The organism is Streptomyces sp. V4I2 (genome assembly GCF_030817655.1).
In the GTDB taxonomy this organism is placed as follows: Bacteria; Actinomycetota; Actinomycetes; order Streptomycetales; family Streptomycetaceae; genus Streptomyces; species Streptomyces plumbiresistens.
In genome coordinates this window covers 8,327,384-8,788,756 of the sequence record NZ_JAUSZM010000003.1, presented here as the reverse complement: position 1 = coordinate 8,788,756, position 461,373 = coordinate 8,327,384, and the positions used below count along the sequence as shown (strand labels likewise).

Sequence of the window (461,373 nt, the reverse complement as noted above, 5' to 3'; positions counted from 1 at the left end):
GTGGACTCCGGCAAGCTGCCCAGCCAGCTCGGCGCCTCCTGGGCGACGTACGACATCAAGAACGGCAACCCGAAGACCAAAGGCAAGTGGCGGATCGCGGACATGCCGGTGCGGCCCTCCAACAACGGCGGCTCGTTCCTGTCGATCACCAAGGCGTGCCGGGAGCCCGAGCATGCCTTCGAGATCATCGCGTGGATGCTCAACGCGGCCAACCAGGCCTCGGGGTACGTCGACGCGGGTCTCTTCCCCTCCACCCCGGCCTCGTACGGCCTCAAGCAACTGCGCGAACCCGACCCGTTCTTCGGCGGCCAGGTGACGACGGACGTCTTCGGGCCCGCCGCGCAGAAGATCGTGGTCGCCTACAACAGCCCCTTCGACGTGGCGCTCGGGCAGCCCATCAAGGACGAGATCAAGAACGTCGGCGTCCTCGGCAAGGACCCGGAGAAGGCCTGGAGTGACGCCATGAGCAAGTGCCGGCGGATCGCGAAGCACCTGGGGGTGAGCTACTGATGGCCACCGTCCCCGCCCTGGAGAAGCCCCCAGTGGTCCTGGCGGACCCGCCCGCCGTGCGGCCGAGGAACGGGTGGCGCAAGTACTGGCACCTGTATGCCGCGATCTCCCCGTTCTATCTGCTGTTCATCGCCTTCGGTCTGATCCCCGTCGGCTTCTCGCTCTACCTGTCCTTCCACCGCTGGGACGGCCTCGGCTCGATGGAGTGGGCGGGTCTGTCGCAGTACCAGTACCTGGTGAGCGACAGCGACTTCTGGAGCTCGATCGGCAACACGATCATCATCTGGGCGCTGGCCACCTTCCCCATGATCTTCCTGGCGATGGTCACGGCCGTGATGCTCAACGCGGCGGTCCGCTTCAAGAACGTCTACCGGTTCGCCTACTTCCTGCCGAACGTCACCTCGGTGGTGGCGATCGCGATCGTCTTCGGCTCGGTGTTCTCCACCAACTTCGGCCTGGTGAACGCTCTGTTGCAGGCCGTGGGCCTGGACCAGGTGGCCTGGCTGAACACGCCGTGGGGCATCAAGGTCGCCATCGCGACGCTGATGACCTGGCAGTGGGTCGGCTACAACGCGATCATCTTCCTCGCGGGTCTGCAGACCATCCCGGGCGAGCTGTACGAGGCGGCGCGCATGGACGGCGCCGGGCCCCTGCAGACGTTCTTCCGGATCACGCTGCCCCTGCTGCGGCCGACCCTGCTGTTCGTGCTCGTGGTCTCCACGGTCACCGGACTGCAGAGCTTCACCGAGGCGCAGGTCCTGCTGCAGAACACCTCGAACGACTCGACGTTCTCCGGCGGTCCGGACCACGCGGGCCGGACGATGGTCCTCTACTTCTTCCAGCAGACCTTCGACAACAACGACTTCGGCTACGGCGCCGCCGTGGCGTGGGGCATCTTCCTCGTCGTCGTCATCTTCTCGATCATCAACTGGCGGCTGGTGCAGCGCCGCGACGAAGACTAGGGAGGCCCGAACACCATGGCATCCATCCAAGGCACCAGGCGCCCCAAGGGCATACAGGGCGTCCGGCGCCGGGGCATCGCACTGCACGCGGTCCTCGTCATCGGGCTGCTGCTGTCGGCCTTCCCGTTCTACTGGGCCATCATCATGTCGACGCACACGTCGACCGAGATCTTCTCCTACCCGCCGAAGCTGCTGCCCGGCTCGCACTTCCTGCAGAACGCGCGCAGTCTCTTCGACAACATCGACTTCTTCGGCTCGATGTTCAACTCGCTGCTCGTGGCGTGTGCGGTGACCTTCCTCGTCCTGTTCTTCGACTCGCTGGCCGCGTTCGTCTTCGCCAAGTTCGACTTCCCGGGCCGCAGGCTGCTGTTCGTCGTGCTGATGGCGATCTTCATGGTGCCGACGCAGATGGCGATCATCCCGCAGTTCGTGATCATGGCGAAGATCGGCTGGATCGGGTCGATGACAGCACTGATCGTGCCGGCCGCGGCCAACGCGTTCGGCATCTTCTGGATGCGCCAGTACATGCAGAGCGCGATCCACGACGAACTGCTGGACGCCTCGAAGATCGACGGGGCGAACTTCCTGCGCCAGTACTGGCACGTCGCCCTCCCGGTCGTCCGCCCGGGCCTCGCCTTCCTCGGCATCTTCACCTTCATGGCCCAGTGGAACGACTACGCCTGGCCCCTGATCGCCCTGACGAATCCGGACAACGTCACCCTCCAGGTCGCGCTGTCCCAGCTCAACGGCGTCCATGGCACCACCGACTACGGCATGGTGATGACCGGCGCGCTGCTCGCCCTTGTTCCGCTGCTGATCGTCTTCGCGATCGGCGCCAAGCAGATCATCGGCGACCTCGGCAAGGGGGCCATCCGCTGATGGACCCCTTGCTGGCGCTGCGCCCCTGGGAGACACCCGAGGTGACGTCCTGGGGGCGGCTGCCGATGAACGCCGTCGACCGCCGCCCCGGGGCACTGAAGCTGGACGGCGACTGGCGCTTCCAGCTGCTGCCGGCACCGGACGCGCCGCTGACGGGCGCGTGGTCGTCGGCGTACGTTCCCGGTGTCTGGACCATGCAGGACACCGACGACCTTCCGCAGTACACGAACGTCCGTATGCCGTATGCAGAATTCCCTCCACTGTCGCCCGCCGACAATCCGACGGGTGTGTACGAGCGCACGGTGGACGTGCCCGCCGAGTGGGCGGGGCGGCGGATCGTGCTCCAGGTCGGGGCCGCCGAGAGCGTCCTTCTCGTGCACGTGGACGGGCGGCCGGCCGGCATCTCCAAGGACTCCCATCTGGCCGCCGACTTCGACCTGACGGGGCTGGTGCGGGCCGGCGAGCGGGCCGTCGTACGGCTGACGGTCGTGAAGTGGTCGGACGCCTCGCACATCGAGGACCAGGACCAGTGGTGGCACGGGGGCGTCACCCGGTCGGTGCTGCTGTACGCGACGGATCCGCTGCACCTCGCCGACGTGAGCGTACGGGCGGGCCGGTACGGGGAGCTGCGGGTCGACTGCCGGGTGCGGTCGGCGGGCGGCGACGGTGCGCTGCCCGAGGGCTGGTACGTCAGCGGCGAGCTCGACGGTCACCTGCTCACGCAGGACACCGAGTTCGACCGGGCCAACACCGACGACGACCGCGTCTCCGACTTCCTCGGCGAGGCCCGGCTGCAGACCACGGTCGCCGACGTGCGTACCTGGAACGCCGAGACGCCCGAGCTGTACGACCTGACCGTGCGGCTGCACCGCGCCGACGGCACGGTCGCCGACGCCTCGCAGCACCGCGTCGGCTTCCGGGACGTCGAGATCGTCGGGCGGGACCTGCTGGTCAACGGCGAGCGGGTGTTCGTCCGGGGCGTCAACCGGCACGACTTCCATCCGCTGACCGGGCGGACGGTGTCGTACGACGACATGCGCGCCGACCTGGTCGTGCTGAAGCGTTTCGGCTTCAACGCGATCCGCACCTCCCACTACCCGGGCGACCCGGCGCTGTACGACCTCGCCGACGAGCTCGGTTTCTATGTCGTCGACGAGGCGGACCTCGAGTCCCACGACCACGCCCACGAGATCGCCGACGACCCGCGCTATCTGAACGCCTTCGTGGACCGGGTGTCCCGGATGGTGCTGCGGGACAAGAACCATCCCTCGGTGATCATCTGGTCGCTGGGCAACGAGTCCGACTACGGCGCCAATCACGACGCGGCGGCGGGCTGGGTGCGCCGGCACGATCCGACCCGGCCGATCCAGTACGAGGGCGCCGCCAAGCTCGGCTGGGCGGACCCGGAGCTCGCCTCGGACATCGCCTGTCCGATGTACGCGTCGCTGGAGGACTGTGTCGCGCACGCGCTGTCCGGCGAGCAGACCAAGCCGCTCATCCAGTGCGAGTACTCCCACGCGATGGGCAACAGCAACGGCACGCTGGCGGACCACTGGGCGGCCATCGAGTCCACCCCGGGTCTTCAGGGCGGCTTCATCTGGGAGTTCTGGGACCACGGCATCCTTCAGCGTGTGAACGACGGAAGGCCGGTGGGCCGCGGGGGCGCCGGACTCTATGACAACGGTGTCGCCGCGCCCGGCCACCGCTGGGCGTACGGCGGCGACTTCGGGGAGCGGATCCACGACGGCGCGTTCATCGCCGACGGCGTGGTCTTCCCGGACCGCACCCCCAAGCCCGTGATGTACGAGCACCGGGAGATCGCGGCGCCGGTGCGGCTGGAGTGCTTCCGGCACGAGGGCGTCGTCGTCGGCAACCACCAGCACTTCCGCGCCACGGACTGGCTGTCCGCCCGGTGGGAGCTGGCCCTGGCCGACGGCGGCACCCTGACCGCGCCCGCCGAGCTGCCCGATCTGCGCCCCGGTGAGACGGCGGCGGTGCCGCTGCCGTTCGAGCTGCCGGAGGACGGCGGCGAGGCGTGGCTGACGCTGCGGGTGACGACCGCCGACGACGAGCCGTGGGCCCCGCGCGGGACGGTGGTGTGTCTGCCGCAGGTGCGGCTGCGCGCGGCGGCGCCCTTCGAGAGCCTCGCCCCGGTGGTGCAGAACCGTTCCGTCGAGGTCGACGGGGAGGGGCTGCTGGTACATCCCCTGCTCGCCTCCGCCCCCGTTCTCTCGCTGTGGCGGGCGCCCACCGACAACGACGAGCTGGGCGGGATGGCGCTGCGCTGGCGGACCTGGGGGCTGGACACGCCGGTGCGCAAGGTCGTCGACGTACGCCGGGTGGCGGGGCAGGTCACCGTGCACGCCGAGTACGCGACGGAGCCGGGTGTCGTCCGTCATGTGCAGGTGATCACGCCGGTCGAGGGCGGCATCCGTGTCGAGGAGCGGGCCGAACTGCCGGACGGGCTCGCCGATGTGGCGCGGGTGGGGTCCGTGTTCGAGACGGTGGCGGGCCTCGACCTGATGGAGTGGTACGGACAGGGCCCCTGGGAGTCGTATCCGGACCGCGGTTTCGGCGCGCCCGTCGGCCATCACCGCGTACCGGTGGACGAGTTGTTCACCCCTTATCTGCGTCCGCAGGAGAGCGGCGGGCGGCACGGCGTACGGCGGTTCACACTGTCGGCGCCGGACGCCACCGGTCTCACCGTCACGCTGGACGAGCCCCGGCAGGTGTCCGTGACCCGTTACCGCGCCGAGGACCTGACCGCCGTAACCCATCATGACGAACTCGTCCCGCGGGCGGGCTGCGTGGTCCATCTCGACGCGGCCCACCGCGGACTGGGCACCGCCTCGTGCGGGCCCGACACCTCACCGTCGTACCTCATCGCACCGGGTGTCCACCGCTGGAGCTGGACCCTGCGCGCCCTCTGATCTCCCCCCACGCCTTCTCTGTCACCTTTTACGCAGTGTTACGGAGCACACGTGTGCGTTTCGCATGAGCACGACCAGGGCGAGGCCGCGCAGGCCGGTGCCGGAAGACGCGGTTTCCTGCGGGCGACGGCGCTGCTGGGCGCCGCCGCGACGGCCGGTCTCGCGCTGCCGGCCGCCGCCGAGGCGGCCCCGGCCTCCGCGGCGAGTTGGCGGCCGGACCCGGACAGCCGTCGCTTCACACTCGCCGTCATGCCCGACACGCAGTACCTCTTCGACGGGCCGAGCATCGACAAGGCACCGTTCGAGGCGTCCCTGCGCTATCTGCTGGAGCACGGCAAAGAAGAGAACATCGTCTTCCTGTCCCACCTCGGCGACCTCACGGAGAACGGCGCCCAGTCCGAAGTCACCGCGATCAGCGAGGCGTTCCGGCTCCTCGACCGGCGTGGCGTCGGCTACAGCGTCCTGGCCGGCAACCACGATGTGCGGTCGTCGACCGACGACCAGCGGGGCCCGACGCCGTACCTGAACGCCTTCGGGCCGCAGCGGTTCCAGGGCAGTCCGACCTTCGGCGGCGCCTCCCCCGACGGCTACAACACCTTCCACCTCTTCAAGGCGGCCGGCCGGGAGTGGCTGGTGCTCGCGCTGGACTGGCGGCTGTCGGCGAAGGGGTACGCCTGGGCCAAGCAGGTCATGGCCCAGCACCCGAAGACTCCGGTGATCCTCACCACGCACGAGCTGGTCGTCGAGGACGACAGCCTGTCGGCGTACGGGCAGCAGCTGTGGGACAAGCTGATCGCGGAGCACGACCAGATCTTCCTCACCCTCAACGGGCACTACTGGCCCGCCGGTCGCGCGACCCGCAAGAACGCGGCGGGGAATGACGTCCACCTGCACCTGACGAACTACCAGAACCGCTACTTCGGCGGCGCGGCGATGATCCGCCTCTACCACTTCGACCTGGACCGGGACGTCATCGACGTGGAGACGGTCTCCCCGTGGATCCTGGGCCGGGCGGCGAAGGGGCTCAACGAGCTGGAGCGGCAGGAGATCGAACTCAGCGGCGACGCCGACCGGTTCTCCGTCGACATCGACTTCGCGGACCGGTTCTCCGGCTTCGCCCCGGTGCCCGCGCGCCCGGCACGTCCCGCGTCGGGGATCCTGGTCCCCGGCACGGTGGCCTACTGGCGCTTCGACGGACACGACGACGGAACGGACGCCACCGGCACCGTCCGTGACCTGTCCGGGCGCGGCAACGACCTCACCCCGGTGTCGGTGGGCGGCGCCACACTGACCTGGTCCTCGGACCACCACCCGGACCAACCCGGCCACGGCAGCCTGGAGTTCCACGGCTTCAAGTCCCCGCTGAAGGGCGCCTACCTGCGCACGGTCGACGGCGCGCCCCTCAACTCGGCGACCTTCAAGGCCGGTTACACCATCGAGGCCTTCTACCGCGTCCCCGCCGACTGGGACCCCTCGCACAACGCCTGGGGAGGGCTGGTCAGCCGCACCGGCACGGGCGGCGCCGCGGGCAAGACCGAGGACGACCCGGACGAGCCGCTGGCCACGCTCTCCCTGTCCGACGGCCCAGGCCCGCAGTGGGCGGTGCGGCCGCTCAACCAGGAGGGCATCGCCACGAACTGGGGCGACGAGACGGCCCGTGAGGTGTGGTGGCACGTCGCCGTCGTCAACGACGGCTCCCACACCACGATGTACGTCCAGGGCTGCCCCGTCGCCCGCAACCCCACCGCGCGCTCCGTGGGGCTCACCTCGGTCGGACTGCCGTGGCTCCTTGGCGGCTACGAGTACGGCGGCCGGATCGACCAGATCCTCTACGGCCGTCTCGGCGACGTCCGGATCGTCGAACGGGCACTGCCCGTCACGTCGTTCATGAACCACTAACCCCCTGTTCAGAGGACAGACACGATGAACGAGCAGCAGCTGCCCGTCTGGGCCGACCCGTCCGTATCCCCCGCAGAACTCGATCCGCAGGGCGGTTCCCGACGCCAACTCCTCCGCCGTGCGGGCCTGTTCGGCGCCGCGTTCGCCCTCGGCTCGACGGCCGTTCCCGCGGCGGCCTCCGAGCAGCGTTACGGCGGCGACGATCCGCATCTCGCCTACCTGGTCGGCGACCACCACGTCCACTCCGTCTACAGCCACGACGCGAAGTACACGTTCGACCAACTCGCCCAGGGAGCCGCCACGTACGGCCTCGACTGGATGGTGTTCAACGAGCACTCCAACTTCGGGCACGCCCAGTACGGGGCGAAGCTGGAACACGAGGAGATCCTCAAGGCCCGCGCCCGGAACCCGCGCCAGCTGATCTTCCAGGGCCTGGAGTGGTACATCCCGGGCGCCGAGCACTGCACGATCTTCGCCGCGCCGGGTCCTCATGAAGTCGACCTGCTCACCCGGTTCGAGCTCGCCTACGACGGCAAACTGCTCGGCTACACGGCGGGCGGTCCCACGGATCCCGACACCCCCCGCAACGAGGCGCACGCCGTCAAGGCCATCCAGTGGCTCGCCGAACAGCGCCGCACCGGATACGTCGACGACGTCCTGGTCCTCGCCAACCACCCGATGCGCCTGGGCATCGACTCACCGCATGAGATGCGCAACTGGCGGGACGCGGCCCCCGAGATCATGATCGGCATGGAGGGCGCGCCCGGTGCGCAGGGCGGCGGCATTCCGGGCTGGGTCGGATCGGGCCAGCAGCGCGGCGAGTACACCAACAAGCCGTCCGCGAACTCCTGGCCCGGCTATCCGGAGAACGCCTACGTCCTGTACGGCGGCTTCGACTGGATGACGGCGACGGTCGGCGGCATGTGGGACGCGATGCTCGCCGAGGGCAAGCTCTTCACGATCACCACCAACTCCGATGTGCACCGGGTGGTCTTCGACACCTGGAAGAACGGCGACTGGGCGCCGGGACAGAACTTCGACAACACCGGGCACATCCCCGACCCGGTGAACACCGACACCGAGCAGCCGGGCGGCGACTTCTGGCCCGGCCAGTTCAGCCGCACCCACGTGGGCGTGACCCGCTACGGCTACCGCGCGGTGATGTCCGGCCTGCGCGCGGGCCGAGTCTGGCTGGACCACGGGCATCTGCTGGACGGGCTGGAGGTGCGGCTGAAGCGTGAGCGTGACTTCGGCCAAGGCGTCACGCTCGGCGGCCGGCTGCGCGTCCGCAAGGGCGACAGGCTCAGCCTCGAGGTCACCGTGACGACGGCCTCGCGGCCCAACGCCCAGGGAATCCTGCCCGAGTTGGCGCACGTGGACGTGATCCGGGGCGCGGTGCGCGGCCCGGCGACCGACCGGGACACCTGGCAGGCGCCCGACACCAAGGTCGTCCGGACGACGGACGTCCTGGGCCGCAAGGGGACGTACACCCTGCGTATCCCGGTCACCGCGGGCGACGAGTCCTTCTACGTCCGGCTGCGCGGCAGCGACGGCAACCGCAACGGCACGGGCTATCTGGGCGCCTCCGTGGACCCGCACGGTCCGATTCCCCACGTGCCCGGTGACGGTGACCCGTGGGCCGATACGTGGTTCTATTCCAACCCCATCTTCGTCGACGTGGCTGGTGCCTGACGAAGCGTCAACTGTTCGCCCTCTTCCCCTCATCAGGTGCCCTCACGCTCGGTGCGGGCACGGCGTCGGCCGCCGGCGACCCGCACTGGGCGCAGACCGGCACGGCGTACACCGACACGCCCAGGTGGCGGGCAGGGGCTCGCCACCCGGGCGAACGGCTCGCTGCTGTACCGGGGACTGGTCTCCATCCCCCTGGATCTGCGGATCAAGGGCTGGAACCACGTCGGCGACCCGGACATCGCGCGCGGGTATGTCTTCGACGCCTACCAGGGGCCCGACACGGCCACGTCCAAGATGTTCGCGGTGACCACCCCGGCCGGGGAGCGCTACGAGTACGTCCACCGGCTCAACCCAACCCGGGCGAGAAGCTGAACAACTCCTTCGCCACCGTCTCGCCCGACGGGCAGTGGCTGGTGTCGGGCGAGTGGGGCGAGCAGACCAGACTCCAGGTCTTCCCCGCCCCGCTGCTCAACCCGGCCACTCCTCCGACGGGCGGCGGCCTGAAGGAGGCCTGGCAGATCACGCTCGACAAGCCGGTGCGCGACATCCAGGGCTGCGACTTCCTGACGGACACCCGTCTGCTGTGTGCCTCGAACGACGCCACCGGCACGCTGTTCCCCGAGATCCGGCCGCTCCTCCAGGTCGACCTGCCGCGGAAGCCGGACGGGCAGCCGGTCACCGGCTCGGTGACGAGCCTGTTCGCACTGCCGCAGCGCAGCGTGTGCACGGGCCCGTTCGAGACGGAGGGCGTGGACTACGACGCCGGCCGCGGCACCCTGCGGGTGGAGATGATCCCGCCGGGTGCGTGCGCGGTGACGACCGCCGTCCACTCGTACCAGCAGGTCACGGACTGATCATCGGAGGTACGGCGAACTCAGGCGTAGAACCGCGACAGGCTCTGCAGCACCGCCGCCGGCTTCGTCCCGCCCTCGATCTCGATAGCCCCGTCGACGGCGACCTGCACACCGCCCGGCACGTCCTCGACCTCCACCAGCTTCGCCACCAGCCGGATGCGCGAGCCGACCTTCACCGGGGAGGGGAAACGCACCTTGTTCAGGCCGTAGTTGACCTTCGTGGTGACGCCCTGGACGTCCAGCAGCTCGGTGAACAGCGGGATGAAGAGGGAAAGGGTGAGATAGCCGTGCGCGATGGGGGCGCCGAAGGGGCCCGCCGCGGCCTTCTCCGGGTCCACGTGGATCCACTGGTGGTCGCCGGTCGCGTCGGCGAAGGTGTTGATGCGCTCCTGCGTGACCTCGATCCACTCGCTGGTGCCGAGGTCGCTGCCGGCGAGCTTCTTCAGTTCGTCGAGGCCGTTGACGGTGATGCCCATGTGGCTTTCCTTAGCTGGGAGTCGAAAGCTGAGAGGTAAAGGTCAGGAGTGGGTGCCGAAGCGCTTGCGCACCCGGGACTTGAGGAGCTTCCCGGAGGCGGTACGCGGGAGTTCGTCCGCGACGACGACCGACTTCGGGATCTTGTACTTGGCGAGCCGGCCGGCGAGCGAGGCCAGTACCTCGTCGGGGTCCGGCGAGGCGCCCTCGCGGGGGACGACGACCGCGCGCGGCACCTCGCCCCACTTGTCGTCGGGCACGCCGATGACCGCGCACTCGACGATGTCCGGGTGGGCGAGGAGCAGGTCCTCGATCTCGGCGGGGTAGATGTTCTCCCCACCGGAGATGATCATGTCCTTTATACGGTCGACGATGTACACGTAACCGTCCTCGTCGACCCGCGCCGCGTCCCCGCTGCGGAACCAGCCGTCCGCGAAGGAGGCGGCCGTCTCCTCGGGCAGCCCCCAGTAGCCGGGCATGACGTGCGGCCCGCGGACCACGACCTCACCGGTCTCGTCGATGTCGACGGGAGCCAGGTCCGGCCGTACCACCCGTACGTCGCTGAAGAAGTGCGACACCCCGGCCGAACCCGCCTTGCTCACCGCGTGTTCGGCGTCCAGGAACAGCGTCCCGGGAGACGCCTCCGTCATGCCGTAGCCCTGGAGGAAGGTCAGGCCCCGCTCCTGGTAGGCGGCGATCAGCGGCGACGGCACCGGGGAGCCGCCGCAGGTGAGGATCCGCAGGGAGGACAGGTCGGCGTCCTTCCAGCGGGGGTGCCGGGCGATCTGGTCGAACATCGTCGGCACGCCGAACATGAAGGTGATCCGGTGCCGTTCGACCAGGTCGAAGGTGGCGTCCGGGTCGAAGGCCTCGACCAGGACGCAGGTGCCGCCCTTGAGGAGGACCGGCAGGGTGAGCATGTTCAGGCCCGCCGTGTGGAACAACGGGGCGGAGACCAGGGCGCGTTCGTCGGCGAGCAGATCGTGGTCGATGAGGACGTTGATCGCGTTCCAGGTGAGGTTGCCGTGGGTGAGCATCGCGCCCTTGGGGCGGCCGGTGGTGCCCGAGGTGTACATGATGATGCAGGTGTCGTCGGCTCCGACCGGCTCGTCGATGGGCTCGTCCTTGGCCGAGCTCAGCGCCTCCTCGTATTCGGCGCCGACCTCGACGTACGTCCGCACGTCGGTGCTGCCCGGCAGTCCGGCGACCAGCCCCTGGAACGACGGGCCGTAGACGAGCGCCTTGGCACCGGAGTCGGCCAGCTGGTAGGCGATCTCCGGGCCGGCGAGGCGGGTGTTCAGCGGCACGAACACCGCGCCGAGGACGCCCGCCGCGAACAGCGTCTCCAGATAGGAGGGGTGGTTGGTGCCGAGGTAGGCGATGCGGTCGCCGCGGCGGATGCCTCGGGTGCGCAGGGCGTGGGCCAGGCGCGTGGTGCGTGTATGCAATGTGCGGTAGTCCGTCGACTGCTCACCGTGGACCAGGGCCGTGCGGTGGGGGGTCTTGCGGGCCCGGCGTGCGGGCCACGACCCCAGTCCCTCGTTGCGCATGGTGACGCCCCTTATGGTTTCGTCAGCCCGAGCAGGCGGGCGGCGTTCTCCTTGAGGATCTTCGGCCTGACCTCGTCCTTGATCGACAGCTTCGCGAAGTCCGCCATCCAGCGGTCGGGGGTGAGGACGGGGAAGTCGGAGCCGAAGAGCACCTTGTCCTTGAGCAGGGTGTTGGCGTACTGCACCAGCTGCGGCGGGAAGTACTTCGGCGACCAGCCGGACAGGTCGATGTGCACGCCCGGCTTGTGGGTGGCGACCGCCAGGGCCTCGTCCTGCCAGGGGAAGGACGGGTGCGCCAGGATGATCTTCAGATGCGGGAAGTCGGCGGCCACGTCGTCCACGTGCAGCGGGTTCGAGTACTTGAGCCGGATCCCGCCCCCGCCGGGCACGCCGGCACCGATGCCGGTCTGGCCGGTGTGGAAGAGGGCGATGGTGCCGGTCTCCTCGATCACCTCGTAGAGGTCGTACGCCACCGAGCGGTCGTTGGGGAAGAAGCCCTGGATGCTCGGGTGGAACTTGAAGCCCTTCACCCCGTACTCCTCGACCAGGCGCCGGGCCTGCTTCACGCCCGCCTTACCCCGGAACGGGTCGATGGACGCGAAGGGGATGAGGACGTCCGCGTTGGCCGCGGCGGCCTCGGCGACCTCCTCGTTGGGGACGGGGGCCGTGCCGGTCGCGGACTCGGCGTCCACCGTGAAGATCACGGCGGCCATCTTCCGCTCCCGGTAGTAGGCGGCGGTCTCCTCCAGGGTCGGCTTCCGCTTGCCCTCGACCTTGAAGTAGGCGGAGGAGGCGTCGTGCAGGTCGTCGTCCAGGGAGGAGTGGCCCTTGGAGGACACCTCCGCGTGGGTGTGGACGTCGATCGCGACGAGATCCTCGACATTGAGGGTCGTCATGGTCAGGCCTCCGGGAACTTGGGGGCCGGGATGCCGACCGTCTGGAGTTCGGCGCCGACCGACGTGGGGAAGGCGTCGGCCAGGGTCTCGGGGGTCCAGCCGCCGTCGGCGTAGGCCGCGCTGATCTCCTGCGGATGCGACCAGAGTGCCACCTTGTCGCCGCCGATGCCGATGGCCTGGCCGGTGATCGAGCGGGCGGCCTCGGAGGCGAGGAAGGGGACGAGGGCCGCACAGTCCTCGGGGGTGCCGAAGCCCTCGCCCTTGCGGAGGAAGGCCGGCAGCGGCTCGCCGTTCTTCATCGCCTCGATGTAGGGCGCGAAGGCGGGGATGGTCTCGGTCATCGCGGTGGCGGCGACCGGCACGATCGCGTTGACGGTGATGCCGGCGCGGCCGAGCTCCATGGACCAGGTGCGGGCCATCGCGGCGATGCCGGCCTTCGCGGCGGCGTAGTTCGTCTGCCCGAAGTTGCCGCGCTGTCCGGCCGGGGAGCCGACCAGGATCAGGGTGCCGCCCTCGCCCTGCTCGCGCATGCGCACGGCGGCGGCCCGGGCGCAGGTGAAGGTGCCCTTGAGGTGGGTGGTGACGACCGCGTCGAAGTCCTCGTCGGTCATCTTCCACAGGACCTTGTCGCGCAGGATGCCCGCGTTGGTGACCAGGATGTCGAGGCGCCCGAACTCCTCGACGGCACGGCCGACGAGCCGGTCGGCGGCCTCGGTCGTGCCGACCGGGACGACCTCGGCGACGGCGGTGCCGCCCGCCGCGGTGATGGACTTCACGGCCTGCTCGGCCACGGCCTCGTCGACGTCGTTGATCACCACGGACGCGCCATGGGCGGCCAGGGCGTGGGCGTAGGCGAGGCCGAGGCCCCGGCCGCTGCCGGTGACGACGGCGGCCTTGCCGGTGAGATCGATGCTGGGCACGGGCGGGTCCCTTCACAACATGACACGGGTGATGCGGCCGCGGCTGTGCGGCGTCGAGATCGAAGCTAAGAGCAATAATTGGCGACGTCAATAGTTGTTGCCGCCCGTCCGGTGCGTCAGACTGGCCCCAGCACCGATCCGGACACCACGCATCCACCGCTCAGCACGTCGAACCGCCCCGCCCGGGGCCTCTCCCAGGGAGCCCGCCATCGCCCGCCAGCCACACGCCCCCGACCACGCCGCAGGCCCCGCCCCGATCGACGCCGACGAGCCGTGGATGCGCGGGCTGCACGCGGACACCGGCTATCTGCTGTACCGGCTGGGCCTGCGCTCCGGGCAACTGTTCAACGGCTTCCTCCAGGAGTCCGGCCTGCGCCTGCGCCACTACGCGCTGCTCCGCTTCCTCGCCACATCCGGGGGTGCGCTCCAGCGCGAGCTGAGCACGACCCTCGGCTACGACCCGAGCGCGATCGTCGGCCTGGTCGACGACCTGGAGAAGCTTGGCTTCGCCGAGCGGCGCCCCTCCCCGGACGACCGCCGCAGCCGCATCGTCGTGCTCACCGAGGGGGGCCGCGGCTTCCTGCGCGACACCGACGAGGCCGGCCTGCGCGTGACCAACGAACTCCTCGGCCCGCTAAACCCGGCCGAACGGGACGCGCTGCACACGCTGCTGCTGCGGATCGCGGAGGACGGACTCAGCTGAATGTTGTGCAACTGATTGACGGCCGCACGATTGATGCCTAACTTCACCGGGGTCGCACCGGTGAAGTCCCCCACCGGTGACACCCCCACGGCATCGGCACCAGGGAGCTCATCGTGCAGCCACCCCGCACGTCCGCCCGTCAACCATCCCCGGATCAGCGGCAGTTGCGCCGCGTCGCCCTGTCCGGCCTGCTCGGCACGGCAGTGGAGTTCTACGACTTCCTCGTCTACGGCACGGTCGCCGCACTGGTCTTCGGCGACCTGTTCTTCCCCGGCGCCGACCCCGCGGTCGGCACCATCGCGGCCTTCGGCACCTTCGCCGCGGGCTATGTGGCCCGCCCGCTCGGCGGCATCATTTTCGGCCACTTCGGCGACCGCCTCGGCCGCAAGTCGATGATGCTGCTGACCATGGCCCTGATGGGCTGCGGCAGTTTCCTGATCGGCGTGCTGCCGACCTACGACATGATCGGCGTCTGGGCCCCCGTCCTCCTCGTCACCCTGCGCGTCGTGCAGGGTCTCGCGATCGGCGGCGAGTGGGGCGGCGCGACCCTGATGGTCGTCGAGCACGCCGAGCGCGTGCAGGGCTCCCGGCGCGGCCTGTGGTCCAGCTTCACTCAGCTCGGCGCCCCGCTCGGCTCCGTGCTCTCGGCCGGCGTGGTCACGCTGGTCTCCGCCCTCCCCGACGACGACTTCCGCTCCTGGGGCTGGCGGGTGCCGTTCCTGCTGAGCATCCTGCTGCTGGCCGTCGGCATGTTCGTCCGCCTCAAGGTCGCCGAGAGCCCGCTGTTCGCCGAGGTGAAGCGCGAGCCGTCGGCGAAACCCCCGGTCGTGGAGGTGCTGCGGCGACCGAAGCCGGTCCTGCTGGCCGCCTGTGTCGGCATCGGCGCGTTCACCGCCCAGTCGCTGCTGACGGGATTCATGATTTCGTATGCGGTCGACCACGGGTACAGCCGCCCGCAGGTGCTCACCGCCGTGACCGTCGCCTCCTGTGTCGCCCTGCTGGGGCTGCCCGCCGCGTCCGCGCTGTCCGACCGGGTCGGCCGCCGCCCGGTGGTCCTGGCCGGCGCCGTCACCTCGGCCGCCCTCGCCTTCCCGGTACTGGCGCTGGTCGACTCCGGCTCCCCCGGGCTGCTGATCCTCGCCCTCGTCCTCGGCCACGGCATCGCCCAGTCCACGATGTACGGCCCGCTCGGCGCCCTGCTCACCGAGATGTTCGGCACCCGCGTCCGCTACACCGGCGCCTCCCTCGGCTACCAGGCGGCCACCCTGGTCGGCGCCGGGTTCTCGCCGCTGATCGCGAGCAGCCTGCTGGCCTCGAACGGCGGCGGCAGCACGCCCGTCTCGCTGCTGCTGTGCGGCGGCGCGGCGATCACCGCGCTCACCGTCTGGCGGATGCGCGAGACCCACACCGACACCCTCGACCCGTCCCCGTCCCGCACCACCACCCCCACACCGGAAGGTGCCCCCCGATGAGAACCCGCACCCCCATCGCCTTACTGACCCTCGCCCTGTGCGCGACGACCGCCCTGCCCGCGCAGGCGCAGACCCCGACGGACACCCACATCGAAGGCCGACTCCCTTCGGGCGCGGCCTACTTGATGGACGTACCCGCCGACTGGAACGGCACGGTCCTCCTCTTCAGCCACGGCTACCGCCCCGCCGGCTCGCCCAACCCCGGCCAGAACTCGCCCGATTCGGACTCCGGCGGGCCCACGACCGCCCACCTCCTGGCCGAGGGCTACGCCCTCATCGGCTCCTCGTACGCGACGAACGGCTGGGCCGTCACCGACGCGGTGCCCGACCAGCTCGCCACGCTGGACCTGTTCACGCAGAAGTTCGGACCGGCCCGGCGGACAATCGCCTGGGGCAGGTCCTACGGCGGCCTCGTGACGACGGCCCTGGCCGAGCGGCACGCCGACCGCTTCGACGGATCGCTGTCGATGTGCGGGCTCGTGCAGGGCGGCGTCGCCAACTGGAACAGCACCCTGGATCCGGTGTTCGCGCTGAAGACCCTGCTCGCGCCGGACGCCGACATCCCGCTCGCCGGGTTCGCCGACCAGGCGTCCGCGGTCGAGGCGTCGAAGGCCCTCACCGCGAAGGTGGCCTCGGCCCAGCAGACGCCGGCGGGCCGCGCCCGGATCGCCCTGGCCGCCGCCCTGCACAACATCCCCGGCCACAACGACCCCGCACAGACCAAGCCCGGCCCGGCCGACTGGGACGGGCAGCAGGCCAACCAGTACGCGGCCGTCACCGGTCTCCTGACCAGGCCCGCCTTCGCCTGGCGGCAGGAGGCGGAGAGTCGCGCCGGCGGCAACCCGTCCTGGAACACCGGCGTCGACTACACCGCCATGCTCGGGCGCTCCCCGCTGTACAAGGAGGTGACGGAACTCTACAAGGAGGCGGGCGTGTCGCTGCGGAACGACCTCACGGCCCTCGCCCGCTCGCCGCGCGTCTCCGCCGACCCCGCCGCCGTACGCTGGATGCGACAGACCAGCAGCTTCACGGGCCGGCTCACCGATCCCCAGCTGAACATCCACACCACCGGCGACGCGCTGATCCCCGTACAGTCCGAGAGCGCCTACCGGCGGGCCGCCACCGCCGCCGGCGCGGGCCCGCTGCTCAGCCAGGCCTACGTCGACGGCCCCGGCCACTGCACCTTCACCACCGGCGAGATGGTCGGCGCCCTGCACACCCTGGAGCACCGACTGGACACCGGCCGCTGGGACACCTCGCCCGCCACCCTCAACTCCCGCGCCCAGCAGGAGGATCCGACCACCCCGGGCCGTTACCTCGCGTACCGGCCGACCGCCTACCCCCGCCCCTACGACCTCGCCCATCCCGGAGACGCCCGGCCATGACCACCCGCTCCGCGCCCGACCGGCTGCTGTCCGTCCTCGCCGCGTTCGACCACGAACACCCGGCGCTGAGCCTGACGGACATCAGCCGGCGGGCCGGGCTGACCCTGACCACCGCGCACCGGCTCGTCGGCGCGCTGACCGCGTGGGGCGCCCTGGAGCGCGACGAGTCCGGCACGTACCACGTCGGCCTGCGCCTGTGGGAGGTCGCGGCGCTCGCACCCCGCGCCCTCGCACTGCGGCAGGTCGCGCTGCCGTACCTGGAGGACCTGTACGAAGCCACGCACGAGAACGTGCAGTTGGCGGTGCGCGACGGGTCCGAGGTCGTCTACATCGAGTGGATCTCGGGGCGCTCCGCGGTCGGCGTCCACATCCGCGTCGGAGCCCGCTGGCCCCTGCACGTCACCGGCGTCGGCCTCGCCCTGCTGGCGTACGGCGATCCGGACCTCCAGGAGGAGTACTGCGCCCGCCCGCTCGCCGCCTACACCCCGTACACGATCACCGACCCGAACCGGCTGCGCCGCGTCCTGGCCGAAGTACGCCGCTCGGGCGTCGCGGTGAGCGACCGCCAGGTCACCGAGGACGCCCTCTCGGTGGCCGCGCCGGTACGCGGGCCGGACGGGACACTGGTCGCGGCCGTGTCGGTCGTCGTCCCCCAGGAGGGTGCTCAGGTACCGGCCCTGATCCCGGCGGTGCGGCTGGCGGCGCGGGGGATATCGCGGGCGCTGGGGTGGCAGCCGGAGGGGAGCCGGCCGTAGGCGGTGTCACCGGTCCCGAGGCCCGCCCGGGACTGGTCGGCTGGTCGGCTGGTCGGCAACTGCTCTCCGAGGTGACGACGCACACCTGACGCGCTCCGACGCCCGTATGCGATCTTCAGCGGAATCTCAGACAGCCGTCCGCCCTTTCACAGGGTCGTCCAAGGTACGAGGCGCACGATGCACCCGCAAAGGTGGATATCTCAGGAAGGTGTGCCGTGGGCGTCCCGCACATGTCGAACCGGTCCGAGCGGCAGTCGCGGGGGTGGTCCCGGCGCGGGCTGCTCGGCGTGCTCGGAGCGGTGCCCGCCGCGGCCGTCCTGACCGGGTGCGGTGGCGGCTCGGCAGACGCCTCGGAGGCAGCGACGGCGACGGCCTCCGCGCAAGCCGCCACGAAGAGGGCGGTCATCGCCGTCACCCCCGCCGTCGGCACCAAGAAGGCCGACTTCACCAGCCCCGTCGAGGTGACCGTGACCGACGGCGCGCTCTCCGCCGTGCGGGTCACCGGCAACTACGGCGCCGCGCTGACCGGCGCCTTCGACGAATCCCGGACGAGAAGGCCGGCCGCGCGCTTTAGCACATTCATGTCTTCATCGGGTTAACTCACCTGGGGCAGAAGGACTTTCACTGTTACACCTCTTGACGGCCGGAGTGGCCGGGAGCACATTGGGCGCACTTTGAGAGCGCTCTCAGAGCAGTCTCAGGGCGGTCTCCAAGTGTCTTCACGGCACCCGCGCACTCCCTTCCGTACCCGAGAGGCACCCCCATGAGTGATTCCTCCGGCATACCCCGCAGACGGCGCCCGTTCCGGCGGGCGGTCGTCGCCGTCGTCAGCACGCTGGGCCTCGCGGCGGCCGCGGCCACGGTCGCCTCCCCGTCCGCGAACGCCGACGCGCCCACGCCCCCCTCAGGCTGGTCGCAGGTCTTCCTCGACGACTTCACCGGTGCCGCGGGCACCGGCGTCAACACCTCCAACTGGCAGTACGCGACCGGCACTTCGTATCCGGGCGGCCCCGCCAACTGGGGCACCGGCGAGGTCGAGACGATGACGAACAGCACCAGCAACGTCTCGCTCGACGGCAACGGCAACCTGCGCATCACCCCGCTGCGCAACGCGGCCGGCAACTGGACCTCGGGCCGCATCGAGACCAACCGCACCGACTTCCAGCCCCCGTCGGGCGGCAAGCTGCGCGTCGAGGCCCGCATCCAGATGCCGAACGTCACCGGCACCGCCGCGGAGGGCTACTGGCCCGCGTTCTGGATGCTGGGCGCGCCCTACCGGGGCAACTACCAGAACTGGCCGAGCGTCGGCGAGCTGGACATCATGGAGAACGTCCAGGGCCGCAACACCGTGTGGGCGACGATGCACTGCGGCACCAACCCGGGCGGCCCGTGCAACGAGACCACTGGCCTCGGCGGCTCGACCGCGTGTCCGGGCACCACCTGCCAGTCCGGCTTCCACACCTACACCATGGAGTGGGACCGCTCGGCGAGCCCGGAAGCCATCCGCTTCTCCGTCGACGGCGTCAACTTCCATACGGTCAACGCCAACCAGGTCGACGCGACGACCTGGTCCAACGCCACCAACCACGGCTTCTTCATCATCCTGAACGTGGCGATGGGCGGGGCCTTCCCCGACGCGTTCGGCGGCGGCCTGGACGGCGACACCCGCTCCGGCGTCCCCATGGTCGTGGACTACGTCCAGGTGCTGTCGGCCGCCGACGGCGGTTCCACCACTCCCCCGCCGGCCGGCAACCGTGACGCCTACGGCACCATCCAGGCCGAGTCCTTCGACAGCCAGTCCGGCGCCGGCACCGAGACCACCTCCGACACCGGCGGCGGTCAGAACCTCGCCTCCCTCGCCAACGGCGACTGGGCGCTCTACCGGGGCGTCACCTTCGGCTCCGCGGCGGCCACCCAGTTCGTCGCCCGGGTGGCCGGCGGCGCGGGGAGCGGCGTCAGCGGTCTGGTCGAGGTCCGCCTGGACAGCCGTACCAGCGCACCCGTCGGCAGCTTCTCGCTGGCCAACACGGGTGGTTGGCAGTCCTGGCGGACGGTCCCGGCCAACATGAGTTCGGTCACCGGCACCCACGACGTCTACCTCACCTTCACGAGCGGCCAGCCGGCGGACTTCGTGAACGTGAACTGGTTCACCTTCGGCCGCTGACCCGCGGCCCGCTTCCCCCAACGGGGCTCCACGCGCGCGTGGAGCCCCGTTGTCGTGCCGGAAGTGCCGGAAGTGCGGATGTGCCGCACGCGCGCCCGACGGGTCAGCGCAACTCCGCCCGGAACGCCGCCGGTGTCATCTCCGTGTGCTGGTGGAAGAACTTGGAGAAGTTCGCCGCGTCCGGAAAACCGACCGCCGCCCCGACCCGGCCGATCGGCAGGTCCGTGTGGGCCAGCAGCCGCTTGGCCTCCAGGATCACGCGCTTGTCGATGAAGCCCTTGGGGGTCTGGCCGGTGGCGGCGCGGACCGCGCGGACCAGGGTGCGGCGGGAGTAGCCGAGGGTGTCGGCGTAGGCGCTGACGCTGTGGTTGGTGGCGAAGCCCTTCTCGACGGCGTCCCGGAAGAGGGTGAAGGTGGTGTCCGACTGGTGTCTGGCCGCCTCCGCCGAGCTCGCCGCCAGGTGGGCGAGGCGGAGCAGGAACGCCGTGAGCGAGTGGCGCAGCACCGAGGTGTGCAGGCTCAGCGGGAGGGTGCCGGAGTCCTCGTACTCGCGCTGGAGCTGGGCGAGGGCGGCCCGGAGCGCGGCGAGCTGGAGCTCGTCGGGGTGCAGCAGGGGCGGCAGGTCGTAGCGGTACAGCCCGGTGGCCTCGACGACCGCGCGGGGCAGGAAGCCGGGCTGCATGGTCAGGACGGTTCCGCGGTACTCGCAGGTCGACGAGAAGCGGTGGACCTGCCCGGGGCGGATCCACAGCAGGTCGCCGGCCGTCGCCTCGTACTCGGCGAAGTCGATCATGTGGCGTACGGGACCGCCGCCGAAGAGCATCACCACGTGGAAGTCGATGCGGTGCACGCGTTCCAGCGGCGCGTCCGCGTGCCAGGTGCGGCCGGTGCCCATCGGGCCGACCTGCATGCCGACACCGCCGACGCTCAGTTCGACCGGGAAGGGGAACGTTCTGATCCCGTCCATTCCGCCGTCGCTGTCTCCGCCTTGGATGTCTCCGCCTTGCATGGTTCTGTCCGCCATGTCCTTCTCGCGCCGCCTCGGTCGCAGACTCTGCCGCCCTGTGCCGCCTGGGGGCGTGTCCCACTTTCACCACAGGCTGACACACCGCGACCTTCCCCCGTAAAAGTCAGACTTTTAAGTTTGAACGCGTCAGACCAGCTACTTCGCTCCGATCGAGGACTTCTTGAAGATGAGCACGCAGACACCGGACAGCTTGGAATGGACCGAACTCGACCGGCGTGCCGTCGACACCGCCCGTGTTCTTGCGGCCGATGCCGTGCAGCGGGTCGGGAACGGGCACCCGGGCACCGCGATGAGCCTGGCCCCGGCGGCGTACACGATCTTTCAGAAGGTGATGCGTCACGATCCGGCCGACCCGGAGTGGACGGGCCGTGACCGCTTCGTTCTGTCCCCCGGGCACACCTCGCTCACCCTCTACACGCAGCTCTTCCTCTCCGGGTACGAGCTGGAGCTGGACGACCTGAAGGCGTTCAGGACCCACGGTTCGAAGACGCCCGGCCACCCCGAGTACGGTCACACGGCCGGCGTCGAGACCACCACCGGTCCGCTCGGGCAGGGTGTCGCCAACGCGGTGGGCATGGCGATGGCCGCCCGCTACGAGCGCGGCCTGTTCGACCCGGAGGCGCCGGAGGGCGAGTCGCCCTTCGACCACACCATCTGGGCGATCGTCTCCGACGGCGACCTGGAGGAGGGCATCTCCGCCGAGGCCTCCTCCCTGGCCGGCCACCAGAAGCTCGGCAACCTGGTCTTCGTCTACGACGACAACCACATCTCCATCGAGGGCGACACGGCGACCGCGTTCTCCGAGGACGTGCTGAAGCGGTACGAGGCGTACGGCTGGCACGTGCAGCGGATCGAGCCCGGCACCGACGGCGACATCGACGTGCACGCCCTGTACGCGGCCCTCACGTCCGCCAAGGCCGAGACCGGGCGGCCCTCGATCATCGCGATGCGCACGATCATCGCCTGGCCCGCGCCGAACGCGCGGAACACCGAGGCCGCGCACGGCTCCGCGCTCGGCGAGGACGAGGTCGCCGCCACCAAGCGGGTCCTGGGCTTCGACGCGTCGCGCTCCTTCGAGGTGGCGGACGAGGTGCTCGCCCACGCCCGCCGGGCCCTGGACCGGGGCGCCGAGGCGCACGCGGCCTGGGACAAGCGGATCGGCAAGTGGCGCGGCGCCAACCCCGAGCGCGCCAGGCTCTTCGACCGGGTCGTGGCGGGTCAGCTGCCCGAGGGCTGGGAGGACGCCCTGCCGGTCTTCGAGGAGGGCAGGTCCGTCGCGACCCGCGCCGCCTCCGGCAAGGTGCTGCAGTCGCTCGGCGCGGTGCTCCCCGAGCTGTGGGGCGGCTCCGCCGACCTGGCCGGCTCGAACAACACCACCATCGACAAGACGAGCTCCTTCCTGCCGAAGGGCAATCCGCTGCCGGAGGCCGACCCGTACGGCCGCACGATCCACTTCGGCATCCGCGAGCACTCCATGGCCGCGGAGATGAACGGCATCGCCCTGCACGGCAACACCCGTGTCTACGGCGGCACCTTCCTGGTGTTCTCCGACTACATGCGCAACGCCGTCCGCCTCTCCGCGCTGATGCAGCTGCCCGTGACGTACGTCTGGACGCACGACTCCATCGGCCTCGGCGAGGACGGCCCCACCCACCAGCCGGTGGAGCACCTCGCGTCCCTGCGCGCCATCCCGGGCCTGAACATCGTCCGGCCCGCCGACGCCAACGAGACCGCGATCGCCTGGGCCGAGATCCTCAAGCGGCACGCCGTCAACCCGGCCCCGCACGGCCTCGCCCTCACCCGCCAGGGCGTGCCGACGTACGCGCCGAACCCGGATGCGGCTCGTGGCGGTTACGTACTGAAGGAATCCTCCACCGGGACCCCGGACGTCGTCCTGATCGCCACCGGCTCCGAGGTGCAGCTCGCCGTCGCCGCGCGGGAGCAGCTGGAGGCCGAGGGGGTCGGCACCCGGGTGGTGTCGATGCCGTCCGTGGAGTGGTTCGAGGAGCAGCCGCGGGAGTACCGCGAGAGCGTGCTTCCGCCGTCGGTGAAGGCCCGCGTTGCGGTCGAGGCCGGGATCGGTCTGACGTGGTACCGGTTCGTGGGTGACGCAGGACGCATCGTCTCCCTCGAGCACTTCGGCGCTTCCGCCGACGCCAAGATCCTGTTCGCCGAGTACGGCTTCACCGCCGAGAACGTCGCCGCCGCCGCCAGGGCTGTACTTAATTCAACGACGGGCCTCGCTGCCGCCCGCGGTTGATCCGATCGCCAGAAAGAAGATGATCAAAGTGACCGAAGGAACCGCGCCCGCGGGAGCACTCAAGCGCCTGTCCGACGAGGGCGTCTCCATCTGGCTGGACGACTTGTCGCGCAGGCGGATCGAATCCGGCAACCTCGCCGAACTCGTCGAGACGAAGCACGTGGTGGGCGTCACCACGAATCCGTCCATCTTCCAGGCCGCCATCGGCTCGGGAGAGGGCTACGAGGAGCAGCTGGGCGACCTCGCCGTGCGGGGCGTCACGGTGGACGAGGCCGTCCGCATGATGACGACCGCCGACGTGCGTGCAGCCGCCGATATCCTGCATTCTGTATACACATCTAGCGGCGGTCGTGACGGCCGGGTCTCCATCGAGGTCGACCCGCGGCTCGCCCACGACACGACGGCGACCATCGCCGAGGCCAGGCAGCTCTCCTGGCTGGTGGACCGCCCGAACGTCATGATCAAGATCCCGGCGACCAAGGCGGGCCTGCCGGCCATCACCGAGGTCATCGGCGCCGGCATCAGCGTCAACGTCACGCTGATCTTCTCCCTGGAGCGCTACCGCGAGGTCATGGACGCCTACCTCGCGGGCTTGGAGAAGGCCCAGGCGAAGGGCCTGGACCTCTCCCGGATCCACTCCGTCGCCTCCTTCTTCGTCTCCCGGGTCGACTCCGAGATCGACAAGCGGCTGACGGTCCTCGGCACGGACGAGGCCCTCGCCCTGAAGGGGAAGGCGGCGCTGGCGAACGCCCGGCTCGCCTACGAGGCGTACGAGAGCGCCTTCGCCGGTGAGCGCTGGACGGCTCTGGCCGGCGCCAAGGCCAACAAGCAGCGCCCGCTGTGGGCGTCGACCGGTGTGAAGGATCCTGCATACAAGGACACGCTGTACGTCGACGATCTGGTCGCGCCGGGCACGGTCAACACGATGCCCGAGGCCACGCTGAACGCCACCGCCGACCGCGGCCGGATCACCGGCGACACCGTCACCGGCGGCTACGCGCAGGCCCGCGCCGACCTGGCCGCGGTGGAGAAGCTCGGGATCTCCTACGACGAGGTCGTGCAGCAGCTGGAGGACGAGGGCGTCGCCAAGTTCGCGGTGGCCTGGCAGGACCTGCTGGACGCCGTGACGAAGTCTCTGAACAGCAAGGGAGTTGACGGGGAATGAGCGAGGAGCTTCCCGAAACGACGGCTCCGGAAACAGCGGAGACCGAGGAGACCGGGCCGGAGGCGACCAAGCCGGAGGCGACCCTCCCGGTCGTCCCGGTCCTCCCCGCGGCCGACTGGTCCAACCCGCTGCGCCATCCGCAGGACCGGCGCCTGCCCCGGATCGCGGGCCCGTCCGGTCTCGTCATCTTCGGTGTCACCGGCGACCTGTCCCGCAAGAAGCTGATGCCGGCCGTCTACGACCTGGCCAACCGCGGCATGCTCCCGCCGGGCTTCTCGCTGGTCGGCTTCGCCCGGCGCGACTGGGAGGACCAGGACTTCGCGCAGGTCGTGCACGACTCGGTGCGCGAGCACGCCCGGACCCCGTTCCGCGAGGAGGTCTGGCAGCAGCTCGCCGAGGGCATGCGGTTCATTCCGGGCGACTTCGACGACGACACGGCGTTCAAGCAACTACGCTCCGCCGTCGACGAGTTGGACGCCTCGCGCGGGACCGGCGGCAACTACGCCTTCTATCTCTCCGTACCGCCGAAGTTCTTCCCGAAGGTCGTGCGGCAGCTGAAGAAGCACGGTCTGGCGAACGCCCCCGAGGGCTCCTGGCGGCGCGCGGTCATCGAGAAGCCGTTCGGGCGGGACCTGAAGAGCGCGCGGGAGCTGAACGCGCTCGTGCACGACGTGTTCGAGCCGGACCAGGTCTTCCGCATCGACCACTACCTCGGCAAGGAGACCGTCCAGAACATCCTGGCGCTCCGCTTCGCCAACCAGATGTACGAGCCGATCTGGAACCGGTCGTACGTCGACCACGTACAGATCACGATGGCCGAGGACATCGGCATCGGCGGCCGGGCCGGCTACTACGACGGCATCGGCGCCGCCCGTGACGTCATCCAGAACCACCTCCTGCAGCTGATGGCGCTGACCGCCATGGAGGAGCCGGCGGCCTTCGACGCCGAGTCGCTGCTCATGGAGAAGCTGAAGGTGCTCAAGGCCGTGAAGCTGCCGGAGGACATCGGCGCCCACACGGTGCGCGGGCAGTACGCGCAGGCCTGGCAGGGCGGCGAGCGGGTGCGCGGCTACCTGGACGAGGACGGCACCGACCCGTCCTCCACGACGGACACCTACGCCGCGATCAAGCTGAACGTCGACAACCGCAGGTGGGCGGGCGTCCCCTTCTACCTGCGCACCGGCAAGCGCCTCGGCCGCCGCGTCACCGAGATCGCGGTGGTCTTCCAGCGGGCCCCGCACTCGCCCTTCGACTCCACTGCCACCGAGGAGCTGGGCCAGAACGCGATCGTCATCCGCGTCCAGCCCGACGAGGGCATGACGGTCCGGTTCGGGTCGAAGGTGCCCGGCACCTCGATGGAGATCCGGGACGTCACGATGGACTTCGCGTACGGCGAGTCGTTCACGGAGTCCAGCCCGGAGGCGTACGAGCGGCTCATCCTGGATGTCCTCCTGGGAGACGCCAACCTGTTCCCCCGTCACCAGGAAGTGGAAGAGTCCTGGAAGATCCTCGACCCGATCGAGGAGCACTGGGCGAACCACGGCAGGCCGGCGCAGTACGCGTCGGGCAGCTGGGGACCCGAGGAAGCCGACGAGATGCTCGCACGAGACGGACGGAGCTGGCGCAGGCCATGAAGATCGACCTGACCGACACCACGGCAAGCAAGATCAACAAGGCGTTGGTGCAGGGTCGCCGCGCCATCGGCACCCCTGCCGTGGGCATGGTCCTGACGATGGTGATCGTCACGGACGAGGAGAACGCCTACGACGCGATCAAGGCGGCCGAGGAGGCCTCGCACGAGCACCCCTCGCGCACCCTGGTCGTCATCAAGCGGCACGCCCGCACCCCGCGCGACCGCACCAACTCCCACCTCGACGCCGAGGTGCGGGTGGGCGCCGACGCGGGCACCGGCGAGACGGTCATCCTCAGGACGTACGGCGAGGTGTCCGACCACGCCGACTCCGTCGTGCTGCCGCTGCTGCTGCCGGACGCGCCGGTCGTGGTGTGGTGGCCGGTGGACGCGCCGGAGAACCCGGCGAAGGACCCGCTGGGCGCGCTCGCCCAGCGCCGGATCACCGACCTGTACGCGGTGGAGAACCCGCTCCAGGTGCTGGACTCCCGGATCCGCACCTACGCGCCCGGCGACACCGACCTCGCCTGGACCCGGCTCACCCCGTGGCGTTCGATGCTGGCCGCGGCCCTGGACCAGGCCCGCGTGAAGGTGATCTCGGCGGCCGTGGAGGCCGAGGAGGAGAACCCCGCGGCCGAGCTGCTGGCCCGCTGGCTGGAGGCCCGCCTCGGCGTCACGGTCGACCGGGTCGTCACCGCCGGACCGGTGGTCACGGCCGTGCGCCTGGGCACCGAGAACGGCGAGATCGTCATCGACCGCCCCGAGGGCCCGCTGGCCACGCTGTCCCTGCCGGGGCAGCCCTCGCGCACCCTCGCGCTGAAGGTCCGCACCACCTCCGAACTCATCGCCGAGGAGCTCAGGCGCCTCGACGCGGACGAGATGTACGCCGTCGCCCTGCGGGGCGAGGCCACCGAGGAGATCCCCGCACATGTCTGACTCCCCCGCCGGCTCCCCTGCCGGCTCCCCCAGCCTCACCCGGCGACCCCAGTGGGCGGCCCTGGAGGACCACCGCGCCCAGTGGCACCCGCAGCTGCGTGAGCTGTTCGCGACGGACCCCGGGCGCGCGGAACGGTACGTCGTGCGCGTCGGCGACCTGCGCATCGACTACTCCAAGCACCTGATCACCGACGAGACCCTCGCCCTGCTCCAGGAACTCGCCGCCGCCACCGACGTGTTCGGGCTGCGCGACGCCATGGTCGACGGTGAGCGGATCAACATCACCGAGGACCGCGCCGTCATGCACACCGCGCTGCGGGCGCCCGCGAACGCGGTGATCGAGGTCGACGGCGAGAACGTCGTCCCCAAGGTCCACGCGGTCCTCGACCAGATGACCTCCTTCGCCAACCGGGTGCGCTCCGGCGAGTGGACCGGCCACACCGGCAGGCGGATCAGGAACGTCGTCAACATCGGCATCGGCGGCTCGGACCTGGGCCCGGCGATGGCGTACGAGGCCCTGCGGGCGTACACCGCACGGGACCTGACCTTCCGCTTCGTGTCGAACGTGGACGGTGCCGACCTCCACGAGGCCGTCCGCGACCTGGATCCGGCCGAGACCCTGTTCATCGTCGCGTCCAAGACGTTCACCACCATCGAGACCATCACCAACGCCACTTCGGCCCGCTCCTGGCTGCTGCACGGCCCCGGCGGCCTCGGCGAGGACAAGGCCGTCGCGAAGCACTTCGTCGCCCTGTCGACGAACGCGGAGAAGGTCACCGAGTTCGGCATCGACCCGGACAACATGTTCCAGTTCTGGGACTGGGTCGGCGGCCGCTACTCGTTCGACTCGGCGATCGGCCTGTCGCTGATGATCGCCATCGGCCCGGACCACTTCCTGGAGATGCTCGACGGTTTCCGGATCGTCGACGAGCACTTCCGCAACGAGCCCGCCGAGGACAACGCCCCGCTGATCCTGGGCCTGTTGGGCGTCTGGTACGGCAACTTCTTCGACGCCCAGTCGCACGCGGTCCTGCCGTACAGCCACTATCTGTCGAAGTTCACCGCGTACCTGCAGCAGCTCGACATGGAGTCCAACGGCAAGTCGGTGGACCGTGACGGCAACCCGGTGGAGTGGCAGACCGGCCCCGTGGTGTGGGGCACGCCCGGCACCAACGGGCAGCACGCCTACTACCAGTTGATCCACCAGGGCACCAAGCTCATCCCGGCCGACCTGATCGGCTTCGCCCGCCCGGTGGGCGAGCTGAGCGACGAACTCAGGGCGCAGCACGACCTGTTGATGGCCAACCTGTTCGCGCAGGGCCAGGCGCTCGCCTTCGGCAAGACCGCGGACGAGGTCCGCGCGGAGGGCGTGGCCGAACACCAGGTCGCGCACCGCACGTTCAAGGGCAACCACCCCACGACGACGATCCTGGCGAAGGAACTCACGCCGTCCGTCCTCGGCCAGCTGATCGCCCTCTACGAGCACAAGGTGTTCGTCCAGGGCGCGATCTGGAACATCGACTCCTTCGACCAGTGGGGCGTCGAGCTCGGCAAGGTCCTCGCCAAGCGCGTCGAGCCCGCCCTCACCGAAGGCGCCGACGTGCCCGGTCTCGACCCCTCCACCGCCGCCCTCGTGGCCACCTACCGTGAACTGAAGGAAGTGCACTGACATGGCAACGATGCAGTTGGGCCTCATCGGCCTCGGCAAGATGGGCGGCAACATGCGCGAGCGGATCCGCCGCGCCGGCCACACCGTCATCGGCTACGACCGCAACCCCGAACTCTCCGACGTGAGCGGCCTGGCCGAACTGGTCGACAAGCTCGAAGCCCCGCGCACGGTGTGGGTGATGGTCCCGGCCGGCGCCCCCACCCAGTCCGTCGTCGACGAGCTCGGCGACCTCCTCTCCCCCGGCGACACCGTCGTGGACGGCGGCAACTCCCGCTGGACCGACGACGAGCAGCACGCCGCCGAACTCGGCGCCAAGGGCATCGGCTTCGTCGACGCGGGCGTCTCCGGCGGGGTGTGGGGCCTGAAGAACGGCTACGCCCTGATGGTCGGCGGCGACAAGGAGCACGTCGACCGGCTGCGGCCGATCTTCGACGCCCTCAAGCCGGAAGGGCCGTCCGGATTCGTCCACGCGGGCAAGGTCGGCGCCGGGCACTTCTCCAAGATGGTCCACAACGGTATCGAGTACGCCATGATGCAGGCGTACGCCGAGGGCTGGGAGCTCCTGGAGGCGGTGGACTCGGTCACCGACGTGCGCGAGGTCTTCCGCTCCTGGCAGGAGGGCACCGTCATCCGCTCCTGGCTGCTCGATCTGGCCGTCAACGCCCTCGACGAGGACGAGCACCTGCACAAGCTGCGCGGGTACGCGGAGGACTCCGGCGAGGGCCGCTGGACCGTCGAGGCCGCCATCGACAACGCGGTGCCGCTGCCGGCGATCACGGCGTCGTTGTTCGCCCGGTTCGCGTCCCGCCAGGACGACTCCCCGCAGATGAAGATGGTCGCGGCACTGCGCAACCAGTTCGGCGGCCACGCCGTCGAGTCGGCGAAGGAGTAGTCCGGCCGTGGGGGATCTTCTTCTGGTCCGCCACGGTGAGACGGAGTGGAGCGTGTCGGGCCAGCACACCAGCTGGACCGACCTGCCCCTCACCCAGCACGGTGAGGAACAGGCCAAGTTGCTCGCTCCGCTCCTCTCGTCGCGGACCTTCGCTCTCACCCTGGCCAGCCCGTTCGGCCGCGCGATACGCACCGCCGAACTGGCGGGCCTCACCCGGGTCGTGTCCGACCCCGACCTGCACGAGTGGGACTACGGCGGCTACGAGGGCGTCACCACCGTGGACATCCACCGCACCCGGCCCGACTGGTATCTGTGGACCGACGGCGTGCCGCCCGGCCCGGACGGGCATCCCGGCGAGTCGCCCGCCGAGGTGGGACTGCGTGCCGACCGGGTGCTCGCCCGCGTGGACACCGCCCTGCCCGACGGCGACGTCATCCTCGTGGCGCACGCCCACTTCCTGCGGGTGCTGACGGCACGCCGGCTGGGACTGGATCCCGCGGACGGTCGACTGTTCCAACTGGCGACGGCGACATTCAGTCGACTGTCCACAGAACACGGTCGACCGGTGATCGCGGAGTGGAACACCAGGCCGTAGGCACGCCTACGCATCCGTACTCGCGTTCGCAGGACCGCGCCTGTCGACCGGCCAGGGCCGGTTGACAGGTCAGGGGGAGCCCGTCAGAGTCGCGGCTGATGGAGATCGACAACTTGACGCCGGCCGAACTGCGGCTGTGGCGGGCCTTCCCCCGGGGCGAGGCCGTGGACTTCCGCACCGCGGAGGACGAGGACACCGGGCAGGGTGCCGACTGGGGGCCCGAACGGACCGTCCGGGCGGCCGTGTTGCGGGCACTGCTGCTCAACGGACCGCAGGAGGACGGGGAGATACCCGCACTCAAACTGGCGGGCGCGCGCATCACCGGCCTGCTCAACCTGCAGTACGGCACGATCGACCAAGCCGTACGGCTGAGCCACTGCTCTTTCCAGGACGCCCCCGTCCTGTACGGGGCCCGGCTCCGCCAGCTGAACCTGAGCGGGTCCGTGCTGCCGGGGCTGACCGCCGCCACCCTGCACGTGGAGGGCGTCCTGCGGTTGACCGACTGCCGTCTGCGCGGGCCGGTGCGGCTCGGCGGAGCACAGATCTCCGGAGCGCTGTTCATGGACCGGGCGCAGATCACCGCGCCGGACAGCGCGGAACCGGCGCTCCAGCTCAACCACGTGACCATCGGCGACGACCTGTGGGCACCCGGCCTTCAAGTGGAGGGGGAATTCCGCCTCAACGGTGGCTCGGTCGCCGGCTCGGTCAACCTCACCGACGCACGGCTCAGCCGACCCGGGGAGGTCGCCCTGGACGCGCAGATCCTCGGTGTGGAGGGCGACTTGCACCTGCGGCGCGTGCACACGGCCGGCTGGATCGGCCTGCGCGGCGCCCGGGTCGGGGGCCGACTCGACCTGTCGTACGCCCGTCTGTCGAACCCGGGCGATGCCGCGCTGCGGGCCGGCAGCTGCACCATCGGGGAGCTCTGGCTGCGCAGGAGCCCGCCCATGGAGGGCTTTCTCAATCTCCGCCGCGCCCAGATCGACGTCCTGTTTCTGGAGCCGGAGGCGGTGCCGGACAGGGTGCTCCTCAACGGCCTCGTCTACACCACCCTCACCCCGCACGAGAGCGCAGAACGCCGCCTGCCCATGCTGAGCCGGGAGGGCGAGGGCTATCTGCCCCACACCTACGAGCAGTTGACGGCCGCCTACCTCCGCGTCGGCGACGACCACGCGGCTCGCGTCGTCCAGCTCGCCAAACTTCGCAGACACCGCCGTACCCTTCCCTGGTACGGCCGAGTCTGGGGCCATCTCCAGGAAGCGACCGTCGGCTACGGTTTCCGCCCCCTGCTCGCCGGCGTGTGGCTCCTCTCGCTCCTCGCGATCGGCTCGGTCGCGTACGCGCTGCACCACCCGCGCCCGCTGAAGCCGTCCGAGGCCCCCGACTTCAACCCGCTGTTCTACACGCTCGACCTGCTGCTGCCGGTGATCTCCTTCGGTCAGGAAGGCGCCTTCGCGCCGGAGGGCGGATACCAGACGCTGTCGTACGCCCTGGTGATCGCCGGCTGGATCCTGGCCACGACGGTCTTCGCCGGCGTGACCCGGACCGTCAGCCGCCAGTGAGCCGCCGCGCCGCGTGCTGGGCGGCCAGGCGGACGGGGGCGTTCTGGGCGCCGTAGCCGCGGTAGCCGCCGTCGCGCTGGACCAGTTCGAAGAAGACGCGGCCGATGGTGGGCGTGTAGCAGTGGCGGAACTCGCCGTGCGCGTCCCGGTCGTAGAGGATGCCGAGTTCGCGGTAGGTCTCCAGCTCGCCGTCGGCGAACTCGTACCGGGCCGCCAGGTCGTCGTAGTAGTTGGCGGGGATCGGCAGCAGCCGGCCGCCGGCCTCGGCGAAGCGGCGGGCCGCGGCGACGACGTCGTCGGTGGCCAGCGCGATGTGCTGGGCGTGGACGGTGTCGTCGGTGGGGGCCGCGCCGACGGTCAGGGCGATCCGGACGCTGCCGTCGTCGGTGGTGACGGCGCGGCTGCGCAGCAGCCCGTAGGGGTCGGCGACGTCGACGCTCTCCTGCGCGTGCAGGCCGAGCACGCTGCGGTGGAAGAGGGCCGCCTCGTCGAAGTGGTGCCAGGGCTGGGTGAGCGCGAGGTGGTCGATGCGGGCCGCGTGTCCGGGTGCCGGCGCCTGAGCGAGGTTCTCGAAGTCGGCCCGCCAGTTGGGGAGTTCGGGGCGGTCCGTCGCGCAGAAGAACAGCTCCGTGCCGTCGGGGGCGAGCACCGCGTCCAGTTGCGCGTCCTCCGGGGCGCGGCGGCGGGGCAGCACGGGGGCCAGCAGGGCCTCGGCGCGGCGGGCGGCGGCCCCCGGATCCGGTGACTCCAGCCCGATCGCGGCGAGCCCGGTGCCGTCACGGCGTACGGCGGTCCCGGTGTTGACCAGGAGTCGGGCCTCGCCCTGCTGCCACAGGTCGACGGGCTTGCTGCGGTGCCGTGCGGTGCGGGCGAAACCCAGCGCGCCGAGCACCGCCGAGAGCGGTTCGGCGTCGGGTGTCACCAGTTCGGCGAAGGCGATGCCCGTCGGGGCGACCGAGGCTGGCGGTGCGGCGATACCGACCGTCTCCTGGAGGACGAGGAGGGAACGCCGGGCGTCCACGGCGGTGGGACCGGCCTCGGCCTGGCGGAAGACGTCGTTGAAGATCTCCAGGGAGAGCGGACCGTCGTATCCCGTATGCAGAACACTGCGGACGAGCCCGGCGACGTCGAAGCCGCCCTGTCCCGGGAAGCAGCGGTAGTGGCGGCTCCACTGCAGGACGTCCATCGCGAGCAGCGGGGCGTCGGCCAGCTGGAGGAAGAAGATCTTCTCGCCGGGGATGTCCTCGATGGCCTTGGGGTCCGAACCCCGGGAGAGGATGTGGAAGCTGTCCAGGCAGGTGCCGAGCGCCGGGTGGCCGGCGGTCTCGACGATGTGCCAGGCGTGGTCGTAGGTGCTGACGTGCCGTCCCCAGGCGAGCGCCTCGTAGGCGACCCGGATGCCGAAGTCCTGCGCCAGGTCGGCCAGTCGGCCCAGCTGTTCGGCGGCGAGGGCGTCGTCGTCCACGGCGAGCGGGGAGACGCTGGAGCAGACGAGGACCGTGTCGGCGCCGAGCCTGTCCATCAGCTCGAACTTGTGCCGGGCGCGGCGCAGGTTGCGGGCGAACTCGTCCTCGGGCACGGCCTCGATGTCCCGCATCGGCTGGTAGAGGTCGATGGTGAGGCCGAGGTCGGCGCAGCGGGCGCGGATCTCCTCGGGGGTGAGAGGGCTGGCGAGCAGGTCGTTCTCGAAGATCTCCACGCCGTCGAAGCCGGCCCGGGAGGCGGCCGTGAGCTTCTCGGTGAGGGATCCGCTGAGGGAGACGGTGGCGATGGACGTACGCATGTCGGTACCTCTGCCTTTCGAGTCGCCCGGTACTACTTCGGTGCCGGTACGGCGCCGGCCAGCTCCGCGATGTCCGCGAGCATCCGCGCGCTGTCGGGTTCCCGGCCGGTGAACAGGCGGAACGCGTCCGCGGCCTGGAAAACGGCCATGCCGCCGCCGTCGAGCGTGGCGCAGCCGAGCGCGCGGGCGGTGCCCAGCAGCTCGGTCTCCAGGGGGCGGTAGACCACCTCGGCCACCCACAGGCCGGGGTGCAGGAGTGCGGCGGGGAAGGGCAGGCCGGGGTGGGCGGCCATGCCGGTGGGGGTGGCGTGGACCAGGCCGTCGGCCCGGGCGAGCAGCTCCGCCAGCCGGCCGGGAGTGGCGGCGAGCGCCCGCCCCTCGCCGAAGTGGCGGTTCAGGGAGTCGGCGAGGGCCGCCGCCCGCTCGGGCATCGCGTCCACGACCGTGACCCGCTCGGCGCCGAGGGTGAGCATGGCGTGCGCGACGGCCGCGCCCGCACCGCCCGCGCCCAGCTGCACGACCCGCTCCAGCGGTGCGTCGGGCAGACCGCGCGCGAAGGAGGCGGCGAAGCCGGTGACGTCGGTGTTGTGGCCGACGGCCCGGCCGTCCTCCTCGAAGACGACGGTGTTGACCGCGCCCAGCGCCTCGGCCTGCGGGGCGAGGGCGTCCAGGTGCCGGATGACCTGCTGCTTGCAGGGGTGCGTGATGTTGAGCCCGTCGAAGCCCAGCTCCCGGGCCGCCCGGACCAGGTCGCCCACCGCCTCGGGCGGGACCCCGAGGGTGTCGATGTCGATGAGCCGGTACACATAGCGCAGACCCTGACGGTCGGCCTCCCGCTCGTGCAGCGCGGGACTGAGCGAGGGCCCGATACCGGAACCGATCAGACCGACGAGATACGAGTCCTTGGGCACCACGCGGGACCTCCTGAGCGGCTCACTCGAACACTAATGTACGAACTAGTACGTTAGCTATATCAGCATCCCTGGTCCACGGGAAGCCCTCGGGCGAGGCCCGGGATCCTGCGCGGCGCCCCTCCTTCTACAATCTGCGGCACTGACCCGTAAGCCCGAAGGAAGTCGATGACCAGCGTCGAAGAACCGGCACGACCAGGCGGGCGCATCCGTGACGCCGTCCGCACCCAGGCCGAGATTCTCGACGTGGCGACCCAGGAGTTCGCCCGGGCAGGCTTCGCCGGGGCCCGCGTGGACGAGATCGCGGCCCGCACCCGCACCACCAAGCGGATGATCTACTACTACTTCGGCGGCAAGGAACAGCTGTTCACGGCCGTGCTCGAGCGGGCGTACGCCGTGATCCGCGAGGCCGAGCAGGGGCTCGACGTCGAACACCTGGACCCGGTCGCCGCCATCCGGCGCCTGGCGGAGGTCACCTTCGACCACCACGAGCAGCACCCCGACTTCATCCGCCTGGTGAGCATCGAGAACATCCACGAGGCCGTGCACATCGCCGCCTCCGAGAAGCTCGGCAAGATCAGCTCGCCGGCGCTCGACGTGATCCGCCGGATCCTGGAACAGGGGCAGAAGTCGGGGCTGTTCACGGCCGACGTGGACGCCGTCGACCTGCACGCGATGATCAGCGCGTTCTGCTTCTTCCGGGTCGCCAACCGGCACACCTTCGGCGCCCTGTTCGGCCGCGACCTGATCGATCCCGCCCAGCGCGAGCACTACCGCGCGATGCTCGGCGACATGGTGATCGCCTACCTGACGGCGGAGCGCGCCGCGGACTGAGGGCGGAGGGGAAGCGCCTGAACAGGAAGGTCCTTCCGTAGATCCTTCCGTACGGCCTCTTGACACGCGGGAAACGTCGGCGCAACATCCCACCCACCGCCACTAACTATCCAGTGGGTTAATTAGCCGAAGATCCGGCCCCTCTCCCCTCCGCTCACTCCGCCTATGGTGGGGTTCCCCCGAAGGAGCACGCCGTGTCCGTCCCCGTCGCCGCGCCCCCAGGCCAGCCGAAGAAAGCCGCCACTGCGGCCTGGATCGGCAGCGCCTTGGAGTACTACGACTTCTTCATCTACGGCAGCGCGGCCGCGCTGATCTTCCCCGAGGTCTTCTTCGACGAGTCCGACCCGGCCACCGCGACCCTGCTGTCGCTGGCCACGTTCGGCGTCGCGTACGCGGCCCGCCCGGTCGGCGCGCTCTTCCTCGGGCACTTCGGCGACAAGCTCGGCCGCAAGAAGATCATGGTCTTCACGCTGATCCTGATGGGCCTGTCGACGTTCCTCATCGGCTGTCTGCCCACCCGCGACCAGGTCGGCACCCTCGCCCCCGTCCTGCTCGTGCTGTGCCGTGTCCTGCAGGGCATCTCGGCGGCCGGTGAGCAGGCCAGCGCCAACTCCATGTCACTGGAGCACGCCCCGCCCGAGCGGCGCGGCTTCTTCACCAGCTTCACCCTCAGCGGCACCCAGGGCGGCCAGCTGCTCGCCACCCTGGTCTTCATCCCCGTCGCCGCGCTGCCCGACGACCAGCTGCTGTCCTGGGGCTGGCGGGTGCCGTTCTGGATGAGCGTCGCGGTCGCCGTCGTCGGCTTCGTCATCCGCCGCAAGCTGGACGAGACCCCGGCCTTCGCCCAGCAGACCGCCCAGGAGGGCGTCGTCAGGATGCCGCTGGCGATCCTGTTCCGCGAGCACTGGGCGGACGTCCTGCGGGTCGTCGCGGGCGCCCTCATCGCCTCGGTCAGCACGATCTTCACGGTGTGGGCGCTGTCGTACGCGACCAGCGACTCGGTCGGTATGAGCCGCTCCTCCATGCTGTGGGTGGGCGCGCTCGCCAACCTGGTGGCGCTCGCCGCGATCCCGCTGTGGGCCACCCTGTCGGACCGCATCGGCCGCCGCCCGGTCTTCCTGGTGGGAGCGGTCGGCAGCGCGGTGATGATGTTCCTGTACCTGTGGGCGATCTCCACGGGCTCCTACGCCCTGACCCTGATCCTCGGCATCGTCACCTTCGGCGTCGTCTACAGCGCCGCGAACGGGGTCTGGCCCTCCTTCTACGGCGAGATGTTCTCCACCCGCGTCCGGCTGTCCGGCATGGCCATCGGCACCCAGATCGGCTTCGCCGTGGCCGGTTTCGCGGTCACCTTCGCCGCGCAGATCGCGGGCCCGGACGGCGACGACTGGTCGGCGGTGGCCCTGTTCACCGCCGCCCTGTGCGTCCCGCCGGTCGTCGCCGCCCTCACGGCCCGCGAGACCCACAAGGTCCCGACCGAACAGCTCGGCGAGCGGTCGCCCCAGGGGGCGCGGCAGCCGGAGAAGGTGACCGCCTGATCCCGCCGTTTCCCCTGTGCCCCCGGAGCCTCGACGGGTTCCGGGGGCATGTCGTGTGCCGGGCGTGCTCCCATGCGCCCCGTTGACAGATGACGTCCTGGGCAAGAACATCGGCCGAACCAAGCAGAAAAGGACACCTCTGCGCGCGCTGCGACATCCCTGACCCCGAGGGGGAGAACCTCCGCGCGCACCGGCCGGTTTCAGGGGCGGCCGGTGCGCGCGGAGTAAGGCCGGATCACCCCTGAGAACTCCTCTTGGGAACCCCGTACGCCCGCTCCACCTTCAGCCGCAGCACCAGCCGGCGGTCGCGGACCATCGCGGCCCGGTAGTCCTCCCAGTCGGGGTGCTCGCCCAGGACGTCACGGTAGAGGCGGATGAGCTCCTCCACCGTCTCGTCGTACGGGTCCTTCGCCACGGGCGTGAGGTCGGCCGTGCCCTCGGCGACCGTGTACGCCCACCGGTCGGCGCTGGTCACGTGGTACGACGCCCTCGGATCGCGGCGCAGATTACGGGTCTTGGCGCGGTCGTCGGTGATCGAGACCCGGATGATCCGCTCGTCGGGGTAGTAGGCGTGGCTGACGTTCGACAGCTGGGGCCGCCCGTCGCGCTTGAGGGTCACCAGGACCCCGCCGTGGCTTTCGGAGAGCAGGTGCAGCAGCGCGTCCTGAGTCATGCCCGGATCAACCCGGCGGACCGCGCCGTGTATTCCGTCGTGGCCGTGGCGGCTGCGGCGGCCTGCGGGGCGCCGTTCGGTGCGTTCCCTCACAGCGATCGACGATCATGCTGATGCGGGGGACCGTTGAGCCGTTCCTGCGCGACGATGATGTCTGAGGTCGTCACGGCGGGGTATTTGCCGGACCACCTCGACGAACGCGACGGAGGAGAACGATGGCACTGCTGCGACAAGAGGTGGACCCGGGTGAGGTCGGGCTGGACGCCAAGGCGCTGGACCGCCTCGACCAGCACTTCGCCCACTACGTCGACGAGGGCCGCATGCCCGGCTACCTCGTGGCCGTCTCCCGCGGCGGACGCGTCGCCCACCTCACGACGCACGGCCGCCGCGACCTCGCGGCCGGGCTGCCCGTCGAGGCCGACACCCTGTGGCGGATCTACTCCATGACCAAACCGGTCACCGCGGTCGCCGCGCTGATCCTGGTGGAGGAGGGTCGCCTGTCGCTGGACGACCCGGTCGAACGGTTCGTCCCGGCCTTCGCGGAGCCGCGGGTGTACGTCAGCGGTTCCGGCGCCGACACCGTGACCCGCCCGGCGGACGGTCCGATACGAGTGCGGCATCTGATGACCCACACCTCGGGCCTGACCTTCGCCTTCTACCACGCGCACCCCGTCGACGCCCTCTACCGCGAGGCCGGTCTGGAGTCGTCGGTGATCCCGGGCTCGGACCTGGCCCGAACGACCGAGGTGTACGCGAGCCTGCCGCTGCAGTTCGAGCCGGGCACGCAGTGGAACTACTCGGTCGCCTCCAACGTGCTGGGCCGGATCATCGAGGTGGCGTCGGGGCAGCCGCTGGACACGTTCTTCGCCGAGCGGATCTTCGGCCCGCTCGGGATGACCGACGCCGGTTTCCGCGTCACCGAGGACCAGGCGCTCAGACTCTCCGAGTTGTACGGCGAAGCCGACGGCGGCATCGAGCCGATCCCCGGCCTCCCGCTGCACGGCCGCCCGCGCTTCCTGTCGGGCAGCGGCGGCATGGTGGCCTCCGCCCACGACGTCCACCGCTTCATGGAACTGCTGCGCCGCCGCGGCGAACTCGACGGCACCCGTCTCCTCGCTCCCGGGACGGTGGACCTGATGACGTCGAACCACCTCCCGGGCGGCGCCGACCTGCGCTCCTTCGGCAGCCGCCCCGCCCACGACGAACCCGGCAACGACGGCGTCGGCTTCGGCCTCGGCGTCTCCGTCGTCATCGACCCGGCCCGCACGCAGGCACCCTCGGGGCTCGGGACGTACGGCTGGAGCGGCGTCGCGACCACGACGTTCTGGGTGGACCCGAGCCGGGACCTGACGGTGCAGTTCATGACGCAGGTGCGGCCGAAGAGCTCGCACACGATCTTCCCGGATCTGAAGCGGCTGGTGCACGAGGCGGTCGCCGAGTAGGAACCGGGCCCGGATCGGTCGCGCACGTGCCGCACCCGCCTACTGATCGACCCGGAGGGTGAAGTGCACGCCCTCCCGGGCGAGTTCGGCCAGCCACTCCTGGGAGCGGGCCCCGGTCTCGGCGGCGCGGCCGAGGCCCGGCGGCAGGGAGCCGTCCAGGATGTGCCGGACGCCGAGGGCGAGGGGGCGGGAGACACAGCGGGCCATCGCGCTCTCCCGCTCGTCACCCACCAGGTCCAGGAGGTAGCCGCCCGACCAGTCCCCGCCGGCCCCGCCGCGCACGTCCAGCGAGACGGCGAGGACGACGCGGTCGCGGTCGGCGTCCGTGGTCGGGTACGTCGCGGCCAGCTCCTGGGCCAGGGCGGCGATCCGGGCGTCGTCGCCGGTCCGCAGCTCCGCGAAGACGCCGTCCCAGGCACGCAGCCAGCCGTCCAGACGCAGGGTGCCGCGGACGAAGGTGCGCGGCTTCCAGGCCGTCGGCAGTCCGTACTGCTCGACGAAGGGGAGGCTGTCCCGGTTGGGGTAGACCTCGAAGGTCTCGCCGTCGACGACGTGCCGCCGGGTCGCTTCCCAGGGCCGGTCGGCGGTGGTCTCGGCGCCGTCCTCGAGGTAACGGGCGGGCGAGCGCAGGGCGTTCAGGACTCCTGCGGGGGCCCAGCTGAAGCGGTACCGGAAGTCGTTCGGGACGGCGGGGACGCCGCCGCAGTAGGAGGTGAGGCTGTAGGAGGCCGGCGTGCCGTCGCCGACGGCCTCCCGGGCGCGGGCGACGAGGCTGTGCGCGAAGAGGTGGTCGATGCCCGGGTCGAGGCCGGCCTCGGTGAGGACGACGACCCCGGCTCGCTCGGCCGCGGGCACCTGCTCCAGCACCGCGTCGGACACATAGCTGGAGCAGGCGAAGTGCGCCCGCTCGCGGACGCACAGGGCCAGCAGCGCGGCGTGTTCGGGAGCCGGCAGCATCGACACCACCACGTCCCCGGGCTCAAGGTCGGCCGCGAGCGCGTCCGGCGCGTACGCGCGGGGCTCGGCACGGGAGGCGAGGCCGAGCCCGTCGAGGGCCTCGGCGGCACGTTCCGCGGTGCGGTGCCACAGCCGTACCCGCTCGGCCGTCTCGCACAGCACGGCCAAGCCGCTGCCGGTGGACAGTCCGGCGCCGATCCAGTGGACGGTGCCGCTCGCGGGAACCACCTCAGACATCACGCGACTGCCCTTCTACGATGCCGAGTTCACGGCAGGCCTGATGGAACCGGTCCAGACAGCGCCCCCACGGCCCGCCGACGCCGAGGTCGAGGAGCTGGGGCAGCAGGGCGGCCGAGAAGTCGGTGCTGGACTCCTTCGGCAGCAGGGACGGCAGGTTGTCGATGGCGATCAGGTCCAGCGGCGGTTCCTTGCGCAGCCGGCGGGCCGGGTCCGTCCAGTCGGTGGTGCGGTCGTAGACCGGCAGGACGTTCAGGGGCGAGCCCACGTCGCAGGTGACGTCGCACAGGGTGCGCAGGCGGCGGTCCGGAGCGTCGAGGTCCTCCTCGCGGAGGAAGGGCGGGACGGGGGTGGTGGCGAGGACGGCGTTCACCATGACGTCGTGGGCCAGCAGGGCTCCCCGGTCCAGGTCGCGGGTCTCCTCGAGGTCCCAGCAGGTGGGATCGACGCCGGCCTCGCGGAGGGCGACGCGTGCGCCCCGCCCGCTGCGGCCGAGCGCCCCGACGACCAGGGCGGTGAACTCCTCGTCCCCGGCCGCCGGGCGCAGCGTCTCGTCCAGCGCGTCCTTGCCGGTGGGTGTCAACGGCGCGCGGAGCCTGCCCCGGTGCTGGAGGACGGCCAGGGCGGCGCCCAGGTAGCCCGCCCAGAAGCCGAAGGCGGCGAGGCGGCGACCGTGGTCGTCCACGAGGTATTCGAGGTCGAGCAGTGCCCCTTGCCCGCGCACGAACCGCCGGAGCAGGTCGGCCGCTCCGGGCTGCCGCTTGTAGGCGTGCCCGAAGAAGATGTGCCGGTGGGTCAGGTCAGGGGGTCCGTCCGGGAGTTCCTTCAGGCCGAGGACGACGGCGTCGGCGGGCGCCGAGACCCACGAGCCCGCGGGCGCGATCCGGCAGCCGGCCGTCTCGTACTCCTCGACGGGGAAGACCCGCTGCGGGGACTCCTCGACGGTCAGCGTCACGCCGCTGTCGACGAGCCGGCGCGCGTCGGACGGCACGATCGGGGTGCGCCGCTCGGTGGTGCGGACCTCGTGGCGCAGCCACAGGTGGAGCTCGGTCATACGCGGTTGGCCTCCGGGCGAAGGGCGTCGGCCGCGAACCGGCCGACGCTCAGCGGGCTGACGTCCACGAAGGGTACGCGGCCCAGATACAGGTCTCGGACGACCTCGCCGACGGCCGGCCCCTGGAGGAAGCCGTGACCGGAGAAGCCGGTTGCATACAGAAAACGGGATACTGAAGTCGCCTCGCCGATCAGGGCGTTGTGGTCCGGGGTGAGCTCGTACAGGCCCGCCCAGCCGCCGGTGCGGCGCAGGTCGAGGAGGGCGGGGGCGCGCTGCTCCATGGCCGCGCCCAGGCGGGGGATCCAGCGGTCGTGGGTGTCGGTGGCGAAGCCGGGCCGCTCCTCGGGGTCGGACATGCCGACGAGGAGGCCGGGGCCCTCGGTGTGGAAGTAGAGGCTGGTGGTGAAGTCGATGGTCATGGGGAGGTCGGGCGGCAGTCCGTCGACCGGTTCGGTGACCGCGATCTGGCGGCGCAGCGGCTCGACCGGCAGGTCCACGCCGGCCATCGCGCCGACCGCCCGCGACCAGGCGCCGGCCGCGCAGATCACCGTGTCGGTGGCGATCCGGCCCCGGCTCGTCATGACGGCCGTGATGTCGTCGCCGTGCAGTTCGATGCCGGTGAGTTCGCAGTGCCGCCAGATCGTCGCGCCGTGGCGGCGGGCGGCGGCCGCGTAGCCGTGGACGACCGCCTCGGGCGTGCAGTGGCCGTCGTCGGGCGAGAAGGCCGCCGCGAGCAGGCCGTCGGTGCTGATCAGCGGGGAGAGCCGCCGGGCCGCGGCCGGGTCGATCAGGCGGCTGGGCACGCCGAGGGAGTTCTGCAGTCGTACGCCCGCCTCGAAGGAGGCCACGTCCTCGGGCGTCGACAGCAGGAACAGATAGCCGACCCGGTGCAGCCCGATGTCGTACCCGGTGTCCTCCTCGTAGCGGGCGAACGCCTCCAGGCTGCGCGCGCCGAGCTGGATGTTGAGCTCGTCGGAGAACTGCGCCCGCACCCCGCCCGCCGCCTTCGAGGTGGACCCGGAGGCGAGTTCGTCCCGCTCGACGAGCACGACGTCCCGCACGCCCGCCCGGGCCAGGTGGCAGGCGATGCTGGTGCCCATCACCCCGCCGCCGATCACCACGACACCCGCGCGCATGGTCACCCGTGTTCCCCCTTCGCCGCCTCGGCCTTCGCCGCCTCGACGACGGCCCAGGCGGCCGCCGCGTCCTGCACACCGAGGCCGACGCTGTTGTAGTACACGACGTCCTCGGGCGAGGTCCGTGCCGCGCGGCGCCCGGTGAGCACCTCGCCCAGCGGGACGAGGTCCTCAGGGGTCAGCAGCCCCTCCCGCACAGCGTCCACGACCGGCCCGGCGTGCTCGGCCGCGGTCGTCGGGTCATCGACGACGACGGCCGCGGATCGTCGTACGACCTCCCTGTCCACCTCACGGCGGGTGGGCTCGAACGACCCCACGCTGACGACCGTGCACCCGGCATCCAGCCACGGGCCGTACACCACGGGCGTGGTGCTGAGCGTGCAGGCCGCGACCAGCGACGCCCCGCGCACGGCCGCCTCGGCGCTGTCGGCCGGCTCGACGGGCAGGCCCAGTTCGGCGGCGAGGGTCTCGGCGGCGCGGGCGCGGTGCCGCGGGGTCGGGCTCCACAGCCGTACCGACTTCAGGTCCCGCACCCGGGCGATCGCCCGAGCATGGGCGAGGGCCTGGGTGCCCGAGCCGAGGATCGTCAGGTCGGCGGCGTCGGGGCCGGCCAGGGCGTCGACGGCGACGGCGCTCGCCGCGGCCGTGCGCAGGGTCGTCACCGCCGTGCCGTCCATGACGGCGGCGAGGCGGCCCGTCACCGGGTCGAGCACGGTGACGACGGCGTGCACGGTCGGCAGCCCGGCCGCCGCGTTGCCCGGGTTGACGCTGCCGACCTTCGCGACCGCCCCGGTGTCCGCCGACAGCCGGGAGACGTACGCGAAGACGACACTGTCGTCGAAGCGGCTGGGATGCATGATCTTCCCGGGGAGGTCGACACCGCCCGTGCCGAGCGCGGTGAAGGCCGCGCGCTGCGAGGCGATCGCCGTGTCGGCGTCGAGGAGGCGTGCCACCTGCCGCCCGGAGAGGAAGAGGACGTCGTCGGTCATTCCCTCTTCCTGTCCCCGCGCGCCGCCCGGGAATCAGGACAGGTGCGCCACCGCGTCCAGATGGGGCAGATGGTGGTCCAGCCGCTCCCGCTTCGTCCGCAGATAGGTGATGTTGTTCTCGCACGGCGGTATCAGCAGCGGCACCGTCTCGGCGACCTCGATGCCGTGCCGCACCAACGCCTCGCGCTTGCGCGGGTTGTTCGACATCAGGCGGACCGACTTCACGTCCAGGTCGTGCAGGATCCCGGCGGCGACCCCGTAGTCGCGGGCGTCCACCGGCAGGCCGAGCGCCAGGTTCGCCTCGACGGTGTCCAGGCCCTCCGCCTGCAGCGCCATCGCCCGCAGCTTGGCGAGCAGGCCGATGCCCCGGCCCTCATGCCCTCTGAGGTAGACGACGATGCCGCTGCCCTCGGCGACGACTGCGCGCAGTGCGGAGGCGAGCTGGTCGCCGCACTCGCAGTGCTGGGAACCGAAGGCGTCACCGGTCAGGCACTCGGAATGCAGCCGGGTCAGCACGTCGTCCGTGCCGATCTCACCGTAGACCAGGGCCACTTGTTCGTCACCGCGGTCGTGATCGAGGTAGCCGACCGCCTGGAATTTCCCGTACACGGTGGGCAGCGGGGCATTCACCACGCGTTCCACACCGGTGCGCTGTGGCGACTTCTTGCCGAGCACGCCAATTTTTTCTGTCATGATCTGGTTCCTAAGCAGAGACGAAAGGCCGTGAAAAGATGAGTGGTTCGCGAATACGGTCGGCTGCGTACGGTCTGGTGCCGGCGGACACTACGGAAGACGTACGGACGCGGGGGGCGGACGTCTCAACGCAGGTCGCCGTCCTTCCGGTCGGGAGCTTCGAGCAGCACGGCGCGTACCTGCCGCTGGCGACCGACACGCTGGTCGCCTGCGCCGTCGCCCGGGAGATCGCCGCGGCGTACCCGGTGCACCTGCTCCCACCGGTGACGATCTCCTGCTCGCACGAGCACGCGGCCTGGCCGGGAACCGTCAGCATCTCCTCCGTCACCCTTCACGCGGTGGTACGGGACATAGCGGCTTCGTTGCGCCGGTCCGGCGTCGACACCCTGGTGGTGGTCAACGGGCACGGCGGGAACTACGTACTGGGCAACGTCGTTCAGGAATCCTCCGCCCGCGGTGAGCGGATGGCGCTCTTCCCGGCCGCGGAGGACTGGGAGACGGCGCGGGAGCGGGCGGGGGTGGCCACCTCGCTGCTCACCGACATGCATGCGGGGGAAATAGAGACCTCCATTCTTCTGCACGCTCATCCCGAATGTGTGCGGCCCGGCTATGAGACCTCCGATTTCGTCGCGGACGACCGTCGTCATCTCCTGACCCTCGGTATGTCCGGCTATACCGATTCGGGTGTCATCGGCCGCCCCTCGCTGGGCTCAGCGGAAAAGGGGAAGGCGCTCCTGGCGAGTCTGGCGGAATCCTTCGGCCCGTATTTCTCGATGCTGACCGGCAGCGGGCCCACGGAGTAACACGGGGGCATACGGCGGGTTTCCGGGTCCGTCACGACGGTCCCGGCGCCGGTCTCGCCGGTCTCCTCCCCCGCCCCGGCGCGCAGGCCGGCGTACCAGCGGACGACGAGGACGATGACGCCCGGCAGGCTCGCCACGAAGCTCAGCACCCCGTACACCACCGCGACCGCCAGGCCGCTGCTCGCGCCCAGTCCCGCGGCGCCGAACGCCCAGGCGGTGACGCCCTCGCGGGGGCCCCAGCCGCCGACGTTCAGCGGGAGGCTCATGGCGAGCAGGGCGAGGACCGCGAGGGGCAGCAGCACGGCGGCGGAGGCGGCGGAGCCGGCGACACGGGCGGCGACGACGAACATCCCGAGGTGGCCCGCGAGGACGACGGCGGAGGAGAGGGCGACGCCGGGCAGGTTACGGCGCGACAGCAGTCCCTCGCGCGCCTCGCCGAGGCTTGCCCGCAGGGCCCGTCCGCGGCGGGAGGGGGCCCGGTTCATGCGGAGGGCGACGACGACGGCGAGCGCGCCGAGTGCGGCGAACGCGACCAGGGGCGCGAAGTGCCGGGCGTCGGCCAGCACCGGCGACGGCATGGTCAGCAGTACGGTGACGCCGACGAGTGCCAGGACGATCTGCCCCGCGGCCCGTTCGATGACGACCGAGCGGACGCCGCGGCCGAGGTCACCGGCGCTCTGCCCGTGCCGTACCGCCCGGTGCACATCACCGAGGACGCCGCCGGGCAGGGCCGCGTTCAGGAACAGCGCACGGTAGTAGTCGGCGACGGCCGGGCCGAGCGGGAGCCGGATGCGCAGGCCCCGGGCCACCAACTGCCAGCGCCAGGCGCTGAAGACGGTGGTGACGAGGCCGATGCCGAGCGCCACGAGCAGCGTCGGACCGTCGATGCGGCGCAGGCCGTCCAGGAAGACGCCGGTGCCCAGGCGCCAGAGGAGGACGGCGAGGATGGCCACGCCCGCGACGGTCCCGAAGTGGGTGCGGACGGCACGGGAGTTGAAGCGGGCGAAGAAGGAGCGGAAGAAGGAGCGGGAGAAGGAGGAGCGGGCGGCACCGGGCCGGGGTGCCGGCACGATCACGCCGATACGGTCCTCGGAGACGGCCGCACCGGCGGGGGCCACCGTCCTGCCGCCGGGCCGGGCGGGCGCCACGGCCAGATCCGTGTGCCGCTCGCGCGGCTCCACGCCAGGCAGGCCGCCCCAGGTCCGTACCGTTTCCACGCTCATGACGCCCCGCCCGTCGGCCGGGACAGCGCCAGCAGGTCGGTGTGGTGGACCACGACCCGCAACTCGCCCGCCGCGCAGGCCGCGAGGCGCTCGCTGAGATACCGGTCGGCGCGTTCCCGCAGTTCCGGGCGCTGTTCGACGGCCGCGCCGACCCAGCCGCGCAGCCACTGGGCGGTCAGCGCGGACTCGGTGGGGCCAAGGCGCCAGGGGCTCGGGTGCAGCCGTACCGTCGCGCCGCGTTCGGAGAACGCCTCGCACGCCGCGGTGACCGCGTCCGGGCCGAGCAGGCCGCCCAGGCGCTGATGGGCGTTGAACGCCTCGGCGATCTCCGCGTCGAGCCGGTGGGACGGGGTGAGGTCGACGCGGCCGGCCACGGAGAGCGTCAGCAGGGCCGGACAGCCGGCTCCGGTGCAGGCGGCGGCCAGGGTGTCGATCTCCTCGCGGGTCAGCACGTCGAGCAGCGCGGAGGCCGTCACCAGGGACGCGCCGGCCAGGGCGTCCGGGGTGAGCCGGCCGACGTCACCGCGGCGGGTCTCGGTCGAGACACGGCTGCCGTCGGCGCCGGAGCGCGGGGCGGCCACGGCGGCGAAGTGCAGGAGGTAGGGGTCGCGGTCGTGCAGGATCCAGTGCTGGGCGCCGTCCAGGCGGGGGGCCAGCCAGCGGCCCATCGAGCCGGTGCCGCAGCCCAGGTCGTGGACGACGATGCCGGCCTTCCCCGGCAGGTTCGCGAGCCGGATCCGCAGCGGATCGAGCAACTCGACCGCCCGCCCGGCGGCGTCGGCGCCCTCCCGCAGCTCCAGCCACTCGGGGGCGTAGCGCGGCGGATCGTCGGGCCCGGCGTCCCGCAGCCGCACCGTGGGCCGCTCGCCGGGGCGCAGCGTGGGGCCGGCGCCGGGGATGACGTGTTCGGCCTCGCCGGGGACTTCCCCGGGTCCGGCCACAGCAGCTTGCACGGACGCTCCTCCAGGACCGGCGACCACGGAACTCCTCGACTCGAGAGCCTCGTCGGGGCCGAGCTGCGTCGGGATCTTCCCCGCCTGTTGTGTCATTGCCGTCTTCCTCATGCCGCCCTCCTGGGTTCGCTCGACAACCGGCCCAGTACTCCGGCCAGGCTGCGGGCCGTTGCCGCCCAGCCGCCCAGGGCGGACCGCCGGCCCCTGGCGGCGGACTTCAGCCGGCGTCGTACGTCCGCCTCGCCGAACCAGCCCCGCAGTTCCGCGGCGAGGGCGGCGGGGTCCTCCGGCGGGACGAGGATGCCGGGCACCCCGCCGTCGGGGGCGCGGCCGACCGCCTCGGGGAGGCCGCCGACGTCCGTGGCCAGCACGGGGATACCGCGCGCCAGGGCCTCGGTGACCGCCATGCCGTACGTCTCGGCGTACGAGGTGAGGACCATCAGGTCGGCGGCGTTGTAGCTGGCGTCGAGTGCGGCGCCGGACTGCGGGCCCGCGAGGTGCAGGCGGTCCTGGAGGCCGTACTTGCGGATCAGCACCCTGAGTCCGGCGACGTACTGCGGATCCTGGGTGAGTCCGCCGACGCAGACGCAGCTCCACGGCAGATCGGTCACCCCGGCCAGCGCCTCCACCAGCCGGTGCTGGCCCTTGCGCGGGGTCACCGCGGCGACACACAGCAGCCGGGACACACCGTCGGTGCCGGAGGCGAGCGGCGCGATGTCGGCGCCGGGGGCGGCGACATGGACCCGGTCGGGGGCCAGACCGTGATGGGAGACGAGGCGGCGCACGGCCCAGTCGCTGGTCGCGATGACGGCGGGGACGGCCCGCAGCACGGCGCGTTCCCTGGCGTCCAGCTCCGCCGCCACCGCCGGGTCCAGCCCCGTCTCGTCGCCGAGCGGGAGGTGGACGAGGACGGCCAGGCGCAGCCGTTCCGCCTCGGGGACGACGACCTCCGGGACACCGCAGGCGACCAGCCCGTCCAGCAGGACGACCGCGCCGTCCGGCAGGTCCCGCAGCGTCTGCGCGAGTTGCGCACGGGCCGCGGCTCCCGGACGCGGCCACTCACCGGGCACGGCGTGCTGGTGCACCTGCCAGCCGAAGCCGGCCAGGTCCAGACTCACCCGCCGGTCGTAGGCGTTTCCGCCGCTGGGGGCGGTCGGGTCGTCCACGCCGCCCGGCAGGACGAAGTGCACGGAGCGCAGGGACATCGGGATGATCTCCGCGTTCTTCAGGGCGGAGTGCTGCACGGGCACATAGCCGAGCGGCGCGGTGGTCCGCTCCATCGTCGTGTCGGTCACAGCGCACGCTCGTAACTCGCCCAGGCGACGTGCGACTCGTGCAGCGAGACGGTGAGCCCCGCCAGACCCTTGGCTCCCTCGCCGAGCGCACCCTTGTGGATCCGCTCGGCGAGCCGGTCCGCAATGACCTTGGCCAGGAACTCCGTGGAGGTGTTGACCCCGGCGAAGTCGGGCTCGTTGTCGAGGTTCCGGTAGTTCAGCTCGCTGACTACCGCGCCGAGTTCCTGTGTGGCGAGTCCGATGTCGACGACGATGTTGTCGTCGTCCAGCTGCTCGCGCCGGAACGTGGCGTCCACCAGGAACGTCGCTCCGTGCAGGCGCTGCGCGGGGCCGAAGACCTCGCCGCGGAAGCTGTGGGCGATCATGATGTGATCGCGGACGGTGATGCTGAACAACGGACGACCCTCCAGGTGCGGCGCGTCTTGTCCCCCGCTGATCCCTGCCGGGGGATGCCGTGTAGTACGGCTCCTCGCCCCCCGTTGTTCAGCCTCCTCTCACTCTTTTCTCAGGTCAGGCGCTCTTGCGCGCCTGGGGTAGGTCATACGGGATTGAACCTGTGTGTCGCCCGTTCACTCGTCCGCGTCGTAGCGGACCCGGTGGCACAGGGCGGGAATCTCGCCGGAGGCGAGCCGCGGCAGCACGTCGGGCAGTTCGCCGAAGGCGCTCTCCCCGGTGACGAGGGCGTCGAGCGCCGGGTCCGCGAGCAACTCCAGGGCGAGGGCCAGCCGGTCGGCGTAGGTACGGCTGGAGCGGCGGGCGGGCGACACGGAACCGACCTGGCTGCTGCGGACGACCAGCCGCCGGGAATGGAAGGCTTCGCCGAGCGGGAGGCTCACCTGCCGGTCGCCGTACCAGCTCAGTTCGAGGACGGTGCCCTCGGCCCTCAGCAGTTCCAGCGCGCGGGCGAGGCCCTGTTCGGTGGCGCTGGCGTGGACCACGAGGTCGCAGTCGCCGAGGGCGTCCTGGGGCAGGGCGAAGTCGACGCCGAGGGCCTCGGCGGTCTTGGCTCGGGCCGGGTCGGCGTCCACCAACTGGACGCGCACGCCGGGGAAGCGGGCCAGCAGCGCGGCCACCGAACTGCCGACCATGCCGCCGCCGACCACCGCGATCCGGTCGCCGACCAGAGGCGCCGCGTCCCAGAGGGCGTTCACGGCGGTCTCGACGGTGCCCGCGAGAATGGCCCGTTCGGCGGGTACGGAGGGGGGTACGGGGGTCACGGCGGTCACGGGGACGACGTACCGCGTCTGATGCGGATACAGGCAGAACACGGTCCGCCCGAGGAGGTCGTCCGGCCCCTCCTCCACCACACCCACGTTGAGGTAGCCGTACTTCACCGGCCCGGGGAAGTCGCCCTCCTGGAACGGCGCCCGCATGGCCGCGTACTGACTTTCCGGTACTCCGCCACGGAACACGAGGGTCTCCGTGCCCCGGCTGACCCCGGAGTACAGCGAGCGGACGAGGACCTCGCCCTCGGCGGGATCCGGCAGGGCCATCTCGCGTATGGCGCCATGCCCCGGAGAGCTGAGCCAGAACGCACGTGCGGCGCGCTTCATCGGCATCCTCCTGAACGATCGGGAAGCTGTTCACGTACCGAGGTGTGCACAGGTCGCGCACAGTACGCGGCCTTGATCCACTCTGTCACCTGGCCGGAGGAATGTGCGGTGGCCCTGAACAACACTTACGACGCGAGGCTGGTCCAGCAGGAGACCGCGGTGGGAGCGGGCCTGCAGATCCTGCTGCTGGCCCTGCTCGGCACGGCGATCGGCATGGGGCCGGCGGGCTGGCTCACCGGCCTCGCCTTCGCCATCGCCACCTGGGCAGTGCTCTCCCGAGCCCTGCACCGGTCCCGGCTGCGCTCCTTCGGCCCGGCCAACCGGGTCACCCTCGGCCGGGCGACCCTGGTCGGCGCGGTGACCGCCCTGGTCGCCGACTCCTTCGAGAGCTCACCACCGGTGACGCTGTTCGTCGGCCTGACGGCGGTGGCGCTGATCCTCGACGGCGTGGACGGCAAGGTCGCCCGCCGCACCGGCACCTCGACACCGCTGGGCGCACGCTTCGACATGGAGGTCGACGCGTTCCTCATCCTGGTGCTCAGCGTGTACGTCTCCATGGCCCTCGGCCCCTGGGTCCTGCTGATCGGCGCCATGCGCTACGCCTTCGTCGCCGCGGCCCGCGCCCTGCCCTGGCTCAACGCCCCGCTCCCTGCGAGCACGGCCCGCAAGACGGTCGCCGCACTCCAGGGCATCCTGCTCCTCGTGGCCGCCTCGGCCCTCCTTCCGTACACGGCGACGTTCGCGGTCGCCGCGACCGCACTGGCGCTGCTGGTGTGGTCGTTCGGCCGGGACATCCTGTGGCTGTGGCGGACGTCGCGGACCGAGGAGGCTTCCGTGGCGGAGGTGCTGGAGCTGATGCCGGAGCCGGAGCCGGTGGCGTCCTGAGCGTGCGGTGTGCCCGGTCCGGGCGCGAGGAGAGGTCGACGGTCCGCGGATCCGCCTCCCGGGAGATCTCCACCCGGACATCCTGGGTCTGTACGGCGTGGACGCTATCTCCGCGGCAACAGCCCGACCGCCGCAGCCGGTAGCGCCGCCAGCACCAGCCACGGCACCGCGGCCGGCAGTCCGCTGTCCAGCAGCATCCCCGTCACCGCGCTGCCGACGAGGACGATCAGGCCCGAGACCGAGGACAACGCTCCCGTGTACAGACCGAGTCGGCCTTCTTCGGCGAGGTCGGGGACCCAGGCCCGGGCGACGGGGGCGACGAGCATCTGGCCGAAGGTGAGCAGGACGACGAAGCCCGCGGCGGGGAGCAGGCCCGCGGTGTCCGTCCAGTTCGCGGGGCGGGCGAGGGCCACCACCGCGAAGCCGGCCGCGATCAGCAACAGGCCGGTCGCCATGGAGCGGCGCAGGGTGAGGCGGTCTCCCACCCAGCGGGTGACGGGGAGTTGGGCGGTCACGACCAGCAGCGACGACAGGGCGAACAGCCAGGCGAGCGGGGCCTGGGAGCCGGCCGCGCGCTGCACCTCGTCGGGGAGGGCGAGGTAGAGCTGGTTGTAGGCGAGCAGGTAGGCGCCGTACGCGCAGCACAACGCGAGGAAGCGGCGATTGCGGAGCAACGGCCCCACGCCGCCCCGGACTTGGACGCGTTCCCGGCCCGGGATGCGCTGCGGCAGCAGCCACGCGTGTCCGGCGAGGACCAGGACGAAGATCCCCGCTCCGGCCAGGCACACCGTGCGGAAGTCGAGCGTCAGGAGCAGTGCACCGAGGAGCGGGCCGACGAACGCCCCCGCCTGTCCGGCCACGGTGAACAGGGCCAGGACACGGGTACGGGAGCCGCCGCCCGTCGACTCCCAGGCCACCGCCTGCCGGGCGACCTCGGACTCCACGGCCGGTGAGAACAGCGCGGCGGCGAACCCGATCAGCAGGACGGCGCCGATGACGGACCAGGTCTTTTCCGCGTAGCCGAGCCAGGCGAATCCCGCGATCCGCAGGACGCAGCCCGCGAGCACCACCGGCCGGATGCCGTACCGGTCGGCCAGCGCCCCGCCCACCACGAACAGTCCCTGCTGGCTGAAGGTCCGCAGGCCCAGCACCAGGCCGACGAGCCAGCCGGCCATGCCCATGGCCTGTCCGAGGTGTTCGGAGAGGAAGGGCAGCACGGCGAAGAAGCCGATGTTGAAGGCGAGTTGGGTGAGGATCAGCAGCCGTAGCAGGGGCGAGAGCCGGGTGCGCCCGGATGCCCCGGGTAGCGCCTTGCGGCGCAGGCCGATCGACGGTGAGGTCATCGGATTCCCACCAACTCCTTTGTAGGTGACGGTTCTTCGGCCGACGGCGGCTCGGGGGTACGCGCCGGCCAGGACCGCCTCGGCAGCCGCACTCCGCCCGCCGCACTCACCGCGAGCGCCCCGAGCAGGGCGAGTACGGCGGCGGGGGCGAGGACCGCCCAGGGGGCGCGCTCGGCGTAGGGCTGGTTCTCGGCGAGGAGCAGGCCCCACTCCGGGGAGGGCGGCTGGGCGCCGAGGCCGAGGAAGGCGAGGGAGGCGAGCGCGAGGGCGATGCCGGGCAGGCGGAGCAGGGCGTGGCGGGTGACGGACGGCAGGGCGGCGGGCAGGAGTTCGTGGCGCAGCAGGTACCAGCGGCCTGCGCCGAAAGCCCGGGTGGCGGCCACGTGAAGGGCGGCGCGTTCCTGGCGCAGCAGCGCGGAGGTGTGCGCGGCCAGGGGCGCCCAGGCGACGGCGCCCACGGCGAGCGCGGGGGTGGCGGGCCCACTGCCGGCGACCGCGGTGACAAGGAGCGCGAGCAGGACGGGCGGGACGGCGTTGACGGTGTCGACGAGTGGGCCCGAGAGCCGGGGCACCAGTCCGAGCAGCACACCGGTGAACAGCGCGGCGGCGCCGATCGCGAGGGCGAGCACGAGGGTGTCGACGGCGCCGTGGGCGACCCGGGCGAGGACGTCCCGGCCGAGGGCGTCGGTGCCGAACGGGTGGCTCACGGAGGGGGATCGCAGGCGTTCGCCGGTGTCGAGGGCGAGCGGGTCGCGGGGCAGGCCGAGCGCGACGACGACCGTCAGCAGGAGACCGTATGCAATAGGCAGGATCCTGCGGACAGGCGGCGGTCGACGGTGGAGTGAGGACAACGCGCCGTCGCGCAGGGCCGGGCCGACGAGGAGCCGCGTCGTGAGGGCGGCGAGTCCCGCCGCGATCGCCGCCAGCAGGACCAGGGCCAGCGTGCCGGCCTGGAGGACGGGCAGGTCCTGGGCGAGGGCGGCCTGGAGGGTGGTGCGGCCGAGGCCGGGGATGTCGAAGATCTGCTCCACGGCGACGGCGCCGCCGGTCAGGCCGACCACGAACAGGCCGAGGTTGGGGAGCAGTCCGGGCAGGCAGCGGCGTACCGCCTGGCGGGCGATGCTGCGGCCCGGCAGGCCGCGCGCGGCGGCGGCCAGTGCCCAGGGCTCGGCGAAGGCGCCGGGCAGCAGGTCGTCGAGGAGCCGCCCGATGACCGCGCCGGCGGGCAGGCCGAGGGCGAGGGCGGGCAACACCGTCCACCGCGGCCCGTACCAGCCGAGGGCGGGCAGCCAGCCCAGCTGTACGCCGACGACGGTGGCCAGGACGGACGCGGTGAGGAACTCGGGCAGCGCGGCGAGCACCGCCGAGCCGCTGCCTCCCGCGCGGCGGCCGTCGAGGCGTCGGTGCGCGCCGAGCCACAGCGTGCGGGCGCAGATCAGGGCGGCGGTGAGAGCGGCGACCGCCAGGGCCACCGCCATGAGCAGCAGGGATGCGCCGAGGGCCTGGAGCACGGCGGGGGTGACCGCCTCTCCGGAGAGCCACGACCGTCCGGCGTCCCCGCGCCACAGCCCGCCGAGCCACTGTCCGAGCACTCGCAACGGGCCCTGCTCCAGGCCGAGTTGGGCCCTGATGTCCGCGAGCACCTGGGGGGTGGGGTCGCGGTCGGCCGAGCGGGCCTTGAGGACGGTGAGCGCCGGGTCGGTCCGTGTCAGCCAGGGCAGCAGGCCGATGCCGCAGACGAGGGCGGCCGCGAGGGCGGCACGCCACACGAGGGCGGCCACGTGTCGTCGCACGGTTCAGCGCCGGGTTCCGGTACCGACGAGGGTGCGCTCGTACGGGTCGAGGAGCACGCCGCTGACCGAGTCGGCGACGCCGGTGATGAGGCGCTGGTGGACCAGCGGGACGACGGCGTCGGTACCGAGGACGGCGGCTTCGGCGGCCATGGCGGCGTCCTGGCGTCGGCCGGCGTCGGCCGGACGCTCGGCCTCGGCGACGGCCCGGTCGACGTTCCGGTCGCAGAGCTGGGCGATGTTGTAGCCACCGTCGCAGGTGTAGTCACCGGCGAGCACGGCGACGGGGTCACCGGTGTCGACCAGGGTGTTGCGGGCGAGGACGAAGGCGTCGAACTTCCCCTCCAGCGCGTCGCTCTCGAGCCGCGAGTACTCACGCACCTCCAGCGCGACCTTGAACCCGGCCTTCTCCAGCTGCTGCTTCAACACCTGGGCGGCTTCGGGGAGTTCGGGCCGGTTGTCGTAGGTGGCGAGGGTGATGTCCATGCCGTCGGGGTCGCCGGCCCTCGCGCGCCCGGCCGGCTGTTGCCGCTTGCCCTCGGCCCAGGTCACGGCGGGTCCGTAGATACCGGCGCCGGGGTCGGCGTACCCCTCGTAGACCCCCTCGGCGAGAGCCGAGGTGTCCACTGCCTCGCGGGCGGCGGCGCGCAGTGCCGCGTCCTTGAAGGGGCCCGACGCGGAGTTGAGGAGCAGGCTCGTGGTGCGGGTGGTGGCCGTCTCCTTGCGGGTGGCCCCGTCCAGGGTGGCGGCCTGGGCGACGGGTACGGCTTCGGCGATGTCGATCTCGCCGGTGCGCAGGGCGCTCGCGCGGGCCGTGCCGTCGGCGATGAAGCGGACGTCGAGGCCAAAGGCCTGGGCGCGGCCGGCCCAGTAGTCGTCGTAGCGGTCGAGGGCGGCGGAGGTGGATCCGGTGACCTTCGTCAGCGCGAAGGGGCCGGTGGCGGTGCCGACGGGGTCGACGCGGTCCTTGTCGTCGTAGGCCTTCGCGGAGAGGACGGCGAGGCTGGGGCCGGCCAGGCGCAGGGGCAGTACGGGGTCGGGGGCGGTCGTGGTGATCCGTACGGCGGTATCGCCCGCGGCCTGGGCGGTGAGCGTGACGCCCGAGAGGGCGGCGGGGGCGGGCTTGGCCTCGGTGGCGTGGGTGAGGGCGGCGGCGACCGCGCTCGGGGTGACGTCCGAGCCGTCCTGGAAGGTGGCCTCGCGCAGGGTGAACAGCCAGCTGCGGGCGTTCTCGCGGCGCCAGGACGCGGCGAGCGCGGGGGCGGCGGCGCCGTTGGCGTCGAGGGCGGTCAGGCCCTCGGTGACGCCGAGGCGGCTGAGGATGGTGGCGTCGGCACCGTACGGCGAGAGGTTCTCGGCGGGCGGGAAGGCGAGGGCGACCCGCAGCCGGGAGCCTTCCTTCGCGTCGCCCGACGAGTCGCTGCCGCCGCCGGAGGCGAAGCAGGCGGTCAGGAGCGGGGCGAGCAGCAGGGAGCCGAGGATGTGGCGGCGTCGCATGCCGTCACCGCCCCATCGGGATCTCGAAGTGGAGGACCCCGTTGCCGCCGTCGGGGTCCTCGCGCTCGTCGTGCACGATCTTGCCGAGCGACCGCCAGAAGGGCTCGGCGCCCGGTACCGCCGGGTCGGTGTGCAGGTAGACGCTGCGGTAGCCGCCGTCGGCGGCGGCGAAGGCGAGCAGTTCGTCGACCAGGCGCCGGGCGAGGCCACGCCTGCGGTGCTCGGGGCGGACGTAGACCCGGCGCAGTTGTGTGGTCTCGCCGGAGGGGTAGCGGTCGGCGAGGTGGCGCGGGTTCGGCGGGTGCGCCGGGCCGCGGGAGTCGAGCGCGGCGGTGGCCACGACGGTTTTGTCGCCCGCCTCGACGGCGACGAGGAGGGTGTGGCGGGCTGGGGCGAGATAGGCGGCGGCCGGGTCGACGATGTCGGCGTGCCAGTGGGGCACATAGCCGGTACCGAAGTCGCGGTAGACGGTGTCGAGCATCACGGCTCGCGCACCATCGAGGTCGTCGGGGCTCGCCGCCCTGATGCAGTAGTTACGCACTTGCACATCATATGCATTAAGGCGGAGTGGTGATCAACGGGCCCGCGTCTGCTGTGGGGACGGCCGCAGCTGCCGCATCGGTCGCATCGGTCGCCGGAGTTCCGGGACTACTGCCCCCACTCCAGGAACGCCGTCACGAACCGCCCCGCATCGTCCAGCCACGGAAAGTGCGCTGCGCCGGGCTGGACGACCAGCTCGCCGTCAGGGAACAGCCCCGCGTACTCAGCCACCGCGCGCGTCGGCGCCGCCACGTCCACCTCACCGGCCAGCACGAGCACCGGTGCGGCGAACCCGGCGAGGGCCGCGCGGGTGGCGGCCGGTTCGAACGCGCCCGCCGACCCGTACCCGGCGGCCGCCTCGTCGTTGCGCTGCTCCTCCTCCGCCTCCCGTACGGCCTTGGCCTCGTGGTCCCAGCGGGCGAACCAGAAGGGGGCGACGGCCTGCCAGTCGTCGGGGCCCGCCCGGCCGGCGGTGATCGCTTCCAGGGCCGCGTACGCCGGCGTGAACCACGGTTCGTCCCGGCGCAGGCGTGCGGTGCTCAGGCGGTCCTCGGCGGTGATCTCGATGCCGACCGCGTAGACACTCGGCGTGATCAGGGCGAGGCGCGCGACGCGGTCGGGGTGCCGGGCCGCGTACAGGACGGCCAGATTCGCGCCGGCGGAGTGTGCGAGGAAGTCCGCCCGGTCCAGGCCCAGTTCCTCGCGGAGCGCCTCGACGTCGCCGACCAGGCGGTCGCAGCGGTACGACGCCGGGTCCTCCGGCGTCGCCGAGCCGCCCGTACCCCTGAGATCCAGGCGGATCAGGGTGCGGTGGTCGGTCAGACCGCCCAGGTCGCCGAGATAGAGCGAGTCCTGCATCGGGCCGCCGGGCAGACAGACCAGGGGCGGGCCGTCGCCGGACACGTGGTAGGCGAGGCGGGTGCCGTCTGGTGCGGAGAAGGTGGGCATGCGGGCGAGCCTTTCAACGGGTTCTCTTCCCGGCAACCGGATTGCGCCGGGGGCGCGGGGGCGTTAGCTGTCGCGTCCTGCCTGTGAGTCCGGCGCGGCCCCACCCGCGGGTGTGGGTGGGGCCGCCTTGTCGGCATCGCGTCACCGCGTCACCGCGTCACCGGGTCTCGCGTCACCGCGTCGGCGTGGCGACCGGTGCCGGGGCGTAGCCGGTGGGCCGGGTGGTGAAGGTGCCGCGGCCCTGGGTCCGGCTGCGCAACCGGGTGGCGTAGCCGAACAGTTCGGCGAGCGGCACGGTCGCGGTCACGACCGCCGACCCCGCGCGCGTGGCCGAGCCGGAGACCCGCCCGCGCCGTGCGGCGAGATCGCCGAGGACGGTACCGACGGCGTCCTCGGGCACGGTGACCGTGACCTCGACGACCGGTTCCAGCAGAGTCATCGCCGAGGCGCGCAGGGCTTGCCGGAGCGCGAACCGGGCGGCCGCGCGGAAGGCCGTGTCCGAGGAGTCCTTCACATGCGTGGCCCCGTCGGTGAGGGTGACACGCAGCCCGGTCACCGGGTGCCCGCCGATCGGCCCCTCCGTGAGGGCGTCCCGGCAGCCGGCCTCGACCGCCCGGACGTACTCCTGCGGCACGCGCCCGCCCACGACAGCGGACCGGAACTCGAAGCCGGTACCAGTACCAGTACCGGTGCCGGTACCGGCCTCCGGATCCAGTGGCTCCACGTCGAGGACGACATGCGCGAACTGCCCTGCTCCGCCGTCCTGTTTGACGTGCCGGTACACCAGCCCGGACACCCCGCGGACGACCGTCTCCCGGTAGGCCACCCTCGGCCGTCCGACGGCGACCTCCAGCCCGTGCTCGCGCCGGACCTTCTCCACCGCGACCTCCAAGTGCAGCTCGCCCATGCCGGACAGCAGCGTCTGGCCGGTCTCGGAGTCGGTCCGGGCCACCAGCGACGGGTCCTCCTCGACCAGCCGGGCGAGCGCCGTGGCCAGCCGGTCGGTGTCGGTGGACCTGCGCGCCTCGACCGCCACCGAGACCACCGGGTCGGCCACGCTCGGCGGTTCGAGAACGAGCGGGGCGTCCGGCGCGCACAGGGTCGAACCGGCCCGGGCCGACCTCAGCCCGACCACGGCGACGATGTCCCCGGCCACCGCCCGCTCCAACTGGGCGTGCCGGTCGGCCTGCACCCGCAGGATCCGCCCGATCCGCTCGGTGCGCCGCGTACCCGCGTCCATCACCGTGGCCCCTTTCTCGATCGTTCCCGAATACACCCGCAGATACGTCAGCCGTCCCGTCGGGGTGGCGCTCACCTTGAACGCCAGCGCCGCGAAGGGCGCCTGCGGATCGGCGGCCCGCTCCTGCTCCGTTCCGTCGTCGCGCGTGCCGCGTACGGCGGGCACGTCGAGCGGCGACGGCAGGTACGCCACGACGGCGTCCAGCAGCGGCTCGATCCCGCGGTTGCGGTAGGCGGAGCCGCAGAGCACGACCACGCCCTCGCCGGTGCGGGTGAGGTCGCGCAGGGCGTCGACGAGCGTGCGGGTGTCGAGCGCCGACTGGATACCGTCGACCGGCGATCGCATGTCGTCCGTTGACCGGATGTCGTCGACCGCGGACTGGATGCCCCCGACCGTCGTCTGTATACCGTCGCCCGCAGACCGGGCGACACCGGTCGACTGCATACAGAATTCCTCCAGCGCGCCCGGATGCAGTTCGGCGACCGCCTCCTCCAGCAGCCGACGCCGCCTGAGCGCCTCCTCCCGCAGCTCCTCCGGCACCGGTCCCTCCTCGACCGTCTCACTGCCGTCGACCCAGGTCAGTGCCCGCATCCGCAGGAGATCGACGACTCCGACGAACCCGTCCTCGCTCCCGATGGGCAACTGCACGACCAGCGGAGCCGGGTGCAGCCGCTCCCGGATCGACTCGACGGCCGTGTCGAGATCGGCTCCGGCCCGGTCCAGCTTGTTGATGAACGCGATCCTCGGCACGCCGTGCCGGTCCGCCTGCCGCCACACCGACTCGCTCTGCGGCTCGACGCCCGCGACGGCGTCGAAGACCGCGACCGCGCCGTCGAGCACGCGCAGCGAGCGCTCGACCTCGTCGGCGAAGTCGACATGGCCCGGGGTGTCGATCAGGTTGATCCGGTGACCGTCCCAGGCGCAGCTCACCGCCGCGGCGAAGATGGTGATCCCGCGGTCGCGCTCCTGGGAGTCGAAGTCGGTGACGGTGGTGCCGTCGTGGACCTCGCCACGCTTGTGCGTGGTCCCGGTGGCGTACAGGATCCGCTCGGTGACGGTGGTCTTGCCGGCGTCGACGTGGGCGAGGATGCCGAGGTTGCGGACGGCGGTGAGGGTGTTGAGGTTGGTGCGCACGGCCCGTGGCCTTTCGAAAGGGTCGGTGACAGGGCAGCGCGATTCCCGGACGGGGCTGTTCTCCGACATCTCTGACGGAACGTCAGTACACGGACACACGCGCCCGGGGTTCGGGTCTGGCGTCGTGTTCAGGCGTCGTGGTGTTCAGGCGTCGTGGTGGTCAGGCGTTCGTCCGGGTCATCCGGTACCGGCCGCGCAGCGGGCACCGGACGGACGAGGACACGAGGATCACGTCGTACTGCGACCGGGGGACGACGACAGCGGTGCACTCACGCATGACCGTCTCCCCTCACTCGTCGTTCCACGTCATGGCACCCGCCGCGAACTGGTGGGCGGCGCCTGGTCCTTGGTGAGTGTAGGGAACCGGCGAGGATCGGGGCACGTGATTTTCCCCGCCCGAGCCTGAGCCTGACGACCGACGACCGACGACCGTCGACCGTCGACCGACGACCACCGGCGTCCCCCGCGCTCAGACCGGCCCCGGCCCCGCCCCACCCTTGAGGCGCTCCAGATCGGACGGCCGGACCTGGATGACCAGGACGGCGATCAACGCGGCGACCGCGGTGAAGATGGCCGCCATGACGAACGCGGCCGACACTCCGGCGGTGAGGATCTCGTCGGAGAAGGGCCGCGGGAGCTCCCCGGTGCGCTGGAAGCGCAGGCGTTCGGCCGGGGTGGCCTGCTCGAGGAAGAGCGGGATCTGCTTCTCCGCCTCGTTGGTGTTGGCCGTACCGAACACCGTGACCAGGATGGACAGGCCGAGCGAACCGCCCACCTGCTGCGTGGCGTTGAGGAGTCCGGAGGCCGCGCCGGTCTCGCGGACGGAGACGTTGGAGAGCGCCATCAGGGTGAGCGAGACGAACTCCATGCCCATGCCGAGGCTGAAGACGAGGATCGGGCCGAGGACACTGCCCGCGTAGGTGGAGTGGACGTCGGTCAGGGTCAGCCAGGCCAGGCCCACGGCGGCGAGGATCGCGCCCACCACCATGAACGGTTTGGGTCCGTAGGTGGGCAGGAACTTCGAGGCCAGTCCGGCGCCGACCGCGATGACCGCGCTGACCGGCAGGAAGGCGAATCCGGTGGCCAGCGGGCTGAATTCCAGCACGTTCTGCACGAAAAGCGTGAGGAAGAAGAACATGCCGAAGATCGCGGCGGCGAGGCACAGCATGATGCCGTACGTGCCCGCCCGGTTGCGGTCGGCGAACATGTGGAGCGGGGTGATCGGCTGCCGGGAACGCTTCTCGATCAGGATGAATCCCGCCAGGATGACAACGGCCGCGGCGAACGAGGCCAGCGTGAGCGCGTCCCGCCAGCCTTCCTGCGCGGCCCTGATGAACCCGTACACCAGCAGGACCATGCCCACGGTGGAGGTCAGCGCGCCGGCGATGTCGAAGTGGCCCGGGTGGCGTTCGGACTCTCTGATCCAACGGGGTGTGGCGACGGCGATGAGCAGCCCGATCGGCACGTTGACGAAGAGCACCCACCGCCAGTTCAGCCACTCCACGAGGATCCCGCCCGCGAGCAGCCCGATCGCGCCGCCGCCCGCCGAGACCGCGGCGAAGACCCCGAAGGCCCGGTTGCGTTCGGGGCCTTCGCGGAAGGTCGTACTGACCAGGGAGAGGGCGGTTGGGGAGGCGATGGCGCCGCCGACGCCCTGGAGGGCTCGTGCGGCGAGGAGTTGGGCCTCGTTCTGGGCGAGGCCGCCGAGCAGGGAGGCGAGCACGAAGAGCAGCACGCCGAAGATGAACACGCGCCGTCTGCCGAGGATGTCGCCGGTCCGGCCGCCGAGCAGCAGCAGACCGCCGAAGGTGAGGGTGTAGGCGTTGACCACCCAGGCCAGGCTGGTGGTGGAGAAGTCCAGGGAGCGCTGGATGTCCGGCAGCGCGATGTTCACGATGGTGATGTCCAGGACCACCATGAGCTGACAGGACGCGATGACCAGCAACGCCATCGCGTTTCCGCCACCGCCGGATTCCCCGGTGGTGGTCTGCGCTGAGGGGCTTGGCTGGGGGCTCGTCATGGCATGTCGCACTCTCGGGGTGAACCTTCGCGTGGGGGTGGACCCTCGCGAGGGGGCAGTGAACGCCTGCGTCCACCGCTGTTCACCGTTCGACGGTACGCCCGTCTCCGGGGCCCTACCACTCGAATCCGTACATGACCTTCAGGCTCCCGTACATGACCTTCAGGCCGCCGCCACGGCACTCCCCTCTCCCCCGCCACGGTGGATCGGCGTCCCCGATCCGGTGAGCGGAACGCCCGTTCCGCCCCGCCGGTGCGCGACGATCTCCGCCGCGATGGACAGGGCGGTCTCCTCGGGGGTACGGGCGCCGAGGTCGAGCCCGATCGGCGACCGCAGCCGCGCCAACTCCCGTGGTGTCACGCCTACTTCCCGCAGCCGGCGCTCCCGGTCCGCGTGCGTGCGACGTGAGCCCATCGCCCCGACGAACGCGACCGGCATCCGCAGGGCTTCCTTGAGCAGGGGTACGTCGAACTTGGCGTCGTGGGTGAGGACGCACAGCACCGTGCGCGCGTCGGTCGCGGTGCCCCGCAGATAGCGGTGCGGCCAGTCGACGACGAGGTCGTCGGCCTCGGGAAAGCGGGCCCGGGTGGCGAAGACGGGGCGGGCGTCGCACACGGTCACGTGGTAGCCGAGGAACTTGCCGGCGCGTACCAGCGCCGCGGCGAAGTCGATCGCTCCGAAGACGATCATGCGGGGTGGCGGCACGCTCGACTCGACGAGCAGGGTCAGGCCGCCGGGGCAGTGCGAGCCGTCCGCGGACAGTTCGACGGTGCCGGTACGGCCGGCGTCCAGCAGGGCCCGGGCCTCGGCCGCCGCGGTGCGGTCGAGTTCGCCGAGGCCGCCTTCGCAGGACCCGTCGGGGCGCACGAACAGTGTCCTGCCCAGGAGCTCGGCCGGTCCTCGGACCACCCGGGCGAGCGCGGCCGGCTCTCCCCGGACGACTGCGGACAGCGCCGACCGGACGACGGTGCGTGCCGGTCCGTCCGTGCGGACCGGCGTGACCATGACGTCGATGACCCCGCCGCAGGTCAGGCCGACCGCGAAGGCGTCCTCGTCGCTGTACCCGAAGCGTTCGACGACCGTCTCGCCGTCCTGGAGCGCCGTGACGCACAGGTCGTACACCGCTCCCTCCACGCAGCCTCCGGAGACCGAGCCGATCACCGTGCCGGCGCTGTCGACCGCCAGGGCGGCCCCGGGGCCGCGCGGGGCGCTGCCGCCGACGGCCACGACCGTGGCGACGGCGAACGCGCGGCCCTCCTCGGCCCAGCGGTGCAGCTCGGCGGCGATGTCAAGCATGCCGGCCTGCCATCAGGACGCGGTCGGGCCGGATGGGCAGGTGGCGGTGGCGTACGCCGGTCGCGTGCCGGACCGCGTTGGCGATGGCCGCCGCCGCGCCCACGATGCCGATCTCGCCGATGCCCTTGATGCCGACCGGGTCGTCCGGATCCGGGTCGTCGATCCAGTCCGCCTCGACGAGCGGGACGTCGGCGTGCGCGGCCACGTGGTAGCCGGCGAGGTCGGCGCCGTAGTGGCCGCCCGTGCCGGCGTCCCGTACCGCCTCCTCGTGCAGGGCCATCGAGATGCCCCATGTCATTCCGCCGACGAACTGGCCCCGTGCGGTGAGCGGGTTGACGATCCGGCCTGCCGCGAAGATGCCGAGCATGCGGCGCACCCGGACCTCGCCGGTGTCGACGTCGACGGCGACCTCGGCGAACTGTGCGCCGAAGGAGTGCCGTTCCTTCCGGGCGAGGGCGCCGACGGCCTCGGTGGTGTCGGACCGTACGGTGATCCCCTCGGGCGGGACGGCGGCGCCGAGGGCGAGCCGCTCCCGCAGTTCCTCGGCCGCGACCGTGACCGCCCACGACCAGGAGCGGGTGCCCATCGATCCGCCGGCGATGAACGCGGGCCCGAAGTCGCTGTCGCCGATGCGTACCCGGACCCGCTCCGGCGCCGCCTCCAGCGCGTCGGCGGCGACCAATGTGAGCGCGGTGCGGGCGCCGGTTCCGATGTCGGCCGCGTTGATCCGCACGGTGAAGGTGCCGTCCGCCTCGGCCGTCACGGCCGCCGTGGAGGGTGCGGCGCCGGCGGGGAAGGAGGCCGCCGCGGTGCCGGTGCCGAGCAGCCACCTCCCGTCGCGGCGCAGCCCGGGACGGGGGTCCCGATCGGCCCAGCCGAACCTGCGGGCGCCTTCCCGGAAGCAGGCGAGCAGGTTGCGGCCGCTGAACGGCAGCCCGGACACGGGACCCAGCGCGGGCTCGTTGCGGACGCGCAGCTCGATCGGGTCGATCCCCAGCTTCTCGGCGAGTTCGTCGAGCGCCGACTCCAGCGCGAACGATCCCGGTGCCTCGCCCGGCGCGCGCATCCAGGTCGGCGTCGGCACGTCGAGTCGTACCACGTGGTTGGCGGTGTGGTGGGCGTCGGCGTCGTACATCGTCCGGGCCGGGTCCGCGCCCGGTTCGACGAACTCGTGGACGGTCGAGGTGAGGCTCAGGCAGCGGTGCTCCAGCGCGCGCAGCCGGCCGTCGGCGTCGGCGCCGAGCCTGAGGTGCTGCCGGGTGGGGCTGCGGTAGCCGGCCAGGGAGAACATCTGACGGCGTGTCATGACGACCCGGACCGGGCGCTGCAGGACGGTCGCGGCCATCACCGCGGCCACCTGGTGGGCGCGCAGGCCCTTGCTGCCGAAGCCGCCGCCGACGTGTTCGGACCGTACCCGCACCGAGGCCGGGTCGAGCGAGAAGAGGTTCGCGAGTTCGCTCGCGACCCACAGGGTGCCCTGGTTGGAGTCGACGACGTCGAGCCGTCCGCCGTCCCAGCGGGCGGCCGCCGCGTGCGGCTCCATCGGGTTGTGGTGCTCCTCCGGGGTGGTGTACTCGGCGTCCACGACGGCGGCGGACGCGGCGAGTTCGGCCTCCAGGTCGCCCTTCTCGGCCACCGCCGGCAGGTGGCTGTCGAGCGGGTAGGCGTCGGGGTGCTCGGCGGTGAAGTCGACGTCGTGCGGCTCCTGTTCGTAGTGCACGACCAGCGCTTCGGCGGCTTCCCGGGCCTGTTCGGAGGTGTCGGCGACGACCAGGGCGACCGGCCAGCCCGCGTGCGGTACCCGGTCGTGCTGGAAGAGGGCCGCGGTCGGGTCCGGCGCGGTGCCGAGCAGGCCGGTGTAGTCGGTGTCGACGCGCGGGGCGTTGCCATGGTGCAGGACGGCGACCACGCCGGGCATGGCCAGGACGGGGGTGTCCTCCACCGAGGTGATGCGGCCGCGGGCGATGGTGGACAACACCAGCCAGCCGTGGGCGAGTCGGTCGAAGGGGATCTCGCTCGCGTAGCGGGCCGCCCCGGTGACCTTGTCGCGGCCCTCGACGCGGGTGTGCGCGGTGCCGACGAAGTGCTTGCGCGTGGGGGCGGTGGTCATCGGGCGGCCTCCTCGGCGAGTTCGGTCAGCACGGCCACGACGAGGTTGCGCATGAGGGTCACCTTGTATCCGTTGTGCGGCAGCGGCTTCGCGGCGGCCAGTTCGGCGTCCGCGGCGGCCGCGAAGGTCTCGGCGTTCGCCGGTGCGCCGGTCAGCGCGCGTTCGGCCGTCCGGGCCCGCCACGGCCGGGACGCGACCGCCCCGAACGCCAGGCGCACCTCGCGTACGACACCGTCCTCGATGCCGAGCGCGGCGGCGATCGAGCCGATCGCGAAGGCATACGAGGCACGCTCGCGCACCTTGCGGTAGCGGGAGTCGGCGGCGACGGGGGCGGGTGGCAGGGTGACGCCGGTGATCAGCGCTCCCGGCGGCAGCGCGGTCTCCAGGTGCGGGGTGTCGCCCACCGGCCGGTAGAACTCGGCAAGGGGCAACTCGCCCGGTCCGTGGGCCGTTTCGTACGAGACGACCGCGTCGAAGGCCGTCAGCGCGACGCCCATGTCGGAGGGGTGGACGGCCACGCAGTGCTCGGAGGCGCCCAGGATGGCGTGGTTGTGGTGCTCGCCCTCGACGGCGGGGCAACCGCTGCCGGGGACGCGTTTGTTGCACGGTTTGGTCACGTCGGCGAAGTAGCCGCAGCGGGTGCGCTGGAGCAGGTTACCGCCGACCGTGGCCATGTTGCGCAGCTGCCCGGAGGCGCCGGCCAGGACGGCCTGGGTCAACGCCGGGTAGCGGCGCCGGACTTCGGGGTGGGCGGCGAGGTCGCTGTTGGTGACGGTCGCACCGATGCGCAGCCCACCGTTGTCCGTCGACTCGATCCCGTTCAACGGGAGTTCGCGGACGTCGACGAGCCGGGCAGGCCGCTCGACGCCGGTCTTCATCAGGTCGACGAGGTTGGTGCCGCCGCCGAGGAAGCGTGCCTCGGGATCGGCGTCGAGCAGCGCGAGGGCGCCGGAGACGTCGACGGCGCGCCGGTAGTCGAACTCCCTCATACGGCCGCCTCCTGGGACATCCGCGCCTCGGCCGCCCGGGCGACCGCCTGGACGATCGACACGTAGGCGCCGCAGCGGCACAGGTTGCCGCTCATCCGCTCGCGGATCTCGTCGGCGGTCAACGGCGGCGCTCCCACCTCGGGCCGGACGTCGTCGGTGACGGCGCTCGGCCAGCCCGCCGCGTGTTCCTCGATCACCGCGACGGCGGAACAGATCTGCCCCGGTGTGCAGTAGCCGCACTGGTAGCCGTCGAGGTCGAGGAACGCCTGCTGCACCGGGTGGAGTTGCCCGGCCTCGGCCAGCCCTTCGACGGTGGTGATCTCGCGGTCCTCGGCCGCCACCGCCAGTTGCAGACAGGCCACGGCACGGCGTCCGTCGAGCAGGACCGTGCAGGCACCGCACTGCCCCTGGTCGCAGCCCTTCTTCGTGCCGGTCAGGTCCAGGCGCTCGCGCAGGGCGTCGAGGAGCGTGGTGCGGTGGTCGACGGACAGCGTGTGCTTGTCGCCGTTGATCTTCAAGGTGACGGCGCTGGACGTGGACGAGGGGGGTGGGGCCATGATCAGCCTTCTTTCGCGTATCCGGAGCAGGTGGCGGGCACGCTCCGGCAGTCAGCCGAGTCAGGAGACGTTTCGGGTGGACGCGGGGGAGCAACGCCGTCGCAACGGCGCTAGAGTGGACTCAAATGGACAGCTGTCCGCTTACCTCGAACGTAGTGGACAGCTGTCCGGTTAGCAAGGACGGCTTTCGGCCGCGCGTCCACCAGGAGGACGAGTGCAGCAGAAGAAGGACACGCCTCTGCGCTCGGACGCGCAACGCAACCGCGAGCGCATCCTGAAAGTGGCGCTGGCCGAGCTGACGCACTCCGCGGACGCCCCGCTCAGTGCGATCGCGAAGAAGGCGGGCGTCGGACAGGGCACGTTCTACCGGAACTTCCCCAACCGCGAGGCGCTCGTCCTGGAGGTCTACCGCTACGAGATGCAGCAGGTCGCCGACGCCGCGTCCCAGCTGCTCGAAACGCACGCACCCGCCCGGGCGCTGCGCGAGTGGATGGACCGGCTGGCGCAGTTCGCGATGGCCAAGGTCGGCATGGCGGAGGCGATCCGCCACGCCATGAGCACAGCGGACGGCCCGGCGAAACCGGGCCACACCCCCGTGACGGCCGCGGCCGAGGTCCTGCTCCGCGCGAGCGAGGAGGCCGGCACCATCCGCCCGGGAGTCACCGCGGACGACTTCTTCCTCGCCATAGCCGGCCTCTGGCAGATCGATCCCCGCGGAGACTGGCGGACGCGCACCGCCCGGCTGCTGGACCTCGTCATGGACGGACTGCGCGCGGGAGCACCCGGAAAAGCAGAAGACCCCTGATGAACAGGGGTCTCATGTCATGTGGTGTCCGAGGGGGGACTTGAACCCCCACGCCCGATAAAGGGCACTAGCACCTCAAGCTAGCGCGTCTGCCATTCCGCCACCCGGACCAGGTGTCTGCCGCCTGGCCGGGGGTGTACCCGGCGGCGACACGGACAACAATACCAAGGTTTCGCAGTGGCTTTCACCTGCATATCCGTCGCCCGAGCGGCGCTCCCGGGGTGACCGGGCCGGTGAAACTAAGGTCTCACCATGAGCGACTGGAAGGTTACGCACAGCCCGTCCGCCGGGCGCAGACCGCGGGCGCTGTCGCCCCTCAGGGAGCATCTGCGGGACACGTTCTGGTTCGCGCCCGCCACGGCCATGGTGGGCGTGTTCCTCGTGTGGGCGGTGGCGTCGGAGATCGACACCAGGATCGTCGAGGCGCTTCAGGACCGGGGCGAGTACGACGCGGTCGAGGAACTGCTGAAGGTCGCGGACGACGCGCGGACCGTGGTGACCACGGTGAGCTCGGCGATGATGACCTTCATCGGCGTGGTCTTCAGCATCTCGTTGGTCGCGGTGCAGATGGCGAGCGGTCAGTTCAGCCCGCGGGTGGTGCGGATCTTCGTACGGTCCCGGATCACCAAGGCGACCTTCGCCGTCTTCCTCGCGACCTTCCTGCTGACCCTGCTCGTCCTGACCGCGTACGACAGCGACCCCGACCCCCGGCTGGTCACCTCGGTCCCCCTTGTCCAGTCGCTCGTCACGCTCGTCATGGTCGCACTGAGCCTGCTGCTGTTCGTGATGTACGTGAACACGACGCTGCGGCTGATGCGGGTCGGGCACGTGATCGACCGGATCGTCGGGGAGGCGTTCGGGGTGGTCGCCCTGCTGCCGGTCGGGGCATCCGCCGAAGGGCACGCGCTCGGGCCCGAGACGGCGTGGATCGCCCACGAGGGGCGGGCCGGCGTCCTGCGGGACGTGAACATCGCCCGGCTGGTGCGGGTGGCGCGGCAGCACGACGTCGTCCTGCGGCTGATTCCGCGGACCGGGGACTTCGTCGTGCCCGGCACGCCCGTCCTGGCCGTGCACGGTGGCCGGATGCCGCCGTACCGCGCGCTGCGCTACTCCGTCTCCGTCGGTGTCGAGCGCACCTTCCACCAGGATCTCGGCTTCGGGCTGCGCCAGCTGTCCGACATCGCGCTCAGGGCGCTGTCCCCGGCGGTCAACGATCCGACGACGGCCGTACAGGCCCTGGACCGGATCGTGCAGTTCCTGGCCGCCCTGGCCCCGCGGCCACTGGACGCCTCGCTGCACCGGGACCGACGGGGCGCCGTCCGGCTCGTGCAGCCCGTGCCGGGCTGGGCCGCGCTGGTGGATCTGGGATTCGCCGAGATCCGTGGCTGTGCCGTAGACCATCCGCAGGTCACGCGCCGTCTGCTGGCCGGACTCGACGACTTGGCCCTCCTGGTCCCCGAGGAGCGGCGGGAGCCGCTGCTGCGCCATCGGGCGCTGCTCGCGCAGGCCGTGGAGCGTGGTGTGCCGGAGGCTTCGGACCGGACCTTCGCCCTGCAACCGGACCGTCAGGGCATCGGCTGACGCGCCGGAGGGGCTGGGCATGGTGCCGGTGTGCGCCCTACGGGCCCTGCTGCTCCACTCCTCGTCGGCCTGCGTCGGTTCGACGCATGAACCACCTCGTGCCGAGCCTTCCGCGCCCCCGTCCGCAGATCGCGGCACGGTGGCCGGCCGGCGAGGTGACCACCGGGTGGTGCCCGCGGGATGCGGACACCACCCGGCCGTCGGCCGTCACCTGAGCCGGTCGCCGGCGGGGTGCTGCGGGCGCGCCCCGTCGTACCGGCCTCGCACGGTCGGTCTCACGGCATGAGCTGGTACTCCGGGAAGTTGCCGGGCAGCCGCTCCCCCGCCGGGCCGTGGGTCACGGCCCGCACCAGGAGTTCGCCGCCGACGAACGCGCCCCGCCAGGACGCGCCGAACCCGCCGAACAACTCGTCACGGTCACCGCGGGAGCGAGGTGTGCCGTGCCCGACCTTGAACGCCCGGATCTGCGGGGCGAGTCGGTCGAAGGTCGCCCGGTCGTCCGTGGACAGCGTGGCCACCAGCGCGCCGTTGGACGCGTTCATCGCGGCCAGCAGCTCCGCCTCCGTGTCGACCAGGACGATGGTGTCGACCGGGCCGAACGGTTCCGCGTGGTGCAGCGGGGAGGACGGCGGCGGATTCAGCAGCGTGACCGGTTGGACGTACGCCGACGTGTCCTGGCCGGGCAGGAAGCGCGCGTCGGCCGGCCGGCCGCGGTGCAGCGGGACGGCGCCGCGGTCGACGGCCTCGGCGACCTGGTCGTGCAGTTCCTTGGCCTTGGCCGCGTTGATGACGGGCCCGAAGTCCAGCCGGGGGTAGGGGTCGTCGGGGTGCTCGACCGCGAGCGGGTGGCCGACCCTCAGCGTGCGGACCGCCGGGAGGTACGCCGCGAGGAACTCGTCGAACAGCTGCCGCTGGACGACGAAGCGCGGGTACGCCGTGCAGCGCTGCTTGCCGTAGTCGAAGAGCTTGGGCACGACCGCCGTGAGCGCGTCCCAGTCCGTGTAGTTCCAGATGCCCCAGGTGTTGAGTCCCTCCTGTTCGAGTACGTGTCGTTTGCCGAGGTCGGCGACGGCCGTGGCCACCGCGGCGCCGGTGTCGCGGCCGCCGACGAAGGAGACGCAGCCGATCTCCGGCGCCCGCACCAGCGCCTCGGACAGCTCGCCTCCGCTGCCGCTGACGAGGGTGACGGGAATCCCCTCGCGGGCGGCGAGCGCACACGCCAGCGTCAGACAGGCCACACCGCCGTCGGTCGGGGCCTTGGCGATGACCGCGTTGCCTGCCAGTGCCTGGACCAGCACTGCGTGAACGAGCACGCTCATCGGGTAGTTCCAGCTCGCGACGTTCGACACCGGGCCGTCCAGCGGGGCCCGGCCGGCGAGCATCGGCTCGATGCCGTCGACGTACCAGCGCACGCCGTCGATGGCCCGGTCGACGTCCGCCTGGGCGAGCCGCCAGGGTTTGCCGATCTCCCAGACGAGCAGCAGGGCGAGCAGTTCGCGGTGCTCGGTCAGGGCGTCGAGGGTGGCCGCGACGCGGGCCCGGCGCTCGTCGAGGGGGATGTGCCGCCAGGCGCGGTGCTGGTCGAGCGAGGCGTGTACGGCCTGGTGGGCGGTGGTCCGGTCCAGGCGGGGCGGGCCCGCGATCGGGCTGCCGTCGACGGGGCTGGTGGCGGGCAGGGCCCGGCCGTCCGCCCGCCAGGCGCAGTCCCAGAGGTTGAGGACGCGGTCGTCGTGGAACGCCTCGGGGGCGACGGCGAGGCAGCGCTGCCAGGCGTCGGTCCAGGACGTGCCTGATTTGAGGGTGAGGGTGGTTGCCATCGGGGTTCTCCGCTCTCGGTGCACAGTCGGGGGCGGGTTGGTGCATGGCTGCGAAGGACGATAGCGAGGCGCCGCGACTGCGGTAAGTGACCTCGCGTCACCTATGAGTGAGGTCACGCCTCCAGTTGGGCCAGCACGAGGCGGGCCGTCTCGGTGGGGGTGCTGCCGACCTTGACGCCGACCGCCTCCAGTGCCGCCTTCTTGGCCTGCGCGGTGCCGGTGGAACCGGACACGATCGCGCCCGCGTGCCCCATGGTCTTGCCCTCGGGCGCGGTGAAGCCGGCGATGTAGCCGACGACGGGCTTGGTGACGTGTTCGCGGATGTAGGCGGCCGCGCGTTCCTCCGCGTCGCCGCCGATCTCCCCGATGAGGACGATGGTCTCGGTGTCGGGGTCGTCCTGGAAGGCGGCGAGACAGTCGATGTGGGTGGTGCCGACGACGGGGTCGCCGCCGATGCCGACGCAGGTCGAGAAGCCGATGTCGCGGAGTTCGTACATGAGTTGGTAGGTGAGCGTGCCCGACTTGGACACCAGGCCGATCCGGCCCGGCTTGGTGATGTCGGCCGGGATGATGCCGGCGTTGGACTGGCCGGGGGTGATCAGGCCGGGGCAGTTCGGACCGATGACGCGGGTGCCCTTCTCCTTCGCGTACGTGGTGAAGGCGACGGAGTCGTGGACGGGGATGCCCTCGGTGATGACGACGGCGAGGCCGATGCCGGCGTCGGCGGCCTCGACGACGGCCGCCCTGGCGAAGGCCGGGGGCACGAACACGACGGTGACATCGGCTCCGGTCGACTGCATACCGTCGGCAACCGACCCGAAGACGGGCACGGCACGGTCGTCGAAGTCGACGGTGCGGCCCGCCTTGCGCGGGTTGACGCCGCCGACGATGTTCGTGCCGGCCGCGAGCATGCGGCGGGTGTGCTTCATGCCCTCGCCGCCGGTCATGCCCTGGACGAGGACCTTGCTTTCCTTGGTGAGGTAGATCGCCATGTCCCGTCTCCTCAGGCTGTGGTGGCGAGTTGGGCGGCGCGGCGCGCGGCGCCGTCCATGGTGGTGGCCTGCTGGACCAGCGGGTGGGCACGCCCGTCGAGGATGCTGCGGCCGCGCGCCGCGTTGTTGCCGTCGAGGCGCACGACCAGCGGTTTGGTCAACTGGACGGTGTCCAGGGCCTGCACGATGCCGTCGGCGACCGCGTCGCAGGCGGTGATGCCGCCGAAGACGTTGACGAAGACGGACTTCACGGCCGGGTCGGAGAGGATGACCGAGAGGCCGTCGGCCATGATCTGCGCCGACGCGCCGCCGCCGATGTCGAGGAAGTTGGCGGGGCGGGCCCCGCAGCCGGCGACCACGTCGAGGGTCGACATGACGAGGCCGGCGCCGTTGCCGATGATGCCGACCTCGCCGTCGAGCTTGACGTAGTTGAGGCCCTTGGCGGCCGCCGCCGCCTCCAGCGGGTCGTCGTGCGCCGCGCCTTCCGCCCCCCAACGTGCCTGTCGGAAGCGGGCGTTGTCGTCGAGGGTGACCTTGCCGTCGAGGGCGAGGATCTGCCCCTGCCGGGTCCGGACGAGCGGGTTGACCTCGACGAGGACCGCGTCCTCCCGGACCAGCACCTCCCACAGCCGGACGAGGACGTCGACGGTCTGCGGCGGCAGTCCGGCGGCCTCCGCGATCCCGGCCGCCTTCGCCGAGGTGACACCCTCCGCCGGGTCGATGTGTATACGGGCTACGGCCTCCGGTCGACTGGCGGCGATCTCCTCGATCTCCATCCCACCCTCCGCGGAGGCGATCGCGAGGAAGCGGCCGGCCGCGCGGTCCAGGACGTAGGAGACGTAGAACTCGGCCTCGATGTCCACGGGTTGGGCCAGCATCACCTTGCCGACCGTGTGGCCCTTGATGTCCATGCCCAGAATCTGACGGGCCGTCAGTTCTGCTGCGGCCGGATCGGAGGCGAGTTTGACCCCGCCCGCCTTGCCCCGGCCACCAGTCTTCACCTGGGCTTTCACCACGACACGACCACCCAGTCCGCGGGCGATCTCGCGTGCCTCCTTGGGCGAGTCGGTGACCCCCGCCCTCGGCACCAAGATGCCGTGTTCCTCGAAGAGTTCCCTTGCCTGGTGCTCGTACAGGTCCATCTCGGCTCCTGCCTTAAAAGTGCCGCACGCCCCCTGGACACCACCCACCGGATGCGGGATAACAAGCTTCATACAGTATTCGTCGACTGTATGCAATGTACCGCGAGAGCGTTCCAACCCCCTACGAAGGGACAGGACTTCGCCATGCCCGACGACACCCAGGACGTCATTTCCGGTGGTCATCTCGTTGCAAAGGCGCTGAAGGCCGAGGGGGTCGACCGCATCTACACCCTGTGCGGCGGCCACATCATCGACATCTACGACGGCTGCGTCGACGAGGGCATAGAAGTCGTCGACGTCCGGCACGAACAAGTCGCCGCACACGCCGCGGACGGCTACGCCCGCATCACCGGCAAGCCCGGCTGCGCGGTCGTCACCGCGGGCCCCGGTACGACCGACGCCGTCACCGGTGTCGCCAACGCCTTCCGCGCGGAGTCCCCGATGCTGCTGATCGGCGGCCAAGGGGCGCTGACCCAGCACAAGATGGGGTCGCTGCAGGACCTGCCGCACGTCGACATGATGACGCCGATCACCAAGTTCGCGGCGGCCGTGCCGGACACGGCGCGCGCGGCGGACATGGTGTCGATGGCGTTCCGCGAGTGCTATCACGGCGCGCCCGGCCCCTCCTTCCTGGAGATCCCGCGCGACGTCCTCGACGCCAAGGTGCCGGTGGCCAAGGCGCGCGTACCGAAGCCGGGCGCCTACCGCGCCTCGACCCGCTCGGCCGGTGATCCCGAGGCGATCGAGAAGCTCGCCGACCTGCTCGTGCACGCCGAGAAACCGGCCATCCTGCTGGGCAGCCAGGTGTGGACGACACGCGGGACCGAGGCGGCCATCGACCTCGTACGGACGCTGAACATTCCGGCGTACATGAACGGAGCCGGTCGCGGCACCCTCCCGCCGGGCGACCCGCACCACTTCCAGCTGTCGCGCCGGTACGCCTTCTCCAACGCCGACGTCATCGTCATCGTCGGTACGCCCTTCGACTTCCGCATGGGCTACGGCAAGCGGCTGTCGCCGGACGCGACCGTCGTGCAGATCGACCTCGACTACCGGACCGTCGGCAAGAACCGCGACATCGACCTCGGGATCGTCGGCGATGCCGGGCTGGTGCTGAAGTCGGTGACCGAGGCGGCCTCCGGGCGCGTCAACGGGGGCGCGTCGAAGCGCAAGGAGTGGCTCGACGAGCTGCGGGCCGCCGAGCAGACCGCGATCGAGAAGCGGCTGCCGAGCCTGAAGTCGGACGCCTCGCCGATCCACCCGTACCGGCTGGTCAGCGAGATCAACGACTTCCTCACCGAGGACTCCATCTACATCGGCGACGGCGGCGACATCGTCACCTTCTCCGGGCAGGTCGTGCAGCCCAAGTCACCGGGCCACTGGATGGACCCGGGGCCGCTCGGCACCCTCGGCGTCGGCGTCCCCTTCGTGCTCGCCGCCAAGCAGGCGCGGCCCGACAAGGAGGTCGTCGCCCTGTTCGGGGACGGCGCCTTCTCCCTCACCGGCTGGGACTTCGAGACCCTGGTCCGCTACGACCTGCCCTTCGTCGGCATCGTCGGCAACAACTCCTCCATGAACCAGATCCGTTACGGCCAGGCCGCCAAGTACGGCCCGGAGCGCGAGCGGGTCGGCAACACCCTCGGCGACGTCCACTACGACAAGTTCGCCCAGATGCTGGGCGGTTACGGCGAGGAGGTCCGCGACCCCGCCGACATCGGCCCCGCGCTCCGGCGCGCCCGCGAGTCCGGCAAGCCCTCGCTGATCAACGTCTGGGTCGACCCGGACGCGTACGCCCCCGGAACCATGAACCAGACGATGTACAAGTGAGGTGCCCCCGATGACTGGTACGTCCACCAAGGCACTTGAAGGCATCCGCGTCCTGGACATGACGCACGTCCAGTCCGGACCCTCCGCGACCCAACTCCTCGCCTGGCTCGGCGCGGACGTCGTCAAGCTGGAGGCGCCGACCGGTGACATCACGCGCAAGCAGTTGCGCGACCTGCCGGACGTCGACTCCCTCTACTTCACGATGCTCAACTGCAACAAGCGCAGCATCACCCTCAACACCAAGACCGAGCGCGGCAAGGAGATCCTCACCGAGCTGATCCGGCGCTCCGACGTCATGGTCGAGAACTTCGGACCGGGCGCGGTCGACCGCATGGGCTTCACCTGGGACCGCATCCAGGAGATCAATCCGCGGATCGTCTATGCCTCCATCAAGGGGTTCGGGGACGGCCCGTACACCAACTTCAAGGCGTACGAGGTCGTCGCTCAGGCCATGGGCGGGTCGATGTCGACCACCGGTTTCGAGGACGGGCCGCCGCTGGCGACGGGGGCCCAGATCGGGGACTCGGGCACGGGCGTCCACGCCGTGGCGGGGATTCTCGCGGCGCTGTACCAGCGGGAGAACACCGGGCGCGGTCAGCGGGTCAATGTGGCCATGCAGCACGCTGTGCTCAACCTCTGCCGGGTGAAGCTGCGCGACCAGCAGCGCCTGGCACACGGCCCGCTCGCTGAATATCCCAACGACGACTTCGGCGACGAGGTTCCCCGGTCCGGGAACGCCTCCGGCGGCGGCCAGCCCGGCTGGGCGGTCAAGTGCGCGCCGGGCGGGCCGAACGACTACGTGTACGTCATCGTGCAGCCCGTCGGCTGGCGGCCGCTCAGCGAGCTCATCGGCCGGCCCGAGCTGGCCGACGACCCCGAGTGGGCGTCGCCGGAGGCCCGGCTGCCCAAGCTGGGCAAGATGTTCCAGCTGATCGAGGAGTGGTCCGCCACGCTCCCGAAGTGGGAGGTGCTGGAGAAGCTCAACGCCCACAACATCCCGTGCGGGCCGATCCTGTCCACCAAGGAGATCATCGAGGACCGGTCGCTGGTCGCCAACGAGATGGTCGTCACCGTGCCGCACCCCGAGCGGGGCGAGTTCGTGACCGTGGGCAGCCCGCTGAAGCTCTCCGACTCCCCCGTCGAGGTGAGCAGTTCACCGCTGCTGGGCGAGCACAACGAACAGGTCTACGTCGGCGAGCTCGGTCTCGGCGACGAGGAGCTGCGCCTGCTCAAGTCGAACGGAGTGATCTGACGTGATGGCCGAAGACCGCCATGTGAGGGTGCGCACGCTCCTCGACACCGTGCGCGCCGAGGGCCGGACGGCGCTGACCGCGCCCGAGGGCAAGGTGATCGCCGACGCGTACGGGATCGCCGTACCGGGTGAGGAGCTGGCGACCGACGTCGACGAGGCGGTGGCGTACGCGGCGCGCTTCGGCGGGCCCGTGGTGATGAAGATCGTCTCGCCGGACATCCTGCACAAGACCGACGCCGGCGGTGTGATCGTGGGCGTCGAGGGCTCGGCCGACGTACGGGCCGCGTTCCACGAGATCATCGGCAACGCGCGTGCGTACAGCGCCGAAGCCCGTATCGAGGGCGTACAGATCCAGGAACTGCTGCCCAAGGGGCAGGAGGTCATCGTCGGCGCGGTGACCGATCCGACCTTCGGGAAGGTGGTGGCCTTCGGGCTCGGCGGGGTGCTGGTCGAGGTCCTCAAGGACGTCACGTTCCGGCTCGCGCCATTGGAGGCCGACGAGGCGCTGTCCATGCTGGACTCCATCCGTGCGGCGGAGATCCTGCGCGGGGTGCGCGGGGCGCCCGCCGTGGACCGGTGGGCGATCGCCGAGCAGATCCGCAGGGTGTCCCAACTGGTCGCGGACTTCCCGGAGATCGCGGAGGTTGACCTCAACCCGGTGATCGCCACGCCGCAGAGCGCGGTCGCGGCCGACATCAGGGTCATCCTCGCCGAGTCCCTGCCGAAGCCCCGGCCGACGTACACGCGCGAGGAGATCCTCACCTCCATGCGCCGACTGATGGAGCCCCGTTCGGTCGCCGTGATCGGTGCCTCCAACGAACAGGGCAAGATCGGCAACTCCGTGATGCGCAACCTCATCGACGGCGGCTTCGCCGGGGAGATCCATCCGGTGAACCCCAAGGCCGATGACATTCTCGGCCGCAAGGCGTACAAGAGTGTCACCGACGTTCCCGGTGAGGTGGATGTGGCGGTCTTCGCGATCCCCGCCAAGTTCGTGGCCTCGGCCCTGGAGGAGGTGGGACGCAAGAAGATCCCGAACGCCGTGCTGATCCCCTCCGGGTTCGCGGAGACCGGCGAGCACGAACTCCAGGACGAGATCGTGGCGATCGGCGAACGGCACGGGGTCCGGCTGCTCGGGCCGAACATCTACGGCTACTACTCGACGTGGCAGGACCTGTGCGCCACGTTCTGCACACCGTACGACGTGAAGGGCGGGGTGGCGCTGACCTCTCAGTCCGGTGGCATCGGGATGGCCATCCTGGGCTTCGCCCGGACCACCAAGACGGGCGTGTCGGCGATCGTCGGCCTCGGCAACAAGTCGGACCTGGACGAGGACGACCTGCTGACCTGGTTCGGCGAGGACCCGAACACCGAGTGCATCGCGATGCACCTGGAGGACCTCAAGGACGGGCGCGCCTTCGTCGAGGCCGCGCGGGCGACCGTACCGAAGAAGCCGGTCGTCGTCCTGAAGGCGGGACGTACCGCGGCCGGCGCGAAGGCCGCCGGATCGCACACCGGAGCCCTGGCGGGCGACGACGCCGTGTACGACGACATCCTGCGGCAGGCCGGGGTCATCCGGGCGCCCGGGCTGAACGAGATGCTGGAGTACGCGCGCGCGTTGCCGGTGCTTCCCACCCCTCAGGGGGACAACGTCGTGATCATCACCGGGGCGGGCGGCAGCGGGGTGCTGCTGTCCGACGCGGTGACCGACAACGGCCTCACCCTGATGGAGATCCCGCCGGACCTGGACGCGTCCTTCCGGACCTTCATCCCGCCCTTCGGGGCCGCGGGCAACCCGGTGGACATCACCGGGGGCGAGCCGCCGTCGACGTACGAGGCGACGATCCGGCTGGGTCTGGAGGACCCGCGCATCCACGCGCTGGTCCTCGGCTACTGGCACACCATCGTCACTCCCCCGATGGTCTTCGCGGAGCTCACCGCGCGCGTGGTGGCCGAGTTCCGGGAGCGCGGCATCGAGAAGCCGGTGGTGGCGTCGCTGGCGGGCGACGTCGAGGTCGAGGAGGCCTGCCAGTACCTGTACGAGCGCGGGGTCGTGGCGTACCCGTACACGACCGAGAAGCCGGTGGCCGTACTCGGCGCCAAGTACCGCTGGGCGCGCGCGGCTGGACTGTTGGGGGGCCGTTCATGAGGTGAACCGGTGCGGGGCCGGCCGACGGTGCGCGTCGGCCGGCCCGGGACCCGTGCGCACACGAAAGGCATTGGACAGGGGGCGCTGGCCAGAGCTTTCGACGCAAGGGGTGCGAGACACATGACAACCACCGACTTCTCCACACCCGTCCCCTACAGGGAGGTGACGGACCGCAACGGCCGCCTGTACCGGATCGGCGAGACCGACCGGGACATCATGGGCCGGCCACGATGGACCATGGTGCTCTTCCCGTGGATCGGCATGATGGGGATCAGCTCCTCGGAGTACGCGTTCACCTCCGCCGAGGACACCCTGCACGAGGCCCACCTGTGGAACAGCGGGCACATCTTCTGGCTGATGGGCGTCTGGGTGTTCTTCCAGGCCGCCGTCGCCTTCCCCGCCGGGCAGCTGCGCGAGAGCGGCAGGCTCCCCGCGCGGTACGCGATGATGCTCGGCGCGTTCGGCACGATCTGCGGCTACATCTCGTTGGCTTTCGCGCCGCACGTGATCGTCGCCTACATCGGTTTCGGCATGTTCAGCGGCATCGGCGCCGGCCTCGTCTACGCGACCTGCGTGAACATGGTCGGCAAGTGGTATCCGGAGCGCAAGGGCGGCAAGACCGGCATGGTCAACGGCGGCTTCGCCTACGGATCGGTGCCCTTCGTCTTCCTGTTCACCTCGTACATGGACCTGAGCAACTACGAGGTCGTCCTGGTGATGGTGGGTGTCATCTGCTGCGCGGTCGTCGCGTTCGCCGGGTGGTTCTTCAAGGACCCGCCGAAGAACTGGTGGCCCGCGAACGTCGACCCGCTGCGGCAGACCGACGACCCGAAGATCCGCCGGGCACTGGAGAAGAACCCGCCGGCGGTCAAGCAGTACACACCGAAGGAGGCCGCCCGCACGCCCGTGCTGTGGATGATGTGGTTCTGTCTGCTGTGCACGGCCGGCATCAACATCTTCGGCATCGCCTTCCAGGTGCCGTTCGGCAAGGACATGGGCTTCGCGGGCGGGATCGTGGCCACGGCGATGTCCCTGAAGGCCATCGTCAACGGCACCGGGCGCGGGGTCATCGGCTGGATCTCCGACAAGTTCGGGCGCCGCAACACACTGATCATCGTGTGTCTGGTGCTGGGGACCGCGCAGTTCGGGGTGCTGATCTCCGGCCAGATGGGCAGCATGCCGTTCTTCCTGTTCTGCTCCATGGTCTCCGGGTTCGGCGGCGGCGCGATCTTCCCGCTGTTCGCGGCCATGACCGCGGACTACTTCGGTGAGAACAACAACGCCTCCAACTACGGCATCGTCTACAGCTCGAAGCTGATCTCCGGGCTCGTGGGGGCCGGGATGGGCGCGGTCGTGGTCCACGCGTGGGACTACGAGGGCGCGTTCGTCATCGCGGGCTCCATCGGTCTGGCCTCCGCGGTCCTGGCGCTCTTCCTCAAGGCACCGGACAGGCCGCAGGCCCGGCGCATCGCTCCCAACCCGCACCCGCTCGGCGAGGAGATGGCGTGACGTGCCGGCGGACGCCGGAACGGCGTTCACGAGGCCGTGTGGCGGTATGAGCCGGCACGCATGAGGCGGCCCTCCCCGATCCGGGGAGGGCCGCCTCATGCGGGTGGAGCCGTCAGCACTTCTCGCGCAGTGAGTGCAGATGCGCGCTCGAACGCCGCGCGAAGGTGAAGGACTCGGTCGGGTTGTCGTGCTCGGCCTGCCAGTGGTGGGCGAGTCGTTCGCCGCGCAGCCGGGTCACGGCGGAGATGAACCGCTGGTAGTCGATGTCGCCGTCACCGACGTCGGTCATGCGGTAGCCGTACTGGTTCGACGGGTCGCTCTCCCCGTCCTTGACGTGGAAGAGCGGGTAGCGGTGGGGCTGCTTGAGCACGTAGTCGAGGGGTTCGAAGGGCGCGGGCGTGCCGTCGGGCCGCTTGGAGAAGCGGAACTGGCCCGAGTACGCCCAGAAGATGTCCATCTCCAGGAACACGAGGTCGGGGTCGGTCTCGGCGAGCAGCACGTCGTAGAGGCGGACCTTGGGGTTGTCGGTGGCGAAGGAGAACTCCTCGGAGTGGTTGTGCTGGTAGAACTTCATGCCGCGCGCCCTGGCCGCCGCACCGTAGGTGTTGAAGTCCTCGGCCGCGCGCTTCCACGCGTCGACGGTCGAGCCGTAGCGGAACGGTCCCGCGGCGGTGCCGATGTGCTTGAGGCCGAGGGCCTGGGCGTCGTCGAGGACCTTGGTGAGGTTCTGGGCGAAGGTGTAGGCGTTCGGGTCGCTGGAGTAGTAGCCGACGTGGCTGCCGATCGGGTTCAGGCCGTGGTTCCGGGCCAGCCGCTTGAGCTGCGCGAGCGTGATCGGACCGGCCGAGCCCTGGGTGTATCCGGCGAACTCGACCTCGTCGTAGCCGTACTTCTCCAGTTCGGCGAAGACGGGGGCGAAGCCCAGCGTGGAGACCTTGTCCCGCAGGCTGTACAGCTGGATGCCGAGCCGGCCGGGCGGCAGAACGGGACGGCCTCGGCCGCCGGCGGCGGTCTCGGCGGCGGTCGTGGTCTCGGTGGCGGCGGTGGCGGGGGCCGCGGCGGCGCCGAGCAGCGCGGCGACGGTGCTTCCGGCGGCGACGCCGAGCATGCCTCGTCTGGTGAGGCGGTGGGTGAGTTCGGGGTCGGTCTGGGACATGCGGCTCATGCCTGGAACTCCTCAAGATCGCAGGGTGTTGTCAGTGGTGAGTGCTTCACTGGTGACCAGTCGCAAGAGACAGGTCGGACGGGGCCGGTCAGCCGAGACCGGCCAGTTGGAGCAGCAGTGCTTTCACATCGGTGGCCGCTACGCGGTCGCCGACAGCGCGGGGGGTGGAGCAGATGAGGAGCGGACCGTCGTCGTCGCTCTCGGGGAGGCGGCCGTGGCTGCCGCGAATAGGTGAGGGGTCCAGGGGCACGACTGCCATGCGGTAGCGCATGCCGAGCTTCTTGCGGGCCAGTGCCGTGGCCGCCTTCACCTTCACGTAGGGGTCGAGCGGGTCCATGAAGAGTTCGACCGGGTCGTAGCCGGGTTTGCGGTGGATCTCGACCAGTCGCGCGAAGTCGGGCGCGCGGGCGTCGTCGAGCCAGTAGTAGTACGTGAACCAGGCGTCCGGCTCCGCCACGGCGACGAGTTCGCCGGAGCGCGGATGGTCGAGGTGATGGGCCTTCTTGCCCTCGTCGTCCAGGAGTTGCTCGATGCCGGGCAGGCCGTCGAGGGCGGCCCGGGTCGCGTCGAGGTCTTCCGGCCGGCGGACGTAGACGTGCGCGATCTGGTGGTCGGCGACCGCGAAGGCGCGGGAGGCCATCGGGTCGAGGTACTCCATGCCGTCCTGCGTGTGCACCTCCAGCAGACCGGCGCGGCGCAGGGCGCGGTTGATGTCGACGGGCCGGTCCACGCGGGTGATGCCGTACTCGGACAGGGCGACGACGGTACGGCCCTCGGCGCGGGCGTCGTCCAGGAGCGGAGCCAGCGCCGCGTCGAGGTCGGCGGCCGCCTTGAGGGAGCGCGGGTCGTCGGGACCGTACCGCTGCAGGTCGTAGTCGAGATGGGGGAGGTAGCAGAGCGTCAGGTCGGGTCGGCGGGTGCGGATGACATGCCGGGTCGCGTCGATGATCCAGCGGCTGGAGACCAGGTCCGCGCCGGGTCCCCAGAAGTGGAAGAGGGGGAAGGTGCCGAGTTTCTCGGTGAGTTCGTCGTGGAGGTCGGCGGGCCGGGTGTAGCAGTCGGGTTCCTTGCGGCCGTCGGCGTAGTAGATGGGACGGGGGGTGAGGGTGATGTCGGTGTCGGCGCCCATGGCGTACCACCAGCAGATGTTGGCGACGGTGTAGCCGGGGTGCGCGCGGCGGGCGGCGTCCCAGAGTTTGTCTCCGGCGACGAGACCGTTGTGCTGACGCCACAGGAGTACGTCGCCGAGTTCGCGGAAGTACCAGCCGTTGCCGACGATGCCGTGCTCGCAGGGGTGGGTGCCGGTCAGGAACGTGGACTGGGCGGCGCAGGTGACGGCGGGCAGGACGGTCCCGAGCGGCGCGCGGGAGCCGGACCGGGCGAGTGCCTTGAGGTGGGGCATGTGGTCGAGGAGGCGGGGGGTGAGACCGACGACGTCGAGGACGAGGAGGGGGGTCGGGCCCGGAGTGGTCCGGTGGGTGCTCATGGGAGCTCCTTCAGGCCGAGGTCCGTCAACAGGTCGCGGGCGAGGGTGAGTTCGGCGGCGATGCCGTCGGCGAGCTGGGCACGGGCGCGGGGCCGCAGCTCGGGCGGGAGCGCCTGCCAGGTGTAGGTCTCGACCTCGAGGTGGTGGGTGAGCGGGCGCGGGCCGCCGACGAGCCGGGTCAGGGCGGCCTTCAGGACGGGGAGCGTGGAGGTGAGGGGCGCGGTGGGTGCCGCGTGCAGCGGGACATGGAAGTGGGCGCGCCAGGGGGCCCCGTCGGGAAGCGTGTCGCCCTTGAGGGCCTCGCCGAGGTCGTCGGTGCCGCGGAGGCCTGCGGCGGTGGGGGTGCGGGTCTGGTGCAGGAAGCGGGGTTCGTCGAAGGCTGCCAGGGCCTCGCGGACCTCGGGGAGATGGGGGTGTTCGGCGTGCAGGGCGGCCGAGAGCTGGGATTTGACGACGGGGATACCGGCGTGGGTGAGCGCCTCCAGGGCGGTGTGCGGGTCTTCGAAGGAGGTGGCGAGGTGGCAGGTGTCGACGCAGATGCCGATGCGGTCGTGGCCGATCGCGGTGAGCGGGGCGATGGCGTCGGCGGTGGTCTCGACGACGCAGCCGGGCTCGGGTTCGAGACCGACGCGGATGGAGCGTCCGGTCAACTCCGCCAGGGCGTCCAGTCGTTGGGCGAGGGCGATCAGAGCGGTGCGGCCCGTCTCGGCGCGCGCTGCCGTGGCCGTACCGTCCGCTCTCGCGGTGCCGGAGGTGCGCGGCAGAGCGGTGCGCCAGGCCAGGGGCAGGGTGGAGATGCTGCCCTCGGTGACGTCGTCGGGGAGGAGGCCGGCCAGGACTCGGGCCAGGGCGGTGGTGTGGTCGAGGCGTTCGGGGTCGGCCCAGTCCGGCCGGTACACGCGGTACTTGACCTCCTCGGCGCCGAAGCCCTCGTAGGGGAAGCCGTTGAGGGTGACGACCTCGAGGCCGCGCCGGTCGAGTTCGGTGCGCAGCGCGCGCAGGGCGGACGGGTCGGTGACGAGGGCGTGGGCGGCGTCCCTGGCGAGCCACAGGCCGATACCGAGGCGGTCGCGGCCGAGGCGCCGTCGGACGGGCTCGCAGTGGTCGCGGAGCTGGGCCAGGACGCCGTCGAGAGTTTCGGCGGGATGCACATTGGTGCAGTAGGCGAGGTGGACGGTGGAGCCGTCGGGATGGCGGAAGCGCATCGCTCACTCCCCGCCGCGCAGCACGGAGTTGCCCTCGTGCGTGACATCGGGCGGGGCGACGTCCAGGTTCAGCCGGCCGCTGAGGCCGTAGAACGCGACGGGGTTGCGCCACAGCACCCGGTCGACGTCGTCCTCGGTGAAGCCCTCGGCCAGCATCAGGTCGCCGACCCTGCGGGTCTTGAGGGGGTCGCTGCGGCCCCAGTCGGCGGCAGAGTTCACCAGCACCCGGTCGGGACCGTACGCGCGAAGGATCGCGACCATCCGCTCCTCGTCCATCTTGGTGTCCGGATAGACGGAGAAGCCCAGCCAACAGCCGCTGTCCTTGGCCTCTTTGACGGTGGTCTCGTTGAGGTGGTCGACCAGGACCCGCTCCGGGGACAGCGCCGACTCCCCGATGACGTCGAGGGTGCGGCGCAGGCCGGCGAGTTTGTCGCGGTGCGGGGTGTGGACGAGCGCGGGCAGCTCGTGGTCGGCGGCGAGCTGGAGCTGGGCGGCGAGAGCGGTGTCCTCGGCGGGGGTCATCGAGTCGTAGCCGATCTCTCCGACGGCCACCACCTGGTCCTTGACGAGATACCGGGGCAGTTCGTCGAGGACGGGGACGCAGCGCGGGTCGTTCGCCTCCTTGGGGTTGAGGGCGAGCGTGCAGTGGTGGGCGATGCCGTACTGGGCGGCGCGGAAGGACTCCCAGCCCAGCAGCGAGTCGAAGTAGTCGAGGAAGGAGGCGGGAGAGGTGCGGGGCTGCCCGAGCCAGAAGGACGGCTCGACGACGGCCCGGACGCCGACGGCGCGCATGGCCTCGTAGTCGTCGGTGGTGCGGGAGGTCATGTGGATGTGGGGGTCGAAGATGCGCATCAGAGTTCCTCGCCGTCGTGGTTGCCCTGCGTGGCCGGTGGGGTGGCCGTGGGGTCGGTCAGGGTCAGGACGCGGTACAGGTCTGCGGGGACCGGGCGGTCCGCTGCGGTGCGTTCGGCGGCGTAGTCGCCGAGCATGCGGGCGAGTTCCGCGTCGCCGTGGGCACGGCGGTCCAGGTCGGCCACGACGTCGACGGGCACACCGGTGAAGAGGCACTTCAGGACGGCATGACGCCACTGGTGGACGGGCAGGTGCCGGGCGGCATACGGGCCGACCGCGGCGGCGAGGAGGCTGGTGTCGTTGGTGCGCAGGGCGTCCTCGACGAGTGGGAGGGCGTCCGGGCCGGGTACCAGGTGGGGCAGGGCGTGCAGGACGGCCCGGCGTTCGGCGGCGGTGCCTTGGAGGTAGACCCGGGTGAGGGCGCCGGTGTCGGCGTGGGCCGCGTGCAGGATGAGGACGCGTACGGCGTCGGCGTGCGCGGCGCCGCAGCGGCGTCCGGCCTCGGCGAGCCGCAGCTCCCATACGGAGATGGGCCCGTGCGTGCCGGGATGTGCGGCGGCCTCCTCGAGGGCCTGGTCGAGCCAGGCACGGGCGGCTCCGCCGAGGTGGGCGGCGATACGGCTGTGCAGGTCGGCCGGCGGGGTGTGGGCGAGGGTGGTGCCCGTGATGCCTGCCGCCGGGGTCGCCGGGTCGGCGTGGGTGTGGGTCATGAGGTGCTCCCTTGTGAGGGCGCCGCCGCGTGACGGAGGAACGGAAGGGACAGTTCGGCGAAGTGGGGGCCGGCGTGGGAGTGGCGGGGCAGTTCGACGACGGTCAGGCCCTGGTAGCCGACGGCCGACAGAGCGGCGAGCACGGGCGGGAAGTCGATCTCCCCGGCGCCGAGAGGGAGGTGTTCATGGACGCCGCGGCGCATGTCCTCGATCTGGACGTGGCGCAACCAGGGGCCGGCGGCGCGTACGCACTCGGCGGGCGGCAGGGGCTCAAGGCACTGGCAGTGGCCGATGTCCAGGGTCAGGCCCAGGTTCTCCGGGTCGCCGAGGGAACGGCGGAGTCGGTGGAAGTCCGCGAGGGTGGCGAGGAGGTGGCCGGGCTCGGGTTCGACGGCCAGCGGAATGCCGGCACGGGTGGCGGCGTCCAGGACGGGAGCGAGCGTCTCGGCCAGACGCTTCCATGCCGTGTCCGGGTCCGTCCCCGCCGGCGTGATCCCGCTGAAGCAGTGGACGGCGTGCGCACCGAGGTCGGAGGCCACCCGGACCGCGCGGATCAGCAGGTCGACTCGGCGGGCACGGTCGTCCGGGTCGGGGTCCAGCAAGGAGGGACCGTGCTTGCGCCGGGGGTCGAGCACATAGCGGGCGCCCGTCTCCACCGTGACCGACAGCCCGAGCTCGTCCAGCCGGTGCGCGAGGCGGCGGGTGCGGGTGGACAGGTCCGGCGCGAGCGGGTCCAGGTGCATGTGGTCGAGGGTCAGCCCGACGCCGTCGTAGCCGAGGTCGGCAAGGAGGGTGAGGGCGTCGTCGAGACGGAGGTCGGCGAGGCCGTTGGTGCCGTAGCCGAAGCGGAGGGGGTGGGCTTCGGAGAAGCGCGGGGTCGTCGCGGGACCGGGCGACGGGATGTCCGCCGCGGCGTGCGGTCCGGTCTCGCGGTAGAGGGCCTCGGGGTTCATGTGACGCTCACCTTCCTCGCGAACCTCCCGGCGAGCGGGGCCAGGGCCGCCGTGAGCAGCGCGGAGACCGGGGCGCCGGAGCGGGCGGAGAGTGCGGCCTGGAGGGGGATGGTGGCCCGGATGCCACCGCCGACGGCTCGTTGGGTGAGCGGGGGTGACGGGTTGAGGGCGGCGTGGAAGTAGGGGCGGACTGCGGTCGTGGCATAGGCGGCGGCGAGGGCGGTGCACAGGGCGAGGTCGGACGGGGATGCGGAAGCGCCTGGTCCCCGCCTCATGGAGGGACGTGTCAGGAGCCGGGCCAGTGCGGTGGTCGTGGCCAGGGCCGTCAGGAGGGCCAGGGGTGCGCCGCCCTGGGTCTCCCGCCGTGAGACGGTCGTGACCGTGAGGGTGTGCGCGCCCAGGAGGGCGGCGGACGGAAGGGCTCGGCGCAGGCCGCTCGCGGTGCGGGTGGCCGGGATCGTCCCCGCATTCCTGAACGTCCGCGAGCTCGTCGAGGCGGTGGCACCGAGCAGCAGGTCCAGGCCGCGGGCCGCCGCCATGGCGACGGGGCCTGCCGGGGTGCGCTTGAGGCCGAGGTCGTACGCCCAGACGGTGGCCGCCAAACTCGTCGCGACGGCGAGGGTGGGGCGGCCGGCACAGGCGGCCAGGGAGAGGCCGGCTCCGGTGAAGGCGCCGGCCGCCGCGAGGGCCGCAGCGGGGCGGATGCGGCCGGAAGGAAGGGGACGGTGCGGGCGTTCCGCGGCGTCCTCGTGCCGGTCGGCCCAGTCGTTGAGGGCCATGCCGGCCTCGTACAGACAGAGGGAGGAGCAGATGGCGAGCAAGGTGCGGGAGTTCGGGCGCGCGGCGGCCGCGGCCGCCCCGGCGAGGGCGTCGCCCGGGACGGTGAACAGGGCGGGCAGGCGCAGCAGTTCGGCCCAGGCCGCTCTTGTGGACGGGGCTCCGGCCGCGTTGCCGGCGCCACCGCTCGGGCCGCTCATCGCACGTCACCCCGCAACCGCTCCCCGAACCCCACCAGGGCCGCGTACTGCTCCCCCAGCGCCGACGGCCCCTCCCCCACCGGGTCCTTGAAGTAGAAGCCCAGTTCGGTCAGCGGGCCGGTCAGACCCCGCTCGTGGGCGCGGGCGACCAGGCGGGCCAGGTCGAGGACCAGAGGGGCGGCCAGGGCGGAGTCGCAGCCCTGCCAGGTGGCCTGGAGGATCATCCGGGCGCCGAGGAAGCCGTCGAAGGCGATGTGGTCCCAGGCGGTCTTCCAGTCACCGAGGACGGGGACGTCGTCGATGTGGACCTCGCCCTCGGGGACCGAGCCGAGGGTGTCGGCGAGGACCCGCTCCTTGCCCGCGTTCTTCGCCGCCGCGGCCGCCGGGTCGGCGAGGGCGGCTCCGTCACCCCCGCCCAGCAGATTGGTGCCGGACCAGGCCCGCACGGCGAGCGCCCGCTGCCTGAACATCGGGCCCAGCACCGAGCGGAGCAAGGTCTGGCCGGTCTTGCCGTCCCGGCCGGCGTACGGCAGCCCCGAGGACGCGGCGAGCGGCGCTAGCGCCGGGTGGTGCAGGCCGGTCGACGGGGTGAAGTTCACGTACGGGCAGCCCGCGCGCAGGGCCGCCGCCGCGTAGAGGGAGCTGGCGGGCAGGTCGGTGCCGGTTGCCGCCGACTCCGTGGAGGCGACGTTCACCACGACCGCCCGGTCCAGGTCCCGCCGTCGTACGAAGTCCCGTATGTCCGCGGCGAAGGCGGCGATCAGCTCGTCCTCGCTCCGGGTGTCCCCCGGGGCCGGGCCGCCGGGTCGGATCTCCCGGTCGGCGGCGGTCAGTTCGGCGCCGATCGCCGCGGGCAGGCCGTACGGCAGGACACCGCCGGCGGCCAGCGCTTCCGCCCGTTTGGGCAGCGGGCAGTCCAGGGTGTCGTGGCCGCCGAAGACGAGGTTCACCAGGGCAGGCAGGCCGCTGTCGGCGAACTCGGGCGTCTCGGTGACCAAACCGGTCGGTGGGTGCAGGCCGGCGCTCACGGCGGCGCAGCCCGCCACAACGGTGGTGGCGACGGAGCCACGCGCCCCGATCAGCCACACACCGACGCGCGATGCGGAAACGGACGCGGACATGGGCGGCCTCCTTGTCGAACACGTCGTAAGAACACGGGGCATACGACCGCTGGGTCCCTACGACCGCTGGGGCAGTCGCGGCCGCCTGAGCCGTACGAACACCCGGCGGTCGTACACACTCCGAGGTGGGAAAAGGCGGCGGGCGGGAGTCCGGCGTCCCCCGCCCGCCGCCGCTCAGTCGCCCTGCGACGCCGTTCGCGCCGAGGACTTCGCGGGCAGTTCCTTGATCCGGATGTCACGGAAGGACACCCGGTCGTCGGCTCCGTGGTTCTGGATGCCGACATGGCCGTCCCTGAGACTCCGGGCCGGATCGGTGTTGGTGAAATCGTTGATCTTCACGCCGTTGAGCCAGACGCGAAGGCGTTCGCCCTCCACGCGGATCTCGTACGTGTTCCACTCCCCCGGCGGGTTCAGCGCGCGGTCACGCTTGGCCAGGTCGGCGGACCGGAAGCCGTAGACGGAACCGGTGGTCTTCTCCGGCACGTCGGTGGCGTCGATCTGGATCTCGTACCCGTTGTTCACCGCCGACCACGGGTCGGCCGAGGGCGGGAAACCCACGAACACACCGGAGTTGTCGTCGCCGGACTCGCTCGCCATCTTCCAGTCGAGCTTCAGCGAGTACGACCCGAAGGCCTGGTCGGCGTACCAGAGCATGCCCATGCCGCCCGACGAGGTGATCGTGCCGTCGTCGTCCAGGGGGAAGGAGCCCGGCCCGGCCTGCTGCCAGCCATCCAGCGAGCTGCCGTCGAAGAGCGGACGGTATCCGGTCTCCGGTCGACAGTCCGCCTGGACATCGCCTATTGCATACAGGATTCCGCCGGCCAGGTGTCTGCGGAATGCAGGATCCGCGTAGGACTCCTTCGTGTGACCGCCGCCCGTGTAGAAGGCGCGGCCGCCCTGGTAGGTCTGGCACCAGGCGATCGGGTGGTCGCCGTGCATGGTGCCGCCGGTGTACGACGACTCGTCGAGCGAGGCGAGGACATGGGCCCGTTCCCGGGGATTCGAGCGGTAGTTGTACCACTCGTCGGTGCGTTCCCAGGTCTTCGGCAGGTCCGAGGTCGCCGGGTGGGCGCGGTCCTCCACGTTGACGGTCGCGGGCTGGATCGCCGGGTGCGACTCGAAGTAGGCGCCGGCGAGGCCGCCGTAGAACTCCCAGTCGTACTCGGTGTCGGCGGCCGCGTGGACGCCGACGTAGCCGCCGCCGTGCCGGATGTAGCCCTCGAAGGCCGCCTGTTGGGTGGGTCCGAGGACGTCTCCGGTCGTCGACAGGAACACGACCGCGTCGTACCGCCGCAGGTTGCGTCCGGTGAACGCGCCCGCGTCCTCCGTGGCGTCGACCTTGAACCCGGCACTCTCGCCGAGCTGCTGGACGGCAGCGACACCGTCGGGGATCGAGTCGTGGCGGAAGCCGGCCGTCTTGGAGAAGACGAGGACCCGTCTGTCGTCGGCCGGCTGCGAGGCGGCCGGTTCCGAGACGCAGCCCAGGAGCAGCGCCGTGCCCACAACTGCCGTGGCCAGACGTCTGGTTGAATGCATCGTGGTCACCTCCTGTCAGCCGGTCGTGAAGGTGAAGTCGTCCACGTCGTACAGGGCTCCGGAGCCACTGCCCTTGAAGACCAGGTACAGCGTGGTCGTACCGCGCGGGGCGCGGGCCAGGTCTGCGGCGACGTCCTGGAAGGTGTCCCAGCCGCCGGTCACCGGCACGGTCGCCTTCCCGAGCAGCGTGCCCTTCGCGGACCCGGCGCGGATCTCGAGCGTGCCGCCCGTGCCGGCCGAGGAGACCCGTGCGGTGATCTTCTTGGCGTTGCCGAGGGCGTACGGCGTGAAGGCGATCCAGTCGCCGTTGTGCACGTCCCCGACCGTCTTCCCGCCGTGCGCGGTGTCCTTGTCGATGACCGCGACGCCGGAGGATGTGCCGAAGTGCTCGGCCTGGCGGTGCTCGGGCTGGACGACGTTCTGGTCGTGGGTGGTGAGCGGGGCTTGGCCGCCGCCTCCGCCGTCGGTGTACTCGGCGTCGAACACGCCGAAGATGTTGGCGTCGTCGTCGTGGCCGCCGTCGGCGCTGGTCTGGATGGTGCCGGTGCAGCCGTTGGCGGAGGTCAGCGGGTGGCCGTGGGTGTCGTGGCCGAGGATGAAGGTGACCTTGACCTTCGAGCAGTCGATGTTCCTGCCGTCCTCGGGGTCGGTGACCCGGACCTTGAACGGGATCGCGTCCCCGAAGCTGAACAGCTGGCCGTCGCGCGGGAGTTCGAGCGTCACCTTGGGCGCGGTGTTGCCCACGACGATCTGCGCGCTCGCGCTGCCGGTGCGTCCGCTCAGGTCCTTGGCGGTCAGGGTCGCGGTGTAGGTGCCGTTCTTGCGGTACGTGTGGGTCGGGTTCGCCGCGGTCGACGTGCTGCCGTCGCCGAAGTCCCAGCTGTAGGTGAGGGCGTCGCCGTCCTGGTCGGTGGTGCCCGCGGAGGAGAAGCCCACCTTCAGCGGGGCCTGTCCCGAGGTCCGGCTCGCCGCGGCCTGCGCGACCGGGGAGTGACCGTCGGTGGCGTTCTCGATGCGGTACAGGGCCGAGTTCTCGTCGCCGCCGAACCAGGACAGGCCGTAGTCGAGGACGTACAGCGCGCCGTCGGGGCCGAAGGCCATGTCCATGATCTGGGTGCCGGTCCACGGCACGTCGTTGATGGACTGCACGGTGCCGCTGTCGTCGCTGACGATCCGCTTGATCCAGCGCCGTCCGAACTCCCCGGCGAAGAAGTCGCCGTCGTAGGCCTCGGGGAACTTCACCGGCGAGTCGAGGGAGGCGTCGTAGTGGTAGACCGGGCCGCCCATCGGGGACTCGGAGCCGGTGCCGAACTCGGGCACGGACCCGCCGTCGTAGGGGATCCAGGCCGGCTGGGCGGGCGGCAGATCGGTGAGGCCGGTGTTGTGCGGCGAGGTGTTCTTCGGTGCGCTGCAGTCGAACGGTGCACCGGATACACCGGTCGCGAAATCGTATGCGATATACGGGTCATTGTCGCCCGTGCAGAACGGCCATCCGAAGTTCCCTGGACCGGTGACCCGCGCGAACTCCACCTGGCCGGCCGGTCCGCGAGCCGGGTCGGCGGCGCCGGCGTCGGGGCCGTAGTCGCCGACGTAGAGGATGCCGGTCTCCTTGTCGACACTGAAGCGGAACGGGTTGCGGAAGCCCATCGCGTAGATCTCGGGCCGGGTCTTGTCCGTGCCGGGTGCGAAGAGGTTGCCGTCGGGGACCGTGTACGAGCCGTCGGCGTTCACCTTGATGCGCAGGATCTTGCCGCGCAGGTCGTTGGTGTTGCCGGACGAGCGCCGGGCGTCGAAGGCGGGGTTGCGGCCGTCCCGGTCGTCGATGGGGGTGAAGCCGTCCGACTGGAACGGGTTGGTGTCGTCGCCCGTCGACAGGTACAGGTTGCCCGCCGCGTCGAAGTCGATGTCGCCGCCGACGTGGCAGCACAGGCCGCGCGAGGCCGGGACGTCGAGGATCTTCTTCTCGCTGGCGGCGTCGAGGGTGCCGTCCGTTTTCAGGACGAACCGGGAGAGGCGGTTGACGCCGTCGAAGGGTGCGAAGTCGGCCGCGGTGCCCGTCTCGGGGGCGTCGCCCGCCGGGGTGTTCAACGGGGGTGCGTAATAGAGGTAGATGAAGCGGTTGGTCGTGAAGTCCGGGTCCACGCCGATGCCTTGGAGGCCCTCTTCGTCGTGGGAGTAGACGTCGAGCTTGCCGGCGAGTTTGGTGTTGCCGGCCGCGTCGGTCAGGCGCAGTTCGCCGTCGCGCGAGGTGTGCAGGACCGAACGGTCGGGGAGGACGGCGAGCGACATGGGCTCACCGACCTCCGGCTCGCCCTTGGCGAGGGTGACCTGCTGGAAGTCCTCGGCGGCGGAGGCGGCCGGGGCGGCGGGTGCGGCTCCCGGGTCGGCGACGGCTGCGCCGGCCTGTGGTGTGGTGAGGGTGAGGGACGCGCCCGCGAGCAGTGCCCCGGTGAAGAGGGCGGCTGCCTTGCGGAAGGGCAGGCGTCGTCTGTGGGTCTCGATTCTGTCGGTGCTGGTGGTGCGGTCGTTCCCGTGCACGGATGCCTCCAGAATGGGGCTGGTTGTACATGCGGGTGCGGTTCGCCGGGATGCGCCGTCATCCCGGAACTCACTGAAGAGGCAACGAGCTTGCTCTATTCGTTGCCGCCGAACGCCGCGTCGAAGGAAGCCGACGGCGGCTCGAAGTCGTACGCCTTGAGGCGGGCCAGGGCCTCCGGGGCGCCCTGCAGCCGGTCCATGCCGGCGTCCTCCCACTCCACGGAGATGGGCCCCCGGTAGTCGATGGAACGAAGCATCCGGAAGACGTCCTCCCAGGGGACGTCGCCGTGGCCCGCGGAGACGAAGTCCCAGCCGCGCCGCGGGTCGCCCCAGGGCAGGTGGGAGCCGAGGCGGCCGTTCCGTCCGTCGAGACGCTTGCGGGCCTCTTTGCAGTCGACGTGGTAGATGCGGTCGCGGAAGTCCCACAGGAAGCCGACCGGGTCGAGGTCCTGCCACACGAAGTGGCTCGGGTCGAAGTTGAGGCCGAAAGCCGGTCGACGGTCGACTGCATCCAGCGCGCATACAGTCGTCCAGTAATCGTATGCAATCTCGCTGGGGTGGACCTCGTGCGCGAACCGCACGCCCTCCGCGTCGAAGACGTCGAGGATCGGATTCCACCGTTCGGCGAAGTCCTCGTAGCCACGCTTGATCATCGACTCCGGCGCGGGCGGGAACATGGCGACCAGATGCCAGATCGAGGAGCCGGTGAAGCCGATGACGGTGTCGACGCCGAAGGCGGCCGCGGCGCGGGCGGTGTCGGCGATCTCGGCCGCCGCCCGCCGCCGCACGCCCTCCGCGTCTCCGTCGCCCCAGATGCGGGCCGGCAGGATCGCCCGGTGCCGTTCGTCGATGATGGCGTCGCAGACGGCCTGGCCCACCAGGTGGTTGGAGATGGCCCAGCACTTGAGGCCGTACTTGTCGAGGAGTTGGTGGCGCGAGTCGAGGTACGACGGGTCGGCGAGTGCCTTGTCGACCTCGAAGTGGTCCCCCCAGCAAGCGAGTTCGAGGCCGTCGTAGCCGAAGTCGCGGGCGAGGCGGCAGACCTCTTCGAGCGGCAGGTCGGCCCACTGGCCGGTGAAGAGCGTGAAGGTGCGCGGCATGTCGCGGGGCCTCCTCAGGCCGCTATGGGCGTGTAGACGGAGTTCTTCTCGGCGCTCTCCTCCACCGCGGCCAGGACGCGCTGCACCTGGAGCCCGTCGGCGAAGGAGGGCTCGGGCCGGCGGCCCTCGGCGATCGCGTGGACCAGGTCACGGGCTTGGTGGACGAAGGTGTGCTCGTAGCCGAGGCCGTGGCCCGGCGGCCACCAGGCGTCCAGGTAGGGGTGGTCGGGTTCGGTGACGAGGATGCGGCGGAAGCCGGCGTGCGCTCCGGGCTCCGTACCGTCGTGGTACGCGAGCTCGTTGAGGCGCTCCAGGTCGAAGGCGAGCGAGCCGAGTTCGCCGTTGAGTTCGATGCGCAGGGCGTTCTTGCGGCCGGTGGCGTACCGGGTGGCCTCGAAGGAGGCGAGGGCGCCGGAGGTGAAGCGGCCGGTGAACAGGGCGGCGTCGTCCACGGTGACCTGACCGGTGCCGTGGGCGGCGACCGCGGTCAGGCCGCTGCTGGGGCCGCCGGGCAGCGGGCGCTCCCGTACGAACGTCTCGGTGAGCGCGGAGACCCCGGCCAGGAGCTCCCCCGCCAGGTACTGGGCGAGGTCGACGATGTGCGCCCCCAGGTCGCCGAGCGAGCCCGAGCCCGCCACCTCCCTGCGCAGCCGCCAGGTGAGCGGGAACTCCCGGTCCACCAGCCAGTCCTGAAGGTACGTCACCCGCACGTGGCGCAGGCTGCCGAGGCGGCCCTCGGCGACCATCGAACGAGCCAGGGCGGTGGCGGGCACCCGGCGGTAGTTGAAGCCGACCATCGCCACCCTGCCCTGCTCGTACGCCGTTTCGGCCGCCCGCGTCATCGCCTCGGCCTCCTCGACGGTGTTCGCGAGGGGCTTCTCGCACAGCACGTGCTTGCCCGCGGCCAGCGCGGCGAGGGCGATCTCGGCGTGGCTGTCGCCGGGGGTGCAGATGTCGACGAGGTCGATGTCGTCCCGCGCGATCAGGGCACGCCAGTCGGTCTCGGCGGACGCCCAGCCGTGCCGGTCGGCCGCCGCGCGGACGGCCACCGCGTCCCGCCCGCAGAGCGCGGCCAGGACCGGGGTGCGGGGCAGGTCGAAGACGCGGCCCGCGGTCCGCCAGCCCTGCGAGTGGGCGGCGCCCATGAAGGCGTAACCGATCATGCCGACGCGCAGCGGCGGCTTCTCGGCGGCGGCCGGCTGCGGGCTGCCCGCCTCGGCCCGCTCCGGACTGTCGGCCCCGGCCATGTCCGGCCCCTTCGCCTCCGCTCCTGCTGACTGCTGCGGCTGTGCCATGGGCGATGTCCTCCTCGTCGTGGTGGCGCGGTGGGGGGTGCAGCCCGGACCGTCGAGGAACCGGGCGCCTTCGGCAAAACGCCTCACTTGAAGCCGGTGGACATGTACTGGTCGACGTTGTCCTTGTCCACGACGGCGGAGTAGAGCGTGATCGACGCCGGGATCTCGTACTCGGCGAGACCGCTCACGCCCTTGGCCTGGCCGAGGGCGCGGGCGAGGTCGATCGCGGACGCGGCCATGGTCGGCGGGTAGAGGACGGTCGCCTTCAGGACGCCGTTGTCCTGCTTGATGGCCTGGAAGGCGGACAGGGCGCCCGCACCGCCGACCATCAGGAAGTCGTCGCGCCCGGCCTGCTCGATGGCGCGCAGCGCGCCCACGCCCTGGTCGTCGTCGTGGTTCCACAGGGCGTCGAACTTCGACTGGGCCTGCAGGAGTTGGGCCATCTTGGCCTGCCCCGACTCGACCGTGAAGTCGGCCGCCTGGCGGGCCACCTTGCGGATGTTGGGGTAGTTCTTCAGCGCGTCGTCGAAACCCTGGGTGCGCTGCTTGGTCAGCTCCAGGTTGTCGAGGCCGGCCAGTTCGATGACCCGCGCACCGGACTTCCCCTTGAGCTTCTCACCGATGTAGTGGCCGGCGCTGAGGCCCATGCCGTAGTTGTCGCCGCCGATCCAACAGCGGTACGCCTGCGGGGTGTTGAAGATCCGGTCGAGATTGACGACCGGGATGCCCGCGCGCATCGCCTTGAGGCCGACCTGGGTCAGGGCCTTGCCGTCGGCGGGCAGGACGACCAGGACGTCGACCTTCTTGTTGATGAGGGTCTCGATCTGCCCGATCTGCTGGGCGGTGTCGTTCGAGCCCTCGGTGATCTCCAGGGTGACGTCGGAGTACTTCTCGGCCCGCTTCTTGGCGTTGTCGTTGATGGCGTTGAGCCAGCCGTGGTCGGCCTGCGGGCCGGCGAAGCCGATGGTGACCTCCTTGCCGGGCTTGTCCTCGGCGGCCGGCTGGTCGTTCGCCGCCGGCTCGTCGTCACTGGAGTCGTTGCTGGTGCAACCCGCGAGGAGGGCACCGGCCGAGACGGCGGCGGTCCCGAAGAGCAGTCCTCTGCGACTGGTGAAGCGGCTCGGATAAGTCGGCTCTGGCATGGCGGTGAACCCTTTCCTCAGTTCGTGCTCGCGGTACGGCGCTGGACCAGCACGGCGGCGACGATGATCGCGCCCTTGGCGATCTGCTGGACGTCGCTCTGCAGGTTGTTCAGGGCGAAGATGTTGGTGATCGTGGTGAAGATCAGGACGCCGAGCACGGAGCCGGTGATGGTGCCGCGACCCCCGCTGAGCAGGGTGCCGCCGATGATGGCGGCCGCGATGGCGTCGAGTTCGTAGAGGTTGCCGTTGGTGTTCTGGCCGGAGCCGGACAGGATGATGAGCAGGAAGGCGGCGATGCCGCAGCACAGTCCGGACAGCAGGTAGAGGTACAGCCGCTGGCGGCGTACGTCGATGCCGGCGAGCCGGGCGGCCTCCGCGTTGCCGCCGACGGCGACCGTGCGGCGTCCGAAGGTGGTCCGGTTCAGCACCAGCCAGCCGATGATCGTCACGACCGCGAACACCATCACCAGGGGTGGGACGCCGAGCACGTAGGAGTCGCGTTCGCCGAGGTCGAGGATGCCGTCGACGGTGACGATCTGCGTACGGCCGTCGGTGATCTGCAGGGCGAGCCCGCGCGCGGAGGCCAGCATGGCGAGGGTGGCGATGAACGGGACCATCCCGCCGTACGCGATGAGCAACCCGTTGACCAGGCCGCACCCGACGCCGACGATCACCGCGGTGAAGAGGATGCCCGCGAAGCCGTACTCCTGCGTGGCGACCGTGGTCGCCCACACCGAGGCGAGCGCGACGATGGCGCCGACGGACAGGTCGATGCCGCCCGAGGTGATGACGAAGGTCATCCCGACGGTGACGACACCGATCACCGAGGCCTGGGTGAGGACGAGTTGGAGGTTGCGGGTGTCGAGGAACTCGTCCGGCTTGGTGATGCCTCCGATGAGGATCAGCGCGGCGAGCACTCCGAGGAGGGAGAGGGTGCGCACGTCGGCGCGGAACATCAGGGACCGCCAGGCCGGGGCTTCGTTCACCGACGGCACCTTGTCGGCGCTGTCCCGGGGCGGGGAGACGGGCTGCGTCATGACGCGGGGCTTCCTTCCATGACGAGGTCGAGTACGCGGTGTTCGTCGAGGTCGCGGGCGGGTGCCGTGTGGACGACGCGGCCCTCGCGCAGCACCAGGACACGATCGGCGAGGCCGAGGACCTCGGGGACCTCGCTGGAGACCAGCAGCACGCCGAGGCCTTCGTCAGCCAGTCGACGGACGACTGCATACAGTTCGGCGCGGGCGCCGACGTCGACCCCGCGGGTCGGTTCGTCGAGCAGCAGCACCCGGCAGCCGCGCAGCAGCCAGCGGGCCAGGACGGCCTTTTGCTGGTTGCCGCCGGACAGGGTGCGGATCGGAACGTTCGGGTTGTCGGGACGCAGCGACAGCTCGCGGGTCGCGGCCCGCGCGGCCCCCAGTTCGGCGCCCCGGTCGATCCAACCGGCCCGCGCGAAGCGGGACATGGAGGAGACGGAGACATTGCGGGTGACCGATTCCAGCATCAGCAGGGCCTGCGCCTTGCGTTCCTCGGGGGCGAGTCCGAGGCCGGCGCGGACGGCGGCGCGGACGCTGCCGGGCCGCAGCGGGCGTCCGTCGACGCTGACCCGGCCGGCGGTGGGCTTGCGGGCGCCGTAGATCGTCTCCAGGATCTCGGAGCGGCCCGAGCCGACGAGTCCGGCGAGGCCGACGATCTCGCCGGGACGGATGCTCAGGTCGAGGGGTTCGAACTCGCCCTCGCGGGCCAGCCCGCGCACCTCCAGGACCGGAGTGCCGCCGGGGGCCGACGCCGGCCGCTCGGGAAACACGTACTCCACGTTGCGTCCCGTCATCAGCGCGACGACCTCGCGGGTCGGCGTCGACTTCGCGGGCAGTCCGACCGCGACCGCCCGCCCGTCCTTCAGGACGGTCACCCGGTCGCCGATGCGGCGGATCTCCTCCAGCCGGTGGGAGATGTAGACGACCGCGACGCCGTCGGCGGTGAGGTCGCCGACGATCCGGAAGAGGTTGTCGACCTCGTCCGGGTCGAGGGCGGCGGACGGCTCGTCCATCACGATCAGCCGTACGTCGTGCGAGAGCGCCCGCGCCATGGACACGATCTGCTGCTGGGCGGCCGACAACTCCCCCACCAGGCGGGCCGGATCGATCTCCGGATGCCCGAGCCGCTTGAGCAGAGCGGCCGTTGATGCTCGTGCCGCCTTGCCCCGTACGACGAAACCGGCCGCCGTGGGTTCATGGCCGAGGTGGACGTTCTCCGCCACCGACAGGTGCTCCACCAGGTCGAGTTCCTGGTAGATGGTGGCGATGCCGAGGCGCATCGCGGCGATCGGCGAACGGAGGGTGACGTCCTCGCCGCGCCAGCGGATGGTGCCGGTGTCGGGCTGGTGGGCGCCGGCCAGGACCTTGATGAGGGTGGACTTGCCGGCGCCGTTCTGGCCGAGCAGGCAGTGCACCTCTCCGGCCTGGACGTCGAGGTCGACGCCGTCGAGGGCCCGGACTCCGGGGAACGACTTGGTGATGCCGGACATGCTGAGCAGCGTTGGTTCGGGTGCCATGTGCGGGTCCCCCTGGCAGGCGTGCGGGCCGGAATCAGGGCAGGGCGGGGTAGGGCGAGGTGCCCATGAGCTGTATCCAGTCGGCGATATGCCGTATGAAGTCGGTTGGCTGATGTAGGAAGTCGGCTGGTGAGGGTATGCAGTCGGCTGTGGAGCGTATGGGCGTGGAACGTATGAAGTCGGTGCTTACGCGGGTGAGAACAGGTGGTCGCTGATGAGGCGGGCCGCGCCGATGACTCCGGCGGTGGGACCCAACTCCCCCAGGACGATGGGCAGGTTGCCGGTGGCCAGCGGCAGTGACTGGCGGTAGACCTGGGTGCGGATGGCGGCGAGCAGGGTGTGGCCGAGGCCGGTCACCCCGCCGCCGATCACCACCAGGCCGGGGTTGAAGAAGCTGACCAGGCCGGCGATGACCTGGCCGACGCGGTCGCCGCCCTCACGGATCAGGTCGAGGGCGGTGGCGTCGCCCGCGGCGGCCGCGGCGGCGACGTCGACGGCGGTGAGCCCGCCGTTCGTCTCCAGGCGGGTCGCGAGTTCCACCGACAGACCCTGCTGGGCCGCGTCCGTGGCGTCCCGGGCGAGGGCCGCCCCGCTGAAGTGGGCTTCCAGGCAGCCCCGGTTGCCGCAGGCGCACGGTCGTCCGTCGGGCACGGCCTGGATGTGCCCGATGTCGCCCGCGCTGCCCGTCACCCCGCGGTGGACGTCACCGCCGGCGACGATGCCGCAGCCGATGCCGGTACCGATCTTGACGCAGAGGAAGTCGCGCACGGAGCGTGCGACGCCCGCGTGCATCTCCCCCAGCGCCATCAGGTTCACGTCGTTGTCGACCATGACCGGGCAGCCGAGTTCCTGGCTGAGCGCCTCCCGCACGGGGAAGCCGTCCCAGCCCGGCATGATCGGCGGAGCCACCGGCACGCCCTCGGGGAAGCGGACCGGGCCCGGGACGCCGAAGCCGGCGCCGTCGTAGCCCTCCGCGAGTCCCGAGGCCCTCAACTTGGCGGCCATGGACAGGACTTGCTCGAAGACCGCGACCGGGCCCTCGCGTACGTCCATGGGCTGGTTGAGATGGCCGAGGATCTCCAGTTCGGCGTTGGTGACGGCGACGTCGACCGAGGTCGCGCCGATGTCGACGCCGAGGAACCGCAGGCTGGGGGCGAGCCTGATGTTGTGGGAGCGGCGGCCGCCGCGCGAGGCGGCGAGTCCGTCGGCCACGACCAGGCCGGTCTCCAGCAGCCGGTCGACCTCCACGGCCAGCTTGGACCGCGACAGGTCGACCTGGTCTCCCAGTTGGGCACGGGAGTTGGGGCCGCCGTCCCGCAGCAGCTTCAGCAGGCGGGCCTGATGCGCGTTCGCGGGTCGAGCCGTCATGCGTCTCACGAGCCCCTCCCCGCCTCAATCGGCCACCGGTCGGCTGGCTTTCGAGGGGAACGTAGCAGCGGCTGCCGAAGGTGGGAAGAAGTCGTGCACGGATTGCCGCAGACTTTTCCTCCTCACAGGACAAAGACGGTCCGCACCCTGGTGTCCCCCGCCCCGGCACCGCAGGATGGGCGCGACACCCGGGCCGGGCACGGCCCGGGCGAGAGGGGGACCGTGTGATTCTGGTGACGGGTGCCACGGGGAATGTGGGCGCCGAACTCGTCGGCGCCCTGGCCGAGGCCGGTCGGCCGGTGCGGGCGCTGAGCCGGACCGGCCGGAGGGACGGGTTGCCGTCGGCGGCGTCGGGGGTGGAGGCCGTGGCCGGCGACCTGAACCGGCCAAAGACCGTGCGGGACGCGCTGGACGGCGTAACCGCCCTGTTCCTGATGCCTGGTTACGGCGGTCAGCGCCAGGTCCTGGCGAATGCGCGGGACGCGGGAGTGGAGCGGGTCGTCCTGCTGTCGGGGAAGTCGGCGGGCACCGGCGACACGGCCAACGCGGTCGCCGGCTATCTGATCGACGCGGAGACGGCGGTGCGGGAGTCGGGGCTCGCGTGGACCTGCCTGCGGCCGACCAGCTTCATGTCGAACGCGCTGCAACTGGCCGACCAGATCCGCAAGGGCGACACGGTGCGGGTGCCCTTCCCGGACGTGTACACCACCGACATCGATCCGTACGACATCGCGCAGGCCGCCCTGAGCGCCCTGCTGTCCGACGAGTTCGCGGGCCGGGTCCTCGAACTGACCGGCCCCGAGGCGCTGTTGCCCGCCGACCGTGTCCGCGTCCTCGGCGAGGTGCTGGGGCGGGACCTGCGCGCCGTAGGACTGACGCACGAGGAGACGCGCGCCGAGCTGGAGGCGCGCATGCCGACGCCGTACGTCGACGCGTTCTTCGCCTTCTTCGTCGACGGCACCCTGGACGAGTCGGTGGTCCTGCCGACGGTCCGGGAGGTCACCGGCCGGGCGCCGCGCGCCTTCGCCGACTGGGCGAGGGCGCACGCGGACGCGTTCTGAGCGGCGGGCGCCGTGAGGTCAGCAGCACGGGAGACCGGCAGTTGATGTCGGCAGGACCCGGCGCGCACGGTAAGTACCGCGAGAGCTAAGGCTGTTGGCGGGCGTGGTACGAGCGGCGTGTGTGCTCGGTGTGTTCCCGCATGAGCTCGGTGGCGCGCTGCTCGTCGCGGTCGGCGATCGCGGCGATCAGGTCCCGGTGTTCGATCCAGGACTGGTTGCCGCGCTGCCGGGCGACCGGCGTGTAGTACCAGCGCACCCGCCGGTCGACCTGTGCCGCGAGTTCGGCGAGGACCGCGTTGCCCGCGAGCTCCATGACCTTCCCGTGGAAGCGGGCGTTCAGGGCGACGGCGGCGTCCACGTCGTCCGAGGCGACCGCCAGCCTGCCCTGCTTCAGGATCTCTTCCAGTACCTGGATGCCCGCCTTGTCCGCGTTCGCGGCGGCCAGCCGGGCGGCCTCGGCCTCCAACAGGGTGCGCACGGTGAGGAGTTGGTCGGCCTCCTCCTCGGTCGGCTCGTGCACGAACGCGCCCTGGGCGGGGCGCAGATCGACCCAGCCCTCGGTGTTCAGCCGCTGCAGGGCCTCGCGCACCGGCTGCCGGGAGACTCCGAGATGCCCGGCCAGTTCGCTCTCCACGAGATGCTGGCCGGGCTGCAGGGCGCGGGTGGTGATGAGTTCGAGCAGCGCCTCGTAGACGCGGTCCCGCAGTGGGCCCGGCCGTTCGAGCTTGGGCACTGCTCCCTGCGGCAGTCCTGTCGACAACATCGCGGTCCCCCTCCTCTGCGGGCTGTGCACAGCAGCCGTGAAAGGCCGGTGCAACCCGTAGACCCAGTATCGATTGTCTTTCGTCTACAGTCTACAGTCTACGGTGCACAGGTGCCAGAGGATTGGCGAGTTGGCCTCGTCACATCCCGTTGTAAGGGCACGTCAGGGACAGCGGACCACCTGTCCGGCGTACGACAGGTTCCCGCCGAAGCCGAAGAGCAGCACCGGATCCCCCGTGGAGATGGCGCCCTGCTCCACCAGCTTGGAGAACGCGAGCGGAATGCTCGCGGCGGAGGTGTTACCCGATTCGGTGACATCGCGCGCGATCACGGCGTTGACGGCACCCAGCTTCTGGGCGAGGGGGTCGATGATGCGCAGGTTGGCCTGGTGCAGCACGACCGCGGCGAGGTCCGCGGGGGTGAGGCCGGCGCGTTCGCAGGCCCGGCGGGCGAGGGGCGGCAACTGCGTGGTCGCCCAGCGGTAGACGCTCTGCCCCTCCTGCGCGAACCGCGCGGGCTGACCCTCGATCCGTACCGCGTGCCCCATCTCGGGCACCGACCCCCACAGGACCGGCCCGATGCCGGGTTCCGTCTGAGCAGCCTCGACCACCGCGGCGCCCGCGCCGTCGCCGACGAGCACGCAGGTCGTACGGTCGGTCCAGTCCGCGACCTCGGACATCTTGTCGGCGCCGATGACCAGGGCGCGGGTCGCCGCGCCCGCCCGCACGGTGTGGTCGGCGGTGGCCAGGGCGTGGGTGAAGCCGGCGCACACGACGTTGATGTCCATCGCGGCGGGTGAGGGGATGCCGAGCCGGGCGGCGACCCGGGCGGCCATGTTCGGCGAACGGTCGACCGCGGTCGACGTGGCCACCAGCACCAGGTCGATGTCGGCGGGGGTGAGGCCGGCCGCCGCGAGCGCCTTGGCGGCGGCGTGCGCGGCCAGCTCGTCGACCGGCTCGTCGGGACCGGCGATACGGCGGGTGCGGATGCCCACCCGGGACCTGATCCACTCGTCGCTGGTGTCGACCATGCCCGCCAGGTCCTCGTTGGTGAGTACCCTGGCGGGCTGGTAATGGCCGACAGCGGCGATGCGCGAGCCGTTCATGGGCGAATCCCCCTCGTTGCTCAGGTAGCGGGATTCACCAGTCTGATCAATGACTCGCGGGTACGACGGCAGGTGAAGCCACAGGAAACCGGCTCCGGCCTTGTCGGCTTCCATCAGGACCTCGGACGCCCGAACACTGTCCGAACGGTCACCCGGTGAACAGCTGGGTCGCCTTCTGTACCAGTTCGTACAGCCCGTAGGCGAGCGGTGCCCCGACCCACACCCAGGCGAAGGCGATCAGCCCCCGCCGGCTAGGCGGACTCTGACTGCTGTCGCTGGACATCGACGGCCTCCTTGCTCGGGGCGGGAATGTGGTGACGGACGTGGACGGGCCGGACGAGTTCGTTGGCGACGAAGCCGACCACGAGCAGCCCGATCATGATGACGAACGACAGACCGTACAGTGACGCCCCGTGCTTGCCCGCCTCCTCCTGCCGGTCGGCGATCCAGTTCACGATCAGCGGCCCGAGGACGCCCGCCGTGGACCAGGCGGTGAGCAGCCGCCCGTGGATCGCGCCGACCTGGTAGGTGCCGAAGAGGTCCTTGAGGTAGGCGGGGATGGTCGCGAACCCGCCGCCGTAGAAGGACAGGATCACCAGCGCGCTCAGGATGAACACCGGCTTCGACGAGTCGCCGAACAGGGCGATCAGCGCGTACATCATGGCTCCCACGCCGAGGTAGACGCGGTAGATGTTCTTGCGGCCGATCAGGTCGGAGGTCGACGACCAGCCGATCCGGCCCGCCATGTTGGCCGCGGACAGCAGGGCTACGAAGCCGGCGGCGGCCGAGACCGACACCGGGGTCGAGGTGTCCGCGAAGAAGTCCGTGATCATCGGGGCGGCCTTCTCCAGGATGCCGATGCCGGCGGTCACGTTCATGCAGAGCACGACCCACAGACACCAGAACTGGGGTGTGCGCACCGCACTGCGGGCGGAGACCTGCGGGCCCGCGAGGACACTCGGTGCGCCTTCGACCGGCTTCGGGCTGCGCGGTACCCGTACGAGCAGCACGCCCAGGGTCATGAAGACTGCATACGAAAGCCCGTGTACGAGAAACGCGAGCGCGATCCCGGAGCTGTCGCTGCCGAACGACTCCAGCATCTGCGCCGACCAGGGCGAGGCGATCAGGGCGCCGCCGCCGAAGCCCATGATGGCGATGCCGGTGGCCATGCCCGGCCTGTCCGGGAACCATTTGATCAGGGTCGAGACGGGCGAGATGTAGCCGATGCCGAGGCCGATACCGCCGACGAAGCCGTAGCCGAAGACGATCAGCCAGTACTGCTCGGTGGCCGCGCCGAGCGCGGAGAGCAGGAAGCCGGACGAGAAGCAGATCAGGGCGACGGTCATCGCCCAGCGCGGCCCGTTGCGCTCCACGAGCGTGCCGCCGAACGCGGCCGACAGACCGAGCATGACGATGCCGAGTTGGAAGGGCAGCGCGCTCTGTGTGCCGCTGAGGCCGAGGGCTGATTCCAGGGGCGGCTTGAACACGCTCCAGGCGTAGGCCTGGCCGATGGAGAGGTGGACCGAGAGGGCGGCGGGCGGAACCAGCCAGCGGCTCCAGCCCGCGGGTGCGACTGGGGGACTCATGATCCCGAACGGTAGGAAGAATCCGGGAAGTTGAGAAGGCGGCGCGTCGACCGTATGCGATGAACGGTATCCCGGGCGCGCCGAACGGTCCCACCGGCCGGTTTCTCCGGCCGCTCCCCATCCTGCGCGAACCCTTGCTGGCACAACTTCCATACTGTAGACAATATTTCGTCGACAGAGTTCGGCAGTGCGCCATCTCCGCGGTATCCCTCGACCGAACGGAGCTCCCTCGTATGAAAGTCGCAGTACTCGGCGCCGGAGCGATCGGCGCCTACGTCGGCGCCGCGCTCCACCGCGCCGGCGCCGACGTGCACCTCGTCGCCCGTGGACCGCATCTCGCGGCCATGAGGCGGCACGGTGTGCGGGTCCTCAGCCCGCGCGGTGACTTCACCGCGCACGCACACGCCACCGACGACCCGGCCGAGGTCGGCCCGGTCGACTTCGTCTTCCTGGGCCTGAAGGCCAACTCGTACGCGGCGTGCGGGCCGCTGATCGAGCCTCTCCTGCACGACTCCACGGCGGTCGTGGCCGCCCAGAACGGCATCCCCTGGTGGTACTTCCACCGGCACGGCGGCCCCTACGACGGCCATCGCGTCGAGAGCGTGGACCCGGGCGGCGCGGTCAGTGCGGTGCTCGCGCCCGAACGGGCCGTCGGCTGCGTGGTCTACGCAGCCACCGAGCTCGAAGGGCCGGGCGTGGTACGGCACTTGGAAGGAACCCGGTTCTCCGTCGGCGAGCCCGACCGCAGCGTCTCGGCGCGCTGTACGGCGTTCAGCGAGGCGATGCAGGCCGGCGGGCTGAAGTGCCCGGTCGAGCCCGACCTGCGCAACGACATCTGGCTCAAGCTGCTCGGCAACATCTCCTTCAACCCGATCAGCGCGCTGGCCCGCGCCACCATGCGGCAGATGTGCCTGCACGGCGGCACCCGCAAGGTCATCGAGATCATGATGACCGAGACGCTCAGCGTCGCCGAGGCCCTCGGCTGCGAGGTCGGCGTCTCCATCGAGCGCCGGCTCGCGGGCGCCGAACGGGTCGGCGACCACCGCACCTCCACGCTCCAGGACCTGGAGCGCGGCAAGCCGCTCGAACTCGACGTACTGCTCGCGGCCGTCGTGGAGCTGGCGGAGATCACCGGCGTCGAGGTGCCCACCCTGCGCACCGTGCACGCCATCTCGGACCTGCTCGCCCTGAGGAGCGCCGCATGAGGAAACGCGATCGAACCCCGAAGACCTACACCCGGCTCACCCATCCCCTGGTCCGGGACTCCCGCGACGAACCGTTCCGTCAGGCCACCTGGGAGGAGGCGCTGGACCGCGCCGCCCGGGGCCTGACGGCGGCCCGCGGCGCGTTCGGCATGTTCTCCTGCGCCCGGGCGACGAACGAGATGAACTTCGTGGCGCAGAAGTTCGCCCGGGTCGTCATGGGCACCAACAACGTCGACTCCTGCAACCGGACGTGTCACGCCCCGAGCGTGGCCGGTCTGTCGGCCGCGTTCGGCTCGGGCGGCGGGACGTCGTCGTACGAGGAGATCGAGCACACCGACGTCATCGTCATGTGGGGCTCCAACGCCCGTTTCGCGCATCCGATCTTCTTCCAGCACGCGCTCAAGGGCATACACAACGGCGGTCGACTGTATGCGGTCGACCCGCGACGGACGTCGACCGCCGAGTGGGCGGAGAGCTGGCTCGGTCTCAACGTCGGCACGGACATCCCGATGGCGCACGCGATCGGCCGCGAGATCATCCACGCCGGCCTCGCCAACGAGGCGTTCATCGCGCGCGCCACCAGCGGCTACGAGGAGTACCAGCAGCTCGTCGAACCGTGGACGCTGTCCCTCGCGCAGAAGGTGACGGGCGTACCGGCCGCCGCCATACGGGAGTTGGCGCACGCCTACGCCCGCGCCGAACGCGCCCAGCTGTGCTGGACCCTCGGCATCACCGAGCACCACAACGGCACCGACAACGTGCGCGCATTGATCAACCTCTCGCTGCTCACCGGCCACGTCGGGCGCTACGGCTCCGGTCTGCAGCCCCTGCGCGGCCAGAACAACGTGCAGGGCGGCGGCGACATGGGCGCCATCCCCAACCGGCTGCCCGGGTTCCAGGACATCCTCGACCCCGTGGCGCGGCTGAAGTTCGAGTCGGCCTGGGACACCGTCATCCAGCCGCACTACGGGATGAACCTGACGGAGATGTTCGAGGCCATGGAGGAGGGCACGCTCAAGGCGGTCTACTGCATCGGCGAGAACCCGGCGCAGTCGGAGGCGGACAGCGAGCAGGCCGTACGGCGGATGCGGCAGCTGGACTTCCTCGTGGTGCAGGACATCTTCCTCACGAAGACGGCCGAACTCGCGGACGTCGTCCTGCCCGCCACGGCCGGCTGGGCGGAGACCGAGGGCACAACCACCAACAGCGAGCGGCGGGTTCAGCGGGTGCGCCGGGCGGTGACCCCGCCCGGTGAGGCCCGCGAGGACATCGACATCATCTGCGACCTGGCCGCACGGCTCGGCCACGACTGGAAGTACGCCGACTCCGAGTCCGTCTGGAACGAGCTCCGCTCGGTCTCGCCGGACCACTACGGGATGACGTACGACCGCCTGGAGGAACACCAGGGCATCCAGTGGCCCTGCCCGGACCCCGACCGGCTCGAACCGACGTACCTGCACGGCCGGTTGTGGGAGAAGGACCCCGCACGGCGCGGCAGGCCGGCCCCCTTCGGACTCGTCCAGCACGATCCGCCGGTCGATCTCACCGACGAGCAGTACCCGGTCCGGCTGACCACCGGCCGACGGCTCGACTCGTACAACACCGGTGTGCAGAGCGGGAGTTTCGCGTCCCCGCTGCGGCGCGGCGAGTTCATCGAGCTGTGCCCGGAGGACGCCGAGCGGTACGGGGTCGTGGTCGGCGAGGAGGTGCAGGTCGCCTCGCGGCGCGGGTCGGTCGTCGCGCCCGTGTGGATCGACCCCGCCCTCAGGCCCGGGCTGGCCTTCATGACCATGCACTTTCCCGACGAGGTGGACACCAACCAGCTGACGATCGAGGCGAATTGCCCGATCGCGGGGACGGCGGAGTTCAAGGCGTCGGCGATCCGCATCGAGAAGCTGCCGATCACGACGACCGTCGGCTGACCCAAGCTGCTCAGTTGGCTCAAGAGTGAGGTGACCTGGTGGATCTGCACTTCGGTGACAGCAAGCCGACGGACGACGAGCGGGCGGCGGTCGACGCGCTGCTCGGTCCTCCGGAGTCCTCGTGGGAGGGGGCCGACCGCGATGAGATGAGGGCCGCCGACCTCAGGTGGGCCCGTGGCGGGCGCGCGGCCCGGGACCGCCGCGACCTGCTGCTGCCGGGGCTGCACGCGATCAACGACCGGGTCGGCTGGATCAGCGAGGGCGCCCTGGACTACCTGTGCCGCCGGCTGACCGTGCCGCCGGCGGAGGCGTACGGGGTCGCCACCTTCTACGCGATGTTCTCGGTCGAGCCGCGCCCCGCGACCGTGCTGCACGTGTGCACGGACCTGGCGTGCGCGGCCGCCGGGGCGTCCGAGCTGTGTGCCGGGATCGAGGCCCGGCTCGGCCTCGCCGGCGGGGTCTCGGTCGAACGCAGCCCGTGCCTCGGCCTGTGCGAACGGGCTCCGGCCGCGCTCGCGATCAAGGCCGGGGATCCGGTGCGTACGGCGGTCTCGGCGCCGGCGACGGTCGAGGCGGCCGTACTCGCGGCGAGTGCACCGGACTCGGCGCCGGGCGAGCCGCCGGCGGCGATGGCGGTGCCCCAGGCGGGAGACCCGTCGCTGACCCTGCTGCGCCGCGTCGGCGCCGTGGACCCGACGAGCCTGGACGACTACCGGGCCCACGGCGGCTACACCGCGCTGCGCCGGGCCTTCGACCTCGGTCCCGCCGGAGTCATCCGTGAGGTCACCGACTCGGGCCTGGTCGGGCGCGGTGGCGCCGCCTTCCCCACCGGCCGCAAGTGGCAGGCCACGGCGTCCCAGCCCGACCATCCGCACTACCTGGTGTGCAACGCGGACGAGTCCGAGCCGGGCACCTTCAAGGACCGCGTGATCATGGAGGGCGACCCGTACGCGCTGGTGGAGGCGATGACGATCGCGGCGTACGCGACCGGAACGCACCGGGGCTTTCTGTATCTGCGCGGCGAATATCCGCGTGCAGTACATCGTATGCAATATGCCGTCGACCAGGCGCGCGCCCGTGGACTGCTCGGCGACGACGTCCTCGGCCAGGGCTACGCCTTCGACATCGAGATCCGGCGGGGCGCGGGCGCGTACATCTGCGGCGAGGAGACGGCCCTGTTCAACTCCATCGAGGGCTACCGGGGCGAGCCGCGCTCGAAGCCGCCGTTCCCCGTGGAGAAGGGCCTGTTCGGCAAACCCACGGTCGAGAACAACGTCGAGACGCTGGTCAACGTGCTGCCGATCCTGACCATGGGCGCCCCGGCGTACGCGGCGATCGGGACCCAGCGGTCCACCGGGCCCAAACTGTTCTGCGTGTCGGGCAGCGTGGACCGGCCCGGGATCTACGAGCTGCCGTTCGGCGCCACGCTGGGCGAACTGCTGGACCTGGCCGGCGTGCGCGAGGGGCTGCGGGCGGTGCTGCTCGGCGGGGCGGCCGGCGGCTTCGTACGGCCGGACGAACGGGACATCCCGCTCACCTTCGAAGGCACCCGGGAGGCGGGCACCACGCTCGGGTCGGGGGTCGTGATGGCCTTCGACGACACGGTGCCGCTGCCCCGGCTGCTCCTGCGGATCGCCGAGTTCTTCCGTGACGAGTCGTGCGGGCAGTGCGTGCCGTGCCGGGTCGGGACCGTCCGCCAGGAGGAGGCGCTGCACCGGATCGCGGAGCGCACGGGTGCGGCGGCGGCCGACGACATCGCCCTGCTCAGGGAGGTCGGCCGCGCCATGCGGGACGCCTCCATCTGCGGTCTGGGACAGACCGCGTGGAACGCCGTGGAATCCGCCATCGACCGCCTGGGGGCGTACGAATGACCGTGACACCGCTGGGGATCCCCCGCCGCCTGCTGGAGTTCACCATCGACGGGGAGGAGGCCAGGGTCCCCGAGGGCTCGACCGTCCTCGATGCCTGCCGGGCAGCCGGGAAGGACATCCCGACGCTCTGTGAGGGCGACACCCTCACCCCCAAGAACGCCTGCCGGGTCTGTGTCGTCGAGGTCGAGGGCTCCCGCACCCTGGTCCCGGCCTGCTCCCGCAAGGCCGAGCCCGGCATGCAGGTGAGGACCGACACCGAGCGGGCCCGCCACAGCCGCAAGATCGTCCTGGAGCTGCTCGCCTCCTCGGTCGACATGTCGACGACCCCGAGGGTGGCAGAGTGGATCAAGGAGTACGAGGCGAAGCCGGACCGTTTCGGCCCGGACGCGGCCCGGCTGAACGAGGAGCCGAGGGTCGACAACGACCTGTACGTCCGCGACTACGACAAGTGCATCCTCTGCTACAAGTGCGTGGACGCCTGCGGCGACCAGTGGCAGAACACCTTCGCGATCTCGGTCGTGGGGCGCGGCTTCGACGCCCGGATCGCCGTGGAGCACGACGGGCCGCTCACGGACTCGGCGTGCGTGTACTGCGGCAACTGCATCGAGGTGTGTCCCACGGGGGCCCTGTCCTTCAAGTCGGAGTTCGACATGCGGGCGGCGGGTACCTGGGACGAGTCGGCGCAGACGGAGACGACCACGGTGTGCGCGTACTGCGGAGTGGGCTGCAACCTCACTCTGCACGTGCAGGACAATGAGATCGTGAAGGTCACCTCGCCGCACGACAACCCGGTGACCCACGGCAACCTCTGCATCAAGGGCCGTTTCGGCTACCAGCACGTACAGAACCGGGGCTGATCAGGACATGGGACGAGTCACGGAACGACGCAAGGTGATCCGCATCCGGGACGGGGTGGTCTCCAGCCGCCCGGACACGCTCGTCGCCGAGGAACCACTCGAGATCCGGCTGAACGGCAAACCGCTCGCCATCACCATGCGCACACCGGGCGACGACTTCGCGCTCGCCGCCGGTTTCCTGGTGAGCGAGGGTGTACTGGCCGCGGCATCCGATCTGCTGAATATTGTCTACTGTGCGGGGGCGACCGTAGACGGCTCGAACTCCTACAACGTGGTGGACGTGCGGACCGCGCCGGGCGTGATCATGCCCGACATCACGCTCGAGCGGAACGTCTACACGACCTCGTCCTGCGGCCTGTGCGGCAAGGCGAGCCTCGACGCCGTCCGTACGACCGCCCGCTGGCCCATCTCCGACACTCCCCCGGTCCGCGTCGAACCCGAGTTGCTCGCGAGCCTCCCCGACCGGCTGCGCGCGGCCCAGCGGGTCTTCGACCGGACCGGGGGCCTGCACGCGGCGGCCCTGTTCTCCGAGGACGGCGAACTGCTCGACATCCGGGAGGACGTGGGCCGGCACAACGCTGTCGACAAGCTGGTCGGCCGCGCCCTGCAGAACGGGGACCTGCCGCTGTCCCGCACGATCCTGCTCGTGTCGGGCCGGGCCTCCTTCGAGCTGGCGCAGAAGGCCGTGATGGCGGGCATCCCGGTCCTCGCGGCGGTCTCGGCGCCCTCGTCACTGGCCGTGGACCTGGCGGCGGAGGCGGGGCTGACGCTGGTGGGCTTCCTGCGGGGCAGCTCCATGAACGTGTACGCGGGCGAGGGCCGCATCGCCCTGCGGGCCGCGGCCGCCCAGGGCTGACCGGCTCCCCGCGACACGGCGGCGGGGCCCCGACCGGCGGGGAGCGCCCCCTGCGCCGCAGGGGCCCCGTCTCAACCAGCCGTCACAGCCTGCCGTCTCAGCCCGCCGTCTCAGCCCGCCGTCTCGAGCTGCCGCCTGTGCGGAAACTCGGCGAAGGCGGTGATCAGGGGGAGCGGCGGCTCGCCGGCTGCCGACCGCGGTACGCAGGTGAGGCCGAGCCCGCCCGCCACACGCTCCGAGGACTCACTCCGCCCCGAGGCGCACCTGCGCCGCGGTCACCACGGTGCCCAGCCGGGGGAAGTCCAGCCGTACGGACGCCTCGTGCTCGGCCGCCGTGAACGCGGCCATGGCGTCCTCGACGAAGACGAGGTCGTAGCCGAGGTCGCCTGCAGCGCGTGCGGTGGACTCCACGCCGAGGTTGGTGGCGATCCCGCCGAACACGAGCGTGGTGACACCGTGTTCGCGCAGGCGCTCGTCCAGGCCGGTGCCGTGGAACGCGCCGATCGTCCGCTTCACGATCTCGACGTCACCGTCCCGGAGCAGGCCGGCCACCAGCCCGCTGCCGGGCGGCTGCTCGGCGACGCCGGTGCGCTCGACGCGGACGAGCACGACGAGTGCACCGGCCGCGCGGAACCGGGACGCCAACTCCTCGGCGACAGCGAGGACTTCGACGCCCTTCCGGGGTTCCAGGGGCAGCGCGACGATGCGGTCCATCAGGTCGACGAGCACGAGGGCGGTGCGGGCGGCGTCGAGCGCGGGCCCGGATTCGACGGTGCGTGGTGGGTTCATGACGGAACGTTATCCGCCGTCGGCCGTCCGTACCGGAAATCCGGATCAACAGGCCCATGAACTCGTCGCGTTCGGCCCGCGGGGAGCCGGCATGGTGCCGCAGGTTCTGGCGTTCGTGACACCCATCCGGAGCAGCGAGGCGCCCCGCCTGACATATCTGACAAACCGTCAGATCTAGCATGATCGGATGTTCAGACAGGAAAGGGAAGCCCGTCCCCTGCCGGCATGGTTTCGCGCCCGTCCGGGATCCATCACTCTCACAGCTGTCGTCGTGACGGCGGCGCTGACCGTGTCGCCCACTCCCGTCCACGCCCAAGCATCGAGTTCCGCACCGGAGTTCGAGCAACAGGTCCTCTTCAAGGCGTCCCAGCACCCCGGCTACGCCTGCTTCCGCATTCCGGCAATTGTGCATACAGTCGACGGCACACTGCTGGCCTTCGCCGAGGGCCGGGTCCTGAACTGCGGTGACGCCGCCGACATCGGCATCGTCCTGAAGCGCTCCACGGACGGCGGCCGCACCTGGGGCCCGCTCCAGGTCATCAACAAGGGCCACGGCGACACGCACGGCAACCCGGCCCCGATCGTGGACCGCGACACCGGCCGCGTGCTGCTCGCCGAGACCTACAACACGGGTCGCACGGACAGCGCCGGCTGCTCCGCGCCCTGCGACCGGACCCCCCATCTGCAGTACAGCGACGACGACGGCCTGACCTGGTCGGCGCCGCGCGACCTGAGCGCCGAGATCCGGCCCGCGCACTGGAACTCCTGGTACGCCACCGGTCCCGTGCACGGCGTCCAGCTCACCCGTGGCGCGCACGCCGGCCGACTGGTCTTCGGCGTCAACGCCGAGACGTGGAACGGCAGTCGGGTCACCGCCAACCACGCCGCCCTCATCGTCAGCGACGACGGCGGCGACCACTGGAAGGCCGGCGCCACCGACTCCTGGTCCGTCGCCGAGGACCGCGTCTTCCGGCAGAAACCGTCCGAGCTGACGCTCACCGAGCGCACCGACGGCGCGGTCCTGGTCAGCGGCCGCGAACAGCACGGCACCGACATCGGCCACCGTACCCAGGCCGTCAGTCTCGACGGCGGCACCAGCTTCACCGCCCCCTTCCGCGAGCTCCCGGACCTCTACACGCCCCAGGTCCAGTGCGCGACGCTCCCCTTCGGCGACCGCATCCTGCTGTCCTGTCCCGCCGATCCCGACCGCCGCCGGACCATGATGATCCGCTCCTCCTACGACGGCGGCGCCACCTGGGACAGTGTCGACCGGGGCACGGTCGTCACCACGGACTGGTCCGGCTACTCCGACCTGGCGCCGGTCGACGACGCCACGGTGGGCCTGCTGTACGAGGCCGGCGCCGTCGACGCCCGCGACGAGATCCGCTTCGCCCGCTTCACCGAGGACTGGCTGCAGGCACGCCGCGGCCTGGATCCGACCACCCTCGGTCTCGCCCCGGGCGCCGCGAGCGCGGCCGTGCTGGGCGGCGCCGGGGCGACGGTCGGCGCCTTGGGCGGGGCGCTGGAGTTCGACGGCGCCGACGGCGCCGTACGCCTGCCGTACCGCGAGCAACTCGCCCTGGGCACAAAAGAGTTCACGGCATCCCTCCGGTTCCGCTACACCGCCACGACCGGGGAACAGCCGCTGCTGTGGATGGGCGGGGTCGGCAACACCCAGCCGCAGGTGTGGCTGCGCGGCGAGCCCGCGGGCAACCGGCTGCGCGGCCTGATCACCGCGCGGGACGGCGCGACGACCGTGCGCACGGCGACCGTCACCACCACCGGCGCCCACAACGACGGCCGGTGGCACCATCTGGCGCTGCGCCGCGGCGGCGGCCGGCTGACCCTGTTCATCGACGGTACTGCGACCGGCGCAGCGGACGTGCCGGGCTCGGTCAGCCGCAACGCGCCGTTCGGCGTGCACATCGGGCAGCGCATGGACAGCCGGGCCTTCTTCACCGGCGCGATCGACGACGTCCGCGTCTGGGACCGGGCCCTCACCGACGAGGAGATCAAGGCCGGGAGCGGCCCGGTGGGGAACGCCGTCCTGTGGCTGCCCATGGACCACGTGAGCAACAGCCGCTAACGTCCGGGAGCGTGCCCGAGGAGATACGAGCACGACAACGGACGGGAGTCGGGGTCGGCCTGCTGATGACCCTGGTTCTCGCGGCGGTGCTGCTCAGCGCCCTGCCGGACGACGACAATCAACAGAATTCGGGAGACTGTATACCGCATACCGTCGGCTCGTGGTCGACGGATGACCGCATCACCGCCGAGTTCGCCCGCTACGGTGACGACGCGACCCGTGCCGACGACTGGACCGGCGGCGACGGCACGCACTCGGTGCGGCTGCCGGACGGCCGGCTGCTGTGGCTGTTCTCGGACACCTACCTCGGCCAGGTGCACCGCCCGCCCAACCCGGTCGGCGAGTCGTACGCCTGGCGGGACGGGACGGCGCCGCTCGTGCGCAATTCGGCCGTGCTGATGGACGAGGGGCGGCTGCAGGCGACGCTGCCCGCGCCGCTGTTCCCCGACCCGGGCCCGAACCAGTGGCGCTGGCCGGTCGCGGCCCGTGTCGAGCCCCGCTCCCCCGGCTCCTCCGAGCAGGTGCTGCGGGTGCTGCTGTGGGTGCGCACGGCCGGACCGGCGCCGTGGATCTACGGGGTGCCCACCGCCACCGAGGTGGCCACACTGTCCCTGCCCGACCTGCGGGTCGAGTCGGTCGTCGAGGTGCTCGACCAGCGGCTCGTCCAGGATCCGTCCCGGCGGGTGCTGTTCGGGACGACGCTGGTCGAGAAGGGCGGCTGGACCTACGTGTTCGGCGGCGACGACGGTCAGGCGGCGTCCCGGCCCGCCTCGCAGGCGTACGTGGCGCGGGTGCCCGAGGGCGGGCTCGGGGATCCGGCCGCCTGGGAGTACTGGGACAGTTCCGGCTGGGCGGCGCGCGCCCGCCCGGGTGCCGTGCTCGGGGACGGGCGGCGCACCGGGGTGGGCAGCGCGTTCTCGGTGGTGCGCGAGGGCGGGACGTACGTGCTGTTCACGATGGCGGCGGGGGCGCGGGGGCTGACCACGGTGACCTCGTACTGGGCGTGCTCCCCCACCGGGCCCTGGCACGGCCCGGCGAAGGACTTCACCCCGTCCCTGCCGCCGGGACAGGTCGCCGCCTACAACCCCCAGGTGCACCCCGAACTCGGCGGTGACGGAAGGCTGGTGCTGAGCTACGACGTCAACTGGCTGGAGCCGACGGGGGCGGCGGCGCAGCTCAACCGGAACGTGTCCCTGTACCGACCGCGGTTCGTGACCCTGCGGCTGACGCCGGCGCGGTGACCTCCTCGCGGGCCACGCCGGAGTCGTCGGGGTCGTGCGAGCGGCGTTTGGCGATCACCGCGCACACCATCAGCTGCATCTGGTGGAAGAGCATCAGCGGCAGCACGGCCAGCGCGGCATGTGCGCCGAACAGGACACTCGCCATGGGCAGTCCGGAGGCCAGGGACTTCTTCGAGCCGGCGAACTGGATCGCGATCCGGTCCGCCCGGCCGAAGCGGAGCGCCTTGCTGCCGTACCAGGTAAGGGCCAGCATCACGGCGAGGAGCACGGCCTCGACGCCGAGCAGGCCGGCCAGCCTGACGGGGCTCACCTGGTGCCAGATGCCCTGGACCATGCCCTCGCTGAACGCCGTGTAGACGACGAGGAGGATCGAGCCGCGGTCGACCAGGCCGAGGACCTTCTTGTGCCGGGCGACGAAGCCGCCGATCCAGCGGCGCAGCAGTTGCCCGGCGAGGAACGGCACCAGCAGCTGGAGCACGATCTCCAGGACCGAGTCGGCGGAGAACCCGCCGCCGCTGTTGCCGAGCAGGGCGGCCGCCAGCAGCGGGGTGACGACGATGCCCACCAGGGAGGAGAAGGAGCCGGCGCAGATCGCGGCCGGAACGTTTCCGCGGGCCATCGAGGTGAAGGCGATCGACGACTGGATGGTCGAGGGCACCAGGGTGAGGAAGAGCAGGCCCTGGTAGAGCGGGTGGGTCAGGAAGACGGGGACGAGCCCGCGGGCGGCCAGTCCCAGCAGCGGGAACACGAGGAACGTGCAGGCCAGGACGGTGACGTGGAGCCGCCAGTGCTTGAGCCCGTCCAGCGCCTCACGGGTGGACAGGCGGGCGCCGTAGAGGAAGAAGAGGAAGGCGATGGCGCCCGTGGAGGCGCCGGAGGCCACGTCGGCCGACGTCCCGCGCGCCGGGAGGAGAGCCGCGAGGCCCACCGTCCCGAGCAGCAGCAGGATGTACGGGTCGATCGGCATCCAACTCGGCCAACGCAGGCGTTTCACGGTGCTCCACTTGCTCGGTGCTGTCGGTGGTACGGCGGGGAACGGGCCTTCGGCCGCCGGGTCACGGGTCCCCTCTCCATCCTGCTCTCTCACCCGGCGATCGGGAATCCGGTATACCGCACTCACTGTCATCACGTTCCGCGATATCCTGGGCCTCGTGTACGACCCCTCCCAGCTGCGTACGTTCCTCGCGGTGGCGCAGACGCTGAGCTTCACGCAGGCCGCCCGGCGGCTGGGGCTGCGCCAGTCCACGGTCAGCCAGCACGTGCGGCGGCTGGAGGACGCCGCCGGGCGGCAGTTGTTCACCCGGGACACCCACTCCGTGGAACTGACGGAGGACGGCGAGGCGATGCTGGGCTTCGCGCGCCGGATCCTGGAGGTGCACGAGCAGGCGGCGGCGTTCTTCACGGGAACGCGGGTGCGCGGCCGGCTGCGGTTCGGCGCGTCGGAGGACTTCGTGCTGACCCGGCTGCCCGAAATCCTGGAGGGCTTCAGGCACGACCATCCGGAGGTCGACCTGGAGCTGACGGTCGAGCTGTCGGGCACGCTGCACGAGCAGTTGGCGGCCGGGAAGCTGGACCTGATGCTCGCCAAGCGGCGCCCCGAGGACCCGCGCGGCCGGCTGGTCTGGCACGACGAACTGGTCTGGATCGGCGCCGAGCGACTGCGCCTGGACGCGGACCGGCCGGTGCCGTTGATCGTGTACCCGCCGCCCGGCATCACCCGGGCGCTCGCCCTGGAGGCGCTGGAGCGCCAGGGCCGGGCCTGGCGCGTCGCGTGCACCAGCGCCAGCCTCAACGGGCTGGTCGCGGCGGCCCGGGCGGGCCTCGGCGTGATGGCCCACTCCCGGGGCCTGATCCCGCCCGGACTGGTCCGCATCCCTGACCGGTCGGGCCTGCCGGAACTCGGCCGCGTCGACTTCGTCCTGGTCCACGGCGGCCGCCGTACGGCCGCCCGGGGCGCCGCCGACGCGCTGGCGGCGGCGATCCTGGCGGGCGGGGACCGGCTGCACCGGCATTGACGCGGCAGCGGCGGCACGGGCGTCAGCGCGACGGCCGCTGGTAGGTGAGCTGCTTCACCCGCCGCAGGAACGGCGAGGCCTCCACGTGCTGGACCCCGTCCAGCCGTGTCGGCCCGGTTCACCGTCGGGGGCGGGCTGCTGCTGATCGGCGCCGGCCAGTTCTGCACGGCCGGCCTGGACGCCGACTCGGGCGCGAACACGCTGATTCCGGGGCTGGTGCTGGTGGGTGCCGGTACGGGGCTGGTGTCGCCCGGCATCGCGGGCGCCGCGCCGGCCGCGGTGCCGCCGGAGCGGGCGGGCATGGCGGGCGGCGCGGTCAACACGTTCCGGCAGCTCGGTTACGCGATCGGCATCGCCCTGTGCGGCACGGTCCTGACCTCCCGGATGCAGGACACGCTGCCGCAGGACGCGGCCCACGCCCTGGCGGGCGGCGGCGCCGAGGCGCTCGGGGGCACGTTCTCCGGGCAGACCCTGCGGGCGGCCTTCACCGCGGGGCTCGACCGGGCGGCGCTCGTCGCCGCAACGGTGGCCGTGGTCGCCGGCGTGCTGGTGCTCGCGCTGGTCAGGACTCCGCGGCCGGCGCGGGCCCCTGTGACGGATCCGGCCGCCGCGACGCTGACACAGGAGAGGGCCGCACAGCACGGCTGAGGCCGACCGGCCCCTCGTCTCGACCGGGTGGTCATGATCGGGTCGTCGCGAGGGGCGTAATCAGGCCAGCGCGACGGCCGTCATCAGGTCGTACAGATTCGGTGGAGATTACGGCACCGAAACTTACTCAACCGTCAGGTTTCTGTCCGACCCTTCCCCATGTGGGCGCATTTTCCGCCACTGACCAGTGCATACGTGAGCACTGCTCGATTTCCGCGCCCCTCCCGCCCGCTCCCCGGGTGGGGTAGCTTTCACGGCGCTGTGCGGAGCGTCACCAGAGGCGGGGAGCGGGGATTGCGCGAGTTCACCAACCCTCCGTTGGCGTTGGCACCGCCGGTGGGCGGTCTGGCCGACGTCGTCTTCCGGCATGCGCAGGAGGACCCGCTGTACATCGCGCTCGGCCGCAAGGACGACACCGGGCAGTGGCGGGACGTGACCGCCGCCGAGTTCCGCGACGAGGTCCTCGCCCTCGCCAAGGGCCTGCTCGCCCAGGGCGTCCGCTTCGGCGACCGCGTCGCGATCATGTCCCCCACCCGCTACGAGTGGACCCTGTTCGACTTCGCGCTGTGGACGATCGGCGCCCAGGTGGTGCCCGTCTATCCCACGTCCTCGGCCGAACAGTGCTTCTGGATGCTGTACGACGCCGAGTGCACGGCGGCCGTCGTGGAGCACGAGGACCACGCCATGACGATCGCCACCGTCATCGACCGGCTGCCGCACCTGCGCCAGTTGTGGCAGCTGGACGCGGGCGCCGTACAGGAGTTGTACGACGCCGGCGCCCACCTCGACGACGAGGTGGTGCACCGGCACCGGCAGGCCGTCACCCCCGACTCGACCGCGACGATCATCTACACCTCGGGCACCACCGGCCGCCCCAAGGGCTGTGTCATCTCGCACGGCAACTTCATGTACGAGGCGGACACGGTCATCGAGCGCTGGGAGTCGGTGTTCCACTCCAAGAAGGGTGACGAGGCGGCGACCCTGCTGTTCCTGCCGCTCGCGCACGTCTTCGGACGGATGGTGCAGGTCGCCGCGATCCGCGGGAAGGTCAAGTTCGGCCACCAGCCGCAGCTCAACGCGGCCGCCCTGCTGCCCGACCTGGCCGCCTTCAAGCCGACCTTCTTCCTCGCGGTGCCGTACATCTTCGAGAAGGTGTTCAACGCGTCCCGCCGCAAGGCGGAGAAGGAGGGCAAGGCCGGGGCCTTCGAGAAGGCCGTCGACGTCGCCGTGAAGTACGCGGACGCCATGGAGGCGAAAGCCTGGGGCATCGGGCCCGGCCCCTCGGCGGGGCTGCGCATGCAGCACCAGCTCTTCGACAAGCTCGTCTACTCCAAGGTACGGGCCGCGATGGGCGGCCGGATCCGGCAGGCGATGTCGGGCGGATCGGCGATGGACCGCAGGCTCGGACTGTTCTGGGCGGGCGCGGGCGTGCACATCTACGAGGGCTACGGCCTCACCGAGACCACCGCCGCCGCCACCGCCAACCCGCCCGAGCGCACCCGCTACGGCACCGTCGGCCGGCCCATCCCCGGCATGACCGTGCACATCGCGGACGACGGCGAGATCTGGCTGCGCGGCGACAACGTCTTCCAGGGCTACCTCAACAACCCCAAGGCCACCGACGAGACCCTGCACGAGGGCTGGCTCGCCACCGGCGACCTCGGCTCCCTCGACGAGGACGGCTACCTCACCATCACCGGCCGCAAGAAGGAGATCCTGGTCACCTCCGGCGGCAAGAGCGTCTCCCCCGGCCAGCTGGAGGAACGGGTGCGCGACCATCCGCTGGTCGCCCAGTGCATCGTCGTCGGCAACGACCGCCCGTACATCGCCGCCCTGGTCACCCTCGACCAGGAGGCCGTCGAGCACTGGCTGACGATGCGCGGCAAACCGCGGATGTCGCCCGCCGAGCTGGTGCGGGACGCGGACCTGGAGACGGAGGTGCGGCGGGCCGTGGTCGCCGCCAACACACAGGTCTCGCAGGCCGAGTCGATCCGCACGTTCCGCATCCTCGCCCAGCCCTTCACCGAGGAACACGGCCTGCTGACCCCGTCGCTGAAGCTGAAGCGCAAGGCGATCGAGAACGCGTACGCGAGCGAGGTCGAGGCGCTGTACCGAGCATGAGGCTCGATACCGGCACACTCCGGCCGTTTCCGCCCGATTCCGCCGATTCCTACTGATTCTCCGGTCAGGAATGCATAACGGCTTGTGATCGTTGACGATGGTGGTACCACCTGACGACAACCGTAAGGATCACGAGCTCGTGAGCAGCAAGGTCCCCCCGATCATCCTCAACAACGGCGTCGAGATGCCCCAGCTGGGCTTCGGAGTCTGGCAGGTGCCGGACGACGAGGCGGAGCAGACGGTCACCACCGCGCTGGAGGCCGGGTACCGCAGCATCGACACAGCGGCGATCTACGGCAACGAGGAGGGCACCGGCAAGGCGATCGCGGCCTCCGGAGTCCCCCGCGAGGACGTCTTCGTCACCACCAAGCTCTGGAACAGCGACCAGGGATACGACTCCACGCTGCGCGCCTTCGACACGTCGCTGGCCACGCTCGGCCTGGACTACCTCGACCTGTACCTGATGCACTGGCCGCTGCCGTCCGCGGACAAGTACGTCGACACCTACCGGGCGTTCGAGAAGCTCCTCGCCGACGGCCGTGTCCGCGCCATCGGTGTGTCCAACTTCCTTCCGGAGCACCTCGAGCGTCTGATCGCCGAGACGTCCGTCATCCCGGCGGTCAACCAGATCGAGCTGCACCCGCACCTGCAGCAGCACGCCTCCCGCGAGTACCACGCCGAGCAGGGCATCGCCACCGAGGCCTGGTCGCCGCTCGGCCAGGGCAAGGGTCTCCTGGAGGTTCCGGCGATCGTCGCCATCGCCCAGAAGCACGGCCGTACCCCGGCCCAGGTCGTGCTGCGCTGGCACCTCCAGCTCGGCAACGTCGTGATCCCGAAGTCCGTCACGCCGTCCCGGATCAAGGAGAACCTCGAGGTCTTCGACTTCAGCCTGGACGCCGAGGACCTGGCGGCGATCAGCGCATTGAACGAGGACCGCCGTCTGGGCCCGGACCCGGCGACGTTCGACGTCGGCTGACCTTTCCCGGCCTCGCGCCCCGGGACCGATACCACCTCGGTGGTGCCGGTGCCGGGGCGCGGCCATGTACGCCACCCGGGCGGGGGAGGCCGCGGCCGCGTCGGCGGGCGTCCGCGGACCCCCATGGTAGGGACACGTTATTACACGTTATTAACGGACTTCCTACCTTCCCTGCAGAAGGGTCCCTCTCAGTGCATCTCCGGACGCTGACCCTCACCACGCTCTTTGCCGCCGCTCTGCTGGCCGCCGGGCAGCCCCCGCTCCCCGCGAGGGCCCACGGCACCTCGCACCCGGCGTCGGCCCAGGAGGGCTCGGTCGGCGCGGCCGACCTGCTCGCGAAGGTGAAGTCCTGCACGCAGATCTCCCACGGCAGGTACCGCACCGACACGGGCAGCCGGGCCACGGTCCCGGTGTGCGGCAAGAAGGGAGCGGTGTTCTGGAAGGCCGACATGGACATCGACTGCGACGGCCGGCGCACCGCGAAGTGCAACGAGCGGACCGACCCGTGGTTCCACCCCGACACCGCCTTCCACCAGTCCGACGGCAGGCCCCTGCGCTCCGACACCCTGCCGTACGTCGTCGTCCCCGGGGCGAGCGGCATCTGGAACCATGCCCGCGCGGGCATCAGGGGCGGCGGCGTGGTCGCGGTGATCCACGGCAGGCAGGTGCAGTACGCCGTCGTCGGCGACACCGGCCCCACGAAGATCATCGGCGAGGCGTCGTACGCCACCGCACGCGCCCTCCACATCGACCCGGACCCGGCGACGGGCGGCGCGGCCTCCGGGGTGACCTACATCCTGTTCAGGAACTCCCAGGTGTCCCCCATCGAGAGCCACACAGCGGCGGTGACCGAGGGCGAGCGGCTGGCGAAGCGGTTCCTCCGCGACAACTGACGGACGGCTCCTGTCAGTTGGGCTGCCCGATCGGCCGCACGACGACGGTGTTGATGTCGACACCGGCGGGCTGCCCCATGGCCCACACGATGGAGTCGGCGATCTGGTCGGCGGTGAGCAGCTGCCCGGGAGGCAGGCTTCCGTAGCCGTCCCAGAACGGGGTCTCCACCCGGCCGGGCGCGATCAGGGTCACGCCGACCCCGAACTCCGTCACCTGCCGACGGGTGTTCTCGGCAAGCCCGGTCACCGCCCACTTCGTCGCCCCGTAGATGTTGCCGGGCGTCGGCACGAACCCGGCGACACTGCCGACCAGCACGATCCGGCCGCGGGTCTCCTTGAGGGCGTCGATCGACGCGCGGATGAGCAGCGCGGGGCCGAGGACGTTGGTCAGCACCATCTCGGTCCATCCGGCGGGGTCGCCGTCCGCGACGGAGTCGTGGGTGGCGACCCCGGCGTTTGCGACGACTGTATCCAGTCGACCGTATTCCTTGAGTGTACGGTCGACAGCCGACTGGATACTGTCGTACTCGGCCGCGTTGCCGACGAGCGTCAACAGACCGTCGGGACGGCCGAGTTCCTCGGCGAAGCCGCGCAGCCGTTCCTCGCCGCGGCCGGTGACGGCCACGCGGTGGCCGGCGTCGAGCAGCCGCCGGGCGGCCGCGGCGCCGATGCCGCTGCCGCCGCCGGTGATGAGCGTGACCGGAGAGTCGGTCATGGTTCCCCCTGGAACTTCGATGGAGCCTGCGTTGGTGTCGATGCCGGGGAGTCCATCACTTGGAGCACTCTCGAAGTCAAGGGGCGCCGGGCGGGGTTGGGGTGCGGCACGGTCGGGGTCGGGGTGGGTCAGGGTCCGCAGGTGTCGCGGTACTCGGCCGAGGGGAAGTAGCGGTGCCACTCGGCCTCGGTCAGACCGCGGTGCGCCCGTGCGCACGCCTCGTCCGCCGCCCGGTTCGCCGCCAACGGGTGCACACGCTCGGCGAGATGAGGGGTGGCGATGTGCAACTGGTCGCCGTCCTCGGTGAATCGAAGCGCGCGGACCGGCCCGTCCCCGGCCCGCAGTGTGGCCGGTGACAGGGCGGGCGAGGCCGTCTCCCACACCTGCACGGAACCGTCCGGCGCGCTGCCCGCCAGGAGCGAACCGTCGGCGGAGAACGCCAGAGCCACCCGGTGCAGGGTGGAGCCGACGGCCCTCAGGACGGCGACCCTGCGCCAGCCGCGCGCGTCCCACAGGGTGAGGCGGCCCTGGTAGTCGGACGCGGCGAGGTATCTGCCGTCGGGGCTGAAGACCGCGGTGGTGAGGTAGTCCTCGCCGTCGACTCCTTCGGCTCCCTTGCGGCGCTTGCCCGTTGACGCGTCGACGAGCGTTCCCTCCGGGGTCAGTGCGGTGCGGCCGGTGGTGTCGACCGCCACGATCTCCGCACCGGCGACGGTGACCGGCGGTGTCGCGTCGGATGCGGGCTCGTCCCGCCAGGCCCTGTCCATCAGCCCGTGCAGCGAGAGGGTGCTCACGGCGTTGGTCCGTCCGCCCTCGCGGTAGCGCAGCACGCCCTTGCCGGGGTCCAGCCGGATGTCGCCGATGCCGGAGGCGGCCACCGGATAGATGAGGAGCGGCTCACGTGGGCTGTCGTCCCCGGGGTCGGGAAGGTCCGTACGCCACAGGGTGAGGGAGCCCTTGCCCCAGGCCAGGGCGTAGGCGCCGGCGAACTCCACGGCGTGCGCGCCGCCCGCGAGCGGCAGCCGTGGGCGTTCACGGCCGACGTGGAAGTCCCAGGTCACGATGGACTCGGGGGTGCCGGCGGCCAGAGCCCGCTGGTCGGCGGTGAACGTGAGGTCTCCCTGGCACAGCGTCCGCTCGGTCGCCCGGGGCACCGGTGTGGTGACGAGGCGCCCCTCGACGGCGTCCAGGATCCTCAACCGGTCGCCGTCGTGCGCACACCAGGCGACATGGCGGTCGTCGCGGCTCAGCACCGGCAGCGCGCCGTCGTCGCTGCCCCGCTCGTACCGGAACAGCAGTTTCTGTCGTCGGATGTCCCACACGTCGAGCGTCGCCCGGCCGCTGTCCGAGCCGCGGACCGGACGCCGCAGGAGGAAGGTGCGCCCGCTCGGGCCGAAGGCGACGTCGGTGTTGCTCCACGAGCCGGTCGACAGACGACGCGTGCTGCCGTCCGCCAGCCCGCCGATCACCGTGTCCTCGCCGCCGGGGGGACGGTACGCGACCATCCGGCCGTCCTCGCTGACATCGAGCACGCCCTCGGACAGGCCCTCGCGCTCCACCGAACGGATGCGCCGACGCTCCACCACGTCCCACTGCACGGCCTTGTCATGGACGACAGTCGTCAGGATCCTGCCGTCCTGGCTCAGCCAGGCGGGCGCGTCGAGCGCGCGTGGCCCCACCTCGGGCTGGACGAACACGTCCTGTTCGCTCTGCGCCGCGGCCGTCCGCAGGGACTCCCGCGTCTCGGGCAGGTCGGCGGTGCGCCAGGCGGCGAGGGCCAGGCGCATCGCGGTGCGCGGCTCGGTGGAACGCAGCGTGCCGGCCAGCGCGGCAACACTGCGGGCCTCGGCCTCGTCGCGCTGCCGCGCGCTGACCTCGCCCTGCCGCCAGGCGACCAGGCCCGCGACCACCGCCAGGCACAGCAGCACGGCGAGCCCGCCCGACAGCGCACGCAGTCGGCGAGCGGTCCGGGCCGCGACCCGCCGGCCGTGTTCGTACGCCGCCACGCTCGCGGCCAGGAAACCGCGCTCGAGCCGGTTCAACTGGCCCTGTGCCGCACCCTGTTCGCCTCCGTCGCCGAAGGTCTCGCGCGCCTCGGTGAGCCGGGTGCCGCGGTAGAGCGCGCCCGCGTCCCGGTCCAACTCGGCCCAGCCCCGGGCCGCTTCGGTGAGCCGACGGTGCATCCGCAGCCGTTCGCGGTCCTCGTCCAGCCAACCGCGCAGCCGAGGCCAGGCGCCGAGGAGTGCCTCGTGGGCGAGGTCGACCGTGTCACCGTCGACGGTCAACAGCCGACTGTCTACAAGACGTTCCAGGACGCGTGCAGTCGTCTCGTCGGCGTCGAGCTCCTCGCGGTCGGCGGGGCGCCGGGTGTCTTCGGTACCGTCGCCGGGGTTCACCAGGCGCAGCAGCAGCGCCCGCAGGGCGGCGGCTTCGGCGGGCGTGCATCTGATGTGTACGGCTTCCGCGGTGTGCGCGACGGCTCCCTGGACGCCGCCGACGGCGTCGTAGGCCGCGAGCGTCAGCGTCTTGCCGGAACGGCGGCGCCAGACCTCGCGCAGCGCGTGGGCCATCAGCGGCAGACCGCCCGGTTCGCCGGCCACGTCCGCCACGATCCGTGCGGTCAGGGCACGTTCGACGACGAGCCGACGCGCCGCGGCCGGCCGCACCACTGCCTCCCGCAACGCCCGCGGCGACATCGGCCCGACGAGCAGCGCTGAGTCCCGCAGTGCCTCGGCGAGCGGACCGTGATCCGCGCAGCGACCGTAGAAATCGGCACGTACGGCGACCACGACGCGCAGCCGGTTCGCCGGGTCCACCGCCGCGAGCAACCGGGAGAGGAAACGGGCGCGTTCGTCGGCGTCGGTGCAGAGGGTGAAGACCTCTTCGAACTGGTCGACGACGAGGAGGGTGTCGCCCGGTGCGTCGTGCGGAGTGAACAGCGGATCGCGGGTGCGGGTGGGGTGAGGGCCCGGGGTGAACAGGCGGATGGCGGCGATACGGGGGACGGGGTCGACTGTATGCGGTCGACTGACATCTGTTGGCGGACATGACGCCGGGACACCGTCGGCTGCATACCGTCGACTGTCGCCGGTTGTCGGTCGCGGCGAGCGGAAACGGTCGGCTGCATACCCTCGACCGCCATCCGCCGTCGGTCGCAACGCCGGCACCAACCCCGCCCGCAGCAGCGACGACTTGCCGCTCCCGGACGCGCCGACGATCGCCGCGAACCTCGTGCGGGAGGAGAGCCGGAGCAGTTCGGTGATCAGGTCGTCCCGGCCGTGGAAGTACTCCCCGTCGCCGGTCTCGAAGCGGGCGAGTCCCGGATAGGGGCTGTCGTCGCCGTCGGTGTCGTCGGACGCGCGGGCGTCGGCCGAGTCGGCGACGGCCTCCCGCCAGCGGGCCTCCCACTCACGCGGATCGCCGCCGCACGCGGTGACGTAGGCCAGGAGGACCGGCAGGGTGGGCAGCCGTTCGCCGGACGCGGCGGCGGACAGTGTGGGCGGCGAGTAGCCGGCGCCCTGCGCCATCGCCCGGTAGGTCGGGGTGCCCGCCTCGTCGCGCAGTTTGCGCAGTTCGTAGGCGAAGCGCTGTACCGCTCCGGCCCCCGGATCCAGCGGTTTTTCCCGGCGCCCCATGCGTGTCTCCCCCTCGCTCACGGCCGTCCCACACGCTAACAACCGGCTCTCGCACATTGATTGGCGCTCCGAACCGGGGCTGCCCAACAATCCGCGGTCGCCTGGACTCGTCGGTGCACGTCTTCGCACGGCCCGCTCGCACGGCCCGCTCGTAGGGCTCGCGCTTTCCCGCCTCGCACCGGAGTCAGCCATCGCCACCACACACACTCCAGGACCTCTTCTACGGCCCGCCCGGTTGCCGTCCTCGCCCGACGCCGTCCCTCGTGCACGCGCTCGGTGGCACGCGCTGTTCCCGGTCGTGCTCTCCCTCGTCCTCGGCCTGTGGGGTGTCCGGCGGGAGGGGAGCATGTGGCGGGACGAGGTGGTGACGTACGACATGGCCCGCCGTTCGCTGCCCGACCTGTGGGCGACGCTGGCCGGCGTCGACGCCGTGCACGGCCTGTACTACCTGTTCCTGCACGGCCTCTTCCGGGTGTTCGACGGGGTGGATCCGCTGCTGGTGCTGCGTCTGCCGTCGGTCCTGGCGACCGCCGCGGCAGCCGGGACGCTGGCCCTGCTGGGGCGCTGTCTCGCGGGGCCGCGTGCGGGGCTGCTCGCCGGCGTCGTCTTCGCGTGGCTGCCGCCGGTCCAGCGCTATGCACAAGAAGGTCGATCGTATGCACTCGTCTGCGCCCTGGTCGTCTGGGCTTCGTACCTGCTGGTGCGGGCCGTTCGGCGGCGCACTGGCCGGGCCTGGGCCGCTTATGGCTCGGTCGTGCTGGCCGCGTGTCTGCTGCACGAGTTCGCGGTGCTCGCCCTCGCCGCACATCTGGTGGCGCTGCCGCGTGCGGATCGCCGCGCGGGGGCCCTGGTGGCGCTCGCGGTCTGTGCGGGCCTCGCCCCGCTGGTCGTGCTGAGTACGCGTCAGTCGGACCAGGTGGCGTGGATAGGCGGGATCGGCGCCGGCGCTCTGGCGGGCTTCGTCGGGGTGAGCGTGCTCGGGCTGGCCTGTGCGGCACTGCTCCGGGGCGGCGGGCGAAGCCGGGAGGGGATGGGAATCACCACGCTGGCGCTGCCGCTCCTCGTCCTGCCCGCGCTGCTGCTTCTGCTGGTCTCGCTGGTCAAGCCGCTGTACGTCGACCGCTATGTCCTCTACGGCCAGGCGGGCACCGCCCTGCTGGTCGGCGCCGCCCTCGACCGGCTCGTCCGCGCTGCGGGCCGGATCCGGACCGTCGCCGTGCTGGCCGCCGGGACGGCCGTGCTGGCGCTGCTGCCGATCACGCTTCAGCTACGCGTACCGCAGAGCCGTACCGACAACGTCGTCGCCATCGCCGAGGCCGTCCGCGCGGTGGGCGCGGACGCCGACGGTGTCGTCTTCATGCCCTCCCGGCGTCGTGTGTGGTCGCTGCCCGACCCGGACTCCGTGCGCGGTCTGCGTGACCTCGCCCTCGACGGCGGTCCGGTGGCCTCGCACACGCTGTACGGCACGGAGGCGCCCGCCGCCGTCATCCGCGCCCGGATGCTGGCGACGGCGCGGGTTCTCGCGGTGGGCGACCCTGCCGGGGAGCCGCTGGACCGCGTGCCGCAGGAGGCGGTCAAACGGCGGGTGCTCGCCACGTACTTCGTGGCCTGTCGCAGTCGGCATGTCCAGGGAGCACGGATCACGGTCTACGCCCGGCCGGGCCACTGTTGATTGCATACGGTCGACGTCACTCGGTACGCACAGCTGTGTATACCGTATGCGCCGCGAGCAGGAACACATCCGGCCGTCGGTGGACACTCGCCCGGTCCTCGGGGTCGAGAAGCCGGTCGAGCGCGGCTCGGTCGGTGGCGTCGAGGTGGTCGCCGATGACGTCACGGCGACGGGTCAGCAACGCGGCGACATAGGCGCGGGCCCGGTCCGTGGTCGGTGCGGGCAGATCGAGCAGGAAGCTGCGCGTGCCGGTCGGCCTGAGGCCCGCGGCGGTCATCAGCGCCGGCCAGTCCTCGGTCTCGGCGACCGCGCCGGACAGGTCCGCGCGCATCTGCGCGAACCACTCCTCCTCCACCGCGTCCAGGCGCGCCTGCAGCCCGGGCCGCCCGATGCCGATGTCGCGGGGCAGGAACCGGGTGGGCAGGCCGCCTTCCAGGAGTGCGAGCGTGCCGCCGGGCGCGAGCCGGCCGGCGAAGGCGGCGAGGGCGGCGCGCTGATCGCCCAGATGGTGCAGGCTCCGACTGGCCCACAGAAGGTCTGCGGGATAGTCCAAGTCGTCGAGGACGCCAGGGAGTTCACCACCGAGGGTGTCGAAACGATCGGCCACGCCGAGCCGGACGGCCCGGGCGCGGGCCCGTTCCAGCAGCGGTTCGGTGCCGTCGACGGCGACAACACGGGCGCCGGGGAAGGCATCGGCGAGCAGACAGGAGACGACGCCGGGTCCGCTGCCCGCGTCGACGATCAGCCCGGGCTCGGTCTGTTTGTGGCCGAGCCACGCCAGGGCCCGCTCGTACAGGGGCGTGAACAGCTCCGCCTGGTTCTCCAGCAGCGGTGCCATCTCGCGCCAGTCGATGTCGCTGTGGCCGTGAGCGTGGTCCGGACCGTGGTGGTGCGGGACCGGATGGTCCGGGCCGTGGTCGTCCGGGCCGTGGTCCTGCGGATCGTGGTCATGCGGATCGGGGTCATGCGGATCGGGGTCATGCTGATCGGGGTCATGCGGATCGGGGTGCGCCATGGACGTCAGCCTCTCGTCAGGATGCGGCCAGCGTGCGCCGACGCACCGCGCAAGGGCCACCACTGTTGCCGCCACAGCAAAAACGTCGCCGGAATCAGCATCGAAAAAATGGGGTGCGCCCTGCGCGGCGAATCACTCACGATGACCGTATGGACGACGAGCTGGTGGAGCGTTTCCTCGAGGACGGGTTCGTGAGGATCGAGGGCGCCTTTCCGCCGCGCGTCGCCGAGGACTGCGCCCGGCTGCTGTGGCGGGAGACGGGATACGACGCCGAGGACCCGGCCACCTGGAAGGACCCGGTGCGCTGGGTGGCGGGCATGGCGCAGGGGCCGTTCGCGGCGGCCGCCAACTCCCCCGTATTGCATGAGGCGTTCGATCTGCTGGTCGGCGAGGGCCGTTGGCAGCCCCGCTATTCACTGGGCAGCTTCCCGCTGAGGTTCCCGCACGCGGAGGAACCCGACGACGCGGGCTGGCACATCGAGGGAAGCTACCTCCCCGAGGGCGCCGCGAACTACCACACGAACCTGCGCTCGAGGGACCGCGCGCTGCTGATGCTGTTCCTGTTCAGCGAGGTCACCGAGGCCGACGCCCCGACCCGCATCAGGATCGGCTCGCATCTCGACGTACCGCCGGTGCTGGAGCCGTACGGCGAAGAGGGCGCCTCCTTCATGGAGCTGGGCCCGAAGGTGGCGGCGGCCTCCGCGCACCGCCCGCTCGCGTACGCCACCGGCCGCCCCGGCGACGTCTTCCTGTGCCATCCCTTCGTGGTGCACGCAGCCCAGCCGCACCACGGCACCCGCCCTCGCTTCCTGGCGCAGCCGCCGCTGTGTCCGGCGGTGCCCTACGAGCTGGAGCGGGCGGACGGGGACTACTCGGCGGTGGAGTTCGCGATCCGCCGGGGTCTGGCCCGCGAAGGCTGACCCCGGCGGATCACTTCAGGGTGCTACAGCGCCGAGGGCTACAGCGCCGGGTAGGCGTTCTTCATGAGCTCCTGGAACTGTGCCGAGAACCAGTGCCCCGCCAGCGGGGAGTTCGGCAGCGCGCCCGACATGTTGAAGCCGTTGCGGGCGTTGCCCTCGTAGGTGGGATCGCACATCCGGTCGAAGCCCTTGCCCTCCGGGTTCTCGATGAACTGGCTCGAACCGTCGGACTCGCCCGGGGGCTTCATCCACACGTACGCGTCGATCCCGGTGGCCGGGTTGGCCTGCGGACGCTCGCCGAGGCCGGCACCGGACTGGTTGCACCAGTTGCCGATGTGGATGCGACGGTCGTAGCGGCCGCCGTCGATGTAGGTGTCCACGGTGGTCGTGGCGCCCGGTCCGGTGGGCCTCGCCGTGCCGCCCCAGCCGTTGCGGGAGGTGTCGATCAGCATGCCGATGCCCGAGTTGAAGCCGGTCGTGACCAGCTGGTTGCGGAAGCCCTGGGCGAAGGACAGCTCGTCGACGTAGCGGTTCCAGTCGACCCACTTCGACTCGCGGACCGATTTGCCGGCCACGTTGTCGTTGATGGTGAAGTTGTTCTCCTTCAGGGCGCTGTAGTTGGCCGTGTTAGTGATGAAGCCGTGGACGTCGTTCACGGTGGCGCCTTCGGAGGTCGCCGCCTCCTTCATCACGGTCGCGCTGGCGGCGAAGTTGTCGTCCCAGCCGATCCAGCCGTGGTGTCCGGCGTCGATGTAGTTGTAGACGTTGGGCGCGTCGCCGAGCTTGTTCAGGGCGTAGCCGACGCCCTTCTGGTAGTTGCCGTTGGCCTTCATCACGTCGCACTGCGGGGTGGCCGTGGGCCGGCTGCCGGTGTTGGTGACGAGGTTGGGCAGCGAGTCGATCTCGATGGTCGTGACGATCCGCAGCGCGGCGTACTTGGGGTCGGCGAGGATCGCGGCGATCGGGTCGATGTACTGCGTCTTGTACCGGTCGATCTCCGTCGGGCCCAGTTCGCCGTTGGAGGCGAGGGCTGCGCAGTCACGTCCGGGCAGGTTGTAGATGACCAGCTGGACGACGAGTTCGCCGGAGCCCTTCTGTGTAAGCGCCGTGTCAAGGTGGTCACGCAGACCCATGCCGCCGTTGACGCCGTTGATCGCGGCGATGCGATCGAGCCAGACGCCGGTCGGCTGGTTGGAGATGCGGCTGCCGCCCGGTTCGGCGGCGGCCTTCGCGGACCACTCCGGGTTCACGTACACCTTGGCGCCGGAGTACGGGTTGTCGACCTTCGGGCCGGTCGGGTCCGGCGGATCGGTGGGGCCGCCGCTGCCGTCGTCGACGTTGCAGGTCACGCCGTCGAGGGTGAAGGTGGCCGGGATCGCGTTGGTGCCGCTGTAGGTGCCCTGGAAGCCGAAGCCGGCCGAACCGCCGGTGGCGAGCGTGCCGTTGTAGGACTCGTTGGCGGCGGTGACGGCGGTGCCGCTCTGGCTGAGTTTGGCGTTCCAGCCGCTGGTGACCTTCTGGTTTCCGGCGTACGACCACTTCAGCGCCCAACTCGACTTGGCGGCGCCGTTGTTGGTGACGGTGACGGCGGCGGTGAAGCCGGTGTCCCACTGGTTCTGCACCTGGTAGTCGACGGTGCACGGGACGGCGGCGGCGCCGACGTCCCCCGGTACGACGGCGAACGCCGTCCCTGAGGCCCCGGCGACCAGCGCCAGGGCAGCGAGTATCGCGGTTCTGGTACGACTCATGAGTGCGGGTTCCTTCTCGGTTGCGGGTGACTCGGTTGCGGGTGACTCGGTTGCGGGAGTTGTCAGCCGTTCAGGGCGCGCAGATGGTCGCGCAGCCCGATGCCGTACGCCGTGGGCGTACCGTCGTAACTGGTGATCAGGGCGGGACCCGTGGAGCAGTTCCATGTGTTCCAGGTCCAGCCCAGGTACGACTGGCCGCGGTCGTCGAACCACTTCATGACCCGGTCGACGAAGCCGTGTGAGCAGGTGTTCTCGCCGATCTCTCCGGCCACGAGCGGTACTTGGGCGGCGACCGGGGCGAGCGTGGCGTCGAAGCAGCTCTCGTTGGAGCAGGTGTTGAAGTTGTACACATGCCAGGCGGCGGCGAGATTGCCCGCCGGGTCGGTGGGTTTGTGGTTGAGCCACTGGCTCAGGTCGTTCGCGTACGCGAGCCCGCCGGCCAGGATCAGGTTCTTGGCGCCGGTATTGCGGACACTGTCTACGAGATCCTGCATACCGGCGACCTCATAACCGATACCCGGGCAGGTGCCGCCGTCCCGCCAGCACTGCCACGCCTGGGTGGTCGTGGGGGTGGCGCGGTCCGGGTAGGGCTCGTTGAACAGGTCGAAGACGACGGTCGGGTCGTCCTTGAAGGTGTTGGCCACCGAGGTCCAGAAGGACGGGGTGTACTGCATGTCGGGCATCGGCTTCTGGCAGCTGGCGTGCACGTCGGCGCAGCCGGCGGAGTTGCCGGTGTACTGGCCGTAGGTCCAGTGCAGTTCGAGCATCGGCGTCATGCCGTTGGCTTTCACCTTCGCCACCAGGTCCTTGACGGCGTTGATGTAGTGGGCGCCGGCGTACTCCGGGTTGATGTTGGACAGGCCCAGCCAGCACTCCTCGTTGAGGGGGATACGGACGGTGTTGGCGTTCCAGTCGGCGATCGCCTTGACGGAGGCGTCGTCGACCGGCCCGTCGAAGATGCCGCGGCCCTGCACGCACATGAACTCGCCGCCGGACCGGTTCACGCCGAGCATGCGGCGGGTGTCGCCCTCGGCGTCCACGAGCTTGTTGCCCACGGCGCGTAAGACAGGTGCCGTGCCGTCACCGGGATCCGGCGGATCGGTCGGGTCGGTCGGACCGGTCGGATCCGGGGTGGGCGACGGTTCGGCGTCGACGTTGCAGATGGCGCCGTTCAACTGGAACGACGTCGGTACGGCGTTGCTCCCCGACGAGGTGGCGAGGAACCCGGCGCTGATGCTCGTGCCGGTGCCGAGCGAGCCGTTGTAGCTCTCGTTGGCGGCGGTGACGGTCGTACCGGACTGGGACCATTTGGCGTTCCAGCCCTGGTCGACCTTCTGGCCGTTCGCAAGGTTGAAGGTCAGCTTCCAACTGCTCACAGCGGCCGTGTTGTTGGTCATGTTCACAGCGCCCTGGAAGCCGGTGTCCCACTGGCTGGTGACGGAGTACTCCACCGTGCAGGCGGGTGCGGCTCCGGAGGCCGTGACCACCGGCACCGTCACGGACGCGACTAGGGCGACCGCGCCGGCGACGGCTAAAAGTACTGAACGCGGGGGGTGTCGCATGAGCGAGTCCTTGCAGTTCGGGCGCGTCGTGACGGACGCGTCGACTGATGGAATCGCTCCCACTGGTGTCAACGAAGCTAGCGCCAAGTGACGGTAAAGAACAGAGGAGTCACTGACTTTCCCTCAACACCTCTTGTCGAATCTTTTCGACTCTTCAAGCACCTTGACCCCTCCCACCCCCGTCCCCACTATGGGAGCGCTCCCACTGGTTCAAGCCTTGACATCTCCGAGCCGCAAGGAGGAACCAGCACATGCCCCCCAGAGCAGGACGCCGGACCGCTCGGCGGTTGTGGACCGCCGCCGTGGCGGCACTCGCACTTCCTTTCACGATGTTGGGTACGGGTTCAACTCCCGCACAGGCGGCGCCACTTCAGTGCAGCGTCGACTACAGGACGAACGACTGGGGCTCCGGTTTCACCGCGGACCTGACGATCACCAACCGCGGCACGGACCCCATCGCCGGCTGGACCATGACGTACAGCTACGCGGGCAACCAGAAGCTCAGCGGCAGCGGCTGGAACGGCACCTGGTCCCAGTCCGGCCAGGCGATCACGGTGAAGAACGCGTCGCACAACGGCACGATCGCCGTCGGTGCCGCTGTCTCCACCGGCGCGCAGTTCACGTACAGCGGCACCAACACGGCGCCGACCGGCTTCGCCGTGAACGGGACCAGCTGCGCCGGCGCGCATCAGCCCCCGATCACGGTACTGACCAGCCCGGCCGCGGGCGCGGTCTACACGCAGGGTGACCCGGTTCCGCTCGCGGCGACCGCCGCGGCGGCGGACGGCGCGACGATCAGCAAGGTGGAGTTCTACGACGACACCACACTGCTGGGCACGGACACGACGGCGCCGTACTCTCTTTCGGCCTCAAGTTTGACCGTGGGCAGTCATTCGCTCCTCGCGAAGGGGTACGACAGTCTGGGCGCGTCCGCGGAGTCCACACCGGTCGGCATCACGGTCGCCGCGGGTCCCACGGTCGTGGCCTCGACCAACCAACTGGCCGTCCAGCAGGGCAAGACGGGCACGTTCGACGTGAAGCTGTCGACCCAGCCGTCCGCCAACGTGACCGTCACGACCGCCCGCAGTGGCGGTAATCCGGGGCTGTCGGTGACCGGCGGGGCGTCGCTCACCTTCACCCCGTCGAACTGGAACGCCGCGCAGAAGGTGACCATCACGGCCGACGCCTCCGGCACCGGCGCGGCGACCTTCGAGTCGACAGCCACCGGTCATGCGAAGTCCACGGTGACGGTCACCCAGATCGCGGCGTCGAAGGCGTACGACGCCCGGTTCCTGGAGCTGTACGGCAAGATCACCAACCCGGCCAGCGGCTACTTCTCCCCCGAGGGCATCCCCTACCACTCGGTCGAGACGCTGATCGTCGAGGCTCCGGACCACGGGCACGAGACCACGTCGGAGGCGTACAGCTATCTTCTCTGGCTGCAGGCCATGTACGGCAAGGTCACCGGCGACTGGACCAAGTTCAACGGCGCCTGGGACATCATGGAGAAGTTCATGATCCCGACCCACGCCGACCAGCCGACGAACTCCTTCTACAACGCCTCGAAGCCGGCGACGTACGCGCCCGAGCTGGACACGCCGGGCGAGTACCCGGCGAAGCTCGACCCGTCGGTCTCGGTCGGATCGGATCCGATCGCCGGTGAACTGAAGACTGCATACGGTACGGACGATGTCTACGGTATGCACTGGCTGCAGGACGTCGACAACGTCTACGGCTACGGCAACTCGCCGGGCAAGTGCGAGGCGGGTCCGACCGACACCGGACCGTCGTACATCAACACCTTCCAGCGCGGCGCGCAGGAGTCGGTGTGGGAGACGGTGCCGCAGCCGACCTGCGACGCCTTCAAGTACGGCGGCACCAACGGCTACCTGGACCTGTTCACGGGTGACGCCTCGTACGCCAAGCAGTGGAAGTTCACCAACGCCCCGGACGCCGACGCGCGGGCTGTGCAGGCCGCGTACTGGGCGGACATCTGGGCGAAGGAGCAGGGCAAGGGCAGTGACGTTTCCGCGACCGTCGGCAAGGCCGCGAAGATGGGCGACTACCTGCGCTACTCGATGTACGACAAGTACTTCAAGAAGGTCGGCAACTGTGTCGGGCCGTCGACCTGCGCGGCCGGCACCGGCAAGGACGCCTCGATGTACCTGATGTCCTGGTACTACGCCTGGGGCGGCGCCACCGACACCTCGGCGGGCTGGGCCTGGCGCATCGGTTCCAGCCACGCGCACGGCGGCTACCAGAACCCGCTCGCCGCGTACGCGCTGAGCAGTTACGCCGACCTGAAGCCCAAGTCGGCGACGGGGCAGGCGGACTGGGCCAAGTCGCTCGACCGGCAGCTGGAGTTCTACCGCTGGCTGCAGTCGGACGAGGGTGCCATCGCGGGCGGTGCGACCAACAGTTGGGCGGGCCGGTACGCGCCGCCGCCGGCCGGGAAGTCGACGTTCTACGGCATGTACTACGACCAGCAGCCCGTCTACCACGACCCGCCGTCCAACCAGTGGTTCGGCTTCCAGGCGTGGTCGATGGAGCGGGTGGCCGAGTACTACCGGCAGACGGGGGACGCGGACGCCAAGGTGGTCCTCGACAAGTGGGTCGACTGGGCACTGTCCAAGACCACGGTCAACCCGGACGGCACCTACCTGATCCCCTCGACGCTCCAGTGGTCGGGCCAGCCCGACACCTGGAACGCCACCAACCCCGGTGCCAACACCGGCCTGCACGTCACCGTCGCCGACTACACCAACGACGTCGGTGTGGCCGCCGCGTACGCCAAGACCCTGACGTACTACGCGGACCGCTCCGGTGACACCCAGGCCGCGACCACGGCCAAGGCCCTCCTCGACGGCATGTGGGACAACTACCAGGACGACCTCGGCATCGCCGTCCCGGAGACCCGCGCCGACTACAACCGCTTCGACGACGCCGTGACCGTCCCGAGCGGCTGGACCGGCACCATGCCGAACGGCGACGCCATCAACGCGTCCTCGACCTTCGACTCCATCCGCTCGTTCTACGAGGACGACCCGGCCTGGTCGAAGATCGAGGCCTACCTGGCGGGCGGTGCCGCGCCCTCCTTCACGTACCACCGGTTCTGGGCCCAGGCGGACATCGCCCTGGCCATGGCCTCGTACGCGGAGCTCCTCGAATAGTCCCCGCCGGGCGCTTCGCGGGTCGGGCGGTACGAAGGCTGCGGGCCGTGTGTGGCTGGTCGCGCAGTTCCCCGGGCCCCCCTACAGGGCGCGGGGTGGCACCGCGCCGCTCCGGGGCGCCTGAAGCTCCGCGTACGCGGTCTCGTCACCTGACGACGAGGCCATCCGGCCGGGCGGCCCCCACCCGCACTGGGGGCCGCCCGGTTCTCGCACGCTCCCCTCCTGAAAGGAAGGTCCCCCACCGTGCGAAGAACCCGCATCCTCACGACCGTGCTGGCACTGGCGGCCGGCCTGCTCGCGGGCACCCCGCCCGCACTCGCCGCCGACCCCACGCAGCCGGCGATCGCCGCCGACACCTACACCTGGAAGAACGCGCGCATCGACGGCGGCGGCTTCGTCCCCGGCATCGTCTTCAACCGGACCGAGAAGGACCTCGCCTACGCCCGCACCGACATCGGTGGTGCCTACCGCTGGCAGGAGTCGACGAAGACCTGGACGCCCCTGCTGGACTCGGTCGGCTGGGAGGACTGGGGGCACACGGGCGTGGCCAGTCTGGCCTCGGACTCCGTGGACCCCGACAAGGTGTACGCGGCCGTCGGCACGTACACGAACAGCTGGGATCCGGGAAACGGGGCCGTGCTCCGGTCCTCCGACCGGGGTGCCAGCTGGCAGAGGACCGATCTGCCCTTCAAGCTGGGCGGCAACATGCCCGGCCGGGGCATGGGTGAGCGGCTGGCCGTCGACCCGAACAGGAACAGCGTGCTGTATCTGGGCGCGCCGAGCGGCAAGGGCCTGTGGCGGTCGGCGGACTCCGGTGTCACCTGGTCGCAGGTGGCGGACTTCCCCAACGTCGGCAACTACGCGCAGGATCCGACCGACACCAGCGGCTACGCCAGCGACAACCAGGGCGTCACCTGGGTCACGTTCGACGAGTCGACGGGTACGTCGGGGAGCGCGACGAAGACGATCTACGTCGGGGTCGCCGACAAGGACAACGCGGTGTACCGCTCGACGGACGCGGGCGTGACCTGGTCGCGGCTGGCCGAACAGCCGACGGGATACCTCGCGCACAAGGGTGTACTGGATACCGAAAACGGCCATCTGTACATCGCATACAGCGACAAGGGCGGTCCCTACGACGGTGGCAAGGGCCGGCTGTGGCGGTACGCGACCGCGACCGGCACCTGGACGGACATCAGCCCGGTCGCCGAGGCGGACACCTACTACGGCTTCAGCGGGCTGACGGTGGACCGGCAGAAGCCCGGCACCGTCATGGCCACCGCATACAGTTCCTGGTGGCCGGACACCCAGATCTTCCGTTCCACGGACAGCGGCGGGACCTGGACGAAGGCGTGGGACTACACGTCGTATCCCACCCGTTCGAACCGCTACACGATGGACGTGTCGTCCTCCCCGTGGCTGACCTGGGGCGCGAACCCCTCGCCGCCCGAGCAGGCCCCGAAGCTCGGCTGGATGACCGAGTCGCTGGAGATCGACCCGTTCGACTCCGACCGGATGATGTACGGGACGGGGGCGACGGTCTACGGCACGGAGAACCTGACCGACTGGGACAGCGGAAGCCAGTTCACCATCAGGCCGATGGTGCAGGGTCTGGAGGAGACGGCGGTCCTCGACCTCGCGTCGCCGCCCTCGGGGGCCCCGCTGCTGAGCGCCCTCGGTGACGTCGGCGGGTTCCGGCACACGGACCTGACCAAGGTCCCGTCGATGATGTTCACCTCGCCCAACTTCACCTCCACGACGAGTCTGGACTTCGCCGAGAGCAACCCGAACACGGTGGTCCGGGTCGGCAACCTCGACTCCGGTCCGCACGTCGCGTTCTCGACGGACAACGGCGCCAACTGGTTCGCGGGGAGCGATCCTTCGGGTGTGAGCGGCGGCGGGACGGTCGCGGCGGCGGCCGACGGCAGCGGCTTCGTGTGGAGCCCGGCGGGCGCAGGGGTGCATTACGCGACGGGCTTCGGTACGTCCTGGGCCGCGTCCAGCGGTATCCCGGCGGGCGCGATCGTCGAGTCGGACCGGGTCGACCCGAAGACCTTCTACGGCTTCAAGTCCGGGAAGTTCTACGTCAGTTCGGATGGCGGCGCGACCTTCACCGCGTCCTCGGCCACCGGTCTGCCCGCCGGGGGCAGCGTGCGTTTCAAGGCGCTGCCCGGCACGAAGGGCGACGTGTGGCTGGCGGGCGGTGCGAGTGACGGCGCGTACGGGCTGTGGCACTCCACGGACGGCGGCGCGACCTTCGCCAAGCTCTCGGGCGTCGAGCAGGCCGACACGATCGGCTTCGGCAAGGCGGCGACGGGGGCGTCGTACCAGACGCTCTTCACCAGCGCGAAGATCGGCGGCGTACGCGGCATCTTCCGTTCCACCGACAAGGGCGAGACCTGGACCCGTGTCAACGACGATGCCCACCAGTGGGGTTGGACGGGGGAGACGATCACCGGTGACCCGCGGGTGTACGGCCGCGTGTACGTGGCCACGAACGGTCGCGGCGTCATCTACGGCGACAGTTCCGACACCGGTGGCGGAACGGATCCGGGACCGGGTCCCGACCCGAGTCCGACCAGCGCCTGCACGGTGACGTACAAGGTCACCAACCAGTGGTCGGACGGCTTCCAGGCCGACGTCCAGCTGACCAACACCGGATCGACCGCCTGGAACGGCTGGTCACTCGGCTGGACGTTCCCGGACGGGCAGAAGGTCACACAGGCGTGGAACGCCGAGTACGCGCAGTCGGGTTCGGCGGTGACGGCGAAGAACGTGGGCTGGAACGGCACCGTGGCGGCGGGCTCGTCGGTGGGCTTCGGCTTCACCGGGAGCTGGTCGGGCACGAACACGAAACCGGCGGCCTTCAAGCTGGGTGACCGGATCTGCACGGTGAGCTGACGGGCGGGAGGACCGAGGGGCGGTGGGTGCGTGTTCCCGAGGGGGCACGCACCCACCGTCGTTCACGGGGTGTAGACCGTCGGCCTCGGTGCCGTCGCCATACCGTTGCCGATGAAGAAGCTCGGATGCGGCGGCTGATTGTATGCAGTATTCTGCCAGGCCAGTGCCGTGCGGTACACCGTGTCGTGCAGCAAGGTCGTGATCTTGGTGCTGGTCTCGATCGGGGTCGAGTAGACGCGCAGGGCCGTGTTGTCCGACGTCGGCCAGACGACCTCCTCGCGCCAGTCGCCGAGGATGTCACCGGACAGGGACGGCGTGGACTTGGTGCCGTTGTTGGAGTGGACGCCGGATCCGGTCAGCAGGCGGGTGTCGCCGGCGGTGCCGTACTTGTCGATGCGGGTGCCGTCGAGGAGTTCGCGGACCGGGTCGCCGTCCCACCAGCTCAGGAAGTTGATGCTGGAGGGCTCGCGGCCGAGCGAGGCGCCGGTCGCCGAGCGCAGCGTGGTGTCGGAGGCGGACCAGGCCTCCGCGCCCGCGCTGCCGGCGTAGACGTCGGCGGCGACTCCGCGGCCGTTGTCGGCGCCGGAGGCCGTCTGCCAGAGGAGGGAGCCGGTGCGTGCGTCGGCCATCCAGGAGCCGGGCTGGCTGGTGCTCTCGGAGACCTTGAAGTACTCCAGGCCCGCCCGGGAGGGGTTGAGGTCGCCGACGTGGCCGGCGTCGCCATGGCCGAGTTTGGTCGTCCACAGCCCGCCGCCGTTGTCGTCCACCGTCATCGCGCCGTACACGATCTCGTCCTTGCCGTCGGCGTCGACGTCCGCGATCGACAGGCTGTGGTTGCCCTGGCCGTCGTAGCCCTTGCCGCTGTTGGTGGAGGAGTTCGTGTCGAAGGTCCAACGGCGGGTGAAGGCGCCGCCTCGCCAGTCCCAGGCGGCGATGACCGTGCGCGTGTAGTAGCCGCGCGCCATGATCAGGGACGGGCGCGAGCCGTCCAGGTACGCCGTGCCGGCGAGGAAGCGGTCGACGCGGTTACCGTACGAGTCGCCCCAGGAGGAGACCGTGCCGCGGGCCGGCACGTAGTCGACGGTCTGCATCGCCTTGCCGGTCTGGCCGTTGAACATGGTCAGGTACTCGGGGCCGGACAGCACGTAGCCGCTGGAGTTGCGGTGGTCGGCCGAGGAGCTGCCGATGACCGCGCCGGTGCCGTCCTTCGTGCCGTCGGCGGTCTTCATGGCGAGCTCGGCCTTGCCGTCGCCGTCGTAGTCGTACGCCTGGAACTGCGTGTAGTGGGCGCCGGAACGGATGTTGCGGCCCAGGTCGATGCGCCACAGGCGGGTGCCGTCGAGCTTGACGCCGTCGATGAACGTGTTGCCGGTGTAGCCGGACTGGGAGTTGTCCTTGGCGTTGGTCGGGTTCCACTTGAGGACGAAGTCGAGGGCGCCGTCGCCGTCGAGGTCGGCGGTGGAGGCGTCGTTGGCCTCGTAGGTGTAGGCGACGCCGTCGGGGGTGGTGCCGCCGGCGGGCGGGGTGATGGGCACGTCCTTGTAGCCGGTGCGGAGTTGGACGGCATGGACGGAGTCGGCCTGCTCCACACCGCCGACGATCGCCCGGACCGTGTAGTCGGCCTGGGCGGGCGCGCCGGAGTGGAAGTAGTTCGTGGAGCCGGTGACCGGGGCGGAGTTGACCTTGGTGCCGGCCCGGTAGACGTTGAAGGACACGTCGCTCGGGTCGGTGCCGAGCCAGCGCCAGCTGACCAGGTTGCCGCTGTCGGTGTGCACGCTGACGACACCGCGGTCGAGCTTCTCGACCTGGCGGGCGGTGGCGGCCTCGGCGGTGTCGGTGCCGAGTGCCGTGGTGAGGCCGGCGCCGACGAGGGCCGCGACGGCGGTGGCCGCCGAGAGGAGCGCTCGACGTCTGCGGTGCCTGCGCGGGGACGGCTGCGGGTGCGGGTGCGGGTTCTGCACGGTGCGAACCTCCTGGGAGGACGGGCGGGTTCCGTTCCTCCTCAGTCGCCGCCGCGCGCACCGGCGTTGCCGTATCTTTCGGCCAATTCGGCGACCGTCCGGGCCAGCTTCGCGCGCAGCTCGGGCGGTTCGAGCACCTCGATGCCGGTGCCCAGGCGCAGGAACTCGGCGTGGGCGTGGTCGAGGGACTCGATGGGGACCGTGGCCACGGTCCAGCCGTCGTCGTCCGTACACCCACCGGTCTCCGGCTGCCCGGCGAGCCGTACGCCCGGCGCCAGACGCACCACCGCCTCGCCCTGCCGGAGCCGGGCATGGAAGTCGCGCTGGTACGTCGTCCAGTACGCGGTCAGGTCGAAGTCGTCGGGGCGGACGAACTCCTGGTCGGTGGTGGTGAGCCGGAGGATCTGGTCGACGCGGAAGGTGCGGGGGCCGGGGCCGGCGACGACGTACCAGCGGCCTGCTTTGAGGACCAGGCCGTACGGTTCGAGGCGGCGCTCCACGTCGGTGGGTGTACGCCAACGATGGTATGCAATATGCAGGATACGGTTGTTCCAGACCGCGTCGGCGACTGCGGACAGGTACGGCGTCTCGTCCTCGTCCGCGTACCAGCCGGGCGCGTCGAGGTGGAAGCGGCCGCTGATCCGGTCGGCGTGGGCGCGCAGTTCCGGCGGCAGGGCCGCGCGGACCTTGAGCTGGGCGGCGGCCAGGACGGAACCGAGCCCGAGGTCGGCGGCGGGACCGGGGGCTCCGGAGAGGAACAGGGCCTGCGCCTCCCCCGTCGTGAGGCCGGTGAGGCGGGTGCGGAAGCCGTCGAGGAGGCCGTAGCCGCCGGCGTGGCCCGCGTCGCCGTACAGCGGGATGCCGGCCGCACTGAGGGCTTCGACGTCCCGGTAGACGGTGCGGACGGAGACCTCCAGTTCCCCGGCGAGCTGGGCGGCGGTCATCCGCCCGCGGGTCTGGAGCAACAGGAGGATGGACACCAGTCGGCTCGACTTCACTGACAGAGGATGTCAGTGAAGTCGGCCTAGCGTCGCGGCATGGCTTTCACGGAGAAACTGCTGACCGTGCCACCGCCGATCGAGGTGGCGGGGCGGCACATCAAGCGCTACCACGTCACCGCGGACCCGGCGGGCATCGCACCCGACGTGGCGAAGGCGGCGTACGAGATCCTGCCGGAACTGCTGCCGAAGCCGGACGGGACGCCGCCGGCGACCTTCGTCGTCCTGCACCGGGGCGGTGACGACGGTGCCTATCTGAACGCGTACAGCTGGGCGTGGGACAACGTCCTGCACTTCCGGGGCGCCGCGGCGGGTCAGCCCGTCCTCGGCTGCCCGGACAGCGACCCCACGCACTTCGTCACGCCGGACCTGCCGTGGATCGGCTGTGTCTGGGAGCTGCCGCCGATCCTGCACGAACGGGACGCCTGGGTACGGCACCTGCTGACCCCCGAAGTCCCGGATCTGGGCGCCTACTTGACCGATTCCCTGCCCGCCGGAACCACTGGAGACCGCTGATGAGCAGCCCGCACGACTTCGACTTCCTCCACGGCGAGTGGGAGGTCCACCACCGCCGCCGCACCGACTTCCTCGACCCGGACAGCAGTTGGGAGGAGTTCGGGGCGACGAGCCGCTGCTGGAGCCTGTTCGACGGGGCCGCGAACATCGACGAGATCGACATGCCGCACCTGGGGTCGAAGGGGCTGACGCTGCGGCTCTTCGACCGGGCGAGCGAACACTGGTCGCTGAACTGGTCCTCCAGCCGCAGCGGAAAGCTGTTCCCGCCGGTGACCGGCCGCTTCGAGGGCGGCCGTGGCGAGTTCCACGGCGACGACACGCACGAGGGGAAGGACGTGCGGGTGCGGTTCGTGTGGTCCGGGATCTCCGCCACCACGGCCCGCTGGGAGCAGGCCTTCTCGCTGGACGGCGGGGCCATCTGGGTGACCAACTGGTCCATGGACTTCAGTCGGCCTTCCGGAACGCCAGCACCGTGAACACGGGGTCCGGGCGCCGCCGGTCCTGGTCGGGCAGCGCCTGAAGCCGCGCGGCGAACCGTTCGGCGAGCGGATCGCCCGGGGGCACGCGCGTGAACCAGCCGCGCCGCAGGTCCGCGACTGTACTGCGCGGGCTGCGGCCCTGACCGACACCGGGGAAGCGGGCCCGGCCGACCGAATCCAGTCCGCAGTCGACTGCATACGATGTGACGGTCGCGGTGGCGTCCTGGGCCGGCCGGCGCGGGCGCGGCGCGAGGACCGCGTCGATGTCGCTGCCCACGTCGTGTGCGGCGGCCTTGTCGACGGTGGTGACGTACACGCCGCCGGGCCGCAGTACGCGGGCGCACTCGGCGACGACCGCCCGGACATCGCCGGGGCCGTCGAGGAGATGCAGCAGCCACACACTGGTGACGGCGTCGAACGTCCCGTCGGGAAACGGCAGCCGACGGCTGTCCGCGAGGACGATCGCCCCGGGCAGCCGTCCCGCCGCCATCCGGGCCATCCCGTACGTCAGGTCCGCGCCCGTCACCCGCAGAGCGGGCCGGGCCGCCGCCAGGCGCCGGGTCACGATCCCCGTGCCGCAGGCGACGTCCAGGAGGCGGCGGGCGGCGGCGGGGACCAGGCCGAGGACGGCGTCGGCGGCCGCGGCGGCTCTGGGCTCGCCGCCGCGGGTGGCGTCGTAGGCGTCGGCCTCCTTGTCGTAGTCCAGCACCTGCGTCACTGGGCTCCGTGGCCGGGGGCGAGCGCCTCCACTTTCCTCGCGAGCTCGAAGTCCAGCTCTGTCACGGCCCCGCCCGCACTGTGGGTGTTCACGGTGAGGGAGACGGTGTTGTAGCCGAGGGTGAGATCCGAGTGGTGGTCGAGCTCCTCCTGGACCTGGGCGATGTGGACGACCATCGCCGTGGCGGCGAAGTGCGTGCCGAGCCGGTAGGAACGGGCGAGCCGGTCCCCGTCGAGCGACCAGCCCGGCAGCTCCGCGAGCCGTTCCTCGATCTCCTTCTGCGACAGCGGTTCCACGGGCATGGCCGCGCTCCTTCCTGGATGCCGGGGTACTTCTTCAGCCTGCCACAGCCGGGCTGCTTCGGCCCTGGTCAAGGCCTGGTCACGGCCCAGGCCCGGCCCTGATGAGGAGGGTTCCCGATGGTCAGCTGGGGACACTCCCCCAGAGGGGGGACCCCCAGGCCGCGAGGTCGTCGGCCAGCGCGGCGATCCGGGTGCGGCCCTCGACCCGCTCCACCCAGACGTGCGGCAGTCCGACGTCGCCGTGCCGGGCACCGAGGAGGTTGCCGCAGATGGAGCCGGTGGAGTCGCTGTCGCCCGAGTGGTTGACGGAAAGCAGCAGGGCGTCCTCCACGCCGGTCGCGGCGAGCGCGCAGTAGACGCCGATGGCGAGGGCCTCCTCGGCGACCCAGCCCGCACCGAGGGACTCGACCTTCTCCGCGGTCGGCGCCCCCTCCTCGGCCAGGTCGACGGCCCGGCGCAGCGCGGCCGAGGTCTCCTCGTGACCCGGGTGGCGCTCCAGCTCGCGCAGGGCGCGCAGTACCGAGCCCTCCAGGGAGTCCCCGGCGACCAGGTGCGCCACGATCGCGGCGAACACGCCCGCCGCGTAGTAGCCGGTGGGGTGGCCGTGGGTGATCTGGGCACCGCGGGCCGCCATGGCGAAGGCCGCGTCGGCCGGGGCTGCGAGACCGAAGGGGGCCGAGCGCATCACCGCGCCGCAGCCCTTGGAGTCGGGGTTGACCTGACCCTGCTTGCCGTCGAGTTCGAGCCACGGGTCGGGGGCGTACATCTGGGCGACTCCGGACAGGCAGGCGTTGCCGGGGGCGCGGCGGGAGTACAGCCAGGCCTCGCTGATCAGACCGCCGGCGGGAGCGCCGCTCTGTGCCGGTGCGGCCTGCTCCGGGCCCGGCTTCGTCTGGGTCTCCAGCCAGCGTTCGTACGCCTGGCGCAGCAGCAGGGCCCAGCCGCCGCCGATGCCCTTCTCCCGTTCCCGTGCGCGGGCCTGGATGATGGCCTCGACGGTGAACAGGGTCATCTGCGTGTCGTCGCTGATCCGGCCCAGCACGCCGTGCGCGCCGGGCACGAACCCCGTCACCCCGCGCTCGCCGTGGGAGACGCGGATGCGGTCCAGGGAGGAGAACTCGATCGGATAGCCGAGGGCGTCGCCGACCGCCCCGCCCAGAAGGCACCCTCGCACCCTGGCGCGGTACACCGCGGCGGTCTCCAAGGTCGGCTTCGGCGGCCAGCTCATGCACCCACTCCTCAACTGAACACGGGCGACTGTCGATTGCTGATCGTTGATCGTTGATCGTTGATCGTCTACAGTCGCCGGTATCTTGACTACGGTCGTTCGCCTTCTTCACGGTTGTCCGCCGACTGTCGTCGGTCTGCCGCTGCGACTACTCGTCGACTGCGGCCGTTCCTCGACTACGGTCGTCCGTATGACCATTCTCGCGTCCGGTTCCGCCGCGTCCTCCGGCACCCCCGCCGACAGGGGTGTGGGCCCGCTGTTGCGGGCCTGGCGGGAGCAGCGGCGGGTCAGTCAGCTGGAGCTGGCGTTGCGTGCCGACTCCTCGGCCCGGCACATCAGCTTCATCGAGACGGGCCGTTCCCGGCCGAGCGAGGAGATGGTGCTGCGGCTGGCGGAACACCTCGATGTCCCCGTCCGCGAGCGCAACGCCCTGCTGCTGGCGGCCGGTTACGCCCCGCACTACCCGGAAACCCCGCTGGACGACCCGGCGTTGGACGCCCTGCGCGAGGGCATGGAGCGGCTGATCCAGGGCTATGAGCCGTATCCGGCGCTCGTGCTCGACGCGATGTACAACGTGCTCGCGGCCAACCGGGGCATCCTGATGCTGCTCGACGGCGTCCCGGAGTTCCTGCTCGCGCCGCCGCTGAACGCGATGCGGCTGACCCTGCACCCGCAGGGTCTGGCCCCGCGCATCCGCAACCTCCGTGAGTGGCGCGGGCATCTGCTGGCGCAGATGGAACGGCACATCGCCCTGTACCGCTCGGATCCGCTGCGGGAGCTGTACGAGGAGGTCGCCGCGTACCCGGTGCCGGAGGCTGCCGGCGACGGGCGGGACGGACAACCGGCCGAGCCTGTCCCCTACTTCGCGCTGCCGATGAAGATCGAGCACGAGGGCCGGACGCTGTCGTTCATCTCGTCCATCTCCACCTTCAACACGCCCATGGACGTGACGGTCGCCGAGCTGGCCATCGAGACACTGCTCCCGGCCGACCCGGCGACGGTCAAGTACCTTCACTCACTGATGCCCTGACGCGCTTTCAGGGCCGCGTGCTGCACCAGGGCGAACCCGGCGACGGTGAGTGCCTGCAGCACGGTCCACACGGCGCCGACCGTGGTCGGCGACAGCCACAGGCCAAGGGCGACGAAACTCAGCGCCGCCCAGGCCAGATTGGCCTCGATCACGGCCCGGACCGGCAGCGCGGCCGGGCGGGCACGGGCGGCGAGAAGGCCGACGGCGACCGCGTACACCGTGAGGAAGACACCGAGTCCGAGCAGCAGCCCGGAGCCGGACCCGAGGAAGCGCCCCAGCGGGCCGGACGCGGCGAGGTAGGCGAGGCCGTTTGCCCCGGTCACCGCCGCGTCCAGGGCGAGGAAGCGACGCAGCATGGTGTGCGGGTCCGAGGTCCGGGCGAGCGCGGCGATCTGGGTCGCGGACATGACGAATCACCCTCCGTCGAGGTCGGGTTGGGGCAGTGGGATGGGTGGGATGCCGGGTCCCGGACCGGAGTGCGCCGGCCCGGAACCCGTTGCCCTCACGATCCCGTCCGCCGACGCCACTGTCGATTACCCCGGAGGTAATCCCACGGCGGTGAAGCGCCTTGTCCCCGCCCGCTGGGACTGGTGTGACGGACAGCGGAACGTGGCACACTGCACGCAAGCTTCGACGCGTAGGGGAGGCGTGGCGTGAGTGAGCGGCGTCCTGCGCCCACCGTGGGTCAGGTGGTGCTCGGCAGACGCCTGCAGGAACTGCGGGAGGCGGCCGGCCTCAAGCGCGAGGAGGCCGCGCAGGTGCTGCGGGTGGCCCCGGCGACCGTACGGCGGATGGAAATGGCCGAGGTCGCACTGAAGATACCGTATGTCCAGGTGTTGTTGGAGACGTACGGCGTCGGCGGCGACGAGACGGCCGCCTTCATAGACCTGGCCGAGGAGGCCAACCAGCCGGGCTGGTGGCAGCGGTTCCACGACGTGCTGCCGGACTGGTTCAGCCTGTACGTGAGTCTGGAGGGCGCCGCCCGGATCATCCGTTCCTACGAACCGCACTTCGTGCCGGGCCTGTTGCAGACCGAGGCATACGCCCGGGCCGTGATGGAGGCGGGGACGATCGGGCAGGCGGAGCCGGAGACGATCGAGCGGCATGTGTCCCTGCGCATGGAGCGGCAGCGGCTGCTGGAGCGCCCGGACCCGCCCCACCTGTGGGTGATCATGGACGAGACGGTGCTGCGGCGGCCGGTGAGCATCCACGGCGAGGTCATGCGCGACCAGTTGGACAGGCTCCTGGAGTTCGCCGAGCGCGACCGGGTGACGCTGCAGGTCGCGGAGTTCTCGCAGGGCCCGCATCCGGGGACGTACGCGCCGTTCTCGTTGTTCCGCTTCGGCGAGCAGGAGCTGCCCGACATGGTCTTCACCGAGTACCTCACAGGAGCGCTGTATCTCGACTCCCGCAAGGAGGTCGCGACGCACCTCGAGGTGCTGGATCACATGTCGGCGCGTGCCGCGTCGGCCGAGCGCACCAAGAAGCTGCTCCGGGAGCGCCGCGAGGACTTCTGAACCCTCTCGCCTGCCCCCGCTCCCCTGCCCTTCCCCCTGCACGTTTCCGCACCGCCCCGCCTTGATCCCGAGGAGACGACGCCGTATGACCGGATCCGATGCCGCGTCCGCCCGTATCGACACCAGCCGGCCGCATCCGGCCCGGGTGTACGACTGGTGGCTGGGCGGCAAGGACAACTACCCGGTGGACGAGGAGCTGGCCCGCAAGATCCTCGCCGTGGACGACACGGTGCTGCGCGGGGCGCGGGCCAACCGCCGGTTCATGCAGCGGGCGACCAGGGTGGTCGCCGAGGCGGGGATCCGTCAGTTCCTGGACATCGGCACCGGCATTCCCACCGAGCCGAACCTGCACCAGGTGGCGCAGGGTGTGGCGCCGGAGTCGAGGGTCGTGTACGCGGACAACGACCCGATCGTGCTGCGGCACGCGGAGGCCCTGCTGCACGGTTCGGCCAAGGGGTCGACCGACTACATCCACGCGGACGTGCGCGACCCCGACACGATCCTGCGCCTCGCGGCTCGGTCGCTGGACTTCGGGCAGCCCGTCGCCCTGTCGCTGGTGGCCCTGACGCACTACCTCGGTGACGCGGCCGACGGCGACGACGTGCACGGTCTGCTGAAGCGGTACGTCGAGCTCCTCGCCCCCGGCAGCTGTCTGGTCCTGTCGCAGGTCACCCCCGATCTGAACCCGGGGTCGATCCAGAAGGCCGCCGAGCACTTCCGCCGTAGCGGCACCCCCTTCTTCCCCCGCTCGCTCGCCGAGTTCTCGCGCTTCTTCGACGGCCTGGAACTCCTCGGTCCCGGGGTGATCCCGGTCTCCGGGTGGCGGCCCGAGCCGGAGGACGTGGCGGTGCAGGCCGAGGGCATCGTGCCGGTGTACGCCGGGGTCGCCCGCAAGCCCTGACCCGGACGGGGGCCGCCGGCGGGTGCGGGACCCGTACGGGTGCCGTCAGCGGGTGCGTTCCCGTGTCCCGCCCTAGGTTCGAATGAGCCGCCGGCAAGCACGGGAGCAAGGGAGCGCAGGTGACCGACACCCGGAACGTCCACGGCCTGCGCCACCGGCGGACCGCCGGCGGGGCGGGGGATGGCTGATGCCCTCGGACGCGGTGCTGTACCAGGCGGCGGCGCTCTGCCTGACCTACCCGGACGACGCTTTCCGCGCCCGGCTGCCGCTGCTGCGCGAAGCCGCCCCGCAGCTGCGGGCGTTCGCGGACCACGCGGCCGTCACACCCGCGCGGGAACTGGCGGCCCACTACGTCCAGGTCTTCGACGGCGGGAGCCGGCACAGCCTGTACCTGAGTTCCTGGCGGGACGGCGACGTGCGGCGGCGGGGCAGGTCGCCGGCCGGCTTCAAGGACGCGTACCGGGCGCACGGCCTGGAGTTCACCGGCGAGGAGGTGCCCGACTACCTGCCCGCCGTGCTGGAGTTCGCTGCCCGCACCGGCGACACCTGCCTGCTCACCGAAGACCGCGACGGCCTGGAGCAACTCCGCGCCCGGCTCACCGACTTCGGTACACCGTATGCATCCGTCCTGGATGCCGTATGCGCGACACTGTCGACTGCATACACCTGAGCGCGTCGGCGACGACACACTGCCGACTGCATACACGGGAGCGCGCCGCCGACCGCCCTGCTCTGGCGGGGAACTAGGCCGCCCCGCCCTTCTCGTCCTTCCCGTCCTGCCGACCGCCCTGGTCCCTGTCGTCGTCGACGATCTCCGCGTCGACCACTCCCTCCTCGTCCTGCGGCGAGGTGTCCCGGCCGCCGGTGCCCGTGTCCTCTGTGGTGGTCTGGCCGCCGGCGGCCTGGGCGTACATGGCCTGGCCCATCTTCTGGCTGACGGAGGCGAGTTTCTCGACGCCGGTGCGCAGGGCGTTCGTCTCGGCGTTCTGTTCCAGGAGCTGTTTCAGCTCGGCGACGGCGGACTCGACCTCGGTCTTGGTGTCCGCGGGGACCTTGTCGCCGTTCTCGCGGACGAACTTCTCGGTCTGGTAGACGAGTTGTTCGGCCTGGTTGCGGGTCTCGGCGGCCTCGCGGCGTTTGCGGTCCTCCTCGGCGTACTGCTCGGCGTCCCGCATCATGCGGTCGATGTCGTCCTTGGGGAGGGCCGAGCCGCCGGTCACGGTCATCTTCTGTTCGCGGCCGGTGGCGAGGTCCTTCGCAAAGACGTGCATGATGCCGTTGGCGTCGATGTCGAAGGCGACCTCGATCTGCGGGACGCCCCGCGGGGCGGGCGGCAGGCCGGTGAGGTCGAAGACGCCGAGCTTCTTGTTGTAGGCGGCGATCTCGCGTTCGCCCTGGTAGACCTGGATGCCGACCGAGGGCTGGTTGTCGGTGGCGGTGGTGAAGATCTCCGAACGGCGCGTCGGGATCGTCGTGTTGCGTTCGATGAGCTTGGTCATGATGCCGCCCTTGGTCTCGATGCCCAGGGACAGCGGGGTGACGTCGAGCAGGAGGACGTCCTTGACGTCGCCGCGGATGACGCCCGCCTGGAGGGCCGCGCCGACGGCCACGACCTCGTCGGGGTTGACGCCCTTGTGCGGGTCCTTGCCGGTGAGTTCCTTGACCAGGTCGGTGACGGCGGGCATGCGGGTGGAGCCGCCGACGAGGATGACGTGGTCGATCGCGGCGAGCTTGATGCCGGCGTCCTTGACCGCCTGGTGGAAGGGGGTCTTGCAGCGGTCGAGGAGGTCGGCGGTCAGCTCCTGGAACTGGGCGCGGGTCAGTTTCTCGTCGAGGTGCAGGGGGCCTTCGGCGGAGGCGGTGACGTAGGGGAGGTTGATCGTGGTCTCGGAGGACGAGGACAGCTCGATCTTGGCTTTCTCGGCGCCCTCGCGCAGCCGCTGCAGGGCCATCTTGTCGTTGCCGAGGTCGATGCCGTACTGGCCCTTGAACTTCTTCACCAGGTACTCGACGACCCGCTGGTCCCAGTCGTCGCCGCCGAGGTGGGTGTCGCCGTTGGTCGCCTTGACCTCGATGACGCCGTCGCCGATCTCCAGCAGCGACACGTCGAAGGTGCCGCCGCCGAGGTCGAAGACGAGGACGGTCTGTTCCTCGCCCCGGTCGAGGCCGTAGGCGAGGGCGGCGGCCGTGGGCTCGTTGATGATCCTGAGCACCTTCAGGCCCGCGATCTCCCCGGCCTCCTTGGTGGCCTGGCGCTGGGTGTCGTCGAAGTAGGCGGGGACGGTGATCACCGCGTCGGTGACGTCCTCCCCCAGGTAGGACTCCGCGTCCCGCTTCAGCTTCTGCAGCACCCGCGCGGACAGCTCCTGTGCCCGGTAGCGGTTGCCGTCGATGGCACCTTGTTCGGGAAAGCGCCAGTTCGCGTCGCCCATGTGGCGCTTCATGGAGCGCGCGGTGCGCTCGACGTTCGTGACGGCCTGCCGTTTGGCGACCTCGCCGACGAGCACCTCGCCGTTCTTGGCGAAGGCCACGACCGATGGTGTGGTCCTGGCCCCCTCCGCATTCGCGACGACCGTGGGTTCGCCGCCCTCCAGGACGGCCACCACCGAGTTCGTGGTGCCCAGATCGATTCCGACCGCACGTCCCATCGCTGTCCCCTTCCGCCAGGGCCTTCCGCCAGGGAGCCTTCCCGCACTCCAGCACAAAACTTGAGTGCGTCCTTGTCAATGGGTGGGGCTTGTCAGCTCGTCATCGGAGGGCTCCTGTCAAACGGACGGGTACCCCAGGGCGCGCTCGTCCTGCCTCCCGCCCCGGAGGGCGACCGCCCGCCGGGGCCGGTCGGTGATCAGGACGTCCACGCGCGGGTCGGCGAGAAAGGCGCGCATCGGGGCGTCCTCGTTGACCGTCCAGACCATGGTGTGCAGGCCGTGCCGGGCCGCCTCGCGCAGGACGTTGGCGCGCGCCAGCGCCTGGTGCACGGCGACCCCGGTCGCGCCGCAGGCGCGGACCCGCCGCATGGGCAGCAGCTCGCTCAGCCGGGTCCGTGCCAGCCGGGCCGGGGCGATCTGTGTGCGGTCGCGGCCCAGGGACAGGGCCGTGCGCACGGCGGGGAACGCGCGCCTGATGGCGGCGACGGAGGCGTCCTCCAGGGTCGTGGCGACGAAGCCGTCCGTGCCGAGCAGGGCGATCGCCCGGTCGATCAGTTCGCGCTCGTGGCCGGTTTCCTTCAGGTCCAGGTGCCCGACGAGGTTCCCGGCGATCAGGGCCATGACCTCGTCGACGACCGGTACGGCGTATCCGGCGCGGTCGCTCAGCTCGGCGTGCGTGATCCGCGACAGGAGCGGTCCGGAGTGCGCGACCCGGGGGTCGTGGTAGACGACGAAGACGCCGTCGGCCGTACGCCGGATGTCGAACTCGGCGTACTCGGCGCCACAGGCGAGCGCGTCCTCGTACGCCGCCCAGGTGGCGGCGGCGGCGCGTTCGGATCCTCCCCGGTGGGCCGACACGGCGGGTCGTCGCGGCATGGTCAGGTCACCTCCCGAAGGGACACGGTCGGGTCGCACCCGCACATGGTGGCGTCAGCTTCCGGCCGCGGACCGGGGCGGCGGCACCGGCGCGGGCGGGCGGCCGTCGGGCGGTGACAGGAGCCGGCCGGAGCGTCGGCTGACCCGCCTGAGCAGGACGTATCCGATCACGACGAGGACCACGAAGGGCAGCCAGGCCAGCGCGTACGCCGTGCCGTACTCGCCGAGGTCGAGGATGGAGCGGTCGGCGCGGACGTCGGTGCCGTTGATGCCGAAGAACGTCAGCAGCAGGGTCGGCGGCAGTGCGATGAGGGTGGCCGCGGCGACGAGGGCGGAGACGGTGCGGTCGCGGCGGTCGTCGCGTTCGGCGAGTTCGGCGTCCAGGGCGGCGGAGCGGGCGCTGATGACGGAGGTGAGGCGCTCGACCATGCGGGCCGAGTTGTCGAGGCTGTCGCGGATGCCGAGGGCGTCGCGCAGCGAGGACTGGAAGCTCTCCATGAGCATTTCGGGGATCAGCAGGCTGTCGACGTAGGCCTCGACGCCGAAGGCCAGGTCCAGTTGGAGTTCGTTGACGCCCGCGGAGAGGCGGGAGATGAGGGAGCGGATCTCGTACGGCGAGTCGGTCAGGGCCTGTTCGTTGGCGCGCATCGTCTCGAACGCGGCGAGGCGGGTGCGCTGGAGGGTGGCGAGCGCGGAGATCATGCCGAGTGCGACCAGGGTCAGGCCGTTCTCCACGTGCGGGGCCCAGCCGGCCTGGACGCAGACGCCGCGGCCGTGGGCGGAGAGGGTGACGCCGTGGTTGCGCAGGTTGGGAGGGGTGGTGGCGTTGACGTCGGGGGTGTGGGTGGCCGGCATCCTGCCGCGGTAGACGATCTTGTTGAGCAGGCCGGGCCGGCGGGACGCGTCGGCGGCGCCGTCGGCGAGCAGGTCGTGCAGCAACCGTCCGCCAGGGAAGACGAGTTGGTGCACGTTCTGGCCGTAGGCGAGCGGGGTGGGCAGGGTGAGCCGCTCGTTCAGGACGTCGAGGAGCGGTCTGCCGGCGAGGCGGATGCGTGCGCGCTCGAAGCAGGTGTCCGCGAGCCAGGCGGCGAGGGCGGCGGGCTCGGTGTCGGCCGCGAACTGGCAGTCGAGGACCTGGGTCACGTCGCCGCGGGGGGTGGCGACGACGGTGATGTCGACGGATGCGAGGTCCAGGCCGTGGCTGCCGTGCGGCAGGTGGAGGTCGTCCGGGGTGGCGCGGTGGGCCAGGACCGGTACGGGGAGCACCTTCTCGCTGGTTCTCAGGTGCGGTTCGAAGCGGCCGAAGTCGTAGCGGTCGACGAGGGCGCCCAGCCGGGAGCCGTCCGGGCTCATTCGGCCGGCCAGGCTGAACAGCAGTACCGCGCGGGTGAGTTCACGCGTGGCGGAGTCGAGTACCGCCGATCCGCTGGATGTTCCCGGCCCCATCACGTTCCCTTCGACACCGTCGTCCTGATACCCGTCCGCCCGGTCATGAACCGACCGTCGCTCGGGCTGCCCCGGGTGGGGCCGCCCGCGCGACGGTCGTGGTGTGCCGGTCCGGTCAGGCGAGCTTCGCGGACAGGGTGATCGGTACGGCCTTCAGGGCCTGGCTGACGGGGCAGTTCACCTTGGCGTCCTCCGCCGCGGCGACGAAGCCGTCCTCGTCCAGGCCCGGCACGGTGCCCTCGACGGTGAGGTGGATGCCGGTGATGCCCTCTCCCGGCTGGAAGGTGACGTCGGCGGAGGTGACGAGCTTGGTGGGCGGGGTGCCGGCTCCGGCGAGGGCGTGCGAGAACGCCATGGAGAAGCAGCTGGAGTGGGCGGCGGCGATCAGCTCCTCGGGGCTGGTCTTGCCGTTGGCCTCCTGCGTGCGGGCAGCCCACGTCACCGGCTGCTCGGCGATGGCGCCGGAGGAGTCGAAGGTGACGACTCCGTTGCCCTCCAGCAGGTTGCCTTCCCAGACGGTGTGTGCGGAGCGCGTGGTAGCCACGGTCATTCCTTTCCTATGGTCCCGGATCCGGGTTTCGGACTCCATACGATCACACTCCGGCTCAGCTCACCCGGAAGACCGGTCCACGGGCGCTGAACGGCAGTCGTGCCCCTTGCGGGATCAGGTAGGCGTGCTCGCGCCGCACCCGCAGGACGTCGCACCAGCCGTCGGTGATCACGAGGACCGGCGCGCCGGGCGGGAAGTCGTCGGCGCGGTGCAGCAGGTCGATGCCGGGCTGCAGGACGGTGCCGCCCCGGCCGCGGACCCGCACCCGGCCCGCGATGTCGGTGACCGGTAGATAGCCGGCGTCGTGCGGGGCCGCGTCGCAGAACACGACCCGCGCGGCCGGTACGTCCCGGGCCTCGGCGTACGAGGCGATCGCGCCCAGCGCCTTGCCGAGCAGCACCCGGTCCATGGAGCCGGAGGTGTCGAGGACGACGCCGAAGGTGCAGCGGGCGATCTCCTCGGGCGGGAAGTACCGTCCCGCGCGCGGGATGCCGGGCGTGGCCGCCTGGCGGCGGGAGGGGCGCGCGTACGTCCGTACGGGCTGTGGGCTCGGTACGAACTCGTCGAACCAGCGGGCCAGTCGGGCGTCCCAGGGCAGCGGGGGGTGGCTGAGCGCGCGGATCTCCTCGACCAGGCCGCCCGGCAGGTGGCCGCGGTCCTGTTGCTCGTGCAGGTCGAGGCCGCGGGCCAGGCCCCGGCGGTAGAGCTCGTCGAGGTCGACGTAGTCGCGGGGCGTGCCGAGCGGGCCGCCGAGGATGTCGCCGGTGCCCTTGCCGCGCAGGGTGGCCAGGCGGCGGGTGCGGCGCAGGTCGCTGGCGATGCGGTCGTGGACCTCCTCCGCGGACAGGCCGGTCAGCTCCGGGTCGTGCAGGAGGCCCTCGGGCATGGTGCCGACCTGCATCTCGCTCAGCCAGCCGTTGATGACGTAGTCGCAGGCGATGTTGAAGAGGAACGGGTCGCGGGTGCCGCAGCGGTCGCCGTGGCGCAGGGCGGCGTGCAGCATCTCGTGGGCGAGGACGAAGCGCCATTCCTCGTCGTCGAACCGGCGCAGGGGGTTGATGTAGATCTCGCCGGCCTCCGGGTTCACCGCGGCGACGGAAATGCCGTGGGCGCGGGCGAGTTCGGCGTCGGCGACGAGGGTGATGCCGGCGGCGATGCCGCCGAGCAGCGGGTAGGAGGAGACGAACCAGCTCAGGGCCCGTTCCCAGGGGTGCAGTCGGGTGGGGCCGCCGGTCATGGAGTCGCGGCGGCCGCCGGCCAGGTCCAGGGCGGTGGACATGGTGCGGGTCAGGGCGTGCGCGAACGCGACCTGCCAGTCGGGTACTTGGCCGCCCCACCTGCTCCACGGGAGGAGCAGCTGGTCCGCTTCTTTGGCGGCCGTGCCGCAGTGCTCGTACGCGCCGGGGATCCCGGTCCGCCGCCAGCTCGCGGCGAGTTGCTCCTCGTCGCCGCCGGGGTAGGACAGCGGGAGGTCGTCGGGGGGCCGGCCCACGGGGACGGTCAGCAGGAAGCGGTTGACGACCGTGCAGCGGGCGGCGAGGTCGTGGCGGTCGGGCTGGACGCGTTCGCCGGTGGCGGCGGGGACGTGTCCGAAGCCGAGGTGGATGAGGGCGTGGGCGAGGGCCCAGGCCCATTCCTCGGGTTCGGCGAGGCGGGTGGGGTGCAGGTGCACGGTGCCGTTGGAGGTGACGCGGGCGAGGCCGTGCCGGGGAGCGAGGGCGCACTCCTTCTCGCGGCACAGCTTGGCCTCGATGGCGGCCAGCGCGGGGTTCGCCATCGCCAGCCGCACGCCGTCGGCGCACGCCTCGGCGGCCGGGTCCTTCTTGGGCTCGCCCTGCTTGCGTCCGCGGCTCATCCGCGGGCCTGCGCGTTCTCGCGCGTACGGGTCACCGGCAGGCCCCGGTCCGCGTGGCGGGCCGGCTCATCGTCGTGCCTCCACCAGCCGGGGCATGTCCCGGGCGGCCTCGATGAGGAACCAGGCGGGCAGGACGGGGTTGCCGTCGGCGTCGGAGGCGATGACGCTCTGGGCGACCTCGACGGAGATCTCGGCGAGCTGCACGAGCAGCGACTTGGCGCGGTACGCGGTCTGGCGGCCGTTCGCCGACATGTGGTCCTTGCTCGCGGGCAGTTCCTTGACGAGGCGGCCGCGGAAGGACTCGGCGAGGTAGTAGAGCAGGTCGCGGTCCTCGAGGCGGTTCGGCCAGCGGGCGTCGCCCTTGAGGATCGCCTCGATGCCGAACCGGCTGCGGACGATCTTGGCGTAGCCGCAGAACGCGGTGGCGTGCGCGGGTGTCAGCGTGCCGTGCGCGAGGACCTTCAGGGTCTGCTCGTCGAGGCCCGGCCCGAAGGAGTGCAGGGCGTCGGAGAGCATGTGCCAGGAGCGGGGTGTGGAGAACGGCTCCTCGGTTTTCGGGGGCTTGGACCACAGGTGGTCGGGCCGGTCGGTGAGGTGGTCCAGGATCCACGGGTGGATGCCGTTGCCCGCGGCCCAGACGAGCCAGTCCTTGGCGGAGGCCTCCAGGTGCACATGGGTGAGGCGGTTGACGAGCGCGGAGGCGATCGGGCGGGCGAGGGCGTTGTCGGTGGCGCGGTTGCCGGCGCCGATGACGATGGAGCCCTTCGGCAGTTCGTAGGTGCCGATACGGCGGTCGAGGATCAGCGAGTAGAACGCCTTCTGGACGTCCGGTGTGGCCGCGTTCAGCTCGTCCAGGAACAGGCAGTACGGCTCGTCGCGGGCGATCGCCTCGGGCGGGCAGAACACCGAGCGGCCGTCGCGGATCTGCGGGACGCCGATGAGGTCCTCGGGGGCGAGCTGGGTGCCGAGCAGGCTCACGCACTCCAGGCCCAGCGACTCGGCGAACTCCCTCACCAGGGAGGACTTTCCGATGCCGGGGGCGCCCCAGACGAAGACCGGCCGCACCGTGGCGAGACCGAGCAGCAGCTCGGGGATGCGGGAGGGCGTGACGGTGACGGCTGCCTGCAAGTAGTGACTCCTGGGAATGTTCGAGGGGGCCGGGGCGTACTGGTGCGCGACGCCCGGTACGGACAGTGTGGGCGCGGCGATCGGCGGGCGCAGCCCATTTATTTCGCCCCGGGTTATTGCGCCCCGGGTTTCAGGCGGCACGTCGGTCCTCGCGCGCCGCCAGCGGAACCTGGGGGCCGTCCGTCTCGCGCAGCCAGCGGCGCAGCACGCGGTGGATGTGCTCGGCCCCGGCGAGCGGGGTGCCGTCCTCGTCGGGTGCGGACAGGGCGAGCGGCGACAGCAGGAAGGCCTTGGCCTGGGCGCCGCCGAGGCCGCCGTGCGAGCCGATCTGCTCCTCGAAGGCGAGGACTTCGCCGTCGGCGGGGTCGTACCAGGAGTTGACCATGATGTCGGCGGTGTGCGGGAAGGAGTGGGTGCGGCGGACGGCGTCGGCGGCGCCGGGCCCGAAGTCGGCGAGCGGGCCGGGGTTGTCGTCGAGTTGGTCCAGGGGGATCTCCGCGCCGAACGGGCCGAGGACGACCCCGCCGTGCTCCTCGCTGCGCACCAGCAGGAAGCCGATGCCGGGATGGTTGGCGAGGGTGGTCAGCAGGGCGGGGTGGCGGGCGTCGATCTCCTCCTTGCTCATCCGGTGCGGTACGTCCGGGAAGGACACCAGGCCGAGGTTGCCGGAGGCCAGCACGATCGGCTCGGAGCGGCGGCTGGAGGGGCGGTGCTGTTCGCCGCCCTCCTCGACGGGCCGGTGCAGTGCGGCGCGTACGGCGGCGCGGGCCTCGGCGCCGCTGTGGGTGCGTCGTGCCCGGCGCGGCACGGGCAGCCCGCAGCCGGCCCGGACCAGGTCGCCGAGGGTGAGGCCGTAGCGGGTGCGGAAGGTCTCGCCGGGGCTCTGGCCGTGGTCGGACAGGACGACGATGCGGTAGGGGCGCGGGGCGTGCTCGGCGACGTTCTCGATCAGGGCGAGGGAGCGGTCGAGGCGTTCGAGGACCTTTTCGGCGTCGCGGCTGAACGGCCCGGAATGGTGCGCCACTTCGTCGTACGCCACGAGGTCGGCGTAGACGGCGGTGCGTCCGGCGAGCATGTCGCCCATGACCGCGGCGACCACGACGTCGCGTTCGACGACGGTGGCGAAGGCCCGGATGAAGGGGTAGAGGCCGCCGCGGGAGACCCGGGGGCGGACCTTGCGTACCCGGGACCGGGTGGACTGGCCGATCTCGCGGGCGGCTTCGGCGACGAAGGACATGGCGGTGCGCACGGCGTTGGCCGGGTCGGAGAAGTAGGCGAAGTAGCCCGACCTGGAGCGGTTCTCGCGGCTGCGGCGGCGGGTGGCGATGGACAGCACGAGGGCTTGTTCGTCGGCGCCGCCGGAGAAGAGGTTGCCGCGGCTGGCGCCGTCGACGGTGAGCAGTCCGCCGTCGCCGGTGGCCTCGACGGCGCGGCGCTGGAGTTCGGCGGCGCTGGTCGGGCGGTTGCAGACCATGACCTCGCGGCGGTCCTTCTCGTACCAGCGGAAGGCGGGGATGTCGTGGTTGCTGCCGTGCAGGATGCCGAGCTGGCTGGCGCCGGTCTGGCTGGACCAGTCGGTGCGCCACGGGGTGAGCCGGTGGGTGGGCCGGCGACGGCCGCCGGCGACGGCGGGGGCGTCGCCGAGCCAGCGGGCGGCGGTGGGCATCAGACCGCGGCCGACGGCGTCGAGCAGGAGGTCGTGACCGACGCCGTCGAGCTGTATGAAGACGGTGCCGGGGCTGGCCGGGCAGGCCGCGCCGCCGCCCCTGCGGCGGCGGTCGGCGAGACGGTACAGGCGGCGCCGGTAGGCGTCGTCGTCGCGCACGGCCAGGGCGGCGCCGGTGGCGGAGGCCACGGCCGACATCACGGCGGCGACCACGACCGCGGTTTCCGGGGCGGCGTCGCCCCGCTCGGCCGGGTTGAGGCGCAGTGCGATCAGCAGCAGCCCGCCGTTGAGGAAGAAGACCAGCAGCCCGAGCACGAGCGCGGGCACGAGCAGCAGCAGCCGTACGAGAAGGGGCCACACCAGTGCCGACAGCAGACCGAAGGCGCCCGCCCCGATCGCGGCGGTGACGGCGATCCGGGTGGCGCTGTCGCCGTCGACGGACTGGATCCGGAAGTCGGGCAGGATGCCTGCCAGTACGAGCATCGTGAGGGTGGACACGGCCCACACCGTGACGCTCCGCCCGACCTGACTGGCGACCCGCCGCCACCGCCCTGCACGCACGCCCAGCACACCTCACGTCCCGGCCCGGCCCGTCATCGGTGCGGGCCCGGGGCAAGCCTGTCATACGGGCCCGGCCGGACAGGTTCCTCGTGGTGCCGCTAGCGCCCGTCGTAGCCGGCCGTCGGCATCGACAGCCTGCGGTGCACCCGGGCCTTCATCTGGGCGTCGTACGCGGGCTCCGCGCGCCCCACGGTCTCGACCCGCACCCCGCGTCGCGCGCACTCGGCGGTGAACTCGTCGACCGACGACAGGGCGCTCTGCAGGACGCGCAGGCTCGGTGCGACGAACACGTCGCGGCCGGGGCGCACGCCCTCCCACAGGACACCGTGGTCGGGACGGAGCCGGTGCACGAGCAGTTCCCGGGTGACGACGTAGCCCCGCTCGGCGGCCCAGCGGGCGCACATCGCGTGCTGGCTGCGGGAGTCCACCAGGAAGGGGTCGTCGTCGAGCTCCTCCAGGGGCGTCAGACTGGCGATCGCCGTGACCCGCAACGGCGGGCGGCCGACCGGTGCACCGCGAACCTCTCCCATGGAGTCCCCCCTCACTCACCTCCGGGTTTCGCCGCCGACCCTACTCCTGCCCGTAGGCTTCGGGGAGTCGCGCGAAGGAGGCAAAGAGGTGCCGGTGGAGATCACTTGGTGGGGTCACGCCACCTGCACGGTCACGGATTCGGACGTACGTGTGCTCACCGACCCTCTGTTCGCCCGCCGTCTGGCTCATCTGCGGCGCCGTCGCGGGGAGTTGCCGCCGCCCGGTGCCTGGCGCGCGGACGTGGCGCTGGTGTCGCATCTGCACGCCGACCATCTGCACGTTCCCTCGCTGGCGCGGCTCGCCCCGGGCACGCGCCTGCTCGTGCCCCGGGGCGCACCACGGGCGGTACCGGGGCTGCGCCGGCTCGCGCATCTGAGGGTGAGCGAGGTGGCTCCCGGTGACGAGATCAGGGTCGGTGACCTGCTGGTACGGGTCGTGCCGGCCCGGCACGACGGCCGGCGGCTGCCGCTCGGACCGCACCACGCCCCCGCGCTCGGCTATGTCGTGGAGGGCGAGGGCCGCACCTACTTCGCCGGGGACACCGGCCTGTTCGACGAGATGGCCAAGGAGGTCGGACCGGTCGACGTGGCGCTGCTGCCGGTGGGCGGCTGGGGACCGTACCTCGGCGAGGGGCATCTGGACGCGGGGCGGGCCGCGGAGGCGCTGGTCCGGCTGGCGCCGCGCAGTGCGGTGCCCGTGCACTACGGCACGTACTGGCCGATCGGGATGGACGCGGTGCGCCCGCACGAGTTCCACGCGCCGGGCCACGAGTTCGTGCGCCTCGCGGCCGAGCGGGCACCGCAGGTGGCGGTGCACCGGCTCGGGCACGGGGAGAGCGTGCGGCTGGAGGCCGCCCGGTGAACTGGCTGGCCGCCGCCTCGACGGGCGTGACGCCGGAGTCCACCCAGCAGGCGATCGGGTATCCGACGCTGTTCGTGCTGGTGCTGCTCGGGGCGCTGGTACCGGTGGTGCCGACGGGGGCGCTGGTGAGTTCGGCGGCCGTGGTGGCCTTTCACCAGACGGCGCCGTTCGCGCTGGCGCTGGTGTTCGTGACGGCTTCGGCGGCCGCGTTCCTCGGTGACATCGCCCTGTACTGGCTGGGGCGGCGCGGCATGCGGTCGAAGAACGGCTCGCGCTGGCTGGAGGCGATCCGCTCGCGCGCCCCCGAGGACCGGCTCACGCGGGCGCAGGAGAAACTCGCCGGCCACGGTGTGGCGGTCCTGGTGCTGTCCCGGCTGGTGCCGGCCGGGCGGATCCCGGTCATGTTGGCCTGTCTGATGGCGAAGTGGCCGTTGCGCAGGTTCGCCCGCGGGAACTTTCCGGCGTGCCTTGCCTGGGCGGTGACGTACCAGCTGATCGGGATCCTCGGCGGGTCGCTGTTCAGGGAGCCCTGGGAGGGCGTGGTCGCGGCGGTCGCGCTGACCGTGGTGATCAGCGCGGCGCCGAGTGCGTGGCGCAGGGTGCGCCGGACCGCGAAGGCCTAGTCGAGGATCCGGGAGCCCCCCACGGGCAGGTCCCACAGGTCTTCTCTGGCGCGCCCCGCCTTCTCCCAGGCCGCCCGCACCCGCGTGAGCGGCTCGAGCACCGGCTCCGCCGACAGGACGAACGTCGCCCAGTGCATGGGCGCCATGCGCCGCGCCCCGAGGTCCTGCGCCGCGCGCACCGCCTCCTCCGGGTCGCAGTGGACGTCGCTGAGCCACCAGCGGGGGTCGTAGGCGCCGATGGGGAGCAGGGCGAGGTCGATACCGGGGTAGCGGCGGCCGATGGCGGCGAACCAGTGGCCGTAACCCGTGTCGCCGGCGAAGTAGAGGCGCTGTCCGTCGGGGGCGGTGAGCACCCAGCCGCCCCACAGGGTGCGGCAGGTGTCGGTGAGGGAGCGCTTGGACCAGTGGTGGGCGGGCACGAAGTCGAAGCGGACACCGTCCAGTTCGGCCGCCTCCCACCAGTCCAGCTCCGTGACGTTCGTGAACCGGCGGCGGTGGAACCAGCGGGCGAGCCCGGCCGGCGCGAACACCGGGGTGTCGCGCGGGAGTCGGCGCAGGGTGGGGGCGTCCAGGTGGTCGTAGTGGTTGTGGCTGATGACGACGGCGTCGACGCGTGGCAGCTCGCTCCAGGCGATGCCGACGGGGGTGATGCGGGCCGGGGTGCCGAGGATGCGGCGGGACCAGACCGGGTCGGTGAGGACGGTCAGCCCGCCGATCCGCACGACCCAACTGGCGTGTCCCGCCCAGGAGACGGCGATCGTGCGCGCGTCCACGCGGGGCAGCGGGGCCGGTTCGAAGGGCAGTCGGGGGATGTCGGCGAGGCCCTCCCGGTCGGGGCGGATGGCGCCCTCGCGGGCGAAGCGGGCCATGGACTTCAGGTCGGGCAGCGGGGCGGTCAGCCGGTCGTGGAAGGAGCGCGGCCACACCCGGTGCTCGCCGGGCGGTCTGGGGGCCACGGGGGGTGTGGGGGCGGAGGGGGCCGTCGGAGCGTCGGTGTCGTGGTCGGGTGTGCTCGTGGTCGACTCGGACTGCTGCGTCATCGAGGAGGCTCCCATCGCTGAGCGTCGTCGCGGAGATCGTCGAAGACCGATTCCATATGGATCAACGCGCGTCGCACGTGTGGCAGTTCCAACGGTGAGGGTGAACCGAGGCATTCCGCGCGTTCCTCGTCCGTAGCGCCCAGCAGCGGGCCCGTGGACAGCCGTACCCGCAGCGCCCCGAGGTCGTCGCCGAAGCGGTGGCCGCCCGGTGCGGGCATGCCGAGCCGGGCGGTGAGGAAGTCCTCCAGTTCCTGCGCGTCGCCGACCCCGTGCGCGGTGAGCGCGGTCTTCAAAGGTCCCAGGTCGACGTAGAGATGGCGGCCGGACTGCGGGGGCCGGGCCAGCGCGCCCGCCGTGACGACGGCCGTGTGCGCGGCGGCGGCCACGCGCGCGTGCAGGCGTACGGCGGCCTTGACGCGGGCGGTGAGCGGCTCGGGCTCGGTCAGGGCGTACGCGGCCGCGACGGCGACCGGGGCGGCGACGCGGGCGCCGAGCGCGGTGAGCACGTCGAGCACGCGCGCGCGTAGGGCGTCGCCGGTCCCGCCCGCGGGGAAGCGGGCGACGGCGGCCGGCCAGCCGGTCGGCAGCAGGGCGCCGGCCAGGTCGGTGACGACGGTGGCCTTCCCCGGCAGCATCTCGGCCGGGCTGAGCAGGACGGTGCCGTGCGGGTCGTGCAGGGTGTCGCGCCAGGTCTCGTCGCTGACCAGGTGCAGACCCTCGCCGACGGCGGCCTCCAGGGTCTCGTGCAGCAGCTCGGGCGGGGCCACGGTGGCGGTCGGGTCGTCGGCGAGGGACAGCACGAGGAGGCGCGGATTTCCACCCTCCCCACGGACCCGGCGGACGGTCTCCAGCAGGGCGTACGGATCGGGAACGCCGCCGGACTCCGCCGGTGTCGCCACATGGAAGGCGGGTCTCCCCAACAGGCGTGCGTACGGTGCCCACCAGGCGGCACACGGCCGCGGCACCAGGACGTCGCCGCCGAGGGCGGCGGTCAGGGCGAGCAGCAGGGAGGGTGAGCCGGGGGCGGCGACCACATGGCCGGGGGCGGTGGGCAGGCCACGCCGGTCCCAGTAGCCGCACGCGGCCTGAAGGAGGTCGTCTGAGCCGCCGACCGGTTCGCTGCGGGCGCGGCCGGCCGCGGCGGCGAGTACGGCGGACAGCTCGGGCAGCACCGGCAGACCGTCCTCGGGAAGCGGCGGCCCGAAACGGACGGGGCCGTGGCCTTCCGGGTCCGTCCGCGGCATACGTACCTCCGGGGTGGGGGGCTTGCCTTCTGTGCCGTTGCCTTCTCTGCCTTGTCGTCTCTGCCCTTGTCGCCGCCCCGGCATGCCCGGTGGCTCGTGTGGTGCGGATCGTGCCCTCGGGCTCTGAGTACCCGGACAGCCGTCCCGGCATGGGCGCCGATGCGGGTTGTGCCGGTCACACGACGGCGACGAAGGCCGTGTCGGCTCTACGCGGTGTCGTCAGCTCTCGCCGGCGGTCCCCTTGCGGCGCAGCCGGTACACCGCGGCGCCGAGCGCGCCCGTGATCAGCAGGCCGCCGCCGACCAGGGCGGGCACCGAGTCGGTGAAGGCGCCGCCCTCGCCGGCCCGCACGCCGCGCGGGACGGCCGCCGCGTGGCAGGAGTCGGTGGGTGACTCGGTGGGTGACTCGGTGCAGGGGCGGGTGGTGGCCCGGGTGGTGGCGCAGGAGTCGCCGTACGAGCCGGTCCCGGTGGCGCACGGCTCGCCGCTCGCGCGGGTCACCGTGAACGTGGCGCTCCACTGCTTGCCCTGCCCGCCGGGCGCCGCCGGGCAGGTGCCGTCGACGGTCCACGCGGTGTCCTTGCCGACCCCCTCCACCTCGCCTTCGAGGTCCTCGGCCGGGGCGATCCGGGCGGTGCCGCTGTAGGCCGGGCCGGTGACCTTGTCGTCGTTGCCGGAGACCAGCCGCAGGGCGACGGTGCCCTCCTCGAAGGCCTGCGAGGTGGCCTCGATGGTGTCGGGCGGGGAGCCGCCGGTCGGGTCGCAGGTGACCGAGACGGTGACGCTGCCGCCCGGGGAGGCGCTGCTCGGACTGACCTCGGCGGCCGGCTCCGCGAGGGCGGCCGGTACGGCGATGCCCAGGGCGGCAGCCGCCAGGGCGGCGACGGACAGGGCACGGGCGCTCGGGCGCATGGGGAGGGCTCCTTCGGCCGACGGCTGCGGGGGCACGACCGCCGTGTCCCCGCACCCATCACAGCCCGCCCACCGCCGGGGCGCGCGCGGCCGGACACCATTCGCGGGACGGGAACCGCCGAGCGGGTGACACCGCACCGGCCCCCGCCGCGGCGTCAGGCGGCGGCGTCCCGCATGACCTGCTCCCGCACCCGCCCGCAGCACCGGCTGATCAGCCGGGACACGTGCATCTGCGAGATGCCCAGCTGCTCGGCGATCCGGCTCTGCGTCATGTCCCCGAAGAACCGCATGTACAGGATCGCCCGCTCGCGTTCGGGCAGGGCGGCGAGCCGGGGCTTGACCGCCTCGCGGTCCACGACCGTGTCCAGCGCGGGGTCGGCCGAGCCCAGCGCGTCGCTGAGCGAGTACCCGTCCTCGCTGCCGGGCAACTCCGCGTCCAGGGACAGCGCGGTGAAGCTCTCCAGGGCCTCCAGGCCCACCAGGACGTCTTCCTCGCTGAGGTTCGCGTGCGCGGCGATCTCCGCGACGGTGGGCCGGCGGCCCGGGGTGGTCTGGGACAGGTCCTGGCTCGCGAAGCGGACGCGGTTGCGCAGGTCCTGGACGCGGCGCGGCACGTGCAGGGTCCACATGTGGTCGCGGAAGTGCCGCTTGATCTCGCCGGTGATGGTGGGCACGGCGTAGCTCTCGAAGGCGTTGCCGCGTGCGGGGTCGTAGCGGTCGACGGCCTTGACCAGGCCGAGGGCCGCGACCTGGCGCAGGTCGTCGAAGCTCTCGCCGCGGCTGCGGAAGCGGCCCGCGAGGCGGTCGGCCATGGGCAGCCAGGCCTCGACGATCCGTCCGCGGAGGGTCTCGCGCTGTGGGCCGGGGGGAAGCTCGGCGAGCTCGCGGAACGCCTCTGCCGTGTCGGGTGCGTCGTCGTGCGGGTGGTGCTTCGCGCTCACTTTGGTCGCCATGGTGCGTCGCAACTCCCTAGGAGGTGCTCTGGGATGGACGGTCACCGTGGGGAGGGGGCGTCTGCGGTTCGGACAGACGCGGCCGTGGCGGCCTGGGCCGCTCCCACGGACGTGCCTCCGGTCCGAAGCACTGGAAATGCGCCTGCCCCCGGGCCCCGGCCGCAAACACCAGGCAGGTTTTCCGGGGACGCGCAGGGTGACTCGTAGAGCTGCTGCCCGTGTCACCCGTGTCTCACCTATGTCCGGGAGGTCCGTACATGAGCACCAAGGTCTCCGACCACGTCCTGGAGCGACTGCGCGAGTGGGGTGTGGACCACGTCTTCGGCTATCCCGGCGACGGCATCAACGGCCTCCTCGCCGCCTGGGGGCGGGCCGACAACCAGCCGCGTTTCGTCCAGTCCCGGCACGAGGAGATGTCCGCGTTCCAGGCGGTCGGCTATGCCAAGTTCAGCGGCCGTCTCGGCGTGTGCACGGCCACGTCCGGGCCCGGCGCGATCCATCTGCTGAACGGGCTGTACGACGCGAAACTCGACCATGTGCCGGTGCTGGCGATCGTCGGTCAGACGCACCGCACCGCGATGGGCGGCTCCTACCAGCAGGAGGTGGACCTGCACAGCCTCTACAAGGACGTCGCCTCCGAGTTCGTGGAGACGGTGACGGTGCCCGAGCAGCTGCCCAACGTGCTGGACCGGGCGATCCGCACCGCGTACGCGCGCCGCTGTCCGACGGCGATCATCATCCCCGGTGATGTGCAGGAGCTCGACTACTCGCCGCCCACGCACGAGTTCAAGATGGTGCCCTCCAGCCTGGACCGCAGTTCCTGGACGGCGACACCGTCCGAGGAGTCCCTGCGGCGGGCCGCGGAGATCCTCGACGCCGGTGACAAGGTGGCGGTCCTTGTCGGCCAGGGCGCCTCCGGCGCACGCGCCGAGGTGGAGCGGATCGCCGAACTGCTCGGCGCCGGTGTGGCCAAGGCACTGCTCGGCAAGGACGTCCTGAGCGACGAACTCCCCTACGTCACCGGCTCGATCGGCCTGCTCGGCACGCGTCCGTCGTACGAGCTGATGCGGGACTGCGACACCCTGCTGACCATCGGGTCGTCCTTCCCCTACACGCAGTTCATGCCGGAGTTCGGCAAGGCGCGGGGGGTGCAGATCGACATCGACCCGCACATGGTCGGAATGCGTTATCCGTACGAGGTGAATCTCGTCGGCGACGCGAAGGCCACGCTTCAGCGGCTGATCCCGATGCTGGACACGGAGCGGGGCGGGCGCGAGTGGTACGACACGGTGTGCGCCAACGTGTCGCGCTGGCGTGAGGTGATGGAGCGGCGGGCCCAGCTGTCGGCCGATCCGATCAACCCCGAGTACGTGGCCCATGCGCTGGATCCGCTGCTGCCGTCCGACGCGATCATCACCTCCGACTCCGGCTCGGCGGCGAACTGGTACGCGCGGCACCTGACCATGCGGCCCGGTATGCGCGGGTCGCTGTCCGGGACGCTCGCGACGATGGGCTGCGGGGTGCCGTACGCGATCGGCGCGAAGTTCGCGCACCCGGACCGGCCGGTGGTCGCGCTGGTCGGGGACGGCGCCATGCAGATGAACGGCCTGGCCGAGATGATCACCGCGGCGAAGTACCGCGACCTGTGGGAGGACCCGCGGCTGGTGGTCGCGGTCTGGAACAACCACGACCTCAATCAGGTCACGTGGGAGATGCGGGCCATGGAGGGCGCCCCCTCCTTCCTGCCCTCGCAACAGCTGCCGGACGTGCAGTACGCGGCGTTCGCCCGCTCGCTCGGGCTGACCGGGATCCGGGTGGAGAAGCCGGAGGACGTCGAGGCGGGCTGGCGGGCCGGCCTGGAGGCGGACGGGCCCGCGGTGATCGAGTTCCTCACCGACCCCGCCGTACCCCCGATCCCGCCGCACGCCACCTGGGAGCAGATGGAGGCCACGGCCGCGTCGGTCCTGAAGGGCGACGCGGACCGCGGGTCCATGGTCAAGCAGGGGTTCAAGGCGAAGATGCAGGAGTTCCTGCCGGGCCGCGAGAAGAAGTAGCGGCGGCGGCCGGCTGGGGGGCGGCGACCGGTTCGTACCGGTCGGCGTCCTCCTCGGGAAGGAGCAGTTCCTCATAGCGGCCCAGTGCCAGCACCACGCCGAGCATGAGGAGCGGGATGATCACAGCGAGCAGCGCCATGGCCTGTCCTTTTCCAGGGATGTGCGCGGGGGGTGCGGGCCGGGTCTCCCGCCATCGGGAGGGCAAACCCCGTGTCGCTGTCCGGTCCTCGGGTACGCGGGTGTCCACCCCGAAGTTCTGGAGGGAGACATGCAGCGAGGCAGCGACCGGCTGAGTCGTCACCGCGACGACGAGATGAAGCACGAACTGCAGGGTCTGCTCCGGTCCGGCCACCCCACGCGCAGCGAGGAGTGGCACGACCCGGAGCCGACCGCCGACGACGATCCGGAGATCTGGGGCGGGCCCGTCGCACCGGCCGGGGCGTCGCTGGAGACGGTCCGGCTGGAGCTGGCCCGGATCCTGGGCCGCAGCTCCTTCCCGGCCACGTCCGTGGAACTGGCCCACACCCTGCGCCGCAAGAACGCCCCCGACACCCTCGCCGAGGCGGTGGAGCGACGGCCGCGCAAGGAGTCCTACGCCACCGTGCAGGAACTGGCACGGACCCTGACCCGGAGGGAGGGCGCCTAGTGGCGGCCGACTTCGTGAAGGACGTCATGACCCCGGGCGTCGTCGCCGTACGCCCGGACGCCTCGCTCGTCGAGGCGGCGCAGCTGATGCGCACGCAGGACATCGGCGACGTCCTGGTGGCCGACGGACAGCAGGTCGTCGGCATGCTCACCGACCGGGACATCACGGTGCGTGCCGTCGCCGACGGCGCGGATCCCCTGACGGTGAGCGCACAGATGGTGTGCACGCCGGATCCGGTGGTGGTCGCCCCGGACGATCCGGTGTCGATGGCGGTGGCGCTGATGCGCGAGCACGCCGTACGGCGCCTGCCGGTCGTCGAGGACGGGCTGCCGGTCGGGATGGTGAGCCTCGGGGACCTCGCCGAGGCCGAGGACCCGGACTCGGCGCTCGCCGACATCAGCCGGGCCCTGCCCGACGACGCGCGGGGCGCCGACGGGCGGGACACCCTGTGAGCCCGGGCCGCGACCAGGCCACGAGGATCGCGGCCTCGGGCACCGTCGTGGACGTCGGCGAGACGACCACGCGCTACCTGCTGTACGGGCTGCTGCCCGGCTGGTTCGTGCCCGGTCTCGCCGACTGGGTCATGCACCGGCGCACCCGCATAGAGGACACCGCCGGGACCAAGGAGTCCCTGATCCACTCGCTGATGATGGCCGAGGTAGGCCTCCCCATCGCACTGACCCTGCGCTACGAGGTCAACCCGCTGCTGCTGAGCGTGCAGCTCGGCGGAGCCGCCGTGCACGAGGCGACCGCACTGTGGGACGTGCGCACAGCCGTCCACAGCGACCGCGAGGTCAAGCCCGTCGAGCAGCACATCCACAGCTTCCTGGAGTCGCTGCCGTTCGGCGCGCTGGCCGCCCTGACGTGTCTGCACGCCGACCAGGTCAGGTCACTGCTGCGGGGCGGCCGGGGCGACCCGGACGCCTGGCGTCTGTTACCGCGCCGGCCGCAGCTGTCGCCCGGCTATCTCGCGGGCATCACCGCCGCCATCGGCGCCTGCGTGCTCCTGCCGTACGGCGAGGAGCTGCTGCGCTGCCGGCGCGCGGCCCGGTCGAGGAAGAAGCGCGCGGGGGGCGACGAGGCCAAGTGGCGTGCCCCGCGCACCAAGAAGCGTTCCGAGAAAGGTCGTTGAACCATCATGCGCATCGCGTTTCTGACCGCACCCGAAGGCGTCGAACAGATCGAACTCACCGACCCGTGGCAGGCCGCGAAGGACGCGGGTCACGAACCCGTGCTGGTGTCGACGAAGTCCGGCGAGATCCAGGCGTTCGACCACCTCGACAAGGCGGACACGTTCCCCGTGGACGAGGTCGTGGGCGAGGCGTCGGCCGACTCCTTCGGCGGGCTGGTCCTGCCGGGCGGGGTCGCCAACCCGGACTTCCTGCGGATGGACGAGAAGGCCGTGGCGTTCGTACGGGACTTCTTCGCGCAGGGCCGTCCGGTGGCCGCGATCTGCCACGCCCCGTGGACCCTGGTGGAGGCGGACGTCGTCCGCGGCCGGGTGCTGACCTCCTGGCCGAGCCTGGAGACCGACATCCGCAACGCGGGCGGCACCTGGGTGGACGAGCAGGTGAAGATCTGCGACCACGGCACCAACAAGCTGGTCACCAGCCGCAAACCGGACGACCTGAAGGCGTTCTGCGAGGCCTACCTCGACGTGTTCGCCCAGGAGGCCGCCTGATGACAGCCCCCGACGACCGCAAGCAGGACCAGCGTGAGGCGTTCCGCTCGGACGACCCGGCCGCCGGTCCGCTCACCACCGACCAGGGGGTGGAGGTCGACCACACCGACGACTCGCTGACGGCGGGCGAGCGCGGGCCGACCCTGATGGAGGACTTCCACTTCCGGGAGAAGCTCACCCGCTTCGACCACGAGCGGATCCCGGAGCGGGTGGTGCACGCGCGGGGCGCGGGCGCGTACGGCTACTTCGAACCGTACGAGTCCTGCGCGGAGTTCACCCGCGCCAGCTTCCTCCAGGACCCGGCGGTGAAGACACCGGTGTTCGTGCGGTTCTCGACCGTGCAGGGCCCGAAGGGCTCGGCGGACACCGTGCGGGACGTGCGCGGTTTCGCCACCAAGTTCTATACCTCGGAGGGCAATTACGACCTGGTCGGGAACAACTTCCCGGTCTTCTTCATCCAGGACGGCATCAAGTTTCCCGACTTCGTGCACGCGCTCAAGCCCGAACCGCACAACGACATGCCGACGGGCGCGTCCGCGCACGACACCCTGTGGGACTTCGTGTCCCTGCAGCCGGAGACGCTGCACGCGATCATGTGGCTGATGTCGGACCGGGCGATCCCGCGCAGCTATCGCATGATGCAGGGCTTCGGCGTGCACACCTTCCGGTTCGTGAACGCCGAGGGGCGCGGCACGTTCGTGAAGTTCCACTGGAAGCCGCGGCTCGGTGTGCACTCGCTGGTGTGGGACGAGGCCCAGGAGTGCCAGGGCCGCAACCCCGACTTCAACCGGGGTGATCTGTGGGACGCGATCGAGGCGGGCGAGTATCCCGAGTGGGAGCTGGGTGTCCAACTCGTCCCCGAGGAGGACGAGTTCGCCTTCGACTTCGATCTGCTCGACGCCACGAAGATCATCCCGGAGGAGCAGGTGCCGGTCCGGCCGATCGGCCGGATGGTCCTGAACCGCAACCCGGACAACTTCTTCGCCGAGACCGAGCAGGTCGCCTTCCACACGGCCAACGTCGTCCCCGGCATCGACTTCACCAACGACCCGCTGCTCCAGGCCCGCAACTTCTCCTATCTGGACACGCAGTTGATCCGGCTGGGCGGACCCAACTTCTCCCAGCTGCCGGTGAACCGTCCGGTGACGCCGGTGCGGACCAACCAGCGCGACGGTTACCACCAGAGCACGATCCACCGGGGCACGAACTACTTCCCGAACTCGCTGGGCGGTGGCTGCCCCGCCCACGCCGGCGCCGACGGGCACGCGTTCACGCACTACGCGGAGCGCGTGGACGGCCACAAGATCCGTCGGCGCAGCCCCAGTTTCCAGGACCACTACAGCCAGCCGGCGCTGTTCTGGAACAGCATGGCGGACTGGGAGAAGCAGCACATCGTCGAGGCCTTCCGGTTCGAGCTCGGGAAGGTCGACGCGAGGACGGTCCGGTCCCGGACGGTCGAGCAACTGGCCAAGGTGGACCGCGACTTGGCGGCCGAGGTGGCGCGGGGCATCGGAGTGCCGGAGCCTTCGTCGGCCCCGGCGGAGACGTCCAAGCTCTCCTCCCCCGCGCTGAGCCTGGAGTCCCTGCGCGGCAACGGCTCGATCCGCACCCGGCAGATCGCGGTCCTCGTCTCCGACGGCATCGACGCCGAGCAGGTGAGCTCGGTGCGCCAGGCGCTGGCCGCGGAGGGCGCGATCGTGGAGGCGCTGGCGGCGACGGACGGCGGTATCCAGGGAACCGACGGTGAACTGTATACAGTCGACCGTGCACTGCCGACCGTAGCCTCCGTACTGTATGACGCCGTGCTGCTGCCGGGCGGGCCGGTCGGCACGCCGCCGACGGCCGCCGACCCCGACATCGCCCGCTTCGTCCGGGACGCCTACCGGCACGGGAAGCCGGTGGGCGCCCTCGGCTCGGGCGTGGGGATCCTGTCGGCGCTGGAGCCGGAAGGGGTCAGGCTGTCGACCGAGTTCCACCGGGTCGTGACGGACCGGGGCGTGGTGACGGACACCTCGCCCGGCACCGCGAGCGAGGAGTTCACCCGGGCATTCGTGGCGGCGATCGCCGCGCACCGGTACTGGGACCGGCCGCCGACGCGCCACTGACCGGAGACGGGCGAGGCGCCCTGGTAGATCACCCCTGGTAGATCGCCCCTAAAAGATCGGGAGACGCTCAGGAGCGGGGAGTCGCCGACTCCCCGCTGCCGCGTTCCCGGGCTCCTTCACGGGTGCGGCCCGCGGCGACCGGGCGGTGCGGATTGCGGCGCAGGAACTCGCCCTCGAGCTGCGCCATGCGGTCGTTGTGGGCCCGCAGCGCGTCGTTCGAGGCGTACAGCAGTGTGTCGTGGCGCGTGCGGTGGATGGTCTCCAGCTCCTTCATGAGCTGCTGGTCGTCCAGCCGGGCGGCGTCGACTCCGGTCATGGTCATGTCCCGCTCGTCGTGTTCGTTCATGCCCTCCGGGTACCCGCCCGGTGAGCACTACCCCCAAGCGGCACCCGGGAGGGAGCCATGGATCTCGCGTTTCTGCATCCACTCTACGAACATCCGGGGCCTTGGGCCTCCGTGTACGTCGACACCTCCCGGCACACGGAGGACACGCCCCACGAACGGCACCTGGCCGCGATCGCGGTGTCCCGGGAGCTGGCCGGGCAGGGCGCCGACGAGGAGACGTGCCGGGCCGTGCGAGAGGCGCTGGAGGAGCTCCAGCACTCCTCCGAACCGCACGGGCGGGCCGTGTTCGCACGGGCCGGCGAGGTCGTACTCGATCCGCCGCTGACCAGGGCTCCGGACGGCAACAGCGCGTACTGGGCGCCGCTGCCGCACACCGCGCCGCTGCTGGAGCTGGCCGGTGAGGACACCGTGTGCATCGTCGGGTACGTCGACCGCAAGGGCGCCGATTTCGAGTTGCGCAGCGCGTTCGGACCGCAGGAGGCCGGTTCGGTCGTCGGTCGACAGTATCCAATCCACCGTACGCGGTCGACCGACTGGTCGGAGCGGCACTTCCAGCTGCGGGTGGAGAACACCTGGGAACACAACGCGGCCGAGATCGCGGACGCGCTCGCGGTCTGCCAGGAGGAGACCCAGGCCGACCTGCTGATCCTGGTCGGTGACGACCGGGAGCGGCGGACCGTGCACGAGCGGCTGCCCAAGCGGCTGCACGACCGGGTCGTGGAGGCGCCGCACGGCACCGGCAGCAGGCTGCTCCAGGAGGACGTGGAGCAGGCACGCGCCGCGCATGTACGCCAGCGGGCGGAGCGTGAGCTGGAACGGTTCCTCGCGGCCCGCGAGCCGGGCGACGACGGGCGTGCCGGGGCGGTCGAGGGCGTACCGGCGCTGGTCGAGGCGGCGCGCGAGCACCGTATCGACGAGCTGCTGATCCGTCCGGACGGCCCCGACGCGCACCGCGAGGTGTGGATCGGCGAGGATCCCGACCAGCTGGCGGTGCGCCGCACGGATCTGAAGATCCTCGGCGAGCAGCACTCCTGGCCGGCCCGGGCGGACGACGCGCTGATCCGGTCGGCGGTCGCGACGGGCGCCCCGGCGATCTCGGTGACACCGGCGGCTCCGGCGACCGACCACGAGGTTCCGGTGGGCGGTCTGGGGGCGCTGCTGCGCTGGAAGTGATCCCCCTCAGCGGCGCGCGGCGCCTGCCGGGCCCGGTGACCTCTGGTTACCGGGCCCGCTCCACGCGGCGCTCGTCCCACACCGGCTCCGTCGTCTCCCGTACCCGGCCGTCGCTGCCGAAGACCAGGTAGCGGTCGAAGGAGCGGGCGAACCAGCGGTCGTGGGTGACCGCGAGGACCGTGCCGTCGAAGGCTTCCAGGCCTTCCTGGAGGGCTTCGGCGGATTCCAGGTCGAGGTTGTCGGTCGGCTCGTCGAGGAGCAGGGCGGTGACGCCCTGGAGTTCCAGCAGGAGGATCTGGAAGCGGGCCTGCTGGCCGCCGGAGAGCCGTTCGAAGCTCTGCTCGGCCTGGCCGGTGAGCTCGTAGCGGCGCAGCCGGGACATGGCGGCGCCGCGGTCCTGGGCGTGTTCCTTCCACAGGATGTCCAGGAGCGTGCGGCCCTCCAGTTCGGGGTGGGCGTGTGTCTGGGCGAAGTGTCCGGGCACCACGCGCGCCCCGAGCTTCCACTCCCCTGTGTGCGCCACGGTGTCGCCGGCCAGCAGGCGCAGGAAGTGCGACTTGCCGGAGCCGTTGGAGCCGAGGACGGCGACGCGTTCGCCGTAGAAGACCTCCAGGTCGAAGGGCTTCATCAGGCCGGTTAGTTCGAGTCCCTTGCAGGTGACGGCCCGTACGCCGGTACGGCCGCCCTTGATCCGCATCCTGATGTCCTGTTCGCGCGGCGGCTCGGGCGGCGGGCCGGCCTCCTCGAACTTGCGCAGGCGGGTCTGGGCGGCCTGGTAGCGGGAGGCCAACTCGTGGCTGATGGAGGCCGCCTGACGGAGATTCAGGACCAGTTTCTTCAGCTGTGCGTGCTTCTCGTCCCAGCGCCTGCGCAACTCCTCGAAGCGGGCGAAGCGTTCGCGGCGGGCCTCGTGGTAGGTGGCGAAGCCGCCGCCGTGCACCCAGGCGTCGGCGCCCGCGGGCGAGGGTTCCACGGAGACGATCTTCTCGGCGGAGCGGGCGAGGAGTTCCCGGTCGTGGGAGACGAACAGGACCGTCTTGCGGGTCTCCTTCAGCCGCTCCTCCAGCCAGCGCTTGCCGGGCACGTCGAGGTAGTTGTCGGGCTCGTCCAGGAGCAGCACCTCGTCGCTGCCGCGCAGCAGCGCCTCCAGGACCAGCCGCTTCTGCTCGCCGCCGGAGAGGGTGCGTACCTCCCGGAACTGCGCCTTCTCGTAGGGCACGCCGAGCGCGGCCATGGTGCACATGTCCCACAGCGTCTCGGACTCGTAGCCGCGCACCTCGGCCCAGTCCGAGAGGGCCTGCGCGTACTGGAGCTGGGCGGCCTCGTCGTCGACGGTCATGATCGCGTGCTCGGCCTTGTCGACGGCCCGCGCGACCTCGCGGATGCGGGGCGAGGCGACCGACACGAGCAGGTCCCGCACGGTCGTCTCGTCCCGTACGGACCCCACGAACTGGCGCATCACCCCGAGGCCGCCGCTCACGGTGACGGTCCCGCCGTGCGGTTTGAGCTCGCCGGAGATCAGCCGGAGCAGGGTGGTCTTGCCGGCGCCGTTGGGGCCGACCAGGGCCACGACGGCCCCTTCGCCCACCCGGAAGGAGACGTCGCCGAGCAGCGCCCTCCCGTCGGGGAGGTAGTACTCGAGGTGTGCGGCTTCCAGATGTCCCATGAGGCCGCATTGTGCGGGCCGCCGGCGAGCCCGGGCAAACCGTTATGCGTTCAGTCCGCGTCGACGGGCCGTCCCGTGGGGCCGCCCTCGCCCGCGGGGACGACCGTCGCACCCGCCCACGACAGGGCCTTCCAGCCGTCGGACGGCGAGCCGTCGAGGATCACGACACCGGTGTTGTCCAGCGGCCGGGCGGCGGCGAAGGCCACGTCGACGTTGTCCGCGCGGGCCGCCGTCCACATCCGGACGGCGGCGCCGTGGCTGACCATGGCCACGGTCGAGGCGCCGCTCGCGGCGGCCTCGGCGACCACCGCGTCGTACCGCGCCAGCGCCTCGGCTCCGCTCTCCCCGCCCGGCATGCGCAGTGCCGTGTCGCCGGCCGACCAGGCGAACACCGTCTCCATGTACCGCCGGCCCTGCTCCGAGTCCCCCGGCAGCATCTCCAGGTCCCCCGCGGACAGCTCGCGGATGCCGTCCCGGACGCGCACGTCGAGGCCGCGGGCGGCGGCCAGGGGGGCGGCGGTGAGCTGGGTACGGACGAGGGTGGACGCGTACAGGGCCTCGATGTCCTCGTCCGCGAGGGCCTCGGGCAGGGCGGCGGCCTGGGCTTCGCCGAGCTCGGTGAGGCCGGGGCCCGGGACGGCGGTGTCCAGCAGGAACCGCACGTTGGTGGGGGTCTGGCCGTGACGGATGAGCAGCAGACGCATGAGGGGTCCTCCAGGACGGCCCGCCGGACAAGAAACGGCCGCTTCAGGGTATCCGGGAGGGCATGAGCCCAGACGTCGACCTCACCGTCCCGAAGCCCGGCCCCCATGTGCTGCGCGACCGGCTGCTGACCCTGGACTGCCGGCTGTTCGAGTTCGCCGCCGGGCAGCACTGGCCCGCCGCCGAACCGGTCCTGCCACGACTGAGCCGGAGCGCGAACCACGGGGTGCTGTGGTTCGCGACAGCAGCCGCGATCGCCGCGAGCCGCACACCCCGAGCCCGCCGGGCGGCGGCGCGGGGCCTCGCCTCGCTGAGCCTGGCCTCCCTGGCCATCAACACCTTCGGCAAGCGCTCGGTGCGTCGCCCGCGGCCCGTCCTGGACCCGGTTCCGCTGGTGCGGCAGCTGAAGCGGCAGCCGATCACCACGTCGTTCCCGTCCGGTCATTCGGCGTCGGCGGCCGCGTTCGCGGCCGGGGTCGCCCTGGAGTCGCCCTCCTGGGGCGCGGTGGTGGCACCGGTCGCCTTCTCGGTGGCCATGTCCCGCGTCTACACCGGCGTGCACTTCCCGAGCGACGTACTGGCGGGCGCGACGCTGGGCGTGGGCGCCGCCTTCGCCGTACGGGCCCTGGTGCCGACCCGCGCCCAGTCGCTGCCGCCGGCCCGGCCCCGCGCGGACGTTCCCGCGCTGCCGGACGGCGAGGGCCTGGTGGTCGTCGTCAACACCGGCTCGGGCACCGCCGACCGGGCCCGCGCCCTGCAGGACGCCCTGCCCGCGGCCGAGGTCGTCGAGTGCGAACCGGCCGATGTCCCGGCCGAGTTGGAGAAGTCGGCGGCCCGCGCCCGGGTCCTCGGTGTGTGCGGCGGCGACGGCACGGCCAACGCCGCCGCCGGGATCGCCCTGCGCCACGGCCTGCCCCTGGCGGTGCTGCCCGGCGGCACGCTGAACCACTTCGCCCACGACCTCGGCGTCGAAGGCGTCCGCGATCTGAGCCGGGCCGTCCGGGACGGCGAGGGCGTGCGGGTGGACGTGGGCCGCTTCACCTACGGGGAACACCAGGGCATCTTCCTCAACACGTGCAGCCTGGGCGTGTATCCGGAGCTGGTGCGCGAGCGGGAGCGCTGGTCGCCCCGGATCGGCGGCTGGCCGGCCGGAGTGCTCGCGGCGCTGCGCGTGAGCCGCACCGACCAGCACCCGCTGGAGGCCGGCTTCCGCGGCGAGGCGCGGCCCCTGTGGCTGCTGTTCGCCGGCAACGGCACCTACCACCGGATGGGCCTGACCCCCGGCCGCCGCCGTGATCTCGCGGACGGGCGGCTCGACGTACGGGTCGTGCACGGCGGGCGGCGGCCCGCGCTGCGGCTGCTCGCGGCCGCCGTCGCCGGGCCGCTGACCCGCTCCCCCGCCCACGCGGCGGTCCAGGTGGGCCGGCTGCACCTGTCCGGTGTCGCCCCGGGCACGCTCCTCGCCTACGACGGTGAAGTCACCGAGGTGGCGGGCGAGGTGACGCTGGAGAAGCTGCCCCTGGCGCTCACGGTGTACCGGCCGCCGGCCGGGAGCTGATGACACGTCAGTCCATATGGAAAAACGCGGGTCTCATCATTCGACATGCGCGCGTACGGTGAGGCGTACCCGAGGAGACGCCGAACAGGGAGCCGTACCCATGTCGAAGTCGCAGGAGACCGCCGTCTACACGCACGGCCACCACGAGTCCGTGCTGCGCTCCCACACCTGGCGCACGGCCGCCAACTCGGCGGCCTACCTGGTCGGTTCGCTCAAGCCCCACATGAAGATCCTGGACATCGGCTGCGGGCCGGGCACGATCACCGCCGACCTGGCCGCCCTGGTCCCGGACGGGCACGTCACCGGCGTCGACCACGCGCCGGGCATCCTGGACCAGGCCCGGGCCACCGCCGCCGAACGCGGCCTGGGCAACGTCGACTTCGCGGTCGCGGACGTGCACGCCCTGGACTTCCCGGACGACACGTTCTGCGTGGTCCACGCCCACCAGGTGCTGCAACACGTCGGCGATCCGGTGCAGGCGCTGCGCGAGATGCGGCGGGTCACCGCGCCGGGCGGCCTCATCGCCGTACGGGACTCGGACTACGCGGCGATGACCTGGTATCCCGAGTCGCCGGGCATGGACGACTGGCTGGCCCTGTACCGGCGGGTGGCCCGCGCCAACGGCGGCGAGCCGGACGCCGGGCGCCGGCTGAAGTCCTGGGCGCTGAGGGCGGGCCTGGCGGACATCACGGCGACCACCGCTACCTGGACCTTCACCACCGCCGAGGAGCGCGCCTGGTGGAGCGGCCTGTGGGCGGACCGCACCCTGGCCTCGGCGTACGCCGAGCGGGCCACGGAGGGCGGACACGCGACCGGCGAGCAGCTGCGGGCGGTGTCGGCGGCCTGGCGGGAGTGGGGGCAGCGGGAGGACGGCTGGTTCTGCGTGCTGCACGGAGAAATTCTGTGCCGAAAGGAAGCCTGAATCGCCGTTTCCGGGAAACCCGGAATGCAGGAGGTTCACACTATGGTTCCCATCCTGCTGGTACTGCTTCTGGTGCTGATCCTTTTTGGTGCCGGATTCGCGGTAAAACTGCTCTGGTGGATTGCGCTGGCTGTTCTGGTGCTATGGCTTCTGGGCTTCCTGATGCGGAGTACGACCGCGGGCGGAGGCAGGGGCCGTTGGTACAGGTGGTGAATTGACCCCGGGGTTCATTCCCGGGGCCCCGGGTCATTCCCGGGGAAGCAGCGGTCCGAGCGGCCCGAGGTCCAGATTCAGGTCCTCGGGCCGCAGTCCGTACCGCTCGCGCAGTTCGGTCATGCGGTCGTCGAGCAGCATCAGGGTGAGCCCGATGCGCTCCTCCTGCTCCTCGCTGAGGTCGCCTTCGTCGAAGCGGCGAAGGGCCTGGCGTTCCATGAGCTGGCGCAGCAGTTCCACCACGGTCAGGACGAGTTTCACCAGGTCCCGCTCGACGGTGTCGGGGTCGAGGTCCATCCGGTTGTGCCGCTCGGCGGTCCGGTGGTGTCGCTCGGTCACGTCGGGTCGCTCGCTCCGGTCGGTCCGGTCGGGTCGCTCGGTCACGACGACTCCCAAGGGGACGGCACTTGTTCGTTCACCGAGCTGATCAGCGCGTTCAGGTCGATGCGGACGAGGTCGACGTCCGCGATGCGCAGCGTGATGTCGCCGGTGATGACGACCCCGCCGGCGAGCAGCCGGTCGAGCAGGTCCACCAGCGCGATCTCACGGCGCTCGATCACCGTCACCGGTTCCCCTCCCCCGTGAACTCCGTCGCGAAGGAATAGGCGGCCCAGGGGCCGGTGAGTTCCACGCGCATTCCCGGTACCTCGCCCTTCGTACGGTCCACCAGTTCCACGAATTCCTCGGAATGGGCGCGCGACACGAGATAGGCCGCGTTGAGCACGTTCCGCCCCGACACCCCGGAAAGTGCGGGGTTCTGCGGGGCGTGCAGCCGGGAATCCTCGGCATAGGCGGAAAGCCTTTCGTGCAGCCGGCTCGCGAACTGTTCCGCCTGCTGCCACTTGTCCTCGTGGGCCCGCACACTCTGGCGTCGCTGACGCAGATAGTCCCGTCCCGAGGCCGCTTTTTGGCCGGGCCGGCCGTCGCCCGAGGCCGCCGGTTCCGTTTCCGGTTCCGGCTCGGTGTACACCTTGACGCCCCATTCGACCCGGCCCTCCAGCCGGTCGAGGGTACGCCGGAAGTAGTCCTCGCGTTCCTCCATCATCGTCCGCAGGCCGCTGTCGTCACGGAAGACGGTGCCGAGCCGCAGCGGCAGCGGCGTGGTGACGACGGTGAGGGCGTCGATCACGCCCTGGTGGGCGCGCGCGGTCGCGGTGAGCCAGTCCAGGTCCTCCAGATGCTCGCGGAGCGGCTTCTCGGCGAAGTCCCGCTCCGGCACATGGCTGACGACCGCGATCAGGCCGTGGTGGTTGAGCAGTCTGGGCGGGTCGCCGGCCACGCCCGTCAGCTGGGACTGCAGGGGCGCGCCGAGCGGGCGGCAGATGGCGTAGACGTAGCGCAGTCCGCTCATGACGCCTCTTCCTCCCGAGTACGAGTGCGGTCGGGCTCCAGTTGGGCGAGCCGCTCGCGCAACTCGGCGTTCTCCCGGGCGAGTTCCTTGCGGCGGGCGCCGGAGGACAACGCGGGGTCGTCCTCCCACCAGTCGATGCCCATCTCCTTGGCCTTGTCGACGGAGGCGACGATGAGGCGCAGCTTGATCGTGAGGAGCTCGATGTCGAGCAGGTTGATGCGGATGTCCCCCGCGATGACGATGCCCTTGTCGAGGACGCGTTCCAGGATGTCGGCAAGGTTGGCGCCGCTGCTGTGGCCGTAGGGTTCGGGCAGCCGACTGGGCGTGGTCATCGTCGGCTCCCGCCGTTCGCGTACTCGTACTCGTCTTCTTCCTCTTCAGCGGCCTCGCCCTCGGCCTCGGGCGCCTCGTCCTCCTCCGGCGCCTCCTCGTCGTACTCGCCGGTCTCCTCCTCGTCCTCCTCGGCGTACGGGCCCTCTTCCTCGTCCTCGTACGCTTCCTCGGCCTGCTCTTCTTCCTCCTCCTCGGCGACGGCGTCGTCGTGGCTCGTGACGACCTCGCCGTCGCGGATCTCGCCGCGCCAGCCGTCGTCCGCCTCGCCCTTGAGGGTGATGTGGCGGGCGAAGTTCTTCAGGTCGAGCCGGGCCCGGCGGCCCTGGGCGCGCCAGAGGTTGCCGGTCTTCTCGAACAGCCCCTTGGGGTAGTACTCGATGACCAGCAGGACGCGGGTGAGGTTGTCGGCGAGGCGGTGGAAGGAGACGACGCCCTTCGTGGTGCCCTTGGCGCCCTCCGAGGTCCAGGAGATCCGGTCGTCAGCCAGCTGCTCGGTGGTGTGGGCCTTCCAGCTGCGGTTGGACCAGAAGACCTTCAGCTGCCAGTCGGAATGGGTGTCGTCGGCGCGGTTCGCGCTCTTGACGCCCTTCGCGAAGGTGCTGAAGTCCTGGTACTGGGTCCACTGGTCGTAAGCGGTGCGCAGCGGCACGCCGACGTCGATGAACTCGATGATGACGGTCGGCTTCTTGCCGCCCCCGCCCTTCTTGCCCTTGCCCTTGCCGCCGAGGTTCTTGAACGCGCCGACCACGCTGTCCTTGGCGCGCGTGGCGCCGAGCTCCAGCGCGGACCGCACCGGGCCCTTGCCCTCGGCGAGCTTGCGGCCGCCGTCGAGGGCGAGCTTGGCGAAGCCCGGACTCCTGCCCTCGGCGATGTCGTTCAGCTTGACCGTGGTCTCGCCGAGCTTGCGGCCGAAGTCCATCAGCAGGCGCTGGGTCTGGGCGGCGAGGTACTCCTGCACCTCCGCCTTGAGCCGGTCTGCGGCCTCGCTCTTGGCGACGTCGGTGAGCGGGTTGTTCGTCGCCTGGTCCTTCGCCTTGTCGGTGACGCCCCGCGCGGCTCCGAGGGTCTCGGTCATCGCTCAGCGCCTCCCTTCGGCAGGCGGGCCCGGGCGCCGCGGGCGGCGCTCCTGGCCGAGGTGGTCTTCTTGGCGGCTGTGGCGGCCGTCTTCTTGGCCGCGGTCTTCTTCCCGGCCGTCTTCTTCGCCGTGGACTTCTTGGCAGGTGCCTTCTCGGACGCCTGCTTCTTGGCCGTCTCCTTCGCCGGTGACTTCTTCGCCGGCGCCTTCTTGGCCGACTTCTTCGCCGCGGACTTACGGCGCGACTCGGCGTCCTCGTCGGCATCAGCGGCCTCTTCGGCCTCGTCAGACTCATCTGCCTCTTGCGCCTCGTCCGTCTCTTCTGCCTCCGGCTCCTCGTACTCCTCCTCCGGCTCCTCGTCCTCGTCGCGCTCGTCTCGCTCGTCCGAGTGCCCGAGGCCCGACGCGTCCGGCACCACGCCCGCGAGCTGGTCGCGGACCTGGGCGGTACGGCCGTGCAGGCGGTCGGCGATCGAGTCGATCTGCCGTTCCACCATGGCCCCGGAGGCCGCCTTGCCGACGCCGCGCAGGTCCTCGCGCAGCTGGTCCCCGATCTCCTTGAACTGCGGGTTGTTCCGGAGCTGCTGGGAGGCCAGGTCCGCGAGGGCCCGCGGGCTCAGATGCATCCGCTTGCCGGCCACGAGGGTGCCGACCGCGAACGCAAGTTTCATCTTCTTGGTACGCCCGAGGACGTATCCGGCCCCTACCGCGAGGCCCATTCCCACTCGGTTCACCATGCCGTCCCCTCGCCAGTCCCCGCGCCGCCGCCCAGACCGATCTCCAGCCGGTCGAGGAGCTCGTCCTCGAGGCGGTCGAACTCCTCCTCGTCGATCTCGCCCGCCTCGAGACGCTCCTCGAGCTGGGCGAGTTCGGCCCGGACCGCGGCCGGGTCGTAGTAGAGGCGCTCCGCTTCGCTCAGCACCTGTCTGATCACCCAGGCGCTGCCGCGCACGGGTGCGAACGGCAGCAGCAGCACCTCTGAGATGAGTCCCACGGTCGCCTCACTCCTCCGCGTGGTCAGCGCCCAGCGTGGTGCCCTCGGGCTTGTCGGGGCCGGGTTCCACGAAGCTGTACGGCGGCAGCGGGCCGTTGACGCGCAGTTCCAGGTGCGGATGGCCCGTACGGACCTGTTCCACCGCGGCCAGGAAGGACGCGGCCTCGTCGCGCTCCACCAGGAACGAGATGTTGGCGAGCCAGCCGGAGGACTCGGGGCCCACGCTCACCGCCTCGGCGGCCGGTTCCAGGGTGTGCTGCACGTCGGTCGCGTCCTCGGCCTCCCGGGCCTTGACCGCGGCCACCACCATCTCGCCGAGGTGGAGCCGCTGCTCGTAACTGCCGCCACCCGCCTGCCGGTTGGCCTCGGTCAGGGCGCGGATCTCCGGGTTCTCGGCCATCACCCGGTGCAGCACGGCCTCCTCGTTGTGGATGGCCTTGACGTTGTACTCGACCTTGCCGTCCAGCGTGCGCAGGCGTTCCCTGTAGTGATCGGCGCGCTCGGCGAGGACCCCGGTGACGGTGCCGTCGTCGGGGGCAACGCTGCCGAACCGCATGGGCAGGACGCAGCCGGCCGCGCCGGACTCGCTCAGGACGTTCTGGTGGGCGAGCAGGTCCTTGCGCTTGGGGCGCAGGCCTTCGGGAGCTTCGCTGACGATCGCCGCCAGTTCGCCCTCCTTGAGGATGCGCACGGGACGCGGCGGGTCGCCGACGCCTCCCATGCCGTCGGGCAGCGAAGGATGGGACGCGGCCGTGATGCCGTAGACGTACGTGCTCACTCCTCTTCCTCCTTCCTGCGCGATGCCGTCGACTTGCGAGGCCGCGGCCTGGACTCGGTCTGGCCCTGACCCTGGCCCTCCTCACGGGCCTGCTTGAAGGCTCCGGAGATGGTCTCGGCTGCGCCGGACAGCGCGCCCTTGGACTTGCCGCGAGCGCCGGACTCGGTCATCTCGCCGACCAGGTCGGGCAGGCCGGGGGCCTTGCGCGGCCCTGCCTCCAGGTCGAGGCGGTTGCACGCCTCGGCGAAGCGCAGGTATGTGTCGACGCTGGCCACGACGACACGTATGTCGATCTTCAGGATTTCGATGCCGACCAGGGAGACCCGTACGAACGCGTCGATGACGAGACCCCTGTCGAGGACGAGTTCCAGAACGTCGTAGAGGCCACTGCTGCCGCCTCCGCCGCCGCTCTGCTGGGCCGGGACAACGGTCATGCCGACCGCGCCTCCTTATCTGTGGACTGGTGAACGGGTAATGGGTGCAGGCAGGCGGCCTAGCGGCCGCCCGGCCTGTGCGGGTCGGCCCGCCCGCGTTCGTAACGGCGAACGCGCCGGTAGCCGGTGAGCTGTCCCCGGGAGTCGACATCGACCTGATAGCTCGCCAGGAGGCTCATCGTGTCGGGCACCCTCGCGAGCTCCAGGACCTCGACCTCCAGGGACCAGCCGTCCTCCGTCTGCTCGAAGGCCGAGGCACTCTCCACGGCCATGCCGGTCAGCTCCCCGAGCTGGGCGCACGCGTGCCGCAGCACCTCCATGGGGCTCGGCCGGTCCTCCGCCACGTTACGCTCCGTGTCCTTTTCTTCGCTTTTGCGGGAATCCTGTGAATCCTGTGATTCTGATGAGTTCTTCGTGTTCGACATGGCCACCTCTAACTCCGGGTGGCCGCTCACCCGTTGGCCAAACCTTCACACCGGCATGCGACCGGGAGCAGGCGCGTCATGCCTGCTCAGAGGCTGTACGTGCATTACCCACGCAAGGCGTTGAGGCGACGCCTGGCCGGGCCGAGCGACCTCCCTCTGCTCATCACACCGGCCCAGGGGTCGGTGCGGGCCTGGTCGACGGCGTCGGCGACGGTCCACCGGCGGGCGTCGAGCCCCGGGTCGTCGAGCTGGCTCCAGGCCAGCGGCGTCGCCACGGGGGCGCCCGGCTTGGCGCGGACGGTGAAGGGCACGACCGCGGTCTGCGCGTAGGCGTTGCGCTGCACGTCGAGGTAGAGCCGCTCGCCGCGCTCCTTCTTGCGGGCGGCGGTGGTCAGCCGGTCGGGGTGGCCGGCGACGAGGGTGTCGGCGACGTCCCGGGCGAAGGTGCGCACCTCGTCGAAGTCGTGGTGCCCGTCGACCGGTACGACCACGTGCAGTCCGCGCGAGCCGGTGGTCATCAGCGCCGAGGGCAGCTTCAGCTCGTCGAGCAGCTCCCCCAGCAGGACGGCCGCCTCACGCACCGCCGCGAAGTCCACGGTGTCTCCGGACGGGTCGAGGTCGAAGACCATCCGGTCGGGCCGTTCGACCCGTCCGACGCGGGACAGCCAGCGGTGCAGGGTGAGGGCGGCCTGGTCGGCGAGGTAGAGCAGGGTGGCGGTGTCGTCGCACACGGTGTGGCAGACGGTGCCGCCCTCCTTGGCCAGCTCGACCCGGGTGATCCACTCCGGGTAGTTCTCCGGGGTGTTCTTCTGCATGAACCGGGGGCCTTCGATGCCGTCCGGGTGCCGCTCCAGCATCAGCGGGCGGCCGCGCAGGTGCGGCAGCATGAAGGGGGCGACGGACCGGTAGTAGTCGACCAGGTCACCCTTGGTGTACTCCTTCGCGCCGCCGTCCCCGGGGAAGAGCACCTTGTCCGGGCGGTGCACCTCCACGGTGCGCCGGCCCGCCCGGACGGTGCGTGATCCGTCGCCGCTCACCGCACGACCGCCTCCTCCACCAGCAGCTTCCCGGCCGCCGCGATCGACTCGGCGTCGATGCCGGCGGCGTGCAGCTGCTCGTCGGGGGAGCCCGAGCCCGGCATCGTACGGACGGCGAGGCGCACCAGGCGCGGCACGGGCCGCCCGTCGGCGAAGGCGTCGAGCACGGCGTCGCCGAGGCCGCCCTCCTCGTGGTGGTCCTCCACGGTCACCAGGCAGCCGGTCTCCTCGGCGGCCTGCCGCAGGGTGAGCCGGTCGACGGGCTTGACCGAGTACAGGTCGATCACCCGCACCCGGATGCCCTCGCCCTCCAGCGCGTCGGCGGCGGCCAGCGCCTCGGGTACGGTGACGCCCGCCGCGACGATCGTCATCCGGTCCCGGTCGGAGGCGCGCAGCACCTTGCTGCCGCCGATCGGGAACTCCTCGTCGGGCCCGTAGATCACCGGGCTCTCACCGCGCGAGGTGCGCAGATAGCGGACGCCCTCCAGGCCCGCCATCTCGGCGACGAGATGCGCGGTCTGGTTGGCGTCGCAGGGGTACAGCACGGTCGAGCCGTGCACCGCCCGCATCATCGCCAGGTCCTCCAGGCCCATCTGGCTGGGCCCGTCCTGCCCGATGGCGACGCCGGCGTGCGAGCCGACGAGGTTGATGCCGGAGCCGCTGATCGACGCCATGCGCACGAAGTCGTACGCGCGGGTCAGGAAGGCGGCGAAGGTGGAGGCGTACGGCACCCAGCCGCGGGCCGCGAGTCCGACGGCCGCGGCGACCATCTGCTGCTCGGCGATGTAGCACTCGAAGTAGCGGTCGGGGTGTTCCTTGGCGAAGAACTCCGCGCGGGTGGAGTCGCCGACCTCGCCGTCGAGGGCGACGACGTCGCCGCGTCCGGTGCCGAGGGCCGCGAGGGCCTGCCCGAAGGCGTTGCGGGTCGCGACCTCCTCGCCCTGTTCGAAGCGCGGCAGTTCCAGGTGCCCGGTGCGTACGGCGTGCAGCATGCGGGCGGCCGGCGGCTCGTGCACCTCGACGCGGATGTCCCGGACGCCGCCGAGTTCGGCGATCGCGTCGTCTGCGTTCTTCAGCGGCTTGCCGTGCAGACCTTCCCGGTCCTCGACGTCGGCGACGCCCTTGCCCTTGAGGGTGCGGGCGAGGATCGCGGTCGGCTGGCCCTTGGTGGAGATCGCCTCGCCGTACGCCCGGTCGACGGCGTCGACGTCGTGGCCGTCCACCTCGACGGTGTGCCAGCCGAAGGCCTGGAAGCGGCGCGCGTACGCGTCGAGGTCGTGGCCGTGCCGGGTGGGGCCGCGCTGGCCGAGCCGGTTGACGTCGACGATCGCGGTGAGGTTGTCGAGGTGCTCGTGCCCCGCATGCTCGGCCGCCTCCCACACCGAGCCCTCGGCCAGCTCGCTGTCCCCGCACAGCACCCACACGCGGTAGCCGGTGCGGTCGAGGCGCTTTCCGGACAGCGCGATCCCCACGCCGACGGGCAGCCCCTGTCCGAGCGAGCCGGTGGCCGTCTCGACCCACGGCAGTTGCCGGGGCGTCGGATGCCCTTCGAGCCGGCTGCCGAGCTTGCGGAACGTCAGCAGCTCCTCGTCGTCGACGGCGCCGGCCGCCTTGTAGGCGGAGTACAGCAGGGGCGAGGCGTGCCCCTTGGACAGGACGAAGCGGTCGTTGCCCGGGTGGGCCGGGCGGTCGAAGTCGTAGCGGAGGTGGTGGGCGAGGAGAACGGCCATCAGGTCCGCGGCGGACATCGACGAGGTCGGGTGCCCGGAGCCCGCTGCGGCCGAGGCGCGCACGCTGTCGACGCGCAACTGCTGGGCCAGTTCGACGAGTTCACGGGTGTTCATGAGTCTCCTTCGGCGGGGGTTTCGTCGGTGCGCCGGACGGGGCCGGGGGCCTTGTGGGGCTCGTCGACGGGCCCCGGCTCGGCGGGGTCGCCGCCGGGCTGCTTCTTCGCCGGCTCGCCACCAGGCTGCTTCTTCGCCGGCTCGTCACCAGGCTGCTTCTTAGGCTCGCCACCGGGCTGGTTCTTCGCCGGCTCGCCACCGGGCTGGTTCTTGGCGGGTGGTTCGGACGCCCTCTCCCCCGACTGCGTGTCCTTGGCCGTCGCCGCTCCCGGCCCGGACCGGGCACCGGCCTCCTGCCGCCGCTCCGGTCCGCCCGGCACCCGTGGCAGCTCCGGCGACGCCGTGTCGAGCGGCACCGACCAGGACCGTACGAGCCCCAACTGGACGGCCTGGCGCGGCAGTACGAAATCCAGCAGCCAGTCCGCGGCGACCCGGACCCGGTTGCCGGGCATCGCCGCGAGGTGGTAGCCGCGGGTGACCGCTCCGGCGGCCGGCCCGGACAGCGGGATGCCGAGCGGGTTGGCGGCGGCCTTCGCACCGCCCAGGTCCACCACGAACCCCAGGTCCTTGTGCCGGTAGGGACGCTTGTCCCCGACACCGAGCGAGGCGGCGACATTGCGGGCCACCGCCTTGCCGTGCCGCCAGGCGTGCTGCGCGGTCATCGGCGTGTACGACCCGGGGTTGTTGAGATCCGGTACTGCGGCGGCGTCGCCGCACGCGAACACCTCGGGATGTCCGGGGAGTTGGAGGTAGGGGTCGACGATCAGACGGCCACGCTCCAGCGGCTGCCCGGTGCCCTCGACGAGCGGATCGGGCCGCACGCCCACACACCACACGAGCGTCCGCGTCTCCACGAACTCCCCGTCCGTCAGCAGCACCCCGTTCGGGGTCGCCTCCTTCACGGAGGTCCCCATCCGCACCTCCACGCCCCGCTCCCGCAGCGTGCGGTCGGCGGTGCGGGACAGGTGCTCGTCCAGTTCGGGCAGGACGCGCGGCGCGACGTCCAGGAGCAGCCAGCGGGGCCGCATGCCCTCCCGCAGCGGGTGCCCCCGCACCTGCGCGTCGGTGTACAGCTGCCCGTGCGCGGCGACCTCGGTGCCGGTGTAGCCGGCGCCGACCACCACGAAGGTGCAGCGCGCGGCGCAGCTCTTCGGGTCGTCGGCCGCGGCGGCGAGCTCCACCTGCCGGGTGACGTGGTCGCGCAGGTACAGCGCCTCGGGCAGTCCGCGGAAGCCGTGCGCGTGCTCGGCGACCCCGGGGATCGGAAGCAGCTTGTTGACGCTGCCGACGGCCAGGACGAGCCGGTCGTACGGCAGGGTGCCGTCGCCGCCCTCCGGGTCGGTGTAGTGCACGGTCTGCCCGTCGAGGTCGATGCCGTCGGCCTCGCCGAGCACCAGGCGCACCCGCGGCAGGGTGCCCGACAGGGAGACGGTGACCCGGCGTGGCTCCAGGATCCCGGCCGCGACCTGGGGCAGCAGGGGCAGATACAGGAAGTAGTCGGTCGGGTTGAGCAGAGTGATGTCGGCCTTGCCGCGGGACATCCTGGACAGTTCTCGGGCCGTCCGGTATCCGGCGAAGCCGGCACCGACGATCACTATGCGGGGTCGACTCACGGTTCGCCTCCGGGGCTGTCGCGTACCTCGGGAGCCTTCCGCGTCCCCCTGGTCAGGGCACCCAAACGTCCCTCGGTCTCCGCCGCGGCCCCCGCGTGGGCCCGGTTTCCGCCACGGCCGCCGGGTACCCGGGACGGCGAACCGTCCGCCCACCTCGTGGAGGCGCACCCCCCATGCCCGAGTACGGCTACTTCCTCTCGTGCGAGCAGTACGGCCCCGCGGAGCTCATCGAGCAGGCGCGGATGGCCGAACAGGCCGGGTTCCAGTCGCTGTGGATCTCCGACCACTACCACCCGTGGAACGACGCGCAGGGCCAGAGCCCCTTCGTGTGGTCGGTGATCGGCGCCCTGTCCGAGGCCGTGTCCCTGCCCATCGAGACGGCGGTGACCTGCCCGACCGTGCGGATCCATCCGGCGGTGGTCGCCCAGGCCGCGGCGACCAGCGCGGTGATGACGGACGGCCGCTTCCGGCTGGGCGTCGGCACCGGCGAGGCGCTCAACGAGCACATCCTGGGCGACGCCTGGCCGCCCGCCCACGTACGGCTGGAGATGCTGGAGGAGGCCATCCAGGTCATGCGCCGGCTGTTCACCGGCGAGGAGGTCAACCACCACGGCCCGCACTACACGGTGGAGAACGCCCGCCTGTACACCGTCCCCGACGAGCCCGTCCCGATCGACATCTCCGGCTTCGGCCCCGCCGCGACCAAGCTGGCCTCCCGGGTGGCCGACGGCTACCTCACCATCCAGCCGGACGCCGCGATGGTGGAGCAGTACCGCAAGGGCGGAGGCGGCGCCAAGCCCGTCAGCGGCGGCACCAAGGTCTGCTACGACCTCGACAAGGACGAGGCCGTACGGACCGTGCACCGGCTGTGGGCCAACGAGCAACTGCCCGGCGAACTCGGCCAGGTGCTGCCCTCGCCCAAGCACTTCGAGCAGGCGCAGCAGCTGGTCACCGAGGACATGGTCCGCCAGAACCGGGTGTGCGGCGACGACGTGGACGAGCACGTGGCGGAGCTGAAGCAGTTCGCCGACGCGGGCTTCGACATGGTCTACGTCAACCAGATCGGCCCCGACACCCGCGGCTTCTTCGACTTCTACCGTACGAAGGTGCTGCCGCAGCTTCAGCAGAGCGCCTGAAGGTCCTGACCCGCGAGGGAACTCCACCGACCCGTCGTGTCCGTGTACACCGTGCCGCCCGACGCCCCCGAGGCCGACGGCACGCCGGCCTGGGACACCACGACCGTGGTGATCGCCGAGGTGACAGCGGGCGACGCGACCGGCCCGGGCTGGACGTACGGCCCGGCGGCGGTCGGCGACTTGTCCGCGTCGGGCAGGCGCTCGCCGAGCACGGCGTGGGCTGGTTCGAGGAACCGGTGTCGTCCGACGACCTGCCGGGGCTGCGCCTGGTCCGGAACGCCGTGCTGTGCGACGTGACGGCCGGCGAGCACGGCTACGACCTCCCCTACTTCGCGCGGATGATCACGGCCGGCGCGGTCGACTGCCTCCAGATCGACGCGCCCCTCCCCCACGGCTGACGCTGCGGACGGACGAGGTGGAGGAGTAACCGGGTGGCGTGACGACGTCACGTGACGACGTCAGCGGCGCCCGGCGCCACGACGCAGCCCGGCGGCCACCACCCCCAGCCCGCCGGCCAGCGCCAGCCCCGCTCCCATCCGCCCCCGGTTCCGGGACACCCAGTCCTGCGGGCTGCCGGACGCCGCCTCGTCGTCGAAGCGCCCGTGCGCCCCGAAGTCCCGCCCGTGCGGTCCGTCCGCCGGCGCCCACAGATTGCCGGGACCGCCGCCGTACTCCCCTGCGTCCCGCTGGTCCTGCTGCGAGTCGAACCCGGTCCGCGCCAGATACCGGTCCAGTACGCCGGGTGCGACCGCGTTGGCGATCAGCGTGGCCACCGTCGGCCCGCCGACCCAGTACTCGCGCCGCCGCCCGTGCGAGGCCGCGTGCACGATCGCCCGCGCCGCGACCTCCGGCTGGAACACCGGTGCCACCGGCCGGGCCCGCCCCGGCATCCGGTTCAACACCCACTCGAACTGTGGGGTGTTGACGGCGGGCAGCTGCACCATCGTGGTCCGGACACCGCTGCCGGAGTGGAGCAGTTCGCAGCGCAGCGACTCGTTGAAGCCCTGGATGGCGTGCTTGGCACCGCAGTACGCCGACTGCAGCGGAACCCCGCGGTAGGCGAGCGCGGAACCGACCTGCACGACCGTGCCCCGGTCGCGGGGCAGCATGTGGTGCAGCGCGGCCCGGGTGCCGAACACATAGCCCAGGTACGTCACTTCGGTCACCCGCCGGAACTCGTCCGGGGTGATCTCGGTGAACGGGGCGAACACCCCGGCGAAGGCGTTGTTGACCCAGACGTCGATGTGGCCGAAGGCGTCGACGACCTGCTGCGCGGCGTCGTCGACCGCCTTCGCGTCGGCCATGTCCACGGTGACGACGAGCGCCTCACCGCCGGCGCGCTGCACCTCGTCGGCCGCCGCGGCGAGGCCCTCGCGGCCTCGGGCCAGCAGGGCGACACTGGCGCCCCGGGCGGCGAAGGCCCGGGCGGCGGCCCGGCCCACGCCGCCGCTGGCGCCGGTCACCACGACGACCTTGCCGTGCTGCGACAGCGGCCCCCTGCGGAAGTCGCGCACCCCGCATCACGCCCGGTGGTGCGGCTGCTCGGGGTCGACGTCGTCGGGGCGCGGCGCCGGCCCTCCGGCCAGGCCGGGCGGGGGCACACCCGCCCCCGGCGCACCGGTGGCCCCACCCACGCCGCCGGGCGCGACGGGCGGCATCGGCGGGTAGGCCGCGTTGCTGAGGCCGCCGGGCGGGCCGACGGGCGCGGCGGCGCCGTGGGCGCGGTCCCGCTCCGCGGCCAGTTCCGCCTCGCGTTCGTGCGTCGGCCGGGACGCGGAGGGCCGCGCGGCGCCGCGCAGTACATAGGCCAGGGCACCGAGGATCGCCGCGGTGATCAGTGCGGCGGCCCAGTCCGGCAGACCGATGGCGAGGGCCAGTCCCACGGCGAGCGCGAGAGCCGCGCCCGCGTACAGGGCGACGGCGCCCGAGGCGCCGTACAACATGGCCTTGCGGCGCTGCTTGCGAGTCTGCTCGCGCAGTTCGTCGCGCACGGTCTCGCGCGCCACCTGCGCCAGCTCGTCGACCAGCTGCCTGTCCAGATGCTCCAGATGATCCAAGCGGTCCATGCCCGCCGGGTACCCGCGGTCACCGGCGCGTAACGCTGCGGCCCGGGGGCTGCCCGCCCCGCTCGCAGGCGTGGAGAACCTGGCGGTCGGGACGGTCGGGACGGTCGGATCATGTGAAACGATCTCGCTCTCCCGGCCGCCCCAACTAGGCTCGTCCGCATGGACATTCTGGGAGCCACGCTGCGCGTATGCGTCGACGACCTGGAGACAGCGGTCCCCTTCTACGAGCGGCTGGCGGGCGGCAGAGCCCTCCGTTTCGAACGCGGCGGCGTTCAGGTCGCCGCGGTCGGCTGTTTCCTGCTGATGAGCGGGCCCGAGGCCGAGCTGGAGGTGCTGCGCAAGGTCACCGCGACGATCGCCGTGAAGGACGTCGACGAGGCCCACCGGGTCCTGACGGAACTGGGCGCCCGCGTCATCGCGGGCCCGGTCCCCACACCGGCGGGCCGCAACCTGATCGCGCTGCACCCGGACGGGTCGGTGTACGAGTACGCGGACCGCGGCGGCGTGTAGCTCACCCGGCCTCGGCGAACGCGGACACGACCATGTCGGTGAGCAGCGCGCCCGCGGTGCCCTCCGGGTCCAGATCGGGGTCGTAGATCGTGACGTTGAGGCCGACGCACTGCGCGGAGGCGAGCAACGGCCGCAGCAGGGCGACGAGTTCGTCGGGCATGAGGCCGTCCGGGTCCGGGCTGTCGACGGCCGGCATCACGCTCGGGTCGAGCACGTCGGCGTCCACGTGCACCCAGAAGCCGTCCAGTTGAGGCACCGCGAAGGACTGGGCGGTGGCTCGGGCCAGGGCGTCCGCGCCCCATTCCCGGATGTCGCCGAGGGTGTACGAGGCGAGGGCGGCGGCGTTGAAGACGCCGTCGCCCTCCTGCCAGTCACCGAGGTCGTAGCGCGGCGGCACGACCACACCGCCCTCCAGGGCTCGCAGCCTCCCCCACTGCCTTGAGGGCGTGGGGGACCCCACGACGATCCGCTGCTCACGCAGCGCACCCGCGAGCTTTTGACATCCTCGCCTGCGTGAACGCAGACGATTCCGGTCCGCACCGCTACGCGGTGCCACCGTGGGTTCCTGCTTCACAGGCCCTTGCCCTCTCCCTTACGGGAGCTGGTCTTACATGGGCCTCCACAAGCGTTACTTTCCGCCCGTCCGGCGGTAGGTCGGACAACTCCGTCGTCCGACAAAGCGATCCTAGCCCTGATGCCGCACCCCTCCGGGCCGCTATGGCGAGGATGCCCTACACCTCCACCCTGAAGGGTGGAGCACTGGGCAAGTGTTCGGTAGCAGCCGGGCACGGTTCCGGGGGCGGGCGGACGCAGACCCAGGTTGGAGGGGGCGTCGAGCACGACGATGTTCCGCATGCGGGTCATCCTCGCCGACGCGAGGAGCCACCGTAAGCCCGCATCTCCGTGGTGATCGCCCACCGCTCGTGATCCCGCCAGGCCCCGTCGATGAAGATCATCTTCGGCGAGAAGCCCTCCAGCCGGAATCCGCACCTGCGCGCGAGCGCGATCGACGCGGCGTTGCGGGGCTGCACATTGATCTCCAGCCGGTGCAGCCGCATCGCCCCGAACGCGTACCCCACGACCAGGTCGAGACCCTCCCGCATCAGCCCGCGCCCGGCGGCGTGCGCGAAGGCCCCGTACCCGAGCGCCCCGCACTGGAAGCCGCCCTCGACGATGTTGTTGATGTTGACGAATCCCGCGACGGCACCCCCCTCCCGCTTCTCGCAGACCAGGAACCCGGCCTTGGACGGATCCTCGATCAGCCGCCCGGCGTACGCGGTGTAGGCGCCGGCACTGTCGGGCGGGAAGAGCCACGGATGGTGCAGGTCCTTGCTCTCCCGGGCCCGGGCGGTGAACTCGGCACCGTCCTCGTAGGTGAAGTGACGTATGCCCACGCGGGGGCCTTCGGCGAGGTAGGGGGAAGCGCTGTGCGGCATCCCGTCACCCTACGACCGCTCAGTCCCCGGCGACCGGCAGCTCCAGCACTCCCGTGTCCCGGGGAGCGCTGACCACGGTCACCGGCTTGATCCCCCGGTTCCCGAAGTACGCGCCGTCGCTCGCCGCGACCACGAACTGCAGCCGGTGCCCCTTCTCGTAACGGTGCACGATCCCCGGCAGCGTCACCCTGAAGCTCTTGGTCACGTCGGGCACGCGGACGGGCGCGACCAGCCGGTGCACCAGCGTCTTCATGCCGTCGGGGGCGATGTCGTAGAGCTTGGCGAACAGGACCAGTCGGTCGGCGGCGTTGCCGGAGTTCTGGGTGCGCTCGGCCTTCGGGGAGACGACCTTGAGCGTGGCCCTGGGCGCGCCCACGACGTCGGTGGTGCGGGTCAGCGGCTCGCTGGTCCAGCCGAGATAGGTGCCCTTGGTGTCGTAGGGCGCCGGGTCCGGCAGCCCTAGGACTCCGTAGAGTGAGTTCTCCGAATGGCTCGTCGGGACCGGCCAGTTGGTGTACGTACGACTGCCTCGCGCCACCTTCCTGCGGTTGTCGACGAGCTTGCCGTCGCCCGACAGGTACAGCGTGCGGCTCGGCGCGGGCAGCCGGTCGGCCGTCGCGTAGGTGCCGTTCGGGTCGGTGATCCAGTCCCGGTAGTAGGCGAAGGCCGGGCCCGTGTCGACGTCCGTGCGCCGGCCCAGATACCGGTCGAACCAGGCGAGGATCCGCCTGCCGACGTAACTGGACTCCAAGTTGCCCTGGGAGAGGTTGAGTTCACCGGCGGCCGGGTCGGAGGTCCCGCCGCTGTGTCCCCAGGACTGCCAGATCATCTTGGTGGTCGTGCCCTGTGCCTTGAGACTCTTGTACGTCGCCGTCGCCTCGTTGAGGTTGAAGAGGCTGTCGGCCTGCCCCTGGACCAGCAGGGTGGGGGCCTTCACTCGGCTCAGGTACGACACCGGCGACACGCTGCGGGCGTAGGCGAGCAGCTCGGCGGTCCGCTTGGCCGGGTAGCTCCCGGAGTTGAGCGTGCGGATGGTCTCGCAGGCCTTGGTGACGAAGTGCAGGCAGGCGAGGGAGTTGATGCGGGACGGGTCCAGGCTCGGCTCCAGCAGCGGCCGGCCCTCGCCGATGAGGTAGAAGCCGTTCGCCCACTGCCACTTGAAGGCGCCGGGCACGCTCCGGTGGCCCGCCACGTTGTTCGGGGCGAGCGAGTAGGACAGGTCGTTCCAGGTGATCATGGGTACGAGGGCGTCGACGCGGTAGTCGACGGCGGCCGTCGCCAGCTGGATGGCTCCCCCGTAGGAGCCGCCCACCATGCCGACGCGTGGGTCGCCCGGCGCGTCGAGGGTCACGAAGTCGGCCTGCGTGCCGTCGTCGGCGGCCCGCTTCCCGCCCAGGAAGTCGACGAGCTGTGAGGCCGCCAGGCCGTCGAGCGTCGGGTCGTCGAGCGAGATGAGACAGCCGGACCTGCCGAAGCCGAGCCCGGAGTAGACGAGCGAGACGTATCCGCGCTGGGCGAAGGCCTTGCCGATGGCGTCGGTCTGGCCGTCCGCCTTGCTGCCGCCGAAGCCGTTGGTGGCGAGCACGGCGGGTGCGGGGTGGGCGCGGTCCGCGCCGGCCGGCCGGTACAGGTCGGCGTCGAGCGTGCAGGTGCGGCCACCCGCCTGGACGGTGAACTTCAGTGCGGTGACGGTGTATTGGCCGGTCGCGGCGGCCGGAGCGGGGAGCAGGACAGGTGCGGTGAGCGTGGCGCCGAGCAGGAGAGCGAGCGGGGCTCGGGAACGGGGCACTCGGGAACTGGGCACACGACGGGACACGTAGACCTCCACACTGAGGACGGACGACCACACCGAGGACAACCCGACTTACCGACCGGTAAGTACCAGTCGGTAGTCATGGTGTGACACGTGTCAGGCGAGGTCAATCACCGGTAGCAGTGTTTCTTGACGGGAATTCAGCGAGCCGGGATCAGCGCAGAGCCGCTTCGTCGAGCGTCAATGTGCCTGTGTCGGCGTCGAGTTCGGCGGCCATGCCGAAGGGTATGGTCAGCGCCCCTTCGCAGTGCCCGAACCCGAACTCCTCGACCACCGGGACCCCGAGGCCGCCGAGCCGGTCGGCGAGGACCGCGCGCAGTGCGCCGTACGGACCGCACCCGGCCCAGGAGCCGAGCGCGATTCCCGTGACACCGTCGAGCCATCCGCCGCGCAGGAGTTGGGTCAGCATCCGGTCGACGCGGTACGCCTGCTCGCCCACGTCCTCGAGGAACAGCAGCCCGCCGCGTGCCGAGGTGCGGGCGTGCGGGGTGCCGAGGTCGGAGGCGAGCATGCTCAGGCAGCCTCCGAGGGTGACGCCACGGGCCCGTCCCGGGACCAGGGCGGCGCCCGCGGAGGCGATGACGCGGACGGTCTCCGGAGCGAACAGCGTGGCCTTCAGGTGTTCCTGCGCCCCGGCGTTCTTGACGAAGTCGACACCGGCGGCCGCCGGTCCGTGCAACGTGACCAGGCCCAGCCGGGTGGCGAACGCCTGGTGCAGCACCGTGATGTCGCTGAACCCCACGAAGACCTTCGGGCCGGCCGCCCGCATCGCCTCCCAGTCGAGCAGGTCGACCATCCGCTGCGCCCCGTATCCGCCCCGCGCGCACAGCACCGCGTCCACGGACGGATCGCACCAGGCCTGCTGCAGGTCGGCGGCGCGCTCGGCGTCGGAGCCCGCCAGGTAGCCCAACTCGCCGTGCACGTCCAGCACATGGGGCGCGACCACCGGGTCGAGATCCCAGCCGCGCAGGATGTCGAGCCCGGCCTGCAGACGGTCCTCCGCCACCGGCCCACTGGGCGCCACCACGGCCACGCGGGCACCCGGGGCGAGTCTGGACGGCCGTACGAGTGGCTTCACTTGGTGAGCTCCAGGGTCGGGATGCCGGGCGGGTTCAGCCCGAAGGCCTGGGCGTACAGGGAGAGTTCCGACTCCAGGGCCCGGATCATGGTCTCCGCCCGCCGGAACCCGTGCCCCTCCCCCTCGAACGCGATGTAGGCGTGCGGCACCCGCCGTCCCTCCATGCGGGCCAGGAAGCGCTCGCACTGAGCGGGCGGACAGATCACGTCGTCCAGCCCCTGGAGCAGCAGGAAGGGCACGGTGATCCGGTCGGCGTGCTCGGTGGGCGAGCGCTCCGCGTACCGGGCGGGCACCTCGGCGTACGGCCCGACCAGGCTCTCCAGGTACTGCGACTCGAAGTCGTGGGTCTCCCCCGTCGCCCAGCCGGCCAGGTCGAGGATGGGGTAGATGATCGTGCCGCAGGCGTAGACGTCGGTGCCGACGAGCGAGGCGGCCGCGGTCCAGCCGCCGGCGCTGCCGCCGCGCACGGCGAGCCGGTCGCGGTCGGCGGTGCCCTCGTCGGCGAGGGCGACGGCCACGGCCGCGCAGTCCTCCACGTCGACCACGCCCCACTGCTCGCACAGCCGGCCCCGGTACTCCCGGCCGTACCCGGTCGAGCCCCCGTAGTTGACCTCGGCGACACCGATGCCCCGCGAGGTGAAGTAGGCGATCCCCAGGTCGAGCACGAGCGGAGCCCGGCCGGTGGGACCGCCGTGCGCCCAGACGACGTACGGCGGCAACTCGTCGCCGGGCGCCACACACCCGGGGTTGTGGGGCGGGTAGATGTGGGCGTGGATGTCCCGCCCGGCGGGTCCGGTGAAGGTGCGGATCTGAGGCTCGGGGTAGTACGCGGGGTCCACGACGTCGTCGTGGGCGGCGCCGATCACCCGGGCGCGGCCGGTCCGGGCGTCCAGTTCGACCACCTCGTACGCACTGCGCGGGCTCGCCCCGACGGCGACGACCCGGTCGCCGTGCACCGCGAGGGTGGGCGCGAACTCGGTCCAGGGTCCCGCCGCGTCGACCACCTCTCCGGTCTCCGGGTCGAGGATCCCGAGGGTGGTGGCGCCGCGACCGTGCACGACGGCGATCAGACCGCTCTCCAGCGGGGCGAACCAGCGGTGGCCCAGCTTCCAGAGGGGGCCGCCGAACTCCTCCTCACGCGGGCAGAGTGGTACGCCGCGTTCCGTGCTCGGTAGGCCGTCTACTTCATTCGGTACTCCGTCTTCTGCATACAGGTTCCACCAGCCCGAACGGTCGGCTGTATACAGTAGACGGCCGTCTGTCGACCACTCGACCTGCGCGATCGACTCCTCCGGCCCTCCGGCCACGGTCCGCGCCCCGTGGAAGGTGCCGTCCCCGCCGATCCCGGCGAGGACCAGTTCCGTCCCGTCCCACGGCATGCGCGGGTGGTCCCAGGCGAGCCAGGCCGCGCGCCGCCCGTCGGGCGAGATCCGGGGTCCGGTGAGGAAGCGGTGCCGCTCGTCGGTGAGTTCGCGGACGCCGTCCCGGTCCTGTGCCGCCGAACCGTCCAGCGGGACGGCGGCGAGCACGCGCCGCACGTCGACGGGGCCGTCGCCGGTGAACTCCTCCAGCACGCACCACACTTCACCGCGGTCGACCAGCACCTGCGGGTCGGCCCATCGCAGTCCGCCGCCGACCGGGGACACCGGCGTCAGCGGGCGGGGCACGCCGCCCGGGCGGTACCGGTACAGCCGCTGGTCGGCGAAGTGCACGAAGACGACGAGCGGTTCGCCGTCGACCACGGCCCCGGCCCAGGGCTGTCCGCCGTACTCGATGACCCGGCTGCGCACGTTCCACGGCGCGGGCAGCACGGACTCCTCGGTGCCGTCGGCGCCGCGCCGCACCAGGGTGCGCCGGCCTCCTTCGGTGGGCCGTGGCTCGGTCCACCACGGCTCGTCGCCGACGAACCCGACGTACTCGGGATGCCCGTCGTGCGCGGCGGCGAGCGCCGCGTCGATGGGCGAGGGCCAGGAGCCGTACGCCAACGTCCGCACTTCGTCCCCCATGTTCGGCTAGGCCGTGCGCAGGAAGCGGTCGAGTACCCGGACGCCGAAGTGGAGCGCCTCGACGGGCACGCGTTCGTCGACCCCGTGGAAGAGGGCCTGGTAGTCGAAGCCCTCCGGGAGCTTCAGCGGCGCGAAACCGTAGCCGGTGATGCCGAGGCGGGAGAACTGCTTGGCGTCCGTGCCGCCGGACATGCAGTACGGCACCACGTGTCCCTCCGGCGCGAACTCCTCGACGGCGGCCCGCATCCTCGCGTACGTCGCCGAGTCCACCGGCGCCTGCAGGGCCACTTCCCGGTGGTGGAACTCCCACTCCACGTCAGGTCCGGTGAGCCGGTCAAGGGTCGCGCGGAACTCGCCCTCGGCGCCGGGGAGATACCGTCCGTCGACGTGCGCCACGGCCTCCCCCGGAATCACGTTGATCTTGTAACCGGCGTCCAGCATGGTCGGGTTGGCGCTGTTGCGGACGGTCGCCTCGACCAGCGCGGCCGCCGGGCCGAGCTTGTCCAGGAGGGCGTCCACGTCGGCGAGGTCGGTCTCGATGCCGTACAGCGCGGCGAGTTCGGTGAGGGCGGCGCGCACGGTCGGGGTCAGGCGCAGCGGCCAGTCGTGCTCGCCGATCCGGGTGATCGCGGCGGCCAGACGCGTGACGGCGTTGTCCCGGTTCACCTTGGAGCCGTGCCCGGCCCGTCCGCGCGCGGTGAGCTTCAGCCAGGCCGTGCCACGCTCGCCGGCGGCGATCGGGTAGAGCTGCCGCCCGCTCCCGTCATGGAAGGTGAACGCCCCCGACTCGCTGACGCCCTCCGTGCAGCCCTCGAACAGGCCGGGGTGCTCTTCGGCGAGGAACCCCGAGCCGTCCTCCGCGCTGGCCTCCTCGTCGGCGGTGAAGGCGATCACGATGTCCCGCCGGGGCCGTACTCCGCTGCGCGCCCAGTCCCGCACCACGGCGAGGATCATCGCGTCCATGTTCTTCATGTCGACCGCGCCGCGCCCCCAGACGACCCCGTCGCGGATCTCCCCGGAGAACGGGTGCACGCTCCAGTCCCGGGCCTCGGCCGGTACGACGTCCAGATGGCCGTGCAGGAGCAGCGCGTCGGCCGACGGGTCGGTGCCCTCGATGCGAGCGACCACGTTGGTGCGGCCCTTGGTGCGCTCCAGCAGGGTGGGCTGCAGGCCCGCCTCTGCCAGCCGGGCGGCGGCGTACTCGGCGGCGGGCCGCTCCTGGCAGTCGCCGCCGCCGCGGTTGGTGGTGTCGATGCGGATGAGGTCGGAGGTGAACTCGACGACCTCGTCCAGGGCCTGCTGGTCGGGCTGGTCAGCCATACTGCTCCTCCACCGCGGCCGAGACGATCGTGGTGACCGCCTTGAAGGTGCGGATCCCGTCGTACATGGTGCCGCTGGTGTACGCCACCTTCCGCTCTCCGACACGCGTCACGCCCGGCACGACGGTGGCGGCCATCGCGAGGTGTTCGGCGTCGAATTCGAGGGCGACTGTATACGGTCCGCCGTCGACCGGATCCTGTCGCCTCGCCAGCCCGGCCGCCTCCTTCGCCGCGGCGCGAATGTCGGCGGCGGTCCTGGCCGGCGTACGGCACACGGCCGCGTACCGCGACACGTGGTCCTTGACGGCGACCTTCAGCGCCTCGGGGGCGTAGCCGAGGGCGTCCTCGCAGGCCACGTCGTCGCCGGTGACGAGGACGACGGGCACTCCGTACTCGGCGACGACGTGCGCGTTGAGGAGCCCCTCGCCCGCCCGTACGTCGTTCAGCCACACGCCGGTGATGGAGTTGGCGAGGTAGGTGTGGGCGAGGACGCCCTCCATGCCGGCGCCCGCGTGGTAGCCGACGAAGGCGACGCCGTCCACGTCCCCGTGCTGCACGCCCTCCACCATGGACAGCGACTTGTGCCGCCCGGTGAGCATCTCGGCCCGCTCGTCGAGCCGTTCGAGGAGGAGGTTGCGCATCGTCCAGTGGGCCTCGTTGACGAGCACCTCGTCCGCGCCGCCGTCGAAGAAGCCCAGGACGGCGGCGTTGACGTCCGAGGTGAACATCGAGCGGCACCGCTCCCACTGCGGTGTCCCCGGCAGTACGTCGGCCGGCCAGGTCACCCCGGTGGCGCCCTCCATGTCGGCGCTGATCAGGATCTTCATGCCCCGTCACGTTACGCGGGGAAGGGACGACCGGCCAGGAAGCATCCGCCCGTGCGCGAGAAAGGCCCCGCCCTCAGCCCTGGTGGATCCGGTCCACGAGGATGTCGATGACCAGCGGCATCCGCGGTCCGAAGCTCAGCAGAACCCCGTCCTCCGCTGTCACGATCCGCCGGTCCGCCCCGGCCGGTGTCTCGCGGATCCCCGGAATGTCGACCAGGCCGTCGACGCCGCCGACCGACTCGAGCCCCTCGTCCATCATCAGGATCACGTCGGGCTGGGCGGACACCAGGGCCTCACTGGTGAGCGGTGTGAACGGCTTGTCCAGGCCGGCCTCGACACCCGCGTCCACGGCACCCACCGCGTCGATCAACGAATCCGCACCCGACCCCTTCCCGCCCATGAGGTAGACGGCCGCGCTGCCCCGCATGTAGAGGAAGGCCACCTTGGGCCTGCTGCCCTGCGGCACGGCCGCCTTCGCCGCCGCGAGTTCCTTGTCGATGCGGGCGTTGAGGGCCTCGCCCGCCGCGGGGACGCCCAGCGCCTCGGCGATACGGGTGGTACGCGTTCGTCGTACGGCAAGGGTCTGGCGAAACCGTATGGAGGCACTGGACACAAGGGCACGTTCAGCGTCCAGCTCAAGGTGCGCGCGAAGGACGCGAACACCGACTGCACCAAGTCCGGCGTGACCTGCGCGGTGATCACCCGCAACGACCACACGCGCGGCGGCGACCAGAGCCAGACGGCCCGCATCCCGGTGACGTTCACCGGCAGCGGCGCGGGCGCGACGGGCGACAGCACCGCCTCTGCGACGCCCGGCGCCTCGACCGGCGCGAGCACCACGGGCGGCGGCACGACGGGCGGTTCGGGCGACACCGATGACCCGACGTCGAGCGGACCGCTGGCCGGCACCGGCTCCGCCGCGCTGACGATCGGGCTCACCTCGGCCGGTCTGGTCGCGGCCGGTACCGGCACCTGGTTCTGGGCGCGTCGGCGCCGGACGGGGCACGCGGGCGGCCCGAGCGCCGGCTGAGGCGGCACGAGAGCGCGCTCGCCGACAGCGACCCCACCTCATATCCCAGAGGGAGATGGAAGATGGTGAAAAGACCCGGCGCCGCCGCTCTGGCGAGCGGCGTCCTGCTCGCACTGCTGAGCCCGGGCATGGCGACCGCGCAGGACGGCGCGGTGTTCCCCCGTGAGGTGTCCGGAGGGTACGCGAGCTGGACCACGACCGACGCCGAACTCGCCGACCAGGGCGTCTCGTTCGACGTCGCCGAGCCCGCCGTACGCGGATCCGCTGACCGCGCCTGGTTCCCGGCCACCGGCGGCGGTGCGAACCCCGAAACGGGCGAGGCGGAGGTCGAGTTGGCCGGTACGGCCCGACTGGCCGGCGCCGCGCAGCCCCTGACGTTCGGCGGCCTGCGGCTGGAGCTGCGGGAGGGCGCGGGTGCGCTGTATGCGCGTACGGCCGTCGGAGGCGAGGCCCGTGAACTGACGCTGGCCGGGGTGACACCCGGCGACACCGCACCCGCCGTACGTACGGGCGGCGTGACCTGGACCGGGCTGCGGGCGGCCCTGACGGACGAGGGCGCCCGGCTGCTGTCGGAGTGGAGCGGGCGGCAGTTCGCGGAGGGGGACGGTCTCGGTCGTCTCGACGTGACCGTGGGAACGGGCGCCGCCGCCGACGCGCCCGAGGTCCCGGCGCGGCCGGACGAGACGCCGCAACCGTCCCCGAGCGTCATGACGCCGGAGAAACAGCGGACGGCGCCGCAGCAGGAGGCGGAGCCCTCCGCCGCGGTGGCCCACGCCGGTCTGGAGGCGGGCGGCGAACAGGAAGCCACCGGCGGTGGCTTCGAGCCCGGCGAGGTGGTGCTCGTCGCGATCGACGAGGACACCCGGTACCAGGCGGTCGCCGACGCGCAGGGCCGTGTCTTGCTGGTCTTCCCGGTGTACGCGACGGCCACTGCGGGCGCGCACACCGTCGAGCTCTACACCGTCTCCGGGGAGCGCAGGGCGCTCACGGAGTTCGAGGTCCGGCCGGCCTCGGACTGATCCGGCGTGCCGGCGGGAGCGAATTCGCACCGAGGAGCGGGCCGCACGGTCCGCTCCTCGCCATGCCCAACTCCGTTGACCTCCAGGGCACTTGAGAACTTTTTGCCTTCTGTTGACAAGCTTCGGGAAATCGTAATTAGGTTTGCCTTACCTAACCCCCCACGGGGTTCCGCAGCACCCAGAGAGGTGAAGTGCTCACCATGAGAGCCGTTCCTTCCGCCCGTACCTCGGCCCGTGCCGCCCTCGCCGTCGCCGCCTCCGCCGCCCTCACGCTGGGCCTGGCGACCTCCGCATCCGCCGCCACCTCGACGCGCACGATCGTCGACGGCAGCACCACCTACAACCTGTCGGTGACCGCCCCGAACACGGCCGCCACGGCGGGCCAGGTCATCACCGTCACCGGCTCCGGCTTCAACACCGGCCAGGGCATCTACGTCGGCCTGTGCGTGATCGACGGCGCGCCGGGCGTCAACAAGCCCACCCCGTGCCTGGGCGGCCAGGACGAGGACGGCTCCACCGGCGCCTCGCACTGGGTCAACAACACCTTCGGCGGCATGTTCGCCAACAGCTCCAAGTTCGGTACCGGCGGCACCTTCAACGTGCAGATCTACGTCAAGGCCACCCTCGACGACGGCAGCGTCTGCGGTGACGACGTCACCTGCGCGATCGTCACGCGCGCCGACCACTTCGACACCAACGACCGCAAGTACGACGTGCACGTCCCGATCACCTTCCAGTAGGCGCCCGTCGGACCGGGCCCCTCGCACCCGGGGCCCGGCTCTCGCGCGACCGGAGTGCCGGGCGCACCCGACCAGTGAGGAACCCTTCATGAAGGACGACACGACGGCCCGGGCGGCGCGCCCCTGGCTCAGACGCCCGGCGGCGCTCCTCGGCGCCGCCGCCCTGGTGGCGGCCGCGGCGACGGCCGTCACCGTCGGTTCCGCCGCGCAGGCCGCCGACACGCCGAGGACGGCGCTCGGCAAGGACGGCCAGAAGCTCACCGTCTCCGCCTCCGCCGGCCTGGACCCGGCCGGCGAGACCCTCCGCGTCACCGGCGAGGCCTACGACGACACCAAGGGCATCTACGTCGCCGTGTGCAAGGACAACGGCGACAACCGCATCCCCACCCCCTGCCTCGGCGGTGCCGACCAGGAGGGCGACAGTGGCGCCTCGAAGTGGATCATCCCTGTGGGCGCCCCGGACGAGGGCGCCGGCACGGTCGCCATCCCGTGGGGCGAGGGCGGCACCTTCGACGTCGAGCTCGAGGTCAAGGCCAAGGACGGCGGTCTCGACTGCCTCCAGGTCGCCTGCTCGGTCGTCACCCGCGTCGACCACAACGGCACCGGCGACCGCTCCCAGGACGTCCGCATCCCCCTCACCTTCCAGGGCCAGGACCCCGGCGACGGGAGCGGCGGCGGGGACGGAGTGGACGTACCGGCGGGCACGGTCAGCTATGCGAAGTCGGCCGAGTTCACCGCCGCGGGCCGGCCTCTCGACCTCCTGCTGCACCCCGACTCGGGGAAGCTGTACGTCGGTTCGGACAACATCGTCGACACCGCGGACGTGGCCGAGCAGGGTCTGTACGTCCTCGACACGAAGGACGGCAAGGTCCTCAGCCACATCGCCCAGGCCCCCGGCTCCACCGGCGCCCTGGCCGCCCGGGTGGTCCGCCAGGTCGTCGCACCGATCTCCGGAGACGGGGTCGTGTTCCAGTACCCGCTGCGCGGCATCGGCACCGCCAAGGACGGCGACCCGGCCGCGAAGGGCGTGTGGCTGACCGGCGCCACGATCACCGGCGTGGGCCAGGGCACCGACGCCTCGACCGTCCTGGTCGCGCAGGGCCCCGCCCTCTCCGAGCTGGAGATCGCCACCGGCGCGGTCAAGCGCACCCTCACCCTCGACGGCGGGGCCCTGCTCGGCGTCGACGCCGAGCACAAGGCCGCCTGGTCCGCCGGCGTCACGGGCGGGCAGCTGCGCCGCGTGGACACCGGCTCCTTCACGGCCACGGCCACGGCCGAACTCCCGGCGGCGTCCGTGTTCTTCGTCGAGCCGGACCCGGCGACCGGCAACGTCTGGGTGGGCAGCGGGGACGACGTGCTCGTCTACGACAAGGACGCCAAGTTGTTGACCACTCTGAAGGGCAACGGCAACGACCGGCCCACGGCGGCCGGCTTCGACCGGACCACCGGCGAGGCCTTCGTCCTGCGCGAGGACTACGGCAACGCCGACAACGGCTCGGACAACGTCGGCTCCCTGCAGGTCGTCGACGGCGCCACCTTCGAGCAGGCCGCCGAACCGGTCTCCCTTCCGGGCAGCCGGGCCGGCACCTTGGCGGGCATCGCCGTCGCCCCGGGCGCCACGTCCGTCTACCTCACCCACCAGGCGGAGAGCAAGGTCGTCAAGTTCGACCGCCGCGTCTCCCCCGAGGTCACCCAGTCCCCCACCGACCAGTCGGTGGCCCCGGGGGACGAGGTGACGTTCGTCGCCGCCGCCGAGGGCACCCCGGAGCCCACCGTGCGCTGGCAGGTCAGCCCGGACGGCGGCCAGACCTGGAAGGCCGTCGAGGGCGCGACGAAGAACGCGTACTCCTTCACCGCGAAGGCGGCGCAGGACGGCTACGAGTACCGCGCCGAGTTCACCAACTCGGCGGGCACGACGCGTACTTCACCCGTCACCCTCACGGTCGCCGAGGCCGGTGGCGACGGCGGCACCGACGGGGGCGACAACGGCGGCGAGGACGACGAGCCGTCCGGCACGAAGACCGTCACCGGCCCCGAGGGCCAGAAGCTCACCGTCACCCCGGTCAACAACCTCGCCACCGAGGACCAGGCCCTGAAGATCATCGGCTCCGGCTACGACGAGGACAAGGGCATCTACGTCGCCCTGTGCGTCGACAACGGCGACGGCGAGCTGCCCACGCCGTGCATCGGCGGCGTCGACATGTCCGGCGCGTCCCACTCCTCGGCGTGGATCTCCTCCAACCCGCCCGACTACGGCGAGGAGTTGGCGACCCCGTACGAGGCGGGCGGCTCCTTCGAGGTCGAGCTGACCGTGGACGCCAAGGACGAGTTCACCGACTGCTTCAAGGCCACCTGCGTGCTCGCCACCCGCGCCGACCACACCCTCTCCGGCGACCGCTCCCAGGACGTGAAGGTCCCGGTCGCCTTCCTCGGCCAGGACCCGGTGGACACCGACCCGGGCACCGGTGACACGGGCGGCTCCTCCGGTACGACGGGCGGCAGCACGGGCACCACCGGCGGCGGCACCTCCGGCTCCACGACCGGCGGCACGAGCACGACGGGCACGTCGACCACGGGCGGCAGCCTCGCCTCCACCGGCGTCACCGTGCTGTCCGTCGCCGCGCTCGCGGCGGCGCTGCTGGGCGCGGGCTGGGTGGCGTACCGCCGCGGCCGCGCGGCCAACTGACGGCAGCCTCAGGGCGATGCGCCCTCCGGTGCCACCGGCACCGGAGGGCGCATCACTGTCCGCGCGGGGTCAGCACTGTCCGCGCAGGGTCAGAGGGAGACCGCGACGGCGTTGTACGTCGTCTCGGGCGTCGGCGTCGTCGTGAAGCGCGCGTTGACCAGGTAGAGGCGGTCACCGAAGCGGGCGGCCGTGGTGGGCACGTCGAAGCGCGGGTCGGTGATCGTCTTGCGCAGGGTGGCGGTGGTGGCCTTGGCGTCGAGGTCCCAGACGCTGATCAGGTTCAGCCGGTTCTGTACGACGTACAGCGTGCGGCCGATGCGCCACAGACCGTCGCCGTTGACCACGTCCGCCTGTCCGACCAGTGTGATCTTCGTGGCGACGCCGGTCCTGACGTTCACGTTGTACAGCTCGCCCGGCGTGCTCTTGACCACGATCAGACCGCGGCCGTCGGGCGTGCCGACGATGCCGTTGGCGTTGTTGACGTCCGGCAACTGCGTCCAGTCGCCGGTGAGCGGCAGGGCCCGGATGTCGCCGGACCTGCCGCCGCGCGGGACGCCGTACAGAGCCGCGTCGCGCGAGTCGGTGAACCAGGCGCGGTCGCCGAGCAGGGTGACGTCGTTGATGAAGTGGCCGGTGGCTTCGGTGAGTTGGTGGCTGGCGAGGAGTTCGCCGGTGCGGGAGTCGTGGACCCGGGCGACGCCCGTGTTCCCGGCGACGTACAGCAGTCCGTCGTGGTCGATCTTCAGGCCGACGGAGATCAGGCCGGTGCCGCCCGCGAAGAGGACCTTGCCCTCTCCGGTGCGCAGGTCGGTGCGGTAGATCGCGCCGTTGGCACGGGAACCCAGGTAGGCGTACGGCTTGCTGCCGATGGCGATGCCCTCGGGAAGCCAGCCGTTCGGGAGCGGGAACTCCGTCGGCCAGGTGGCCTTCGGGGTCGCGCTCGCCGGACCGGCGCCGACCGTCACGGCCAGGGCGGCCAGGGCGGTGCCGCCGAGGACGGCGCGCCGGGTCGGGCGGGGGTGGGTCGGGGTCATGGTGGGGCCTCCGTGGCATGGTTTTCGTTGACAACTACGAAAACAACTACGTTGACAATGCCGTGAGTTGGCAACGTTTTTGCGACTCCCGGAGTTCCCCGTGACCCCGACCGCCACCGGTGTCACGCCGCCGGCGCCGCCACCAGCCACTTCGACGGAAGTTCGATCCGGGTGCCGTCGGGCCGGTACTCCGTGGTGACGAGCGGGAGGTCCCCGCTCGCCAGGACACTCAGCCCGGCCACGCTCAGATAGCCGGGGATCGCGTCGTCGGCGACCTCGCCGGGCGCGATGCCGTGCCGGAAGACGGGCGCCAGCTTGGGCGGCGGCCCCTCGGGGCTCTGCGCCAGGCCCATCAGGACGGGCTTGGCGGCCTCGGAGAGCTCGACGAGGAAGGCCCGGCCGCGGTCCCCGAGGAGCGCGGCGAGCCCGTCCACCAGGGGCTGCCGGTCGTCGGGGTCGGCCTGGTGGAGGACGCCCCGCATGTAGACGTTGGCGTCGCCGAGTTCCGCGTGCAGGGTCTCCGCCTCGCCCTTCCCGGCGGCGTCCAGCAGCCGGTACGTCGCCTGTCCGGCCCGGTCGGCGTCCCGGGCGTGGTCGAGGGCGGCGGCGGACAGGTCGGCGCCGAGGACGTGCGGGAAGCGGTCGGCGAGGAACCGGGTCTGGGTGCCGTTGCCGCAGCCGAGGTCGACCAACGGCAGTCCGTGGTCGGTCATGTGGGGTTCGAAGAGGGCGAGGTGGGCGCCGGCCGTCAGGATCGGTTCCGCGTCCCAGAACACGGCCCCCTGTTCGCCGGGAGCCTCACGCCAGAAGCCCTCCCAGGCCTCTCGGTACCGACTCGTCACGCTCATGACCAACTCCCCAGGGTGCGACGCCGCCCGACCCGAGTGACGGGCGAGTACGGTGTATCGCGCCCAGGTCACGCCCACAAGCGCGTGGCGCATTCCTTCACGGGTCTTTCCACCCGGGTGCGCCGTCGTGCGCCCCTTGTGCCCCAGGGGGCGGGTCAGCGCCGCGGCAGCGTCAGTTCGAACCACACGGTCTTGCCGGCCTTCGTCCGGCTGGTCCCCCACTCACGCGCGAGGGTGCTCACCACGCGCAGGCCGCGCCCGGCCTCGTCGCCCGGGCCCGCGCTCAGCAGGGTCGGCAGCTCGTGGTCGTCGTCGTCCACCTCGCACAGCAGCGTCTCGCCGCGCACCAGGCGCAGGTCGACGGGACGGTGGTGGGAGTGGCGTACGGCGTTGGTGACGAGCTCGTCGACCAGCAGCTCGGCGGTGTACGAGAGCTTCGCCAGCCCCCAGTCGTGGAGCTGTTCGCGGACCACCGCGCGGGCCCGGCCGACCTCGGCCGGGTCCAGGGGGAGCCGCCATTCGGCGACGTCGTCGGGTTCGATGCCGTTCAGGCGGGCCATCAGCAGGGCCACGTCGTCCTTGCGGCCGCCCCGCGTGTTGAGGGCCCGGATGATCGTGTCGCAGGCGTCGTCCATGGAGGCGGCCGGATGGGCGGCGGACTCGCAGAGCGTCGCCAGTCCTACGCCGATGTCCTCGCCGCGTACCTCCACCAGGCCGTCGGTGCACATCACGAGCCGGTCGCCGGGCTCCACGCGCACGCGTACCGCCTCGAAGGGCACCCCTCCGACGCCGATGGGAGCACCGGTGGGCAGGTCGAGCAGTTCGCTGCCGCCGTCCCGGGCGCGGACCACGACGGGCGGGATGTGACCGGCGTTGGCGAGGTGCAGTTCGCTCGCGATCGGGTCGTAGACGGCGTACAGGCAGGTCGCGAGGTAGGTGTCGCCGAGGCGCTGGGCGAGGTCGTCGAGGTTGCGCAGCAGCTGGGCGGGCGGCAGGTCGAGGGCGGCCATGGTCTGGACGGCCGTTCGCAACTGGCCCATCATGGCTGCCGAGTTGAGGCCGTGGCCCATGACGTCGCCGACGACCAGGGCGGTGCGGGCGCCGGGCAGTTTCACGGAGTCGAACCAGTCGCCGCCGACGCGGCCGAGGAGCGTGCCGGGCAGATAGCGGGTGGCGATGTCGCAGCCCGCCATGCGCGGCGGGATGTGCGGCAGCATGCTGTCCTGGAGGGTCTCGGCGACGCTCTCCTGGTAGGTGTACATGCGCGCGTTGTCGAGCACCAGGCCCGCGCGGGCGGCGAGTTCGGCGCCGGTGACCCGGTCCATGTCGTTGAACTCGATGCGCTCGGGGTGCCGCAGCAGGATCATGAAGCCGAGGACCACGTTGCGTGCCTTGAGGGGCACGATCAGCATGGAGCGGCCCGTGATGAGGGGCCGGATGTCCCGCTTCTCGAACTGCGAGGCGATGGCGTGGCCCATCTGCTCGCTGATGCGCGGCACGAGGACGGGTTCGCCGCTGGTCATGCACTGGAAGAACGGCGTGTGCGCGGGGAACGGCATGGCCTCGCCGACCGGCACGACGTCGTCCCAGCGGCCGGGTTCGTCGGTGTGCTCCAGGGCGACCCGGTGCCACATGGTCGTCGTGTCCGGAACCCCCTCGGAGAACTCCTCGCCGGCGACGACCTGTTCGCGCAGATAGGTGCCGGCGACATCGGTGAAGCGGGGTACGACGGCCTTGCTGACCTCGATGATGGTCTTGGCCAGGTCGAGCGAGGTGCCGATACGGCCGCTGACCTCGTTCAGGAACTCCAGACGCTCGCGTACGGCGGCGTACTCGAGGTCCTCGCTCTCCTCGGCGACGTCCTGCGGGACGGGCCGTCCCTCGGCCAGGGCGCGGGCCGCGCGCTCGCGGCGGGCCTTGCGCTCGGTGCGCCGGGGCACGCCCCAGTCGGGGGTGACGGGAACCCGGTCGTTCTGGCTGAACTCCAGGACGGGGTAGCCCAGTTCGAGGACCTGCGCGACGATGCGGGCGCCCTCGTCGACGCTCATGCTGGGCAGGATCTCGGGGAGCCTGCGGGCCAGGTCGTCGGCGCCCGGGAAGTCGGTGTGCAGGGCGAAGCCGGGCGCGATCCGCTCGAACGCCACGTCCTCGTCGGGGTCGTCCTGCCGCAGTCCGCCCGCGTCGGCGGCGAGGACCAGCAGGCGCTCACGTCCGGGGCCGACCAGCGGGTAGGCCCACCACAGCACGTCGGCCCGGTCGTGTTCCGCGACGGTGAGGCGGGCGCGGCCCGCGGCCGGGTAGGACAGCCTGCCGTCGAGGGAGGTCTCGAGGTCGGGGCCGAGTCCGTCGTAGGCCGCGTGTGCCCAGTAGGGCGCGACCTCGTCGTCCTCCGGCAGCGCTCCGGAGACGGGCAGCAGGTCGACCGCGGACCGGCCGATCGCCTCTTCCTTGGCGGCGCCGAAGAGGCGGCGCGCACCCGTGCTCCAGTGGGAGACCAGGCCGTCGCGGTCCACGACGACCACGGCCAGCGGGATGCGGCCGGGCGCGGCGTGCTCCGCCGCGCCGTTCCCAGCTCCGGGGCTGGGAGGTGCGTCCCTCTCGGTGCCACGGTCCATGGCCCAGGCCCTCTCTCCCCACGGCTCCGCGAGATCTGTGCCGCCTTCACCACGGTACGGCGCCGGTCGGTCACGATGTGCGGCAATCCGGGAATTGATGCCGTGGGATCACACCGGCGCACGCCCCCGCGCGCCCCTGCTGAGCTGGGCGAACGACCCGAGGAGGTCAAGTTACTGACAGGTTTTCAGTTCTCGTGTGCCAGCTGCAGATCGCGTTCCGTGCGTCCCCCGCCGGTCACCTGGAGCACGGTGGCGACCGGCGGGTAACCCGCGGCGATGACGGTGTACTCGCCGCTGGACAGGTCGACGAACCCGAACGTCCCGTCCGGGCCGGTGGTGAGGGTGTCCACGACGTTGCCGGCCGCGTCCAGCAGCGTCACGCGCGCGTCCTCGACGGGTCGTCCGCCGCCGGCCCGCACGGTGCCGCGCAACGCGGCTCCGCCGGCGAGTTCGACGTCCTGGCGGATCTCCCGGGACGCCCGGACGGTGACGGGGACCGCGGCCGGCCGGAAGCCGGGTGCACCGGCGGCGAGGGTGTACTCGCCGGCCACCAGCTCGGTGACGACATAGCCGCCCTGAGGTCCGCTGCGGGTGGTGGCGACGACCTCGCCGTGCGCGTCGGTGAGGGTGACGATGGCGTTCCGGACGGTGGTTCCGTCCGCGGTGACCACGCTCCCGGCGAGGCGTCCGGTGCCGCCGAGGACGATGTCCAGCTCGACGGGGTGCTCCCCGACGGTCACGGAGACGGCCTGCGGCTGGTGGCCGCCCGCCGCGGCGATCAGGACGTACGCCCCCGAGCCCGGCGTCGGCAGCGCGTACCGCCCGTCCTCGCCGCTGGTGCCCCGACCGATCTGCTGTCCCGTGACGTCGATCAGGGTGAGCGCCGCACGGGGCACGACCGTCCCGTCGGGGTGCCGCACCGCGCCGCACACCGGGTTCTGGGAGGCGTACGGCGAACGCGCCGGTGGGACCGGGGCGTTGACGGACGCGGTCTCCGGCTCCGCGGTGGGGGCGTCGTAGGACACCAGTGGTTTCTCCTTGAGGAAGCAGGCGATGAGCAGGCCGAGGACGAGGACCGGCACCAGGTAGAGGAAGATCCGCGGCATGGCGTCGGCGTACGCCCGGATGTAGCCGTCGCGCAGTGCCGGGGGCAGGGCGTGGACGAGCTGCGGGGTGATGGCCTCGGGGTCGGGGAGCCGGGCACCCGCGCGCGCGGGAAGGCGTTCTTCGAGCGAGTCGGTGAGCCGGTCGGCGAAGAGGGTGCCGAAGACCGCGGCGCCGACGCTGCCGCCGATCTGCCGGAAGTAGTTGTTGGCGCTGGTGGCGGCGCCGAGGTCGGCGGGGCGCACGGAGTTCTGCACGGCGAGGATCAGGACCGGCATCACCATGCCGATGCCGGCGCCGAGGACGGCCATCCAGATGCTGTAGTGCAGCCGGGGCGTGTCGGCTTCGAGGCGGGACAGGAGCCACATGCCGATGACGGACAGCAGCCCGCCGATGACGGCGTGGATCTTGTAGTGACCGGTGTGGCTGATGAGCTGCCCGGAGATGATCGAGGCACCGACGATGCCGCCCATCATCGGCAGCATCAGGAGGCCCGACTCGGTGGCGGAGGCCCCGTCGACCATCTGCAGGAACGTCGGCAGATAGCTGGCGGCGCCGAACAGGGCGACGCCGGTCACGAGGCCCACCAGGCCGGTGACGTTGAAGACGGAGTCCCTGAACAGCCGGAGCGGGATGAGGGGTTCGGCCGCGAAGTGTTCGGCGACGAGGAAGAGGACACAGGCGGCCACCGCGCCGGCGCCGAGTCCGAGGACGACCCGAGAGTCCCAGGCGTACTCGGTGCCGCCCCAACTGGTCAGCAGCACCAGGCAGGTGGAGGCGGCGGCGAGGAGCAGCGCGCCGAGGATGTCGAGCCGGGGCCTGGCGGTCGGTTTCGGCAGTTTCAGCACGAGGGCGACGACGGCGAGGGTGACCAGGCCGAAGGGGACGTTGAAGTAGAAGCACCAGCGCCAGGAGAGGTGGTCCGTGAAGTAGCCGCCCAGCAGGGGCCCGGCGACGGAGGCGAGACCGAAGGCGGCGCCGATGAGGCCCATGTGGCGGCCGCGCTCCCGGGCCGGCACGATGTCCGCGATGATCGCCTGCACGCCGATCATGAGGCCGCCCGCGCCGACGCCCTGGACCGCGCGGAAGGCGATCAGCTGGTCCATGGTCTGGGCCCGGCCGGCGAGTGCGGATCCCACGACGAAGACGACGATGGCGAACTGGAAGACGCCCTTGCGGCCGTAGAGGTCGCCGAGCTTGCCGTAGACCGGCAGTCCGACGGTGGCGGTGAGCAGGTAGGCGGTGATCGCCCAGGACATCTTGTCCAGGCCGTGCAGTTCGCCGGCGATCTTGGGCAGCGCGGTGGCGACGATCATCTGCTCCAGCGCCGCCAGCAGCAGCGCGAGCAGCAGCCCGAGGAACACCAACCGGATCTGGCGCGGGCTCAGTCCGGTCTCGGCGGCCGTCCCCCTGGGCAGTTGGTCCGGCGGTGGTGACGCGGCCGGTTCGTCCTTCACCAGAGTGGTCCCGCCCACGTACCGCTCCCCTCGTCGCGCTGCCGCACAATTCCCGCGTAAAGCGACAACTGCAGGCAAGCGCGACGAGTTACGGCGTATCGCCGGGGCATCCGGAGATCCACTCGAACCGGTGAGGGGACCAACGGCCCGTCACGAGCGGCTCGTTGGGGCTACTTCGCGACCTCGGCGGCGAGCTTGTCGAGCACGGCGTCGTAGATCCGGCCGAGGCCCTTGGGCGCGAAGGTCTTCTCGAAGAAGCCGCCGATGCCGCCGGCGCCCTGCCAGGTGGTGGTGACGACGACCCGGGACTCGCCCTCGCCGGCCGGGGTGACCCGCCAGGTGGTGACCATCGAGGAGTTGCGGTCCTTCTCGACGAGTTCGCCGTCGGTGGGCTCGGTGACCTCCAGGAGGCAGTCGCGCACGCGCTTGCTGGTGGCCTGGAGCTTCCAGTGGACGAGGGTGCCCTCGCCGTCGCCGCCCTCGCGCACCTCGTACTCACTGAAGTGCTCGGGCAGCAGCTTCGCGCGCGTGCCGGTGTAGTCGGCGAGGGCGTCGAACACCTTCTCCGCGTCCGCCGCGACGATCCGCTCAGTAGTGGCCTCGACCTGCGCCATTGACTTCCTCCAGGACCTCAAGTTCTCGGGGTTGGGGCAAGCCAACCACCCCGGGTCCCGGGCGCCCAAATCGGGGGGGCCGCAAGCGATCGGGCGGCGGTCGACGGGTGATCGAACAGGCCGGTCGCACGATCAAGGGAACATGTGTTCTATTCTGGGGGCAGTGCTACCGAGGAGGCCTCATGCGCTGGGAGAACCTCACCGAGTCCGGCGAACACAGCCGGGCCGACGCCGCGCTGTTCGGCGCGGACGCGGTGACCACCCGTACCTTCGACACGCCCGAGTTCCGCGGGATCACCTTCCACGAGGTCCGGGCCCGCTCGATCATCAACCGGGTGCCGGGCGCCTCCCGCATGCCGTTCGAGTGGACCGTCAACCCCTATCGGGGCTGCACGCACGCGTGCGTGTACTGCTTCGCCCGCAAGACGCACAGCTACCTGGACCTCGACACGGGGATCGACTTCGACTCCCAGATCGTGGTCAAGGTGAACGCGCCGGAGCTGCTGCGGCACCAGCTCGGCTCGCGCCGCTGGCAGGGCGAGCACATCGCGATGGGCACCAACGTCGACTGCTACCAGCGCGCCGAGGGCCGCTACCGGCTGATGCCGGGCATCATCGCCGCCCTGCGCGACCACGCGAACCCCTTCTCGATCCTGACCAAGGGCACGCTGATCCTGCGCGACCTCGACCTGCTGACGCAGGCCGCCGAGGTGACGGACGTCGGCATCTCGGTCTCGGTCGGCTTCACCGACGCCGAGCTGTGGCGCACCGTGGAGCCGGGCACACCGGCGCCGGAGCGGCGCCTGGAGGTCGTACGGACCCTGGCCGAGCACGGCATCGGATGCGGTGTCCTGATGGCGCCGGTCATCCCGTTCCTGAGCGACCACCCGGCCCAACTCCGGGACACCGTACGGTCGATCGCCGCCTCCGGCGCCACCTCGGTCACCCCGCTGGTGCTGCATCTGCGGCCCGGTGCCCGGGAGTGGTTCATGGCCTGGCTCGGCCACCATCACCCGCATCTGGTCGGCCGTTACGAGCGGCTGTACGCGGACGGCTCCTACGCCCCGAAGTGGTACCAGCGCCGGATCACCCGTCAGGTCCACGATCTGGCCCAGGAGTACGGCATCGGTCCCACGCGCGCGGGGATGCCGCGGCGGATCCGCGAGCCGGAGCCCGACCGACCCGATCTGACCGAACCGACCCAACTCTCGCTTATCTGAGAGCATCCGAGCGCAACTCTCGACCCAATTGGGTCAAGTATTGGCAGAACGCGCTCTTCCGGGAGTGCTTTCCGGGACGATGCGGCGAGGACCGTGACCCTCGCGGTCCGAAACCCTCCGTCCTGGGAGGACTCCATGAGAAAACGCGCAGCCGCGCTGTGCGGTGCCGCCGTCGTCGTGGCCGGGACCTTCACGGCCGTCCCCGCCGGCGCCAGCACCCCACAGACCGCGGAAACCCAACAGGCCGCGAAACTCACCTGGAAGAAATGCGGCACCGCCGACTATCCGACGCTCCAGTGCGCGTCCCTCAAGGTCCCACTCGATCACGCGAACCCGTACGGGCAGCGGATCACGCTCGCGCTGTCCCGCGTCCCGCACACCGCGAAGAAGTACCAGGGCCCGCTACTGGTCAACCCCGGCGGCCCCGGCGGCAGCGGTCTGACGCTCGCCGGCTTCGTCGCCTCCTCGCTGCCCAAGGCGGTCGCGGCCCAGTACGACGTCATCGGCTTCGACCCGCGCGGAGTGGGCGCGAGCAAGCCCGCCCTCGACTGCAAGCCGGGCTACTTCAACCCGGTGCGCCCGGACTCCGTGCCGAGCACCCCTGCGATCGAGAAGGCCAACCTCTCCCGCGCCAAGTCCTTCGCCGCCGCCTGCGGCAAGAAGTACGCGAGCGTGCTGCCGTACATCGACACGGTCAGCGCCGTGCGGGACATGGACTCGATCCGTAAGGCGCTGGGCGCCAAGAAGATCAACTACTTCGGTTACTCGTACGGCACCTACCTCGGCGCGGTCTACGGCAAGCTCTACCCGGACCGTGTGCGGCGCCTGGTCCTGGACTCGATCGTCGACCCCACCGGCGTGTGGTACGACGACAACCTCGCCCAGGACTACGCCTTCAACGACCGCCACCGCGCCTTCATGGCCTGGGTCGCCAAGTACGACGCCACGTACAAGCTGGGCACCGATCCGGAGAAGATCGAGGCCACGTGGTACGCGATGCGGGCCGCGCTCGCGAAGAAGCCGGCCGGTGGGACGGTGGGCGCCTCCGAGCTGGAGGACACCTTCCTGCCCGGCGGCTACTACAACGGCTACTGGCCCTATCTCGCCGAGGCGTTCGCGGCGTACGTGAACGACAAGAACGCCGAGCCGCTGGTCGAGGCATACGAGAACTTCGCCGCCGTCGACGCGTCCGGGGACAACGGCTACAGCATCTACACCTCGGTGCAGTGCCGTGACGCCTCCTGGCCGCGCGACTGGAACCAGTGGCGGAAGGACAACTGGGCGGTGTACGAGAAGGCGCCGTTCATGACCTGGAGTAACGCCTGGTACAACGCGCCGTGCGCGTTCTGGCCGACGGACTCGCTGCAGCCGGTGAACGTGGCCAACGGCAAGCTGCCGCCGGCGCTGCTCTTCCAGGCGACGGACGACGCGGCGACCCCGTACCAGGGCGGCGCGACGGTCCATCACATGCTCGCCCGCTCCAGTCTGGTGGTCGAGGAGGGCGGCGGGAACCACGGCATCTCGCTGAGCGGGAACGCCTGCCTGGACAAGTACCTGGCGGCGTATCTGACCGACGGCACGGTGCCGCGCGGCGGCGGCGAGGCCGACGCGGTGTGCCAGGCACTGCCGGATCCCGAGCCGCTGGCCTCCAAGGCGGCGTCGACGTCCTCGCGCGGCTCGACACTGCACGGTCTGCTCGGCTTCCGCGGCTGAGCACGGCCTGACGCCCCGTCGGGGGCGACGCCGTCGGAGGCGTTGTCAGACCCATGGTCCACCATGGACGCATGAGTGAGCTGACGAGGATTCCCGCCCCCGACGGAGTCGCCCCCTCCGCCCAGTACAGCCACGTCGTCCTGGGCACGGGCCGCTTCGTGGCCGTCTCGGGCCAGCTCGCCCTGGACGAGGACGGCAGGCTCGTCGGCGAGGGCGACCCCGCGGCCCAGGCCCGACAGGTCTTCGAGAACCTGCGGCGCTGCCTGGCCGCCGCGGGCACGACCTTCGACGACGTCGTCAAGCTCACCTACTTCGTCACGGACATGGCCCACCTGCCCGCCATCCGCGAGGCCCGCGCGGCCCACATACCCGACGACCGCCTGCCGGCCTCGTCCGCGGTGCAGGTCGCCTCGCTGGTCCGGCCCGAGTTCCTGATGGAGGTCGAGGCGTTCGCGGTGATCGGCGCGTGACGGACGTACGGGTGCGGGAGATGAGGCTCGCCGACTGCGACCGCGTCTCCGAGATCCGCGTCCGAGGCTGGCAGAGCGCCTACCAAGGGCTCATGCCGCAGTCGTTCCTCGACGCCCTCAGCGTGCCGAAGGACGCCGAGTGGCGACGCGCCCATTTCTCCGCGCGGGCGGAGCAGGGTGTGGTGAACCTGGTCGCCGAGCAGGGCGGCGAGATCGTCGGCTGGGCGGCGTACGGCCCGTACCGCGACGGCGAAGTGCGCACCGAGGAAGCCGAGTTGTACGCCATCTACGTGGATCCGGACAGGTACGGCGGCGGCGTCGGACACGCCCTGCTCCAGGAGTCGCTCCAGCGGTGCGAGGCCGCCGGACACGACAGCGTCCTCCTGTGGGTCCTCAAGGGGAACGCCCGCGCGCGGCGGTTCTACGAGCGGGCGGGTTTCCGCGCCGACGGCATGGAGGAGCCCTTCGAGGTGGAGGGCGTCGCCGTGCCCGAGGTGCGGTACGCGAAGAAGCTGTCCCACTGACACCTCACCGCTGTCTCGGGATCCGCGCCAGCGCCTGCACCGCCGCCTCCGCGAGCACCGGATGCGCGAGGGCCTCGTTCAGGACCGGTCTCGCCCGGGTGTCGCCGAGCGTGCCGAGCCCCTCCACACAGGCGAGGGCCACGCGCCGGTACGGGTCGTGCGGGCGCAGCCGTCTCCCCAGAGTGGTGATCAGTGCCGGTACGGCCTCGGGGGCGCGCAGCCGCACCAGGAGCCGGACGGGGTGCAGGGCGTAGGCGACACGGAGCTCGTTGGTCGCGAGGGCGGCGGCCGCGCGGGCGGTGCGCGGGTCGCCGAGGCGGGCCAGGGCGTGGGCGGCGGAGGCGCAGCGCTGCGGGTCGCGGTGGTTCAGCAGCAGGACGAGGGATTCGAAGGCACGCCGGTCGCCCGCGAGGCCGAGCCGGAACGCGGCCAGTTCCCTGGCCCACAGCGGCTGTCCGGGCTCGGTCAGCACGGCCGCCAGTTCGTCGACGTCCTCGGTCGCCACGAGGCGGCCGTAGAGCGGTGTCTCCCCCGACTCCTGCCGTAAGCGTTCCGTGAGTGATCGCAACTCTTCGTCCATGAACCCGAGATTAGGGGGTGGCCGGGGGCCCGGGAGCTACATCACAAACTCGAGGGCTGGCGCGCTCGTTACTCACGGGTTAAGCTCAGACGAGCGAGTTACCCACTCGTGGATCTGCTCGTGGTGGCCTGGTGACGCAGCCGCCGCGATGAGAGTCCCTCCCACGCCTTTAAGGCAGTGGGGGAAGTCGGTTCGGTACTTCGTGTACCCGAGTAGGACCCGGCCCCGGGACAGGGCCGGTCGGTTCAGCCGTTTCGGGGCGTGTGCACGCCCTTCCTGACGGCACCGGGCGTGTGCGCTTGCAGCCCGGCAACAACACCCGCACTCCTCTTCGCACCCCGGTGCGCCCGTGGTTCGGCCCCCTTTCGGGTCTTCCCCGGCGCACCCGGGCGCGCTCCCAGTCGTCACCTCATTCCTGGAGTCCGCGATGGCCGCTCCCCTGTCCGACACCCCTCTGTCCCCGTTCAAGACCGTCGCCGTCGTCGGCCTCGGCACGATGGGCACCGGCATCGCCGAGGTGCTCGCCAAAGCCGGCCGCGAGGTCGTCGGCATCGACATCAGCGAGGCCGCCGCCGCCCGGTCGGTCGCCGCCCTGGAGGCCGCGACGGCCCACGCCGTGGAGCGCGGCCGGCTGACCGAGCAGGAGCGCGCCGACCTGCTCGCCCGCGTCCGCACCTCCACCGATCTGCGGACCGCGGCCGACGCCGACCTGGTCATCGAGGTGGCTCCGGAGTCGTACGAGATCAAGCAGCAGATCTTCCGGGAACTCGACGGGATCGTGCGGCCCCGGACGATCCTGGCGACCGGCACCAACGCCCTGTCCGTCACCCGGCTCGCCGCCGACTCGGCCCGCCCCGAGCGCGTGCTGGGTCTGCACTTCTTCAACCCGGCGCCGGCCATGCGGCTGGTCGAGGTCGTCTCCTCGGTGCTGACCGCACCCCAGGCGGTCGCAGCCGTCACCGACCTCGCCATCGAGCTGGGCAAGGAGCCCGTCGCGGTCGGCGACCGGCCCGGATTCGTCGCCGACGGGCTGCTGTTCGGCTACCTCAACCAGGCGGCCGCGATGTACGAGGCGAAGTACGCCTCCCGCGAGGACATCGACGCCGCGATGCGGCTCGGCTGCGGGCTGCCCATGGGCCCGCTCGCCCTGCTCGACCTGATCGGCGTCGACACCGCGCGGACGGTCCTGGAGGCCATGTACGCCGAGTCCCGCGACCGGCTGCACGCCCCCGCGCCGATCCTCAAGCAGCTCAGCGCGGCGGGCCTGACCGGCCGCAAGTCGGGCCGCGGCTTCTACACGTACGAGGCGCCGGGCAGCGCGACGGTCGTGCCGGACGCCCTGACACCGCTCTCCGGTGACCTCGACGTCCCCGGCCGTCCGGTCCGCTCCGTCGGCGTCGCGGGCTCGGGCACCATGGCGTCCGGCATCGCCGAGGTGTTCGCCAAGGCGGGGTACGAGGTCGTGCTCGCCGCCCGCAGCGAGGAGAAGGCACAGACCGCCAAGTCCCGTATCGGCAAGTCGCTTTCACGCTCCGTCGACAAGGGGCGGATGACCGCCGAGGCCGCCGCGCAGACCCTGGACCGGATCACTCCGGCGGGGTCGTACGACGCCTTCGCCGACGTCGATCTGGCCGTGGAGGCCGTCGCCGAGGACCTGGAGGTCAAGCAGCAGCTGTTCGCGACGCTGGACAAGGTCTGCAAGCCGGGCGCGGTCCTGGCCACCACGACCTCGTCGCTGCCCGTCGTCGCCTGCGCCCGCGCCACCGCGCGTCCGCAGGACGTGATCGGCATGCACTTCTTCAACCCGGCGCCGGCGATGAAGCTGGTCGAGGTCGTCCGTACGGTGTTGACGGCCGAGGACGTCCACTCGACGGTTCGCGAGGTCTGCGTCAAGATCAAGAAGCATGCGGTCGACTGTGGAGACCGTGCGGGCTTCATCGTGAACGCGCTGCTCTTCCCGTACCTCAACAACGCGATCAAGATGGTGCAGGAACACTATGCATCCCTTGACGACATCGACGCGGCGATGAAGCTGGGCGGCGGTTACCCGATGGGCCCGTTCGAGCTCCTGGACGTCGTCGGGCTCGATGTCTCCCTGGCCATCGAGAAGGTCCTGCACCGCGAGTTCCGCGACCCGGGCCTGGCCCCGGCCCCGCTCCTGGAGCACCTGGTGGCCGCGGGCTGCCTCGGCCGCAAGACGGGCCGCGGCTTCCGCGAATATGCCCGCCGCTGAGCGTCCCGGCGACTGGTTCGCGGGGGACGCGGACTGGGGCGGGCTGCTCGACCCGGGCGGGTTCGAGCCGCCCGGTCCGCGCGGCTCGCCTCCACCCGCCCGGCCCGCCGCTCCCCCGCCCGCACCGGGCGGGGGACCCCGGGGACATGCGCACCGAGCTGCGCACATGCAGTACGTTCGGGGCATGTCCCAGCCCGCCAAGTCCTCACGTACACCAGCCACGTCCGACGCACCGGAGAGTGCCGCGGGCAGTCGCGCCGCCGCCCAGCGGCTCAAGATGCGCCGTGAACTGGCGGCCGCGGCGATGGAGCTGTTCGCGACCAAGGGGTACGAGGCAACCACCGTCGACGAGATCGCGGCCGCGGCCGGGGTCGCGCGCCGCACCTTCTTCCGGCACTTCCGGTCCAAGGAGGAGGCGATCTTCCCCGACCACGACGACACGTTGATCCGGGCGGAGGCGGTCCTCAACGCCGCCCCCGCGCACGAGCACCCGCTCGACACGGTGTGCCGCGGCATCAAGGAAGTCATGCGGATGTACGCGGCCCGGCCGGAGATCTCGGTCGCCCGCTACAAGCTCACGCGCGAGGTGCCCACCCTGCGCGAGGCGGAGATCGCGTCGGTGGCCCGCTACGAGCGCCTGTTCACCCGGTACCTGCTCGGTCACTTCGACGAGCACGCACACGACGACGACGCCAACGACGACCCGCTGCTCGCCGAGGTCGCCGCGTCCGCCGTGGTCACCGCCCACAACCACGTCCTGCGGCGCTGGCTCAGGGCCGGCGGGCAGGGGGACGTCGAGGCGCAGCTGGACCACGCCTTCGGGATCGTGCAGAAGACGTTCGGGTCGGGCATGGGGGCCGGGCGCACCACGGCGCCGAAGCGGTCCGCCGCGACGGTCTCCACGCATGGCGAGGTGCTGGTGACGGTCGCCCGCACCGACGCCCCGCTCGACCAGGTCATGCGGACCATCGAAGAGGCGCTCAGGGACCGCTGAGCCCTCCGCACCGCTGTGACGACGGCCACCCCTCGGGGTGGCCGTTTTGGCATGTCCGGGGAGCTTTTCAGGCACCTTTCAGACCCCGTTCGATCGATCATCGCTCATTTGTTACGTAAAGATTTCGCGTGAGCGCAATCTCTGGCACTCAGTGCCTTGCGGGGTGACACGCGGTGTCATACGTTGGAGATGTCCGGGCGGCCGGCGTGCAGAGACCTTTCGTACGCCGGCTGTCCCAGCAAACCAACGGTCTGCCCGCCCGGACGCCTGCGTCACAGGCAACCTCCCGCGCCACAAAGCGCTGCCGAACATCACCACCGCCGAACCGACGGCACTTCCCCAACCCTCAGCAGCACCGACGTAACCCTCAGCGTCTCCCTCAAGACGCCATTCGCCGGAGGCAAACCGTGACCGTGAAGGACATCCTGGACGCGATCCAGTCGCCGGACTCGACACCGGCCGACTTCGCCGCCATGCCGCTCCCCGAGTCGTACCGTGCGATCACCGTGCACAAGGACGAGACGGAGATGTTCGCGGGCATGCAGACCCGCGAGAAGGACCCGCGCAAGTCCCTGCACCTGGACGAGGTGCCGCTGCCCGAGCTCGGCCCGGGCGAGGCCCTGGTGGCCGTCATGGCCTCCTCGGTCAACTACAACTCGGTGTGGACCTCGATCTTCGAGCCGCTGTCGACCTTCGGCTTCCTGGAGCGCTACGGCAAGGTCAGCGAGCTCACCAAGCGCCACGACCTGCCGTACCACATCATCGGCTCCGACCTCGCGGGCGTCGTCCTGCGCACCGGCCCCGGCGTCAACGCCTGGAAGCCCGGCGACGAGGTCGTCGCGCACTGTCTGTCCGTCGAGCTGGAGTCCTCGGACGGCCACAACGACACGATGCTCGACCCCGAGCAGCGCATCTGGGGCTTCGAGACCAACTTCGGCGGCCTCGCCGAGATCGCCCTGGTCAAGTCCAACCAGCTGATGCCGAAGCCGGACCACCTCAGCTGGGAGGAGGCCGCCGCTCCCGGTCTGGTCAACTCCACCGCCTACCGCCAGCTGGTCTCCCGCAACGGCGCCGGTATGAAGCAGGGCGACAACGTGCTCATCTGGGGCGCGAGCGGCGGACTCGGCTCGTACGCCACGCAGTTCGCGCTGGCCGGCGGCGCCAACCCCATCTGTGTCGTCAGCAGCGAACAGAAGGCGGACATCTGCCGGGCCATGGGCGCCGAGGCGATCATCGACCGCACCGCCGAGGACTACAAGTTCTGGAAGGACGAGCACCACCAGGACCCGCGCGAGTGGAAGCGCTTCGGCAAGCGCATCCGTGAACTCACCGGCGGCGAGGACGTCGACATCGTCTTCGAGCACCCGGGCCGCGAGACCTTCGGCGCGAGCGTGTACGTCACCCGCAAGGGCGGCACGATCGTCACCTGCGCCTCGACCTCCGGGTACAACCACGAGTACGACAACCGCTACCTGTGGATGTCCCTGAAGCGGATCATCGGCTCGCACTTCGCCAACTACCGCGAGGCCTGGGAGGCCAACCGGCTCATCGCGAAGGGCAAGATCCACCCGACCCTGTCCAAGGTGTACTCCATGGAGGAGACCGGACAGGCCGCCTACGACGTGCACCGCAACCTCCACCAGGGCAAGGTCGGCGTGCTGTGCCTGGCGCCCGAGGAGGGTCTCGGCGTGCGCGACGCGGAGAAGCGCGCGAAGCACGTCGATGCCATCAACCGCTTCCGGAACATCTGAGGTCACAGGATGACTGAGCGTCAGAAGGACCGGCCGTGGTTGATGCGGACCTACGCCGGTCACTCCACGGCCGAGGCGTCCAACGAGCTGTACCGGCGCAACCTCGCCAAGGGGCAGACGGGTCTGTCGGTGGCGTTCGACCTGCCGACGCAGACCGGCTACGACTCCGACCACATCCTCGCCCGCGGCGAGGTGGGCCGGGTCGGCGTGCCGATCGCGCACCTCGGTGACATGCGCCGGCTGTTCCAGGACATCCCCCTGGAGCAGATGAACACCTCGATGACCATCAACGCCACCGCCATGTGGCTGCTGGCGCTCTACCAGGTCGTCGCGGAGGAGCAGGGTGCCGACGTCACCAAGCTCCAGGGGACGACCCAGAACGACATCGTCAAGGAGTACCTGTCGCGGGGCACGCACGTGTTCCCGCCGGTGCCCTCGCTCCGCCTGACGACCGACATGATCGCGTACACGGTCTCCCACCTCCCGAAGTGGAACCCGATCAACATCTGCAGCTACCACCTGCAGGAGGCGGGCGCCACGCCGGTCCAGGAGATCGCGTACGCGATGTCGACGGCCATCGCGGTGCTGGACGCCGTCCGGGACTCCGGGCAGGTGCCGCAGGAACGCATGGGCGACGTCGTCGGCCGTATCTCCTTCTTCGTGAACGCGGGCGTCCGCTTCGTCGAGGAGATGTGCAAGATGCGCGCCTTCGGCCGCATCTGGGACCAGGTCACCCGCGAGCGCTACGGCATCCAGGACCCCAAGCACCGGCGCTTCCGCTACGGCGTCCAGGTCAACTCCCTCGGCCTGACCGAGGCGCAGCCGGAGAACAACGTCCAGCGGATCGTCCTGGAGATGCTGGCCGTGACCCTCTCCAAGGACGCACGCGCGCGTGCCGTACAACTGCCCGCCTGGAACGAGGCGCTCGGCCTGCCCCGCCCCTGGGACCAGCAGTGGTCGCTGCGTATGCAACAGGTGCTGGCGTACGAGAGCGACCTGCTGGAGTACGCCGACATCTTCGAGGGCTCGAAGGTGATCGAGGCCAAGGTGGGCGAGCTGGTCGAGGAATCGCTCACCGAGATGGAACGGATCGAGGAGATGGGCGGCGCGATGGCCGCCGTCGAGTCCGGCTACCTCAAGTCGCAGCTGGTCGCCTCGCACGCCGAGCGGCGGGCTCGTATCGAATCCGGTCAAGAGAAGATCGTGGGCGTCAACGTCTTCGAGACGACAGAACCGAATCCCCTGACGGCCGACCTCGACACGGCCATCCAGACGGTCGACCCCGCCGTCGAGGCCCGGGTCATCGCCTCCCTCCAGCACTGGCGTGACACCCGCTACCAGCCGCCGTTCAACCACCCGCGCCCCTGCAAGGCGCTGGAGAAGCTGAAGGAGGCCGCCAAGGGCACCGCCAACCTCATGGAGGCCACCCTGGAGTGCGCCCGCGCCGGCGTCACGACCGGCGAGTGGGCGGGGGCGCTGCGGGAGGTGTTCGGCGAGTTCCGGGCGCCGACCGGGGTCTCCTCCGCGCCGGTCGCCGTGGCTGCCGAGGAGGGCAGCGCAATGGCCGACGTGCGCCGCAAGGTGAACCTGACGGCGGCCGACCTCGGTGTCGGCAAGCTCCGCTTCCTGGTCGGCAAGCCCGGCCTGGACGGGCACTCCAACGGCGCCGAGCAGATCGCCGTGCGGGCCCGGGACGCCGGGTTCGAGGTGGTCTACCAGGGCATCCGGCTGACGCCCGAACAGATCGTGGACGCGGCGATCGCGGAGGACGTGCACGCGGTGGGCCTCTCGATCCTCTCCGGATCGCACGCCCAACTGGTGCCGGACGTGCTCGATCGGCTCCGTGTGGCCGGTGCCACAGATATACCGGTGATCGCCGGTGGCATCATCCCCCATGGTGACGCCGAGCAGCTCAGGGCCGCCGGAGTGGCCGCGGTCTTCACCCCGAAGGACTTCGACATCACCGGAATCATCGGCCGCATCGTCGACGAGATCCGCAAAGCGAACAAGCTCGACCCCCTGGAGGTCCCCGCATGACCGTCAACCGTCTTCGCCCGCGGCGCTCCTGTCTCGCCGTGCCGGGAAGCAATCCCCGCTTCCTGGAGAAGGCGCAGGGCCTCCCCGCGGACCAGGTCTTCCTGGACCTGGAGGACGCGTGCGCGCCACTCGCCAAGCCCGAGGCGCGGCACACCATCGTCAAGTTCCTCAACGAGGGTGACTGGACGGGCAAGACGAGGGTCGTGCGGGTCAACGACTGGACGACCGAGTGGACGTATCGAGATGTCGTCACGGTCGTCGAGGGTGCCGGCCCGAACCTTGACTGCATCATGCTGCCGAAGGTGCAGACCGCCCAGCAGGTCGTCGCCCTCGACCTCCTGCTGACGCAGATCGAGAAGACGATGGGCTTCGAGGTCGGGAAGATCGGCATCGAGGCGCAGATCGAGAACGCCCAGGGCCTCAACAACGTCAACGAGATCGCGCAGGCCTCCCCGCGCGTCGAGACGATCATCTTCGGCCCGGCCGACTTCATGGCGTCGATCAACATGAAGTCGCTGGTCGTGGGCGAGCAGCCGCCCGGCTACCCGGCGGACGCCTACCACTACATCCTGATGAAGATCCTGATGGCGGCCCGCGCCAACAACCTCCAGGCGATCGACGGCCCCTACCTGCAGATCCGCAACGTCGAGGGCTACCGCGAGGTCGCCCAGCGCGCCGCGGCCCTCGGTTTCGACGGCAAGTGGGTGCTGCACCCGGGCCAGGTCGAGGCGTCCAACGAGATCTTCTCGCCCTCCCAGGAGGACTACGACCACGCCGAGCTGATCCTGGACGCGTACGAGTACTACACGTCCGAGGCGGGCGGCAAGAAGGGCTCGGCGATGCTCGGCGACGAGATGATCGACGAGGCCAGCCGCAAGATGGCCCTGGTGGTCTCCGGCAAGGGACGCGCCGCCGGCATGCAGCGCACCAGCAAGTTCGAGATCCCGGAGGCGTGACGGCCATGCAGTTCGGACGTACGTACGAGGAGTTCGAGGTCGGGGCCGTCTACAAGCACTGGCCCGGGAAGACGGTCACGGAGTACGACGACCACCTCTTCTGTCTCCTCACCATGAACCACCACCCGCTCCACATGGACAGCAACTACGCGGAGAAGACGACCGACTTCGGCAAGAACGTCGTCGTCGGGAACTACATCTACTCGCTGCTGCTCGGCATGTCCGTGCCGGACGTCTCCGGCAAGGCGATCGCCAACCTGGAGATCGAGTCGCTCAAGCACGTGGCGCCGACCTTCCACGGCGACACGATCTACGGCGAGACGACCGTGCTCGACAAGTGGCCGTCGAAGTCGAAGAACGACCGCGGCATCGTCCATGTCGAGACCAAGGGCTACAAGCAGGACGGCACGCTGGTGTGCGTGTTCCGCCGCAAGGTGATGGTGCCGACCGAGACGTACATCAAGGAGCGCGGCGGCGAGCAGCCCGGCCGGCCCCAGCTGAGGGAGCAGGAGAAGTAGTCATGGCGCGACTCGCCCAGACCGCCGGTCTGACCGACATCCAGCAGGAGATCCTCTCCACGGTCCGCGACTTCGTGGACAAGGAGATCCTCCCGGTCGCGACCGAGCTGGAGCACCGCGACGAGTACCCGCAGCAGATCGTGGACGGCCTCAAGGAGTTGGGCCTGTTCGGCCTGATGATCCCCGAGGAGTACGGCGGTCTGGGCGAGTCGCTCCTGACGTACGCGCTGTGCGTGGAGGAGATCGCCCGCGGGTGGATGTCGGTGTCCGGCATCATCAACACCCACTTCATCGTGGCGTACATGCTCAAGCAGCACGGCACCCAGGAGCAGAAGGACCACTTCCTGCCGAGGATGGCGGCCGGGGACATCCGGGGCGCCTTCTCGATGTCGGAGCCGGCCCTCGGTTCGGACGTCTCGGCGATCACGTCGAAGGCGGTCAAGGACGGTGACGAGTACGTCCTGACCGGCCAGAAGATGTGGCTGACGAACGGCGGGACGTCAAGTCTCGTGGCCGTACTCGTCCGAAGTGACGAAGGACACCCTGAGGGCACCGCGCCCCACAAGTCGATGACCACTTTCCTGATCGAGAAGGAGCCCGGCTTCGGAGAGGTCCGCCCCGGCCTCACCATCCCCGGGAAGATCGACAAGATGGGCTACAAGGGCGTCGACACGACCGAGCTCATCATGGATGGCCTGCGACTTCCGGCCGATCGCGTGCTCGGCGGCGCCACCGGCCGAGGTTTTTACCAGATGATGGACGGCGTGGAAGTCGGCCGCGTCAACGTGGCGGCGCGTGGCTGCGGAGTCGCCCAGCGTGCCTTCGAACTCGGCGTCTCCTACGCCCAGCAGCGGCACACTTTCGGCAAGCCGATCGCCCAGCACCAGGCGATCCAGTTCAAACTCGCGGAGATGGCTACCAAGGTCGAGGCCGCCCATGCGATGATGGTGAACGCGGCACGCAAAAAGGACTCCGGTGAACGAAACGACCTTGAGGCTGGGATGGCGAAGTACCTCGCCTCCGAGTACTGCAAGGAGGTCGTGGAAGACGCTTTCCGGATCCACGGCGGCTACGGCTTCTCCAAGGAGTACGAGATCGAGCGCCTCTACCGAGAGGCTCCGATGCTGCTGATCGGTGAAGGTACCGCCGAGATCCAGAAAATGATCATCGGTCGCAGGCTGCTCGAAGAGTATCGATTCCAAGGCTAGATGTCGGGTTCGGGGTGTTTTCTTCGAGAAGAAGATCACACCCCGTCAACACGCTTCAGCCGCCGACTCGGCTTCCCGGCTTGCCCAGTTGTGGCCCGCGACCGGTACGATCCCGGGAAAGCCGCCGTCCCCCTCCCGCAGCGCGGCATCATCCGCTACGAAGGTCATCCATGCCCCACAGCCAAACCTCTGCACCTCGCGACAGCCTGGCAGGCGTACGCCTGGCGCGCGGAGCATCGCCGTGGCTCCTCCCGACCGTCGCCACCGCAGCCCTCAGCCTGGTACGCGCGCGCAAGTCCGGCGCCGCCAAGGCCGTCGCCGTGCCCGCCACCGCGCTCGCGGCGGGCATGCTGTGGTTCTTCCGCGACCCCGAGCGCGAGATCACCCAGGGCCGGGTCATCTCGCCCGCCGACGGTGTGGTGCAGAGCATCATGCCGTGGAAGGACGGTCGCACCCGCGTCGCGATCTTCATGAGCCCGCTCAACGTCCACGTCAACCGCGCGCCGCTCTCCGGCACGGTGGCGTCGGTCGAGCACATCCCTGGTGGGTTCGTTCCGGCGTTCAACAAGGAGAGCGAGAACAACGAGCGCGTAGTCTGGCATTTCGACACCGAACTCGGTGACATCGAGATGATCCAGATCGCCGGCGCGGTCGCTCGCCGTATCGTCCCGTACGTGCCCCAGGGCACCAAGGTCGAACAGGGTGACCGGATCGGCCTGATCCGCTTCGGCTCGCGTGTCGACATCTACCTGCCCGAGGGCGTGGAGGTGGCGGTCGAGGTCGGTCAGAAGACCGTGGCTGGGGTGACTCGCATTGACCGTGATTGATCCGGAGACCCAAACGGGCTGGGTGCCCGAGGCGGACGAGGTGGACGAAGAGGAGGAGATGCCCCTCTCTCTGCGCCTCTCAATAGCGGACACGCTCACCCTCGGCAACGCCACGTGCGGCTTCATGGCGGTGTACTTCACCACCACCGGCATCCTGATCCCGCATCTCACCGGCAGCCAGGAAACCGGCATGGCCCGCCACAGCGCGGCCACGGCGGTCATCCTGATGCTGTGCGCGGCGGTCTTCGACCTCTTCGACGGCCTGGTGGCACGAAAGCTGCGCTCCTCGCCCATGGGCGCCGAGCTGGACAACCTGTCGGACCTGATCAGCTTCGGCCTGGCCCCGGCGTACTTCGTCCTGGTGTACGGCATGGTCGCCGACGACGCGCACCAACGGGTGGCGGCGGTCGGGGCGATCGTGGTGCTCCTGGCGGTGGTGCTGCGGCTGGCGAGATTCTCCTGCGTGACGGTGAAGGACGGCACCTTCCAGGGCATGCCCTCGCCGTTCGGCGCGCTGACGGTGGTCTCGATCGTGCTGCTCGAGCTGCCCTTCGTGGCGACGCTTCTCGCGATCCTCGGTACGGCCTGGCTGATGGTGAGCCGGGTCGAGTACCCGAAGCCGCGGGGCCGTCTCGCGGTGGCGATGCTCGCCTGGATCGTCCTGTCCATGGGCCTCCTGGCGGCCTGGGCGTTCGACGCCCCCAGCGGCCAGCTGCTCCTGCAGACGGGCTGCGCGCTCCAGCTGGTCATGGGCGCGGTGATCCCGCTGTTCGCCACGGCCCGCCGGGTGAACAACTTCCGGGACAACCGACGCGAGGCCCGGGCGGCACAGCTGCCGTAGCGGTCGTACGACAGACAGTGTGAAGGGCCCCGAGCCGACCGGCTCGGGGCCCTTCACGTGTTCCGGGCTCCGCTCAGGTCAGGAAGTCCCGCGCGATCCCCTCCGCCACCCGCTCCAGGATCGGGCCGGCCTCGGCGATGCACTTGGCCACGTCCGGCTCGGCGTCCGTCAGCGGGTAGGCCCGGCGGATGCCGGCCCGGCCCAGTGCCTCCGGAGGCAGGGCGAGCCGTCCGCAGACCGCGATGACCTCCTTGCCCTGCGCCCGGGCCGCGGCCGCCACGCCCGCCGGGGCCTTGCCGTGCAGGGTCTGCTCGTCCAGGGAGCCCTCGCCGGTGATCACCAGGGTGGCCTTCTCCAGAGCCGGCCCGAAGCCCAGGACGTCGAGCATGACCTCGATGCCGGGACGGAAGCGGGCGCCGAGGAGCAGAGCCCCGTATCCGATACCGCCCGCGGCGCCCGCGCCGGGCGAGGCGGCGTACTCGGCGGCCTTCGCGCCGACAGACCGCTCCAGCACCTTCGCGTAGTGCGCGAGCGCCGCGTCCAGCGCCTGCACGTCGTCAGGCGAGGCGCCCTTCTGCGGGCCGTACACCGCCGGTGCGCCCTTCGGGCCGGTCAGCGGGTTGTCGACGTCGCTCGCGAGGACGAACTCGACGGAGGCGAGCCGGGCGTCCAGGTCGGTCAGGTCGGCCGAGGCCAGGTCCGCCAGGCCCCCGCCGCCCGGGGCGAGAGGCTCTCCCTCCGCGTCCAGGAACCGCGCGCCGAGCGCGGAGAGCATCCCGGCGCCCCCGTCCGTGGTGGCGCTGCCGCCGACCCCGAACACGATCGTCCGCGCCCCCGCGTCCAGCGCGGCCCGCAGCAGCTCTCCCGAGCCGTACGTGGACGCCGTGAGCGGCGCGAAGACGCCCGCGGGCAGCCGCTGCAGCCCGCTCGCCTCCGCCATCTCCACGACCGCCGTGTCGCCACGCAGCGCGAAGGCGGCCGTCACCTCCTGCCCGAGCGGGCCGGCGACCCGTACCTCGCGCCGCTCGAATCCGGCCGCGACCGCCGCGTCCACCGTCCCGTCGCCGCCGTCGGCCACCGGCAGCGCGTCCACGTCGAGGCCCGGTACGGCCCGGCGCAGCCCGGCCGTCACCCGCTCGGCGACCTCCACGGCCGTCAGCGAGCCCTTGAACTTGTCCGCGGCGATGAGCACCCGCGCTCCGACCCGGGCCTTGTTCACTGCAGCGTTCGCCACCTTGTTTTCCCCTTGCTCTCCGGGCCCCACGCATGTCAAGGGGCCAGTCGCGCCGCTGCGACCTTAACCGGGGGACGCCGCCGCCGTCATGCCCCGACCGGCCCCTGGGACAAGCCTGAAGGATGCCTGCGCGGACGGCCGAACGCCGCGCGGCCGTCCCCGGAATTGGGTAGACCGGAGCTATGACCGCTGTGGGCACCGAGCAAGAACTCGCCGACCGCGTCCTCGGGGGCTGGCTGGGCCGGATCGCGGGCAACATGCTCGGCAAACCGGTCGAGCAGGGCGACCTGTGGACGCGGGACCGGATCGACCGCTATCTGCGGCAGGCCGCCGCGCTGCCGCTCACCGACTACCTGCCCGAGCCCGTCGACGAGAGCGACGGCTTCGAGCTGCGGCCTGAGTGGCGCCAGTGCGTGCGCGGCCGCATCCACGGCAGCTGCCGCGACGACGACGTCGACTACGCCATCCTCGGCCTCGACCTCCTGGAGACCCACGGCTTCGCGTTCAGCACCGAGCAGGTGGGCGACCTGTGGCTGCTTCGGCTGCCCTATCTGCAGACGTTCACGGCGGAGCGGGCCGCCTATCGCAACCTCGCCAACGGGCTGAAGCCGCCGCTGACGGCGACGTACGACAATCCGTACCAGGAGTGGATCGGGGCCCTCATCCGCGCCGACATCTACGGCTGGACCCGCCCCGGCGCCCCGCGCCGCGCCGCCTCCCTCGCCCGCCGGGACGCCGTGCTGTCCCACTCCGGCAACGGCGTGTACGGCGCGATGTGGGCGGCGGCGCTGGTCTCGGCGGCATTCACGGCGCGCAGCGTGCGGGACGCCGTCGACGAGGCGCTGGCCGTCATCCCGGGCAGCAGCCGCCTCGCCCGTACCGTACGGCGGGTCGTGTCGCTCCACGACACCCGGATGACCTGGGAGGACACGCTCACCACGGTGGCCGAGGAGACCGCCGGGCTCGGCTGGATCCACACCATCCCGAACGCCGCCGTGCTCACCGCCGGGCTCCTGTACGGCGACGGCGACTTCACCCGCACCATCACGCTCACCGTCCGCGGCGGCCTGGACACCGACTCCAACGGCGCGACCGCGGGCTCGGTGGCCGGCGTGCTGACCGGGGCGGACGCCGTCCCGGCCCAGTGGAAGGACCCGCTGGAGGACACGGTGCGCAGCGCGGTGTTCGGCTTCGACGGGGTGCGGATCAGCGAGCTGGCGGAGCGGACGCTGCGGCTGGCGGAGACGGTGGACTCCTAGCCAGGGAGTCGGAGGTGGGGTTGCGGAAGCTGGTTACCCTTCCTTGATGACCTCCACTGAAGACTTCGCCACGTACATCGCGGGTCTCCCGCGTGTCCTGGCCGGCGCCGCCGCCCTCTTCCGCGACGCCGAGGGCCGGGTGCTGCTCGTCGAGCCCAACTACCGCGAGGGCTGGGCACTTCCGGGCGGCACGATCGAGTCCGACGAGGGCGAGACACCGAGGCAGGGCGCGCGCCGCGAGACGTTCGAGGAGATCGGCCTGGACCGCGAGCTCGGCCGGCTGCTCACGGTGGACTGGGTGCACGGGACGGCCCGCCCGCCGCTGGTGGCGTATCTGTACGACGGCGGGGTCCTCGGCGAGAACGACTTCAAGGCGATCCGCCTGCAGGAGGAGGAGCTGCTGTCCTGGCGGATGGTCCCGCGCGGGGAACTCGCCGAGTACCTGCCCGGTGCCCTGGGCCACCGCGTCCTGACCGCGCTGGAAGTGCTCGCGGCGGGCTCGGGAACGGCGGAGCTGGAGAACGGGCACCGGGTGGGCTGACACGGGCTGTGGGCGGGCCCCGTAGGCCCACCCGGTGCCCGGTCGGTTCCCGGACCGGCACTCCTCGGACAACCACGTGCCGGGTCCGATTTCGGCCCCGCTGAGATCGAGCGTGCCGCTGATCCGGGCGCCCGCGAGCCAGCCGTCCCCGTTGTCCGGATCCTCGTCCGCACCGCGGGGCCGCAGATCCACCGGCCGCCCGGTGGGGAACGCGTCCCACAACTGGCGTTCCGCCGACGTCAGTTCTTCGTACGAGTGCACCGGGGAAGGGCAGTGGGTGGCGACCGGCCCGATATCTGTTCGCCGCGGCAGATCGTCCGGCCTACCCTCGGTGACATGACCAAGCCCCTCGTCGCCATCCTCAGCGGCGCCGGCATCTCGACCGACTCCGGCATCCCGGACTACCGCGGGCCGAACGGGCTGTGGCGGCGGGATCCCGAGGCCGAGAAGCTCGTGACGTACGAGTACTACATGGGTGATCCGGAGATCCGGCGGCGGTCCTGGCAGATGCGGCGCGAGAACCGGACGCTTCGGGCCGAGCCGAATGCCGCGCACCGGGCCGTGGCCGAGCTGGAGCGGTCCGGGGTGCCGGTGCGGGTGATCACGCAGAACGTGGACGGGCTGCACCAGCTCGCCGGGCTGCCGGCCCGCAAGGTGCTGGAGCTGCACGGGACCGCGCGGAGCGTGGTGTGCACCAGGTGCCATGCCCGGGGTCCGATGGAGGACGCGCTGGCGCGGGTCGAGGCCGGGGAGGAGGATCCGCCGTGTCTGGAGTGCGGCGGGATCCTGAAGTCCGCGACGGTGATGTTCGGCGAGCGGCTCGACCCGGTGGTGCTCGGTGAGTCGCTCGCCATCACCAAGGCGTGTCAGGTGTTCGTCGCCGTCGGCAGCAGTCTGCAGGTGCAGCCCGCCGCCGGGCTCGCCGGTGTCGCCGCCGACCACGGTGCGCGGCTGATCATCGTCAACGCCGAGCCGACGCCGTACGACGAATGCGCCGACGAAGTGATCCGGGAGCCGATCGGCACGGCGCTGCCCGAGCTGCTGCGCGAGCTCGGCGAGTAGCTCAGAATCGCTTGCATGACCTCTGCCATTCGCCATGTGACGATCGACTCCGCCGACGCCTACCGCCTCGCCACCTTCTGGTCCCAGGTCCTGGGCCAGCCCGTGCATGAGGACGACAAGCCGGGAGACGAGGACGCGCTGATCGAGGGTGCCGGTCTGCTGTTCGTCACCGTCCCGGAGCCCAAGACGGTCAAGAACCGTGTGCATCTCGACCTCCAGCCGAAGGACCGTACCCGTGACGAGGAGGTCGAGCGTCTCCTCGCCGTCGGGGCCACGCTGGTCGACGACCGCCGGAACGCGGACGGCACGGGCTGGGCGGTCCTCGCCGACCCGGAGGGCAACGAGTTCTGCGTGGAGCGCGGTGCGGCGGAGCGGGCCGGCTGACCCGAGCAGGCCTCTAGAACAGCGCCGGCCCGCTCTCGAAGTCCAGCAGCCGCTGCTTGCGGTCCAGGCCGCCCCCGTACCCGGTGAGACTTCCGTTCGCACCGACGACACGGTGACACGGCACGATGATGCCGACCGGGTTCCTGCCGTTGGCGAGGCCGACCGCTCGGGAGGCGGTGGGGCTGCCGCGGGCGTCGGCCAGTTCGCCGTAGGAGCGGGTCTCGCCGTACGGGATCGCTCGGAGCTGTTCCCAGACGCTGCGCTGGAACGGGGTTCCGTGCAGGCGCAGTTCGAGCGTGAACTCCTTCAACTCGCCCGCGAAGTAGGCCTTCAGCTGGTCGGTGGCCTCCCCGAAGGCCGGTAGGTCGTCGCGTTCGCCGAAGGCCTCTTCCGGTGGGCGGTGGCGTTGGCCGGTCATGTAGAGGCCGCAGAGGACGCCGTCGTCGGCGACGAGGGTGAGGGGGCCGTAGGGGCTGTCGGTCACTGTGTGCTGCTTCATGGAGTCGTCCCTGAATCCTTGTGCGTGCTTATCGGTGCTTATCGGTGCTTATGCATGCCTGTGTGCCCTTATACGGGCAGGAAGTTGATCGGGTGACTGTCGGTCGCCCACAGGTACTGGACGGCGTACGCCCGCCAGGGCCGCCAGGCCGCCGCCCGGGCCGTGAGCGCCGCCGGGGTCGAGGGCAGGCCCAACTCCTGGGCGGCGCGCCGGATTCCGAGGTCGGTGGGGAGGAAGGCGTCCGGGTCGCCGAGGGCGCGCATGGCGATGACGTCGACCGTCCAGGGGCCGAAGCCGGGGAGCGCGAGGAGTTGGGCGCGGGTCTGGGTCCAGTCGCTCTCCACGCCCAAGTTCAGGGAGCCGTCGGCGAGTTGGTCCACCAGCGTGGTGAACGTGGTCCGGCGCGTCCGGGGCATCGCCAGCGCCTCGGGGTCCACCGCGGCGAGTGCCTCGGGGGCCGGGAAGAGATGGGTGAGGCCGCCCTCGGGGTCGTCGACCGGATCGCCGTGCGCGATCACCAGACGGGCCGCGTGCGTACGGGCCGCCGCCGTGGAGACCTGCTGGCCCAGCACCGCCCGTACGGCGAACTCCGCCTCGTCGACCGTGCGGGGGACGCGCCGGCCTGGGGCCTTGTCGACCAGCGGGGCGAGCAGCGGATCCGTGCGCAGCTGGTCGTCGACGGCGACCGGGTCGGCGTCCAGGTCGAGCAGGCGGCGGCAGCGGCTGATGGCGACGGTCAGGTCACGCAGGTCGCTGAGGGCGAGGCGGCAGGCGATGTGGTCCGGTTGCGGGGTGAGGCCCACGATGCCGTGGCCGTACGGCAGCCGCAGCGTGCGCCGGTAGGCGCCGTCCCGCCATTCCTCGACGCCCGGGACGGCGGTCGCGGCGAGGTGGCCGAAGAGGTTGTCCGGGTTGAGGGGGGCGCGGAACGGGAGGCGGAGGGTGAGGGCGCCCGGGGCGCTGGTGGACGTGCTGGTGGAGGTGCTGGTCGAGGTGCTGGTCGAGGTGGTGCTCGCGGACGTCCTCTTCTTCGGCAGGCGGACGCGCAGTTCGCTGGGCGACAGGGCGAAGACCTCGCGCACGGTGTCGTTGAAGGTGCGGATCGAGGCGAAGCCGGCCGCGAAGGCGATGTCCGCCATCGGGAGGGGGGTCGTCTCGATGAGGATCCTGGCCGTCTGGGCGCGCTGGGCGCGGGCGAGGGCGAGCGGGCCCGCGCCCAGTTCGGCGAGCAGCTGGCGTTCGACCTGCCGAGTGCTGTAGCCGAGCCGGGCGGCGAGCCCGGGCACGCCCTCGCGGTCCACGACGCCGTCGGCGACCAGGCGCATGGCGCGTGCCACGAGGTCGGCGCGCTGGTTCCACTCCGGGGAGCCGGGGCTGGTGTCGGGGCGGCAGCGTTTGCAGGCCCGGAACCCCGCCAGCTGGCAGGCCGCCGCGCTCGGGTAGAAGGTCATGTTCTCGGGCTTGGGCGGCACCACCGGGCAGCTGGGCCGGCAGTAGATCCGGGTCGTCAGGACAGCCGTGAAGAACCAGCCGTCGAAGCGGGCGTCCTTGGACTGGACGGCGCGTACGCAGCGCTCGGTGTCGGTGTGCATCCCCATCTGCATGGATCCAGCATCGTCCACGAGCGGGGGCGAGGCTGGCGAGAATCCGACATCGACCTCAGCTGTCCTGCGCCGGGCCGGACCGGGTCCCACAGGACCAGGCGGCGGGCCGCTCCCTGGTGCCGCACCTCGGTCCCCTGCCGGGGACCGAGGTGCGGTTTGGGGCTCCGCCCGGGAGAGACCCCGCCCGCCCGGCGCTATTCCGTCGCCGTAGGCCGCCGCGAGGCGGCCATCGCCTCGTCGACGTCCGTCAGGGGGCGCAGCCGGTAGCTGTACGCGTAGTCGCGGTTGGCGAGGAGCTTGAACTCGTCGTGGGTGTGCGCACCCCAGCTGTTGTCACCGCCCACGCCCATCTGCCGGTGGTTCACACGGAGTACGACCCCCTCGCGCGGCGTGAGCTGGTAGTCGTGGCGTGCTCCGACCGACAGGTCCTCCGGCGTGAAGTGCGAGGCACTGACCTCGAGGAGGGGCTCGCCGGAGACCAGCAGGCCCACGCCGCGTCGGTCGGTCAGGGCGGCCCATCGCACGTCGGTCTTGTTGCCGTTCTCCTGCGGGCGGATGTAGGAGGTCCACTGCCCGGAGGCGGTCCCGGAGTAAATGCCCACGTCCGTACCGTAGTTGCGGTCCCAGTGGTTCTCCTCGGGGCCGCGGCCGTAGTAACGCAGCTGCTCCAGACGCGCGGGCAGGAACAGCAGGCTGCCCACCTCGGGGATGTACGGCAGGCTCGACGCCCCCGGGTGCAGGGTGTGGTCGACCTTGATCTCGCCGTTGCCGAAGACCGTGTAGGTGGTGGTGTACGTCGACTCGACGGTCGTCGGCAGCGTGCCAGCGACCTTGATCTCGACCGCCCTGTCGCGCAGGGCGCGCACGGTCACGTCCGTCACCTTGCGGTTCGCCCCGGCGTCGCGCCAGATCTGGTTGCGGGTGTGCTGGCCGTTGCCGTGGTCGTTGTCGGTGGGCGCCCGCCAGAAGTTGGGTGCGGGGCCGGAGGTGATGAGCCGGGTGCCACGGACCTCGTACGAGGTGATGGTTCCGCTGCTCTTGTCGACGACGACCGTGAAGTCCCCGCCGGTGACGGTCACTTGGGTGCCTCCGTCGAGGTGGCTGAGGGCGGGCACGCTCGCCAGTGGGACGGGTGTCACCGCCGGGCTTCCCGCGTCGAGGGCAAGTTGCTGCCGAGCCACCTCGAAGCCGGCCTTCGCCCACTTCGTGGACTCCTTGGTGGTGAAGGACAGTTCGAGGAAGTACTCGGCGCCGGGCGCCGGTCGGGCCGGCAGCCTCACGGGCACCGTGATGTCCTTGCTCGACAGCGGTGGCACGTCGAGCTGGTTGCGCGTCAGTTTCCCTCGCTGCACGACCTTTCCGTCCGCGACCAGAGACCAACTTCCGTCGAACTCGCGGAGGTTGGTGAACAGGTTCTCGTTGGTGAGAGTCACCGCTCCGGGCGCTCCGGCCCTTCCGCCTGCGACCGGTGCCGCGTTGACGGACTGGTAGACCCGCTTGATCTCGGCCGCCTTGCCGGTGTGCCCCCGGTCGGCGGTGACGATGCCGTCCGCGACGAAGTTCCCGTCGTTGGGGTTGTCGCCCCAGTCGCCGCCGTACGCGAAGAAGGACTTGTCCCTCGGCCGCTTCTCGGTGACCGCGACGGTGGCCGCGTCGAACCAGAACCGCACGCCCTGGTCGCCGGGACCGCGGCTGTCGGAGGCCAGTTCGGCGGCGCTGAGCGCACGGGCGTACACGCGTGCCCGGCGGACGGTGCCGCTGAACTCGCGGGTGATGTTGTCGACGTCGGTGGCGAGCGCGAGGGGCGCGGTGTTGTTGCTGGGAGGCCGGGTGGTGGTCCGGGTGGCCTTCGCCTCTCCGTCGACGTACAGAGTGAGCGTGCCCGCGGCCACGTCGCAGACGCCGGCGATATGGTGCTCGGTGCCCGTCCAGTCGTCCGGCAGCGCCCAGGTGGCGGTGACCCACTGGCCGCCGCCGTAGATGAAGAACTCCAGGTTCCGGCCCGACTGTTTGAGGGCGTACTGCGTGTCGCCCTTGGCGATGATGGGCTGGTGGTAGCCGGTCACCTGGGGGGTGACCCATGCCTCCAGGGTCAGGGAGCCGGTGAGGTCGAGGCTGGGGTCGCGGGCGAAGACGGTGCCGCCGGAGACACCCTTGGCGCGGTCGAACGTGCCGCTGGGCGCGATGAGTTCGCCGCGCAACCTGCCGGGTCCGGTCTCGGTCAGCAGTGTGCGCGCCGGGGTGGGCCAGCTCAGGGCCTGGTCGACGAAGTCCCAGATCCAGCCGCCCTGGAGGACGTCGTGGCGCCGGATGATGTCCCAGTACTTCTTGAAGTTGCCGTTGGAGTTCCCCATCGCGTGGGAGTACTCGATCATGACGTACGGCCGGGTGTCGGCGGTGTCCTTCGCACGCTGCTCGACGCGCGCAGGGCTCTCGTACATCTCGGAGCGGATGTCACTGACCGTGGGGCGGTCGTCGCCCTCGTACTGGATGACGCGCGTCGGGTCGTAGGAGCGGATCCAGTCGTGCATGGCGACGAATGTGCTGCCGCCGCCCGCCTCGTTGCCGAGGGACCAGATCACCACCGAGGCATGGTTCTTGTCGCGGTGGACCATGTTCTGCGCGCGGGCCACGCACGCCTCGGTCCAGTCCGCGTGGTTGCCCGGGTATTCGTCGCGGATGCCGTGCGTCTCAAGGTTGGTCTCGTCGACGAGGTAGAGGCCGTACTCGTCGGCGAGTTCGTACCACAGCGGGTTGTTCGGGTAGTGCGAGGTGCGGACCGTGTTCATGTTCAGCCGCTTGACGATCCCGATGTCCTCGACCATGTCCGCGCGGGTCAGCGCCGTGCCGCGGTCCGGATGCATCTCGTGCCGGTTGGTGCCCCGGAAGGAGACGGGTCGGCCGTTGATCCGCATCAGCCCGTCCTTGAGCGCGAACTCCCGCAGGCCGACCCGGTGCGAGAGCGTCTCGATCACCTTGCCCGCGGGGTCGCGCAGCCGCAGCACGGCGGTGTAGAGGTTCGGGTGTTCGGCCGACCACAGCTTCGGCTCGGGTACGGCCTTCGCCGCTTGTACGGTCGTTTCGGCGCCGGTGCCGAGATCGACGGTCTGCTGCAGCGGCCGGGACCAGACAGGGTGTCCGTCGGCGTCATACAGCATCGTGTCGACTGTATACCGTCTACCCGATCCCGATCCCGACCCCGACCCCGAATCGGATCCTGTATCCGATCCGCTGCCGTAGTCCCGCACGCTCGCGGTGACCGCCAGCTCGGCGGCCGTGTAGTCGTCGCTCAGCGGGGTGTCCAGCTTGAAGTCGCGCAGGTGGACCGCCGGCGTGGAGTACAGGTACACCGAGCGGAAGATGCCGCTCAGCCGGATCATGTCCTGGTCCTCCAGCCAGTCGCCGTCGGAGTAGCGGTACACCTCCACCGCGATCTGGTTGGTGCCGGGCCTGAGATGCTCGGTGATGTCGTACTCGGCGGGGCTGAACGAGTCCTCGTGGTAGCCCACCAACTCCCCGTTGATCCACACGTAGTGGGCCGACTTGACGCCCTCGAAGTGCAGGAACGTCCGCCGTCCCGACCAGTCGCGGGGGACGGTGAAGGTGCGGCGGTACTGGCCGACCGGGTTGTAGCGGGTCGGCGCGGCCGGGGGCTGCGGTTCCTCGCCCAGGCCGTTGGGGCCCCACCAGGGGTAGGTGATGTTGACGTAGATCGGGAAGTCGTAGCCGTGCTGCTGCCAGACCGAGGGGACGGGGATCGTGTCCCAGCCGCTGTCGTCGAGGTCGGTGCGGTGGAAGTCGGCGTCCCGGTCGTCGGGGCGGTCGGCGTAGGCGAACTTCCACTTGCCGTCGAGGCCCAGCCGGTACGGCGAGCGGGTGCGGTCGGCGGCCAGGGCCTGTCTGACGTCCTGGTACGGCATGAGGGTGGTGTGCGGGGGCTCGGTGCCCAGGCGGAAGACGGCGATGTTGCCGTTCCACTCCGGTAAGGCGTCCGCGGCTGCCGTGCGCCGGCCGGCGGCCGAGGCGGGGGCGGGCGAGGCGGACAGGGCGAGCGCGCCGAGTACGGCGGCTCCGCCCTCCAGCAGACGGCGGCGGCTGAACACGTGCGGGTGCGGGTGCCGGTGCGAGCGCGGGTGCGGGTGCGGCATGACCGTGGCCTTCCTCGGTGCGACTGTGGGGGTGCGCGAACTGAGGGTGCGTCAGGAGGGTCAGGGGTGTCAGGGGTTCAGAACGTGACTACTGGCGACAAAGGCAACTACTGAGTCAGGGGAACCCTAGGACTCGCACACAATCGAAGCAATGTTCCTGTCGGACTTTGTGCGGTCCTGTTGAGCCACGCCGGCTTTCGTCACCGGGTCTGCGTGGCGAACGCCTCGTACGCCCGCTCGTCGAAGAGGACGAACCTGATCTCCTGGACCGCCGTGTCCGTCGCCCGTACCGTCTCCACCGCGATACGCGCCGCGTCGTCCATCGGCCAGCCGTAGATGCCCGCGGAAACGGCCGGGAACGCCACCGTACGGGCGCCGAGTTCGTCGGCGACCCGGAGTGATTCCCGGTAGCAGGAGGCGAGCAGCTCGGAGCGGTCCTCCTCGGAGGAGTAGCGCGGGCCGACGGTGTGGATCACCCACCGCGCGTGCAGTTCACCCGCGGTCGTCGCGACCGCCTGACCGGTCGGCAGGCCCTTGCCGTAGTGCGAGGCGCGCAGCTTGCGGCAGTCCGCGAGGATCGCCGGGCCGCCGCGGCGGTGAATGGCACCGTCGACGCCTCCGCCGCCCAGCAGGGAGGAGTTCGCCGCGTTGACGATCGCGTCGGCGCTCTGCCGGGTGATGTCGCCCTGGACGAGGGTGATCGTGGTCATGTCCGGCACTGCCTCCTCTACGCGATGGTCGTGATCATGTCTGGCGCAGTCTCCGCCACGCGATGGTCGTGATCACGTCTGCCGCAGCCTCCGCCACACGGCCTTCGCCGCGTTGTGTCCCGACATGCCGTGCACGCCCGGTCCCGGCGGGGTGGCCGAGGAGCAGATGAAGACGGCCGGGTGCGGGGTTCCGTACGGGAACAGGGACAGCTTGGGGCGTAGCAGGATCTGGAGTCCGGTGACCGCTCCGGAGGCGATGTCGCCGCCGATGTAGTTGGCGTTGCGGGCGGCGAGTTCGGCCGGTCCGGCGGTCGCGCGGGCGAGGACGCGGTCGCGGAATCCCGGGGCGAAGCGCTCCAGTTGGCGTTCCATGGCGTCGGTGAGGTCGCCGGTCCAGCCGCTGGGGACGTGGCCGTACGCCCAGAAGACGTGTTTGCCGGCCGGGGCCCGGGTGGGGTCGACGAGGCTGGGCTGCACGGTGATCATGAAGGGTCGCTCGGGTGCGCGGCCCTCCCTGGACGCGGCGCGCAGGGCGGCGCCGACCTCCGCTCTGTCCGCGCCGATCTGCACGGTGGTGGCCCTGCGTGCCTCCGGTGCGGTCCACGGCACGGGGCCGTCCAGGGCGTAGTCGATCTTGAAGACTCCGGGGCCGTACCGGAAGCTCTCGTAGTAGCGGCCGAGGCCGGCGATGCGGGCCAGGGCGGTGGGCGAGGTGTCGAAGACGTACGCGCGCGCGGGCGGCAGGTCGTCGAGGCGCTTGACCTCGAAGTCCGTGTGGATGGTGCCGCCGAGGTCCTTGAGGTACGCGGCCAGGGCGTCGGAGATGGACTGGGAGCCGCCACGGGCCACGGGCCAGCCTCGGGCGTGGGCGGCGAGGGCGAAGACCAGGCCGATGGCGCCGGTGGCGAAGCCGCCGAGCGGGGCCATCACGTGTGCGACGAGACCGGCGAAGAGGGTTTTCGCCCGCTCGTCGCGGAAGCGGCGCATCAGCCAGGTCGACGGGGGCAGGCCGACCAGGCCGAAGCGGGCGAGGGTGACGGGGTCCCGGGGCAGCGCGGTGAGCGGCAGCGACATGAAGTCGCGGGCCAGGGTGTCCCACTTGGGCAGGAAGGGCTTGACCAGCCTGCGGTACGTCCCCGCGTCACGCGGCCCGAACGAGGCGGCCGTCTCCCCGACCGACCGCGCCAGTACGGCCGCGGTGCCGTCGGTGAAGGGGTGCGCCATGGGCAGGTCGGCGTGCAGCCACTCCAGGCCGTAGCGCTCCAGGGGCATGGCGCGGAACGCGGGTGAGTTGATGCCGAGGGGGTGGGCCGCGGAGCACGGGTCGTGCCGGAAGCCGGGGAGGGTGAGCTCCTCGGTGCGGGCTCCGCCGCCGACGGTGTCGCGGGCCTCGAAGAGGGCCACGGAGAAGCCGCGGCGGGCCAGCTCCACGGCGGCGGTCAGTCCGTTCGGCCCCGCACCCACCACCACCACATCGAGCATCGACGACACCTTCGGACCCCTTCGTCAGCCGGTGGCCTGTGAGGTTCAGGATATGACGGAGGGCTGACAGCCCTGGGCCGCGGGGCGCCCTCCGTGAGCTACTGCGCCCTCAGCAGGCCCACCACCCGGCGTGCCGTGGCCGCGTCCCGGGCCGCGGTGAACGGGAGCGTGTTGTGGCCCGTGATACGGAACGGCTCGCCGGTGAGGGTCAGGTGCGCGCCGCCCGCCTCTTCGACCAGGAGCAGGCCTGCGGCGTGGTCCCAGGCCGCCTCCCACGAGAAGGCCGTGGCGTCCGACTCGCCGCGGGCGATGGCGAGATACTCCAGGCCGGCCGAGCCGCACGCGCGCGGTGCCACGCCCTCGGTCCACAGCCCGAGCAGGGCACGCTTCTGCTCCTCGGTCGTGTAGTCCGGGTGGGAGGTGGCTATGCGCAGGTCACGGTCCGCTTCCGGAGCACCGGCGTGCAGCCGCTCGCCGTCGAGGAACGCGCCCCGGCCGCGCACGGCCGTGGCCAGCTGGTCGCGGGCCGGCGCGTACGTCCACGAGGCGAGCACGACTCCGCGCTGGGCGAGCGCGACCAGTGTGCAGAAGCCGGGTTCGCCGTGCACGAACTGCCGTGTCCCGTCGACCGGGTCGACGATCCAGACGGGGGTGTCGCCCTGGATCGCCTCGTACGACGCCGGGTTGGCGTGCACCGCCTCCTCGCCGACCACGACAGAGCCGGGCAGCAGGGCACCGAGCTCCTCGGTGAGGTACAGCTCCGCCTTGCGGTCCGCGTCCGTCACGAGATCATGCGGGCCGGCCTTCTGGTCGACCTCATGCGTGGCGAGCCGGCGGAAGCGCGGCATGATCTCGGTCGAGGCCGCCTTGCGCACCGCTTCCTCCACGTCGCCCGCGTGCCGGGTGAGAAACTCGTCGATGGTTTCCGTGTCTTCGATCATGACTCCATGAGAGCACGCGCCACTGACAATCCCCACCCGGCCGGTGTATCACTGGTGGAATCGCCGTGAAGACCACGATGTCACCTGGCCTGGTTGGCCTGGACCCGGTTCACCTGGGCCCGGATACCAGGTCCGGGGCGGGTTCCTCAGGCCGGGCGGCATCAGCGGCCCGTCGCGTACCCCTGCATCCCCCGCGGATTCGCCGCCGCCGACAGGATCCCGGTCTCCGGGTCCCGTGCGACGGCGCACAGCCGCCCCTCCGACCAGGGATCACCGACGGTCACATCGTGCCCGCGCCGCCGCAGCTCCGCCACCACGTCCTCGGCCATCCGTCCCTCGACGGTGACGCTGCCCGGCCGCATGCCGCGCGGGTAGAAGGAGCCGGGGAAGCTGTCGTTGTGCCAGTTCGGGGCGTCGATCGCGCCCTGGAGGTCGAGCCCGTCCCTGACCTGGGCGCGCAGCGCGACCGCGAGGAAGAAGTGCAGCTGCCACTGGTCCTGCTGATCTCCGCCGGGCGTTCCGAACGCCATGACCGGTACGCCGTCACGCAGCGCGATCGAGGGTGTGAGGGTGGTGCGGGGGCGACGGCCCGGGGTGAGTGAGTTCGGCAGCCCCTCCTCCAGCCAGGTCATCTGCAGGCGGGTACCGAGCGGGAAGCCCAGCTCGGGCACGACGGGGTTGGACTGCAGCCAGCCGCCGCTGGGCGTGGCGGCGATCATGTTGCCCCACCGGTCGACGACGTCGAGGTGGCAGGTGTCGCCGCGGGTGAGCCCGTCGGGGCCGACCTCGGGCTCACCGGGCACCGGGGAGGTGGGGTGTTTGGCGACGGTGGGCTCCCCCGCGCCCAGGGCGTCGAAGCCGGGTTCGTCGCCGTGCGCCACGCGCGCGTGGGCGCTCATCCGAGGAGTGCGGCCCCCGGGACTGCCGGGCCGCAGCTCGTACGAGGCCTTGTCCCCGACGAGCTCCCGCCGCGCCGCGTTGTACGCGTCCGACAACAGCGCGCCGAGCGGCACCTCGGCCGCGTCGCCGTACCAGGCCTCGCGGTCGCCCATGGCGAGCTTGCAGCCCTCGATCAGCAGGTGGACGTACTCGGCGGACCCGTACCGGGGCAGTGCGGGCGGCAGCAGCGCGAGCTGCTGAAGCAGCACCGGGCCCTGGCTCCAGGGGCCGGCCTTGCATACGGTCCAGCCGTTCCAGTCGTACGTCGCCGGCGCCTCGTACGTCGCGGACCAGCCGGCGAGATCGGCGGCCGTGAGCGTCCCGGCGTGGCGCTCGCCGCTGGTGTCCATCGTGGGCCGCTGCGCCTGCCGCACCAGCGCCTCGGCGACGAATCCGGTGCGCCACACCTCCCGCGCGGCCTCGATCTGCGCCTCTCGGTCCCCGGCACCGGCGACCTCTTCGAGCAGCCGCTTCCAGGTGGCGGCGAGGGCGGGATTGCGGAAGAGCCGGCCCGGCCGGGGCGCGGTGCCGCCCGACAGGTACACCTCCGCCGACGAGGTCCATTCCGTCTCGAACAACTCCCGCACGCTTTCGACGGTCGCTCCGACGTTCTCCACGGGTGCGTGCCCGTGTTCGGCGTATCCGACGGCGTACTTCAGCACGTCGGCGAGGGACTTGGTCCCGTGGTCCCGCAGCAACAGCATCCAGGCGTCGAAGGCCCCGGGAACGGCGGCGGCGAGCGGCCCGGTCCCCGGAACCAGCTCCAGCCCGAGCCCCCGGTAGTGCGCGACCGTCGCCCCACCCGGCGCGACTCCCTGTCCGCACAGCACCCGCACCTCGCCGCCCGCCGGAGCGAGCAGGATCGGCACCTCACCGGCGGGCCCGTTCAGATGCGGTTCGACGACATGCAGCACGAACGCCCCCGCCACCGCGGCGTCGTACGCGTTGCCCCCGTCCTCCAACACCGCCATCGCCGACTGCGAGGCGAGCCAGTGGGTGGAGGACACCATGCCGAAGGTGCCCTGGAGGGTGGGGCGGGTGGTGAACACGGTGAGCTCCTCACTCGGCGGCGGCGGTCGACTGATCGTACGAGCTAACTCGGCCGCCTCCCCGCCGTGAGCAGATGCCCGCTCGCCCCGAGCAGCGTCGGCTCGGACTCGATGCGCCGGGTCGCCGCCAGGACGGCCGCGCGGCGTTCCGGGTCGTCCAGCCAGTCCTCGATGCCGCCCATGAGCCAGGCGACGCCCTCGATGCCGTACTGGCCCTCTACGGTGAGTCCGGCGTCGGTGAATTCGGTCGGCGGCTCCTCGGGGCGGGCGAAGTAGGCGACGGTGAACAGGCCGTCCTCGGCGTGGTGGTGGTGTCGGCCGTCCGCCGTGACCGCGTCGGTGCGTTCGCGCTGCACGGCGGTGAAGTAGCGCTCCTCGCGCAGCACGTCGTGCAGTCCGGCGAACCGGTTGATGGTGGCCGCGACCACCAGCCCGCCCGGCCGGACCGCCCGGTAGGCCTCGGCCAACGCCCGTACCCGGTCCGGCCGTTCGGGCAGGTGGTACAGCGGGCCGAGGAGCAGCACCACGTCGTACGAGGCGTCGTCGGCGGGCAGGGCGCGGGCGTCTCCGGGGCGGGCGGTGACGCCGGGCAGCCGTGCGGCCTGTTCCACGTGGAGCGGCACCGGGTCGAGAAGGTCGACCTCGTATCCGTCCCGTGCGAGCCATTCCGCGTGGATCCCGCTGCCGCCGCCGACGTCGAGGACCCGTGCGGGCGCCGCCGGCATCAACCGCCGCAGCACGTCCTGGGTCCGCCAGAACTCCAGCCGCCCGGAGCCCTCTCTGAGGCGGGCGTCCTCCTCGCCCCGGGCGTAGTAGGCGAGGATCTCCTCATGTACGGCGGGCTGTTGGTGGCGTGTCGTCTCGGTCATCACCTCAGGGTGCTGATCGCCACGCACGGCGCGCAACGGGATATGTCGCGCGAGTCAGTTTCCGCGTGCCGTCACCAGCCCCGACTCGTACGCGAACACGACCAGCTGCGCCCGGTCCCGCGCCCCCAGCTTCGTCATCGCCCGGCTGACATGCGTCTTCGCCGTGAACGGGCTGATGACCATGTGGGCCGCGATCTCCTCGTTGGTGAGGCCGCGGGCGGCGAGGGCGGTGACCTCGCGTTCGCGGCGGGTCAGGCACTCCAGGCCGGGGGCCGTGGACCGGTCGGGAGGGCGGGAGACGAACTCGCCGATGAGGGTGCGGGTGACCGACGGGGAGAGCAGGGCCTCGCCGTGGACCACCACCTTGATGGCCTGGAGGAGGTCGGCGGGTTCGGTGTCCTTCAGGAGGAAGCCGCTCGCGCCGGCCCGCAGTGCCTCGAAGACGTACTCGTCGAAGCCGTAGTTGGTGAGGATGACGACGCGTACGGCGGCGAGGGACGGGTCGGCGGCGATGTGCCGGGTGGCCTCGATGCCGGTCATCACCGGCATCTGTACGTCGATCAGCGCGATGTCGGGGACCTCGGCGCGGACCAGGTCCAGGCCCTGCTTCCCGTCCGCTGCCTCCCCCACCACCTCGATGCCGTCCTCGGCCTCCAGCAGCGCGCGGAAGCCGGCGCGCATCAGTGCCTGGTCGTCGACGAGTGCCACCCTGATCATCCGGTGGCCTCCGAGGGAAGCTCCGCCCGCACCGAGAAGCCGCCCTCCGCGCGCGGGCCGGCGTGCAGGGTGCCGCCGAGGGCCGTGACGCGTTCGCGCATGCCGGTGAGGCCGATGCCGGGGGTGCAGGGGCGGGTCGGGTCGGCTGTTCCGTCGTCGTCCACCTGTATCACCAACGCCTCCTCGCCGTGTTCCAGTCGGACGTGCACCTTCGCCGGGCCCGCGTGGCGTGCCGCGTTGGTGAGCGACTCCTGGACGATGCGGTACACCGCCCGGTCGACGGTCGCCGGCAGGGGGCGTTCGGCGCCGGTCGTCGTCAGTTCGACGGCGAGGCCCGCCGCCCGGGCGCGTTCCACGAGTACCGCGGGGGTGCCGGTCGGTTCGTCGGTGCGCAGGACCTCCAGGGTGGCGCGGAGTTCGCGCATCGCCTCGCCGCCCGCCTCCTGGATGGCGAGCAGGGCGGGTGGCACCTCCTCGCCTCGCTTGCGGGCGAGGTGGACCGCGACGCCCGCCTGGAGCTTGACGATGGAGATGCTGTGGGTGAGGGAGTCGTGCAACTCCCGTGCTATGCACAGGCGTTCCTCGCCGGCTCGGCGCAGTGCCGCTTCCTCGCGGGTGCGTTCGGCCTCCAGGGCGCGCTGTTCGGTCTGTCGCAGATAGGCCTGCCAGTTGCGGTCGGCGAGGCCCGTGACGACCGCGCACAGGAACCAGCCCGTGAGCAGCGCGGCCTTCTCGACGACCTCTCCCGTCGTCGGACCCGTCGCCACGTACGCCGCCAGGTACACGCCGCTCGCGGCGGCGGCCCAGCCCCGGTGCCCCACGCGGGCCGCGGTGTGCACGGCGGCGAGGACGGGGAGGGCGGCGAGCAGGCCGGGGTGCGCGTGCAGGACGTACGCCGCGCCGGTCGCCGTGGCGGCGGCCAGGACCGCCAGGGGGGCCGGCCGGTAGAACGCCAGGGCGGCCGAACCCAGCACGATCAGCGCGTAGTCGACGGCCGTGGTGTCCGCGTCGAACGCGGCCGTGGTCACGACGAGGGCGCCGACGACGACCGCGAGGGCCGCGTCGGCGAGACTCCTGCGTGTGACCAAGTGCCCGCTCATGCACGCACAGTAGCCGTCGGCGCCGACACCGGCGTCACCCCTGTGGACAACTCTGCGACTACTCCCGACGCAGTAGACACAAGCCCCGAGCCGCCCCGTCGGCGCAGCGCCGACTGTCTTCGGCCGTACGACGACCGCGCCCGGCCCCGCGGCGCACGCTTCTGCCCATGCCCACACCTTTCCGCTACACCGAGCCCCTGCCGCCCAAGGCGGCCACGGGCCGCGTCGCCGAGGTCTACGCCCAGCTCTCCCGCGACTTCGGCATCGACAAGCCCGTCACCTTCGTGGTCCTGTCCTCCGCACCCGAGATCCTCGCGCCCACCTGGGCGCTGATGCGCGAGTCGCTGATCGCGGGCCCCGGCAGCCGTACCGGCAAGGAGCTGGCGGCGCTCGGGGTGTCGCAGGCCAACAAGTGCCCGTTCTGCGTGGACGCGCACACCGTGCTGCTGCACGCCACCGGCGACCACGCGCTCGCCGAGCGCCTGGCCCGAGGGAGGGTCCCCGAGGACGAGGAGCACGCGCGCGTGTTCGCCTGGGGCCGACACACGCGCGTGCCGGGCGCCTCGCTGGAGCCGTATCCGTTCCCACGCGAGCACACGCCCGGCTATGTGGGCACCGTGCTCGCCTTCCACTTCATCAACCGGATCGTGTCGGCCCTGCTCACCGAGCAGCTCCTGCCGGGCAACGCCCAGCGGTTCAGGGCGGTCCGCAGTCTCGCGGGCCGCACGCTCGCCCGGACCGTACGCCGCCCCGCGGTGCCCGGCGAGGCCCTCGTGCTGCTCGACCACCCCGACCCCGGCGAGGCCCCGGCGTGGGCGGGCGACACGGCCGTCGGGCCCGCGTACGCGGCGCTGCTCAAGGCGGCCATGGCGGGCGCCGGCCTCCTCGACGCCGACGACCAGGCCCTCGTACAGGAAACCCTGTGGGGCTGGGACGGGGAGCATCCGCCGCTCGCCCTGGGCGGGTTCCCGGACCGTCGGGAGCGTCCCGGCGCGCGTCTGGCGCTGCTGGCGGCCCTCGCGCCGTACCGCATCACGGACGAGGACGTGGCGGCCTGGCGGCGACCGGAGCACACCGACCACTGTCTGGTGCACCTCGTCGCCTACGGGGCGTTCGCGGCCGTGGACCGCATCGAGTCGGCGCTCAGTCGCCGCATCGCCCGGACATAAAGGGACACAGGGCGCATCGGCAGCGAGGCGCTGTGACGGCACCGGTACGGAGCGAGTTGGCACTTCCGTCCCACAGGGAGTCATGTGAAACTGGCGCCCCGTCCGCAGTGCGGACTCCCTCCGCACCATCCCCCACGAAAAGTGCGCCGTGCGTTCCAGCTCCCTTCCGTTGCCGCTCGCCCTCACCGCACGCCTGTCGCCCGTCGTCGTGCTCGCCGCGGCGGGCTGGGCGCTGACGTCCGGTCCGTTCGCCGCGACGTCGGCCACCGAGCACAAGGAGGAGGAGAAGACCGGCACGCAGTCCGCGTCCGCCCCGGCGACGGCGGCCGCGTCGAAGACGTACGCCTCCGCACCCTCCCCCTGCGGCAGCCTCGCCAAGAAGACGATCACGTCGCTGGTACCGGGTGCCAAGACGGCCGGCAAGGAGATCCCCTCGACGGACTCGAAGCTGCGCCGCACCTGCTCGTGGAACGCGCTCAAGGGGTACGACTACCGCTGGCTCGACGTCTCCTTCGAGATCACGGAGAACGACGAGGCGGCACAGAAGTCGTACAAGGAGAACATCGAGGAGAAGAGCGGCGGCGGGGACGTCCCGGGGGTCGGCGACTCGGCGTACTCCGTCGTGAACCTCACCACCGAGGACAAGCAGCAGACCCGCGAGGGCGTGGTGATGGTGCGCGCGTCCAACGCGTTGGTGACCGTCACGTACAACGGCAGCGACTTCGAGACGAAGAAGGCGCCCAGCACGGACGAGATCAACAAGGCCGCCATCAAGGCCGCCAAGGAGGCGGTCGCGGCGCTGGCGGACGGTCAGCAGAGCTGACCGCCCTCCTGACCGTCCGCCGGCAGTACTGCCTTCGGCGTCACGCCTCGAGGCGGTCCCTTCCACGCGCCAGCATCAGCACCACGTACAGCACCATCGACGTGCCCAGGCCCACCGCCCAGCCGTAGTCGGCCAGCGGCTCCAGTGCCGGGATGGGGCGCCCGTCGATCAGCGGCTTGAAGCTCGCGCCGCCGATGGCGAGGACACCGCCGGTGACGAAGGCGACGACGGCCCGCCAGTTCCAGCCGCCGTCGTACCAGTAGCGGCCGCCCGCGCGGTACAGGTCGGTCAGGTCGAGCTTGCCGCGGCGCAGGATCCAGTAGTCGGCGATGAGGATGCCGGCGACCGTGCCGAGCAGACCGCCGACCAGGCCGAGCCAGGTGAAGATGTAGCCCTGCGGGTCGGAGTACAGCTTCCAGGGGAAGATCAGCACACCGAGGACGCAGGTGGCGAGCGCACCGGCCCGGAAGGTGATCTTCCGGGGCGCGATGTTGGAGAAGTCGAAGGCCGGCGAGACCAGGTTGGCCGCGATGTTCACGGACAGGGTCGCCACCAGCACGGTGACCAGCGCGAACAGCAGGCCCACGACGTTGTCCGTCTTGGCGGCGAGCTCCACCGGGTTCCAGATCGTCTCGCCGTACACGGCCTGCGAACCGGAGGTGACCATCACCGACAGCAGCGCGAAGAGCGTCATGGTGGTCGGCAGACCGAGCGCCTGGCCCCACATCTGCGACTTCTGACTCTTGCCGTAACGCGTGAAGTCCGGGATGTTCAGGGACAAAGTCGACCAGAAGCCGATCATGCCCATGAGGGACGGCCAGAACAGCTTCCAGAAGTCGCCGCCCCAGCCCAGCTTGGAGGGCTGGTCGAGCAGCGGGCCGAAGCCGCCCGCCTTGTTGCTCATCCAGATCAGCATCACCAAGGCGCCGACCAGGACGAAGGGCGCCGCCCAGTTCTCGAAGCGGCGGATCGTCTCCATGCCCCGGTAGATGATCGCGACCTGGATCGCCCAGAAGATCGCGAACGACAGCCACATCGTCCAGGGATAGCCGCCGAACTGTCCGGCGTCGCTCCAGCCGTTCCCGATCAGCTTCCCGGCGAGGAAGTAGATCGCCTCGCCGCCGATCCAGGTCTGGATGCCGAACCAGCCGCACGCCACCAACGCCCGTACGACAGCGGGGAGGTTGGCGCCGCGGATGCCGAAGGAGGCGCGGGCGAAGACCGGGAAGGGGATGCCGTACTTGGGTCCCGCGTGCCCGGTGAGCAGCATCGGCACCAGCACGATCACGTTGGCCAAGGCGATGGTGAACACCGCCTGCTTCCAGTCCATGCCGACGGCGATCAGACCGGAGGCCAGGGTCCAGGAGGCCGTGTTGTGGGCCATGCCGACCCACAGGGCGGAGAAGTTGTACGTGGTCCAGGTGCGCTTCTCCACCGGAACCGGCAGCAGGTCCTCGTTGGCGTAGCGGCCGCTCGGGGCGGGGCTGCCCGGGGCGAGCTCCACCCGGCCGTCGGCGAGGGTGACTTGAGAGGAGGACGGCGGTATGGCCGTGGGAGCGGTGTCGGTCATGGGCAGGCCAATCAAACGAGGGGCGGATCCGGAAAGGCCGTGCGGGCTCCGGCTCCCTCCCCGAGGCAACCGGGCCACGGGGAGGGGAGAACAGGAGTGGGGGGATGGGGAGAAGAGCGGGGAGTTTCGGGTCAGGCGTTGACGGCCGGGATCACCTTCGTGCCGTAGGCGTCGATGGTGGCCTCCTGCGCGTCGTGCATGTCGTAGACCGCGAACTGGTCGACGCCCAGCTCACGCAGTGCGTTCAGTTTCTCGATGTGCTTCTCGACGGGGCCGATGACGCAGAACCGGTCGACGATCTCGTCGGGCACGAACTGGGTGTCGGGGTTGTCGGCGCGTCCGTGGTGGGAGTAGTCGTAGCCCTCGCGCGCCTTGATGTAGTCGGTGAGTTCGTCGGGTACGGCGGCGGAGTGCTCGCCGTACTTGGAGACCAGGTCGGCGACGTGGTTGCCGACCATCCCGCCGAACCAGCGGCACTGCTCGCGGGCGTGGGCGAGCGCCTCGGGCGAGTCGTCCTCGGTGACGTAGGCGGGAGCGGCGACGCAGATCTTCACCTCGGACGGGTCACGTCCGGCGGCGACGGCCGCGTCCTTGACCGCCTTCACCATGTACTCGGTGAGGTACAGGTCGGCCAGCTGGAGGATGAACCCGTCGGCCTCCTCGCCGGTCATCTTCAGCGCCTTGGGGCCGTACGCGGCCATCCAGACGGGGAGTTCGGCGTCCTCCTTGATCCAGGGGAACCTGATGACCGTACCCCCGAGGTCCGCCTCCTTCCCGGAGCCGAGTGCCCGGATGACCTTCATGGCCTCGCTGATGCGGGCCAGCGTGTTCGGGGCGCGGCCTGCGACGCGCATGGCGGAGTCTCCGCGGCCGATGCCGCAGACCGTGCGGTTGCCGAACATGTCGTTGAGGGTGGCGAAGGTGGAGGCGGTGACCTCCCAGGTGCGGGTGCCCGGGTTGGTGACCATCGGGCCGACCTTGAGCTTGCTGGTGTTGGAGAGGATCTGGCTGTAGATCACGAACGGCTCCTGCCACAGCACGGCGGAGTCGAAGGTCCAGCCGTACGTGAAGCCGTTGCGCTCGGCCCGCTTCATCAGGCTGATGACCTTGGAGGCCGGCGGGTCGGTCTGCAGGACGAGTCCGAAGTCCATTTGCGCCACTCCTAGTTGAGGTACTGACAGGTGGAGCGGGGGGTGTAGACGCCGTGCCCGGCGTGCCCGGTGTACTCCCGCTCGGTGATGACGAGTTCGCCGCGCGAGAGGACGGTCTCGACGCGGCCGGTGAGGCGCTTGCCCTCGTACGCCGAGTAGTCGACGTTCATGTGGTGCGTCTCGGCGGAGACGATCTGCTCGGCGTGCGGGTCGTAGATGACGACGTCCGCGTCGGCGCCGGGGGCGATGGTGCCCTTCTTCGGGTACATGCCGAACATCCGGGCCGGGGTCGCGCAGGCGATCTCGATCCAGCGGCGGCGCGAGATGTGTCCCTCGACGACGGCCTGGTGGAGCAGGTCCATGCGGTTCTCGACGCCCGGAAGACCGTTGGGGATCTTCGAGAAGTCGCCGCGGCCGAGCTCCTTCTGGCCCACGAAGCAGAAGGGGCAGTGGTCGGTGGAGACGACCTGGAGGTCGTTGGTGCGCAGGCCCTTCCAGAGGTGGGCCTGGTGCTCCTTGGGCCGCAGCGGCGTCGAGCACACGTACTTCGAGCCCTCGAAGTCGGGCTCGGCGAGGTTGTCCGTGGACAGGAACAGGTACTGCGGGCAGGTCTCGCCGAAGACGTTCAGGCCCTCGTCGCGTGCCCTGGCCAGCTCGGCGACTGCCTCCATCGCCGAGACGTGCACGACGTACAGGGGTGCCCCGGCGACCTGCGCGAGCTTGATGGCCCGGTGGGTGGCCTCGGCCTCAAGGAGCGCCTTGCGCACCTCCCCGTGATAGCGGGGGTCGGTCTCGCCGCGGGCCAGCGCCTGCTCGACGAGCACGTCGATCGCGATGCCGTTCTCGGCGTGCATCATGATCAGGCCGCCGTTCTCGGCGGAGCGCTGCATGGCACGCAGGATCTGGCCGTCGTCGCTGTAGAAGACGCCGGGGTAGGCCATGAACTGCTTGAAGGAGGTCACGCCCTCCTCCACCAGCAGGTCCATCTCCTTGAGCGTGTCCTGGTTCACGTCGGAGACGATCATGTGGAAGCCGTAGTCGATGGCGCAGTTGCCCTCGGCCTTGGCGTGCCAGGCGTCGAGCCCCTCGCGCAGCGAATGGCCCACGCTCTGCACGGCGAAGTCGACGATGGTCGTCGTACCGCCCCAGGCGGCGGCCCGGGTGCCGGTCTCGAAGGTGTCGGAGGCGAAGGTGCCGCCGAACGGCAGCTCCATGTGGGTGTGGGCGTCGACGCCGCCCGGGATGACGTACTTCCCGGTGGCGTCGATGGTGCGCTCGGCCGTCCAGGCCTCGGCGGCGGAGGTGCCGGAGGCGGCCAGGGCGGCGATGCGGCCGTCCTCGATCAGGACGTCGGCGTGGATCTCGTCGGACGCGGTGACGACTAGGCCACCGCGGATGACGGTACGGCTGCTCATGATCCCTCTCCTGCCGTGTTCAACACTGGTGTGGTGCGGGTCGGTCGGTGCCGCCGGTCCGGCCCCCCGTGTGCTGGACCGGCGGACGTGCCCGGCCCGGTTACGGAGCGGTCAGCGGGCCGTACGCGTCGGGACGGCGGTCGCGGTAGAACTGCCAGCGGTCGCGGACCTCGCGCAGCTTGGCCAGATCGAGGTCGCGGACGACCAGTTCGGTCTCCTTGTCGCTGGCCACCTCGCCGACGAACTGGGCCTCCGGGTCGACGAAGTAGCTCGTCCCGTAGAAGTCGTTGTCGCCCAGTTCCTCGACGCCGACCCGGTTGATCGCGCCGACGAAGTACTCGTTGGCGGCGGCCGCGGCCGGCTGCTCCAGCTGCCACAGGTAGGACGACAGGCCGCGCGAGGTGGCCGACGGGTTGAAGACGATCTCGGCGCCCTCCAGCCCCAGCGCGCGCCAGCCCTCGGGGAAGTGACGGTCGTAGCAGATGTAGACACCGATCCTGCCGACGGCGGTGTCGAAGACCGGCCAGCCGCTGTTGCCGGGACGGAAGTAGAACTTCTCCCAGAAGCCCGGCACCTGCGGGATGTGGTGCTTGCGGTACTTGCCGAGGTACGAGCCGTCCGCGTCGATCACGGCGGCCGTGTTGTAGAGGACGCCGGGCTGCTCCTCCTCGTACATCGGCAGGATGAGGACGAGGCCCAGTTCCTTGGCGAGCGCCTGGAAGCGCTTGACGATCGGGCCGTTCGGGATCTGCTCGGCGTACTCGTAGAACGCCTTGTCCTGGACCTGGCAGAAGTACGGTCCGTAGAACAGTTCCTGGAAGCACAGGACTTGGGCACCCTGCGCGGCCGCGTCGCGGGCCGCCTGCTCGTGCACCTGGATCATCGACTCCTTGTCGCCCGTCCAGGCGGTCTGGAAGAGGGCGGCTCGGATCACTGTGCTCATCGGGACCTCCGGTCACTCGGTGTGCGAGGAGCCTAAGAAGTCCGAAGAGCCGGTTTGAGTTGCACGGTGTCACGTCTGCGGGCCCGCGGCGTGTCACCGTGTCACCCTGTCGTGGGCCCATGTTTCACCGCCGTTTTCCCAGGTCGTCGCATGTTTCAACCCTGTTGCGCGTCGTGTGCGAGGAGCGCGATGTGCACCGAGGCGGCCTGCTCGAAGTCGTCGAGGTCGACGCCGAGCCGGCCCTGTATCGCCTCCAGCCGGCGGTAGAGCGCCGGCCGGGAGACGTGGTGGAGCTGGGCGGTGCGGGACTTGTTGCGGCCGCTGGCGAGGTAGGTGCGCAGGACGGCGAGCAGGTCCTCGCCGGCCCCGCACAGCAGCCCGTCCAGCTCGCGCTCCGCGAAGGACTGCACATGCGGGTCGTCGCGCAGCAGCCGGATCAGGCCGCGCAGGTGTACGTCCTTGAGGCGGACGACGGCCGGGAGGTCCAGGACGGCCGAGGAGTCGGCCACGGCGTCGGCGACGTGCTGGGCCTCGCGCAGCCCGGCGGGGACGTCGTCCCAGACGGTGCGCTCGTCGGCGGCCGCCACCACGGCCTTGGAGGACCCGGACTCGGTCCGCAGCCGGGCGGCGAAGTGGGCCGCGAGGGCCGTCGCGTCCTGGTCGCGGGCGAGGCTCAGCAGAACGGCCACGGCTCCGTCGGCCAGCTCGGCGACCAGCCCGGGCATCCCCAACATACGCAGCACGCGGTCGAGTTGGTCCGGTTCGCCGTCGCGTACGACGAGCGGGACGAAGGTGCGCCGGTTGACGGGAAGTCCGGCCGCGCGGGCCCGGGGCAGCAGCTGCCGGGCCGGTACGACTCCGCTGACGAGGTCGGTGAGCAGGCTCTGCGCGGACTGCTCCTCCCAGGTGTGCGCGGAGTTGCCGCCGAGCATGCGGTGCAGCACGAGGGCCTCGGCGGCCCGGTCGGCGAGCAGCCGCCCGGTGGCGGAGTCGCCGCGGTAGCCGCAGAGGGTGATCCGGCCCCACCGCTCTCCCCGCCCCGCCAGCTCCGCGCGGATCCAGCCGTCGACCTCGTTGCCGCCGGCCTGGCGGGCGATGCGCTCCCAGTCGCGCAGCACGTCGTCCACGGCGGGCCGCTCCCCCGCGGTGGCGAGGACGCGGTGGGCGAGGTTGGTGACGACGACGGGACAGCCGCTGTGCTGGGCGACCTCGTCGAGCAGGCGTTGCAGGGGAGCGTCGGCGGTGATGAGTCCGGTGAGCGCGGTCCGTACGGACTCGGAGAAGCTGACGGCGGCGAACTTCCGCCGGACCAGCCGGGACTGGACCTCCTCCGTCAACTCCGCGAAGGGGAAGGGCCGATGGAGGACCACCATGGGCAGCCCGCACCGCTCGGCCGCCCGCCGCATCACGTCCGGCGGCGCGGGGAACGCCCGTCCCAGGCCCAGGACGACGGCCGCGGCCTCCGCGCGGTGCAGGGACTGGATGTACTCGGCCTGCGCGCCCTCGTCGCCGGCGAGCAGCACCCCGGTGGTGAGGATCATCTCGCCGCCGCTGAGCATCACGCCGACGTCGGCGGCCTCGGCGACGTGCACCCAGCGCACCGCCCGGTCGAGCTGACTCGCCCCGGCCACCACCTCGGGCTCCCCGGCGAGGACCCGTTCCAGGCCGAGGACCTGCCGCACCGACAGGGCCGGCTCGGTCGGACCCCAGGTCTTGGAGGTGGTGGTCATGGCGGCGTTTCCCTTGTTCGGAGTGCTGCTACTGAATGCTCCTCAGAGCGTCTTCGAGGATCGCGGCGCCCTCCTCGGCCTCCGCGACGGTCAGGGACAGGGGTGGCGCGACCCGCAGGGCGCTGGTGTTGTGGCCGCCGCCCTTGCCGATGAGCAGCCCGCCCTCGCGGGCCGCTTCGAGCACGGCGGACGCGGCTGCCGGGTCGGCCTCGTCGGTGCCGGGTTTGACCAGCTCGATGCCGAGCATCAGCCCGCGCCCGCGCACCTCCCGTACGGCCGGCACCTGTGCGGCGGCGGCCCGCAGCCGCTCGATGAGCAGTCCGCCGACGCGCCGGGCGTTGCCCTGGAGGTCGTGCTCCAGGAGGTACGTCAGGTTCGCGAGGCCGGCCGCCATGGTGATCTGGGTGCCGCCGAACGTGGAAATGCTGTTGGCGTCCAGGCAGTTCATGATCTCGCCGCGGGCGACGACGCCGCCGATGGACATGCCATTGCCGATGCCCTTGGCGAAGGTGAGGATGTCGGGAGGCCCTGAGGAGGCGTGGGCCTGCCAGCCCCAGAAGTGTTCGCCGGTGCGGCCCCAGCCGGTCTGCACCTCGTCGGCGATCCACAGGATGCCGCGCTCCTGGAGCACCTCGCGGAAGGCCGCGTACAGGCCGTCCGGCGGGGAGGTGAAGCCGCCGACGCCCTGGATGGGCTCGGCGATCAGGGCGGCGGGCGGGCGGGTGTGGCCGAGCAGGTCTTCGAGGTCGTCGACGCAGGCCGCGATGAAGTCGTCGTCGCTGAGCGAGGCGTACGGGCCGCGTGTACGCACGCCTCCGTGGACGTACAGCGTCTGGAGCGGGGAGAGCGAGGTGGGCGACCAGCCGCGGTTGCCGGTGATGCCGACCGAGCTGAAGGAGCGGCCGTGGTAGCTGTTGCGCATCGCCAGGATGGTGTTGCTGCGGCGGTACGTCGTCGCCAGCATCAGGGCGGTGTCGTTGGCCTCGGTGCCGGAGGTGGTGAAGAAGACGCGGGCGTCCGGGATGCCGCTCAACTGGGCGATGCGCTCGGCGAGTTCGACCATCGGCCGGTTGAGGTAGAGCGTGGACGAGTGGACGATCCGCCCGGCCTGTTCGCTCACCGCCTTGGTGACCTCGGGCAGGGCGTGCGCGGTCATCGTCGTCAGGATGCCGCCGAAGAAGTCGAGGTACTTGTTGCCCTCGGCGTCCCAGACGTACCGGCCCTCGCCGTGGGTGATCTCCAGCGGGTCCTCGTAGTAGAGGGCGAGCCAGTCGGGCAGGACGGAGCGGTGGCGGCCCAACAGGTCCTTGGTCACGGCTGCACCAGCCCTTCGTAGGCGTCGGGACGGCGGTCGCGGTAGAACGCCCACTGCTGGCGCACTTGCTCGATGAGGTCGAAGTCGAGGTCGCGGACGATGAGCTCCTCTTCCTTGTCGCTGGCCGTCTCACCCACGAACTGGCCGCGCGGGTCGACGAAGTAGCTCGTCCCGTAGAAGTCGTTGTCGCCGTACTCCTCGACGCCGACCCGGTTGATCGCGGCGATGAAGTACTCGTTGGCGACGGCGGCGGCGGGCTGTTCGAGGCGCCAGAGGTAGTTGGAGAGTCCGCGGTGGGTGGCGGAGGGGTTGTAGACGAGCTGGGCGCCGTTCAGGCCGAGCTGGCGCCAGCCCTCGGGGAAGTGGCGGTCGTAGCAGATGTAGACGCCGACCTTGCCGACGGCGGTGTCGAAGACCGGCCAGCCGATGTTCCCCGGCTTGAAGTAGTACTTCTCCCAGAAGCCCTTGACCTGCGGGATGTGGTGCTTGCGGTACTTGCCGAGGAAGGTGCCGTCGGCGTCGATCACGGCCGCGGTGTTGTAGTAGAAGCCCGACTGCTCGATCTCGAACACCGGGACGACGATCACCATGCCGGTCTCGCGGGCGAGCTCTTGCATACGACGGGTGGTCGGCCCGTCGGGCACCGGTTCGGCCCAGCGGTAGTGCTCGGGGTCCTGGACCTGACAGAAGTAGGGGGCGTTGAAGACTTCCTGGAAGCCGATGATCTTGGCACCCTGGCGGGCCGCCTCGCGGGCGTGCTCCTCGTGTTTCGCCACCATGGACTCGGTGTCGCCGGTCCAGGTGGCCTGGACCAGGGCGGCGCGTACGACGTTGGCCATGAGCTGCTCCTTCGACGGGACCTCAGAGCCTCTACGCCCGTAGACACAGGCCGTAGAGGCACGAACGTAAGCCTCCCCGGCGGCCTTGCCAAGACCATCGTCGTTAACCCGCTGAGTCGATCGGGTTTCACACCCCTGTGGGTGAGCGACCGGGCGGACGGCCAGGGGCTTCGGTCCGTCTCAGGCGGTGTGGCCGGCGACCCGCAACGCGTGGACCAGATCCCGGTGGAGCTCGCCCGAGGCGCCCCGGGCCGCCTCGAGCAGAAGCGGGGCGAGGGTCTGCGGGTCCGGCTCGACGCTGCGGGCGGCCTCCTCGGCGTTGCGGACGCGGACGTACGCGTCCAGGAGCGCGCGGGCCTCGCGACGGTGGCCCTCGGTGACCAGCGCGAGCACGGCCTGCCCGATCTCACCGGCGGGCCGCACCACTCCCTGCCGAAGCACCTGCTCGCCGTCGGCGCCACGCCCCGCGGCGACCAGGGCGTCGGCCACGGCGACCAGCCGGTCGGGCGGCAGTGAGGCGGTTTCCCACAGCAGGGTCGCCCAGTCGGCGCCGAGCCCGGCGCGCTGCATCTCGGCGGCGAGCAGCGGGTAGCGGACGGCGGGCCAGTACGCGATCTCGGCGAGCAGGGCGTGCGCCTCGCCGCTACGGCCCTCACCGCGCAGCCGCACCAGCCGTTCCACGGCCCCGGCACTCTCGCGCCGGGCCGCCGCGTCCGACGGCTCAGCGGTCTGCGGCTCCGGCCGCGCGTCCGTCTCCGCGGCCCCGGCGTACCGGGCCCCGCGCAGGGTGCGGCGGGGGGCGACGGGCGCGACGGGCAGGTCCGGTACGACGGTCGGCGGTACGACGACGGGGGCGGTCCCCTCCTCGTCCACCCCGGCGAAGCGGGCACTGCCGCGGCGGCGCTTGCGTTGTTTGGAGGTCGGGGCGGGCTCCTCCTGCGGGGCGGGGGCCGGCTGTTCCGGGGTGGCGGGCCGGTCGTCGTACTCGGCGTACTGGCCGTGGCCGCCGTCCGTCTCCGGGGCGGAGGCGTCCGGCGCGTGGCGCTGCTGCGGCATGCGGGGGAATCCGGCGCCGTACGGGGCATCGCGCCCGTCCGAGGGCGCGGCGTAGGTGTTTCGAGGGTCCGTGGCCTCGGTGTACTCGTGACGACCGTCCGGACGCGTGCCGTATGGGTCACGAGCGTCCGAGGGGGCACCGTACGCATGTCGGCCGTCGGAAGGCGCGGCGTACTCGTCACGGTACGCATCGCGGGAACCCGTGCCCTGCGCGCCATGACCGCCCGCCGAGGTGCCGTACCCGTCCCGGCCGTCGGAACGCGGGGCGTATTCGTCACGGCCGTCCGACCGTGTGGCGTACCCGTCCCGGCCGCCCGAATCCGCGCCAAACGCGCCACGACCGTCCGCACCCGCGCCCTGCGCGCCACGAGCGGCCGAAGAGGTGCCGTACCCGTCCCGACCGGCCGATGGCGAGCCGTACCCCCCGCGTCCCCCGCGCCCCTCCGCCCCCGTGTCGCCGTCGTCGACGCGGAACACGGTGCCGCCCTGCGCCGTCCGCCCGCGGCGGATCTCCTCCGCCTGTCCGCCCACCGACCGCCGGTCCAGGTCCTCCATGCGCGCCCGGAGTTCGGCGCAGCGGCGGGTCGCGCGTTCGTGGTCGTCGCGGGCCCAGGCGAGGTCGAGGCGGATCGCGTCGGCCTCCTGCTGGGTGGTGGCGGAGGCGAGGAACCGGCCCAGTTCGGCCTGTCGTTCGGCGGCGTAGCGTTGTTCGCGGAGCATGACGTCGAAGCGGTCGCCGAGGGCGTCCCGGCCGCCGGGGCGGGCGTCGTGGGCGACGAGTGCGGCGGCGTGCAGGGGGCGGGCGCGGTCCGCCTCCGGGGCGGCGACGGCGGGGCCGTATTCCGTGGCGAGGTCCTGGAGGAGCGCCTCGACGACGTCCCAGGGCGGTATCTCACGCCCGTCGAGGCAGGCCTGCATTCCGTCGGGGTCGCGCTGCCAGAACACGCCGCACCAGCCGGCGCCCTGGTCCAGGCGTGCCAGCAGACTGTCCAGGTAGTTCGCGAACTCCCGTACTCGGGCCGGGAGTTGATCCAGAGTCATCGCCCAACTCCCGCCAGACCGGAGCACTCCGGTCCGTAGGCAACACCAGTCGTGTTACAGGACGGCTACAGGCAGTTTTCCGGGACAGTGCATGACCCTCATTGCGCGATCTTGACCGTTGCGCGGAGACTGCCCGAGAAGCCCGTTGCAGCGGCGCTATACGGCCGCCGGCGCGCACAGTCCCGCCAGCTCGTCCATCGACAGGGCGAGCGCGCGGGCGAGCGCGGCCACCGTGAAGAACGCCGGGGTCGGCGCGCGGCCGGTCTCGATCTTGCGGAGGGTCTCCGCGGAGATGCCGGCGCTGGCCGCGACCTCCGTCATGCTGCGACCGCCGCGGGCCTCGCGCAGCAGCCGGCCGAGCCGTTCGCCGCGTTCGCGCTCTTCGGGGGTGAGAGGGGTGCGTACCATACCGTCATTGTAATACCGGTATAGTAATTGGCATGGTAGAGCTGAAGACGGACACATCCATCGACGCCATGTACGAGGCCGGCCAGGTCGTCGGCCGAGCCCTGACGGCCGTACGACAGGCCGCTGACGTCGGCGTTTCCCTGCTGGAGCTGGACGAGGTGGCGCACGACGTGCTGCGCGCGGCGGGCGCCGGCTCGCCCTTCCTCGGCTACCGGCCCTCGTTCGCGACCACGCCGTTCCCGGCTGTCATCTGCGCCTCGGTGAACGACGCGATCGTGCACGGCATCCCGACCGCCTACCGGCTGCGCGACGGCGACCTCGTGTCCATCGACTGCGGTGCGGAACTGGGCGGCTGGGCCGGCGACTCGGCGATCAGCTTCGTGGTCGGCAGGCCGCGCCCGGCCGACCTCCGCCTGATCGAGACGGCCGAGCGGGCCCTGTCGGCGGGCATCGAGGCGGCGGTCGTGGGACACCGCATCGGCGACATCGCGCACGCGATCGGCACGGTGTGCCGGGCCGCGGGATACGGCATCATGGCCGACTTCGGCGGCCACGGCATCGGCCGCCGCATGCACGAGGACCCGCCGGTTCCCAACGAGGGCCGCCCGGGGCGCGGTTTCCCGCTGCGGCACGGCATGGTCCTCGCCCTCGAACCCATGCTCATCGACGGCGGCACGGACGGCTACCACGAGGCACCGGACGGCTGGACCCTGAAGACGAACGACGGTTCGCGCGCGGCCCACGTGGAGCACACGGTGGCGATCACGGACGCGGGGCCACGCATCCTGACGGCACGCTGAGCGGCGGGGCACCCGGAGAGAGCCTCCCGGATTCTCTGAAGGTGCCCCCTCCCCTCCTTCGTGCGAAGGTGTTCTACGAGCGTGCGTCCCGGGGTGTAGCCGACTGCCACACGGGTTACCCGGCCCCGGCACGTCGATCAGCGAGGGCGTCCCGGGCCCCGCAGGGACGCCGGATGGGAACGCCATGACCAGCGGCTTCACCGGCTCAGAAGGCTACGACCCCTTCGGAGAATTCCTCGCCCGCTTCTTCGGCGGACCGCGCCCCGGTCCCCGCCAGATCGACATCGGGCGGCTGCTCAGTCAGCCCGCCCGGGAACTGGTGCGGGGCGCCGCCCAGTACGCCGCCGAACACGGCAGCCGGGACCTGGACACCCAGCATCTGCTGCGGGCCGCGCTGTCCGCCGAACCGACCAGGAGCCTGCTCAGCCGGGCCGGCGCGGACCCCGACTCCCTCGCCACGGAGATCGACGAGCGGTCCGGCCCGGTCCAGCACCCGCCGGGCGAGGTGCCGCCCCCGACCTCACTGTCCCTGACGCCGGCCGCCAAGCGCGCCCTGCTGGACGCGCACGACCTGGCCCGGGCCCGCGGCGCCGGCTACATCGGCCCCGAGCACGTGCTCAGCGCCCTCGCCGCGAACCCGGACTCGGCGGCCGGGCACATCCTCAACTCGGCCCGCTTCACGCCCTCGGGCCTGCCGCCCGAGGCGGCCTCGGACGGCGGGCAGGTCCGCAGCGAACGGCCGCGCTCCACCGGCACGCCCACCCTGGACAAGTACGGCCGCGATCTCACCGGCCTGGCCCGGCAGGGCCGTATCGACCCGGTGATCGGGCGGGACGAGGAGATCGAGCAGACCATCGAGGTGCTCTCGCGGCGCGGCAAGAACAACCCGGTGCTCATCGGTGACGCGGGTGTCGGCAAGACGGCCATCGTGGAGGGGCTCGCCCAGCGCATCTCCGAGGGCGACGTGCCGGACGTGCTGATCGGGCGGCGGGTGGTCGCCCTGGACCTGACCGGTGTGGTCGCGGGCACCCGCTACCGGGGCGACTTCGAGGAGCGGCTGACCAACATCGTCGGCGAGATCCGCGACCACTCCGACCAACTGATCGTCTTCATCGACGAGTTGCACACCGTCGTGGGTGCCGGAGGCGGCGGCGAGGGCGGGTCCCTGGACGCCGGCAACATCCTCAAGCCGGCCCTGGCCCGCGGCGAGCTGCACATCGTGGGCGCGACCACGCTGGAGGAGTTCCGCCGGATCGAGAAGGACGCGGCCCTGGCCAGGCGTTTCCAGCCGATCCTGGTGCCGGAGCCCACCCCGACGGACGCGATCGACATCCTGCGCGGACTGCGCGACCGCTACGAGGCCCACCACCAGGTCCGCTACACCGACGAGGCCCTCGTGGCCGCCGTCGAGCTGTCCGACCGCTACCTCACCGACCGCCGGCTGCCGGACAAGGCGATCGACCTGATCGACCAGGCCGGGGCGCGGGTACGGCTGCGGGCGCGGACCAAGGGCACCGACGTCAGGGCCATGGAGCACGAGCTCGAGCAGCTCGGCCGGGACAAGGACCAGGCGGTCGCGGACGAGCAGTACGAGCAGGCCACGCAACTGCGCGACCGTATGGCCGAGTTGAAGAAGCGGATCGAGGAGGCCGCCGGCGGTGGCGGCGCGGCCGACGAGGGGCAGCATCTGGAGGTGACGGCGGAGGCCATCGCCGAAGTGGTGTCCCGGCAGACCGGGATTCCGGTCAGCAGTCTCACCGAGGAGGAGAAGGACCGGCTGCTCGGCCTGGAGGAGCATCTGCACGAGCGGGTGGTCGGCCAGGAGGAGGCGGTCCGGGTGGTCGCCGACGCGGTGATGCGGTCCCGGGCCGGACTCGCGAGCCCGGACCGGCCGATCGGCAGCTTCCTCTTCCTCGGCCCGACCGGTGTCGGCAAGACCGAGCTGGCGCGGGCGCTGGCGGAGGTCCTGTTCGGCAGCGAGGAGCGCATGGTCCGCCTGGACATGAGCGAGTACCAGGAGCGGCACACGGTCAGCCGGCTGGTCGGCGCCCCGCCCGGGTACGTGGGCCACGAGGAGGCCGGCCAGCTCACCGAGGTCGTGCGCCGGCACCCGTACTCGCTGCTGCTCCTCGACGAGGTGGAGAAGGCCCACCCGGACGTCTTCAACATCCTCCTCCAGGTCCTGGACGACGGACGGCTGACCGACTCCCAGGGCCGCACCGTCGACTTCACCAACACCGTCATCGTCATGACCAGCAACCTCGGCTCCGAGGCGATCACCCGGCGCGGTGCGGGCATCGGGTTCGGGCCGGGCGGTGCGGAGGCGGACGAGGAGGCGCGGCGCGAGCAGATCCTGCGGCCGCTGCGGGAGCACTTCCGGCCCGAGTTCCTCAACCGCATCGACGAGATCGTCGTCTTCCGCCAGCTCACCGCCGAGCAGCTGCGGAAGATCACCAACCTGCTGCTGGAGCGCACCCGCCGGATGCTGCACGCGCAGGGCATCGCGGTCGACTTCACCGGCCCGGCGGTCGACTGGCTCGCCGAGCGCGGCTACCAGCCGGAGTACGGCGCCCGGCCGCTGCGCCGCACCATCCAGCGCGAGGTCGACAACCAGCTGTCCCGGCTGCTGCTGGACGGCCGGATCGCCGAGGGCGGCCGGGTGACGGTGGACGTCGAGGACGGGCGGCTCGCACTCCGTACGGAGGACCTGCCGCCCGCCCCCGAGCTGTGACCGCTAGGGCGCCGGGTACACGACCATCGCCGAGCCGCCGCCGCGTCGTACCTTCTCGGCGGCGGCCAGCCACTTCCCGCCCGGCAGCCGCTGCACGGCCGTGGCCGCGCCGATCTCCGGGTTCAGCCTGAAGGAGTGCCCGATGGCCTCCAGCTGCTTGGCCGTCTCACTGCCGTAGAGCCCGGGTTCGAGCTCGGTCTGGGCGGCGTTGCGCTGGCTGGCGCGCGGTGCGGCGATCGCGTCGACCAGGGGCAGCCCGCGGTCGAGGAACTGGGTGAGGGTCTGCAGCACGGTGGTGATGATGGTCGCGCCACCGGGCGAACCCAGCGCCACCACCGGCTTGTCGTGCTTGTCCAGCACGATCGTCGGCGAGATCGACGACCGCGGCCGCTTGCCCGGACCGGGCAGGTTCGGGTCGTGGACGGCCGGGTTGGCCGGGGCGAAGGAGAAGTCGGTCAGCTCGTTGTTGAGGATGAACCCGCGGCCGGGCACCGTGATGCCGCTGCCGCCGGTCTGCTCGATGGTGAGCGTGTAGGAGACGACGTTCCCCCACTTGTCCGCCGCCGTCAGATGCGTGGTGTTCTCACCCTCGTACGTCGTCGGCGCCGCCGTTCCCCCGGTGGCGCAGGCCGCCGGGTTCCGCGGATCGCCGGGCGCCACCGGGCTGGTCAGCACCGCGTCGTCCTTGATGAGGCACGCCCGCGAGTCGGCGTACTTCTGCGACAGCAGTTCCTTCGTGGGTACGTCCTCGAAGGCGGGGTCGCCGACCCAGCGCCCCCGGTCCGCGAACGCGATCCGGCTCGCCTCGATGTAGCGGTGCAGGTACTGGACCTCGCTCGCCTTCGACAGGTCGGTGTTCTCCAGGATGTTGAGGGCTTCGCCGACCGTGGTGCCGCCGGAGGAGGAGGGCGCGATGGAGTAGACGCCGAGGCCGCGGTACGAGGTCCTGGTGGGCGCCTGGAGCTTGGCGCGGTAGGCCGCGAGGTCCTTCTCGGACAGCTCGCCCGGGCGGGCGTTCCAGCCCGAGGCGGGGTCCACGGGCGGCTTGTTCACGGTGTCGACGATGTCCTCGCCGAGGTCGCCGTGGTAGATCGCGCCGACGCCCTTGCGGCTCAACTCGGCGTAGGTGCGGGCGAGGTCGGGGTTCTTGAAGGTCGAGCCGACGACGGGGAGCTGTCCGCCCGGCAGGAACAGCTTCGCGGTGTCCGGGAAGTAGCGGAACCGGGTCTCGTTGGAGGCGGTCTGCGAGCGGAAGGTGCTGTCGACGACGAACCCGTCACGGGCGATCCGCTCGGCGGGCGCGAGAACGCTGCCGAGTCTCTTGCTGCCCCACTTGTCGAGCGCCGTCTGCCAGGTGGCGGGCGTGCCCGGCGTACCGACGCCGAGGCCGCTGCTGACGGCGTCGGCGAAGGCGAGGGGCTTGCCGTTCTCCAGGAACAGGCCGGAGTCGGCGGTCAGCGGAGCGGTCTCGCGGCCGTCGATCGTATGCACCGTACGGGACTTGGCGTCGTAGTAGACGAAGTAGCCGCCACCGCCGATGCCGGAGGAGTACGGCTCGGTGACACCGAGCGCGGCCGCCGTGGCGACGGCGGCGTCGACGGCGTTGCCGCCCTTCTTCAGCACCTCGATACCGGCGGCGGAGGCGTCCGCGTCGACGCTGGCCACGGCTCCGCCGTAGCCGACGGCAAGCGGAACCTTTTCGACAGGTGTGCTCCCGGCGGCGGGTGGCGCGGCCGCTCCTACCGTAACCACGGCGGCCGAGACCGCCAGGACCGACAGTTTCCGTACGACAGGGCGACGCATCCGAACCTCCAGTCAGAGACCGTTCGCGCAGCCTATGCGATCGCCATGCCCCCGTCAGCAGACCCTCAACAGGCCGTTTTCGAACACTGGTTTGCGTTGGCCCGCTAGCATGCGCGCCCATGAATGACGACGTGCGCAACATCGTCCTGGGGGTGGTGGCCGCCGGCATCAGTGCCGCGCTCGGCTGGCTGGCCAGGACCTACCTGTGGAAGCGGAAGCTCCGCCGCAAGCAGGCCTTCTTCGGGCTGCCCGACAACTCCGAGTCGCTGCTGGTGGTCAACCGCGGCGCCGCCGGCCCCGATCTGGCGGTGATGCGCTACGACGTGTTCGCGCTCCTCGAACTGGCCGCGCTGATCAAGGACTGCAACGCCCACGCCCAGGTCGTCCCGCACGACGCGGCACGCCAGGGCTTCGGTGAGCGCACCGAGTTCTGCGTCGGCGGCCCGGCATCCAACCGCCGTATGGCGGCACATCTGTCCTCACTGCTCCCCGGCGTCCGGGTGAACGTGGACGCCGAGCCGAGCCCCGACCGCGGCGCCTTCCAGATCGGCTCCGAGCGCTACCGAGTGGAGGTCGGCAGGGCCGAGTACGCGCTCCTCGCCCGGCTCACCGTCGACGAGAGCCACGGCACCCGGCCCGTCTTCCTCTTCTGCGGCCAGACCTCGATCACCAACCAGGCCACGACCCGTTACCTCGCCAACAACCACGAGCGGCTGACGCGCAAGTACGGCAACACCCCCTTCGCCCTGCTGCTGAAGATCGTCAACTCGCAGGCCTACGGCCCCGATGTCGTCGAACTCGTCGCGGACGTCACCCGGGAGGCACAGACCCCCCTGCCCACCCCGGCGGTTCCGCGCAACTCGCACCGCGCCTCCTAGATTTCAGCACATTCCACCAATCGTTACTCCCACGTAACTTACCGACGGGTTACCTACGGTAAGAGGCCGAGGTTACCGTCGGGTCACTTTGCACTTACACGAGTGACCGAGTCAGGAGTGACCCGTGGGAAACCATCGCAAGGCCCTGCGTACCACCGCCGTGGGTGCCGTCTCGGCGACGCTGATCGCCGGCAGCGCCCTCGGGCTCGCACCGGCCGCCCAGGCGGCGACCGCGATCCGCTTCGTCGACATCGCCGGTGACGGCGGCACGGTCCTCAAGGCCAACGTCGTCACGCCCGCCGGCGCCGACGGCACCCGCCGTTACCCGCTGCTCGTGATGCCGACGAGCTGGGGTCTGCCCCAGGTCGAGTATCTGGCCCAGGCCCAGAAGCTCGCGAACTCCGGGTATGTCGTGGTCAGTTACAACGTGCGCGGCTTCTGGCAGTCGGGCGGCGAGATAGAAGTCGCGGGCCCGCCCGACACGGCCGACGCGTCCAAGGTCATCGACTGGGCCCTCGCCAACACCCCGGCCGACGCACAGAAGGTCGGCATGGCGGGCCTCTCGTACGGTGCCGGCATCAGCCTGCTCGCCGCCGCGCACGACAAGCGCGTCAAGGCGGTCGCCGCCCTCAGCGGCTGGGCCGACCTGATCGCCTCGATCTACTCGGGCCGCACCCAGCATGTCCAGGCCGCCGGCCTGCTGGACGGGGCGAGCCTGGTCACCGGCCGCCAGAGCGCCGAAGTGCGGCAGATCTTCGACGACTTCTACGCCTCCAACCTGGCCAGGGAGCCGGAGATGATCGCCTGGGGGAAGAAACGTTCCGCTGCGACCTATGTCGACCAGCTGAACAAGAACGGCGCCGCCGTCATGATGGCCAACGCCTGGGGCGACACGATCTTCCCGCCCAACCAGTACACGGACTTCTACGAGAAGCTGACCGGCCCCAAGAGACTGGAGCTGCGCCCCGGCGACCACGCGACCTCCGAGGTCACCGGCCTGTTCGGGCTGCCCAACGACGTGTGGACGGACACCGGGCGCTGGTTCGACCACCACCTCCGGGACGAGGACAACGGCATCGACCGCGAACAGCCGGTCCGGCTCAAGTCCCGTTCCACGGGCGGCTACGAGGGCTATCCGGACTGGAAATCGGTCGGCGCGACGCGGAAGAAGATCGCCCTCGCCGGCACGACCACGATCCGCGCGAACGTCGACTCCGGGGCGAACGGCGGGGTGGTCTTCCTGTCCAGCATCCTCGACCAGATCGCCCGACTGCCCCCGGTCGCCTCGATCCCCCTGCTCCCCCGCCGCTGGGCCGCCGTGTGGCAGTCGGAGAAGTACACCAAGGCCCAACAGGTGCGCGGCACCGCGAAGTTGCACACCACTCTCACTCCGACCAAGGAGAGCGGCACCCTCGTCGCCTACCTGTACGACGTGGGGCCGCTCGGCCTCGGCAAGCTGGTCAGCAACGCGCCGTACACCTTCCACGGGCAGACGCCCGGGAAGCCGTTCGACGTGGACCTGGAGCTGTTCTCCACGGCCTACGACGTCCCGGCAGGGCACCGGCTGGCCCTGGTGGTCGACACGGTCGACCCGCTCTACATCGAGCACAACCCGTCCGGCGCGCAGCTGACCTTCTCCTCGCCGGCCACCGACCCGTCGTACGTGTCGATTCCGCTGCGCGAGCAGTGATCTCCGGCTGCTGCCGGGCGGATATGGGCTCTGCGGACTGCCACCCCCCTACGGTGTCGGGGCTGTAGGGGGAGCCCCACCCGGCAGCAGCGTCCCCGGCCCGGCCGGGGCGGCGCGCATACGGGTGGCATGGAACACGGTTCGCACTCCCCCGCTCAGTGCTTGAGGATCTTGGAGAGGAAGTCCTTGGCGCGCTCGCTGCGCGGGTCGGTGAAGAACTCCTCGGGGGTGCGGTCCTCGACGATGCGGCCGTCGGACATGAACACGACGCGGTTGGCGGCCGAGCGGGCGAAACCCATCTCATGGGTGACGACGACCATGGTCATACCGTCCCGGGCCAGCTGCTGCATGACCTCGAGGACCTCGTTGATCATCTCCGGGTCGAGCGCGGAGGTCGGCTCGTCGAACAGGAGCGCCTTGGGCTCCATCGCGAGGGCGCGGGCGATGGCCACGCGCTGCTGCTGGCCGCCGGAGAGCTGCGCCGGGAACTTGTCCGCCTGGTCGGCGACGCCGACGCGCTCGAGGAGTTCACGGGAGCGCTGGTCGGCCTGCTCCTTCTTGCGTTTGCGAACCTTGATCTGGGCCAGCGAGACGTTCTGGAGGACGGTCTTGTGGGCGAACAGGTTGAAGGACTGGAACACCATGCCGACCTCGGCGCGCAGTCCCGCGAGGGCCTTGCCCTCGTCCGGCAGCGGCTGCCCCTCCAGCGTGATGGACCCCGAGCGGATGGCCTCCAGCCGGTTGATCGCCCTGCACAGTGTCGACTTCCCGGACCCCGAAGGCCCGATGACCACGACCACCTCCCCCTTGCCGACGGTGAGGTTGATGTCCTGCAGGACATGCAGCTCCCCGTAGTACTTGTTGACGTCACGCAGTTCGATCAACGGATCGACGGCCATGCCCAGCCCTACTCACTCTCAGCTGTGTCGTAGGTGCCGCAACTTATCCGGGCAAGATCGCGGTTGAGGCACGACACGCACTTTCCGGGCATAAGCCGTATTTACGTCGTCCCGTGGGCCGGAGATTCACGCTTCGGCCACCTCGGCATACAGCTGCGAGAGTTCGGGCACCCCACTGACGGCCCACTCCTGCCCGGAGGCCACGACGTCGAACTCGCGGCCGGAGGCGAGCCGGATGACGGGCTGGCCGTCGGGCCACAGGTCCCACGCGGCGCCGGGAACCGTGCGCACGATGACCGTGCCGAGATAGAGCCCGGCGTCGTTGCCGAGCCACGGCAGCACCTCCTCGTCGTCCCGCCAGCGCGGCACCAGCTGGTCCAGCGCCTCCAACGAGGCAGCCGTGTCGTCGAGTTGGACGCCCTCCTGGGACGCCTGGGAGCGCAGCAGCTCGCATTCGGAGAGAAGTTCGGCGATGCCCTCGGGATCGAGGGCGCCGGGCTTGTCACGCCGGTGGCCCAGAAAAGGGATCTTCATATGCCCAGCGTGTCATTCGTACCCCCGTGCGCACCACAGGCGCGCGGGCCATCGATTCCGGTCGGCTGCACACCGAGTTCGCGCCCGGCTCGTTGACCTGTCACTGGTGTCTCTTCGGCTTCGCGACGCGTCCGTCTCGTCGTGAGCGGGTGGTGATCGGAAGGAGTCGGTCGTGCGCCGATGCCTGGTGGGTGGTGCGGTCGTCCTGGCCCTGCTCGCGGCCCTCCTGCCGGACAGCGCCGCGTCGGCGGTCCCCGGAAGCCGGGTGGCACCTGTCCCGCTGGAGCGGCTCTTCGACAACGCGGCCGTCAGTGCCGACGCCCGGCCGGGCGAGGCGGACTTCGACGGCTCGGGCGCCTCCCTGTCGGCGCGGGATCTGGCGGCCGCGGGCTGGACGCCGGGTCGCGCGCTGACCGTGCAGGCGGCGCGGCTCACCTGGCCTCGGCGCGCGCCAGGCGAGCCGGACAACGTGCGGGCCGGCGGGCAGGACGTCCGGGTGGACGGCAGCGGTGACGCGCTCGCCTTCCTGATCGCGGGCACGGCCGGCATGCCGGTGACCGGCACGGGCACGGTCGCGTACGCCGACGGCACCCGCTCCCCGTACCTGCTGACCGCCCCCGACTGGCGCCGCGGCCCGCTCGCCACCAAGGCGGTGGCACTGCCGCACATCAACACACCTGTCGGCCAACTCGCCGAGCAGGCACGGCTGTACGTCGTGACAGTGCCGATCCTGCCGGGGCGCCCAGTGGTCTCGGTACGGCTGCCGGACGCGACCGACCTGCATGTGTTCGCGCTGTCGGTGCGGGCCGCCGCCACGCCCGGCTGGACGGGGAGCTGGGCGGCCGCGACCTCCGGCTACCCGGCCGTGGGGCCGTGGTCGGACCGGACGCTCAGGCTTGTGGTGCACACGTCGGCGGGCGGGCCACGGGTGCGGCTGCGGTTCGACAACACCTTCGCCGCGGCGCCGGTACGGATCGGGAGCGCGACGGTGGCGGTGCGGGCGGAGGGCGCGGCGGCGCGGGACGCGCCGCTGCCGGTGTCCTTCCTGGGTGCGGCGGGTGTCGAGATCCCCGCAGGGGCGCAGGCGTTCAGCGATCCGTTCGACTTCGCGGTGCCGGCGGATGCCGATCTGCTGGTGAGCTTCCGTCTGCCGGATTCCGTGTCCGCGGCGCCGGTGCACCGGCTCGCGGCGCAGCGGTCGTACCTGAGCGAGCCGGGCGATCACGCGGCGGACGGATCCCCGGCGGCGTACACCTCGGTGGTGACGAGCTGGCCGCTGCTGACCGGTGTGGACGTGGGCGGCGGGCCGGGTTCGGTGGTGCTGCTCGGGGACTCGATCACCGACGGGGACAGGTCCACGGTGGATGCCAACCGGCGGTGGCCCAATGTGCTGGCGACCCGTCTGCTGGCCCAGAATGTGGTCCCGCACTATGGGGTGCTGAACCAGGGGATCTCCGCGAACCGTGTGGTCGCCGACCGGTATCCCGGGGACGGGGTCTCCGCGGACACCGGCGGGGTGAGTGCGCTGAACCGGTTCGACCGGGACGTCCTCGCGCAGACGTCCGCGCGTACGGCGGTCGTGTTCGAGGGCGTCAACGACGTGCGGTGGGGTGCCACGGCGGAGCAGGTGATCGCGGGACTGCGGGAGCTCGCCGCGCGGGGGCACGCTCGGGGGCTGCGGATGCTGGCGGCGACGATCCTGCCGTGCGCGGGCGAGGCGCGCTGCACGCCGGCCGTCGACGGCGAGCGGGGCACGGTCAACGCGTGGCTCCGCAGCACCGGCGAGTTCGACGGCCTGCTCGACTTCGACGCGGTGCTGCGCGACCCCGTGCACCCCGCGCGGCTGCTGCCCGCCTTCGACAGCGGGGACCATCTGCATCCGGGTGACGCGGGGCTGGCGGCGCTGGCTCGGTCGGTGGATCTGAGGCTGCTCGGGACCTGAGGCTGCTCGCCGGGTGACTACACCTCCAGGTCCACGACCACCGGCGCGTGGTCCGAGGCTCCCTTGCCCTTGCGCTCCTCGCGGTCCACGTACGCGTCGGTGACCGCCTTGGCGAACGGCTCGTTGCCGTACACCAGGTCGATGCGCATGCCGCGGTTCTTGGGGAAGCAGAGCTGGCGGTAGTCCCAGTACGTGAAGGGGTGCTCGTACTTCAGGGGCCGCGGGACCACGTCGGACAGGCCCGCCTCGCGCAGGGAGGCCAGGGCGGCGCGCTCGGCGGGGGTGACGTGGGTGGAGCCCTCGAAGGCGGACCTGTCGTACACGTCGTCGTCCGTCGGGGCCACGTTGTAGTCGCCCAGCACCGCGAACGGGCGGCTGCCTCCCGCGTCACCGGCGACGGCCGCCTTCAGGGCCTCGAACCACTGGAGCTTGTAGGCGTAGTGCGGGTGGTCCACCTCGCGGCCGTTCGGCACGTAGACCGACCAGACGCGGACCGGGCCGCAGGTCGCCGAGATGGCGCGGGGCTCCGGGGCGCCGTCGAAGCCGGGGTCGCCGGGCAGGCCCTTGACCACGTCCTTCAGGCCGACGCGGGAGAGCACCGCCACGCCGTTCCACCGGCCGGTGGCGTGCACCGCCGCCTCGTAGCCCAGCTCGCGCAGCTGGTCGAGCGGGAACTGCTCCTCGGCGACCTTGGCCTCCTGGAGGCACAGCACGTCGGTGCCGCTGCTCTCCAGCCAGGCCAGGAGCCTCGGCAGGCGGGCGGTGATCGAGTTCACGTTCCAGGTCGCGATGCGCATGTCCGACAACTTACCGGGCGGGTCTGACAGTCCTCGACGGCCGGTTCAGAGCTCGGCCGCTTCCCCCGGCGTCAGGCGCAGGTGGTCCGTGCCGCCCAGGGCGCCGATCTGACGGTCGTAGATCGGGCGGGCGAGGTCGGTGAGGAGGGCGTCGTGGATGTCGTACGCGCGTTGCGGCCTGAGCTCGCGGACGTAGTCGATGACCTCGGAGATCTTGCTCCAGGGGGCCATCACCGGGAGCATCAGCGTCTCCACCGCGTGGTCGGGGACGGTGAGGGCGTCGCCGGGGTGGAAGACCCTGCCGTCGTCGACGAGGTAGCCGACGTTGGTGATGCGCGGGATGTCCGGGTGGATCACGGCGTGCAGTTCGCCGTGGACCTGGACGTCGAAGCCGGCGGCGGTGAAGGTGTCGCCGTGTCCGACGGTGTGGACGCGGCCCGGGAAGGCGGCGGAGATCTTCTCCGCGACCGACCTGAGGGTCCAGATCTCGGCGGCCGGGTTGGCCTCCATGGCGGCCCGCAGCCGCCCCTCGTTGAAGTGGTCGGGGTGCTCGTGCGTGACGAGGACGGCGTCCGCGCCGACCGCGGCGTCCTCCTCGCTGAATCCCCCGGGATCGAGCACGAGCGTCCGCCCGTCCTTCTCGAGGCGGACGCAGGAGTGCGACTTCTTCGTGAGTTTCATGGAGTCCATCCTGCCCGCGGCCCGGTACGTGCGGTCACTCGGTCGGGGTCGTCTCCTCGCGGATGACCTGCTGGGCCACCTTGAACGCGCTGTTCGCCGCCGGTACGCCGCAGTAGACGGCCGCCTGCAGCAGCACCTCCTTGATCTCGGCCGGGGTGAGGCCGTTGCGCAGGGCGGCGCGGGTGTGGAAGGCGAGCTCCTCCAGGTGGCCGCCGGCGACCAGGGCGGTGAGGGTGACACAGCTGCGGGAGCGCCGGTCGAGGCCGGGCCGGTCCCAGATCTCGCCCCAGGCGTAGCGGGTGATGAACTCCTGGAAGTCGCCCGAGAACTCGTCGGCCTGCGCCAGCGCCCGGTCGACGTGCGCGTCGCCGAGTACCTCCCTGCGGACCTTGAGGCCGGCGTCGTACGGGTCGGGGCGCCCCAGGCCCTGGGGGGCTTCCACGGCGGCCGGGGCGATCTCGGCGCGGGGCGCGGGCTGCGGCGGCGCGGCGGACAGGACCGGCTTGGCCGGGGGCGCCACGATCGCCGCCATCTGGCCCGTGGTCGAGTCGAAGGCGGGCTGCCAGGCGGTGGAGAAGTGCCGCACCAGGAGGTCGGTGACGGCGGCGGGCTGCTCCACCGGCACCAGGTGGGAGGCGCCGGGGACGACGGCGAGCCGGGCGTCCGGGATGCCCGCGACCAGTGTGCGGGCCTCGGCGGGGCCGGTGACCTGGTCGTCCGAGCCGACGAGGACGAGGGTCGGGACGCCGACACGGGCCAGCTCGGACCGCACGTCGAACGAGGCCAGCGCCTCGCAGGCCGCGATGTAGCAGCCGGGGTCGGTGGTTCGCACCATCTGCACCGCCCACTCGGTGATCGCGGGCTGCGCGGCGGCGAACCCGCCGGTGAACCAGCGTTCGGGGGAGGTCCGGGCGATGGGATCGAGCCCGTTCGTCCGCACTATCACCCCTCTCTGCCGGAACTCGTCGGCCGTGCCGAAGCGCGGCGAGGCCGCGATCAACGCGAGCGAGGCGACGCGCTCGGGGTGGCGCAGGGCCAGCTCGATACCGACCGCGCCGCCGAGGGCGCAGCCCGCGTAGCCGAAGCGCTGCACACCGAGTGCGTCGAGGGTGGCCAGCAGCCGGGTGCTCAGGTCGGCGACCGAGCCGGCCGGGTAGGCGGGGGCGCCGCCGTGCCCGGGCAGGTCGAAACGGAAGACACGCCACTGCTTGGCCAGCTCGGGGACCTGCCGGTCCCACATGTGCCACGTGGTACCGAGCGAGGGGCCGAGGATGAGCACCGGGGCGTCTTCCGGACCGTCGAAGCGGTACTGGAGGGCAGGGGTCTTCGTCTCACTCACCGCTCCACGCTAACCGCCTTTTCTTGCGGGCCGACCGCTGGGCCCCCACTCCCCACACCTGCCTCCCGCACATCAGCGGGGAACTCTCACACGGCCTTCACGGGAGGGGGCCGCGGGGAGTCGGCCGGGGGCGGTCGGGGTCACAGGTCGCTCGGTGTGCCGAGGCCCGTGAGGGCGCCGACCGGGTCCAGGTCGGGGGTGCCGCGGGGCCACCAGTCGTCGTGGCCCGGCTCGGACTCGTAGGCGTACCACAGGCCGTCGCGGCCGAGGCGGAGCTGGACATGGCCGCGGGGGTGGGTGAGGTGGTTGTGCCAGGGGCGGAAGGCGGGGAGGTCGGCGGCGAGGAGGAGGGGGCGCGGGCACGGTCGAAACGGCCGGCCGGCGGGTCCCAGGGCTCTTCGAGGACGGCGAGGCCCTCCAGTCCGCCCTGCCGCCAGGCGGCGACCGCGCGGGCCAGTTCGGACGGGGTACGGCCGGCGGCGGAGGCGAGTGCCGCGTAGAGGGCGCGGGTGCCTGCGGTGAGGCCTGAGCCGGGGCGGGCCGCGGCGAGCCGTACCGCGTCCTGCCACAGAGTCAGTTCGCCGACCGGGTCCCGGCCGGTGGCGAGCAGCGCGTGGGCGCGGGCCGCCGCGTCGGTCGCCAACTGGTCCAGCGCGAAGGGGTCCGGGCCGCCCGGGGCCGCGGGATACACCGGGGGCTGCTCGGGATGCGGGGGCGGGGGCAGAGGCGTCGGGAGGGGCGGGAGTCTGCGGGGCGCGAGGGCGTCACTGGCCCGTATGCCGGGCAGCGGAGCGGGTCCCTGGTCCTGTGCGGCACGGGCCGCGCGGGTGGCGCTCAGCCGGGACAGGGCGTCGAGCAGGTCCCGTTCGCCGCGGCCGCGCAGCAGGAGCAGCACGAAGGGGTCGGCGTCGAGCAGTCGGGCGGTCTGGTAGCAGAGCGCGGCGGCGTGCTTGCAGGGGTGACCTCGGTCCGGGCAACTGCACTGCGGTTCGAGGTCGCCGGGGCCCGGGAGCAGCCGCACGCCGCTCTCGGCGAGCGCCTGGGGCATCTCCTTGTCGAGCAGCGCGGCGATGTGTCCCGGCCGCTCGGCGGCACTGTCCAGGAACCGCTCCCAGTCGGCGTCGTCGAGCGTGCGCAACCGCACCTGCACGCGGTACGGCCGGGGGCGGCTGCCCTGCACGTACGCGAGCACCAGGCCGGGAGTCACCGTGATGGCGTCCACGTTCCCCTGCTCGGCGTATCCCCTGCCGCGCGCCAGCCGCTTGGCATCCAGCGCTCCCTCTTCCAGCGCGGCGACCCACGCGTTGCCCCACCAGGTCTCGGCGAATCCGGTGCCGTCGGAGGGGCGGGGCGTGAAGGCGGGGAAGGTGCGACGCAAGTCGCCGTCACGGCCGGGGGCGGCCATGGAAGGGGGGCGGTGGGGTGGTGGTGCGGGTGGGGTCGCGGGGTTGGGGGCGGGGAGCGGCGGGGCGGGCCTCGTCGTGTCGTCGGCAGAATCCGCCGGGCTCATGGCAGTTGAGGGCGCGGGCGATCCTGCGCTGTCGAACCCCTCCTCCGAAAAGTCGCTGTCTCCCGGCTCCTCGGCCGGCATCCGGAAGGCGTCGGCCAGCAACTCCCGTACGTCACGCGCCCGGCGGTCGGCGGCCCGGCCGGACGCGGCGCCACGAGCCGGGGAGGCGGCGGGCGGGGTGGGGCGGGCCGCTCGTCGTGCGGTCTCCTTCTCCTGGGTCACGGCGTCCGCCCGAGCCCGCCGCGCCGTGTCGCGGGCCGCACGCAACGCCTCGCGTGCGACGTCCGCGGGACGCATGCCTGAACGGTCCGCTTCGCCACCGGCCGATGACTCCCGCGCCGAGCTGCCTGAAGTACCGCCGTCGGCACCACCGAACGCGTCCCGGGCCGGCCCATCGGCCTCGCTGTCGGACGCGCTGCCGGTGCCCGCCTCCGGCGCTGCCCTGTCGTCGACTCGGTCTGCGTCATCGGCGTCCGCGGCCCGACCTCGTCTGGCGGCGATCGCCCTGCGAAGCGCGTCACGGGCCACGTCACCCGGCCGAGCCTGAGCCGCCGGAGCCTGGTCGGAAACCGTCTCCGCCCCAGGCCCCGCCCCCGTCCCAGGCCCCGCCTCCGTCCCAGGCACCGTCTCCGCCTCGGGACCCGCCGGCGTCCCAGGCACCGTCTGCCTCGCGCGCACCGTCTCCGCCCCGGGCCTCGCCTCCGTCCCAGGCGCTCCGCCGTCCACCGGCGCCGCAGCTTCCTGCTCCCCAGCTCTCCCACGTTCCCCCGCCTCCGCGGGTGCCGTGCCTTCCTCCGAGACCCCGGCCTCCTGCGGCGCCCGTCGCTGCTCGGCATCCGCCGCTCCGCGGTCGGCGGCGCGCTCCCGGGCCTCCTGGAGTGCGCGCCGTGCCCGGTCGGCGGGAGTGGGGGTCATTGGGGCCTCCGGAGGGAGACCAGGTCGGTGAGTTCGCGGTCGGTCAATTCCGTGAGGGCCGATTCGCCGGAGCCGAGGATCGCGTCGGCGAGGGCCCGCTTGGCCTCCAGCATCTCGGCGATGCGGTCCTCGACCGTGCCCTCGGTGATGAGGCGGTGGACCTGGACGGGCTGGGTCTGGCCGATGCGGTAGGCGCGGTCGGTGGCCTGTTCCTCGACGGCCGGGTTCCACCAGCGGTCGAAGTGGACGACATGGCCCGCACGGGTGAGGTTCAGGCCGGTGCCGGCCGCCTTCAAGGACAGCACCAGGACCGGGGTCGCCCCGTTCTGGAAGCGGTCCACCATGCGTTCGCGCTCGGGCACCGGTGTGCCGCCGTGCAGGAGGTCCACCGGGACCGCGCGGGCGGTCAGGTGGGAGGTGATCAGGCGGGCCATGCCGACGTACTGCGTGAAGACGATCGCCGACCCGTCCTCGGCGAGGAGCGTGTCCAGCAACTCGTCCAGCAGGGCCATCTTGCCGGAGCGGGCGGCCAGTCGGTCGGTGGCCGTCGTCGGGACGTCCTCCTTCAGGTAGAGCGCGGGGTGGTCGCAGATCTGTTTCAGCGCGCCCAGCAGCTTCAGCACCAGGCCCCGGCGGCCGATGCCCTGCGCGGTCTCGATGGCCAGCATCGACTCGCGCACCACCGCCTCGTACAGCGCGGCCTGTTCGCGGGTGAGGGGGACCGGGTGGTCCGTCTCCGTCTTGGGCGGCAGTTCGGGGACGATGCCGGGGTCGGACTTCTTGCGGCGCAGCAGGAAGGGTCGGACGAGGCGGGCCAGCCGGGCGACCGCCTCGTCGTCCTCGCCGTTCTCCACCGCGCGCGCGTGGCGGGCGCGGAAGGACTTCAGGGGGCCGAGGAGCCCCGGTGTCGTCCAGTCCAGCAGGGCCCAGAGCTCCGACAGGTTGTTCTCCACCGGTGTGCCGGTGAGGGCCACGCGGGCGGGGGACGGGATCGTGCGCAGGGCCTTCGCCGTGGCCGAGTACGGGTTCTTGACGTGCTGGGCCTCGTCCGCGACGACCATGCCCCACCGCTGCTCGGCCAGTCGCGGGGCCGCCGACCGCATGGTGCCGTACGTCGTGAGCACGAAGCCGCCGTCGAGGTCGTCCAGGGTGCGCTCGGGGCCGTGGAAGCGGCGGACGGGGACGCCGGGTGCGAACCGGGTGATCTCCCGCTGCCAGTTGCCGAGCAGGGAGGCCGGGCAGACCACCAGTGTGGGTTCGGCGCGGGCTCGGCGCAGGTGCAGGGCGATGAGGGTGATCGTCTTGCCGAGTCCCATGTCGTCGGCGAGGCAGCCGCCGAGGCCGAGGGAGGTCATGAGGTCCAGCCAGGCCAGGCCGCGGAGTTGGTAGTCACGCAGGGTGGCGTGCAGGCCGGACGGCGGCTCGGCGGGCCGGACCCCGGCCGTCAGGCGGTCGCGCAGGGTGGCCAGGGCGCCGGCCGGAACCGCCTCGACCGTCTCGCCGTCGACCTCCGCGCTGCCGGTGAGGGCGACGGACAGCGCGTCGACCGGGTCGAGCAGGCCCAGTTCGCGCTTGCGGGCCTTGCGGACGAGGGCGGGGTCGACGAGCACCCACTGGTCCCGCAGGCGGACGACGGGGCGGTGGGCCTCGGCGAGCGCGTCCATCTCGCCCTCGCTGAGCGGGTCGCCGCCGAGCGCCAACTGCCAGCGGAACTGGAGCAGTTCCTCGCTCTCGAAGAAGCCGGTGCCGTCGGTCGCCGAGCCGGGTGCGGGCCGGACCACCGCGGCGGCGGTCAGGTCCTGCGCCAGGTCCCGGGGCCAGTGCACGGCCACTCCGGCCGCCGCGAGCCGGGTCGCGGCCACGCCGAGCAGATCGCCCAACTCCTCGTCGGACAGGGCCAGTACGTCGGGCACGTCCTGCTCGGAGAGGCGGTCCAGGGGCGGCCACACGCGGGCCGCGCGGCGCACGGCGAGGGCCGCGTCCACACGCGCGCGGGAGCCGAAGGCGGCGTCCGCGTCGCCCGCCCACAGGGCCGCCGCGTCGACCACGAGGGTGGGGTCGGCGAGGCTGTGCACCTGGGCGATGGCCGCGCCCGCGTGGCGCGCCCCGTCGCCGCTGTCGTCGAACAGGTTGTACGCCGCCAGGTCCAGGCGGAGTGAGATGCGCACGCCCGCGTCCATGCCGGCGGCGACCTCGGCCGCCCAGTCGGCGGCGCCGGGCAGGCGCTGCGGTTCGCGCGCGGCGAAGGGCTTGCCGGAGGCGTACGCGGCGGCCGGGGTGCGGGGCAGGGTGTCCGCGACCGCGTCCAGGAAGGAGCGCATCAGCGCTTCCGGTTCCGGCAGCCGGATCACCCCCGGGCCGGGCAGCGGGACCGCGTGCCCTTCGTAGGGCAGGGCGGCCGCCAGCGCGCGCAGGTGGGCGATGTCGTCCGGGTCGAGGGGGCCGGCCCGCCAGGCGTCGTGGCCGGTGGCCGTCAGGCCGGGCAGCAGCCGGCCGCGGGCGGTGAGCCGCAGCGCGTGCAGCGCGGCGGCGCCCCAGCAGGCGGTGGCGGGGTGGGCGGCGGGGTCGCGCCGGGCGCGGACGAGCAGCGGCAGGGCCTCGGCGAGGGGGAGCGAGAGCGCGGGGGCGGTCCTGCGGCGTACGCCGGCGCCGTGTCGTCGTACGACGGTGAGTTCGGTGTCGGGGGCGGGCAGCTGCCCCTCTTCCGGGTCCCAGAAGGCGATCCGGCCCTCGCGCGGCAGGGGTGCGGGCAGGAACACGGCCGCGAGGCGGAGGGGGACGGACTCCGCCGCTCGCCCGTCCGTCGGGAGCGCTCGGCCCGCGCTGCCCGGCGCTGTCGCCGCCATGCCGCTCATACGTCCTGTCACCTCCCGCCCGTGTGTCGGATCAGTCGTCTTCGACTCTACGGGCGGGGTCTGACAATCGGCCCCGCCGACCGGCCGGGGCCCGTCGGCCTAGGGAACCGTGCGCGAGACGACGTAGACCATGGGGCTGGCCGGGACGGACAGGTTGACGACGATGTCCTGGCTGGGGGCCGGGTTCTTCTGCGTGTGGACGAGGCCCCACCACGGGCCGGGGCCCTTGAAGGACCAGCCGCTGATGCTCTGGTCACGCGTGCTGATGGTGATCTCGCCCTGTTCGAGGTCCTCCCGGTTGACGCCCACGCCGGTGAGGAAGGCGTCGAGGCCGGCGTCGCTGGTCCGGAACTGGACGTAGAGGCGGCTGGTCTTCCAGTTGTTGGTCTCGTAGTAGGCGACGTGGTCCGCCGGGTGCGGGACCGGCATCTGGTAGAGGCGGCGCTGGACCTTGGACGGCCAGCCCTCGCTGAGGCCGGTGGCCGAGTACTTCGCCTCCTTGTCCTTGCCGCTGTTGCGGCTCTGGTTGGCGGAGATCACGAGGTAGCCGGCCGGCACGCCGATGAGCAGCACGATGATGATCAGCGTGAGCGCCCGGCGGCGGATCCGGTGGCGTCGGTCCTCCGGCGGCCGGGGTTCGTCCGAGGCCGCGGCCGAGCGCGGCAGCGACGCCGTCACGCGGTGTCCTGGGACGTACGGCGGGCCTCCACGTACCGCTCGTAGCGCTCGTAGCGCTCCACCCGGCGCCGCTTGGCGCGGCGGAAGCGGCGGGCGACCAGGCGGGAGAGGTCGGCGGCGCCGACCATGCCGGCCTCGGGGCCGAGCTGGGCACGGACGATCCGGGCCTCGGGGCGGTAGCCGCGGCCGGTGAGCTGCCGCTTGAAGGCGTCCCGCGCCGGGCCGATCAGCAGGTCGTCGGCGGCCGAGACGCCGCCGCCGATCACGAAGCAGGACGGGTCGAGGGCGGCGGCCAGGTTGGCGATGCCGACGCCGAGCCACTGGCCGATGTCCTGGAGCAGCTCGATGCACATCGCGTCGCCGTCACGGGCCAGCTCGGTGATCATCGGGCCGGTGATGTCGGCGATGTTGCCCTTGACGTGCTCGATGATCCCGTACGCCACCGGGGAGTCGGCCGCGGCCAGTTCCCGCGCCTCTCTGACCAGCGCGTTGCCGGAGCTGTACTGCTCCCAGCAGCCGCGGTTGCCGCACGGGCAGCGGTGGCCGCCGGGCACGACCTGCATATGGCCGAACTCGCCGGCGACGCCGTACTTGCCGCGCTTGACCTGGCCGTCCTCGAGGATCGCGCCGCCGATGCCGGTACCGAGCGTGATCATGACGAGGTGGTCCTCGCCGCGGCCCGCGCCGAAGCGCCACTCCGCCCAGGCGGCGGTGTTGGCGTCGTTGTCGACGAGGACGGGCACGGAGAGCCTGCTGGTGATGCGGTCCCTGAGGGGCTCGTTGCGCCAGGACAGGTGGGGCGCGAACAGGACGCGGTTGCGGTCGGCGTCGACCCAGCCGGCCGCGCCGATGCCGACCGCGTGCACGTCGTGGCGGTCGGAGAGGTCCAGGACCAGTTCGACGATCGTGTCCTCCACGACCTTCGGGCTCTTGGACTTGTCCGGGGTCTCCGTGCGGAGCTTCTCCAGGATGTTGCCGTCGGCGTCGACGACGCCCGCCATCACCTTTGTGCCGCCGATGTCGATCCCGACGGTGGGCACGCGGGGTGCGGTCAGGTGCGAGCGGCGCTCCCTGGTACCGACCGTGCGGAGCGCCGGCGCGCGGCGGGAGCCGATGGGGGCGCTGAAGTTGCCGTAGGTGCTCATCGGGGCCGATTCTGCCTCACCGTAGGGGTGGATGCCGTACAGGGTGGCAACGGATCGGTTCCTGTTCGTGTGCCGTGCGGGTAAGGCTGATGTGTGGGTTGTGGGCCGGTCGCATTGTCCTGACATTGCGACGAACCGGAACTCCGGCTTCAGGGGCGTACGAGCAGCTGGAACTCGAAGGAGTAGCGGCTCGGCCGGTAGGTGTGGCTGCCGAACTCGACCGCGCGGCCGGTGTCGTCGAAGGTCGTGCGCTGCATGGTGAGCAGCGGGGCGCCCTCCTCCTCGGCGAGCCGCTCGGCCTCGGCGGCGGTGGCCGCGCGGGCGCCGATGGACTGGCGGGCGCTGTGCAGCGTGATCCCGGCGGCCCGCATCATGCGGTACAGGCCGGTGGCCTCCAGCTGCTCGGTGTCCAGGTCGAGCAGTCCGGGCGGCAGGTGGTTGGAGAGGTACGCCATCGGCTCGCCGTGCGCGAGGCGCAGCCGTTCGACCCGGTGTACGTCGCTGTCCTCGGCCACGCCGAGGGCGGCCGCGATCTCGGCCGTCGCCGGGACGACGGTGTTGACCAGGACCTTCGTCGCCGGGCGCTGGCCTGCCGCCTCCAGGTCGTCGTAGAGGCTGCTGAGTTCCAGGGGGCGCTTGACCTGGCTGTGCACGACCTGCGTGCCGACACCGCGGCGGCGCACCAGCAGGCCCTTGTCGACGAGCGACTGGATGGCCTGGCGGACGGTGGGCCTGGACAGGCCGAGCCGGGCGGCGAGCTCTATCTCGTTGCCCAGCAGACTGCCGGGGGTGAGTGCGCCGTGCTCGATGGCGGCCTCCAACTGCTGGGACAGCTGGAAGTACAGCGGCACCGGGCTGCTGCGATCCACACTGAGCTCGAGCGTCACGGACGGATGCACTTCTGGTTTCGGCACGGGGCCGAGCGTAGCTCTGTGGATGGTTGACGGGAAGTTGTGTAGTTCGATTGTCCGGACATACGCATTGACAGCGCGGCGGGTCGGACCGCAGTTTGGTCCCATGCGCATCGGAGTCATCGGTACGGGCCGCATCGGCACCATCCATGCGAACACCCTCAGCCGACACCGGGAGGTCGGCTCGCTGATCCTCACGGATGTGGACCCCGCGCGGGCCCAGGATCTCGCGCACCGGCTGGGTGAGACGGCGGCGCCGGGTGTGGACGAGATCTTCAAGTGGGGCGTGGACGCGGTGGTGATCACGACGGTGACGTCGGCGCACGCCGAACTGATCGGTCGGGCAGCACGCTCGGGGCTTCCCGTGTTCTGCGAGAAGCCGATCGCGCTGGATCTGGCGGGCACATTACAGGCGATCGGTGAGGTCGAGGCAGCCGGAACGATCCTGCAGATGGGGTTCCAGCGCCGCTTCGACGCGGGCTACACGGGCGCGCGGGACGCGGTGCGCTCGGGGCGGCTCGGGAGGCTGCACACCGTGCGGGCGCTGACCTCCGACCAGGCGCCGCCGCCGGCCGCGTACCTGCCGCAGTCCGGCGGGCTCTACCGGGACACCCTGATCCACGACTTCGACGTGCTGCGCTGGGTGACCGGGCGCGAGATCGTCGACGTGTACGCGGCCGGGTCCGACGCGGGTCCCGCCATGTTCCGCGAGGCGGGCGACGTCGACACGGGTGCGGCGCTGCTCACGCTCGACGACGGCACGCTCGCCACGGCCACCGCGACGCGGCTGAACGGGGCGGGGTACGACGTGCGCATGGAGCTGGCCGGGGAGCTGGACCAGATCGTGGTCGGGCTGGACGACCGTACGCCCATCGCGTCCACCGAGCCGACGGGGCCGCCGGCCGCGGACAAGCCGTGGACGGGGTTCCTGGAGCGGTTCGGGCCGGCGTACGAGGCGGAGCTGTGTGCGTTCGTCGATGTCGTGCGGGGTGAGCGGGCGAACCCTTGTGACGGGCGCGAGGTCTTGCAGGCGCTGCGGGTCGCCGAGGCGTGCGAGGTGTCCCGGCGGCAGCGGCGGGGTGTGTGGCTGGCGGAGATCGCGGGCGCGGCCGGCACCGCGGCCATGTGAAGGGGCTCCGCCCCTTCGCGCTGTCCGGTCAGCACATCTGGGGCCCGCCCTCCCCGGCCTCGTCGAGCAGTCCCGCGTCGTACGCCAGCAGCGCGATCTGTACCCGGTTGTTGAGGTCGAGTTTGGCGAGGATGCGGGAGACGTGGGTCTTGACCGTGGCGACGCTCATGTAGAGCGCCGCCGCGATCTCGGCGTTGGAGAGGCCACGGCCGACGGTGACGGCGACCTCGCGTTCGCGGTCGTTGAGGGCGGCGATCCGGGCACGCGCGCGCGTGCGACGCGTGTCGGCGGCGGTTCCGGCCGCGTGCTGCATCAACTGGCGGGTCACGGTGGGCGACAGCACGGGGTCGCCGGCCGCGACCCGGCGCACCGCGTCGAGGATCTCGGCGGGCGGGGTGTCCTTGAGGACGAATCCGGCGGCGCCCGCGCGCAGGGCCCACAGCACCTGCTCGTCCGCGTGGAAGGTGGTCAGGACCACGACCTGCGGGGCCTCGGGCCGGCCGCGCAGCCGCTCGGTGGCGGTCAGCCCGTCCACCGACGGCATCCGGATGTCCATGAGGACGACGTCCGGGCGGGTGCGGTCGACCATCTCCTCGACCTCGCTGCCGTCGGCCGCCTCGCCGACGATCTCGATGTCGTCGGCGCCGCCCATCATGAAGGACAGGCCGGCCCGGACCAGCGGGTCGTCGTCGACGAGGAGCAGTCTGATCGCAGTCATGGGGCCCACGTAATCATGGTTGTGCGGCGGGCGAATCACCGTTGTGCCGCGCGAGTTGGGGGCGGCGGCACCGCCCGCCGTGGGAGTCACCTCCATGGCAGCCACGCCCGCACCCCGAAGCCCCCGTTCGCCTCCGGCCCGTGCTCCAGGCGGCCGCCGGCCAGGGTGGCGCGTTCGGTCAGGCCGATCAGGCCCTGGCCGGAGCCGGGGACGTGGGGGACCTCGCCGTCGGGCGGCGGGTTGCGGACGGACATCGTCAGGCCCTCCCCGGGGGCGCCGCTGACGGACACCGTGACCTCCGCGCCGGGAGCGTGCTTGCGGGCGTTGGTGAGGCCCTCCTGGGCGATGCGGTAGGCGGTGCGGCCGACCGAGGCCGGGACGGTGTCGGCGTCGGTGACGCGACTGTCGAGGGTGACCTTCATGCCGGCCTCGCGGGACTCGGCGACCAGCATGTCCAGGGCGGCGAGCGTCGGCTGGGGCCGGCCGGCGTCGTCGGAGTCGCCCGTGCGCAGGACGCCGATGATCTCCCTCAGGTCCTGCAGAGCCTCGTGCGCGCTCTCCCGGATGACGCCGGCCGCCCGGGCGACCTCCTCGTGGGGCGCGTCCGGGCGGAACTCCAGGGCGCCGGCGTGCACGCTCAGCAGGGTCAGCCGGTGCGCGAGCACGTCGTGCATCTCCCGGGCGATGGCCTCGCGGGCGAGCCGCTGCGCCTGCTCCGCGCGCAGCCGTGCCTCCGTCTCGGCGCGCCGGACGCGGTCGCGCAGGCTCAGCATCAGCTGCCGCTGGGACCGTACGACCAGGCCCCAGCCGACCACGGCGGCGGTCAGGAGCAGGAAGATGGCGACCGCCATGCCGAACTGCAGCTCGGGGTCGGGGCGCAGCCAGAAGTAGACCGGGAGCAGCGCGAAATTGATGCCGCCCACCCAGGCCACGTACCGGAAGGGGCGGTGCACGGCGAGCGTGAACAGGGCGATCATGCAGGCACCGCCCGCGGTGTCCGAGACCATCCCGACGGGGATCGTCGCCACGGCCAGTCCTACCGGCCAGCGGCGGCGCAGCCAGATCGCGGCGCAGGCGAGTGCGCCGAGCCACTGGTCGAAGACGGCGAGGGCGTGCGGGACGTTCGGATTGGAGGTCACGGCGTCCGCGCCGACCAGGCCCACGAGGACGGCGATCAGGAAGCAGGAGAAGTCGACGATCCAGTCGCGCGCGGTGCGCCGGGGGCGTCGGCCGGGCCGCCGCGTCTCCGGGTCGAACTCGTGGATCACCGCGGACGGCAACAGCCAGCGCCGCCCGGGGAAGGCGGGCGTTTCGGGCACCGTCACGTCGTCGCTCACGGTCGACAAATCTACGCACCGGCGGCCCGCGCCAGTGCCCCGCGCACCGGATCGTCGACCAAAGTCGCGGCACCGGAGACTTTCGGCGCGGCAGGCCCGGCGGGACGGGGACTTCCGTCGGACGTGCCTCGCCCCGCGGCCGATGTGGGTGGGGGGTCCGCGGGGCGAGGGTCTTTCCATGAAGCAGCTGCTGGAGCTACTGGGTTTTGTCGCCCTGGTGCAGGGCGTGATGGGTCTCTTGCATGAGTTCACCGACTGGCACGTGGGGCTCGTGCAACGGGTCGGTTTCCTCGACGGCTACGAGATCTACGCGAGCGTCACTCTGGTCGTGCTGGCGTTCGCGCTTTTCGCCGTCGCCGAGAGCCAGAAATGACGCCGGCTCAGCAGCCGTAGTCGACCAGGTCGAACGAGGCGTAGTGGTCGGCGGTGTAGTAGTCCTCCTGGTTCTCCTCGCCGGTGACGATGCGGCGGGCGCCGCGCGTGGACGAACCAGGCGTGATGACCGTGTACTCGTGGTAGTAGCCGGTCGACTGGCCGGGCAGGATGCCTTCCCGGTTCTGGAAGACGGTCCCGTCCTGCGAGTACGGGTAGGGACCGCCCTGCTCGATCAGGTCGAGCGTGTCGTGGGCCTGGGAGGGCAGGTCGCCGTAGCAGATGCTGCCGACCGCCGCGGCGGCCGCGTTCGCCGAGGTGGCGGTGACGGTGCCGCCCACGAGGAGGGCGGACATGAGAGCTGCTGCGGCGCCGATCCGGGTGGCGCGTGGGGGGAATCTCATGGCTCCATGATGACGCGCGTAGACGATGGCATGTCAATGACAACTCCGAAGATTTTCCCGTCAAGTCCGATGATTTTTCGGGAAGTTAACCTGTGGGGAGCTCGTAGGAGCCGTACTCCGGGCGGCCCGTCACGTCGTACGTCTGGATGGCCACGCCCGCCCCCGTGACCTGCCCTTCGATGTGCCGGAAGGCGGTCGGTACGGCGCCCTCGGCGAACAGCCGGCGGCCGGCGCCCAGCACGACCGGGAAGGTCAGCAGGTGGACGGTGTCGACGAGGTCGAGGGCGAGCAGGGACCGGGCGAGGGCCCCGCTGCCGTGCACCTGGAGCTCGCCGTCGGTGCGTTCCTTGAGGGCGGTGACCTCCTTGGCCAGGTCGCCGCCGATCACGGTGGTGCCGGCCCAGCCGGGGTCGGTGAGGGTCGCGGAGGCGACGTACTTCGGCAGCGCGTTCAGCTTCGAGGCGACCGGGTCGGCCGGGTCGGTGTTCTTCGGCCAGTACGCGGCGAAGATCTCGTACGTGCGGCGGCCGAGGAGGAAGGCGCCGACGCGTCCGAAGACCCCGTCGACGAACCGGCCGAAGTCGTCGTCCCAGTACGGGACGGTCCAGCCGCCCTGCCGGAAGCCGTCGCGGGTGTCCTCCTTGGGGCCGCCGGGGGCCTGGTGGACGCCGTCGAGGGTGACGAAGGAGGTGAGGACGAGCTTGCCCATGACGGGTGCCTCTTCTCTTGGGGGTCTGTTCTGGGCGGGTCTGTTCTGGGCGGGTCTGTTTCATCAGGGCAGACCCCAGCGGCACCCGCAACTCATCGGTGCCGGCGGAGGTCGGTGTCCGTTCGCCGCCAGCGTCCGGGGGCGCCGGCGGCTGGGATGGGTCCATGACTACTTCCAACGGATCCATGACCACTTCCAACGGATTCCTGAACGGCAAGGTGGCCCTCGTGACCGGCGGCAGCCGTGGCATCGGTGCGGCGACGGCTCTGCGACTGGCGCGGGAGGGCGCGGACGTCGCTCTCACCTACGTGAACGACAAGTCGGCGGCCGAGGACGTCGTACGGTCCGTCGAGGCGCTGGGGCGCCGGGCCGTGGCCGTGCGGGCGGACTCCGCGGACGCGGAGGAGGCGGCGGGGGCGGTACCGCGTACGGCGGAGGCGCTCGGAGGGCGGCTCGACGTGCTGGTGAACAATGTGGGCGTGGGGCTGCTCGGGCCCCTGGAGAACCTCTCGCTCGCGGAGGTGGACCAGGTCCTGGCCGTCAACGTGCGCGGTGTCTTCCTGGCCTCGCAGGCGGCCGCCTCACGGATGGGTCCCGGCGGCCGGATCATCACCATCGGTACCTGCATGACCCAGCGCGTGCCGGGGCCCGGCGGCACGCTCTACGCGATGAGCAAGTCGGCCCTGACCGGCCTGACGAAGGCCCTCGCCCGAGAGCTGGGCGGGCGTGGTATCACGGCGAACATCGTGCATCCCGGGCCGATCGACACGGACATGAATCCGGCGGACGGGCCGTTTGCGGCGGGGCAGGCGGGGATGACCGCACTGGGGCGATTCGGCCGTGCCGAGGAGGTGGCGTCCACGGTCGCCCATCTGGCGGGGGCGGACTATGTCACGGGCGCGGAGTTCTCGGTGGACGGGGGGCATGCGGCGTGACGCGGGTGCCGGGGGCGAGTTCCTCGCCCGGGTGCCGGGGGCGAGTTCCTCGCCCCCGCCGCCCCTACCCGTCCCATCCCCAGGGGCTCCGCCCCTTCGACCCCACCAGGGGCTCCGCCCCAGAACCCCGGCGGGGACTGCGTCCCCTGCACCCCCTTAAGTTCTAGTGGTCGTCGCAACACCCCAGCTCAGGGGATGCGATGGACTTCGAGATTCGTGGGGAACGCCTGGGGCAAGGGCCGAAGAAGCTGTACCGGGAACGGGAGGCATACTTCGAGCTCGTGAACCGGGGCGTGAGCAACACGGAGGCGTGCCGGATCGTCGGAGTGAACCGACGGACCGGGAAACGATGGCGGCATGGCTCCCAGCCGACCGGCCGCAGGAAGTGGGTACCGCCAATCACGGTGGGGCCCACTTCCGGGCCGTCTCGGTACTTGCGAGAGGCAGACCGGATCTACATCGCTGATCGACTGCGGGAGGACGCTTCGATCCGTTCGATCGCCGCCGAGCTCGGCCGCAGCCCCTCCACCGTGAGCCGCGAGATCAGTCGCAACCGGCACCCAGGCAACGGCCAGTACCGCCCGTTCGCAGCCGATGCGCGTGCCCTGGCCCGCCGGCCTCGCCCGAAGCCGGGGAAGATCGGCCAGAAGGTGGAGCTGCGGGACTACATCCAGGAGCGCCTGGGAAGGCGCTGGAGCCCCGAGCAGATAGTCCACCACCTGCGCAAGGACTTCCCCGACCGGCCGGAGATGCACGTGGTCCACGAGACGATCTACCAGGCCCTCTACGTGCAAGGCCGCGGAGAACTTCGCCGTGACCTGGTGAAAGCGCTCCGCACCGGCCGCGCCCGCCGTAAGCCCCGCCGCCAGGCCCAGCAGCGCCAGCCGCGCTACTCGACGCCGATGGTCATGATCAGCGACCGTCCAGCCGAAGCCGTCGACCGTGCGATCCCGGGCCACTGGGAGGGAGACCTGATCATCGGCAAGGACAACGGCTCCGCGATCGGCACCCTGGTCGAACGCAGTACCCGCTACCTGATGCTCGTCCACCTGCCTGAAGGTCGCAGCACGGAACGTGTTCGCGACGCCCTCCTGGACACCGTCAGACACCTGCCACCCCACCTGAAACGATCCCTGACCTGGGACCAGGGCAGCGAGATGGGCCGTCATCACGAGTTCGCTATGGCGGCCCGGATGCCGGTCTACTTCTGCGACCCCGGCAAGCCCTGGCAGCGCGGCTCTAACGAGAACACCAACGGCTTGCTGCGGCAGTACTTCCCCAAGGCCACCGACCTTGCTGTCCACGGCCGTGAGCGCCTGGACGCCGTGGCTGCCGAGCTGAACAGCCGCCCACGCAAAACGCTCGGCTGGGAGACCCCAGCCGAGCGCCTGCATAAACTGCTCGCCACCACACGTCAGTGATCATGTGTTGCGACGATCCCTAGAATTCGCCCCCTCACGCGGGGCGCTGCCCCTTTCGACCCTCCAGGAGCCCAACCCCGAACCCCGGCCGGGACTACGCCCCCGCACCCCCCACGCGAAGCGCTGCCCCTTCCACCCCACCAAGGACTCTGCCCCTACGACCCCAGCCAGGACTACGCCCCCTGCGACCCTCGCGGGACTCCACCTCTACCGACCCCCGCAGGGGCTCGGCTCCGCCCCTACGACCCGGCCGGAACTACGTCCCCTGCAACCCTCGCGGGACTCCATCCCGGCACCCCGCTGGGTCTTCGCCCCAGCCCCCGTCGCCCCGAAGGGCCTCCTCCTCCAACGTCGGACAGGCTGAAGGACGCGGGACGGCGGTGGATGTGTACGCCGGACCGGTTGAGGGTGGTACCGCACCCGTCAAAGCGACCGAGTCGGGTGGTGGGTGGGCAAGGGTCGGGGTTCAGGGGGCGTCAGGTGCCGAGTTCCTGGTGGCGGGCGGTCAGGGTCGACGCGCCTGACTGCGTCAGCGAGCCGAACAGCCGCAGGCGGGAGATGCCGCCGTCCGGGAAGATGTCCACGCGCGCGTGCGTGCCGACGGCGGGCGTCGGGAGAACGAAGCGGTGGTTGGTGTCGGGCTGGAGGCGGGTGCGCGGGAGGATCTCGGTCCAGGCGCCGTCCTCGCCGTCCCGTACGGACACCGACGCCCAGCCCGCACTGTTGCCCTTCAGGTACGCCGTGTCGATCTCCAGCGCACGGATCTGGGACTGCGCGGCCAGGCGGTAGCGGATCCAGTCGTTGCCCTGGTCGCGGCGGCGGCGGGTCTCCCAGCCGTCGTCCATCTTGCGGGAACGGCCCGGCTGGATGGTGTTGGTGGCGGGCGAGTAGAAGAGGTTGGAGGCGTCCTCGGCCTGGCCGCCGTTCTCCAGGGCGACCACGTCGAAGGTGCCGAGGACCTCCAGCCACTTCGGGTCCGGCACGACCTCGCCGTGCACCCGCAGGCGCGCGATGCCCCCGTCGGGGTGCTGGTTGACGCGCAGGTGCGTGAAGCGCTGTTCGACCGCCACCGTGAAGCCGTTCGCCGCGTGGCCGCCCACCGCCGTGCGGGGCACGAGCGTCGTCCACTTCACGTCACCGGAGAGCAACTCCTCCGGCGAAGGGGAGCCCGGCACCGACGTGCCCTCGACCGACACCGCCTGCGGGTAGTTGCCGCGGAAGTGGGCCGTGTCGACGACGATGCCGCGAATGACGCCGGGGGCGCCGAGGCGGACCAGCGCCCAGTCGTGGTCCTCGGCCGTGGGCCACGGGTGGTCGGCGGAGGCCCCGCGGCGTCGCCTGGTCTCCCAGCCGTCCATGATCTTGCCCTTGTGCCCGAAGTGCTCGGGGTCGAACTCGGCGGGCCCGGGCACCAGCAGGTTCTCGCGCTGGGCGAAGAACTCGTCGTTGGCGGCGATCACTCCGGCGCCGAGCTGCCGGTCGGCGAGGTTGGCGTACTGGGTGAAGGGGAAGTCGGCGGTGCGGTAGTCCGCGTACGGGTCACCGCCTCCGTAGGGGTTCGCGTCGCCGGTGAAACGAGCCGATGGAAATTCGGGCTGCGCCGTCACGAGGTGTGCCTTTCGGGAGTCGGCCGCTGCGGGTGCGGGTGCGGGTGCGTTTACAGGAATCAGGTAGGTGGATCAGGGGGTTCTGGTGAGCAGGTGGCCCTTCGGGGTCGTGAACTCGCCGTCCGCGACGATGCGTTCGCCGCGCAGCCAGGTGGACTTCACGACGCCGGACAGGGTTTTGCCCGCGTACGCCGTGACACGGTTGCGGTGCTGGAGGGCCGCCGGGTCCACGGTGAACGTCTCGTCCGGTGCGAGGACCGCGAAGTCGGCGTCGCGGCCCGCCTCGATGGCGCCCTTCTGACGCAGGCCCACCAGGTCGGCCGTCCGCGTGGACATCCAGCGGACCACGTCCTCCAGGCCGTGGCCGCGCCTGCGTGCCTCCGTCCACACCGCCGCGAGGCTCAGCTGGAGGCCGGAGATGCCGCCCCACGCCGTGGCGAAGTCGTCCGTCTTCAGGTCGGCCGTCGAGGGCGAGTGGTCGGTGACCACGCAGTCGATCGTGCCGTCCGCCAGCGCCTGCCAGAGCAGGTCCTGGTTGGCCGACTCGCGGATCGGCGGGCAGCACTTGAACTCGCTGGCGCCGTCGGGGACTTCCTCGGCGGTGAGGGTGAGGTAGTGCGGGCAGGTCTCGACCGTGACGCGGACGCCCTCCGCCTTGGCGGCCGCGATCAGCGGCAGCGCGTCGCTCGACGACAGGTGCAGCACGTGCACGCGCGCGTCGAGGCGCTTCGCCTGGGCGATGAGCTGGGCGATCGCCGTGTCCTCGGCGTCCCGCGGACGGGAGGCCAGGAAGTCGGCGTACTTGGGGCCGCTGTGCGGCGGGGCGGCGTCCAGGTGGTGCGGGTCCTCGGCGTGCACGATCAGCAGGCCGCCGAAGGAGGCGATCTCGGCAAGGGACTGGGCCAGTTGGTCCTGACCGAGGTGCGGGAACTCGTCCACGCCGGAGGGCGACAGGAAGGCCTTGAAGCCGAAGACGCCTGCCTCGTGCAGCGGGCGCAGGTCCTTGACGTTGTCGGGCAGGGCGCCGCCCCAGAAGCCGACGTCGATGTGTGCCTTGTCGGCGGCGACGTCCTTCTTCGTACGGAGGTGGTCGACCGTCGTGGTGGGCGGGAGGGAGTTGAGCGGCATGTCGACGAGGGTGGTGATGCCGCCGGCGGCCGCAGCGCGGGTGGCGGTCCAGAAGCCCTCCCACTCGGTGCGGCCGGGGTCGTTGACGTGCACGTGCGTGTCGACCAGGCCGGGCAGCAGGACGTGGTCGCCGACGTCCTCCAGGCGGGCACCGGCCGGCACCTCGGCGTCGTACGGCAGGACGGCCGTGATCGTCCCGGCAAAGACCGCGACCGAGGCGGCGCGGGTCCCTTCCGGGGTGATGACGCGCGTCGAGCGCAGCACCAGTTCTACGTCAAACACCCGGACCCCTCTCGCTCTGCCTGTGGCGACGTTTTACTTCCGGGAAACGGGATTTACTTCCACGTAACGGAATTCAACGTTCTGTTGAAGGAGTCTTCACTCCAGCCCACGCGCCGTCAAGGGCACACTCCTTCAGGGGACCACATAGGCGCACACTCTGGACGTTTCCACAAGACGGAATTAGTATTCCGGTAGACAGAACGTAGCTACGCACCATCAGGGAGTCAACCGACCGACGGGTAGGCTTCTGCTCTTCCCGCCTGTCCCGAAAGGAACGCGCCGTGCCGACGTCCAGCGCCAGCACCACCGACTCCGCGAAGTCCGCCAGCGGCGGAGTCCAGTCCCTCGAGCGCGCCTTCGATCTGCTGGAACGGATGGCGGACGCGGGTGGCGAGGTGGGTCTGAGCGAGCTCTCCGCGAGCAGCGGCCTGCCCCTGCCGACCATCCACCGTCTGATGCGCACCCTGGTGGTCTGTGGATACGTACGCCAGCAGCCCAACCGCCGCTACGCGCTGGGCCCGCGCCTGATCCGCCTCGGTGAGTCGGCCTCCCGTCTGCTCGGCACCTGGGCGCGCCCCTACCTCGCCCGCCTGGTCGAGGAGACCGGCGAGACCGCGAACATGGCACTGCTGGACGGCGACGAGATCGTCTACGTGGCGCAGGTGCCGTCGAAGCACTCGATGCGCATGTTCACCGAGGTCGGCCGTCGTGTCCTGCCGCACTCCACGGGCGTCGGCAAGGCCCTGCTCGCCGACACGCCGGACGCCGAGGTGCGCGCCCTGCTGGCCCGCACCGGCATGCCCGCCGCGACGGAGAAGACGATCACCACGCCGGACGCCTACCTCGCGGCGCTGGAGGACGTGCGGCGTCAGGGATACGCGGTCGACGACAACGAGCAGGAGATCGGCGTCCGCTGCCTGGCGGTGTCGGTGCCCAACTCCCCCACCTCGGCGGCCATTTCCATCTCGGGCCCGGCGGGCCGGGTCACTCAGTCGGTGACAGAGCGGATCGTGCCGGTGCTCCAGCAGGTGGCGGTGGAACTGTCCCAGGCGCTGGCGAGCCAGAACCCGGCATGACGGCCTTACAGCGCTGGCCGGGCCGGTACACCGACCGGCACGGCTCGGAGCAGGTCGTCTTCGAGTCGGACGGCCGGGAACTGATCCGCACCACGATCAGGGGCGTCCGCTTCGAGGGCGACACGATGGACGATCTCGGCGCGCTGGGCGGTGAGTTGCCCGAGGCGATGTTCGCCTTCTTCGAGGGGGCGCTGTGCTCCTGCCTGCTGGAGTGGGAACTGCCGATGCCGGTCGCGGTCGAGGGGCACGGCGTGCGGACGGGAGTGCTGCACTGCACCCTGCGGCTCGGCGGACCGGCAGGCCCCGGCCGCGGCCTGGACCGGGAGACCCTGACCATCACCTTGCGCCTCGACGGACACGAGTACCGCACCGCCGAAGACCACGACGACTTCGAGGACGCCCTGCACGACCTCCAGCGCGGGCTGCCGCACGGCACGCGGATCAAGGCCTGCATCGCGTGCGCCTGGTCCGACTACCACCCGGTCGGCCACAGCCTGATGGCCGGTCTTGCCTGTTTCCGTGACGCCAAGGACGTCTACCGGCGCGTGGACGGCAAGTACGGACCGTGGGGCATCCTCACCCACTGGCCCGCGCTCACCGAGTTCGTCCAGGAGACCTGGCTCTGCGGCCAGTTCGAGCACCGGACCTCGGACCAGGGCTACCGAGGTGCGTTCCCTTACCTCGGATGGACGGCGAACGGCTCCTAGAGGGCCTGGCTCCGCCGGTCCGGCGGTTCGCCGAACAGGTCCACGGCCGCCCTGACGTCCGCCAGCCCGCGGGACAGCGCGCTCACCGAGCCGATCGCGCCCGCGATCAGCAGCAGGGACCTGCGCAGCCGTGGCACGTCGGGCGCCCCCTCGATCGTCATGGCGGCCAGCGCCGCGAGCTCGTTCTCGGCGATGCCACGGTCGCGGAACTCGGCTCGGTGCGCGGCGAGTTCGCGGCGCAGCCGGGACACCGCGGTCCGCAGTTCCGCCACTCTCAGGTCCTCGTCGCTGCCGCTCACCGGTCTCTGCCCCAAGCTCTGCAACACAGCCCTCCCCGTCGCACGCCGTTGTGCGCCTGCACGCGCTTCGAACCCTCCGCGCCGTCCCGCGCGCTGGTCGGGCGCCGGGAGACGCGGGTCAGTAAACGCCACCCCGCGCCGGGTGCGCCACTCCTCTGACCGAAATTCAGCCCATGGAAGCCGGGCGCTTCCCGGAACGTCAGGTATGCAGGACGCATGACGCAGAACGCACAGCAGGTGGCCGGGCTGCTCCTCGCCGCGGGAGGCGGGCGCCGGCTCGGCGGGCGCCCCAAGGCGCTGCTCGAACACCGGGGGCGACCGCTGGTCGAGTACGCGGTCGGCGTGCTGCGCGCGGCCGGCTGCACCCGTGTCCACGTGGTCCTGGGAGCCGAGGCCGCCGCGGTACGGGAGCGGGCCCAGCTCGGTGACTGCGTGCTCGTGGAGAACCCCGGCTGGGCCGACGGCATGGGCTCGTCCCTGCGGGCCGGGCTCGACTCGCTCACCGGCACGGGCGCAGGGGCCGCGCTCGTCTCGCTCGTCGACCAGCCCGGCATCGGGGCGGAGGCGGTCGGCCGCGTGCTCGCCGCCTGCACCTCACGGGAGTCGCTGGTCTCGGCCGCCTACGACGGCGTACGCGGCCACCCGGTCCTCTTCGGCGCCGCCCACTGGGCGGGGATCGCCGCGACTGCGACCGGCGACCGAGGGGCACGCGCCTATCTGAAGGCGCACGAGGAGGCGATCACGCTCGTCGAGTGCGGGGACGTGTCCGAGCCGTACGACATCGACACGCCCGCGGACCTGGAGCACCTTGAGTGAGCGGGGTGGCACTGAGCGCCACCTTCCCTCGACTCGGAGAATCTCGACATCAACAAACCATTGAAGTTCCACGATGAGGAAACTAGTATCCACTGTTCAGAAGCGCCCGCCTGCTCTCCGGGCGTACACCGCCGTACCGTGGTCGACTGGCACCCGGTGCCACGCTCGCTGAAGGAAGTGACAGCTCATGTCCGCACCAGCGCCGTCCCCGCTGGCCATCGTCGACGCCGAGCCCCTGCCCCGGCAGGAGGAGGTCCTCACCGACGCGGCCCTCGCCTTCGTGGCCGAGCTGCACCGCCGGTTCACGCCCCGGCGTGACGAACTCCTCGCCCGCCGCGCGGAGCGCCGCGCCGAGATCGCCCGCACCTCCACGCTCGACTTCCTCCCGGAGACCGCCGCGATCCGCGCCGACGACTCCTGGAAGGTGGCCCCCTCCCCGGCGGCCCTGGACGACCGCCGGGTCGAGATCACCGGCCCCACCGACCGCAAGATGACCATCAACGCCCTCAACTCGGGTGCCAAGGTCTGGCTCGCGGACTTCGAGGACGCCTCGGCGCCGACCTGGGAGAACGTCGTCCTCGGTCAGATCAACCTGGCCGACGCCTTCACCCGGAACATCGACTTCACGGATGCCGGGTCCGGGAAGACGTACGCCCTCAAGGACGACAGCGAGCTCGCCACCGTCGTCATGCGCCCGCGCGGCTGGCACCTGAACGAACGGCACCTTCAGCTGGACGGGCAGCAGGTCCCGGGCGCGCTCGTCGACTTCGGCCTCTACTTCTTCCACAACGCCCAGCGGCTGCTCGACCTCGGCAAGGGCCCGTACTTCTACCTCCCGAAGACCGAGTCGCACCTCGAAGCCCGCCTGTGGAACGACGTGTTCGTCTTCGCGCAGGACTACCTCGGCATCCCCCAGGGCACCGTCCGCGCCACCGTGCTCATCGAGACGATCACGGCCGCGTACGAGATGGAGGAGATCCTCTACGAACTGCGCGACCACGCCTCCGGGTTGAACGCCGGGCGGTGGGACTACCTGTTCTCCATCGTCAAGAACTTCCGTGACGGCGGCGCCAAGTTCGTCCTCCCGGACCGCAACGCCGTGACGATGACGGCCCCGTTCATGCGCGCGTACACCGAACTCCTCGTCCGCACCTGCCACAAGCGCGGCGCGCACGCGATCGGCGGCATGGCGGCGTTCATCCCCTCCCGGCGCGACGAGGCAGTCAACAAGGTCGCGTTCGAGAAGGTGAAGGCCGACAAGGACCGCGAGGCGAACGACGGCTTCGACGGGTCGTGGGTGGCCCACCCGGACCTGGTCCCGATCGCCATGGAGTCCTTCGACCGGGTCCTCGGCGACAAGCCGAACCAGAAGGACCGCCTGCGCGAGGACGTGGACGTCAAGGCGGCCGACCTGATCGCCGTCGACTCCCTGGAGGCCAGGCCGACGTACGACGGTCTCGTCAACGCCGTCCAGGTCGGCATCCGTTACATCGAGGCCTGGCTGCGCGGCCTCGGCGCAGTCGCCATCTTCAACCTGATGGAGGACGCGGCGACCGCCGAGATCTCCCGCTCGCAGATCTGGCAGTGGATCAACGCGGGCGTCGAGTTCGAGCACGCCGGGGCCACGGTGAAGGCCACGCCCGAGCTGGCCCGCAAGGTCGCCGCCGAGGAACTGCGGAACATCAAGAGCGAACTCGGCGAGGAGGCCTTCGCCGCCGGTCACTGGCAGCAGGCCCACGACCTGCTCCTGGAGGTCGCGCTCGACGAGAACTACGCGGACTTCCTGACGCTGCCGGCGTACGAGCAGCTGCGCGGCTAGAGCCTCACTTGTCCGAGTGGCCCAGGGACTTCTCCGGGGCCACTCGGTCGCGTACGGCCTGCTTGACCGCCGTGGGCTCGGGGAACCCCTGCTCGCGGCGGTCCCAGACGACCTCGTCGTTCACGCGGACGACGAAGACGCCGCCCTTGCCGGGCTTCAGCGCCAGTTCCGTCAGTTCGGCCTCGAACGTCGTGAGCAGCTCCTGAGCCAGCCATGCCGCACGTGGCAGCCAGCGGCACTGGGTGCAGTACTCGATCTCGACACGACCGCTCATCCGAGGTGCACCGACCAATCCTGTTGGGCCGCGGGCTTGCCGTGCAGGTCGGGGACCTGCTTGAGCCACGCGGGTCGTCCTTGCTGGTTCCTCGCCGCCCGCAGGGCCTCCTCGGCGGCGAGTTCCTCCCGGGTGGGAAAGTCGGTGGGGAGCCAGGCCGCGGACGCCCGCACGCGCGCGTGGAGGTAGTCGACGTACGCCCTGCGGACGTCGTCCGGCGTCGCGAAGTCCTCCTCGGCGGCCAGCCACGCGTCCGGGACGGCCTCCGTGACCTCCCGCAGCAGGTCGAGCGTCACCCGGGGCGCCAGCTCCGCGTCGGCCGCCCGCACGTCCGGCGCGTAGTGGCCAAGCGCGTGGTGCCGGAAGTCGTACGCCTTCGCGGGGTCCGAGCCGTCCCAGCGGTGGTGGAAGACGAGTGCGGCCCCGTGGTCGATCAGCCACAGGCGCGGCGGTACGGTCCCGAACGTGGGCCAGATCATGAGGTTGGAGCTGTGGACCGTACGGTCCACGTTGACCGTCAGGGCGTCCAGCCAGACGACCTCGCCGGCCTCCAGCGGGTCGACGGGGAAGGTCTTGGCGACCTCCGGCGTGAAGTCCTTCGCGTTCGGCAGGTAGTCCATGCCGAGGTTGAGTCCCGCGCTCGCGCCGTGGAGTTCGCGCACTTCCTGGTGCGGTTCGTGGTCGGCGATCGCCGGGTCGAAGTGGACGAGGACCAGCTCGGGGAAGCGCAGTCCGAGGGCGCGGGCCAGCTCGCCCACGATCACCTCGGCGACCAGCGCCTTGCGGCCCTGTGCGGAGCCGGTGAACTTGACGACGTACGTCCCGAGGTCGTCGGCCTCGACGACTCCGGGCACGGAGCCGCCGGACCGCAACGGGTTCACGTATCGAACAGCAGTCACATCGCGCAGCACACCGGCCAGGGTATGCCAGCCCTCACCCCGCGAGGGGGTTGGGCAGGGGCAGGTAGCGGGCGTCGGCGCCGTCCGCGCCGGTCCAGCGCAGCAGCAGGTTGGTCTTGCCGGGCAGGGTGGGCGAGGCGAGCAGGGCGGCGGTCTCGGGGAGGTCGTGCCGGGACAGTGCGCGGCGGACGGCGGGCCAGGGGTCGAGGCCGGGGTGGCGTTCGGCGAGGGCCGCGGCGACCTCGCCGAGGTGGTTGACGACCAGGCAGTACACCAGCCGTTCCCAGCCCGCGGCCCGGGACATGTCCGGCAGCAGTTTCACGCCCTCGGAGTCCCGGAACAGCGCCTGCACGGGTGTTCCGTCGGCGTCGACGGCGATCAGCGTGTTCTGCAGGTGTGCTTCGAGTACGACGCCGTGGTCGGCGAAGGCCGCCAGGGCCGGCGGCACGACCTGCGCCAGATAGGCATCCCACCATGCCGCCGGGTCCTTCGCGCCGTCGAGCGGACTGCCGTCGAAGCCCTCCACGAGTGCGGCGGCCAGCAGCGGGGTCGCACCGGGGACCACCCGGTCGCGCAGTCCGTCGCGGACCAGGACGGCGAGTTCCTCGAAGGCGAAGGCCGCGGTGCGGTAGCCGTGGTCGCCGAGCCAGGCCGCCGGCCCGTCGATCGCCGCGAAGGCCCGCACCGCGGCCGTGTCGGTGCGGCGCAGTTTCAGCAGGTCGTGCCGCCAGAGCCGGCGGATGTCGTTGGTGATGCGGACGTCGAGGCTGAACTTCAGGCAGAGGTCGCGTTCGGGCGCGTACAGCGTGCGGATCGCGGCCGTCGGCCATGCCTCGAAGGCGGTCGTGCCCAGGTGGATCAGCCGGCCGTCGGCGAAGGCCGGGGCGAGGTCGCGGGCGACGAGGTCGAGCTGCCAGGGGTGGGCGGGCAGCAGCCGGTAGCCGGCCGGGGCCTCGCCGAGCGCGTCGAGCGCCGCGGTGTCGCCCTCCTCGACGACCGCGTCCGCGCGCAGCCCGAGCAGCGTCAGCGGGAAGCGGGCGTGCGCCTCGGGGGCGTAGGGCAGCCACCCTGCGACGGGGCCGCCGCCGCGAGCCTTGGGGGCGGGGTGGTGGGGGTGGCCGGTGATGAGGGACTGCTCGGAGAGCAGGTACGGGTCCGCGGGCGGCGTCGCCCCGGCGCGTGCGGTGAGCAGCGCGGCCACCGCGTCCCGGCTGTCGATCATCTCGGCGGGCAGCTCGTGGTTGGACAGGCCGGTGTGGCGGACCAGTACCTCGGCGACGAGTTTGACGAGCTCGGGATGGGAGACGGGCCGCCAGCCGGCCGCCGTGTACACCTCGGGTCCGGCGGGCCGCCGCTCTCCGCGCACGCGCAGCAGTCTGCCCCCCGGCAGCCGGTACACCCGGTGGTCGTCGGCTTCACCGGGTTCGCCGGGTTCGCCGGTTCGCGGGAGCGGCTCGGCCACCTCCCGCACCAGGCAGTTCAGGAGGGGCGCCGCCGCGTACGCGTCGGCGCGGTCCGCCACGTCGTCGCGCGGTGCGGCGTCGTCGGCGGCGGGCGGGGGGATGAGATCCACGCGTTCCACTCGTTCTCTACGGTCCGTTCGGGCGGAGACGATCAGTATGTCTGTCGTCACCGCCTGTCGTGACATCCCCTTCGTACCCGATTCGTACCCGATTCGTACTCGAGGAGCCCGCCCGTGCACCGTCCCTTCACCGCCGAGGCCGAGGTCGCCGGCGAGCTGGCCGCCGTACGCCCCGACCTCGTGCCGCGGTACACGGCCGAGCTGCCCGGTGCCCGTGCGGCCGTGCTGACCCGGCTGTGGCGTGCGCTCACCCATGAACCGCTGCCGTGGCTCGCGGGCCGCACGACCGGCCGGGACGGGCTCACCCTGCGCCTTTCGGACGACCGCCGGCTGCATGGCCCGCACCCCGACCCGTACGCCACCTCCGGGTATGTCACCGAGGTGCGGCTCGACCGTCTGGCGTACGACGATCCGGCGCGGCTGATGACCGACCTCGCCGTGCCGCACGGTTCGGGTTTCGCCGCCGAACTCGGGCACAGCGTCGCCTCATTGGCGCTGTCCCGGGCCGGGGCGCCGGCCCACGCGTCGCAGTGGCCGGTGGTCGACTGGGAGTGGGAGCAGCGGGTGGTCGACGGGCATCCGTTCCACCCGGGCTGCCGTTCCCGGCCCGGCTTCTCGGTGGCCGAGCAGCTCGCCTACGGGCCCGAGCACCGGCCTGTCGTGCGGCTCGGGCTGCTGCCGGTTCCGGCGGGCGAGTGCCTGGTGACGGGTGAGTGGCCGGGCGGGATGCGGGACGGGGAGCGGTTGTTGGTGCCGGTGCATCCGTGGCAGGCGGAGCATGTGCTCAAGCGCCGGTGCGAGGAAGGGCTCCCGGCGCACCCGTTGATGTCCCTGCGCACCCTCGCGCTGCCGGACGGGCCCCATGTCAAGACCGCGCTGAGCGCCCGCCTGACCTCCTCGGTGCGGGACATCTCCGTCTACTCGATCACCCTGTCCGCGACCCTCTCGGCGTTCGCTCAGGCGCTGGCGGCCCGCATGGACGGCCTGCTGCACGTCACCCGCACGCTGGGCGCGGTCACGGCCAACTCCCCCGACCTGGCGGCGGTGTTGCGCGAGTCGCCGCAGGACTTCGCGGCGCCGGAGCACGGCGAGCGGGTGCTGCCGGTGGCCGCCCTCGCCACCACCGGCCTGCCCGACTCCCCCGCCTGGCTTGCCGACTTCACCCGCCTCGCCCTCACGGTCGGCCTGCGGCTCCTGGAGTTGGGCGTGGCCCTGGAGGCGCACGGCCAGAATCTCCTCGTCGTCCTGTCCGCGACCGGCGCCCCGCTGCGCCTGGTCTACCGCGACCTCGCCGACATCCGCGTCAGTCCGGCCCGGCTGGCCCGGCACGGCATCCCGGTCCCGGAACTGACCGGGCGGATCGTCACGGACGACGAGACCACCCTGCGCCGCAAGTTGTTCGGCTCGCTGGTGGCCGGAGCCCTGGCCGGTACGGCGGGCTCGGGGGCGGCGTTGCGGGGGGCGCTGGGGACGGCCGTACGGGATCTGCCGCGCACGCCGGATCTCGCCGCACTGCTCGAAGAGCCGCTGCCCGCCAAGGCGTTGACGCTGATGCGGCTGTCGCCGGGGACGCCCGGCGACCAGTGGACGCACCTGCCGAGTCCGCTGCTCTGAACGGCCGTTTTGGAGCCCGGCACTCCTGATCAATAAGATCCGCCGATGATCACAAGTAAACGGCTGGCAGCAGGGGTGTGCGCCCTGCTCGCCGCCCTGACGGCCGGGATCGCCTTCCCGGTCGCGGCCCTCGCCGGTGAACCCACGGGCGGGGCCACGCCCCAGGTAGACCTCGTCCTCGACGTCAGCGGTTCCATGCGGACCCGGGACATCGACGGCGGGACGCGGATGGCGGCCGCGAAGCAGGCGTTCAACGAGGTGCTGGACGCCACGCCCGAGGACGTCGACCTCGGTATCCGGACCCTCGGCGCCAACTACCCCGGCGACGACCAGAAGACGGGCTGCAAGGACACCGCGCAGCTCTACCCGGTCGGCCCGCTGGACCGTACCGAGGCCAAGACGGCGGTGGCGACCCTCGCCCCCACCGGCTGGACGCCGATCGGCCCCGCCCTCCTCAAGGCGGCCGACGACTTCGACGGCGACGGTTCCAAGCGGATCGTGCTGATCAGCGACGGCGAGGACACCTGCGCCCCGCTCGACCCGTGCGAGGTGGCCCGCGAGATCGCCGCCAAGGGCATCGGGCTGACCATCGACACCCTCGGCCTGGTCCCGAACGCCAAGATGCGGCAGCAGCTCAGCTGCATCGCGGAGGCGACCGGCGGGACGTACACCTCGGTGGAGCACACCGACGAACTCACCGACCGGGTCAACCAGTTGGTGGACCGGGCGGCCGATCCGGTGGTGGTCCCGGTGGCGGTGGACGGGGCCGCCCGATGCGCTGAGGCGCCGACCGTGAAGTCCGGCCTGTACACCGACCGCGAGGAGTTCGGGCAGCAGCGCTGGTACCGGGTGGACGTCGAGCCCGGCCAGGAGCTGCGCGCCTCGGTGAGCGTGGGGGCCGACCGGGCCGTGAACCCCTCCTACGGGGTGCTGGTGCGGGCGGTCACGGTGCACGGGCGGGAGATCGTGCGCGGCGAGGCGGCGGGCGACGGCCGTACCGACGTCGTCTCGACGGGGCTGCGGTATCCCAAGGCGGAGAGCGACGACGACAACGCGGCCTCGGAGACGGAGACGGTGTGTCTCCAGGTCACCAACTCCTTCTCCGTGGCCTCCGGTGTGAAGACCACGCCGGGTCTGCCGCTGGAGCTGACCGTCGACGTGGTGGACGGTCCGTCGCCGGCGAGCGACGTGGCCTCCTTCGGCCTCGGGCGCGGCTGGTGGCTGCTCGGCGCGCTGATCCTGACCGGCTTCCTCGCCGGTCTGGTCTGGGGCTGGGTGTCACGCTGGCGGGTCGCGGTCTGGAGGACCAACTGATGCGGATCACACGTGTGTTGAGCGCTTCCCTGCTGATGCTCGGCCTGGCGGTCTCCCCGGCCGTGGCCGACTCCACGCCGTCTCCTTCGTCTTCGTCTTCGTCTTCGTCTTCGGCGGACAGTGGCGCGCCCACCCAGGCGGGCACCTCCTTCCGCACGGCGACCGAGGTCGAGCAGGGGCAGACGGCCACCGCGAACGGCTCCGCGGGCGACTACCTGTACTGGTCGTTCCCCGCGGACGCCGGTCAGCGGCCCACCGTGCAGGCGACGGTGAAGCTGCCTGAGGCGCACGCAGCCGAGACCTGGCAGATCGACGTGTACGACGGTCTGCGGCGCCGCCAGGCCTGCCAGTACGGGGCCCAGACGCGCACCGCGGCGGCGGGCACCGCCTCCGTGGAGCTGGCCTGCGTGCTGCGCACGGTCCGCGCCTGGTCGGAGCCGTGGGCGAACGACCCGCTGCCCGGGACGTACTACGTCCGGCTGACCGTCGTCGACCTGACGACGGCCGACCTGGGCCTGCCCGTCGAGACGGAACTCCGGGTCGGCTCCAAGGACATCGGCGGTTCGGCCGCGGTGGACGGCTCGCTGGCCGAGCCACTGGTGCCGGGGATCGCGGTCAAGTCCGCCGCGGAGGAGGACGGTTCGTCCGCCTCCGCCGTGCTGTCCAGCATCGAGCCGGACGACGGCTGGTCCTCCGGCTGGTGGTCCGACCGGTGGGTGTGGACCGGGCTCGGCGGCGTACTGGCCGCGCTCGCGGGGGTCGGCGGGTACTCGCTGACACGCGGGGCGGGACGGGCGACGCGGCTACCTCCGGGCGCCTGACGGATCGTCAAGAGACCGTCGAGCCAGCCGCCGGGCTGCCTTGACGGGTCGCGCGGGGCCCGCTGTGCTTCGGCACGGCGGGCCTTGTCGCTGTCAGGCCTCGCGCAGTGCCTTCGCGAGCGTGCCCTCACCCGTCACCTCGATACGCCCCGCCCGCACCGCGTCCGGCACGCTCAACTCCCCCCGCCCGAGCGCCAGACACGTCCCGGTGTCCAGGACCAGCCGCGCGTCGGGCTCGGCGGGGGCGGGCCCCTCGCCGTACACGGGACCGTCCTCGGCGCCGACGTACAGATGGAAGTCGCCCTCCTCCAGCCGCACTTCCACGAGCCCCTCTCCTTCCAGCGCCCGCAGCAGCGGCAGTGCGAACCAGTGCGCCCGCACGGCGTCCGTGGGCCGCCGCTCGCCCAGCTCGGCCTGGCCCCACCGGCCCAGGGCCTGGAGCACCGGCAGCAACTCCCGTCCGCGTCCGGTCAGTTCGTACACGTACACCGCACCGGGCGGCGGCAGCCGACGCCGGGTCGCGAGGCCGTCCCGTTCCATGTCCTTCAGCCGCGAGGCGAGTACGTCCGTGCTGACACCCGGCAGGTCGGCGTGCAGGTCGGTGTAGCGGCGCGGACCGGCGAGCAGCTCCCGGACGATCAGAAGCGTCCAGCGGTCCCCGACGACGTCGAGCGCCCGGGCGGCGGAACAGTACTGGTCGTAGCTTCGGCGTGGTGACATGCGACGCAGTCTAGACATGTCGTTGGACTTTCCAAGCTCGAACTTGGTAAAACCAAGCAACACCACAACCGGAGGGGCGTAAGCGCATGGAGTTCCGGCAGTCGAGCAAGCTGAGCGAGGTCTGTTACGAGATCCGCGGCCCGGTGATCGAGCACGCCGACGCGCTGGAGGAGGCGGGCCACAGCGTGCTGCGGCTGAACACCGGCAACCCCGCGCTGTTCGGCTTCGAGGCGCCGGAGGAGATCCTCCAGGACATGATCCGGATGCTGCCGCAGGCGCACGGCTACACCGACTCCCGCGGCATCCTCTCCGCCCGCCGTGCTGTCGCCCAGCGCTACCAGACACTCGGCCTGGAGGTCGGCGTCGACGACGTCTTCCTAGGCAACGGAGTCTCCGAGCTGGTCTCGATGGCCGTACAGGCACTGCTCGAGGACGGCGACGAAATCCTCATCCCGGCCCCGGACTTCCCCCTCTGGACGGCGGTGACGACCCTCGCCGGCGGCAAGGCGGTGCACTACCTCTGCGACGAACAGGCCGACTGGTACCCCGACTTGGACGACATGACGGCGAAGATCACGGATCGCACCAAGGCCGTGGTCATCATCAACCCCAACAACCCCACCGGCGCCGTCTACCCGAAGGAGATCATCGAGGGCATCCTCGATCTCGCCCGCCGGCACGGCCTGATGGTGTTCGCGGACGAGATCTACGACCAGATCCTGTACGACGACGCCGTGCACCACTCGGCCGCGGCCCTCGCCCCCGACCTGGTCGTCCTGACCTTCTGCGGCCTGTCGAAGACGTACCGGGTGGCCGGCTTCCGCTCGGGCTGGATGGTCGTCACCGGTCCCCGGCAGCACGCCCGCAACTACCTGGAGGGCCTGACGATGCTGGCCTCCATGCGGCTGTGCGCCAACGCGCCCGCGCAGTACGCCATCCAGGCCGCGCTCGGCGGCCGGCAGTCCATCCGCGAGCTGACCACGCCGGGCGGACGCCTGCACGAACAGCGGAACGTGGCCTGGGAGAAGCTCAACGAGATCCCCGGTGTGTCGTGTGTGAAGCCGAAGGGCGCGCTGTACGCGTTCCCGCGTCTCGACCCCAAGGTGCACAGGATCCACGACGACGAGAAGTTCGTCCTGGACCTGCTGCTGCGGGAGAAGATCCAGGTGGTGCAGGGAACCGGCTTCAACTGGCCGAGCCCCGACCACTTCCGCATCCTGACCCTGCCGCACGCGGACGACCTGGAGGCGGCGATCGGGCGGATCGGGCGGTTCCTGAGTGGGTACCGGCAGTAGCGGTTCCCCAGCAGTCCCCCAGCGGTTCTCTGGGGGTTCTCTGGGGGCAAAAAACAAAGGCAAGGAGGTCACTCTCTCTCCTTGCCACTCTCAACTTATAGCGCACCGGGGGGCTTGCCGCAAGGCCCCGGTCGTGCCGCAGAATCGTCCGACCGAAGCCCGGATCTGCGGAAATGAGAGTCGCGTATGCGTGTGGTGTTGTCGACCTATGGGTCGCGCGGGGACGTCCAGCCGATGGCGGGACTCGCGGTGAGGTTACGGGAACTCGGCGCTGAGGTGCGGGTGTGCGGACCGGCGGACGAGGAGTTCGCGGAGCTGCTGGCCGGTGTCGGCGTACCGCTGCTGCCCTTCGGCCCGTCGGCGCGCGCACTGACGAAGGCGGCGCCGCCGCCGTCATCGCTGCCCCAGCGCGCGGCCGAGGTGATCGCCGGCCAGTTGGACGTGCTCACCGCGGCAGCCGAGGGCTGTGACGTCGTGGTGGCGACCGGCATGATCTCGGCCGCGGCCGGCGCGCGGTCGGTGGCCGAGAAACTGGGCATCCCCTCCGTGTCCGTGACCTTCCAGCAGCTCACTCTGCCGTCGCCGCGGCGCCGCCCGCTGGCGTATCCGGGCCGGCCGTTGCCGCAGGAGGTGACCGACAGCAGGGTGCTGTGGGACCTGGACGCCCAGAGCATCAACGCCCTGTTCGGTGAGGCGCTCAACACCAACCGGGCGTCGATCGGCCTGCCCCCGGTGGACAACGTCCGTGACTACGTCATCGGCGACCGGCCGTGGCTGGCGACGGACCCGACCCTGGACCCGTGGCAGGAGACGCCGGACCTCGACGTCGTGCAGACCGGCGCGTGGATCCTGCCGGACGAACGCCCGCTCCCGGCCGAGCTGTTGGCGTTCCTGGACGCCGGTGCACCACCGGTGTACGTGGGCTTCGGCAGCATGCCCATGCACGCCTCGACGGACGCCGCCCGGACGGCCATCGAGGCGGTCCGGGCGCGGGGCCGCCGCGCACTCGTCTCCCAGGGCTGGGCCGACCTCGGCCTGATCGACCACCTCACCGACTGCTTCGCCGTCGGCGAGATCAACCACCAGGCACTGTTCGGCCGGGTGGCCGCCGTCGTGCACCACGGCGGCGCGGGTACGACGACGACGGCCGCCCGGGCCGGCGCACCCCAGGTGGTGGTGCCTCAGATCGCGGACCAGCCGTACTGGGCCGGCCGGGTGGCCGACCTGGGCATCGGCGCGGCACACCAGGGTCCGGCTCCGACCTTCGAGTCCCTGACCCCCGCGCTCGAAACGGCCCTGGCCCCCGAAACCGCCGCCCGGGCGAAGGCGGTGGCCGGCACCGTCCGCTCCGACGGGGCGACGGTGGCCGCGACGCTGCTGCTCGAGGCCGCCGGCCGGGAGAAGCCACGCGTGTCCGCGTGAAGCACGCCAGTCCGGACGCCCTTCCGCACGCCGTGATCGCGAGCGACCCCAGATCGGAGCCGATGCCGTGAAACCGCTGACCACCAGCGTGTTCGACCTTCCCGACCACCTCTCCCCCAAGGCCGACCCGACACTGATCGCCGGCGACGAGCAGCACTTCGCCGCCATCGCGGAGTGCCTCGATCAGACGATCGCCGAACTGTCCGACAGTCTCGACGCCCAGCGCAGGGCGCCCGGCGGCATGGGCCGGCAGGCGATGGACCGGGACACGGAGATCCACCGGCTGACCGCTCGCCTGCGCGCACTGCGCCGCTTCGGACTGGACCTCTGCCTCGGGCACATGGTCGGCGCGGACGACCCCGAGCCGGTGTACATCGGACGACTCGGCCTGACGGACAGCGCGGGCCGTCGGCTGCTGCTCGACTGGCGCTCGCCCGCGGCCGAGCCGTTCTTCGGGGCCACCCACGCCAATCCGATGGGTCTGGCGAGCCGCCGCAGGTATCGCTGGACCCTCCCCCACTCTCGGCTTCGCTCGAGCGGGGGGACCCCCACCCGGATCAGCGACTACTGGGACGAGGTGTTCACCGCGGACGGGTTCGCCGGGCACGCCGCGCTCGACGACCAGTCCGCCTTCATCGCCAGCCTGGGCAGCAACCGGTCGCCCCGGATGCGGGACGTGCTCGGCACCATCCAGGCCGACCAGGACGCCATCATCCGCGCGGGTTCCCGCGGCGCCCTCGTCGTCGACGGCGGTCCGGGTACGGGCAAGACCGTCGTCGCCCTGCACCGCTCCGCCTACCTCCTCCACTCCGACCCCCGCCTCGGCCATCGTCGGGGCGGGGTGCTGTTCGTCGGTCCGCACCGGCCGTACCTGGCCTACGTCGCCGACGTCCTCCCCAGCCTCGGAGAGGAGGGCGTGCAGACCTGCACCCTGCGGGACCTCGTCACCGAGGGAGCCGCGGCGGCGGTCGAGGCCGACCCGGAGGTGGCGCTCCTGAAGTCGTCCGCGGACCTGGTGAAGGCGATCGAGAGGGCCGTCAGGTTCTACGAGGAGCCGCCCACCGAAAGGATGACGGTCACGACCCCGTGGTCCGACATCCGGCTGAGCGCCGACGACTGGGCCGTGGCGTTCGAATCGGCACCCGGTACTCCGCACAACGAGGCACGCGACCAGGTCTGGGAGGAGCTGCTCACGATCCTGGTGGACAAGCACGACGGCGACATCTCGGACGACCTGCTCCGCCGGGCGCTGCGGCAGAACCGGGAGCTGCTCACGACCTTCGACCGCGCATGGCCGCTGATCGAGGCGACCGACCTCGTCGGGGACCTGTGGTCGGTACCCGCCTACCTGCGGATGTGTGCTCCCTGGCTCGGCCGCGAGGAGGTACGGAAGCTGCAGCGGGAGAGTCCCCAGGCCTGGACGGTGTCCGACCTGCCGCTCCTGGACGCGGCGCGGCAGCGGCTCGGCGACCCGGAGGCGGCCCGGCGCAAGCGCCGGCACGAGGCCGTCCTCGCCGCCCAGCGCGAGCGCATGGCGCAGGTCGTCGACAACCTGCTCGATGCCGCGGCCGCCTCCGGCGCCGACGGTGACGACGGCGAAGGCCTGGTGACGATGCTGCGCGGCGCGGACGCCCGGGTCAGCCTGGTCGACGAGTCCGAACTGCCCACCGCCGACCCGGACCTGCTCGCCGGCCCGTTCGCGCACATCGTCGTGGACGAGGCCCAGGAACTGACCGACGCTCAGTGGCAGATGCTGCTGCTCCGGTGCCCGTCCCGGAGCTTCACCATCGTCGGGGACCGCGCCCAGGCCAGGCACGGGTTCACCGAGTCGTGGCAGGAACGGCTGGAGCGGATCGGCTTCGACCGGATCAGCCTGGCCTCCCTGAGCATCAACTACCGGACGCCGGAGGAAATCATGGCGGAGGCCGAGCCGGTCATCCGGGCCGTGCTGCCGGACGCCAACGTGCCGACCTCCATCCGTGGCAGCGGCATCCCCGTCGTCCACGGGCCCGCTTCGGATCTGGGCTCGATCCTCGACACCTGGCTCGCCGCACACGCCGAGGGGATCGCCTGCGTCATCGGCGATCCCAGCTTCCGGCCTCGGTCGTCCCGCGTCCGGTCGCTGACCCCGGAGCTGTCGAAGGGGCTCGAGTTCGACCTGGTCGTCCTCGTCGACCCGGAGGCGTTCGGCGAAGGCATCGAAGGAGCGGTCGACCGCTATGTCGCCATGACCCGGGCCACCCAGCAACTCGTCGTCCTCACGAGCTCCTGACCCCGGCCGGACGAACACCCGCGCGCGGAGTGCCGGTCGGCCGTCCGGCCGTCCGGCCGTCCGGCCGTCCCGCCGCGCAGTCGTGTGCTGCTCGTAGCCTGTGACACATGGGTGATCTCTTCCTCGTCCGGCACGGCGAGACCGAGTGGTCGCGGTCCGCGCGGCACACCGGATCGACGGACGTCCCGCTGACCGAGCGCGGACGGCAGGAGGCGCGCGGCCTGGTGCCGCTGATCCGCTCGCACCGGATCGGGGCCGCGTTCGTCAGCCCGCTGCAACGGGCCGGGGAGACCGCCGAGCTCATCGGGCTGCACGACGTACGGGTCGACACGGACCTGCGCGAATGGGACTACGGCGGATACGAAGGCGTCACCACCGTGGAGATCCGGCGCACCCGGCCGGACTGGTTCCTGTTCACGGACGGGGTCGCGCCCGGGCCGCCCGACCACCCCGGAGAGACCCCGGAGCAGGTGGGTGAACGGGCCGACCGGATGCTGGCCAAGGTGGACGCGGCGCTCGCCAACACCGAGGGCGTCGTGGTGCTGGTGGCGCACGGCCACTTCCTGCGGGTCCTCACGGCCCGGCGGCTGGGGCTGCCGCCGTCGGCCGGAGCACTGTTCCAGCTGGCGACCGGGACCCTGTGCCGGCTGAGCACCGAGCACGGGCGGCCGGTGATCGCCGGGTGGAATGTCAGACCGGGGTCGTAGTCTTCGAAGGGGCTGATCGTGCGGCCGGTCGCGGCGGTGCGGAAGCCCTTCGAGCAGGCTGTTCGCCGGGGAGGAGCACGCCGTGACCAGACCGCCCACCGCCGCGCAGCGGCGTGTCATCGACGCCGCCGATCCGGTCACCGGCCGGCTGAAGGGCACGGAGTCGCAGCTCGCGGCACTGGTCAAGCGAGGGCTCGCCTTCCGGCATCCGCGGCCGCCGCACGACCACTTCCTGACGCCGGCGGGGCATCGCATACGGGACGCGCCGCCGGAGGCCGTCGCCGCCGAGCCCGCGATCCGGTCGCCCCGGACCGCCGATGTCTTCGCCGCCCGCATCGGCAGTGACGAGGAGGCGGACAGCGGGCCCGGCCGCGTCCGCGAGGTGCACAGCGCCTGGCAGGGGCTGCTGGAGCTGCGCCGGATGACCAACCGGGACGGCGCGACGGACCGGCCGTGCGACTGGGAGCGCGCGCATCTGGTGCAGGCCGCCGCGCTCGCCCTGGAGGCGGCGGGTCACCGTCCGGCGGGGCGGGAGGCGGCGGGCTACCGGGTGCGCGCGACCCCGCAGCCGGAGGCCGTCGCCGTGCACGCGCCGGACACCGCGCTGCTGCGGGCCTGCGCGGCCACGCTGGAGAAGGCGGGCTGGCAGGTCGGCGAGCACACGGAGCCGCGGACGAGAGACCGGTATCTGCTGGCGTCCCCACGCCGGACGTGATGAGCATGCCAAGATCGACGGATCAGAGATCAAGGATCAGAGCGTTCCACGACGAGAAGGGGAAGCCGTGACCGAACCGTTTTCCGTCCCGGTGACCGTCCGCGGATACGAGACGGACGTCCAGGGTCACCTCAACCAGAGTGTCTACCTCAACTACGCGGAGCACGCCCGCTGGTCGCTGCTCCAGGCCGCCGGAATCAGCCAGGCGGGCCTCATCGGCAAGGGCGTGGGCCCGGTGGCCCTGGAGACGACCATCCGCTACCGCCGGGAACTCCTGGCGGGCGACGAGGTCGCCGTGACCTGCCGCTTCGACTGGGGCGAGGGCAAGACCTTCCGGATCGAGCAGACGATCCGGAAGACCGACGGCACGGTGGCGGCCGAGATCACCGCGGTCGGCGGGCTGATGAACCTCAAGGAGCGCAGGCTGGTGGCGGATCCGCGGGAGCACTTCAAGGAGCTGGCGTCGGATCCGGGCCTCTTCGGGCTGTAGGGACCGCGGGCACGCTCGCACGACCCGTGACGACGGGGCCGGCTCCGGCGGCGGGAGCCTTCTCCCGCCGCCGCTTCCGTCCGTCAGGCCCCGGCGAAGACTGCCCTGTGGTCCTCGACCCACTCCCTGTAGGAACGCGCCGGCCGCCCCAACGCCTCCCGTACGTCGTCCGTGACGAGCGCGTTGCCGCCCTCGCGGGCGAAGAGGAGCCCGCCCAGGACGCTCTCCGCGGCCGCCGCGTCCAGACCCGAGGCCGTCAGCTGTTCGCGGATCCGGTCCGGTGAGAGGTCGAGCGTCTCCACCGGGCGTCCCACGACTGCGGTGATCGCGGCGGCCTGGTCGTGGACGGTGATCGCCTCGGGCCCGGTCAGCGTGTACGTCCGCCCGGAGTGCCGGGAGTCGGTCAGCGCCTCGACGGCCGCCTCGGACACGTCACGCGGGTCGACCACTCCCTGCCGGCCGTTTCCGGTCATGTTGGGCACGGGCCGGCCCGCGTGGACCGACTCCGCCCAGCCGAGGGTGTTCGAGGCGAAGGACGACGGCCGCAGGATCGTCCACTCCGACCCGCCGGCCCGCAGGGCCTCCTCCCCGGGAAGATGCCAGGTGCCGAAGGGGCCGTAGTCCGGGTCGCCGGTACCGATGGAGGAGAGTTTCACGATCCGGCGGACGCCCGCCGCCCGCGCCGCCGCGACCAGCCGGGCGTCCCGTCCGCCGTCCGCCGGTCCGAGCACGGCAACCAGGAACACGGCCGCCGCCCCGGCCAGCGCCGCCGTCACGGACTCCATGTCGAGGAAGTCTCCGCGCACCACCTCCACGCCCTCAGGCACCTGCGCCTTCGCCGGGTCACGGGTCATGGCCCGCACCTTCTCGCCGCGCGCCGCGAGCTGTCGTACGACTTCACTGCCGATGGTGCCCGTGGCACCGGTCACTAGGATCATGGCCTCCACGCTGACGGGCGGCCGCTCCTGGTCGCTAGGAAATTCCGGCACGGTTGTGGCGCCCGCAACCGTGCGGCGCGCGCCTACCGTAGGAGCGTGACGAATGCCCTGGCCGACCGTGCCCTGACCGTCCCTGTCGCCCTCCGCCCCTGGATCACCGGCATCGAGTCGGTGGGCGCCGGGGAGGAGCTGCCTGCGTCGTTCGCCCATGTGCCGGACGCGGCGACGAAGTTGGTCGTACGGGTCGAGGCGGGCGGCCGTCGTGACGCCCTGGTGGTCGGGCCGCGCACCCGTGCCTCGTACTACGCGGAGGCGGACCGGCGGGTGGCGTCCTGCGTCCAGGTGAGCCTGGGCCCGGGTGTGGTACGCCCGTTGCTCGGCACCCCGGCGGTCGACCTGGTCGGGCAGGCCGTGCCGCTGGGCGCGCTGCCGACCGGGGCGGCACATCAACTGTCCAGGAAACTCGTCGAGTTGGCGCCGGAGGAGATGCTCGCGTATCTCACGGAGCTGCTCCCCGACCCGTTGGCCGCCGACCGTTCGCGCGCCCGGCTGCTGCGGGCCGCCGTCGACGCCCTGTCGACCCGGCCGGACCACGCCCCCGCGCAGGTCAAGGACGTGGCCCGGGAACTCGCCGTCAGCGAGCGGCAGTTGCGCAACCTCTTCACGGAGGGCGTCGGTCTCTCCCCCAAGCACTACGCCCGCATCGACCGCGTCCGCCATGTACTGACGGAGGCCCCTCGGGCCGACTGGGCCGAACTGGCCGCCGCCACCGGCTACTACGACCAGTCCCACATGACGTCCGACTTCCGCACCCTGATGGGGGTGCCGCCGAGGTCGTACTTCACCGGACGGCTGCCGGACCCCCAGCCCTGCCAGGCGTTCCGGCGGGCCTGACGACGATCAGTGCGCGCCGGCCGTCCGGGCGCCCGCGAGCTCCTCCCCCGCCTCCCTGGGATGGGTCGCGTCCTGCGCGTCCCGGCCCCTGCCGAGGTGATTGAAGACCAGGTTGAGCAGGACGGCGGCGACGCAGCCGGTGGAGATGCCCGAGTCGAGGACGATCTTCGCGGTCTCCGGGAAGGCGTGGTAGAACTCCGGCGCGGTGATCGGGATGATGCCGACGGCGAGGGAGACGGCCACGATCAGGACGTTGTTGTCCTTGTCCAGGCCGGCCCTGACGAGGGTCTGGATGCCGCTGGCCGCGACCGAGCCGAAGAGGACGACGCCCGCCCCGCCGAGCACCGGGCGCGGTACGACCGCGATCAGCGAGGCGGCCATCGGGCACAGGCCCATCAACACCAGGAAGCCGCCGCCGGTGGCGACGACGTACCGGCTGCGGATGCGGGTCATGGCGACCAGGCCGATGTTCTGGGCGAAGGCGCTGCACATGAAGCCGTTGAAGAGGGGACTGATCGCCGAGCCGAGGGTGTCGGCACGCAGCCCGGCCGCGATGGTCTTCTCGTCCGCCGGGCGCTCGACGATCTCGCCCAGCGCCAGCATGTCAGCGGTCGATTCGGTCATCGAGACCACCATCACCACGCACAGGGAGAGGATCGCGGCGAGCTGGAACTGCGGTGCGCCGAAGTGGAACGGGGTCGGGAAGCCGACGATGTCCGCGTCCGCGACCGGACCGAAGTCCGTGACGCCGAACGGGATCGCGACGAGCGTGCCGACGACCAGGCCGAGCAGGACGGCGATCTGCTTGACGAAGCCGCGGGTGAAGCGGCGCAGGAGGAGGACGATCAGCAGGGTCGCGCCCGCCAGGCCGAGATAGGTGGTCGAGCCATAGTCGTCGGCCGCGGGATCGGGTCCCTGTGCCCAGCCGAAGGCGACCGGCAGCAGCGAGACGCCGATCAGCGTGATCACCGTGCCGGTGACGACCGGCGGGAAGAAGCGGACCGCTTTGCTGAAGAAGGGGGCCGCTATGAAGCCGAGGAGGCCGGCGACGATGACCGCGCCGAAGATGATCGGCAGGGCGTCGGACTTGTCCTCGGTGGAGGCGACGACCGCGGTCATGGGGGCGACACCGGCGAAGGTGACGCCGTTGACGAAGGGCAGTCGGGCGCCGATCTTCCAGATGCCGAGCGTCTGGAGGAAGGTGGCGAGGCCCGCGGTGAACAGACAGGCGCCGGTGAGGAAGGTGAGTTCGGTGCCGGTCAGGCCGATGGCCGCGCCGACGATCAGGGGCGGGGCGACGACTCCCGCGTACATGGCGGCCACGTGTTGCAGACCCGTGGTGGCCATCTTGAGTGCGGGCAGTTTCTCGTCGACGGGGTGGGTGGTCACGGCGGCTCCTCCGGGCGGGTGACACGTCGGCTCTGACGTGGGTTTCATGGAGGTGGTGCGCGGTCGTGCGGGACCGAGTGGGACGGAACCCCTCACCTGTGGGAAGGGAGGCCGTTCCGGGGCGCACACGTCCATGCGCGCTCCGGAGACGGCCGCCATGGACCCCGCTCGGGTCCACGGCCACCGGTCGAGGGCCGTCCCCCTCGAACGGAGATCTTCACCTGGTCAGCCCTGCGCGGCGATCCGCGCCAGGCGCTGGGCCTCGGCCCGTGTGGAGCGGGCGATCGCGTCCTCGTCGGCGGTGAGCAGCCGGTTGTTCTCGACGATCTGGTGGCCGTTCACGAAGGAGGCGGTGACCGGGGCCGCCGCGCCGAAGACCAGGGCGGTCACCGGGTCGGCGATGGAGGCGTGGGCCAGCGTGTCGAGCTTCCACAGCACCAGGTCGGCGAGCTTGCCGGGCTCCAGGGAGCCGATCTCGGCTGTGCGGCCCAGGACTTGGGCGCCGCCGTACGTCCCCAGGCGCAGCGCCTGTCGGGCGTTCAGGGCGGCCTCGCGGTGGGCGCCGAGGCGGTTGACGAGGAGGGCGTTGCGCAGTTCGGTGTGGAGTTCGCCGGACTCGTTGGAGGCCGTACCGTCGACGCCGAGGCCGACCGGGACGCCGGCCGCCAGCATGTCGGGGACGCGGGCGATACCGGCGGCCAGTCGCGCGTTGGACGAGGGGCAGTGGGCGACACCGGTCTTCGTACGGGCGAAGGCGGCGATGTCGGAGTCGTTCATGTGGACGCAGTGCGCCATCCACACGTCCTCGCCGAGCCAGCCCGTGGACTCGAAGTAGTCGGTCGGACCCATGCCGAACAGTTCCTTGCAGAACTGCTCCTCCTCCACGGTCTCCGAGCCGTGCGTGTGCAGCCGTACGCCGAGACGCCTGGCCAACTCGGCGCCTTGCCTGAGCAGTTCGGTCGACACGGAGAACGGGGAGCAGGGCGCCACGGCCACCTGGGTCATCGCGTCGAAGGAGGCGTCGTGGTGCTGCCGCACGGTCTCCTCGGTCGCGGCGAGGGCGCCTTCGAGGGTCTCGACGGCGAAGTCCGGGGGCAGGCCGCCGTCCTTCTCGCTGCGGTCCATGGAGCCGCGGGCGAGGGTGAAGCGGACGCCCATCTCACGGGCGACGCCGATGATCGCGCCGGACAGGTCGCCGGAGCCGTGCGGGAAGACGTAGTGGTGGTCCATGGCGGTGGTGACGCCGCCGCGGGCCATCATCGCGAGGGAGCCCTCGGCGGCCGCCCGGACCATCTGCTCGTCGATGCGCGCCCAGGTCGGGTACAGCGCGACGAGCCAGTTGAAGAGGTTGTGGTCGGTGGCCAGCCCACGGGTGATCCACTGGTAGTAGTGGTGGTGCGTGTTGACCAGGCCCGGAGTCACCAGGTGGCCGGTGGCGTCGATACGCCGGTCGACGTTCTCCAGGCCCTCGGGGGCCCTGCCCGCGCCGAGCGACTCGATGCGGTTGCCGGCGACGACGACGTGTCCGCTCGCGTACTCGGTGTCGTGGGCGTCGACGGTCGCGATCGAACAGTTCTCGATGACGATGCGCCGGTCTGCTGCCATGATGCGTCCTTTTCACTCAGTGGACTGGGGGAAGAGGGCACGGCAGGACCCTGGGAGATTTGAGTGCCGCGGCCGGGAGGCGGGCTCTCCGGCCGCGGGTGCCGCAAAAGGGGATGCTCAGAGGTTGGTGAGGTCAGAGTTGGTGAGGTCAGAGGTTGGTGACGTCCACGGGGATCTTCGCCTCACAGCCGTCCCGCAGGACGGTCGCCTCGATCAGGCCGTACGGGCGGTCGGCGGCGAAGTACACCTCATTGTCGTTCTTCAGCCCGAACGGCTCCAGGTCCACCAGGAAGTGGTGCTTGTTCGGGAGCGAGAAGCGGACCTCGTCGATCTCGCTGCGGCTGTCGATGATCCGCGCGCCCATCTGGTACAGGGTCTGCTGGAGCGACAGCGAGTACGTCTCGGCGAAGGCCTGGAGCATGTCCTTCTTCGCCTGCTCGTACGACTGCTCCCAGTCGGGCATCTCCTGCTCGTCGTCGGACCAGTTGAAGCGCCAGCGGGCGGAGACCTGGGTGGCCAGGACGCGGTCGTACGCCTCGGGAAGCGTCGTGTACTTGTCCTTGACGTAGCCCCAGAACTCGGAGTCGGTCGAGTTCATCACGACGAGGTCCTTGAGGCCCGAGACGACCTCCCACGACTCGCCGTCGTAGGTCATCTGGGTCAGCCGGGTCTCCTGGCCCTTGCGGACGAAGGAGTGCGCTCCCTTCCCGGAGTGCTCGATCCGCTCCCAGGCGTATTCCTCGATACGGATGCGGGCCGTCCTGATCGGCTCCTGGCTCGTGACGAAGTGCCGGGCCAGGTGGATGCCGAACTGCTCGGCGGACTCGATGCCGTGCTCCTTGGCGAAGGCGTACACCGTGTTCTTGGTGGTGTCGGTCGGCAGCACGTTGGCGTTCGAGCCGGAGTAGTGGACCTCGTCCATGTCGCCGGAGAGCGCCACGGACACGTTCAGGTCCTTGATGTGGTGGGTGGCGCCGTCCCGCGTGATCTTCACGACTCGGTTCTCGGCCTTGCCGTACTGGTTCTGTCCCAGGATCACAGGGCGGGCAGGGCGGGAATTGTCTGTCATGGTCTGCTAGCTCCCTCGGTAAACGGAGTAGCCGAACGGGTTGAGCAGCAGCGGTACGTGGTAGTGCTCGCCGGGCTTGACGGCGAAGGTGATCGCTACCTCTGGAAAGAACGCATCGCTGTCCCGATTCGCGGGGGCGTCCTGCTGCGCATCGGCTTGCTTGTTCTCGGAACACTCGAAATACGCCTCCACGGCGAAGTCGAGCCGTACGTGTGTGGTGCCCTCCGGCAGCGCCGGCAGGTCCTTGCACCGCCCGTCCGCGTCGGTCGCGGAGCCGCCGAGCGCCTGCCAGTCCGCATCGCGCCCGGGGCGGGCGGAGAGCTGGACGGCGACGCCCTGGGCGGGGCGGCCGACGCTGGTGTCGAGGATGTGCGTCGACACCGAGGCGGTGGTGCTGGTGCTCATGGTCAGGCGTCCTCTTCAGTCTTCTTCGACGATGCGGGCGAGCCGGATACGGTTGATCTTGCCCAGCTCGGTGCGGACGATCTCCCTCTCCTGCTCCGGCGCGTTGCCGATCCGCTCCTTGACCGCGTCGCGCATCTGCTCGCCGGTCCGGCCGGTGGCGCAGATCAGGAAGACGTGGCCGAACTTCTCCTGGTACGCCAGGTTCAGCTCCAGCATCTGCGTCTTGAGCTCCTCGGAGGCGCCGGCCATGCCGCGCTGTTCCCGCGCCGAGGCCGGGTCGCCCGGCTTCGGGCGGCCGATCGGCGGGTGCCCGGCCATGGCCTCGGCGAGGTCCTCGGCGCTCAGGTCGGCCATCGCGGCGTCACTCGCGGCGTAGAGGTCGTCGGGGGTGGCGCAGGGGCGGGCGGCGAGCAGCCGCTCGGCCCATGCCGTGGAGGCGCACGCCTCGTGGAGCGCGGCGAAGGCTGCGTGCTCCTCCAGGGCGTTGAACCGGGCCAGGCCCGGGGGCGTGGATGTCGACGTCACGGGAGCCTCCGTGGCCGCGGGCGGCCTTCGTACTGATCGGGCTGCCGCTAGCTAACGCCCTCCGGAAGACGACGTCAACAGTTTGTTGAAAATTCCGGGTTACGGAACTGGGGCTGACACCGGAGGGCGCCCGCTCAGCCCTCTTTCTCGCGGTTCAGGTAGTTGTAGACCGTGAAGCGGCTCACCCCGAGGGCGCTCGCCACGGTCTCCACGCCGTGCCGTACGGAGAAGGCGCCGCGCGCCTCCAGTATGCGTACGACCTCCTGCTTGGCCTTGCGGTCCAGGTCGGCGAGGGGCTTGCCCTTCTTGCGCTCCATGGCGGCCAGGATGTGGTCGAGGGAGTCGGCGAGCTGGGGCAGGCGTACGGCGACGACGTCGGCGCCCTGCCAGGCGAGCACGACGTCGTCTGGGCCGGCCTCGTCCGGCGGGACCAGCTCGCCGCCCATCGCGTCGACCAGCGGCTTCACGGCCGTGATGAAGGGCTCGTCGCCGATGCCGGTCACTTGCCGACCTCCCCGGTCCCGCTCTCGCTCTCGCCGGTCCCGCTCTCGCCGATCACATTGAGCTGGAGCGAGATCCGGGTGGCGCCGGACTCCAGGGTCCGGCGCAGCAGGGCGTCCACGGCCGTCAGTACGGCCTCGGCGCCGCCCTCCGCCGTGTTGCCGAACGGGCCGACGTCCACCGAGTCCAGCTCCGCCGCCTCGATGACCTCGCGGGCCACCAGAGCGTGCGCGGGCGCCTCGTCGAGGTCGAAGGGCTCGGTCGTGAACTCAACTCGCAATCGCACTGTGCCCCCAGAACACGCCTCTGACCTGCACTTCTACCCAGATCACCCACCGAGAGGGCACATCAGGGCACAACGGGGATGCGTCAGTCACTGCTTCACAGCCGCGATGCACCCCAGGCCGATCAATTTCACTGGGACGGAGCCGCTTCGTCCGCCACGAGGCGACCCTAACCGACCAGGGCTTCCCGCCGCCCTACACGTGGCCAAGCCGCCCGCGCAGCGCCATGACCCAATGGTCCGGATATCCAAAACGTTCTGCCCGACCAGCTCTTTCCCGGCGCTCCGGACGGGAGCACGGCCGTGGGAGCGGTGTCAGCTCGGTGTGACCCGGATCTCCCTCCACTCGTTCGGTTGGAGGTGTCCCTGGCCGGAGCCGTGTTGCGGAAGATTCACAAACGCCCTGGGCGGCTGGCGCACGCCGTTGACGAGGTAGGTGACAAGCACTCCGCTCGGGGTGCGGGAGGCGAATTCCCGACGGCTGCCGAGTGTGTCGTGGTAGGGAAGCTCGACCGTCATGCGCAGCTTTTCACCGCCAGGCCTCATTCGCTTTCTCAGCTCGTGCTCGAAACGGCCCCAGTTGTCGAACGCCGTCTTTGTCGCTCTCATGCGGTTCAAGCTCCGGAGCATGGGCACGATGTTTATCTTCTCGCCCGGACCGCCGAACTCCTTGGCGAAGATGTGCCCTCCGTCGAACTTCACGTTCTGGAACTCCCGTTCTCCGGAACTCCCGACTTCCTTGTCGTGGCGCTCCTCTCCTTGGAACTCCACGGTGCCACTGGCAAGGACTGTCCTTCCTACTCCGTCGGTGACGTAGGTGAAGCGGTCATTGACGTGGTAGACGCAATTGGGTCGAGGTTCCTGCAGTTCGGGATTCGGCGGAATTTTCGTCCCTCGAGCGGCACCCTGGTGGATCCTGGCTCCGGACAGTGTCCAGATCTCCACGATGTTCCCAAGCTTGTCGGTGCGATAGGTGGCTTGGTAGGTGGCGCCGTTGCCGTCTGCGTGCGTGACCTTGTAGTCGGTGTTCGGCGCCTTCACGCTGTTCTGGAACGCGAAGCGTTGTCCCATGGGCAGTACGTCCGCAACGGTGCGCACCTGGTCGATCGAGGTCGCCTCGGGGCGCGCGGGCGCGCCCGGCGAGATGAGCGCCCCGGCCTTGGCGGCGGAGACGGCGGCGCCCCTGCCCGTTCCCTGGTCGGCGAGCCGACGGGAACGAGCGAGGAAGCGCCGTGCCTCCATGGCACCGGAAGCGGCCCGCGGGACCCGGCCCGCGACATGGAGCGCTTCGAAGCTCATCTCATGGGTGCGAAGAGCCACCCGGCGACCGCGCATACGACCGTCTGCCCACCTCGATCTCCCGGGCGGACCGTCCTGGCCGACGCCCCGAGTCCGACGGCCGCCAGCCATCCCGAAGAACTGACGCCTGCCGATCGACGATGGCATGAGGTGGGCAACCTGGTCGGCGATCCGGATGAACGCTTCCGCTCTGGACCGCACCTCCCGAGCAGCCCGTTTCGCCGATTTGGTGGTGTACAGGGTTCTCTGACTTTGTTCCGTCATCACGTTGGCGTGCTTCGCCAATTCCTCGGCCGCTTCCTCGAGCTGGGTCGATGGCGTTCCAGCCGCCCGATTGCTCTGTGCTGCCTGGTTGACCCAGAACGCGACATCGTGCGCGCGTGCGGTCGCATCGCGTGCCGCCTGGAAAGCAGATATCCGGCTTCCTCGCGCCACCTCGGCCACCGCCCGCGTCGCCCCGACCGCGATATCGACCAGTATCAGACGATCGTGCGCGGAGGAGGTCAAGGTGAGGGCTTCCGCTGCCTTTTGGACAGCGTCATTGAGGCCGTCGGCCACCGATTGGGCGGTGGACTGAAAGTCCGCGGGGGCGCTACCCGGCGTGGTGGCGGCCTGGAGAAGGCTCTGATGGTCCGTTTCCGCCTGCAGGCTGGACTGCTGTGCCTCGTTCAGCTTGCTCTCGGCCGCGGCGAGGTCCTGACGTGCCGAGTTCAGGACGGCGGCGGTCTGCGCCGGGGTTGTCGCCCGAGCAGGTGCCGAGTTCGTGCGGGCGTAGCTCTTCTGCGTCGCGCTGATCTCCTGCTGGGCACTGTTCACGGCCTGTTGTGCCTCGTGCCGGGGTGCCTCCAGGAGGGCGACCAGTTCTTCGGCGGCCTTGGTGGCTTCCGCGACTCGCCCCTGACCGCTGTGTTCGACGAATCGTGCGGCCGCTTCTGGGAGCGCCTCCTCCAGGGCCTGTCCTTCGCTTCGCGGTTGCTGCAGGGCGTTGACGTACTCGGCGAGCTCCGACGGGGCCATCGCCCCGCTGGTGACGCCGCGCACGGCCATGACCAGGGCGGCGATGCCGACGCCGGCGGCGACGGCGGCTGCTCCGCCGACGGCCGCGGTGCCGCCGCAACTGTCCGCGGGTGACGGGGTTGTGCTGTCGTAGCTGATGCCGCAGGCCATGGCGTCGTCAGCCAGGAGGAGCAGGAAGACAAGCGTGCTGGTGAGCGCCATTGCGGCTCGAGTGACGGCTGTCTTGATCATGTCAGCGCCTCCGCTGGTCGCTGCTGGAGAGCTGGGCCGACCTGGTGGTCTTTCAGCGCGAGGATGCGAAGGCGCAGGGTCGGTCCGTCGGGAGCCCGCCGGTCGGCCTGCCGGCGGGACTCGTGCCACAGGTGGGTGGCGAGGTCGAGTTGGGCGGCATGCAGCGCCGTGAGCTTGCGGTAGGCGGTGAATCCGTACCGCCGCAGGACAGTGATCCGCAGCCAGAGGCGCCGGACCGGGCTGAGCAGGACCGGTGCCTCGGTGTCGGTGATCGCGCCGTTTCCCGACTGTGCTTCCGCGGCCAGTGCCTGGGCGAGCCCGGCCGCCTGCTCTCGTATGCCGCGACGCAGCATCATCACGTACAGCGCCACCACCGGCCCCTGGAACACGATCAGCACGAGGGGCTGGAGCAGGAGGGTGTCGATATCGGGATCCAGCGGGAGGCCCTGCGTGACCTGGCCGACCCAGCGGAACATGACGTTGCTTGCCGCGTGCGTGCCCGAGGCGGCGACGAAACCGCAGACGACGGCGATGCGGCGCGAGCGGGCGTCGTCCAGTTGCCTGGCCAGACCGAGCCCCGCCCCGAAGATCGCCGCGAAGGCCGTGTGCGCGGCCATGAGGCCGACGGACTGCCGCATCCAGTACTGGAACTCCGGAGACGCGGTGGCGGCGCCCATGTACTCGACGGACTCGGCGAAGTTGAACCCCAGACCGGCTGCCGCCCCCAGGACGGTGCCGGAGACCACACCGTCGACGTGGCGGCGGAACAGGACGCACACGATCGCGACTCCGGCGCCCTTGCCCAGTTCCTCGAAGACGCCCGCGTTGAAGAACGCGCCGGTCATGACCTGGTGCCGGATTTCCAGGACGTTCCCCGCATCCCCGAAGTAGTAGGGGGCGTAGTCCATGTACCAGATGTTCATGCTGCTGCCGAACCCGCAGGCGACGAACACGCCCCAGGCGAAGGTGGCGAGCAGCAGCCAGGCGGGCATCCGCCGGTAGCGCTGCATGCGGTGGACGGCCCACAACGCGAAGCCGGTGCTGGGCACGCACACCAGCAGCGCGGACACGTTGTCGACCATCGTCCAGGCCGGGAAGAGGGTGAAGGGCAGCAGCAGCGCGGCGAGCACGACCAGTTGCGCGCCACGGGTACGGGCCTGCCGCAGCCCGGGGTCCTTGACCGCGACCCGCTGTACGGCCAGGGTCACCCCGGCAAGGAGTACCACTGCCCAGCCGGCCACCACACTCCACAGCACCGCGCGCGGAAGGGTCGGCACCAAGGGCGAGAACAGCCCGATCGCCGGATCGGAGTCGTCGATCCTGGGCCGCGCCAGGTCGATGAGCATCTCCACCCCGTACGCGGCGGACATCAGCCCGGCGATCACGAGCACGCATCGCATCCTGCGGTCATGGTCCACCGGTCCGGGCGGTGCTTCGACGCCTGCTCCGCTCGCTCCGGGCAGTGTTTCGACGCCTGCTCCGTTCGTCATCGCACACCGCCCGGCGCGGGCGAACCCCCAGCGGCGGCCTGCTCCAGGCTCGGCAGTTCCGGGGCCCCCGGCGGCGCGCTGGGCAACGGGCTGTCGGTGGGCAGGCCGGGCAGGGTGGGGAACCCGGGACTGTTGGGGATCCGGATGGTCTGGTCGGCCTCCACCGCGTACCCCACGAGCACTCCGGTGCCGGCCATCAGGACGCCCAGCACCCCGCCTACCGCCATGGTCCGCAGCTGCCCCTCGGGCGCCGTCTCGCGTGGCCGGCTGTCCACAGAGGGCGTGACCGGCGGCCCGGTGGTGAGCGGTTCCGGATTCGAGGCCAGGGCGGCGGTTGCGCGTGCCGCGAGCGCGGCGAAGACCGCGGCAAGGAGGTACCCGGCGCCAGGGAGCCACGCGAAGGCGGTCAGACGCACATCGGGTTCCAGCGTGGCCGCGAGGATGCCGAACGCGGAGAGATGCAGTGCGCCGAGTCCGACCAGGAACCCGACGACGAACCCCCGATAGATCCGGTACGCGCGGCACACCAAGGCGATCACCGCCGCCAAGGTCAGCGCCAGCACCCCGGCGATCACGATCGCGTAGATCTCGGCTCGCCGCTCCTCGTACGGCTGACCGTAAGCGGCGTTGTCGAAGGCTTCCGCGATCAGGGCCGCGCCCACCAGTGCGATGGGCGGCAGCGCGGCGACAACAGCCGTGAAGCGTGTCCACCGGCCCCGCACTCCCGCCGTCGTCGCCAGCAGGAAAGCGATGATCGTCCACAAGATAGCGGGGGGAGTCAGGTAGAGATCCGCGACCGGATGAATGACGCCCTCGACGTGGTTCCGCAAGCCGTCGCCGCCCGGGAACTCGCGCTCCTGCAGTGTGCCCTCTCGGGCCATCGCCCAGGGCGGTATCAGACTGAGCACGGTGGCCAGAGTCACCCACACCGCGCCGAAGAGCCCTGCCGACCGCATCCCCCGAGCTGACATGGCCATCACAGTAACCAGTCGGCACCGCTGCCGCACCGTATACGTCCGCGACGGCACTGAGCGCCCCCTGACCCCGCACGCCCATCACGTCGTACGTTCCACCAAGGCGCACAACCTGACGCGCTGCGGATTTTCGGGCACCCCCGCCGAACCCGGGATCCCAGCGACGGACCGGCCGCTCCGCCGCGTAGAGCAGACAAGGAGAGCCCACCGGGAGGGGAACGCGACGTGGCAGGGCACAGAGTCAGAGGCGCCAGAGGTACGGCGCTCGCGGCGGCGGCGATGGCGGCGCTGACCGCGTCACAGGCACCGGGGGCGACGCAGGCACGGGCCTTGGCACCCGCGCCGCGGACGCCCGCCGCACACGGGCCGAGCGTGTCCGGCGACGCCCCGTACCGCACGGCGCTTCCGCCGCTGCGGACCCGGGCGGGGGTGACACGGGAGCGGACGGTGGGCGCCGCACTGCCGGCGAGCGTGTTCGCCGCCTATCGGAGGGCCGAGGCCCGGCTGGCGAGCGAGGCGCCCGGCTGTCGCCTGCGGTGGCAGCTGCTGGCCGCGATCGGCCAGGTGGAGTCCGGGCAGGCCGGGGGCGGCCGGGTGACCGCGGACGGTACGACCGTGCCGCCGATCCTCGGCCCGCGCCTGGACGGCGGCGCCTTCGCCGTGATCCGGGACACCGACGGCGGCGCCTACGACGGGGACACGGTGTACGACCGCGCGATCGGTCCGATGCAGTTCATCCCGTCGACCTGGGCCCGCTGGGGCGCGGACGGCAACGGCGACGGGCGAGCCGACCCGGGCAACGTCTTCGACGCGGCGCTCGCCGCCGGTCGCTATCTGTGTGCGGGCGGAGCGGACCTGTCCGGCTCCGGCGACCTGGACGCGGCGATCCTCGGCTACAACCACTCGCAGGCGTATCTGCGCACGGTCAGGGCCTGGTACACGTACTTCCTGGAAGGTCATCGTGTGGTGCCGGACGGCGTCGCGGATGCCTCCTCCCGCCCGCAGGCGTCGCCGCCGGCCACCACGCCGAAGCCCGCACCGACACCGTCCCCACGTCCGGCCCGTCCGAGCGCAACGCCGTCCGGCACCCCGTCCGACACCCCGTCGCAGCGCCCGGCCCCACCGACGCCCACCCGGTCCCGTCCGGCGGCCGGGACCGAGGTGACGGAGGAGCCGCTGCCGTCCGCGCCCGGGGTGGGCGTCGAACTGCCCGCCGACGGCCTGCTGCCCACCGGGGGTCCGCTGACCAGTGACGGCTGACCGGTAACAGCGGGGACTCGATGGCCTCCTCCCCCTCCACAACCGCGGCTACCGGGCGGTAATCTCGCCACCCGCCGGAAAGTACGGACCGGCGGCGAGCGCGAAGGGGCCCTCATGGCGACGGACATGCCTGCCGAGGCGCAGATGGACGACGACCGTTGGCAGCGCATGTGGAGCCACCGCGAGCATCTGCTCAGGGTGGCTCGGCGCAGGTCGATGAGCCTTGAGGACGCCGAGGACGCCGTGCACGAGGCGATGCTGCGCGCCGCGGAGCGCCCCGGCCTGGACGAGGAGCGGCTCGCGGCCTGGCTGACGACGGTGACGATGCGGCTGTGCGTGGACCGCTACCGGCAGGTCAACCGCGAGGCCGAGGTCCGCACCAGCCCGACGCTGATCGCACCCGGACCGGTGCCCGTCGACGAGGTGGTGTGCGACCGGGCCGAGGCCAAGTGGCTGGCCGGGCGCAGCGGGGAACTGCCCGCCCGCCAGGCGGAGGCGCTGCGGCTGAGGTCCGAGGACCTCGACGTGGGGCAGGTAGCCGTCCGGATGGGGCTGAGTTACCGGACCGTCGAGTCGTTGCTGGCCCGGGCCCGGCGGACGCTGCGGAACTCGCTGGCGGCGACGCTCGGGTTCGCGCTGTTCCTCATCGGGCGGGGACAGCCTCGCGCGGGTGGGAAGGCACAGGCCGTGGCGGCCGCCTCGACGGCGGCGACGCTGGCCGTGGCCGGGCTCGTGCTGCCGTACGCGTACGACGCGGACGGACAGGGGTCGGCCCCACGGCCCGCCGTGTCGGGCCCCGCGGAGGCACTGCGGCCCGACGGCTCCGGCCGGGCCGCGGCCCCTCACGCGCGGCAGCTCGCGGATGCGACGCCGACGCCCGGGCCGGGGGCGGCATCCTTGTCGGCCGGTGAGCAGTCACTCGTCCCCTTGTCGGTGCCACCCCTGCCGGAGGTCGCTCTTTCGCCGCTGCCCGAGCTGTCGGCACCGGATGTTCCCACGGTCCCGCGGTTGCCGAGCGTGTCCGGCGTCCCGGCTCTGCCGGACACACCCGACGAGGCGGCCGTACCGGCCGAGTCCGCCGTGTCCACGATCCCGGACTCCGCCGCCGTACCGACGTCCCCGCCCTCGATCGACGCGCCCACCCCGAGCCCGCTCCCCTAGCCCGGGACGGACCCGCTCGAAAAAAACTCCACCCCGCAGCGACGGACGCCCCGTCCCTCCCCGTAGAGCAGATGTCAGAGCTGCTCCAGGAGCCGAAGGGTGGACCGGATGGGTGTCGAGATCTGTGTGGAAGGGCTGACCAAGTCCTTCGGTCACCAGGTCATCTGGCAGGACGTCTCGCTGACCATGCCCGCCGGGGAGGTCTCCGTCATGCTCGGCCCCTCGGGCACGGGCAAGTCGGTGTTCCTCAAGACGCTCGTCGGACTGCTGAAGCCGGAGCGCGGCTCGATCACGATCCAGGGCCGGGACATCACGAAGCTCCGTGAGCGCGACCTCTACGAGGTGCGGAAGCTCTTCGGCGTGCTGTTCCAGGACGGCGCGCTGTTCGGCTCGATGAACCTGTACGACAACATCGCCTTCCCGCTGCGCGAGCACACCCGCAAGTCGGAGAGCGAGATCCGGCGCATCGTGCTGGAGAAGATGGACATGGTCGGGCTGATCGGGTCCGAGGACAAGCTGCCCGGCGAGATCTCCGGCGGGATGCGCAAGCGGGCCGGTCTGGCCCGGGCCCTCGTCCTCGACCCGGAGATCATCCTCTTCGACGAGCCCGACTCGGGCCTGGACCCCGTGCGCGTCGCGTATCTCAACCAGCTCATCGTCGACCTCAACGCCCAGATCGACGCCACTTTCCTGATCGTCACGCACGACATCGCCTCCGCCCGCCAGGTGCCGGACAACATCGGGCTGTTGTTCCGGCGCGAGCTGGTCATGTTCGGGCCGCGCGAACAGTTGTTGACCAGCGAGGAGCCCGTCGTACGGCAGTTCCTGAACGGCCGGATGCAGGGCCCGATCGGCATGGCGGAGGAGAAGGACGCCGCACAGGTCGAGCAGGAGCTCGCCCAACTCGCCGACCCGGCACCCGACCAGGAACTGACTCCCCGCCTGCTGCCGGGGCCGGGCATCACCCGCCCGCCCCGCTGGCAGGCGATCGCCGACCGGGAAGCGGCGCTGCACCGAAAGGAGGTGGCCGACGCATGAGCCTGTCACCGACCGGAGCGCTGCGGCACTCGGGAAGTCTCTTCGCGATGGCGCTGGACGTCGTCCGGACCATCTTCCGACGCCCCTTCCAGGCGAGGGAGTTCATCCAGCAGGCCTGGTTCATCGCGAGCGTCACCATCCTGCCGACGGCCCTCGTGTCCATCCCCTTCGGGGCGGTCATCGCGCTGCAGATCGGCAGTCTGACCCGGCAGCTCGGTGCCCAGTCCTTCGCGGGGGCCGCCTCGGTGCTCGCGGTGCTGCGGGAGGCCTCGCCGATCGTCACCGCGCTGCTGATCGCGGGCGCCGGCGGCACGGCGATCTGCGCGGACCTCGGGGCACGGAAGATCCGCGAGGAGATCGACGCGATGCAGGTGCTGGGCATCGATCCCATCCACCGGCTGGTCGTGCCGCGGGTCCTGGCGTCGATGCTGGTGGCGGTGCTGCTCAACGGGCTGGTCTCGGTGGTCGGCGTCGCGGGCGGCTACTTCTTCAACGTCGTCCTGCAGAACGGCACTCCGGGCGCCTATCTCGCCTCCTTCACCACGCTCGCCCAGCTGTCCGACCTGTGGGCGGCGGAGATCAAGGCGATGGTGTTCGGGGCGATCGCGGCGATCGTCGCCTCGTACAAGGGACTGACGGCCAAGGGCGGCCCGAAGGGTGTGGGCGACGCCGTGAACCAGTCGGTGGTGATCACCTTCATGTTGCTGTTCGTGACGAACTTCGTGATGACCGCCGTGTACTTCCAAGTCGTTCCCCAGAGGGGCTGAGGCATGGCGCTGCTGAAAGGCCTGGAAGAGCTGGGTGCCCAGCTGTCCTTCTACGGGCGGTCGTTGGCGTGGACCGGCCGCACCCTGCGCCGCTACAAGAAGGAGATCCTGCGGCTGCTCGCCGAGGTGAGCTTCGGCCGCGGCGCCCTCGCCGTGGTGGGCGGCACCGTCGGTGTCATCGCCTTCCTCTCCTTCTTCACCGGCACGGAGGTGGGCCTGCAGGGGTACGCCGCGCTCAACCAGCTCGGTACCTCCAACTTCGTGGCGTTCCTGTCGGCGTACTTCAACACCCGCGAGATCGCGCCGCTGGTGGCCGGGCTCGCCCTGTCGGCGACGGTCGGCGCCGGGTTCACCGCGCAGCTCGGCGCGATGCGGATCAGCGAGGAGACCGACGCCCTCGAAGTCATGGGTGTGCCCTCGCTGCCGTTCCTGGTGACCACCCGGATGATCGCCGGGTTCGTCGCCGTGGTCCCGCTGTACGTGGTCGGCCTGCTGTCCTCGTACCTCGCTGCCCGCACCATCACCACCGGCTACTACGGGCAGTCGGCGGGCACCTACGACCACTACTTCGCGCAGTATCTGCCGCCGGTCGACGTGCTGTGGTCCTTCGGGAAGGTGCTCGTCTTCGCCGTTCTGATCATCCTGGTGCACTGCTTCTACGGCTACTACGCGAGCGGCGGCCCGGCGGGCGTCGGCGTCGCGGTGGGCCGCGCGGTGCGCACCTCGATCGTCGCGATCAACGTCCTGGACTTCTTCCTGTCGCTGGCGATCTGGGGCGCCAGCACGACCGTACGGATTGCGGGGTGAGCCGTATGAGAGTGGTGAGACTGCGGTTGTACGGCGTGGTGTTCCTCGCCGTGCTGGCTCTGTTGCTGTCGCTGTCCGTGGCCGTCTACCGGCAGGCGTTCACGCCGGTCGTGCGGATCACCCTGGAGGCCGACAGCCTCGGCAACCAGCTCGATCCGCGCGCCGACGTCAAGCTGCGCGGGCTGCTGGTCGGCGAGGTGCGTGAGGTGCGCGCGGACGGGACGAAGGCGACGCTCGACATCGCGCTGAAGCCCAAGTACGTCGCGCACATCCCGTCCGACGTGCACGCGCGCCTGCTGCCCAAGACGCTGTTCGGCGAGAAGTACGTCGACCTGGTCGCACCGCGCGGCTCCTCGGGCCGGCCCATTCGCGCCGGGGACGTCATCACCCAGGACCGCACCCGCGTCGGCATCGAGCTCCAGCAGCTGATGAACGACCTGCTGCCGCTGCTGCGGACCGTGCAGCCCGGCAAGCTCAACGCCACGCTCTCCGCGTTCGCCACCGCCCTCGAGGGGCGCGGCGACCGGATCGGCGACAACCTCACCCGCGTGGAGGCCTACCTGCGCCGCCTCAATCCGCACCTGCCGTCCCTGCGAGAGGACATCGCACGCTTCGCCGACGTCGCCGAGGTCTACGGCGACGCGGCGCCCGACCTGATGGAGATCCTGCGCAACACCGTGACCACCAGTCGCACGATCGTGGACCAGAAGGACCGGCTCGCGGCGGCGTTGAAGACCACCGCCACCGTCGCCGGCACCGCGGACGACTTCCTCGACGCGAACGGCGACCGGCTCATCACCCTGGGCCGGGTCTCCCGCCCCACCCTCGCGCTCTTCGCCCGCTACGCCCCCGAGTACCCCTGCCTCCTCGCCGGCCTGGTCCGTCAGGAGGAGGCCTCCGAGGAGGCGTTCCGGGGCGGCAAGATGCACATCACGCTGGAGGTCGTCCGGCAGCAGGGGGCGTACGAGCCCGGTGAGGAGCCCCGCTACGGCGAGCGGTCCGGTCCCGACTGCCGTGATCTGCCCGGTCCGCCGGTACCGGCACCGGGTGCCCATCTCGACGACGGTTCAAAGGCGGGGAGTTCAGCCGGGCCGCCCGGCGTGTCCGCCACCCGGGCCGAGCAGCGTGCCGTCGGATCGCTCGTGGCACCCGTCCTGGGCGTGCCCGCCGACGAGGTGCCGCCGGTCGCGACACTCCTGTTCGGACCGATGGCGCGCGGGACGGCGGTGAGCGTCGCATGAGGAGCACCTCAGTCCGGCAGACCGCAGCCCGGCAGAGCTCAGCCCGGCAGACCGCTGCCCCGCTGATCAAGTTCAGCCTGTTCGCCGTGGTGACCGTCCTGGCCACCGCCCTGCTGGCCGCCACCATCGTCAACATCTCCCTCACCCCCGAGCACACGTATCGCGCGGTGTTCAGCGATGTCACCGGCCTGGAGAAGGGCGACGACATCCGGGTGGCCGGGGTGCGCGTCGGCGAGGTCGAGGACATCCGGATCAAGGACCGGACGCTGGCGGAGATCACCTTCACGGTCAGTGAGGACCGGCCGCTACTCACCGGCACGGGCGCGGTCATCCGCTACCGGAACCTGGTCGGACAGCGGTACGTCGCCCTGAGCGAGGGTGCGGGCGACGGCACCCGGCTGAAGCCCGGGGCCACCATCCCGCTGTCGCGCACCCAGCCGGCGCTGGACCTCAACGCGCTGCTGAACGGCTTCAAGCCGCTGTTCGCCGCGCTCAGTCCGCAGGACGTCAACCAGCTGGCCACCGAGATCATCCGGACGCTGCAGGGCGAGGGCGGAACCGTCAACAGCCTGCTCGCGCACACGGCTTCGCTCACCACGACGCTGGCCGGCCGGGACCAGCTGATCGGTTCGGTGGTCGACAACCTCAACACCGTGCTGGAGACCCTCGACAAGCGCGGCGGCCGCTTCTCCGGGCTGCTCAAGCAGCTGCGCCGGGTGATCTCGGGGCTGTCCGCCGACCGTAAGCCCATCGGGGAGTCGCTGGTGAGCATCGGCGGCCTGACCGAGGCCACGTCGGGGCTGCTGAAGGATGCGCGCCCGCCGCTCAAGGACGACATCGCCGAGCTGACCGATCTCACCGGAACGCTGAACGACAACGAGAAGACCGTGGAGGGCGTCCTGAAGCGGCTGCCGAACAAGCTGAACGAGCTGACGGGGACGGCGTCCTACGGCTCGTGGTTCAACTTCTACCTCTGCGACTTCGACGGCCGGATCGTGCTGCCGAAGACGCGGGAAGTGCTCACTCCCGACCTGCACGTGGCGAGGGCGAGGTGCGGCGCATGACGAGGCGCGTCCTTTCCGCAAGGCTCCCCCGCATCCGGCTCCCCCGCATCCGGCTCCCCCGCATCCGGCTCCCCCGCATCCGGGTCCGCCGCCCGCGCCTGATCCCGTTCCGGGAGCGCAACCCCGTGGTGATCGGGGCCGTCGGCCTCACCACGCTCGCGCTGCTGACCGTGGCCGCGTTCAACGCCGACAGCCTGCCGCTGATCGGCGGCGGCGAGACGTACCGCGCCGCCTTCTCGGAGGCGGGCGGCCTCAAGCCCGGCGACGAGGTGCGGATCGCCGGGGTCAAGGTCGGCAAGATCGAGGAGGTCGATCTGGACGGCGACCACGTCAGGGTCACCTTCAAGATCAAGGGCGACCCTTCGTTCGGCACCGGCACCGGAGCGTCGATCCGCGTCAAGACGATCCTCGGCGCGAAGTACCTCGCGCTGCACCCCAGGGGGCCGGGGCAGCTGAGGCCCGGCACCGAGATACCCCTGCGGCGCACAGTTCCGGCGTACGACGTCGTACAGGCCTTCAGCGACCTCACCACGACGACCGAGGAGGTCGACACCGACCGGCTGGCCACGGCCCTGGACACCATCTCGACCACCTTCCAGGACTCGCCGGCAGAGGTACGGGCGTCCATCAAGGGCCTGTCGAAGATCTCCCGGACGGTCGCCTCACGCGACCAGGAGCTCAGGGAGCTGCTCGACCACGCGAACGGCGTCACGGGCGTGCTGGCCGAGCGCTCCGAGGACTTCACCGCCCTGGTGAAGGACGGCGACGCGTTGTTCAAGGAGATCAGTAAGCGGCGCAAGGCGATCCACACCCTGCTGAAGAGCTCCGCCGCGCTCGGCGTCGAGCTGTCCGGCCTGGTCGAGGACAACGACAAGGAGATCGGGCCCGCGCTCAAGGGCCTGGGCCGCGTGGTCGAGATGCTCGAACGCAATCAGTCCAGCCTCGACCGGAGCGTCAAGCTGCTCGCGCCCTATGTGCGGCTCTTCACCAACACCCTCGGCAACGGCCGCTGGTTCGACTCCTACGTCCAGAACCTGGTCGCCGCTCCGGTGGTGCCGCGCACGGGAGGCGCGCAGTGAACAACCTGAAGACACGCGTGGCCGTGGTCACCGCACTCGCCGTCGTCGCCGCCCTCACCTACGTGCTGTGGCCGCGCTCCGAGCCCGTGCGGGTCACCGCGTACTTCCCGCGCACCGTCGGCATCTACCCCGGCTCGGACGTCCGGGTCCTCGGCGTCCGGATCGGCGAGGTCGAGAAGATCACGCCGGAGGGCGACCGGGTGCGGGTGGAGCTGGAGTACGAGGCCGGCCGCAGGGTTCCGACGGACGCGCGGGCCGCGATCATCAACTCCTCGGTGGTCAGCGACCGTTACGTGCAGCTGCTGCCGGTGTACCGCGGCGGTCCGGCGATGGGGGACGGTGACGTCATCCCCGAGTCGCGCACGGCCGTGCCCGTCGAACTGGACCGCGTCTTCGACAGCTTGCACACCACGGCCGAGTCGCTCGGCCCCGAGGGGGCCAACAAGGACGGCTCGCTGTCCCGGCTGCTCGGGGTGAGCGCCGACAACCTGGACGGGCAGGGCGCACACCTGAACCAGACGGTCGAGGACCTCTCGGAGGCGGTCACCACGCTGTCCGACGGCCGCGGCGATCTCTTCGGCACGGTGCGCAACCTCCAGGTGTTCACGGCGGCGCTGGCCGCCGACGACAAGAGCGTGCGGTCGTTCAACACCGGCCTCGCCAAGGTCGCCGAGCAGCTCGCGGGCGAACGCGAGGATCTGGCGGCCGCGCTGAAGAACCTGGGAACGGCCCTCGGGGACGTGTCCGACTTCGTGAAGAGGAACAAGAACTCGCTGACCTCGAACGTGACGGGCCTCAGCAAGGTGACCAAAGTGCTCGTCACCCAACGGGCGGCGCTGGAGGAGCTGTTGGAGGTCGCACCCACCGGCATGTCGAACCTGAACAACGCCTACAACCCGTCCGCGGGCACCCTCGACACCCGCAACAACCCGAATCAGCCCCAGGATCCGGCCTCCCTGCTGTGCTCCGTGCTGAAGACCACCGGGGACGAGACCGACTGCAAGGAGTTGAGGGAGCTGTTCGACTCCCTGCCCGAGGTGCCGCAGGGCCCGGCGGTCACCGGCACGGTCGACCGGACCCTCGGCGGGATCCTGGGGGCGAGCGCATGAGCGTACGACGCGGGGCCGGGGCCCTCGCCTGGGCGGCCATCGGCTCGCTGCTGCTGTCCGGCTGCGAGTTCAACGGCTGGTACGACGTCCCGCTGCCCGGCGGTGCCGCCGCGGACGGGCGCGCGTACCGCGTCACCGTCGAGTTCCGGGACGTCCTCGACCTGGTGCCGCAGTCGGCGGTGAAGGTCAACAACGTCACCGTGGGCGCTGTCGAGAAGGTGGAGCTGGACGGCTGGCACGCGCGCGTGCGGCTGCGGATCGCGGACTCGGTGAAGCTGCCCGCCAACGCGGTGGCCGAGCTGCGGCAGACCAGCATGCTCGGCGAGAAGTACGTGGCGCTCTCCGCCCCGACGGGCACGGAACCCGTGGGCCGGCTCGGCGACGGCGACCGCGTCCCGCTGTCCCGCAGCGGCCGCAACCCGGAGATCGAGGAGGTGCTGTCCGCGCTGTCCGCACTGCTCAACGGCGGCGGAGTGGCCCAGCTCAAGACGATCACGGTGGAGCTGAACAAGGCCCTGGACGGGCGGGAGAACCGGGTCAGGTCCCTGCTCAAGGAGCTGAACACGTTCATCGGCGGCCTGGACGACCAGCGCCAGGACATCGTCCGCGCCCTGAAGGCCGTCGACCGGCTCGCGGGGCGGCTCGGGAAGGAGAAGAAGACGATCGCCCGGGCCGTCGACACCATGCCGCCCGCCCTGAAGGTCCTCGCCGACCAGCGGCGTGATCTGACGAGGATGCTCACCGCCCTGTCGAAGCTCGGCGAGACGGGCACCAAGGTGGTCAACGCCTCGCACGAGGACACCGTCGCGAACCTGAAGCGGCTCGCGCCGATCCTGCGGCAACTGAACAAGGCGGGCGACGACCTGCCCAACTCCCTTGAACTGCTGACCACTTACCCCTTCCCCCGCAACGCGGTGGACGCCATCAAGGGCGACTACGTCAATCTCCACCTCACCGCCGACCTCGATCTGGCCGGCCTCTACGGGAACCTGACGGACGAGCCCGGCTCCGGCGGGGGCAACGGTGACTCCGCCGAGCCCGACCCGCCCGACGTACCCGACCTCCCGGACCTCCCGGACCTGCCCGCCGTCCCGACGCCCACCGCCCTGCCGGACGCACCCGGCCTGCCGTCCCCCTCGGCTCCCCCGGGCGGCGGCGACCTGCTGTGCCCGCCGGTGTGCAGCAGCGGTTACCGCACCGGCAGCAGTTACCGCACCGAGGGCGGCCTGCCCGAGGGCATCGACCTTGAGCTCGCCGAGCTGATGCTGAAGGGGGTTCAGCCGTGATCACCCGTACGGTCAAGGCCCAGCTGCTCGCCTTCGCCACCGTCACCGCGGTCGGGGTGTCGTACGTCGGCGCCGAGTACACCGGCCTGGTGGACGCCGTCCTGGACCGCGGCTACACCGTGCGGGCGGACTTCGCCGACTCCGGGGGCATCTTCTCCGGCGCCGAGGTCACCTATCGCGGGGTGCCGGTGGGCCGGGTCGGTGCGCTGCGGCTGACGGGCGCCGACGGCGTCTCGGTGGCCCTCGACATCGACGACGGGGCGCCGCGCATCCCCGCGGACGCCCTCGCCGTGGTGGCGAACCGTTCGGCGGTGGGCGAGCAGTACGTCGATCTGCAGCCGCGTACCACCCACGGCCCGTATCTGCTCGACGGCAGCACCATCCCCCGCGACCGCACCCGCGTGCCGCTGCCCGCGACGGACCTCGTGCTCGCCCTGGACCGGCTGGTGAACTCCGTCGGCAAGGACGATCTGCGGGTCACTGTCGACGAGTTGGACCAGGCCTTCTCCGGCACCGGACCGAACCTGAGCCGGCTGGTGGACTCGGGCAACGCACTCGTCGAGGCGGCATCCGAGTCGCTGCCCGAGACGATCACGCTGATCGAGGACTCGCGGAAGGTCCTCAAGACGCAGGCCGACCAGGGCTCGTCGATCAAGTCCTTCGCGCGTGATCTGGCAGCGCTCACCGCGCAGTTGAAGTCGAGCGACGGGGACCTGCGCACGCTGATCGGCAACGCCACGCCGGCCGCGCAGCAGGTGAACTCGCTGCTGAAGTCGACCGGGCCGCGGCTGTCGGTGCTGCTGGCCAACCTGATCAGCGGCGGCCAGGTCACCCTGGCGCGGCTGCCCGGCGTGGAGCAGGCCCTGGTCACCTTCCCGGTGATGGTCGCGGGCAGCTACACCGTCATCCCCGGCGACGGCACCACCCACTTCGGGCTGGTCGTCAACGCCGACGACCCGCCCGGATGCACCCAGGGATACGGCACGGCACGCCGCGACCCCGCCGACACCAGCACGCGCGAGGCGAACACCGACGCGCGCTGCACGGCCCCGCGCGGGAGCGGGACGTCGGTGCGGGGTGCGCAGAACGCCCCCGGCGCGACGTCCGCTTCCGGCGACGCGAACCGGGCGGCGTACGTCACGCCGTACGACCCGGAGACCGGCACCGCCACCGGCCCGGACGGAAGGCTCGTCGAGATCGGCTCGACGGGCGGCCAACAGGCCGTATTCGGAAAGGAGTCGTGGCAATGGCTGCTCGTCGGACCGATGGCATGAAGAGGGCCCTCACCGTGGGGCTGGTGGTGGCGACCGTCCTCACCACCGCCCTGACGACCTGGTTGGGCCTCGGCCTCCACGATCAGCGCGAGGCGGACCAGCGGCGCCAGGACATCCTCGCCGCCGCCCGCCAGTCGGCGCTGAACTTCACCTCGCTCGACTACCGGCACTACGACCGGGACAGCGCGAACGTGCTCAAGAGCGCCACCGGCGACTTCAAGAAGCAGTTCGCCGCACAGACCGAGCAGCTGACCGAACTCGTCGCCGAGAACAGGTCCGTGTCCCAGGGCCAGGTCCTCGAAGCGGGCATCGTCCGGTCCGACGAGCACTCGGCCCGCGTCCTGGTCGTCGCCGACAGCAAGGTGACCAACACCGCGGTGCCCAAGGGGGAGGCGCGCACCTACCGGCTGCGGCTCGACCTGGTGCAGCGGGACGACCGCTGGCTGACCTCCGACGTCGAGTTCGTCGGCTGACCGCCACCATCAGTCGTCACCATCAGTAAGGAGTACGAGCATGGCGAGGACGACGACGCGGGGCCGCGGCTCCGGATCGAGCACCCGGCACACCATGACCGCCGCCGCCCGTGCGGCGGCCAGACGCGCGGAGCGCGGCCACCGCGAGCCGGGGCCGGCGACCGCCGACGAAGCGCCGCTCACCGGGCGCACCGTGCTTGTCGAGGCCCCGGGGGACGGCTGGGACGACCCGCCGGAGCCGTCGCCGGAGGCCTTCGAGGAGGACGACGCGCCGCAGGAGCAGGGTGGGCGCCGTCGACGGAGACTGTTCACCGCGGTCATGGGCGTCCTGCTCGTGGCGGGGCTGGTCGCCGTCGCCGTACTGGGGTGGCAGTACCGGGAGGGACGACGGGCGGACGACGCCCGGGGTGAGGCGCTCGCGGCCGCGCGGAAGGCGGCGCCGGTCGTGCTGTCGTACGACTACCAGCACCTGGACCGGGACTTCGCCCGGGCCCGCGGCCATCTGACCGGGACGTTCCGGGACGAGTACCGGAAGACCACGGCCACCGTGGTCGCACCGACCGCGGAGAAGTACCACGGGGTGGTCAAGGCGACGGTCGCCACGGCCTCCGTCGTATCGGCTTCCCCGGACAAGGTCACGGTCCTGCTCTTCGTCAACCAGGTCACCCGGAGCACCCAGGTCTCGGGATCCCGCGTGGATCTGAACCGGGTGCGGATGACGGTGACCCGCACGTCCAAGGGCTGGAAGGTGAGTGCCGTCGACGCCCTGTGATCAGTCCGTTCGCCCTGCCCCCGTGCCCCCGCGCGGGGGCTTTTTTTGCGTGGGCACTCTTGACACTCCTCCCCGATTCCGGGCAGTCTTCCGTTAAGCAGAAACTAACTTCCGTAATACGGAAACACAACCACGGAAGGGAGCGCCGGCCCACATGCCAGGTTCTGAATGGGGCACAGCCGCAGAGCAGCGCTTCAACGTCAACCTGTCGATCCTCTTCACGGAACTCCCGCTCCTGGAGCGCCCCGCGGCCGCCGCCGCGGTCGGCTTCGGCGCGGTCGAGCTGTGGTGGCCCTGGCTCGACTCCCCCACCCCCGAGCGGTCCGAGCTCGACGCCCTGAAGCAGGCGATCGAGAACGCGGGCGTCCAGCTCACCGGGCTGAACTTCTACGCCGGACAGCTGCCCGGCCCGGACCGGGGCGCCCTGTCGATCCCGGGCGAGGAGTCGGAACGGTTCCGCGCCAACATCGACGTGGCGGCCGGCTTCGCCGAGTCCCTCGGCTGCAAGGCCCTCAACGCCCTGTACGGCAACCGCGTCGAGGGCGTGGACCCGGCCGAGCAGGACGCGCTCGCGCTGGAGAACCTGGTGCTCGCGGCCCGGGCCGCCGACCGGATCGGCGCGATCCTGCTGATCGAGGCCCTCAACCGGCCCGAGTCTCCGCGGTACCCGCTGGTGAGCGCACCCGCCGCCGTGGGCATCGTCGACAAGGTCAACCAGGCGTCCGGGCTGGGCAACGCGCGGTTCCTCATGGACCTCTACCACCTGTCCATGAACGGTGAGGACCTGCCGTCGGTGATCGAGCGGTACGCCGCGAAGACCGGCCATGTGCAGATCGCGGACAACCCCGGGCGCGGCGCGCCGGGCACGGGCTCGCTCCCCCTCGAAGACCTCCTCGGCCGGCTCGCGAAGGCCGGTTACGAGGGCTGGGTCGGCCTGGAGTACAAGCCGGGCGACCGTCCGAGCGCGGCGGCCTTCGACTGGCTGCCGGCCGCGGCCCGAGCCGCTCGCTGAGCGGCAACTCACAGACGTAGAACAGCAGTCAGAGAGGCACCCTCATGACCACGAACCTCGCAGATCATTCCCACCCGACCCGCCCGGCGATTGCCTGGATAGGCCTCGGCATCATGGGCTCCCCGATGTCCGAGAACCTCATCAAGGCGGGTTACGACGTCACCGGCTTCACCCTGGAGCAGGACAAGCTCGACCGGCTGACCGCCGCCGGCGGCACCGCGGCCGGCTCGATCGCCGAGGCCGTCCGGGACGCCGACGTCGTGATCACGATGGTGCCCGCGTCCCCGCACGTCGAGGCCATCGCGTACGGCCCGGACGGCATCCTGGAGAACGCGCGGTCCGGCGCCCTGCTGATCGACATGTCCTCGATCACCCCGCAGACCTCGGTCGACCTGGCGAAGGCGGCCAGGGACAAGGGCATCCGCGTCCTGGACGCGCCCGTGTCCGGCGGTGAGGCCGGTGCGGTCGAGGCCGTACTGTCCATCATGGTCGGCGGCGAGCAGGCCGACTTCGACCAGGCGGAGCCGATCTTCGAGGCGCTCGGCAAGACGATCGTCCTGTGCGGTCCGCACGGCTCGGGTCAGACCGTGAAGGCCGCCAACCAGCTGATCGTCGCCGTGAACATCCAGGCGTGCGCCGAGGCCGTGGTCTTCCTGGAGAAGTCGGGCGTGGACCTGAAGGCGGCCCTCGACGTCCTGAACGGCGGGCTGGCCGGCTCCACGGTGCTGACGCGCAAGAAGGACAACTTCCTGAACCGCGACTTCAAGCCCGGCTTCCGTATCGACCTGCACCACAAGGACATGGGCATCGTCACCGACGCCGCCCGCAACGTCGGCGCGGCCCTGCCCGTCGGTGCCGTGGTCGCCCAGCTGGTCGCGAGCCTGCGTGCGCAGGGCGACGGCGGGCTCGACCACTCGGCACTGCTGCGGGCGGTGGAGCGCCTGTCCGGCGCCCAGGTCTGACGCCCTCCCCCAAGCTCCGGGCGGCGTCGGTGCTGACAACTGTCCTGTCGCGCCCAGGCGTCGGCGCCGCCCGGAATCCACTCCAGCGTGCCCCGAACTCCCTGCCCGCGCCCGACCACCGGCGACCCGGATGAGGGGTGGTCGACCGGTCATACGGGCGCGGGCAGGGCAAGGACCGCGGCGGCGTGCGAGCCAGTGCGGTGGTGAAGGACCGGGGACCCTCTTCTCGACCTGAGGGAAGGGCGTCCCGGGCTCCGTCGCAACCGCCGCGGTCCCAGGATCCCCGGTGAGCGCCGGATGCGGACGGTCCCGCATCCGGCGCTCACCGGCGTATCCGGGAGGTGCGGGGGCACTCCGGGGTGCGGATCCGCCCCGCCCGCAGGAGCCTGAAGGCATGGCACCTCCGGCACACCCCACGCAGCACCCGCACATCGTGGTCCACGCCCCCGCCCTGGACGGCTCCCGGCGCGTGACCTGGGACGACGAGAACCTCGGCGTCGCCTCGCACCTGGACGACGTGGTCGAGTTCCTGCGCCTCGCGGACCTCGACCAGGTCGAGGTCGAGGAGAGCGACATCATCGAATGGCAGGGCGGCGGCCCCGACGACTGGCCGGGACTCTCCGAGCACCACGAGCAGTGAGCCCGTCGGACACGACACGTACGCCACCGGTCGTACGTAGGGGGCTCCGTGCGCACGGAGATCAGGCCGCTCCGGGTGCGAGTACACGGCCGCTCGGACCGGGCACCGGGCACGTCGGCTCATGCCGCGCACGCGAAAGGGCGGCCCAGCCTCTCGGCCGGGCCGCCCCTGAGTGACCGACGGCAGTGCTGCCGCCCGGCGTCAGACCTTCAGTGTCCTGATCGAGGTCGGGGCGTGGCCCGGCTCGGTCGCGAGTTCCTCGAACTCGACGACGTTGCTGATGTCGTTGGTCTTGGACATCGCGATGTTGGTGACGCGCTCCAGGATGGCCTCGACGACGACCGGCACCTGGAACTCGGCGGCGAGCTTCTTGGCCTGCTCGAAGGCGGCGCCCAGTTCGGCCGGGTCGGTCACGCGGAGCGCCTTGCAGCCGAGACCCTCGACGACCTTGACGTGGTCGACGCCGTACACCCCGAGCTCTGGGGAGTTGATGTTCTCAAACTCCAGGTTGACCTGGAAGTCGATGTCCAGGCCGAGCTGCGCCTGGCGGATCAGGCCCAGGTAGGCGTTGTTGACGAGGACATGGACGTACGGGATCTTGTGCTGCGCGCCGACCGCCAGCTCCTCGATCATGAACTGGAAGTCGTAGTCGCCGGAGAGGGCCACCACGGAAGCCTCCGGGTCGGCCTTCGCGACGCCGAGCGCGGCCGGGATCGTCCAGCCGAGGGGCCCCGCCTGGCCGCAGTTGATCCAGTGACGGGGCCGGTAGACGTGCAGCATCTGGGCGCCGGCGATCTGCGAGAGGCCGATCGTGGAGACGTACCGGGTCTCCGGGCCGAAGGCCTTGTTCATCTCCTCGTAGACGCGCTGCGGCTTGATCGGGATGTCGTCGAAGTGTGTCCGGCGCTGCAGCGTGGCCTTCTTCTCCTGTGCGGCAGCCGCCCACGCGGAGCGGTCGGGCAGCCGGCCCGCTTCCCTCAACTCCCTTGCCACCTGCACGAACAGCTCCAGCGCGGCCTTGGCATCGGAGGCGATGCCGTAGTCCGGGGCGAAGATCCTGCCGATCTGGGTGGGCTCGACGTCGACGTGGACGAAGGTCCGGCCGGCCGTGTAGACGTCGAGCCTGCCGGTGTGGCGGTTGGCCCAGCGGTTGCCGATGCCGAGGACGAAGTCGGACTCCAGGAAGGTGGCGTTGCCGTAGCGGTGCGAGGTCTGGAGGCCGACCATGCCGGCGTTCAGCTCGTGGTCGTCGGGGAGCACCCCCCAGCCCATGAGGGTGGGGACGACCGGGACGCCGGTCAACTCGGCGAACTCCACCAGCAGTTCGGCGGCGTCGGCGTTGATGACACCGCCGCCGGCGACGATCAGCGGGCGCTCGGAGGCGTTGAGCATGCCGATCGCCTTCTCGGCCTGGGCGCGGGTCGCGGCCGGCTTGTAGACCGGCAGCGGCTCGTACGTCTCGGGGTCGAACTCGATCTCCGTCAGCTGGACGTCTATCGGCAGGTCGATCAGCACCGGGCCCGGGCGGCCGGAGCGCATGAGGTGGAAGGCCTGCTGGAAGACGCCGGGAACCTGCGCTGCCTCCAGCACCGTGACCGCCATCTTCGTCACCGGTGTGGCGATGGAGGCGATGTCGACGGCCTGGAAGTCCTCCTTGTGGATCACGGCGGTCGGGGCCTGGCCCGTGATGCACAGGATCGGGACGGAGTCGCCGAGGGCCGAGTACAGGCCGGTGATCATGTCGGTGCCGGCCGGTCCTGAGGTGCCGATGCAGACGCCGATGTTGCCCGGGTGGGTACGGGTGTAGCCCTCGGCCATGTGCGAGGCGCCCTCCACGTGCCGGGCGAGGGTGTGGTGGATGCCGCCGGAGGCCTTGAGCGCCGCGTAGAAGGGATTGATCGCCGCGCCCGGGACCCCGAACGCGTCGGTGACGCCTTCGCGCCTGAGAATCTCAACTGCCGCGCGGGCAGCGGTCATTCGAGCCATCGAGTACTCCTGCTTCGGCTGTCGGATCCGCACTCCCGTCGCGCCCCGCGGTGAGCACTTCCCGTGTCTTCTCTCTCCACAACGAATTCCGTAATGTGGAAAGTATTTTCTACTATCTGGAAGCAATGTAAGTGGGCGGGCGAAGGCCGTCAAGAGAGGGACAAGCGGGGGTCGCCTGGAGGACGATGGGGGCCATGTCCGAGAGCGTGTCGGTGTGCTGCCCGGCCTGCAGACGCGAGCACGTCTACGAGGCATCGTCGTATCCCTGCGTGTGCGGGGTGCCCGTCGCCCCGGCGCTCGACGAGCACGGGGCGGTCACCGCGGTCGCCCATCGTGCCTGGGACGAGGACTGGGTCGTCGTGCGGTGCGAGGCCTGCGGCCGCCGCACCCAGTGGCCGTACCCGGAGCTGGGCTGCGGCTGCGGGGCGGTGCTGCGCATCCCGGTGGCCGGGCCGTCGGCCGCGCCGAGCCCCCGGGCCGCCGCCCCGGCCCGGCGTCGCGTCTTCCAGCCCGTCGCGATCCGCACCGCCCGCGACGCGGTCACCGCGGCCGCCCTCTATCTGCGCTGGCTCGGCTACCGGGACATCCGCCGGGCCGACCAGCGGCCCCCGTCCGGCATCGGCCTCGCCGCGCGCGGCCTGCTGGTCCAGGTCGACCCGACCGTACGCCCGGCGACCCTGCGCGACGTGGAGTGCCTGTGGCTGACGGCCATGACGGAGTCCACGTCCTGCGTCTACTTCTCCCTCGCCGGCTTCTCCCCCGACGCCCGCGCCCGCGCCGACGTGCTGGGGATTCCGCTGTTCGTCCTCGACCTCACCGGCACGCCGCAGGCGGTGAACAGCCACGCGGACGACCTGGATGCCGACGGGGCATGACGTGCGCGTTGTTCGCTCGCGCCGAACCCCTCAGCCCTCGACACTCACCGCAGGGGCGCTGCCCCTTCGACCCCCGTACCAGGGGGCTCCACCCCCCTGGACCCCCGGCCTTCGCCCACCCACCACCCGACTCGGTCGGTTCAGAGCCGCCAGGTCCCGGGTACTCGTATGCCGTCCGCCATGCGGTGGGTGATGCGTCTGCCGATCATCGCGACAGTCTGGCGGACGGTTCAGCCGCGCGCCGCGTGATTTTCCCGCAGCTCGATCTTGCGCACCTTCCCGGACACCGTCATCGGGAAGGAGTCCAGGAGCTGGAGCCGGCTCGGGATCTTGTAGTGCGCCAACCGCCCCTCGCAGAAGGCGCGCAGCTCCTCCAGCGTCGGCGGGTCGGCGGGGTCCCGCGCGATGACACAGGCGAGGACCTCCTCGCCGTACCGCTCGTGGGGTACGCCGACGACCTGGACGTCCGCGATCTTCGGGTGGGCGTGGAGGAACTCCTCGATCTCGCGGGGGTAGATGTTCTCGCCGCCCCGGATGATCATGTCCTTGATGCGGCCGACGATCTCGACATAGCCGTCCTCGCGCATCACGGCCAGGTCGCCGGTGTGCATCCAGCGGCCGGGGTCGACGGCCTCCGCGGTCTTCTCGGGTTCCTCCCAGTAGCCGAGCATCACGCTGTAGCCGCGAGTGCACAACTCGCCTGCGGTGCCCCGGGGTTGGGTGACGCCGGTCGCCGGGTCGACGACCTTGACCTCGATGTGCGGCAGGACGCGGCCGACCGTGGCGGTGCGGTGTTCCAGGTCGTCGTCCCGGCGGGTCTGCAGGGACACCGGGGAGGTCTCGGTCATGCCGTAGCAGATGGAGACCTCGGCCATGTGCATCTCGGCGACGACCCGTTTCATCACCTCCACCGGGCAGGGCGAGCCCGCCATGATGCCGGTGCGCAGGGAGGACAGGTCGTAGGTCGCGAAGTCGGGGAGGTTCAGCTCCGCGATGAACATGGTCGGGACGCCGTACAGGGAGGTGCAGCGTTCCTGCTGGACCGCGCGCAGGGTCGCCGCCGGGTCGAAGGACGGGGCCGGGATGACCATGCAGGCGCCGTGCGAGGTCGCGGCGAGATTGCCCATCACCATGCCGAAGCAGTGGTAGAAGGGCACCGGGATGCAGACCCGGTCCTGCTCGCTGTAGGCGATCAACTCCCCCACGAAGTAACCGTTGTTGAGGATGCTGTGGTGCGAGAGCGTGGCCCCCTTGGGGAAGCCCGTCGTGCCCGAGGTGTACTGGATGTTGATCGGGTCGTCGCAGGACAGGTCCTCGTACCGGACGTCGGGGACCGCGCGGTCGAGCAGCGCGTCCCAGCTCGGGTCGCCGATGTACACGACCTCGCGCAACTCACCGCACTTGCCGCGCACTTGGTCGACCATCGCCCGGTAGTCGCTCGTCTTGTGGCTGACGGAGGCGAACAGCAGGGAGATGCCGGCCTGCTTGAGGACGTACTCGACCTCGTGCGTGCGGTACGCCGGGTTGATGTTCACCATGATCGCGCCGATGCGGGCGGTGGCGTACTGGACGAGCACCCACTCGGGGCAGTTGACCGCCCAGATGCCCACCCGGTCGCCCTTGGCGACCCCGGCGGCGAGCAGGGCGTGCGCCAGCTTCTCGACGTCCGCGCCGAACCGGGCGTACGTCCAGCGCCGTCCGGACGGCACGTCGACGAGGGCCTCGCGGTCCGGCCAGGTGGCCACCGCCCGGTCCAGGTTGGCCCCGATCGTGTCGCCGAGCAGGGTCGTCCCGCTCGTTCCGTGCGTGTACGAGAGCTCGCTCACCGGAAGTCCTCCTCGCGGTACTCGGCGTCCGACCCGGCCGCCGTGGCCTCGCGCAGCTCGATGCGGCGGATCTTGCCGGAGACGGTCTTGGGCAGGGGCGCGAACTCCAGGCGGCGGATGCGCTTGTAGGGCGCGAGTGCTTCGCGGGAGTGCTCGAACAGCACCTTCGCGGTGTCGGGGCCGGGTTCCCAGCCCTCCGCGAGGACGACGTACGCCTTGGGCACGGCCAGGCGCAGTTCGTCGGGGGCGGGCACCACGGCCGCCTCCGCGACCGCCTCGTGCTCGATCAGCGCGCTCTCCAGCTCGAAAGGGCTGATCTTGTAGTCGGAGGCCTTGAAGACGTCGTCGGCCCGTCCGACATAAACGACATATCCGTCTTCATCTCGGCTGCCGATGTCCCCGGTCCGGTAGTAGCCGCCCGCCATCGCCTCCGCCGTACGGTCGGGGTCGCCGTGATAGCCGGTCATCAGGCCGACGGGATGCGTCGAGAGGTCGAGGGCGATCTCTCCCTCCGCCGCACCGGGCGCACCGGACACCGGGTCGAGCAGTTCCACCCGGTACCCGGGGCTGGGACGGCCCATGGAACCGGTCTTCAGCGGCTGCCCGGGGCTGTTGGAGACCTGGACGGCGGTCTCGGTCTGGCCGAAGCCGTCCCGGACGGTGACGCCCCAGGCCCGGCGGACCTGTTCGATGACCTCGGGGTTGAGGGGTTCGCCGGCCGCCACGGCCTCGCGCGGCGGGGTGCGCAGCTGGGTGAGGTCGGCCTGGATGAGCATGCGCCACACGGTGGGCGGGGCGCAGAAGGTGGTGACGCCCGCCCGGTCCATCTCGGCCATCAGCCGGGACGCGTCGAAGCGCGTGTAGTTGTAGAGGAAGACCGTCGCCTGCGCGTTCCACGGCGCGAACAGGTTGGACCAGGCGTGCTTGGCCCAGCCCGGCGAGGAGATGTTCAGGTGCACGTCGCCGGGCTTCAGGCCGATCCAGTACATGGTCGCCAGATGCCCGATCGGGTAGGAGGCGTGGGTGTGCTCGACGAGCTTGGGGCGGGCCGTCGTACCGGAGGTGAAGTACAGCATCAGCGGGTCGTCGGCGAGGGTGGGCCCGTCGGGCAGGAAGTCGGCGGAGGCGGTGTGGGCGTCCTCGTACGGCTGCCAGCCCTCCGGGAGGCCGCCGACGGCGGTGCGCGTGTAGTCGCCGGGCACGTCGTCGAACTTGGCGGTGTCCTCGGCCCGGACGAGGACGTGTCGCACGCGCCCGCGTTCGACCCGGTCGCGCAGGTCGGCGGGGCCGAGCAGCGGGGTCGCCGGGATGACGACCGCCCGCAGCTTCATCGCCGCCAGCGCCACCTCCCACAGCTCGGCCTGGTTGCCCAGCATGACCAGGATCCGGTCCTCGGCACCGACCCCGCGCTCGCGCAGCAGGTTGGCGACCCGGTTGGACCGCTCGGACAGGTCGGCGAAGGAGAGCCGGATCTCGGAGCCGTCCTCCTCGACGATGTGCAGGGCGGTGCGGTCGTTGCCGTCCGCGATGACGTCGAACCAGTCCAGCGCCCAGTTGAAGTGCTGCGGGCGGGGCCAGTCGAAACCCTCGTACGCCGTGGCGTAGTCCTCGCGGTGTTCCAGCAGGAAGTCCCGCGCGCTGCGGAAGAGCTCCGTCGCGGTCGTCATCTGTCCTCCTCGGTACCGGCACCATTGCCGGGCGGCTCTCTGCCATCGTGTAATGCGTGATGCGGGTCTCACTACCCCCGTTCGGGGGTGTGTGCCGCGGCGAAGGGACATGTTCGTGACAGCAGACGGGTCGGCGTCGGTGGAGATCCGGCGCGCGCTGATACGGCTGCGGCGCACGACCGGGCTTCCGGTCGCCTTCGGCGGCCTGGTGGAGTCGGGCCGCCCGCAGATCCGCATCAGCGAACTGAACGGCACCGCCACCCCCGCTCTGAGCGCCCTCGCGGTGACCTCGGGCAACGGCCTCGGCGGCAAGGCGGTGGCCCTCGCCCGCCCGTGCGCCGTCACCGACTACTCCGCCTCGCGGCAGATCAGCCACGAGTACGACCTGGCGGTCGCCGCGGAGGGCTTGCGCGCGGTGGTGGCGGTGCCGGTCGTCGTACGGCGCCGGGTCCGCGGTGTCTTGTACGGCGCCCTGCGCGACGTGCGGCCCCTGGGCGACCGGACGCTGACGGCGGCGGTGGAGGCCGCGCGGGACGTGGAGCAGGCGCTGGTGCTGCGGGAGGAGGCGCGGGCACTGATGGCGGCGGCGCGGGTGCAGCAGCCGGCCCGGGCTCCGGCGGACGGCTCCGCGTGGGAGCAGGTGCGGGAGGCGCACGCGGCGTTGCGGGCGCTCGCGCCGAGGATTGCCGACGAGGCGCTGCGGGCCGAACTGCTGGACGTGTGCGGGCTGTTGACCCCGGACGTCCCGCCCCTGGACGGGGTGAGTCTGGCGCCGCGCGAGGTGGACGTACTGGCGTGTGTGGCCGCGGGGGCGACGAACGCGGTGGCCGCCGAGAGGCTGGGAGTGACCGCCGAGACGGTCAAGGGATACCTCCGTTCGGCCATGCGGAAGCTCGGGGCCCGGACCCGTGGGGAGGCGGTCGTCGCGGCGCGTCGGGCGGGGTTGCTGCCCTGATTTCCGTCGGCGCCTCATTCATGCGCCGACCCCGTGAATTTGTCTATGCCGGCCGTTGTTATTTCCCTCACGACGTGGCCCGGCCGAATTCCAAAGCCCGTTGCCTAATATTGGCCAGGACACGACACACGGAGGGGAGCGGTGACCGTGCGACGGGACTTCGAGGAGCCTGCCAGAAGCCGCCCCGACCTGGTGATCGGCAGGGAGGAGCTGCTCGCGGGAGCGCGTGAACAGCTGGCCGGCGGCGGCAGCGTGCTGCTCCACGGTCCGGCCGGAATAGGAAAGTCGACCGTGCTGCGGACATTGGCCGCGGATAACGCCGGCGCGACCCGGACCGTGTTGCGCTGCTCGGCGACGGAGTCCGAATCCCATCTGCCGTTCCTGGCCCTGGCCGACCTGCTCGGTCTGGTCGTGGACGAGGTGGCCGACCGGCTGCCCGGCGCCCAGCGCACCGCCCTGGAGTCCGCGCTCACCGGACGCGGCGAGTCCACCCTCCAGCGCGACGGGCTGGCACTGCGGCTCGCCGTCCTGTCGGTGCTGCGCGCGCTCGCCGCCGAGGGCCCGGTCCTGGTCGTCGCGGACGACCTGCAGTGGCTGGACCCGGCGAGCGCGGAGCTCCTCGGCTTCGCCGCCCGCCGCCTCGGCGACACCCCGGTCCAGCTGCTGTGCGCGGTGCGGACCGAGGGACAGGAGTACGACCGCCATCTACGCGCGTTGCCGCCGGACTCGCTCGCCGTCCGCCTCAACCCGCTCTCCCGCACCCAGGTCTCCGCGCTCCTGGACCACCGCGGCTACACCGGTCTGCCCCGCTCCACGGTCCGCGACATCCACCGCACCAGCGCCGGCAACCCGCTCTTCGCCCTGGAACTGGGCCGCGCGCTCGCCGAGGATCCCACCCCGCCCCGGCCCGGCGAGCCGCTGCACGTGCCCACCTCGCTGCGGGCCCTGGTGCTCAACCGCCTGGGCATGCTCTCCGACGAGGCCCGCCGCACCCTGCTCGTGGCCAGCGCCGGCGCGCGTCCCACGCTGGCCCTGCTGCACGCGGCCGGCCGGGACAACGCCGAGTCCGAGACCGCCCAGGCGGCCGCCCTCGGACTGCTCGCGACGGAACCCGAGGGTCCCGCCGTACGGTTCGCGCATCCGCTGATCTCGGCCGCGCTGTACGCGGAGGCGCCCGCACAGGAGCGGCGGGCCGCGCACGCCGCGCTGTCCACGGCCGCCTCCGATCCCATCGAGCGGGCCCGGCACCTGGCCCTCGCCAGCAGCGGCACCGATCCGGAGGTGGCGGCCCGGCTCGCCGAGGCCGCGACCCAGGCCCGGGACCGCGGCGCACCCTCGGTGGCCGCCTCGATGGGACTTCTCGCGGCCCGGCACACCCCGGCCGACAGCGTGCCGGGCGCGGACGAGCGGCGGCTGCAGGCCGCTACGGACGCGATCACCGCCGGCGAGATGGACCTCGCGCGCGACATCGCCCATGAGGTCCTGACCCGGGCCACCGTGCCCGCGGAGCGGGTGCGTGCCTGGATCGTGGTGATCGAGTCGGCCGGGCACACCCTCGGCGACGTCGACTCCGTCTTCCCCCAGGCGCTGGCCGACGCAGGCGAGGACCCCGGGCTGCTCGCCCTCGTCCACTACCAACTGGCCTGGCGCGGGCTGATCGTGGAAGGCGACTTCGCGGAGGGCCGGGAGAAGGCCGCGCACGCGGCGGAGCTGGCCGCCCGGGCCGGCGACCGGCGCACCGAGCTCCTCGCGCTCGCCTTCCAGGCGCAGACCGAGACCCTGATGGGGCACCCGGACGCCCCCGCGACCATCAAGCGGGCCCTGAAGGAGCCTCAGGATCCGCAGGTCGCCTGCCACCACAACGGCCCCGGCCTGGCCCGGTTGCGCTGGCTGCAGATGAGCGACCAGCTGGCGGAGGCCCGTACCACCGTCACCGCGCTGCTGCGCGAGGTACGGCGGCGCGGCATGGTCGAGAGCGAGGTGCACTTCCTGCGCCTGCTCGCCGAGACCGAACTGCGCTCAGGGCACTGCGGCCGGGCCCTCGACCTGGCCCGGGAGAGCCTCAGGCTGGCCCGGGACTCCGGCATCGGCGAGGTGGCCTCCGCGCTGCTGACCTCGTTCGCGGAGGCGGCCGGCGGGGACGTGGACCGGGCGCTGGCCCTGGCCCGGGAGGCGGAGGAGCACGCCGAGGGGATCGGCGACCAGATGTACGTCTCCCGCGCCCTGGCCGCCCTCGGCCACGCCCAGTTGGTGGCCGGGGACACCCAGGGGACGGTGCGCTCGCTGCGCCGGGTGCGGGAGCTGGAGCACGGGCTCGGCATCACCGACCCGGCGCGCGGCCGCTGGCACGGCGACCTCGCGGAGGCCCTCGTACGGATCGGTGAACTCGCCGAGGCGCAGGACGTCATCGACGTGACCCGCGAGCAGGCGCTGCGGCTGGGCCGGGAGAGTGTGCTCGCCGTGGTCGACCGCGCGGAGGCGCTGGTGCGGGCCAGGCGCGGCGAGCACGAGGCGGCGCTGGGCCAGTTGACGTCGGTGCAGGACCGGCTCGGCAAGTTGGGCTACGGCCTGGAAGAAGCCCGGGCCGCCTTCGCACTGGCCTCGCTGCGCACCCGGCGGCCGGGACCGACGTCGTACGACGAGGCGGCGCGGCTGTTCCGGCGCTGCCGCGCGCTGCCCTGGCTGCGCCAGGTGGAGGCGGCCGCGGTCACGCCGCCGCCCGAGCCGGTGGCCGCCCCCGCCCCGACGCTGGACGCGCTGGACGGGCTCGCCTCGATGGAACGTCAGGTCGCCGCGCTCGTCATGGAGGGCGCGACCAACCGGGAGATAGCCGCGCGGCTGTTCATCAGCGTCAAGACGGTCGAGGCGACCCTGACCCGGGTCTACCGCAAGCTGGGGATCCGTTCGCGGGTCGACATCGTCAGACTCGCGGCGGGCCGTCGTACGAAGTGAGCACCGCGCGGGTGCACCGGCCGAGTTGGTTCGGCGAGGGCCGACCGAGGGTTTTCCCTGCCCAACTCCCTTAGGGGGTTCCCTCATTGGGAAGGGGCTGTTCCGGGTTCTAGCTTAGGGGCATGCCGCCGGCCCGGGCATACGGGGGTCGGTCCCGCGACCCCCGTGCACCACCCCCACCCCCCACACCCCCATCTCCCCCCACACCCGGCGACCCCCCACCGGTCATCCCCAATGAGGAGACTCATGTTCGGGCTCAACCGCGCCAAGAAGACCGCCGCCGCCCTCGCGGCCACCGCCGCCGCCGCGACCGCGCTCATCAGCGCACCGGCCGCCGTCGCCGCCCCCCAGCCGATCGTCGGCGGTACGACGACCACGACGACCACGTACCCGTTCATGATGCAGATCACGGACGCCTCGCAGAACCAGTTCTGCGGCGGCACCCTGGTCTCGGCCACCAAGGTCGTCACCGCGGCCCACTGTATGGTCGGCGAAACCACCAGCAGCGTCAGAGTCGTCGGCGGCCGTACCTATCTCAACGGCACCAACGGCACGGTCGCCCGGGTCAGCAAGATCTGGATCCACCCGAGCTACACGGACGCCACCAACGGCGACGACGTGGCCGTCCTGACCCTGTCGACGTCGATGCCGTACACCACGGCGTCGTACGTCACCTCCTCCCAGACGGGCGTGTACGCGGCCGGCACCACCGCCCGCATCGTCGGCTGGGGCACCACCTCCGCGGGCGGCAGCTCCTCCAACCAGCTGCGCACCGCGACCGTGCCGACGGTCTCCAACTCCAGCTGCGGCAGCTCCTACGGCTCCGACTTCATCGCGAGCGACATGGTCTGCGCCGGATACACCTCCGGCGGCGTCGACACCTGCCAGGGCGACAGCGGCGGTCCCCTGCTCATCGGGGGCGTCCTGGCAGGGATCACATCCTGGGGCGAGGGCTGTGCGGAGGCCGGTTACCCGGGTGTCTACACCCGTCTGACCACCTTCTCCAGCCTGGTGACCACGCAGGTCAACTCGTAACCCAGAAGGTTCTCCTGAGTACCCCTCAGGTGACATACCAGGGGGCGTTGCGGGCCTCCACGAGCGGCCCGCAGCGCCCCCTCTCCATGTCCCCGGACATGTGACCCGTCACCGCAGTACCGTCCCGAAGCGGATGTCGTACGACGACTCCGGGTGCATCACCGTCAGCATCCGCTCCCCCTCCGTGCGCACCTCGTCCCGCTGCGCCGTGGTGAGCCGGCCGAAGGGCTCGATGACCAGCGCGTCCGCCTCCAGCTTCCACACGCCCGCCAGAAAGCCGTCGACCAGCAGCGTGCAGTGAACCAGGTTGCCCTGCCAGGCACGGCCCCAGTACTCGGGCGGTACGACCCGGGTGCGGTCGGCGTGGGAGAGCAGCAGGTTGTCGAACTCGGGCAGGAAGCGCGGCGGGGCCGGGGTGTCCGCGTCGGGGCGGGGCGCGTCCGGGAGGTCGAAGAGCTCGACGCCGTTCTCGTCGCGGAAGGTGACGAGGTCCGGGCGGAGGCGTTGGAAGGCGTCGCGCAGTCGCGTCAGGCCGGCCCAGGTCTGCATGTCCTTGACGGAGGCCGGGCCGAAGGCGGCGAGGTAGCGCAGGACGGTGGCGTCGGGGGCGGGCGTGGGTTCGGCGGGCCGCCCCAGCCAGTGCTCGGCGGTGGTCAGGGCGACCTGGCCGCTACGACCCCACAGCCCTCTCGGGGTCACCTGCACCAGCGGGAGCTTGCAGCGGGCGGCGATCGCGAGGGCCTGCGGGTCGGCGTCCGGCCACTCGACGAGCAGGGCCTCCCGCAACTGCTTCATGGTGCGCGGCTCGGCCTCGACGAGCTCGCGGGCGAGAGCGGCGAGGCGGTCGAGGTCGACGCCCTGAAGTCCCTTGCGGAAAGTGGTGAGTTCGCGGTCCCGGGCGGGCTGCACCAGCGGCCGCAGGGTGAGGCAGTCGTCGGCGGTGTGGGTGTGGATCGTCGAGCGCATGCTGACGATACGGACGACCTCGCGCTCGGCCATCAGCCCGGACAGCTCCCCGGGGGTGAAGCCGTCGAGGCGGGCGGCGAGCGCGTAGTACGGCGGCTTGACGTTCTGCGCCTGCAGGCCGAGGAGGTGTGCGACGGCCTCCTTGGCGGACAGCGACGCCGGGCGCAGGAGCAGCTGCCGGTCGAGGGTGGCGCGGTTGAGGGCGCGGGTGGCGAGCACGGGGGCCGTCCTGGTCGTCGTCTTCGTCATGCTGCGTACGGTAGCCAGACTTGCGGACACCCTCTGTCCGCAAGGCCGACGCCGTATGCCCCGTATATCCTGCCCTGTGATCAAGCAGACGTTGGCTCGACCCGAGAGGCAGCCGCGATGCCCGAGCGACGCGACCGTCCGGCCTCCAAGAACTCCAGGAAGTCCGCGTGGCGGCGCGCCCTGACCCCGCCGCCCGCGCACCCGGACCGGCGGCCGGCGTCCCCCGCCGACCCACCCGCCCCGGAGCCGGAACCGGCCAGCATCGTCCAGGCGGCCCTCTACCGGGACGGCGTGCGGGTCTCCTCCCCCGCCACCCTCGCCGACACCTACCGCGAACTGCGCGAACACTCCTCCGGCATGGCGTGGATCGGCCTCGCCCGCCCCACCGAGAGTGAACTCCTCTCACTGGCCGCGGAGTTCGACCTGCATCCGCTCTCGGTCGAGGACGCGATGGAGGCCCATCAACGCCCGAAGCTGGAGCGCTACGGCGACACGCTCTTCGTCGTCCTGCGCGCCGCCCGCTACCTCGACGCCCCGGAGGAGGTCGACTTCGGCGAACTGCACCTCTTCGTCGGTCCCGACTTCGTCATCACGGTCCGCCACGGCGCGGCCCCGGACCTGTCGGCGGTCCGCCACCGCATGGAGGAGGCGCCGGAACTGCTGAGCCTGGGTCCGGAGGCGGTGCTGTACGCGATCCTGGACGCGGTGGTCGACGGCTATGTGCCGGTGGTCGCCGGCGTGCAGAACGACATCGACGAGATCGAGACGGAAGTCTTCCGCGGCGACCCAAAAGTCTCCCGCCGCATCTACGAACTCTCCCGCGAGATGGTCGAGTTCCAGCGCGCCACCCGCCCCCTGGTCGGCATGCTGCACGCCCTGATGGCCGGCTTCACCAAGTACGGCACCGACGAGGAACTCCAGCGCTACCTGCGGGACGTGGCCGACCACGTCACCCACACCAGCGAACGCGTGGACGGCTTCCGCCAGGCCCTCGCCGACATCCTCACGGTGAACGCGACGCTGGTCACGCAGCAACAGAACGCGGAGATGCGGGCGTTGGCGGAGGCGGGGTTCGAGCAGAACGAGGAGATCAAGAAGATCTCGGCCTGGGCGGCGATCCTCTTCGCCCCCACGCTGGTCGGGACGATCTACGGCATGAACTTCGAGGACATGCCGGAGCTGGGCTGGAGCTTCGGATATCCCTTCGCGATCGGCCTGATGGGTGTGGTCTGCGTGAGCCTGTACGTGATTTTCAAGCGGCGGGACTGGCTCTGAGTCCCTCTTGCCGCGCCCAGTTCTCGGCCGGCACCACGCCTACCGGCAGCGCACCAGCCCGCCGTGGGCGCCGTAGGACGAGGGCACGAGTGCCGGAAGTCCTGACGGATCTTCAGTCCTCCCCCTGGAGCGGCGACGCTGAAGGAGTTCGCTGTCTGCTGCTGCCCCATCAGGGGAAACGGCCCAGCCGAAGCAGCCGCTTCCCCTGAACGGAGCCACCTTGGCCCAGACGCCTACGCCACAGAGTTGAGCGCGGAGTACAGGGCGTAGTCGGTCCTGGACGGTCGCCGGGTTCTCGTCCTGCTCGACAACGCCCGGGACGCCGCCCAAGTCCGTCCCCTGTTGCCTGGCACGGAGGGCTGCGGGGCCCTGGTCACCTCCCGCGTGCGCATGGTCGACCTGGCGGGTGCCCACCTCGTCGACCTGGACGTGATGTCCCCGGAGGAAGCACTCACCCTGTTCACGAAGATCGTGGGCGAGGAACGGGTTGCCACCGAACGGGAGGCAGCGATGGACGTGGTGGCCGCGTGCGGCTTCCTCCCCCTGGCGATCCGTATCGCGGCCTCCCGCCTGGCGGCCCGCCGCACCTGGACGGTCTCGGTCCTGGCGGCCAAGCTGGCGGACGAGCGCCGCCGCTTGGACGAACTCCGGGCGGGCGACCTCGCGGTGAAGGCCACCTTCGAGCTGGGCTACGGCCAGCTGGAGCCCGCCCAGGCCCGCGCCTTCCGCCTCCTCGGTCCCCCCGACGGCCCCGACATCTCCCTGGCTGCCGCCGCTGCTGTACTCGACCTCTCAGCCGAGGACACCGAGGACCTCTTGGAGTCCCTCGTCGACACCTCGCTGCTGGAGTCGGCGGCGCCGGGCCGCTACCGGTTCCACGATCTCGTACGGCTGTATGCGCGCGCGTGCGCCGAACGCGATGAGTGGCCACTCAGGGAGCGGGAGGCGGCGATAGCGCGGCTGCTGGACTTCTACCTGGCGACGGCGGCGGGCGTTTACAGGATCGAGCGGCCCGGGGACCGGCTGGTCGACCATCTGGAGGCGGCGGACCATCCCGGGCTGACCTTCCAGGACCGGTACGCCGCTCGGGACTGGCTGTACAGCGAAGCGCGATCATTGCTTGCCGCAATCCAACAGGCTCCGTCCGAGGGGGAGTTGCGCAAGGGGATCGACCTCCTCCTCGTCGTGCGTGACCTGGCCGAGTCCGGCAGCGACGCCAACCGCTACGAATCCGTGGCCACAGCCCTGCTGGACGCGGCCACGGCCAGGGGCGACGCGCGGGCCGAGGCGCGGGTGCGCGGGATCCTCGCCTTCGTCCACTCCCTCACGGACCGCTTCGAAGCGTCAGACCGAGAAGCCCGCCAAGCAGTACAACTCGGCAGAGCAACCGGAGACGACTGGACCACGGCCGATGCACTCAACGACAGAGGGGTCATCGCCGTGTACCAGAAGCGGCACGAGGACGGGGAGAACCATCTCACCCAGGCCATCGAGCACTACCAGGCCCTGGGCGACCGCTCCGGCGAGGCCGGGGCCGCTGCGTCCGAGCAACTGCTCCAGGCCTTGACGGTGTTCCGGGACAGCCGCCAACGTCTGTGGGAGGGCATGTGCCTGTTCCGTCTGGCCGAGGTCGACCTCGCCGCCCGGCGTCCGGCACAGGCTGCGGCCAACGCCGAGACGGCCTTGGCCATCCTGCGGGGTATCGGCGGTGAGTGGCGCCGGGCCAACGTTCTGACTGTCCTCGGCCGAGCGCTCGCGGCCATCGGTCAACAGGGCCGTGCCCACGTGATGTGGCAGGAAGCGCGGACCGTCTTCGAGGAGTTGGGCTCACCGGAGGCCGAGTCGGTCCGCACGCTGCTCGACACGAACGCCTACAGCATGGCTTAGGACTCCTGACAGGAGTGGTGGGCTTTGCCTTGGTCAGAGGTCGGTGTCGTGCACGGGGCCGCGGGGTGGCAGGATGCGGTCGACCGCGTCATCGCACGTGAGAAACCTGGCGACGTCGGCGATCGTCCCCCGGGACACTGGTCGCCCATGGATGAGGTCGAAGTCGTCGTGGCCCCTTCCGAGCGCGCGACTGTGCGCGTCGGTGACGTGTTCTTGCAGGCGTACGCCGATCAGGCGCGCATCGACGTCGACGTCGAGGCGATGTCCCTCCCGCCGGTCCCGACCCCGGGGCCGGCCCGGCAGTCTCCACGCCCTCTCAGCCGTCGGCGCGCTCGTGCCGCGCGGGGGCCCCGCCCGGCGGATCCGGCGACGCGTCGGCCATCCCGCGCAGCAGCGGCAGGCACCCCAGGAGCAGCGCCCCCGCCAGAATCCACGGAGCGTCAAGGCCGGTGTGCGCGGCCAGTACGCCGCCCAGCGCCGCGCCCAGCGGCATGGCTCCCCAGGCGGCGAGCCGGTAGCCGCTGGTGACCCGGCCCAGCATGTGCGGTGGCGACAGCCGTTGCCTGAGCGACACCGTGCACACGTTCCACAGCACCACACCGGCGCTGTTCAGAACCAGCATGAGCGCGACCAGCGGCCACCAGGGCACGACCGCGACGACGAGATAGCTGAACGCCGACACGGCCACCGACACCGACAGGCTCCGTCCGGACCCCAGCCGTTGCACCGTCCGGGCAGCCGCCCTCGCCCCGGCGAGGCTGCCCAGGGCCGCGGCCACCAGCATCAGGCTGTAGCCGTAGGAAGGCAGGCCCAGCCGCCGTGCCACGTACACCACGAGCACCGCGTAGACCGCCTGCTGGCCCACGCCCAGCACCGCGACCACCACCATGAGGCGGCGGAACACCCGGTGCCGCCCCAGCAGCCGCAGGCCCGCCCAGGTGTCGCGCAGCAGACCGCCGACACCCTTGCCGGCGGTCTCAGCGCCCTCCGCGCGGGCCTGCTCGGGAAGTCCTGTGAGCAGGAGCGCCGACGCGAGGAACGTCACCGCGTCCAGGACGAACGGCAGCGGCTGCCACACGGTCCAGAGCGCGGCGCCTGCCGGCGGACCCACGAAACCCGTTCCGGTGATCTGCGCGGCGATGACCCGGGCGTTCGTCCGCTCCAACTCCTGGTCGGTGACCAGTGACGGCACGACGGCCTGCGCGGCGCTGTCGAAGAAGACCTCGGCCATGCCCGACGCGAAGGCCACCAGCGCCAACGCCGTCACCGGAACCCTCCCGGTCACCACCATCGCGGCCACCAGGACCAGTAGCGCGCAGCGCGCCAGGTCCGCGCCGATCATGGGCAGGCGGCCTGGCCTGCGGTCGACCAGGGTGCCTATCACCGGTGCCAGCAGCCAGGCCGCCCGGCCCGCGGCCGCGACGACGGACACCTGGAACACATCACCGGTGACCGACGCCGCGAGCAGAGGCAACGCGGCGAACCTGGCGCCGTCTCCCACCGAGCTGAGCGCGTTGGCGGTGACCAGTCGGCGCAGGGCCGCGGTGCGCCGGCGAGCGGTCGAGGGAGGCGGTCCGGAGGCGAACCTCATGGCGGGCGTCGGTCTCCTTCGTCGTACGGAATGAGGTGCGGGCAGAGTTCGCCACGCCCGTGTACCCGGCATCCGGATGAAGTACTCGTGCCGCACGGGGAGTTTGCGGGTTCTTATACGTGCCGGTAAGAGTTTCCAAAAACGGGAGCGGCAGTGGTTGACACGGTATTTCGTTCGGTGGCAGCTTCGGTAAGGCACAAGGCAGGCCCGCAGAAGCTCAACCGGCCTGTTTCCAGCTCCTCTTGGCACAAGTCAGTCCACGACGCCCGCCGCGTTCAGCGGTGCGCGGAGTACGCACTCCAGCAGGGACGACGGTATGCAAGAGCCAAGGATTGCGGCGCTGGCACAGCACCTCGTCTTCGCCGAGGCGGCCGGCATCCTCAACCGCTTATATCAAACTTACGATTTCCTCCTCGAATGCGTCGCACCCGAATCCTGGCCTGCCGGTCCGGACGGATACCGGATCGCAGTCGGGACCGCATGGGAACCCACGGTCCGGCACAGACTTGACCAGGCATTGCGGCACATTCGCAACACCCCGGATTGCAAGGCGGAGTTGACCGCACTCTCCGACAGCCTTCGCTCAAGGCCCGAGGCGACGCTCGCCGCCGAGGAGGAGCGGGCGGGCATCCGCCATATGGTCGACGTGTCCGGAAACCGGGTGGACCTCCTGGTGGAGCCCGCCTTGCCGGCTCCCGGACACCGGGAGTTCACGGCACTGTTCCGACGCCATCTCAGCGCGGGTGAGGGGGCCGACCGGCTCACCCGCATCACCGCCCACCAGGCGGAAGTCGCGCACCAGGCAGTTCAGTTGATGCTCGCCACCGCTCCGGAGCTGTGCGCGGGCCTGCTTCGGCACGCCCGTTACGTCGTCGCCGTCGACGGCCCGAACGCCTTCGACAGCGCGTCCACCCGTGAGATTCCCGGTGCGGCGTTCGTCGCGGCCCGCTGCATGCGAACCCCCGAGCGGCTCGCCGAAGCGCTGGTGCATGAGTTCGTGCACATGAGGCTGTACGACCTGCAGCTGACCCGGTCGATCTTCGCCCCCTCCTATGACACGGCCACCGCACCCACCGTGGCACCGGAGTGGCATCGCCACTCGCAGGTCGCACACTGGCCTGTCGACCGGGCGCTCGCGGCGGCCCACGTCTACGTCCACCTCTCTGCGTGGTTCGAGCAGCGTGTCCGCGACTGCCCGGACCCGGATCTGGAGCAGTCCGCGCAGACGACCACGTCCCGGGCCTCCAGCCTTCTCGGCAAGGTCACCCGACACGCCGACAGCTGCCTCGGCCCCGCCGGCATCGACTTCGTGCGCTGGCTGTCCGAGACCCACCAGCGCAGCACCGCCCCGCGGCCCACCGGTGAACGGGTGTCCTGACACCCGTCGGCAGGCCGCTTCGCCCCCACCACCGCATCCCGGCCCACCCGTGCGCGTTCCGGGGTCGCCGGTGAGCCGTTCCTCCAGGACGGAGACTCATGGAACTCGTACTGAATGAGCCCCTCAAGAGCTGGCTGCAGGTCACGCAGTCGTGCAACCTGAAATGCCGTCAGTGCTATGGCGACTGCGCGGCCCGGCCGCGGGACGAGGAACTACGCAGGGCCGAGTACGCCGCACTCGTCCGGGAGATGGCGGAGGCCGGGGTCATCGAGGTGTTCGTGGAGGGCGGCGAGCCCCTCAACCGCCCCGACGTGTTCGAGGTCCTCGCCGAACTGACACCGCGTGTGATGACACGGGTCCGCACCAACGCGACCCTGCTGACACCCGCGGCGGCGAACCGGCTGAAGGAGATCGGCGTCGGCGAGGTGTACGTGGACGTTCTCGGGGCGACGGCGGACACCCACGACTGGCACGTGCGGGCCCCGGGCAGTTTCGACAGGACACTGCAGGGACTGAAGAACGCCCAGGAGGCCGGCCTCCCCGTCTCCCTGCTGATCATCATGACCCGGCGCAACGTGCACGAACTGCAACAGGTCCTGGAGCTGGCCGCCGAGCTCGGTGTGCCTCGCGTCGGGATTCTGCGCCTGTATCCCCTGGGCCGGGCCCGTACCCACTGGAAGGAGTTGGCGCTGCGTCTGCCCGATCAGATGGCCGCGCTGCAGGCGCTGCGGGTGCCCGACTCGGTGCATCTGATGACCTCGTGGCATCCCAAGGACGGCAACTGCTGCTGGCAGAACGCCGGTGTGGACGCCACCGGTCGATCCGTCGGCTGCGCCTATCTGCGGGACTACGCCGACTACGGCAACGTCCGCGAGGTGAGCTGGATGGACACCTGGAACAACCCCACCTACGTGCGCAACCGCGCCGGACATGTGGACGGGGGCTGCGACGACTGCGAGGAGACCCAGGGATCCTCCGGCGGATGCAGGTCCACGGCCTTCGCCTTCACGGGCCACTGGGACGCCCCCGACCCGTTCTGCTCCACGACCAACGGAGGGATCGATGTCTCTCAGCTCCCCGGCGACCTCGAAGAACGACGCGTCCACCCCGCCGTACCGACAACGAGCCGACTGCTTTGAGAAGAGTCCCGCAGCCAGGCTCCGCCCCGTCCCGGAGTGGAACTGCCTGCTCGCCTACACCCCGCACAAACCCGCCATCCACTACCTGAATCCGGTGGCATGGGTGGTCGTCGAACTGTGCGACGGATCGTCCGGTACGCAGATCTACGCCACGTTCAAGGAACTCAACAAGGGCCGGATCAGCGAACCGGAACTTCAGGAGGCGTTCGAGTCGGCTATGTCCCAGCTCCTCGCAGGCGGCCTGGTCGCCGCCGCGTAGCCGATCCGCCGCCCCACGGAAAGGAACCGAACGGAACGGAAAGGAGGTGAACCGAATGACCAGGAAGAAGACGGACCTCGAGCAGCTCATGGCCGCGGCCGGCACGACGGGTGAAGGCCCCGCTGTCGAGGTGGTCCAGCCGGAAGTGCGCACCGGTGCGCAGTACGCCCTGCTGCCGTCGATGAAGGCGAAGCGTCCGGACCCGTCCGGAGCGACGCCCGAGTCGGAGGCGGAAGGCGGTCAGTGACGCGGCCCGAGCGGCGTCGCCCCGACCGGCACCCGGGCACGGTCCGGGTGCCGGTCCCACCGAGAGGACCGATGGGGAAGAAGATGGGCAAGAAGACCGTCCTGGTGAATCCGCCCCTGTGGAACGCGTACGCGCCGCACCTGGCCGTTCCCCTGCTCCTGGGAGATCTGCGTGCCCGCGGGTACGAGGCCGCCGCCTATGACCTGAGCATCGAGTGCGTCGACTGGATGCTCTCGACGGCGGCCCTGGAAGAGCTACGGACGAAGGCGGAGCAGCGCCGGGCGGTCGATCTCGAGGACGAGTGGGCGCGCCGGCGAGCACTCCTGGTCGCGCCGGCCGCGATCGCCGGCGTCGAGGAGGCGAAGGCAGGTCTGAGGTCACTGGCCACGCTGCACGAGCCCGCGGCGTTCCACTCCGTCCGCCGCACCGTGCGGGACGCGCTGTGGCTCATCTCGGGAGCGTTCCCCGGGTGTGACTTCGACCTGGTGTCGAACACCTCGAGGTACTCGGCGGAGTCGACGCTCCAGGTCCTCGAGGCGAGCACCGACCCGGACGGCAACCCGTACCGCTGGGCCTTCGACCGCATGCTCGACCGCGACCTGTTCCTCGACCCCTCCGTCGAGGTCGTCGGGGTGAGCATGTCCGCCGACACCCAGCTGATCGCCGGAGTCACCTTCCTCAGCATGCTCCGGGAGGTGCGCCCGGACGTCCATGTGGTGCTCGGCGGCAACTACGCGACCAGGCTGGTGGACCGCTGGCAGCACCGCCACCCGCTGTTCGACTACGTCGACACGGTGGTGACCGGGGAGGGCGAGGGCGCGCTCGCCTCCGTCATCGACGGGCTCGGCCGGGGCCGACGGCCCGGAGCCGACTTCCGCGAGAAGATCCCCGGCGCCGTATGGGACGACAACGGCATCCTGTTGCGCACTCCGCGGCACAGTGCCGACATCTCGACGGCGGCACCGCCCGCCTACGACGCCCTCCCCCTGGACAAGTACCTGGCACCGGGCCCGATTCTGCCCGTCTTCGCCTCCCGCAGCTGCCCCTGGGACTGCGCCTTCTGCTCGATCCCGTTCGCCAGCAACTCCTTCCGGCAGCGTCCCGCCGCCGCGGTCGCGGACGAGATCCGCGCGTTGCGCGCGGCTCACGGCTCGCCGTTCATCATGTTCGTCGACGAGATCATGAGCCTGCGGACCTTGCGGAACGTCGGCGAGGCGCTCGTGGAGACCTCGGCCGGCGTGCACTGGTACGGCGAGACCCGATTCGCCCGGGGCCTCGACGAAGGGCTCGCCGAACTCCTCCATGCCTCCGGCTGCCGCCGTATGAACTTCGGCCTCGAATCGGCGAGTCAGCGCGTTCTCGACCTGATGCGCAAGGGCACGCGGATCGATGACGCCTGTGACAACATCGCGGCGATGCTGAAGGCCGGCGTGCCGATCCACCTCTTCGTCATTCACGGCTTCCCGGGAGAGACCGAGGAGGAGGCGGCGCGGACGGTGGCCTTCGCCGAGGCCGTGCGCCGTCTGTCCGTGCAGACGTACGGGGTCGCCCACACGACGTGGGGCGGCTCGCCCTTCGTCCTGGACGTGCACTCACCGGTCGGCACCCGGCCGGAGAAGTTCGGCGTCCGCGTCGAACCTCCCCGTCCGCAGGACGACTTGAGTCTGCAGCGGAACTACACGGCCGAGTCGGGCATCTCCCAGCAGGACAGTGTGAGGGTCGCCGAGGACGCGGCGGGCTCCTTCGGGGACACCACCGTCTGGTTCCGTGCGGCGCGCGATCCGATGGCGCGGGAGATCGAGGAGTTCACCTTCCTGCGCGCCTGCGTCGGGGCACCGCTGCCCGAGACTCCCCCCGTCCCTCTGTTCGACTGGCCGCCGCCGCATCCGGACGCCCGGATCGGCATCGCCCCCGGAGTCTCCCTCACCCGGGCTCCCTGGCCGGCGACCCAGACGGACACCGGACCCGCGTTGGCCCTGTACAACGCCGCCGAGGACAGGTTCCTCCAGCTCAACTGGACGGGCTCGGACTGGCGGGAGCTGGACGGTCTGCCGTGGCGCGACCTGGAATCCTGGCTCGCCGACCACGAGTGCCGCTACCTGGGCACGGACGCCGGGGCCACGGCGGCGCTCCTGCTCCGGCACGGGTTCCTGGTGCCCTCGCGACGGCAGGCGGAGCCGGGCCCCGGACGGCTCCGCGCCGAGGTCGGCATCGCGGTGGTGAGCCGCGGCGACACCCACCACATGACGAACCCGATCACCGGTGTGACGGTGCGGCTGCGCGGCTCGGCCATCGACACGTGGCACCGCCGGCTGAGCGACGAGACACCGGAACCGGTGACGCCCGTCACCGAAGCCCTGGCCCGGTACGGGTTCCTGTATCGCTGCCCGGACGTCGCCGGGCGGTCTCGGCCGGCGTACGTGACGCAAGGAGAGGCGGTGTAGGCAAGGTGGAGCAGTTCCGTGACGCAGGACCGGATCCGCTGACGGTGCGCCCCATGCGGCCGGAGGACGAGAGCGACGTGGCCCGAGTGCTGGGCGACTGCGACGACTACTTGGTCGCCGCCACCGGCTCCCCCGCGCTCCCCGCGGATGTGCAGAGCCTCTACTACGCCCTGCCGGACGGCGCGGACTTCGAGCAGAAGCACCTGCTGGTGGTGTGCGACCGGGCGACGGTGGTCGGCGTGGTGGACGCCGTCGCCGGCCATCCCGACTCCGGCACCTGCGCGGTGGGGATGTTCCTCCTCACCCCCGGGACGCGCCGCAAGGGCGTCGGTACCCGGGCCGCGCAGCGTCTGCTCCAGGAGGCGGCAGCCCGTGGGATGCGGCGCGTCACCGCCACCTGCCCGCAGGGCTGGGCGCCCGGCCTGGCGTTCCTGAGGAGCCTGGGCTTCGAACTCCACGCGCCACCACCGCAGCCGCAGCCGACGGTGGGCGACCGGCTGCGTCATCCTGCCGAGACGAACCTCTGCACCGCATTCCGGGAAGTGCCAGGAGGCAGCAGCGGTGGTACTGCCGCGGAGTCCGATCGCGAGAGGCACAACGCGTCATGACGGCACCGGCCCCTCTCCTCGAGGCAAACCCCGCGGCCGTCGAACGGGACATTCTGGCGGCATACGAGTCGGTCAGCTCCTTCGACGCCGACGGGACGGGCGCGGAAGCCGACGCCCCGCATGAGGAGTTCGCCGCACTGCGCCGGCTGGGCGGGGTGCACCGGTCGACGCTGCAGCAGGTGCTGACAGGAGCGAACGGGCCCGGCGGGACGTCCATTTCCACCTGGCACGTCGTTTCCTTCGCCGCGGCTGAGCGGGTACTTCGTGACGAGAGCACCTTCTCGTCGTCCGCCTACGACGACAGCATGGGCCGGGTGATCGGCCGGTCCTTCCTCCAGATGGACCACCAGGAGCACAGGACGTGGAGGAGCATCCTCCACAGCGGCTTCAATCAGCAGGCGGTCCTCGCCCGTAGGGACCGGGTCCGCTCGGCCGTCGTCTCCAGGCTCGGATCCCTGGCCGGCCGGGGCGGTGGCGACCTGGTCCGCGACGTTGCCTTCCCCGTCGCGTTGACGACGATCGCGGAGTTGGTGGGATTCCCGCCGGGAACACGGATCGGCACTTTGTACGCCTGGGCGGTCGGTCTGCTCGACGATGCCGACGGAAAGATCGGCACGTCCGTCCGGGAATGCCTCGAAACACCGTCGGCCTGGGCACCGGACAGTCTCGTGGGCCTGCTCCTGCGCTCGGGGAACCCGGCAGTCGGTGCCGGCCCCGACCTCCTGCCGGCCGTGCGGCTGCTGCTGTCCACCGGCACAGAGCCCCCGTTCCGCTCCCTCGCCACCTTGATGTACGCGGTCCTCACCGACCGGGAGGTGCTTCGTCTGCTGCGTGAGGACGACTCCTCGGCCCCTGGCGTCGTCCAGGAGTGCTGGCGGTGGGAGTGCCCGCTGACCTGGGTGCTGCGCCGGTGCACCGCCGAGACGGAGATATCCGGTCAGCCGGTCGGGCGCGGCGAGCTGGTCTGCGTCAACCTGGCGTCGGCCAACCGGGACGAGACCCGGTGGAGCCGCCCCGCACGGTTCGACGCGGGACGCGAACTGCCGGGCCTGGCCATGGGTACCGGCCCGCACACCTGCCTCGGACGGCACCTCGCCATGGTGGAGTCTCGGGAGTTGCTGGCCGAACTGCTGGCGACCGAATCGACGTGGCCACCGGGATACACGGTGAACACCGACGGCGTGGCCGGCCGCGGGTTCCGGTCACCGAGGCGGCTGCGCATCCGTTTCTGACAGCGCACCTCCATGGCCGAGACATGGGACAACGCGCTCCCGGTCACCGTCCGGCCCGGTCCGGTCGGCGCGGAGGACCACCCGCCGGTCCACTGCGGGGTTCAGCTCGGGGCCGGGGTGAGCACCACGAAGTCCGCGTTCGAGGGGTCGAGGCAGACGGCCAGACGGCCCACGCCCTCCGCGTCCTCCGGTCCCATCTGCACGCTGCCGCCGTTCTCGGTGACCTTGGCGACCGCGGCGTCGCAGTCGGTGACGTTGAAGACCGGGTGCCAGTACGGCCGCCCGCCGGCCCGGGCGAGGTTCTCCTCGGGGAGCTCCATGAGGCCGCCCTGCATGCGCTCCTCGGGAAGCCCGGCGGGAGTGATGAGGGTGTAGGTGCCTCCGCCGCCCGGCAGCTCCGTGTCGCTGAACTGCCAGTCGAAGACAGCGCCGTAGAACTCCTTCGCGGCCGCGGCGCCGCTCGTGTACAGCTCGGTCCAGGACAGCGAGCCCGGCTCGTCCGCCACCTCGAAGCCGGCGTTCTTCCCCGGCTGCCAGACGGCGAACTGGCCCCCCGACGGATCGCTGTACTGCGCCATCCGACCCCAGTCGTCGAGGTCCCGCGGCGCCACCCGTACCGTGCCGCCCGCGCGCTCCACGGCCTGGGTCGTGGCATCCGCGTCGGTGACCGTGTAGTAGATCATCCAGGCCGGGCGCGCGCCCTCCTCGGTGAGCTTGCCGAGCCCGGCGACGGTCTTGCCGTCCTTTCGGAACATCCCGCCTTCCATGTCCTCCCCCTCACCCATGGACTCGTACTCCCAGCCGAGCACCGCGCCGTAGAAGGCCGCGGCGGCCGGGACGTCGGGGGCGCCGAGGTCGAGCCAACAGGGGGAGCCGGGGGTGAGGTCAGTGGTGATCACGGCGATTCCCTTTCGCAGTCCAGTGACATCAGCCGGTCAGCCGGCCCAGTGCCATCAGCGTGACACCCGGCACTGACAATCGCGCGTCGGAGCAGTCACTCTGCGTGCTCGAGTGACTGCCTCGGCGTCGCCCGGCACTACGAAAGCAGGCGGGCATCGCAGGTCCGCGCGACGGCACGTGCCTATGAGACGGCCAGGCGCCGGAACCCGCTGTTGTGGAACACCAGGGGTTCTCGATCGGGCTCGGCCTTCAGACCGTGGATTTCGAGGAGCACGATCGTGTGGTCGCCTCCGGGAAGTTCGGCATGGAGTGAGCAGCTCAGCCAGAGACTGGCGCCGTGGATGTAGACACCGCCTTCCTCGTCGGCATCCCGGCCCGGGCTGCTCCCCCGTTGGAACGCGGACCCGTCATCGCTCGATCGCCTCGCGCGCCAGCTGGGTCAGCAGGGCGTCGTCGGCGTAGGCGCCGTTCCACACGGCGGTGAGGCGCTCGATCCTGCCCCACGGGTCGAGTTCGATACCGGTGATGCCTCGGGGAACCGGGCCGTTGGCCGCGGTCCACTCGTACCCCCCTCCGACATCGTTGCCGAGCACGTGCCGTACGCCGGTGCCGGCGCCGACGTACGGCAGTGCCGAGGCGGCCTTCGTCAGGTACGCGTGGATGCTCGCCCTGCTGGTGATCTGGATGTGCGCCGGCACGTCCTCGAAGACGGCGTCGGACGAGAACAGATCCATCGCCGAGGCGATGTCGTTCCTGCGCAGGGCGTCCGCGAGGCCGACGGCGACCCGGCGCATCAGCGGTGAGGCGGTTTCTCCGACCGTGGACTCCCGGAAGTCGGTCGGCCACTGGTTCGGCGGCTCCTGCTCCTTGCGCCAACTGGACACACCGAACTGCCTGGAGTCCCAGTAGTCGACCCAACGCTCGATCTTTCCCTGGCGGTTGAAGTTGACCGCGCCCGCGTTGCGTACCTGGCCGGGGCCGAACATGCCGGGTGTGTCGGTGAAGAAGAGGATCGCGCTCGTCGCGTCCCCCAGGATCCGTGTCGGGTACGACTTACTGTCCTTCGGCCACTTGGGGTAGAACGTCGCGAGTCCGTCGTGCAGGTCCTGCCAGGTGTACCAGTGCCAGCCGAGGATCGCGTCGATGTAGGTCGTCTGCCGGTGCGAGAAGTAGGACGACTGCCATGCGAGGTCGCGGTCGCTCTTCGCCTGGAAGTAGCCGCGGATGTGCGCGACGAGGGCGCTGGAGGCGTGGGAGGCGTCGGGTATGACGTCGACTCCCGCGACGTACCGGGAGCCGCCGCGTGCCCGTGTCTCGGCCCAGGCGGCCGGGGCGGGGAGCAGCGACGCCGCGGCGGCGGCCGTCCCGCCGACGGCCGCGGCTCGCAGCAGTTGACGTCGTGTGGACCGTCCGGTGGATTCCGTTCCTTGGTTCATGCCAGACCTCGATTCGAGAAACTATGGCTATATAACTATATGCCCATAACTATTGGGCCGCCGGGGTGAGCCGGTGTTCGCGGGCGTAGCCCTCCAGCAGTGAGCGCAACTGCCCGCGACCGCGGTGCAGCCGGGACAGGACCGTGCCGACGGGGGTCCGCATGATCTCGGCGATCTCCCGGACGGTGAAGCCCTCGACGTCGAAGAGGTACACGACGATCCGGAAGTCCTCGCGGATGGCCTGCAGCGCCGCTTTGACGTCCGCGTCGGGCAGGTGGTCGAGCGCCTCGGACTCGGTCGTACGCAGGCCCGTGGACGTGTGCGACTCGGCACGGGCCAGTTGCCGGTCCGCCGGCTCCGCCGTGCCGTCGTACTGTGGTCGACGCCTTTGGCTGCGGCGGGAGTTGAGATAGGTGGTGGTGAGAATGCGGTACAGCCACGCCTTCAGGTTCGTGCCCTCGCGGAACTGGTGGAAGGAGGTGTAGGCCCTGGCGTACGTCTCCTGGACGAGGTCCTCGGCGTCGGCGGGATGGCAGGTCAGGCGCAGGGCGGCCGAGTAGAGCGGGTCGAGGAACGTCAGGGCCGGTTCGAAGCGGGCCTGGAGGTCCGCCTCGCGACGCCGTGCGTCCTGCCGGTGCTGCCGCTCCTGCTGCCCGCGCATTGCGTCCCGGGCGGTTCCGGAGCGGGGGTGGGTGGTGCTCATGGTGCCTCCTGACGGATCCACGGTTCCTTCTGGTCGAGCGGCAGCTCGACCACGTGCACGGCATGTTCGAGCCACGCCGGTACGTCGTGCAGAGCGAGGACCAGGGTGGTGTCGGGCAGGTCCGCGAGGATGCCGAGGACGTGGCGGGCGGTGCGGTCGTCCAGACCCGTGGTCGGTTCGTCGACGATGAGTACGTGGGGGTGGCGGGCCAGGGCACGGCCCAGACACACCCGGCGGAGTTCGCCGCCCGAGAGCTGTCTGCCGCCGGGGCCGACGGGTGTGGTGGGCGGTCAGTCCGGTGCCGTTCAGCCACAGCTCGGCCAGACGGGTGTCGACCTCACTGTCGGTCAGGGCGGGGTCGGCGAGGCGCCAGTTGGATCCGAGTGTTCCGGTGAAGAGGTAGTCGTCGGCCGCGACGACCAGGGCGGTGGGCCGGTGGTCGTGGTCCTCGGTCGACTGCCTCAGCGACCGGGCGAGGGTGCGGAGCAGGGTGCTCTTGCCGCTGCCGGAACGGCCGGTGACGACGAGCGTCGCACCGCGGTCGACGGTGGCGCCGAGGACGCGGCCCGGCCGGAGGGCCGTCGGCGGAAGGTCGTAGTCGGCGAAGCCGAAGCCCTGTGCGGTGAACCAGGACCGGATTGCCGGGACGGTGGTGTCGCTCGGTGCGTGCGGCGGCGCGCTCTCGGTCAGTCTGCGGTGTGCGGCCCTCGCGGTACCCCGGGCTTCGGCGGCGTGTGCCAGGTGCCCGGCCTGGGCCGGCACGCCGAGGGCCAGCAGGGCGACGAACACGAACGTGGCGGGGTCCGGTGTGCTGTCCAGCACGCAGGCGAGCGTGGCGACGAGGGTGGCCGTGCCGACCAGGCCGGTGGTCAGCGCGGTCCGGAGCCTGCGCCGGCCGGCCGCTTCCCGCGCCGCGGCGAGCCGCGTGAGCCTGGTCGTCGTACGTGCCGCGAGTTCCCCGGCCGCGCCGAGCGACGCCATCTCCGCCCATGCGTCGACCGCGCCGACGAGTTCGGTGCGCAGTGCCTTGCGGGTGGACTGCTCTGCGTCGCGGGCGGTACCGGCCGTGCGGTGGGAGATCACCGCCGTGATCACGACGCCGGCCGCGAGTACGGCCGCCGGCAGGGCGGACGTGGCCAGTGCGACGGCGATGACGGCGCCGGCGGTCGTCGCGGCGGTGACGGCGACGGGTGCCGTGGACTCGATCAGCGCCATCCCCGCGCTCTCGGCGTCGGCCATGCTGCGGTCGAGCAGGTCGCCCGACCACAGGCGGTCCGGCTGGGCCGGGTCGGTCGCGGCGGCACGGTCGAAGAGGTCGGAGCGAGCGGCGGCGACCCGGCGCAGGGCGGCCGCGTGCAGCACCAGACGCTTGCTGTGGTTGCCGGCCACGCGGGCCAGGGCGAAGGCGCGCACCCCGCCGCTGGGGGCGACGTAGGAGAAGGAGCTGAAGGTGGCCGCGCCGGCCACGGCGCAGGCGCTGATGAACCAGCCCGACAGGCCGAGCAGCCCGGCGGAGGACAGTTCGGCGACGACGGCGAGCACCAGCCCGGCGGCCGCGAGGGAACGCGGCGCTCGGCCGCGGCGGACCTGGGTCATGGCGCGTTCACCAACCCCACGTCGTGCAGACGGCCGTCCTCGATGACGAGCACGGTGTCGGCCGCGGCGGCCAGCGGGAAGGAATGGGTGGCGACGACGACGGTGCAGCCCTCGGTGGCCCGCCGCAGGGCCGCGACGACGGCGCGCTCACTGTCCGCGTCGAGGTGGGCGGTCGGCTCGTCGAGCAGCCAGAGCCGGGCTCCGCGCAGAAAGGCGCGAGCGATGGCGATCCGGCGGGCCTCGCCGGTCGACACACCCCAACCCCCCTCACCGAGCCGCGTGTTCAGCCCTTCGGGCAGGCGCTCGAGCACGGCGTCCAGCCCGGCGGCGTCGACCGCCCGCCGGATCTGCCGCTCGGTGGCGTCCGGACGGCCGAGGCGGATGTTGTCGCGGACGGTCGCGTCGAGCAGCACCGTCTGCTGTCCGACCCAGGCGCATCCGCCGAGGGCCGGGGGCTGACGTACGGACAAGGTCTGCCACCGGACCTCTCCGCCCGTCGGCCGGCGCAGACCGGCGATCAGCGAGAGCAGCGTGCTCTTGCCGGAACCGGAGGGACCGGTGAGCGCGGTCCAGGTCCCGGGGGCCAACTCGGCGTCGGCGTGGATGGTGTCGCGGTCCGCGCCGCCGTAACGGAACCGGACTGCCGTCAGGGACACGCCGACCGGCTCGGACAGCCCCGGCCGGGCGGTCGTGCGGGGTGTCCCGGCGGGGGTGTCCGTCACGATGTCGCGGATGGCGCGTGCCGCGATCGTGGCGCGTTCCCGCTCATGGAAGGCGGCGGCCCGGGCGCGCATCGGGGCGAAGTGCATCGGGCAGATGAGCAGCACCAACAAGCCGCTGAACAGCGTGAGTTGGGGGGCATGCGGCACCCGAACATAGCCGAGCAGGGACAGGCCGACGTAGGTGGCGTTGACCGCGAGGGAGAACGTGATGACGACGTCCATGATCATCCCGGACAGGAAGGCGCGGCGCAGCACGCTCATCGTCGCCTTGTTCAGCCGCTCGGCGGCCGTCGTCACGGTTCGCCCGCGCCGGCCGGCCGCGCCGAGCTCGCGCAGTGTCCGCATGCCGCGGAAGCTGTCGAGGACGACGGCGTTCAGGTGCCGGGTGGCGCCCAGTTGCCGGTCCGCGCCGTGCTGGGCGAACAGCCCCGCCAGGCGCATGTTGAGGGGCAGCAGCGCGGTGGTCAGGACGAGGACGAGCGCGGCCGGCCAGTGCACCGCGGCGGTGACCGCCGGTACGGCGAGCATGGACAGCGGTGCCGAGCGACGCAGGGGTGCGGCCTGTGCGTGGTGGGCGGCGACGTCGTCGGCCAGATCGACCATCGCCCATGCCGCCTCGGCCGGTCCGGTCTCGCTGGTCCGCCCGGCGGCCGGCAGCAGAGCGCCCGTCAACCGCCGGCGCAGGTCGGTGGCGACGGCACGCGCACCCCGTTCGGCGAGCGCACCGGCCGCCCAGCCGGCGCCCACGGCCAGCGCACTCGCGACGGCGAAGACCGCGAGGCCCCGGGTCTCGTGTGTCACGGCCCTCTCCAACACCCCCTGGGCGAGCCATGCCAGGGCACCCCAGCGGGTGATCGTGACCATCGTCTCCAGTACCTGGAGGCTGCCCGCGAGGCCGAACCAGCGCCGTCCCGGCGCGGCGCACGCGGTGAGCCATGCGTCGTCGTCCCGCCGCTGTGCGGCGGTGCCCGGCCCGCTCGTCCCGTTCCTCGCGTCCCGCGCCTTCCTCTCATTCGTCGTCATGGGGGCGCCGCTCGTCGATGATCCAGGCGAGGCCACCGGCCAGCGCGATGGCGATCATGCCCAGGGTGGTCAGCAGCTGTGAATGAATCTGGCGGTAGCCACCGAACATCCCCTGGCAGACGAAGTAGGCGAGCAGGCCCAGCACGGTCCAGACGATCGCGGCGAGCAGGCGCCGGACGACTCGGACCGGTGCGGGGAGTGGGCTCCGGGTGGTCATGGGCGTGCTCCTGCGGCAAGGGGGCCTTGGGTTGTCGGGGCTTCGTGGCCTTCGGCTCCGGTGGTGAACTTTCCGGCGAAGGCCCGGTGGGCGAACACGTTGTAGGCGAGCACGAGCGGCATGTTCAGCCCGATGCCGACGAGGATGAAGACCATCGTGGAGTGCGGGCCGGCCGCGCTGCCGAGGGTGAGGTCCGGCGGCAGGAGCACCGGGTAACGGGCCACGCCCAGGGCGAGGAACACGGACACCGTCGCGACCACGAGTCCGCCGAGCGGCAGGGTGTCCGCGGCTCGGGAGGTCCGCCTCCACGCGAACCCGACGAGCGCGGTGCCTCCTCCCCCGGCGGCGAACAGCAGCAGGACGGCGAACGCGACGGCACGCCCCGGCGTGCCGAGGTTCAACGGCGCCGCCGTGGAGCCGACCGCGACGAGGACGGCGACCAGCAGCACTCCCGCGACCGCCGTGGCGACCGCGCCGCGTCGTGCCGCCGAATTCCGCAGCCGCCCGGCCGACTTGTGCTTGGTGTAGGCGTAGCCGAGCGCGGTGTACGCGGCCGTGACGGTGAGCCCCGACAGCACGCAGAACCAGCTGAAGGCCCCGAAGGCCGACCCGGTGTAGACGTCACCCCGCAGACGCACGGCCGAGGTCAGCGTCCCGAGGGCGAAGCCCTGCGCGAACGAGGCCAGCAGCGACGCCACGCCGAAGGCGGTGGTCCAGCGGGGAGCCGGGGGCGCCTGGGACGCCATCTCGACGCTCACGCCCCGCACGATGAGAGAGAACAGCATCACGATCATCGGCAGGTAGGCGTGCGGCAGGATCGTGCCGAAGGCCAGGGGGAAACCCGCCCAGAGCGCGACGCCGAGCAGGATGAGCCAGGTCTCGTTGCCGTCCCAGCCCACCGCGACGGACTCCAGCAGGTGGCGCCGGTGTGCGGGGTCGCGTTCGAAGAGGGTGGCCACGCCGATGCCGAGGTCGTAGCCGTCCAGCACCACGTACATCAGGAGACAGACGAGTACAGTCGCCGACCAGAGAGTGGTGGTCATCGGGCCGCCACCTCCCGGGAACCGAGCGGCACGGGCACGAGCGGCACGGGTTCCGGCGGGACGGGCTCCAGCGGTACGCCCTCCTCGGCGAGGCCGGTGTCCGGCAGGTCCTCCGGTGGAGGTTCCTGCCCCGGGTCGTCGCGTTCCGGGCCGATGCGCATGGTGCGGACGATGTAGGCGACGTACGCCACCAGCATGATCAGGTAGAGCGCGGAGAAGCCGACGACCGAGAACAGGACTTCGCCGGGTGCCAGCCGGGACACCGCGTCCGAGGTGCGCAGCTGCCCGAACACGATCCACGGTTGCCGTCCTGCCTCGGCGGTGACCCAGCCGCCGAGGATGGCCAGGATCCCCACCGGCGTGGTCCACAGGACGAACCGGTGGAAGCGGCGCGCGGTCCACAGGCGGTTGCGCAGGCGCAGGACCGTGGCCGCGAACGTGGTGCCGAACATCAGCACGGCCGCCAGGAACATGATGCGGAAGCCCCAGAAGGTCGCGGCCATGTCCGGCCGGTCGGCCGCCGGGGTGAGCTTCAGACCGGGCATGGCCGTCTTGCAGGTGAGGTCCTTGGCGATGTAGCTGCCGAGGCAGGGAATGTCGAGCTCGGCGATGTTCCGCGCGGCCTGCTGGTCCGGTATGGAGAACAGGACGAAGCCGGTGTCACCGTTGTTCCAGTTGCCTTCGATCGCCTCCAGCTTCGAGAGCTGATACGGCAGTTCGTGCCCGGCGACGTTGTCGCCGAGGTAGAGCTGGACGGGCATCAGCAGCGCGGCGATACCGAGCGCGATCGACATCGAGCGGCGGGCGAAGCCCTTCGCGCGTCCCTTGACCAGGTACCAGGCCGAGATGCCGGCGACGAAGAAGCTCGCCGAGATCAGGACGGCGGCCAGCATGTGCGGCCAGCGCCAGACGAACGACGGGTTGAAGATGACGCGCATCCAGTCCGTGGGCTCGAACCGGCCGTGGACGACCTTGAATCCGGCGGGCGTCTGCATCCACGAGTTCGCCGCGATGATCCAGGTGGAGGACAGGACGGTACCCACCGACACCATCACGGTGGACATGAACATCGTGCCCTTGCGCACCCGGCCGTCCCCGTAGAGCAGGACGCCGATGAAGCCGGCCTCGACGAAGAAGGCGGTCACGACCTCCATGCCGATGATCGGCCCGATGATCGGGCCCGTCCGTGCGCCGTACACACCCCAGTTGAGCCCCATCTCGAAGGTGATGACGGCGCCGGCGACCACGCCGATCGCGAAGCCGACGGCGAAGACACGCCGCCAGAACCGGAACATCTGCAGGTAGACCGCCCTGCCGGTACGCCAGTACAGCCCGTAGACGACCGACAGGAAGATCGAGAGTCCGACGGTGATCGCCGGGAAGGTCATGTGGAACAGGACGGTGATGGCGAACTGCCATCGCGACAAGTCGAGGAGACTCATCAGGTGCTCCCTATCTGGGGCGAGTTCAGACCTCGACGACCGAAGTGGCGGGCGGCGCGGCCTTGTTGAAGCGCGGCAGGGCGGCGGCAGCGACGGCGAGCAGGGCGACGATGCCCATCTGCACGTACTCGACACCGGCGAAGGCGTGGACGACGCTGTGCGGCGCCAGGACCAGGTAGAGGGTGCCGAGGGTGGCCACGCCGAGGGCGAGGCCGCTCTGCTGCAGGGTGATCAGTACGCCGCTGCCGATGCCCGCCAGGTGCGTGGGGACGTCGGCGAGGACGCTGCGGAACAGGCCGGCGAACAGCATCGACTGCCCGGCGCCGACCAGGGCGAGCGGCAGGGCCATCGCCCACAGGCTGACGTGGGGCCAGTTCTCGAGCAGGATCGTCACCAGGGAGACCAGTCCGGCGAGTTGGACGACGGCGCCGGCCGACAGGGCCGCCCTGCCGAACCGGGTGATCAGGCGGGGCGCGACCAGTGACCCGGCGAAGAAGAACAGGGCCATCGGCAGGATCGCCAGGCCGCTGTGCAGGGCGTCGACGTGCAGGCCGTTCTGGACGGTGAGGGCGAAGACGAACATGAACGCGCCGAAGCCGATGCTGAAGGCGAACACCATGACCAGGCCACGGGACATCGACGGCAGGCGCAGCAGGGACGGCGGCAGCAGCGGGACCTCGCCGCGCCGCTCGGTGCGCCTCTCCACGACGTAGGTGGCGACGCCGAGGACGACCGCGACGGCGAGCATCAGCCAGGTCCACCAGGGCCAGCCAAGGGAGTGGCCCTCGGTCAACGGGACCAGCAGGGCGGTCAGGGTGGCGGCGAACAGCACGGTGCCGGGCAGGTCGATGCCGACCGGGTGGTGCGAGCGGGTGTCCGGCACGATCCGTGCCGCCACCAGCAGCACGACGACGCCGATGGGCACGTTGACCAGGAAGATCGGCCGCCAGGAGGTGCCGGCCACATCAGCGCTGACCAGCAGGCCGCCCACCAGCTGCCCGACCACGGCGGCTATGCCGGAGGTCGCCCCGTACAGGGCCACGGCCCGGGACTTGCGCTCTCCTTCCAGCACGTGGTGGAAGGTCGCCAGCACCTGTGGGATGAGGAGGGCGGCGGTGGCGCCCTGGACGATGCGGGCCGCGATCAGCGCACCCACCGTCGGGGCTACGCCGCAGGCCAGCGAGGCCAGCACGAAGCCGACGAGCGCGCCGAGAAAGATCCGGCGGCGGCCGAACCGGTCGCCGAGCCGGCCGCCGAGGACGAGCAGGGTCGCGTACGCGACGCCGTACCCGGCGATGACCAGCTCCAGCGACGACGCCGAGGCGTGCAGCGAGGCGTCGATGCTGGGCAGGGCCACGTTGGTGATGAAGAAGTCCATGATCGGCAGGAAGGCGCCGGCCAGCAGGATGAACACCCCGACCGGGTGCAGCCCGCCCGCGCGGGCCGTGGCATGGGGCGAGAGCGTCGGCGCGCCCGCATGCCGGGAGGAGGTGGTTGTCGTCATGACAGCTCCCAGGAGACGGATGTTATGACCTCATAACTATGAAGCCATAAGCAGTATGCGCCCATAACTACTTCCGGGCAAGCCCGTACCCTGGAGCCGTGACGGAGGAGCGAGCAGAACCGACGAGCCCGACGATCGCACCGGACGACGGCCGGCGGTGGGCCGAGCTGGCCGACCTCGTGCTGATCATCAGCCGGGAGATCCAGTTCCGCGGATACAGCGACGAGCGGGCCGTCCCCCTGTCCCCGTCCGAGGGCATGGTGATGCGCTACCTGCACCGCGAGCCCGCCGCCCCGCCCAGCCGCATCGCCGAGGCGACCGGGCTGCAGCGCACCAACCTCTCCACCGTCCTCGGCGGACTGGAGCGCAAGGGTCTCATCGAGCGCCGCGCCGACCCGGGCGACGGCCGCGGGGTGACCGTCCACACCACCGAACGCGGACGCATCAACTACGCCCTGGTGCGCCGGGAATGGGCCGCCGCCGTCTCCGCGGCCGCCGACCACGACACCGAACACCTCGACGCGGCCCTGACCCTGCTCGCCGCCGTGGAGGCCGGCCTGGCGAGGACGCGCCCACGCACTCGCGCCACGCGTCCGCCGTCGGGTGCCTGACCTGCCGACGGCAGACGTCTGACCTGCCGACGGCAGCGGTCACCAGCGAAACGGCCAACGAACCGGACCACGCCATCAGGTCGGACGGCACGTATTGACTTGCACCTCGGGCTGAAGCCCGAGGATTCTGGCCTTCTCGATCGTTGCTGTGCCGCTACGCGGCACGGGGTTCGGTCGGGAATCCGTGGCTTCCTGTTTCTTCGCGCTGTGCCAGAACGAGTTCTGGTCTTACCGGCGCTCCGCAGGCCGATACCGCCAGTCCGGCGGCCGTCTTCACGTTGATCGCGGCGTTGATGTCCCGGTCGTGGACGGTGCCGCAGGCGGCTCGACCAGGACGGGTCCGCCGCCCTGCCGCAGCCGCTCGACCTGGCCGGTCATGGTCCGGGCCACTTCGAGGACGTCGTTGCCGTCGACGTGCTCGTAGCCGATGCCGTATCCGGCGGCGCGGGCGGAGAGCGGGGCGCGGTGCTGGTCGGCGGCGGGCGAGAACTCGGAGTAGTGGTTGTTCTCGCAGAGGAAGACGACCGGCAGGTCCCATACGGCGGCCAGGTTGACGGCCTCGTGGAACATGCCCTGGGCGACCGCCCCGTCGCCGAAGAACGCCACCACCACGTCACCGGCGGCGCGCAGCTTGGCCGCGGTCGCCACGCCTGCGGCGATGTGCAGTCCGGCGCCGACGATGCCGTTGGCGCCGTAGATGCCGAGGCCCGGGTCGGCGATGTGCATGGAGCCGCCGCGGCCGTGGCAGGTGCCCGCTTCCTTGCCCATCAGTTCGGCCATCATCGACGCGGTGTCCAGGCCCTTGGCGAGGACATGGCCGTGGCCGCGGTGGGTGGAGGCGATGCCGTCCCGGGCGCCGAGCGGCCAGCAGGCACCGACGGCACTGGCCTCCTGACCGATCGACAGGTGCAGGAAGCCGGGGATCTCGGTCGCCTTGTAGAGCTCGGACGCCCGCTCCTCGAAGCGCCGGATGCGGCGCATACGGCGGTACATTTCCAGGAGTTGCTCCGCGTCGACGAAGCCGGTGCCGGTGCCGGTGCCGGTGTACTGCGGTGCCTGAGTCATGAGCGTCCTCGCTACGCTCGCGCGGCCGGCGTGCCGCCTGCGTCCGTCTTTTTAATGTACCGTTTGGTCTAGCAAACTTCGTGACGTCAGCGGGGAGAGAAGCCATGCCACGACCGCCGGGCCACGGGCCGGATTTCGAGGTCAGGCGCCAGAAGATCATCGACACGGCCGCCGAGCTGTTCGCCCGCCAGGGCTACGCGGCGACCTCCGTCAACGACCTGGGCCGCGCGGTCGGGCTCGCCAAGGGAGCGCTGTACTACTACATCGGCTCCAAGGAGAACCTGCTGATCGAGATCCAGTCCCGGGTGATGGCGCCGCTGCTCGCCCGGGCCCGGCAGATCGCGGGCCTGGACGAGGAGCCGCTGCTGCGGCTGCGCCTGCTGTCGGAGTCGCTGCTGACGATCATCTACCGCCGGCTCGACCACATCTGGGTCTACGAACACGACTACCGCAGCCTCACCGGCGACTACCTGCAGACCCTGCTGCGCCAGCGCTCCGACTTCGAGCAGCTGGTCACGGGCCTGCTCACGGAGGCCATCGAGGAGGGCACCTTCCGCCCGGTGCACCCGCGCCTGGCCACCCTGCAGTTCCTCAACCTGCACAACCACACCTACCAGTGGGTCAAGCCGGAGGGCCGCTGGAGCGCCGCGGACCTGTCGCGGGAGTACTGCTCGACCCTGTTCCGCGGGTTCGCGGCCCCCGGCGCGGCCCTGCCGGACGTCGAGGAGCAGGCCGCGCGGTTCAAGCGCGACCGGACCGACCTGCCGCTCGACCCCGAGGCGGTCTGGGAACCGGCCTCGCTGGCGAGCTGACGCGGCTGACGAAGGAGGGCCCGCGGTGCACTGCGGGCCCTCACCCGCGTCACGCCTCCCGTACCAGCGCCCGGGCGATGACATTGCGCTGGAAGGGCCCGGTCAGCCGGTGCGGTAGAGGGCGGTGAGCAGTTCGATCACGGCCTGGGTGGCGGGGTGGGCGTCGCCGCGCCACCAGGCCAGGCGTACGGCGATGGGCTCGGCGTCGCGGACCGGTCGGTAGACGATCCCGGGGCGCGGGTACTGGTGGGCGGTGGACTCCGCGGTCACGCCGACGCCCCGGCCCGTGGAGATCTCGGTGAGCCAGTCGTCGATGTCGTGGGTCTCCTCGGTCTCGGGGCGGGCGTCCGGCGGCCACAGTGCGGCGGTCGTGGTGCCGGTACGCCGGTCGATGAGCAGGATGCGTCCGGCGAGGTCGGCGAGCCGGACGGAGCGGCGCCCGGCCAGCGGGTCGTCGGCGGCCAGCGCGCACAGCCGTCGCTCCAGCCCGACGAGGGCGGAGTCGAAGCGCCGGTCGTCCAAGGGCCTGCGCACCACCGCGAGATCGCAGGCGCCCTCCGCGAGACCGGCGGTGGCGGAGTTGACGCGGACCAGGTGCAGGTCGGTGTCGGGACGGGCCTGCGCCCAGCGGCGCTGGAAGGCGGGGGTGTGGCGGCCGAGCGCCGACCAGGCGTAGCCGATCCGCAGCCGGGTGTGCCCCGAGGTCGCCTCACGCACCAGGTCGTCGACCTCGCCGAGCACTCGCCGGGCCTGCGCCACCGCCCGCAGGCCGGTCGCGGTCGGCGTCACCTCGCGGGAGGTGCGGCGCAACAGCCGTACGCCCAGCGCCCGTTCGAGCGAGGCCAGCGCGCGGGACACGGCCGCCTGGGAGACGCCGAGCGCGATGGCCGCGTCGGTGAAGCTGCCCTCGTCGACGATCGCGACGAGACAGCGCAACTGGCGAAGCTCCACATCCATGCGTCCAGCGTATAGATCCGTGAACAGGCGCATTTTGCGTATGTGCCGTACGGCCGCACGATCGGCGCATGCGACCCGCATCCGCCTCAGCGACCGCGCCCATGAGCGCCACCGTCCCGGAGCCCGTACGTGGCCGGCTCGCCGGCGTCGCCACGATGGTCGGCAGCGGTCTGTCCAATCAGACCGGCGCCGCGATCGGCTCCCTCGCCTTCCCGGTGCTCGGGCCTCTCGGTGTCGTCGCGGTGCGCCAGTACGTCGCCGCGCTCGTCCTGCTGGCCGTCGGACGGCCGCGGCTGCGGGCCTTCACCTGGCGGCAGTGGTGGCCGGTGCTGTTGCTCGCCGTGGTGTTCGGGACGATGAACCTGTCCCTGTACAGCGCCATCGACCGGATCGGCCTGGGCCTCGCGGTGACCCTGGAGTTCCTCGGCCCGCTCACCGTCGCCCTGGCCGCGACGCGCCGCCGCGTGGACCTGTGCTGTGCGCTGGTCGCCGTGGCGGGGGTGGTCACGCTGATGCGTCCGCGGCAGTCGGCCGACTACCTCGGGATGGGCCTTGGGCTGCTCGCCGCCGCCTGCTGGGCGTCGTACATCCTTCTCAGCCGCACGGTGGGTCGCCGGGTCTCCGGCGCCCAGGGGTCGGCCGCGGCCGCCTGCGTGTCCGCCCTGTTGTTCCTGCCGGTCGGGGTCGTGCTCGTACTGCGGCAGCCGCCGGCCCCGGAGGCCGTCGGGTACGCGGTCGCTGCCGGTGTGCTGTCCTCGGCGGTGCCGTACCTCGCGGATCTGTTCACCCTGCGCCATGTGCCGGCCCAGGCCTTCGGGCTGTTCATGAGCGTCAACCCGGTTCTCGCCGCAGTCGTGGGGTGGCTCGCGCTCGGCCAGCAGCTGGGGTGGGCCGAGTGGGCGGGCATCGGCGGGATCGTCGCCGCGAACACGCTGAGCGTCGCGCGTGTAAAGCGCAGGTGACGAAACCGTTGACGGAAGCATGGCCCCCGCTTATCTTCTGATCGAATTTACGAACGCCGTTCGAAATTACGGACAGGGACGGTCCCGCATGCCGAAGATGTCAGAGCAGCCCCCCGCCATACGCCACAGATCCCTGATCCTGTGCGTGCTCGCCGTCCTGATCGCCATGGTGTCGGCGACGACCCCGGCCGCCGCCGCCGAGGGCCGCCCGTACACCAACGCGATCAAGTCGACCAAGGGCGCCGACCCCTGGCTCGAGTACTACAACGGCAACTACTACCTGGTCACCACGTCCTTCACCGGCGTGCTGACCATGCGGAAGTCGCCGACCCTCGCCGGACTCTCCACCGCCCCCAGCGTGCAGGTCTTCAGCGACACCACCGCCACCCGCAACACCAACATCTGGGCGCCCGAGCTGCACTTCCTCGACGGCCGCTGGTACCTGTACTACTCGGCGGGGCAGAGCGGTGTCGCCTGCTGCGACTCCCAGCGCACTCATGTGCTGGAGAGCGCGGGCACCGACCCGATGGGCCCGTACACCTACAAGAACCAGCTCAGCGGCTCCAACCTCACCCCCGGCGGCTGGCTCATCGACGCCACCGTCCTGAAGGCGAACAACAGCCTGTACATGATCGGCAGCGGCTTCATCAACGGCAGCACGCAGAGCCTGGTCATCGCGCCGATGAGCAACCCGTACACGCTGGCCAGCAGCACCTTCAGGATCATCTCCAGCCCCACCGCGAGCTGGGAGACCTCGGGCGGCGCGGTCAACAAGGGACCGGAACCGCTGTACCACGACGGCCGCACCTTCCTCACCTTCTCCGCCAGTTCCTGCCAGACCGCGGACTACAAGCTGGGGCAGCTGGAACTGACCGGCACCGACCCGCTGAACCCCGCCTCGTGGACGAAGAAGTCCACGCCGGTCTTCCAGCGCAATGACGCGGCGAGTGTCTACGGCCCCGGCCACAACGGCTTCTTCAGCTCGCCGGACGGCACCGAGAACTGGATCGTCTACCACGCCAACGACACCGCGAACGGCGGCTGCGGCAACGGCCGTACGACGCGGGCGCAGAAGTTCACCTGGAACGCGGACGGCACGCCGAACTTCGGCACCCCGGTGGCGCTCGGCACGACGCTGCCCGGCCCCGCGGGCGAGACGGCGGCGACCCCGACCGCGTACACCCTGGTGAACCGCAACAGCGGCAAGTGCCTGGACGTCGAGGGCGGCAACGCCGCGGACGGCACCAACATCTTCCAGTGGAGCTGCACCGGCGGCGCCAACCAGAAGTGGCGCGTCGAGGACCTCGGCAACGACACCAGTCGACTGGTCAACGTCGCCACCGGCAAGGTCATGGACACCGCGGGCTGCGCGACGGCCGACGGCACGGACATCGCCCAGTGGTCCTGGCTGAACAACAACTGCCAGAAGTTCCGTCTGGTCTACACGGCCACCGGGGACTACGTGCGGATCGTGAACGAGAACAGCGGCAAGGTCGCCGACGTCGCGAACTGCTCCACCGTGAACGGGGCCGACGTACGGCTGTGGACGTGGCTGAACAACACCTGCCAGCAGTGGCGGATCGTGCCCACGACCTGACGCCCTCCCCTCCCTGCTTCTCCCCTCCCTCCCCCTCCCCGCACTCCGTGATCTGGAGAACCCCCTTGAGACGCAACACCGTACGGCTGCTCATGGCCGTCCTCTTCGCCCTGGTGGGCTGCCTGGCCGGGCCCGGCACCATCGCCCACGCGGCCGTGCCCGACTCCCCCGCCGTGACGTACACCAACCCGATCGCCGAACAGCGCGCCGACCCGCACATCTTCAAGCACACCGACGGCTACTACTACTTCACCGCCACCGTGCCCGCGTACGACCGCATCGTGCTGCGCCGGGCGACCACCATCCAGGGCCTGAAGACCGCGCCCGAGACGACGATCTGGACCAAGCACGCCAGCGGCGTGATGGGCGCCAACATCTGGGCGCCGGAGATCCACTACATCGACGGCAAGTGGTACGTGTACTTCGCCGCCGGCTCCACCAGTGACAAGTGGGCGATCCGGATGTACGTCCTGGAGGGCACCGGAGCCAACCCGCTCACCGCGACCTGGGCCGAGAAGGGCCAGATCAAGACGACGTGGGAGAGCTTCTCCCTCGACGCCACCACCTTCGTCGTGGGCGGCGTCCGCTACCTCTCCTGGGCCCAGCGCAACCCGGCCGAGGACAACAACACCAGCCTGTTCATCGCGAAGATGGCCAACCCCTGGACGATCACCGGCACCGCGGCCGAGATATCCCAGCCGACGCTGTCCTGGGAGACGATCGGCTTCAAGGTCAACGAAGGCCCCGCGGTGATCCAGCGGGGCGGCAAGGTCTTCATGACCTACTCGGCCAGCGCGACCGACGCGAACTACTGCCTCGGCATGCTGACCGCCTCCGCGACGGCCGACCTGACCAACCCGGCGTCCTGGGCCAAGGGTTCCCAGCCGGTGTTCAAGTCGAGTGACGCGACCTCGCAATACGGCCCTGGCCACAACTCCTTCACCGTCTCCGAGGACGGCAAGTCCGACATCCTCGTCTACCACGACCGCAGCTACAAGGACATCACCGGCGACCCGCTGAACGACCCCAACCGCCGTACCCGCGTCCAGAAGGTGTACTGGAAGGCCGACGGCACCCCCGACTTCGGCATCCCGGTGGCCGACGGAGTCACCCCGCAGCGCTTCTCGTCGTACAACTTCGCGGACCGCTTCATCCGCCACTTCGACTACCGGGCCCGGATCGACGCCAACGTCAGCCCGCTCGCGGACTCCCAGTTCCGCGTGGTCACCGGCCTGACCGGCAGCGGCACCGTGTCACTGGAGTCGGCCAACTTCCCCGGCTACTACCTGCGGAGCAACGCGAGCTTCGAGGTCCGGCTGGAGAAGAACGACGGCTCGGCCCAGTTCGCCTCCGACGCCACCTTCTACAAGCGCGCGGGCCTGTCCGACTCGGCGGGCGTCTCCTACGAGTCGTACGCCTCCGCGGGCCGCTACATCCGTCACTACACCTACCTGCTGTACGTGCAGACGCCCAGCACGGCCACCGACCGGGCGGACGCCACGTTCTACGGCCAGTGAGTCACACCCGGTGAGTGGGCGCGGGCCGGTGTCCCCGGCCCGCCCCCGGGGCACCCGGTGGCACATGAGGATCCTGCTGACCGGGTGGTTCAGCTTCCGGGACGGGGAGGCGACCGCCGGAGACGTGCTCGCGCTGCGGCGCGTCGAGGATGTGCTGGGACAGGCGGAGATCCCGTACGACGTCGTGTGGAGCCCGGGATTCCGGCCCGGGGCCCTGCACCTTGCCGGGGTCCGGCCCGAGGAGTACTCCCACCTGGTGTTCGTGTGCGGGCCCCTGCACGGGCCGCAGGTCGAGGACTTGCACCGGCGGTTCGCGCACTGTGTGCGGATCGCCGTCGGGACGTCCGTCGTCGACCCCGGCGCGCCCGCCACCACCGGCTTCCATCGCGTGCTGGCGCGGGACGCCCCGGGCGCGGAGCCGGTGCGGGACCTGTCGACCCGCGCCTCCGCGGCCTCGGTCCCGCCGGTGGCCGGGGTGATCCTCACGCAGCACGAGTACGGGCCCCGGCGGCGGCACGGGCAGGTCGCCGACGAGGTGACCCGCTGGCCGGCGGGCCGGGACTGCGCCCGGCTGGAACTGGAGACCCGGCTCGACGCGCACGACTGGCGGCTGAGCGCCACGCCGGCGCAGCTGGAGTCCGTGCTCGGCCGGCTGGACCTCGTCGTCACGGACCGGCTGCACGGGCTGGTGCTGGCGCTGCGGGCCGGCATCCCCGCCCTGGCCGTCGACCCGGTCACGGGCGGCGCGAAGGTGACCGCGCAGGCCCGTGCCTGCGGCTGGCCCGCGCCGGTGGCCGCCGACCACCTCGACGCCGACCTGCTCGACCACTGGTGGCAGTGGTGTCTGAGCACCGGCCGGGAGGCCGCCCGGCGGATCCGCGCCGACTTCCTGGCGGGCGCGGAACCCGACGGCGCGGACGCCCTGCCGGACGCCCTGGAGCGGCGTCTCACCGGTTAGTCCGCGCAACGGCCGGGGACCCGGAGAGGGACTTCCGGCCCCACGAGGAGTGACCGTGACCACTAGCCGACTCCCCGACCACGAGCAGCGCATCCTCGACGAGATGGAACGCGCGCTACGCCGCGACCGCCGCCTCGAGCGCCGCATGCGCACACTGCGGCCGCGCCGGCCGTCCGTCCTGTCCCGGCTGGCGCACTGGCGGCCGCCCACCTTGATCGTCGCACTCCTGGTCGGCGTGTCGACCGGGCTCATGGTGACCGGCATCCGCACCTCCGACCCCGGCGTGATCTGGGCCTTCGCCGCCGTATGGCCCCCCACGCTGTACTCGGTGTTCCGCCTGCTGTGCCGGTGGACCGATGGCTGAGGCGTTTGTGGCCGGGGGCCACGGGGCCCCGGCCGCCAGGAGGTGATCGTCATGCCCGAGCCAGGAGGCAAGAAGTACGACACCCGGCGGGCGCGGCTGCGCAAGGAGGCGGAACGGTCGGGTGTCTCCGACCAGGATGCCAACGCGGCCGCCAACGAGGCCCTGCAGCAGGATCCGGAGTGGCAGAGCCGGGGCCCGCGCACCGAACGCGGACGGGGCCCGAAGGGCGAGCGCCCGGAGAACGAGTGACCGAAGAGCGAGTGACCCGGCCGGCCGATCAGGGCGGCCGGGTCCAGCCGTGTCTCCGGCTCCGGTTCAGCCCGTGTAGCTGCGGGCGGTCGAGTTCCGCTGGGCGTGCTCCAGCATGCGCAGCCGTGACTCGACCGCCGCCGGCAGCACCCGGCGCTCGCGCAGCACCCACGGGAGTGCGGCCGTCGCCTCGGCGAAGGCGCGCAGGGACGCCCGGTCGCGGGGGACCGTGCGGGCCAGGTGGACGGTACGGCGCAGTGCGGGCCCGACCGGGCGGCGCAGCCAGGTGAACCACAGCGTGTTGCGGATGCCGTGCGTCCGCCGGAGCGTGGAATCCCTTGCCACCGAGGGCTGGTGATGGACCGTCAGGTCCTCCGCGTACGTCAGCCACCAGCCGTCCGCCGCCAGATCCGCGGCGAGCAGTTCCTCCTCGCCGCCCAGCCACAGCCGCGGATGGAAGCCGCCCGCGGCCCGGAAGGCGTCGGCGCGCAGCACGGTGGCCGCGGCCAGGAAGGAGCCCAGCGCCGGGCCGGGCAGCCACTCGGGGCCGGGCACGGGTGAGTTGCGCAGTTCCTCGGTGATCGGGTCGTCGGTGCCGTCGGGTTCGACGACGATACGGGCCGTGACGGAGGCGAGCGCCGGGTGCCGGTCGAGGAGGTCGGCGGCGCCGGACAGCGCCCCGGGCGCCCACCAGGAGTCGTCGTCGCAGAAGGCCACGTACGGCGTACGGACCTGGCGCACGGCCAGGTTGCGGCCGACGGCGCCCAGGTTGCGGCCGGGGCGCAGCAGCCGTACGTCCGGGTGGTGCCGGGCGACGGCGGGGGCGGTGCCGTCCGTGGAGGCGTTGTCGGTGACGATCACGGCGGGCCGCTCGGGCAGCCGGGCGAGCCGGTCGAGGGTGCGCAGGAGTTCGGGGCGCCGGTTGTGGGTGATGACCACGACGGTGGTGCGGGGGTCGGTCATGCGGGGACTCCTGGGGCGCGGTCCAGCAGGCGGGCGGCGCGCTCGACGTCCGGCGGCAGGGCCTTGCGGGCGTGCAGTGCGGTGGGCAGGCGGACGAGCGCCTCGCGCAGGGCGCGCAGAGCCTGGCCGTCATGGCGGGCGGCGGCGGCCAGGTCCCGGGTGCGGGCCAGCGCGTACGGCAGGGGGCGGCGCAGCCAGGCGGTGAGGAGCGCGTTGCGGCGCATGACGGCCCGGCGGTGGGTGCGGGGGGCCGGATCCGGGTGGTGGTGGGCGATCAGGTCCGGGCAGTGGGTGACGCCCCAGCCGCGGGCGGCGAGGTCATAAGCGAGGAGGGTCTCCTCGCCGCCCAAGAACAGCAGTTGGTGGTAGCCGCCCGCCTCCAGGTAGGCGCTTCGCCGGGCGACGGCGGCGCAGCCGAGGAAGCCCAGGACCTGGGGGCCGGGGAGGTCGGTGGCAGTGCCGAGCGGGGAGTCGGCGAGCACGTCGTTGAGCGGGTCGGGGGCCCCGTCGGGGCCGACGAGGGTACGGGCGGCGAGCAGCCCGAGCCTCGGGTACGCGTCGAACAGGCGGGCCGCCCGGTCCAGCGCGCCCGGCGCCCACCAGGAGTCGTCGTCGCTGAACGCCACGTACGGGGTGTCGAGGGCGCGCACCCCGTGGTTGCGGGCGAGGGCGCCGCGGTTGAACGGCAGGGCCAGCACGCGGACCTGCGGGAAGTCGCGGGCAACCATGGTGCGGGTGTCGTCGGTGGAGGCGTTGTCCACCACGAGGACAGGGGGGCGTTCGGGGAGGGCGCAGAGTCGACTGAGGGTCTCGGCGAGGCTGCCGGAGCGATTTCGGGTGGCGATGACGATGCCGACGGGTGCCTGAGTCATGGTGGAGGGATGCCTCGCAGTTCGCGCAGGGCGGCCAGTACGTCGTCGGGGCGGATGCGCAGCAGGGCCGGGTCGGTGCGGCGCCCGTGCGGGTCGCCGTCCGGGCCCGGATGCCACAGGACCTGGTGACGCGGGTGCGCGGGCGGGCCCCAACGGCTCGGCGGGACCGGGCCGAAGAGGGTGACGGAGGGGGTGCCGTGGGCGACCGCGAGATGCGCGATGCCGGTGTCGCCGCTGACCACGGCGCGGGCATCGGCGACCAGCGCGGAGAGCCGGTCGAAGGGGAGGCCGCCGCCGAAGACGTCCGTGTCGGGCAGGTCGGCGCGCTTGGCGAGGTCGGCCACCAGATCGCCCTCGTCCGCTCCCCCGGTCACCACGACCCGCTGCCCGCGCTCACGCAGCGCCTCGGCGACCGTGGCGTAGTCCTCCGTCGGCCAGCAACGCGAGGGTGCGCCCGCCCCGGGGTGCAGGACGACGGCGCCGGGGGCCGGGGACGGTCCGGGCGGACGCGGCAGCCGCAGGTCGGCCGGGTCGGCGTCGATGCCGTACGACCGCAGGAGCCGGCACCAGCGGGCCCGTTCGTGTTCCTCCGGGAACCACTGCGGGCCGTCGACCTCGGGGGTCTCGGGGTGCGCGAAGGCCAGCAGCTCCAGCGGGCGCAGCCGCATCAGCAGACGGTGACTGGGCGGGCCGTTGCCGTGCAGGTCGACCGCGATGTCGGGGGGCGGGCCGGTCCAGTCGATGCGGTGGGGGACGGCCCGTCCGGGTGCCGACGCGGGCAGCAGCCGGTCGACCGCGCCCGTGGCCGCCACGACCGGTCCGAGCTCGGCGGGCGCGGCCAGCACGAGTTCATGCCCGGGATGGGCGCGGCGCAGGGCGCGGAGCGCGGGCACACCGGCGAGGAGGTCACCGAGGCCGAGGGCGCGCAGGACGAGGAGGCGGGGGCGGCGTCGGGTGCGCTGGGGGGTCATGGGGCACCTCCGGTGGCAGGGGAGGCACACCTCGCCGGCCGCCGGCCGGCCGTCATCGGGGCACGCCCGCCGCTCGGGCCATCAGGATCGTCGAGGAGCGGCCGTCGAGGTAGGGCAGCAGGACCGCCTGGCCGCCCCACTCCTCCAGCAGCGTGGCTTCGGGCAGGTCGGCGCCGGCGTAGTCGCCGCCCTTGACCCAGACCTGCGGGCGGAGTTCGCCGAGGAGACGTTCGGGCGTGTCCTCGTCGAACACGGCGACGGCGTCGACGCAGGCGAGGGCGCTGAGCACGCGGACGCGGTCGGCGAGCGGGGTGACCGGGCGGCCCTCGCCCTTGCGCCGCCGCACCGACGCGTCCGAGTTGACGCAGACGACCAGGCAGTCGCCGAGGCGCCGGGCGGCCTGGAGCAGTCCGACGTGCCCGGCGTGCAGCAGGTCGAAGCAGCCGCCCGCGGCGACGACGGTGCCGTGCGCCGCGCGGACACGGGCGGCCAGGGCGAACGGATCGCCCGGGTCGCCGTCGGTGGCCGGAGCGTCCGCCTCCTCGCACGCGAGGGCGGCCGCACCGCCCGCGCCGACGAAGTCGCTCGCGGCGGCCACCGCGCCCTCGACCGCCTCGCCGACGAGCGCGCCGTCCGCGAGCAGCCCGGCCGCCGTCGCCGCGAACCGGTCGCCCGCGCCGCACGGGTCGCCGACGTGCACGGTGGGCACCGGGACGAGCAGCGGGTGCTCCCCGTACGACAGCAGGGCACCGCGCGCGCCCAGGGTCACCGCGACGGCGGCGACCCGCCAGTGCCGGACGAGTGCGGCGGCGCCACGGGCGGCACCACGCAGGTCGCCGTCCGTCGCGCCCCGCTCCCCGGACAGCGCGTACGCCTCCTTCTCCGACGGCGAGACCAGCCGGGTGCCCGGCACCGGCGGTCCGCCGCACGGGTGCGGATCCCAGACCAGGGGCGGGCGTTCGGCCAGGACGTCGCGCAGACAGTCGGCGGCACCGCGGCCGTAGTCGGAGACCAGAACGGACGGTGCCCGGCGGATCGCCCGACGCGCCTCCTCGGTGGCCTCCCGCACCTGGCCGTCGCCCCGGTCCAGGCGGACCACGGGACTGCCCTGCGCGAGGACACGGGTCTTCTCGGACAGCGGGCCGGTCAGCGGGAGCGGGATCAGTGTCAGCCACGGTCCGAGCAGTCGCCGCAGCTCCCGACTGGCGGGGTCGTCGCCGAGCCCGGTGACGAGGGTGACGTCATGGCCGTCGCGGGCGGCGAGGTAGGCCGCGAGGGCGGCGCCGCCCGGCCGTACGCGCTGCCCGCAGTCGGCGACGACCGGAACGGGCGCGTCGGGTGCGAGCCGCTCGGCGTGACCGGTGAGGTCCCGGTCGAGCAGCGCGTCGCCGACCACCAGGAGCGGGGCCCGGCGGCGCACGCCGCCCGTCGCGCCCTCTCCCGGAGCAAGAGCCGTACCGTCCCGTGACGCGTCCGCCGCGCCCTCGTCCCATCCGCCCGTCATGCCGCCCTCCGTTCCACCGCCGCGTCGAACGCCGCGCAGACCATGTGGACGGCGACCAGATGGAGTTCCTGGACGGTCGCGGCGGTACCGGCGCTCACGCACAGGGATTCGTCGCTGCCCGCCATGAGGGGGTTGGGCGCGGGTCCGGTGAGGGCCCACACGCGCAGGCCCGCCGAGCGTGCCGCGTCGGCGGCGGACAGCAGGTTGGCGCTCGCGCCGCTGGTGGACAGCAGCATCAGGACGTCGCCGGGACGGCCGTGGGCGCGGACCTGGCGGGCGAACACCTCGTCGACGCCGTAGTCGTTGGCGATGGCGGTCGTGCTGGAGGTGTCGGCGTGCAACGCGATCGCGGAGAAGGCGGGCCGGTCGTCACGGTAGCGACCCACGAGTTCGGCGGTCAGGTGCTGCGCCTGCGCCGCACTGCCACCGTTGCCCGCGGCCAGCAGCCTGCCGCCCCCGGTGAGGACTGCGGCCAGGCGCTCACCCCAGCGCTCGATGATGTCGGCCGAGGCGCGGAACGCGCCCAGCGCGTCCTGGAGTTCGTCGCAGTGTGCGACGGCGGGCGGGTGCAGGGTCATCAGGCCACCTCCTTCGGCCGGGCGTGTCCGACCGCCACCTGGCGGTAGACCTGTTCGACACCGTCGGCGACCCGGTGCCAGGTGTAGCGGGCGAGGACCCGGGCACGCCCGGCGGTGCCGTACCGACTGCGGGTGCCGTCCTCGGCGAGGAGGTCGCGTACGGCGGCGGCGATCGCGCCGGGGTCGCCGGGCGGCACCAGCCGACCGGTGCCGCCGTCGGAGACGGTGTCCCGGTGGCCGCCGACGTCGGTGGCCACGACGGGGACGGCACACGCCATCGCCTCCAACGGCACGATGCCGAACGGCTCGTACGTCGGCGTGCCCAGGACGAGGTCCGCACTGCGCATCAGGGCGGGCATGTCGGCCGGGTCGACCGCGCCGAGCAGCCGCACCCGGTCGGCCACGCCGGCGCGCTGCGCGATCCGCTGGAGCCGTTCCGCCTCGGGGTCGGCGTCCAGCAGGCCGGGCGCGGGCCCGCCCGCGATCAGGAGTTCGGTGTCGGGGATCCGAGTGAGGGCCTCGATCGCCTGGTCGTAGCCCTTACGGCGGACCAGCCGGCCACAGGACAGCAGCCGGTGCCGCTGCCGCCGGACGGGGGCGGGGGCGGTGCCCGGGTCGACGCCGGGGCGGAAGTGCCCGACGTCCACTCCGCAGGGCACCACGGACACCCGTCGCGGTGACACACCCAGGTCGGCCAGTTCGAGCACCTCGTCGGTGCAGGTCGCCAGGACCCGGTCGCAGCCCCGGCCGATCTGCCGCTCGATACCCACCCGCTCGGCCGGACTGGTGTCCTCGTGGCCCTGATGACGCCGCTTGACCGTGCCCAGAGCATGAAACGTCTGCACCACCGGAATACCGCGGGGCCGGGCACCGATCCGGGCGGCCATGCCGGACATCCAGAAATGGGCATGCACCACCTCGGGCCGCTCACGTTCCCAGACCCGCGCGAGGTAGGCGCCGAACGCCGGCATGTGCGGGAACAGGTCGTCCTTGGGCACGGCCTCGGGCGGCCCGGCCGGCACATGCTCGACCACCGCACCCCCGGGCAGCCCCACCCGGTCCGGCAGACGCGTGCCATCGCGGCGGGTGTAGACCGTCACGTCATGCCCACGCCGGGCCAACTCCTCCGAGAGGCGGGCCACATACACGTTCTGGCCACCGGCATCGACACCACCCAACGCGGCCAGCGGACTGGCATGCTCGGACACCATGGCAATCCTCATCAGGCCACCACCTCCTTCAACAACCGCTCCCAGTCATCCAGGAAACGCGACAACCCGTACCGGGCCAGCACCGCCGCCCGCGCCCCCTCACCCACCGAACGGGCAGCCAACGGATCAGCCAGAAAACCCCGCACCGCCTCATGCAGCACCTCAACCCGGTTGGACACCACCCCCGCCCCCGCAGGCACCGCCTCCACCACCTCCGTCGTCGCCAACGCCACCACCGGCATCCCCAGATGCATCGCCTCCAGCAACGACAACCCCAACGACGTCCACCGCACCGGATGCACATACACCCGCCGCCGCGCCACCGCCGCATGCAACTCCGCCTGCACCAGCTCATGAGACCGGCAGCGGTCAGGCGGCAGACCGAGATGGCCGGCCAGGCCCTCGGTGCCCATCCCGAACACATCCAGCGGGGCCACGCCGGCGAACCCCGGCAGCAGATCGGTACCGACCGTCCGGCCCCGCCGCACCGGCTCGTTGACCACCACCGCCGCCCGCTCCATCTCCCCCGTCCACCGGTAACCCGGATCGACGATGCCGTGCTCGATCACGGCCGTAGGCGTGGAACCGGCATCCCACATCAGCCGGTTGAAGTGCGTGACGTGGACCAGGGTGACGCCCGGGATGTCGGCGGCCGGGTGGCGGGTGTCGGGCACCTGACCATCCGGCGCGTTGTGCTCCAGATACACCAACGGCGGCCGCCGCCCCAACCATCGCTCCACCAGCGCCAGTTCATGCGGCCGCTGCACCACCACCACATCCACACCGGCGTCCCGCAACCGCTCCGGCGGCACCTCGATCACCGAGTCGGGCCAGTCGAAGGTCCGCGCCCGGCCCAGCCCGTCCGGCCCGCGGCCGGGGGTGACGGGCACCAGGTAGGTGTGCGGGCCCTGCACAAACGCCGTGGTCCACGACCCGTGCACATGCCACAACAAAATCCTCATACCGGCCCCACCTCCCCGATCAGCTTCTCGACCGCGGCCACCACGTCGTGAGCGGTGACGGTGTCCAGGCAGGGATGCCCGGGCACCGGACAGGTGCGGGCCCTGCTGTCCGCGCAGGGCGCCTGCTGATCACCCAGCAGCACATACGGCACCCCGTAGGGCCGCCACCGCCCGGCCGGCACCACCGGCGCGAACAACGACACCACCGGCCTGCCCACCGCCGCCGCAAGATGGGCCGGCGCCGTATTACCGGTGACCACCACATCGGCTGCGGCCAGCACCCCGGCCAGCTCTTCAGCCCCGGTACGGCCCCCCAGGTCCAGCCCGTGCTCCCCGGCCACAAACCCGGTCAGCTCCCGCTCGTCCGGCCCGCCGGTCACCACCACCCGATGCCCGGCCCCGGCCAATTCGCGGACGGCCTCCGCACAGCGCTCCCGCCCCCACGCCCGGGCCGGCACACTCGCCCCCGGATGCACCACCACATACGACCCCGGACCCGTCAACCCCGCAGCACCCGGCGGCGGCAGCACCCGCAACCGTCCGTCATCGACCCGCGCAAACCCCGCCGCCCCGGCCAGCTCCAGCATCGCCTCCACCTCATGAGCATCCGGCGCACGCCGATGCCGCACATCAAGCAACGACCCCGGATAGTCCTCACAGTCCGCCGCAACCCACCCCACCCCCGCCAGACGCAGCAGCAGCGCGGTCGGCAGCGGAGACTGATGGAACGAGGTCAGGATCAACGCCGCGTCGGCGTCGATCATGTCGATGAGCTGCTCGACCTCCCCACGCCCCACCGGCGCAGGCTCCAGCCCCACCCACGGCGCATCCCACACCAGGATGTCGTCCACCCCCGGCAGCAACCGGGCCGCCGGAGCACCCCGCGGCCCGCACAACATGGTCACCGAGTCCGCCCGGGCCGCCACCGCACGAACCGCCGGCCCGGCCAGCAGCACATCACCGAAACTGTCCAACCGCGCCACCAGAGCCTTCACCGCCCCCACCCACCCATGTCGCCGGACATGCGGGGAGCCTCCACGGACCTCCCCGCAGCGGCTGGATCATGGAAGAGGGGGTTGATACCAAGGATGCGCATGAGACTCGTGCTCCGTCCCGGGCGGCGTGTGGGGACCTTGAGCTCTGCGAGTGCCGTCACTGCGGTTGTCTCAAACACTTGGAGACAGCTTGGCACGCAATACTCCGAATTTTCGGTCTACGTCACCCCCGCACCACCGCTCCGTCACCGCGCGACCACCGGTTCGGGCGGCGACGAGGCGCGAGAACCAGCCGGTCCCGCGCTCCCGCCCGCGTTCCCGCCCCTCACGTGGGGCCGACCCTCGGCTGCCCGGGCGGGTACCGCACGGCAGTGCCACATGTGTGGACCGGCCACTCGACCACTGCCGTCAAGGTCACGGTCTCCGCCTCGGAGCGGCGGCATGCCCACCCATGGCCCGGATGCCAGAGCGTCGCCGCCCGGCCGCGGACGGGGTGCCCACCCACTGTTGGCGAGCTGTTGCCACGCGCGTGACGCGGCCGGGCCGTATACGAACGCCCTGCTCAGCGGGTTGCATTCCCTACGATCGTCCCGTGGTCAACTTCCTGCTCGAACGCACCGCCCCGCTCCCTCGCGACGAGGCATGGCGCCGCCTCACCCACTGGGCCCGCCACGGCGACGCGGTCCCGCTCACCCGGATCACCGTGACCACACCGGAGCCGACGCACGAGGGCACGCTTGTCGTGGCCCGCTCGGGCATCGGCCCGCTCTCCTTCGACGACCCCATGGAAGTCACCGTCTGGCGGCCTCCCACGGACGACCTCCCAGGTCTCTGCCGCCTCGACAAACGCGGCCGCTTCATCACCGGGTGGGCCGAACTCGAGGTCCACCCCGGCCCCGGCGGCCGCACCCGCGTCCTGTGGCGCGAGGAACTGCGCGTACGCCTCCTCCCCCGCCTCTTCGATCCCCTCCTGGCGGCCACCGCACGGTATGTCTTCGGCCGGGCGGTGAACGGGCTCCTGAGGCGGCCGTGACGGCGCCCGAACGGGCCGGCTGGGAGGGCCACTTCGCGGCCGGCCACGGCTTCCGCCGCACGGACCCCGAGGAACTGCGTCTGCTGGCCGAGGCCGTACATCCCCGCCCCGACGCCCGCGCGCTCGACGTCGGCTGCGGCCTGGGCACCTACGCGGCGGCCCTGGCCGGTCTCGGCTACCGCACACTCGCCGTCGACTGGGCGGACGCGGCGGTGACGGCGACCCGGGACCGGTACGCCGACGTGGAACCACGCCTGAAAGCCCGGCGGTTGGACTTCGAGGACCAGGCCGAGGTCTCGGCGCAGCTGCCGCGCGCGGCCTTCGACCTCGTGACGATGCGGCTGGTGCTCGCGTTCATGGCGGACAAGGCGGCCGTGTCCGAGCAGGTACGAGGACTGCTGGCGCCCGGCGGGACCTGGCTGGTGACGACCCCGCTCACCGACCGGCTGCCCGAGGAGCGCCACAGCATCGGCCTCACGCCGGCCGAGGTCGCCGCGTTCACCGGCGTCTGGAGTCGGGGGCGCTGGTACGACCTGGAGCCGGGCGGGCTGCGTTGCTTCGTGCTGTCGGCCTGAACCCGGCCCGTGCCAAAGTGGGCGTCATGACGGCAACCGATGGTCCCGACGCGGGAATTGACGAGGCCGAGGCGCTGGCGGTCGATGCTCTGCGCTGGATGCTCGCCGCCGCGCGGGACACCGAGGGCGGTGGGCTGGCCTGGCCCGCCAAGCCCTCCGACGACCAGCCCGAGTCCATGCTCTACTCCGGTTCCGCCGGGGTCGTACCGGTGCTCCTGGAGGCCTGGCGGCACTTCGGGGACGACTCGTACGCCGACACCGCCCTGCGCGCGGCCCGTGGGCTCGTCGCCTCCGCCGAGGACTGCGAGGACAGTTCCCTGTACTTCGGGCTCACCGGAATGGCGCTCGTGCTGCGGGCCGTTCACGACGAGCTGGGCGACGCGGCCTCCGGCGCCGCCGCGGACCGGGCCCTGGATCTCGTGCGGTCGCGTTTCGACGGGACCCGCTGGGGCGAGTTGTTCGAGCTGATGGGCGGCAACGCCGGAATCGGCCTCGGCGCACTGCTCCTGGGCGACGAGGAGTTGGCCGTACTCGCCCTGGAGCCCTATCTGCGGACCGCCGAGAAGGTCCCGTCGGGCGTGCACTGGGAGTTCCGTACCGGCAGGGAGGGGCGTATGCACCACCTCTCGCACGGCACCCTCGGGATCGTGTACGCGCTGGCCGCCGTCGGCACCGCGACGGGACGGACGGACCTCGTCGAGCTGGGCCGAGCCGGTGCCGCGGGTGTCGTGGCGCGGGACGAGGACGGACCCGAGGGGTTCCTGGTCGGGCACTCCGACCCGGCACACCTGCCCGACCGGATCGAGCGCCACAGCTACGGCTGGTGTCATGGGCCCGCCGGTGACGCCCAGGTCTTCCGGCAGCTGAGGGACGTGTTCACCGGGGAAGCGGCTGCCTGGTCGGCCCTGGCCGACCGCTGCTGGCACACCGTCACCCACTCCGGCCTGCCCGGCCGGCTGCGCCCGGGTTTCTGGGACAACAACGGCCGCTGCTGCGGCACCGCGGGCGTTCTCGCGCTGGCCTGCGACCGGATGGCCGAGCAGGACGACGGCCACGACTTCGCCCGGGTCCTCGTCGCGGATCTCACCGACCGCGCGATCCGGGACGCCGACGGTGCCCGCTGGTCCAACGTCGAGCACAAGGCCACCCCGAGCGAACTCGAACCCCGCACCGGGTGGGCGATGGGCAACGCGGGCATCGCCCGGGAGCTGATGCGGTACGTCCGGCTGGGCCGTGCCGGCGATCCGGACTACGCGTTCGCCTGGCCCGACCAGCCGGCGGTGCGCCGGGGCGCCCTTCAGGCCACCGACCCGATCCGGCCCGCCGGCACGGACGTCACGTCGTGATGGATCGGTGTGTGCGCGCCGGTCAGTGAGACGCCGCTGCCGCCCCGCCGGTCGGCGACGATCTCGGCGGCGATCGACAGGGCCGTCTCCTCCGGCGTCCGGGCCCCGAGGTCGAGCCCGATCGGCGACCTGAGCCGCGCCAACTCCAGCTCGGTGACGCCGACTTCGCGCAGCCGCTCGTTGCGGTCCAGGTGGGTGCGCCGGGAGCCCATCGCGCCGACGTACGCCACCGGCAGCCGCAGCGCGAGCTTCAGCAGGGGGACGTCGAACTTGGCGTCGTGGGTCAGGACGCACAGGACCGTACGGGCGTCGACGTCCGTGCGCTCCAGGTACGTGTGGGGCCACTCGACGACGATCTCGTCGGCCTCGGGGAAACGGGCGCGGGTGGCGAACACGGGTCGCGCGTCGCACACCGTCACGCGGTAGTTCAGGAACTTGCCGATCCGCACCAGTGCCGACGCGAAGTCGATCGCGCCGAAGACGATCATGCGGGGCGGCGGGACGGACGACTCCACCAGCACCGTGAGCGGAGCTCCGCAACGGGAGCCCTGCTCGCCGATCTCCAGGGTGCCGGTACGGCCGGCGTCGAGGAGCGCCCCGGCCTCCGCGGCGACCGTGCGGTCCAGCTCGGGATGGGCGCCGAAGCCGCCGTCGTACGCCCCCTCGGGGCGGACCAGCATCGCCCGGCCCACGAGGTCCGCGGGGCCGGAGACGATCCGGGCCAGTGCCGCCGCCCGCCCGCGCGCGGCGACGTCGAGCGCGGCCGTGACCACCGGGCGGACCCGGTCGCCCGCCCGTACCGGCGTGACGAGGATGTCGATGACGCCGCCGCAGGTCAGGCCGACGGCGAAGGCGTCGTCGTCGCTGTAGCCGAAGCGCTCCAGTACCGACTCCCCGTCCCGCAGCGCCTGTTGGCACAGGTCGTAGACCGCGCCCTCCACGCAGCCGCCGGAGACCGAGCCGATCGCCGTGCCGTCGGCGTCCACCGCGAGGGCGGCGCCGGGCCGGCGGGGCGCGCTGCCGCCGACGGCCACGACGGTGGCCACGGCGAAGTCGCGTCCCTGCTCGGCCCACCGGTTCAGCTCCTCGGCGATGTCCAGCATGTCTCGGTCTCCTTTCAACTGCGGTCGCGTGGAGGGCGTCTGCCAGGCGCGGCTAGTGCACGCCCATCCAGCTCTCGATCGGGTTGAGGGCGAAGTACACCAGGAAGATCACCGTCAGGACCCACATGAAGGCCCCGATCTCCCGCGTCTTGCCCTGGGCGGTCTTGATGGCCACGTACGAGATGACGCCGGCCGCGACGCCGGCCGTGATGGAGTACGTGAACGGCATGATCACCACGGTCAGGAAGACCGGGATCGCGGTCGCGCGGTCGGCCCAGTCGACGTGCCGGGCGTTCATCATCATCATGGCGCCGATCACGACGAGGGCCGCGGCGGCGACCTCGCCGGGCACGATGGCCGTCAGCGGGGTGAAGAACAGACAGGCCGCGAAGAAGAGCCCGGTGACGACGGAGGACAGGCCCGTACGGGCGCCCTCGCCGACGCCGGTCGCCGACTCGACGAACACCGTCTGGCCCGAGGCGCCCGCCACGCCGCCGATCGCGCCGCCCGCGCCGTCGATGAACAGCGCCTTGGACAGGCCCGGCATCCGGCCCTGCTCGTCGGCGAGTTTCGCCTCGGTGCCGACGCCGATGATGGTGGCCATCGCGTCGAAGAACCCGGCCAGCACGAGGGTGAACACGATCATGCCGACGGTCATCGCGCCGACCTCGCCCCAGCCGCCGAACTCGACGTGGCCGAAGATCGAGAAGTCCGGCATGGAGACCGCGCCGCCGTGCAGTTCGGGGGCTCCGCTCGCCCACTGCCTGGGGTCGATGACGTCGAGTGCGTTGAGGAGCACGGCCAGGACGGTGCCGCCGACGATGCCGAGCAGGATCGCGCCGGGGACGCCGCGCGCCTGGAGGAAGATCGCGAGGAGGGTGACGGCGAAGAGCAGAGCGGGCCAGCGGCGAGTTCGCCGGTGGGGCCGAGGGAAACCAGGTACGTCCCAGGGAACAGGCACTGAGGTGGGTTAACTCGATCGTGTGATGGTCTGTTTCCTGGCTTGCGCCGTCGTGCAGGGAACGGGGTAGCGTACCCAGCAAGATCTGGGCCGCCGGGTACGGCGCCAGCGATCGGGGCCTCTGCTCGACCAGCGAGATGGTGCAGGGCCTCCCCGTCGCCTCTGGCCGCACTCACAGCGCTAGGTCGTGAGGGACTCCGCCCTCCCGGGGCCGGACCAGGGACAGGATCCGTGTCGCCGCCCGGTTGCGAAAGCGGACGACCAGTGCGCCCAAGACCGTTCGGGGCGTGCCGGTGCCCGGGTCCAGGCCCGTTCACCGCCCAGGAACGGTTGAGCAGGAGGATGTACGCCTCCTGTGTGAAGGCAGGGACACGGCGGCGCACTTCTTGCGCAGCCAAGGAACCCCGCCAGTGTGAGTAACGGTCACACAAGGACCGGTCGGCGTGGGCGCGGGAACCAGTTCCCGCGCCCCGCACGATGGTTCGCGACTCCTCTGGCTGCTGGGTCATGGTGCCGTCTCCCAAGGTTCATAGGGCCCGCGTGTTGTCTTCGGTGACTTGCGGGATTTGGGGAGGTGCACGCCCCGGGGACGCCCCCAGGTGAACGTGGTACTGCATTTGCGGCCGGCGTTACGCGGTACCGGTCAGATGCTCCGGCCGTACCGGCGTCCTGTTCAGCTCCAGCCCCGTCGCGTCGCGGATCGCCGCGAGGACGGCCGGAGTCGACGACAGGGTGGGTGCCTCGCCGACGCCGCGCAGCCCGTACGGGGCGTGGTCGTCGGCGAGTTCGAGCACGTCGACGGGGATGGTCGGCGTGTCGAGGATGGTGGGGATCAGGTAGTCCGTGAAGGAGGGGTTCCTGACCTTCGCGGTCTTCGGGTCGACGATGATCTCCTCCATGACCGCCACGCCGAGCCCCTGGGTCGTACCGCCCTGGATCTGGCCGATGACGGACAGCGGGTTGAGCGCCTTGCCGACGTCCTGGGCGCAGGCCAGTTCGATGACCTTGACCAGGCCGAGCTCGGTGTCGACCTCGACGACCGCGCGGTGCGCGGCGAAGGTGTACTGGACATGGCCGAAGCCCTGCCCGGTACGCAGGTCGAAGGCCTCCGTCGGACGGTGCCGCCACTCGGCCTCGACCTCGACAAACTCGCCTTCGAGTACGTCGACCAGGTCGGCGAGGACCTCGCCGCCGTCGGTGACGACCTTGCCGCCCTCGAGCAGCAGCTCCGCCGTCGCCCAGGCGGGGTGATAGGAACCGAACTTGCGGCGGCCGATCTCCAGGACCTTCTCGCGCACCAGCTCGCAGGAGTTCCTGACGGCGCCGCCGGTGACGTACGTCTGACGCGACGCGGACGTCGAACCGGCGCTGCCCACCTGGGTGTCGGCCGGCTTGATCGTCACCTGGGCGACGCCCAGCTCGGTGCGGGCGATCTGCGCGTGGACGGTGACGCCGCCCTGGCCGACCTCGGCCATCGCGGTGTGCACGGTGGCCACCGGCTCGCCGCCGACGACCTCCATACGAACGCGCGCGGTCGAGTAGTCGTCGAAGCCCTCGGAGAAGCCGACGTTCTTGATGCCGACCGCGTAGCCGACACCGCGGACGACGCCTTCTCCGTGCGTGGTGTTGGAGAGGCCGCCCGGCAGCTGGCGTACGTCGGCGGCCTCGCCGGCCGCGAGCCACTGCTGCTCCGGCGGCATCGGCATCGCCTTGACGCGGCGCAGGAGTTCGGCGACCGGGGCGGGCGAGTCGACGGCCTGCCCGGTCGGCATGACGGTCCCCTGTTCCATCGCGTTGAGCTGACGGAACGCGACCCGGTCCATGCCCACCTTGTCGGCGAGCTTGTCCATCTGGGCCTCGTAGGCGAAGCACGCCTGGACCGCTCCGAAGCCGCGCATGGCGCCGCAGGGCGGGTTGTTGGTGTAGAGGGCGATGGCCTCGATGTCGACGTTGTCGATGACGTAGGGGCCCGCGCCGAGCGAGGCGGCGTTGCCGACGACGGCCGGGGAGGCGGAGGCGTACGCGCCGCCGTCGAGGACGATCCGCGCCTTCAGGTGGGTGAGCTTGCCGTCCTTGGTCGCCCCGTGCTCGTAGTACAGCTTCGCGGGGTGGCGGTGGACGTGCCCGAAGAAGGACTCGAAGCGGTTGTAGACGATCTTGACGGGCTTGCCGGTGCGCAGCGCCAGCAGACAGGCGTGGATCTGCATCGACAGGTCCTCGCGGCCGCCGAACGCGCCGCCGACGCCGGACAGCGTCATCCGCACCTTGCTCTCGGGCAGGCCGAGCACGGGCGCGATCTGGCGCAGGTCGGAGTGCAGCCACTGGGTGGCGATGTAGAGGTGGACGCCGCCGTCCTCGTCCGGCACCGCGAGGCCGGACTCGGGACCGAGGAAGGCCTGGTCCTGCATGCCGAAGGTGTACTCGCCCCTGACGACGAAGTCGGCGTTCTTGGCGGCCTCTTCGACGTCACCGCGGATGATCGGCTGGCGGTGCACGATGTTCGGGTGCGGGACGTGCCCGACGTGGTGGTCGTCGCGGTTCTCGTGGATGAGGATCGCGTCCGGCGCGGTCGCGGAGGCCTCGTCGGTGATGACGGGCAGGTCCCGGTACTCGACCTTGATCTTGGCGGCGGCGCGGCGCGCGGTCTCCGGGTGGTCGGCGGCGACGATGGCGACCGGCTCGCCGTGGTGGCGGACCCTGCCGTGGGCGAGAACCGGGGTGTCCTGGATCTCCAGGCCGTAGTTCTTCACGTCGGTCGGCAGGTCGTCGTACGTCATGACGGCGTACACGCCGGGCAGGGCGAGCGCCTCGATCGTGTCGATGGACACGATCTCGGCGTGCGCGACCGTGGAGCGCAGGATCTGGCCCCAGAGCATGTCCTCGTGCCACATGTCGGAGGAGTACGCGAACTCGCCGGTGACCTTGAGGGTGCCGTCCGGCCGGAGCGTGGACTCGCCGATGCCGCCCTTGGTCTTCGAGCCCTGGGTGACCTTGGTGGGGGTCCCGATGGGGGCGCCGTTGCTGGGCATGCTCAGACCGCCTCTCCCTGTCGGGCGGCCGCCAGGCGGACCGCGTCCATGATCTTCTCGTAGCCGGTGCAGCGGCACAGGTTGCCCGACAGCGCCTCGCGGATGTCCGCGTCGGTCGGGTTCGGGTGGCGCTCCAGCATCTCGTCGGCGGCGACCAGCAGACCCGGGGTGCAGAAGCCGCACTGGACGGCGCCGGCGTCGATGAACGCCTGCTGCACCGGGGAGAGTTCGGTGCCCTCACCGGTCTGCGAGTCGTGCCCCTCGGCGGCCCACTCCCGGGCGTCCTGAAGGGACGTACCGCAGGCACCGGACGCACAACCCCCGTGCTCGGCACGCTGCTTGGCGAAGTCCGCCAGTCCCTCGACGGTGACGACCTCCCGGCCCTCCACCTGACCGGCGGCGACCAGACACGAACACACCGGCAGGCCGTCGAGCCGGACGGTGCAGGACCCGCACTCCCCCTGCTCGCAGGCGTTCTTCGAACCCGGCAGACCGAGCCGCTCCCGCAGCACGTACAGCAGGCTCTCGCCCTCCCAGACGTCGTCGGCTTCCTGCGGACGGCCGTTGACCGTGAAATGAACGCGCATTACGCGACACTCCCCTTCTGATGTGTCTGGCCGTCAGTGCCGCGGTACGACTCCCAGGTCCAGGTCAGGGTGCGCCGGGCCATGACGCCGACCGCGTGGCGGCGGTAGCTCGCCGTGCCCCGGACGTCGTCGATCGGGTTGCAGGCGCCGGCGCACAGGTCCGCGAACTGCTTGGCGACCGACGGAGTGATGATCTTCCCGTTGTCCCAGAAGCCGCCTTCCTCCAGCGCGGCGTTCAGGAACTCCTCCGCGGCCTTGGCACGCACCGGGGTGGGCGCCGCCGACCCGATGCCCGTCCGCACGGTCCGCGTCTCGGGGTGCAGCGCGAGCCCGAAGGCGCACACGGCGATGACCATCGCATTGCGCGTACCGACCTTCGAGTACTGCTGGGGCCCGTCGGCCTTCTTGATGTGGACGGCGCGAATGAGCTCGTCCGGCGCCAGCGCGTTGCGCTTCACGCCGGTGTAGAACGCGTCGATCGGGATCAGCCGGGACCCTCGTACGGACTCGGCCTCGACCTCGGCGCCGGCCGCGAGGAGGGCCGGGTGGGCGTCACCGGCGGGCGAGGCGGTGCCGAGGTTGCCGCCGACGCCGCCGCGGTTGCGGATCTGCGGGGAGGCGACCGTGTGCGAGGCGAGGGCCAGGCCCGGAAGCTCGCCGCGCAGGTGCTCCATGATCTTCGTGTAGGGGACCGAGGCCCCGAGCCGCACACTCTCCTCGCCGACCTCCCACTCCTCGAGGTCGCCGATGCGGTTGAGGTCGAGCAGGTACTCGGGCCGGCGGTGGTCGAAGTTGATCTCGACCATCACGTCGGTGCCACCCGCAATCGGCACAGCGGTGGGGTGCTCCGCCTTCGCGGCGAGCGCCTCCTCCCAGCTGGCGGGGCGAAGGAAGTCCATGACCGGCTCTCTTCTTCGTCTCGTGGGTCGTACAGATTGAGCCAATCCGTGTGCGGCGGGCCCGGCTCGTTCATGTGCTGTTAACGCGGATTGACGCCAGTACACAGCGCCGTGCGGCACCCGGGTCAGTCACGGAAACCATGAAGGAGTTGGCTGGCCAGGGCGGTCATCTTGTAGATTCGTATGAACGGAGGTCATCAGTAACCTCCTCGTTTTCCTGGGGAAACGCGAGGCACACCCCATGTGACCTGGAACACGGCCGGAACGCGACTCCGGAGACGGCGGGCACCGCTCGTCGACCGCCGGACGGACTCCGCCTTCACCAGCCCTCAAGATTCATCGTAGATTTCGAGACAGAGAACGGCGGCGACGAGAATGCGGCTGCGCGCACTGCTGGACACCGACGCGCTGGGCCTGCGGCTGCTCGGCGGCGAGGACGAGCTGGACCGCACCGTGCGCGGTGTGATGACCACCGACCTCAGGGACCCCAGCCGCTATCTCTCGGGCGGGGAACTGGTCCTGACCGGTCTGGCCTGGCGCCGGGACGCCGCCGACGCCGAGCCCTTCGTACGGATCCTGGTGCAGGCCGGGGTGGCCGCGCTGGCGGCCGGCGAGGCCGAGCTCGGGGCCGTCCCGGACGACCTGGTCGTCGCCTGTGCCCGCCACCGCCTCCCCCTCTTCGCGGTGCACGAGTCGGTGGCGTTCGCGACGATCACCGAGCACGTCGTACGGCAGGTGTCCGGCGAGCGGGCCGGTGACCTCGCGGCCGTGGTGGACCGGCACCGGCGGATGATGACCTCGGGCCCGGCGGGCGGCGGCCCGGACGTGGTCCTGGACCTGCTCGGCTCCGACCTGGACCTGCGGGCCTGGGTGCTGTCCCCCGCCGGGCGGCTCATCGCGGGCTCGAAGACCGCGGGCCCCGCCCTGCCGGCCGACGTGTGCGCGAAGCTCGCCGCCGAACACCTGGCGGCGGTCCGCACGGGCCGGCGCGGCCCGCACCGCGTCCTGCTCGGCTCCACCACCTACTCGCTCTTCCCGATCCGCAGCAGCGGCGGCCGCTCCACGCAGGGCTCCCGGGACGTGCGCGAGACGGTGCTGTCGGACTGGCTGCTGGCCGTCGAGGCGGACGCCGGGGACTGGCCGGAGGAACGGCTCGACCTGCTCCAGGGCGTCACCCAGCTGATCTCGGTCGAGCGGGACCGGCGGGACGCGGCGCGCACGGTCCGCCGGCGCCTCGCCCAGGAGGTCCTGGAGCTGGTGCAGACAGGCGCCGCGCCCGCCGAGATCGCCGCCCGCCTGCGCGTGGCCGCCCCCGTCCTCCTCCCCGGCCTCGGCGCGGCCCCGCACTGGCAGGTGGTCGTGGCCCGCGTCGAATGGCAGGGCGGCGACCTGGAAGGCGGCCCGGTCGCCCAGTCCCTCCTCGAGGAGATCCTGGTGGACCCGCTCGCCACGGGCCCCGAGCCCTCGGACCGCATCGCGGTGGCCCACACGGGCGACGAGGCGATCGCCCTCGTCCCCCTCCCCGCGGTCTCCTCCGAGCACGACGGCTCGGAGGCGGGCATCATCGCCGACCTTCTCCTGGAGTCCGTACGGGACCCCCTGTCGGCCGGCCTCGACGACGACGGCCGCGTCACCCTCGGCGTCAGCGCGTCGGTCCACTCGGCGGAGGGCCTGCGCGGCGCGCTGGAGGAAGCCCGCCACGCCCGCCGAGTAGCCGCGGCCCGCCCCGGCCGGGTCTGCGCGGCGGGCCACCAGGAGCTGGCCTCCCACGTGCTCCTGCTCCCCTTCGTGCCGGACGACGTCCGCCGGGCCTTCACGGCCCGCCTCCTGGACCCCCTGCGCGACTACGACCGCCGGCACCGCGCCGAACTGATCCCCACCCTGGAGGCCTTCCTCGACTGCGACGGCTCCTGGACCCGCTGCGCGACCCGCCTCCACCTGCACGTCAACACGCTGCGCTACCGGGTGGGACGGATCGAGCAGTTGACGAGCCGTGACCTTTCCCGCCTCGAGGACAAGCTGGATTTCTTCCTGGCACTGAGGATGAGCTGACACCGAACCCCCCGCGACTCCCCCGACTTTGTGAATTCCTTCACCCACCCCCTTGGCCCGGCCGGTGGATTCGTGCTGAGATGCGGCCACCACTCATAGCTCGATGGCGTGCTCGGGGAGGGCAACGTGGCGCATACCGCCATGTCTGGTAACGGAACGACCGCCGGTGACGATCCACTCCAGACCGCGGTATGGCGGCTACGCTCCCGCGCCTGCTGGGCGGACGCCGCCGCCCTGCTCCAACCGGTGACCGCACCGGCCGCGCTCCAACGCGCCTCCCTCCTGGTGGAGCGGTGCCTGTACACCGAGCAGGGCTGGGAACAGGCCGAGGACGCGCTGCGCACCGCCGAGGCGCTGGCCCACGGCGACGACGAGCGGGGCGCGGCCGCTTGTGAACGCGGGCAACTTGCCTACGCGGCCACGCTGCACGGCGTACGGGACCGCGCCGACGAGGCACGGGCGGCGCTCGGGCGGGCGGCGGCGCTGATCCCTCCGGGGACTTCGGGGCGGGCACTGCTCGACTTCCGCCGGGGGCTGCTGGCGGAGAACCTCGCGGACTCCCCGCAGGCCGCGCGCGCGGCGTACCGACGCGCCCACGCCGGTGCCACCGCCCATTCCGACCCCCTGCTGCTGTCCTGCACCTGGCGCCACCTCGCCGGACTCGCCCTGCGGGACGGAGAGTTGGCAGAGGCCCGACACGGCTTCAGCGAATCCCTCCGGATCCGCGAGGAGCTGGGCTACCTCGTCGGCACAGCACCGGCGCTGGCCTCCCTGGCAGACGCGGAAGTGGAACCCGAGGCCTCACGCCTCCGCGAGGAAGCCCGCCGCCTGTTCCGACTGCTCGGCGGCGTACCGACATGGCTGGCCCGCCAACTGGCCCCGGTGCCTCCCGCGGCGACGGCGTAGTCGGCCACCCGGCATGAATGCCGGCGCCGACTGGGGGCTCCGCCCCCAGACCCCCGGCCTATGCCCACCCACCACCCGACTCGGTGGGTCGAGAGGCAGGCCTCACCCCTGCGGCTGCGCCCCAGGGGTGAGCGGGGGCCCGCGCCACCGACGGGTGGGTGAGGGCTGGGGAGGGTCCCGCCCCACCACCCGACTCGGTTGGCCGAGAGGTGGCTGGGTTTGTCCTGGGCTGCGCCCTCAGCCGGTGGCCGGGGGCTGAGGATGGCCTTTGCCCACCGCTCGTCTCGGTTGGCCGAGAGGTGAGCGTCGTTCTGGGGGCTGGGCTGCGCCCCTAGCGGGTGGCCGACCGGTCGGCCGAGGGGTGACGGTGGTCGGTCGGAAGGTGGGCGCTCCCGCAGTCGCGCACGGCGGCAAGGGGACGTGTCGGGGGGTGTCCGCCCGCAGCGGTTGGCGCGTCAACGCCAGTACCTCAACAAGGAACCGATTCCGCGCCGTTCCAAGGACGGACACCCCCCGGCGCGGCCCCGCCCCCACACAACGCAAGGCGCTACGCGCACCCCCACTCAACCCGCACAGGCCGCCGCAGGCATCCCCCGCCCGACCCTCAGCGAGCCCCCGCACCCGTACCCGTACCCGCGAAGTGCTCCCCCACCAGCGACCGCACCACGCCCACATCCCCCGCCATCAACGCGTCCAACAACGCCATGTGCTCGGCCGCGTCTGCCACCAGTTCAGCCGCCCGCCCCCGCGAGCCGGGTCCGCCGACCAGGGGCCACTGGGCGCGGCGGTGGAGGTCCTCGGCGATCTGGACCAGCTGTTCGTTGCCGGAGAGTGCAAGCATCGCGCGGTGGAAGGCGCGGTCGGACTCCGCGTAGGTCGCCGGGCAGCCGGAGGCCGCGGCGCGGACGGTCGCCTCGGCGAGGGGTCGCAGCTCGGCCCAGCGTTCGACCGGCACGGTGCGGGCGAGGCGTAGCATCACCGGGACCTCGATGAGGGACCGGACCTCGGCCAGCTCCCCCAGCTCGCGCCTGCCGCGCTCGACCACCCGGAACCCCCGGTTGGGAACGACCTCGACGGCGCCCTCCAGCGCGAGCTGCTGCATCGCCTCCCGGACGGGCGTCGCGGAGACCCCGAAGCGGTCGCCGAGCGCCGGCGCGGAGTAGACCTCGCCGGGCCTGAGCTCGCCCGCGACCAGCGAGGTGCGCAGGGCGTCGAGGATCTGCCCGCGCACGGAGGACCGCTGGACGGCGGGGCGAGGCCGCGGGATGGGCGTCTCGCTGTGGGTGTGTTCACCGCGGACGGCGCCCGGGGCGGTGCCCCGTTCCCGGTCCACGTCCACGGCCCTGGCCTGCGGCGGCACCCTGACCGCACCCACCGGAGGTTTCCCGGCCCCAGCCCCAACCTCAGCCCCAGCCCCCATCTCGGCGGAGCCCTGCGCACCCTGCATCACGGGGTCCTCCTCCGGACGTGTCGGTACTTCGGGTCATTACGGCGGGTTGTTACTCGTCCGTCAAGCAGATTAGGGCATAACCCGACAGTTCAAATCCCGGACACCCAAGGTAAGGTAAGCCTTACCTACAAGCGATCGCGAATCGGTGGTCCCATATGCCCGTCCCGTCACCCGCCCCCCGCTCGGCCGTCGCGGACGCCTACGCACGCGTCACCGAGGTCCTCCCGGGGCTGACGGTCACGGAACTGACCCCCGACGACCAGGCCCCGAAGGGCGGTGGCTGGGTCGCCGCCACCGAGCTCGCAGAGGGCGGCCCCGGCCTCGAAGGATTCCTGGCCTGGGACGACGCACAGGTACGGCGGGATCACGGCCGCCCCGGCCGCCCGGACGTGATCGCCAGCTTCGGTCTGCACCGGTACGCCTGGCCCGCCTGCCTCCTGATCACCGCGCCGTGGTTCCTGCACCGCCGGGTCCCGCGCTTCCCCGTGACGCATGTCTCGTACGACCGCACCCAGGGCCCCATGTCGTTCGCCGTACGCCCCGACCCCTTCGCCTGCCTGCCGGACGACCCGGCCGCAACGCTGCCCGGCGCCCGTGTCGTCCCCGACGAGGAGGCGCTGCGGGCCGAGGTGCGGGCGGCCGTCGCCGAGCACATGGAACCGGTGCTGGCCGGGTTCGGACCGCGCATGCGCCGCCGCGACCGCGCCCTGTGGGGCATGGTGACGGACGAGATCGTCGAGGGCCTCTGGTACGTCGCCGAACTGCTCGGCGAGAGCGAGCAACGCCGGGCCGAACGCGAGCTGGAGCTCCTGCTGCCGGGATCGACCAAGCCGTACGTCGGCTCGGCGGCCTTCCGCCTGCTGACCGGACCGAACGGCGAGCCGCTGCCCACCCGGGACCGGGCGAGCTGCTGCATGTTCTACACACTGGAGCCCGAGGACACCTGCGTCACCTGCCCACGCACCTGCGACGCGGAGCGGATCGCCAAGCTGACGGCGGCCGCGGCCAGTTGAGGCACCCTCAGCTCAGGACGGCATCACCCGTCCCGTAGGATCACTCGCGACTGAGACGCCCACCCGGTTACAGGCAATTCACAACTTCCTCACACCTCGCAGGAACTTTCCGCGGAACCACCCGTACGGGTAGTCTTATTCGAACTCAACTCCCGCCCCTCATGCGGCAGTTCGAGCAGAACGCCGCCCTGGGCATCCCCTTGCACTTCCTTGGCGGCCTCTTGCCCCGAAAACGCCTGAGGGCCGTTGGGATTGGGCCACTATGGCGGGCGTTACGCCCTATCCCAATGCAAGGGACCCCAGATGAGACTGACCGACATATCGCTGAACTGGTTGCTTCCGGGCGCCGTACTGCTCCTGGGCATGCTGGCGGCGGTTGCGGTGCTCGCGCGTGGCAAGCGCACCTCGGGGAAGGACGCGAGCGCGGACGACTCGTGGGAGCGCAGCGAGGAGCGCCGCAGGCGCAAGGAGGCCATATACGGCACCGCCTCCTACGTGCTGCTGTTCTGCTGTGCGGCGGTGGCGGCCGCGCTCTCCTTCCACGGCCTGGTCGGCTTCGGCCAGCAGAACCTCAACCTGTCCGGCGGCTGGGAGTACCTGGTCCCGTTCGGCCTCGACGGTGCGGCGATGTTCTGCTCCGTGCTCGCGGTGCGCGAGGCCAGCCACGGTGACGCGGCGCTCGGCTCCCGGATACTCGTATGGACGTTCGCCGGCGCGGCGGCCTGGTTCAACTGGGTGCACGCGCCCAGGGGCATCGACCACGCGGGCGCCCCGCAGTTCTTCGCCGGCATGTCGATGTCGGCGGCCGTGCTGTTCGACCGCGCGCTGAAGCAGACCCGCCGGGCCGCCCTGCGCGAGCAGGGCCTGGTGCCGCGGCCGCTGCCGCAGATCCGCGCCGTCCGCTGGATGCGCGCCCCGCGCGAGACGTACAAGGCGTGGTCGCTGATGCTCCTGGAGGGCGTGCGCAGCCTGGACGAGGCGGTCGACGAGGTCCGCGAGGACAAGCGCGAGAAGGAAGCGGCCCGCATGCGGCGCCGCGACAAGGAGCGGGTCGAGCGCGCGCAGCTCAAGGCGATCAGCCGGGGCCACCGCGGATTCGCCGGCCGTGGCCGGCAGTTGGAGGCGCAGGCGACCCTGGAGCGCGGGCCGTCGGACCGGGCTTCCGCGGAGCCTGCCATATCGCCGGAGCAACTGCCCGTACGCCAGCGGCCCTCCCTCGAGCCCGTCCGCAGCGGTTCTGACCCCATCACCGTCGACCTCACCGCGGAGGACGACACAATGGCCCTGCCGCGTCTGGACTCCCTGGAGCGCAAGCTCAAGGACCTTGAGCAGCAGTTCGGCTAGAAGCAACGCGCATACGGGACGGGGTGCGGCTCACACGAGCCGCACCCCGTCCCGTTTCAGGCGACGCCCGCGTCCAGCTCGAACCACACCGCCTTCCCCACCCCGTGCACCCGCACGCCCCACGCGTCCGCGAGGGACTGCACGAGGACCAGGCCCCGGCCGTGCGTACCGTCGTCGGGGTTCGGTACGCGCAGTCTCGGTCTGCGGGAGACGAAGTCCCGCACCTCCACCCTCAGGCCACGCGGTCCGACGGTGGCCGTCAGCAGCGCGTCGTGGTCGGTGTGGATGATCGCGTTGGTGACGAGTTCGCTGGTCAGCAGTTCCGCGACCTCGGCCCGTCCGGGCCTGCCCCAGTGCCGTAACAGCTCGCGCAGTGCTTTGCGCGACTCGGGCACCGCCCCCAGGTCCGCCCGCCGCAGCCTGCGTTTGAGCTGCGGCGCCCGCGCCTCTTCCATGGCGCTGTCGGCCTTGTCCTCCACTGTGTCCGCCGAGAAGGCCCCTGTCGCGATGGGACCGCCTCCTCGTGCCTGCCTCTTCATGACCCCCGCCCGCGTGCCGATGTCGGTTCCCCTCCTGCTCGAACACGTTCACGAGGATCCATGCCCCGTGGGGCACCTGACAGTCATGTCGAATCGTCAACGACCAGGTGTTCGGCCATATTCGGGGCCTTGCGCCACCACGGATGCGGTGCTCCCGGCCGGGTGGATGACTCCTGGACCGAGCCCTCCGAGCCGCCGAGGAGCCGTCGTGCACGACGACCGAACGCCGGTGGAAGCCCGCCCGGCACGCGCCCTGCGCCGGTTCGTGCGGCCCGCCCGGTACGCGGCGCGCGTGCCGCTGGTCCCGTCCGTGTGACACGTGCCGGGCGAACCGGTGCCGGTGGACCAGGCCCTGCAGGCCGCCCACGAGCCGTTCACGACCGGCACGGTGTGGGGAAAGCCCTGGTCGACGAGCTGGTTCCGGTTGGAGGGCCGGTGCCCGAGGATTGGGCGGGCCGGCGCGTCGAGGCGGCCGTGATCGACCGCGGGTTCACGGGCGAGCGGCCCGGCATCCAGGCGGAAGGGCTGCTGTACGACACGGCGGGCGTGCCCCTGAAAGGGATTCACCCGCGCAACCGCCACCTCCCGGTCACGTCCCCGGCGAGCGGAGGCGAGGGGGTGCGTCTGCTCCTGGAGGCGGCCGCCAATCCGGCCGTCCTGCACGGCTTCGAGCCTACGCAACCGGGTGACGTCCTGACCGCCGGCGATGGGCCCATCTACCGATTCCGCTCTGCCGACCTCGCCGTACTCGACGAACAGGTGTGGCAGTTGGTCCTCGACGCCGAAGTGCTGTCGCAGCTGATGCACGAGCTGCCCATGGACCGGCCCCGCCGGCACGAGGTCCTGCACGCTGGAGGACATGCTGGACGCTCTCGACCTGTACAAGGTCTCCGGTACGGCGGGTGCCGTCCGGGCCGCCCTGACGGACGTGCTGTCCCGGCCCGCGGCGGCGAGCGCCCACCGGATCTGGGCGGCCGGGCACGCCCACGGCAACGTTCCCCCAGCTCGCGAAACTGGCCGGAATCCGCTGGTTCCTCACCCCGCACCCCGGCGGCCTGGGCACGACCGTATGGCTGACGCCGCTGCGCGCCCCGCACGGGGACGCGGTCGCGGTCGCGGAGGGGCTGGCCCTGAACCTGCCCCTGCGGGCGGGCGCGGGCCGAGCTGACGCCCGGATTCGCCGTGTCCCGGGCCGAGGTGACCGACCTTCTGGAACGGCCGCTGCACGAATCCCCCCTGGATTTCGAGCTGCGGCCGTTCCAGATCCTCACGCTGCGGCTACGGCCGGCGTGAGGCGCTGTGCTGTCCCGGCGACGCCGGGGGCCGCCCGCCCGACCCCCGTGCGGGAGGGCGGCCCCGGTCTGCGGCGGTCGTGCGGTCAGTAGAGCTTGTTCACCGCCGTGACGGTCGTCTTCTTGAATGCCTTCACCGGCGCGTCACCGAAGCCGCCCAACTGCGCCCACTCCACGACGGTGACGGCCCTGCCGTCCCGCCCGACGGAGAGGAGCCGGATGTCCGAGGCACCCCATGACGTGACGGTGTGCAAGCCGTGCACGCGGGCGCCCTCCTCGACGGGCAGGGTGCCGTAGGCCTTGTACGCGGCTTCCGTCTCAGGGTCGGCCTTCTCGACGCGCGTCGCGCAGGAGCGGATCTCCTTGTTCAGACGCGTGGCGAGCGCCTTGGCCTTCGCGGCGGAGCCGACGACCACCGTGAGCTGCCGGGCGTTGGTGTCGAGTTCCGTGTGGAAGGCGCGGTACCGGGAGTCGTAGGCGAGGAGCGCCTCCTCCAGACAGGGCCGCAGCTCGTCCGGAACGCCGTCGGTGACCTTGCCCGCGGTCCAGGAGGACGTGGGATGCGGGGGGAGTTGTGCGGCCGCGAGGAATCCGGGCGCGGGGGCGGTCTTCATCGCAACGGCCTTGGTCGTGGCGGTCTTCGTCGCCGCGGCCGGTGCCGGTCGGGCATCGGCCTGTACGGCGAGTGCTGCGCCGAGCGTGAGGCCCGTGATAGCCAGTACGGTGAGCGCGCCTGCTCGGAGGTGCTTGGGCATGGGTGTCCCCCGTGGACGAGTGCATGGGTGTGGAATGCGCCGCCAGGACGCCGGATGGTCGGTCCGGCGGTCGTCGGTGCGACACCAAGAGCATCAGCGGTCACAGCGGACGGGCGCAACAGGGGACGGTCGATTCGCCATGGTGGAACCGTCCCAGCCCTTCTGACGTGCAGGTACATGGAGTGCCTGGGATACGGATCCGGGACGGACGGGGGAACGGTGTCGGCACCACGGGACGAGGTCGGCGAGTTCGCGGCGCTGCTGACGCGGCTGAAGGAACGGACGGACCGCAGTTACGGTTCGCTCGCCCGCCGCCTGAACATGAACACCTCCACGCTGCACCGCTACTGCGCCGGCGAGGCGGTCCCCCAGGACTTCGCCCCCGTCGAACGGTTCGCTGCCCTGTGCGGGGCGACGGCGGAGGAACGGCTGGAGCTGCACCGGCTGTGGCTGCCGGCGGTGGCGGCACGGCAACGGCCGCGGGCGGCGGCTACGGAGACTGGGCCGGCGGAGGCCGCCGCGGCGGACGGTGACACGTCGCACCCGGCGCAGGAGCCGGCCGAGGGTGCGGACAGCGAGCTCGCGCCTCCGGCGAGCGAAGCTCCCGCTCCCCCGCTGCGCCACCCCTGGTACCGCCGTCGACGCACCTTGGTGTCCGCGGCCGTCGCGGCGGTGCTGGTCGTCACGCTGGGCAGCATCTCGGCACTGCCGTCCGGTTCGCCGGAGGCGGACGACTCCGCGCAGTCCTCGCACGGCCCGTCCGGTACGACCGCGCCGGGCACCCCGGGCCGCCACCACTCCTCGGCCACCTCACCGAGCCCCTCGACCACCACCTCCGGCTCCCCCTCGGCCAAGGGCACCGAAGGCACCGAAGGCACCGGGTCGCAGCCCTCCAAAGACCCCCATCAGAGCCGCAGCCCCTCGGGAAGCCACCAGCAGGACGGCCCAGGCACGCCCTCCGTCCCCCTCACCTGGACCGCCGACTCCCAGGTCTGGGCGCTGGGCTGCGGCCACGACTACGTCATCGCCAAGCCGCCCGCCGAGGTTCCCCCGCCGCCCGCCCCGCAGGACGCCGGCACCTGGGCCGGCACCCAGAACGCGGTGCACGGGCGTGACACGAACGTACGGATCTCGGTGCAGGGTCGGACCTCCACGGCCGTGGTCCTGGAGGCCCTGCGGGTACGGGTCGTCGGCCGCACCGACCCCGCCGTCGGCACCGCCTACTCCATGGACCAGGGCTGCGGCGGCGCCGTCACCCCCCGCTACTTCGACGTCGACCTGGACATCGACCGCCCCATCGCCCGCCCCGTCGCGGGCAACGACACGGGCACCCCGATCCCCGCCATGCGCCTGCCGTACCGCGTGTCCGCCGAGGACCCCGAAGTCCTGCTGGTCACCGCGAAGACCGAGGGCTGCGACTGCCGCTGGTACCTGGAGCTGGACTGGTCCTCCCAGGGCCGTACCGGCACGGTCCGCATCGACGACGACGGCCGCCCGTTCCGGACCAGCAGCATCAAGGGGCTGCCGCGCTACTGGTACGACGTCTCGCGCCAGTGGGTGGAGAGGACCGACTGAGGCAGGGGGCGTACGTGCGGACGCCGTCACGCCTCCCACACGGCGGCCGCCGTACGGTCGTCCGCGTACCCCTTGACCCTGACCTGGGCGTCGGCGAGGAACTCGGCGAGGCCGGGCGGGGTGGGGCCGGACCATCGGCCGGTGAGATATCCGCACAGCTCGGGTTCGCCGCGCAGCGGCTCGGCGAGGCCGCCGGTGCACATCAGGAGCGTGTCACCCGGACGGGCCACGGAGGCCCGGAAGCGGAAGGGTTCGCGGGGCGGCTCGGGGGCGGGTTCGTACGGGCTCGGGGGTGTCGGGATGCCGAGGTCCATGGTGAGGCGGTCGCCCTCGGGGGTCTCGGCGGGCAGTGAGCCGAAACCGACGACCGGCTCGCCGGGGACGTCGAGGACCCGCGGTTCGATGTCCTGCCACTCGCCGTCGCGCAGCCGGAACAGTCCGCCCGCGCCGACGCCGAAGAAGACGCGCGTACGGCACTCGGGGTCGGCGGGCAGGAGCAGACAGCGCAGGGCGGCGGCGTACTCCTCCGGTTCGATGCCCTGCTCGGCGGCGCTGGCGCGGAGTTTCCCGAGGCTGCGGTCGGTGAGGCGGTGCAGACCCGACTTCAGGTCGCCGCGCCGGCCCGCCCTTATGTCCTCGGCGAGCCGGGCGTGACTGCGCCCCACGGCCCGCCCGATCCAGTGACACGCCTCGGCTGCCGCACGGTGCGCACCCGGCGTGGCGCGCGCGCCGGTCGCCATCGCGACGAGGACGAGCGCGTGCTCCCCGGTCCCGAAACGGGCGGTGAGCAGCGCATCCCGCCGGGGCTCACCCCGGAACCGGGCGGAGTCTCCCCGCACGGAGGCCGCCCGCAACGTGGAGGCCCCGTACCGGGCACCGTCCAGCACGGTGTCCGCCACCAGATCGTCGAGGTCGTCGGGATCCGCCGGCGGCAACGCGGTGGGCTCGGCCTCGTAGGTGGGCGGCCCGGAGCCCACATGGCCGACGGGGTCGAGCGGGAGGGCGGGAAGGTCGACCCGGGTGGGAGTACGAGAGCTGGACGGATCTGCCGGCGGATCTGCCTCAGGGCCGGTGTTCCGGGCGTCCCCTGCGCTGGCGGACGAGGCGAGGGGGGCGCCCTGAGGCGGAGCGGATGTGCCGGTGGAGGGCGGCCCCCAGGGTTCCTCCTGCGGCGCGAGGCCCGCCGAGCCCGGGGCGTCGGCCGCGTCAGCGGGGCCCGCGGCCGCCCCGGGCTGACCGTCAGATCCAACGCCAGCAGGCTCCCATGAAGGCCGACGCGGCACGCGGTCTGCCGAGCCCGGGGCGCCCGCCGCCTCCGCAGGACCCGCGACCGACGCAGGCCGACCGTCAGGTCCAACGGCAGCAGGCTCCCATGGAGGCCGACCGTCAGGTCCGGCCGGGCCGCCGGCCCCCTCGGCGAGCGGGGCGGCTGCCCCGTCTCCGGCGGATGCGTCAGGCCATCCGCCCTGCTCGGGCCCGACGTCGACGCCGGGCGCGCCGGAGGGGGCGGGGCGTGGCGGCTCCCAAGGGGCGGCGGCGCGTTGCGGAACTGGGCCGGCGGTGCCCCGTAGCCCGCTCTGCTCCGGCTCGTCGTCGACGCCCCGCACAGCGGCCTCGGTGTCCCCGCGTGCGGGGGGAGGTGTGGGCGGAGGGGGCCCGAAGGGCGGAGGCGGCGGAGGGGGTGCGGACGAGGGCCGGGGGGGTGGGTCCGGGGGCGTCCGTGAGTCGGGGAAGGTCGTCGTGGGGGTCTCCATGGAGGCGCGGCCAGGGGACCCTGGCCCTGGCGCCGCACGTCCCCACGGTGACGGCTGCTCGGCGAATCCCGGCGGCTTCGGTCCGGGCGGGAAGGTCGCGGGCCCCGTGGGCAGATCGGGCGGCGGCTCCCACGGAGCGCGCTGCCCAGCGAACTCCGAGTGCCGCGGCACGTCCAGCGGCCCGGCGTCACCGGCTCGCGGCGCGGGAGCCTCGCCGTCCGAGGCGTCACCGGCACCGGACGCCGGCGCGGAACCCCCACCACCCGAGGCATCTCCGACACCCGACCGCAGCGCGGGAAGCCCATCCTCAGGGACATCACCGGCATCCCACTGCGGCGCCGGAACCGCGTCCTCCGCGACGCCCGCCGTACCGGGACGTGGCGCCGGGATCCCGCCCTCGGTGCCGCCCCGAGCGGCGGCGCGTCCCTCCACCGTCCCTGCCGCCGAGGCGAACCGGTCGTCCAGTGAGTCGGGCGTGGCCGTGGGGCCCGTGTCCTCGGTGGTGTCGTCGTACAGCTGCCCCCACCAGTCGATCTCGTGACCGCTGGGCTTTCCCCCCTGCTGGCTCATGCCCCTAATTGTCCACCGCGGGAGCGGTATGAAAACGGGGCATCCGGAAAATCCGGCGCCCATACCACCCCTCGAACGGCGTGTCGAGCGAGTCGTCGAACGGTCGTAGGCAGGACGTCGCCGGGCTGACCGACGCGAGCGTCGCCGAACAGCTCGACCTCGGCCTCAGGACCGTCCGGCACCCGGCGCGGGAACGGGCCTGGTCAGCGGCCCGTGAGTGGCCCTGGTCGGCCTCGCTGACCTGCGTCTTCGCTCGTCCTCCGGCACTCTGGACAGATGGGCGTGGTGGACCTCCTGCTGGTCGGCCTGGTCATTCTGCTGGGTGTGGGCGGAGTGCTGGTGCCCGGTGTGCCGGGTTCCTGGCTGGTGTGGGCCGCGGTCATGTGGTGGGCGCTGAAGGATCCGCAGCCGCTCTCCTGGGCCGTCCTGGTGTGCGCCACCGTCGCCCTGTTCCTCTCCCAGGTGGTGCGCTGGTCCCTGCCGCCCCGACGGCTGCGGGCGAGCGGCGCGACCGCTCGCATGGGTGTGTACGCCGGCGTGGGGGCGTTCGCCGGCTTCTTCCTGATCCCCGTCCTCGGCGCGATCCCCGGCTTCATAGGCGGCATCTACCTGTACGAACGGCTCCGGCTCGGCCGCCACGGCGAGGCGATGGCGGCCCTGCGGACGGCGATGCGCTCGGGCGGCTCCAGCGTGCTGACGGAGCTGTTCACCTGCCTGCTGATCATGGGAGCGTGGCTGGGGGCGGTGCTGTGGGGCTGAGTCCGGCGTCCGCCGCGAACGCCTCCGGGCGGCGCCGCGGCCGTCGTAGGTCCCCGGAACCAGGACGAGGGTCCGATGCGCCGGGCAGGCCCGGAGTGCTTGGCTGACTGCCATGACCGAATTCAGCGAGGCCGAGCGCGCGTACCTCAGGTCCCAGCGCCTGGGACGACTGGCCACCGTCGACCCGCACGGCCAGCCCCAGGCCAACCCGGTCGGCTTCCATCCGCGGCCCGACGGGACCATCCTGGTCGGCGGCTACGCGATGGGCCGCACCAAGAAGTGGCGCAACCTGCTGAAGAACCCGAAGGTCGCCCTGGTCGTCGACGACATCCTCAGCTTGAAGCCGTGGAAGGTGCGCGGCATCGACATCCGCGGCGAGGCCGAACTCCTCACCGGCCCGCACGACTTGGGTCCGCACTTCAGCGAGGAGGTCATCCGCATCCATCCGCGGCGGATCCACAGCTGGGGACTGGAGGACGACGCCTAGCCCCAGCCCTGTCCCGCCGCGGGACGCCCTTCGAGAGCGAGCAGCCTCGTCTTGCGTTCCAGTCCGCCCGCGTACCCCGTGAGTGATCCGTCCGCCCCGATCACCCGGTGGCAGGGCCGCAGGATCAGCAGCGGGTTGGCGCCGATCGCGCCGCCGACGGCCCGTACGGCGGCCCTGGAGGCGCCGATGCGGGCGGCGATCTCGCCGTACGTCGTGGTCGCGCCGTAGGGGACGCTGTCGAGGGCGGCCCAGACCTGCTCTCGGAAGGTGGTGCCCTCGCCGCGCAACTCCAGGCTGAACTCCTTGAGTTCACCGGCGAAGTAGGCGGTGAGCTGCTCCCCGGCCTCGCGGAAGAGATCCGGGTCGTGGTGCCACCCCGCCTGGACGCTACGGCCGTTCTTCTGGCCGGGGACGGAGAGCGAGGTCAGCACGCCGCTCGGGTCGGCGGTGAGGAGGAGTTGCCCGACCGGGCTGTCCAGCGTGGCGTAATGCGTGTCGGCGGTCATCAGTACTCCAACTCCCCTGCTGCACGCAGGTGTTGCAAGGCGTATGAGCGCCAGGGGCGCCAGGTGTCGGGGATGTGCGAGCCGGGTGGGGCGGCGTCCGGGTCGCCCAGGGCCCGGGTGCGGACGGCGGCGACGGTACGGGCGTTCAGACCGGGCACGGCGAGCAGGGCCGCCTCGGCGTCGTCGCGGTCGGCGCCCGGGTCCAGTCGTACGGCGCCGTCGGCCAGGGCGGTGGTGAGGGCGCCCAGGGTGCCGTGGGGTTCGGCCCCGGCGAGGACGGCCGGTTCGGGGAACAGGTGGGTGAGGCTGCCGCAGGGGGCGTCCAGCGTCTTGCCGTACCGCTGGACCAGCCGCTCCGCCTCGGCCCGCCCCACCAGCGCCCGCACCGCGAGCTCCTCCGGGTCGGCGGCGCCCGGCGACCGCAGCCCCGGCCGGGCGGCGACCAGCGGGGCGAGCCGTGCGTCGGCGCCGAGCCGTTCGTCGACGGCGTACGGGTCTGCGTCGAGGTCGAAGAGCCGTCGCAGCCGCTGTACGGCGGTGGTCAGGTCGCGGGGGTCGGTGAGGTGGAGGCGGGCGTCCAGCCAGCCGCCCGGATGGGCGCCGGACGTGCACCTCGCGGCGCCGGGCCGCTCGTCGACGGCGACGATCCCGGTGCCGTGCGGCAGGCGCAGGGTACGGCGGTACGTGCGTCGCCCGCGCGGCCCGCCGACCTCCTCCACACCCGCCACCGCCTCGGCCGCCAGCAGGTCGAAGACGGCCGTGGACTGGTACGGCCCCCGGTGCGCGAGCCGCAGCGGGATCCCGGCGTCCGGGGTGGCCGTACGGCGGGCTGCCCGGCCGCCCTGCGGAGCGGCGGCCCGCAGCTCGCTGGGCGTCGAGGCGTACACCTCCCGCATCGTCTCGTTGAACTGCCGCACGCTGGCGAAGCCGGACGCGAACGCGATCTGGGTGACCGGCAGGTCCGTGGTCTGGAGCAGGACGCGTGCGGTGTGCGCCCGCTGGGCCCGGGCGAGGGCGACGGGCCCGGCGCCGAGCTCGGCGGTGAGCTGCCGCTGGACCTGCCGGGCGCTGTAGCCGAGCCGCGTGGCGAGCCCGGCGACGCCCTCCCGGTCGACGACACCGTCGCCGATCAGCCGCATCGCCCGCCCCACCACGTCCGCCCGTACGTTCCACTCGGCGGAGCCGGGCACGGCGTCCGGCCGGCACCGCCGGCAGGCCCGGAACCCGGAGCCCTGCGCGGCGGCGGCCGTCGCGAAGAAGCGGACGTTGTGCCGCTTCGGCGTCACGGCCGGGCAGCTGGGCCGGCAGTAGATGCCGGTCGTCTCGACGGCGAAGAAGAACTCGCCGTCGAACCGCCCGTCCCGGCTGCGGACCGCCTCGTACCTGGTGTCCTCGTCCATCACGTCATCCAGTGTGGGCCAGGACCGGGCCCGCGGCTGGCGGAAATCGGACACCGAGCTGCCCCTCAGTGCCCCTTGGCCCGCCCCACGCCCGTCTCCTTACGCCCAGCGCCCCCTCTTCGCCTCCATCGCCGCCTTCCCCTGCGCTCCCTTCCGCTTCCAGTCCCGTTTGATCTCCGCGCGCAGCCGCGCGTCGGTCTTGGCGACGATCCGCTGGTTCTCCCGGATGAGCTTGCGGTAGCTGTCCAACCGCCGCTCGGGCAGCACACCGTCCTCGATGGCCGCCAACACCGCGCACCCCGGTTCGCTCTCGTGCGCGCAGTCGTGGAACCGGCAGCGCGCCGCCAGCTCCTCGATCTCGGCGAAGACCTGTCCGACCCCGCTCTCGGCGTCCCACAGGCCGACGCCCCTGAGCCCCGGCGTGTCGATGAGGGCCCCGCTGCCGGGCAGGGCGAGCAGGTTGCGGGTGGTCGTGGTGTGACGTCCCTTGCCGTCCGCGTCCCGGGTGGCCTGTACGTCCATGACGTCCTCGCCGAGCAGCGCGTTCGCGAGCGTCGACTTGCCCGCACCGGACTGGCCGAGCAGCACGGACGTACCGCCGGAGACGACGGCCACCAGGACCTCCAGTCCGGCCCCGTCCAGGGAGCTGACCGGCAGCACCGGCACACCCGGCGCGGTCGTCTCGACGTCCTCGACGAGATGCCCGAGCGTCGCCGCGTCCGGCACGAGGTCCGCCTTGGTCAGCACGACGACGGGCTGCGCCCCGGACTCCCACGCCAGCGCGAGGAAACGTTCGATGCGCCCGAGATCGAGTTCGACGGCCAGCGACACGGCGACGATCGCATGGTCGACGTTGGCCGCGAGGATCTGCCCCTCGGACCGGTTGGAGGAGGTGGAGCGCACGAAGGCCGTACGGCGTGGCAGATACGTCCGTACGTAGCGCGGGTTGCCCGCGGGCTCGACGGCGACCCAGTCGCCCGTGCACACGACCCGCATCGGGTCGTTCGGGGTGACGAACGCGGTGTCCGCGCGGACGATCCCGTCGGCGGTGACCACGTCGCACTGCCCGCGGTCGACCCGGATCACCCGCCCGGGCAGCAGCCCTTTGGGCTCGTGGGGGGCGAACTCGTCCGCCCATGCGTCGTCCCAGCCGTAGGGAGCGAGCGCGGAGAAAACAGACGAGGGAGATGAGGGAGATGAGGCAGAGAAAGCTGCGCTGGAAGTCAAGGGTGACCCTTCACAAGGGCGGCCCCGGCACGCGTGCACAGGCACACGGAGTTGCGGATTCGTCAGCCGGCGGCCACGGAGGTGGACTTGATGAACTCCTGGATGAGGGCAGCGCCCATCTCAAAGACAGCCATCGGTCGACACCTCCTTCGACATCACACGCTCGACGACTCCCGCTCGACAACACACGCTCGGCAGGAACACGCACACCGTAGCCGGGGCCCCCTCGGCCCCGTCAACCGAATTGACCGACCTGCTGGACGATCACGTCCCCGTCAGGCCTTCGTGCAGCTCTGCCCGTTCAGCGTGAAGTCGTACGCCGGCGAGTTCTTCCCCCGCCAGGACGCGAGGAAGCCGAAGGCCAGGCTGCCGTCCGCGGCGACCGTCTTGTTGTAGGCGGCGGCGGTGGCGGTGACGCGGGAGCCGTTCTGGGCGAAGCTCGCGTCCCACATCTGGCCGACCTCCTGGCCGTCCTTGAAGGCCCAGGCGACGCGCCAGGAGTCGAGGGCGCGTTCGGTGGTGACGGTGACGGTGGCCTGGAAACCGTCGGGCCACTCCCCGACCACGTCGTACTTGACCCGGCAGGCCGCGGGTTCGCTCGTGCCCGGATCCGGTTCGGGGCCGCCGGGGGCGGTGGAGGAGGTCGTGCCCTGGGGGGTGGCGCCCGGGTTCTGCCCGGTGGACGCCTGGGAGGTGCCGCTCGGCGAGGCGGTGGCCGTCGGCTCCGGGGAGGCGGACTGCTCGTCGGCGGACGGGACGGACGAGCGCGGGTCGGCCACCGGCTGGCGGTCGGCCGAGTCGCCGGGCGACGCGGCGCCGTTGTCGGTGCCGGCGCCCGGCATCATCGAGACGGCCAGCGCCAGCACGGAGACCAGGACGGCCGCGACGAGGAGGCCGTTGCGCACGACGCGTGCCTTGTGGGCGCCCGGGTTCGGCGGCCCGACCTCGCCGTCCGCCGGTGCCGGGCGCCCGGCACCGAGGCGGACCTCGGCGGCCCGGCGGCGGCGTTCCAGATAGGCGAGGCCACCCCAGCCGACCACTCCGCCGGCGAGGGCCGAGGGCAGTCCGCCCCCGTGCAGCCGGAGACAGGCGGCTGCCTCCGCGCAGCCCACGCAGCGGGCGAGGTGCCGGGAAAGGTCGTTCGGGGTGTCGGCGGCGGGCGAGCGGGTGACCGCGTCGAGCAGCCGGGCGTAGCTGCGACACTGCGCGTCCATCGGCGTGTCGAGGTGGTTGCGATGGCTGCGGTCCCGGAACAGGCCGCGTACCTGGGTGAGTTCCTCGCCCACGAGGGCCGGGTCGAGGCCGAGCCGGCGGGCCACCACGGTCAGCGGCAGCGCCTCCACCTCGGCCAGCCAGAGCAGGGCCGCGTCCGGTTCCTGGAGGTCGCGCAGGCCGCGCAGGGCGAGCGGGCGCTGCAGCGGGGGGCCGTTGTAGCGGGCGGCCTCCTCGGAGTTGAGCCACAGGCGCAGTTGGGGATCGAGCTGGTGGCCCTGGCCCTGGTTCTCCCAGGCGGCGGCCGTGTTGCGTACGGCGGTCAGCAGCAGCGGGATCCGGGGCAGGCGGGCCGGGCGGCGGCCGGCACTCCGGGCGGGAGCGGACTCCGCGTCGCGGGCTTCGCGCATGCCGAGAGAGAATGCCTCCGTGGCCAGTCGGGTGGCCGCGGTGGAGCCGGACGTGCACAGGTCCGCGTAGGAAAGCACGGCATCCCAGCATTCTGAGAACAGCGCGGCCTCGGCGGCGTCCTGGGGAGTCGGCAGGTCGGGCATGGGTCTCCTGCGTGGACGAGCGAGGTCAACTCGCCATAATGGCAAAGGAGTTGGGGGGAACCTCGCGGGCAGGGGAGAAGTTTTTCACGCCCCCCACACAACTGACAAGCGCCCTGTTCAGATGTCATGACAGAACGGCCGCGCCCCCGCAACTCCAACTCCTGCCCTGTTGTACGGACGCGACCGCCGGATCACTCACCCATACCGTCTATACCGTCGTCGATTCCTCAGCGGGTTCCGCCGCCGGAAGACTGTCCATGAACGAGCTGACGGAGAACACCGCGCGGCCGGGGCCGGGCGGGCCGTAGCCGGGCGGCGAGGCCAGGCCGAAGTCGTCCATGGTGGCGCGGTAGGCCTCGAGCAGCCGGATGTGGTACTCCAGGGGCGCGCCCTGCGGGTTGGCCTTGCCGAGCGGGGTCGTCGGCTCGGGGCACCAGGTGGTGAAGCGGGGCGTGATGCCGTGCGACATGAAGAAGCGCAGGCCCTCGGTGGTGGAGGCGATCGCCTCGTCGACCGTGGTGAAACCGAAGGGCTCGGCCATCTCCACGCCCGCCACGAAGTTGGGGATCACATTGCGCGCGCCGAAGATCTCCGCCGAGTCGAGGATGCGCTTGTGCCACTCGTCGCGGCCGACATAGCGCTCCTTGCCCGGGCAGTACAGCTCGAACAGACGGCGGTCCCACACCTCGTAGTTGGGGTGGTAGATCTGCACGCCGTAGTCCTTGAACCGCTGCACGTCGTCGCGCGGCAGCGCCTGGGCGACGACCTTGCCGATCCACCGCCCCGGGAAACTCTCCTCGATGGCCTTGGCGTAGTGCCCGTAGAAGTCGGCCTCGTCGCGCCCGGCGACCTTCGACGTGATCGCGCCGCCGGTGAGCGTGTAGGCGGTGGACACCTTCGCCGTGTCGTACCGGTCGATGATCTCCAGGGCTTCGAGCACCTCCTCGACGTCCTTGACCCCGGTGTACGGCCGGCCCGCCGCCTTGTGCTGGCGCCAGTTGTGGTTGATGTCGCAGTACTGGCACTCCTCCTTGGCGCCGAAGTACTGGCAGACCCGGAAGACGGTGAGGTAGATCAGATAGCCCCACTGGATGGTCGGGGCGACCTCCATCACCGACTTCCCGCTCGCGAGGGTGTGCCGGTAGTACTCGGGCATCGGCGGCACCCCGACGTCGGAGATCCGCTTCCCGTCGAGGTAGAGCCCGAGTACGCCGTCCTCGTCGGCGGCCACGCGATAGGGCGACGCCGGGTTCACGCGCACCGAGACCACGGTCCGCCGCAGGTCGTACGGCCCGCCCGTGAGGATGATCTCCTCCGGCGGGCGCCGCAGCGCGGCCTCGCCCAGCTCGGGCAGGGTGCCGTGGTCGAAGGAGAAGATGAAGTAGGACTTCGGCTTGACCTCGCCCCCCTCGTTGTCACTGAGGGCAGAGGGATCGAAGGCCACACCACCCCGGAGCAGATCCTCTTTGAAGACGGCTTCCCGCGGTACGTGCGGGAACCGCTCCATCAGATCCTCGACCAGTGCGGTACGGCTGCCCATCCCGTGTCTCCTTCCGGATCGGACGTACGACTCCTCACGGTATGCCGTTACTGAGGGGCTCAGCACCTCTCAGCATTCCCGGTATTTCTGCCGGAAAGGTTCGTAACGGTGTCACCGAAGCGTGTGCACTTCGGTGTCCTGAAGACGATCTCTCGCTTCCTCCTGCCGCTGGTGCGGCAGGGTCGCGCCACCTGCCCGCCCGCCTCGGCCGGTGTTCCGGTCGGGGCGTTGGCGGCGGGTCTTACGGTCGGCTCCACGAGGCTTCGACACGCGTGGCGTGTCCTGGTCTCCGGCCACTCCGGTACCAGTGCTGCAAGCCGCGGCGAGGGCGGCAAGGTTGCGGGACGCGTTCTCATCCCGGTCCATGACCAGGCCGCAGACGTCGCAGGTGAACACTCGGACACGCAGCGGCAGCTTGGCTTTCACCGCGCCGCATGCCGAGCAGGTTTTGGAGGAGGGGTACCAGCGGTCCGCCACCACCGTGGAACAGGCGTTGCGCTGGCCTTTGTAGGTGAGCTGGCGCCGGATCTCTCCGAACCCGGCGTCGGCCACCTTGCGCGCCAGTCGTCGATTGCGCAGCATTCCAGCCACGTTGAGGTCTTCAACCACGACGGTGCCGTACTCGGCCCTGATACGGGTGGTGAGCTTGTGCAGGGCATCGGTGCGTAGGTTTGCCACCCGATGGTGCACCCTATTGCGCTCGGCGTTGGCCTTCTCCCACCGTTTCGACGGCTTCTGGCCTGTCACGGGATCCGGCCCCTGCCGCCGGGAGACGCGGCGTGAATGGAACCGCAGGAGCTTGAGAGCGCCGTCCAGGTACCGAGGGTTCGGCTCGTAGCGGATCTCCCCAGTACTGTCGGCGAGGACAGCCAAGTGCTTCACGCCCAGGTCGATCCCGACTGCCACGTCCGGCCGAACTACACGGGTGATCTCTCGCTTGACCTCCACCTGCAAGGAGACGAACCAGCGTCCGCGTTCGTGCCTGACCGTCGCGGACAGGATGCGGGCCAGGCTAGCCCGAATGCCGACCAGCAGCTTGACCGTTGGTTCATGAGTGCGGATAGTGCCCAGACGGGGGAGGGTGACGTGTCGGCCGTCGAGTCCGACGCGAATGGCACCCGTGGTGAATCGGCAGGCGAGAGGGGCCTTACGCTTCGTCTTCAGACGCGGGACACCCATTTTGGGGCCTTTGCGCTTGCCCTGCTTGGACTTGGCGTAGTTGTCGAACGCAGCGGCCGCGTTCGCCAGGCCGGTGTTGTAGGCCTCCTTGGAGTTCTCCTCCCACCAGTCGGCGAACCGGGGATCAGCGGTCTTGACCTGGTTGAACTCCTTACGTAGCGCGGGCAGCGACCACGGCCGCCACGGCGTCAGTCCATCGTCCCCGACGCCGTAGGAGGCTTCGGCCTTGCGCTGCCACCACGATGCGGTCACCCAGGACACAGCCCAGTTGTAGGCGGTACGGGCGGCACCGCAATGCGATCGCAGCGCACGCTCCTGCCCGACATTCGGGTCGAGGGCGAACTTGTATGCCTGCACAACGAAACCCGACCGCGGCCTGAACTTCCCGCCCACTTGACCGCCTCCCCCGTTCGAAGATCCCCTCACCGCACCCAACGAGCGCGCCACCCGAAGGTCACGCATTCGACGCTCGCCCACCGGTTCCCATCCAGGCGTCGTCGGGCGTTGCCCACAGGGTCCAGGCACGCATGGCATTGCAGACTTTGGCGCGGTAGGCACGTCAGCGGGTCACGCGCCGTCAAGGACCAGGCGGACGTCAAGGACCAGGCGGACGTCTACGTGGAGACGCCATCCCTCGCGGCGAGGGATGGCACCGTCGAAGCATCCTTGCCCACGCTCACGCAACCCGCTCGAGCTCCGACGGGTCCACCTCATACGCCAACTCCCCTCCCGCCACGAGCCGTTCCGCCTCCTCGGCGACCGTCCGGCCGAGGCGGGCCACCTCGTTGCCCTGGGAGCCCGCGAGGTGCGGGGTGACAAAGGCGTTCGGCAGGTCGAGGAGGGGCGAGTCAGCGGGCAGCGGCTCGGGGTCGGTGACGTCGAGGACCGCCGACAGGCGCCCGGTGCGCAGCTCGCCCACCAGGGCGTCGTGGTCGACCAGTCCGCCGCGCGCGGTGTTGACCAGCACCGCCCCGTCGGGCATCAGGGCCAGCTCACGGGCGCCGATCAGGTGCGGGGTCTCGGGGTCTCGGGGGCGTGCAGCGTGACGATCTCGGAGGTGCGCAGGAGGTCGTCCAACGACAGCAGCGGTACGCCGAGTGCGCCGGCCCCGGCCTCGTCGACGTACGGGTCGGTGAGGACGAGGCGCAGGTCGAAGGGGCGGAGCAGTTCGATGAGGCGGCGGCCGATGCGGGAGGCGCCGACGATGCCGACGCGGCGGCCGTGGTTGCCGATGCCGGGGGCGAGGGCGTACTCGGCGACGGGAACGGCGTTGGCCTCGGCCGCCGAGGAGACGGCGATGCCGCGCCGCCACAGCTCGGGCGTGGCGAAGCCCTTGACCGAGCCGGCCTATTAGTGCAACACCGCGCGCAGCTTGGGGGCCGCGTCGAGGACGGCCGTGTCGAGGCGAGGGCAGCCCCAGCCGGTAACGAGGATCTCGGTGCGGGCGAGTGTGTCCCGCACCATGGGGTCGGCGAGGTCCTCCGCCACTAGGTCCGGGTCGATGTCCACGGCTTCCCACAGCCGGGCGAGGACCTCGGGCGGGAAGACGAGCGGCACGTTCTCGGCGGTCATGGCCAACAGTGCCAGGGGACGCTCGGGCAAGGTGGTGGCCCTCCGGTCAGCGAACGCGGTTCGGGTGACATGGTGATGGAAACCGCTCTCTACGTTATGTGGCGGTAAATGAGAGGGGCAACACACAGGCCCTCTCCGGAAAGGACGGCAGGAATGACGGAGACGGTCACCAACTGGGCGGGCAACATCACCTATCTCGCGAAGGAGTTGCACCGCCCGCACTCGCTCACCGCGCTCGGCGACCTCGTCGCCGGCAGTACGAAGGTGCGGGTACTGGGCAGCGGGCACTCCTTCAACGAGATCGCCGAGCCGGGCCCGGGCGGGGTGCTGCTGTCGCTGGCCGCGCTGCCGGCCGAGGTCGACGTCGACACGGCGGCACGTACGGTACGGGTCGGCGGCGGCGTCCGTTACGCGGAACTGGCCCGCCAGGTGCACGCCCACGGGCTGGCGCTGCCCAACATGGCGTCGCTGCCGCACATCTCGGTGGCCGGCTCGGTGGCGACCGGCACGCACGGCTCGGGCGTCGGCAACGGTCCGCTCGCCTCGGCCGTACGCGAGGTGGAGATCGTCACGGCGGACGGGTCGACGGTCGTCATCGGGCGCGGGGACGCGCGCTTCGGCGGTGCGGTGACCTCCCTGGGCGCCCTCGGCGTCGTCACGGCGCTCACCCTCGACCTGGAGCCCTCCTTCGAGGTCGAGCAGCACGTGTTCACCGGGCTCCCCCTCGCCGGGCTGGACTCCGAGACGCTCGAGACGGTGCTGGCGACGGCGTACAGCGTCAGCCTCTTCACCGACTGGCGGGCGCCCGGCTTCCGGCAGGTGTGGCTGAAGCGGCGCACCGACCAGCCGCTGCCCGACTTCCCGTGGGCCGCGCCGGCCGTCGAGAAGATGCACCCGGTGCCGGGCATGCCCGCGGTGAACTGCACCGAGCAGTTCGGGGTGGCGGGGCCGTGGCACGAGCGGCTGCCGCACTTCCGGGCGGAGTTCACGCCGAGCAGCGGCAGCGAGTTGCAGTCGGAGTATCTGCTGCCGCGCCGGCATGCCCTCGACGCACTGTATGCAATCGACAGCATCCGGGATGCGGTCGCCGGTGTACTGCAGATCTGCGAAGTGCGTACCGTCGCCGCCGACGAGCAGTGGCTGAGCCCCGCGTACGGCCGGGACACCGTGGCCCTGCACTTCACCTGGGTCGAGGACACCGCCGCGGTACTGCCGGTCGTGCGGCGACTGGAGGCGGCGCTGGACGCCTTCGACGCACGACCGCACTGGGGGAAGGTGTTCACCGTCCCGGCGGCGGCGCTGCGGTCGCGCTATGCGCGGCTCGGCCACTTCCGGGAGCTGGCGCAGACGCTCGACCCGAAGGGTAAATTCGCCAACGCCTTCCTCCAGGACGCCCTCGGCGCCTGACTTTATAAAGCCCCTTTCCTAACCCCTTGTCGAAAGTCCCCCGCAGCCCATAGCCTTGCGCCGCGCCGGTGCCGACGTCGTCCCGGCACGATCCGAAGGGATGGGACCGGGCCGGTGAAGCGCACATCACGGGACATCCGCACCGCGAACCGCTACGAGGTGCTGCGCCAGATCATCGCCGAGTCGCCCACCTCCCGGCAGGAGCTGGCGGCCGCCACCGGGCTGAGCCTCGCGACGGTCGCCACGCTGGTCGGCGAGCTGCTCGACCTGCGGATGATCACGGAGGTCGGGTTCGAGGACTCGGCGGGTGGCCGCCCCCGGGGTCTCGTGGCCGTCAACGCGTTGGGGGGCGCGTTGATCGGCGTCGACATCGCGGAGACGTACGTCCATGTCGAGCTGTTCGACCTCGCGCTGAATGTCCTGGCCCGGGCCGAGGAGGACGTCCGCCCCGGCGAGAGCCGCCCCGAGCAGGTGGTCGGCCATGTCGCCGCCGCCGTCGGCTCGGTGGTCGCGCAGGCCGGGATCGAGGGCGCCCGGGTGCTCGGCGTCGGCGTGAGCGTGCCGGGGCAGGTGGACCGCGCGACCGGCATCTCGGAGTACGCGCCCAACTGGGACTGGCACGACGTGCCGCTGCTCGACCTGCTCACCGAGCACATCGCCTACCCTCTCTACCTGGACAACCCGCTGCGCGCCTGCGCGGTGGCCGAGCTGTGGTTCGGAGCCGCGCGCGGGCGCGGCAACGCCGTCGTGGTCAACCTCGGCACCGGGGTCGGGGCGGGCCTCGTTCTGGGCGGCGGGCTGCACCGGGGCGTGAGCAACAGCGCCGGCGAGTGGGGCCACACCACGATCGTCCTGGACGGCCGGCTGTGCCACTGCGGCAACCACGGCTGCGTGGAGACGTACGTCGGCGCGCCCGGCATCATGCTGAACCTGCGGGAGCTCAGCCCCCGCAGCACGCTGCTGCACCCGGAGGACCAGACCGCCACCATCGACGCGCTGTCCCGGGGCGTGCTCGCACAGGACCCGGTGGCGCTCAAGGTGGTCCGCGACACCGCCCGTTACCTCGGCGCCGGCATCGCCGACCTGGTCAACCTGTTCAACCCCGAAGTGGTCGTGCTCAGCAGCTGGGTCGCGGCCACCCTCGGCGAACCCCTGCTCGCGGAGGTGCGCGAGGCCGTCGCCCGGCACGCGCTGCCGCGGCCGATGGCCGCCACCGAGATCGTCCTCTCCCCGATCCCCACCGACCCGGTGTGCCTGGGCGCGGCAACGTTCGCGCTCGAGGGGGCGCTGCAGTCCGTCGGGCAGAGGAACGGAAAGAGACGCACCACCCCCGCAAGGAGCCGAACCGCACCACCTTCATGACGACGGAAGGGATGCACGTGACTCACCCCCACCCCAGGAGATCGGTCCTGCTGACAGCCGCAGCCGCGCTCGCTGTCTCCGGGCCCCTGATATCCGCCCCGACCGCCTCGGCCGCCACCCCCACGGTGGCCGAGGTCTCCCCGCACGCCGCCCAGACCATCGACAACATCGGTGCCTCCGGCGCGTGGTGGGTCAACGACCTGAAGAACTTCGACCCGAAGGTCCAGGCGAAGGTCGCGAAGCTGCTGTTCTCCTCCAGCGGTCTCGACCTCAGCAACTACCGCTACAACATCGGCGGCGGCGGCACGGCGGTCACCACGCCCTCCCGCGCCCCCGAGGACTTCCGGAACGACGACGGAACGTACGACTGGAGCAAGGACAAGGGCGGTCGCACCTTCCTGTCCTACGCGGCCAAGTACGGTGTCGAGAACCTGGTCGCGTTCGTGAACAGCGCGCCCGCCGAGTGGAAGACCAACGCCAAGAGCTGCGGCGGTTATCTGAAGGCGGAGAACGAGCAGGACTTCGCGAAGTACATCGCGGACGTCACCGACCACTTCGCGAAGCTGGGCCAGCGGTTCGACCACATCAGCCCCTTCAACGAGCCGACCAACAGCTTCGACAGCTGCGGCCAGGAGGGCATGCTGGTGAACGTCGACCAGCGTGACGACATCGTGCGCGCGCTGGGCGCCGAGCAGGACGCGCGCCGCCAGAAGACCGGCATCATCGCCGACGAGTCGACGAGCACGGTCAAGTTCAACGAGGAGGTCCCGCAGTGGATCTCGCAGCCGGGCACGGCCCAGTACGTCGACAAGCTGGCCCACCACACGTACGACAACCCCAGTGACGCGAACCGGGCGAAGGTCTACGAGACCTCCAAGGCGGCCGGCATCGAGTCCTGGTCGACGGAGATCTGCTGCTTCGGCCAGGGCGGCACCGGCTGGGCTCAGGAGTACGACCCGAGCATCGACGGCGGTCTGAACCTGTCGCGGATCATCTACAAGGACTTCGCGACCGCGCACGACTCGGCGTTCCACTGGTGGGTCGCTCTGTCGGAGATGATCGGCAGCGACCCGTACGCGAAGAACGACGAGGGCTGGAACGACGGGCTGATCTACTACGACCCGGACTACGCCACCAACGGCAACCAGACCCTGTACTACACCAAGCGGTACTACGCGCTCGGCCAGTACAGCAAGTTCGTGAAGCCGGGTTCGGTCGCGCACAACGTGACCGGGCTGCCGGCGGGCGTCGAGGTGTCGACGTACGACAGGAACGGCCAGTGGGTGGCGGTGGTCAACAACCACAACGCCACCGAGACCGCTCTGGATCTGCACTTCAACAGCAAGTCGCCGGTGCGGGTGAGCAAGGCGGTGCGCACGTCGGCCGAGGAGAACTGGGCGAACGTCGCCAAGCCGGCGGTCAAGGGCGGCACGGTCTCCGCGTCGCTGCCGGGCCGCTCCATCACGACGTACGTCCTCGACCAGAAGAGCCACGCCCCGAGCTCGGCGATCACCGGTGCCTGGCAGGGCAAGCAGTCCGGCAAGTGCTTGGCGGCGGACGCCTCGGGCGCGGTGATCGGTGCCTGCACGGGCGGGGCCGAGCAGGTGTGGTCGTACGACGCGAAGGGCCGGCTGAAGGGCGCGAACGGCTTTCTGACGGCGGGGAGTTCGGGACTGGTGGCCGCACCCACGGCCACGGGTGACGCCTCCCAGCAGTGGCTGCTGAACTCCAACGGCCAGGTGGTGAACGAGGGTTCGGGCAAGTGCCTGGACGTCGGCGGTCAGGCGACCGCGGACGGCAGCAAGGTGGGCGTGTACAGCTGCAACGGCGGGGCCAACCAGGCCTGGTCGAAGGTCTGATGCACGGCTGAGAAAGGGGGTGCGGGCCGCTGGTGCGGCGGCCCGCCACCCCGTCATGTCCGGTATTCCGAACGCAACACAACGCTTCGAACAGACTTCGTCCAACCCCTTGCCGAAGCCTTAGCCGAAGGTTAACGTCCCGCACCGCAACCTCATTTGAGCCATCTGACGCTGAGCCGCAGGGCCACAGGCACAGAGCAATAAGCCGTACTCGAGACAAGGACGTCAACATGTCGGCAATGAGCAACACCAACTGGGACCGCCGCAACGTACTGCGAGCCGCGATGGGCCTGGCCGCCGCAGGCGGTCTGGCCGCGTGCGGCGGCAACACCGGCCGCAGCGGCGGCGGGTCGGGCGACGCACTCGTCCAGTACTTCCACGCGTACGGCGAGGCGGGCACCGAGCAGGCCATCAAGAAGTACGCCAAGGCCTACAAGGACGCCAACGTGACCACGCAGTGGATCACCGGCAGCAACTTCGAGAACAAGCTGTTCCCGGCCCTGCTGACCAAGAACGCGCCGGACCTCTTCGAGTTCCACCCGCAGCTCCAGATGGTCAAGAGCGGTCAGGTGGCGGACCTGAGCGACATCATCAACCCGGTCAAGGACGACTTCAACCCGGCCGACATCGCGTCGCACACGGTCGACGGGAAGATATACGGCGTCCGGATGATCGACGACCCGCAGTTCTTCTACTACCGGCCGTCGCTCTTCGAGAAGGCCAAGATCGAGGTCCCGCAGACCCTGGACGAGCTGATCGAAGCCATCAACAAGCTCACCACCGACAAGGTCAAGGGCGCCTTCCTCGGCAACGACATCACCCCCGTCCAGAGCCCGCTGATCTGGTCGGCCGGCGCCGACACCCTCAACGCGAAGAACGAGATCGCGTACCACACGGACGCCGTGGCCGCCGGTCTGAGCCAGCTCCGCAAGCTGTTCACGAGCGGCAACCTGCTCCTGGACGCCCCCGCCGACTGGTGGGACCCCTCCGCCTTCACCCAGGGCCTGACCGCGATCCAGTGGTGCGGCATGTGGGCCATGCCCGTGATCCAGAAAGCGCTCGGCGACGACGTCGGCATCTTCCCGTTCCCGAAGGTCGGCTCCGCCGGCAAGGCATCGGTCACCAACGGCGGCTGGTCGATGTTCGTCAACGCCAAGGGCAAGAACGTCGACGCGGCCAAGGAGTACGTCAAGTGGCTGTGGATCGACCAGAAGGAGTACCAGGAGGACTGGGCGCTGTCCTACGGCTTCCACGTCCCGCCGCGCACGTCGATCGCCCAGTCCGCCACCAAGCTCAAGTCGGGCCTGCCGGCCGAGGGCGTCAAGCTCTTCACCGACTACGGGCACTTCGACAACATCGCGTGGACGCAGTCGATGATCGCCTCGCTGAACGACGTGATCGCCAACTCCGTGCGCAAGAACGGCAGCCCGGAGGCGGCACTCGACGCCTGTGACAAGAAGGTCAACGCAGAGCTCAAGAAGCTCTTCGGATAGGCAGGCGGACGGACCTCGACATGTCGACCACCACCAAGATCGACCTCGCGACCTCCGCCCCGGCCAAGCCTGCGAAGGCCAGGCCGCGGCGGAGTCTGCGGGCGAGCAGCACCCTCAACTTCTGGCTCTTCACCGGGCCCTTCCTCATCGGCCTGGTGATCTTCGTCTTCGTGCCGATGGGCTGGAGCATCTACCTCAGCTTCTTCGAGGCACGCTTCACCGTCTCACCGAGCACGTTCATCGGCTTCGACAACTACCAGGCGATCCTGGACAACCCCGACTTCACCGGGTCCCTGGTCACCTTCACCGTCTTCGCCGCGTTCATCGTGCCCACCACCTGGGGGCTCTCGCTGGGCCTGGCGCTGCTGGTGCACCGGCTGAGGTTCATGAAGGCGTTCTTCCGGTCGGTGTTCTTCATCCCGACCGCGGTCTCCTACGTGGCCGCGGCGCTCATCTGGAAGATGTCCATCTTCAACGGTGTCCGCTTCGGCATGGCCAACACGGTCGTCGGCTGGTTCGGTGTCGACAACGTGGCCTGGCTCGCCAACCCCGACCCGCCCTGGTACTGGCTGGTCATCGTGACCCTGCGGCTGTGGCTGCAGGCCGGCTTCTACATGATCCTGTTCCTGGCGGCACTGCAGAACATCCCGGCGGAGCTGTACGAGGCCGCCGCCATCGACGGCGCCAAGCCGGGCTGGCAGACCTTCTGGTACATCACGCTGCCCCAGCTGCGGGCCACCTCGACCGCGGTGATCCTGCTCCTGTTGATCGCCGCCTACCAGGCCTTCGACGAGTTCTGGAACCTGCTCGGCAAGGCGACCTGGGGCCAGCCACCCCTCGTGGAGCTGTACAAGACGGCCCTCGGCGAGAGCCAGGACTACGGCCAGGGCAGCGCGGGCGCCGTCATCCTGACCCTGCTCATCCTCGTGATCACCCTGTTCCAGGGGAAGATCATGGGCTTCGGAAGGGGTGAGGAGTCCAAGTGACCACCACCGCACCTGACCTCAGGAAGACCCCCGGCAAGAAGCGGGGGGGCAAGGTCATCGGCAACACCGGTCTGTACATCGCCACCGGTGTCGCCGCCCTGCTCTTCCTGGTGCCCTTCTATCTGATCGTCCGCAACGCCCTGATGACGGACCCGGAGATCACGGGCGAGAACTGGAAGTGGTTCCCCACCGACATCCAGTGGGGCAACTTCACCGAACCTTTCGACGACACCACCGTCGACTTCGGCCGGGCCCTGTGGAACTCCTGGGTCGTCGCCATCCTGCACACCAGCGGCATCCTGCTGATCTGTTCGCTGGCCGGCTACGGCCTCGCCCGCATCCCGTACAAGCACGCCAACAAGATCTTCTACGCCGTCCTGGTCACCCTGATGATCCCGACGGCCGTGACCTTCGTGCCGAGCTTCGTGCTGGTGTCGTCGCTGGGCTGGGTCGACACCTACCGGGGCCTCATCATCCCGGGCCTGTTCAGTGGTTTCACCTGCTTCCTGTTCCGGCAGTACTTCCTGGGGTTCCCCAAGGAGCTGGAGGAGGCGGCGCGCGTGGACGGACTCTCGTACTGGGGGGCGTACTGGCGGGTTGTCGTGCCCAACTCGCTGAACTTCTTCGCGGCGATGGCCACGATCACCTTCATCAGCGGCTGGAACCAGTTCCTGTGGCCCCTGGTCATCGGCCAGGACCCGAGTGCCTGGACGATCCAGGTCGCGCTCTCCTCCTACATGACCAACCAGACCGTCAACTACCACCTGATCTTCGCGGCCACGGCCATTTCCATCCTGCCCCTGCTGTTCGTGTTCCTCTTCCTCCAGCGCTGGCTGGTGCAGGGGATCGCCCAGACCGGCATCAAGGGCTGACACCCTTCTCGATACCTGGAGACCGATGTCTTTCCGCACCACGACGGCCATCGATTACGTCGAGGACGTCTCACCGGGCCGCGGGGCCCTCCCGCCCCGCGCCTGGTACTCGTCCTCGGACGCCGCGTCCCTGTCGCTGAACGGCAGATGGCGCCTGCGGGTGTCGGCGACCGCCGACGCCGAGGACGACTCGTTCGCCGAGGAGGGATACGACGCCGGGGACTGGGCCGAGGTCACGGTCCCGGGGCACTGGGTCCTGCAGGGCGACGGCGCGTTCGGGTCGCCGATCTACACGAACCACCTCTACCCCTTCCCGGTCGACCCGCCGCACGTCCCGACCGAGAACCCGACCGGCGATCACCTGCGGGTCTTCGACCTGCCCGCCGACTGGCCCGCGGACGGCAGTGCGGTGCTGCGCTTCGACGGCGTCGAGTCCTGCGCCCGCGTCTGGCTGAACGGCACGGACATCGGCGAGTTCAAGGGCTCCCGGCTGCCGCACGAGTTCGCGGTCGGCCATCTACTGAAGACTGTGGACAATGTACTGGCGGTTCGCGTCCACCAGTGGTCGGCGGGCTCGTACCTGGAGGACCAGGACCAGTGGTGGCTGCCCGGCATCTTCCGTGACGTGACGCTGCTGCACCGCCCGGCGGGCAGCGTGCTCGACTTCTTCGTGCACGCCTCCTACGACCACACCAGCGGCGAGGGCACCCTGCGCGTCGACTCCGACGTCGACGGCCGGGTGACCGTGCCCGCCCTGGACATCGATGTCGCGACCGGCGAGCCGGTGACGGTCCCGGTCCGGCCGTGGTCGGCGGAGACGCCGTTTCTGTACGACGGCGTGCTGGCGACCGAGGGCGAGCGGGTGCCGCTGCGCATCGGCTTCCGTACGGTCGTCCTGGAGGACGGCCTCATCAAGGTCAACGGCACGCCCGTTCTCTTCAAGGGCGTCAACCGGCACGAGTGGCACCCGGAGAAAGGGCGCGCGCTCGACCTGGAGACCATGCGCGAGGACGTACTGCTGATGAAGCGGCACAACCTCAACGCGGTCCGCACCTCGCACTACCCGCCGCACCCGGCCTTCCTGGACCTGTGCGACGAGTACGGCCTGTGGGTCATCGACGAGTGCGACCTGGAGACCCACGGCTTCACCGAGCAGGGCTGGCGGGACAACCCCGTCGACGACGACCGCTGGACCCCGGCCCTCCTGGACCGCGCGGCCCGCATGGTCGAGCGGGACAAGAACCACCCGTCGATCGTCTTCTGGTCCCTGGGCAACGAGGCCGGCACCGGCCGCGGTCTGACCGCCATGGCCGAGTGGATCCACGGCCGCGACTCCTCCCGCCTCGTGCACTACGAGGGCGACTGGGACTGCCGGGACACGGACGTGTACTCGCGGATGTACGCCTTCCACGCCGAGGTCGAACAGATCGGCCAGGGCCTGGACGGGGGCACGCACAAGCGGCGCGAACTCCCCTTCATCCAGTGCGAGTACGGGCACGCCATGGGCAACGGCCCCGGCGGGATCGCCGACTACCAGCGGCTGTTCGAGAAGTACGAGCGGCTGCAGGGCGGCTTCATCTGGGAGTGGATCGACCACGGCATCAAGCACCCGGAGCTGGGTTACGCCTACGGCGGTGACTTCGGCGAGGAGCTGCACGACGGCAACTTCGTCTGCGACGGGCTGGTCTTCCCCGACCGGCAGCCCTCCCCGGGACTCGTCGAGTACAAGAAGGTCATCGAGCCGGTCCACATCGAGGGAGACGGCTCCGACGGCACCGTGCGCGTCACCAACCGGCACGACTTCGCGGACCTGTCCGAGCTGGCCTTCGAGTGGTCGTACCAGGTGGACGGCGAGACGGTCGAGGCGGGCACCCTGAACGTCCCGTCGCTCGCCGCCGGCGAGTCCGCCGACGTGAAGCTGCCCGAGCCGCCCGCGGACGCCCGCGGGGCGGAGACGCAGTGGACGGTACGGGCGCTGCTCGCCGCCGACACCGCGTGGGCGCCGAAGGACCATGTCGTCGCCTGGGGCCAGTTCCCGGGCGCGTCCCGCCCGTTGCCGTCCGTCGCGCCCACCGACCGACCGGCGCTCGGCGAGAAGCTGATCACCCTCGGCCCGGCGTCCTTCGACGCGCGTACCGGTGCGCTGAAGACGATCGGCGGGGTGTCGGTCGTAAGTCCGCGCCTGGACGTGTGGCGGGCGACCACCGACAACGACGACGGCGCGGAGTGGCAGTCCGACACCCGGTACGGGGTGCTGTGGCGCACCCTCGGCCTGCACCGTATGCACCACCGCCTGGACGCCGTGGAGTTGGCCGATGACGCGCTGACGGTACGGACCCGGGTGGCGCCCGCCGCCCGCGAGGTGGGCCTGAGCACGGTGTACCGCTGGACCTCGGACGGCGGCCGGCTGCGGCTGACGGTGTCCGTGACTCCCGAGGGCGAGTGGACGCTGCCGCTGCCCCGGCTGGGCATCCGGCTCGGACTGTCCGAGGCGGACCAGGTGAAGTGGTTCGGCGGCGGTCCCGGCGAGGCGTATCCGGACACCCGGTCGGCGTCGATGGTCGGCCGTTGGCAGTCGACTGTGGACGATCTGCAGACGCCGTACGTCCGTCCGCAGGAGAACGGCGCCCTCGCCGACGTCCGCTGGGCGGAGCTCGGCGGCCTCAGGATCGAGGGCGACCCGGAGTTCTGGTTCACTGCCCGCCGCTGGACGACCGAGCAGCTGGACGCGGCCGCCCACCTCACCGACCTCACGGCCGACACTGCATCCGACAGCGGCTCCGCCGCGGAGGTGTGGGTCAACCTCGACCACGGCCTGCACGGGATCGGTTCGCAGTCGTGCGGTCCGGGCCCGCTGCCGCAGTACTTCCTGCGGGCCGAGCCGACGGAGTTCTCATTCGTGTTCTCGGTGACCGATTAGTCCGGATCTGTTAGTCCAACTCCGTGATCGATTAATCCATTGACCGGTTGATCGACATTCTGCGACGGTCGTGAGGTGCCCGCGGCCGGTCGGCCCTTCCAAGCCGACCGGCCGCACTTCACGTTCGAAGCAAGGGAGTTGACAGCGTGAGCGGAAGCATCGAGGTCCGCGGCCTGTCCCGGGTCTTCCACACCACCGTCCGCCGCCCCGGCTTCGTGGGCGCGGTGCGCTCCCTGGTCAACCCGGAGCGGGTCACCAAGCATGCCGTCCGCGACATCACCTTCGATGTCAGTCCCGGCGAACTCCTCGCCCTGCTCGGCCCGAACGGCGCCGGGAAGTCCACCATCATCAAGATGCTCACCGGCATCCTGACCCCCACCTCCGGCGAGGCCCGGGTCGCGGGCGTGGTGCCGTACCGGGAGCGCGAGCGCAACGCCCGCAACATCGGCGCGGTGTTCGGGCAGCGCACCCAGCTGTGGTGGGACCTGCCGGTGCGCGAGTCGTTCGCGATCCTCAGGGACATCTACGAGGTGCCGAAGGCCGAACACGCCGCCCGTCTCGAGGAGTTCGACGACCTGCTCGACCTGTCGTCCTTCTGGGACACCCGGGTGCGCCACCTCTCCCTCGGCCAGCGCGTCCGCAGCGACCTCGCCGCCGCCCTGCTGCACGACCCGCCGGTCGTCTTCCTCGACGAACCGACCATCGGCATGGACGTGGTGGTGAAGGAACAGGTGCGGGAGTTCCTGCGGTACCAGGTCGAACAGCGCGGCCGTACCGTCCTGTTGACCACGCACGACATGACGGAGGTCGAGCGGCTCGCCGAGCGGGTCGTCCTGATCAACCACGGCCGGCTGGTGCTGGACGGCAGCCTCGACGAGATCCGCCGCAAGTTCGGCTCGACCTGGCAGGTGCGGGCGACCCTCGCCGACCCGCACACTCAGGTCGTACCGCTGCCCGGGATCGCTCTGCTGCGGCACGACGGACCGCGGGTCGTGTTCGGGCCCGAGGAGTCCGCCGGGCCCGACGCGCCGACCGTCCACCAGGCGCTGAAGGCGGTCATCGAGCACTACGAGGTGACGGACATCGCCCTCGACGAGGCCGACCTGGAGGACGTCATGCGGGCCGCCTACGTCCAGGCCGGAGACCTGTGATGGCCGTCCTGCACGCCTGGCGCACCGCCCGCGTCACCCCGCTCGGCGAACTGCACACCCCGCCCCGGATGACGGCCGTACTGCTCCGGCTGACCGTGCAGGTGGTGCTGGTGGCATCCCTGTGGCACGGCCTGTACGCGAACACCGGCACCACCGCCGGCCTCGACCGCGACCAGGCGGTGACGTACGCGGTACTGGCCGTACTCGCCTCCCGGCTGCGGGAGTTGGACCAGTTCGCGGGCCGGGACTCGGTGCTGCAGCACATGCACTTCGGCACCATCATCTACTGGTATCTGCGCCCGCTGCCGCCCCAGCGCTACTACGCCCTGCGCGCCCTCGGCGAGCAGCTGTACGGCCTCGCGTGGGCGCTCGGCGGATACGCGGTGTGCCTGGCGGCCGGGGTGGTCGAGCCGCCCCGGTCGGCCGCGGTGGCGGGGGTGTTCGCGCTCAGCATGCTGCTCGGCCAGTGGGTGCTGTACTACGTACTGCTCGTGCTGGACCAGCTGTGCTTCTGGACGGTGCGCAACAACGCGGCGATGCTGATCCTGATCTTCGCGCAGAACCTGCTGTCCGGGGTGTACGCGCCGCTGTGGTTCTTCCCGGACTGGTTCGTGACCGTGAGCGCCTTCCTGCCCTTCCAGGCGACGCTGAGCGTGCCGCTGTCCCTGTACATCGGCCGGATCCCGCTGTCGGACGCGGCCGGTCAGCTGGCCCTCCAGGCGGTCTGGGTCGTGCTGCTGGCCCTGTTCACCCGTCTGCTGTGGCGGCGGGCCGCCCTCCGTGTCATGTCCCAGGGAGGCTGACGCCGATGAACGCCGTCCGGATCGTGTGGCGCATCACGCGTCTCAACTTCCGTGCCCAGCTGGAATACCGTTCCGAGTTCCTGCTGATGATCGCGATCGGCGCGATCTGGCAGGTGTCGGTGATCGTGTTCGCGACGGTACTGCTGTCCCGGTTCACCGGGATGGGCGGCTGGGACAGCTCGGAGGTGCTGCTGATCCCGGCGACGCGGATGCTGGCGCACGGGTTGTTCGTGCTGTTCCTGGGCCGGCTGCACGGCGCCGGCCGGCAGATCCAGGAAGGGATGATCGACACCTATCTGGTCCGTCCGATGCCGGTCCACCGTCAGCTACAGCTGCGGGTCTTTCCCACCAACGCGATCGGCGACCTGACGGTGGCGGCGGGCCTGATGGCGGGCGCGCTCAGCCGCAGCGACCTGGACTGGACGGCGGGCCGGATCGCGTACCTGATCGCCGCGCTGCTCGGCGGCCTGCTCCTGGAGGCGGCCCTGTTCACGGCGGTGGCCTGCGCGTCCCTCCGTTACCCGGCCGCCGACTACTGGGGCAGCTGGCTGGAGGAGCTCCTCGGCACCTTCGGCAGCTACCCGCTGAACGTGCTGCCCAAGGCGGTGGGCGGCTTCCTGACGTACGGCCTTCCGCTCGCGTTCGTCGCGTACTTCCCGGCCGCCGTCCTCACCGGGCACGGCCACGACACCGGCGTCCCCTACTGGCTGGCGGCGGCCTCCCCGCTCCTCGGCGTGCTGGCGTACCTGGGGTCGCGGCTGCTGTGGCGGTGGAGCCTGCGGCACTACACGGGCGTCAACGGATGACGGGCGCCGCTGCCTCCGGCTTACGTCCGCGCCTCGCGGTGAGCCTGGTGTTCGTCGTCCTCGGGGCCACACAGGGCGGCTGGATGGCCCGTATCCCCGCGATCCGGGACCAGGTCGGCGTGGACACCGCGCGGTGGGGCCTGCTGAGCAGTTCGTCGGCGGCCGGGGACCTGGTGGCGATCGTGCTGATCACGGTCCTCATCGGGCGGGTCAGCACCCGGCTGCTGAGTCTGGCGGCAGCGGCCGTCGTGCTGCTCAACGCGCCGGTGCTGGCGGGGGCTTCGGCCGTGCCCGCGCTGGTGGTGGGGCTGACCGTGTGGGGCGTGTCGGCGACCTTCCTGGCGACGCCGGTCAACGCGCTCGCGGTCGCCGTGGAACGCCACCAGGGCAGGCCCCTGATGTCGGGCTTCCACGCCTCCTACAGCAGCGGCGTCCTGACCGGCGGCGCCCTCGGCACACTCGCGGCGGCCACCGGCGTCTCCCCCGGCGTCCAGATGGCGATCAGCAGCGCGGTGCTCGGTGCGCTGCTGCTGGCCTGGGCGAGGTGGCTGCCCGAGGAGAGGAGCCCGGCGGAAGGCAAGGAGCGACGTCGGCCGGTGCGGCAGCGGTTCACTCCCCAGCTGGTGCTGCTCGCCTCCATCGCGTTCCTCGCCTCCTTCGTCGAGGGCTCGGCCTCGCAGTGGAGTTCGGTGTACACGGCCGACTACCTGGACGCGGGCTCGGCGCTCGGCGCGGCGACGTACACCTGCTTCTCGGTCGCGGTCCTCGTCGCCCGGCTGCTGGGCGACCGGTTCGTGGCCCGGCTGGGCCGCGGTCCCTTCGTACGGCTGTCGCTGCTGACCGCGGCACTGGGCGCGGCCCTGGTGATCGCCCGGCCGGCCCTGCCGCTCGCCGTCGCCGGGTTCACCGTGGCCGGGCTGGGCATCGCCTGCGTGCTCCCGGCGTTGATCGCGCTGGCCGGGCGGCAGCCGGGGGTGCCGGCGGGCGAGGGGGTGTCCGTGATCACGATCGGCCAGTGGCCGGGCTTTCTGATGGCGGGTCCGGCGGTGGGTCTGCTGGCGGGGGCGGCGAGTCTGCGGGCGGCTCTGGTCGCGCTGGTCGTGGCGGCGGCGGGGGCGACGGTGCTCACCCGCTGGATGGCCGGCGAGACATGAGACGGCCCGGACCGGTGGCCGGTCCGGGCCTGGTGTCGTCAGGGTCGGTCAGGTCGGTCAGGGTCGGTCAGGGGCAGCTGATTCGGATGTCGCCGGAGTCCGTCGTGCAGGTGTCCGTGCCGGAGCCGCCGTTGGCGGTGTCGTTGCCCGAGACGCTGTCCACGGTGTTGAGCCGGTCGTTGCCGGAGTTGCCGATGAGGTTGTCGTTGCCGGGGCCTCCGTTGAGGGTGTCGTCTTGGAAGCCGCCGTCGGCGCGGTCGTTGCCGAAGTTGCCGTCATGCGCCCAGCTTCCGGATGCCCTACGTCCCCTTCGCGCGGCCGGCCGGCCGGTGAGCCCACTGGGCCGCAGACGTCCACTCGCCGGGGTGAGGTGGCGTTGGTAGGACCGGCGGGGGCCGGGCGGGCGCCGCCCCGGTCACGCGGCCCGGTACGCCCGCAGGAACGCCGCGACACCCGCCGTGATCAGCTGCTCCGTCCTCTCCTTGGGCAGTGGGCGGACGCCGTAGTGGGAGAGCTGCACGATCTGGTGGGAGGTCAGAGCGGAGAAGTGCACCCCCGTCAGGGCGGCGTCGCCGTGCACGTCGATCAGACCGGCCGCGGCGAGTCCCGCCATCGCGTCGGCGAGCCCGCGGCCGACCGGGCCCGGCCCGGCGTCCTGCCAGGCCTGGAGAACCTCGGGCGGCACGTGGTCGGCCTCGGCGTGGATGTGCCGGACGAGCGCGAAGTGGTCCGGGAACTCGGCCATGACGCCGACGAAGGCCCGGGCGAGGGCGACGAGATCGCGCTCCAGGTCCTCGGGACGGGGCGGGCTCGCGGGATCCAACAGGGCGTGGAGACGGCCGAGTTGGGCGTCCTTGACCTCGCTCGACGTCCAGCTGACGACCGTACGGAAGAGGTCGGCCTTGCCGCCCGGGAAGTGGTTGTAGAGGGTGCGCGTGGACACGCCGGCCGCGGCCGCCAGCGCGTCGACCGAGGCGCGGGTGTAGCCCTCGCGGCCGAAGACCGTGCAGGCGGCGCCCGCCATCGCGATCTGCTTCTGCAGTCTGCGGGGCGGGACCTCGCGCCGGGACCGGTCCATCCAGGCGTCGTTGCTGGTGCCCACGCTCGTCTCCTCGCCTCTTCGGTCTCTTCTTGAGTGTTTTCTTGAGTCTCTTCGTCTACTTACAACGAGCGTTGTAATTTTTACAACGCTCGTTGTAGTTTACCGGAGGGGGGCCGCACCGGGCGGTCGCCCCCGCTCACGAGGGGATACCACCATGCCTGTCACCGAAGCCGTGCCCGCTCCCGTCGCCCGCGAGGACACTCCGCTGCGCGTCGCCGTGATCATCGGCAGCATCCGCGAGGGCCGCGCGGGAGGTGCCGTCACCGACTGGTTCGTCGGCGCCGCCAAGGGAGCCGCCGACCTGGAACTGGACGTCATCGACCTCGTCGACGTCGAACTGCCGCTCGCCATGCCGGGCTGGGGCCGGACGCCGAGCCCCGAGGCCGCCGCCGCGCTGGCCGAGGTCACACCACGGCTGGCCGCCGCGGACGCCTTCGTCGTCGTCACGCCCGAGTACAACCACAGCTTCCCGGCGGCCCTGAAGAACTTCATCGACTGGCACCGCGGCGAATGGCACGCCAAGCCCGTCGGCTTCGTCTCCTACGGCGGCCTCTCCGGCGGTCTGCGCGCGGTCGAGCAACTCCGGCTGATCTTCGCCGAGTTGCACGCCATGACGGTGCGCGACTCCGTCAGCCTGCACGGCCCGTGGTCCGGCCTCACGGAGGACGGGACCCCGCGCGACCCGGCCGTGTGCGAGAGCGCCGCGAAGGGCATGCTCGGCCAACTGTCCTGGTGGGGGCGGGCGTTGCGGTCGGCCCGTGCGACCCGCCCGTACGAGGGCTGACGGGGGTACGGGGGAATGACCACCACGCCGGCCGTCGAAGCGCCGTCCGAGGACTCCCGGGCCGCCGCGAAGACCCTCCACCGCACCATCGCCGTCGTCGTCATCGGCTCGGTGATGTCCGTGCTCGACATGACGATCGTCAACGTGGCGCTGGGCAGCCTCTCCGAGGCGTTCCACGCCCCGCTGGAGACGATCCAGTGGACCGCCACCGCGTACACGCTCGCCCTCGCGGCCGTCATCCCGACCGCGGCCTGGGCGATGGGCCGTATCGGCGCCAAGCGCACCTATCTGACCGCCCTGGTGCTCTTCACGCTCGGCTCACTGCTCGCGGCCTTCGCCTGGGACGCGCCGAGCCTGATCGCGTTCCGTGCGGTGCAGGGCCTGGGCGGCGGGCTGCTGATGCCCGTCGGCATGGCGATGGTGATGCGCATCGCCGACCGGGACCGGCTCGGGCGGTCCATGGCCCTGCTCGGCCTGCCGATCCTGGTCGGCCCGGTGACCGGGCCGGTGCTCGGCGGCTGGCTGCTCGACGCCGCGTCCTGGCACTGGATCTTCCTCGTCAACCTGCCCGTCGGAGCGGTGGCGTTGGTGCTCGCGGCGAGGTTGCTGCGCCCCGATGAGCCCCGGGCCGAGCCGCCCGCGCTGGACGTCCCGGGCCTGCTGACGCTCTCGCCGGGCCTCGCCCTGCTGCTGTTCGGGCTGGCGCGGGGCGGTGAGCGGGGCGACTTCACCTCGTACGGCGCACTCCTGCCGACCCTCACGGGTGTCGCGCTCGTCGCCGCCTTCGTACGGCGTGCGCTGACCGCCCGGGACCCGCTGCTGGACCTCCGGCTGCTGGGCGACCGCACGTTCGCCGTCGGCATCGGCACGCTCGCGCTGTTCACCTGCGGCTACTTCGGGTCGATGCTGCTCTACCCCGTGTACTGGCAGCAGGTGCGGGACACGAGCGCGACGGTGACCGGTCTGCTGGGCGCGCCGGTCGGGCTCACCGTCGGCATCACCATGCAGGTCGCCGCGCGCCGCATCGACAAGGTGTCGCCGCGACGGCTGATCGCGGCCGGGACAGTGGTCGGGGCGCTCGGCATGGCGCTGACCGCGCTGCAGATCGGCGAGGCCGACGTGCCGGCCTGGCGCCTCGTCGGCGCGGGGATGGTGATGGGCGTCGGCTCCGGCATGGTCCTGATGCCGACGATGACGACGGCGAGCCGTGACCTGCCGAAGGACCGCATGGCCGCGGCGAGCACCGCGCTGAGCATCAACGCGCAGGTGTGGGCGTCGGTCGGAACGGCCCTGATCTCCGTGGTGCTGGGCTCGACGGGCGCCGACCCCGCCGGCTTCCGGGTCGCGTACGCGGTGGCGGCGGGCCTGCTCGCCCTGGCGCTGCTGCCGGCGGCACTCCTACCCGGGCGAAGGAGCTGACGGAGCCGGCGGTTTCCCGGCTCCGGACCGCCGTATGGGCGTGAACAGCGCGACCACCGCGATCAGTACGCAGCAGGCGCCGGCGACCAGCCCGACCGGTGCGGTGCCACGGCGTTCGGCCGCCCAGGTCAGGACGGCCGCGCCGATCGGGGCCGCGGAGTACTGGAGGGTCCAGAACGCGGCGGTCACACGGCCCAGCAGCGGTTCCGGGGTGACCTCCTGGCGCAGTGACATGGAGCAGGTGCCCGCGATGCCGCCGCAGGCGAGGAACGCCGCGCTCAGTGCCGCGACGACGGACACGTCGCGCGCCCAGCCCAGTCCGGCGAACGCCAGCCCGCTCACCGCGACCGCTCCGGTCCAGGTCGGCCCGAAGCCGAGCCCGCGGCGGATCCGGGCCACCAGCAGGGCGCCGGTGATGGTGCCGAGGGCGCCGACGGCCATCACGGTGCCGACCGTGCCGTCGTCGTGGCCGAGGTCGTGCTTGACGTGGTAGATGACCAAGTCGGTCATGCCGAGGGTGAGGAAGCTGAACACGAACAGCAGGGCGGTCAGGGAGCGCAGCACGGGGTGGCCGTACAGGAAGGACACCCCGATCCGCAGGTCCTGCCACAGGCTCGCCTTCTCGGCCTTCTCGGCCGGGCCGCCGTCGTCACCGGCGCGCGGGGCGAACCGTACGAACAGCATGCAGACGGCCGACACCCCGAAGCTGGCCGCGTCCACCCCCACCGCGGCGGCCGGGCCGGTCCACGCGGCGACGAGTCCCGCGCACAGCGGGCCGAGGACACCCGCCGCGGCGGCGGTCGCGTTCAGCCGGCCGTTGGCCTCGGTGAGCCGCTCGGTGCCGACCAGACTGCGCACGACGGTGACATAACCGACGGCGAACAGCATCCCGACGGCCTCGCACAGCGGCAGCACGCCGTACAGCAGCCAGACCTGCGGCCCGAACAGCCACACCAGCGGAATCACGCCGTACAGCACCATGCGCACCAGGTCGCAGGCGATGAGCAGCCGACGACGGTCGACCCGGTCCACCACGGCCCCGGCGAACACCGCCGCCAGCACCGAGGCGGCCCCGCCGACCGCCGTGAGCAGGCCCATCCGGGCAAGGGAGCCGGTGGCCTGGAGGACCAGCAGGGGCAGGGCGATCAGGGCGAAGGAGTCGCCGAGGACGGAGAGGGTCTGCGCGGCCCAGAAGATGCCGAAGTTCCGTTGCCGCCAGAGGGGACGACCGTGGGAGGGCGGCGGGTCGATGCGTCGTGGGCGTGGAGTCGAGCTGCCCGGTTCCCCCTCGTCGCGCTGCGCCTCGTACGCCAAGCGGCCCCTCCCCCTCGTCCTGGACCCGGCAACCTTACGGCTGCCCTGCGGTGACCCGCAGACGAATGAACCGCACGCGCATCCCCGGCTCCCTCCACAGCGCGCCCGTGCGTCAGTGGTCCGCACAGCACGGTGTCGGGGCCGGGACCTCGAAGGGGACCAGTGTGCCGCCCACGGCGGCCATGGCGGTGAGGACCAGTTCGCCCTGCTGCCACTGCGGGCGCACGTGATCCCACGTCACCATGCGGGTGTCCGGGGCCGGTTGACCCGGGACACCGAGCACGGTCACGCGCGGCCCGCGATGTCGGGGGCGCCGGGCGACACGTCGTACTCCCCGGCCGCGAGCCGCTCCCGGGCGGTGCGCAGGAGCGGTTCGGACGGGAAGGTGAACGACAGGGCGACCCGCGGCCGGTCCCCGCGCACTGCCTTCGCGGCACCACTGCGCCGCGTGTGGAGGATCGAGGCGAAACATGAACCGTCCATGACCAGGAGGTGAGCGGCGGCCGACCCGGGCACGGCAGGTCACCTCGTCCCTCACTGTTTCCCCAACTGTCCTTGCCGGTCACACTGGTTGACGGTGAACCTGAGCAGCGTTCACCTTCAGTCCTCCTCAAGTCCCCCGCCCTCCGACCGGAGAGACACCCCCACCATGAGACGACTCATCGGCACCCTCGCGGCCGCCGCCCTGGCCGTGACCGGCCTCGCCACCACCGGCGCGACACCCGCGGCAGCGGCCACCTCGGGCACGTTCAACGTCCTCACGTACAACGTCGCGGGCCTCCCCGAGGGCCTCAGCTCCGGCAACCCGGAGACGAACACTCCCCTGATCTCCCCGCGCCTGGCGGCATACGACCTCGTGAACGTCCAGGAGGACTTCAACTACCACGCGGCCCTGTACGCGGGCGACAACCACCCGTACCGCACCGCGACCAGCGGCGGTGTGCCCTTCGGCGACGGCCTCAACACGCTCTCGGACCACCCCTTCGAGGACTTCGAGCGGGTGAAGTGGAACGCCTGCACGGGCACCAACTGCCTGACTCCCAAGGGCTTTTCCCTGGCGCGGGTGCGGCTCGCCGAGGGCGTCTTCGTGGACCTGTACAACGTCCACACGAACGCCGACGCGACGGATGACGCACTGGCGGCGCGCCGCGCCAACGTGGAGCAGCTGTCGGACTTCATCCAGGCGAACTCGTCCGGCAACGCGGTGCTCGTGATGGGTGACACCAATACCCGGTACACCCGCGCGGGCGACAACATCCGCACACTGGTAGAGGAGAACGGCCTGACGGACCCGTGGGTCAAGCTGGTGAAGGGCGGTACGGCACCGGCGCAGGGCGCCGACGCGCTGGTGTGCCCGACGACGGCCCCGACCAATGACTGCGAGGTGGTGGACAAGGTCCTCTACCGCGGCAGCAAGCTGCTGTCCCTGAACGCCACCCGCTACAACAACGAGTGGGCGTCCTTCCTGGACTCCGCCGGCGGCAACCTCTCCGACCACTTCCCGCACACGGTCGACTTCTCCTACACCCTCAACTCGTCCCTGAAGGCGAGCGACTTCTTCGGCGGCCCGCACGGCACGGCCTTCAACGACGCGGACGACCTGCCCGCGACCCCGTCCCCGCGCACGCTGACGCTGCGCGGCGCCTCCCGCCTGGACGCGGTGTCCCTCACCCACGACGGCGGTACGACGCTCTCCCACGGCGGCACGGGCGGCACGGCCACGTCCCTGACGCTCGCGTCGGGCGAGCACCTCACCTCGGTGAAGCTGACACAGGGCCAGAAGGACGGCCGCACCAGGCTCTTCTCGGCGGCGTTCACCACGGACAAGGGCCGCACTCTCTCCTCCGGCACGGCCACCACGGCGACGAAGACCTTCACGGCCCCGTCCGGCTGGCAGATCGTCGGCTTCACCGGGCGGGCGGGCACCGAGGTCGACAAGCTGGGAGTGCTGTACGCGCCGATCGGCTGAGGGCCGGTCGGCGTCCTGCGCAGGAGAGCGGGCCGTCAGGGGCGTCACTCCCTAGGGCACCTAGGCCATAAGCTAGGTGCCCTAGCCGACGGTATCGCGGAGGTCCCCAGTGCCCAGAGCCGGCCTCACCCCCGACCGCATCACCGCGGCCGCCGCCGATCTGGCCGACGAGGTGGGCTTCGAGAACCTCTCGCTCTCCGCTCTGGCCCGGCACTTCGGCGTCAAGGACGCGAGTCTGTACTCGCACGTCAGGAACCTCCAGGACCTCCGCACCCGCGTAGCGTTCCTCGCCGGTGGCGAGATGATCGACCGCATCGCCGTCGCCGTGGCGGGACAGGCGGGCAAGGACGCCCTCGTCGCCTTCGCCGGCGCCTATCGCGCGTACGCCCTCCAGCATCCCGGCCGTTACGCCGCCACTCAGATCCGCATCGCCCCGTCCCTCGCCGCCGACTCCCCCGCCCTGCGCCGCACCGCCGACATCACGTACGGCATGCTGCGCGCCTACGGACTCGACGAACCCGACCTCACCGATGCCGTGCGGCTGCTGCGCGCCACCTTCCACGGCTACTGCGTCCTGGAGTCCACCGGCGGCTTCAGTCACTCCCGTGCCGTGCAGGCATCCTGGGACAAGGCGATCGACGCCCTGCACCTCACGCTCGAGCACTGGCCTCGCTGATCCCGCGCCGATCCCCCCACGCCTCGACCTCGGCATACGACGGTGCCGCACCCTGCGGTGAACGGCCCGCCCGGATGTCCCTCACCATGTCCAGCGCCGCGCCCAACGCCCTCCGGTACAGCAGCGAGCCCAGGCTGACGCGGCGTACGCCCAGGTCGGTGAGGTGCGGGACGGTCGGGCCGGTGGGTGAGTAGAGGATGTTGAGGGGGGCGTCGAGGTGGCGTACGAGGGCGGCGATCCGGGCGGGGTCGGTCAGGCCGGGGACGAACACGCAGTCGGCACCGGCCTGTTGGTAGGCGTCCACGCGGGCCAGGGTGTCCGCGAAGTCGCCGTCGCCCAGCCAGTACGTGTCGGTGCGGGCGTTCACGAAGAGGTCAGGGGCGGAGGACTTCACCGCGGCGATCTTCCGCGCGTGCAGAGCGGCCGGGCCCAGGCCGTCCTCCAGGTTGATGCCGGCCGCCCCGACCACGGACAGCTCGCGCGCCAGCACGGCCACCCGCTCGGGGTCGTCGCTGAAGCCGTCCGCCGCGTCGACGGAGAGGAGAAATGGCTCTGTACCCAGGGTCAGGGCGAGTTGGAGGGTGTGCTCGCGGGTCGCCGGTGATCCGTCCGGCTGACCGACGGCCGCGGCGACGGCGAGGCTCGTCGTGCCGATCGCGCGGAAGCCCTGCGCGGCCAGGGCCGTCGCGGAGGCATGGTCCCAGGCGTTGGGGAGCAGCAACGGCTCCTCGGTGCGGTGGTGGAGCTCGGCGAAGGCGGTCATGTCCGCCACGGTAGGGGCGGGTCGGTTCGGTGCCGGCCGAAGTGTCTCGTCCCCTGGCACGCAGACCCACGGCAACCTTTGATCGCCCGGCGGCAACCCCCGCACATGACATCAGCAAGACGCCCCGTCGGCCACCGCCGAGTCCGCGCCGCCCGCAAGCCCGTCCTCGCCGGACTCGTGGCGGCCGGCGCCTTCGTCGGCGCCTGGTACGCCGTGGCCGGTGCCGCCACGACCGCCGCGCCGACGCTCGCCGTCACCTCCACAGCCGTGAGTCTTCCGGCCAAGTTCCCTTACCTGTCCCCCGGTTACAACAGCACCCGCGAGTGGACGCGGACGGCGACCGCGGCGGCCCCGAACGGCACCCTGCGCGTCGCCTGGCCCGCCTCGGACGGCATCCACGTCACCCCGCTGACGGCCGCCGGGAAGCGCTCGGGCGCCGACACCGTGGTGAAGGGAGCCACGGAGGTCGGCGGCCTGGTCGCGCACAACGACGGCTTCGCGCTCCTCACCCGCGTCGCCGACACCAACAAGTGGAAGGAGACGGCGGCGGCGATCGTCCGCTACACGGGCGGCAAGCAGACCTTCCGCACCAAGCTCACCTCCACCGCCACCCACGACACCGCCCCGCTCCTCGACGGCCAGCTCACCTGGAACGGCGCCAAGTACGGCGCGTACTTCGTCGTGCACGGCGCGGGCGGCTTCGCCGACGGGCACTTCGGCGACAAGCTGTCGTACGTCAGCGCCAAGGGCGCGAAGCTCAGCGGTGGTTGGAGTTGGGGATGCAGCCACAACGAGGGCATCGCCCTGCACCCGGAGAAGACCGGCGCCTTCACCTCCCTCTGCTTCGACGACTGGCGTTCGGGACTGTTCGTCTCGACCGGGATCGGCGCCCCGGACAACGCTCCGGTCGTGCAGCGCGAGCAGTGCTGGGCCGGTTACTGCGGCGGCACGTTCGCGGGCCGTACCGGCGACCTCGTGAAGTCGTCCACCGGCCGTTACGCCACCGCCTTCGCCTCGCGCGGCGCCGCCTCCGCCGTGAAGAACCCGGACGACGCGAGCGGCCGCGGCTGGACGGTCAAGCCGAAGACCGCCACCCACCAGGTGACCGTCGCCTTCCTCAAGAACCGCACCACCCCGGCCGGCAAGGCGATCCGCCTGACCAACACGCCGGGCACCGAACACGTCAACGTGCGCCTCGCCCCGTACGGCAAGAACCGACTGCTGCTGTCCTGGGAGTCGCTGAAGAACGCCAAGTGCAAGGACGGCACCTGCACCGGCACCTTCACGGGCACGCACCTTCGGCTCATCGACTGGAACGGGAAGTTCCAGAGTGCGGACAAGGTGGTCGGTGCGCGGATCACCGGTGACATCGCGGTCCTCAAGGACTCCAGCCTGACCTGGGCATACGCGCCCGCGACACCGTCGTACGCGGGCCCGCTGACCGGAGCGTCCCCGACCTCGGCGACCCTCAGGATCGCGCGTCTCAAGCCGTGAACCGCGGCTGACGCATCCGCTCGGGTCATCCTGCCGGGCGGGGCTCCGCGGCACTCACGTGCACACCCGAGTCCCACCGCACCCGCACCTCGGCCCCCTCGCTCCAGCGGACCGTCAACTCCCGCTCCCCGTCCGCCCGCACGCTCACCGTCTCCGCCAGCGGCACCGGCTCCGCCTCGGCGGTGAGACGTGCGAGCGCGACGAAGAGCGTGTCGCCGTCACCGGTGACGCCCGCGAGTTCGTCGTCGAGCCCGACCACGGGCGCCAGCTCCGCCCGTACACCGTCCGCCGTCGCCCACCCGGTGACCCGTACCGCCGTACCGGGCTCCGCACCCGCCACCACATGAGCGCGTACTTCCACCGCGCCGCGCGCGAGCACCACGCTCGTCACCCGCGCTCCTCCGCCCACCGTGTGCCGCGAGGCCACCCATCCGTCCCCGACACCCAGCGGCTCGATCCCGGTGCGGCTCGGATCGTCGCCGACGATCACGCTGTTGTCGTACGACGGTGAAGGCGTCGTCACCGTCGAGTACGCGAGGCGTGTGTAGTACGGGTCGTAGCGGACGTCCTCGCTGCCGTGGTTGTGGAGGCGGACGAGGCCGTCGGAACTGGTCGACTGGAGCAGCCAGTTGGGGGCGGCGATCGACGTCACCGCGTCCGCCCGCTCGGCCGGGCCCGGTTCCTCCGGGGCCGTCCACACCTCGTGGTCCGGCGGAAGCAGCAGGCCCAGGAAGCCCTTGCTCGCCCAGTACGGGGAGGCCGGGCCCGAATAGCCTTGCAGGACAGCGGAGTCGGGCCCGTGCCAGCCGAGGGTCAGGAGGCCGCGTGAGTCGACCGCGCCCCGGTCCAGGAAATACTTCAGCGATCCGGAGGCCAGCCGCCGCGTCTCCCCCGGCGCCAGCGGCGTACGTCCCGTCATCGCGCCCAGCCACAGGGGCGCGGTCGTCGCGAAGCGGTACGTCAGGGAGCGGCCCTGGTGCATCGGGGCGCCGTCGCCGCCGAACAGGCGGGCGTAGTCGGCGAGATGGCGTTCCAGGCGGCCGCCGTAGAGGTCGAGGAGCCGGTCGTCGTCCGCGAGCCAGGCGTGCAGCACCGGGTAGAGGTGCATGGCCCAGCCGTTGTAGTAGTCGAACTTGCGGCCGTCGCCGTCGGTGTACCAGCCGTCGCGGACGTACCACTGCTCGATGCGTTCCAGGCCGTTGTCGATCGCCTTGCGGGACGCGTCGGCCTCGTAGCCGATCTCCTGGAGGAATCCGCCGACCGTGACCGGGAACAACTCCCAGTTACAGGGCCAGGCCTCAGCGGTGAGCGCGTCGCCGAGCCAGGCCGCCGCGCGTTGCCGTACGTCCTCGTCCAGCCGGTCCCACAGCAGCGGCCGGGTGAGCCTGAGCGCGAGGGCGATCGAGGCGGCCTCGACGAGTGGCTGGCCGCGGTCCTCGATGCGGGGCCAGACGCCCGCGACGCCGGCGGCGAGTCCGTCGGCGTAGCGTTCGAGGGCGGTCTCGTCGCGGCGGAAGGCCGCCAACAGCAGCGTACGGGCGTAGCCCTCCAGGCCGTCGGAGAGCCGGCCGGACCAGCTCTCGCGGTCCCCTGGGAAGTGGTAGAGGGCGCGGTCCTCGGTGGCGTACGGCTCGACGGCCGCGAGCAGGGCGTCGGCGGCCGCCTCCCAGTGGGCGCGGGTGAATCCGGTGCGCGGGCTGAGGGTGCGGTCGTCGGGAGGCAGCTGCATGGGTCTCTTTCGTACGGGGAGCGACGAGAGCGCTCGGAGCACCGGGGACTCTCGGGTCGGGCGGAAACCTGGGGCGCCCCGGTTCCGGTCGGAACGCCCCAGGGGTTCATTCCACTCGCACCAGGCCCTTGGGCACCAGATGCTGAGCGACGAGTTCGTCGCGCACCAGTTCCGCGTACACGGTCGCGCCGTGTGCGGAGGTGTGGGTGTTGTCCCGTTTCTCGTTGTAGAGGTACAGCGCCTTGGAGCCCTCGACCCCCAGCGTCTCCACGACCGCCTTCGTCTTCGCCGTCAGGTCGATCAGCGGAACGTCCTCGGCGGCGGCGACCGAGCGCACGACCTCAGGATGGTTCACGCCGAGGCCGTTGACCAGTAGCGCGGTCCCGTTGTTCAGGGTGCCGTCGGAGTTGAACCAGCGGCGCACGATCGGGGTGACGAGGACGGGGCTGCCGCCCTTCTCCCGCACGCCCGCCACCAGGGCCTCCAGGTTGGCCCGGTAGGTCGCCTCGTCCGTGGTCTTGTCGTTGTGGGCGAGCTGGACGAGGACCAGGTCACCGCGGCGGATCTGCGGTTGCACGGTGGCCCACAACTGGGGGTTCCCCAGATATGTCACCGTACTCTCGCCGGAGTCCGCGTAGTTGGCGACGGAGACGCCCTTGCGGAGGTACTGGGGCAGCTGCTGGCCCCAGCCGGAGTACGGGTCGCCGGGCTGGTCGCAGACCGTGGAGTCGCCGACGAGGAAGATCTGGCGTGAGTGCCGGGCGGGGGTGACCTTGATGTCGGCCAGCGCGGGCGCCGCGCCGCCGAGGACGAGGTCGAGACCGGGGGTGCCCTCGGGGCCGGTCGGCTCGCCCTCGGGGGTGCGGACGTTCACGGTGAAGCTGCGGGCGACGCGCTCGCCGGCCGCGACGGCGGTCTCGGGGAGCAGGGAGCGCCGGGTCTCGCCGGCGATGCTCGTGCTCGACCCGGTGTCCGCGCCGAGGAGGACCTTCACGTCGTAGGTGCCGGGCGCGACGTCGAAGTGGCAGGCAGTGGCGGTGCAGTTCTCGAGGCCGAGGGGGCGCTGACCGCCCTGCGCCTGGGCGGGTACGGCGGTCAGGCCGGCGCTCATGGTCAGCGCCGCCAGCACGGCAAGGTTGAAACGTCTCATACGGCTCCTCCGAGGGTCCCGCGACAGGGCGACAAGGCCTGGCCGCTGGACCGTACCGCTCTCGGCAAGCGCTTTCTAGTCCTTGGATCGATTTCACATGATTGCCAACTCGGGGCATGTGAAAGCCCTTTCGCGAAATCGATTCAACTGTCACTCTGCCAACAGATTCCGCCGGGCAATGGCAAGCCCGGCATGCGCACCCCTCCCCCACACGCACACCCACCCCCCACACACCCACCCTCCCGAAGGAGGCACCCCCCATGTCCGGATCCGTGAACAGACCGGTCCGACGCCGCACCTTCGTGCTCGGCACCGCGGCCGCCGCCGGCACGGCCGCTCTCGCCGGGCCGCTCGCGCAGAGCGCGTCCGCCGCGGCCTTCGGCTACACCGACGACGGGTCGAACTACGTCGTCGACACCGGCGCCAGCCTCGTCTTCAAGGTCAGCAAGTCCAACGGAGACCTGACCTCGCTGGTCTACCGAGGCGTCGAGTACCAGGGCTACGGCGGCATGAACTCACACATCGAGTCCGGCCTCGGCGCCTCCACCGTGAGCATCAGGCAGTCCGGCACGACGATCCTGATCTCCGTCGCGTACGGCACGCTGAAGCACTACTACGCGGCCCGCAGCGGCGAGAACAACGTCTACCTGTGGACCAACAAGGCCGACACGTCCGTCTCCGCGACCCGCTACATCGTGCGCGTGAAGAAGGGCCTGTTCCTCAACGACGAGCCCGACTCCTACACGTACACCAACAGCACCATCGAGGCCTCGGACGTGTTCGCGAAGTCCGACGGCCAGACCCGCTCGAAGCACTTCTCGAAGCTGCGGGTCATGGACTACAGCCACATCGGCTGGACGACCGGCAGCGTCGGCCTGTGGATCGTCCGCAGCAACCACGAGAAGGCCTCCGGCGGCCCCTTCTACCGCTCCCTCCTGCGCCACCAGAGCGCGGACGGCGGTGGCCTGTACGAGATCCTGTACTACGGCCAGAACCAGACCGAGGACCAGCGCTTCGGCCTCCAGGGCCCGTACGTCATCGCCTTCACGGACGGCGGAGCGCCTTCCTCGTCGCTCTTCCCGGGGACTCTCACCACCTCGTGGGCGGACTCGCTCGGCATCTCGGGGTACGTCGGCGCGGGCGGCCGGGGGCGGGTCGCGGGCGTCGGGATCACCGGGCGGAACACGGCGTACGCGTACACGGTCGGGCTGGCCAACTCGGCGGCGCAGTACTGGGGTTCGGCGCGGGCGTCGGACGGCTACTTCTCGATCGGCGGGGTGCTGCCGGGGACGTACACGCTGACCGTCTACAAGGGCGAGCTGGCTGTATACAGTACGCAGGCGACCGTATCCGCGGGCGGGACGACCACCCTCAACTCGATCGCGATCCCCGCCACGAACGACCCGTCCAACGCCAGCGCGATCTGGCGGATCAACGACTGGAACGGCACGCCGAGCGGCTTCAAGAACGCCGACCTGATGACCTACGCCCACCCGTCGGACGTCCGCGCCTCCGCCTGGACCGGCAACGTGGTGATCGGCAGCGGCAGCGAGACGTCCGCCTTCCCCTGCTACCTCTGGAAGGACGTCAACAGCGGTCTGCTCGTGTACTTCAAGCTGACCGTCGCCCAGGCCGCCGCCGCGCACACCCTGCGCATCGGCGTGACGACGGCCTACGCCAACGGCCGGCCCCAGATCGCCGTCAACGACACCTGGACCTCGGCCATCCCCTCCCCGCCCACCCAGCCGAACACCCGGTCGCTGACCAACGGGTCCTACCGGGGGAACAACCACACCTTCACCTACAGCGTCCCGGCGAGTGCCTGGCTCACGGACACCGGCCAGTACAACGTGCTGAAGATCAACGTGGTGAGCGGTTCGGGGTCGGCCTCCTACCTCAGCGCGGGCACGGCGATCGACGCGATCGACCTGCTGGCGTGACCGCCGACCGGCACGCCCGCGACGCCGCGGCTCACCGCGACATCGGGACGGTCACCGAGGCTCGGCAGCGGTCGCACTTCGGCAGGTAGGGGTTGTCGCTCGCGGCCAGTGCGCAGTCCGCGCAGAGCAGGCGGCCGCATCCGGTGCAGATCAGGGCCATGCCGTCCATCGCGCCGTCATGGCTGACCGTCACGGCCGACTGCGACTGGAGTGTGACCCTGAGTCCCCTGGCGCAACCGCCGCAGGCAACCATGGCGCCGTTGGTCAGACCGTGATCCAGCCACGGCTGGTGACCACCCCGCCCCGCGGACCCACCGGCCTGACCCGCGGATCCACCGGCCTGACCCGCGGACGGCGGGGACTGCCTCTTCCTGCGAAACAGAGCCATGCAACCTCCCTTGGTCGAGGCTCCAGTTTCGCCGGAGCCCGACGGGACCGGTCCCGTCGGGCTCCATGGGCGCGGCTCAGGTACCGCGGGTCCACTGCTGGTTGGTGCCGCCGTTGCAGGTGTACGTGATGACGGCCGCGCCGTTGGCGGTGGACCCGCCGTTCACGTCCAGGCACTCGCCGGTCGCGCGGGCCTTGACGGTGACGTAGGAGCCAGTGGTGGTGAGCGACCACTGCTGGCTGGTCGCGGAGGAGTTGCAGTTCTCCTGGGTGACCGTGCTCGCGTTCTCCTGAACGCACAGGGAGCTGCTCCTGACCATCAGCTGGTAGTAGCCGCCGGAGAGGGGCTTGAACCAGTACTTCTGGTTGGTGCCGCCGTTGCAGTCGTACTGCTTGATCTGGGCGCCCTGCCACAGCGACTGGCTCGTCACATCGGCGCACTTGGACGAGTTCCGGGCGATCAGCGTGTTGTACGTGGCGCTCGTGCCGCTGATCGTGCCGGCGGCCGTGTCGACGGTCACCTCAGGGGACCAGGACATGGACATCGAGGTCGAGCTGGGGAAGCTCAGCGGCAGCCACACGTACCGCGAGTCGTTGACGGTCCCGCCGAAGGAGTTGCCCCAGCGGTCGCCCAGGTAGAGGTACGAGGTGCCCGAACTGCCCTGCACGGGAAGGACGAACGCGGTCTGCGAGCCGTAGGTCGTCGAGTCGCCGACGTTCGTCATCGCCGACCAGGGGCCGGACAGCGAGGTCGCCGTGGCGTACTGCTGCTGGTTGGGGCTCCAGCCGGTCGCGCCCGAGGTCAGCATGAAGTAGACGTTGCCCCGCTTGAACAGCGCCGGGGCCTCCCGGTGACCGCCGTGCCAGGGGTCGGCGACCAGGCTCGCTATGCCCGTGTAGTCGGCGGTGAGCCGGTAGATGTGCAGGTCGTAGTTCTCGCGGGCGGCGGAGACCATGTAGCCGGCGCCGTCGGTGTCCACGAAGACCGTGATGTCACGGGACATGTGCTGGCCGAGCGGGCGGAAGCTGCCCTGCCAGCTGTAGTTGCCGTCGACGGTGTCGGAGACGGCGACGGCGGCGCGGGCCTCGCTGTAGTCGGTGCCGTTCTCCTTGTGCATCCACATCACGTACTTGCCGGTGGAGGCGTTGTACATGACCTTCGGCCGCTCGATGTTGGCGGTCGCCAGCTCGGGGTCGGTGGCCTCGGTCAGGACGTGGTTGCGGAACTCCCAGTTCTTCAGGTCGGTGGAGCGGTAGGCGTCCACGTACCGGAAGGTGTTGTCGGCGTTGCGGTTCTCGCCGAACCAGTAGTAGTAGGAGCCGACTTTGAGGACCCCGCCACCGTGGGCGTGCACGGGGCTGCCCGAAGTGTCCGTGAACTGGGTGCCGTTGACGATCGTCTGGGGTGCGGCCTGAGCCGGTCCGGCGGTGGCCAGGGCGCCGAGCAGCGCCAGACAGAGGGCGAGCAGAGCAACGCAGGCACGTCTCATGTCAGGAACTCTCCTTGAGGGGTGCGGCGGCCGAGTCGGCTGTGCCGGTCATGGGGGCCGTGCCGGTCATGGGGGCCGTGCCGGTCGTGGCGGCCGTGTCGGCCACGGGGATGCCGAAGTCGGGGGTGCCGTCCGCCTTCCAGCCGAGCTTCTGGACGCGGGTGTGGCGGTTGGGGTCGTTCAGCGGGTCGCCGACGATCTCCTTGTACTGGCGGGCGTGGTAGACGAGGACGTCGGTGCGGCCGTCCTCGGCGACGGTGAACGAGTTGTGGCCCGGGCCGTACTGCTTGGTGGTGTCGTTGCTGGTGAACACCGGCGTCGGCGACTTGGCCCAGCTGGCGGGGTCCATGAGGTCACTGGCCGCGTCGGCGGTCAGCAGGCCCATGCAGTAGTTGAAGTCGGTGGCGCTGGCGGAGTACGTCATGAAGAGGCGGCCGTTGCGGCAGATGACCGACGGACCCTCGTTGACCTTGTAGCCGATGCACTCCCAGTCGTACTCGGGGGTGGACAGGCGTACTTGAGCGCCCGTCAGGGTCCACGGGTTCGCCATCCTCGACAGCCACAGGGCGGTGTTGTTGCCCATTCCGGGCTCGTGCTGCGCCCAGGCGAGGTAGCGGGTGCCCCGGTGGGTGAAGGTGGTGGCGTCCAGGGAGAAGGTCTCCCAGGCGGTCTTGAGCTGACCGCGCTCGGTCCAGGTCCCCTTGAAGGGGTCGCGGTGGGCGTTCTCCAGCACCCAGATACGGATGTCCCAGACACTCTCGGCGGGCGCCGCGGCGAAGTAGATGTACCACTTGCCGCCGATGCGGTGGATCTCCGGCGCCCAGATGTGCGCACCCATGGCACCGGTCGCGTGCTTGGTCCAGATCACGGATTCGGCGGCGGTCCCGAGACCGTTCAGGGTGCGGGAGCGGCGCAGGATGATCCGGTCGTACTCGGGTGCGGTCGCCGTGAAGTAGTAGTGGCCGTCGGCGTGCCGGTGGATGTGCGGGTCGGCCCGGTTGCGGACGAGCGGGTTCACGTACGGGGCTGCCTTGGGGGTCGGGGCGGCGTGGGCGACGCCGGCGGTGGTCGCCGCCAGGGCGCCCGCGGCCAGGGCACCCTTCAGCAGCAGTCTGCGGCTGGGGTCTTCAGGGGCATGGGGATTTTCGGGCAGGTCGTTGTCGCGGCTCATACGGACTGCCTCTCGGGGGTGGGGTGTCCTGAGAGCGATGTTCGATATTGAGAACATCTGTTGTTATTCCGAACGCCGAAAAGGTAAGCGGGTGGATCGGGGAGGTCAACGGGTTGGACGAGACTGGAGAAGGCGCTTTCTGTCCCCAGGTTTTTGCTCCCCGCCTTTTGCTCCCCAGGTTTTTGTTATCGGCCGCCACCTCGGCCCGTCTCCCTGGTGTGCGCAGCCATACCCACAAGACAGCAGCGGCCGCCGGTGCCCTCGCGGCCGTGGCCGCCCTCCTCGCCACCGCTCCCCCGGCGGCGGCCGCCGGTGCCCGGGACGTCACCGCCGACGTGCTCGCCGACCGGGACGTGACGCTTACCGGCGACACGGTCGTCACCGTGCCGTCGGGGACGACGACGTACGACGGAGTCTTCCGCGGCGAGGGCACGCTCACCGTGCGCGGCGGCGGGACCCTGGTCCTGACCAAGGACAGCGACTTCACGCTGCCGCGGTCCCGGCAGCGGCAGAAGGTGGCTACCCCGGGCGGCAACCACCCGTACGTCACCGTGGCCGACCCCGATCCGCCCGCGATCACGGTCGAGCGGGGCGCGACCCTGCAGTACGGCAACGGCGGCACGACCGGGCTGATCGGCCACTTTCCGTACAACACCCCGGCGTTCCGGCTCAACCAGGACAACATCCGCGTCGACGGCACCCTGCGGCTCTCCCTGAAGAGCGCCTACAACCTGGGCACCATCAGCGGCTCCGGCCTGATCACCCAGCCGCGGTTCCTCTGGGGCACCTGGGACCTGTCGGGCACCCACCCCTTCTCCGGGGTGATCGACAACGGCACGCAGGTCAACGCCGGCAGGCCGGAGTTCGCGACCTCACTGCCGAACATGCGCAAGGTCCTCAACCAGGGCACCTGGACCGTGGACACCCCGCTGGGCCAGACCGTCACCGAGGGCATGGACTTCTACCAGCGCGAGTACGGCAGCGACATCAACGTCCAGTCCCGGCCCGGCAGCAAGGTCGTCCTCACCGGCCAGTACAGCTGGTCGAACCAGGGCGGCGACACCGACCCCTCGCTCAGCGACCCCGCCCTGAACTGGACGCCCGCACGGAAGAACGTCAACAAGCGCGGCACCAACATCAAGGGCGCCAACGTCCAGTGGGGCGACGGCACCACGAGCAAGATCTTCATGCCGGGCACCGCCGAGACGGTCTACATCAACCTCCTTGCTGCGCGCTCCCGTTCGCTGCTCACGTTCGACTACAACGGCCCGGTGACACTGGGAGCGCCGATCGGTGGCGGCGTCTTCCACGACACGCTGTCCGCGCCCGGCGCCGGGGACATCGTCATCGCGGGGACGCGCGGGAACGACGTCACCTTCGCGGCGAAGCAGTACTACGACGGTTCCACGACCGTGGAGAAGGGGGCGGTGCTGCGGCTGGGGTCCGGGCAGGGGGACGGTTCCCTGCTGACGGGCACCGAGCGGCGGCGGGTGGTGAACGACGGGACGCTCGTCGTGAACAACGCGAAGAGGGCGATCTCCTTGGCGTACGTCGGCGGGAGCGGGGCGTTCGTGCAGGCGGGGGCGGCCACGACGACGCTGACGGGCAGCGCGGTGACGTACACCGGGGCCACGACGGTCAAGAAGGGCACGTTGGCTCTGCGGTCGGGGGCGACTCTCGTACGCAGCAAGGTGATCAGGCTGTCCGCGGCGGGGTCTCGGCTGGATGCCGGGACGTCCGGACTGCGGGTGGCGACGACGCTGACCGGCAAGGGCGTGGTGAAGGGGGCGGTGACGAACGAGGGGGTCGTCGCGGGCGGTCTCACCGTCTCCGGTGCCTACACGCAGCGCGCGAAGGGTGAACTGGTGCTGCGGGACAAGCCGTTGAAGGTGACGGGTCCGGTGCGGCTGGCCGGGGACCTCGATCTGTCGGCCGCCGGGACCAAGCCCGCGCGCAAGATCACCGTGCTCTCGAACACGGGCCGAGCGAAGACCGTCGGCGCGTTCAGCGGCCTGAAGGAGGGCACGAAGGTGAAGCTCGCCGACAGGACGTACCGGATCAGCTACAAGGGCGGGGACGGCAACGACGTGACCCTTGGTGCCGTCACCGCGAGCCCCTCCCCCAGCGCTTCCGGCACCCCGACGACGTCCGGCGCCCTCGTGACACGCAGCGCCACTGCTGCGGACGACGAGGAGTTCGGCTGGTGGCCGTACGCGCTGGGTCTCGGGCTGCTGGGCGGGCTGCTGGTCCCCGCGACGCGGCGCAGGCGCGGGGGCAGGCGACGGGGTGGGCGGCACTCGGCGCGTGGGTAACGGTTGCTACCGTCCGCTCGGCGCCTTTGGAAACCCCAGCCGCGGGGCCAGCTCGCGTGCCTCCCTCGCCCACTCCCCGAGGTAGGCCAGGGTCAACCCCCGTTCGCGGTAGCGGCGTTCGGCGTCCACGGACTGCCCGCCGCCGTAGTCCAGCTGCGCCTCGCCGGCGTTGGCCAGCATGAGGGCGGTGAGCCAGTCGTACTTCACGGCCGAGGCGCAGACCGCGAGGCGTACGAGGTTCTCGTCGCCGTTCCAGCCGCTCTCGCGCAGGCCGTGCAGGTACGCGTCGTAGGCCCTCGCCGCGTACTCGGGGAGGCGGGCGGCCGGGACGAACAGGTCGAAGACGGAGTCGGGGAGGTAGTTGCCGAGGTCCTCCCCGAGGGCTCCGTCGCCGGCGAAGGCCCAGTCGAACACGGCACTGTGGGGGCCGTCGGCGCAGGTGTTGGCGGGCCAGTGGTCGAGGTGGCT

General features: G+C 71.4%; 386 protein-coding genes, 1 tRNA gene and 14 pseudogenes (2 of these 401 only partly in view). 183 read left to right on the top strand and 218 right to left on the bottom strand.

Annotated elements, in window-relative coordinates; genetic code table 11:
• The 7 genes and pseudogenes from QFZ76_RS41085 to QFZ76_RS41055 form a co-directional block, all read left to right on the top strand.
• Positions 1-510, top strand: partial view of an ABC transporter substrate-binding protein gene (locus QFZ76_RS41085; RefSeq protein ID WP_307680281.1) — the 3' portion only. The gene continues 777 nt to the left of window position 1, outside the view; the window shows 510 of its 1,287 coding nt (coding positions 778-1,287); the start codon falls outside the window, past its left edge; the stop codon is at positions 508-510.
• Positions 510-1,472, top strand: coding sequence for a carbohydrate ABC transporter permease (locus QFZ76_RS41080; RefSeq protein ID WP_307678432.1), 963 nt, complete (start codon positions 510-512; stop codon positions 1,470-1,472). The genes QFZ76_RS41085 and QFZ76_RS41080 overlap by 1 nt, the downstream gene beginning before the upstream one ends.
• 15 nt (positions 1,473-1,487) lie before the next feature.
• Positions 1,488-2,351: a carbohydrate ABC transporter permease gene (locus QFZ76_RS41075; protein WP_307678431.1), complete on the top strand. Its 864-nt coding sequence runs from the start codon at positions 1,488-1,490 to the stop codon at positions 2,349-2,351.
• Positions 2,351-5,281 (top strand): glycoside hydrolase family 2 TIM barrel-domain containing protein, encoded by a 2,931-nt coding sequence (locus QFZ76_RS41070; protein ID WP_307678430.1) that lies wholly within the window; start codon positions 2,351-2,353, stop codon positions 5,279-5,281. Before QFZ76_RS41075 ends, QFZ76_RS41070 begins: the two co-directional genes overlap by 1 nt.
• Before the next feature lie 51 nt (positions 5,282-5,332).
• Positions 5,333-7,180, top strand: coding sequence for a LamG-like jellyroll fold domain-containing protein (locus QFZ76_RS41065; protein ID WP_307678429.1), 1,848 nt, complete (start codon positions 5,333-5,335; stop codon positions 7,178-7,180).
• Positions 7,181-7,204: 24 nt separating this feature from the next.
• Complete coding sequence (locus QFZ76_RS41060) at positions 7,205-8,872, top strand: PHP domain-containing protein (protein ID WP_307678428.1); 1,668 nt, start codon at positions 7,205-7,207, stop codon at positions 8,870-8,872.
• Positions 8,869-9,726, top strand: a pseudogene (locus QFZ76_RS41055) (hypothetical protein). Before QFZ76_RS41060 ends, QFZ76_RS41055 begins: the two are co-directional and overlap by 4 nt.
• A 20-nt stretch (positions 9,727-9,746) precedes the next feature.
• Here QFZ76_RS41055 and QFZ76_RS41050 read toward each other — a convergent pair.
• The 4 genes from QFZ76_RS41050 to QFZ76_RS41035 are packed head-to-tail and all read right to left on the bottom strand — an operon-like array spanning position 9,747 to position 13,566.
• The gene (locus tag QFZ76_RS41050; RefSeq protein ID WP_266450222.1) at positions 9,747-10,202 is read right to left on the bottom strand and encodes a MaoC family dehydratase; all 456 of its coding nucleotides are present in this window, start codon (positions 10,200-10,202) and stop codon (positions 9,747-9,749) included.
• Between the two features lie 42 nt (positions 10,203-10,244).
• Entirely contained in the window at positions 10,245-11,750 is a 1,506-nt protein-coding gene (locus QFZ76_RS41045; RefSeq protein WP_307678427.1) for a long-chain fatty acid--CoA ligase, read from the bottom strand.
• An 11-nt stretch (positions 11,751-11,761) separates the two neighbouring features.
• The gene (locus QFZ76_RS41040) at positions 11,762-12,646 is read right to left on the bottom strand and encodes an amidohydrolase family protein (protein ID WP_307678426.1); all 885 of its coding nucleotides are present in this window, start codon (positions 12,644-12,646) and stop codon (positions 11,762-11,764) included.
• A gap of 2 nt (positions 12,647-12,648) precedes the next feature.
• Complete coding sequence (locus QFZ76_RS41035; protein WP_307678425.1) at positions 12,649-13,566, bottom strand: SDR family NAD(P)-dependent oxidoreductase; 918 nt, start codon at positions 13,564-13,566, stop codon at positions 12,649-12,651.
• A 277-nt stretch (positions 13,567-13,843) separates the two neighbouring features.
• Here QFZ76_RS41035 and QFZ76_RS41030 point away from each other — a divergent pair, with 277 nt between their 5' ends.
• From QFZ76_RS41030 to QFZ76_RS41005, 6 genes are all read left to right on the top strand, one after another.
• On the top strand, positions 13,844-14,269 hold the full coding sequence (locus QFZ76_RS41030; protein ID WP_307678424.1) for a MarR family winged helix-turn-helix transcriptional regulator: 426 nt from the start codon (positions 13,844-13,846) through the stop codon (positions 14,267-14,269).
• 113 nt (positions 14,270-14,382) lie between these two features.
• The gene (locus QFZ76_RS41025) at positions 14,383-15,741 is read left to right on the top strand and encodes an MFS transporter (RefSeq protein ID WP_307678423.1); all 1,359 of its coding nucleotides are present in this window, start codon (positions 14,383-14,385) and stop codon (positions 15,739-15,741) included.
• Positions 15,738-17,126, top strand: a complete 1,389-nt coding sequence (locus tag QFZ76_RS41020; RefSeq protein ID WP_307678422.1) for a S9 family peptidase — start codon at positions 15,738-15,740, stop codon at positions 17,124-17,126. Before QFZ76_RS41025 ends, QFZ76_RS41020 begins: the two co-directional genes overlap by 4 nt.
• Positions 17,123-17,881 (top strand): IclR family transcriptional regulator, encoded by a 759-nt coding sequence (locus QFZ76_RS41015; protein ID WP_307678421.1) that lies wholly within the window; start codon positions 17,123-17,125, stop codon positions 17,879-17,881. Before QFZ76_RS41020 ends, QFZ76_RS41015 begins: the two co-directional genes overlap by 4 nt.
• 215 nt (positions 17,882-18,096) lie before the next feature.
• Entirely contained in the window at positions 18,097-18,480 is a 384-nt protein-coding gene (locus tag QFZ76_RS41010; RefSeq protein WP_307678420.1) for a hypothetical protein, read from the top strand.
• Between the two features lie 164 nt (positions 18,481-18,644).
• On the top strand, positions 18,645-20,045 hold the full coding sequence (locus QFZ76_RS41005) for a glycoside hydrolase family 16 protein (RefSeq protein ID WP_307678419.1): 1,401 nt from the start codon (positions 18,645-18,647) through the stop codon (positions 20,043-20,045).
• A gap of 103 nt (positions 20,046-20,148) precedes the next feature.
• On the opposite strand, the gene QFZ76_RS41000 is transcribed toward QFZ76_RS41005, so the two are convergent.
• Positions 20,149-21,069, bottom strand: a complete 921-nt coding sequence (locus QFZ76_RS41000) for an AraC family transcriptional regulator (protein WP_307678418.1) — start codon at positions 21,067-21,069, stop codon at positions 20,149-20,151.
• Between the two features lie 169 nt (positions 21,070-21,238).
• Here QFZ76_RS41000 and tkt point away from each other — a divergent pair, with 169 nt between their 5' ends.
• The 8 genes from tkt (at position 21,239) to QFZ76_RS40960 (ending at position 31,781) form a co-directional block, all read left to right on the top strand.
• On the top strand, positions 21,239-23,332 hold the full coding sequence (tkt, locus tag QFZ76_RS40995; protein WP_307678417.1) for a transketolase: 2,094 nt from the start codon (positions 21,239-21,241) through the stop codon (positions 23,330-23,332).
• Positions 23,333-23,351: 19 nt separating this feature from the next.
• Positions 23,352-24,497: a transaldolase gene (gene tal / locus QFZ76_RS40990; protein ID WP_307678416.1), complete on the top strand. Its 1,146-nt coding sequence runs from the start codon at positions 23,352-23,354 to the stop codon at positions 24,495-24,497.
• Positions 24,494-26,131, top strand: coding sequence for a glucose-6-phosphate dehydrogenase (gene zwf, locus QFZ76_RS40985; protein ID WP_307678415.1), 1,638 nt, complete (start codon positions 24,494-24,496; stop codon positions 26,129-26,131). Before tal ends, zwf begins: the two co-directional genes overlap by 4 nt.
• Positions 26,128-27,063 carry a glucose-6-phosphate dehydrogenase assembly protein OpcA gene (opcA, locus tag QFZ76_RS40980; RefSeq protein ID WP_307678414.1) on the top strand — a complete coding sequence of 312 codons (936 nt, stop codon included), beginning with the start codon at positions 26,128-26,130 and terminating at the stop codon, positions 27,061-27,063. The genes zwf and opcA overlap by 4 nt, the downstream gene beginning before the upstream one ends.
• Complete coding sequence (gene pgi / locus QFZ76_RS40975; RefSeq protein WP_307678413.1) at positions 27,056-28,732, top strand: glucose-6-phosphate isomerase; 1,677 nt, start codon at positions 27,056-27,058, stop codon at positions 28,730-28,732. Before opcA ends, pgi begins: the two co-directional genes overlap by 8 nt.
• A gap of 10 nt (positions 28,733-28,742) precedes the next feature.
• Positions 28,743-29,624: a phosphogluconate dehydrogenase (NAD(+)-dependent, decarboxylating) gene (gene gnd, locus QFZ76_RS40970; RefSeq protein ID WP_307680280.1), complete on the top strand. Its 882-nt coding sequence runs from the start codon at positions 28,743-28,745 to the stop codon at positions 29,622-29,624.
• A gap of 7 nt (positions 29,625-29,631) precedes the next feature.
• A complete protein-coding gene (locus QFZ76_RS40965) occupies positions 29,632-30,219 on the top strand; it encodes a histidine phosphatase family protein (protein WP_307678412.1) in 588 nt (195 codons plus the stop codon).
• Between the two features lie 98 nt (positions 30,220-30,317).
• Positions 30,318-31,781: a membrane-associated oxidoreductase gene (locus tag QFZ76_RS40960; RefSeq protein WP_307678411.1), complete on the top strand. Its 1,464-nt coding sequence runs from the start codon at positions 30,318-30,320 to the stop codon at positions 31,779-31,781.
• Here QFZ76_RS40960 and QFZ76_RS40955 read toward each other — a convergent pair.
• On the bottom strand, positions 31,768-33,564 hold the full coding sequence (locus QFZ76_RS40955; protein WP_307678410.1) for a bifunctional sugar phosphate isomerase/epimerase/4-hydroxyphenylpyruvate dioxygenase family protein: 1,797 nt from the start codon (positions 33,562-33,564) through the stop codon (positions 31,768-31,770). The two genes, QFZ76_RS40960 and QFZ76_RS40955, sit on opposite strands and share 14 nt — an antisense overlap.
• 32 nt (positions 33,565-33,596) lie before the next feature.
• On the bottom strand, positions 33,597-34,475 hold the full coding sequence (locus QFZ76_RS40950; RefSeq protein WP_307680279.1) for a shikimate dehydrogenase: 879 nt from the start codon (positions 34,473-34,475) through the stop codon (positions 33,597-33,599).
• Between the two features lie 168 nt (positions 34,476-34,643).
• Here QFZ76_RS40950 and QFZ76_RS40945 point away from each other — a divergent pair, with 168 nt between their 5' ends.
• A complete protein-coding gene (locus QFZ76_RS40945; RefSeq protein ID WP_307678409.1) occupies positions 34,644-35,309 on the top strand; it encodes a TetR/AcrR family transcriptional regulator in 666 nt (221 codons plus the stop codon).
• A gap of 194 nt (positions 35,310-35,503) precedes the next feature.
• Positions 35,504-36,847, top strand: a complete 1,344-nt coding sequence (locus QFZ76_RS40940; protein ID WP_307678408.1) for an MFS transporter — start codon at positions 35,504-35,506, stop codon at positions 36,845-36,847.
• A gap of 235 nt (positions 36,848-37,082) precedes the next feature.
• Here the strand turns inward: QFZ76_RS40940 and QFZ76_RS40935 are convergent, their stop codons facing one another.
• Positions 37,083-37,520 carry a PPOX class F420-dependent oxidoreductase gene (locus tag QFZ76_RS40935; RefSeq protein ID WP_307678407.1) on the bottom strand — a complete coding sequence of 146 codons (438 nt, stop codon included), beginning with the start codon at positions 37,518-37,520 and terminating at the stop codon, positions 37,083-37,085.
• 215 nt (positions 37,521-37,735) lie between these two features.
• On the opposite strand from QFZ76_RS40935, the gene QFZ76_RS40930 reads away from it, so the two are divergent.
• Positions 37,736-38,962, top strand: coding sequence for a serine hydrolase (locus QFZ76_RS40930; protein WP_307678406.1), 1,227 nt, complete (start codon positions 37,736-37,738; stop codon positions 38,960-38,962).
• A gap of 39 nt (positions 38,963-39,001) precedes the next feature.
• On the opposite strand, the gene QFZ76_RS40925 is transcribed toward QFZ76_RS40930, so the two are convergent.
• From QFZ76_RS40925 to ribA, 5 genes are read right to left on the bottom strand one after another with little or no spacing between them, the layout of a single operon-like run.
• Positions 39,002-40,156, bottom strand: coding sequence for a saccharopine dehydrogenase family protein (locus tag QFZ76_RS40925; protein ID WP_307678405.1), 1,155 nt, complete (start codon positions 40,154-40,156; stop codon positions 39,002-39,004).
• Positions 40,149-41,210: a saccharopine dehydrogenase gene (locus QFZ76_RS40920; protein ID WP_307678404.1), complete on the bottom strand. Its 1,062-nt coding sequence runs from the start codon at positions 41,208-41,210 to the stop codon at positions 40,149-40,151. Before QFZ76_RS40920 ends, QFZ76_RS40925 begins: the two co-directional genes overlap by 8 nt.
• Positions 41,207-42,346 carry an FAD-binding oxidoreductase gene (locus QFZ76_RS40915; protein ID WP_307680278.1) on the bottom strand — a complete coding sequence of 380 codons (1,140 nt, stop codon included), beginning with the start codon at positions 42,344-42,346 and terminating at the stop codon, positions 41,207-41,209. Before QFZ76_RS40915 ends, QFZ76_RS40920 begins: the two co-directional genes overlap by 4 nt.
• A gap of 2 nt (positions 42,347-42,348) precedes the next feature.
• The gene (locus tag QFZ76_RS40910) at positions 42,349-43,335 is read right to left on the bottom strand and encodes an ornithine cyclodeaminase family protein (protein WP_307678403.1); all 987 of its coding nucleotides are present in this window, start codon (positions 43,333-43,335) and stop codon (positions 42,349-42,351) included.
• A gap of 33 nt (positions 43,336-43,368) precedes the next feature.
• Positions 43,369-44,028: a GTP cyclohydrolase II gene (gene ribA, locus QFZ76_RS40905; RefSeq protein WP_307678402.1), complete on the bottom strand. Its 660-nt coding sequence runs from the start codon at positions 44,026-44,028 to the stop codon at positions 43,369-43,371.
• A 38-nt stretch (positions 44,029-44,066) separates the two neighbouring features.
• Here ribA and QFZ76_RS40900 point away from each other — a divergent pair.
• Positions 44,067-44,810 (top strand): annotated as a pseudogene (locus QFZ76_RS40900) (creatininase family protein); the annotation flags it as partial.
• Here QFZ76_RS40900 and QFZ76_RS40895 read toward each other — a convergent pair.
• The 5 genes from QFZ76_RS40895 to QFZ76_RS40875 all read right to left on the bottom strand — a co-directional run bounded on the left by QFZ76_RS40895 (position 44,699) and on the right by QFZ76_RS40875 (position 49,855).
• Entirely contained in the window at positions 44,699-46,054 is a 1,356-nt protein-coding gene (locus QFZ76_RS40895; RefSeq protein WP_373464430.1) for a lysylphosphatidylglycerol synthase transmembrane domain-containing protein, read from the bottom strand. The pseudogene QFZ76_RS40900 and the gene QFZ76_RS40895 overlap by 112 nt on opposite strands.
• Complete coding sequence (locus QFZ76_RS40890) at positions 46,051-47,118, bottom strand: class I SAM-dependent methyltransferase (protein WP_307678400.1); 1,068 nt, start codon at positions 47,116-47,118, stop codon at positions 46,051-46,053. Before QFZ76_RS40890 ends, QFZ76_RS40895 begins: the two co-directional genes overlap by 4 nt.
• Positions 47,115-48,287, bottom strand: coding sequence for a glycosyltransferase family 4 protein (locus QFZ76_RS40885; protein WP_307680277.1), 1,173 nt, complete (start codon positions 48,285-48,287; stop codon positions 47,115-47,117). The genes QFZ76_RS40890 and QFZ76_RS40885 overlap by 4 nt, the downstream gene beginning before the upstream one ends.
• Before the next feature lie 11 nt (positions 48,288-48,298).
• The gene (locus QFZ76_RS40880) at positions 48,299-48,697 is read right to left on the bottom strand and encodes a 6-carboxytetrahydropterin synthase (protein WP_307678399.1); all 399 of its coding nucleotides are present in this window, start codon (positions 48,695-48,697) and stop codon (positions 48,299-48,301) included.
• Positions 48,698-48,871: 174 nt separating this feature from the next.
• Positions 48,872-49,855 (bottom strand): zinc-binding alcohol dehydrogenase, encoded by a 984-nt coding sequence (locus tag QFZ76_RS40875; RefSeq protein ID WP_307678398.1) that lies wholly within the window; start codon positions 49,853-49,855, stop codon positions 48,872-48,874.
• A gap of 108 nt (positions 49,856-49,963) precedes the next feature.
• Between QFZ76_RS40875 and QFZ76_RS40870 the strand changes: the two genes are divergently transcribed.
• Positions 49,964-50,740, top strand: coding sequence for a CDP-alcohol phosphatidyltransferase family protein (locus tag QFZ76_RS40870; protein ID WP_307678397.1), 777 nt, complete (start codon positions 49,964-49,966; stop codon positions 50,738-50,740).
• Positions 50,741-50,844: 104 nt separating this feature from the next.
• On the opposite strand, the gene QFZ76_RS40865 is transcribed toward QFZ76_RS40870, so the two are convergent.
• The 11 genes from QFZ76_RS40865 to QFZ76_RS40815 all read right to left on the bottom strand — a co-directional run bounded on the left by QFZ76_RS40865 (position 50,845) and on the right by QFZ76_RS40815 (position 66,204).
• Entirely contained in the window at positions 50,845-52,083 is a 1,239-nt protein-coding gene (locus QFZ76_RS40865; protein WP_307678396.1) for an MFS transporter, read from the bottom strand.
• Complete coding sequence (locus tag QFZ76_RS40860) at positions 52,080-53,876, bottom strand: ABC transporter permease subunit (RefSeq protein ID WP_307678395.1); 1,797 nt, start codon at positions 53,874-53,876, stop codon at positions 52,080-52,082. Before QFZ76_RS40860 ends, QFZ76_RS40865 begins: the two co-directional genes overlap by 4 nt.
• Positions 53,877-53,879: 3 nt before the next feature.
• Entirely contained in the window at positions 53,880-55,370 is a 1,491-nt protein-coding gene (locus QFZ76_RS40855) for an ABC transporter substrate-binding protein (RefSeq protein ID WP_307678394.1), read from the bottom strand.
• Between the two features lie 4 nt (positions 55,371-55,374).
• Entirely contained in the window at positions 55,375-55,911 is a 537-nt protein-coding gene (locus QFZ76_RS40850; protein WP_307678393.1) for a GNAT family N-acetyltransferase, read from the bottom strand.
• Positions 55,912-56,018: 107 nt separating this feature from the next.
• Entirely contained in the window at positions 56,019-56,858 is an 840-nt protein-coding gene (locus tag QFZ76_RS40845) for an alpha/beta fold hydrolase (RefSeq protein WP_307678392.1), read from the bottom strand.
• Between the two features lie 172 nt (positions 56,859-57,030).
• The gene (locus tag QFZ76_RS40840; protein ID WP_307678391.1) at positions 57,031-59,232 is read right to left on the bottom strand and encodes an elongation factor G; all 2,202 of its coding nucleotides are present in this window, start codon (positions 59,230-59,232) and stop codon (positions 57,031-57,033) included.
• A gap of 469 nt (positions 59,233-59,701) precedes the next feature.
• Positions 59,702-61,183, bottom strand: coding sequence for an MFS transporter (locus QFZ76_RS40835; RefSeq protein ID WP_307678390.1), 1,482 nt, complete (start codon positions 61,181-61,183; stop codon positions 59,702-59,704).
• Positions 61,184-61,414: 231 nt separating this feature from the next.
• Positions 61,415-62,548 (bottom strand): XdhC/CoxI family protein, encoded by a 1,134-nt coding sequence (locus tag QFZ76_RS40830; protein ID WP_307678389.1) that lies wholly within the window; start codon positions 62,546-62,548, stop codon positions 61,415-61,417.
• Positions 62,541-64,658 carry a xanthine dehydrogenase family protein molybdopterin-binding subunit gene (locus QFZ76_RS40825; RefSeq protein ID WP_307678388.1) on the bottom strand — a complete coding sequence of 706 codons (2,118 nt, stop codon included), beginning with the start codon at positions 64,656-64,658 and terminating at the stop codon, positions 62,541-62,543. Before QFZ76_RS40825 ends, QFZ76_RS40830 begins: the two co-directional genes overlap by 8 nt.
• Positions 64,655-65,647, bottom strand: coding sequence for a xanthine dehydrogenase family protein subunit M (locus QFZ76_RS40820; RefSeq protein ID WP_307678387.1), 993 nt, complete (start codon positions 65,645-65,647; stop codon positions 64,655-64,657). The genes QFZ76_RS40825 and QFZ76_RS40820 overlap by 4 nt, the downstream gene beginning before the upstream one ends.
• A complete protein-coding gene (locus QFZ76_RS40815) occupies positions 65,644-66,204 on the bottom strand; it encodes a 2Fe-2S iron-sulfur cluster-binding protein (RefSeq protein ID WP_307678386.1) in 561 nt (186 codons plus the stop codon). Before QFZ76_RS40815 ends, QFZ76_RS40820 begins: the two co-directional genes overlap by 4 nt.
• A 214-nt stretch (positions 66,205-66,418) precedes the next feature.
• Between QFZ76_RS40815 and QFZ76_RS40810 the strand changes: the two genes are divergently transcribed.
• Positions 66,419-67,009, top strand: coding sequence for a TetR/AcrR family transcriptional regulator (locus QFZ76_RS40810; RefSeq protein ID WP_307678385.1), 591 nt, complete (start codon positions 66,419-66,421; stop codon positions 67,007-67,009).
• 22 nt (positions 67,010-67,031) lie between these two features.
• On the opposite strand, the gene QFZ76_RS40805 is transcribed toward QFZ76_RS40810, so the two are convergent.
• Positions 67,032-67,119 (bottom strand) — tRNA-Leu (locus QFZ76_RS40805).
• 142 nt (positions 67,120-67,261) lie between these two features.
• Here QFZ76_RS40805 and QFZ76_RS40800 point away from each other — a divergent pair.
• On the top strand, positions 67,262-68,590 hold the full coding sequence (locus QFZ76_RS40800; protein ID WP_307678384.1) for a DUF2254 domain-containing protein: 1,329 nt from the start codon (positions 67,262-67,264) through the stop codon (positions 68,588-68,590).
• Between the two features lie 275 nt (positions 68,591-68,865).
• Here QFZ76_RS40800 and QFZ76_RS40795 read toward each other — a convergent pair whose 3' ends face one another.
• The 3 genes from QFZ76_RS40795 to sucC all read right to left on the bottom strand — a co-directional run bounded on the left by QFZ76_RS40795 (position 68,866) and on the right by sucC (position 72,541).
• Positions 68,866-70,407 (bottom strand): aldehyde dehydrogenase family protein, encoded by a 1,542-nt coding sequence (locus tag QFZ76_RS40795; RefSeq protein ID WP_307678383.1) that lies wholly within the window; start codon positions 70,405-70,407, stop codon positions 68,866-68,868.
• Positions 70,408-70,520: 113 nt separating this feature from the next.
• A complete protein-coding gene (sucD, locus tag QFZ76_RS40790) occupies positions 70,521-71,399 on the bottom strand; it encodes a succinate--CoA ligase subunit alpha (protein WP_307678382.1) in 879 nt (292 codons plus the stop codon).
• Between the two features lie 11 nt (positions 71,400-71,410).
• On the bottom strand, positions 71,411-72,541 hold the full coding sequence (gene sucC / locus QFZ76_RS40785) for an ADP-forming succinate--CoA ligase subunit beta (protein WP_307678381.1): 1,131 nt from the start codon (positions 72,539-72,541) through the stop codon (positions 71,411-71,413).
• A 144-nt stretch (positions 72,542-72,685) separates the two neighbouring features.
• Here sucC and QFZ76_RS40780 point away from each other — a divergent pair, with 144 nt between their 5' ends.
• The 4 genes from QFZ76_RS40780 to QFZ76_RS40765 all read left to right on the top strand — a co-directional run bounded on the left by QFZ76_RS40780 (position 72,686) and on the right by QFZ76_RS40765 (position 79,278).
• Positions 72,686-74,368 carry a thiamine pyrophosphate-binding protein gene (locus QFZ76_RS40780; RefSeq protein ID WP_307678380.1) on the top strand — a complete coding sequence of 561 codons (1,683 nt, stop codon included), beginning with the start codon at positions 72,686-72,688 and terminating at the stop codon, positions 74,366-74,368.
• A 10-nt stretch (positions 74,369-74,378) separates the two neighbouring features.
• Positions 74,379-75,620 carry a formyl-CoA transferase gene (gene frc / locus QFZ76_RS40775; protein WP_307678379.1) on the top strand — a complete coding sequence of 414 codons (1,242 nt, stop codon included), beginning with the start codon at positions 74,379-74,381 and terminating at the stop codon, positions 75,618-75,620.
• A 4-nt stretch (positions 75,621-75,624) separates the two neighbouring features.
• The gene (locus QFZ76_RS40770) at positions 75,625-77,769 is read left to right on the top strand and encodes an acetate--CoA ligase family protein (RefSeq protein ID WP_307680276.1); all 2,145 of its coding nucleotides are present in this window, start codon (positions 75,625-75,627) and stop codon (positions 77,767-77,769) included.
• Between the two features lie 120 nt (positions 77,770-77,889).
• Positions 77,890-79,278 carry an OFA family MFS transporter gene (locus tag QFZ76_RS40765; RefSeq protein ID WP_307678378.1) on the top strand — a complete coding sequence of 463 codons (1,389 nt, stop codon included), beginning with the start codon at positions 77,890-77,892 and terminating at the stop codon, positions 79,276-79,278.
• Positions 79,279-79,390: 112 nt separating this feature from the next.
• Here QFZ76_RS40765 and QFZ76_RS40760 read toward each other — a convergent pair whose 3' ends face one another.
• The 16 genes from QFZ76_RS40760 to QFZ76_RS40685 form a co-directional block, all read right to left on the bottom strand.
• Positions 79,391-80,443 (bottom strand): sugar phosphate isomerase/epimerase, encoded by a 1,053-nt coding sequence (locus QFZ76_RS40760; RefSeq protein WP_307678377.1) that lies wholly within the window; start codon positions 80,441-80,443, stop codon positions 79,391-79,393.
• Between the two features lie 88 nt (positions 80,444-80,531).
• Complete coding sequence (locus QFZ76_RS40755) at positions 80,532-81,929, bottom strand: nucleotide pyrophosphatase/phosphodiesterase family protein (protein WP_307678376.1); 1,398 nt, start codon at positions 81,927-81,929, stop codon at positions 80,532-80,534.
• The gene (eboE, locus tag QFZ76_RS40750) at positions 81,926-83,134 is read right to left on the bottom strand and encodes a metabolite traffic protein EboE (RefSeq protein WP_307678375.1); all 1,209 of its coding nucleotides are present in this window, start codon (positions 83,132-83,134) and stop codon (positions 81,926-81,928) included. The genes QFZ76_RS40755 and eboE overlap by 4 nt, the downstream gene beginning before the upstream one ends.
• Positions 83,135-83,137: 3 nt before the next feature.
• A complete protein-coding gene (locus QFZ76_RS40745; protein ID WP_307678374.1) occupies positions 83,138-83,986 on the bottom strand; it encodes a TatD family hydrolase in 849 nt (282 codons plus the stop codon).
• Positions 83,986-84,696 carry an EboA domain-containing protein gene (locus QFZ76_RS40740; protein ID WP_307678373.1) on the bottom strand — a complete coding sequence of 237 codons (711 nt, stop codon included), beginning with the start codon at positions 84,694-84,696 and terminating at the stop codon, positions 83,986-83,988. Before QFZ76_RS40740 ends, QFZ76_RS40745 begins: the two co-directional genes overlap by 1 nt.
• Positions 84,693-85,649, bottom strand: a complete 957-nt coding sequence (locus tag QFZ76_RS40735; protein ID WP_307678372.1) for a sugar phosphate isomerase/epimerase — start codon at positions 85,647-85,649, stop codon at positions 84,693-84,695. Before QFZ76_RS40735 ends, QFZ76_RS40740 begins: the two co-directional genes overlap by 4 nt.
• Entirely contained in the window at positions 85,646-86,626 is a 981-nt protein-coding gene (locus tag QFZ76_RS40730) for an SCO3242 family prenyltransferase (protein WP_307678371.1), read from the bottom strand. The genes QFZ76_RS40735 and QFZ76_RS40730 overlap by 4 nt, the downstream gene beginning before the upstream one ends.
• Positions 86,623-87,747 carry an inositol-3-phosphate synthase gene (locus tag QFZ76_RS40725; protein ID WP_307678370.1) on the bottom strand — a complete coding sequence of 375 codons (1,125 nt, stop codon included), beginning with the start codon at positions 87,745-87,747 and terminating at the stop codon, positions 86,623-86,625. The genes QFZ76_RS40730 and QFZ76_RS40725 overlap by 4 nt, the downstream gene beginning before the upstream one ends.
• 174 nt (positions 87,748-87,921) lie before the next feature.
• A complete protein-coding gene (locus QFZ76_RS40720; RefSeq protein ID WP_307678369.1) occupies positions 87,922-89,283 on the bottom strand; it encodes a ThuA domain-containing protein in 1,362 nt (453 codons plus the stop codon).
• A gap of 15 nt (positions 89,284-89,298) precedes the next feature.
• Positions 89,299-91,821, bottom strand: a complete 2,523-nt coding sequence (locus QFZ76_RS40715; RefSeq protein WP_307678368.1) for a PQQ-dependent sugar dehydrogenase — start codon at positions 91,819-91,821, stop codon at positions 89,299-89,301.
• 95 nt (positions 91,822-91,916) lie between these two features.
• Positions 91,917-92,921, bottom strand: a complete 1,005-nt coding sequence (locus QFZ76_RS40710) for a sugar phosphate isomerase/epimerase (protein WP_307678367.1) — start codon at positions 92,919-92,921, stop codon at positions 91,917-91,919.
• A 14-nt stretch (positions 92,922-92,935) separates the two neighbouring features.
• On the bottom strand, positions 92,936-94,216 hold the full coding sequence (locus QFZ76_RS40705; RefSeq protein WP_307678366.1) for a Gfo/Idh/MocA family protein: 1,281 nt from the start codon (positions 94,214-94,216) through the stop codon (positions 92,936-92,938).
• Between the two features lie 83 nt (positions 94,217-94,299).
• Positions 94,300-95,358, bottom strand: coding sequence for a substrate-binding domain-containing protein (locus QFZ76_RS40700; protein WP_266450125.1), 1,059 nt, complete (start codon positions 95,356-95,358; stop codon positions 94,300-94,302).
• 17 nt (positions 95,359-95,375) lie between these two features.
• Complete coding sequence (locus QFZ76_RS40695) at positions 95,376-96,395, bottom strand: ABC transporter permease (RefSeq protein WP_307678365.1); 1,020 nt, start codon at positions 96,393-96,395, stop codon at positions 95,376-95,378.
• A complete protein-coding gene (locus tag QFZ76_RS40690) occupies positions 96,392-97,909 on the bottom strand; it encodes a sugar ABC transporter ATP-binding protein (protein WP_307678364.1) in 1,518 nt (505 codons plus the stop codon). Before QFZ76_RS40690 ends, QFZ76_RS40695 begins: the two co-directional genes overlap by 4 nt.
• 186 nt (positions 97,910-98,095) lie before the next feature.
• On the bottom strand, positions 98,096-99,277 hold the full coding sequence (locus QFZ76_RS40685) for an ROK family transcriptional regulator (protein WP_307678363.1): 1,182 nt from the start codon (positions 99,275-99,277) through the stop codon (positions 98,096-98,098).
• A 224-nt stretch (positions 99,278-99,501) separates the two neighbouring features.
• On the opposite strand from QFZ76_RS40685, the gene QFZ76_RS40680 reads away from it, so the two are divergent.
• Positions 99,502-100,338: an NAD(P)H-binding protein gene (locus tag QFZ76_RS40680; protein WP_307678362.1), complete on the top strand. Its 837-nt coding sequence runs from the start codon at positions 99,502-99,504 to the stop codon at positions 100,336-100,338.
• An 85-nt stretch (positions 100,339-100,423) separates the two neighbouring features.
• Here QFZ76_RS40680 and QFZ76_RS40675 read toward each other — a convergent pair whose 3' ends face one another.
• The 4 genes from QFZ76_RS40675 to QFZ76_RS40660 all read right to left on the bottom strand — a co-directional run bounded on the left by QFZ76_RS40675 (position 100,424) and on the right by QFZ76_RS40660 (position 103,791).
• The gene (locus tag QFZ76_RS40675) at positions 100,424-101,101 is read right to left on the bottom strand and encodes a GntR family transcriptional regulator (RefSeq protein ID WP_266450118.1); all 678 of its coding nucleotides are present in this window, start codon (positions 101,099-101,101) and stop codon (positions 100,424-100,426) included.
• A 162-nt stretch (positions 101,102-101,263) separates the two neighbouring features.
• On the bottom strand, positions 101,264-102,205 hold the full coding sequence (locus tag QFZ76_RS40670; RefSeq protein WP_307678361.1) for a beta-ketoacyl-ACP synthase III: 942 nt from the start codon (positions 102,203-102,205) through the stop codon (positions 101,264-101,266).
• 148 nt (positions 102,206-102,353) lie between these two features.
• Positions 102,354-102,488 (bottom strand): hypothetical protein, encoded by a 135-nt coding sequence (locus QFZ76_RS40665; RefSeq protein ID WP_266450115.1) that lies wholly within the window; start codon positions 102,486-102,488, stop codon positions 102,354-102,356.
• Positions 102,457-103,791, bottom strand: a complete 1,335-nt coding sequence (locus QFZ76_RS40660; protein WP_266450114.1) for an OFA family MFS transporter — start codon at positions 103,789-103,791, stop codon at positions 102,457-102,459. Before QFZ76_RS40660 ends, QFZ76_RS40665 begins: the two co-directional genes overlap by 32 nt.
• A gap of 233 nt (positions 103,792-104,024) precedes the next feature.
• Here QFZ76_RS40660 and QFZ76_RS40655 point away from each other — a divergent pair, with 233 nt between their 5' ends.
• Genes QFZ76_RS40655 through fdhD form a run of 5 tightly spaced genes read left to right on the top strand, consistent with a single transcriptional unit; the run spans position 104,025 to position 110,502 of the window.
• Positions 104,025-104,996, top strand: coding sequence for a 2-dehydropantoate 2-reductase (locus QFZ76_RS40655; RefSeq protein WP_307678360.1), 972 nt, complete (start codon positions 104,025-104,027; stop codon positions 104,994-104,996).
• The gene (locus QFZ76_RS40650) at positions 104,993-106,918 is read left to right on the top strand and encodes a molybdopterin oxidoreductase family protein (protein WP_307678359.1); all 1,926 of its coding nucleotides are present in this window, start codon (positions 104,993-104,995) and stop codon (positions 106,916-106,918) included. The genes QFZ76_RS40655 and QFZ76_RS40650 overlap by 4 nt, the downstream gene beginning before the upstream one ends.
• 38 nt (positions 106,919-106,956) lie before the next feature.
• On the top strand, positions 106,957-108,789 hold the full coding sequence (locus QFZ76_RS40645) for an NAD(P)H-dependent oxidoreductase subunit E (protein ID WP_307678358.1): 1,833 nt from the start codon (positions 106,957-106,959) through the stop codon (positions 108,787-108,789).
• The gene (locus QFZ76_RS40640; protein ID WP_307678357.1) at positions 108,786-109,646 is read left to right on the top strand and encodes a 2Fe-2S iron-sulfur cluster-binding protein; all 861 of its coding nucleotides are present in this window, start codon (positions 108,786-108,788) and stop codon (positions 109,644-109,646) included. Before QFZ76_RS40645 ends, QFZ76_RS40640 begins: the two co-directional genes overlap by 4 nt.
• A gap of 7 nt (positions 109,647-109,653) precedes the next feature.
• On the top strand, positions 109,654-110,502 hold the full coding sequence (fdhD, locus tag QFZ76_RS40635; RefSeq protein WP_307678356.1) for a formate dehydrogenase accessory sulfurtransferase FdhD: 849 nt from the start codon (positions 109,654-109,656) through the stop codon (positions 110,500-110,502).
• Between the two features lie 243 nt (positions 110,503-110,745).
• Here fdhD and QFZ76_RS40630 read toward each other — a convergent pair whose 3' ends face one another.
• A complete protein-coding gene (locus tag QFZ76_RS40630) occupies positions 110,746-111,291 on the bottom strand; it encodes an isochorismatase family protein (protein WP_307678355.1) in 546 nt (181 codons plus the stop codon).
• Positions 111,292-111,508: 217 nt separating this feature from the next.
• Between QFZ76_RS40630 and QFZ76_RS40625 the strand changes: the two genes are divergently transcribed.
• Both QFZ76_RS40625 and QFZ76_RS40620 read left to right on the top strand, forming a co-directional pair.
• On the top strand, positions 111,509-113,377 hold the full coding sequence (locus QFZ76_RS40625) for a sialidase family protein (RefSeq protein ID WP_307680275.1): 1,869 nt from the start codon (positions 111,509-111,511) through the stop codon (positions 113,375-113,377).
• Positions 113,378-113,388: 11 nt separating this feature from the next.
• Positions 113,389-114,618, top strand: a complete 1,230-nt coding sequence (locus QFZ76_RS40620; protein WP_307678354.1) for a DUF4185 domain-containing protein — start codon at positions 113,389-113,391, stop codon at positions 114,616-114,618.
• Here the strand turns inward: QFZ76_RS40620 and QFZ76_RS40615 are convergent.
• Positions 114,554-115,585, bottom strand: a complete 1,032-nt coding sequence (locus QFZ76_RS40615) for a bile acid:sodium symporter family protein (protein ID WP_307680274.1) — start codon at positions 115,583-115,585, stop codon at positions 114,554-114,556. The two genes, QFZ76_RS40620 and QFZ76_RS40615, sit on opposite strands and share 65 nt — an antisense overlap.
• 184 nt (positions 115,586-115,769) lie before the next feature.
• Here QFZ76_RS40615 and QFZ76_RS40610 point away from each other — a divergent pair, with 184 nt between their 5' ends.
• The 5 genes and pseudogenes from QFZ76_RS40610 (at position 115,770) to QFZ76_RS40590 (ending at position 121,271) form a co-directional block, all read left to right on the top strand.
• On the top strand, positions 115,770-116,633 hold the full coding sequence (locus QFZ76_RS40610) for a LysR substrate-binding domain-containing protein (protein ID WP_307678353.1): 864 nt from the start codon (positions 115,770-115,772) through the stop codon (positions 116,631-116,633).
• A 105-nt stretch (positions 116,634-116,738) separates the two neighbouring features.
• Positions 116,739-117,281 (top strand): annotated as a pseudogene (locus QFZ76_RS40605) (MFS transporter); the annotation flags it as partial.
• Between the two features lie 294 nt (positions 117,282-117,575).
• Positions 117,576-119,402, top strand: a complete 1,827-nt coding sequence (locus tag QFZ76_RS40600) for a long-chain fatty acid--CoA ligase (RefSeq protein ID WP_307678352.1) — start codon at positions 117,576-117,578, stop codon at positions 119,400-119,402.
• A 139-nt stretch (positions 119,403-119,541) separates the two neighbouring features.
• Positions 119,542-120,378, top strand: a complete 837-nt coding sequence (locus QFZ76_RS40595; RefSeq protein ID WP_307678351.1) for an aldo/keto reductase — start codon at positions 119,542-119,544, stop codon at positions 120,376-120,378.
• A 191-nt stretch (positions 120,379-120,569) separates the two neighbouring features.
• On the top strand, positions 120,570-121,271 hold the full coding sequence (locus QFZ76_RS40590; protein ID WP_307678350.1) for a glycoside hydrolase family 75 protein: 702 nt from the start codon (positions 120,570-120,572) through the stop codon (positions 121,269-121,271).
• 13 nt (positions 121,272-121,284) lie between these two features.
• Here QFZ76_RS40590 and QFZ76_RS40585 read toward each other — a convergent pair whose 3' ends face one another.
• Entirely contained in the window at positions 121,285-121,986 is a 702-nt protein-coding gene (locus tag QFZ76_RS40585; protein WP_307678349.1) for an SDR family oxidoreductase, read from the bottom strand.
• A 128-nt stretch (positions 121,987-122,114) separates the two neighbouring features.
• Positions 122,115-125,621 carry a hypothetical protein gene (locus QFZ76_RS40580; protein ID WP_307678348.1) on the bottom strand — a complete coding sequence of 1,169 codons (3,507 nt, stop codon included), beginning with the start codon at positions 125,619-125,621 and terminating at the stop codon, positions 122,115-122,117.
• A 298-nt stretch (positions 125,622-125,919) separates the two neighbouring features.
• Between QFZ76_RS40580 and QFZ76_RS40575 the strand changes: the two genes are divergently transcribed.
• Positions 125,920-127,293: a glycosyltransferase family 39 protein gene (locus tag QFZ76_RS40575; RefSeq protein WP_307678347.1), complete on the top strand. Its 1,374-nt coding sequence runs from the start codon at positions 125,920-125,922 to the stop codon at positions 127,291-127,293.
• 16 nt (positions 127,294-127,309) lie between these two features.
• Here QFZ76_RS40575 and QFZ76_RS40570 read toward each other — a convergent pair whose 3' ends face one another.
• On the bottom strand, positions 127,310-128,308 hold the full coding sequence (locus QFZ76_RS40570) for a trans-aconitate 2-methyltransferase (RefSeq protein ID WP_373464429.1): 999 nt from the start codon (positions 128,306-128,308) through the stop codon (positions 127,310-127,312).
• A gap of 149 nt (positions 128,309-128,457) precedes the next feature.
• Between QFZ76_RS40570 and QFZ76_RS40565 the strand changes: the two genes are divergently transcribed.
• Entirely contained in the window at positions 128,458-129,228 is a 771-nt protein-coding gene (locus QFZ76_RS40565) for a phytanoyl-CoA dioxygenase family protein (RefSeq protein WP_307678346.1), read from the top strand.
• A gap of 38 nt (positions 129,229-129,266) precedes the next feature.
• On the opposite strand, the gene QFZ76_RS40560 is transcribed toward QFZ76_RS40565, so the two are convergent.
• Both QFZ76_RS40560 and QFZ76_RS40555 read right to left on the bottom strand, forming a co-directional pair.
• Entirely contained in the window at positions 129,267-130,976 is a 1,710-nt protein-coding gene (locus tag QFZ76_RS40560) for a glycoside hydrolase family 6 protein (protein WP_307678345.1), read from the bottom strand.
• Between the two features lie 62 nt (positions 130,977-131,038).
• Complete coding sequence (locus QFZ76_RS40555; protein ID WP_307678344.1) at positions 131,039-132,538, bottom strand: cellulase family glycosylhydrolase; 1,500 nt, start codon at positions 132,536-132,538, stop codon at positions 131,039-131,041.
• A gap of 251 nt (positions 132,539-132,789) precedes the next feature.
• On the opposite strand from QFZ76_RS40555, the gene QFZ76_RS40550 reads away from it, so the two are divergent.
• Positions 132,790-135,708, top strand: coding sequence for a glycoside hydrolase family 48 protein (locus QFZ76_RS40550; protein ID WP_307678343.1), 2,919 nt, complete (start codon positions 132,790-132,792; stop codon positions 135,706-135,708).
• A gap of 243 nt (positions 135,709-135,951) precedes the next feature.
• Entirely contained in the window at positions 135,952-138,609 is a 2,658-nt protein-coding gene (locus tag QFZ76_RS40545) for a cellulose binding domain-containing protein (protein WP_307678342.1), read from the top strand.
• A 62-nt stretch (positions 138,610-138,671) separates the two neighbouring features.
• Here the strand turns inward: QFZ76_RS40545 and QFZ76_RS40540 are convergent, their stop codons facing one another.
• Positions 138,672-140,570: a rhamnogalacturonan lyase gene (locus tag QFZ76_RS40540; RefSeq protein WP_307678341.1), complete on the bottom strand. Its 1,899-nt coding sequence runs from the start codon at positions 140,568-140,570 to the stop codon at positions 138,672-138,674.
• A 41-nt stretch (positions 140,571-140,611) separates the two neighbouring features.
• Positions 140,612-141,568: a YafY family protein gene (locus QFZ76_RS40535; protein ID WP_307678340.1), complete on the bottom strand. Its 957-nt coding sequence runs from the start codon at positions 141,566-141,568 to the stop codon at positions 140,612-140,614.
• Between the two features lie 39 nt (positions 141,569-141,607).
• Here QFZ76_RS40535 and QFZ76_RS40530 point away from each other — a divergent pair, with 39 nt between their 5' ends.
• Together QFZ76_RS40530 and QFZ76_RS40525 are read left to right on the top strand one after the other, a co-directional pair.
• Positions 141,608-142,084 (top strand): hypothetical protein, encoded by a 477-nt coding sequence (locus QFZ76_RS40530; RefSeq protein ID WP_307678339.1) that lies wholly within the window; start codon positions 141,608-141,610, stop codon positions 142,082-142,084.
• On the top strand, positions 142,084-142,560 hold the full coding sequence (locus tag QFZ76_RS40525) for a hypothetical protein (protein WP_307678338.1): 477 nt from the start codon (positions 142,084-142,086) through the stop codon (positions 142,558-142,560). The genes QFZ76_RS40530 and QFZ76_RS40525 overlap by 1 nt, the downstream gene beginning before the upstream one ends.
• Here the strand turns inward: QFZ76_RS40525 and QFZ76_RS40520 are convergent.
• The 3 genes from QFZ76_RS40520 to QFZ76_RS40510 all read right to left on the bottom strand — a co-directional run bounded on the left by QFZ76_RS40520 (position 142,529) and on the right by QFZ76_RS40510 (position 144,811).
• Positions 142,529-143,272 carry a class I SAM-dependent methyltransferase gene (locus tag QFZ76_RS40520; RefSeq protein WP_307680272.1) on the bottom strand — a complete coding sequence of 248 codons (744 nt, stop codon included), beginning with the start codon at positions 143,270-143,272 and terminating at the stop codon, positions 142,529-142,531. The two genes, QFZ76_RS40525 and QFZ76_RS40520, sit on opposite strands and share 32 nt — an antisense overlap.
• Positions 143,273-143,277: 5 nt before the next feature.
• Positions 143,278-143,583 carry a 4a-hydroxytetrahydrobiopterin dehydratase gene (locus QFZ76_RS40515; RefSeq protein WP_307678337.1) on the bottom strand — a complete coding sequence of 102 codons (306 nt, stop codon included), beginning with the start codon at positions 143,581-143,583 and terminating at the stop codon, positions 143,278-143,280.
• Positions 143,584-143,704: 121 nt separating this feature from the next.
• The gene (locus QFZ76_RS40510; RefSeq protein ID WP_307678336.1) at positions 143,705-144,811 is read right to left on the bottom strand and encodes an ADP-ribosylglycohydrolase family protein; all 1,107 of its coding nucleotides are present in this window, start codon (positions 144,809-144,811) and stop codon (positions 143,705-143,707) included.
• 190 nt (positions 144,812-145,001) lie between these two features.
• On the opposite strand from QFZ76_RS40510, the gene QFZ76_RS40505 reads away from it, so the two are divergent.
• Positions 145,002-145,841, top strand: coding sequence for a helix-turn-helix domain-containing protein (locus QFZ76_RS40505; RefSeq protein WP_307678335.1), 840 nt, complete (start codon positions 145,002-145,004; stop codon positions 145,839-145,841).
• Here QFZ76_RS40505 and QFZ76_RS40500 read toward each other — a convergent pair.
• The gene (locus QFZ76_RS40500) at positions 145,823-146,248 is read right to left on the bottom strand and encodes a hypothetical protein (protein ID WP_307678334.1); all 426 of its coding nucleotides are present in this window, start codon (positions 146,246-146,248) and stop codon (positions 145,823-145,825) included. The genes QFZ76_RS40505 and QFZ76_RS40500 overlap by 19 nt on opposite strands.
• 246 nt (positions 146,249-146,494) lie before the next feature.
• Between QFZ76_RS40500 and QFZ76_RS40495 the strand changes: the two genes are divergently transcribed.
• The 3 genes from QFZ76_RS40495 to narJ all read left to right on the top strand — a co-directional run bounded on the left by QFZ76_RS40495 (position 146,495) and on the right by narJ (position 148,929).
• A complete protein-coding gene (locus QFZ76_RS40495) occupies positions 146,495-147,358 on the top strand; it encodes a helix-turn-helix transcriptional regulator (protein ID WP_307678333.1) in 864 nt (287 codons plus the stop codon).
• A gap of 85 nt (positions 147,359-147,443) precedes the next feature.
• Entirely contained in the window at positions 147,444-148,259 is an 816-nt protein-coding gene (locus QFZ76_RS40490) for an SAM-dependent methyltransferase (RefSeq protein ID WP_307678332.1), read from the top strand.
• Positions 148,260-148,446: 187 nt separating this feature from the next.
• A complete protein-coding gene (narJ, locus tag QFZ76_RS40485; protein ID WP_307678331.1) occupies positions 148,447-148,929 on the top strand; it encodes a nitrate reductase molybdenum cofactor assembly chaperone in 483 nt (160 codons plus the stop codon).
• 73 nt (positions 148,930-149,002) lie between these two features.
• On the opposite strand, the gene dnaK is transcribed toward narJ, so the two are convergent.
• The 8 genes from dnaK to QFZ76_RS40445 all read right to left on the bottom strand — a co-directional run bounded on the left by dnaK (position 149,003) and on the right by QFZ76_RS40445 (position 159,519).
• Positions 149,003-150,907 (bottom strand): molecular chaperone DnaK, encoded by a 1,905-nt coding sequence (gene dnaK / locus QFZ76_RS40480; RefSeq protein WP_307678330.1) that lies wholly within the window; start codon positions 150,905-150,907, stop codon positions 149,003-149,005.
• A 117-nt stretch (positions 150,908-151,024) separates the two neighbouring features.
• Positions 151,025-151,783, bottom strand: coding sequence for a glycerophosphodiester phosphodiesterase family protein (locus QFZ76_RS40475; RefSeq protein ID WP_307678329.1), 759 nt, complete (start codon positions 151,781-151,783; stop codon positions 151,025-151,027).
• A 54-nt stretch (positions 151,784-151,837) separates the two neighbouring features.
• On the bottom strand, positions 151,838-153,229 hold the full coding sequence (locus QFZ76_RS40470) for a hypothetical protein (protein WP_307678328.1): 1,392 nt from the start codon (positions 153,227-153,229) through the stop codon (positions 151,838-151,840).
• Positions 153,230-153,344: 115 nt separating this feature from the next.
• The gene (locus QFZ76_RS40465) at positions 153,345-153,773 is read right to left on the bottom strand and encodes an OsmC family protein (RefSeq protein WP_307678327.1); all 429 of its coding nucleotides are present in this window, start codon (positions 153,771-153,773) and stop codon (positions 153,345-153,347) included.
• A gap of 61 nt (positions 153,774-153,834) precedes the next feature.
• Entirely contained in the window at positions 153,835-155,634 is a 1,800-nt protein-coding gene (locus tag QFZ76_RS40460) for a hypothetical protein (protein WP_307678326.1), read from the bottom strand.
• A 66-nt stretch (positions 155,635-155,700) separates the two neighbouring features.
• The gene (locus tag QFZ76_RS40455) at positions 155,701-156,762 is read right to left on the bottom strand and encodes an ATP-binding protein (protein WP_307678325.1); all 1,062 of its coding nucleotides are present in this window, start codon (positions 156,760-156,762) and stop codon (positions 155,701-155,703) included.
• Positions 156,763-156,892: 130 nt separating this feature from the next.
• The gene (locus QFZ76_RS40450) at positions 156,893-158,998 is read right to left on the bottom strand and encodes a phage holin family protein (protein ID WP_307678324.1); all 2,106 of its coding nucleotides are present in this window, start codon (positions 158,996-158,998) and stop codon (positions 156,893-156,895) included.
• A gap of 89 nt (positions 158,999-159,087) precedes the next feature.
• On the bottom strand, positions 159,088-159,519 hold the full coding sequence (locus QFZ76_RS40445; RefSeq protein ID WP_307678323.1) for a hypothetical protein: 432 nt from the start codon (positions 159,517-159,519) through the stop codon (positions 159,088-159,090).
• 88 nt (positions 159,520-159,607) lie between these two features.
• Between QFZ76_RS40445 and QFZ76_RS40440 the strand changes: the two genes are divergently transcribed.
• Both QFZ76_RS40440 and QFZ76_RS40435 read left to right on the top strand, forming a co-directional pair.
• A complete protein-coding gene (locus QFZ76_RS40440) occupies positions 159,608-160,381 on the top strand; it encodes an MBL fold metallo-hydrolase (protein ID WP_307678322.1) in 774 nt (257 codons plus the stop codon).
• A complete protein-coding gene (locus QFZ76_RS40435; RefSeq protein WP_307678321.1) occupies positions 160,378-161,004 on the top strand; it encodes a DedA family protein in 627 nt (208 codons plus the stop codon). Before QFZ76_RS40440 ends, QFZ76_RS40435 begins: the two co-directional genes overlap by 4 nt.
• On the opposite strand, the gene QFZ76_RS40430 is transcribed toward QFZ76_RS40435, so the two are convergent.
• From QFZ76_RS40430 to QFZ76_RS40415, 4 genes are all read right to left on the bottom strand, one after another.
• On the bottom strand, positions 161,001-162,044 hold the full coding sequence (locus QFZ76_RS40430; protein WP_307678320.1) for an MBL fold metallo-hydrolase: 1,044 nt from the start codon (positions 162,042-162,044) through the stop codon (positions 161,001-161,003). The genes QFZ76_RS40435 and QFZ76_RS40430 overlap by 4 nt on opposite strands.
• Positions 162,041-163,288, bottom strand: coding sequence for an aminotransferase class I/II-fold pyridoxal phosphate-dependent enzyme (locus QFZ76_RS40425; protein WP_307678319.1), 1,248 nt, complete (start codon positions 163,286-163,288; stop codon positions 162,041-162,043). Before QFZ76_RS40425 ends, QFZ76_RS40430 begins: the two co-directional genes overlap by 4 nt.
• A gap of 219 nt (positions 163,289-163,507) precedes the next feature.
• Positions 163,508-164,200, bottom strand: coding sequence for a hypothetical protein (locus tag QFZ76_RS40420; protein WP_307678318.1), 693 nt, complete (start codon positions 164,198-164,200; stop codon positions 163,508-163,510).
• Positions 164,201-164,355: 155 nt separating this feature from the next.
• Positions 164,356-165,153 carry an RNA polymerase sigma factor SigF gene (locus tag QFZ76_RS40415; protein ID WP_307678317.1) on the bottom strand — a complete coding sequence of 266 codons (798 nt, stop codon included), beginning with the start codon at positions 165,151-165,153 and terminating at the stop codon, positions 164,356-164,358.
• A gap of 257 nt (positions 165,154-165,410) precedes the next feature.
• On the opposite strand from QFZ76_RS40415, the gene QFZ76_RS40410 reads away from it, so the two are divergent.
• The gene (locus QFZ76_RS40410) at positions 165,411-167,207 is read left to right on the top strand and encodes a thiamine pyrophosphate-requiring protein (RefSeq protein ID WP_307678316.1); all 1,797 of its coding nucleotides are present in this window, start codon (positions 165,411-165,413) and stop codon (positions 167,205-167,207) included.
• Here QFZ76_RS40410 and QFZ76_RS40405 read toward each other — a convergent pair.
• Complete coding sequence (locus QFZ76_RS40405; RefSeq protein ID WP_307678315.1) at positions 167,161-167,346, bottom strand: hypothetical protein; 186 nt, start codon at positions 167,344-167,346, stop codon at positions 167,161-167,163. The two genes, QFZ76_RS40410 and QFZ76_RS40405, sit on opposite strands and share 47 nt — an antisense overlap.
• Positions 167,347-167,475: 129 nt before the next feature.
• Between QFZ76_RS40405 and QFZ76_RS40400 the strand changes: the two genes are divergently transcribed.
• Genes QFZ76_RS40400 through QFZ76_RS40380 form a run of 5 tightly spaced genes read left to right on the top strand, consistent with a single transcriptional unit; the run spans position 167,476 to position 171,639 of the window.
• Positions 167,476-167,853, top strand: a complete 378-nt coding sequence (locus tag QFZ76_RS40400) for a DUF2795 domain-containing protein (RefSeq protein ID WP_307678314.1) — start codon at positions 167,476-167,478, stop codon at positions 167,851-167,853.
• A gap of 26 nt (positions 167,854-167,879) precedes the next feature.
• The gene (locus tag QFZ76_RS40395) at positions 167,880-168,305 is read left to right on the top strand and encodes a CBS domain-containing protein (RefSeq protein ID WP_373464562.1); all 426 of its coding nucleotides are present in this window, start codon (positions 167,880-167,882) and stop codon (positions 168,303-168,305) included.
• The gene (locus QFZ76_RS40390) at positions 168,302-168,985 is read left to right on the top strand and encodes a diguanylate cyclase (protein WP_307678312.1); all 684 of its coding nucleotides are present in this window, start codon (positions 168,302-168,304) and stop codon (positions 168,983-168,985) included. Before QFZ76_RS40395 ends, QFZ76_RS40390 begins: the two co-directional genes overlap by 4 nt.
• Positions 168,986-168,991: 6 nt before the next feature.
• Positions 168,992-169,534 carry a type 1 glutamine amidotransferase domain-containing protein gene (locus QFZ76_RS40385; protein ID WP_307678311.1) on the top strand — a complete coding sequence of 181 codons (543 nt, stop codon included), beginning with the start codon at positions 168,992-168,994 and terminating at the stop codon, positions 169,532-169,534.
• Positions 169,534-171,639, top strand: coding sequence for a catalase (locus tag QFZ76_RS40380; RefSeq protein WP_307678310.1), 2,106 nt, complete (start codon positions 169,534-169,536; stop codon positions 171,637-171,639). The genes QFZ76_RS40385 and QFZ76_RS40380 overlap by 1 nt, the downstream gene beginning before the upstream one ends.
• 67 nt (positions 171,640-171,706) lie before the next feature.
• Here the strand turns inward: QFZ76_RS40380 and QFZ76_RS40375 are convergent, their stop codons facing one another.
• Positions 171,707-171,985: a DUF6158 family protein gene (locus QFZ76_RS40375; protein WP_307678309.1), complete on the bottom strand. Its 279-nt coding sequence runs from the start codon at positions 171,983-171,985 to the stop codon at positions 171,707-171,709.
• Between the two features lie 57 nt (positions 171,986-172,042).
• Here QFZ76_RS40375 and QFZ76_RS40370 point away from each other — a divergent pair, with 57 nt between their 5' ends.
• Positions 172,043-173,158: a Vms1/Ankzf1 family peptidyl-tRNA hydrolase gene (locus QFZ76_RS40370; RefSeq protein WP_307678308.1), complete on the top strand. Its 1,116-nt coding sequence runs from the start codon at positions 172,043-172,045 to the stop codon at positions 173,156-173,158.
• 46 nt (positions 173,159-173,204) lie between these two features.
• Here the strand turns inward: QFZ76_RS40370 and QFZ76_RS40365 are convergent, their stop codons facing one another.
• Both QFZ76_RS40365 and QFZ76_RS40360 read right to left on the bottom strand, forming a co-directional pair.
• The gene (locus QFZ76_RS40365; protein ID WP_307678307.1) at positions 173,205-174,824 is read right to left on the bottom strand and encodes an ABC-F family ATP-binding cassette domain-containing protein; all 1,620 of its coding nucleotides are present in this window, start codon (positions 174,822-174,824) and stop codon (positions 173,205-173,207) included.
• A 50-nt stretch (positions 174,825-174,874) separates the two neighbouring features.
• Positions 174,875-175,528, bottom strand: coding sequence for a histidine phosphatase family protein (locus QFZ76_RS40360; RefSeq protein WP_307678306.1), 654 nt, complete (start codon positions 175,526-175,528; stop codon positions 174,875-174,877).
• A 62-nt stretch (positions 175,529-175,590) separates the two neighbouring features.
• Here QFZ76_RS40360 and QFZ76_RS40355 point away from each other — a divergent pair, with 62 nt between their 5' ends.
• From QFZ76_RS40355 to QFZ76_RS40345, 3 genes are all read left to right on the top strand, one after another.
• Positions 175,591-177,084 (top strand): bifunctional phosphatase PAP2/diacylglycerol kinase family protein, encoded by a 1,494-nt coding sequence (locus tag QFZ76_RS40355; RefSeq protein WP_307678305.1) that lies wholly within the window; start codon positions 175,591-175,593, stop codon positions 177,082-177,084.
• A 100-nt stretch (positions 177,085-177,184) separates the two neighbouring features.
• On the top strand, positions 177,185-178,006 hold the full coding sequence (locus tag QFZ76_RS40350) for a class I SAM-dependent methyltransferase (protein ID WP_307678304.1): 822 nt from the start codon (positions 177,185-177,187) through the stop codon (positions 178,004-178,006).
• A 42-nt stretch (positions 178,007-178,048) separates the two neighbouring features.
• Entirely contained in the window at positions 178,049-178,219 is a 171-nt protein-coding gene (locus QFZ76_RS40345) for a hydrophobic protein (protein ID WP_307678303.1), read from the top strand.
• A 33-nt stretch (positions 178,220-178,252) separates the two neighbouring features.
• Here the strand turns inward: QFZ76_RS40345 and QFZ76_RS40340 are convergent, their stop codons facing one another.
• From QFZ76_RS40340 to QFZ76_RS40280, 13 genes are all read right to left on the bottom strand, one after another.
• Positions 178,253-178,516 (bottom strand): gas vesicle protein K, encoded by a 264-nt coding sequence (locus QFZ76_RS40340; RefSeq protein WP_266453027.1) that lies wholly within the window; start codon positions 178,514-178,516, stop codon positions 178,253-178,255.
• Between the two features lie 83 nt (positions 178,517-178,599).
• The gene (locus tag QFZ76_RS40335; protein WP_307678302.1) at positions 178,600-178,785 is read right to left on the bottom strand and encodes a gas vesicle protein; all 186 of its coding nucleotides are present in this window, start codon (positions 178,783-178,785) and stop codon (positions 178,600-178,602) included.
• Complete coding sequence (locus QFZ76_RS40330; protein ID WP_307678301.1) at positions 178,782-179,570, bottom strand: GvpL/GvpF family gas vesicle protein; 789 nt, start codon at positions 179,568-179,570, stop codon at positions 178,782-178,784. The genes QFZ76_RS40335 and QFZ76_RS40330 overlap by 4 nt, the downstream gene beginning before the upstream one ends.
• Entirely contained in the window at positions 179,567-179,902 is a 336-nt protein-coding gene (locus tag QFZ76_RS40325) for a gas vesicle protein (RefSeq protein WP_307678300.1), read from the bottom strand. The genes QFZ76_RS40330 and QFZ76_RS40325 overlap by 4 nt, the downstream gene beginning before the upstream one ends.
• Positions 179,899-180,978, bottom strand: a complete 1,080-nt coding sequence (locus QFZ76_RS40320; protein ID WP_307678299.1) for an SRPBCC family protein — start codon at positions 180,976-180,978, stop codon at positions 179,899-179,901. The genes QFZ76_RS40325 and QFZ76_RS40320 overlap by 4 nt, the downstream gene beginning before the upstream one ends.
• A complete protein-coding gene (locus QFZ76_RS40315; protein ID WP_307680271.1) occupies positions 180,975-181,712 on the bottom strand; it encodes a DNA primase in 738 nt (245 codons plus the stop codon). Before QFZ76_RS40315 ends, QFZ76_RS40320 begins: the two co-directional genes overlap by 4 nt.
• Positions 181,709-181,972, bottom strand: coding sequence for a gas vesicle protein GvpG (locus tag QFZ76_RS40310; protein ID WP_307678298.1), 264 nt, complete (start codon positions 181,970-181,972; stop codon positions 181,709-181,711). Before QFZ76_RS40310 ends, QFZ76_RS40315 begins: the two co-directional genes overlap by 4 nt.
• A gap of 7 nt (positions 181,973-181,979) precedes the next feature.
• Positions 181,980-182,750 (bottom strand): GvpL/GvpF family gas vesicle protein, encoded by a 771-nt coding sequence (locus QFZ76_RS40305; protein WP_307678297.1) that lies wholly within the window; start codon positions 182,748-182,750, stop codon positions 181,980-181,982.
• Positions 182,747-183,184 (bottom strand): gas vesicle structural protein GvpA, encoded by a 438-nt coding sequence (locus QFZ76_RS40300; protein ID WP_307678296.1) that lies wholly within the window; start codon positions 183,182-183,184, stop codon positions 182,747-182,749. Before QFZ76_RS40300 ends, QFZ76_RS40305 begins: the two co-directional genes overlap by 4 nt.
• A gap of 59 nt (positions 183,185-183,243) precedes the next feature.
• Positions 183,244-183,609 carry a gas vesicle protein gene (locus QFZ76_RS40295; RefSeq protein ID WP_307678295.1) on the bottom strand — a complete coding sequence of 122 codons (366 nt, stop codon included), beginning with the start codon at positions 183,607-183,609 and terminating at the stop codon, positions 183,244-183,246.
• 104 nt (positions 183,610-183,713) lie between these two features.
• Positions 183,714-184,646: a non-homologous end-joining DNA ligase gene (ligD, locus tag QFZ76_RS40290; protein WP_307678294.1), complete on the bottom strand. Its 933-nt coding sequence runs from the start codon at positions 184,644-184,646 to the stop codon at positions 183,714-183,716.
• The gene (locus tag QFZ76_RS40285) at positions 184,643-186,490 is read right to left on the bottom strand and encodes a transketolase (RefSeq protein WP_307678293.1); all 1,848 of its coding nucleotides are present in this window, start codon (positions 186,488-186,490) and stop codon (positions 184,643-184,645) included. Before QFZ76_RS40285 ends, ligD begins: the two co-directional genes overlap by 4 nt.
• A complete protein-coding gene (locus QFZ76_RS40280; RefSeq protein WP_307678292.1) occupies positions 186,487-188,103 on the bottom strand; it encodes an NAD(P)/FAD-dependent oxidoreductase in 1,617 nt (538 codons plus the stop codon). Before QFZ76_RS40280 ends, QFZ76_RS40285 begins: the two co-directional genes overlap by 4 nt.
• A gap of 173 nt (positions 188,104-188,276) precedes the next feature.
• On the opposite strand from QFZ76_RS40280, the gene QFZ76_RS40275 reads away from it, so the two are divergent.
• Both QFZ76_RS40275 and QFZ76_RS40270 read left to right on the top strand, forming a co-directional pair.
• Complete coding sequence (locus QFZ76_RS40275) at positions 188,277-189,239, top strand: LLM class F420-dependent oxidoreductase (RefSeq protein WP_307678290.1); 963 nt, start codon at positions 188,277-188,279, stop codon at positions 189,237-189,239.
• A gap of 36 nt (positions 189,240-189,275) precedes the next feature.
• Positions 189,276-189,619 (top strand): annotated as a pseudogene (locus tag QFZ76_RS40270) (enolase C-terminal domain-like protein); the annotation flags it as partial.
• Between the two features lie 78 nt (positions 189,620-189,697).
• Here the strand turns inward: QFZ76_RS40270 and QFZ76_RS40265 are convergent.
• Together QFZ76_RS40265 and QFZ76_RS40260 are read right to left on the bottom strand one after the other, a co-directional pair.
• Positions 189,698-190,753, bottom strand: coding sequence for an SDR family oxidoreductase (locus QFZ76_RS40265; protein WP_307678289.1), 1,056 nt, complete (start codon positions 190,751-190,753; stop codon positions 189,698-189,700).
• Positions 190,754-190,759: 6 nt separating this feature from the next.
• On the bottom strand, positions 190,760-191,305 hold the full coding sequence (locus QFZ76_RS40260; RefSeq protein WP_307678288.1) for a phage holin family protein: 546 nt from the start codon (positions 191,303-191,305) through the stop codon (positions 190,760-190,762).
• A gap of 159 nt (positions 191,306-191,464) precedes the next feature.
• Here QFZ76_RS40260 and QFZ76_RS40255 point away from each other — a divergent pair, with 159 nt between their 5' ends.
• Positions 191,465-191,815: a VOC family protein gene (locus tag QFZ76_RS40255; protein ID WP_266450000.1), complete on the top strand. Its 351-nt coding sequence runs from the start codon at positions 191,465-191,467 to the stop codon at positions 191,813-191,815.
• A gap of 1 nt (position 191,816) precedes the next feature.
• On the opposite strand, the pseudogene QFZ76_RS40250 reads toward QFZ76_RS40255, so the two are convergent.
• From QFZ76_RS40250 to QFZ76_RS40215, 8 genes and pseudogenes are all read right to left on the bottom strand, one after another.
• Positions 191,817-192,320, bottom strand: a pseudogene (locus tag QFZ76_RS40250) (arginase family protein); the annotation flags it as partial.
• Positions 192,321-192,675: 355 nt separating this feature from the next.
• Positions 192,676-193,251 carry a GNAT family N-acetyltransferase gene (locus QFZ76_RS40245; protein ID WP_307678287.1) on the bottom strand — a complete coding sequence of 192 codons (576 nt, stop codon included), beginning with the start codon at positions 193,249-193,251 and terminating at the stop codon, positions 192,676-192,678.
• Positions 193,252-193,270: 19 nt separating this feature from the next.
• On the bottom strand, positions 193,271-195,040 hold the full coding sequence (locus tag QFZ76_RS40240; RefSeq protein ID WP_307678286.1) for a CocE/NonD family hydrolase: 1,770 nt from the start codon (positions 195,038-195,040) through the stop codon (positions 193,271-193,273).
• A 178-nt stretch (positions 195,041-195,218) separates the two neighbouring features.
• The gene (locus tag QFZ76_RS40235) at positions 195,219-196,142 is read right to left on the bottom strand and encodes an LD-carboxypeptidase (RefSeq protein ID WP_307678285.1); all 924 of its coding nucleotides are present in this window, start codon (positions 196,140-196,142) and stop codon (positions 195,219-195,221) included.
• Positions 196,139-198,148: a prolyl oligopeptidase family serine peptidase gene (locus QFZ76_RS40230; protein WP_307678283.1), complete on the bottom strand. Its 2,010-nt coding sequence runs from the start codon at positions 198,146-198,148 to the stop codon at positions 196,139-196,141. Before QFZ76_RS40230 ends, QFZ76_RS40235 begins: the two co-directional genes overlap by 4 nt.
• Positions 198,149-198,154: 6 nt before the next feature.
• Positions 198,155-199,468, bottom strand: a complete 1,314-nt coding sequence (locus QFZ76_RS40225; RefSeq protein WP_307678282.1) for a M20/M25/M40 family metallo-hydrolase — start codon at positions 199,466-199,468, stop codon at positions 198,155-198,157.
• Entirely contained in the window at positions 199,461-200,294 is an 834-nt protein-coding gene (locus QFZ76_RS40220) for a M55 family metallopeptidase (protein WP_307678281.1), read from the bottom strand. Before QFZ76_RS40220 ends, QFZ76_RS40225 begins: the two co-directional genes overlap by 8 nt.
• A gap of 73 nt (positions 200,295-200,367) precedes the next feature.
• Positions 200,368-200,874 (bottom strand): annotated as a pseudogene (locus QFZ76_RS40215) (hemin ABC transporter substrate-binding protein); the annotation flags it as partial.
• A gap of 60 nt (positions 200,875-200,934) precedes the next feature.
• On the opposite strand from QFZ76_RS40215, the gene QFZ76_RS40210 reads away from it, so the two are divergent.
• The 4 genes from QFZ76_RS40210 to QFZ76_RS40195 all read left to right on the top strand — a co-directional run bounded on the left by QFZ76_RS40210 (position 200,935) and on the right by QFZ76_RS40195 (position 205,769).
• Positions 200,935-201,324, top strand: a complete 390-nt coding sequence (locus QFZ76_RS40210; RefSeq protein WP_307678279.1) for a hypothetical protein — start codon at positions 200,935-200,937, stop codon at positions 201,322-201,324.
• A 62-nt stretch (positions 201,325-201,386) separates the two neighbouring features.
• The gene (locus tag QFZ76_RS40205) at positions 201,387-202,343 is read left to right on the top strand and encodes an HtaA domain-containing protein (protein ID WP_307678278.1); all 957 of its coding nucleotides are present in this window, start codon (positions 201,387-201,389) and stop codon (positions 202,341-202,343) included.
• Positions 202,344-202,543: 200 nt separating this feature from the next.
• On the top strand, positions 202,544-203,083 hold the full coding sequence (locus QFZ76_RS40200; RefSeq protein WP_307678277.1) for a hypothetical protein: 540 nt from the start codon (positions 202,544-202,546) through the stop codon (positions 203,081-203,083).
• A gap of 88 nt (positions 203,084-203,171) precedes the next feature.
• Entirely contained in the window at positions 203,172-205,769 is a 2,598-nt protein-coding gene (locus tag QFZ76_RS40195; RefSeq protein ID WP_307678276.1) for an immunoglobulin I-set domain protein, read from the top strand.
• An 89-nt stretch (positions 205,770-205,858) separates the two neighbouring features.
• On the opposite strand, the gene QFZ76_RS40190 is transcribed toward QFZ76_RS40195, so the two are convergent.
• From QFZ76_RS40190 to QFZ76_RS40170, 5 genes are all read right to left on the bottom strand, one after another.
• Positions 205,859-206,803, bottom strand: a complete 945-nt coding sequence (locus QFZ76_RS40190) for a superoxide dismutase (RefSeq protein WP_307678275.1) — start codon at positions 206,801-206,803, stop codon at positions 205,859-205,861.
• A 122-nt stretch (positions 206,804-206,925) separates the two neighbouring features.
• On the bottom strand, positions 206,926-207,651 hold the full coding sequence (locus tag QFZ76_RS40185; protein ID WP_307678274.1) for a class I SAM-dependent methyltransferase: 726 nt from the start codon (positions 207,649-207,651) through the stop codon (positions 206,926-206,928).
• A gap of 155 nt (positions 207,652-207,806) precedes the next feature.
• The gene (locus QFZ76_RS40180) at positions 207,807-210,266 is read right to left on the bottom strand and encodes a SpoIIE family protein phosphatase (protein ID WP_307678273.1); all 2,460 of its coding nucleotides are present in this window, start codon (positions 210,264-210,266) and stop codon (positions 207,807-207,809) included.
• A 185-nt stretch (positions 210,267-210,451) separates the two neighbouring features.
• The gene (locus QFZ76_RS40175) at positions 210,452-212,845 is read right to left on the bottom strand and encodes an MFS transporter (RefSeq protein ID WP_307678272.1); all 2,394 of its coding nucleotides are present in this window, start codon (positions 212,843-212,845) and stop codon (positions 210,452-210,454) included.
• A gap of 152 nt (positions 212,846-212,997) precedes the next feature.
• Entirely contained in the window at positions 212,998-213,441 is a 444-nt protein-coding gene (locus QFZ76_RS40170) for an SRPBCC family protein (protein ID WP_307678271.1), read from the bottom strand.
• Positions 213,442-213,623: 182 nt separating this feature from the next.
• On the opposite strand from QFZ76_RS40170, the gene QFZ76_RS40165 reads away from it, so the two are divergent.
• The 4 genes from QFZ76_RS40165 to QFZ76_RS40150 all read left to right on the top strand — a co-directional run bounded on the left by QFZ76_RS40165 (position 213,624) and on the right by QFZ76_RS40150 (position 217,368).
• On the top strand, positions 213,624-214,661 hold the full coding sequence (locus tag QFZ76_RS40165) for an Rv2578c family radical SAM protein (RefSeq protein ID WP_307678270.1): 1,038 nt from the start codon (positions 213,624-213,626) through the stop codon (positions 214,659-214,661).
• Between the two features lie 135 nt (positions 214,662-214,796).
• Complete coding sequence (locus tag QFZ76_RS40160) at positions 214,797-216,374, top strand: alpha/beta hydrolase (RefSeq protein ID WP_307678269.1); 1,578 nt, start codon at positions 214,797-214,799, stop codon at positions 216,372-216,374.
• A gap of 71 nt (positions 216,375-216,445) precedes the next feature.
• On the top strand, positions 216,446-216,844 hold the full coding sequence (locus tag QFZ76_RS40155; protein ID WP_307678268.1) for a RidA family protein: 399 nt from the start codon (positions 216,446-216,448) through the stop codon (positions 216,842-216,844).
• 20 nt (positions 216,845-216,864) lie between these two features.
• Positions 216,865-217,368: a GNAT family N-acetyltransferase gene (locus tag QFZ76_RS40150; protein WP_307680270.1), complete on the top strand. Its 504-nt coding sequence runs from the start codon at positions 216,865-216,867 to the stop codon at positions 217,366-217,368.
• A gap of 4 nt (positions 217,369-217,372) precedes the next feature.
• On the opposite strand, the gene QFZ76_RS40145 is transcribed toward QFZ76_RS40150, so the two are convergent.
• Complete coding sequence (locus QFZ76_RS40145; protein WP_266449964.1) at positions 217,373-217,948, bottom strand: adenylosuccinate lyase; 576 nt, start codon at positions 217,946-217,948, stop codon at positions 217,373-217,375.
• Positions 217,949-218,375: 427 nt separating this feature from the next.
• Here QFZ76_RS40145 and QFZ76_RS40140 point away from each other — a divergent pair, with 427 nt between their 5' ends.
• The 9 genes from QFZ76_RS40140 (at position 218,376) to pssA (ending at position 229,313) form a co-directional block, all read left to right on the top strand.
• Positions 218,376-220,181 carry a 3-hydroxyacyl-CoA dehydrogenase family protein gene (locus tag QFZ76_RS40140; protein ID WP_307678267.1) on the top strand — a complete coding sequence of 602 codons (1,806 nt, stop codon included), beginning with the start codon at positions 218,376-218,378 and terminating at the stop codon, positions 220,179-220,181.
• A 184-nt stretch (positions 220,182-220,365) separates the two neighbouring features.
• Positions 220,366-221,175 (top strand): TetR family transcriptional regulator, encoded by an 810-nt coding sequence (locus QFZ76_RS40135; RefSeq protein WP_307678266.1) that lies wholly within the window; start codon positions 220,366-220,368, stop codon positions 221,173-221,175.
• A 413-nt stretch (positions 221,176-221,588) separates the two neighbouring features.
• Positions 221,589-222,926 carry a crotonyl-CoA carboxylase/reductase gene (ccrA, locus tag QFZ76_RS40130; RefSeq protein WP_307680269.1) on the top strand — a complete coding sequence of 446 codons (1,338 nt, stop codon included), beginning with the start codon at positions 221,589-221,591 and terminating at the stop codon, positions 222,924-222,926.
• 9 nt (positions 222,927-222,935) lie between these two features.
• Entirely contained in the window at positions 222,936-224,963 is a 2,028-nt protein-coding gene (locus tag QFZ76_RS40125; RefSeq protein ID WP_307678265.1) for a protein meaA, read from the top strand.
• Positions 224,960-225,919, top strand: coding sequence for a CoA ester lyase (locus QFZ76_RS40120; RefSeq protein ID WP_266449957.1), 960 nt, complete (start codon positions 224,960-224,962; stop codon positions 225,917-225,919). The genes QFZ76_RS40125 and QFZ76_RS40120 overlap by 4 nt, the downstream gene beginning before the upstream one ends.
• 5 nt (positions 225,920-225,924) lie before the next feature.
• A complete protein-coding gene (locus QFZ76_RS40115) occupies positions 225,925-226,437 on the top strand; it encodes a MaoC family dehydratase (RefSeq protein ID WP_067442528.1) in 513 nt (170 codons plus the stop codon).
• Positions 226,438-226,439: 2 nt separating this feature from the next.
• Entirely contained in the window at positions 226,440-227,645 is a 1,206-nt protein-coding gene (locus QFZ76_RS40110; RefSeq protein WP_266449956.1) for an acyl-CoA dehydrogenase family protein, read from the top strand.
• A 170-nt stretch (positions 227,646-227,815) separates the two neighbouring features.
• Positions 227,816-228,472, top strand: coding sequence for a phosphatidylserine decarboxylase (locus QFZ76_RS40105; RefSeq protein WP_266449955.1), 657 nt, complete (start codon positions 227,816-227,818; stop codon positions 228,470-228,472).
• Positions 228,473-228,494: 22 nt separating this feature from the next.
• Positions 228,495-229,313: a CDP-diacylglycerol--serine O-phosphatidyltransferase gene (pssA, locus tag QFZ76_RS40100; RefSeq protein WP_266453019.1), complete on the top strand. Its 819-nt coding sequence runs from the start codon at positions 228,495-228,497 to the stop codon at positions 229,311-229,313.
• Between the two features lie 73 nt (positions 229,314-229,386).
• On the opposite strand, the gene QFZ76_RS40095 is transcribed toward pssA, so the two are convergent.
• The gene (locus tag QFZ76_RS40095) at positions 229,387-230,505 is read right to left on the bottom strand and encodes a glycerate kinase (protein ID WP_307680268.1); all 1,119 of its coding nucleotides are present in this window, start codon (positions 230,503-230,505) and stop codon (positions 229,387-229,389) included.
• A gap of 224 nt (positions 230,506-230,729) precedes the next feature.
• Here QFZ76_RS40095 and QFZ76_RS40090 point away from each other — a divergent pair, with 224 nt between their 5' ends.
• The 4 genes from QFZ76_RS40090 (at position 230,730) to QFZ76_RS40070 (ending at position 233,793) form a co-directional block, all read left to right on the top strand.
• Entirely contained in the window at positions 230,730-231,806 is a 1,077-nt protein-coding gene (locus QFZ76_RS40090; RefSeq protein WP_307678264.1) for an ADP-ribosylglycohydrolase family protein, read from the top strand.
• 46 nt (positions 231,807-231,852) lie between these two features.
• Positions 231,853-232,347, top strand: coding sequence for an NUDIX hydrolase (locus tag QFZ76_RS40085; RefSeq protein WP_307678263.1), 495 nt, complete (start codon positions 231,853-231,855; stop codon positions 232,345-232,347).
• A 336-nt stretch (positions 232,348-232,683) separates the two neighbouring features.
• A complete protein-coding gene (locus tag QFZ76_RS40075; RefSeq protein WP_307678262.1) occupies positions 232,684-233,409 on the top strand; it encodes a Sir2 family NAD-dependent protein deacetylase in 726 nt (241 codons plus the stop codon).
• A 15-nt stretch (positions 233,410-233,424) separates the two neighbouring features.
• Positions 233,425-233,793 (top strand): VOC family protein, encoded by a 369-nt coding sequence (locus tag QFZ76_RS40070; RefSeq protein ID WP_266449951.1) that lies wholly within the window; start codon positions 233,425-233,427, stop codon positions 233,791-233,793.
• A gap of 13 nt (positions 233,794-233,806) precedes the next feature.
• On the opposite strand, the gene QFZ76_RS40065 is transcribed toward QFZ76_RS40070, so the two are convergent.
• The 10 genes from QFZ76_RS40065 to QFZ76_RS40020 all read right to left on the bottom strand — a co-directional run bounded on the left by QFZ76_RS40065 (position 233,807) and on the right by QFZ76_RS40020 (position 247,851).
• Complete coding sequence (locus tag QFZ76_RS40065; protein ID WP_307678261.1) at positions 233,807-234,292, bottom strand: methylated-DNA--[protein]-cysteine S-methyltransferase; 486 nt, start codon at positions 234,290-234,292, stop codon at positions 233,807-233,809.
• A gap of 68 nt (positions 234,293-234,360) precedes the next feature.
• Positions 234,361-235,884: an AlkA N-terminal domain-containing protein gene (locus QFZ76_RS40060; protein ID WP_307680267.1), complete on the bottom strand. Its 1,524-nt coding sequence runs from the start codon at positions 235,882-235,884 to the stop codon at positions 234,361-234,363.
• A gap of 206 nt (positions 235,885-236,090) precedes the next feature.
• Positions 236,091-240,044, bottom strand: coding sequence for a glycoside hydrolase family 2 TIM barrel-domain containing protein (locus QFZ76_RS40055; RefSeq protein WP_307678260.1), 3,954 nt, complete (start codon positions 240,042-240,044; stop codon positions 236,091-236,093).
• Positions 240,045-240,244: 200 nt separating this feature from the next.
• The gene (locus QFZ76_RS40050) at positions 240,245-240,754 is read right to left on the bottom strand and encodes an O-acetyl-ADP-ribose deacetylase (RefSeq protein ID WP_307678259.1); all 510 of its coding nucleotides are present in this window, start codon (positions 240,752-240,754) and stop codon (positions 240,245-240,247) included.
• Between the two features lie 72 nt (positions 240,755-240,826).
• On the bottom strand, positions 240,827-242,236 hold the full coding sequence (locus QFZ76_RS40045) for an NAD(P)/FAD-dependent oxidoreductase (protein ID WP_307678258.1): 1,410 nt from the start codon (positions 242,234-242,236) through the stop codon (positions 240,827-240,829).
• Between the two features lie 98 nt (positions 242,237-242,334).
• Positions 242,335-243,177 (bottom strand): inositol monophosphatase family protein, encoded by an 843-nt coding sequence (locus QFZ76_RS40040; RefSeq protein ID WP_307678257.1) that lies wholly within the window; start codon positions 243,175-243,177, stop codon positions 242,335-242,337.
• Positions 243,178-243,338: 161 nt separating this feature from the next.
• Positions 243,339-245,165 carry a gamma-glutamyltransferase family protein gene (locus tag QFZ76_RS40035; RefSeq protein ID WP_307678256.1) on the bottom strand — a complete coding sequence of 609 codons (1,827 nt, stop codon included), beginning with the start codon at positions 245,163-245,165 and terminating at the stop codon, positions 243,339-243,341.
• A gap of 44 nt (positions 245,166-245,209) precedes the next feature.
• Positions 245,210-246,034: a bifunctional 2-polyprenyl-6-hydroxyphenol methylase/3-demethylubiquinol 3-O-methyltransferase UbiG gene (locus QFZ76_RS40030; RefSeq protein ID WP_307678255.1), complete on the bottom strand. Its 825-nt coding sequence runs from the start codon at positions 246,032-246,034 to the stop codon at positions 245,210-245,212.
• A gap of 54 nt (positions 246,035-246,088) precedes the next feature.
• Entirely contained in the window at positions 246,089-246,751 is a 663-nt protein-coding gene (locus tag QFZ76_RS40025) for a response regulator transcription factor (RefSeq protein ID WP_266449911.1), read from the bottom strand.
• Positions 246,748-247,851, bottom strand: a complete 1,104-nt coding sequence (locus tag QFZ76_RS40020) for a sensor histidine kinase (protein WP_307678254.1) — start codon at positions 247,849-247,851, stop codon at positions 246,748-246,750. Before QFZ76_RS40020 ends, QFZ76_RS40025 begins: the two co-directional genes overlap by 4 nt.
• Before the next feature lie 167 nt (positions 247,852-248,018).
• On the opposite strand from QFZ76_RS40020, the gene QFZ76_RS40015 reads away from it, so the two are divergent.
• The gene (locus tag QFZ76_RS40015) at positions 248,019-249,020 is read left to right on the top strand and encodes a carboxymuconolactone decarboxylase family protein (protein ID WP_307678253.1); all 1,002 of its coding nucleotides are present in this window, start codon (positions 248,019-248,021) and stop codon (positions 249,018-249,020) included.
• 148 nt (positions 249,021-249,168) lie between these two features.
• The gene (locus QFZ76_RS40010; protein WP_307678252.1) at positions 249,169-249,843 is read left to right on the top strand and encodes a hypothetical protein; all 675 of its coding nucleotides are present in this window, start codon (positions 249,169-249,171) and stop codon (positions 249,841-249,843) included.
• A gap of 40 nt (positions 249,844-249,883) precedes the next feature.
• Here QFZ76_RS40010 and QFZ76_RS40005 read toward each other — a convergent pair whose 3' ends face one another.
• The 9 genes from QFZ76_RS40005 to QFZ76_RS39965 form a co-directional block, all read right to left on the bottom strand.
• A complete protein-coding gene (locus tag QFZ76_RS40005) occupies positions 249,884-251,413 on the bottom strand; it encodes an NCS1 family nucleobase:cation symporter-1 (protein WP_307678251.1) in 1,530 nt (509 codons plus the stop codon).
• 131 nt (positions 251,414-251,544) lie between these two features.
• Positions 251,545-252,564 (bottom strand): TIGR03842 family LLM class F420-dependent oxidoreductase, encoded by a 1,020-nt coding sequence (locus tag QFZ76_RS40000; protein WP_307678250.1) that lies wholly within the window; start codon positions 252,562-252,564, stop codon positions 251,545-251,547.
• A gap of 11 nt (positions 252,565-252,575) precedes the next feature.
• Positions 252,576-253,979 carry a dihydropyrimidinase gene (hydA, locus tag QFZ76_RS39995; RefSeq protein ID WP_307678249.1) on the bottom strand — a complete coding sequence of 468 codons (1,404 nt, stop codon included), beginning with the start codon at positions 253,977-253,979 and terminating at the stop codon, positions 252,576-252,578.
• Positions 253,980-254,079: 100 nt separating this feature from the next.
• Positions 254,080-254,922 (bottom strand): nitrilase-related carbon-nitrogen hydrolase, encoded by an 843-nt coding sequence (locus QFZ76_RS39990; protein WP_307678248.1) that lies wholly within the window; start codon positions 254,920-254,922, stop codon positions 254,080-254,082.
• Between the two features lie 155 nt (positions 254,923-255,077).
• Complete coding sequence (locus QFZ76_RS39985) at positions 255,078-256,652, bottom strand: PucR family transcriptional regulator (protein WP_307678247.1); 1,575 nt, start codon at positions 256,650-256,652, stop codon at positions 255,078-255,080.
• A gap of 28 nt (positions 256,653-256,680) precedes the next feature.
• Positions 256,681-257,967: an aspartate aminotransferase family protein gene (locus QFZ76_RS39980; RefSeq protein ID WP_307678246.1), complete on the bottom strand. Its 1,287-nt coding sequence runs from the start codon at positions 257,965-257,967 to the stop codon at positions 256,681-256,683.
• Positions 257,964-258,806 (bottom strand): nitrilase-related carbon-nitrogen hydrolase, encoded by an 843-nt coding sequence (locus QFZ76_RS39975; protein WP_307678245.1) that lies wholly within the window; start codon positions 258,804-258,806, stop codon positions 257,964-257,966. The genes QFZ76_RS39980 and QFZ76_RS39975 overlap by 4 nt, the downstream gene beginning before the upstream one ends.
• A gap of 180 nt (positions 258,807-258,986) precedes the next feature.
• Positions 258,987-260,903: a hypothetical protein gene (locus QFZ76_RS39970; protein ID WP_307678244.1), complete on the bottom strand. Its 1,917-nt coding sequence runs from the start codon at positions 260,901-260,903 to the stop codon at positions 258,987-258,989.
• A gap of 156 nt (positions 260,904-261,059) precedes the next feature.
• A complete protein-coding gene (locus tag QFZ76_RS39965; protein WP_266449899.1) occupies positions 261,060-261,311 on the bottom strand; it encodes a helix-turn-helix transcriptional regulator in 252 nt (83 codons plus the stop codon).
• A gap of 32 nt (positions 261,312-261,343) precedes the next feature.
• Here QFZ76_RS39965 and map point away from each other — a divergent pair, with 32 nt between their 5' ends.
• The gene (gene map / locus QFZ76_RS39960; protein WP_307678243.1) at positions 261,344-262,111 is read left to right on the top strand and encodes a type I methionyl aminopeptidase; all 768 of its coding nucleotides are present in this window, start codon (positions 261,344-261,346) and stop codon (positions 262,109-262,111) included.
• 184 nt (positions 262,112-262,295) lie between these two features.
• Entirely contained in the window at positions 262,296-264,842 is a 2,547-nt protein-coding gene (locus QFZ76_RS39955) for an ATP-dependent Clp protease ATP-binding subunit (protein ID WP_307678242.1), read from the top strand.
• Between the two features lie 3 nt (positions 264,843-264,845).
• Here QFZ76_RS39955 and ggt read toward each other — a convergent pair whose 3' ends face one another.
• Entirely contained in the window at positions 264,846-266,645 is a 1,800-nt protein-coding gene (gene ggt, locus QFZ76_RS39950) for a gamma-glutamyltransferase (protein ID WP_307678241.1), read from the bottom strand.
• Positions 266,646-266,764: 119 nt separating this feature from the next.
• Between ggt and QFZ76_RS39945 the strand changes: the two genes are divergently transcribed.
• Entirely contained in the window at positions 266,765-267,523 is a 759-nt protein-coding gene (locus tag QFZ76_RS39945; protein WP_307678240.1) for a hypothetical protein, read from the top strand.
• 124 nt (positions 267,524-267,647) lie between these two features.
• The gene (locus QFZ76_RS39940; RefSeq protein WP_307678239.1) at positions 267,648-269,213 is read left to right on the top strand and encodes a CocE/NonD family hydrolase; all 1,566 of its coding nucleotides are present in this window, start codon (positions 267,648-267,650) and stop codon (positions 269,211-269,213) included.
• A gap of 155 nt (positions 269,214-269,368) precedes the next feature.
• Here QFZ76_RS39940 and QFZ76_RS39935 read toward each other — a convergent pair whose 3' ends face one another.
• Together QFZ76_RS39935 and QFZ76_RS39930 are read right to left on the bottom strand one after the other, a co-directional pair.
• Entirely contained in the window at positions 269,369-270,112 is a 744-nt protein-coding gene (locus QFZ76_RS39935; RefSeq protein ID WP_307678238.1) for an amino acid ABC transporter ATP-binding protein, read from the bottom strand.
• A gap of 126 nt (positions 270,113-270,238) precedes the next feature.
• Entirely contained in the window at positions 270,239-270,646 is a 408-nt protein-coding gene (locus QFZ76_RS39930) for a DUF6278 family protein (RefSeq protein WP_307678237.1), read from the bottom strand.
• A 172-nt stretch (positions 270,647-270,818) separates the two neighbouring features.
• Here QFZ76_RS39930 and QFZ76_RS39925 point away from each other — a divergent pair, with 172 nt between their 5' ends.
• Positions 270,819-272,588 carry an SGNH/GDSL hydrolase family protein gene (locus QFZ76_RS39925; protein ID WP_307678236.1) on the top strand — a complete coding sequence of 590 codons (1,770 nt, stop codon included), beginning with the start codon at positions 270,819-270,821 and terminating at the stop codon, positions 272,586-272,588.
• Positions 272,589-272,605: 17 nt separating this feature from the next.
• On the opposite strand, the gene QFZ76_RS39920 is transcribed toward QFZ76_RS39925, so the two are convergent.
• From QFZ76_RS39920 to QFZ76_RS39885, 8 genes and pseudogenes are all read right to left on the bottom strand, one after another.
• Complete coding sequence (locus tag QFZ76_RS39920) at positions 272,606-273,385, bottom strand: exodeoxyribonuclease III (protein ID WP_307678235.1); 780 nt, start codon at positions 273,383-273,385, stop codon at positions 272,606-272,608.
• Positions 273,386-273,430: 45 nt separating this feature from the next.
• Positions 273,431-274,066, bottom strand: coding sequence for an MBL fold metallo-hydrolase (locus QFZ76_RS39915; protein WP_307678234.1), 636 nt, complete (start codon positions 274,064-274,066; stop codon positions 273,431-273,433).
• Positions 274,067-274,100: 34 nt separating this feature from the next.
• A complete protein-coding gene (pcaC, locus tag QFZ76_RS39910; protein WP_307678233.1) occupies positions 274,101-275,405 on the bottom strand; it encodes a 4-carboxymuconolactone decarboxylase in 1,305 nt (434 codons plus the stop codon).
• Positions 275,406-275,545: 140 nt separating this feature from the next.
• Positions 275,546-277,830 (bottom strand): annotated as a pseudogene (locus QFZ76_RS39905) (SWIM zinc finger family protein).
• Positions 277,827-280,685, bottom strand: a complete 2,859-nt coding sequence (locus QFZ76_RS39900) for a DEAD/DEAH box helicase (RefSeq protein ID WP_373464427.1) — start codon at positions 280,683-280,685, stop codon at positions 277,827-277,829. The pseudogene QFZ76_RS39905 and the gene QFZ76_RS39900 overlap by 4 nt, the downstream one beginning before the upstream one ends.
• A 99-nt stretch (positions 280,686-280,784) precedes the next feature.
• Positions 280,785-281,363 carry a sugar kinase gene (locus QFZ76_RS39895; protein ID WP_307678232.1) on the bottom strand — a complete coding sequence of 193 codons (579 nt, stop codon included), beginning with the start codon at positions 281,361-281,363 and terminating at the stop codon, positions 280,785-280,787.
• Positions 281,360-282,508: an ROK family glucokinase gene (locus tag QFZ76_RS39890; protein WP_307678231.1), complete on the bottom strand. Its 1,149-nt coding sequence runs from the start codon at positions 282,506-282,508 to the stop codon at positions 281,360-281,362. Before QFZ76_RS39890 ends, QFZ76_RS39895 begins: the two co-directional genes overlap by 4 nt.
• A 149-nt stretch (positions 282,509-282,657) precedes the next feature.
• The gene (locus tag QFZ76_RS39885; RefSeq protein ID WP_266453009.1) at positions 282,658-283,395 is read right to left on the bottom strand and encodes a GntR family transcriptional regulator; all 738 of its coding nucleotides are present in this window, start codon (positions 283,393-283,395) and stop codon (positions 282,658-282,660) included.
• 130 nt (positions 283,396-283,525) lie between these two features.
• Here QFZ76_RS39885 and QFZ76_RS39880 point away from each other — a divergent pair, with 130 nt between their 5' ends.
• The gene (locus QFZ76_RS39880; protein WP_307678230.1) at positions 283,526-284,548 is read left to right on the top strand and encodes a Gfo/Idh/MocA family oxidoreductase; all 1,023 of its coding nucleotides are present in this window, start codon (positions 283,526-283,528) and stop codon (positions 284,546-284,548) included.
• A 28-nt stretch (positions 284,549-284,576) separates the two neighbouring features.
• Here the strand turns inward: QFZ76_RS39880 and QFZ76_RS39875 are convergent, their stop codons facing one another.
• Together QFZ76_RS39875 and QFZ76_RS39870 are read right to left on the bottom strand one after the other, a co-directional pair.
• On the bottom strand, positions 284,577-285,266 hold the full coding sequence (locus QFZ76_RS39875; RefSeq protein ID WP_266449883.1) for a response regulator transcription factor: 690 nt from the start codon (positions 285,264-285,266) through the stop codon (positions 284,577-284,579).
• An 86-nt stretch (positions 285,267-285,352) separates the two neighbouring features.
• Positions 285,353-286,612, bottom strand: coding sequence for a sensor histidine kinase (locus tag QFZ76_RS39870; protein ID WP_307678229.1), 1,260 nt, complete (start codon positions 286,610-286,612; stop codon positions 285,353-285,355).
• Between the two features lie 169 nt (positions 286,613-286,781).
• Here QFZ76_RS39870 and QFZ76_RS39865 point away from each other — a divergent pair, with 169 nt between their 5' ends.
• Positions 286,782-286,976 carry a hypothetical protein gene (locus QFZ76_RS39865; RefSeq protein ID WP_307678227.1) on the top strand — a complete coding sequence of 65 codons (195 nt, stop codon included), beginning with the start codon at positions 286,782-286,784 and terminating at the stop codon, positions 286,974-286,976.
• 7 nt (positions 286,977-286,983) lie between these two features.
• Here the strand turns inward: QFZ76_RS39865 and QFZ76_RS39860 are convergent, their stop codons facing one another.
• Positions 286,984-287,379, bottom strand: a complete 396-nt coding sequence (locus QFZ76_RS39860) for a ribonuclease domain-containing protein (protein WP_307678226.1) — start codon at positions 287,377-287,379, stop codon at positions 286,984-286,986.
• An 85-nt stretch (positions 287,380-287,464) separates the two neighbouring features.
• Positions 287,465-288,088, bottom strand: coding sequence for a dihydrofolate reductase family protein (locus QFZ76_RS39855; protein WP_307678225.1), 624 nt, complete (start codon positions 288,086-288,088; stop codon positions 287,465-287,467).
• Positions 288,089-288,273: 185 nt separating this feature from the next.
• On the opposite strand from QFZ76_RS39855, the gene QFZ76_RS39850 reads away from it, so the two are divergent.
• The gene (locus QFZ76_RS39850; RefSeq protein ID WP_307678224.1) at positions 288,274-289,023 is read left to right on the top strand and encodes an SDR family oxidoreductase; all 750 of its coding nucleotides are present in this window, start codon (positions 288,274-288,276) and stop codon (positions 289,021-289,023) included.
• Positions 289,024-289,316: 293 nt separating this feature from the next.
• Positions 289,317-290,444 (top strand): IS30 family transposase, encoded by a 1,128-nt coding sequence (locus QFZ76_RS39845; RefSeq protein WP_373464494.1) that lies wholly within the window; start codon positions 289,317-289,319, stop codon positions 290,442-290,444.
• A gap of 476 nt (positions 290,445-290,920) precedes the next feature.
• Here the strand turns inward: QFZ76_RS39845 and alc are convergent, their stop codons facing one another.
• Both alc and allB read right to left on the bottom strand, forming a co-directional pair.
• On the bottom strand, positions 290,921-292,051 hold the full coding sequence (gene alc, locus QFZ76_RS39840; RefSeq protein WP_266449877.1) for an allantoicase: 1,131 nt from the start codon (positions 292,049-292,051) through the stop codon (positions 290,921-290,923).
• 72 nt (positions 292,052-292,123) lie between these two features.
• Entirely contained in the window at positions 292,124-293,461 is a 1,338-nt protein-coding gene (gene allB / locus QFZ76_RS39835; RefSeq protein WP_307678223.1) for an allantoinase AllB, read from the bottom strand.
• Between the two features lie 281 nt (positions 293,462-293,742).
• Here allB and QFZ76_RS39830 point away from each other — a divergent pair, with 281 nt between their 5' ends.
• Both QFZ76_RS39830 and QFZ76_RS39825 read left to right on the top strand, forming a co-directional pair.
• Entirely contained in the window at positions 293,743-294,537 is a 795-nt protein-coding gene (locus tag QFZ76_RS39830; protein ID WP_307678222.1) for an IclR family transcriptional regulator, read from the top strand.
• Positions 294,534-295,244 carry a DUF6304 family protein gene (locus QFZ76_RS39825; protein ID WP_307678221.1) on the top strand — a complete coding sequence of 237 codons (711 nt, stop codon included), beginning with the start codon at positions 294,534-294,536 and terminating at the stop codon, positions 295,242-295,244. Before QFZ76_RS39830 ends, QFZ76_RS39825 begins: the two co-directional genes overlap by 4 nt.
• On the opposite strand, the gene QFZ76_RS39820 is transcribed toward QFZ76_RS39825, so the two are convergent.
• Positions 295,241-295,543, bottom strand: a complete 303-nt coding sequence (locus tag QFZ76_RS39820) for a DUF5955 family protein (RefSeq protein WP_307678220.1) — start codon at positions 295,541-295,543, stop codon at positions 295,241-295,243. The two genes, QFZ76_RS39825 and QFZ76_RS39820, sit on opposite strands and share 4 nt — an antisense overlap.
• A 216-nt stretch (positions 295,544-295,759) precedes the next feature.
• On the opposite strand from QFZ76_RS39820, the gene QFZ76_RS39815 reads away from it, so the two are divergent.
• Both QFZ76_RS39815 and aceB read left to right on the top strand, forming a co-directional pair.
• Positions 295,760-296,359, top strand: a complete 600-nt coding sequence (locus QFZ76_RS39815; RefSeq protein ID WP_307678219.1) for a nucleotidyltransferase family protein — start codon at positions 295,760-295,762, stop codon at positions 296,357-296,359.
• A 187-nt stretch (positions 296,360-296,546) separates the two neighbouring features.
• A complete protein-coding gene (gene aceB / locus QFZ76_RS39810) occupies positions 296,547-298,178 on the top strand; it encodes a malate synthase A (RefSeq protein ID WP_307678218.1) in 1,632 nt (543 codons plus the stop codon).
• Between the two features lie 4 nt (positions 298,179-298,182).
• On the opposite strand, the gene QFZ76_RS39805 is transcribed toward aceB, so the two are convergent.
• From QFZ76_RS39805 to QFZ76_RS39795, 3 genes are read right to left on the bottom strand one after another with little or no spacing between them, the layout of a single operon-like run.
• On the bottom strand, positions 298,183-298,452 hold the full coding sequence (locus QFZ76_RS39805; protein WP_307678217.1) for a SelT/SelW/SelH family protein: 270 nt from the start codon (positions 298,450-298,452) through the stop codon (positions 298,183-298,185).
• Positions 298,449-299,363, bottom strand: coding sequence for a HipA family kinase (locus QFZ76_RS39800; RefSeq protein ID WP_307678216.1), 915 nt, complete (start codon positions 299,361-299,363; stop codon positions 298,449-298,451). Before QFZ76_RS39800 ends, QFZ76_RS39805 begins: the two co-directional genes overlap by 4 nt.
• A gap of 22 nt (positions 299,364-299,385) precedes the next feature.
• On the bottom strand, positions 299,386-300,924 hold the full coding sequence (locus QFZ76_RS39795) for an IucA/IucC family siderophore biosynthesis protein (RefSeq protein ID WP_307678215.1): 1,539 nt from the start codon (positions 300,922-300,924) through the stop codon (positions 299,386-299,388).
• A gap of 123 nt (positions 300,925-301,047) precedes the next feature.
• On the opposite strand from QFZ76_RS39795, the gene QFZ76_RS39790 reads away from it, so the two are divergent.
• From QFZ76_RS39790 to QFZ76_RS39780, 3 genes are read left to right on the top strand one after another with little or no spacing between them, the layout of a single operon-like run.
• On the top strand, positions 301,048-302,547 hold the full coding sequence (locus QFZ76_RS39790) for an IucA/IucC family protein (protein WP_307678214.1): 1,500 nt from the start codon (positions 301,048-301,050) through the stop codon (positions 302,545-302,547).
• A 45-nt stretch (positions 302,548-302,592) separates the two neighbouring features.
• On the top strand, positions 302,593-303,861 hold the full coding sequence (locus QFZ76_RS39785; RefSeq protein ID WP_307678213.1) for a VWA domain-containing protein: 1,269 nt from the start codon (positions 302,593-302,595) through the stop codon (positions 303,859-303,861).
• Positions 303,861-304,682 (top strand): hypothetical protein, encoded by an 822-nt coding sequence (locus QFZ76_RS39780; protein WP_307678212.1) that lies wholly within the window; start codon positions 303,861-303,863, stop codon positions 304,680-304,682. The genes QFZ76_RS39785 and QFZ76_RS39780 overlap by 1 nt, the downstream gene beginning before the upstream one ends.
• A 93-nt stretch (positions 304,683-304,775) precedes the next feature.
• Here QFZ76_RS39780 and QFZ76_RS39775 read toward each other — a convergent pair whose 3' ends face one another.
• Positions 304,776-305,402: a winged helix-turn-helix transcriptional regulator gene (locus tag QFZ76_RS39775; protein ID WP_307678211.1), complete on the bottom strand. Its 627-nt coding sequence runs from the start codon at positions 305,400-305,402 to the stop codon at positions 304,776-304,778.
• Between the two features lie 86 nt (positions 305,403-305,488).
• Here QFZ76_RS39775 and QFZ76_RS39770 point away from each other — a divergent pair, with 86 nt between their 5' ends.
• The 6 genes from QFZ76_RS39770 (at position 305,489) to QFZ76_RS39745 (ending at position 312,303) form a co-directional block, all read left to right on the top strand.
• A complete protein-coding gene (locus QFZ76_RS39770; protein WP_307678210.1) occupies positions 305,489-306,697 on the top strand; it encodes a pyridoxal phosphate-dependent aminotransferase in 1,209 nt (402 codons plus the stop codon).
• A 186-nt stretch (positions 306,698-306,883) separates the two neighbouring features.
• Positions 306,884-308,119 (top strand): glycosyltransferase, encoded by a 1,236-nt coding sequence (locus QFZ76_RS39765; RefSeq protein WP_307678209.1) that lies wholly within the window; start codon positions 306,884-306,886, stop codon positions 308,117-308,119.
• A 67-nt stretch (positions 308,120-308,186) separates the two neighbouring features.
• The gene (helR, locus tag QFZ76_RS39760; RefSeq protein WP_307678208.1) at positions 308,187-310,391 is read left to right on the top strand and encodes an RNA polymerase recycling motor ATPase HelR; all 2,205 of its coding nucleotides are present in this window, start codon (positions 308,187-308,189) and stop codon (positions 310,389-310,391) included.
• Between the two features lie 107 nt (positions 310,392-310,498).
• Positions 310,499-311,098 (top strand): histidine phosphatase family protein, encoded by a 600-nt coding sequence (locus tag QFZ76_RS39755; RefSeq protein WP_307678207.1) that lies wholly within the window; start codon positions 310,499-310,501, stop codon positions 311,096-311,098.
• Positions 311,099-311,180: 82 nt separating this feature from the next.
• Positions 311,181-311,813, top strand: a complete 633-nt coding sequence (locus tag QFZ76_RS39750; RefSeq protein WP_307678206.1) for a hypothetical protein — start codon at positions 311,181-311,183, stop codon at positions 311,811-311,813.
• 67 nt (positions 311,814-311,880) lie between these two features.
• Positions 311,881-312,303, top strand: a complete 423-nt coding sequence (locus QFZ76_RS39745; RefSeq protein ID WP_266449858.1) for a thioesterase family protein — start codon at positions 311,881-311,883, stop codon at positions 312,301-312,303.
• Positions 312,304-312,386: 83 nt separating this feature from the next.
• Here the strand turns inward: QFZ76_RS39745 and QFZ76_RS39740 are convergent, their stop codons facing one another.
• Positions 312,387-313,241 carry an NAD(P)H-binding protein gene (locus QFZ76_RS39740; RefSeq protein WP_373464426.1) on the bottom strand — a complete coding sequence of 285 codons (855 nt, stop codon included), beginning with the start codon at positions 313,239-313,241 and terminating at the stop codon, positions 312,387-312,389.
• A gap of 96 nt (positions 313,242-313,337) precedes the next feature.
• On the opposite strand from QFZ76_RS39740, the gene QFZ76_RS39735 reads away from it, so the two are divergent.
• On the top strand, positions 313,338-314,135 hold the full coding sequence (locus tag QFZ76_RS39735; protein WP_307678205.1) for a helix-turn-helix domain-containing protein: 798 nt from the start codon (positions 313,338-313,340) through the stop codon (positions 314,133-314,135).
• 6 nt (positions 314,136-314,141) lie between these two features.
• On the opposite strand, the gene QFZ76_RS39730 is transcribed toward QFZ76_RS39735, so the two are convergent.
• The 10 genes from QFZ76_RS39730 to QFZ76_RS39685 all read right to left on the bottom strand — a co-directional run bounded on the left by QFZ76_RS39730 (position 314,142) and on the right by QFZ76_RS39685 (position 324,920).
• A complete protein-coding gene (locus tag QFZ76_RS39730) occupies positions 314,142-315,524 on the bottom strand; it encodes a nucleobase:cation symporter-2 family protein (protein ID WP_307678204.1) in 1,383 nt (460 codons plus the stop codon).
• 225 nt (positions 315,525-315,749) lie between these two features.
• Positions 315,750-317,129 (bottom strand): 8-oxoguanine deaminase, encoded by a 1,380-nt coding sequence (locus QFZ76_RS39725; RefSeq protein ID WP_307678203.1) that lies wholly within the window; start codon positions 317,127-317,129, stop codon positions 315,750-315,752.
• Positions 317,130-317,277: 148 nt separating this feature from the next.
• The gene (pucL, locus tag QFZ76_RS39720; protein ID WP_307678202.1) at positions 317,278-318,198 is read right to left on the bottom strand and encodes a factor-independent urate hydroxylase; all 921 of its coding nucleotides are present in this window, start codon (positions 318,196-318,198) and stop codon (positions 317,278-317,280) included.
• Positions 318,199-318,204: 6 nt separating this feature from the next.
• On the bottom strand, positions 318,205-318,603 hold the full coding sequence (gene uraH, locus QFZ76_RS39715; protein ID WP_307678201.1) for a hydroxyisourate hydrolase: 399 nt from the start codon (positions 318,601-318,603) through the stop codon (positions 318,205-318,207).
• Positions 318,604-318,618: 15 nt separating this feature from the next.
• The gene (gene uraD, locus QFZ76_RS39710; protein WP_307678200.1) at positions 318,619-319,128 is read right to left on the bottom strand and encodes a 2-oxo-4-hydroxy-4-carboxy-5-ureidoimidazoline decarboxylase; all 510 of its coding nucleotides are present in this window, start codon (positions 319,126-319,128) and stop codon (positions 318,619-318,621) included.
• Between the two features lie 134 nt (positions 319,129-319,262).
• Positions 319,263-319,631 carry a helix-turn-helix domain-containing protein gene (locus tag QFZ76_RS39705; protein WP_307678199.1) on the bottom strand — a complete coding sequence of 123 codons (369 nt, stop codon included), beginning with the start codon at positions 319,629-319,631 and terminating at the stop codon, positions 319,263-319,265.
• Positions 319,628-319,915, bottom strand: a complete 288-nt coding sequence (locus QFZ76_RS39700; RefSeq protein ID WP_307678198.1) for a hypothetical protein — start codon at positions 319,913-319,915, stop codon at positions 319,628-319,630. Before QFZ76_RS39700 ends, QFZ76_RS39705 begins: the two co-directional genes overlap by 4 nt.
• Positions 319,916-320,227: 312 nt before the next feature.
• Entirely contained in the window at positions 320,228-322,459 is a 2,232-nt protein-coding gene (locus tag QFZ76_RS39695) for a DNA/RNA non-specific endonuclease (RefSeq protein ID WP_307678197.1), read from the bottom strand.
• On the bottom strand, positions 322,456-323,859 hold the full coding sequence (locus QFZ76_RS39690; protein ID WP_307680264.1) for a PrsW family intramembrane metalloprotease: 1,404 nt from the start codon (positions 323,857-323,859) through the stop codon (positions 322,456-322,458). Before QFZ76_RS39690 ends, QFZ76_RS39695 begins: the two co-directional genes overlap by 4 nt.
• 86 nt (positions 323,860-323,945) lie before the next feature.
• On the bottom strand, positions 323,946-324,920 hold the full coding sequence (locus QFZ76_RS39685) for a hypothetical protein (protein WP_307678196.1): 975 nt from the start codon (positions 324,918-324,920) through the stop codon (positions 323,946-323,948).
• Between the two features lie 228 nt (positions 324,921-325,148).
• On the opposite strand from QFZ76_RS39685, the gene QFZ76_RS39680 reads away from it, so the two are divergent.
• The 16 genes from QFZ76_RS39680 (at position 325,149) to QFZ76_RS39605 (ending at position 340,868) form a co-directional block, all read left to right on the top strand.
• On the top strand, positions 325,149-326,183 hold the full coding sequence (locus QFZ76_RS39680; RefSeq protein ID WP_373464424.1) for a lytic transglycosylase domain-containing protein: 1,035 nt from the start codon (positions 325,149-325,151) through the stop codon (positions 326,181-326,183).
• 114 nt (positions 326,184-326,297) lie between these two features.
• On the top strand, positions 326,298-327,344 hold the full coding sequence (locus QFZ76_RS39675; RefSeq protein WP_307678195.1) for a sigma-70 family RNA polymerase sigma factor: 1,047 nt from the start codon (positions 326,298-326,300) through the stop codon (positions 327,342-327,344).
• 108 nt (positions 327,345-327,452) lie between these two features.
• Positions 327,453-328,382, top strand: a complete 930-nt coding sequence (locus tag QFZ76_RS39670) for an ABC transporter ATP-binding protein (RefSeq protein ID WP_307680262.1) — start codon at positions 327,453-327,455, stop codon at positions 328,380-328,382.
• On the top strand, positions 328,379-329,149 hold the full coding sequence (locus QFZ76_RS39665; protein ID WP_307678194.1) for an ABC transporter permease: 771 nt from the start codon (positions 328,379-328,381) through the stop codon (positions 329,147-329,149). Before QFZ76_RS39670 ends, QFZ76_RS39665 begins: the two co-directional genes overlap by 4 nt.
• A gap of 3 nt (positions 329,150-329,152) precedes the next feature.
• Positions 329,153-329,956, top strand: coding sequence for an ABC transporter permease (locus tag QFZ76_RS39660; protein WP_266449844.1), 804 nt, complete (start codon positions 329,153-329,155; stop codon positions 329,954-329,956).
• 5 nt (positions 329,957-329,961) lie between these two features.
• On the top strand, positions 329,962-331,197 hold the full coding sequence (locus QFZ76_RS39655; RefSeq protein WP_307678193.1) for an MCE family protein: 1,236 nt from the start codon (positions 329,962-329,964) through the stop codon (positions 331,195-331,197).
• Complete coding sequence (locus QFZ76_RS39650; protein ID WP_307678192.1) at positions 331,194-332,261, top strand: MCE family protein; 1,068 nt, start codon at positions 331,194-331,196, stop codon at positions 332,259-332,261. The genes QFZ76_RS39655 and QFZ76_RS39650 overlap by 4 nt, the downstream gene beginning before the upstream one ends.
• A gap of 98 nt (positions 332,262-332,359) precedes the next feature.
• The gene (locus QFZ76_RS39645; protein ID WP_307680261.1) at positions 332,360-333,340 is read left to right on the top strand and encodes an MCE family protein; all 981 of its coding nucleotides are present in this window, start codon (positions 332,360-332,362) and stop codon (positions 333,338-333,340) included.
• Complete coding sequence (locus QFZ76_RS39640; RefSeq protein WP_307678191.1) at positions 333,337-334,449, top strand: MCE family protein; 1,113 nt, start codon at positions 333,337-333,339, stop codon at positions 334,447-334,449. The genes QFZ76_RS39645 and QFZ76_RS39640 overlap by 4 nt, the downstream gene beginning before the upstream one ends.
• Complete coding sequence (locus QFZ76_RS39635; protein ID WP_307678190.1) at positions 334,446-335,735, top strand: MCE family protein; 1,290 nt, start codon at positions 334,446-334,448, stop codon at positions 335,733-335,735. The genes QFZ76_RS39640 and QFZ76_RS39635 overlap by 4 nt, the downstream gene beginning before the upstream one ends.
• On the top strand, positions 335,732-337,009 hold the full coding sequence (locus tag QFZ76_RS39630) for an MCE family protein (protein ID WP_307678189.1): 1,278 nt from the start codon (positions 335,732-335,734) through the stop codon (positions 337,007-337,009). The genes QFZ76_RS39635 and QFZ76_RS39630 overlap by 4 nt, the downstream gene beginning before the upstream one ends.
• Positions 336,982-337,482: a hypothetical protein gene (locus tag QFZ76_RS39625; RefSeq protein WP_307678188.1), complete on the top strand. Its 501-nt coding sequence runs from the start codon at positions 336,982-336,984 to the stop codon at positions 337,480-337,482. The genes QFZ76_RS39630 and QFZ76_RS39625 overlap by 28 nt, the downstream gene beginning before the upstream one ends.
• A 40-nt stretch (positions 337,483-337,522) precedes the next feature.
• Positions 337,523-338,254, top strand: coding sequence for a hypothetical protein (locus tag QFZ76_RS39620; protein WP_307678187.1), 732 nt, complete (start codon positions 337,523-337,525; stop codon positions 338,252-338,254).
• Positions 338,255-338,408: 154 nt separating this feature from the next.
• Positions 338,409-339,266, top strand: a complete 858-nt coding sequence (locus QFZ76_RS39615) for a TIM barrel protein (protein WP_307678186.1) — start codon at positions 338,409-338,411, stop codon at positions 339,264-339,266.
• 44 nt (positions 339,267-339,310) lie between these two features.
• Positions 339,311-340,228, top strand: coding sequence for a 2-hydroxy-3-oxopropionate reductase (locus QFZ76_RS39610; RefSeq protein ID WP_307678185.1), 918 nt, complete (start codon positions 339,311-339,313; stop codon positions 340,226-340,228).
• Positions 340,229-340,622: 394 nt separating this feature from the next.
• Positions 340,623-340,868 carry a hypothetical protein gene (locus tag QFZ76_RS39605; protein ID WP_217238932.1) on the top strand — a complete coding sequence of 82 codons (246 nt, stop codon included), beginning with the start codon at positions 340,623-340,625 and terminating at the stop codon, positions 340,866-340,868.
• Between the two features lie 201 nt (positions 340,869-341,069).
• Here the strand turns inward: QFZ76_RS39605 and gcl are convergent, their stop codons facing one another.
• Positions 341,070-342,854 (bottom strand): glyoxylate carboligase, encoded by a 1,785-nt coding sequence (gcl, locus tag QFZ76_RS39600; RefSeq protein ID WP_307678184.1) that lies wholly within the window; start codon positions 342,852-342,854, stop codon positions 341,070-341,072.
• 185 nt (positions 342,855-343,039) lie between these two features.
• Between gcl and QFZ76_RS39595 the strand changes: the two genes are divergently transcribed.
• Entirely contained in the window at positions 343,040-343,729 is a 690-nt protein-coding gene (locus tag QFZ76_RS39595; protein WP_307678183.1) for a hypothetical protein, read from the top strand.
• A 230-nt stretch (positions 343,730-343,959) separates the two neighbouring features.
• On the opposite strand, the gene QFZ76_RS39590 is transcribed toward QFZ76_RS39595, so the two are convergent.
• Together QFZ76_RS39590 and QFZ76_RS39585 are read right to left on the bottom strand one after the other, a co-directional pair.
• Positions 343,960-345,555 (bottom strand): AMP-binding protein, encoded by a 1,596-nt coding sequence (locus tag QFZ76_RS39590; protein WP_307678182.1) that lies wholly within the window; start codon positions 345,553-345,555, stop codon positions 343,960-343,962.
• Positions 345,552-347,222, bottom strand: coding sequence for an AMP-binding protein (locus tag QFZ76_RS39585; protein WP_307678181.1), 1,671 nt, complete (start codon positions 347,220-347,222; stop codon positions 345,552-345,554). Before QFZ76_RS39585 ends, QFZ76_RS39590 begins: the two co-directional genes overlap by 4 nt.
• Before the next feature lie 115 nt (positions 347,223-347,337).
• On the opposite strand from QFZ76_RS39585, the gene QFZ76_RS39580 reads away from it, so the two are divergent.
• The 3 genes from QFZ76_RS39580 to QFZ76_RS39570 all read left to right on the top strand — a co-directional run bounded on the left by QFZ76_RS39580 (position 347,338) and on the right by QFZ76_RS39570 (position 352,164).
• Entirely contained in the window at positions 347,338-348,177 is an 840-nt protein-coding gene (locus QFZ76_RS39580) for a response regulator transcription factor (RefSeq protein WP_307678180.1), read from the top strand.
• A 141-nt stretch (positions 348,178-348,318) separates the two neighbouring features.
• Complete coding sequence (locus QFZ76_RS39575) at positions 348,319-351,129, top strand: AAA family ATPase (RefSeq protein WP_307678179.1); 2,811 nt, start codon at positions 348,319-348,321, stop codon at positions 351,127-351,129.
• Between the two features lie 246 nt (positions 351,130-351,375).
• Entirely contained in the window at positions 351,376-352,164 is a 789-nt protein-coding gene (locus QFZ76_RS39570) for a trypsin-like serine protease (RefSeq protein ID WP_307678178.1), read from the top strand.
• Positions 352,165-352,272: 108 nt separating this feature from the next.
• Here the strand turns inward: QFZ76_RS39570 and QFZ76_RS39565 are convergent, their stop codons facing one another.
• Positions 352,273-353,379 (bottom strand): winged helix DNA-binding domain-containing protein, encoded by a 1,107-nt coding sequence (locus tag QFZ76_RS39565; RefSeq protein WP_307678177.1) that lies wholly within the window; start codon positions 353,377-353,379, stop codon positions 352,273-352,275.
• Positions 353,380-353,496: 117 nt separating this feature from the next.
• Here QFZ76_RS39565 and QFZ76_RS39560 point away from each other — a divergent pair, with 117 nt between their 5' ends.
• Positions 353,497-354,654 carry a magnesium and cobalt transport protein CorA gene (locus tag QFZ76_RS39560; protein WP_307678176.1) on the top strand — a complete coding sequence of 386 codons (1,158 nt, stop codon included), beginning with the start codon at positions 353,497-353,499 and terminating at the stop codon, positions 354,652-354,654.
• Between the two features lie 270 nt (positions 354,655-354,924).
• Positions 354,925-356,541: pseudogene (locus tag QFZ76_RS39555) on the top strand (NB-ARC domain-containing protein); the annotation flags it as partial.
• Between the two features lie 316 nt (positions 356,542-356,857).
• Here the strand turns inward: QFZ76_RS39555 and QFZ76_RS39550 are convergent.
• Positions 356,858-358,132 carry an MFS transporter gene (locus QFZ76_RS39550; RefSeq protein ID WP_307678175.1) on the bottom strand — a complete coding sequence of 425 codons (1,275 nt, stop codon included), beginning with the start codon at positions 358,130-358,132 and terminating at the stop codon, positions 356,858-356,860.
• Positions 358,133-358,448: 316 nt separating this feature from the next.
• Here QFZ76_RS39550 and QFZ76_RS39545 point away from each other — a divergent pair, with 316 nt between their 5' ends.
• From QFZ76_RS39545 to QFZ76_RS39515, 7 genes are all read left to right on the top strand, one after another.
• Positions 358,449-359,510 (top strand): HEXXH motif-containing putative peptide modification protein, encoded by a 1,062-nt coding sequence (locus tag QFZ76_RS39545; protein ID WP_307678174.1) that lies wholly within the window; start codon positions 358,449-358,451, stop codon positions 359,508-359,510.
• A 98-nt stretch (positions 359,511-359,608) separates the two neighbouring features.
• A complete protein-coding gene (locus QFZ76_RS39540; protein ID WP_307678173.1) occupies positions 359,609-360,649 on the top strand; it encodes a radical SAM protein in 1,041 nt (346 codons plus the stop codon).
• On the top strand, positions 360,573-360,908 hold the full coding sequence (locus QFZ76_RS39535; RefSeq protein WP_307678172.1) for a hypothetical protein: 336 nt from the start codon (positions 360,573-360,575) through the stop codon (positions 360,906-360,908). Before QFZ76_RS39540 ends, QFZ76_RS39535 begins: the two co-directional genes overlap by 77 nt.
• Before the next feature lie 55 nt (positions 360,909-360,963).
• Positions 360,964-361,155: a hypothetical protein gene (locus QFZ76_RS39530; RefSeq protein WP_307678171.1), complete on the top strand. Its 192-nt coding sequence runs from the start codon at positions 360,964-360,966 to the stop codon at positions 361,153-361,155.
• A gap of 71 nt (positions 361,156-361,226) precedes the next feature.
• Complete coding sequence (locus tag QFZ76_RS39525; RefSeq protein WP_307678170.1) at positions 361,227-363,599, top strand: radical SAM protein; 2,373 nt, start codon at positions 361,227-361,229, stop codon at positions 363,597-363,599.
• 5 nt (positions 363,600-363,604) lie between these two features.
• Entirely contained in the window at positions 363,605-364,207 is a 603-nt protein-coding gene (locus QFZ76_RS39520; RefSeq protein WP_307678169.1) for a GNAT family N-acetyltransferase, read from the top strand.
• Positions 364,204-365,439, top strand: a complete 1,236-nt coding sequence (locus QFZ76_RS39515) for a cytochrome P450 (protein ID WP_307678168.1) — start codon at positions 364,204-364,206, stop codon at positions 365,437-365,439. Before QFZ76_RS39520 ends, QFZ76_RS39515 begins: the two co-directional genes overlap by 4 nt.
• A 101-nt stretch (positions 365,440-365,540) precedes the next feature.
• Here the strand turns inward: QFZ76_RS39515 and QFZ76_RS39510 are convergent, their stop codons facing one another.
• From QFZ76_RS39510 to QFZ76_RS39465, 11 genes and pseudogenes are all read right to left on the bottom strand, one after another.
• On the bottom strand, positions 365,541-366,338 hold the full coding sequence (locus QFZ76_RS39510; protein WP_307678167.1) for a VOC family protein: 798 nt from the start codon (positions 366,336-366,338) through the stop codon (positions 365,541-365,543).
• Between the two features lie 182 nt (positions 366,339-366,520).
• Positions 366,521-366,724, bottom strand: a pseudogene (locus tag QFZ76_RS51955) (flavin reductase family protein); the annotation flags it as partial.
• Between the two features lie 22 nt (positions 366,725-366,746).
• Positions 366,747-367,775: a nuclear transport factor 2 family protein gene (locus tag QFZ76_RS39505; RefSeq protein ID WP_307678166.1), complete on the bottom strand. Its 1,029-nt coding sequence runs from the start codon at positions 367,773-367,775 to the stop codon at positions 366,747-366,749.
• A gap of 49 nt (positions 367,776-367,824) precedes the next feature.
• A complete protein-coding gene (locus tag QFZ76_RS39500; RefSeq protein ID WP_307680260.1) occupies positions 367,825-368,436 on the bottom strand; it encodes a sigma-70 family RNA polymerase sigma factor in 612 nt (203 codons plus the stop codon).
• Between the two features lie 38 nt (positions 368,437-368,474).
• Complete coding sequence (locus QFZ76_RS39495; RefSeq protein WP_307678165.1) at positions 368,475-368,708, bottom strand: hypothetical protein; 234 nt, start codon at positions 368,706-368,708, stop codon at positions 368,475-368,477.
• 235 nt (positions 368,709-368,943) lie between these two features.
• A pseudogene (locus tag QFZ76_RS51950) lies at positions 368,944-369,459 on the bottom strand (ATP-binding cassette domain-containing protein); the annotation flags it as partial.
• A 611-nt stretch (positions 369,460-370,070) separates the two neighbouring features.
• Entirely contained in the window at positions 370,071-371,819 is a 1,749-nt protein-coding gene (locus tag QFZ76_RS39485) for an ABC transporter ATP-binding protein/permease (RefSeq protein ID WP_307678163.1), read from the bottom strand.
• Complete coding sequence (locus QFZ76_RS39480; RefSeq protein WP_307678162.1) at positions 371,806-372,036, bottom strand: hypothetical protein; 231 nt, start codon at positions 372,034-372,036, stop codon at positions 371,806-371,808. Before QFZ76_RS39480 ends, QFZ76_RS39485 begins: the two co-directional genes overlap by 14 nt.
• The gene (locus QFZ76_RS39475; protein ID WP_307678161.1) at positions 372,033-373,079 is read right to left on the bottom strand and encodes a cytochrome d ubiquinol oxidase subunit II; all 1,047 of its coding nucleotides are present in this window, start codon (positions 373,077-373,079) and stop codon (positions 372,033-372,035) included. The genes QFZ76_RS39480 and QFZ76_RS39475 overlap by 4 nt, the downstream gene beginning before the upstream one ends.
• Positions 373,076-374,521: a cytochrome ubiquinol oxidase subunit I gene (locus QFZ76_RS39470; RefSeq protein ID WP_307678160.1), complete on the bottom strand. Its 1,446-nt coding sequence runs from the start codon at positions 374,519-374,521 to the stop codon at positions 373,076-373,078. The genes QFZ76_RS39475 and QFZ76_RS39470 overlap by 4 nt, the downstream gene beginning before the upstream one ends.
• Before the next feature lie 25 nt (positions 374,522-374,546).
• Complete coding sequence (locus QFZ76_RS39465) at positions 374,547-376,025, bottom strand: MFS transporter (protein ID WP_307678159.1); 1,479 nt, start codon at positions 376,023-376,025, stop codon at positions 374,547-374,549.
• Positions 376,026-376,123: 98 nt separating this feature from the next.
• On the opposite strand from QFZ76_RS39465, the gene QFZ76_RS39460 reads away from it, so the two are divergent.
• Positions 376,124-376,636, top strand: a complete 513-nt coding sequence (locus QFZ76_RS39460; protein WP_307678158.1) for a MarR family winged helix-turn-helix transcriptional regulator — start codon at positions 376,124-376,126, stop codon at positions 376,634-376,636.
• 273 nt (positions 376,637-376,909) lie between these two features.
• On the opposite strand, the gene QFZ76_RS39450 is transcribed toward QFZ76_RS39460, so the two are convergent.
• A complete protein-coding gene (locus tag QFZ76_RS39450; protein WP_373464423.1) occupies positions 376,910-377,701 on the bottom strand; it encodes a thiamine pyrophosphate-dependent dehydrogenase E1 component subunit alpha in 792 nt (263 codons plus the stop codon).
• A gap of 104 nt (positions 377,702-377,805) precedes the next feature.
• Between QFZ76_RS39450 and QFZ76_RS39445 the strand changes: the two genes are divergently transcribed.
• On the top strand, positions 377,806-378,513 hold the full coding sequence (locus tag QFZ76_RS39445) for a TetR/AcrR family transcriptional regulator (protein ID WP_266449752.1): 708 nt from the start codon (positions 377,806-377,808) through the stop codon (positions 378,511-378,513).
• Positions 378,514-378,615: 102 nt separating this feature from the next.
• Here the strand turns inward: QFZ76_RS39445 and QFZ76_RS39440 are convergent, their stop codons facing one another.
• Positions 378,616-379,470: a LysR family transcriptional regulator gene (locus tag QFZ76_RS39440; RefSeq protein WP_307678157.1), complete on the bottom strand. Its 855-nt coding sequence runs from the start codon at positions 379,468-379,470 to the stop codon at positions 378,616-378,618.
• A 68-nt stretch (positions 379,471-379,538) separates the two neighbouring features.
• Here QFZ76_RS39440 and QFZ76_RS39435 point away from each other — a divergent pair, with 68 nt between their 5' ends.
• The 6 genes from QFZ76_RS39435 (at position 379,539) to QFZ76_RS39410 (ending at position 385,117) form a co-directional block, all read left to right on the top strand.
• Positions 379,539-380,432, top strand: coding sequence for a DMT family transporter (locus QFZ76_RS39435; RefSeq protein WP_373464422.1), 894 nt, complete (start codon positions 379,539-379,541; stop codon positions 380,430-380,432).
• 166 nt (positions 380,433-380,598) lie between these two features.
• Positions 380,599-382,029, top strand: coding sequence for a family 43 glycosylhydrolase (locus tag QFZ76_RS39430; protein ID WP_373464560.1), 1,431 nt, complete (start codon positions 380,599-380,601; stop codon positions 382,027-382,029).
• A gap of 65 nt (positions 382,030-382,094) precedes the next feature.
• Positions 382,095-383,546 carry a family 43 glycosylhydrolase gene (locus QFZ76_RS39425; protein ID WP_307678155.1) on the top strand — a complete coding sequence of 484 codons (1,452 nt, stop codon included), beginning with the start codon at positions 382,095-382,097 and terminating at the stop codon, positions 383,544-383,546.
• Positions 383,547-383,610: 64 nt separating this feature from the next.
• Positions 383,611-384,504, top strand: coding sequence for a polysaccharide pyruvyl transferase family protein (locus QFZ76_RS39420; protein ID WP_307678154.1), 894 nt, complete (start codon positions 383,611-383,613; stop codon positions 384,502-384,504).
• A gap of 55 nt (positions 384,505-384,559) precedes the next feature.
• Positions 384,560-384,868, top strand: coding sequence for a DUF3040 domain-containing protein (locus tag QFZ76_RS39415; RefSeq protein ID WP_307678153.1), 309 nt, complete (start codon positions 384,560-384,562; stop codon positions 384,866-384,868).
• A 51-nt stretch (positions 384,869-384,919) separates the two neighbouring features.
• A complete protein-coding gene (locus QFZ76_RS39410) occupies positions 384,920-385,117 on the top strand; it encodes a hypothetical protein (protein WP_307678152.1) in 198 nt (65 codons plus the stop codon).
• A 66-nt stretch (positions 385,118-385,183) separates the two neighbouring features.
• On the opposite strand, the gene QFZ76_RS39405 is transcribed toward QFZ76_RS39410, so the two are convergent.
• The 8 genes from QFZ76_RS39405 to QFZ76_RS39370 all read right to left on the bottom strand — a co-directional run bounded on the left by QFZ76_RS39405 (position 385,184) and on the right by QFZ76_RS39370 (position 393,173).
• Positions 385,184-386,080 carry a glycosyltransferase family 2 protein gene (locus QFZ76_RS39405; RefSeq protein WP_307678151.1) on the bottom strand — a complete coding sequence of 299 codons (897 nt, stop codon included), beginning with the start codon at positions 386,078-386,080 and terminating at the stop codon, positions 385,184-385,186.
• The gene (locus tag QFZ76_RS39400; protein ID WP_307678150.1) at positions 386,077-386,952 is read right to left on the bottom strand and encodes a glycosyltransferase family 2 protein; all 876 of its coding nucleotides are present in this window, start codon (positions 386,950-386,952) and stop codon (positions 386,077-386,079) included. The genes QFZ76_RS39405 and QFZ76_RS39400 overlap by 4 nt, the downstream gene beginning before the upstream one ends.
• Entirely contained in the window at positions 386,949-387,923 is a 975-nt protein-coding gene (locus QFZ76_RS39395) for a glycosyltransferase family 9 protein (protein WP_307678149.1), read from the bottom strand. The genes QFZ76_RS39400 and QFZ76_RS39395 overlap by 4 nt, the downstream gene beginning before the upstream one ends.
• Positions 387,924-387,975: 52 nt before the next feature.
• Positions 387,976-389,343, bottom strand: a complete 1,368-nt coding sequence (rfaE2, locus tag QFZ76_RS39390) for a D-glycero-beta-D-manno-heptose 1-phosphate adenylyltransferase (protein WP_307680257.1) — start codon at positions 389,341-389,343, stop codon at positions 387,976-387,978.
• 80 nt (positions 389,344-389,423) lie between these two features.
• Complete coding sequence (locus tag QFZ76_RS39385; RefSeq protein WP_307678148.1) at positions 389,424-390,005, bottom strand: SIS domain-containing protein; 582 nt, start codon at positions 390,003-390,005, stop codon at positions 389,424-389,426.
• Positions 390,005-391,228: a glycosyltransferase gene (locus tag QFZ76_RS39380; RefSeq protein ID WP_307678147.1), complete on the bottom strand. Its 1,224-nt coding sequence runs from the start codon at positions 391,226-391,228 to the stop codon at positions 390,005-390,007. Before QFZ76_RS39380 ends, QFZ76_RS39385 begins: the two co-directional genes overlap by 1 nt.
• Positions 391,228-392,178, bottom strand: coding sequence for a glycosyltransferase (locus QFZ76_RS39375; protein ID WP_307678146.1), 951 nt, complete (start codon positions 392,176-392,178; stop codon positions 391,228-391,230). Before QFZ76_RS39375 ends, QFZ76_RS39380 begins: the two co-directional genes overlap by 1 nt.
• Positions 392,175-393,173, bottom strand: coding sequence for a glycosyltransferase family 9 protein (locus QFZ76_RS39370; protein WP_307678145.1), 999 nt, complete (start codon positions 393,171-393,173; stop codon positions 392,175-392,177). The genes QFZ76_RS39375 and QFZ76_RS39370 overlap by 4 nt, the downstream gene beginning before the upstream one ends.
• 592 nt (positions 393,174-393,765) lie before the next feature.
• On the opposite strand from QFZ76_RS39370, the gene QFZ76_RS39365 reads away from it, so the two are divergent.
• From QFZ76_RS39365 to QFZ76_RS39355, 3 genes are read left to right on the top strand one after another with little or no spacing between them, the layout of a single operon-like run.
• Positions 393,766-394,206 carry an SRPBCC family protein gene (locus tag QFZ76_RS39365; RefSeq protein ID WP_307678144.1) on the top strand — a complete coding sequence of 147 codons (441 nt, stop codon included), beginning with the start codon at positions 393,766-393,768 and terminating at the stop codon, positions 394,204-394,206.
• Positions 394,203-394,781 (top strand): bifunctional 2-polyprenyl-6-hydroxyphenol methylase/3-demethylubiquinol 3-O-methyltransferase UbiG, encoded by a 579-nt coding sequence (locus tag QFZ76_RS39360; protein ID WP_307678143.1) that lies wholly within the window; start codon positions 394,203-394,205, stop codon positions 394,779-394,781. The genes QFZ76_RS39365 and QFZ76_RS39360 overlap by 4 nt, the downstream gene beginning before the upstream one ends.
• 26 nt (positions 394,782-394,807) lie before the next feature.
• Positions 394,808-396,127 (top strand): lanthionine synthetase LanC family protein, encoded by a 1,320-nt coding sequence (locus QFZ76_RS39355; protein ID WP_307678142.1) that lies wholly within the window; start codon positions 394,808-394,810, stop codon positions 396,125-396,127.
• Here the strand turns inward: QFZ76_RS39355 and QFZ76_RS39350 are convergent.
• The 5 genes and pseudogenes from QFZ76_RS39350 to QFZ76_RS39330 form a co-directional block, all read right to left on the bottom strand.
• Positions 396,079-397,230 carry an XdhC/CoxI family protein gene (locus QFZ76_RS39350; protein WP_307678141.1) on the bottom strand — a complete coding sequence of 384 codons (1,152 nt, stop codon included), beginning with the start codon at positions 397,228-397,230 and terminating at the stop codon, positions 396,079-396,081. The two genes, QFZ76_RS39355 and QFZ76_RS39350, sit on opposite strands and share 49 nt — an antisense overlap.
• 52 nt (positions 397,231-397,282) lie before the next feature.
• Positions 397,283-398,166 (bottom strand): annotated as a pseudogene (locus tag QFZ76_RS39345) (solute carrier family 23 protein); the annotation flags it as partial.
• A 654-nt stretch (positions 398,167-398,820) separates the two neighbouring features.
• Positions 398,821-401,220 (bottom strand): xanthine dehydrogenase family protein molybdopterin-binding subunit, encoded by a 2,400-nt coding sequence (locus QFZ76_RS39340; protein WP_307678140.1) that lies wholly within the window; start codon positions 401,218-401,220, stop codon positions 398,821-398,823.
• 2 nt (positions 401,221-401,222) lie between these two features.
• A complete protein-coding gene (locus QFZ76_RS39335; protein WP_307678139.1) occupies positions 401,223-401,807 on the bottom strand; it encodes a (2Fe-2S)-binding protein in 585 nt (194 codons plus the stop codon).
• Positions 401,807-402,706 (bottom strand): xanthine dehydrogenase family protein subunit M, encoded by a 900-nt coding sequence (locus QFZ76_RS39330; RefSeq protein WP_307678138.1) that lies wholly within the window; start codon positions 402,704-402,706, stop codon positions 401,807-401,809. The genes QFZ76_RS39335 and QFZ76_RS39330 overlap by 1 nt, the downstream gene beginning before the upstream one ends.
• A gap of 375 nt (positions 402,707-403,081) precedes the next feature.
• Between QFZ76_RS39330 and QFZ76_RS39325 the strand changes: the two genes are divergently transcribed.
• Together QFZ76_RS39325 and QFZ76_RS39320 are read left to right on the top strand one after the other, a co-directional pair.
• Positions 403,082-404,758 (top strand): PucR family transcriptional regulator, encoded by a 1,677-nt coding sequence (locus QFZ76_RS39325; protein ID WP_307678137.1) that lies wholly within the window; start codon positions 403,082-403,084, stop codon positions 404,756-404,758.
• Positions 404,759-404,884: 126 nt separating this feature from the next.
• Positions 404,885-405,664: a hypothetical protein gene (locus tag QFZ76_RS39320; RefSeq protein WP_307678136.1), complete on the top strand. Its 780-nt coding sequence runs from the start codon at positions 404,885-404,887 to the stop codon at positions 405,662-405,664.
• 604 nt (positions 405,665-406,268) lie between these two features.
• Here the strand turns inward: QFZ76_RS39320 and QFZ76_RS39315 are convergent.
• Positions 406,269-407,114 carry a GntR family transcriptional regulator gene (locus QFZ76_RS39315; protein ID WP_307678135.1) on the bottom strand — a complete coding sequence of 282 codons (846 nt, stop codon included), beginning with the start codon at positions 407,112-407,114 and terminating at the stop codon, positions 406,269-406,271.
• 155 nt (positions 407,115-407,269) lie between these two features.
• On the opposite strand from QFZ76_RS39315, the gene QFZ76_RS39310 reads away from it, so the two are divergent.
• Together QFZ76_RS39310 and QFZ76_RS39305 are read left to right on the top strand one after the other, a co-directional pair.
• A complete protein-coding gene (locus QFZ76_RS39310; protein WP_307678134.1) occupies positions 407,270-408,127 on the top strand; it encodes a (2Fe-2S)-binding protein in 858 nt (285 codons plus the stop codon).
• Positions 408,128-408,430: 303 nt separating this feature from the next.
• On the top strand, positions 408,431-409,471 hold the full coding sequence (locus QFZ76_RS39305) for a DUF2637 domain-containing protein (RefSeq protein ID WP_307678133.1): 1,041 nt from the start codon (positions 408,431-408,433) through the stop codon (positions 409,469-409,471).
• A 56-nt stretch (positions 409,472-409,527) separates the two neighbouring features.
• On the opposite strand, the gene QFZ76_RS39300 is transcribed toward QFZ76_RS39305, so the two are convergent.
• On the bottom strand, positions 409,528-410,010 hold the full coding sequence (locus tag QFZ76_RS39300) for an ATP-binding protein (protein ID WP_307678132.1): 483 nt from the start codon (positions 410,008-410,010) through the stop codon (positions 409,528-409,530).
• Positions 410,011-410,218: 208 nt separating this feature from the next.
• Between QFZ76_RS39300 and QFZ76_RS39295 the strand changes: the two are divergent.
• Positions 410,219-411,031: pseudogene (locus tag QFZ76_RS39295) on the top strand (alpha-mannosidase); the annotation flags it as partial.
• Between the two features lie 134 nt (positions 411,032-411,165).
• Positions 411,166-411,303: pseudogene (locus QFZ76_RS39290) on the top strand (glycosyl hydrolase-related protein); the annotation flags it as partial.
• 85 nt (positions 411,304-411,388) lie between these two features.
• On the opposite strand, the gene QFZ76_RS39285 reads toward QFZ76_RS39290, so the two are convergent.
• Positions 411,389-412,057 carry a hypothetical protein gene (locus QFZ76_RS39285; RefSeq protein WP_307678131.1) on the bottom strand — a complete coding sequence of 223 codons (669 nt, stop codon included), beginning with the start codon at positions 412,055-412,057 and terminating at the stop codon, positions 411,389-411,391.
• Positions 412,058-412,234: 177 nt separating this feature from the next.
• Between QFZ76_RS39285 and QFZ76_RS39280 the strand changes: the two genes are divergently transcribed.
• Complete coding sequence (locus QFZ76_RS39280; RefSeq protein ID WP_307678130.1) at positions 412,235-413,632, top strand: helix-turn-helix transcriptional regulator; 1,398 nt, start codon at positions 412,235-412,237, stop codon at positions 413,630-413,632.
• A 26-nt stretch (positions 413,633-413,658) separates the two neighbouring features.
• Here QFZ76_RS39280 and QFZ76_RS51945 read toward each other — a convergent pair whose 3' ends face one another.
• On the bottom strand, positions 413,659-415,956 hold the full coding sequence (locus tag QFZ76_RS51945) for a protein phosphatase 2C domain-containing protein (RefSeq protein WP_373464420.1): 2,298 nt from the start codon (positions 415,954-415,956) through the stop codon (positions 413,659-413,661).
• A 276-nt stretch (positions 415,957-416,232) separates the two neighbouring features.
• Here QFZ76_RS51945 and QFZ76_RS39265 point away from each other — a divergent pair, with 276 nt between their 5' ends.
• Positions 416,233-416,715 carry a DUF456 domain-containing protein gene (locus tag QFZ76_RS39265; protein WP_307678127.1) on the top strand — a complete coding sequence of 161 codons (483 nt, stop codon included), beginning with the start codon at positions 416,233-416,235 and terminating at the stop codon, positions 416,713-416,715.
• Between the two features lie 112 nt (positions 416,716-416,827).
• Positions 416,828-417,202 (top strand): PPOX class F420-dependent oxidoreductase, encoded by a 375-nt coding sequence (locus QFZ76_RS39260; protein ID WP_307678126.1) that lies wholly within the window; start codon positions 416,828-416,830, stop codon positions 417,200-417,202.
• Here QFZ76_RS39260 and QFZ76_RS39255 read toward each other — a convergent pair.
• The 7 genes and pseudogenes from QFZ76_RS39255 to QFZ76_RS39225 all read right to left on the bottom strand — a co-directional run bounded on the left by QFZ76_RS39255 (position 417,199) and on the right by QFZ76_RS39225 (position 426,422).
• Entirely contained in the window at positions 417,199-417,708 is a 510-nt protein-coding gene (locus QFZ76_RS39255; RefSeq protein ID WP_307678125.1) for a methylated-DNA--[protein]-cysteine S-methyltransferase, read from the bottom strand. The two genes, QFZ76_RS39260 and QFZ76_RS39255, sit on opposite strands and share 4 nt — an antisense overlap.
• On the bottom strand, positions 417,708-419,108 hold the full coding sequence (locus QFZ76_RS39250) for a bifunctional transcriptional activator/DNA repair enzyme AdaA (RefSeq protein WP_307680256.1): 1,401 nt from the start codon (positions 419,106-419,108) through the stop codon (positions 417,708-417,710). Before QFZ76_RS39250 ends, QFZ76_RS39255 begins: the two co-directional genes overlap by 1 nt.
• A 99-nt stretch (positions 419,109-419,207) precedes the next feature.
• A complete protein-coding gene (rsgA, locus tag QFZ76_RS39245; RefSeq protein ID WP_307678124.1) occupies positions 419,208-420,335 on the bottom strand; it encodes a ribosome small subunit-dependent GTPase A in 1,128 nt (375 codons plus the stop codon).
• A gap of 275 nt (positions 420,336-420,610) precedes the next feature.
• A complete protein-coding gene (locus QFZ76_RS39240) occupies positions 420,611-422,101 on the bottom strand; it encodes a cellulose-binding domain-containing protein (protein ID WP_307678123.1) in 1,491 nt (496 codons plus the stop codon).
• Between the two features lie 208 nt (positions 422,102-422,309).
• Positions 422,310-423,641 (bottom strand): radical SAM protein, encoded by a 1,332-nt coding sequence (locus QFZ76_RS39235; RefSeq protein ID WP_307678122.1) that lies wholly within the window; start codon positions 423,639-423,641, stop codon positions 422,310-422,312.
• Positions 423,642-423,752: 111 nt separating this feature from the next.
• Positions 423,753-425,213, bottom strand: a complete 1,461-nt coding sequence (tnpB, locus tag QFZ76_RS39230) for an IS607 family element RNA-guided endonuclease TnpB (protein WP_307678121.1) — start codon at positions 425,211-425,213, stop codon at positions 423,753-423,755.
• A gap of 283 nt (positions 425,214-425,496) precedes the next feature.
• Positions 425,497-426,422: pseudogene (locus tag QFZ76_RS39225) on the bottom strand (hydroxyacid dehydrogenase).
• A 123-nt stretch (positions 426,423-426,545) separates the two neighbouring features.
• On the opposite strand from QFZ76_RS39225, the gene QFZ76_RS39220 reads away from it, so the two are divergent.
• The 11 genes from QFZ76_RS39220 to QFZ76_RS39170 all read left to right on the top strand — a co-directional run bounded on the left by QFZ76_RS39220 (position 426,546) and on the right by QFZ76_RS39170 (position 441,205).
• Positions 426,546-427,799: a D-arabinono-1,4-lactone oxidase gene (locus tag QFZ76_RS39220; RefSeq protein ID WP_307678120.1), complete on the top strand. Its 1,254-nt coding sequence runs from the start codon at positions 426,546-426,548 to the stop codon at positions 427,797-427,799.
• Between the two features lie 114 nt (positions 427,800-427,913).
• A complete protein-coding gene (locus tag QFZ76_RS39215) occupies positions 427,914-429,161 on the top strand; it encodes an ROK family transcriptional regulator (protein WP_307678119.1) in 1,248 nt (415 codons plus the stop codon).
• Between the two features lie 11 nt (positions 429,162-429,172).
• Entirely contained in the window at positions 429,173-431,020 is a 1,848-nt protein-coding gene (locus QFZ76_RS39210) for a glycoside hydrolase (RefSeq protein ID WP_307678118.1), read from the top strand.
• Positions 431,021-431,250: 230 nt separating this feature from the next.
• Positions 431,251-432,513 carry an ABC transporter substrate-binding protein gene (locus QFZ76_RS39205; RefSeq protein ID WP_307678117.1) on the top strand — a complete coding sequence of 421 codons (1,263 nt, stop codon included), beginning with the start codon at positions 431,251-431,253 and terminating at the stop codon, positions 432,511-432,513.
• A gap of 20 nt (positions 432,514-432,533) precedes the next feature.
• Entirely contained in the window at positions 432,534-433,499 is a 966-nt protein-coding gene (locus QFZ76_RS39200) for a carbohydrate ABC transporter permease (RefSeq protein WP_307678116.1), read from the top strand.
• A complete protein-coding gene (locus QFZ76_RS39195) occupies positions 433,496-434,371 on the top strand; it encodes a carbohydrate ABC transporter permease (protein ID WP_307678115.1) in 876 nt (291 codons plus the stop codon). Before QFZ76_RS39200 ends, QFZ76_RS39195 begins: the two co-directional genes overlap by 4 nt.
• A 25-nt stretch (positions 434,372-434,396) precedes the next feature.
• Complete coding sequence (locus QFZ76_RS39190) at positions 434,397-437,291, top strand: glycoside hydrolase family 2 TIM barrel-domain containing protein (protein WP_307678114.1); 2,895 nt, start codon at positions 434,397-434,399, stop codon at positions 437,289-437,291.
• A 146-nt stretch (positions 437,292-437,437) separates the two neighbouring features.
• Positions 437,438-438,442, top strand: coding sequence for an ATP-binding cassette domain-containing protein (locus QFZ76_RS39185; protein WP_307678113.1), 1,005 nt, complete (start codon positions 437,438-437,440; stop codon positions 438,440-438,442).
• The gene (locus tag QFZ76_RS39180; protein ID WP_307678112.1) at positions 438,442-439,245 is read left to right on the top strand and encodes an ABC-2 family transporter protein; all 804 of its coding nucleotides are present in this window, start codon (positions 438,442-438,444) and stop codon (positions 439,243-439,245) included. The genes QFZ76_RS39185 and QFZ76_RS39180 overlap by 1 nt, the downstream gene beginning before the upstream one ends.
• Before the next feature lie 5 nt (positions 439,246-439,250).
• Complete coding sequence (locus QFZ76_RS39175; RefSeq protein WP_266449641.1) at positions 439,251-440,051, top strand: ABC transporter permease; 801 nt, start codon at positions 439,251-439,253, stop codon at positions 440,049-440,051.
• Positions 440,048-441,205, top strand: coding sequence for an MFS transporter (locus QFZ76_RS39170; protein ID WP_307678111.1), 1,158 nt, complete (start codon positions 440,048-440,050; stop codon positions 441,203-441,205). The genes QFZ76_RS39175 and QFZ76_RS39170 overlap by 4 nt, the downstream gene beginning before the upstream one ends.
• A gap of 67 nt (positions 441,206-441,272) precedes the next feature.
• On the opposite strand, the gene QFZ76_RS51940 is transcribed toward QFZ76_RS39170, so the two are convergent.
• Both QFZ76_RS51940 and QFZ76_RS39160 read right to left on the bottom strand, forming a co-directional pair.
• Positions 441,273-441,554: a calcium-binding protein gene (locus QFZ76_RS51940; RefSeq protein WP_373464559.1), complete on the bottom strand. Its 282-nt coding sequence runs from the start codon at positions 441,552-441,554 to the stop codon at positions 441,273-441,275.
• Between the two features lie 66 nt (positions 441,555-441,620).
• Positions 441,621-442,307 (bottom strand): TetR/AcrR family transcriptional regulator, encoded by a 687-nt coding sequence (locus QFZ76_RS39160; protein ID WP_307678110.1) that lies wholly within the window; start codon positions 442,305-442,307, stop codon positions 441,621-441,623.
• A 154-nt stretch (positions 442,308-442,461) separates the two neighbouring features.
• Here QFZ76_RS39160 and QFZ76_RS39155 point away from each other — a divergent pair, with 154 nt between their 5' ends.
• Together QFZ76_RS39155 and QFZ76_RS39150 are read left to right on the top strand one after the other, a co-directional pair.
• The gene (locus QFZ76_RS39155) at positions 442,462-443,091 is read left to right on the top strand and encodes an NADPH-dependent FMN reductase (RefSeq protein WP_307678109.1); all 630 of its coding nucleotides are present in this window, start codon (positions 442,462-442,464) and stop codon (positions 443,089-443,091) included.
• 15 nt (positions 443,092-443,106) lie between these two features.
• The gene (locus QFZ76_RS39150; RefSeq protein WP_307678108.1) at positions 443,107-444,510 is read left to right on the top strand and encodes a DHA2 family efflux MFS transporter permease subunit; all 1,404 of its coding nucleotides are present in this window, start codon (positions 443,107-443,109) and stop codon (positions 444,508-444,510) included.
• Here QFZ76_RS39150 and QFZ76_RS39145 read toward each other — a convergent pair.
• The 3 genes from QFZ76_RS39145 to QFZ76_RS39135 all read right to left on the bottom strand — a co-directional run bounded on the left by QFZ76_RS39145 (position 444,490) and on the right by QFZ76_RS39135 (position 446,340).
• Positions 444,490-445,824, bottom strand: a complete 1,335-nt coding sequence (locus tag QFZ76_RS39145) for an MFS transporter (protein WP_373464419.1) — start codon at positions 445,822-445,824, stop codon at positions 444,490-444,492. The two genes, QFZ76_RS39150 and QFZ76_RS39145, sit on opposite strands and share 21 nt — an antisense overlap.
• 112 nt (positions 445,825-445,936) lie before the next feature.
• Positions 445,937-446,068, bottom strand: a complete 132-nt coding sequence (locus QFZ76_RS39140; RefSeq protein WP_307678107.1) for a hypothetical protein — start codon at positions 446,066-446,068, stop codon at positions 445,937-445,939.
• Between the two features lie 41 nt (positions 446,069-446,109).
• Positions 446,110-446,340: a hypothetical protein gene (locus tag QFZ76_RS39135; RefSeq protein ID WP_307678106.1), complete on the bottom strand. Its 231-nt coding sequence runs from the start codon at positions 446,338-446,340 to the stop codon at positions 446,110-446,112.
• Between the two features lie 133 nt (positions 446,341-446,473).
• On the opposite strand from QFZ76_RS39135, the gene QFZ76_RS39130 reads away from it, so the two are divergent.
• Both QFZ76_RS39130 and QFZ76_RS39125 read left to right on the top strand, forming a co-directional pair.
• Positions 446,474-447,793 (top strand): jacalin-like lectin, encoded by a 1,320-nt coding sequence (locus QFZ76_RS39130; RefSeq protein WP_307678105.1) that lies wholly within the window; start codon positions 446,474-446,476, stop codon positions 447,791-447,793.
• Positions 447,794-447,902: 109 nt separating this feature from the next.
• Positions 447,903-448,469 carry a TetR/AcrR family transcriptional regulator gene (locus tag QFZ76_RS39125; protein WP_307678104.1) on the top strand — a complete coding sequence of 189 codons (567 nt, stop codon included), beginning with the start codon at positions 447,903-447,905 and terminating at the stop codon, positions 448,467-448,469.
• Here QFZ76_RS39125 and QFZ76_RS39120 read toward each other — a convergent pair.
• Positions 448,444-449,232 (bottom strand): isocitrate lyase/phosphoenolpyruvate mutase family protein, encoded by a 789-nt coding sequence (locus QFZ76_RS39120; protein WP_307678103.1) that lies wholly within the window; start codon positions 449,230-449,232, stop codon positions 448,444-448,446. The genes QFZ76_RS39125 and QFZ76_RS39120 overlap by 26 nt on opposite strands.
• Before the next feature lie 105 nt (positions 449,233-449,337).
• Here QFZ76_RS39120 and QFZ76_RS39115 point away from each other — a divergent pair, with 105 nt between their 5' ends.
• Positions 449,338-450,726, top strand: a complete 1,389-nt coding sequence (locus QFZ76_RS39115) for a hypothetical protein (RefSeq protein ID WP_307678102.1) — start codon at positions 449,338-449,340, stop codon at positions 450,724-450,726.
• Positions 450,727-450,751: 25 nt separating this feature from the next.
• Here QFZ76_RS39115 and QFZ76_RS39110 read toward each other — a convergent pair whose 3' ends face one another.
• Both QFZ76_RS39110 and QFZ76_RS39105 read right to left on the bottom strand, forming a co-directional pair.
• Positions 450,752-452,455, bottom strand: a complete 1,704-nt coding sequence (locus tag QFZ76_RS39110; protein WP_307678101.1) for a DUF2264 domain-containing protein — start codon at positions 452,453-452,455, stop codon at positions 450,752-450,754.
• A gap of 106 nt (positions 452,456-452,561) precedes the next feature.
• Positions 452,562-453,605 carry a rhamnogalacturonan acetylesterase gene (locus tag QFZ76_RS39105; protein WP_307678100.1) on the bottom strand — a complete coding sequence of 348 codons (1,044 nt, stop codon included), beginning with the start codon at positions 453,603-453,605 and terminating at the stop codon, positions 452,562-452,564.
• 260 nt (positions 453,606-453,865) lie between these two features.
• Here QFZ76_RS39105 and QFZ76_RS39100 point away from each other — a divergent pair, with 260 nt between their 5' ends.
• A complete protein-coding gene (locus QFZ76_RS39100; protein ID WP_307678099.1) occupies positions 453,866-455,545 on the top strand; it encodes a rhamnogalacturonan lyase B N-terminal domain-containing protein in 1,680 nt (559 codons plus the stop codon).
• Between the two features lie 31 nt (positions 455,546-455,576).
• Here QFZ76_RS39100 and QFZ76_RS39095 read toward each other — a convergent pair whose 3' ends face one another.
• The 3 genes from QFZ76_RS39095 to QFZ76_RS39085 form a co-directional block, all read right to left on the bottom strand.
• On the bottom strand, positions 455,577-455,738 hold the full coding sequence (locus tag QFZ76_RS39095) for a hypothetical protein (protein WP_307678098.1): 162 nt from the start codon (positions 455,736-455,738) through the stop codon (positions 455,577-455,579).
• 271 nt (positions 455,739-456,009) lie between these two features.
• Positions 456,010-457,422, bottom strand: a complete 1,413-nt coding sequence (locus tag QFZ76_RS39090; protein WP_307678097.1) for an RICIN domain-containing protein — start codon at positions 457,420-457,422, stop codon at positions 456,010-456,012.
• 1 nt (position 457,423) lies between these two features.
• On the bottom strand, positions 457,424-458,593 hold the full coding sequence (locus QFZ76_RS39085) for a glycoside hydrolase family 43 protein (protein WP_307678096.1): 1,170 nt from the start codon (positions 458,591-458,593) through the stop codon (positions 457,424-457,426).
• Between the two features lie 218 nt (positions 458,594-458,811).
• On the opposite strand from QFZ76_RS39085, the gene QFZ76_RS39080 reads away from it, so the two are divergent.
• Positions 458,812-460,905, top strand: a complete 2,094-nt coding sequence (locus QFZ76_RS39080; RefSeq protein WP_307678095.1) for an autotransporter — start codon at positions 458,812-458,814, stop codon at positions 460,903-460,905.
• A gap of 6 nt (positions 460,906-460,911) precedes the next feature.
• On the opposite strand, the gene QFZ76_RS39075 is transcribed toward QFZ76_RS39080, so the two are convergent.
• A protein-coding gene (locus tag QFZ76_RS39075) for an aminoglycoside phosphotransferase (protein WP_307678094.1) crosses the window boundary here: on the bottom strand, positions 460,912-461,373 show its final stretch. It continues 693 nt past the right edge of the window; 462 of the gene's 1,155 nt are visible here — the last part of the coding sequence; the start codon falls outside the window, past its right edge; its stop codon occupies positions 460,912-460,914.

Bases quoted from the DNA above. Each gene is read 5' to 3' on its own strand.
- QFZ76_RS41080 (WP_307678432.1), top strand. From the start codon at position 510: ATGGCCACCGTCCCCGCCCTGGAGAAGCCCCCAGTGGTCCTGGCGGAC.
- QFZ76_RS41075 (WP_307678431.1), top strand. From the start codon at position 1,488: ATGGCATCCATCCAAGGCACCAGGCGCCCCAAGGGCATACAGGGCGTC.
- QFZ76_RS41070 (WP_307678430.1), top strand. From the start codon at position 2,351: ATGGACCCCTTGCTGGCGCTGCGCCCCTGGGAGACACCCGAGGTGACG.
- QFZ76_RS41060 (WP_307678428.1), top strand. From the start codon at position 7,205: ATGAACGAGCAGCAGCTGCCCGTCTGGGCCGACCCGTCCGTATCCCCC.
- QFZ76_RS41050 (WP_266450222.1), bottom strand. From the start codon at position 10,202: ATGGGCATCACCGTCAACGGCCTCGACGAACTGAAGAAGCTCGCCGGC.
- QFZ76_RS41045 (WP_307678427.1), bottom strand. From the start codon at position 11,750: ATGCGCAACGAGGGACTGGGGTCGTGGCCCGCACGCCGGGCCCGCAAG.
- QFZ76_RS41040 (WP_307678426.1), bottom strand. From the start codon at position 12,646: ATGACGACCCTCAATGTCGAGGATCTCGTCGCGATCGACGTCCACACC.
- QFZ76_RS41030 (WP_307678424.1), top strand. From the start codon at position 13,844: ATGCGCGGGCTGCACGCGGACACCGGCTATCTGCTGTACCGGCTGGGC.
- QFZ76_RS41020 (WP_307678422.1), top strand. From the start codon at position 15,738: ATGAGAACCCGCACCCCCATCGCCTTACTGACCCTCGCCCTGTGCGCG.
- QFZ76_RS41015 (WP_307678421.1), top strand. From the start codon at position 17,123: ATGACCACCCGCTCCGCGCCCGACCGGCTGCTGTCCGTCCTCGCCGCG.
- QFZ76_RS41005 (WP_307678419.1), top strand. From the start codon at position 18,645: ATGAGTGATTCCTCCGGCATACCCCGCAGACGGCGCCCGTTCCGGCGG.
- QFZ76_RS41000 (WP_307678418.1), bottom strand. From the start codon at position 21,069: ATGGCGGACAGAACCATGCAAGGCGGAGACATCCAAGGCGGAGACAGC.
- tkt (WP_307678417.1), top strand. From the start codon at position 21,239: ATGAGCACGCAGACACCGGACAGCTTGGAATGGACCGAACTCGACCGG.
- tal (WP_307678416.1), top strand. From the start codon at position 23,352: ATGATCAAAGTGACCGAAGGAACCGCGCCCGCGGGAGCACTCAAGCGC.
- zwf (WP_307678415.1), top strand. From the start codon at position 24,494: ATGAGCGAGGAGCTTCCCGAAACGACGGCTCCGGAAACAGCGGAGACC.
- opcA (WP_307678414.1), top strand. From the start codon at position 26,128: ATGAAGATCGACCTGACCGACACCACGGCAAGCAAGATCAACAAGGCG.
- pgi (WP_307678413.1), top strand. From the start codon at position 27,056: ATGTCTGACTCCCCCGCCGGCTCCCCTGCCGGCTCCCCCAGCCTCACC.
- gnd (WP_307680280.1), top strand. From the start codon at position 28,743: ATGCAGTTGGGCCTCATCGGCCTCGGCAAGATGGGCGGCAACATGCGC.
- QFZ76_RS40960 (WP_307678411.1), top strand. From the start codon at position 30,318: ATGGAGATCGACAACTTGACGCCGGCCGAACTGCGGCTGTGGCGGGCC.
- QFZ76_RS40955 (WP_307678410.1), bottom strand. From the start codon at position 33,564: ATGCGTACGTCCATCGCCACCGTCTCCCTCAGCGGATCCCTCACCGAG.
- QFZ76_RS40945 (WP_307678409.1), top strand. From the start codon at position 34,644: ATGACCAGCGTCGAAGAACCGGCACGACCAGGCGGGCGCATCCGTGAC.
- QFZ76_RS40935 (WP_307678407.1), bottom strand. From the start codon at position 37,520: ATGACTCAGGACGCGCTGCTGCACCTGCTCTCCGAAAGCCACGGCGGG.
- QFZ76_RS40930 (WP_307678406.1), top strand. From the start codon at position 37,736: ATGGCACTGCTGCGACAAGAGGTGGACCCGGGTGAGGTCGGGCTGGAC.
- QFZ76_RS40925 (WP_307678405.1), bottom strand. From the start codon at position 40,156: ATGTCTGAGGTGGTTCCCGCGAGCGGCACCGTCCACTGGATCGGCGCC.
- QFZ76_RS40920 (WP_307678404.1), bottom strand. From the start codon at position 41,210: ATGACCGAGCTCCACCTGTGGCTGCGCCACGAGGTCCGCACCACCGAG.
- QFZ76_RS40915 (WP_307680278.1), bottom strand. From the start codon at position 42,346: ATGCGCGCGGGTGTCGTGGTGATCGGCGGCGGGGTGATGGGCACCAGC.
- QFZ76_RS40910 (WP_307678403.1), bottom strand. From the start codon at position 43,335: ATGACCGACGACGTCCTCTTCCTCTCCGGGCGGCAGGTGGCACGCCTC.
- ribA (WP_307678402.1), bottom strand. From the start codon at position 44,028: ATGACAGAAAAAATTGGCGTGCTCGGCAAGAAGTCGCCACAGCGCACC.
- QFZ76_RS40895 (WP_373464430.1), bottom strand. From the start codon at position 46,054: ATGAGCGTGGAAACGGTACGGACCTGGGGCGGCCTGCCTGGCGTGGAG.
- QFZ76_RS40890 (WP_307678400.1), bottom strand. From the start codon at position 47,118: ATGAGGAAGACGGCAATGACACAACAGGCGGGGAAGATCCCGACGCAG.
- QFZ76_RS40885 (WP_307680277.1), bottom strand. From the start codon at position 48,287: ATGGAGCGGACCACCGCGCCGCTCGGCTATGTGCCCGTGCAGCACTCC.
- QFZ76_RS40875 (WP_307678398.1), bottom strand. From the start codon at position 49,855: ATGAAGCGCGCCGCACGTGCGTTCTGGCTCAGCTCTCCGGGGCATGGC.
- QFZ76_RS40865 (WP_307678396.1), bottom strand. From the start codon at position 52,083: ATGACCTCACCGTCGATCGGCCTGCGCCGCAAGGCGCTACCCGGGGCA.
- QFZ76_RS40855 (WP_307678394.1), bottom strand. From the start codon at position 55,370: ATGCGACGCCGCCACATCCTCGGCTCCCTGCTGCTCGCCCCGCTCCTG.
- QFZ76_RS40845 (WP_307678392.1), bottom strand. From the start codon at position 56,858: ATGCCCACCTTCTCCGCACCAGACGGCACCCGCCTCGCCTACCACGTG.
- QFZ76_RS40835 (WP_307678390.1), bottom strand. From the start codon at position 61,183: ATGGCGTTGCTGGTCATCGCGTCCTGTCAGCTCATGGTGGTCCTGGAC.
- QFZ76_RS40830 (WP_307678389.1), bottom strand. From the start codon at position 62,548: ATGCTTGACATCGCCGCCGAGCTGCACCGCTGGGCCGAGGAGGGCCGC.
- QFZ76_RS40825 (WP_307678388.1), bottom strand. From the start codon at position 64,658: ATGACCACCGCCCCCACGCGCAAGCACTTCGTCGGCACCGCGCACACC.
- QFZ76_RS40820 (WP_307678387.1), bottom strand. From the start codon at position 65,647: ATGAGGGAGTTCGACTACCGGCGCGCCGTCGACGTCTCCGGCGCCCTC.
- QFZ76_RS40815 (WP_307678386.1), bottom strand. From the start codon at position 66,204: ATGGCCCCACCCCCCTCGTCCACGTCCAGCGCCGTCACCTTGAAGATC.
- QFZ76_RS40800 (WP_307678384.1), top strand. From the start codon at position 67,262: ATGAGCGACTGGAAGGTTACGCACAGCCCGTCCGCCGGGCGCAGACCG.
- QFZ76_RS40795 (WP_307678383.1), bottom strand. From the start codon at position 70,407: ATGGCAACCACCCTCACCCTCAAATCAGGCACGTCCTGGACCGACGCC.
- sucD (WP_307678382.1), bottom strand. From the start codon at position 71,399: ATGGCGATCTACCTCACCAAGGAAAGCAAGGTCCTCGTCCAGGGCATG.
- sucC (WP_307678381.1), bottom strand. From the start codon at position 72,541: ATGGACCTGTACGAGCACCAGGCAAGGGAACTCTTCGAGGAACACGGC.
- QFZ76_RS40780 (WP_307678380.1), top strand. From the start codon at position 72,686: ATGCCCGACGACACCCAGGACGTCATTTCCGGTGGTCATCTCGTTGCA.
- frc (WP_307678379.1), top strand. From the start codon at position 74,379: ATGACTGGTACGTCCACCAAGGCACTTGAAGGCATCCGCGTCCTGGAC.
- QFZ76_RS40770 (WP_307680276.1), top strand. From the start codon at position 75,625: ATGGCCGAAGACCGCCATGTGAGGGTGCGCACGCTCCTCGACACCGTG.
- QFZ76_RS40765 (WP_307678378.1), top strand. From the start codon at position 77,890: ATGACAACCACCGACTTCTCCACACCCGTCCCCTACAGGGAGGTGACG.
- QFZ76_RS40760 (WP_307678377.1), bottom strand. From the start codon at position 80,443: ATGAGCCGCATGTCCCAGACCGACCCCGAACTCACCCACCGCCTCACC.
- QFZ76_RS40755 (WP_307678376.1), bottom strand. From the start codon at position 81,929: ATGAGCACCCACCGGACCACTCCGGGCCCGACCCCCCTCCTCGTCCTC.
- eboE (WP_307678375.1), bottom strand. From the start codon at position 83,134: ATGCGCTTCCGCCATCCCGACGGCTCCACCGTCCACCTCGCCTACTGC.
- QFZ76_RS40745 (WP_307678374.1), bottom strand. From the start codon at position 83,986: ATGCGCATCTTCGACCCCCACATCCACATGACCTCCCGCACCACCGAC.
- QFZ76_RS40740 (WP_307678373.1), bottom strand. From the start codon at position 84,696: ATGACCCACACCCACGCCGACCCGGCGACCCCGGCGGCAGGCATCACG.
- QFZ76_RS40735 (WP_307678372.1), bottom strand. From the start codon at position 85,649: ATGAACCCCGAGGCCCTCTACCGCGAGACCGGACCGCACGCCGCGGCG.
- QFZ76_RS40730 (WP_307678371.1), bottom strand. From the start codon at position 86,626: ATGAGCGGCCCGAGCGGTGGCGCCGGCAACGCGGCCGGAGCCCCGTCC.
- QFZ76_RS40725 (WP_307678370.1), bottom strand. From the start codon at position 87,747: ATGTCCGCGTCCGTTTCCGCATCGCGCGTCGGTGTGTGGCTGATCGGG.
- QFZ76_RS40720 (WP_307678369.1), bottom strand. From the start codon at position 89,283: ATGCATTCAACCAGACGTCTGGCCACGGCAGTTGTGGGCACGGCGCTG.
- QFZ76_RS40710 (WP_307678367.1), bottom strand. From the start codon at position 92,921: ATGCCGCGCACCTTCACGCTCTTCACCGGCCAGTGGGCCGACCTGCCG.
- QFZ76_RS40705 (WP_307678366.1), bottom strand. From the start codon at position 94,216: ATGGCACAGCCGCAGCAGTCAGCAGGAGCGGAGGCGAAGGGGCCGGAC.
- QFZ76_RS40700 (WP_266450125.1), bottom strand. From the start codon at position 95,358: ATGCCAGAGCCGACTTATCCGAGCCGCTTCACCAGTCGCAGAGGACTG.
- QFZ76_RS40695 (WP_307678365.1), bottom strand. From the start codon at position 96,395: ATGACGCAGCCCGTCTCCCCGCCCCGGGACAGCGCCGACAAGGTGCCG.
- QFZ76_RS40690 (WP_307678364.1), bottom strand. From the start codon at position 97,909: ATGGCACCCGAACCAACGCTGCTCAGCATGTCCGGCATCACCAAGTCG.
- QFZ76_RS40685 (WP_307678363.1), bottom strand. From the start codon at position 99,277: ATGACGGCTCGACCCGCGAACGCGCATCAGGCCCGCCTGCTGAAGCTG.
- QFZ76_RS40675 (WP_266450118.1), bottom strand. From the start codon at position 101,101: ATGTTGTCGACAGGACTGCCGCAGGGAGCAGTGCCCAAGCTCGAACGG.
- QFZ76_RS40670 (WP_307678361.1), bottom strand. From the start codon at position 102,205: ATGAACGGCTCGCGCATCGCCGCTGTCGGCCATTACCAGCCCGCCAGG.
- QFZ76_RS40665 (WP_266450115.1), bottom strand. From the start codon at position 102,488: ATGTCCAGCGACAGCAGTCAGAGTCCGCCTAGCCGGCGGGGGCTGATC.
- QFZ76_RS40660 (WP_266450114.1), bottom strand. From the start codon at position 103,791: ATGAGTCCCCCAGTCGCACCCGCGGGCTGGAGCCGCTGGCTGGTTCCG.
- QFZ76_RS40655 (WP_307678360.1), top strand. From the start codon at position 104,025: ATGAAAGTCGCAGTACTCGGCGCCGGAGCGATCGGCGCCTACGTCGGC.
- QFZ76_RS40650 (WP_307678359.1), top strand. From the start codon at position 104,993: ATGAGGAAACGCGATCGAACCCCGAAGACCTACACCCGGCTCACCCAT.
- QFZ76_RS40640 (WP_307678357.1), top strand. From the start codon at position 108,786: ATGACCGTGACACCGCTGGGGATCCCCCGCCGCCTGCTGGAGTTCACC.
- fdhD (WP_307678356.1), top strand. From the start codon at position 109,654: ATGGGACGAGTCACGGAACGACGCAAGGTGATCCGCATCCGGGACGGG.
- QFZ76_RS40630 (WP_307678355.1), bottom strand. From the start codon at position 111,291: ATGAACCCACCACGCACCGTCGAATCCGGGCCCGCGCTCGACGCCGCC.
- QFZ76_RS40615 (WP_307680274.1), bottom strand. From the start codon at position 115,585: ATGCCGATCGACCCGTACATCCTGCTGCTGCTCGGGACGGTGGGCCTC.
- QFZ76_RS40585 (WP_307678349.1), bottom strand. From the start codon at position 121,986: ATGACCGACTCTCCGGTCACGCTCATCACCGGCGGCGGCAGCGGCATC.
- QFZ76_RS40580 (WP_307678348.1), bottom strand. From the start codon at position 125,621: ATGGGGCGCCGGGAAAAACCGCTGGATCCGGGGGCCGGAGCGGTACAG.
- QFZ76_RS40570 (WP_373464429.1), bottom strand. From the start codon at position 128,308: ATGGCGCACCCCGATCCGCATGACCCCGATCAGCATGACCCCGATCCG.
- QFZ76_RS40565 (WP_307678346.1), top strand. From the start codon at position 128,458: ATGGACGACGAGCTGGTGGAGCGTTTCCTCGAGGACGGGTTCGTGAGG.
- QFZ76_RS40560 (WP_307678345.1), bottom strand. From the start codon at position 130,976: ATGAGTCGTACCAGAACCGCGATACTCGCTGCCCTGGCGCTGGTCGCC.
- QFZ76_RS40555 (WP_307678344.1), bottom strand. From the start codon at position 132,538: ATGCGACACCCCCCGCGTTCAGTACTTTTAGCCGTCGCCGGCGCGGTC.
- QFZ76_RS40550 (WP_307678343.1), top strand. From the start codon at position 132,790: ATGCCCCCCAGAGCAGGACGCCGGACCGCTCGGCGGTTGTGGACCGCC.
- QFZ76_RS40530 (WP_307678339.1), top strand. From the start codon at position 141,608: ATGGCTTTCACGGAGAAACTGCTGACCGTGCCACCGCCGATCGAGGTG.
- QFZ76_RS40525 (WP_307678338.1), top strand. From the start codon at position 142,084: ATGAGCAGCCCGCACGACTTCGACTTCCTCCACGGCGAGTGGGAGGTC.
- QFZ76_RS40515 (WP_307678337.1), bottom strand. From the start codon at position 143,583: ATGCCCGTGGAACCGCTGTCGCAGAAGGAGATCGAGGAACGGCTCGCG.
- QFZ76_RS40510 (WP_307678336.1), bottom strand. From the start codon at position 144,811: ATGAGCTGGCCGCCGAAGCCGACCTTGGAGACCGCCGCGGTGTACCGC.
- QFZ76_RS40505 (WP_307678335.1), top strand. From the start codon at position 145,002: ATGACCATTCTCGCGTCCGGTTCCGCCGCGTCCTCCGGCACCCCCGCC.
- QFZ76_RS40500 (WP_307678334.1), bottom strand. From the start codon at position 146,248: ATGTCCGCGACCCAGATCGCCGCGCTCGCCCGGACCTCGGACCCGCAC.
- QFZ76_RS40490 (WP_307678332.1), top strand. From the start codon at position 147,444: ATGACCGGATCCGATGCCGCGTCCGCCCGTATCGACACCAGCCGGCCG.
- narJ (WP_307678331.1), top strand. From the start codon at position 148,447: ATGCCCTCGGACGCGGTGCTGTACCAGGCGGCGGCGCTCTGCCTGACC.
- dnaK (WP_307678330.1), bottom strand. From the start codon at position 150,907: ATGGGACGTGCGGTCGGAATCGATCTGGGCACCACGAACTCGGTGGTG.
- QFZ76_RS40475 (WP_307678329.1), bottom strand. From the start codon at position 151,783: ATGCCGCGACGACCCGCCGTGTCGGCCCACCGGGGAGGATCCGAACGC.
- QFZ76_RS40470 (WP_307678328.1), bottom strand. From the start codon at position 153,229: ATGGGGCCGGGAACATCCAGCGGATCGGCGGTACTCGACTCCGCCACG.
- QFZ76_RS40460 (WP_307678326.1), bottom strand. From the start codon at position 155,634: ATGAGCCGCGGACGCAAGCAGGGCGAGCCCAAGAAGGACCCGGCCGCC.
- QFZ76_RS40445 (WP_307678323.1), bottom strand. From the start codon at position 159,519: ATGGGAGAGGTTCGCGGTGCACCGGTCGGCCGCCCGCCGTTGCGGGTC.
- QFZ76_RS40430 (WP_307678320.1), bottom strand. From the start codon at position 162,044: ATGACGCAGCAGTCCGAGTCGACCACGAGCACACCCGACCACGACACC.
- QFZ76_RS40425 (WP_307678319.1), bottom strand. From the start codon at position 163,288: ATGCCGCGGACGGACCCGGAAGGCCACGGCCCCGTCCGTTTCGGGCCG.
- QFZ76_RS40420 (WP_307678318.1), bottom strand. From the start codon at position 164,200: ATGCGCCCGAGCGCCCGTGCCCTGTCCGTCGCCGCCCTGGCGGCTGCC.
- QFZ76_RS40415 (WP_307678317.1), bottom strand. From the start codon at position 165,153: ATGGCGACCAAAGTGAGCGCGAAGCACCACCCGCACGACGACGCACCC.
- QFZ76_RS40410 (WP_307678316.1), top strand. From the start codon at position 165,411: ATGAGCACCAAGGTCTCCGACCACGTCCTGGAGCGACTGCGCGAGTGG.
- QFZ76_RS40405 (WP_307678315.1), bottom strand. From the start codon at position 167,346: ATGGCGCTGCTCGCTGTGATCATCCCGCTCCTCATGCTCGGCGTGGTG.
- QFZ76_RS40400 (WP_307678314.1), top strand. From the start codon at position 167,476: ATGCAGCGAGGCAGCGACCGGCTGAGTCGTCACCGCGACGACGAGATG.
- QFZ76_RS40395 (WP_373464562.1), top strand. From the start codon at position 167,880: ATGACCCCGGGCGTCGTCGCCGTACGCCCGGACGCCTCGCTCGTCGAG.
- QFZ76_RS40385 (WP_307678311.1), top strand. From the start codon at position 168,992: ATGCGCATCGCGTTTCTGACCGCACCCGAAGGCGTCGAACAGATCGAA.
- QFZ76_RS40380 (WP_307678310.1), top strand. From the start codon at position 169,534: ATGACAGCCCCCGACGACCGCAAGCAGGACCAGCGTGAGGCGTTCCGC.
- QFZ76_RS40375 (WP_307678309.1), bottom strand. From the start codon at position 171,985: ATGAACGAACACGACGAGCGGGACATGACCATGACCGGAGTCGACGCC.
- QFZ76_RS40370 (WP_307678308.1), top strand. From the start codon at position 172,043: ATGGATCTCGCGTTTCTGCATCCACTCTACGAACATCCGGGGCCTTGG.
- QFZ76_RS40365 (WP_307678307.1), bottom strand. From the start codon at position 174,824: ATGGGACATCTGGAAGCCGCACACCTCGAGTACTACCTCCCCGACGGG.
- QFZ76_RS40360 (WP_307678306.1), bottom strand. From the start codon at position 175,528: ATGCGTCTGCTGCTCATCCGTCACGGCCAGACCCCCACCAACGTGCGG.
- QFZ76_RS40355 (WP_307678305.1), top strand. From the start codon at position 175,591: ATGAGCCCAGACGTCGACCTCACCGTCCCGAAGCCCGGCCCCCATGTG.
- QFZ76_RS40350 (WP_307678304.1), top strand. From the start codon at position 177,185: ATGTCGAAGTCGCAGGAGACCGCCGTCTACACGCACGGCCACCACGAG.
- QFZ76_RS40345 (WP_307678303.1), top strand. From the start codon at position 178,049: ATGGTTCCCATCCTGCTGGTACTGCTTCTGGTGCTGATCCTTTTTGGT.
- QFZ76_RS40340 (WP_266453027.1), bottom strand. From the start codon at position 178,516: ATGGACCTCGACCCCGACACCGTCGAGCGGGACCTGGTGAAACTCGTC.
- QFZ76_RS40330 (WP_307678301.1), bottom strand. From the start codon at position 179,570: ATGAGCGGACTGCGCTACGTCTACGCCATCTGCCGCCCGCTCGGCGCG.
- QFZ76_RS40325 (WP_307678300.1), bottom strand. From the start codon at position 179,902: ATGACCACGCCCAGTCGGCTGCCCGAACCCTACGGCCACAGCAGCGGC.
- QFZ76_RS40320 (WP_307678299.1), bottom strand. From the start codon at position 180,978: ATGACCGAGACCCTCGGAGCCGCGCGGGGCGTCACCGACAAGGCGAAG.
- QFZ76_RS40300 (WP_307678296.1), bottom strand. From the start codon at position 183,184: ATGACCGTTGTCCCGGCCCAGCAGAGCGGCGGCGGAGGCGGCAGCAGT.
- QFZ76_RS40295 (WP_307678295.1), bottom strand. From the start codon at position 183,609: ATGTCGAACACGAAGAACTCATCAGAATCACAGGATTCACAGGATTCC.
- QFZ76_RS40285 (WP_307678293.1), bottom strand. From the start codon at position 186,490: ATGAACACCCGTGAACTCGTCGAACTGGCCCAGCAGTTGCGCGTCGAC.
- QFZ76_RS40275 (WP_307678290.1), top strand. From the start codon at position 188,277: ATGCCCGAGTACGGCTACTTCCTCTCGTGCGAGCAGTACGGCCCCGCG.
- QFZ76_RS40260 (WP_307678288.1), bottom strand. From the start codon at position 191,305: ATGGACCGCTTGGATCATCTGGAGCATCTGGACAGGCAGCTGGTCGAC.
- QFZ76_RS40255 (WP_266450000.1), top strand. From the start codon at position 191,465: ATGGACATTCTGGGAGCCACGCTGCGCGTATGCGTCGACGACCTGGAG.
- QFZ76_RS40245 (WP_307678287.1), bottom strand. From the start codon at position 193,251: ATGCCGCACAGCGCTTCCCCCTACCTCGCCGAAGGCCCCCGCGTGGGC.
- QFZ76_RS40230 (WP_307678283.1), bottom strand. From the start codon at position 198,148: ATGGGGGACGAAGTGCGGACGTTGGCGTACGGCTCCTGGCCCTCGCCC.
- QFZ76_RS40225 (WP_307678282.1), bottom strand. From the start codon at position 199,468: ATGGCTGACCAGCCCGACCAGCAGGCCCTGGACGAGGTCGTCGAGTTC.
- QFZ76_RS40220 (WP_307678281.1), bottom strand. From the start codon at position 200,294: ATGAAGATCCTGATCAGCGCCGACATGGAGGGCGCCACCGGGGTGACC.
- QFZ76_RS40205 (WP_307678278.1), top strand. From the start codon at position 201,387: ATGGTGAAAAGACCCGGCGCCGCCGCTCTGGCGAGCGGCGTCCTGCTC.
- QFZ76_RS40200 (WP_307678277.1), top strand. From the start codon at position 202,544: ATGAGAGCCGTTCCTTCCGCCCGTACCTCGGCCCGTGCCGCCCTCGCC.
- QFZ76_RS40195 (WP_307678276.1), top strand. From the start codon at position 203,172: ATGAAGGACGACACGACGGCCCGGGCGGCGCGCCCCTGGCTCAGACGC.
- QFZ76_RS40190 (WP_307678275.1), bottom strand. From the start codon at position 206,803: ATGACCCCGACCCACCCCCGCCCGACCCGGCGCGCCGTCCTCGGCGGC.
- QFZ76_RS40185 (WP_307678274.1), bottom strand. From the start codon at position 207,651: ATGAGCGTGACGAGTCGGTACCGAGAGGCCTGGGAGGGCTTCTGGCGT.
- QFZ76_RS40180 (WP_307678273.1), bottom strand. From the start codon at position 210,266: ATGGACCGTGGCACCGAGAGGGACGCACCTCCCAGCCCCGGAGCTGGG.
- QFZ76_RS40170 (WP_307678271.1), bottom strand. From the start codon at position 213,441: ATGGCGCAGGTCGAGGCCACTACTGAGCGGATCGTCGCGGCGGACGCG.
- QFZ76_RS40165 (WP_307678270.1), top strand. From the start codon at position 213,624: ATGCGCTGGGAGAACCTCACCGAGTCCGGCGAACACAGCCGGGCCGAC.
- QFZ76_RS40160 (WP_307678269.1), top strand. From the start codon at position 214,797: ATGAGAAAACGCGCAGCCGCGCTGTGCGGTGCCGCCGTCGTCGTGGCC.
- QFZ76_RS40155 (WP_307678268.1), top strand. From the start codon at position 216,446: ATGAGTGAGCTGACGAGGATTCCCGCCCCCGACGGAGTCGCCCCCTCC.
- QFZ76_RS40150 (WP_307680270.1), top strand. From the start codon at position 216,865: ATGAGGCTCGCCGACTGCGACCGCGTCTCCGAGATCCGCGTCCGAGGC.
- QFZ76_RS40145 (WP_266449964.1), bottom strand. From the start codon at position 217,948: ATGGACGAAGAGTTGCGATCACTCACGGAACGCTTACGGCAGGAGTCG.
- QFZ76_RS40140 (WP_307678267.1), top strand. From the start codon at position 218,376: ATGGCCGCTCCCCTGTCCGACACCCCTCTGTCCCCGTTCAAGACCGTC.
- QFZ76_RS40135 (WP_307678266.1), top strand. From the start codon at position 220,366: ATGTCCCAGCCCGCCAAGTCCTCACGTACACCAGCCACGTCCGACGCA.
- QFZ76_RS40125 (WP_307678265.1), top strand. From the start codon at position 222,936: ATGACTGAGCGTCAGAAGGACCGGCCGTGGTTGATGCGGACCTACGCC.
- QFZ76_RS40120 (WP_266449957.1), top strand. From the start codon at position 224,960: ATGACCGTCAACCGTCTTCGCCCGCGGCGCTCCTGTCTCGCCGTGCCG.
- QFZ76_RS40115 (WP_067442528.1), top strand. From the start codon at position 225,925: ATGCAGTTCGGACGTACGTACGAGGAGTTCGAGGTCGGGGCCGTCTAC.
- QFZ76_RS40110 (WP_266449956.1), top strand. From the start codon at position 226,440: ATGGCGCGACTCGCCCAGACCGCCGGTCTGACCGACATCCAGCAGGAG.
- QFZ76_RS40105 (WP_266449955.1), top strand. From the start codon at position 227,816: ATGCCCCACAGCCAAACCTCTGCACCTCGCGACAGCCTGGCAGGCGTA.
- QFZ76_RS40090 (WP_307678264.1), top strand. From the start codon at position 230,730: ATGACCGCTGTGGGCACCGAGCAAGAACTCGCCGACCGCGTCCTCGGG.
- QFZ76_RS40085 (WP_307678263.1), top strand. From the start codon at position 231,853: ATGACCTCCACTGAAGACTTCGCCACGTACATCGCGGGTCTCCCGCGT.
- QFZ76_RS40075 (WP_307678262.1), top strand. From the start codon at position 232,684: ATGACCAAGCCCCTCGTCGCCATCCTCAGCGGCGCCGGCATCTCGACC.
- QFZ76_RS40070 (WP_266449951.1), top strand. From the start codon at position 233,425: ATGACCTCTGCCATTCGCCATGTGACGATCGACTCCGCCGACGCCTAC.
- QFZ76_RS40065 (WP_307678261.1), bottom strand. From the start codon at position 234,292: ATGAAGCAGCACACAGTGACCGACAGCCCCTACGGCCCCCTCACCCTC.
- QFZ76_RS40060 (WP_307680267.1), bottom strand. From the start codon at position 235,884: ATGCACACCGACACCGAGCGCTGCGTACGCGCCGTCCAGTCCAAGGAC.
- QFZ76_RS40055 (WP_307678260.1), bottom strand. From the start codon at position 240,044: ATGCCGCACCCGCACCCGCGCTCGCACCGGCACCCGCACCCGCACGTG.
- QFZ76_RS40050 (WP_307678259.1), bottom strand. From the start codon at position 240,754: ATGACCACGATCACCCTCGTCCAGGGCGACATCACCCGGCAGAGCGCC.
- QFZ76_RS40045 (WP_307678258.1), bottom strand. From the start codon at position 242,236: ATGCTCGATGTGGTGGTGGTGGGTGCGGGGCCGAACGGACTGACCGCC.
- QFZ76_RS40040 (WP_307678257.1), bottom strand. From the start codon at position 243,177: ATGATCGAAGACACGGAAACCATCGACGAGTTTCTCACCCGGCACGCG.
- QFZ76_RS40030 (WP_307678255.1), bottom strand. From the start codon at position 246,034: ATGACCGAGACGACACGCCACCAACAGCCCGCCGTACATGAGGAGATC.
- QFZ76_RS40025 (WP_266449911.1), bottom strand. From the start codon at position 246,751: ATGATCAGGGTGGCACTCGTCGACGACCAGGCACTGATGCGCGCCGGC.
- QFZ76_RS40020 (WP_307678254.1), bottom strand. From the start codon at position 247,851: ATGAGCGGGCACTTGGTCACACGCAGGAGTCTCGCCGACGCGGCCCTC.
- QFZ76_RS40015 (WP_307678253.1), top strand. From the start codon at position 248,019: ATGCCCACACCTTTCCGCTACACCGAGCCCCTGCCGCCCAAGGCGGCC.
- QFZ76_RS40005 (WP_307678251.1), bottom strand. From the start codon at position 251,413: ATGACCGACACCGCTCCCACGGCCATACCGCCGTCCTCCTCTCAAGTC.
- QFZ76_RS40000 (WP_307678250.1), bottom strand. From the start codon at position 252,564: ATGGACTTCGGACTCGTCCTGCAGACCGACCCGCCGGCCTCCAAGGTC.
- hydA (WP_307678249.1), bottom strand. From the start codon at position 253,979: ATGAGCAGCCGTACCGTCATCCGCGGTGGCCTAGTCGTCACCGCGTCC.
- QFZ76_RS39990 (WP_307678248.1), bottom strand. From the start codon at position 254,922: ATGAGCACAGTGATCCGAGCCGCCCTCTTCCAGACCGCCTGGACGGGC.
- QFZ76_RS39985 (WP_307678247.1), bottom strand. From the start codon at position 256,652: ATGACCACCACCTCCAAGACCTGGGGTCCGACCGAGCCGGCCCTGTCG.
- QFZ76_RS39975 (WP_307678245.1), bottom strand. From the start codon at position 258,806: ATGGCCAACGTCGTACGCGCCGCCCTGGTCCAGGCCACCTGGACCGGC.
- QFZ76_RS39970 (WP_307678244.1), bottom strand. From the start codon at position 260,903: ATGACTCTGGATCAACTCCCGGCCCGAGTACGGGAGTTCGCGAACTAC.
- QFZ76_RS39965 (WP_266449899.1), bottom strand. From the start codon at position 261,311: ATGGTACGCACCCCTCTCACCCCCGAAGAGCGCGAACGCGGCGAACGG.
- map (WP_307678243.1), top strand. From the start codon at position 261,344: ATGGTAGAGCTGAAGACGGACACATCCATCGACGCCATGTACGAGGCC.
- QFZ76_RS39955 (WP_307678242.1), top strand. From the start codon at position 262,296: ATGACCAGCGGCTTCACCGGCTCAGAAGGCTACGACCCCTTCGGAGAA.
- ggt (WP_307678241.1), bottom strand. From the start codon at position 266,645: ATGCGTCGCCCTGTCGTACGGAAACTGTCGGTCCTGGCGGTCTCGGCC.
- QFZ76_RS39945 (WP_307678240.1), top strand. From the start codon at position 266,765: ATGAATGACGACGTGCGCAACATCGTCCTGGGGGTGGTGGCCGCCGGC.
- QFZ76_RS39935 (WP_307678238.1), bottom strand. From the start codon at position 270,112: ATGGCCGTCGATCCGTTGATCGAACTGCGTGACGTCAACAAGTACTAC.
- QFZ76_RS39930 (WP_307678237.1), bottom strand. From the start codon at position 270,646: ATGAAGATCCCTTTTCTGGGCCACCGGCGTGACAAGCCCGGCGCCCTC.
- QFZ76_RS39920 (WP_307678235.1), bottom strand. From the start codon at position 273,385: ATGCGCATCGCGACCTGGAACGTGAACTCGATCACCGCCCGCCTGCCG.
- QFZ76_RS39915 (WP_307678234.1), bottom strand. From the start codon at position 274,066: ATGAAACTCACGAAGAAGTCGCACTCCTGCGTCCGCCTCGAGAAGGAC.
- QFZ76_RS39900 (WP_373464427.1), bottom strand. From the start codon at position 280,685: ATGAGCGGCATGGCGGCGACAGCGCCGGGCAGCGCGGGCCGAGCGCTC.
- QFZ76_RS39890 (WP_307678231.1), bottom strand. From the start codon at position 282,508: ATGAGCACCTACGGCAACTTCAGCGCCCCCATCGGCTCCCGCCGCGCG.
- QFZ76_RS39880 (WP_307678230.1), top strand. From the start codon at position 283,526: ATGCGCATCGGAGTCATCGGTACGGGCCGCATCGGCACCATCCATGCG.
- QFZ76_RS39875 (WP_266449883.1), bottom strand. From the start codon at position 285,266: ATGACTGCGATCAGACTGCTCCTCGTCGACGACGACCCGCTGGTCCGG.
- QFZ76_RS39865 (WP_307678227.1), top strand. From the start codon at position 286,782: ATGAAGCAGCTGCTGGAGCTACTGGGTTTTGTCGCCCTGGTGCAGGGC.
- QFZ76_RS39860 (WP_307678226.1), bottom strand. From the start codon at position 287,379: ATGAGATTCCCCCCACGCGCCACCCGGATCGGCGCCGCAGCAGCTCTC.
- QFZ76_RS39855 (WP_307678225.1), bottom strand. From the start codon at position 288,088: ATGGGCAAGCTCGTCCTCACCTCCTTCGTCACCCTCGACGGCGTCCAC.
- QFZ76_RS39850 (WP_307678224.1), top strand. From the start codon at position 288,274: ATGACCACTTCCAACGGATTCCTGAACGGCAAGGTGGCCCTCGTGACC.
- QFZ76_RS39825 (WP_307678221.1), top strand. From the start codon at position 294,534: ATGACGGCCTTACAGCGCTGGCCGGGCCGGTACACCGACCGGCACGGC.
- QFZ76_RS39815 (WP_307678219.1), top strand. From the start codon at position 295,760: ATGACGCAGAACGCACAGCAGGTGGCCGGGCTGCTCCTCGCCGCGGGA.
- aceB (WP_307678218.1), top strand. From the start codon at position 296,547: ATGTCCGCACCAGCGCCGTCCCCGCTGGCCATCGTCGACGCCGAGCCC.
- QFZ76_RS39805 (WP_307678217.1), bottom strand. From the start codon at position 298,452: ATGAGCGGTCGTGTCGAGATCGAGTACTGCACCCAGTGCCGCTGGCTG.
- QFZ76_RS39785 (WP_307678213.1), top strand. From the start codon at position 302,593: ATGATCACAAGTAAACGGCTGGCAGCAGGGGTGTGCGCCCTGCTCGCC.
- QFZ76_RS39780 (WP_307678212.1), top strand. From the start codon at position 303,861: ATGCGGATCACACGTGTGTTGAGCGCTTCCCTGCTGATGCTCGGCCTG.
- QFZ76_RS39775 (WP_307678211.1), bottom strand. From the start codon at position 305,402: ATGTCACCACGCCGAAGCTACGACCAGTACTGTTCCGCCGCCCGGGCG.
- QFZ76_RS39770 (WP_307678210.1), top strand. From the start codon at position 305,489: ATGGAGTTCCGGCAGTCGAGCAAGCTGAGCGAGGTCTGTTACGAGATC.
- QFZ76_RS39765 (WP_307678209.1), top strand. From the start codon at position 306,884: ATGCGTGTGGTGTTGTCGACCTATGGGTCGCGCGGGGACGTCCAGCCG.
- QFZ76_RS39755 (WP_307678207.1), top strand. From the start codon at position 310,499: ATGGGTGATCTCTTCCTCGTCCGGCACGGCGAGACCGAGTGGTCGCGG.
- QFZ76_RS39740 (WP_373464426.1), bottom strand. From the start codon at position 313,241: ATGATCCTAGTGACCGGTGCCACGGGCACCATCGGCAGTGAAGTCGTA.
- QFZ76_RS39725 (WP_307678203.1), bottom strand. From the start codon at position 317,129: ATGGCAGCAGACCGGCGCATCGTCATCGAGAACTGTTCGATCGCGACC.
- pucL (WP_307678202.1), bottom strand. From the start codon at position 318,198: ATGACAGACAATTCCCGCCCTGCCCGCCCTGTGATCCTGGGACAGAAC.
- uraH (WP_307678201.1), bottom strand. From the start codon at position 318,603: ATGAGCACCAGCACCACCGCCTCGGTGTCGACGCACATCCTCGACACC.
- QFZ76_RS39695 (WP_307678197.1), bottom strand. From the start codon at position 322,459: ATGATCAAGACAGCCGTCACTCGAGCCGCAATGGCGCTCACCAGCACG.
- QFZ76_RS39690 (WP_307680264.1), bottom strand. From the start codon at position 323,859: ATGCGATGCGTGCTCGTGATCGCCGGGCTGATGTCCGCCGCGTACGGG.
- QFZ76_RS39685 (WP_307678196.1), bottom strand. From the start codon at position 324,920: ATGTCAGCTCGGGGGATGCGGTCGGCAGGGCTCTTCGGCGCGGTGTGG.
- QFZ76_RS39675 (WP_307678195.1), top strand. From the start codon at position 326,298: ATGGCGACGGACATGCCTGCCGAGGCGCAGATGGACGACGACCGTTGG.
- QFZ76_RS39670 (WP_307680262.1), top strand. From the start codon at position 327,453: ATGGGTGTCGAGATCTGTGTGGAAGGGCTGACCAAGTCCTTCGGTCAC.
- QFZ76_RS39665 (WP_307678194.1), top strand. From the start codon at position 328,379: ATGAGCCTGTCACCGACCGGAGCGCTGCGGCACTCGGGAAGTCTCTTC.
- QFZ76_RS39660 (WP_266449844.1), top strand. From the start codon at position 329,153: ATGGCGCTGCTGAAAGGCCTGGAAGAGCTGGGTGCCCAGCTGTCCTTC.
- QFZ76_RS39655 (WP_307678193.1), top strand. From the start codon at position 329,962: ATGAGAGTGGTGAGACTGCGGTTGTACGGCGTGGTGTTCCTCGCCGTG.
- QFZ76_RS39650 (WP_307678192.1), top strand. From the start codon at position 331,194: ATGAGGAGCACCTCAGTCCGGCAGACCGCAGCCCGGCAGAGCTCAGCC.
- QFZ76_RS39635 (WP_307678190.1), top strand. From the start codon at position 334,446: ATGAGCGTACGACGCGGGGCCGGGGCCCTCGCCTGGGCGGCCATCGGC.
- QFZ76_RS39625 (WP_307678188.1), top strand. From the start codon at position 336,982: ATGGCTGCTCGTCGGACCGATGGCATGAAGAGGGCCCTCACCGTGGGG.
- QFZ76_RS39620 (WP_307678187.1), top strand. From the start codon at position 337,523: ATGGCGAGGACGACGACGCGGGGCCGCGGCTCCGGATCGAGCACCCGG.
- QFZ76_RS39615 (WP_307678186.1), top strand. From the start codon at position 338,409: ATGCCAGGTTCTGAATGGGGCACAGCCGCAGAGCAGCGCTTCAACGTC.
- QFZ76_RS39610 (WP_307678185.1), top strand. From the start codon at position 339,311: ATGACCACGAACCTCGCAGATCATTCCCACCCGACCCGCCCGGCGATT.
- QFZ76_RS39605 (WP_217238932.1), top strand. From the start codon at position 340,623: ATGGCACCTCCGGCACACCCCACGCAGCACCCGCACATCGTGGTCCAC.
- gcl (WP_307678184.1), bottom strand. From the start codon at position 342,854: ATGGCTCGAATGACCGCTGCCCGCGCGGCAGTTGAGATTCTCAGGCGC.
- QFZ76_RS39595 (WP_307678183.1), top strand. From the start codon at position 343,040: ATGGGGGCCATGTCCGAGAGCGTGTCGGTGTGCTGCCCGGCCTGCAGA.
- QFZ76_RS39585 (WP_307678181.1), bottom strand. From the start codon at position 347,222: ATGACGACCGCGACGGAGCTCTTCCGCAGCGCGCGGGACTTCCTGCTG.
- QFZ76_RS39570 (WP_307678178.1), top strand. From the start codon at position 351,376: ATGTTCGGGCTCAACCGCGCCAAGAAGACCGCCGCCGCCCTCGCGGCC.
- QFZ76_RS39565 (WP_307678177.1), bottom strand. From the start codon at position 353,379: ATGACGAAGACGACGACCAGGACGGCCCCCGTGCTCGCCACCCGCGCC.
- QFZ76_RS39560 (WP_307678176.1), top strand. From the start codon at position 353,497: ATGCCCGAGCGACGCGACCGTCCGGCCTCCAAGAACTCCAGGAAGTCC.
- QFZ76_RS39550 (WP_307678175.1), bottom strand. From the start codon at position 358,132: ATGAGGTTCGCCTCCGGACCGCCTCCCTCGACCGCTCGCCGGCGCACC.
- QFZ76_RS39545 (WP_307678174.1), top strand. From the start codon at position 358,449: ATGCAAGAGCCAAGGATTGCGGCGCTGGCACAGCACCTCGTCTTCGCC.
- QFZ76_RS39540 (WP_307678173.1), top strand. From the start codon at position 359,609: ATGGAACTCGTACTGAATGAGCCCCTCAAGAGCTGGCTGCAGGTCACG.
- QFZ76_RS39535 (WP_307678172.1), top strand. From the start codon at position 360,573: ATGTCTCTCAGCTCCCCGGCGACCTCGAAGAACGACGCGTCCACCCCG.
- QFZ76_RS39530 (WP_307678171.1), top strand. From the start codon at position 360,964: ATGACCAGGAAGAAGACGGACCTCGAGCAGCTCATGGCCGCGGCCGGC.
- QFZ76_RS39525 (WP_307678170.1), top strand. From the start codon at position 361,227: ATGGGGAAGAAGATGGGCAAGAAGACCGTCCTGGTGAATCCGCCCCTG.
- QFZ76_RS39515 (WP_307678168.1), top strand. From the start codon at position 364,204: ATGACGGCACCGGCCCCTCTCCTCGAGGCAAACCCCGCGGCCGTCGAA.
- QFZ76_RS39505 (WP_307678166.1), bottom strand. From the start codon at position 367,775: ATGAACCAAGGAACGGAATCCACCGGACGGTCCACACGACGTCAACTG.
- QFZ76_RS39500 (WP_307680260.1), bottom strand. From the start codon at position 368,436: ATGCGCGGGCAGCAGGAGCGGCAGCACCGGCAGGACGCACGGCGTCGC.
- QFZ76_RS39485 (WP_307678163.1), bottom strand. From the start codon at position 371,819: ATGACGACGAATGAGAGGAAGGCGCGGGACGCGAGGAACGGGACGAGC.
- QFZ76_RS39480 (WP_307678162.1), bottom strand. From the start codon at position 372,036: ATGACCACCCGGAGCCCACTCCCCGCACCGGTCCGAGTCGTCCGGCGC.
- QFZ76_RS39475 (WP_307678161.1), bottom strand. From the start codon at position 373,079: ATGACCACCACTCTCTGGTCGGCGACTGTACTCGTCTGTCTCCTGATG.
- QFZ76_RS39470 (WP_307678160.1), bottom strand. From the start codon at position 374,521: ATGAGTCTCCTCGACTTGTCGCGATGGCAGTTCGCCATCACCGTCCTG.
- QFZ76_RS39465 (WP_307678159.1), bottom strand. From the start codon at position 376,025: ATGACGACAACCACCTCCTCCCGGCATGCGGGCGCGCCGACGCTCTCG.
- QFZ76_RS39450 (WP_373464423.1), bottom strand. From the start codon at position 377,701: ATGACTCAGGCACCGCAGTACACCGGCACCGGCACCGGCACCGGCTTC.
- QFZ76_RS39445 (WP_266449752.1), top strand. From the start codon at position 377,806: ATGCCACGACCGCCGGGCCACGGGCCGGATTTCGAGGTCAGGCGCCAG.
- QFZ76_RS39440 (WP_307678157.1), bottom strand. From the start codon at position 379,470: ATGGATGTGGAGCTTCGCCAGTTGCGCTGTCTCGTCGCGATCGTCGAC.
- QFZ76_RS39435 (WP_373464422.1), top strand. From the start codon at position 379,539: ATGCGACCCGCATCCGCCTCAGCGACCGCGCCCATGAGCGCCACCGTC.
- QFZ76_RS39430 (WP_373464560.1), top strand. From the start codon at position 380,599: ATGGTGTCGGCGACGACCCCGGCCGCCGCCGCCGAGGGCCGCCCGTAC.
- QFZ76_RS39420 (WP_307678154.1), top strand. From the start codon at position 383,611: ATGAGGATCCTGCTGACCGGGTGGTTCAGCTTCCGGGACGGGGAGGCG.
- QFZ76_RS39410 (WP_307678152.1), top strand. From the start codon at position 384,920: ATGCCCGAGCCAGGAGGCAAGAAGTACGACACCCGGCGGGCGCGGCTG.
- QFZ76_RS39405 (WP_307678151.1), bottom strand. From the start codon at position 386,080: ATGACCGACCCCCGCACCACCGTCGTGGTCATCACCCACAACCGGCGC.
- QFZ76_RS39400 (WP_307678150.1), bottom strand. From the start codon at position 386,952: ATGACTCAGGCACCCGTCGGCATCGTCATCGCCACCCGAAATCGCTCC.
- QFZ76_RS39395 (WP_307678149.1), bottom strand. From the start codon at position 387,923: ATGACCCCCCAGCGCACCCGACGCCGCCCCCGCCTCCTCGTCCTGCGC.
- QFZ76_RS39385 (WP_307678148.1), bottom strand. From the start codon at position 390,005: ATGACCCTGCACCCGCCCGCCGTCGCACACTGCGACGAACTCCAGGAC.
- QFZ76_RS39380 (WP_307678147.1), bottom strand. From the start codon at position 391,228: ATGAGGATTGCCATGGTGTCCGAGCATGCCAGTCCGCTGGCCGCGTTG.
- QFZ76_RS39375 (WP_307678146.1), bottom strand. From the start codon at position 392,178: ATGAGGATTTTGTTGTGGCATGTGCACGGGTCGTGGACCACGGCGTTT.
- QFZ76_RS39355 (WP_307678142.1), top strand. From the start codon at position 394,808: ATGACGGCAACCGATGGTCCCGACGCGGGAATTGACGAGGCCGAGGCG.
- QFZ76_RS39350 (WP_307678141.1), bottom strand. From the start codon at position 397,230: ATGCTGGACATCGCCGAGGAGCTGAACCGGTGGGCCGAGCAGGGACGC.
- QFZ76_RS39340 (WP_307678140.1), bottom strand. From the start codon at position 401,220: ATGCCCAGCAACGGCGCCCCCATCGGGACCCCCACCAAGGTCACCCAG.
- QFZ76_RS39335 (WP_307678139.1), bottom strand. From the start codon at position 401,807: ATGCGCGTTCATTTCACGGTCAACGGCCGTCCGCAGGAAGCCGACGAC.
- QFZ76_RS39330 (WP_307678138.1), bottom strand. From the start codon at position 402,706: ATGGACTTCCTTCGCCCCGCCAGCTGGGAGGAGGCGCTCGCCGCGAAG.
- QFZ76_RS39325 (WP_307678137.1), top strand. From the start codon at position 403,082: ATGCGGCTGCGCGCACTGCTGGACACCGACGCGCTGGGCCTGCGGCTG.
- QFZ76_RS39310 (WP_307678134.1), top strand. From the start codon at position 407,270: ATGCCCGTCCCGTCACCCGCCCCCCGCTCGGCCGTCGCGGACGCCTAC.
- QFZ76_RS39305 (WP_307678133.1), top strand. From the start codon at position 408,431: ATGAGACTGACCGACATATCGCTGAACTGGTTGCTTCCGGGCGCCGTA.
- QFZ76_RS39300 (WP_307678132.1), bottom strand. From the start codon at position 410,010: ATGAAGAGGCAGGCACGAGGAGGCGGTCCCATCGCGACAGGGGCCTTC.
- QFZ76_RS39285 (WP_307678131.1), bottom strand. From the start codon at position 412,057: ATGCCCAAGCACCTCCGAGCAGGCGCGCTCACCGTACTGGCTATCACG.
- QFZ76_RS39280 (WP_307678130.1), top strand. From the start codon at position 412,235: ATGGAGTGCCTGGGATACGGATCCGGGACGGACGGGGGAACGGTGTCG.
- QFZ76_RS51945 (WP_373464420.1), bottom strand. From the start codon at position 415,956: ATGAGCCAGCAGGGGGGAAAGCCCAGCGGTCACGAGATCGACTGGTGG.
- QFZ76_RS39265 (WP_307678127.1), top strand. From the start codon at position 416,233: ATGGGCGTGGTGGACCTCCTGCTGGTCGGCCTGGTCATTCTGCTGGGT.
- QFZ76_RS39260 (WP_307678126.1), top strand. From the start codon at position 416,828: ATGACCGAATTCAGCGAGGCCGAGCGCGCGTACCTCAGGTCCCAGCGC.
- QFZ76_RS39255 (WP_307678125.1), bottom strand. From the start codon at position 417,708: ATGACCGCCGACACGCATTACGCCACGCTGGACAGCCCGGTCGGGCAA.
- QFZ76_RS39250 (WP_307680256.1), bottom strand. From the start codon at position 419,108: ATGGACGAGGACACCAGGTACGAGGCGGTCCGCAGCCGGGACGGGCGG.
- QFZ76_RS39240 (WP_307678123.1), bottom strand. From the start codon at position 422,101: ATGCCCGACCTGCCGACTCCCCAGGACGCCGCCGAGGCCGCGCTGTTC.
- QFZ76_RS39235 (WP_307678122.1), bottom strand. From the start codon at position 423,641: ATGGGCAGCCGTACCGCACTGGTCGAGGATCTGATGGAGCGGTTCCCG.
- QFZ76_RS39220 (WP_307678120.1), top strand. From the start codon at position 426,546: ATGACGGAGACGGTCACCAACTGGGCGGGCAACATCACCTATCTCGCG.
- QFZ76_RS39210 (WP_307678118.1), top strand. From the start codon at position 429,173: ATGCACGTGACTCACCCCCACCCCAGGAGATCGGTCCTGCTGACAGCC.
- QFZ76_RS39205 (WP_307678117.1), top strand. From the start codon at position 431,251: ATGTCGGCAATGAGCAACACCAACTGGGACCGCCGCAACGTACTGCGA.
- QFZ76_RS39200 (WP_307678116.1), top strand. From the start codon at position 432,534: ATGTCGACCACCACCAAGATCGACCTCGCGACCTCCGCCCCGGCCAAG.
- QFZ76_RS39190 (WP_307678114.1), top strand. From the start codon at position 434,397: ATGTCTTTCCGCACCACGACGGCCATCGATTACGTCGAGGACGTCTCA.
- QFZ76_RS39180 (WP_307678112.1), top strand. From the start codon at position 438,442: ATGGCCGTCCTGCACGCCTGGCGCACCGCCCGCGTCACCCCGCTCGGC.
- QFZ76_RS39175 (WP_266449641.1), top strand. From the start codon at position 439,251: ATGAACGCCGTCCGGATCGTGTGGCGCATCACGCGTCTCAACTTCCGT.
- QFZ76_RS39170 (WP_307678111.1), top strand. From the start codon at position 440,048: ATGACGGGCGCCGCTGCCTCCGGCTTACGTCCGCGCCTCGCGGTGAGC.
- QFZ76_RS39155 (WP_307678109.1), top strand. From the start codon at position 442,462: ATGCCTGTCACCGAAGCCGTGCCCGCTCCCGTCGCCCGCGAGGACACT.
- QFZ76_RS39150 (WP_307678108.1), top strand. From the start codon at position 443,107: ATGACCACCACGCCGGCCGTCGAAGCGCCGTCCGAGGACTCCCGGGCC.
- QFZ76_RS39140 (WP_307678107.1), bottom strand. From the start codon at position 446,068: ATGGTGACGTGGGATCACGTGCGCCCGCAGTGGCAGCAGGGCGAACTG.
- QFZ76_RS39130 (WP_307678105.1), top strand. From the start codon at position 446,474: ATGAGACGACTCATCGGCACCCTCGCGGCCGCCGCCCTGGCCGTGACC.
- QFZ76_RS39120 (WP_307678103.1), bottom strand. From the start codon at position 449,232: ATGACCGCCTTCGCCGAGCTCCACCACCGCACCGAGGAGCCGTTGCTG.
- QFZ76_RS39115 (WP_307678102.1), top strand. From the start codon at position 449,338: ATGACATCAGCAAGACGCCCCGTCGGCCACCGCCGAGTCCGCGCCGCC.
- QFZ76_RS39110 (WP_307678101.1), bottom strand. From the start codon at position 452,455: ATGCAGCTGCCTCCCGACGACCGCACCCTCAGCCCGCGCACCGGATTC.
- QFZ76_RS39105 (WP_307678100.1), bottom strand. From the start codon at position 453,605: ATGAGACGTTTCAACCTTGCCGTGCTGGCGGCGCTGACCATGAGCGCC.
- QFZ76_RS39100 (WP_307678099.1), top strand. From the start codon at position 453,866: ATGTCCGGATCCGTGAACAGACCGGTCCGACGCCGCACCTTCGTGCTC.
- QFZ76_RS39090 (WP_307678097.1), bottom strand. From the start codon at position 457,422: ATGAGACGTGCCTGCGTTGCTCTGCTCGCCCTCTGTCTGGCGCTGCTC.
- QFZ76_RS39085 (WP_307678096.1), bottom strand. From the start codon at position 458,593: ATGAGCCGCGACAACGACCTGCCCGAAAATCCCCATGCCCCTGAAGAC.